Here is a 458,536-nt window from a genome sequence, read left to right as displayed (position 1 = left end):
CCGGTCTCACCGGCGGGGGCCAGGACGAAGCCGGGCTTGGTGCAGAACTGACCCGCGCCCATGGTCATCGAGCCCGCGAGCCCGGCACCGATCTGCTCGCCGCGCTCGGCGGCGGCCGCCTCGGTGACGACGACGGGGTTGAGGGAGCCGAGCTCGCCGTGGAACGGGATCGGGGCCGGCCGGGCGGCCGCGGCGTCGAACAGCGCCCGTCCGCCGCGGATGGAGCCGGTGAACCCGGCGGCGGCCACGAGCGGGTGCTTGACCAGCTCGACGCCCGCCTCGAATCCGTGCACCAGGATCAGTACGTCCTCGGGCAGCCCGACCTTCGCGGCGGCCCGGCGCAGCACGGAGGCGCAGAGCTCCGAGGTGGCGGGGTGGTCCGGGTGTGCCTTGACGACGACCGGGCAGCCGGCCGCCAGGGCACTGGCGGTGTCGCCGCCGGGGACGGAGAAGGCGAGCGGGAAGTTGCCGGCCGCGTAGACGGCGACGACGCCGAGCGGGATCTTGTAGCGGCGCAGGTCGGGCCACGGCGGGGTCCGGGTGGCGTCCGCGTGGTCGATGTGGATGTCGAGGAAGGCGCCCTCGTCGACGACCTCGGCGAACGCGCGCAACTGGGCGGCGGTGCGGGCGAGTTCACCGGTGAGCCGGGCCGGTCCGAGCGCGGTCTCGGCGTCGGCGGCCTCGGTGACGTGCTCCCCGGCCTCGGTGAGCAGCTCCGCCGCGGTACGCAGGAATGCGGCGCGTACGGTGCGGTCGGCGAGCGCATCGCTTACGGCATGTGCGGCCCGGACCGCACGGTCGACCTCCTCCGCTGTAGCCTCCACGGCAACCTGCTCACGCGGCTTCCCGGTGCGGGGGTCGACGCTCCAGACTGGTGCTGCTGCCACCGTGTTTCCTTCCGGTCCTCGGCCACACATCAGAAGTTGTTCGGTATTCTGAACACAGTTCCTGATCGTGAATATGTAGGGACTCTATTTCCGGGCGTTCAGTGTTGGCAAGAAGTGGGCTGGAAGGGGCGAGTGCGATGTCGGCTGCCGAGTCAGGCGGGGCACAGGTCAAGTCCGCGGTACGGACGGTGGAGCTGCTCGAGTACTTCGCCGGGCGTCCCGGTATGCATTCGCTGGCGGCCGTGCAGGAGGCCGTCGGCTACCCCAAGTCGAGCCTCTACATGCTGCTGCGCACCCTGGTCGAGCTGGGCTGGGTGGAGACCGATGCGACAGGGACCCGGTACGGCATCGGCGTCCGGGCGCTGCTGGTCGGCACCTCGTACATCGACGGCGACGAGGTCGTCGCGGCCGCCCGCCCGACGCTCGACCGGCTCTCCGACGACACCACGGAGACCATCCACCTCGCCCGTCTCGACGGTACGAACGTGGTCTACCTCGCCACCCGCCAGTCCCAGCACCATCTGCGCCCCTTCACCCGCGTCGGCCGCCGGCTCCCCGCCCACTCCACCTCGCTCGGCAAGGCGCTGCTGGCCACCCACAGCGACGAGCAGGTCCGCAAGATGCTGCCGGAGACGCTGCCCGCGCTGACCGAGCACACCCTCACCGACCGCGAGAAGCTGATCGAGGAACTGCACCTCATCCGCGAGCAGGGGTATGCGGTGGACCGCGAGGAGAACACCCTGGGGCTGCGCTGCTTCGGCGTCGCGATCCCGTACCGGACGCCGGCGCGCGACGCGATCAGCTGCTCGGTGCCGGTCGCCCGGCTCACCCCGGCGCACGAGCAGATGGTCAAGGACGCGCTGTTCGACGCGCGGGACCGGCTCACGCTCGCCACCCGGAGGCTCTGACCCGTGGGCACGCCCGAGGTGACGCTGCGCGAGGTGCGCGACAGCGATGTGCCGCTCTTCTTCGCGTACATGTCCGATCCGGAGTCGGTCCGGACAGCCGCGTTCACCAGTGAGGACCCTGGCGACCGGCCCGCGTTCGAGGCCCACTGGGCGCGGATCCTGGACAGTCGCACCGTGGTGATGCGGACGGTGCTTGCCGACGGCAAGGTGGTGGGCAACGCCGGGGTGTACGGGTCCGAGGGCGACCGGCAGGTCACGTACTGGATCGACCGGGCGCACTGGGGCCGGGGGCTCGCGACCGCCGCGCTCCGGGCGCTGCTGAACGCCGTACCGGAACGGCCGTTGCACGCCCGGGCGGCGGCCGACAACGCCGGTTCGGTGCGGGTGCTGCAGAAGTGCGGGTTCACCGTCACGGGCAAGGACCGGGGCTTCGCGCACGCCCGCGGCGAACCGACCGACGAACTGCTCTTCACGCTGGACTGAGCGGCGGGTGAGGCCCGTCTCCGCCGCGCGGCGGAGACGGATCGTCGCCGGGCAGGACGCGCGGGCGGACGAGGCGCGCGAGCGTGGATGACATGACACAGACACCGACGTCGCCGGCCACCCGGACCGCATCGGCGCCGCCCGCGCCCACCGGCCGGGCCCGCGCCGTGCTCCGCGCCGTCGCGATCGCCGCCTGCCTGCCGTACGTCTCGCTCAAGGCGGCCTGGATCGCGGGCAGTCACGTCGGTGTCCCCGCCGGCAGCGCGCTGCTCGACCACCGCACCGCGATGCTCGTCGCCAACAGCGCGTCGGTACTGCTGGACTGCACGGTCGTCGTCCTCGCCCTGCTGCTCACCCAGGCATGGGGGCGACGGGTCCCGGCCTGGCTGCTCACCGTGCCGATGTGGGTGGCGACCGGGCTGCTGCTTCCGATCATGACCGGCTTCCCGCTGCAACTGCTGGTGAGGGCGTTCGGCGGGACGACCGCCGGGTCCGGCGGAGACGGGCGCCCCTTCCTCGACGAGTGGGTCTACGGCGTCGTCTACACCGGCTTCATCGTCCAGGGCCTGACCCTCGGCGCCCTGTTCGTCCTGTACGCCAGGGAACGCTGGGGTCATCTGTGGCAGGGCACGCTGAGCGACCTGCCACCGAGCCCGACCGGACCGGCGCTGCGGGTCGTCGCGGTCGTGGCCTCACTGCTCGCGCTCGTGCCCGGCACCGTCCATCTCCTCTGGGCGACCGGATCGACCGCCGGTCTGAACGAGACCCGGATCGCGGACCGTACGAGCGACTTCTACGCCCTCGAAGTGGTCTACACGGTGTTCACGGCCGTCACCGTCGCCGGTGTCCTGCTGCTCGCCCTCCGCCGCCGCGGTGCGCTCGCCCTCAAGGTGCCGCTCGCGCTGGCCTGGGGCGGCTCCGGGGTGCTCGGCTGCTGGGGCGGCTATCTGTGCCTCGTCGCGCTGGGCCCGGTCGACGACATCGCCGACCGGCCCGCGGCCGGGATGCAACTCACCTACGCTGTGCAGATGCTGGTCGGGATCCTGGTCGCCACCCTGGGCGCCTACTTCTTCGCGGAACGCGCTGCGGCGACGAAGCCGTCCGGGCCGTCCGCGTGACCCTGCTCCTCGGCCGGCAGGCCCGGCTGCGCTGGCTGCATCTGATCATCGGCGGCGCGCTGCTCATGCCGTACTTCCTGGTCGGCACCGTGATCGTCTCCATGTACAACCGCGACGGCAACGCCTTCAACTCGCTGCCGCTGCAACTGACCGCGTTCGCGTACGCCCTGCCGATGGCCGCGGTCACCGGTCTCTTCCCGCTCGCCCGGCCGCTGTCGGTGGCCGCGGTCCGCGCCCTGTGCGGTGTCCCCGCGGAGCGGCTCGCCGACGGTCCGGCCAGGACCCGGCAGGCGAGGGTACGGACCGCGGGCTGGTTCACGCTGCATCTGGCGCTCGGCGCCGTCATCAGCGGGATGACGCTGGCACTGACACCCTTCGCTGTGGCCGTGATGACGCTGCCGTTCCTCTCCTCCGTACGGAACTCGGCGGTGGTCGATCTGCCCCGGGCACTGACCCGGCCGTGGTTGCTGGCCCTGGCGCCGTTCGCCGGTCTTGCGATGCTGGTCGCCCTGGCCGGCTGCGCGGCGGCGGCCGGGGCGCTGCTGGCCCGCCGCGCTCCGGTGCTGCTGGGCCCGACCCCCGACGACCGGCTGGCCGCCGCCGAACGCCGGGCGGCCGACCTGGCGGTCCGCAACCGGCTGGCCCGGGAGCTGCACGACTCGGTCGGCCACGCGCTCAGCGCCGTGACGCTCCAGGCGGGGGCGGCCCGCCGGGTGCTGGACAGCGACCCGGAGTTCGTACGCGAGGCGTTGACCGCGATCGAGGAGACCACCCGGCGCACGGTCGGTGAACTCGACTCCGTGCTGGGCCTGTTGCGACAGGGGGACGAGGGGGATGACGGGCTGACGGGACCGGCGCTCGACGCGCTGGACGGGCTGCTGGCCCGCTGCGGGGTCCCCGTGTCGTACGTCACCCGGGGCGATCCGGGCACGGCCCCCGCCGCCGTGTCCCGTGAGGCGTACCGGATCGTGCAGGAGGGGCTGAGCAACGCGTTGCGGCACGGCGGGCGGGCGGCACCGGTGGAGCTGCGGATCGCGGTGTGCGACAAGGAGCTGGCGATCACTCTGGACAACCCGCTGTCCGGGCGGGACCCGCTGTCCGGGCGGGCACCGGTGGTGCGGCCCGGCGGCGGCCGCGGGCTGCGCGGCATCGCCGAACGGGCCGTCCTGCTCGGCGGCAGCGCCGAGGCCGGACCGCACGACGACGACAGGTGGCGGCTGACCGCCCGGCTGCCCCTGCACATCCCCGCACAGGAGAAGCAATGAACACCGACATCCGGGTCGTGGTCGCCGACGACGAACGCATGGTCCGCACAGCCCTGCGCGTCATCCTCGACGCCGAACCCGGCCTGCGGGTCGTCGGCGAGGCGGCGACCGGCGCCGAGGCCGTCTCCGTCGTGCGGGAGCTGCGCCCCGATGTGGTGCTGATGGACGTACGGATGCCGGAGATCGACGGGATCCGCGCCACCGAGCAGATCCTCGCCTCGCTCGACGCGCCCCCGCGGATCGTCGTCGTCACCACCTTCGAGAACGACTCCTATGTGTACGACGCCCTGCGCGCCGGAGCCGCGGGCTTCCTGCTGAAGCGCGCGGCGGCCGAAGACCTGGTCCAGGCGGTGCGGCTGATCGCGCGCAGCGACTCCCTGCTGTTCCCGTCTGCGGTACGGGGACTGGCGGCCGATTACGGCAGGCGGCAGGCGTCCGCCGCACCACCCTGGGTGGCCCGGCTCACCGAACGGGAGGCGGACGTGCTGCGGCTGATGGCGGCAGGGCTGGCCAACGCGGAGATCGCGGAACGGCTGCGGGTGGGGCCGGCCACGGCGAAGACGCATGTGGCGGCGGTGCTGGCGAAGACCGGAGCCAGGGACCGCACTCAGGCGGTGATCGCGGCGTACGAGTCGGGGTTCATCACGCCCGGCTGATCCATACCCCGTGGCGCGCAGTATGAAGAATGGGTGAGAAGCGGCACAGACGGGAACGCGCCGGACGCCGTCGCTCGTCCCTCCAGCGGGATGAACAGAACAATCAGGCACACCTCGGTCTTCTGCCTGCTGCTGGTCCTCGCCCTGCTGGGGCGGGCGACCTGGGTGCAGGCGTACCAGGCCCAGGCACTCGCGGACAACGACCACAACCGGCGGAAAATCATCGCGCAGTACGCGCAGCCGCTCGGCGACATCATCGTGGCCGGATCACCGGTCACCGGATCGAAGAGGACCCAGGGCAGCGATCTCGCGTACAAGCGCACGTACACGCAGGGCGAGCTCTATGCCGCCGTCACCGGGTACAGCTCGCAGGCGTACGGCGCCACCCAGCTCGAGGGGATCTACAGCCATGTGCTCGACGGAACGGACAACCGGCTGAAGAGCCCCGTCGACGTGGTGACGGGCAAGCAGACCGCGCCCGGCAGTGTGCTGACGACGATCGACCCGAATGTGCAGAAGGCGGCGTACGAGGCGCTCGGCAACGACAAGGGCGCGGCCGTCGCGATCGACCCCGCGACCGGGAAGATCCTGGGAATGGTCTCCACCCCCTCGTACGACCCGTCGAGGATCAGCGGGACGAACGACGGCGACGTGTGGAAGAAGCTGCTCTCCGACCAGGACAAGCCACTGGTCAACCGTGCTCTGCGGCAGCCGCTGGCGCCCGGTTCGACGTTCAAGCTGGTGGTGGCGTCGGCCGCGCTGGAGAACGGTCTCTACAGCTCCGTCGACGAGCGCACGGACAGCCCCGACCCGTACACGCTGCCCGGCACCACCACGGTCCTGAGGAACGAGAGCACGTCCGCACCCTGCCAGAACGCCACGCTGCGCACGGCGCTCCAGTACTCCTGCAACAACGTCTTCGCGAAGGCCGCCGCCGATCTCGGCCAGGACAAGGTGCGGGCGATGGCCGAGAAGTTCGGCTTCAACACGGAGAAGCTGGACGTCCCGGTGCGCGCCTCCAAGAGCCTCTACCCGTCGGGGATGGACAAGGCGCAGACGGCGCTGACAGGCATCGGCCAGTTCGAGGTCACCGCGACCCCGCTGCAGATGGCCATGGTCTCCTCGGCCCTCGCCAACGGCGGTGAGCTGGCGGCCCCGCACATGGTGTCGAAGGTGACGGACTCCAAGGGCAAAACCCTGCAGGACTTCGCGGACGGCGACACGAAGCGGGTCGTCTCCGCCTCGACCGCCGAGCAGGTGCGCAGCGCGATGGTCACCGTCGTCGAGCAGGGCACCGGCACCAACGCCCGGATCGACGGGGCGGAGGTCGGCGGCAAGACGGGCACCGCGCAGAACGGCGTGGGCAACAGCAACACGCCGTACGCCTGGTTCACCTCGTACGCGAAGTCGAAGTCCACCGGCAAGGAGGTCGCGGTCGCCGTGGTCGTGGAGGACTCGGGCTCGGCCCGCTCGGAGGTCAGCGGCAACGGGCTGGCGGCGCCGATCGCACAGAAGATGATGAAGGCGGCGCTCAAGGGGTGAGAAAGCCGGGCGCGGAGGGCCGGCTGCGGCTGGTCAGAATCCGGATCATGACCTCTGCGCCTCCTGACCCCCGCACGCGCGACGGACTGGACCGGACCGACCGGGCCGCGCTGAAGCACGTGCACGGCTCCGCGGTCGAGGTGCCGGGGTGGGTGCGCGACGTGTACGCACCGGAGCGCGCGGAGGAGGCGGTGGATGAGGTGCTCGCCTCCGTCTACCACCAGGGCGGCCAGATCTGCTCGGCCGCGCCGCCGCTGCGACGGGGCCCGGGCACCAGCACGGGTGCCGAGCCGACCGAGACGGGCAGCGGCCCCGACGGTATGTACTGCCGCTGCACCGCCTCGGACATCACCTACGACTGACCGGGGTCACTGGCCGGCCGCGGTGGGTGGGCCTTCACTGGCCCGCCCACCGCTTCACGGTCGCCTCCGCCGCGGCCCGGTCCGCGGGCTTCAGCTTGGAGATCAGGGCGCCATGGTTGCTGTTCGGTGCCTCGAAGAGCATCGAGTCGTGCTTGCTCGGCTTGAACCGCTCGGCGCTCCACGGGTCGTTCTGTCCGTAGACGAACATCATCCGCTCGCCGCGAGTGGCGACCCAGCGGTCGACGTCCTTGATGGTGCGCCCGTCGTACCCGACCCGCATGTCGGCGGGCAGCACCGAGTTGGGCTGATAGATGCCGGGGTAGTGGCGGACGTCGGCCAGATGCTTGAACTTGAGGTCGGCCCAGCCCAGCTGGGCGGCGGCCTGCCGGTAGTACGGTCCGCTGCCCTCGGCGCCGTTGCCCTGGTCGGCGTACGGGCTGAGTCCGTGCCCCAGCGACCAGGTGTACAGCTCGTCGTCGGTGGCGGAACTCGCGTCAGGGATGGCCGGGCAGTTGGCGTACGTACCGCTCTGCCAGAAGTTCCACACCTGGTCCAGCACGGAGAATTCGTAGGCCCGGTCGGCCGATCCGAGGTATTGGAAGGTGAGGCCCTGCTTCTCGGCGGTGGCCTCGAAGCGGGGCAGCATCCGATCCCGCCGGACCAGCATCTCGCGCTGCACGGCGTTCAGGGCGGCCCGGCATTCGGGGGTGCCGACGGTCTGGAAGAAGTTCTCGTAGCCGCTGTCGTCGTTGTTGGCGGCGTCGTTCGGTGCGACGTACGCGACGACGGCGTCCAGGTCGTCCGGGTAGAAGCGCTCGTGGTAGACCTGCGTCATCCCGCCCTTCGACGCGCCCGTGCCCAGCCACTTGGCCCCGTAGATCGTCTTGAGGGCCTGGACGACGGCGTGTTCGTCACTCGCCTCCTGCTGGACGTTCAGGTCGTTCCAGTCGACCGTCGCGGGGCGGGACTGGCTGAAGTAGCGGTGCTCGATACTGACCTGGTTGGCACCGAGAAGCGTGGTGATCTCGCGGGTGGAGCTGGAGAGCGAGTAGCCGCCCGTGTAGAGGACCATCGGCGCGGTCTCGGACTTGTGCCAGAGCGTGAGGCGCTGCTCGAACGTGCCGCGGTCGGGGTGCTGGTGGTCGATCGGCTGGGTCAGCGTGAGGGTGTAGTAGGGGAATCCCTCCTTGGTGGTCTGCGAGACGACCGTGAGGCCCGGTATCCGGTCCAGCCGTTCGCGTACGTCGGTGGCCTGGGCAGTCGCCTCGGCGGCGGCGGAGGTGGGGCCGGCGGACGGGATGGGAGCGGCGGCGGTCGCGGCCGTGCCGGTGAGCAGGCTGGCGGCGGCGACGAGCCCGGTGCAGAACAGGGCGGGAAGCAGTGGGTGACGCAAAGCGGGATCCCCTCGGACGGGTGTGGTGCGATGGACACGACGCGGCATAGTAACCGCTTGCCGCAGCCCTGTGATCACTCCGCACCGGGGGAATCCGTGGGCCGCGGACGAGCAACGACCGCTGTCCCGGCAGGTTGTTGACGATCCGTCGGTCAGCAGCCCTGGTCGGCGCCGGGGCCGACGATGCCCGGTACGGCGCGCGGGTTGTCGATCCGAGTGCGCAGGGTCGGGGTCCAGCCGGCGCCCGAGGTGAGCTGCTCGGCGGGCACGCCCGCATTGTGGACGGCGATCAGGTCGGTCCTGCGGCCGTTGACCGCGTTCCGGCAACCTCGGTGTAGGGCATCTGCCCGATGCCCCGGCCCGTCCTTAGTCGCCAGCATGAGTCCGTAACGGAACCGCAGGTCGACGAGGTACGGGGAGCGCGATGACAGGGGTGGCGGCAGGAAAGGTGCTGCGGGACCGCAACGCCGGGCTGTATCTGACGGCGGTGGTGGTCTCCGGCTTCGGGACGTCCGCGATGTGGCTCACCGGCGGGATCTGGGTCAAGTCCCTCACCGGGTCGGACAGTCTGGCGGCGCTCGCCGTGTTCGCCATGTGGCTTCCCGTGCTGACCGGTCCCGCACTCGGCGCGGTCGCCGACCGGGTGCCCCGCAAACCCTTGCTGATCTGGGCGAATCTCGCCATGGCCGGGCTGCTCACCTCGCTGCTCGCGATCGATTCGGCGGGGCGGATCTGGCTCCTCTTCACGGTGCTCGTGCTCTACGGGGTGAGCGGTGTGCTGATGGACGCGGCGGAGTCGGCGCTCGTCGCGCACACCGTCGATCCCCGGCTGCTCGGCGACTTCAACGGGTTCCGGATGATCGCGAACGAGGGCATGAAGCTCCTCGCACCACTGACCGGCGCCGGGCTCTACGCGCGGTTCGGCGGCGGCGCGGTGGCGCTCCTCGACGCGGCGTCGTTCGCCCTGGCCGCCGGGGTCTACGCACTGCTGCGGGTACGGGAGCCGGCCCGGCCCGCCCGCACGGACCGGCGGGGCGAACTGGCGGCGGGAATCCGGCAGGTGTGGGGGTCGACGGTGCTGCGGCCGCTGGTGCTGGCGGGTGCGGTGACGATGCTGTGCGCCGGGCTCAACGGAGCCGCGCTCTACGCGGTCGTCGACGACGGGCTCGGGCACTCCCCCACGTACGCGGGTGTGCTGTACGCGGTGCAGGGCGGCGGGTCGATCGCGGTCGGGCTGCTTGCCGGTCCGCTGCTGCGGCGACTGCCGGAGCGGGTGTTCGCCGCGGCCGGAATCGCCCTGTTCGCGCTGGCGGTGGGGGTGCGGGCGCTGCCGTACGACGCGGTGGCGCTGGTCGCGAGCGCCGCGATCGGGGCGGGGCTGCCGTGTGTACTGATCGCCGCGATGACGGCGGTGCAGCGGGAGACGCCGGACGCCGTGCTGGGGCGTACGAGCGCGACCGCCAACTCACTGATGATGGTGCCGAACGCGGTGGCGCTGGCGCTCGGCGCGGGGCTGGTCGCGGTGCTGGACATCCGGGTGCTGCTGCCACTCGTCGGTGCGGCAGGCCTGCTGACGGCGGTCCTGCTGGTCACGGACCGGCGAATGGGCTCTCCCCTGCTCGAACGAAGTTGAGAGCTTGGGGATGGCTGACGGGCGCCCCCACTGGTCCGCGTCCGTCATCGACCGAGGCGTGAAAGTGCCTCGGCGACGGCCTCGATGTCCGGGTCGGATGCCAACCCGGCGTGGTACAGGCGCAGCTGGTTCACGCCGAGCGAGGCCGCGTGGGCGGCGTCGCGCTCCAGCGTGCCGGGGGTGCCGCCCATGCCGGAGGAACGAAGGGGTCCGGCCGTGCCTGCGGGGTACGGACCGGGCTCCCTGAAGAACAGGAGGAGGCCCAGCTCCTTGTCCGTTCTGCGCGGCCGTGGTCCGCAGAACGCGGTGCGCTCGCCCACGCGCGGCAGGATATTCGCGCGACGCCGCACCCGTGCACCGGGCAGGATGCGGATCCATGCCGAAACCATCCGGATTCCTGTACGAGCAGCATGCCGACGCGAGCGTTACCCTCACCCACCACGGCCGCCCCGCAGGAACCCTGAGCGGCAGCCGGGCGGAGAAGTTCCTGGCCGAGGTGGCGTCCGGGGACGCCCAGCTGGTGATGGCCCGCTGGACCGGCGCGTACAAGCACGGCAACGAGCGGGCGGCCCGCAGCCACCCCCGTAACCAACCCGGCCGAAGGTAAGGGAACGGCAAAGCCGGGTCATTCGTTACCCCGTGCATGACCGCTATGACACCTGGCTCGAACATTCCTCTCTCCGCCGCCCGTGTGGCGGTGGACGTCGCCGCCCCGGTGCGGCTCGACGTCTCGGGCCTGCTGCTCACCGTCGACGGCAAGGTGCGTTCCGACGACGACTTCATCTTCTACAACCAGCCCACGGGCCCGGGCGTGACCTACCGCTCAGGCGGCGGCACGGCGCCGGACGCGATCGTGGTGGACACCACTGCGGTGCCCCCCGGCATCGAGAAGATCGTCGTCACGGCCAGCCCGGACGCGGCCGGCCAGACCTTCCAGGGCATCGAGCCCACCGCCACCGTGCGCAACGCGGACGACGGCAGCGTCCTCGCCACCTTCACCCCACCCCGGCTGGGCGCCGAGACGGCGCTCGTGGTCATCGAGGTCTACCTCCGCAACGGCGCCTGGAAGGCCCGCGCGGTCGGCCAGGGCTATGCGAACGGGCTGGCCGGCATCGCCACGGACTTCGGCGTCTCGGTCGAGGAGGAGCCGGCCGCCGCGCCCGCCCCGGTCGCACCCCCGGTACCCGCCGCCGCCCCCGTGGACCCGCGGATCGCCGCTCCCCCGGTCCCGGCCGCGCCGCCCGCTGCCGCTCCGGCGCCCGCCGGCTCGGGCAAGATCAACCTCGACAAGGGCCGGGTCAGCCTCCAGAAGAACCAGACGGTGTCCCTGGTCAAGGGTGGCCGCCCGCTGCTCTCGCAGGTCAAGATGGGGCTCGGCTGGGAGCCCGCGTTCCGCGGCAAGGACATCGACCTCGACGCCTCGGTGATCGCCTACGGCCCCAACCGGAACCACTTGGACAGCTGCTACTTCGGCAAGCTCTCCATCCTGAACGGCGCGGTCAAGCACTCCGGTGACAACCTCACGGGCGAGGGCGCGGGCGACGACGAGGTGATCGTCGTGGACCTCGGCCGGATCCCCTCGGAGGCGACCGGGCTGGTCTTCACGGTCAATTCGTTCACCGGCCAGAAGTTCACCGAGGTCGCCAAGGCCTACTGCCGGCTGACCGACGCGGCGACCGGTGAGGAGCTGGTCCGCTTCGACCTGACCGGCGCCGAGCCGCAGACCGGCGTGATGATGGCGAAGCTGATCAAGCAGTTCTCCGGCGAGTGGGAAATGACGGCGATGGGCGACTTCGTGAAGTCGCGCACCGTCCGCGGCATGGTCAAGCCTGCCGCCCAGGCGCTGTAGAGCCGCGAAAAGCCCCCGGTACGGCTTCAGGGGCACCTGCGGGTGCAGGTGCCCCTGAAGCCGTAGAGCGTGACGGGGACGCGGACACTGCGCGCGCTCGCCGCCTCTCTCAGAGCTTGGTCAGCTTGGAGTACGGGCTCAGGATCCTCCCCTGTCGCCCCGAGAAGTCGATGAGCACTGCGTCGTTGTCGCCCTCGACGGCAAGGACTCGACCGAGTCCGAACTGGTCATGCGACACCCTGTCGCCCACATCGAACAATTCGACCGGTGGGGCCGCCTGGGCCGGGCGGTTGAAGGGACTGGAAGGCAGGTGACGCCGGGATCCGGCTGACTGTTTCATTACCTTGAGTATGCGCCCTGGGAACGCCCGACGCCATGCCCGACCGCTCCTGGGGGCGCACTGATGCCGGATTCGTAATCAGCGATTCCAGGGCCAGTCGGCGTCCCTACCCGCTTCCAGCAGGGGCACCATGCGGAATGCCGCATCCGAAAGACCTCCGAAGGTGTGGCGGTTCGCGCTTCCCGACGGGGCGTGACCGACCCGGTATCCGGCCAGATTCCAGGTGTGCGACGTCGCGTGGTAGAGGCGGCGCACGACATAGGTGAACGGTAAGTCCACCTATGCGTGCCGCTTCGGGAATCGAATCAGATCACCCGTACGAGCTATCGCTACTGTCGCGGCTGGCGCTTCCACGGGCCCGTGATGGCGAGCATGATCCCGGGCGTCTGGATGTTGGCGAACAGCGTCTTCCCGTCCGGCGAGAAGGTGACCCCGGTGAACTCGCTGTACTCCGGCTTCTCAGCCGTGCCCGCGTTCAGCTCGTTGCGCGCGATCGGGTACGTACGGCCGCTCTCGGTCGCCCCGAAGAGGTGCTGGATGCCCTCGCCGTCCTCGGCGATGACCAGACCGCCGTACGGCGAGACGGTGATGTTGTCCGGGCCGTCGAACGCGCCGTCCTTCGACGGGTCGGCGTTCACCCCGAGGAGCACCTTCAGCGTCAGCGTGCGGCGGTTCGGGTCGTAGAACCAGACCTGGCCGTCGTGCTGGACGGGGCTCTCCGCGCGGGCGAACGAGGAGACGATGTACGCGCCGCCGTCGCCCCACCACATGCCTTCGAGCTTGCGGGCACGGGTGACGTCCTGGTTGCCGAACTGCTTGCGCACGGAGACGGTCTTGGCGTCACGGTCGACGACGTCGACCCAGTCCACGCCGTACACGGTGCCGATCTGCGTGGCGCGGGACAGGTCGTCCACGAACTGGCCACTGCTGTCGAAGCACTTGGTGGCCTGGAGGACACCGGCGTCGTCGGCGAGCGTGCGCAGCTTGCCGCGGCCGTGCTTGAAGCCGTGCGGCGGGACCCAGCGGTAGAGCAGCCCGTTGGGACCGGCCGCGTCCTCGGTCAGGTAGGCGTGGCCGCGCTTGGGGTCGATGACGACGGCCTCGTGGGCGTACCGGCCGAACGCCTTGATGGGACGCGGGTCGCGGTTGGCGCGCTCGTCGTACGGGTCGACCTCGAAGACGTAGCCGTGGTCCTTGAGCAGACCGTTCTTGCCGGCCTTGTCCTCCGTCTCCTCGCAGGTGAGCCAGGTGCCCCACGGGGAGGCGCCACCGGCGCAGTTGGTGGACGTGCCGGCGATGCCGACCCACTCGGCCGTGTGGCCGTCGCGGCGGGTCTCGACGACGGTGCAGCCACCGGCGGCGATCGGGTCGTAGACGAGACCCTCGGCGAGCGGGACCGGGTACTTCCAGCCGGCCCGGGTGCCGCTCAGCTCGTGGTTGTTGACCAGCAGGGTGACGCCGCGCGGGCCCTCGAACGTGGCCGTGCCGTCGTGGTTGGAGGGGGTGTACTCGCCGGAGTCCAGCTTGGTGACACCGCTGTGCGTGATGATGCGGTACGAGAATCCGGCGGGAAGCGCGAGTATGCCCTTCGGGTCGGGGACCAGCGGCCCGTAGCCGGGCTCGTCGTTGTGAACCTGACCGGGGTCGTCGTCGTTGCCCTGCCGGGAATCCTCGGCGGCAAGGGCGCCGGGGGCGGTGGCCAGGGCGGCGACGGTACCCGTCAGGGCGATGCCGGCGCCGGTGAGGGCGGACTGCTTGGTGAATTCCCTGCGCGTGAAGGGCATCACGTACTCCTGGAGCAGCTGGGGCGGGTTGGTTACCGGCTCACGCTCTCGCCCCTGCGCTAACGGAAGTTGAACTGACGGCGACTTCGAACGGCACGCTTCCTGTGAACCTTCACAGAGTTCCTGTCGCCGTCATTCCCTCAGCCGCCCGCCTCGGCCGCCGTGCCCGGCTTCAGCCGCCCGACCGCGACCGCGCCTTGAACGCCGCCTTGCGGGCGTCCTTCGCCTTCTTCTTGTCGCCGTGCAGCCGCCCCATCGCCTCCAGGACGTCCACCGTTGCCGGGTGCTCCACCCGCCACGCCTGGTCGAAGAAGCCGCTGTGCCGGCCGGACAGCCCTTCGACCAGCCCTTGGAGCTCGTCCAGGTCACCGGCCGCTTCCAACTGCGCGGCAATCGTGTCGATGGCGAGCCAGAAGATCATCGACTCCGGCGGCGGGGGCACGTCCGCCGCACCGTGCTCCGCGAGCCAGACCCGGGCAAGGCCGCCCAGCTCCGGGTCGTCGAGCACCGCGCGGACTGCGGGCTCCGCCTCCGCGCCGACCAGCGCGAGCGCCTGCTGGCAGTGCAGCCGACGGAGCGGGGCCTGCTGGTCCGCGCCGCGAGCCGCGTCCAGCAGTTCGGCCGCGGCGCCGTCCGCCCCGCGGCGGGCGAGCCACTGCTCGACCTCGCTGCGGGCCGCCGCCTCCGGGTAGTACGCGACGCCACCGAGGAGCGCGTCGGCGCCCTTGTCGACGAGATCTCCGATCGCGGGGGCGTCGACTCCGGCTTCCAGCATCCGGGCCCGGATGCCGTACAGACCGAGGGGGGTCAGCTTCACCATGCCGTACCGGCTGACGTCCTCGTCGTCGGCGGGCGGCTCCGCCGGGTCGCCCTCTTCGATGAGCAACGCCTCGTCCATCGGCCGGTAGGCGACGAGCCCGATCGGCTCGAGGAGCCGGAACTGGTCGTCGAGGCGCATCATCGCCTCCGACACCTGCTCCAGGATGTCGTCGGTGGGCTCACCCATGTCGTCGGGCACGATCATCGACGCGGCGAGCGCGGGCAGCGGGACGGGTGCCTCGCTGCCGCTGCCGTCGCCGACCGTGAGCAGGTACAGGTTGCCGAGCACGCCGTCGAGGAATTCGGCTTCCGCCTCCGGGTCCCAGTCCAGGGCGTCGAAATCGATCGAGCCGTCCTCGCCGACGAGGTCGGCGAGGTCGTCGAAGAAGGGCGCGGTGGCATCGGCGTGCACGGCCTCCAGGCCGTCGAGCCAGATCGCGAGGACCTCCTGCGGAGAGCCGCCGGTCAGCAGCCCCAGATTCTCGCCGGCGGACACGGTCCCCTCCGCGTCGTCCCCCTCCGAGTCGCCCTCCGGGTCGTGGACGTCGAGGAGCCCGGTGTCGACCGCGAGCCGCCACGCCTCACTGGCCTCCGCCGCGCCGTCCTCGTCCGCCGCCAGCCCGAGGTGCTCGGCCGCCGCGGGCAGCTGTGCTTCGACGAGTTCGCCACCGGCGCCGACCCGAGTCTCCGGTCCCGCCCAGCGGGCGAGCCGGACTGCGCGGGCGAGCAGCGGCGCGACGAGCGCGTCCCGTGCCAGCTCCGCCTCGGTGTGCAGCCGTACCGGCGGCAGGGTGGGGCGCTCTGCGGACATCAGGTGGTTCTCCTCGGGCGACGGGTTTCAGTCCGGCCTGCAATGGGGGGCGGCGTCAGGGGCTCGGGCACGCACCTTCTCCCACCCTCATGTGCCGGTCGGACTCACGCCGCCCAAGCGTAGACGCTTTCGCCCGATGCCGCCTGGTTCATGCAACAGACGGTGAACGGCCGCCCGGGGATCCCTGACAACTCCCTTACACAACCAAGAGATTGACGCGCATGGAGCTCTCCCCGGTACCCGTGCCGGTCACCGTCCCGGACCGCTCGGCGCCGTCCCGTCGAAGGCCGGCGGGCCACCCGGCGTACCAGTGGCGTTCCATCGCCCCCGAGGACAAGAAGGACGGCGGCGAGCCGGGGCAATATCCGCCTGGCCCGCTACCCGCCGGCCCGCAGACTGAGCACGGGTGTGTAGCGGTGCACGCCGTGCCGCTCGGTCACGCGGCCGCACCAATATCCGGCTGCTGACCTCTCCGGCGCCCGTGCCAGACTCCGGGGCATGATCCTGCGCGTCGCCACCCGCCCCGACCTGCCCGCCGTCCTCGCGCTCCTCGCCGACGAGGAGCGGGTCGTCGACCCGGCCTCGGTCGTGGTCGACGAGGCGTACGAGAAGGCCTTCGCCGCCATCGAGAGCGACCCGCGCAACGAGATGCTGGTGCTGGTGGACGGCGACACCGTGCTGGGCTGCCTGCAGGTGACGTACATACCGGGGCTCGGCAGGCACGGCGAGGAGCGGGCGCTGATCGAGGCGGTACGGATCAGGGCGGACCGGCGGGGCGGCGGGCTGGGTCGGGAGCTGATGAAGCAGGCCGTCGACCGGGCCCGGCTGCGGGGGTGCGGGCTGGTGCAGCTGACCAGCAGCAAGCGGCGCACGGACGCGCACCGGTTCTACGAGTCGCTGGGCTTCGCCCGCAGCCACGAAGGCTTCAAGTTCGCCCTCTGATCCCCGCCCGGGGCACTACTGGCTCGTTGCCCTCTTTGACTGACTCAGCCCGCCCTGCCCTGCCAGGCGCTCATCAGGGTGTGCAGGTTGTGCGTCGGCGGCATGCACACACGGAGGCTCGGCTACACCACCACGGGCAGCCACCTCGTCGCCGTGGACACCGCCACCGGCAAGAAGTTGTGGAACTCCCCGGTGGACAGCGGCTGGTGGGACAGCAGCACCCCCACCGTGGTCGACGGCAAGGTCTACGTCCACGACAGCCGCGGTGGCTTGCGTATCTACGACGCCACCACCGGTAAGCAGCTCGTCTCCGCCGGAGCCGTCGGCGGCGTCCACCACTCCACTCCCGTGGTCGCCGACGGACGGGTATTCACCACCGAGATGAGCAACTACCTCCTGGCCCGAGATGCCACCACCGGCAAGGAGCTGTGGCGCTACCAGAGCACCGGAGTCTCCAAGGACGACGCCGCCCAGCCCGGTGGCTCTGCGGCGGTCGACGGCCACACCGTCTACGCCAGCTTCACCAACGGCCGCGTAAGCGCCTTCGACGCCACCACCGGCACCAAGCTCTGGGACTTCCAGAGTGGCAGGGCCTTCGTCGGCTCGCCGACCATCAGCGGCAATACGCTGTGGATCGGCGGAACTGACGGCCATCTGTACGGCCTGGACAAGACCACCGGCGCCAAGCTCCAGGACCTGGACCTCGGCGCTCCCATCCTGTCGACCCCGACCGTCACCGGTAACACGCTGCTGATCGGTGCCTGGGACGGCAACCTCTACGCCTTCACTGCCCGCGACTGACGCTCCCGCCGCACCGAACCCGAGCCGACTGCGGCCCCGGCACACCGCCGGGGCCGCAGTCGGCTGTTTGCTTCCGCAGCCCGCAGCCCGCAGCCCGTCTCGGCCGGGGCCGCCCGACCGGCTCCCGGAAGAGCGCGGCGGCGGACGCTGCGCGGGGCGGCCCCGCAGTTCGCCGAGCCCGGAGACAGCGGTCCGCACCAGCGTCGGCGCCACCCGCGGGAGACGGCCGAGGGGAGGTGAGGCGACGCTGGGAGCAGGCCCGCAGGGGGAGCGCAGATCCCTTCGCGATGCGGCGCCGAGCCGATTCCCGGGTGGTCGGTGCGCAGCAATACGGATCGGGTCCTGGCCGCCGACGGCGGCCAGGACCCGGGTCAGTCATGGGGTGATGTGTCAGGCGGTCCGGGGTGGCGGTCTGTCGGCCCGGGCCGCCAGGTCCTGCAGCAGCGCCAGGTCGGCCTGGTCGAGGCTGGCGATGATACGCCGCCCGGGCCCTGCCGGTACGGGGATCAGCGACGGCACCACCAGGATCGGGCAACCGGCCGCCTCCGCGGAGGCGGCGCCGACCGCGGTGTCCTCGACAGCGACACAGGCGCGCGGCGGCACCCCCAGCGCCGCGGCGGCGGCGAGGTAGGGGTCGGGGGCGGGCTTGGTGCGCGGGGTGTCCTCGACGGCGACCGTGACGCCGAACCGGTGTCGCCCGATGGTCGTCAGCACGGTGTCCACCACGGCGCGTGGGGACGCGGACACCAGCGCGGTGGCGATGCCCGCCTCGCGGAGCGCGTCCAGCAGCTCCAAGGCGCCGGGTCGCGGCACCACCTGCGCCGCGACCCGGTCCGCGAACTCCCTCAGGAGCTCGTCGGCGAGGTGCGCCGCGGGTGCCCGCCCGCTGGTGGTGCGGTGCAGGTGGCCCGCGGTGTGCTCCACGGATCGGCCGAGTACGTGAGGTGTGTCGGCCTCCCCGAGGGCGTGTCCGAGGCCGCAGGCGACCGACTCTACGGCGTCCCACCAGACCCACTCGGTGTCCACCAGGGTGCCGTCCATGTCGAAGAGGACGGCCTGCAGCCGGACTGACTCGGCGGTGTGTGGAGGCAAGGTCTGCCCTTCCGGTCAAAAGTGACGTAACGTCAGCGAATGTTCTGTGAGGTGCGGCGGGAGTCCACCAGCACCGGTCGGTCGGGGAGGGCCACGGAGACCGACGCACCCGCGCCGAGCGCGGCTGCGTCAGGCGTGGACAGGTCGGCCTTGATCTCGGTGCCGTCGGCGAGCCGTACGGTCAGCCGGGTCATCGCGCCCAGGAAGGTCGCCGCCACCACCCTCGCCCCGCCGTCGACATCGGACCGCACGGCAACGGCCTCGGGCCGCACCAGCACGTCCAGCTCGGCGCCCGCCGCCGCCCCGCCCGCCACCGGAAGCCGGCGGCCCAGCACCTCGACCTCGCCCTCGCCGGCCGCGCGGCCGGGCAGCCGGTTCATGGTGCCGACGAACTCGGCGACGAACGCGGTCGCCGGGTGCGCGTACAGCTCCACGGGTGGGGCGCACTGCTCCAGCCGCCCGCCGCGCATCACCGCCACCCGATCGGCCATCGACAACGCCTCCTCCTGGTCATGAGTGACAAAGAGGGTGGTGATGCCGAGGTCCTGCTGGAGCCGGCGGATCTCCTCGCGCAGCGTCAGCCGTACCTTGGCGTCCAGTGCCGACAGCGGCTCGTCCAGGAGCAGCACCCGCGGCCTCAGCGCCAGCGCACGGGCCAGCGCGACGCGCTGCTGCTGGCCGCCCGACAATTGGTGCGGGTAGCGGTTGCCATGGTCAGGCAGGCCGACCAGCTCCAGCAGCTCCGCAGCGCGGGCCCGCCGCTCGGCCGCGCCCGCCTTGCGGATCCGCAGCCCGAAGGCGACGTTGTCGCGGGCATTGAGGTGCGGGAAGAGACTGTACGACTGGAAGACCATGCCTGCGTCGCGGCGGTGCGCCGGCACCCGGGTGACGTCACGGCCGTCCACCAGCACCTGGCCGGATTCGGGCTGCTCGAAGCCCGCGAGCATCCGCAGCGCGGTGGTTTTGCCGCAGCCGGACGGGCCCAGCAGGGCGAGCAGTTCACCAGGCCCTACCGAGAGGCTCAGCCCGTCGAGAGCCATGGTGGTGCCGAAGGACCGGCGCAGCTCGACGAACTCGAGGGCGGCGCCGGTCTCCCTGGCCTCTGTCGGGGTCCGGTCGGTCGAGCCGAGGTCGGTCGTATGCGAATCGGTCATGCGGAGACGACCCCCTTCCGGGGAGTACGAGCGGTGCGGCGGCGCCCTCCGGCCGGCGCGAGCAGCAGCAGGAGCAGCCAGGTGAGCAGCAGGCTGAGCACCGACACGGCCACCGACAGCTGGGCGTCGGCGCCTGCGATCCCGGCGATCCACACCGCGAAGGGCTGGAAGCCGAGCAGCTGCGCGACGGTGAACTCGCCGAGCACCAGGGTGAACGTGAGGAAGGACGCGGCCAGCAGCGGCGCCCGCAGGTTGGGCAGCACCACCCGCAGCACTGTCTGCGGCCATCCGGCGCCGCAGTTCCGGGCGGCCTCCACCAGGGTGCGTACGTCGATCGTGCTCAGCCCGGCATCGAGCGCCCGGTGTACGAACGGCAGCGCCATCACCGTGTACGCGAGCACCAGCACCACGGGGAAGGCCGGGTTCTGGATGGCAACGAAGGTCGCGAAGAACGGGGTGCGCGCCAGGTGATCGGGCGCCCACTTGAGGACGGTGCTGATCCCGGCCGTCAGCGCGACCGCGGGCACCACCAGCGGCAGTGAGCACACCACCTCGACCACCGGGCGCAGCCGGGGCACTCCCAGCCGTACCGCGAGCAGTGCGGGCACCACCAGGAGCAGCACCAGGGCGATGGTGGCGGCGGCCAGTTCGAGGGAGAGCAGCAGGCCGTCGCCGAAGCCGTCGGCGCCGACGATGCGGGTGTACGCGCCCAGGGTGAGGCCCTGGCCGGGGACGTCCACGGTGAAGACCGCGGAGGCGGCCAGCGGCCCCAGGAAGTACAGCGCCGCGCCGGCGAGGACCAGGCCCCGCCCGACGCGCAGGCGGGTCAGTCGAGCCATCGGGCGCTCCGTCGCTGCAGGGGTCGGTACACCGCCATCACCAGACCGGCCACCAGAACCATGTCCAGGCTGAGCGCGAGCGCCGTATTGGCCTGGCCGACCAGGACGTTGCCGGAGAGGGCATCGGCGATCTGCAGGGTGACCAGCGGCACCGAGCTGCCGACCATGGCCGCGGCGGTCGCGTACGCGGCGAAGGCGGTGCCGAAGAGCAGCACCAGGCCGCCCAGCAGCGACGGTGCCAGCACGGGCAGTGCGACGTACCGCCAGTACTGCCAGGCGGTGGCGCCGTTGTTCTGCGCTGCCTCCCGCCACTGGACCCGCAGGCCGTCGAGCGCGGGCACGACGGTGAGCACCATCAGCGGGATCAGGAAGTACAGGTATGTGATCACCAGGCCCCAGAAGCTGTACAGGCTCCAGCCGTGTTCGGTCAGGTGCAGGTGCTGTGTGATCACGCCGGCGTTGCCCAGGGTGGCGACGAAGGCGAAGGCGAGCGGCACCCCGCCGAAGTTGGCCAGCACCCCGGAAGCGGTGAGCACCGCCTCGCGCAGCGCCCGGAACCGGGCTGTGACCACGGCCTGCGCGAGCAGCAGCCCGAGCACCGCGCCTGCACCTGCGGAGACGGCGGAAAGTTTGACGCTGCCGGCCAGCGCGGTCAGGTAGGCGCCGTGCAGCGAGGCGCTGAGGTTGGCGGTGGTGTAGTGCGAGGCGCCTGTCGTCGGGTCCTGCGCGGTGAACGCGCCGTTCAGCATGGCCAGCGCAGGGATGCCGAAGCACAGCGCAGTGAAGACAAGCAGTGGTACGGCCGCGAGTGCGGCCGCCGAGCGACGGCGCGGTTGCGGGGCCGGGCGGGACAGCCGGGTTTCGGGCCGGGGCCCGGGCGGAGCCGGTTCCGGGCCCCGTACCGCGGCGTTCGGCCCCCCGCCGACGGGCACGACGGCGGGTGAAACGGTGACGGAGGAGTCGGCCATGGGCTGGGTCACCCGGCCACGGCCTTGCCCCAGCCCTGGGCCACGACCTGCTTGGCCTTGTCCAGCTGGGCTTCGGTCGGGAAGGAGGGGGTGCCGTCGACCTGGGGCAGATTGGCGGCGGCCGCGCTGTCGACCGTGCCGCTCCGAGTCATCGAGGGCATGAGCGCCGGGCGGGCGGAGCCCTTCAGGAAGAGGTTCTGACCCTCGGCGCTGTAGAGGTACTCCTCCCACAGCCGGGCGGCCGCCGGGTGCGGGGCGTCCTTGTTGATGGCCTGCGAGTAGTACTGGGCGTACTGGCCGTCGCTGGGGATGGCCACCTTCCAGTCCACGCCCTTGCTGCGGAACTCGTCGGCGTAACCGGCGTTGAGGTAGTCCCAGTCGATGCTGATCGGGGTCTCGCCCTTCTCGACCGTGGCCGGGGTGGACTCCACCGGGTTGTAGTTGCCGGCCTTCTTGAGCTTCGCGAAGAAGTCCAGGCCGGGCTGGATGTCGTCGAAGGAGCCCTTGTTCGCCAGGGCTGCGGCGAAGACGCCGCCGAAGGCGGAGCCCGACTTGGTGGGATTGCCGTTCATGGCGACCTGGCCCTTGTACTGCGGCTTCAGCAGGTCGGCGAAGGACTGGGGGCACTCCTTGACGCGCTTGGCGTCGCAACCGATCGAGACATAACCGCCGTAGTCGTTGTACCAGCGGGCCTGGGTGTCGCGCTGCGTGGCCGGGATCTCGTCGAAGGCCGCGACCCGGTACGGGGCGAGCAGCCCCTGCTGCGCTGCGCTGAGCGCGAACGACTGGCCCAGGTCCACAACGTCCGGGGCGCGGCCCTGACCCTTGCGCGAGGTGATGGCGTTGATCTCGTCCTGGCTGGCGCCGTCCGGGTTCTCGTCGTTGACCTTGATGCCGTACTTCTTGGTGAATCCGTCGATCACGGCGCCGTAGTTGGCCCAGTCGCGGGGCAGGGCGATCGCGTTGAGTACGCCCTCCTTCTTGGCCGCCGCGACCAGTGCGTCCATACCACCGAGGTCCTGCGCCGAGGTGGCCGTGGCAGCGTGCGAGCCGCCCGCGCTGCCGGACGCGACGGGGTCGGGTGCCGAGCCGCAGGCGCTGAGCGCGAGCGTGGCAGCGGTCAGCACGCCGGCAAAGCCGGCCGTTCGCGCAGAGAACAGGTTCACAAGGTCTCCTGAGGGTGCATGAGCTGCCCGGAAAACAGTGATCGGGTACTGCCCGGACCCAGGCAGCTTGTCCAAACAAGATGCCCCAAGTACGTCGGAGCGCAATGACCTTTCCGTGAACGGAGAACAGATGCTCCCTCTCGGTTTGAAGGCTCTTTGGGACGATGCGGGCCGCGTGGGGGTGCGGTCTCCGCTGTGTGCAGGACGAGCGTGCCCGATGCGGCGGGATCGCCTACCCTGTGGGCACACACCGGTGGCGCGCAGAGCGGAGCCGGTATCGCGGATGAGGGGGCTAGGTGTGGCGGCACGGCACGAGCAGATCGCCGGCGAGCTGAGGGTTGCGATCGACCGCGGCGACTACCCGGTGGGGGGCCGGCTCCCGACCGAGGGCGAACTCGCCGAGCGGTACCAGGTATCCCGCGGCACCGTCCGCCAGGCGCTCGCGGCTCTGGTGGCCGAGGGACTGGTCGGCTCACGACAGGGCACCCGACGGGTGGTGCTCGGTGCCCGCCGCAGCCAGGGCTTCAACGAACTGCGCAGCTTCACCCAGTGGGCGCGGGCAGCCGGACACAAGGCCACCGGCAGCGTCGTCGAGACCGCCCGGCGCCCGGCCTCCACCGAGGACGCGCTGCGCCTCCAACTCCCCGCGGGCTCAGAGGTGTTGTACGTCCTGCGGGTGCGTGGCCTGGACGGACAGCCTGCCCTGCTGGAGCGCACCGTCTACGCCGACTGGATCGCGGACGCGGTCGAGCGCATCGAGCCCGACTGCGAGTCGGTCACCCAGCGGCTGCTCGACGAGGTGGGCCTGGTCTTCGCGCACGGCGAGCACGTCATCGACGCACTTGCGGCGGGCACCCGCGACGCGGAACTGCTCAGTGTACGCCGCGGCACCCCGCTGCTGCGGGTCCGCCGGGTGACCACCACCCCCGCAGGCCGCCCCGTGGAGTGGTCCGACGACCGCTACCGGCCGGGAACGGTCACCTTCCGCATCCACAACTCCATCGGTGCCAACCCGCTCGTCCGCCAGCCCGGCGAATGAGCGCGGCGTGGTCCTTCAGAGGCAGACGGGCGTTCGCCCGCCGGCGTCCGGGGGTGAACCCGCCCCGGAGTCGGCTCCGGCTCGCCCTCGCCCGCCGGTACGAGAAATCCGGCGCATCCCGACAGCGTCACAGCCAGCGCTCCGGCGAGGCAGGCGGCCACCACCCCTCTCCGCGCTCCGGCGCCCGTCCTCGTGCCCGCCGGTCCTCGCATACCCGTGCACCCGCCCACGTATCGGCCTGTCGCATAGGTATTCGATCATGCCAGACCGCGGTCCCGGCCCTCACATCAATGGTTGAGCATTTCTACTCCTTCACCTCAAGCAGAACTAAGTAGACCTTCACGGTCGAGGCGGCGGACACTTCGGACATGACAGTCCCTGAAGCCCCTGCCGCCCCCGCAGCCCCCTTCGGCCGTGCCCTCTGCGCCATGATCACGCCGTTCACCGCCGACGGCGAGCTGGACCTGGACGCTGCCGGGACCCACGCCGCCGGTCTCGTCGCCGACGGCTGCGACGGCCTGGTGCTCAGCGGCACCACCGGTGAGTCCCCGACCACCACCGACGCCGAGAAGACCGCGCTGCTGCGCGCGGTCCGTGAGGCGGTCGGCGCGGGTGTGCCGCTGGTCGCCGGGGTCGGCAGTGCGGACACCCGGCACACCGTTGAGCTGGCCCGGCAGGCCGAACGGGCAGGCGCGGACGGCCTGTTGGTCGTGACGCCCTACTACAGCAGACCGCCGCAGACCGCCGCAGACCGCCGTCGAGGCACACTTCGGGCGCGTCGCCGACGCGACCGGCGTTCCGCTGATGCTGTACGACATCCCCGGCCGCACCGGCACCCGCATCGAGCCGGAGACCCTGCTGCGGCTCGCGGACCATCCGCGCATCGTGGCGGTGAAGGACTGCGCGTACGACCTGCTCGGCTCGACGAAGGTGATCGGCGCGGGCTCGCTCTCGTACTACTCGGGCTGCGAGGAGCTCAACCTGCCGCTGTACGCGGTGGGCGCGGCGGGCTATGTGAGTACGGTCGCCAATGTGGCGCCCCGGCAGCTGCGGGCGGTCCTGGACGCTTTCGACGCCGGGGACACCGCCGAGGCGGCCCGGCTCAACCGGCTGACCGTTCCGCTGGCCGAGTTGATGATGTCGTCCGGGCTGCCCGGTACCGTGACGGCCAAGGCGCTGCTCGGCGCCGGACCGGTCCGGGAACCGCTGCAGCCCGCCGGGCGCGAGGCGGCCGACGGGCTGCGGAAGGCGTACGAGGAACTCCTCGCCGCTACACGCTAGTGCCGTGACCGGCAGTGTTCGCCCCATAAGACCGACCGGTGCGTGCGATCGCAAGGCGGCCGGAAGTCCTTGAGCGGGGTCTCCCCTGCTCGAACGAAGTCGAGAGCTCGGGGAAGGAGCTACCAGGGCTTTTGGCCAACGCGGCAAGCGGGCGTGCTGGGCGGCGCGACGGGGCAGAGCCTGCCGGAAGGGCCACTAGTTGTGGCTGTGCAGGACATCGTTGAGGCCGTCCCACACCGCGTTGTTCGGGCGGGCCTCGACGGCGCCGGTGACCGAGTTGCGGCGGAAGAGGATGTTCGAGGCGCCGGAGAGCTCCCGCGCCTTGACGATCTGGCCGTCCGGCAGGGTGATGCGCGTACCCGCGGTGACATACAGCCCCGCTTCGACGACGCACTCGTCGCCGAGCGCGATCCCGACGCCCGCCTCGGCGCCGATCAGGCAGCGCTCACCGATGACGATGCGCTCCTTGCCGCCGCCGGAGAGGGTACCCATCGTCGAGGCACCGCCACCGATGTCGGAGCCGTTGCCGATGACGACGCCCGCGGAGATGCGGCCCTCGATCATCGACGTGCCGAGCGTGCCGGCGTTGAAGTTGACGAAGCCCTCGTGCATGACCGTCGTGCCGGCGGCGAGGTGCGCGCCGAGCCTGACCCGGTCGGCGTCGGCGATCCGGACACCCTTCGGTGCGACGTAGTCCGTCATCCGGGGGAACTTGTCGACCGAGGTGACCTGGAGGTGCAGGCCGTCGGCGCGGGCGTTCAGCCGCACCTTCTCCAGGTCGTCGACGGCGACCGGACCGAGCGACGTCCAGGCGACGTTGGTCAGGAGGCCGAAGACGCCGTCCAGGTTCTGGCCGTGCGGCTGGACGAGACGGTGCGAGAGGAGGTGCAGGCGCAGGTACGCGTCGTGGGCGTCGAGCGGCTTGTCGTCGAGCGAGGCGATGACCGTGCGCACGGCGACGACCTCGACACCGCGGCGGGCGTCCACGCCGACGGCCTTGGCCGCGCCCTCGCCGAGGAGGTTCACGGCCTGGTCGGGGGTGAGCCGTTCGGTTCCGGCCGGGCCGGGCTCGGCGGAGAGCTCGGGGGCGGGGAACCAGGTGTCGAGAACGGAACCGTCGCCGGCGATGGTGGCGAGGCCGGCGGCGACGGCGCCGGTGGTGCGGGAAGTCGTGTCGGTCATGACACGAACCTAACCGGCAGGGCCCCGCCGGAGCCAACCGGTCTCGCCGGATGACCGCGCGGGGCCCCACCCGCCCGGACCACCCGGTCAGCTGGACTGCGCCAGCCGCTCGGGCATCGGAGTCCGCGGCGGGGCCACCACGCGCACCGGCCCCCGCAGCCGCCGCGCCGCCAGCACCGCCACCCCCGCACCGCCGGCGAGCACCGCGCACACCGGCCAGAGCAGCTCGGGCGCGGCCGCGTAGAGCGCGCCGCCGAGCGGCGGGGCCAGCACCTGGCCGCTGATGGACGCCCCCGCGTACAGGCTCTGGAAGCGGCCCTGCACATGGCCGGGTGCCTGGTCGGCGACGTACGCCGTGGCAGTGGACTTGTACAGGATCTCGCCCGCGGTCAGCGACACCATCATGGTGACGGCGAACAGCACGCCGGCCCCCGGGATCAGTGCCGCGAATCCCAGCCCCACCAGCAGCAGCCCGGTGCCCACGATGCTCAGCGGAGCCCGTCGGCGCAGTGCGTGCGCCACCGGGAGTTCGAGGCAGAGGATGACGCCGCCGTTGATGGCGAGCAGCCACCCGTAGAACGGGGCGCTGTGGCCGTGATCGGCGAGGAACACGGGCAGGGTGGAGTACTGCTGCCGGTAGACGAAGTCGACGCAGAGGATCGCGGCGAGCAGCACCGGCACCGCGGGTCTGACCCGCAGCTCCCGCCAGAGCCCGGGCGCGCCGGGGTCGTGCGCCGGCCGGGTGTGTACGGTGCCGCGCGCCGGGAGCACCTTCGATGCGTACGCGGCGAAGAGCAGCGTCCCGAGGCCGTCGGCGACGAACAGCGGGCCGTACGAGAAGTGGGCGGCGATCAGTGCGCCGAGCGGTGGGCCCACGGCGAAGGCGGCGTTGCTCCCTGCGCGCATCAGGGCGAAACTCTGGCGCCTGCCGCCCTCGGGGACAAAGACGGCGACGAGGGCCGCGTTGGCGGCGCGTACGACGCCTGCCGCGTACTGTGCGAGCGGCAGCACCCCGTACATCGCCACGACCGGCAGGACCGGCAGGGTGACGAGCGCCGCGCCGCTCACCAGCGCGCCCGTCAGGAGCATCCGGCGGTGACCGTAGTGGTCGCCGAACCAGCCGCCTGTGAAGTTACCGGCGACCAGGCCGATGCCGCCGATGCCCGCGATCACTCCGGCCTGCGGCACCGTGAGTCCGCGCGGTCCGGTCAGATAGACGAAGAGATAGACGAAGGTGAAGCTGACGACTCCGTTGAAGAAGGCTCCCAAGGCCAGCAGCCGTACCGTCCGTGGTACGTCCCGCACCATCCCGAAGATCCTCATCCGCAGCACCCTCCCCAGCGAGTTCCTTTTGGGAACGGACTATGGCAGCATGCTTTCCGCAGGTCAATCCGGTAAGCGGCGGCCTGGGCACGAGCAAGAACGGAAGAAGACGAAGTCATGCCGCAGCGCACCAGCCTGTCCGACGCCGACTGCGCGATCGCCCAGGCCCTCGATGTCGTCGGCGACTGGTGGACCCTGCTGATCGTGCGCGACACCGCGCGCGGGGTGCACCGCTTCGACGCGCTCCAGCACGAGCTGGGCATGTCCCGCAAGGTGCTCACCGAGCGGCTGCGGCTGCTGGTGGACGCGGGCGTGCTGTCCCGGGATCCGTACCAGGACCGCCCGGTCCGGTACGAGTACCGGCTCACCCCGCGCGGCCGCGCGCTGCTGCCGGTACTGATCGCGCTCCAGGACTGGGGCGACACCTGGGTGATGGGAGACGGGGAGACGATGGCGACGGCCACGGAGACGTCCAAGGAGGCGGCGCGGGTGCACGCCCTGGTGGGCACCCGCCTGCCGGAGCTGCAACTCCTCGACTACGACGGCGTGTTGCGCGACCCTGTCGCCGACACCCCCTACACCGTCCTGTACTGCTTCCCCAGCGCGTACGCCCGCCGGGACGCCTACCCGCCGGGTTGGGCCGAGATCCCGGGTGCGAGCGGCTGCACCCTCGAATCCTGCACGTACCGCGACCAGTTGGCCGAGTTCACCGCGGCGGGGGCGACGGTGCACGGAGTGTCCACCCAACGCCCCGACGAGCAGCGGGCGTTCGCGGACGCGGAGGGGCTTCGCTTCCCGCTGCTGTCCGACGCGGAACTGGAGCTTGCGGCGGCGCTGCGACTGCCGACGTTCCGGGCGGCGGGATTCAGCCGGCTGAAGCGGCTGACCCTGGTGGTGGACCGGGACCGGACGGTCCGCGAGGCGCTGTACCCGATCACGGACATCGAGGCGAGCGTGCAGGCGGCCCTGGCGGCGGTCCGCCCCTGACATCCCGACGCCCGCCCGGGGACGCCCGCCGCCGAACCCGTCGACGCCCCGGGGCGGCCGACGCGGTCAGCCGATGATCCGCGCCAACATCTCCCGCGCGTACGCCGCGTCGTAGCTCCCGCCCGTCAGCAGCACCTGCAGACAGATCCCGTCCGTCAGCGCAACCAGTGCCCGTGCGGTGGCCGGGTCGGTGCGCCCGGCCAGCAGCTCGGCGGTGACATCCGTCCACTCGGCGGCGACCGGCTGCAGCGCGGGCCGGCGCAGCGCCGCGAGGTAGAGCTCGTACTCCAGCTCCAGGCGCCCGCGCCCGCCGGAGAAACACTCCCCCAGCAGCCGGGCCAGTGCCTCGGCGAGATCCGCGTCCGGGGCGAGGAGGGCCTCGCTCTCCCGCATGGCCCGGGAGAAATTCTCGTTCGAGCGGCGCAGCGCGGCAACCAGCAGCTCGTCGAGCGAGGCGAAGTGATACGTCGTCGAGCCGAGCGGCACATCCGCCTCGGCGGCGACGGAACGGTGACTGAGCCCCGCGATGCCCTTGGCACCGATAACCCGGATCGCCGCATCGATGATGCGGCCGCGCCGCTCGGGGTCGTACCGGCGGACCATCAGTGCGCTCCGCCCAGGTTGAGCACGACCACACCGGCGATGATCAGCGCGATGCCCGCCACCTTGACCAGGTTTCCGGACTCGCCCATGAAGAGGACCCCTATGGCGGCGACCGCCGCCGTGCCGATCCCGGCCCAGATGGCATAGGCGGTGCCCATGGACAGCGTCTTCAGGGTCTGTGCGAGCAGCGAGAAGGCGAGCAGATAGCCGACGACGGTGATGAGCGAGGGCCAGAGCCGGGTGAAGCCCTCGCTGTACTTCATGGCCGTCGTCCCGGCCACCTCCGCCGCTATGGCCGCGGCCAGCAGTCCGTATCCCATGTGTACGAGTGTACGCATCGTTGCGTACGCTCGTACACATACCTGGGCGCGCAGAAGGGATCCGCTGCCCCACCAGGAGCGCTACCGTGTCCCGACCAGCACATGGACCCCGACACGACGGAGCAGCAGTGACGCAGGACGCAGGGTGGGGCGGCGGTCCCGGGGGCCCGCCGTACGGAGGAGCGCCGTACGGAGGACCCCCCGGACCGCCGGGATGGGGCGGCTGGATGCCGCCGCCGAAGCCAGGGGTGATACCGCTCGCGCCGCTGAGCCTCGGGGACATCCTCAGCGGCGCGTTCTCCACGATGGGCCGCTACTGGAAGCAGCTGTTCGGCGTGGGTGTGGCCGTGTACGGCGGGTCGCTGGTCGTGGTCGGGGTGGCGGTCGCGATCGCGTACTCCGCGGTCAGTGACCATCTGCACCGGGTCATCGAGCTCTCGTCGGGGGAGAGCCCGCGCACGGAGGACATCGTGCCGCTGGTGATCGCCTTCGGTGTCGTCTGGCTGGTGGGCATCCTGTCGCTGATCATCGGCACGGCGATGATGTACGCGACGGTTCCGGCGGTTCTGCAGGACGCGGTTCTGGGCAGGCCGACCACCTTCGGCATCATCTGGCGCCGGGCCTGGGCGCGGGTCCCGGCCGTGATCGGCACGGTTCTCCTGACCGCCCTGGTCGCGGTGATCCCGATGGTGCTCATGATGGTCGGCTTCATCACCATGATGATCGCCGCCATCACCCTGGACAGCGGTTCCGGCAGCGGGGTCGCGATCGCGGTGGGCTTCCTGGGGGCGCTGGCCACCGCGCCGTTGGCGATCTGGCTCTGGGTGAAGTTCTCGCTGGCCCCCGCGGCCGCGGTCTTCGAGGGGCAGCGCCCGATCGCCGCGCTGCGCCGCTCGTCGCAGCTGGTGCGCGGTGACTGGTGGCGGATCTTCGGCATCTCGCTGCTGGCCTCGGTCATGGCGGCCGTGGCGAGCTACATCATCCAGATGCCGTTCTCGATCCTGGGCATGTTCCCCAGCATGATCGGTATGGAGAGCCTGGGCCCCGACCCGAGTCCGACGGCGGTCGTTGTCGCCATGAGCGGCTACATGGTGGCAACACTGCTGGGCCAGCTGGTCGGCCAGCTCATCTCGGCAACGTTCCCGCAGCTGGCGACCGGGCTGCTGTACGTGGACCGCCGGATGCGCAACGAGAACCTGGGGCCGGTGCTCGCCGAAGCCGCTGCCGTGCCCTCGCAGTTCGGCCCGTGAACGCGGGTCGGGCCCGTGCACACGGGCCCGACCCGGGTTCGGGGACAGGCGCCGCTCAGTCGATGAGCGAGCTCTTCGGGCTCAGCACGCAGAACTCGTTCCCCTCGGGGTCCGCCAGCACCACCCAGCCCACATCGGCGGGCTGGCCGACGTCCAGCCGGGTGGCCCCGAGGCCGATGATCCGCGCGGCCTCCACGGCCTGGTCGTCGGGGGCGAGATCGATGTGCAGCCGGTTCTTGACCGTCTTCTCCTCCGGTACGGGGACGAAGGTGATGCCGGGCACGGCGTCCTTGTCGGCGCCGATGACGATTTCGCCGTCGGCCTCGAAGAGCACCGTCCAGTCGAGCACCCGGCACCAGAACCGGGCCTGCGACGGCAGATCGTGGGCGTCGACGACGATGGAGTAGAAGGAAACGGCCATGACCGCCGGTCTGCCCGGCGGTCATGGCCGTTCGCCACCCGGATTGCCAAGCCGCGCTCGTCCAGCAGCTGCTGACGGTGAACCAGACGGAGCGGGAATTCTTCCACTCGGTGCGGTCGAGGTCCTTCCGACGGACGAACAACGCCGAACGGCCTCCGGCTCGAGCCGGAGGCCGTTCGGAAGCGCAGAGGATCAGACGTTGAAGCCGAGCGCGCGCAGCTGCTCGCGTCCGTCGTCCGTGATCTTGTCCGGGCCCCACGGCGGCATCCAGACCCAGTTGATCCGCAGCTCGTTGACGAGGCCGTCGGTCGCGGACTTCGCCTGGTCCTCGATGACATCGGTCAGCGGGCAGGCCGCGGACGTCAGGGTCATGTCGAGGGTGGCGATGTTCGCGTCGTCGATGTGGATGCCGTAGATCAGGCCCAGGTTGACGACGTCGATGCCCAACTCGGGGTCGACGACGTCGTACAGCGCCTCGCGGACCTCCTCCTCGGAGGCCGGCTTGGTGGTCAGTACTTCTGGCGTACCGTGATCGCTCATGCCATCTTCCCTTCGGACAGCGCCTTCGCCGTCGCGTCCTTCCACGCCATCCAGCTCAGCAGCGCGCACTTGACCCGGGCCGGGTACTTCGAGACACCGGCGAACGCGACCGCGTCCTCCAGCACCTCCTCCATCGCGTCGTCCGGCTCGAGCTGGCCCTTCGAATGCATCAGCTCCAGGAAGGTCTCCTGGATCTTCTGCGCCTCACCCAGCTCCTTGCCGACCAGCAGCTCGTTCAGCACGGAGGCGCTGGCCTGACTGATGGAACAGCCCTGACCCTCGTACGACACATCGGCGATGGTCTCGCCGTCGTACTTCACCCGGAGCGTGATCTCGTCTCCGCACGTCGGGTTGACGTGGTGCACCTCGGCGTCGCCGTCCCGCAGACCGCGCCCGTGGGGGTGCTTGTAGTGGTCCAGGATCACTTCCTGGTACATCGAATCAAGCTTCACCAGTCAACCCTCAGCCGAAGAAGTTCCGTACGTGCTCCAGACCGTCCACCAGGGCGTCGACCTCGGCGGGCGTGGAGTACAGATAGAACGACGCGCGCGTCGTCGCAGGAATTCCGTACCGCAGGCAGACCGGCCGTGCGCAGTGGTGTCCGACGCGGACCGCGATGCCCTGCTCGTCGAGGACCTGGCCCACGTCGTGCGGGTGGATGTCGCCGAGCGTGAAGGAGATCGTGGCGCCGCGGTCCTCCGCGGTGGCCGGACCGATGATCCTCAGGTCCGGAACCTCCAGGAGGCGCTTCACCGCGTACTCGGTGATCGCGTGCTCATGCCGGAAGATCTTGTCCATGCCGATCGCCGAGAGGTAGTCCACGGCCGCGCCGAGGCCGACGGCCTGCGCGATCGGGGGCGTACCCGCCTCGAACTTGTGCGGCGCCGGGGCGTATGTCGACGAGTGCATCGACACGGTCTCGATCATCTCGCCGCCGCCGAGGAACGGCGGCAGGTCCTCCAGGAGCTCCTGCCGTCCCCAGAGCACACCGATGCCGGTCGGGCCGACCATCTTGTGGCCGGTGAAGGCCACGAAGTCGGCCTGCAGCGCCTGCACGTCGAGCACCATGTGCGGGGCTGCCTGCGAGGCGTCGATGCAGACCAGCGCGCCGACCTGCTGGGCGCGGCGGATGATCTTCTCGACCGGGTTGATCGTGCCCATGATGTTGGAGACCAGCGTGAAGGTGACGATCTTCGTCTTCTCCGTGATGATCTCGTCTATGTCGGACAGGTCGAGGCGGCCGTCGTCGGTGATGCCGAACCACTTCAGCTTCGCACCGGTGCGCTGCGCGAGCAGCTGCCACGGCACGATGTTGGAGTGGTGCTCCATCTCCGTGGTGACGATCTCGGTCTCGTGGTCCACCCGGTAGGGCTCGTCGGCCCAGCCGAGCATGTTGGCCACGAGGTTGAGCGACTCCGAGGCGTTCTTGGTGAAGATCACCTCGTTGCGGCTCGGCGCGTTGATGAAGGCGGCGACCTTGTCGCGGGCGCCTTCGTACAGCGCCGTGGCCTCCTCCGCGATCGTGTACACGCCGCGGTGGACGTTGGCGTTGTGCCGCTCGTAGTACTCGCTGAGCGCGTCGAGGACCTGGCGCGGCTTCTGCGAAGTCGCCGCACTGTCCAGGTAGACGATCTTCTTCCCGTCGTGGACCGTACGATCCAGCAGGGGGAAGTCCTTGCGGATCGCCTCGGTGTCGAGGAGGCCCGGCAGCTGTGTCACGCGGAAGCGCCACCCTTCACATATGCCTCGTAGCCCTCGTTCTCCAGCTTGTCGGCGAGCTCGGCGCCGCCGGACTCGGCAATACGGCCGTTGGCGAAGACGTGCACGAAGTCGGGCTTGATGTAACGGAGGATCCGCGTGTAGTGCGTGATCAGCAGCGTGCCGACCTCGCCGGTCTCGCGCACCCGGTTGACGCCCTCGGAGACGACGCGCAGGGCGTCGACGTCGAGGCCGGAGTCGGTCTCGTCGAGGATCGCGACCTTCGGCTTGAGGAGCTCCAGCTGAAGGATCTCGTGGCGCTTCTTCTCACCGCCGGAGAAGCCCTCGTTGACGTTGCGCTCGGCGAACGCGGGGTCCATCTGGAGGTCGGCCATCGTCTCCTTGACCTCCTTCACCCACGTACGCAGCTTGGGCGCCTCGCCGCGGACGGCGGTGGCGGAGGTGCGCAGGAAGTTGGAGACCGAGACACCGGGGACCTCGACCGGGTACTGCATGGCCAGGAAGAGACCGGCGCGGGCGCGCTCGTCGACGGTCATCGCCAGGACGTCCTCGCCGTCCAGGGTCACCGTGCCGCTGGTGATCGTGTACTTGGGGTGACCCGCGAGGGAGTACGCGAGGGTCGACTTGCCGGACCCGTTGGGGCCCATGATGGCGTGGGTCTCGCCCTGCTTCACGGTCAGGTCGACGCCCTTGAGGATCTCCTTCGTGGCGTGGTCGGCCTCGACGGAGACGTGCAGGTCGCGGATTTCAAGCGTTGCCATGGGTGACTCAGGACTCCTGGGTGACGGAGACGAGCACATCGTCCCCTTCGATCTTGACGGGGTATACGGGGACGGGGCGCGTCGCGGGAAGGCCGGACGGCTTGCCGGTGCGCAGGTCGAAGCTGGAGCCGTGCAGCCAGCACTCGATCATGCAGTCCTCGACCTCTCCCTCGGACAGTGAGACGTTCGCGTGCGAGCAGATGTCGTTGATCGCGAACACCTCGCCCTCGGTACGGACGAGAGAGACCGGCGTTCCGTCGAGTTCCACCCGCTTCGGGGTGTCCTCTTCCAGCTCGCTCAGCGCACAGACTTTGACGAAGGCCATCAGACGGAAGCCTTCAGCTCGGCCTCGATCTTGTCGAGCAGACGGGCCTCGACGTCCGGCAGACCGATCTGCTGGACCAGCTCGGCGAAGAAGCCGCGCACGACGAGCCGGCGGGCATCCTCGGCCGGGATGCCGCGGGACATCAGGTAGAAGAGCTGCTCGTCGTCGAAGCGGCCGGTCGCGGAGGCGTGACCGGCGCCGACGATCTCGCCGGTCTCGATCTCCAGGTTCGGCACCGAGTCGACCCGCGCGCCGTCCGTGAGGACGAGGTTGCGGTTCATCTCGTAGGTGTCGGTGCCCTCGGCCTTGGCCTGGATGAGCACGTCACCGATCCACACCGCGTGCGCGCCGTCGCCCTGGAGCGCGCCCTTGTAGACGGCGTTGGACTTGCAGTGCGGGGTGTTGTGGTCGACGAAGAGGCGGTGCTCCTGGTGCTGGCCCTTGTCGGTGAAGTACAGACCGAAGAGCTCCGCCTCGCCGCCGGTGCCCGCGTAGGAGACCCGTGGGTGGAGGCGGACCAGGTCGCCGCCGAAGGTGACGACGATCGACTTGAAGGTGGCGTCCCGGCCGATCAGCGCGTTGTGCTGAGCGGCGTGGACGGCGGTGTCGTCCCAGTCCTGGACGGAGACGACGGTCAGCTTCGCACCGTCACCGAGGACGTAGTCGACGTTGCCCGCGAGGACCGCGTCACCGGTGTGGTCGATGACGACCACGGCCTCGGCGAAGGCTTCCAGCTCGATGACCTGGTGGGCGTAGGCCACACCGCCTTCACCGTGCACGGCGATCCGGATCGGCGCGGCGAGCACGGCCTCCTTGGCGACCGTGATGACCGAGGCCTCCTCGAAGGACGAGTACGCCTGGGCGGCGACGCGGTCCACCGGGGTGCCCGCCCTGCCGAGCCGCGCGTCGTCGCGGCCGACGGTCTCGACGGTGACGCCCTCGGGGACATCGACCTCGACCTTGACGGCGCCACCGGTCGCGACGGCCGTGCCGTCGTGCAGTCCGCGCAGCCGCTCCAGCGGCGTGAACCGCCACTCCTCCTCGCGGCCGTGCGGGACCGGGAAGTCCGCGACGTCGAAGGACGGGGGCGCGCTCATGCGCGTGGCGACGGTCGACTCGGCGGCCACCGCGATGGACCCGGTGGTGGTGGACCCCGCCGGAATGTTCTGGGCCTCAGCCATGGCTGTCGTAGTGCTCGCTTTCTCTGTCAAAGTCGGGGATTCGGTCGTCAGGCTGCGTTAGGCCGTGTCAGCCGACCGAGCCCTCCATCTGCAGCTCGATCAGCCGGTTGAGCTCAAGCGCGTACTCCATGGGCAGCTCGCGCGCGATCGGCTCGACGAAGCCGCGCACGATCATGGCCATGGCCTCGAACTCGGTCAGACCGCGGCTCATCAGGTAGAAGAGCTGGTCCTCGGAGACCTTGGAGACAGTGGCCTCGTGACCCATGGACACGTCGTCCTCACGGACGTCCACATACGGGTACGTGTCGGAGCGGGAGATCGTGTCGACCAGGAGCGCGTCGCACAGCACGTTGGACTTGGAGCCCGCGGCGCCCTCGCCGATCTCGACCAGACCGCGGTACGAGGTACGGCCGCCGCCTCGCGCCACCGACTTGGAGACGATGTTGGAGGAGGTGTTCGGCGCCATGTGGACCATCTTGGATCCGGCGTCCTGGTGCTGGCCCTCGCCCGCGAAGGCGATGGAGAGCGTCTCGCCCTTGGCGTGCTCGCCCATCAGATAGACGGCCGGGTACTTCATGGTGACCTTGGAGCCGATGTTGCCGTCGACCCACTCCATGGTCGCGCCCTCGTACGCCACGGCGCGCTTGGTGACCAGGTTGTAGACGTTGTTCGACCAGTTCTGGATCGTCGTGTAGCGGCAGCGGCCGCCCTTCTTCACGATGATCTCGACGACGGCGGAGTGCAGCGAGTCCGAGGAGTAGATCGGCGCGGTGCAGCCCTCGACGTAGTGGACGTAGGCGTCCTCGTCGACGATGATCAGCGTCCGCTCGAACTGGCCCATGTTCTCCGTGTTGATACGGAAGTAGGCCTGCAGCGGGATGTCGACGTGGACACCCTTCGGCACGTAGATGAACGAGCCACCGGACCACACGGCCGAGTTCAGCGAGGCGAACTTGTTGTCGCCGACCGGGATGACAGTGCCGAAGTACTCCTTGAAGAGCTCCGGGTGCTCCTTCAGCGCGGTGTCCGTGTCGAGGAAGATGACGCCCTGTTCCTCCAGGTCCTCACGGATCTGGTGGTAGACGACCTCGGACTCGTACTGCGCGGCGACACCGGCGACCAGGCGTTGCTTCTCCGCCTCCGGGATGCCGAGCTTGTCGTACGTGTTCTTGATGTCCTCGGGCAGGTCCTCCCAGGACTCCGCCTGCTTCTCGGTGGACCGCACGAAGTACTTGATGTTGTCGAAGTCGATGCCTGACAGGTCCGAGCCCCAGTTCGGCATGGGCTTCTTGTCGAACAGCCGCAGGCCCTTGAGGCGGAGCTTCAGCATCCACTCGGGCTCGTTCTTCTTCGTCGAGATGTCACGTACGACAGCCTCGGAGAGGCCGCGCTTGGCCGCCGCGCCTGCCGCGTCGGAGTCGGCCCAGCCGAATTCGTACGTACCCAGACCCTCGAGCTCAGGGTGGGCAGTCTCCGTGGGGAGCGTCATGCGGGGTTCCTCCCGGCCGTGCTTGCAGATGCTGATGTGGTGGTCTGTGCGGTTGGGGGTCCGCCGCGCGGTACGAACGTCGTGCACACCCCGTCGCCGTGGGCGATGGTGGCCAGACGCTGTACATGGGTCCCGAGCAGGCTGGAGAAGATCTCCGTCTCCGCCTCGCACAGCTGCGGGAACTGCTCGGCGACATGGGCGACCGGGCAGTGGTGCTGGCACAGCTGCTCGCCCTGCTGGGGGCCCGGCGCGCTGCGCGCCGTAGCAGCGTACCCGTCGGCGGACAAGGCCTTGGCCAGCGCCTCTGTGCGCTGCGCGGGGTCCGCCGCGTCGATCGTCTCGCGGTAGGCCACCGACTGCGCGGCGGCCCTGGCGCGGACGAAGGCGCCGACCGCTTCGTCGCCCGCGGTCTCGGCGATCCAGCGAAGAGCGTCGGCGGCAAGCTTGTCGTAGGACTGGTCGAAGGCGTCCCGGCCGCAGTCGGTCAAGGCGAACACCTTGGCCGGACGGCCGCGGGTCCGCGCCCCATACACCCGCTGTTCGCGGGCCTCGACGACATCGTCGGAGAGGAGGGCGTCGAGATGGCGGCGGACGGCGGCCTGGGTCAGCCCGAGCCGCTTCGCCAGGTCGGCGACGGTGGACGGGCCGTGGTCCAGGATGGAGCGCGCGACCCGGTTGCGCGTCGAGCGCTCGCCGGTCGCGAGTTCCTCCTGCGGAGCCTCGCCCTGGTATTTCACAACGCCATTGTTGCGTAATTCCTCCGGCCCTGACAACCACGGTCCGAAACGATCAACGGTGGAGTTCGTCACTAAGGGTTACCTAATGCGGCCCCCGGGGACTCGCCCGCCGGGCCGCTGCCTAGACTTACCGGCCATGAAGAACGAGCCGGTCGTGCAGATCCGTGGCCTGGTGAAGCGGTACGGCGCCAAGACCGCGGTGAACGGCCTCGACCTGGGCGTACGCACCGGTGCGGTCACCGCCGTCCTCGGCCCCAACGGCGCCGGCAAGACCACCACCGTCGAGACCTGCGAGGGCTACCGCCGCCCCGACGCCGGGACCGTACGCGTCCTCGGCCTCGACCCGGTCGCCGACGCCGCGGAGCTCCGCCCCCGGATCGGCGTGATGCTGCAATCGGGTGGCGTCTACTCCGGAGCGCGCGCCGACGAGATGCTCCGCCACATGGCGAAACTGCACGCCCACCCGCTCGACGTCGACGCGCTGATCGAGCGTCTCGGCCTCGGCAGCTGCGGCCGGACGACGTACCGCCGGCTCTCCGGCGGCCAGCAGCAGCGCCTCGCCCTGGCGATGGCCGTCGTCGGCCGCCCCGAGCTGGTGTTCCTGGACGAGCCGACCGCGGGCCTCGACCCGCAGGCCCGCCGCTCCACCTGGGATCTCGTACGGGAGCTGCGCGCCGACGGCGTGTCGGTCGTCCTCACCACCCACTTCATGGACGAGGCCGAGGCGCTCGCCGACGATGTCGCCATCATCGACGCGGGCCGGGTCATCGCTCAGGGCAGCCCGGAGCTGCTGTGCCGCGGCGGCGCCGAGAACACCCTGCGCTTCACCGGCCGCCCCGGTCTCGACCTCGGCTCGCTGCTGAAGGCGCTGCCCGACGGCACGCAGGCGGCCGAGCCCACCACCGGCACGTACCGCATCACCGGCCAGGTCGACCCACAACTGCTGGCCACCGTCACCTCCTGGTGCGCGCAGCACGGCGTGATGCCCGAGGGCATCTCCGTCGAGCGTCACACCCTGGAGGACGTCTTCCTGGAACTGACCGGCAAGGAGCTGCGCGCATGAGCGCCGGTACGTATGCCCCGCGGCCCGGTGCCGCCCCGCTGCCCCGCATGATCGGTGCGCAGACCGCGCTGGAGACGCGGATGCTGCTGCGCAACGGCGAGCAACTGCTCCTGACGGTGATCATTCCGACGCTGCTGCTGGTGCTGTTCAGCGCCGTCGACATCGTGGACACCGGCGCGGGCAGGTCCGTCGACTTCCTGGCGCCGGGCATTCTCGCGCTCGCCGTGATGTCCACCGCCTTCACCGGCCAGGCGATCGCGACCGGCTTCGAGCGGCGGTACGGCGTGCTCAAGCGCCTCGGTGCCTCACCGCTGCCCCGCTGGGGGCTGATGACCGCGAAGACCCTCGCGGTACTGGTCACCGAGGTGCTGCAGGTCGTGCTGCTGACGGTGATCGCGTTCGCGCTGGGCTGGTCGCCACACGGCAACCCGCTCGCCGTCCTGCTGCTGCTCGTGCTCGGCACCGCCGCGTTCTCCGGGCTCGGCCTGCTGATGTCCGGGACGCTGAAGGCGGAGGCGACGCTCGCCGCCGCCAACCTGGTCTTTCTGCTGCTGCTGGTCGGCGGCGGGGTCATTGTGCCGCTGGACAAGTTCCCGGACGCGGCGCAGTCCGTGCTGGGGCTGCTGCCGATCGCGGCCCTGTCCGGCGGGCTGCGGGACGTACTCCAGCACGGCTCCTCGATGCCGTGGGGCGATCTCGGGATCCTCGCGGTCTGGGCGGTGCTCGGGCTGGGCACGGCGGCAAAGTTCTTCCGCTGGGAATGACCGGCGGCGACGGCGTGCGGCATGACGTTTCGAGGTAACTCGTCCCCCTCGTGAAAGCTTGCACAAGCCGCCGCTTACGATGGTGCGCGTGCCCAAGCTGACCCGAGCCGAAGTCGCTCAAGCCGCGCGGAACCCGCTCCTCTACATCGCCGAACGCTGGACCCCGTCCCCCCGGACGGTCCGCCGCGCGGCGATGTCGGCCGTCGTGATGGCCGTCGTCATCGTGGTCACCGGCGGTGCGGTGCGGCTGACCGGCTCCGGTCTCGGCTGCCCCACCTGGCCCAAGTGCACCGACGAGTCCCTGACGGCGACGAGCGCGATGGGCTTCCACGGCGCCATCGAGTTCGGCAACCGGATGCTCACCTACGTGCTGTGCGCGGCGGTCGGCTGGGCGATCATCACGGCCCGCTCCGCGCAGCCCTGGCGGCGCAGCCTCACCCGGCTCGGCTGGGCGCAGTTCTGGGTGGTCATGGGCAACGCCGTGCTCGGCGGCATCGTCGTGCTGGTCGGCCTCAACCCGTACACCGTCGCGGCCCACTTCCTGCTCTCCACCGCGCTGCTCACGGTCGCCGTCGTGACCTGGCAGCGGGTTCGGGAGGGCGACGCGGAGCCGCGTCCGCTGGTCGGCAAGGCGGTCTCGCAGCTGACCTGGCTGCTGGCGGCCGCGGCCGGCCTGCTGATCGCCGTCGGCACGGTCGTGACGGGTGCCGGACGGCATGCGGGCGACTCCAGCGACGTCCACCGCATCCCGCTCGACTGGAAGATGATCGCGCAGCTCCACGCCGACCTGGCCTGGGTCGTGGTGGCACTGACGGTCGCGCTCTGGTTCGTGCTGAAGGCCGTCGACGCGCCGGTCGGTCCGCTGCACCGCACCCGTGATCTCTTCCTGGTGGTGATGTCGCAGGGTGTGATCGGGTACGTGCAGTACTTCACCGACACCCCGGAGATCCTGGTCGGGCTGCACATGCTCGGTTCGTGCCTGGTGTGGATCGCCGTCGTGCGGGTGGTGCTCTCGCTGCGCGAGCGCCCTGTGGCGACCGCCCCGGTGCCCGCCCCCGCCGCGGAGACCCCGGAGCCCGCAGCCGCCGGCTGAGAGGCTGTCGGGCCACCTTCGCCCGCCCGGTCAGAGGTGGCCCGACAGCCTCTGAGCCCTGCTACAAGGGCCGCCGGTCCAGCCCGTACACCCGGCGCGCGTTGCCGGACGCGATCATCGCGGCGACGCGCGTGGTGTCGGTGCGCGACCACGCGCCGTCCGCCACCCAGCCGCCCAGCACCCTGCCGAGCGCCTCACGGAATGGTCGCGCCCCCACCACATGCAGTTGCGGCAGCCCCTGAGCGCCGCTGGAGCATTGTGTCGGTCATCCGGAGCCCCCTGCGACGACGTGGGTGTACCCGTCCTCACGGGTGACCCCGGTGTCAGGTGTTGCTCCTGCCCCGTGGGGATGCGTCCGGAGACGTCCCGGGCGGCGGCTCAGCCCTTGTTGGAGGGGCCGCCGACCTGGATCCCGGCCATCCGCGTCCACTCGTACGGGCCGGTGCGGACCTTGGCGGCGAACTCTCCGTCGAAGGACTCGTGCATCGTGATCCCGGCCTTCGCGGTGGCACTCTCGGCGACCGCGTACGAGGGTGCGACCAGGTCGCCCCAGCCGCCGTCCTCGCCGACCAGCACGATGCGGGTGCCCATCTGCCCGATGTAGGCGAGCTGCCCCTCGGCGCCGCCGTGCGCCTTGGCGAAGGCACCGATCTGCTTGGCGAGCCTGGCTGCCCTGCGCTCCGCGCGGGCGGCCTGCTTCCTGTCGTCAACCTGCTGGGTCTCTGCCATGTCTGCCAAGTCTGCCATGCAACGGATGCTACCGATCCGTAGATCAACTGGCGACGGGCGGGCACGTGGCATGGGCCACGTGCCCCGCCCGTCGGCAGGAGCGAAACGGTGTCAGCGCAGGAACGGGTCGACCGCGACGGCGACGAACAGCAGCGACACATAGGTGATCGACCAGTGGAACAGTCGCATTTCCTTGAGCTTGGCACCGGACACCCCGGCCTTCGCCCGGTTCTGCAGGGCGTGCGCTTCCCAGAGCCAGAACCCGCCGGTCAGCAGCGCCACGGCCGTGTAGAACCAGCCGGTGTAGCCGAGCGGGGTCAGCAGCAGCGACACCGCCACCATCACCCAGCTGTAGATGACGATCTGGCGGGCCACCACCTGGTTGGACGCGATGACCGGGAGCATCGGTACGCCGACACGGGCGTAGTCGTCCTTGACCTTCATCGACAGCGGCCAGTAGTGCGGCGGCGTCCAGAAGAAGATGACGGCGAAGAGGATGACTGCGGCCCAGGACATCGAATTGGTCACGGCGGACCAGCCGATGAGGACCGGCATGCAGCCCGCGATGCCGCCCCAGACGATGTTCTGCGACGTGCGCCGCTTCAGCAGCATCGTGTAGACGACGACGTAGAAGAGCAGCGCGCCCAGCGACAGTGCCGCCGACAGCCAGTTGACCAGCAGCCCGAACCAGACCGTCGAGATCACCGCGAGGGCGATACCGAAGGCGAGGCACTCGCGCGGGCTCACCATGCCGGTGACCAGCGGACGCTGCGACGTACGGTCCATCAACGCGTCGATGTCGCGGTCGATGTACATGTTGAGCGCGTTGGCACCACCCGCGGAGAGATATCCGCCGATGGTGGTGGTGAGTACGAGCCACAGGTCGGGCACACCCCGAGCGGCCAGGAACATCACCGGAACAGTGGTGATCAGCAACAGCTCGATGATCCGCGGCTTGGTCAGTGCCACGAATGCCTTGATACGGGCCCCGAACGGGCGATGGCCCCCTGGGCTCGGAGTCAAGGCGACCCCTGCGGGTCGGGACTCGACGGCCGTCACGCACACCCCTGACAGAGAAATCCCAGCAAGCTCCGGACATGAAGGCCCAGTAAAGACTTGCGCGAACCAGACCACTGTAGACGTTGGGGACAGGCCGTTCTTCGCGGGGGTGGGGTCGTGTTGGAGTGGCGCAGAAGCGCCGTGTCCGATGAGCGCATAAGTATGGAGTGGCGATCACCGGAGTAGCGCATAAGTAAGGAGTGGCGCTCATCGGAGTAGCGCAGAAGTGAGCCGTTGCGCTCATACGGGAGGCGAACTCCGCGGGTCGCCCGCACCCTGGAAAGCACCCGGAAAATGCGTGTTGCGTCGGGGGTAGGCTCGACGACGCCCGGTGCGGTCACCAGCCACCGGTTTACAACAGTGGAGAGGAGCCCTGACTCAGGGTGAGCACCAAGCCGACCACCACAGACCTCCAGTGGACCGAATTGGACCAGCGGGCCGTGGACACTGTCCGCGTCCTTGCCGCTGACGCCGTACAGAAGGTCGGAAACGGCCACCCGGGTACGGCGATGAGCCTGGCTCCCGCCGCGTACACGCTCTTCCAGAAGGTGATGCGGCACGACCCCGCCGACGCGGACTGGACCGGTCGCGACCGGTTCGTGCTCTCGGCGGGTCACACGAGCCTGACCCTCTACATCCAGCTCTACCTGGCCGGTTACGGCCTGGAGCTCGATGATCTCAAGGCGTTCCGTACCTGGGGCTCGAAGACCCCCGGTCACCCGGAGTACGGCCACACCACCGGTGTCGAGACGACGACGGGCCCGCTGGGCCAGGGTGTCGCCAATGCCGTGGGCATGGCCATGGCCGCCCGCTACGAGCGCGGCCTGTTCGACCCGGAGGCGGCCCCCGGCACCTCCCCGTTCGACCACATGGTCTGGGCCATCGCCGGTGACGGCTGCCTCCAGGAGGGCATTTCCGCGGAGGCCTCCTCGCTGGCCGGGCACCAGAAGCTCGGCAACCTTGTCCTGCTGTGGGACGACAACCACATCTCCATCGAGGGCGACACGGAGACCGCGGTCTCCGAGGACACCCTGAAGCGGTACGAGGCGTACGGCTGGCACGTCCAGCGCGTCGAGCAGCTGCCGAACGGCGACCTGGACCCCGCGGGTCTCTACCAGGCGCTGGAGGCGGCCAAGGCCGAGACCGAGCGCCCGTCGTTCATCGCGGCCCGCTCGATCATCGCCTGGCCGGCCCCGCACGCCCAGAACACCGAGGCCTCGCACGGCTCGGCGCTCGGCGAGGACGAGGTCGCGGCGACCAAGAAGGTCCTGGGCTTCGACCCGGAGAAGACCTTCGAGGTCTCCGACGAGGTCATCGCGCACACCCGTGAGGCGCTGGACCGCGGCCGCGAGGCCAAGGGCGAGTGGGAGAAGACGTTCGCCGCGTGGCGCACCGCCAACCCGGAGCGCGCCGCCGAGTTCGACCGGATCTCCGCGGGCGAGCTGCCCGAGGGCTGGGAGGACAGCATTCCGGTCTTCGAGCCGGGCAAGGGCGTCGCCACCCGCGCCGCCTCCGGCAAGGTGCTCCAGGCGCTCGGCGAGATCATCCCCGAGCTGTGGGGCGGCTCCGCCGACCTCGCGGGCTCGAACAACACGACGATCGACAAGACGTCGTCGTTCCTCCCGGCGGGCAACCCGCTGCCGGGCGCGGACCCGTACGGCCGCACGATCCACTTCGGTATCCGCGAGCACGCCATGGCCGCTGCCATGAACGGCATCGCACTGCACGGCAACACCCGCATCTACGGCGGCACCTTCCTGGTGTTCTCCGACTACATGCGCAACGCCGTGCGGCTGTCCGCGCTGATGCACCTGCCGGTGACGTACGTATGGACGCACGACTCGATCGGTCTCGGCGAGGACGGCCCGACCCACCAGCCGGTGGAGCACCTGGCCTCGCTGCGCGCCATCCCGGGCCTGAACATCGTCCGCCCGGCCGACGCCAACGAGACCTCCATCGCCTGGCGCGAGATCCTGCGCCGCCACACCAAGGTGTTCGGCAAGGGCGCCCCGCACGGCCTGGCGCTGACCCGTCAGGGCGTGCCGACGTACGAGGCGAACGAGGACACGGCCAACGGCGGCTACGTGCTGTTCGAGGCCGAAGGGCCCGAAGGGCAGAACACAGCGCCGCAGGTCCTCCTGATCGGCACGGGTTCCGAGGTCCACCTCGCCGTCGAGGCGCGCGAGGAGCTGCAGGCGGCCGGCATCCCGACCCGGGTGGTCTCGATGCCGTCGGTCGAGTGGTTCGAGGAGCAGGACCAGGCGTACAAGGACAGTGTTCTGCCGCCGTCCGTGAAGGCCCGCGTCGCCGTCGAGGCGGGCATCGGGCTGACCTGGTACCGGTACGTCGGAGACGCCGGCCGGATCGTCTCGCTGGAGCACTTCGGTGCCTCGGCCGACGCCAAGGTCCTCTTCCGCGAGTTCGGTTTCACCGCTGCGCACGTTGCCGCCGCAGCGCGGGAATCTCTCGCCGCCGCCGCGCGCTGACGCCGTTATACGACTAGTAGGAGATGCAATTCTCATGACAGACGCACTCAAGCGCCTTTCCGACGAGGGCGTGGCGATCTGGCTCGATGACCTGTCGCGCAAGCGGATCACCTCGGGCAACCTCGCCGAGCTGATCGACCAGCAGCACGTCGTGGGCGTCACCACCAACCCGTCCATCTTCCAGAAGGCAATCTCGCACGGAGACGGTTACGAGCAGCAGCTCACCGACCTGGCTACCCGCAAGGTCACGGTCGACGAGGCCATCCGCATGATCACGACGGCGGACGTCCGCGACGCCGCCGACATCCTGCACCCGGTCTTCGACGCCACGGACGGCCAGGACGGCCGGGTCTCCATCGAGGTCGACCCGCGTCTGGCCCACCACACCGATGCCACGATCGCCGAGGCCAAGCAGCTGGCCTGGCTGGTCGACCGGCCGAACACGCTCATCAAGATCCCGGCGACGAAGGCCGGTCTGCCGGCGATCACCGAGGTCATCGGCAAGGGCATCAGCGTCAATGTCACGCTGATCTTCTCGCTGGAGCGCTACCGCGAGGTCATGAACGCCTACCTGGCGGGCCTGGAGAAGGCGCAGGCCGCAGGCCTGGACCTCGCCAGGATCCACTCGGTCGCTTCGTTCTTCGTGTCCCGTGTGGACTCCGAGATCGACAAGCGGCTCGACGCGATCGGCACCGACGAGGCCAAGGCGCTGAAGGGCAAGTCGGCGCTCGCCAACGCCCGGCTGGCGTACCAGGCGTACGAGGAGGTCTTCTCCTCCGACCGCTGGGCGGCTCTGGACAAGGCGCAGGCCAACAAGCAGCGTCCGCTGTGGGCCTCCACCGGTGTCAAGGACCCCGCGTACAAGGACACGCTGTACGTCGTCGACCTGGTCGCCCCCGGCACGGTGAACACCATGCCCGAGGCAACCCTGGAGGCCACGGCCGACCATGGGCAGGTCACCGGCAACACCGTCGCCGGCACCTACGAGCAGGCGAAGGCCGAGCTCGACGCCGTCGCGAAGCTCGGGATCTCCTACGACGACGTCGTGCAGCTCCTCGAGGACGAGGGCGTCGAGAAGTTCGAGGCGTCCTGGATCGATCTGCTCAACTCCACCGAGGCGGAGCTCAAGCGCCTCGCCCCTTCGGAGGGCTGACTACTTTGTCTGGTGTTCCCGGAGCCAACCCGCTCCGTGACGCCCAGGACCGCCGGCTCCCGCGTATCGCGGGACCGTCGGGCCTGGTCATCTTTGGCGTCACGGGCGATTTGTCCCGTAAAAAGCTGATGCCTGCTGTCTATGACCTGGCCAACCGCGGCCTGCTGCCACCGGGCTTCTCGCTCATCGGCTTCGCGCGCCGCGAGTGGCAGGACGAGGACTTCACCCAAGAGGTCCACGACGCCGTCAAGCAGCACGCCCGCACGCCGTTCCGCGAGGAGGTCTGGCAGCAGCTCATCCAGGGGATGCGCTTCGTCCAGGGCAACTTCGACGACGACGAGGCCTTCGAAACCCTGAAGGCCACCATCCAGGAACTCGACAAGGAACAGGGCACGGGCGGCAACTTCGCCTTCTACCTGTCCGTGCCGCCGAAGTTCTTCCCGAAGGTCGTCCAGCAGCTGAAGAAGCACGGGCTGGCGGACCAGACGGAGGGGTCCTGGCGGCGCGCCGTCATCGAGAAGCCGTTCGGTCACGACCTCACCAGTGCGCAGGAGCTCAACCAGCTCGTGCACGACGTGTTCCCGCCCAACGAGGTCTTCCGGATCGACCACTACCTGGGCAAGGAGACGGTCCAGAACATCCTGGCGCTGCGGTTCGCCAACACGATGTTCGAGCCGATCTGGAACCGGAGCTACGTCGACCACGTCCAGATCACGATGGCCGAGGACATCGGCATCGGCGGCCGGGCCGGCTACTACGACGGCATCGGCGCCGCCCGTGACGTCATCCAGAACCACCTGCTGCAGCTGCTGGCGCTGACCGCGATGGAGGAGCCCGGCTCCTTCCACCCGAAGGCCCTGGTCGCCGAGAAGCTCAAGGTGCTCACGGCGGTCGAACTGCCGGAGGACCTGGGCAAGCACACCGTGCGCGGCCAGTACGCCCACGCCTGGCAGGGCGGCGAAGAGGTCCTCGGCTATCTGGAGGAGGACGGCATCGACCCCAAGTCGAAGACCGACACCTTCGCCGCGATCAAGTTGACGATCAACAACCGCCGCTGGGCGGGTGTGCCGTTCTACCTCCGTACCGGAAAGCGGCTCGGCCGCCGGGTCACGGAGATCGCGGTCGTCTTCAAGCGCGCCCCGTACCTGCCGTTCGAGTCGGGGGCCACGGAGGAACTGGGCGGCAACGCGCTGGTCATCCGGGTCCAGCCGGACGAGGGCGTGACCGTGCGGTTCGGCTCCAAGGTGCCCGGCACCTCCATGGAGGTGCGGGACGTCACGATGGACTTCGCCTACGGCGAGTCCTTCACCGAGTCCAGCCCGGAGGCGTACGAGCGGCTCATCCTCGATGTGCTGCTGGGCGACGCCAACCTCTTCCCCCGCCACCAGGAGGTCGAGCTCTCCTGGAACATCCTCGACCCGATCGAGGAGTACTGGGACAAGCACGGCAAGCCCGCGCAGTACCTGGCGGGCACCTGGGGTCCGGCAGAGGCGGACGAGATGCTCGCACGAGACGGACGGAGCTGGCGTCGGCCATGAAGATCGATCTCACGGAAACCACCTCCAGCAAGATCAACCAGGCACTGGTGTCGGCTCGGCGTGCCGTCGGCACGCCGGCCATCGGCATGGTGCTGACCCTGGTCATCGTCACCGACGAGGAGAACGCGTACGACGCCCTCAAGGCGGCGAGCGATTCCTCCCGCGAGCACCCCTCTCGGATCATCGCGGTGATCAAGCGGGTCAGCCGCTCGCCGCGCAGCCGGCGCGACGCGCGGCTCGACGCCGAGGTACGGGTCGGTTCCGACTCGGGCTCCGGCGAGACCATCGTCCTGCGCCTCCACGGTGAACTGGCCAACCACGCCCAGTCGGTGGTCCTGCCGCTGCTACTGCCGGACGCCCCGGTCGTGCTGTGGTGGCCCGAGGACGCGCCGTCCGACCCGGCGAAGGACCCGCTGGGCGCGCTCGCCCAGCGCCGGATCACGGACGCCTATTCGGCGGAGGCGCCCAGCGCCGAACTCGCGGTGCGCGCCCAGTCGTACACCCCGGGCGACACGGATCTGTCCTGGACCCGCATCACCCCGTGGCGCTCGATGCTGGCGGCCGCGCTCGACCAGAAGCCCGTCGAGGTGCTGTCGGCGACGGTCGAGGGCGAGTCGGAGAACCCCAGCTGCGAGCTGCTCGCCATGTGGCTCGCGGACCGGCTCAAGGTACCGGTGCAGCGCACGCTGTCCGCCGGTCCCGGTCTGACGGCCGTACGGATGGAGACCAAGGACGGCGCCATCGTCCTGGACCGCCCGGACGGTTCGCTGGCCACGCTCTCCATGGAAGGACAGCCGAACCGTGCGGTGGCGCTCAAGCGGCGGGAGACCGCCGAGCTGCTCGCCGAGGAGCTGCGCCGTCTGGACCCGGACAACACCTACGAGGCCACGGTGAAGTTCGGTGTGGAGAATCTGGCCGACGCGGCGGAGCCCGAGCCCGCCGCACCGAAGGCCGCCGAGCCCGCCGCCACCCCGACCGCAGCGAAGAAGACCGCGGCGAAGAGGGCGGCAGCGAAGTGAGTGCACCTCAACTTGTCGTGCACCGCGACAAGGAGCTGATGGCGCAGGCCGCCGCGGCCAGGCTGATCACGAAGATCGTGGACGCCCAGGCCGCGCGCGGCTACGCCTCGGTGGTCCTCACCGGTGGACGCAACGGCAACGGCCTGCTGGCAGCGCTCGCCGCCGCGCCCGCCCGGGACGCGATCGACTGGTCGCGGCTCGACCTGTGGTGGGGCGACGAGCGGTTCCTGCCGGACGGCGATCCGGAGCGCAATGTCACGCAGGCCCGTGAGGCCCTGCTGGACTCGGTGCCGCTTGTCCCGTCCCGGGTCCATGCGATGCCCGCTTCGGACGGTCCCTGCGGCAACGACGCCGACACCGCCGCGGCCACGTACGCCGCCGAACTGGCCACCGCGGCCCGTCCGGAGGACCACGGCCCGGTCCCGACGTTCGATGTGCTGATGCTGGGCGTGGGCCCGGACACACATGTCGCGTCGCTCTTCCCGGAGCTGCCCGCGGTACGGGAGACCGAGCGCACCGTCGTCGGTGTGCACGGCGCTCCCAAGCCGCCGCCCACCCGCATTTCGCTGACGCTGCCCGCGATCCGGGCCGCGCGCGAGGTGTGGCTGCTCGCGGCGGGCGAGGACAAGGCGGAGGCCGCGGCCATCGCACTGTCGGGCGCCGGGGAGATCCAGGCCCCGGCGGCGGGCGCGTACGGACGCAGCCGCACGCTGTGGCTGCTGGACTCGGCGGCGGCCTCGCAGCTGCCGCGCGCCCTGTATCCGCCGGCCTCTCCCTGAGTGGCCGTCAGCGCGGCTGACAACAGGCCCGGTTCGCTCCCGGAGCGGACCGGGCCTGTCTGCTGTCCGGCGCCTGCGGGAGCGATCCGCCGAGCCGGGGTCGTGCCACGAGACGTCCGCGGTGCCGCATCGGCGCCATCGATCCCACCCGGAGACAAACATAGTCGCCGCTGAGGGCGTGTCCGGGATCAGCGGCCCCGCCGCGTGCGGTACGCGGCGACGAGGGCGGCGGTCGAGCTGTCCAGCTGCTCGCCCCCTGTGCCCTCGGTCAGCACCGGCTCGATCTTCTTGGCAAGAACCTTGCCGAGCTCGACGCCCCACTGGTCGAAGGAGTCGATGTTCCAGACGGCGCCCTGGACGAAGACCTTGTGCTCGTACAGAGCGATGAGCTGGCCGAGCACGGACGGCGTCAGCCGGTCCGCGAGGATCGTCGTCGTGGGGTGGTTGCCCAGGAACGTCTTGTGCGGCACCAGCTCCTCGGCGACGCCCTCCGCGCGGACCTCGTCCGGCGTCTTGCCGAAGGCCAGCGCCTGGGTCTGGGCGAAGAAGTTGGCCATCAGCAGATCGTGCTGGGCGACGAGCCCGGGCGGCAGGTCGGCGACCGGCTCGGCGAAGCCGATGAAGTCGGCCGGGATGACCTTGGTGCCCTGGTGGATCAACTGGTAGTAGGCGTGCTGCCCGTTGGTGCCGGGCGTGCCCCAGACGACCGGTCCGGTCTGCCACTCGACCGGATTGCCGTCCCGGTCCACGGACTTGCCGTTGGACTCCATGTCCAGCTGCTGCAAGTAGGCGGTGAACTTGGACAGATAGTGGCTGTACGGCAGTACGGCATGCGACTGGGCGTCGAAGAACGCGCCGTACCAGATGCCCAGCAGGCCGAGCAGCAGAGGGGCGTTGGCCTCCGCCGGAGCGGTGCGGAAGTGTTCGTCGACGAGGTGGAAGCCGTCGAGCATCTCGCGGAACCGGTCCGGTCCGATGGCGATCATCAGCGAGAGACCGATGGCCGAGTCGTACGAGTAGCGGCCGCCGACCCAGTCCCAGAACTCGAACATGTTGGCGGTGTCGATGCCGAAGTCCGCGACCTTCTCGGCGTTGGTCGAGAGCGCCACGAAGTGCTTGGCGACCGCGTCCTGCTCGGCCCGAAGACCGGTCAGCAGCCAGTTGCGGGCGGAGGTGGCGTTGGTGATCGTCTCGATCGTGGTGAAGGTCTTCGACGCGACGATGAACAGCGTCTCGGCGGGGTCGAGGTCGCGAACGGCCTCGTGCAGGTCGGCGCCGTCGACGTTCGACACGAAGCGGACGGTGAGCGAGCGGTCCGTGAAGGAGCGCAGCACCTCGTACGCCATGGCGGGGCCGAGGTCGGAGCCGCCGATGCCGATGTTGACGATGTTCTTGATCGGCTTGCCGGTGTGGCCGGTCCACTCCCCCGACCTGATGCGGTCGGCAAAGGCCGCCATCCTGTCGAGCACGGCGTGCACGGCGGGCACCACGTTCTGGCCGTCGACCTCGATCACGGCGTCGCGCGGGGCGCGCAGCGCGGTGTGCAGGACGGCGCGGTCCTCGGTGGTATTGATCTTCTCGCCGCGGAACATGGCGTCACGCAGCTCGGCGACTCCGGTGGCGTCGGCGAGCTCGCGCAGCAGTCGGAGCGTCTCGTCGGTGACCAGGTGCTTGGAGTAGTCGAGATACAGATCGCCGACCCGGAGGGTATATCCGGCCCCGCGCTCCGGATCGTCGGCGAACAGCTGCCGCAGATGCGTCTGCCCGAACTGCTCGCGGTGCTTGCCGAGAGCAGTCCACTCGGGCGTGTGATTCAGCTTGGTTCGGCTTTGCGCGTTCATCCCGGATATCAGCCCACTTCTTCTCGTACGTGCACATGCCCCGCTGCCCCTCCAACTTAATTGATCAGAGGGGTTGACGAGGCGACGGAGAGCTGTGGCGCCGACACATGCACTCCGGCCGGCCACCCATGGGGCGACCGGCCGGTGAAAGAAACTAGATTTCGCCCCGGAGTTTGGCCAGGGCCTCGGCGAGGATGGCCTCGCCGTCCGCATCGCTGCGACGCTCACGCACGTACGCAAGGTGCGTCTTGTACGGTTCGGTGCGCGGCGGGTCCGGCGGGTTGTCCCGGTCCTGACCGGCCGGGAAGCCACAGCGCGGGCAGTCCCAAGTGTCCGGTGTCTGCGCGTCACTGGCGAAGCTCGGCTGCGTCTCGTGCCCGTTCGAGCACCAGAAGGAGATGCGGAGACGCGGCGCGGACTCGCCCCGCTCGGCCTCCCCCATCGGCCCCGCTCCGACCCGGCTTCCCCGGATCGCGTTGCCACTTGCCACGGTCGTAACTCCCTGCGTGATGGTGCTCGAAGATGCCCCAGTCTACGTAAGGCCCAACGCGCGTCCAGTGAAAGGAGTTACACCCTCACCGGGAATCGCGGACGCCGGGTCAGTTGTCCAGCTTCATCAGCAGACCAAGCACGACAATGCATGCGAACCATCCCAGACCGACCACCACGGTGATCCGGTCGAGGTTTCGCTCGGCGACCGAGGAGCCGCCGACGGACGACTGCATACCGCCACCGAACATGTCGGAGAGGCCGCCGCCCTTTCCCTTGTGCATCAGCACCAGCAGCATCAGCAGCAGGCTGAAGACGATCAGGGCGATCGAGAACCCCATAACCACGGCTGGTCCCTACTTTCCGGAATTCCCTTGGACTGCTCTAACGGACAACGGGGGCCGGGAGGACAATGACCCTCACGGCCCCCGCAAGGGTACGACGGATCGGCGCTACCGCATACTCACTGGTCGCGGAAGCGGACGATCTTGACGAACTCGTCGGCATCCAGTGCGGCGCCGCCGATCAGGGCGCCGTCCACGTCGGGCTGCGCCATGATCGCCGCGACGTTCCCGGACTTCACCGAGCCGCCGTACTGGATACGGACGGCGTCGGCCAGCTCTTGCGAGTACAGCTCGGCGAGGCGGCGGCGGATCGCACCGCAGACCTCCTGCGCGTCCTCGGGGGTGGCGACCTCACCGGTGCCGATGGCCCAGACCGGCTCGTAGGCGATCACGATGGACTCGGCCTGCTCGGCCGGGATGTCCTTCAGGCCGCCGTCGAGCTGCGCGAGGGTGTACGCGACCTGGTCACCGGCCTTGCGGACGTCCAGGCCTTCACCGACGCAGAGGATCGGGGTCAGGCCATGCCGGTACGCGGCCTTCACCTTGGCGTTGCAGATCTCGTCGTTCTCGCCGTGGTACTGGCGGCGCTCGCTGTGGCCGACCGCGACATAGGTGCACTTCAGCTTGGCGAGCATGGGGCCCGAGATCTCACCGGTGTACGCGCCGGAGTCGTGCGCCGAGACGTCCTGGGCGCCGTACTTGATCTTCAGTTTGTCGCCGTCGACCAGCGTCTGCACCGAGCGCAGGTCGGTGAAGGGCGGCAGGACGGCGACCTCGACGGCGTCGTAGTCCTTGTCGGCCAGGGCGAAGGCAAGCTTCTGGACGTGCGCGATGGCCTCGAGGTGGTTGAGGTTCATCTTCCAGTTGCCCGCCATCAGCGGGGTACGGCCAGAAGAAACGGGTGCAGTCATGAAAGGTCAGTCCTCCAGTGCGGCAAGGCCGGGAAGCGTCTTGCCCTCGAGGTATTCGAGGCTGGCGCCGCCACCGGTCGAGATGTGGCCGAATGCGTTCTCGTCGAAGCCCAGGATGCGGACGGCAGCGGCGGAGTCGCCACCGCCGACGACACTGAAGCCCGAGGAGTCGACGAGGGCCTGGGCGACCGCCCGGGTGCCCTCGGCGTAGTCGGGGTGCTCGAAGACGCCCATCGGGCCGTTCCAGAAGACGGTGACGGCGTCGGCGAGCTTCGAGGCGTACAGCTTGTTGGTCTCGGGTCCGTTGTCCAGACCCATCACGCCGGCCGGGATGGCGTGCGCGGGCACGGTGCTGTGCTGGGTCGGCGCCTTGGTCCTGAGGTCCGGGAACTGCTCGGAGACCACGACGTCGACCGGGAGCACGAACTCCACGCCCTTCTCCTCGGCGCGCTTCAGATACTCCAGCACCGCCGGGATCTGGTCCTCCTGCAGGAGGGAGCTGCCGACCTCGTGGCCCTGGGCCTTGAGGAAGGTGTACGCCATGCCACCGCCGATGAGGATGCGGTCGGCCCGCTCCAGGAGGTGGTCGATGACGCCGAGCTTGTCGGAGACCTTGGAGCCGCCGAGCACGACGGCGTACGGACGCGCGACGTCCTCGGTGAGCTTCTTCAGGACGCCGACCTCGGTGGCGATCAGGTCGCCCGCGGCGTGCGGCAGCCGGGCCGGCAGGTCGAAGACCGAGGCGTGCTTGCGGTGGACGGCTCCGAAGCCGTCGCCCACATACACATCGGCGAGCTCGGCGAGCTGGTCGGCGAACGCGCCGCGCTCGGCGTCGTCCTTCGACGTCTCGCCGGGGTTGAAGCGGAGGTTCTCGATGACGGCGACCCGGCCGTCGGTGAGGGCTGCGACCGTGGCGCGGGCGGACTCGCCGACCGTGTCGGTCGCGAAGGCGACGTCGGCGCCGATCAGCTCGCCGAGCCGGGCGGCGGCGGGGGCCAGGGAGAAGGCCGGGTCCGGCGCGCCCTTGGGGCGGCCCAGGTGCGAGGCGACAATGACCTTCGCACCGGCCGCGGCGAGCTTCTCCACGGTCGGCTGGACGGCACGGATGCGGCCGTCGTCGGTGATGGTGGCGCCGCTCAGCGGCACGTTGAGGTCGGCGCGGACGAATACGCGCTTGCCGGTGACCCCTTCGGCGAGAAGTTCGTCGATCGTCTTCATCTTGCTGGACTCCTTGGAGGGCGGGAGAGCATGCAACGGGGCTCGAACGGCGCTGCGTTGCGCTGTCCGAGCCCCGTGCTCACATCGAGGTGCCTGCCGATTCGACGGTCAGAGCTGGCTGCCGACGAACACGGTCAGGTCGACGAGGCGGTTGGAATAGCCCCACTCATTGTCGTACCAGCCGATGACCTTGACCTGCGTGCCCTCTGCCATGGTCAGCAGGGAGTCGAAGGTGCAGGACGCCGGGTCCGAGACGATGTCCGAGGACACGATCGGGTCCTGGGTGTAGACGAGCTTGCCCTTGAGCGGGCCCTCGGCGGCCTTCTGGAAGGCGGCGTTGACCTCGTCGCGGGTGACCTCGCGCTCCAGCGTGATGACCAGGTCGGTGACCGAGCCGGTCGGGACCGGAACGCGCATCGCGATGCCGTCGAGCTTGCCCTTGAGCTGAGGGAGCACCAGAGCGGTGGCCTTGGCGGCACCGGTCGTGGTCGGGATGATGTTCTCCGCGGCGGCGCGGGCGCGACGCAGGTCGGAGTGGGGGAAGTCCAGGATGCGCTGGTCGTTCGTGTACGCGTGAACCGTCGTCATGAGGCCCTTGACGATGCCGAAGTTCTCGTCCAGAACCTTGGCCATCGGCGCAACACAGTTGGTGGTGCAGGAGGCGTTGGAGATGACGTGGTGGTTGGCCGCGTCGTACTTGTCCTCGTTGACGCCCATCACGATGGTGATGTCCTCGCCCTTGGCCGGAGCCGAGATGAGGACCTTCTTGGCACCACCGGCGATGTGCTTCTCGGCGTCGGCCTTCTTGGTGAAGATGCCGGTTGACTCGACGACGACGTCGACGCCCAGTTCACCCCAGGGGATGTCGGCCGGGTTGCGCTCGGAGAGCACCTTGATGGCGTGGCCGTCGACGGTGATGCTGTCGGCGGTGTGGCTGACCTCTGCCTTCAGACGACCCAGAATGGTGTCGTACTTCAGAAGGTGGGCCGTGGTCGCAGTGTCACCCAGGTCGTTGACAGCCACGATCTCGATGTCCGCACCCTGCTCCAGCAGCGCGCGGAAGTAGTTACGACCGATGCGGCCAAAGCCATTAATGCCTACGCGGATCGTCACGAACCGATCTCCTCGTTAGGTTCGCCGGTTTTCGACGCCGGCGAGTTTTATAGGGATGTCCCCGACCGCCTCCGACCCTACCTCTCCGAGGGCCCGTGAGTGACATCGAGCGGGGCCCGGAAGCGCCGTGGAGGCCCGTACTCCCCGCTTGGAGTACGGGCCTCCGGATACTCGGCTGCGCACGCGGCGATGATTACTGTCTGTCAACATCTGCGGGAGTGCCGCGCGTTCCGCTTTCGGCCGACTTTCGCCGCTGCTTCTTCTCAGCCCACCAGGCCGTCGGCGAGCTCTTCGCTGAGGGTGGATTCCGTCCCCGGGATACCGAGGTCCTGGGCCCGCTTGTCGGCCATGGCCAGGAGCCGGCGGATCCGGCCGGCGACCGCGTCCTTCGTCAACGGCGGGTCGGCGAGCGCGCCCAGTTCCTCCAGGGAGGCCTGCTTGTGCTCCATGCGCAGCCGTCCGGCCGCCGCGAGGTGCTCGGGCACCTCTTCGCCCAGGATCTCCAGGGCACGTCCCACGCGGGCACCCGCAGCCACCGCGGCCCGCGCGGAGCGGCGCAGATTGGCGTCGTCGAAGTTGGCCAGCCGGTTGGCTGTGGCGCGGACCTCGCGGCGCATCCGCCGCTCCTCCCAGGCCAGCACCGAGTCATGGGCGCCGAGCCGGGTGAGCAGGGCACCGATCGCGTCGCCGTCGCGGACGACGACCCGGTCGACGCCGCGCACCTCGCGTGCCTTCGCCGCGATGGAGAGCCTGCGGGCCGCGCCGACCAGCGCGAGCGCCGCCTCCGGGCCCGGGCAGGTCACCTCCAGCGAGGAGGAGCGGCCCGGCTCGGTGAGCGAGCCGTGGGCCAGGAAGGCCCCGCGCCAGGCGGCCTCGGCATCGCAGGTGGCCCCCGAGACCACCTGCGGCGGCAGACCGCGGATCGGACGGCCGCGGCCGTCCACCAGGCCGGTCTGGCGGGCCAACTGGTCGCCGCCCGCCACCACCCGTACGACATAGCGGGAGCCGCGCCGCAGACCGCCGGGGGCCATCACGATCAGCTCCGAGCTGTGCCCGAAGATCTCGAGAATGTCCCGCTTCAGCCGGCGTGCCGCCATAGCGGTGTCCACCTCCGCCTCGATCACAATCCGGCCACTCACCAGGTGCAGCCCGCCCGCGAACCGAAGAATCGCCGAAACCTCTGCCTTCCTGCAGCAGGTCCGGGTCACGGGAAGCCGAGAGATTTCGTCCTTCACCGCTGGCGTCATCGCCATGGGCCGATCCTTCCATGCATCCGAAAAATACGGTCGTACGCGGCGGCCAACAGCTCCGGATCATGGATCGGAACGCCGTCGGGTGAGGCCACCGGCGCCAGCTCGACCGCGGCACCGAGCCGCTTGGCGGCTTCGGTGAGGGACTCGCGATCGGGCACGGCGGCTTCGTCGGCCAGCACCACGTCCAGGGCGAGTTTAGGGGCGTGTCGTCCCAAAACCTCCAAATGACGCTGCGGAGAGAAGCCATCAGTTTCACCGGGTTGCGGTGCGAGGTTGAGCGAGAGGACCTTGCGGGCCTTCGTCACGACGAGCGCGTCGAGCAGTTCCGGTACGAGCAGATGCGGGATCACCGAGGAGAACCACGATCCCGGGCCGAGCACCACCCAGTCCGCGTCCAGGACCGCCTCGACCGCCTCCGGGACGGCCGGCGGGTCGTTCGGGACGAGGTGCACGGACTGCACCTCACCGGGAGTGAGCGCCACCGTCGCCTGGCCGCGCACCGTGTCCACGTCGTCCGGACGGGCCGGGTCGTGGCCCCGTACGAGCGCCTGGAGCTCCAGCGGCACGGCGGACATGGGCAGCACCCGGCCGTGCGCGCCGAGGAGCTTGCCGACCAGGTCCAGGGCCTGCACATGGTCGCCGAGCTGCTCCCACAGGGCGACGATCAGCAGATTGCCGACCGCGTGCTCGTGCAGATCGCCCTTGGACTGGAAGCGGTGCTGGATGACCTGGGCCCAGGTCTGGCCCCAGTCGTCGTCGCCGCAGAGCGCGGCGAGCGCCTTCCGGAGGTCGCCGGGCGGCAGGACGCCGAGCTCCTCGCGGAGCCGGCCGCTGGAGCCGCCGTCGTCGGCGACGGTGACCACGGCGGTGAGATCGCCGGTGATCCGGCGCAGCGCCGCGAGCGACGCGGACAGGCCCATGCCGCCGCCGAGGGCGACGACCTTGGGCTGCTGGGCGCCGCGCTTGCGGGCGGAGAGCGCGGAGGTGGCTCTGCGCAGCCGCCGCAGGCGCAGATTACGACTGGTCACTCGCGCCCCATGTCCCGGTGGACGAGGACGGTCTCGATTCCTTCGGTGGCGAGCCGCGCGGCGAGCTTCTCCGACATCGCGACGGAGCGGTGCTTGCCGCCCGTGCAGCCGACGGCGATCGTCACGTAGCGCTTGCCCTCGCGGCGGTAGCCCGCGGCGACGAGCTGCAGCAGCTCGGTGTACTGGTTGAGGAACTCCTTGGCGCCCGGCTGGTCGAAGACGTACGCCGACACCTCCTCGTTGAGCCCGGTGAACGGGCGCAGCTCCGGGACCCAGTGCGGGTTGGGCAGGAAACGGCAGTCCACCACCAGGTCGGCGTCCACCGGCAGGCCGTACTTGAAGCCGAACGACATCACCGTGGCGCGCAGCTCCGGCTCCGCGTCGCCGGCGAACTGGGCGTCCATCTTGGCGCGCAGCTCGTGCACGTTGAGGCTGGAGGTGTCGATCACCAGGTCGGCGTCGCCGCGCAGCTCGCGCAGCAGGTCACGCTCGGCCGCGATGCCGTCGACGATGCGGCCGTCACCCTGGAGGGGGTGCGGGCGGCGGACCGATTCGAAGCGGCGGACCAGCGCGTCGTCGGAGGACTCCAGGAAGACGATCCGCCGGGTGACGTGCTTGGCCTCGAGGTCGGCGAGGGATTCCCGGAGATTGTCGAAGAAGCGGCGGCCGCGCACGTCGACGACGACGGCGATCCGGGCCACATTGCCCTGCGACCGGGCACCCAGCTCCACCATGGTGGGGATCAGCGCGGGCGGCAGGTTGTCGACGACGAACCAGCCGAGGTCCTCCAGACATTTGGCGGCGGTGGACCGCCCGGCGCCCGACATACCGGAGATGATCACCAGCTCGGGGATGGCCGCGGTGGCATCGCCCGTCTCGATCGTGGTGCCCGTACTCACGTGTCCTGCTCCGTCTGCTCGGTCTGTGCGGTCGTGCGCGCGCTCTTGCTCGTGCTGCTGCTCGTGCTGGTTCTGCTGATTGTGCTCTTGTTCCTGCTCGTGCTCAGTCATGTTGCGCTGCCCCCGTCGTCCTCTTCCATGATCTCTCCTGTCGCCGTGTTCACGGCGGGCGCGGCCGGGGCGGCCGAGGCGAGGGCGACAGCCACTGATTCCGCCGTCCTGCGGCCTATTCCCGGAATCTCGCAGATCTCGTCGATTGTCGCCTGCTTCAGCTTCTTCACTGAGCCGAAATGCTTGATCAACGCCTGCTTCCTGGTCTCGCCGAGTCCGGCGACCGCATCGAGAGGGCTGGAGCGGATGCGCTTGGCCCGCTTGGCGCGCTGGTAGGTGATGGCGAAGCGGTGGGCCTCGTCGCGGACACGCTGCAGGAGGTAGAGGCCCTCACTGGAGCGGGGCAGGACCACGGGGTCGTCGTCGTCGGGCAGCCAGACCTCTTCGAGACGCTTGGCGAGGCCGCAGACGGCGATGTCGTCGATCCCCAGCTCGTCGAGGGCCCGCTTGGCCGCGGCGACCTGCGGCTGGCCGCCGTCGACCACCACGAGCTGCGGCGGGTAGGCGAACCGCTTGGGGCGGCCGTCGTCCTCACGGGACTCGTTCTCGAAGGGGCCGGCATCGGAGGCTTCCGGGGCCGGGACGGCTCCGGTGGGGGCAGGAATCTCCTCCCACTCCCCCGTCCGTTCCTTCTCCTGCAGGTACCGCTTGAAGCGGCGGCCGATCACCTCGTGCATCGAGCGGACGTCGTCCTGGCCCTCGAAGCCCTTGATCTGGAAGCGGCGGTACTCGCTCTTGCGGGCCAGACCGTCCTCGAAGACGACCATGGAGGCGACCACGTCGTCGCCCTGGAGATGGGAGATGTCGAAGCACTCGATGCGCAGCGGAGCCGTATCGAGGCCGAGCGCCTCGGTGATCTCCTCCAGGGCGCGGGAGCGGGTCGTCAGATCGGAGGCGCGCTTGGTCTTGTGCAGCCCCAGGGCCTGCTGGGCGTTGCGCTGGACCGTCACCATCAGGTCCTTCTTGTCGCCGCGCTGCGGGATGCGCAGGCTGACCTGGGAGCCCCGGCGGTCGGCGAGCCACTGGGAGACCGCTTCGGGGTCCTCCGGAAGGGCCGGGACGAGGACCTCCTTGGGGACGGAGTCGCCCGTCTCCTCCCCGTACAGCTGCTGCAGGGCGTGCTCGACGAGGCCCGAGGTGTCGACCGCCTCGACCTTGTCGGTGACCCAGCCTCGCTGGCCGCGCACCCGGCCGCCGCGGACGTGGAAGATCTGCACGGCGGCCTCCAGCTCGTCCTCGGCGAGAGCGATCAGGTCGGCGTCGGTGGCGTCGGCGAGGACGACGGCGCTCTTCTCCATGGCCCGCTTCAGGGCCTCCACGTCGTCGCGGAGCCGGGCCGCCCGCTCGTACTCCATCTCCTCGGCCGCCGCCGTCATGTCCTTCTCCAGGCGGCGGATGTACGTGCCCGTGCGGCCGGCCATGAAGTCGCAGAAATCGTCCGCCAGTTCGCGGTGTTCCTCGGGGGTGACCCGGCCGACGCAGGGCGCCGAGCACTTGCCGATGTAGCCGAGGAGGCAGGGGCGGCCGGTCCGCGCGGCGTTCCTGAAGACACCTGCGGAGCACGTGCGTACGGGAAAGACCCGGAGCATCAGGTCGACGGTCTCGCGGATCGCCCAGGCGTGCCCGTACGGACCGAAGTAGCGCACGCCCTTCTTCTTGGCACCGCGCATGACCTGCACGCGCGGGAACTCCTCGTTGAGCGTGACCGCGAGGTACGGATAGCTCTTGTCGTCCCGGTACTTGACGTTGAACCGGGGGTCGTACTCCTTGATCCAGGAGTACTCCAGCTGGAGCGCCTCGACCTCGGTGGCGACGACGGTCCACTCGACGGAGGCAGCCGTGGTGACCATCGTGCGCGTACGGGGGTGGAGATTGGCCAGGTCCTGGAAGTAGTTGGCCAGGCGCTGGCGCAGGCTCTTCGCCTTCCCGACGTAGATCACCCGGCGGTGCTCGTCGCGGAATCTGTAGACCCCCGGGGAGTCGGGGATCTGTCCCGGCTTGGGGCGGTAGCTGGAGGGGTCTGCCATGTCTCCCACCCTACTTGCGGGCAGTGACAGTGCGGTGACGTCCGGGGTGATGCGGTGCTCCGGGGCACGGGTAGAGGGAGTGCGCCCCGGAGCACGGGGGCAGCGGGTGCCCGTGGCGGTGGTGGTGCCGGTGGCGGCGGCTGTGCGGCGCGTCCTCGCCGCACAGGACCAGCACGGCGAGGACGCCCGTGCCGCCGGGGAGCTAGGTGTTCTGTCCACGGAGGCTGGTGACAGTGATCACGGTCGGGTGATCTTGAACGAGTGAGGGTGAACGGCTCAGCGGTCTCGGCTACAGCCAGCTCTTCGCCTCGGCGAATTCTTCCAGCGCGGGAGTCACCTCGATCACGAACGCGCGAGTCGCCTCGCGCAACTCGGTCAGGACGTCGGATCGAGGGCGCCCTCCACTGCCCGCGTCACGACGATCCCGAGCAAGGACGGCGAGCACCTCGAGCCGGGCATCCAGCTCTCGGCTCACGAGAGGACCGGCGGGCGGGGTCTCCCCAGCCCGCACGATCACCGGCTTCTCTCCCGAAAGAGTGAAGTCGGCGATCGACAGCAAGGTCCGCACGGTCCTCAGCACCGTTTCGACCTTCTCCACCGACGGTCTCATCGACGCGGCGAGTGCTTCACCCACCAGTCCGACGGACTGATCGGCGAAGAAGCCCGGCCTGGCTGTGGGGTCCTCCTCACCCTCTTCATCCTCCAGCACGAGGGCATCGAGCAGATCCGCGCACTCGTCCACCACGGCCTGGCCGGCCGCCGCAGACCAGGCCGTTTCCAGAGCGGTACCCAGCCACTCCTGCTGCTCCGCGGAACCGAGGACCCTGCAGAACCCGGTGCCTCGCTCGGCAGCGGCGGCGCAGAGCACCATCAGCTCGGCATTCGTGGGATCCGCGAGACCTTCCATTGCAGTGACCTCCTGTGCCTGATCCTCTGCCGACAACCAGAACAGTCTGAACGGTGAGATTTGGGCCGCGTGACCGAACCCGCCCCAACGTCATTCCGCGGACGTTCATCAGAGGGAAGCACGTCGCGTTACAGAAGTTGATCGTTGTAGCGCCAAAGATCGCATGCTCGTTGGAAGCCAGGCCGTTGAGAATACCCGCCTCGGCGTGGCCGGCTGCCTGGACGAACTCCTCTCCGTCCCGGAGCGACCAGGCTGGCAATCGCACCACCGCCGTTGATCCCGATGCGGATCGTGACCTGTTTGGTGTCCTGGTTGTAGACACCGATCACGGCGGTCGTTCCCTTGTACTGGGCCGAGGGGTAGTCGTCGCGGACGGCCTGCAACTCCTGGGCTCGATCGTGCGCCCTCCAGGCGTCGTCCTCCGTCGCAGCGCCAGGACCACAACGGCACCATCGACCGGACCAGCTACAAGGCCACCATCCGCATCGACATCCTGACCACACCAGACCCATGACAGGAGCCCGCTGGAGCTATCTACACGGCGTTGGGGCTAGCCAAGCGGCCCCCGGACGCGCCGAAGCCCTGCCATGCAGGGCCTGACAGGGCTTCGACGTGATGGGGGCTACCGATCCGCTCTCACTCGGAAGACCTGGTCATCCTTGATCGAGCCAGGAATGGGGAATTCCTGCATCAGCGGGCTCGGATCCGTGGCGGGAACGAAAACTTCAGCCCAGAAGACATGCCCCGCAACGACGTAATCGTACGGATGGTCTTCGGAGACTCGGAAGAGTGCGCTCTCTCCCCAGCTACGCCCGGCCCTCCGCTCTTCGGCGCGCAAGGCTTCCGGGCCGGCGTCCGACAGGCTGAGGCCTGCGTACCGATCAGCCAGCGAGATTCGGGAGACGTCCTGGAACAAGACGTCGAAGACCCCAGGGGCATCCCCCTCTTCGCCCCCCGACAATCCGCGAAGCAGGATCTTGCTGTGGCCTACTCCAATAGCCCACGGCTTGAACGTGGCCTGCAGAGTCAGCGGGAGATTCCCCTCCACCAATTGGTACGTCACTTGAAATTGGCCCTTGCCCATGTTTCGGTACGCCGACTGAACCGATAGAAGTCTACCTGTCCCATGAGACCGGCTTCATTGACCTGGATCAATTCCCACTGTGTCCACATGCGCTGCTTTCGGGCGTCTCCAGTGCCATCTTCAGAGCCTTCGCGGGCCCCTGACTCGCGCCTGGGAGACCGTCGAGCAGGAAGGAAAGTCGTGCCTCACCTGCCTTCACCTGGCCAATCGCATTGAGAACATCCTGTTTCCACGTGGCATCCGGCGAACCGAGGAAGTGCTCGGCTTCAATGGACTTGGCGAAGTCCTTCAGACCATTTTCACGCCGCCCGCAAGGGCGTAACGAGCAACTGAATCATCTCCGCCGCCACCCTCGCAGTTGTGCACCAGGACCGGCGCGGTCCCCGCCAGCACGTAGTACGTGTGGACATCACCGACGGTCAGGTTGTGAAACGTCGCTCCGGGGCTCGTCCAGCGCTGTACCGAGCTGATCTGGACGTACACACCGGCGCTGGTCTGCAGCCACTGGCCGTCATGCAGGTCGGTGGCAGTGACCCACTCGCCGAGCTCGGGGACCCAGAACGGGTGGCCGTCGGTCGCGGTGACCTGGGCCGTCTTGTCGCCCTTCTTGCCGTCGGTGTCGATCGTGACCTTGACCAGATGCTTCAGGCCCTGGCGGCGGCGAAGCCCGCGCCCATGATGTCCCAGGATTCAGCCAGCCTGACGCGCGCCCACCACCAGTCGTTCCCGCTCTCATGAACCTCGACGCCGACCAGGAATTCACGGTCATCTCCGAAAAGCCCCCTTCGCGGGAAAGGTCGAACCAGGCCTCGTTCGCCCTGGCGAGGAAATCCGGCGTATCGCTGCCGACGACCGACCACGGCCATTTCCCGGACGCCGGCGGATATCCCGGAGCCAGGTTGGCGAGCGTCAGCGGGACGAGAGGAAGGTCTGGGTCCATCAGTCCCAGGAAGAGCAGTCCGCCGGGGCGAGTCGCTCAGCGTGGTCCATCACTTCAGCCTTTCTGGAGACCCTCGGGTGCAATCCACAGATACGTCGATGGAGCAATGCGCGGCACCCATTGGGGGGTGCCGCGCACTGCTCCATTTCTGAACCACTACCAATTGTCGATCTGACCGGTCGCCTGGTTGAGCATGATCCTGATCTGGCTTCACATCGACGCTGCCGTCCGGATGAGGCCGCGAAGGCATGTTGGGATTCGCAGTCACCATGTTCACCAGCTCGGGGGTGTCCGGGGTTCGAGTCCCTGGCGGCGCACAGACACCGAAGGCCCCCCGCGAAAGCGGGGGGCCTTCGTTCGTACCCGTGTGCGACGATCGCGCCTCTTCTGGCGCCGTCGGCGCGCGGATCACTCCGGCTGACGCCTCCGCCCCGCTGGATGACAACCAGCGGGGCGGAATCGACCGGCAAAGGCCGGTGCGACCGGCCCGGCCATGGTGTTAGTGGCTGTCGAGCCAGCGGCGTGCCGCCGAACTCAGTGGCGGCTCGTCCGGGTCGTCCATCGCTCCGTTCGCCACCGCTTCGGCGAACCGTCGAAGGACCTGCGAACGATGCGGCGCTGTCAGCACGGAGGTGCTGATCGCGTGCTCCCACGTCGTCGCGAAGCACAGCACGTTCCCGTCGAGCGAGAGCATGCGGAACTCGGGGCGGCAGGGCGCGCTGCCGAGCAGCCCGGCAGCACCCTTGCCCATGATGTCCCACTCACTCTGCAACTCGACGCAGAACCACCGCGTGGGACCGTCGTCCTCGGGGTTGAGCGCGAGCAGGAACCTGCGGTCGGTCTCGGAGAACAGCCCTCCTTCGACTGACAGCCGATACCAGTCGGTGTTCGCCTTCTCGAGCAGCAGCGGATCGTCGAGGTCCAGTATCGCCTCGACGCGACCCTCTTCAGGTGGGCAGCTCGGCGCCTGACCGGTGATGAGGGGCGGAATGAGCCCTTCGGGCTCACTCCATGCGTCCACTATCAGCAGACCCGCTTCGGCTAGCGATTTCATGGCAGGTAAACGTCGACCCCGCGCCTGGAGGCTTCCTCCCGGCGCGGAGCTATATCTGTCGGAGAGCAATGCTGTTCACGCCAACACCAAAACACAGCGCCGCCCACCGGAGGCGATCCGGTGGGCAGCGCTGTTGTCAGGCGCCCTGGGCGCACTGCTCGAAGAAGGAGCCCTTCTTCAGCCTCTCGTAGGCGGGTTTGGCTCTCGCCATCCACGCGTCCACGTCAGCTGCCATCGAGGGAAACCTCTCCTTGAGCGGTTCCGCCAGTTCGGCGATCGCCTCCCAGGAATCGGCCAGGTACGTCTCGTTCTCCAGGCCGATCGCGACGGCCACCCGGAACTGATCATCCGACTTCAGCCACCGCTTCGCCATCTCGATGATGCGTGCCACGTCGTCGGCGTCGATGATCCACGACATGGAGAGGAGCTGCTCGGAGACATAGCCCGGAACGACGTCGGGTGCCCTGTGATCGACCAGGAAGTCCATGACGTCTTCCACCTGCATGTTCACAACCTCCGGTACACACGGTACTCATAGGCGGTCTGGCTCGGACCCGTCGCGGACAAACACCAACCCTCCGGTGAAGGTCGTTCTGTCGACGAACTGGAACACGGTCAAGGCCTTCGACTGACGCCGGCGACAGGGTGACGACCCCACCGAGGCCCGGCCACCCCCGCAGCGGGGCGGCCGGGCCTCGGCCGTCGCTGCCTGCCCACGGCTACGCAGTTTCGTTTGGATCGGTCGGTGATCCAAACGGCAGGCCCTAGCTAGCGAGCTCCCTCGGTGGCGTACCGCGTCCCGTCGTCGCCGGTGGCGATGTTCACCACCTTCCAGGCGCCGGACGTCCCCGCCTCGGGGACGGTCCAGAGGGACGCCTTGGGGGCGACCCGGCCCGGGCGTCGGGCGTCAGGCGTCAGGACCGGCGATCAGCTTTCCGCCCTCGACCCTGACCGGGACGGAGGGCAGCGGCACGGTCGCCGGACCCTGCACCGCCTTGCCGGTGGTCGTGTCGAAGCGGCTGCCGTGGCAGGGGCAGTTCCCCTCGTTGTCCTCGACCTTGTCCAGCAGGCATCCCGCGTGGGTGCACTGGGCGCTGAACGCCTTGAACTCGCCCTTGGCCGGGCAGCTGACGACGACCCGCTGCTCGCGGTAGAGCTTGGACCCGCCGACCGGCACCTCGTCCGGGGAGCCGAGCTCGACGGGGGCGGTGGGGGTCGGCGTCTGGGCGTGCCCGAGCTTCGATTCGGTCGAACAGGCGGCCACTCCCAGCCCGGCGACACCGGCGAGAGCGGCACCCTTCAGCACGGTACGGCGGGCGGTGGGCTGGCCGGACATGCGGACTCCACGGGGTGAGAGGGGTGGGACGAAGAGGGGACGTCGGAGAGACGCCGGGTGCACCAGGGGTACCGGAAGGCACCCGGGGCACCACCGGCATCAGTGACAGAACCGACGATACCGGCGGAGACGAACGGCCCTGCGGCCGGGCCGGTGGTGGATGGTCATGCCTGGTCAGGACCGGTCGCGACCACGCCTGAGCAGGCATGACCGACCCACAGCGGCCGACGCGGGCCGGGGCGGCGGTGGGCCGGGCCACCCGCGCCGAGCGGCAGCAGGCGGGCAGGCGGTGGCAGACCGTCGCCGGTTGCAGCCGGCCACGCCCGGCCGTGACCGGGCGGTAGCGTGATGTGGCCCGACGCGACCGGTTGTGGCCGCCCGCAAGGTGACGGCTGCCCGCCTGTCGGCCGGGAGCCGTCACCTCGACGCGCCGCGCGTCAGGCCTTGCGCGCGCGGGTCGTCTTCTTCGCCACAGCCGTCTTGGCCGGCTTGGCCGCCGCGCTCCCGGCGGTATCCGTCTTGGCCGTCGCCGTCTTCCGCGCAGCGGACGACTTCGCGGCCACCGTCTTCTTCGCGGCCGTCCTCCGCACCGGCTTCCGCGCTGCGGGCACCGCCGCCTCACTCACCCGGTCCGCGTCCAGGATGCCCTGGAGGAACTTGCCCGTGTGGCTCGCCGGGACCGTCGCGACCAGCTCCGGCGTGCCCTCGGCGATCACCAGGCCACCGCCGTTGCCGCCCTCGGGACCCATGTCGATGACCCAGTCCGCGGTCTTGATGACATCGAGGTTGTGCTCGATGACGATCACCGAGTTGCCCTTGTCGACCAGTCCGGACAGCACCTTGATGAGCTTGCTGATGTCCTCGAAGTGCAGTCCGGTGGTCGGCTCGTCCAGGACGTAGACCGTACGGCCGGTGGAGCGCTTCTGGAGCTCGCTCGCGAGCTTCACGCGCTGCGCCTCACCGCCGGAGAGCGTCGGCGCGGACTGGCCGAGCCTGACGTATCCGAGGCCCACCTCGTGGAGCGTACGAAGATGGCGGGCGATCGTCGGGACGGCCTCGAAGAACTCCAGACCCACCTCGATCGGCATGTCCAGCACCTCGGCGATCGACTTGCCCTTGTAGTGGACCTCCAGCGTCTCCCGGTTGTACCGCGCCCCGTGGCAGACCTCGCACGGGACGTACACGTCCGGCAGGAAGTTCATCTCGATCTTGATCGTGCCGTCGCCGGAGCAGTTCTCGCAGCGGCCGCCCTTGACGTTGAAGGAGAAGCGGCCCGGCAGATAGCCGCGCACCTTCGCCTCCATCGTCTCGGCGAACAGCTTGCGGACATGGTCGAAGACGCCGGTGTACGTCGCCGGGTTGGACCGGGGCGTACGGCCGATCGGCGACTGGTCGACGTGTACCACCTTGTCGACCAGGTCGTCGCCGTCGACCCGGGTGTGCCGCCCGGGGACCGACTTGGCGCCGTTCAGCTCGCGCGCCAGGTGGGTGTAGAGGATGTCGTTGACCAGGGTCGACTTCCCCGACCCCGAGACTCCGGTGACGGCCGTGAGCACCCCGAGCGGGAAGGAGACGTCGATGTCCTGGAGGTTGTTCTCCCGGGCTCCGTGCACCGTGAGCCTGCGCGTCGGGTCGACCGGGCGCCGGATGTCGGGCATCGCGATGGCCTTCTTGCCGACCAGATACTGGCCAGTGATCGACTCGTCGTTGCCGAGCAGCTCTTTGAGCGAGCCGGAGTGGACCACCTTGCCGCCGTGCTCACCGGCGCCGGGGCCGATGTCGACGACCCAGTCGGCGACCTTGATGGTGTCCTCGTCGTGCTCGACGACGATGAGCGTGTTGCCCATGTCACGGAGCCGTACCAGCGTCTCGATCAGCCGGTGGTTGTCGCGCTGGTGCAGGCCGATGGACGGCTCGTCCAGCACGTACAGCACGCCGACGAGTCCGGAGCCGATCTGGGTGGCGAGCCGGATGCGCTGCGCCTCGCCGCCGGACAGAGTGCCTGCCGCGCGGTTCAGCGAGAGATAGTCGAGGCCGACGTCGACGAGGAACCTCAGCCGCTCGTTGACCTCCTTGAGCACCCGCTCGGCGATCTTCTTGTCGCGGGCGTTCAGCTTCATCCGGCCGAGGAATTCGGCGCACTCGCTGATGGACATCGCGGCGACCTGGGCGATGGACTTCTCCATCACCGTGACGGCGAGGACGATCGGCTTCAGCCTGGTGCCCTCACAGGTCGGGCAGGGCACCTCGCGCATATAGCCCTCGAAGCGCTCCCTGCTGGAGTCGCTCTCGGCGTCGGAGTGCCGCCGCTTGACGAACTGCACCGCGCCCTCGAAGGCCGGGGTGGTGTACGCGCGCTCACGCCCGTACCGGTTGCGGTAGCGGACCTCGGTCTGGATCTTGTGGCCGAAGAGCAGGGCCTTCCTGGCCCGCTGAGGCAGCCCGGCCCACGGGACGTCCGTACGGAATCCGAGGGCTGTGGCGAGCGCGTCGATCTGCCGCCCGAAGTACTCCTTGGTGTGGCCGTGCGACCAGGGGTGGATCGCGCCCTCGTCGAGGGACTTCTCCTCGTCGGGGACGATCAGCTCCGGGTCGACCTCCATCCGCGTACCGATGCCCGTGCAGTCGGGGCAGGCGCCGAAGGGGGAGTTGAAGGAGAAGGAGCGCGGCTCCAGCTCTTCGAAGGAGAGGTCGTCGTACGGGCAGTAGAGGTGCTCGGAGAACATCCGCTCACGCTCGGGGTCGTCCTCGGGGAGGTCGACGAAGTCGAGCACGACCATGCCGCCGGAGAGCCCGAGCGCGGTCTCGACCGAGTCGGTCAGCCGGCGCTTGGCGCCGTCCTTCACCGTGAGACGGTCGATGACCACCTCGATGGTGTGCTTCTCCTGCTTCTTCAGCGTGGGCGGCTCGGAGAGGTGGATGGTCTCGCCGTCGACCCGGGCCCTGCTGTAGCCCTTGGTCTGCAGATCTGCGAAGAGGTCGACGAACTCGCCCTTGCGCTCGCGCACCAGCGGCGACAGCACCTGGAAGCGGCTGCCCTCGGGCAGGCCGAGCACCTTGTCGACAATGGCCTGCGGTGACTGGCGGGAGATGGGGCGAGAGCACTCGGGGCAGTGCGGCTTGCCGATCCGGGCGAAGAGCAGCCGGAGGTAGTCGTACACCTCGGTGATCGTGCCGACCGTCGAGCGCGGGTTGCGCGAGGTCGACTTCTGGTCGATGGAGACGGCGGGCGACAGGCCCTCGATGAAATCGACGTCCGGCTTGTCCATCTGGCCGAGGAACTGCCGGGCGTACGAGGAGAGCGACTCCACGTACCGGCGCTGGCCCTCGGCGAAGATCGTGTCGAACGCGAGAGACGACTTGCCCGACCCGGAGAGCCCGGTGAAGACGATGAGGGAGTCGCGGGGAAGGTCGAGCGAGACGTTCTTGAGGTTGTGCTCGCGAGCGCCACGGACGATGAGACGGTCGGTCACGCCGGTCCGCACCTTTCTGGAGAGAAATGGGGGAACTGAGCCCCTCTCCCAGGGTATGGGGGGCGCCACAGCGGTGTACGAAGCTTTTCGACTCCGAGCGTATAGCACGCGCATTCGATTTATGGACGGTCGGCGACTCCTTCACCCGAACGAGCGCCGAGGCTAGGCTCGGCCGCATGATTGATCACGCGCACGACCTGGCATCCGTACGTGAAGCGACGGATCGGCTCCTCGGAGCGACGGTGAAACTGGACGACGTCACCGCCGCCGAACCGTCACGGCTGCCCGGCTGGACCCGGGGCCATGTCCTTGCACACCTTTCCCGTAACGCCGACGCGCTCGTAAATGTTCTCCAGGGCCGTCCCATGTACGCAGACAGCGAAACCCGCGATCGGGACATCGAGCGCGGCGCACCCCGGCCGCTCACCGAACAGCTGGCCGACCTGCGCGAGAGCGCGGCCCGCTTCCTGGCCGTCGCCGCCGAGCCGGCCGACTGGTCCCGCACCATCACCATGCGCAACGGCGTCACCGACTCCGCCTCCCGGGTCCCCTTCCGCCGCTGGATCGAGATCGAGCTGCACCATGTCGACCTGGGAATCGGCTACGAGCTCGACGACCTTCCGGACGAATTCGTGGCCCGTGAGATCGACTTCCTCGCGGAGCGGTTCGGCCGTCACCCGGAGGTCGTCTCCACGGGTCTGGCCACCGACGACGGCCGGATCTGGACCACGGGTGGCGGCGCCGAGGGCCCGTCCGTCGCGGTCCGCGGCCCGGCGCCGGAACTGCTCGGCTGGCTCGCCGGGCGCCGCGACGGCTCGGTGCTGAAGGTCGACGGCGGCCCTCTTCCCGTACTGCCGCCGCTATAGGCTGAGACGTATGACGTACAGCGGAGCGGTCAAGGTCGGCGGACGTGCGGATGTACACGAGTTGACGGACCTGATGATCTCCAAGGTCGCCGTCGGCCCGATGAACAACAACGCGTATCTGCTGCGCTGCCGGGCCACCGGCGAGCAGCTCCTGATCGACGCGGCCGCCGAGGCCCCCACCCTGCTGCGACTGATCGGTGACGACTCCATCGCGTCCGTTGTCACCACTCATCAGCACGGCGACCACTGGCAGGCGCTGGGCGAGGTGGTGGCGGCCACCGGTGCGCGTACCTACGCGGGGCGGTACGACGCCGAGGGCATCCCGGTCCCGACCGATGTGCTGGTCGACGACGACGACACGATCCGGGTGGGGCAGGTCACCCTGACCGCGCGCCATCTGGCCGGTCACACCCCGGGCTCCATCGCGCTGGTCTACGACGACCCGCACGGCGCCCCGCATCTGTTCACCGGGGATTGCCTCTTCCCCGGCGGGGTCGGCAATACCCGCAAGGACCCCGAAGCGTTCGCGAGCCTGCTCCACGACGTGGAGACCAAGCTCTTCGACGTGCTGCCCGACGAGACCTGGGTCTATCCGGGCCACGGCCACGACACGACGCTCGGCGACGAGCGTCCGCAGCTGCCCGAGTGGCGCGCACGCGGCTGGTGACATGAGAGTGCGGGTGAGCCGTCGCACCGCCCACCCGCACCGCCGCATCAGGCCTCGATGCGGGAACTCTCCTCCGTCCCACGGTCGGCCTCGGCCGTGGCCTGCTTCTTGTTGGCGAGGAGGCTGGTGATCGTGGTGATCACCAGCACGCCGCAGATGACGCCGAGCGAGACCGGGATCGAGATCTCGGGGACATGCACCCCGGACTCGTGCAGGGCGTGCAGCACCAGCTTGACGCCGATGAAGCCGAGGATGACCGAGAGCCCGTAGCTGAGGTGGACCAGCTTCTTCAGCAGGCCGCCGATGAGGAAGTACAACTGCCGCAAACCCATCAGGGCGAAGGCGTTGGCGGTGAAGACGATGTACGGGTCCTGGGTCAGCCCGAAGATCGCGGGGATGGAGTCCAGCGCGAACAGCACATCGGTGGTGCCGATGGCGAGCATGACGACCATCAGCGGGGTCAGGACGCGCTTGCCGTTGATCCTGATGAAGAGCTTGGTGCCGTGGTACCTGTCGGCGACACCGAAGCGGCGTTCGATCGACTTGAGGAGACGGTTCTCCTCGAACTCGCCCTCCTCCTCACCGGCCCGCGCCTCCTGGATGAGCTTCCAGGCGGTGTAGATCAGGAACGCGCCGAAGATGTAGAAGACCCACGAGAAGTTGGCGATGACCGCGGCGCCCGCGGCGATGAAGATCGCTCGCAGAACCAGCGCGATCAGCACGCCGACCAGCAGCACGCGCTGCTGGAGATGGGACGGCACCGAGAACTTCGCCATGATCAGGACGAAGACGAAGAGGTTGTCCACGCTGAGCGACTTCTCGGTGATGTACCCGGCGAAGAACTCGCCCGATGCCTGGCTCTCGCCGAACACGAGCAGGCCGAGTCCGAAGAGCACGGCCAGCGCGATCCAGACGATCGTCCAGATTCCGGCTTCCTTCGTCGTCACGTCATGAGGCTTGCGCCCGATGAAGAAGTCGACGGCGACAAGGGCTGACAGACCAAGAATGGTCAGCGCCCAGAGGGTCCACGAAACGTCCACTGCGCCTCCGGCAGTTCGCTACGGCTACTGATCAGCGTCGTCGCTGCCGGAGGTCTCTTCCACCCGGGCGCACGGGGTGCGCGCCACCGGCCGACGCCCCGGGACCGGTCACAGTCCGTATTGACGGGCACGTCGCGTATGGGAGTACTCCCCTCCGTTCGAAGAACAGTACAGGGAACACCAAGAAAAGGTAAAGGTCAGTAAAAAGATCTTTCAAAAGTGCAGGTCAGGGGTGGTTCGATGAGTCAAGGCCGACCGCTACGACGGGCGGCGGCCACCTGGGCGAGCACGTTCTGCAGCACCCGGCTGCCGGGCGGAGTCCTCAGCGGCTCGTATGTCCAGGCGTGGCCGACCCAGGGATCGGCCAGGTGGTCGTCGGCGACCGGGGTGATCCGAAGCAGGGAGCGCCAGAGCGGGTCGAGCACCGGCCCGTACGCGCTCGCGTCCCCCCGGTCCGCGACCATCAGCAGGTGGACGCCGACCGAGGGGCCCTCGTCTGCGAGGTAGCGCAGCCGGGTGACGGCCCGGTCGTCGAAGCCGTGCGGGAAGTCGTTGACGATCAACAACTGCTCGGCGGTGTCCAGGTCCGGCGGGAGCGCATCGGCTGCGCCGGCCCGGATCGCCATCTGCACGAGGTCGACACGCCGGGTGAGGTGGGCGAGGACCGAGGCCACTCCCCCGGCGCCGGCGGCGGGGGGCGCGGCGAGTACCCCGGAGTCGACCAGGGGCGCGAGCGCCGCTGTGGCCGAGCCCGCGGGGTCGATGACATGGACGGAGAACTCGTCCGCCGGGTAGACGGCGAGCAGCCGGGCCGCGTGCGCGACGGCGTTCTCCATGGCGAGGCGGCGGAGCTGGTCCGGACCGGTCAGGGCCGCTGCCTCGGAGGCCGTACGCCCGCTGTCGACCCAGATTCCGCGCTCCAGCGGCAGCCGTACGAGCAGCGGGATGCGCAGGTCGGCGCTCTCGGGCAGACGGAGGTCGCCGATCCGCAGGGCCATGGGGATCTCCATGGGGACGCGGTAGTCGTGCCAGACGGGGTTGTCCCAGCCCGCGTACGCGGCGGGGAGTGCCGGTTCGACGACGGCGGACTCGGCGGCGAGCTGGGCGAGATCGCGGTCGAGCGCCTCGCGGGCCCGGTCGGTGAGCTGGTCGCGCTTGGTGCGGGCCTCCTCGCGGGCCCGGTCGCCCGCTCCTCCGATCCGGTTGCGCGGGTCGGACAGAGCACGGTCGAGCTCCTGGTCCATGCGGGACTCGGCGAAGTCGACGGCGCTGCGGTACGCGGCGGTGGTGCGGGCCAGGTCCTCGAACATGCCCCAGACCTGGTTGTAGAGGCGCTCCTCCATGGACCAGCCGGTCGCGTCCCCGGCGACGGGCTCGGCGGGCCGGCCCGGTTCGGCGGGCGGTGCGGTGGGCGGGGGCGGCGGGGGCGCCGCGGACTGGCGGCGCGGGTGTGCGTAGTTGACGGGGCCACTCGTGGCGGGCCCCGCGGTGGGGACCGCGCCGCCTGTCGGCCGGGGCTGTGCGGGGTGGGGCAGTGGGGTGGCTGCCGGGGCCGGGTCGCCGATCGGTGCGGCGGGAGGTGTCGCGGGCGCCTGCTGGCCGGAGGCCGCGCCGGCGTGGCGGACCCGGTCGCCTTCCGGGGTGCGGGGCGGGGGCGGCGCCACCGAGCGGGCCATGCCCCGGGCGACCGCCTCATGGACCGACCGGGCCAGCTCCTGCGCACCGGAAACCCCCTGGTCGGCGAGCATCGCGGCGAGACCGCCCGCATAGCCCTGGCCGACCGCGCGGACCTTCCAGGCGCCCTGGCGGCGGTAGAGCTCCAGGGCGGCGACCGCGGACTCGCTGTCGAGACCGGTGAGGGTGAAGGTGGCGATCTCGGTGCCTTCGAGGCCCGTGACAGCGACGAAGGGTGCGGCGACCGCGCCGAACCTGACCGGGCCGCCGACATCCACGGGCAGCGCCAGCAGCACGGTGACGCGGTACACCGAGGCGGGCAGGGCGTCGAGGTCGACGGCGAGCCGGTGCTCGGCGGCGGCCTGCTTGGACACTTCGAGTCCGGGCAGCTGGGGCGAGCCCGGGTGGGCGATCCACTCGATGCCGTGCACCGTGCCCTGCTCGTCGCCGAGCGTGGCACCCGCCACGACGGGCGTACCGGCCGATACCCGGATCTCCAGACGGGTCTGGGGCAAGGTGTGGTTCTGCCCCCGGACCAACTCGGCCGTCATTGCCCTGTCCCCTCGACGAGTTGCTGCTGCGCGGTGCGGCGCGGTGCGCTATCTGTCGGCGTGATGCCGTGGTGCGGTGCCATGCGGGGCAGCTCCCGGCGGCCGTTGCCTCCGGGAGCTGCCCCTACCGATACGGACCCGAGTGGTCCGGCTGTGCCTACAGGTGCGGCAGGATCGCCGGCATCAGGTCCTGGAAGGTGCGGCCGTTGGCCGGGTTACCGAGGGCGGTCATCTGCCACCCGGCGCCCGCGCGGTGCACCTTGGCCATGATCTGGGCGGTGTACTGGCCGCCGCCGTCCAGCGTGTAGCGGGCGAGCTCCTGGCCGTTGGTCTCGTCGACGATGCGGCAGAAGGCGTTCTGCACCTCCTGGAACGTCTGGCCGGTGAAGGAGTTCACCGTGAAGACGATCTGGTCGATGTGGACCGGCACCCGCTGCAGGTCGACGAGGATCGCCTCGTCGTCGCCACCGGAACCGGCGCCGCCGACCAGGTTGTCGCCGGTGTGCTTCACCGAGCCGTCGTCGCTGACGAGGTGACGGAAGAAGACCACGTCGACCGGCTGCTTGTCGGCGAACAGCACCGCCGAGGCGTCCAGGTCGATCTCCCGTGTGCGTGACCCGAACAGACCGCGGCGGGGCGCCGCCTGCCAGCCGAGCCCCATCCGTACCGCGGTCAGGGTCCCCCCGTCGCTCTTCTGCAGGCTGATGGCCTGACCCTTGGTCATGTTGACCGTCACGCGCTGTCCCCTCTCCGCTACCCCGCACCTGTCCGTGCGGCTGCCAAGCACCCTACGCAGTCACGCCGAAGGCGCAGCAGCTTCCGGGCGATTTTGTGTCGGTCTTGCAACACACCGGCTGCGGTGGGTCAGGCGAGGCCCGCCTCCCGCATCTGGCGCAGCTCCTTCTTCAACTCGCCCACCTCGTCGCGCAGTCGGGCCGCCACCTCGAACTGCAGGTCCGCGGCGGCCGCCCGCATCCGGTCGGTCATCTCCTCGATGATCCCGGCGAGCTCGGTGGCGGGCCGGTCCGTGACCATCGCGCCGGCCTTCTTGGCTCCGGCCGCCCCTCCTGCCTTGCCCGCCTTGCCGCTGAGCGCGGGAACGGGCGCCTTGACGGCCTTCCCCTGGCGGTAGCCGGTGCCGAGCAGCTCCTCGGTGTCGATCTCCTCGCGGGCGATCGTGGCGACGATGTCGTTGATCTTCTTGCGCAGCGGCTGCGGGTCGAGGCCGCGCTCGGTGTTGTAGGCGATCTGCTTCTCGCGGCGGCGATTGGTCTCGTCGATGGCCTGCGCCATCGCCGGGGTGATCTTGTCCGCGTACATATGGACCTGCCCCGACACGTTACGGGCGGCGCGCCCGATGGTCTGGATCAGGGACGTCCCCGAGCGCAGGAAGCCCTGCTTGTCCGCGTCGAGAATGGCCACGAGCGACACCTCGGGCAGGTCGAGGCCCTCACGCAGGAGGTTGATGCCGACCAGTACGTCGTACTCACCGGAGCGCAGCTCGCGCAGCAGCTCGATGCGGCGCAGGGTGTCGACGTCGCTGTGGAGATAACGGACCTGGATGCCCAGCTCCAGGAAGTAGTCCGTGAGGTCCTCGGACATCTTCTTGGTGAGGGTGGTGACCAGGACCCGCTCGTCCTTCTCGGTGCGCTTGCGGATCTCGTGCACCAGGTCGTCGATCTGGCCCTCGGTGGGCTTGACGACGACCTCCGGGTCGACGAGGCCGGTGGGGCGGATGATCTGCTCCACGAACCCGTCGCCGCGGGACAGCTCGTACTTGCCCGGGGTGGCGGAGAGATAGACGGTCTGACCGATCCGCTCCGTGAACTCCTCCCACCTCAGGGGGCGGTTGTCGAGGGCGGACGGCAGCCGGAAGCCGTGGTCGACGAGGCTGCGCTTGCGGGAGGCGTCACCCTCGTACATCGCGCCGATCTGCGGCACGGTGACATGCGACTCGTCGATGACGAGCAGGAAGTCCTCGGGGAAGTAGTCGAGGAGGGTATTGGGGGCGGTGCCGGGCTCGCGGCCGTCCATGTGCATCGAGTAGTTCTCGATGCCGGAGCAGGTGCCGATCTGGCGCATCATCTCGATGTCGTACGTGGTGCGCATCCGCAGCCGCTGGGCCTCCAGCAGCTTGCCCTGCTTCTCCAGCTCGTCGAGGCGCTCCTGCAGCTCCTGCTCGATGCCGTTGACCGCCTTCTCCATGCGCTCCGGGCCCGCCACGTAGTGGCTGGCGGGGAAGACGTAGAGCTCGCGGTCCTCACTGATCACCTCTCCGGTGAGCGGATGGAGGGTGGAGAGCGCCTCGATCTCGTCGCCGAACATCTCGATGCGGACGGCGAGCTCCTCGTAGACCGGGAAGATCTCGATGGTGTCGCCGCGCACCCGGAAGGTGCCACGCGTGAACGCGACGTCGTTGCGCGTGTACTGGATCTCGACGAAGCGGCGCAGCAGCTGGTCGCGGTCGATCTCCTCCCCCACCGTGAGCGGGACCATGCGGTCCACGTACTCCTGCGGCGTACCGAGGCCGTAGATGCAGGAGACCGAGGCGACCACGACGACGTCGCGGCGGGTGAGCAGCGAGTTCGTCGCGGAGTGGCGCAGTCGCTCGACCTCGTCGTTGATCGACGAGTCCTTCTCGATGTAGGTGTCCGACTGCGGGATGTACGCCTCGGGCTGGTAGTAGTCGTAGTACGAGACGAAGTACTCGACGGCGTTGTTGGGGAGCAGCTCGCGGAACTCGTTCGCCAGCTGGGCGGCGAGGGTCTTGTTCGGCGCCATCACCAGGGTGGGGCGCTGCAGCTTCTCGATCATCCAGGCGGTGGTCGCCGACTTACCGGTGCCGGTCGCGCCGAGCAGCACGACATCCTTCTCACCTGCCCGGATACGCCGCTCCAGCTCGGCGATGGCAGTGGGCTGGTCACCGCTGGGCTGGTAGGGACTGACGACCTCGAAAGGCGCCACCGAACGTTCGATCTTCGAAACGGGCCGCATGGAACCACGGTACGACCCCTCACTGACAACCGGGCCCCGGTCACCGGTCCCGGGGCGGCGGGGAGTCCCGGTGCCGCGACTGGAACGACGCCGGGTCGGCGTGGGTACCGAAGCGCGGGACCTGGCGCTGGACGGGGATGCCGGGGGGCCGACCGGTGCCGACCCCGTTCCGGGGGTCGTCCCAGTCCGGGGAACCCATCACCACCAGGGGATCGAACATGACGACCACCGCGGCGAGCAGGAGGAAGCAGGCCGGGCCGATCATCAGCGGGATCAGGGCCGAGATCGGCCCGCTGTCGGTCACGGAATCCGCGACGGCCGCGGGGTGCAGATGGACGCTGAGCGCGGCCATGCCCGTGTAGTGCATCCCGCTCACGGCCACGCCCATCACCACGCTGGCGCCGAGGCTGGGCAGGAAGCCGTGGATGGAGACGGCCGACCACAGTGCGGTCGTGGAGGCGACCACGGCGATGACGACGGAGAGCGAAACGGTGAGCGTGTCGTACTCGAGCGTTCCCTGGAGGCGCATGCCGGCCATGCCGAGATAGTGCATGGTGGCCACGCCGAGTCCGGTGATGGTGCCGCCGGTGACCAGGGCCATGGAGGTGGCGCCCCGGTAGCCGACGATGAAGATGCCGATACCGACCATGACGATCGCGATGGCCAGGCTGGCGAACGTGATCGGCGTGTCGTAGCCGATCGAGGTCCTGTCGACGCTGAAGCCCATCATCGCGATGAAGTGCATCGTCCATATGCCGGAGCCGATGGAGGTGGCCCCGAGGGCGAGCCAGCCGGCCTTGAAGGAACGCTCGGTGCGCAGCGACCGCGTCGTGCAGCGCAGTCCGAGGGCCGCGCCGAGGCACGCCATGAGGAACGCCGCAATGGGCGTCACCACTCCATAGCTGAAACCGTCGATTGTGCCCTGCATGCTCGTACGCCCTTCGAGGAAGCCCGGGTTCGGGGTGACCCTAAGGCGCAAGTCCCGGCAAACAAACAGAAGAGCTGCATTTTATCGACCGGCCCGTGACTCCGTCCTGCCTGCCGCGTTCACGTGATGGCCACCCTTCGCCCGCCCCTCGTCGGGTGGCGGCTGTCGCCCTCGGCCCGTCCGTCACTCTGCCGCAAGGAGTACACGTGCACGCACGCACCGCAACCGTCTCCCTCGCTGCCGCCGCCCTGCTGGGCGTCGGCGCGCTGCTGCTTCCCACCCCCCATTCACCGGCCACGGCCACCGGCTCGGCCACGGGAACGGAGACAGTGACCGGCATCCGGACGGTCGGCGCGCGGGCCACCGGGGCGCCCGCCACGGCCCCGGTCGTCTTCGCCCACCGGGGCGCCTCGGCGTACGCGCCGGAGAACACCCTGGCCGCCGTCGACAGGGCCCACCGCCTCGGCTTCGACTGGGTGGAGAACGATGTCCAGCTCACCCGGGACGGTGTGCCGGTCGTCATCCACGACACCGATCTGAAGCGGACCACCGACGTCGAGGACGTCTTCCCGGACCGTGCGCCGTGGGCGGTCAAGGACTTCACGGCCGCGGAAATCGCCCGGCTGGACGCGGGCAACTGGTTCGGTGCGCGGTACACCGGGACCCGGGTCCCCACGCTCACGCGGTACCTGGACCGGATCGGGCGCAACCGGCAGAAGCTGCTGCTGGAGATCAAGAGCCCGGAGCTCTGTCCGGGCATCGAGAAGGAGATCCTGCGGGTGCTGCACCGGGCGGGGTGGCTCGACCGCGATCACGTCAGGAGCCGACTCGTGATCCAGAGCTTCGACGCGGGCAGTCTGAAGAAGGTCCATCAGCAGCGTCCGGACGTCACCACCGGCTTCCTCGGCACCCCTGCGATCGCCGATCTGACGTCGTACGCGGCGTTCACCGACCAGATCAACCCGTCGTACACGTCGATCGGCGCCGACTACGTCGCCGCTGTGCACGCGCTGAAGGGCGCGCACGGCAAGAAGCTCAGGGTCAACACCTGGACGGTCAACGATGCGGCGACCGCCGCGAAGGTGGACCTCCTCGGCGTGGACGGGATCATCACCAACACCCCTGATGTGGTGCGCGAGGCGACCGGCTGACGGCCGGAGGGAGCATCCCGCCCCCCGTTGTCAGTGGCCGGCCGTACGGTGGATTCCATGAACAGCAACGGGGGTGCCGACGGAGGCGATGTCGGCGGCAGGGTCGACTGGGCCGTCGTCGGGAGCGACATCGGGCCGCTGCTGCTTGCCGCGACCGACGCGGGGCTGGTGAGCGTGGGCTTCCACGCCGGGCCCGCCGTGCGGGACACGGCGGTCGGGCAGTTGCGCACCCGTCTCGGAACGGAGCCGGTGGAGGCGCCCGGTTCCGGGCGCCTCGCCGAGCCGATACGCCAGCTCGCGGAGTACTTCGCCGGCTCGTTGCGGGAGCTCTCGCTCGACCTGGACTGGTCGCTGACCACAGGCTTCAACCGCCAGGTGCTCCGCGAGCTGGCGACGGGGGTGCCGTACGGAACAGTCGTCGGGTACGGGGACCTCGCCGAGCGGGCTGGGCAGCCGGGCGCGGCGCAGGCGGTCGGGGCTGCCATGGGGTCCAACCCACTGCCCGTGGTGGTGCCCTGCCACCGGGTGGTGGAGAGCGACGGCGGACTCGGCGGGTTCGGCGGCGGCCTGGAGACCAAGCGGCAGCTGCTGGCGCTGGAAGGGGTTCTGCCGCAGCCGCTGTTCTGAGCCCGCGTGCCCCGACCGGCCCGGAACCTGCTTTCGTCCCCACGTGCGAGCTGGCACACTCCGTCAGTGACCAACACGCTCGATGCACCTGACTCCCCCACCGGACCCACCGGACCCGGCGAACCAAGCGGGCCCACCGGGGCCGCACCCGTCACTGCGGCGGAGCTGCCCGCTCTTCGGCGCCGGACGTCCGCGGTGCTGATCGCCTCTCAGATCCTCGGCGGCCTCGGTGTGCCCATCGGTATCGCCCTGGCCCCCGTGCTGGCAACACAAGTGAGCGGCTCCGAGGCGCTGTCCGGTCTCGCGCCGACCGCGTCGGTGGCCGGCACGGCGCTGCTGTCGTTGCCGCTGGCCGCGCTGATGACCTCGCGGGGCCGACGCCCCGGCCTCGTTCTCGCGTATCTGATCGGTGCGCTGGGCGCGGGGCTGGTGGTCGTGGCCGCTGTTGTGGGCAGTTTCCCGTTGCTGCTGCTCGGCATGGCCGGGTTCGGTGCCGGTTCGTCGGCCAATCTGCAGGCGCGGTTCGCCGCCGCCGACCTGGCCGAGCCGGACCGTCGCGGCCGGGCGATCTCCACCGTCATCTGGGCCACCACGATCGGTTCGGTCCTCGGCCCCAACATTGCGGCTCCGGCGGGCCGGGTCTTCCGGTCCACGTCCATACCCGAGACGGCCGGACCGTTCCTCTGGGCTGCCGGGATCTTCCTGCTCGCCGCGGTGGTGGTCGCGGTGCTGCTGCGACCCGATCCGCTGCTCACCGCGCGTGCGCTGGCCCCGCAGGACAGCGGGTCCGCGGGCGGCCGTTCGCTGCGGGCGGGCATCGCGGCGGTGCGGGCCTCGCCGATGGCCCGGCTGGCGCTGGTGACCGTGGCCGGATCGCACACCGTGATGGTGTCGATCATGGTGATGACCCCGGTCGATCTGGGCCACCACGGCGCGGACCTCAAGCTGATCGGCCTGGTCATCAGCGGCCACATCGCGGGCATGTACGCGTTCTCACCGGTGATGGGCTGGCTCTCCGACCGCTTCGGACGGCTCGCCGTGATCGGTCTGGCCGTCGGGCTGCTGTCCTGCGCCGCGCTGCTGGCCGGAACCGCCGGTCCCAGTCATGGTCAGACGGCCGCCGGTCTGTTCGTGCTCGGGCTCGGCTGGTCGGCGGGCCTGGTGGCCGGTTCGGCGCTCCTCACCGACTCCGTGCCGCAGCCCGCCCGCGCCGCCGTGCAGGGTCTGTCGGACCTGACCATGAACACGGCGGCGGGCATCGGCGGTGCGATCGCCGGGGTGGTCGTCTCCCAGGCGGGTTACGGCTGGCTGAACGCGGCCGGCGCCTGTCTGTTGCTGCCGATGGCGACACTGGCGCTGCGCCGGGCGCTGTCCCGGCCCGCCACCACCTGACCGGGCCGCGGCACCGGCCCACCTGGCCGGCCCGCGGGACCCGGGAGCGGGACCGGACCTCTGGCGCCCCGGGCAGGCGCCAGGTGCTCAGAGGCTGATGTGGTACGCCTTGCGCAGCGTCTCGTGCACGGTCCACGTCGTACGGTCGCCCTCGCGCAGGACGCAGGCGTCACCCGGGCCGATCTCCAGCGTCTCGCCGTCCTCGACCACGACGGTCGCGCGCCCGCTGACGACCACGAACAGCTCGTTGGCCTCGGTGTCGGTGACCACACCGGGCGTGATCTGCCAGATCCCCCGCACCTGCTTGCCATCCGGCGACTCCCAGAGCACCTTGCCGGTCACCACGGGCTCGCCCGAGACGATCTGAGCGGGGTCGAGCGGTTCCGGTTCGAGGTCGGCGTCCGGGATGTGCACGGCGAAGGAAGCGGGAGCTTGATCAATTGTGGTCATGGTCGGTCACCCTAGCGACCGCGTCGGGCGGTCGTGCCACCAGGACCGGTGGAAGGCGGCCGACCCGCCCGGCTCGCGCGGGTGCGCCGTCCGGTTGTGGCGGTGGTGTCGACATGGGCCCGCGGCAAGGACGACGTCGAACCACGCGTCGCGGAAGGGCAGGCCCGCACGTCGGCGGCCGTTCGGGTCCCGGGACACGTTTGAGGTCGGGCAGCCCGCGACAGGGATGTGGACATGTCACCGAACGCACCGCACCGCGCCCACCCGTACGCACCGGCCCTCTCCACCGAGGTACGGGAAGCTCTCGCCGCGCACCGCCCCGTCGTGGCACTGGAGTCGACGATCATCGCGCACGGTCTGCCGCGGCCCCGGAATCTACGGGTCGCGGAAGAGCTGGAAGAGCTCGTACGGTCCACGGGGGCCGTCCCCGCGACCATCGCCGTACTGGACGGAAGGGCCCATGTCGGCCTGGACAAGTCCGAGTTGGAGCGGGTCGCCGGAGATCCGACGATGCGGAAGCTGGGGCACCGGGATCTCGCTCCGGCGCTGGCGGCGGGAGCGAGCGGGGCGACGACCGTGTCCGCGACGGCGTTCCTCGCGGCCCGCGCCGGGCTGCGCGTCTTCGCGACGGGCGGCCTCGGCGGCGTACACCGGGAGTGGACCGAGACCCAGGACGAGTCCGCGGATCTCCGGCTGCTCGCACGGACCGGCATCACCGTGGTGTGCGCGGGCGTGAAGTCGATCCTGGACGTCCCCGCAACCCTGCAGCGCCTGGAGACACTTGGGGTCGGAGTGCTCGGCTACCGCACGGAGCACTTCCCCGGCTTCTATCTCAGCAGTTCGGGGGAGCCGGTGGACTGGACGGTGCACACGCCCGAAGAGGTTGCGGAAGTGATGCGGGCCGGGGACACCCTCGGCGGTCCCCCCGCGGCGCTGATCGTTGCCAACCCCGTACCGCAGAAGGACCAGCTGGATCCCGCGCTGCACGATCGCGTACTCGCGGAGGCGCTGGACGCGTGCCGGGAGCGCGGCATCACGGGCCAGGCCGTCACACCCTTCCTGCTCGACCATCTGATGCGGCAGACCGAAGGGGCGTCGCTGGAGGCCAACGTGGCGGCGGTACGCGGAAACGTGTCGCTCGCGGCGCGGATCGCCATCGCCTGGGCCACGGTCCGCGAGGGACCGCTGGAGCGGGACCCGGCAGGATCCCAGTGACCGGCGGCGGCCTTCTCGTCGTCGGGGACGTGGTCACGGACGTGGTGGCCCGGCATGTCTCGCCACTCGTCCACGGCACGGACACGGCGGCCCGGATCAGCACGCTGCCGGGCGGGTCCGGCGCCAATGCCGCCTGCTGGGCGGCGCGTTCGGGCTGCCGGGACGTGCGACTGGTGGCGCGGGTGGGCGCGGACTCCGCGGCCTGGCACGAGGATGTGCTGCGGCGGGCGGGGGTGCGTCCTCTGCTGGTGGTGGACGACGGGGCGCCGACCGCCACCGTCGTCGCGCTCGTCGACTCCGCGGCCGAACGCACCTTCCTCACCGACAGCGGCGCCGTGCTGCGCCTCTCCCCCGCCGACTGGTCGCCGTCCCTGCTCGACGGCATCGCACATCTGCATCTCTCCGGCTATCTCCTCTTCGCCGCGACGAGCCGCGCGACGGCCCTGCTCGCCCTGCGGGAGGCCCGGCGGCGGAACATCCCGGCAAGCGTGGATCCAGCCTCCGCGGGCTTCCTCGCCGAACTCGGCGTCGACACGTTCCTGACGGCCGTGGAGGGAGCGGAGCTGCTGCTGCCGAACGCGGACGAGGCCCGGCTGCTCACCGGACTCCCCGAACCGGCTGACGCCGCCGCCAAGCTGAGCCTGATGTTCCCTCAGGTCGTCGTCACCCTGGGCGCGGAGGGCGCCCTGCTCGCCGCCGGAGGGACGGTGACCGGACGCGTTCCGGCCGTTCCGGTGCGCGCAGCGGTGGACTCCACCGGGGCGGGCGACGCGTTCACCGGAGGGTTCCTCGCGGCGCGGCTGGCGGGGGCGGACGAGGCCACGGCCGCGGCGGCGGGCTGCCGGTCGGGGGCCGAGGCGGTCGCCACGGTCGGCGGCCGGCCCGGCGGGTGACCTACCCGCCCCCGCGCAACCCGGTCCAGGCGGGGTGGAGCGGATCGTCGGCCCGGACGACCGCGTCCGCACGCCCGGCGGGCTCCACCTCTTCCTCGTACCGCGCGAAAGCGGGCAGAGTCCACCGCTCGCTCTCCTCGGTGCGCCGCCGCAGCGCACCCGGCGAGAGCCGCAGATGGAGACTCAGGTCGAACGGGAACCAGTGCCCGAGCAGCAACGGCCCGTGCATCACCAGCACGCCGCCCTCAGGAAGGTGTTGATACGGGCTGCGGGTGGCCCGGTCCGTCACCGGGTCCCACAGATCGGGCAGCACCCGCCCGCTGCCGCCCACCTCCAGCGGCCCGAAGACCTCACGCCAGAGAGCTCCCGTGTCGAACCAGCTGTCGACGTACGAGTCGGGGTCCTGCTTGCCGTACTCGTAGCGCAGGCTTGCGGGCCGCAGGAACCCCTCGGTGGACACGACGAGCACGGCACGGCCAAGGATCCTCAGCTCCTGCGCGACACGCTCGGCCGGCTCCCCGGTGCGGGCGGCCGGAGCGCCGTCGATGCCGACCTTGAGCCACGGTCCGCCGTCGGACGGCTTCAGCCCGTCGGCGTACGCCGCAACGGTTTCGGCCAGCCGTTCCCAGGTGATCGCTTCGAATCGCACCCGACCATCATCGCCCCGGCGTCGGCGCGTCGGCGTCGGCCGTCCCACCAGCGGGGTGCTTCGCCATGGCCGGGCGGGGGCGGCATGCCTTCCCCTTGGTCCGGAGCGGGAGCCGGGGCACCATGCGCCGAGCGCCTGCAGCAGATCCTGTGCGAGGGCCGCACGGCGCGCCGGGACGAGACCGCCCGTGCTCGCCCTGTCCTATGCCTCCGGCCCCCCGTCCATGACCCTTCGCTCCTGTCCTCGTGCGGGAAGGCGCTCGCCGGCCAGCGTCGCCGGCGGGCGAGCGTCACGCGCCACGTCACTTCTGCGCGCCGCAGTCCACCGCTTCGGCGTCCTCAGAGAGTGCGCTTCCCTCGGGCAGCAGATAGGTCACCCAGAGCACGACCGGCTCGGTGCCCAGATTCCGTCCGATGTGGCGGTGCTCGGCCCCGGACGGTTCGATGAACGAGGTACCTGCGGGCGCCACTTCGACCGAGCAGTCGTCCAGTGTGCGCGTCAGCGTCCCCGACTTGACGACGGCGATCACCTGGCCGCTGTGGGTGTGCCAGCCGGTGGAGCTGCCCGGCTCCAGGGTGATCGTCCGGAAGGTCACGTCCGTACGGCCCTTCGGCGTCTTCACCCTCAGCTTGCCGACCGATGTGCCCTTCGCGACAACCGTGCCGCTCACCCCACTGCCGGGGGTGGCGAGTGCCGCCGACGGCACGAAGCCGAGCGCCGCCACACAGCCGCCGATGACCAGGGTCTTACCCATCCGCCCCTGCGGCCCTTGCTGTCCCTCCCATTCCAGCTGTTCCTGCTGCCCCTGCCGTCTGCCGATCCTCACGCGAATTCCCTCCGCCGCGATGCCCCGGACATCCCAAATAACCCGACGCTACCCGGGAGTTGATCCTCGGAATCAACCGGACACAGAGGTCTTCGAGAAGGCCGCCACGAAGGTCCTCACCTAGCGCCCCTCGCAATGGTCACGCGCCGCGCAGCTCAGCGGCCAGCGCCCCCTCGCCCGCGACCTCGATCCGCCCGTCCTTCACGGCCTCGGCAAGCGTGAATTCGCCTCGTCCGAGCGCGAGACAGACCTCGTCGTCGAGCACGATCCGGGCGTCCGCGTGAGCGGCCGGCCCGTCCCCGTACACCCCCGTACCGTCGGCCGGTCCACTCGATCCGTTCACGCGCACGTGGAACTCCCCCTCATCGAGGTGGACTTCGACGACTCCCGCGCGGGTCAGCCCGTCCAGCGCGCGCAGCAGCGGCAGCGCGAACCAGTGCGCCCGCACGGCATCCGTCGGCCGCCGCTCGCCGATCGCCGGCGCGCCCCAGTCGGCGAGCGCGGCGAGGACCGGCAGCAACCCATGGCCGCGCTCGGTCAGTTCGTACACCGACGCGGCAGCGGGCGGCGGCAGCCTGCGGCGGGTGGCCAGGCCGCCCTGTTCCATGTCCTTGAGCCGGGACGCGAGGACGTCCGTACTGACGCCGGGAAGGTCGGCGTGCAGATCGGTGTAGCGGCGTGGCCCCGCCAGCAGTTCACGGACGATCAGCAGGGTCCAGCGGTCCCCCACGGAGTCGAGGGCCCGGGCGGTGGCGCAGAACTGGTCGTAACTTCGGCGGCGCGCGGGGCGTGCGGGTGGCTGCTGCTGACGTGGCATGCGACGCAGTCTAGACATGTTGTTGGACTTTCCAAGCCCGAGCTTGGTAAAACCAAGTATCGCAATCGGGTCGGGGAGGCACCGCATGGAATTCCGGCAGTCCAGCAAGCTCAACGAGGTCTGTTACGAGATCCGGGGCCCGGTCATCGAGCACGCCGACGCCCTGGAGGAGGCGGGCCACAGCGTGCTCCGCCTCAACACGGGCAACCCCGCACTCTTCGGATTCGAGGCGCCGGAGGAGATCGTCCAGGACATGATCCGAATGCTCCCGCAGGCCCACGGCTACAGCGATTCGCGCGGGATCCTCTCCGCCCGCCGCGCGGTGGCGCAGCGCTACCAGGCGATGGGGCTGACCGATGTCGGGGTGGACGACATCTTCCTCGGCAACGGGGTGTCCGAGCTGATCTCCATGTCCGTACAGGCGCTGCTGGAGGACGGCGACGAGGTGCTCATCCCGTCGCCCGACTATCCGCTGTGGACCGCGGTGGTCACCCTCGCGGGCGGCAAGGCCGTGCACTACACCTGCGACGAGGCGTCGGACTGGAATCCGGACCTCGCCGACATGGCATCGAAGATCACCGACCGCACCAAGGCCGTCGTGATCATCAACCCGAACAACCCGACCGGCGCCGTCTATCCGCGCGAGATCCTGGAAGGCATCCTCGACCTGGCGCGCAGGCACGGTCTGCTGGTCCTCGCCGATGAGATCTACGACCAGATCCTCTACGACGACGCCGAGCACCACAGCGTGGCAGTCCTCGCCCCCGACCTGGTCTGTCTCACCTTCAGCGGTCTGTCGAAGACGTACCGGGTGGCGGGGTTCCGCTCCGGCTGGATGGTGGTGTCCGGCCCGCAGCAGCACGCCCGCGACTATCTGGAGGGCCTGACGATGCTCGCCTCCATGCGGCTGTGCCCGAACGCCCCCGCGCAGTACGCCATCCAGGCCGCGCTCGGCGGCCGGCAGTCCATCCGGGAACTGGTGGCCCCGGGCGGCAGGCTGTACGAACAGCGCAACCGGGCCTGGGAGAGGCTCAACGAGATCCCCGGAGTGTCGTGCGTGAAGCCGAAGGGCGCGCTGTACGCGTTCCCGCGCATCGACCCGAAGGTGCATGCGATCGTCGACGACGAGAAGTTCGTCCTCGATCTGCTGCTGCGGGAGAAGATCCAGGTGGTTCAGGGCACGGGCTTCAACTGGCCGCGGCCCGACCACTTCCGGATCCTGACCCTCCCGTACGCTGACGATCTCGACGCGGCGATCAGCCGCATCGGCCGCTTCCTGAACGGATACCGCCAGTGACCTGCCCCGCCTGCCGGTTCGCCGTCCATACTCAGTTCGCCTCGCCCGAACTCGTGGGCCCGATCGTCGAGGGCGGACTCGACCCGGCCGCCGACCCGGGCTGGGCGGACTCGGGGGCGCAATCGCCCGCCGAGTACGCACGCTGGGCAGGTCACCTGTGCGGTGTGACCTGTCTGCGCATGGCGCTCGGCGCCGGCGCCCCGTCGCTGTTCGCCCTGCGGGACGGGGCGCTCAAGTACGGCGCGTACACGGAGGATGCCGAGGGGGCGATCCGGGGCCTGGTCTACGCGCCCTTCGCACAGTACGTGCGGGAGGTGCACGGCCTCGATGCCACCGTCCACCGCCACTTGTCGACGGACGAGATCGTGGCCCTGCTGGACGAGGGGCGCACAGTGATGGCGTCGGTGCACTACGCGATCCGGCATCCGGAGCAGCCCGCTCCGGGGCGGGGCGGCCATCTGGTGCTGCTGACGTCCCGCACGCCGGACGGCAAGGGAGTCCATTTCCACAACCCGTCGGGCACGACGGCCACGACGCGGGCCGCGGAGCTTCCGCTGCCCGACTTCGAGCGGTTCTTCGCGGGGCGCGGGGTGTCACTGCCCGCGGGCGCGTGACGGGACGTCCCGGGAAACGGGAGCGGGCCCTGGGGCCCAGCCGACCCGCGGCTCATCTGCGACCACCGGGGCTCGCGGAGTGAGCGTTCAGCCGGGCAGTGCCGCAGTGAGGTCGACCTCGATCAGCTGTCCGGGGAAGCCGAGCCGCGCGACGCCGAGCAGCGTGCTCGCGGTGGTGAACGCGGGCCCGATGACCGAGCCGGTGAGCCGGCGCCAGGCGGCTCCAAGGTCCGTGACGTCGTCGCTGACCACATAGATGACCGACCGGACGACCCGGGAGGGCTCGGCGCCCACGGCCGCCAGGGCGACGAGCGCATTGGCCGCCACCTGATCGATCTGGGCGTCGAGGTCGCCCGGTCCCACCAGCGCGCCGGAACGGTCGAGCGGACACTGCCCGGCCAGGTACGCGGTCCGGCCCGCCTCCACCACAGTGATGTGGTGATAGCCGGGTGTGGGGTGCAGCTGGTCCGGATTGATCCGGCTGATCTCCGCAGTCATGCGGATGAGTATGACGGCCCGGGCCATGGGGCGCACCGGGGTTTCGGCGGGCCCGCAGGCCGATCCGTACGGGTGGTTTCCGGCGGATGCCCATGTCCTGCCGCCGTCCGGCGGGGGCCGCTTGTCACAGTGAGCCGCGCGCATCCGCGTCGCAGGCCCACGCAGACTCCGGCTACCGATTGAGCCGGCGCGCCAGCCCGTGCACTCCCGCGACGGCCACCGGGAGGAACGCCAGCGACGCAGCCGCCGTGCCGACGCCGCCGCTCTCGATACCGGCCGCCTTCAACCGCCGTACGGCCCACAGCGAGTACGGGACGACAACGGTCGGCGCCGTGGCGACCCCCGGTGTGTAGCCGCGGTACGCCAGTGCCTGCGCCATGTGCACGACGCCGTGCAGCCCGAATCCGACCAGTACGGTCCGGAAGAACGGGCTGCGACCGCCGGTGCGCGCCCCGTCTGCCGACGCCGCCGCCATGACTCCGCCCATGAGGCCGATGGCGACATTGACATCCCGCTGCGAGAGCTCCATTCGCGCCCAGACCCGTTCGGGCACTCTCGGGAATCGCTTCTGGAGCCGCGGCCGGGCAGACCGCGCCCAGCCGGCCATCGTGGCCAGCTCCTCCAGATCGTTGGCCACCCAGGCGGCGAGCAGCCCCCAGGTCACCGCCTTGGAAACCGCGGTCTCCGCCATACCAGCCCCCCAGCGTCGCAGTACGATGACAGCACCTTACAGCACAACGCAACGTTGCGTTGCTTCTCTCTGGAGTGCCCATGGCCGCCGATCAGACCGTGAACCGCCGCCCGGGCAAGGGCCCTCGTGCCGCCGCAGCGATCTTCGACACCACGCTGCGCCATCTCGCGGAACGCGGATACGCCCGTCTCACCATTGAGGCCGTCGCTCAGGACTCCGGGGTCAACAAGACGACGATCTACCGTTGGTGGCCCTCGAAACCGGCGCTGCTGCGGGCGGCCATGCTCCATGCCCGGGTCCTCGATATCGACATCCCCGATACGGGCAGTCTCCGCGGTGACCTGATCGCCCTCACCGAACAGATCGTCCGCCTGCTCACCGACGAGCGTACGGAACCGGTCGCCCGCGCCATGACCGCGGGCACCGGCCTGCCGGACGATGAACTCGCCGCGCTCACCCGCGACTTCTTCGCCGACCGGTTCTCCCGCGAGCAGCCGGTCTTCACCCGCGCCATCGCCCGTGGTGAACTCCCGAAGGACGCCGACCCGATGCTGCTGCTGGACCTGATCGCGGGGGCGGTCTGGATGCGGGTGCTGCTCCGCCGCGAACCGGCACCGCCGGACTTCGCCCGCGATGTCGTCGATGCCGTGCTGCCTCGCTGAGTGCGGCCCCGGCACGGTCCGGTAGTGTGCCGCGGCCGGGTCACCGGGCCCAATCGCACGCGCGGAACAGGGAGCGATCCACATGGGTGCGCCGATACGTCACTACACAGCGATGACGCCGGACGGTGAGGTGTTCACGGTCAGCATGGAGCGGGACCTCCGGTACGACCCGTACCGCGACTTCCTGGTCTGTGCGCATTGCGGCTGGTCGCCTTCGCTCCTGACCATGGAGAAGATCATCGACATGGCCGGGGAACATCTGGCGGCGGCGCACGGCGCCGACCGGGGGCTGTCCCAGCAGGAGAACGAGTCGTTCCGGAAGGTGCGGCTGATCGTGCTGCCCATCGTCGTCGTGCTGCTGATCGCTGTCTTCGTCTACCTGCGGAGCTGACAGACAGCCGGGGAGTCCGGGCGGAGCCGGTGTCAGCGGCCGAGCAGAGCCATGAGTGCGCCCACCGGGTCGGTGTCCGGCATCGCGCGGGGCCACCAGTCGTCCTTGTCCCGGTCCGATTCGTAGCCGTACCAACGGCCGTCGTGCCCGAAGCGGAGCTGAAGGGTGCCGCCGGGGTGTGTGAGGTGGTTGCGCCAGGGGTGGAAGCGGGGGAAGTCGGCGGCTGCGAGCGCGGGGCGGGCCCGGTCGAAGGGACCGGCCGGGGGGTCCCAGGAAGTCTCCAGGACGTCCAGCCCTTCGGCCCCGCCCTGGCGCCAGGCGGCGACGGCGCGGGCCAGGTCGGTGGTGGTGCGGCCGGTGGCGTAGGCGAGCTCGCGGTAGAGGGCGCGGGTGGTGGCGGTGAGCCCGGCGGTGGGGCGGGCGGCGGCCAGCCGGACGGCGTCCTGCCAGGGGGTGAGCCCGGCGAGCGGATCGTGGCCTGTGGTGAGGAGCGTGAGCGCGCGGGCCGCCGCGTCGGTGGCGAGGTGGTCGAGAGCGAGCGGGTCGCGGGCGCCGGGCAGTTCGGGGTACGAGGGCGGCTGGCCGGGATGCGCGGGTTCCGGGAGCGGGGAGGGCAGCGGCGGCAGAAATCGGTCGGCGAACGCTTCACGCACCGGCACGGAGGGGGTGGCGGCGGCCGTGGGCCGTTCCCGGGCGGAGTGCGCGGCGTTGCGCCGGCCCAGCTCCTCCACAAGTTCGCGCTCACCCCGGCCGCGCAGCAGCAGGAGGACGAACGGGTCGGTGTCGAGCAGGCGGGCCATCTGGTAGCAGAGGGCGGCGACGTGCTTGCAGGGCCGGCCGTGGTCGGGGCAGGAGCAGCTCGGGTCGAGGTCGTCCGCGGCGGGCAGCAGTCCGATGCCGGTCTCGGCCGCCGTGTCGACCAGGCCGTGTGGCATCTCCTTGGCGAGCAGCGCGGAGAGGTGGCCGGGCCGCTCGGCGACGGCGTCGAGGAAGGTGTCCCAGCCGGTGTCGGTGAGGGTCCGCAGCCGCAGTTCGGTCCGGTACGGGCGGGGGCGGCTGCCCTGGACGTAGGCGACGACGCGGCCGGGGGTCACGGTGATCGCGGCGACATGGCCGCTGTCGGCGTACGTACGGCCGCGGGCGAGGCGCCCCTCGTCCATGGACAGGGACTCCAGCGCCGCCACCCAGGACCGGCCCCACCAGCTGTCCGCGAACGGTTCGCCGCCGTCGGACGTGCGGGGCGGCACGGCGTCGAAGGTGCGCCGCAGGTCGTCGGGGCCCGGGCGGGCGCGGACGTACGACGCGGGCCGGGAGCGGGGGCTCATGACGGCCTCCGGAGCGAGACGAGATCGGCGAGGTCACGGTCGCTGAGTTCGGTCAGCGCGGTCTGTCCGGTGCCGAGCACCGCGTCGGCCAGGGCCTGCTTGGCCGCCAGCATCTCGCCGATCCGGTCCTCGACGGTGCCTTCCGCGATCAGCCGGTGCACCTGGACGGGCTGGGTCTGGCCGATGCGGTACGCGCGGTCGGTGGCCTGCTCCTCGACCGCCGGGTTCCACCAGCGGTCGTAGTGGATGACGTGGGCGGCGCGGGTGAGGTTCAGTCCGGTGCCCGCCGCCTTGAGGGAGAGCAGGAAGACGGGTACTTCGCCGGACTGGAAGCGGTCCACCATCCGTTCCCGTTCGGCCACCGGCGTACCGCCGTGCAGGAGCTGGGACGGGACGGCGCGCGAGGCGAGGTGGGCGGAGAGGATCCGGGCCATCGTCACGTACTGGGTGAAGATCAGCACGGAGCCGTCCTCGGCGAGGATCGTGTCGAGGAGTTCGTCGAGCAGGGCGAGCTTGCCGGAGCGGCCGATGAGGCGGGTCGGCTCCTCCTTCAGGTACTGCGCGGGGTGGTTGCAGATCTGCTTGAGCGAGGCCAGCAGCTTCATGATCAGTCCGCGGCGCGCGATGCCCTCGGAGGCCTCGATGAACGCCATGGTCTCGCGTACCGCCGCCTCGTACAGCGTGGCCTGTTCGCGGGTGAGGAAGACGGGGTGGTCGGTCTCCGTCTTGGGCGGCAGCTCCGGGGCGATGCCCGGATCGGACTTCTTGCGGCGCAGCAGGAACGGCCTGACCAGCCGGGAGAGGCGCTCGATCGCTTCCTCGTTCCCGAGTCCTGCCGCGGTGCCGGTGTTCTCGACGATCCGGGCGTGCCGGGCACGGAACGCCTTGAGGGGGCCGAGCAGCCCGGGGGTGGTCCAGTCGAGCAGGGCCCAGAGCTCGGAGAGGTTGTTCTCCACGGGGGTGCCGGTGAGGGCGATCCTGGCCGGGGCCGGGATGGTGCGCAGCGCCTTCGCGGTGGACGAGTGCGGATTCTTCACGTGCTGCGCCTCGTCGGCGACGACAAGTCCCCAGCTGTGCCGGGCGAGTTCGGCGGCACTGGACCGCATCGTTCCGTACGTGGTGAGGACGAAGCCGTCGTCGGGGTCGTCGAGCGTGCGGTCGGCGCCGTGGAAGCGGCGGACGGGAACACCCGGGGCGAAGCGGTTGATCTCCCGGTGCCAGTTGCCCAGGAGGGAGGCGGGGCAGATCACCAGGGTGGGTGCGGGGTGCGATCGGCGCAGATGCAGGGCGATGACGGTAATGGTCTTGCCGAGTCCCATGTCGTCGGCGAGGCAGCCGCCGAGGCCGAGCGATGTCATCCGGTCGAGCCAGGCCAGGCCGCGCAGTTGGTAGTCGCGGAGCGTGGCGTCCAGCCCGGGCGGCGGCTCGATGGTGGCGTCGTCGGCGAGGATGCGGGTGCGGAGTTCGGCGAGGGCACCGGCGGGCACCGCCTCGACCTGTTCGCCGTCCACCTCCGCGCTGCCGGTCAGCGCGACTGCGAGGGCGTCCACCGGGTCGAGCAGGCCGAGCTCACGCTTGCGTGCCTTGCGTACGAGCGCGGGGTCGACGACGACCCACTGGTCCCGCAGGCGCACCACCGGGCGGTGTGCCTCCGCGAGGATGTCCATCTCCCGCTCGGTGAGCTGCTCGTCGCCCAGCGACAGCTGCCAGTTGAAGGAGAAGAGCTGCTCGGCGTCGAAGAACGAGGTGCCGTCGGTGGCCGAGCCGGGCGCGGGCCGTACGACGGCGGCAGCCGTGAGGGAGCGGACGAGTTCGCGCGGCCAGTGGACGCTCACGCCTGCTGCCGCCAGCCGCGCCCCGGCGTCGCTCAGCAGCTCGTACAGCTCGTCCTCGGTGAGGGCGAGCACGTCGGGGACCGGCAGGTCCAGCAGCCGTTCCAGCGGCGCCCAGACGCGGGCGGCGCGGCGCAGTGCGAGCACGGCGTCGATCCTGGCCCGCGGCCCGAACGGTTCTCCGCCACCGCCGTTCCACAGTGCGGCGGCGTCGATGACGTACGTCGGGTCGGCCAGGCTGTGCACCTGCGTGATCGCCGCGGCGGCATGCCGCGCGCCGCCGCGGTGAATGTCCGCGGTGTCTTCGGTGGAATCGTCGGCGTCGGGGCCGCCGTACGTGTCGGCGGTGTCGAAGAGTTCGTACGCCGACAGGTCGAGCCGGAGCGACACCCGCACCCCCGCGTCCAGACCGGCAGCGACCTCGGCGGCCCAGTCGCGGGCGCGGGGCAGATGCTGGGCCTCGCGGGCCGCGAAGGGGTCCCCCATCGCGTACGCCGCCGCGGGTGTCCGGGGCAGGGTGTCGGCGACCGCGTCGAGGAACGCACCGACCAGCGACTCGGGGTCCGGGAGCTGAAGCGGTGTGCGGTCCGGGAGCGGGACGGCATGCGCCTCGGGCGGCATGGCAGCGGCGATCGCACGCAGATGGGCGATGTCCTCCGCGTCGCGCGGACCGGCCCGCCAGGCGTCGTGGTCCTCGGCCGTCAGACCGGGGACCAGCCGGCCGCGCGCCACCAGGTTGAGCCCATGGAGTGCGGCCGCTCCCCAGCATCGGGCGGCCGGATGAGCGGACTGCCGGTGCCGGGCGCGGACCAGCAGGGGCAGGGCGTCGGCGACGGGCAGCAGGACGGCGGGCACGGCGCGGACACGGACCTCACCCTGCTGCCCATGACGTCGCACGACAGTGATCTCGGCGCCCTCGGCCGGCCCCGGCTCGACCTCCGGAAGCGGACCGTCGTCCGGGTCCCAGAAGGCGACTCGCCCGTCCCGCGGCAGCGAGGCGGGCAGGAAGACGGCAGCGCACCGCAGGAAGCGAGCCATGGCCGCGTCCTGCGCGTCCTGGTGCACACGCCCTGCCGAGGTCATCGCACCCCTCCCGTCCCGCGCTCGATCGTCTGATCTCACTGACTCCGCGAGTCTAGGCGGGGGGTCTGACAACCGGTCCTCGGCCGGTATTCGCTCAGGTCAGTGCCTGGCGAGTGGCTTCGGGCGGGCGGCCCGCGTGGGCCCGGAGGCCACCGGCGCGGCGGCAGGTGCAGGCGCAGGCGCGTCCGCAGGCACCACGGGCGGCACCTGTTGCGGCTGCGGCTCCGGCTGCGGTTGTTCTTGCTGCGGCGGCTGCGGTTGTTGTTGCGGTTGCTGCTGCACCTGTCCGGGCTGCTGCGCCCGCTCCAGGAAGCGGAGCAGTTCCACCGGGAACGGCAGCACCAGTGTGGAGTTCTTCTCCGCCGCGACCGCGACCACGGTCTGCAGCAGTCGCAGCTGCAGCGCGGCCGGCTGGGCGGACATCTGGGCGGCCGCTTCGGCCAGTTTCTTCGATGCCTGCAGCTCCGCGTCCGCGTTGATGACCCGCGCGCGCCGCTCGCGGTCGGCCTCGGCCTGGCGCGCCATGGAGCGCTTCATCGTCTCCGGCAGCGATACGTCCTTGATCTCCACCCGGTCGATCTGGACGCCCCAGCCCACCGCAGGGCTGTCGATCATGAGCTCCAGTCCCTGGTTCAGCTTCTCCCGGTTGGACAGCAGGTCGTCGAGGTCGCTCTTGCCGATGATGGACCGCAGGGATGTCTGCGCCATCTGCGACACCGCGAACCGGTAGTCCTCGACCTCCACGACCGCGCTCGCCGCGTCGACCACCTTGAAGTAGATGACCGCATCCACCCGCACCGTCACGTTGTCCCTCGTGATGCCGTCCTGTGCGGGCACGGGCATCGTCACGATCTGCATATTGACCTTCCGCAGCCGCTCGATGCCGGGAAGGATCATGGTGAATCCGGGGCCGCGCACATCGTTGCGCAGCCTGCCGAGCCGCAGCACGACGCCCCGTTCGTACTGCTTCACGACCCGCGCCGCGGCCATCGCGTAGACCACACCCACGGACGCCGTCGCCGCTATCGCGACCACCAGTTCTTCGACCATGACGGCCCCCTGAAAGCCAGAAACGCCTGATTCGCGCCGTTATTACCACGTTATGCCCATTAAGTACACCGGGCGAACCCCGACCCACGGGATGATCACCCGGCAGGCCCCGCACCGGATGCCGGGGCGGCCGGGAGAGGGCAGGGTGACCATCGTCAGCACCTGACGTACGGACGAGCCGGACGAGACAGACGAGGACCCGCCCATGCCCGTGATCGCTCACCGACGCCGCCGTCTCGGCATCGCAGCCGGGACCGCGCTCCTGACCCTCACCGTCGCCGGCTGTTCAGGCCTCGGTCGCACCGCGGTCGGGCCGGTCACCTACGTCACCGAGCGGGATGCCGTGATCACGTTGAACAGCCCCTCGGTGAAGGGCTGCCACCGGCTCTTCCCGGGTGCCAAAGCAGTGGTGAACGGGACCCTGATCGACATCATCCTGTACCGGACACGAGACTGCACGGGCCCGGGGACGACGTATCTCGCCACCACGTTCACCGATGTGAACGCAGCGACCTCCCTCCCCTGGCGCAGCTTCAGCACGGTTCACTGACCGCGGTGGCGGCGAGCCGCCGCAGCCCGGCACCGAGGCGCATCCGCGGGACGCTGTTCGGTGCCGGGCTGCGGCAGTGGACGTACGGAGGCCCGCTCGCCCTACGCGCGCCTGCGGATGAGCGCGACCAGCTGTGCCGTTCTGCCCCGCTGCTCCCGGGCGATCAGGACGACCAGCCCGATGAGCAGTGCGGGCATGATCGCGTTCACCGGGTCGAGCAGCGTCAGTTGGACGATGGAGGCGCCGGCCAGCAGTGCGGCGAAAGCCATCGCCGCGACGCCGGACAGCAGGGGTACCAGCAGGGCGATGGCGCCTGCCATCTCCAGGGCGCCGATGAGGTACATCGCACCATGGCTCCAGCCCATGCGGTCGAAGGACTCGATCGCGGTTTCATGGGCGATCAGCTTGGCGAACGCGCTGAAGGCGAAGAACAGGGCGAGTACGACCCGCGCGACGGTCAGCGCGACCGCACCGCGGCTGCGTGCCGTGTTCTCCGTCGTGGCGTCAGTGGTCGTCGCGTTCGTCGCCGTCGTGATCTCGGACATCGGGGTCTCCTCGAAGAAGCGTCGCGTGGTGTCGCGTACACAGGGGCAGACCCCGCCGCCGTCCGAAACTCATCGCATGACCCTAGGCGGGCAGGGCCCGCACCCACACCCCATCAGCCGTGAGATACCGGTCCACGGCCAGTCCCGCCGCCTCCAGATGCCCCTCGAACTGCTCCTTCGTCAGCTGGCGCGACAGGAAGGTCTGGGTCCATCGCGCATCGTCGAAGACGTACTCCGCGCGCACCGCACACACCTCGTCGCCGACGGGGTCCGCCGAGACGATCCGTACGGTGCAGCCGGACGCATCGACACGCTCCCGCGGCAGATCGGTGTGGTAATCGATGCCCTCACGCTGCAGCAGCACGACGCCACCATCCCTGACATGCCGTCGGCAGGCGCGCAGCATTCCGTCGCGTACCCGGTGTTCGCTCGCATGCACCAGGAACGACGCCAGCATCACCACGTCGAAGGTCTCACCGCCGAGGTCGAGGGACTCGATGGGGCTCTGCACCGTACGCGCGCACCGTACGTGTTCCAGCATCTCCGGCGACTCGTCCACGGCCGTGACCTCGAAGCCGCGCTCGACCAGCGCATGGGTCACACGGCCCGCCCCGCAGCCGAGTTCGAGAATGCTCGCACCGGCGGGTACCGCCGCCGCGATCACATCCGGTTCGCCGCCGACGGAAAGCCGTCTGTACAGCTCGACCGCGCAACCGTCCGGAGTGATCGAGCCGGGTCCCGTCCCTGAATATCCCTCACGCACACGTCGTCCGCTCATATACAGCCGAACGAACGGCCGTTGGGCGCGGTTCCCGGCACGCGGCGCCCTCCCGCGCCGGGCTCCTCGCCGCCCGGTGTCCGTCAGCACACCGGATAGCGCTCCTGCGGCCACGCCACCGCCTGCTCGAACTCCAGGCACAGATCATCCGCCAGCTCGGCGATCACGGCCCGTCCCTCCGTCAGCACGAGCCAGGAGGACGGGAGTTGCACGTCACCGTGGTGAGCGCCGAGCAGATTGCCGCAGACCGAGCCGGTGGAGTCGCTGTCGCCCGAGTGGTTGACCGAGAGCAACAGCGACTCCGCCACCTCGCCGGCGCCGGGCAACACCAGGGCGCAGTACACGGCGATGGCGAGGGCCTCCTCGGCCACCCAGCCCGCCCCCAGCGACTCCACCTTCTCGGCGGTCGGCGCCCCCTGCGCGGCCAGGTCGACGGCCGCGCGCAGCACCGCCGTGGTCTCCTCGTGCCCCGGGTGGCGAGCCAGCAGCTCCATGGCGCGCAGTACGGCGCCCGCCATCGAGTCGCCCTCCAGCAGATGGGCGATGATCGCGGCGAGGGCCCCGGCGGCGAACGCACCGGTCGGATGCCCATGGGTGATCTGGGCACAGCGGGCGGCGAGCGCGAAGCCGGTCGCCGCTCCCTCGCCGATCAGGCCGAAGGGCGCGGACCGCATCACCGTGCCGCACCCCTTGGACCCGGTGTTGACCGGACCCGGCAGGCCGATCGGTCCCGTCGGGTCGGGGATGTGGCCGGCCGCGAGACCGGTGAGGCAGGCGTTGCCGGGGGCCCGGCGGGCGTACAGGAAGCGCTGCTGCCGCAGCCACCCGGTCCGTACGAGGTCGTCCCCGCCGCGGGCGGGCGGCGCCGGATGGTTCTGGGTGTCGAGCCAGCGCAGATAGGCGTTGCGGACCATCGCGGTCTCGGCGCCGCCTATCCCCTTCGACATGGCCCGGGAGTGCGCCCTGATCAGCCCTTCCGCGGTGAACAGGGTCATCTGCGTGTCGTCGGTGACCCGGCCGACGGCCCCGTCCCCGTCCGTGACAGGTTCCCGGACACCCTGCTCCCCGTACGCCCGGCGGATACCGGCGAGCGACAGGAATTCCACCGGGTTTCCCAGGGCGTCCCCGATCGCACCGCCGAGCAGCGACCCGCGGACCCGGGCCCGGCGGGTGGCGCTGTGCCCCCATGGTGTGCCGTTCACGGACGGTCCCCCACATTCTGTCGTCGTCGTTACTCAAAACCGCCGCCGCGGGTCCATCCTGGGAGGAGAGGCGATCACCATGCGTACCGGTAATGAACCGATGACCGCACGTAGCCCGCTGCGCCTGCGGCTGTGCCTGAGTCTATGGGGCATGGCCTGGGCGGTCTTCGGCCTGACAGCCTTCAGCCTGGTCGACCGCCCGGGTTGGGCCGCGGCCTGCGGTCTGCTCCTTCTGCTGACGCTGGTGGATCTGGCAGTGATCGTCCACCACATCCACCAGGGCCCGCACTACCAGCCGGGCCGCAACATCCCCCCGTACGAACCGGACCACGGTGGACGCGGCCGGTACGGGCACTGACCTCCGGGTCCCGGCGCGGGGCTCCGTCATCAGGAACAGGAATCAGGGACAGGTCGGTAGGCGCAGACGTCGATGCCGCACAGCCCCGGCCCGCGTACGGGCAGGCCTGCGTCACCGCTCCGCAGGACCGGATCCGGCCCCGATCGGAGCCCCGGAGGGCCCGTCCTGAGAGCCGTGATCCTCCTGGACGGGACCGTGGCGTCAGCCGTCCGTGTCGAAGCGGGCCGCTAGCAGATACTCCGGGTTCGGGTCGAGTGCGGCGGCCAGCCGGAAGTGACGCACGGCCTGTTCCGAACGGCCGGAGCGCTGGAAGGTACGGGCCAGCGCGAAGTGCGCGAACGCGTTGTCCGGTTCGCGCTCCAGGACTAGTTCGAATTCCAGCTCGGCCGGGCGCAGTTGGGCGGCGGCGAAGAAGGCGCGTGCGCGCAGCAGACGGGCGGCCGTGTTCTCCGGATGGGCCGCGATCACCGAGTCCAGCAGCTTGACCGCGCCCCGCGGGTCGCGCGCGGCCAGCAGGCGTTCGGCCGCGCGGAAGTCGATGACATGGGTTTCCGGGGTCCTCTCGGGCACGGTCGCATCCTTCCCTTCGTCAACGCGTTTCCAACGTCCGGCCTGGTGCCGGTATTCCGGTCGGTGGACCGGCCCGCGGCGGCCCGCCGCGTCAGTCCCGTCCGGACGCGGCAGCGGCCCGCTGCGTCAGTTCCTCCCAGACCTTGCGGACCTGTGGCTCCAGCGCCTCCAGCGGTCCGTCGTTGTCGACGATCAGATCGGCGACGGCCCGTCGCTGCTCGCGGGTGGCCTGCGCGGCCATCCGGGCGCGGGCCTCGGGCTCCGTCATGCCGCGCAGCCGTACGAGCCGGTCGAGCTGGGTCCCTGGGGCGGCGTCCACGACGACGACCAGGTCGTAGAGCGGGGCGAGTCCGTTCTCGGTGAGGAGGGGGACGTCGTGGACGACGACGGAGTCGGGGCCCGCCGCCCCCTCCAGTTCGGCGGAGCGGGCGCGGACCAGCGGGTGGACGATCGCGTTGAGCGTGGCGAGCCGGTCGGCGTCGGAGAAGACGATGGAGCCGAGCTTCGGCCGGTCCAGGGTGCCGTCGGCGGTGAGGATGCCGTCGCCGAAGGCCTCGACGACGGCCGCTAGTCCGGGGGTTCCGGGCTCGACGACCTCGCGCGCGATCCGGTCGGCGTCGATCAGTACCGCTCCGTACGAGACGAACAGTCGTGACACTTCGCTCTTGCCGGCGCCGATTCCGCCGGTCAGGCCCACTTTCAGCATGGTCGAGAGATTAGCCCCGCCTCCGGGCGCGGTCATGGCCCGGTCACGCCGTCCGGGCCGGCGGTCAGCCGTCGCCCTCCCGCTCGGCGAGGAACCGTTCGAATTCGAGGCCGATCTCGTCGGCGGACGGCAGGTCGACCGGTTCCGCGACCAGGTTGCCGCGCGCCTCGGAGCCCGCGAGCGCGTCGAACTGGTGCTCAAGCCCCTCGACGAGCGAGACGAGCTCCTCGTCTCCCTGGTCGATCTGGCGGTCGATCTCCGTCTGCGTGCGGTGGGCCTCCGTGCGCAGGGAGTGCGCGATGCCCGGCAGAACCAGGCCGGTCGCGGCCGTGATCGCCTCCAGTGCGGTGAGCGCGGCGTCAGGGTACGCGGAGCGGGCGACGTAGTGCGGCACATGGGCGGCGACGCCGAGGACGTCGTGACCGGCCTTCATCAGCCGGTACTCCACCAGTGCCTCGGCGGAGCCGGGGACCTGTGCCTCGTCGAAGGGGCTGCGGTGGCCGGGCATCAGGTCCGTGCGGTTGCCGTGCGGCGTGATGCCGACCGGCCGGGTGTGCGGGACGCCCATCGGGATGCCGTGGAAGCTGACGGCGAGACGCACCCCCAGCCGCTCGACGATCTGCTCGACGGCGGAGGCGAACCTCTCCCACTCCACGTCCGGCTCGGGCCCGGAGAGCAGCAGGAAGGGCGCCCCGGTGGCGTCCTGGACCACCCGGACGTCCAGCGTCGGGGTCTCGTACGCCGCCCAGCGGTCACGCCGGAAGGTCAGCAGCGGGCGCCGTGCGCGGTAGTCGACGAGCCGGTCGTGGTCGAAACGGGCCACGACCTGGTGCGGCAGTGTCTCGAGGAGGCCGTCCACGATCTGCTCGCCGGTCTCACCCGCGTCGATGTACCCCTCGAAGTGGTAGAGCATGACCAGGCCGGCCGACTCCTGGGCGAGCGCCATGTCGACGACGGCCAGGCCCTTCGGCTCCCATTCGTACAAACTCTGCGGATCAAGCACGGTTACCGCTCCTCCTCGTATTCCTGGGGAAGAACGCCCGGCGGGGCACAGGCATTCCCAGCCTGTGCCCTTTCACAGGGTGGTTACGCCAGAACGCGCGCGTGCAGTGCGGTGACCGCCTTCGGTGCGGAGGTGGACGCTCCGTGATGCCAGGCAAGGGCCTGACCGACATCACGGTCACCCCGTAGAACCGGACCCCGGACACGAGTGAGGCCCGCTCCCTGGGGGGAGCGGGCCTCACTTGTCAGCTACTGCAGTCGATGACCGACCGGAGGGTCAGAGCGTCAGCTCTGGCCGCCCGCCAGCTTCTCGCGCAGGGCAGCCAGGGCCTCGTCCGACGCCAGGGCGCCGGAGTTGTCCGCGGACTCCGAGGAGTACGAGCCGCCGCCGGCGCCGGAGGCAGCCGGGGCGCCACCGGCCGGGGCGGCAGCGCCCTCGGCAGCAGCGGCCTCGTCGGCCTCGCGGGACTTGATGACCTGGGCGCGGTGCTGCTCGAAGCGCTCCTGCGCCTCGGCGTACTGCGTCTCCCACGCCTCGCGCTGGGTCTCGTAGCCCTCGAGCCAGTCGTTGGTCTCGGGGTCGAAGCCCTCGGGGTAGATGTAGTTGCCCTGGTCGTCGTAGGACGCGGCCATGCCGTACAGGGTCGGGTCGAACTCGACCGAGGCGGCGTCGGCGCCGAACGCCTCGTTGGCCTGCTTCAGCGAGAGGCTGATGCGACGGCGCTCGAGGTCGATGTCGATGACCTTGACGAAGATCTCGTCGTTGACCTGGACGACCTGCTCCGGGATCTCCACGTGGCGCTCGGCCAGCTCGGAGATGTGGACCAGACCCTCGATGCCCTCGTCGACGCGCACGAACGCACCGAACGGAACGAGCTTCGTGACCTTACCGGGAACGACCTGCCCGATCTGGTGCGTACGGGCGAACTGCTGCCACGGGTCTTCCTGCGTCGCCTTGAGCGACAGCGAAACACGCTCGCGGTCCATGTCGACGTCGAGAACCTCGACGGTGACTTCCTGGCCGACCTCGACAACCTCGGAGGGGTGGTCGATGTGCTTCCAGGACAGCTCGGAGACGTGCACGAGACCGTCGACGCCACCGAGGTCCACGAAGGCACCGAAGTTGACGATCGAGGAGACGACGCCGGAGCGGACCTGACCCTTCTGCAGGGTCGTGAGGAAGGTCTGACGGACCTCGCTCTGGGTCTGCTCGAGCCAGGCACGGCGGGACAGGACCACGTTGTTGCGGTTCTTGTCCAGCTCGATGATCTTGGCCTCGAGCTCCTTGCCCACGTAGGGCTGGAGGTCGCGGACACGACGCATCTCGACGAGCGACGCGGGAAGGAAGCCGCGGAGGCCGATGTCGAGGATGAGACCACCCTTGACGACCTCGATGACGGTACCGGTGACGATGCCGTCTTCTTCCTTGATCTTCTCGATGGTGCCCCAGGCACGCTCGTACTGAGCGCGCTTCTTCGAGAGGATCAGGCGGCCTTCCTTGTCCTCCTTCTGGAGAACCAGGGCCTCGATCTCGTCGCCGACCTTGACGACCTCGTTCGGGTCGACGTCGTGCTTGATCGAGAGCTCGCGGCTCGGGATGACGCCTTCGGTCTTGTAACCGATGTCGAGGAGAACCTCGTCCCGGTCAACCTTGACGATGACACCGTCAACGATGTCGCCGTCGTTGAAGTACTTGATCGTCTCGTCGATCGCCGCGAGGAACGCGTCCGCGTCGCCGATGTCGTTGACCGCAACCTGCGGAGTGGTGGCGGTGGTCTCGGTGCTGCTCGTCATGTGGGAAAGGGCTCCGGTACGGACAGTGAGTCGTAGGTACTGCTACGCCGAGAGCCCGTATCGCCTCTGCAGAAGCCGGACAGCCGAGGAAGCGCCCGACCCGGCGAGCGGGAGGCGCCTCGTGAACCGAGGGGACATACAACAGACGCAAGCGCGGCCTGCTAGGTCTGAGGCGCGCAGGCTCGCAGCGCAACTTGTAGCATACGGGGGCAGCCGGGCAGGGTCAATGCGCGAACGCGCACACGGGGGACACAGGGGCCCATACCCGGCACAATCCATGTTCCCCGAGGCCACATCCGTCCCGGCCGTGTTGCGTGGGTACGGTTCCGTACTCACAGGTACCCCTAGGTACGTACCGCGTGCGGTGGGGTGAAGGCAAACTACAACGACGGACACGATGAGCCAAGAGATCTACACCACCGAACCGGAAGCGACCCGCCGCAGCGCCGGCGAAGCGGAGAGCAGCCGGGCAAGTCGCGGCTGGTGGGACCGGAACGCCGACGAGTACCAGAGCGACCACGGCGCCTTTCTCGGCGACGACCGATTCGTCTGGGGCCCGGAGGGTCTCGACGAGGCCGAGGCCGGCCTGCTCGGCCCCGCGGAGTCGCTGAGCGGCCTGGACATCCTGGAGATCGGTGCGGGCGCGGCGCAGTGCTCGCGCTGGCTGGCCGCCCAGGGTGCCCGTCCCGTCGCCCTCGACCTCTCCCACCGCCAGCTCCAGCACGCGCTGCGGATCGGCGACGAGGTGCCGCTGGTGGAGGCGGACGCCGGAGTGCTGCCGTTCCGGGACGGCTCCTTCGACCTGGCCTGCTCCGCCTATGGCGCGGTGCCGTTCGTCGCCGACCCCGTACAGGTCTTCCGCGAGGTGCACCGGGTGCTGCGCCCGGGGGGCCGCTGGGTCTTCTCGGTGACGCATCCGATCCGCTGGGCGTTCCCGGACGAGCCCGGGCCCGAGGGCCTGTCCGTCGCGGCCTCCTACTTCGACCGCACCCCGTACGTCGAGCAGGACGAGCAGGGCAACGCCGTGTACGTCGAGCACCACCGGACCGTGGGCGACCGGGTGCGGGACGTGGTGGCCGGCGGGTTCCGCCTGGTCGACCTGGTCGAACCGGAGTGGCCCGCCTGGAACAACCAGGAGTGGGGCGGCTGGTCCCCGCTGCGCGGAAACCTGATCCCGGGCACGGCAATCTTCGTCTGCGTACGGGACTGAGCTCCGGCCGGCACGGCTGAGCGGCTGTCGGGCTACCTCTGATCGGGCGGTCGAAGGCAGCCCGACAGCCCCTGAGCCCTGGTCGTACGCGACCGGCCGCTCCCGCCGTACGGGCCCGGGCACCCGTCGTACGACACTGGGGGCGTGATCCGTAGCGACGCCCTCGACCGGCTGCCCGTCCGTACCGCCGTGCCCGCGCTCCGGCAGGCGCTCGACGACCGGGGTGTCGCGGTGCTCTGCGCACCGCCCGGCACCGGCAAGACGACGCTGGTCCCGCTGGTCCTCGCCGGCCTGGTCGGCGACGGCCCCGCGCGCCGCGTGGTGGTTGCCGAACCGCGCCGGATCGCGGCCCGCGCGGCGGCCCGGCGCATGGCGTGGCTCCTCGGGGAGCAGACCGGGGAGCGTGTGGGGTTCACGGTCCGCGGAGAGCGTGTGGTGGGGCGCGGCACGGTGGTGGAGGTGGTGACCACCGGTGTGCTCCTGCAACGGCTCCAGCGCGACCAGGAGCTCGCCGGGGTCGATGCGGTGATCATCGACGAGTGTCATGAACGGCATTTGGACGCGGACACGGTCGCCGCCTTCCTCCTCGACGTACGGGAGGCGATCCGGCCCGATCTGCGGTTGGTCGCCGCGTCGGCGACGACGGACGCGGAGGGGTGGGCGCGGCTGCTCGGCGATGCGCCGGTGGTCGAGGCGCAGGGCGTGTCGCACCCGGTGGAGGTGGTGTGGGCGCCGCCGGTGAGGCCGGTCGGGCCGCCGCACGGGATGCGGGTCGACCCGGCGCTGCTGACGCATGTCGCCTCGGTGGTGCGCCGGGCGCTCGCCGAGCGGGACGGCGACGTGCTCTGCTTCCTGCCCGGGGTCGGTGAGATCGGCCGGGTGGCCGGACAGCTGGCGGGGGTGCCCGCCGAGGTTCTGCAGGTGCACGGGCGGGCACCGGCCGCGGTGCAGGACGCGGTGCTGTCGGGCTCGTCCGAGGGGCGCCGGGTGGTGCTGGCGACCTCCGTCGCGGAGTCGTCGCTGACGGTGCCGGGGGTGCGGATCGTCGTCGACTCGGGCCTGGCCAGGGAGCCGCGTACCGATCATGCCCGCGGACTGAGTGCGCTGACGACCGTGCGGGCCTCGCAGGCCACCGGGAGGCAGCGGGCGGGCCGGGCGGGGCGTGAGGCGCCGGGCGCGGTGTACCGGTGCTGGGAACAGGCGGAGGACGGGCGGCTCGCCCGGTTCCCGTCACCGGAGATCAAGGTGGCCGATCTGGCGGCGTTCGCCCTGCAGGCGGCCTGCTGGGGCGATCCGGACGCGTCGGGGCTGGCGCTGCTCGACCCGCCGCCCGCCGGTGCGATGGGGGCGGCCCGCGAGGTCCTGACGGCCGTCGGCGCGGTGGGCGCGGTCGGCCGGGTGACCGACCGGGGCGTACGGATGTCGCGGCTCGGCCTGCATCCCCGGCTCGCCCGCGCGCTGCTGGACGGCGCGGCCGAGGTCGGCGGGCGCCGGGCGGCGGAGGTGGTGGCGCTGCTGAGCGAGGAGCCGCCGCGGGAGTACGGGGACGACCTGGCGGTGGCGCTGCGTACCGCCCGGCGGGGCGGCGACGGCTACGCGGCGCGCTGGCGGCAGGAGGTACGACGGCTGTCGTCGTCCCTGGAAGGCGCCCGCGAGGGTTCCGGCACGGACGATGCCGCCGCCGGCCTGGTGGCCGCGCTGGCGTTCCCGGAGCGGGTGGCGCGGGCCCGCGGCGAAGGAACGTTCCTGATGGCGTCGGGGACGGGCGCGGAGCTGCGGGACGGATCGCGGCTGCGCAGCGCACCCTGGCTGGCCGTCGCGGTCGCTGACCGCCCGGCGCACGCCGCGTCCGCACGGGTGCGGCTCGCAGCCGTCATCGACGAGGACACGGCGCGGCTGGCCGCCGGGCATCTGCGGTTCGCGGGCGAGGAGGTCCGATGGGACGGCCGGGACGTGGTTGCCCGCTCCGTGGAACGCCTGGGCGCTGTCGAACTGTCCGTGCGCGCGCTGAAGCAGCCGGACCCCGCGCTGGTGCGGGCAGCGCTCGTCGACGGGTTGCGGCGCGAGGGGCTCGGCCTGCTGCGCTGGACCCGGGAGACCGAGCAGCTGCGCGAGCGGCTCACCTTCCTGCACCGGGAGCTGGGGGTTCCGTGGCCCGCGATGTCGGACGTTGCGCTGCTGTCACGTACCGAGGAATGGCTGGAGCCCGAGTTGTCACGGGCCCGCCGCCGCTCCGACCTGGCCCGCATCGACGCCGGGCAGGCGTTGCGGCGGCTCCTGCCGTGGGCGACGGGCGAGGCGGCCCGGCTGGACGAGCTGGCGCCCGAGCGGATCGAGGTGCCGAGCGGGTCCCGGATCCGGGTCGAGTACGGCGGGGCGCAGCCCGTGCTCGCGGTGAAGCTCCAGGAGCTGTTCGGTCTCACCGGGACACCGGAGGTGGCCGGGGTGCCGGTCCTCGTGCACCTGCTCTCCCCCGCCGGCCGCCCGGCGGCGGTCACCGCCGATCTGGCGTCGTTCTGGCAGGACGGATACCGGGCGGTGCGGGCGGAGCTGCGCGGCCGCTATCCGAAGCATCCGTGGCCGGAGGACCCGACGACGGTCGCGGCGACCCGGTACACCTCGGCGCGGCTCAGGCGGGAGTAGGCGCCGGATCCGGGGCACGCGCGGTCGCCGCCTCCGGCTCCCGGCCGTCCGGCCGCCGGGACCGCGCCTCCAGCCACAGCGCGAGTGCCAGCAGCCCGGCGGCAAGGATCAGGAAACCCCGGGGCAGGTACGAGGTGAGCAGCAGGATCAGCACACGCTGGGACTTGACCAGCGCGACGGTGGACTCGATGTAGTCCTCGCGCATCTTCACGTGTCCGGCGAACGCGGTGACCGTGTCCTCGGGCATTCCCATCGCCTTCGCGTTGCGCAGCTCCTCCTTGTGGATCTCCTCGCCGTTGACGGGCGCGCCGGTGACCGGGTCGACCCAGAACATCCGCTTGGTCGCGTACCAGCGGTTCATGCCCGTCTTGGCGACCTGTGCGGCGGTCACGCCCTCGATCGGCATCTTCTTCGGCATCGGGACCTTGGTCCACGGAATCGTCTTCTCGAAGTAGTAGACGTCCATGCCGCGGAACGTCCGGGTGCCCCTGTAGTGGATCGGCGAGCTGGTGCGGGTCTGAGCGTCGAAGTACTCGTAGTCGCGCTTCTCGGTGAGGAACGGCCATTTGAACTCGATGCCCTCGCGCTCGACGGGGTCGCCGTCGACGCTCTCGCCGGTGGCGTGGACGGGGGCCTGGCTGTGCGCGTCGAAGATGTAGCGCTCGGGGATCTGCGAGACCATCGCGCCGTTCGGGTCGACCACGTAGCTGAGGGTGTCCCAGACGACGACGTCGCGGCCGGCGCTGCGCTCGATCTTCTCGGACTCCTCCACATTGCCCTTGAGGGTCTGCACGATGGTGACCTTGGGGACCTGCTTGACCTTCATGCCGTCGTTGTAGTCGAGGAGCGTGGCGGGCTTCGCCTCCAGAACCACCTCCTGGTACTGGCTCGGCGGGATCTTCGCCAGCCTCGGGAAGGCGTACCAGCGCAGCAGTGGCGACAGCGCGGCGAAGAAGACGGCGAGGGCCAGGAGTACGAGTCCGGCTCGGCGGCGCATGGCGTCCTCCCTCTACTTCTTGGGTCCGGGGACGGTGGTCAGCAGAGGTTTGGGCGAGGTCTCGCCGGGTGGTGCGCCGATCGCGGTGACCGTGAACACGAGGGCGAGGGCCGCGGCCAGCCCGATGGCGGCGGCGATGACGGCACGCATGCTCGGCCTCCCGGAGAGCAGATCTGACAGGGCGTCAGGATTGGGGCACCGTAGCAATGGAGACGCGAGATGAGAACACGTGAAGCAGCCCCTGTGCCGGGTGGTGGCACAGGGGCTGCTTGAGGACGCGGAACGGCTCCGGGGCCGCCGTCAGGCGGCGGGCGCCTCGACGTCGAGCTCGATGACGACGGTGGCACCGCCCTCGGTGGTCAGACGGAGCCTGTACGTGCCCGTGGTGTCGTCGGCGTAGATCTTCGGGAGCGTCAGCGTGCCGTCGGCGCCGGTCTTCAGGTCCGTCAGGGTGCGGACCGTGTTGCCGTCCGCGTCCTTGAAGTACGGGCCCTTGTCGTTCTCCACCGGCGTGTCACCGTCGGTGATCATCGTCGCGGTGACGGCGACACCGGACGCGACCGCACCCCGGTACGTGGCCTTGACCGCGACGGTGTCGGCGAACTCGGCGCCGGGGGCGGCGGTCAGTGCCTTGTCGCCGGTCCTGGCGATCGCGTCGGCCTGGCGGGCCGTCACGGTCGCGGTGTACGGGACGGCCGGCAGCGAACGTCCGGTGGCGATGGCCCGGACCGTGAACCGGCCCGTCTTCTCGCCCGCATGCAGCACCGGAGCCGTCACCGTGCCGTCGGCGCCGGTGGCCAGGGTGACCGCGCTCTTCCCGCCCTCGAAGCGGGCGTCGGTGTCACCGGCGATGGTGAATGTGACGGACACCTTGGCGAGCGGACCGCCCAGACTGTTCTTCGCCCGCACCTTGATCCGTTCGGCGAACGCACCGCCCGCGGTGGCGGTCAGCTTGCTGGTGCCCGCGTTCTCCACGGCGCCGAGGGTCTGCGCCGGATTCGGCTTGGGAGCCGGCTCGGGACTCGTCGAACCGCCGCCCGGCTTCGAAGGCGTCGAAGGCGTCGAAGGCTTCGAAGGCGTCGAAGGCCCCTTCAGGCCCGGCCTCGGGCTCGGGGGCGGGGTCGGGGTCGGGGTCGGCGATGTGCCGGGGTTCGGGCTCGGGTCCGTACCACCGCCGAGGGGCGGCGGGACGACGCCGCTGCCGTCGGGGACCTCGTGCGTGCCGCGCTTGTAGTAGTCGAACCAGGAACGGACCGTACGGAGGTATTCGTTCGAGTGGTTGTAGCTGAGGACCGCCCGGTCGAGATCGGCCGCCACCGCCAGGTCGCGCGACCCGGCGCAGAGATAGCGCCCGGCGGCGAGCGCCGCGTCGTAGATGTTGTTGGGGTCCTTGCGGCCGTCGTCGTTGCCGTCCTGGCCCCACGTCGCCCACGTCGACGGGATGAACTGCATCGGGCCGACCGCACGGTCGTGCGTCGAATCCCCGTCGTACGCCCCGTTGTCGGTGTCCTTGATCATGGCGAAGCCCTGACCGTTGAGGACCGGGCCGAGAATCGGGGAGAACGTGGTGCCGTTCGCGTCGACCCGGCCGCCGCGGGCCTGGCCGGACTCGACCTTCCCGATCGCGGCGAGAAGCTGCCACGGCAGCCGGCAGGCCGCGTCGGTGTCCGCGAGAGACCGCTCGGCCTTCTTGTACGCGGCCAGAACCGAAGCCGGTATGCCCGATTGCGCACTGCCGGTGATCGGCAGATTCGTCGACGTACCGGGCTTGTTGGGGCTGACCAGCGGGGGCAGGTCCGTGTAGTACGGCGAGTTGCCGGTGGCTGCGGGGTCGTCGGACGGTGTGGAACCGGCGGCCGGCTGGTCACCACCGGTGCCGCCGCCGTCCGATGCGAGTACCGCACCGGGGCCCTGCGAGGCGGCCAGTGCCGCCACAGCAACCGCGGCCACCGCAGTGGTGGTCGCCCCTCGGCGCAGTCGGCGGCCGAATTGCGCTGCCATACGTCTGGTCCCTCCCCGTCGACGGCTGCCCGCGCTCCCCAGCGCAAGGACTCAGGCGACCCTACGGCAACTCGTGCCGCTCGAACACAGTGCCCTGACTGTTTCTTACCGGTATTTCACGTTGCAGACCGCAAGTTGTACAGGAGGCGTCGACTGTGCATCGGACGAGCACCGGATCACCGCCGGCGTACTCGCGCATACTTGCCGCCATGCCGTTCACCCTGAGCCATGCCGCAGCCGTCCTCCCGGCGATCCGCCGGAACGGCACCGCGCGCGGGCCGCTCCTCGCCTCGGCACTCGTCGCCGGTTCGTTCGCCCCCGACATGACGTACTACGCGGACACGGCAATCCCCGGTGCCATGGAGTTCGGGGAGGTCACCCATGCGGTGTGGGGTGTGTTCACGGTGGACGTGCTCATCACCGCGGCGCTCGTGGCGCTGTGGCTGCTGCTGCGCGAACCACTGGTGGCACTGCTCCCGCAGCCCTGGCAGGGGCGCGTGCACACCTTCGTACGGGGAGAGCGGCAAGGACCCCGGGGCGCACGGGACGGTGCCTGGTTCGTCCTGTCGGCGGTCCTCGGGGCGGGCAGCCATGTGGTGTGGGACGCGTTCACCCATCACGACCGGTGGGGCACCCGGCTGGTGCCGGTGCTGGGCGAGAGTATCGGCGGCTTTCCGGTGTTCCAGTACGTGCAGTACGGCAGTTCGGCCGTGGCGCTGACCGTCCTCGCCTGGTTCACCGTGTCGGGGCTGCGGCAGGCCGGGACCCGGCCCGCCCCGCCGTCCGTACCCGTCCTCGACCACCGGGACCGGTGGTACGCGGGCGCCCTGCTGAGCCTCTGCGTGCTGCTCGGCGTCGTCCACCGGTGCGCCCGCTGGTACGCGTACTTCGGGCACATCGACACACCGCTGGACATCATCCCCACTGCCTGCTTCGGTGCCGGAGCCGGCCTCGCCGTCGGACTGGTGCTGTACGGGGTGTGGATACGCCTCCGGGAACGGAGGCGGAACCGGCCGCCCACCGGGGCCGGGGATCCCGGCCGCCGGACGGACCTGGTATCGAGCCCGCCCGGCGACTGAGAGGCGTACGACTGCCGGGACCGCCCCACTCACGTCAGTGCGCGGCGGACTCCCAGTCCGCACCCACGCCGACCGACACATCCAGCGGGGCACGCAGCCGCACCGCCGTCGACATCTCGTGGCGCAGGATCTCCTCCACCTGCTTCCGCTCGCCCTTGGCGATCTCCAGCACGATTTCGTCGTGGACCTGGAGCAGCATCCGGGACTTCAACCGCGCCTCGGTGAGCGCCCGGTCGACCTGGAGCATGGCGACCTTGACGATGTCCGCCGCCGTGCCCTGGATCGGTGCGTTCAGCGCCATCCGCTCAGCCGTCTCGCGGCGCTGCCGGTTGTCGCTGTTCAGGTCCGGGAGGTAGCGGCGGCGGCCGAAGACCGTCTCCGTGTAGCCGGTGGCCCGGGCCTCCTCCACCACCCGGTGCAGATAGTCACGGACCCCGCCGAACCGCTCGAAGTACGTGTCCATCAGACCGCGCGCCTCACCCGCCTCGATGTTCAGCTGCTGCGACAGACCGAACGCGGAGAGCCCGTACGCGAGCCCGTAGCTCATGGCCTTGATCTTGCGGCGCATCTCCGCGTCGACCGCGGACTTGTCGACACCGAAGACCTGCGAAGCGACCGTGGTGTGCAGGTCCTCGCCGGACGTGAACGCCTCGATCAGGCCCGCGTCCTCCGACAGGTGGGCCATCACCCGCAGTTCGATCTGGCTGTAGTCCGCCGTCATCAGTGTCTCGAACCCGTCGCCGACGACGAAGCCGCGCCGGATCGCCCGGCCCTCGTCCGTGCGGACCGGAATGTTCTGCAGATTGGGGTCGGTCGACGAGAGCCGGCCGGTCGCCGCCACCGTCTGGTTGAACGTCGTGTGGATACGGCCGTCCGCCGCAATCGTCTTGACCAGGCCCTCGACCGTCACCCGCAGCTTCGCCTGCTCGCGATGGCGCAGCATGATGATCGGCAGCTCGTGCTCCGTCTGCACCGCCAGCCACGCCAGCGCATCCGCGTCCGTCGTGTAACCCGTCTTCGTCTTCTTCGTCTTCGGCAGCCCCAGCTCACCGAAGAGAACCTCCTGAAGCTGCTTGGGCGACCCGAGGTTGAACTCACGGCCCACCGCGGCGTGCGCCTCCTTCACCGCCTGCTGCACCGCGCCGGCGAACTGCTGCTCCATTCCTTCCAGGTGCTCTCGGTCCGCTGCGATGCCGTACCGCTCCAGGCGGGCCAGCAGTGCGGACGTCGGCAGCTCCATGTCGTGCAGCAGCTCGGCGGCGCCGACCTCCTGCAGCCGCAAGGTGAACGCCTCGCCCAGATCCAGGACCGCACGGGCCTGCGCCATCAGCGCCTCGGCCTCCGCCTGGTCGTCCGCACCGAACGCCAGCTGCCCGTCGGACGCCGCCGCGGGGGCCAGCTCCCGGCCCAGATACTCCACCGACAGGGCGTCCAGCGCGAAGGATCGACGGCCGGGCTTGACCAGATACGCGGCCAGCGCCGTGTCCATCGTGACGCCGCCGATCTGCCAGCCGTGCTCCGGGAAGACCCGCATCGCACTCTTCGCGTTGTGCATGACCTTCGGCTGCCCGGCATCCGCGATCCAGGCGGCGAACGCCCGCTCGTCCGCCTCGTCGAGCCGCGCCGGGTCGAACCACGCCGCCGCCCCGTCCCCCGCGGCCAGCGCGACCTCCGTGACACTGCCGGTGCCCAGCGCCCACGTGTCCACCGAGGCGACACCCAGCGGCTGCCCGCCGTGCTCGGCCAGCCACGGCGCGAGCTCACCCGTACCCAGCACCGCACCGTCCAGCTCGATGCCCGCGGCAGGCGCCGGAGCCTCGGCCTCCGCAGCCCCCGGGTCCACGGCGAGCAGCCGCTCCCGCAGGCTCGGGTTACGGATCTCCAGCACATCCAGCACACCCGTGACCGCCGAGCGGTCGTACGGCGCACGCTCCAGATCCTGCGGAGCCTTCAGCAGCTCCACATCCCGGACCATCTCGGTCAGCCGCCGGTTCAGCTTCACGGACTCCAGATGGTCCCGGAAATTCTGGCCGGCCTTCCCCTTGACCTCGTCGGCGCGCGCGACGAGGTCGTCGAACGAACCGAACTGGTTGATCCACTTCGCGGCCGTCTTCTCCCCGACGCCCGGGATACCCGGCAGATTGTCCGACGGGTCCCCGCGCAGCGCCGCGAAGTCCGGGTACTGCTGCGGCGTCAGCCCGTACTTCTCCTCGACCTTCGCCGGGGTGAACCGCGTCAGTTCCGACACCCCCTTCGTCGGGTACAGCACCGTGACGTTGTCCGTGATCAACTGGAACGAATCCCGGTCACCGGTGACGATCAGCACCTCGAAGCCGGCCGCCTCCGCCTGCGTCGCCAGCGTGGCGATCACATCGTCCGCCTCGAAGCCGTCGACCGCGAAACGATCGGCATGCATCGCGTCCAGCAGCTCGCCGATCAGCTCGACCTGCCCCCTGAACTCGTCCGGCGTCTTCGAACGGGTCGCCTTGTACTCCGGGAACTCCTGCGACCGCCACGTCTTGCGCGAGACATCGAAAGCCACCGCGAAATGCGTGGGCGCCTCGTCACGCAGCGTGTTCGCCAGCATCGACGCGAAGCCGTACACCGCGTTCGTCGGCTGCCCCGCCCCCGTCGTGAAATTCTCCGCAGGCAGCGCAAAGAACGCCCGGTACGCCAGGGAGTGCCCGTCCATCAGGAGCAGGCGCGGTCGGTTGTCTGCCGTCTTCTTCGATGCCGTCTCAGCCACGCCCCCGATCCTGCCACGGACCACCGACAATCCGGACCGCGCACCACTCGCCCGGCACACGCCCGGCGCCACGTGACACGATCGAGCAAAGGAACAACCACAGGAACGCATGCAGCGACACCGCGCAGGTTCGCAGCTGGCTCAAAGGGGAGCAGACATGGCCACCAAGCCGCCCACCGGTGACCCGGTCCAGGACGCACCACACGTCGAACCGGCCCAGCACGCCGCCGCCGGACTGCCCGCTGTCGCCCACAGCCTGCGCATCGCCCAACAGCAGATGGGCGTCCGCCGCGCCACACAGACCCTCCTCAAGGTCAACCAGAAAGACGGCTTCGACTGCCCCGGCTGCGCCTGGCCCGAGGGCGACAAACGGCACACCGCCGAATTCTGCGAGAACGGCGCCAAGGCCGTCGCCGAAGAAGCCACCCTGCGCCGCGTCACCCCCGACTTCTTCGCCGCCCACCCCGTGGCCGACCTGGCCACCCGCAGCGGCTACTGGCTCGGCCAGCAGGGCCGCATCACCCAGCCGATGTACCTGCCCGAAGGCGCCGACCGGTACGAAGCGGTGACCTGGGAACACGCCTTCGACATCATCGCCGGGGAACTGCGCGCCCTCGGCTCCCCCGACGAAGCGCTCTTCTACACCTCCGGCCGCACCAGCAACGAGGCCGCGTTCCTGCTCCAGCTGTTCGCCCGCGAATTCGGCACCAACAACCTGCCGGACTGCTCCAACATGTGCCACGAGTCCTCCGGCTCCGCCCTAACGGAGACCATCGGCATCGGCAAGGGCAGCGTCTCCCTCGAGGACCTCCACCAGGCCGATCTGATCATCGTCGCCGGACAGAACCCCGGCACCAACCACCCCCGGATGCTCTCCGCCCTGGAGAAGGCCAAATCCGCAGGCGCCAGGATCATCTCGGTGAACCCGCTGCCCGAAGCCGGCCTGGAACGGTTCAAGAACCCGCAAACACCCCAGGGCATGATCAAGGGCACCGCCCTCAACGACCTCTTCCTGCAGATCCGCATCGGCGGCGACCAGGCCCTCTTCCGGCTCCTCAACAAGATGATCCTGGAGACCGAAGGCGCCGTCGACGACACCTTCGTACGCGAACACACCCACGGGTACGAGGAATTCGCCGCCGCCGCCCGCGCCGCCGACTGGGACGAGACCCTCACCGCCACCGGACTCGACCGCGCCACCATCGAGCAGGCCCTCACCATGATCCTCGCCTCGAAGCGCACCATCGTCTGCTGGGCCATGGGCCTCACCCAGCACAAACACTCCGTCCCCACCATCCGCGAAGTCGTCAACTTCCTCCTGCTCCGCGGCAACATCGGACGGCCCGGCGCCGGAGTCTGCCCCGTCCGCGGCCACTCCAACGTCCAGGGCGACCGCACCATGGGCATCTTCGAACGCCCCGCCCCCGAATTCCTCGACGCCCTCGACAAGGAATTCGGCATCACCTCACCACGCCACCACGGCTACGACGTCGTCCGCTCCATCCAGGCCCTCCGCGACGGCGACGCCAAGATCTTCTTCGCGATGGGCGGCAACTTCGTCGCCGCCACCCCCGACACCACCGTCACCGAGGCCGCCATGCGCCGCGCCCGCCTCACCGTCCACGTATCGACCAAGCTCAACCGCTCGCACGCCGTCACCGGCACCCGCGCCCTGATCCTGCCCACCCTCGGCCGCACCGACAAGGACGTCCAGGCAAGCGGCAAGCAGTTCGTCACCGTCGAGGACTCCATGAGCATGGTCCACGCCTCCCGCGGCAACCTCACCCCCGCAAGCCCCCACCTGCTCTCCGAACCCGCCATCGTCGCCCGCCTCGCCCGCGCCGTCCTCGGCCCCGGATCCACCACCCCCTGGGAAGAGTTCGAGAAGGACTACGCAACGATCCGCGACCGCATCTCCCGCGTCGTCCCCGGCTTCGAGAACTTCAACACCCGCGTCGCCCACCCCGGCGGATTCACCCTCCCGCACGCCCCGCGCGACTCCCGCCGCTTCCCCACCGCCACCGGCAGGGCCAACTTCACCGCGGCACCCGTCGAATACCCCGAACTCCCCGAAGGCAGACTGCTGTTGCAGACCCTGCGCTCCCACGACCAGTACAACACCACGATCTACGGCCTCGACGACCGCTACCGCGGCATCAAGGGCGGCCGCCGCATCGTCATGGTCAACCCCGACGACGCCCGCACCCTCGGCCTCACCGACGGCGCCTACACCGACCTCGTCAGCGAATGGAAGGACGGCGTCGAGCGCCGCGCCCCCGGCTTCCGCATCGTCCACTACCCCACCGCACGGGGCTGCGCCGCCGCCTACTACCCCGAGACCAATGTGCTGGTCCCGCTCGACTCCACCGCCGACACCAGCAACACCCCCGCGAGCAAGTCCGTCGTCATCCGCTTCGAGAACACCAAGGGGTAGAACGTCCGCGGTCAGGACGTCCGCGGTCAGGACGTCCGGGAGCAGAGCATCCGGAGAGGATCCGCACACCCAACCCGCTAAGCGTTCGCTCAGTCGTCTGATAAGAACAATGCACACAGCAAGAGAACGACGAACCACCGCAGACGATCGGAGCCGGACCCCATGGGCGAGCACACCACACCCAAGTTCCCCCAGGAGATCATCGACGAGTACGCCACCCTCGGCGTCGACCTGGTCGCACTCTTCTCCGCCGGACACCTCGGCGAACGCATGGGTATCCAGATCGTCGAAGCCTCCGCGGACCGCGTCGTCGGCACCATGCCCGTCGAAGGCAACACCCAGCCCTACGGACTCCTGCACGGCGGCGCCTCCGCCGTCCTCGCCGAAACCCTCGGCTCCGTCGGCACCATGCTCCACGGCGGCGCCACCAAGCTCGCCGTCGGCGTCGACCTGAACTGCACCCATCACCGAGGGGTACGGAGCGGACTCGTCACCGGCACCGCCACCCCCGTACACCGCGGCCGCTCCACCGCCACCTACGAGATCGTCATCACCGACGAACAGGACAAGAGGGTCTGCACCGCTCGCCTCACCTGCCTGCTCCGCGACACCCCCAAGGCGGCAGCCGCCTGACCCACCGACACCAGAACACACCTCTGCCCGGCCGGACCACAAATCCAGCCGGGCAGAGTCATATCCGCCCACAACAAGCGGCCCACACAAGACCGTTGAACAACATCCACACGCAACACCCTTGACCCCGCAACCCCTTGTGTGGCCCACTCGGCAGCCACACGCAGCCCACGGACACCACAGGGCGTCGACCACAAACCTCCCCGACGTAACACTGCGTAACAAGCGCGCAATACCGGAGCGCCGCCGGGCAGCACACAGAACCCGGCCCCGCAGACTGTCGCGCCCTCACACCCCCGATCACGCGACAGCACCAAGATCGCCTCAAGCCCCTTAGCAGAGCTGCGCGTTCTCAGAATGCGGTCACTTCACCGTCCAGCAAAAAGCCGTACATGTCCCCACAGCCACCTCAAGCCTTCCTCAACGGCATAACAAGACAGTCACATCCTCCGCCGACCCATCCCCGACCCCGCCACCTACGCCTAGAGTCACGGCCAGTCACCGCGCCGCCGGGCGCGTCTGCAGCACGGCCCTGTACCAACCCAGTACGGCCCGGCGAACGACACGGCACCTCAAGCAGAGGAGGCCGCGCCAGGGAAAGGACTTTTCGTGCGACACCGTTCTTTGCTCATCCTCACCACAGTGCTCACCACAGGAGCACTGACGCTCACCGCCTGCGGGTCGCGCGACGACAGCAAGAACAGCAGCAGCGGCGGCGACAACCAGACCGTCGTCATCGGCGTCGACGCGCCGCTGACCGGCGACCTCTCCGCCCTCGGCCTCGGCATCAAGAACTCCGCCGACCTCGCCGCCAAGACGGCGAACAAGGACAAGACCGTCCCCGGCATCACCTTCGAGGTCCAGCCGCTCGACGACCAGGCGCAGCCCTCCGTCGGCCAGCAGAACGCCACCAAGTTCATCGACAACAAGAAGGTCGTCGGCGTTGTCGGCCCCCTGAACTCCGGCGTCTCCCAGTCGATGCAGAAGCCGCTCAACGACGCCGGCCTCACCCAGATCTCCCCCGCCAACACGGGCACCGAGCTGACCCAGGGCGACAACTGGAAGACCGGCGACAAGACGCGCCCCTACAAGACCTACTTCCGCACCGCCACCACGGACCAGATCCAGGGCGCCTTCGCGGCGAAGTACCTCTTCAACAACGCGAAGATCAAGCAGGTCTACCTGATCGACGACCAGAAGCCCTACGGCGCCGGTCTCGCCGCCTCCTTCAAGACGACGTTCACCGAGCTCGGCGGCAAGATCGCCGGCTCCGACCACGTCAACCCCGACGACCGCGACTTCAACGCCGTCGTCACCAAGGTCAAGAAGTCCGGCGCCAAGGCCGTCTACTACGGCGGTGAGTACCCCGCCGGCGCACCCCTGAGCCAGCAGCTCAAGGACAGCGTCCAGATCCCCCTCATGGGCGGCGACGGCATGTACAGCGCCGACTTCATCAAGCTCAACAAGAAGGCCCAGGGCGACATCGCCACCTCCGTCGGCAAGCCCGTCGAGGAGCTCGACTCCGCCAAGAAGTTCATCGCGGACTACCAGGCGGCCGGCTACAAGGACGCCTACGAGGCCTACGGCGGCGGCACCTACGACGCCACCTGGGCGATCATCGAGGCCGTCAAGGCCGTCGTCGCCGCCAACGACGGCAAGCTCCCCGACGACGCCCGCGCCAAGGTCCTCGAGGCCGTCGGCAAGGTCAGCTTCGACGGCGTCACCGGCCCCGTCTCCTTCGATGAATTCGGCGACACCACCAACACCATGATGACCGCCTACCAGGTCGACGGCGGCAAGTGGGTCTCCAAGCTCAGCGAGGCCTACAAGAAGGACTGACCAAGCCCTCCCGGTCAGACGGAACAAAAGAAAACCAGACCGCGCGGGAGCGCTACCAGCGCTCCCGCGCGGTGCCATATCCGAACCACTCCACGGAGGCCCTGCGGTGAACGAACTGCCGCAACAGCTGGCCAATGGACTCATCCTCGGCGCGATGTACGGTCTCATCGCGATCGGCTACACGATGGTCTACGGAATCATCCAGCTCATCAACTTCGCCCACGGCGAGATCTTCATGATCGGAGGCTTCGGAGCTCTCACCGTGTACCTCTGGATGCCGGCCGGCTCCAACCTCCTCGCAATCGTCCCCCTCATGATCATCGGCGGCGTCATATGCTCCGTCGCCATCAGCGTCGCAGCCGAACGCTTCGCCTACCGGCCCCTGCGCACCGCCCCCAGACTCGCCCCGCTGATCACCGCGATCGGACTCTCCCTCGCACTCCAGCAGGCCATCTGGAAGTGGTACCCCGACGCCACGAAGGACCACCCCTTCCCCCAGTTCAAGGGCGACGCCTTCGACATCCTCGGCGCCAACATCCAACGCGGTGACCTCTTCGTCCTCATCGCCGCACCCGTCTGCATGATCGCCCTCGGACTCTTCGTCTCCAAGACCCGCTCCGGCCGCGGCATGCAGGCAACCTCGCAGGACCCCGACACCGCCAAGCTCATGGGCATCAACACCGACCGCATCATCGTCATGGCCTTCGCCATCGGCGCCGCGTTCGCAGCCGTCGCAGCCGTCGCCTACGGGCTCAAGAACGGCCAGATCGGCTTCCGCATGGGCTTCATCATGGGCCTCAAGGCGTTCACCGCAGCCGTACTCGGCGGCATCGGCAACATCTACGGCGCCATGCTCGGCGGAGTCGTACTCGGCGTCGCCGAATCCCTCGCCACCGGCTACATGAGCGACGTCCCCGGCATGGACCTCTTCGGCGGCGGCGCCTGGAAGGACGTATGGGCCTTCGTCCTCCTCATCGTCGTCCTGCTGCTCCGCCCCCAGGGCCTGCTCGGCGAACGCGTCGCGGATCGGGCGTGATACGGATGACCACCCACACCACACCGGCCCGGGACACGCTCATCCCGCTGCCCACCCCCGTCGCCCGCGCCCTCACCGCCGCAGGCGCCGCCATCGCCCTCGCCGGCACCTTCCTCGCCTGGACCTGGACCGCCGACTTCCCCGGCGACCTCACCGTCACCGGCTACCCCGGCGGCCTCCAGATCCTCACCCTCACCAGCGCCGCCCTCACCCTCCTCTTCGTACTCAGCGGATACGGAATCCGAGGACTCGGCTGGCTCACCCCCGGCGGCACCAACAGCCCCGTCCGGCTCCTCGCCCTCGGCACCCTCGGCACCACCGGCTACACCATGGGAGCCATCGCCTACGAGCTCGGCGGTGTCGTCAACCTCGAACCCGGCGCCTGGGTCAGCGGCACCGGCGCACTCATCGCCACCGTCGCCGCACTCGCACTCCCCAGCGACGAACCACTCCCCCAGCACGAACCCCGGCCCGGCGCCTGGCAGCGCTTTCGCAACAGCCTCACCGCACCCGCGGCACCCCGCGCCAGAACACTCCCCGCCTGGGCCGAAATCCTCATCATCACCGCAGCCTTCGGCGTCATGCTGTACGTCTTCACCTACGGCATCGACATCCCCACCGAGGAATCCGAACAGTTCATCGGCTTCCTCATCACCGCGGCCTTCGCGTTCACCGCAATCACCCGCGCCGGACTCATCTCCCGCATCACCGCGCTGACCACGAAGCACCGCAACGTCGCCCTCACCGCAGCCCTGGTCGCAGCACTCTGCTTCCCCTTCACCCAGGACACCGCGGAATACGCCCTCATCGGCGTCAACATCCTCATCTTCGCGACCGTCGCCCTCGGCCTCAACGTCGTCGTCGGCCTCGCCGGCCTCCTCGACCTCGGCTACGTCGCCTTCCTCGGCGTCGGCGCCTACACCGCGGCCCTCGTCTCCGGCGCACCACTCTCCGCCATCGGCGTCCAGTTCCCCTTCTGGGCCGCCGTCCTCACCGGAGCCGCAGTCTCACTCGTCTTCGGCGTCCTCATCGGCGCCCCCACACTCCGACTGCGCGGCGACTACCTCGCCATCGTCACCCTCGGTTTCGGAGAGATCTTCCGCGTCACCGTCAACAACCTCAACGGCAACAGCGGACCCGACCTCACCAACGGCTCCCAAGGCATCCCCAGCATCCCGGACCTCAACCTCCTCGGGATCGACTTCGGACTCAGCCACGACATCGGCCCCTTCACCCTCAGCAGGCCCGCCAACTACTACCTGCTGATGCTCGTCGTCACCGCCGTCGTCGTCCTCGTCTTCCGCCGCTCCGGAGACTCCCGCATCGGCCGCGCCTGGGTCGCCATCCGCGAAGACGAAACCGCCGCCACCGCCATGGGCATCAACGCCTTCCGGCTCAAACTGCTCGCCTTCGCCCTCGGCGCCACCCTCGCCGGCCTCGCCGGTACCGTCCAGGCACACGTCAACTACACCGTGACGCCCGAGCAGTACCAGTTCGCCGGCTCCGTACCCCCCAACTCCGCCTTCCTCCTCGCCGCCGTCATCCTCGGCGGCATGGGAACCCTCAGCGGACCCTTCGTCGGCGCGGCACTGCTCTACCTCATCCCGGCCAAACTCCAGTTCATGAAGGACTACCAGCTGTTCCTCTTCGGCATCGCGCTCATCCTCCTGATGCGCTTCCGCCCCGAAGGCCTCGTCGCCGACCGCAGGAAACAGCTCGAATTCCACGAGAACGACCCGATCGACGTACCGGAACCACGGCAGTCCGAAGAAACCGGCGCCGGCATCGCCAAGGCGGGGGCGTGACCACCATGACCACCACCACACAAACCGCCACCACCGTCCTCGACGCAAGCGGCGTGACCATGCGCTTCGGCGGCCTCACCGCCGTACGCAACGTCGACCTCACCGTCAACGCAGGCGAAATCGTCGGCCTCATCGGACCCAACGGCGCCGGCAAAACCACCTTCTTCAACTGCCTCACCGGGCTCTACGTACCCACCGAAGGCAAAGTCAGCTACAAAGGCACCGTCCTGCCGCCCAAGCCCCACCTCGTCACCCAGGCAGGCATCGCCCGCACCTTCCAGAACATCCGGCTCTTCGCCAACATGACCGTCCTGGAAAACGTCCTCGTCGGACGCCACACCCGCACCAAAGAAGGCCTCTGGTCCGCCCTCCTGCGCCTCCCCGGCTTCACCAAGGCCGAGAACGCCAGCCGGGAACGCGCCATGGAACTCCTGGAGTTCATCGGCCTCCACACCAAGGCCGACCACCTCGCGCGCAACCTCCCCTACGGAGACCAGCGCAAGCTGGAAATCGCCCGCGCCCTCGCCAGCGACCCCGGACTCCTCCTCCTCGACGAGCCCACCGCCGGCATGAACCCCCAGGAAACCCGCGTCACCGAAGAACTCATCTTCGCCATCCGCAACCAAGGCATCGCCGTCCTCGTCATCGAGCACGACATGCGGTTCATCTTCAACCTCTGCGACCGCGTCGCCGTCCTCGTACAAGGCGAAAAACTCGTCGAAGGCACCTCCGACGTCGTCCAGAGCGACGAACGCGTCGTCGCCGCCTACCTCGGCACCCCCTTCGAAGGCGCCCCCGGCGCCGAAGAAGTCGCCGAAGTCGAAGCAGCGGAAGCCGAAGCACACGCCGAAGCCGCGGAGGCCGAACCCGCCGAAGCCGCGGAAGCCGAAGCCGCCGAAGCCGCGGAAGCCGAAGCCGCCGAAGCCGCGGAAGCCGAAGCCGCCACCGGCGACACCAGCACCACCCGCACCGAAGAGGAGGACACCCGATGACCGCACTGCTCCAGGTCGAAGACCTCCGCGTCGCCTACGGCAAGATCGAAGCCGTCAAAGGCATCTCCTTCACCGTCGAAGCCGGCCAGGTCGTCACCCTCATCGGCACCAACGGCGCAGGAAAAACCACCACCCTGCGCACCCTCTCCGGCCTCCTCAAGCCCATCGGCGGCCAGATCCTCTTCGAGGGCAAACCCCTCACCAACATCCCCGCCCACAAGATCGTCTCCCTGGGCCTCGCCCACTCCCCCGAGGGACGCCACATCTTCCCCCGGCTGACGATCACCGAGAACCTCCTCCTCGGCGCCTACCTCCGCAACGACAAAGCAGGCATCGAAAAGGACGTCCAGCGCGCCTACGACCTCTTCCCCATCCTCGGGGAACGACGGAAGCAGGCCGCAGGAACCCTCTCGGGCGGCGAGCAGCAAATGCTCGCCATGGGCCGCGCCCTCATGTCCCAGCCCAAACTGCTCATGCTCGACGAGCCCTCCATGGGCCTCTCCCCGATCATGATGCAGAAGATCATGGAGACCATCGTCGAGCTGAAGGCCCAGGGCACCACCATCCTGCTCGTCGAGCAGAACGCCCAGGCCGCACTCTCACTCGCCGACCACGGCCACGTCATGGAGGTCGGCAAGATCGTCCTCTCCGGCACCGGCCAGAACCTCCTCCACGACGAATCCGTCCGCAAGGCGTACCTCGGCGAGGACTGACCCGCACCGCTCCACACGGATGAGGCCCGCACCCCGATCGATCCGGGGTGCGGGCCTCTTCCGTACGTATCTACGCGGCTACTCGCCGTCCTTCGCCGCCCGCTTCTTCTCCTCGGCATCCTCGATCAACGCCTCGGCGAGCTGCTGCATCGACAGCCGACGATCCATCGACGTCTTCTGAATCCAACGGAACGCCGCCGGCTCCGACAGCCCGTAATCCGTCTGCAGAATGCTCTTCGCCCGGTCCACCAGCTTCCGCGTCTCCAGCCGCTGCGCGAGGTCCGCGACCTCGCTCTCCAGCGCCTTCAGCTCCGCGAACCGGGACACGGCCATCTCGATGGCCGGCACCACGTCGCTCTTGCTGAACGGCTTCACGAGGTACGCCATCGCCCCGGCGTCCCGGGCCCGCTCGACCAGGTCGCGCTGCGAGAACGCGGTGAGCATCAGGACGGGCGCGATGGACTCCTCGGCGATGCGCTCGGCGGCGGAGATGCCGTCGAGGATCGGCATCTTCACATCGAGGATGACCAGGTCGGGCCGGTGCTCACGGGCGAGCTCGACCGCCTTCTCGCCGTCGCCGGCCTCGCCGACGACCGCGTAGCCCTCTTCCTCGAGCATCTCTTTGAGGTCGAGGCGGATGAGAGCCTCGTCCTCGGCGATGACGACGCGGGTCGTCAGCGGCGGGACGTGCGACTTGTCGTCGTCGGCGACGGGCTGGGGCGACTCGGGCGTGGTCACGGGGCTCCTCGTTCAAGACAGGGGTACTGCTGCCAAGAGCCTACCTAGCTGCGGTAAGGTGGACGCTCAGCGGGTCGAAGGAATCCTTCGATTCAGCGAGCCCCGGTAGTCCAATTGGTCAGAGACAATGGATTCAAAACCCATCCAGTGTCGGTTCGAGTCCGACTCGGGGCACTTTTCCTTCGATTCCAAGGTCGCAAGGAATCGGCAACACTTCACTTGATCGTGTGATCGCCTCACGGAGTCCACCCCCCGAGCACCATGCTCGGGCCAGGCTCGGCCGGATGTACGACCTTGATACGCGCAAGCGCGCTCTGGAACTCATCGCCCAAGGCTTCAGCCAGAACTCCGTAAGCAAGCAGACCGGGATCTCACGGGCTGCCATACGTTCATGGCAGACACGAATAGAACCCCTCGGCTGGAACCGCGCTGCAGCCTGTCCAAGGTGCGACGGCCTGCCGAGCGATCCCGAAGACCCCGCCGCGTACGCCTACCTACTGGGCCTCTATCTCGGTGACGGCTGCATCAGCTCCGCGAGAAGGGGTGTGTACTTCCTCCGTATCGCCTGCGCCGATGCCTGGCCCGGCCTCATCGACGCCTGCGCCGAAGCCATGCAGCTCGTGCGTCCCGGCAACAAGGTGTTCCGGGTTCAGCGTCAGGGCTGCCAGAACGTGACCTGCTACAGCAAGCACTGGCCGTGCTTTTTCCCCCAACATGGCCCCGGCAAGAAACACGACCGCAAGATCGCGCTCGAACCCTGGCAACAGAAGATCGTGGATGCCCACCCATGGGAATTCATCCGGGGGCTCATCCACTCCGACGGCTGCCGCATCACCAACTGGACCACCCGCCTCGTCGCCGGTGAGCGGAAGCGCTACGAGTACCCCCGGTACTTCTTCACCAATCTGTCCGCCGACATCCTGGGGCTCTTCACCAATGCCCTCGACCATGTAGGCGTCGATTGGCGGCAGGCCAACAGGCAGAACATCTCCGTCGCCCGACGGGCGTCCGTCGCGCTCATGGACGCTCACGTCGGGCCGAAGTACTGACGACCGATCTACCGGGGGCTGTCGTCCTCGCCGATGTGGTGCACCCGCACCAGGTTCGTCGATCCGGGGACGCCCGGCGGTGAGCCGGCCGTGATGACCACGATGTCGCCCTTCTCGCACCGGCCGATCCGGAGGAGCTCCTCGTCGACCTGGGCGACCATCGCGTCCGTGGAGTCGACGTGCGGGCCGAGGAAGGTCTCGACGCCCCAGGTGAGGTTCAGCTGGGAGCGGGTGGCCGGGTCCGGGGTGAAGGCCAGGAGCGGGATGGGTGAGCGGTAGCGGGAGAGGCGCTTGACCGTGTCGCCGCTCTGGGTGAAGGCGACGAGGAACTTCGCGCCGAGGAAGTCGCCCATCTCGGCCGCCGCGCGGGCGACCGCGCCGCCCTGGGTGCGGGGCTTGTTGCGGTCGGTGAGCGGGGGCAGGCCCTTGGCGAGGATGTCTTCCTCGGCTGCTTCGACGATGCGGGACATCGTGCGGACCGTTTCGATCGGGTATTTCCCGACGCTGGTCTCGCCGGAGAGCATCACGGCGTCGGTGCCGTCGATGACGGCGTTGGCGACGTCGGACGCTTCGGCGCGGGTGGGGCGGGAGTTGTCGATCATCGAGTCGAGCATCTGGGTGGCGACGATGACCGGTTTGGCGTTGCGCTTGGCGAGTTTGATGGCGCGCTTCTGGACGATGGGGACTTGTTCGAGGGGCATTTCGACGCCGAGGTCGCCGCGGGCGACCATGATGCCGTCGAATGCGGCGACGATGTCGTCGATGTTCTCGACGGCCTGGGGTTTTTCGATTTTGGCGATGACGGGGAGGCGGCGGCCTTCTTCGTCCATGATGCGGTGGACGTCGTCGATGTCGCGTCCGCTGCGTACGAAGGAGAGGGCGATGACGTCGGCGCCGGTGCGCAGGGCCCAGCGGAGGTCTTCGATGTCTTTGTCGGAGAGTGCGGGGACGGAGACGGCGACGCCGGGGAGGTTGAGGCCTTTGTTGTCGGAGACCATGCCTCCTTCGACGACGGTGGTGTGGACGCGGGGGCCGTCGACGTGGGTGACTTCGAGGGTGACGCGGCCGTCGTCGACGAGGATGCGTTCGCCGGTGGTGACGTCGGTGTGGAGGCCTTCGTAGGTGGTGCCGCAGGTGTTGCGGTCGCCTTCGGTGGGTTCGACGGTGATGGTGAAGGTGTCGCCGCGTTCAAGGAGTACGGGGCCTTCGCGGAAGCGGCCGAGGCGGATCTTCGGGCCTTGAAGGTCGGCGAGGATGCCGACGCTGCGTCCGGTTTCGTCGGAGGCTTTGCGCACGTGGCGGTAGCGCTGTTCGTGTTCGGCGTAGGAGCCGTGGCTGAGGTTGAGGCGGGCGACGTCCATTCCGGCGTCGACGAGTGCCTTGATCTGCTCGTATGAGTCGGTGGCTGGGCCCAGGGTGCAGACGATTTTTGCTCGGCGCATGGTTTGAGCCTAGACCTTACCTACGGGTAGCGATTTGGCTCTGCGTGTCGTCTCAACAACCTTTGGGTGAAGGGTTATTGACAAGTGTTGAATTGTGCAGCGGGGCGCTCTGATGAGCATTCTTTTCAGAGTTTTGGGGGTGCCATGGTGAAGCGGGCGTTCACCTGGGCGTAGACGGTCCGCCGTTGGGGTTCGAGGTCGAGGGCGGGCGGTGTTTCGGGTTCCGCCCCGCCGTATGCGGCGCGGCCGCGGAAGCTGCCGGGTGCGGCGGGCACGGGTGGGAGGGGGGCGGCATTCTCGGCGCCGAGGTCGGTGATTTCGAGGAGGGCGGCGAGGTGGGTGCCGGGGGCGTCGGCGTATTCGCGGGCGCGTTGGAGGGCTTCTCGTACGGCTTGGCGGCGGGCCTCGGCGTGGGGGGGCGAGTCGGGGCGCAGCGCCCATCGGGGGCCGTTGATGTGGGTCATGCCGAGGTCGGCGATGCGGGTGGTGAGTTCGCCGAGTGCGGTGAAGTCAGGTGTCGTAGGGGGCTGGGTGTGTGGGTCATGGGTTCACTGTCGCATCGGGGTGTGACCCGTGTGGTCATCAGATAGAAACCTGCAGGGGGTGTTGCGTGGCGTGGCCTGTGGGTCATTATCTACGCGCGTTGTGTACTGCGAGATCTGATCTGTGGGAGAAGAAATGCCGCTGAACCGTAGGACGTTCCTGGGCACATCGGCTGCGGCCGGGGCCGGTGTGGCGATGGCTGGGGGTGTGGCTGTGCCTGCCGAGGCCCAGGGTCGTGGGTCTGGGCGTCCGCCGAAGCGGTATGCGTTCACGGTGATGGGTACGACCGATTTGCATGGGAATGTCTTCAACTGGGACTACTTCACGGACAAGGAGTTCGACGACAAGGCGCACAACGATGTGGGTCTGGCGAAGATCTCGACGCTGGTGGAGCAGGTCCGTGCGGAGAAGGGCCGTCACAACACCCTGATGATCGATGCGGGTGACACGATCCAGGGCACGCAGCTGTCGTACTACTACGCGAAGGTCGATCCGATCACGGCGCAGCGTGGTCCGGTGCATCCGGTGGCGCAGGCGATGAACGCGATCGGGTATGACGCGGCGGCGCTGGGCAACCATGAGTTCAATTACGGTATTCCGGTGCTGCGGAAGTTCGAGGAGCAGTGTGATTTTCCGCTGCTGGGGGCGAACGCGCTGGATGCGAAGACGCTCCGGCCGGCGTTCGCCCCGTATGTGATCAAGCGGTTGCGTACGCCGCACGGTCTGGATGTGAAGGTGGCGATTCTGGGTCTGACGAACCCGGGGATCGCGATCTGGGACAAGGCGAATGTCAGCGGCAGGATGGTGTTCCCGGGGTTGGAGGAGCAGGCGGCGAAGTTCGTGCCGCGGCTTCGGTCCATGGGGGCGGATGTGGTGATCGTGTCGGCGCACTCGGGGACCAGCGGGACGTCGTCGTACGGTGATCAGCTTCCGTATGTGGAGAACGCGGCGGCGCTGGTGGCGGAGCAGGTGCCGGGTATCGATGCGATTCTGGTCGGTCATGCTCACCTGGAGATCCCCGAGTACTTCGTGGAGAACAAGGAGACGGGCAAGAAGGTGGTGCTCTCGGAGCCGTTGAAGTGGGGGCAGCGGTTGACGCTGTTCGACTTCGATCTGGTGTGGGAGGAGGGTCGCTGGGTCATGGAGCGTGCGGGTTCGCAGGTGTTGAACTCGAACACGGTGGCGGAGGATCCGAAGATCACGGGGTTGTTGGCGGATGAGCACAAGAAGGTTGTGGCGTACGTCAATCAGGTGATCGGTACGTCGACGGCGGCGATGACGACGGCGGAGGCGGCCTGGAAGGACGAGCCGATCATTGATCTGATCAATGTGGTTCAGGCGGAGACGGTGAAGGCGGCTCTGGCGGGTGGCGCGTATGCGTCGTTGCCTGTGCTGTCGCAGGCGTCGTGTTTCTCCCGTACGGCGCAGATTCCGGCGGGGAATGTGACGATCAAGGATGCTGCGGGGTTGTATCCGTTCGAGAACACGCTTGAGGCGCGGTTGCTGACGGGTGCGCAGATCAAGGATTATCTGGAGTTCTCGGCGCGGTATTACGTGCAGACGGCGGCGGGTGCTCCGGTGGATACGGCGAAGTTGACGAATGCGGGCAACACGCCGGACTACAACTATGACGCGGTGTCGGGTCTGACGTATGAGATCGATATTGCGAAGCCGAATGGTTCGCGGATTGTGAATCTGTCGTTCGAGGGCAAGGCGATCGATCCGGCGGCGGAGTTCGTGCTGGCGGTGAACAATTATCGGGCGAGTGGTGGGGGTAACTTCCCGCATGTGCCGGGTGCGAAGCAGCTGTGGGCGAATTCGGAGGAGATCCGGAACACGATCATTGGCTGGGTGCAGGCGAAGGGTTCGGTGGATGGTGCGCAGTTCGCTTCGGTGGACTGGCGGCTGACGCGGGATGGTGTGCCGGTGTTCTAGCGGTTGGGTGGGTGTGGCGGCCGTCTCCTCTTTGAGGGGGCGGCCGCCTCTTTTGTGTGCGGGGTGTCAGTTGCCTTGGGTGAGGGGGGTGAGGGCGGGGTGCTGGTGGGGGATGTGGGGGGTGTTCTGGGGGGTGAGGCCGAAGGTGGTGAAGGCGGTGCGTTGTGGGAGGGGGTAGGCGTTGGTCCGGGTGAGGTTGTTGAGGATGGTGGCGCTGCGCCAGGCGGCGAGTCCGAGGTCGGGGGCGCCGACGCCGTGGGTGTGGCGTTCGGCGTTCTGTACGTAGATGTTGCCGGTGACGGTGGGGTCGAGTTCGAGGCGGAACTGGTTGTCGATGCGGGGTCGTCCGGCGGCGTCGCGGTGGATGTGGGGGGTGAGGCCGGTGAGGAGGCGGTCGAGGGGGCGTTCGCGGTAGCCGGTGGCGAGGATGACGGCGTCGGTGGTGAGGCGGGTGCGGGTGTTCTGTTGGGTGTGTTCGAGGTGGAGTTCGACGCGGGTGTTGGCGAGGCGGCCTGCGGTGCGTACGTGGACGCCGGGGGTGAGGGTGGTGTCGGGCCAGCCGCCGTGGAGGGTGCGTCGGTAGAGCTCGTCGTGGATGGCGGCGATGGTGTCGGCGTCGATGCCTTTGTGGAGTTGCCATTGGTGGGGGATGAGTTCGTCGCGTACGTGTTCGGGGAGTGCGTGGAAGTAGCGGCTGTAGTCGGGGGTGAAGTGTTCGAGGCCGAGTTTTGAGTACTCCATGGGGGCGAAGGCGCCGGTGCGGGCGAGCCAGTGGAGTTTTTCGTGTCCGGCGGGGCGGGCGCGGAGGAGGTCGAGGAAGATTTCGGCGCCTGATTGGCCGGAGCCGATGACGGTGATGTGTTCGGCCTGGAGGAGTTGTTCGCGGTGGTGGAGGTAGTCGGCGGAGTGGATGACGGGGACGGATTCGGCTTCGGCGAGGGGTTTGAGGGGTTCGGGGATGAAGGGTTCGGTGCCGATGCCGAGGGCGATGTGGCGGGTGTAGGCGCGGCCGAGGGCTTCGGCTTCGCCGTGGGTGTCGAGTTGGGTGAAGTCGACTTCGTAGAGGGTGCGTTCGGGGTTCCAGCGGATGGCGTCGACTTGGTGGCTGAAGTGGAGTCCGGGGAGTTGGTCGGTGACCCAGCGGCAGTAGGCGTCGTATTCGGCGCGTTGGATGTGGAAGCGCTCGGCGAAGTAGAAGGGGAAGAGGCGGTCGCGGCTGCGTAGGTAGTTGAGGAAGGTCCAGGGGCTTGAGGGGTCCGCGAGGGTGACGAGGTCGGCGAGGAAGGGGACTTGGAGGCTGGAGCCGTCGATGAGGAGTCCGGGGTGCCAGTGGAAGGCGGGGCGTTGTTCGTAGAAGGTCGCGGCGATGGGGTGGATGCCGTGGGCGAGGGCGGCGAGGGAGAGGTTGAAGGGGCCGATGCCGATGCCGACGAGGTCGTGTGGCTGGCCGGGGTCGGGGGTGGGTCGGTCGGTCATCGGGGTGGGTTGCCTTTCTGGACTGTGTGGGTGAGGTGGGTGATGAGGTCGAGGAGGGTTTGGAGGTCGTGGGGGGTGGTGTGGGGGTTGAGGAGGGTGGCTTTGAGCCAGAGGCGGTTGTCGGCGTGGGCGCGGCCGAGGACGGCTTGGCCGGTGGTGAGGAGGGTGCGGCGGACGGTGGCGACGGTGTGGTCGGTTGCGTCGGTGGGGCGGAAGAGGACGGTGGTGATGGTGGGTGGTTGGTAGAGGTCGAGGGTGGGGTTGTGGGTGATGAGGTCGGCGAGTTGGTGGGCGGTGTCGATGGTGTGGTCGATGAGGTCGGCGAGTCCGGTGCGGCCGAGGGCTTGGAGGGTGACGGCGATTTTGAGTGCGTCGGGTCGGCGGGTGGTGCGCAGTGAGCGGCCGAGGAGGTCGGGGAGGCCGGCTTGGGTGTCGTCGTGGGCGTTGAGGTAGGGGGCGTGGTGGTGGAGCGGGTGGAGGTGGTGGTGGTCGGGGACGGCGAGGATGCCGGCTGATGCGGGTTGCCAGCCGAGTTTGTGGAGGTCGAGGGTGACGCTGTGGGCGCGGTCGAGGCCGTGGATTTTGGTGCGGTGGGTGGGGCTGAAGAGGAGTGGTCCGCCGTAGGCGGCGTCGATGTGGAGTTCGGCGCCGTGGGTGGTGCAGAGGTCGGCGATGTCGTCGAGGGGGTCGATCTGGCCGGTGTCGGTGGTGCCTGCGGTGGCGGTGACGAGAAGGGGGCCGGGGTGGTGGGTGAGGGCTTCTTCGAGTGCCGTGAGGTCCATGACGCCGGTGGGGGCGGGGATGGTGTGGGGTTCGGGGAGGCCGAGGAGCCAGGCGGCGCGGGTGATGCTGTGGTGGGCGTTGGCGCCGGTGAGGGTCTGTACGGGGCCGTGGCGTTCGCGGGCGAGGAGGAGGGCGAGTTGGTTGGCTTCGGTGCCGCCGGTGGTGATGAGGGCGTCGGGGTGGGGGTGGTGGGGGTAGATCTCGGCGGCGAGTGCGGTGGTGGTGTCGGTTTCGAGGGTTGAGGCTGCGGGTGCTTGGTCCCAGGAGTCCATGGAGGGGTTGAGGGCGGAGGCGGCGAGGTCGGCGGCTGCGGCGAGGGCGAGGGGTGGGGTGTGGAGGTGGGCGGTGCAGTGGGGGTGTGCGGGGTCTGCGGCGCCTTGGGTGAGTGCGGTGATGAGGGTGCGGAGGGCGTGATGGGGGCCGGTGCCGTGGTCGGGGATGAGGGGGTGGGTGGCGTGGTGTATGTGGTCGGTGACGGTTTGGGGTCCGCCGGCGGGTAGGGGGCCGTGGCGTTGTTGGGCTCCGTCGTGGAGTGCGGTGAGGACGGTGTCGAGGAGGGGGCGTAGGGCGGCGGGGCCGGTGGTGCCGCCGGCGAGGGGTGGGGTGGGCATGGTGGTGGGGTCCTTCGGGCGCGCGTGGGTGGACGTGTCAGCTTGTCCGGGTTTCTGGTGGCGCGGCCGGTGAGCTCGGTGATCTGAACTCGAAAGGGGGACGGGTGGTGGCTGTGGGGGTGGTGGTGGTGGGCGGTGGTGGTATGGGTGTGCCCGGCTTCCCCTCGGTGGTGAGGGTGGGCCGGGCACGGGTGGTGCGGTGTGTGGTTGTGGGGGTGGTGCGGAGTTGTGGGGTCAGTGGGCGTTGCGTACGGCGAGGGCGCGGCGGAGGTCGTCGATCTGGTCGGCGAGCCTGCGGCGCAGGGCGGGGATGAGGGTGTTGCCGTCCAGTGCTTGTTCGCCGAGGTGGAGGTTGTCGGCGGTGATGGCGTAGGTGGGGAAGGCGTGGCGTCCGGCGGCTTCGGCGATGGCGGGGCCCCGGCGGGTGGCGAGTCGGGTGGCGTCCGGGTAGTAGCGGGGGACGTAGTCGCTGGTGAGGTCGGTCTGTTCGGCTTGCCAGAAGCCTTGTGCGGTGGCGATGAAGAGGTAGTTGGAGAGGGTGTCGTCGTTGAACAGGGCGTCCCAGGCGGCGGCTTTGGCTTCGGGGGTGGGGAGGGCGGCGCGGCAGCGGGCGGCGCCTTCCTGTCCGGTGGCGCTGGGGTCGTTCTCGAGTTCGGTGGCGATGGTGGTTTCGTCGGTGGCGCCGAGGGTGGAGAGGCGGGTGAGGATGCGCCAGCGGAGTTCGGGGTCGAGTTCGGGTCCACCGGGGACGGTGCCGTCGGTGAGCCAGGTCTGGATGGTGTCGGGTTGGGTGGCGGCGTCGATGAGGTGACGTACGGCGGTGAGGCGGAGGCCGGGGTTGGTGCCGTCTTCTGTGCGGCGGATGAGGTCGCGGCAGAGGGCGGTGAGGGTGGCGAGGGCTGCGGGGCGGCTTTCGGGGGTGACGTAGCGTGCGGCGATCTGGGTGCCGGCGAAGGTCAGGACGCCTTGGAGGAGGGCGAGGTCGGTTTCGTACGGGAGGTGGGTGCGGGCGGTTTCGAGGTAGGTGGTGGGGTCGAGGTCGCCGTCGCGGACCATGTCGCGGGCGCTGTTCCAGATGACGGCTCGGGTGAGGGGGTCGGGGATGCCGGAGAGGCTGCGTACGACGGTGTTCCAGGAGGGTGCGTCGGGGCGGATCTTGGCGTAGGTGAGGTCGCCGTCGTTGAGGACGAGGAGGGCGGGGCGGCGGCCGGGGTGGATGGTGGGGGTGCCGTTCTGGGGGATGTCGAGTTCGAAGCGGTCGCGGAGGACGAGCTGGTCGGGGCCCGGCTGGGTGTCGAGGGTGTGGTCGTAGGCGCCGACGGCGATGCGGTGGGGGCGGGTGCCGTGGTGGTCGACGGTGAGGGACCAGGTGGTGTCGGTTTCTTCGATGTGGGGGGTGAGGGTGTCGACGCCGGTGGTGCGGAGCCATTGGTCGGCCCAGGCGTGGACGTCGCGGTCCGTGGCGGAGGCGAGGTTGTCGATGAAGTCGGCGAGGGTGGCGTTGCCGAACTTGTGGCGGGCGAAGTGGGTGTTGATGCCGGCGAGGAAGTCCTTTTCGCCGAGCCAGGTGACGAGCTGGCGGAGGGCGGATGCGCCCTTGGCGTAGGAGATGCCGTCGAAGTTGAGCATCGCGGATGCGGTGTCGGGGACGGCGGCGGGGTCGGGGGTGACGGGGTGGGTGGTGGGACGCTGGTCGGCGTCGTATCCCCAGCCCTTGCGGGCGACGCCGAAGTCGACCCAGGTGTCGGTGAAGCGGGTGGCTTCGGCGAGGGTCTGGTATCCCATGTATTCGGCGAATGACTCGTTGAGCCAGATGTCGTCCCACCAGGCGAGGGTGACGAGGTCGCCGAACCACATGTGGGCCATTTCGTGGGCGATGACCATGCCGCGGACTTGGCGTTCGGTGTCGGTGACGGCGGAGCGGTAGATGAATTCGTCGCGGAAGGTGACGAGTCCGGGGTTCTCCATGGCGCCGGCGTTGAATTCGGGGACGAATGCCTGGTCGTAGGAGTCGAAGGGGTAGGGCTCGTCGAATTTTTCGTGGAAGCGGTCGAAGCAGGCGCGGGTGATGTCGAGGATTTCGTCGGCGTCGGCGTCGAGGTGGGGGGCGAGGGAGCGGCGGCAGTGGATGCCGAAGGGCAGTCCGGCGTGCTGGGTGGTGACGGAGTGCCAGGGGCCGGCTGCGACGGCGACGAGGTAGGTGGAGATCAGCGGGGTGGGGGCGATGGTCCACCGGCCGTTGCCGATGTGTTCGGCCATGCCGTTGCCGAGGACGGTCCAGTTTTCGGGGGCGGTGACGGTGAGGGCGAAGACGGACTTGAGGTCGGGCTGGTCGAATGCGGCGAAGACGCGTTGGACGTCTTCCATGAAGAGCTGGGTGTAGACGTAGGTTTCGCCGTCGGTGGGGTCGGTGAAGCAGTGCATGCCTTCGCCGGTGCGGGAGTAGCGCATGGCGGCGTCGATGCGGAGTTCGTGTGCGCCGGGGGTGAGTGCGGTGAGAGGGAACCGGTTCTCGATGAGGTCGGCGGGGTCGAGGGGCTGTCCGTCGAGGGTGATGGAGCGCAGGGTGGTGGGCTTGAGCTCGACGAAGGTATCTCCGGCCGCGAGGGCGGTGAATTGGATGACAGTGCGGGAGTCGAAGGTGTCTTCTCCCGTGGTCAGATCGAGGTCGATCGTGTACTTGTCCACGTCGAGGAACTGGGCTCGGGTCTGCGCTTCGTCGCGCGTCAGTACGGACATGGATCCACTCTGCCGCATGGGGTGGGGGGTGCACAGGTGGGTTCTCGCAGGGCTGAGCGGGTGCGCGTGCGCGGGGCGGGTTCGCGGGGCGGTTCCGCGAGGCGGGTCCGCGGGGTCAGTGTCCTGGGGTGGTTTCCGGCGGGGTGGGGTCGGCGCGCCGGTGGTGGAGGAGGACGACTCCGTTGCCGAAGGTGCGGGTCCCGGCGAGGTGGAGGCCGGTTCTGCTGTCGGATGCCTGGAACAGGGGTTTGCCGCGTCCGATGAGTACGGGGTGGACGTAGATCCGGTATTCGTCGATCAGGTCGTGCTGTCGGAAGGCCGCTGCGAGATCGGCGCCGCCGAGGGCCAGGTCGCCGCCGGGCTGTGCGGTGAGTTCCCGGATGTGTTCGGGGTCGACTTCGCGTAGGACGGTGGTGTTCCAGTGGGCGGTTTCCAGGGTTCGGGAGAACACGGTTTTGGGCATGTCCCGCCAGATTCGGGCATAGTCCGCGACGGGTCCGGCGTTGGCGGGGTCGGCGTCGGCGGTGGGCCAGAAGTCCGCCATGAGTTCGTGGGTGACGCGTCCGGTGAGGAAGCCGCCCATGGTGCTGAGCTGTTCGTTGAAGTGGTGGTGCAGTTCGTCGTCGACGAGGTGCCAGCCGATGTCGCGGTCAGGTCCCTCGATGAATCCGTCGAGGGACACCGACATCATCAGGACGATCTTCCTCGTCACCTGTGTGCGGGATCCAGTCACGGGCGGGACGATACGCCTGCGCTGTCCGCGTGGGTGCGTGTCAGGAGGACGTGACCGAAATCTCCCCCGCTCGAGCACGGTGGGGCTCCGGTCAGCGGCCGGGCACGGATGCGCGGCTCCTTTTTTCAAGGCGCGGTACGTCGCGGGGCCCGCCTCACCACGGGTTCCGGCCGCGTATCGAAGCGTCAGGCCGGTGAGAAGATGTGGTTGCTGATCAGCCGGGCGGCGCCGACGACGCCGGCGACCTGGCCGAGTTCGCCGAGCACGATCGGCAGGTTGCCGGTCGCCAACGGCAGCGACTGACGGTAGACCTGGGTGCGGATGCTCGCCAGGAGGTTGTGGCCCAGTCCGGTGAGCCCTCCTCCGATGACCACCAGGCCGGGGTTGAAGAAGCTGACCAGGCCGGCGATGACCTGACCGGTACGGTTGCCTCCCCAGCAGATCAGATCCAGGGCCGCGGCGTCCCCGGCGCCCGCGGCGGCCGACACGTCCTCGGGGGTCAGCCTCCCGGCCGATGCGAGCCGTCCGGCCAGCTCCGTCGAGCGGCCGGACTGGGCGAACGCGGTCGCGTCGCGTACGAGGGCGTTCCCGCCGAAGTAGGCTTCCAGGCAACCGGTGTTGCCGCAGGCGCACCGCGGCCCGTCCGGGTCCACCTGGATGTGGCCGATGTCGCCGGCACTGCCGGTGATACCGCGGTGGACCTCGCCGCCGACGACGATGCCGCAGCCGATGCCGGTCCCGAGCTTCACGCACAAGAAGTCACGTACGGACCGGGCGACGCCGGCCTGCTGCTCGCCCAGGGCCATCAGGTTCACGTCGTTGTCGACGAGGACGGGGCAACCGAGCTCCTGGCTCATCGCCTCGCGGACGGGGAAGCCGTTCCACCCGGGCATGATCGGCGGCGCGACGGGGACACCCTCCGGGAACCGGACAGGTCCCGGCACGCCGATCCCTGCACCGTCGAAGTGTTCCGCCGACGTCGCCTCACGCAGCTTGCGGACCAACGCCAGCACCTGCTCGAAGACCGCGACCGGGCCGTCGCGCACGTCCAGCGGCTCGGCCACGTGGCCGAGGACCTCCAACTCGGCGTTGGTGACCGCGACATCCACGGAGGTGGCGCCGATGTCCACGCCGAGGAACCGCAGCGACGGGGCGACCCGGACGTTGTGCGAGCGGCGGCCACCGCGGGAGGCGGCGAGGCCGTCCGGGACGACCAGACCGGTTTCCAGCAGCCGGTCGATCTCGAACGCGAGCTTGGAGCGCGACAGCTCGACCAGGTCCCCCAGGGCGACCCGGGACTGCGGGCCGAGGTCGCGCAGGAGGCGGAGCAGCCGGGCCTGATGCATATTGGCCGGTCGAACCGTCGTACTCCTCACGCCGCCCCCGTCGCGGTCAGAGCCGTTCGCATGCCCGGTGCTTGGGGGCGCGACTTCCACCGGACCGTAGCACCGTGCCGTCGACGGCAAAAGAAACTTGTGCGCCGAGTTACAGGACTTTAATCAGCAGATGGACAAAGCCGGTTCGAAGCAGCACAGTCTCGTTGCCGCCCAGGCTCTTGCAGAGGCGGCCGGGCCCGATGGGATGGAGCCGTCCAGCTCTCCACCCCATCGGTTTTGGTGCGCTGTCCGGTTCGCTCGGCGGGCCGCTGCCGCAGCCGGCCGAGGCACACGGCTCAGGCGGCGTCACCGCCCGGCCGTGACTCAGCGACCGGCGGGACCGCGGTTCGGCATGCCGACGTCGGACTGGCCGGCCGCCTTCTTGATCAGGGCGGCCTCCCGCTGGTCGAGGACCCCTTCCTTCCGCAGCGTCGTGACGATCTCCCCGACGTGTGAGACGAACGCGCCATGGTTGTTCCAGGCCCGGTGATCCTCGATCAGCTCGTTGACCGTGCAGCCGTTGGTCGTGACGCGGTTCGGGACACCGGTATTGATCGAACCGAGGAACACGGTGGAGCGGTCGTCCCTTTCAGGACAGTCGGTCGGCGGCTTGCTGTCGACGATGGTGAGGGACAGCGACTGCGGCGTGGCCGTGTTGCCGGCCTTGTCGGTGGCCCGGTAGAGCAAGGTGTGGCTCCCGGCTCTGTCGATCACCACCGGTGCGGAGTACTGCAGGTAGGGGCCGCCGTCGAGGGAGTACTCGATCCCGGCCACACCCGACCCCGTGTCCGAAGCCGTGACCGTCACCGTCGCACTGCCGACGTAGTCACCGGAGTCGTTCTTCGTGCCGGAGACGGAGGCCGACACCTGCGGCGGTGTCCTGTCCTCGGGCGGAGCCGCCACCACGGTGAACTCGACCGATTTCGCCGGCGAGGTGTTACCTGCCTTGTCGGTCGCCCGGTAGCTCAGCGTGTGCCGGCCCACGTCCTTCACCGCAACTGGCGCCGCGTAGTTACCGTATGACGCACCATCGAGGGCGTATTCGATTCCGGCCACGCCCGACTCGGCATCAGAAGCGCTCACTGTGACGGTCGCGCTCGATACATAGTTCCCGGCGGAGTCCTTCGTCCCCGACACCGTCGCGGACGTGTCGGGTGGCGTGGTGTCCTTCGGCGGTTCGGGCGCTACCACGGTGAACTCGACCGATTTCGCCGGCGAGGTGTTACCTGCCTTGTCGGTCGCCCGGTAGCTCAGCGTGTGCCGGCCCACGTCCTTCACCGCAACTGGCGCCGCGTAGTTACCGTATGACGCACCATCGAGGGCGTATTCGATTCCGGCCACGCCCGACTCGGCATCAGAAGCGCTCACTGTGACGGTCGCGCTCGATACATAGTTCCCGGCGGAGTCCTTCGTCCCCGACACCGTCACGGACGTGTCGGGTGGCGTGGTGTCCTTCGGCGGTTCGGGCGCTACCACGGTGAACTCGACCGATTTCGCCGGCGAGGTGTTACCTGCCTTGTCGGTCGCCCGGTAGCTCAGCGTGTGCCGGCCCACGTCCTTCACCGCAACCGGCGCCGCGTAGTTACCGTATGACGCACCATCGAGGGCGTATTCGATTCCGGCCACGCCCGACTCGGCATCAGAAGCGCTCACTGTGACCGTCGCGCTCGATACATAGTTCCCGGCGGAGTCCTTCGTCCCCGACACCGTCACGGACGTGTCGGGTGGCGTGGTGTCCTTCGGCGGTTCGGGCGCTACCACGGTGAACTCGACCGATTTCGCCGGCGAGGTGTTACCTGCCTTGTCGGTCGCCCGGTAGCTCAGCGTGTGCCGGCCCACGTCCTTCACCGCAACCGGCGCCGCGTAGTTACCGTATGACGCACCATCGAGGGCGTATTCGATTCCGGCCACGCCCGACTCGGCATCAGAAGCGCTCACTGTGACCGTCGCGCTCGATACATAGTTCCCGGCGGAGTCCTTCGTCCCCGACACCGTCACGGACGTGTCGGGTGGCGTGGTGTCCTTCGGCGGTTCGGGCGCTACCACGGTGAACTCGACCGATTTCGCCGGCGAGGTGTTACCTGCCTTGTCGGTCGCCCGGTAGCTCAGCGTGTGCCGGCCCACGTCCTTCACCGCAACCGGCGCCGCGTAGCTACCGTATGACGCACCATCGAGGGCGTATTCGATTCCGGCCACGCCCGACTCGGCATCAGAAGCGCTCACTGTGACCGTCGCGCTCGATACATAGTTCCCGGCGGAGTCCTTCGTCCCCGACACCGTCGCGGACGTGTCGGGTGGCGTGGTGTCCTTCGGCGGTTCGGGCGCTACCACGGTGAACTCGACCGATTTCGCCGGCGAGGTGTTACCTGCCTTGTCGGTCGCCCGGTAGCTCAGCGTGTGCCGGCCGACGCTGTTGACTTCAACTGGCGTTGTGTAGTTGCTGTATGAGGCGCCGTCGAGGGAGTATTCGATCCCGGCCACACCGGACTCCGCGTCAGAAGCCGTCAGTGTCACGTTCGCGCTGCCGACGTAGTTCCCGGCGGAGTCCTTCGTCCCCGACACCGTCGCTGACGTGTCCGGCGCAGTGGTGTCGTCGCCGGGCGCGGCGGTGACGATGAGCGTACCCGCCATCATCTGGTGGCCCGGCATTGCGCAGAAGTAGCGGTAGACGCCAGGTGTGAGGGTGACTTCGGCCGTGTGCCTGCCTCCCTGGGAGTCGAAGGGGCTCGCCAGGATGTTGAGGCTGACGTCGTTGTTGTAGTCGGGGTTCGAGGCGTCGAACGTCAGGGTGTGCGTGAGCCCCGTCGTGTTGCCGGTCGCCGCGCTGCTCTCGAACACAATGGTCGTCTTGCCCGCCACCGCGGTGGTGGGGGCTGACGTGTACTTCATGTAGTCGTCGCCGGCCGTCCAGGTGAGCACCTGGGTCGCTGCGGTCTCCTCCGCGCGATTCACCGCCGCGTACGCGGCCGGAACGGCCAATGCGAAAGCTGTGAAGACAACGGCCATCAGCGCCATCAGCACCGGATGCGCGCTGAGTCGGTCACGTAGCGCGGATCTTGAGGGGGGCGGATCCGTCTGGGCATGGAGCAGTCTTCTGAACACCGCTGCACCTTTCGGGAATTCGCTTGTGCGGCACCGCGCAGGACTCGCGGTCCCGCCGGGTGGACAATCAGCCGCCGGGATGAGCGCGTTCGAGACGCGAGTACTCCGCTCACCGGACCGGCGCCCTGGACGGAACGGGGCGAGTGCCGCGCTGCGGTTGATCGCCCGCGCGCGGCGACGGCGGGGGCCGCCGTCACTCACGCACAGGCGGCATCCGCCCCTGTCGCTGCGAGGCCGCTGGCACCGCGAACCCGAGGGCGGGGCTCACGCAACCTCTTTACCATGCGGCAACGATGGGAAGTTAGCGGGTCTTTTGACTATCCGCCAAGACCTATGACGAGAATCCAACCAACTTTGACCTGAGTCTGGAAAAACTGGATGCGTGCCCGCTACGGTGTCCAGGTCCCGAGGCGAATCCCCTTCGCCCAGCCGATCCGATCCCGGCCGTAGCCGGCACATCGAGCCAAGCCGGACCGCTTCCACCGGGGTCCGGCCAAGTCGGACCGTCTCCACCGGAGTCCGGTCCGACGATGGCCCCGCCTGCCTCGCGGGGCCGAACGCCCGGCGCACCACCGCGTACCGCCGTGACGGGACAGCTGCCGTCGCGGCGGCTCACACCACGACCACGAAACGCTTTCAGGCACGCGCGCGTTTCGAGGATTGGAGAGCGATGACCGACTCAGGCGCAGGCGCGAGACGCCTCTTCTCCCGGCGAGCGTTCGCCACCGGCGCGGCCGCCGCAGCGGTCGTGCCCACGGTGCTCGGCGCCACCGCCGCCGCCCCGAAGGACAAGCCCGGTGAAGGAAGCGGTAAAGGAAGCGACAAGGGCACCGTCCGCGAGCTGACGCTGTACATGGAGAACCTGCCGAACGGGCAGATGGGCTACGGCCTGGAGCCCGGTCAGGCGTCGATTCCCGGCCCGCTCATCGAGCTGACCGAGGGCGACACGATGCACATCGAGGTCGTCAACAACCTGAGCGTCGCCGCGAGTCTGCACGTGCACGGCGTGGACTACGACGTCGCCAGCGACGGCACCAAGATGAACGACAGCGTCGTCGAGCCGGGCGGCCGGCGGACCTACGTCTGGCGCACCCACGCCCCGGGACCGAACCACGACGGGACGTGGGAGGCCGGCAGCGCCGGCTACTGGCATTATCACGATCACAACGTGGGGACCGAACACGGCACGGGCGGCCTCAAGAAGGGCCTGTACGGCCCCGTGATCGTGCGCCGCAAGGGCGACGTGCTGCCCGACAAGCAGTTCACGGTCGTGTTCAACGACATGACGATCAACAACAAGGCCCATCACGACACCCCCACCTTCACGGCCGTCCGCGGCGAGCGGGTGGAGTTCATCGTCATCACCCACGGGGATTTCTTCCACACCTTCCATGTGCACGGCCACCGCTGGGTGGACAACCGCACCGGGATCCTGCAGGGTCCGCAGGACGTGAGCCGGGTCATCGACACCAAGACCGTCGGCCCCGCGGACTCCTTCGGGTTCCAGGTGATCGCGGGTGCCCGGGTCGGCGCAGGTGCCTGGATGTACCACTGTCACGTCCAGAGCCACGCGGACATGGGCATGGCCGGGATCTTCCTCGTGACCGAGGCCGACGGCACGGTCCCCGGCGGCATGCCCCACCACTAGAAGGCAACGGCGGGGTCCTGATGCGGGCTCCGCCCCCGAAGCCACGCCCGACAGGCCTGCCTGACGGCCTGACGGGCGTGTACCAGCCTGCCGCCGGTCGGTCCTCGCCCGCCAGGACCGGAGGAGAACCTGACCTCCCTGCTCCGGCACCCCCTCCTTCCCGGGCAGCGTGACCGCCCGCCGAAAGCCGCCTCGCCCGGCGCACACCGGGCGGGGCCCCTGCGGCAGCCCTCGCTCCAACCCCCTGATCACTCTTCCGTTTCCGGATCGAGTCAAGGAGCAAACATGGGCAAGAGAAACCGGTTCGCCCTGTCGAGACGACGCGGAGCGCCGCCGTCATGTCCTGCGGGGACCTCTCGTCACGCGTGGCCCTGGCGCCGCGCGGTCGTTCTGCTGTCGAGCGCCGCACTGGCGGTGGGGCTGTCCGGGCTGCCGGCCGTGCAGGCACAGGCGCAGCCGCCCGTCGAAAGCGCCAACCAGGACCAGGGAGCCGCCACCGACACCCAGGTGAACGTCCTGGTCTTCCACGGACCGGCCGCCAAGCAGGACGACCCGGTCAACAAGGCCACGGCAGCGATCGAGAACCTCGGCGAGAAGAACGGGTTCAAGGTCGTCGAGTCCGAGGACGCAAGCGTGTTCAACACCGCCGATCTCGCCAAGTACCGAGGGGTGGTGTTCCTGTCGGCCGACGGCGTGACGCTCAACGCCGAGCAGGAAGCCGCGTTCCAGTCGTACATCAACAACGGCGGCGGCTTCGTCGGCGTCCACGACGCCGCCCGGGCCCAGTCCGACTCCTCCTGGTTCACCGGGCTGATCGGCACCCGCCCCGCCCTGGGCCTCCCCGACCCCGAGAAGGTCGTCGCGAGCGCGGTCAACGGGGACAACCCGCCGAACGAGACCAAGGACAAGCTGTTCGACGGCAAGAACGACACCAAGTGGCTGGCCCGTACGCCGACCGGCTGGGTCACCATGAAGCTGGACAAGCCCGTCGCGGTGGTCAACTACGCGTTGACCTCAGCCAACGACTCCTCGGGACGGGACCCGAAGGACTGGAAGCTGCAGGGCTCGGAGGACGGCGAGACCTGGAAGACCCTGGACACCCGGACCGGCGAGACCTTCTCGTCGCGGTTCCAGACCAGGCAGTTCCAGTTCACCAACAGCACGGCCTACCAGCACTACCGGCTGGATATCACCGCGAACAGTGGTGAGCCGCTGACCCAGTTGGCCGAGCTGCGGCTCTTCAGCGCCAAACCGACGCCCCCGCAGGATTCCAAGGTCCAGCAGGCCGTCGTTGATGTGACGGACCGTCAGCATCCAGCCAACGAGGGACTTCCGCTCAACTGGACCCGATCCGACCAGTGGATCAACTGGGACCCCAACCCGATCGGCAAGGTCCACACCATTGCCCAGGTCGAGGAGGGGAAGTACAAGCCGGGGCTCAGCGCCAACGGCCCGTTCCACCCGATCTCGTGGTGCCGGGACTACGACGGCGGTCGGTCCTTCTACACCGGCATGGGCCGCACCGAGGAGAGCTACACCACCGACACGAAGTTCCAGAGCCACCTCCTCGGCGCCATCGAGTGGACCACCGGCATGGTCCGCGGTGACTGTCAGGCGACCATCGCGTCCAACTACACGACCGAGCGGCTGACCGCCCAGAACCAGGCGGGGCAGCTCGACCAGATCGGTGAGCCGCACGGTCTGACCATGGCCCCCGACGGCAAGGCCTTCTACATCGGCAAGGCCGCCTGCCCGTCCGGCCCGATCAGCTCCTGGAACGACCCCAAGGTCGGCCTGGGCTGCGGCACCATCCACCAGTGGGACCCCAAGACCAAGAAGGTCAAGCTGCTCACCACACTCGATGTGATGGGCAACCGGGGCAGCGGTGACGAGCTGGTCAAGAACGAGGAAGGCCTCGTAGGCGTCACCCTCGACCCGAAGTTCGAGAAGAACGGGTGGATCTACATCTACTGGATGCCGCACGAGTCGATCGACCGCGACAAGCGGATCGGCCAGCGGACGGTCTCCCGGCTGACCTACGACTTCGCGACCGAGTCCATCGACCAGGGCACCCGCAAGGACCTGCTGCACTGGGACACCCAGATCCACAGCTGCTGCCACGCCGGCGGCGGCATGTCCTTCGACAAGGACGGCAACCTCTACATCGGCTCCGGTGACAGCAACTCCTCCGGCGGCTCCAGCGGCTACTCCGGGAACAACTGGACCCAGGACTACAAGGGTGTCTCCTTCCAGGACGCCCGCCGCACCTCCGGCAACACCAACGACCTCAACGGCAAGATCATCCGCATCCACCCCGAGGCCGACGGCACCTACACCATCCCCAAGGGCAACCTCTTCCCGCCGGGCACGGCCAAGACCCGCCCCGAGATCTACGTGATGGGTGTCCGCAACATCGCACGGCTCTCCGTCGACCCGGTGCACAACTGGCTGAACGCCGGCTGGGTCGGGCCGGACGCGGGAGCCCCGAGCCCCGAGCTGGGCCCGGCCAAGTACGAGACGGCCACGATCATCACCTCCGCGGGCAACCAGGGCTGGCCGTACTGCATGGGCAACCGGCAGCCGTACCGTGACCGCAGCAACACCGACGCCAGTGTCCTCACCGGCTGGTACGACTGCGACCACCTCAAGAACGAGTCGCCGCGCAACACCGGCCTGGTGGACATCCCGCCGGCCCGCGACAACATGATCTGGTACTCGCCCCAGGGCGGCGGCCCGGTCTTCCCCAAGCGCTCCGACGGCAGCGGTGTCCCGAGCTACGTCGACAGCGAGGCCACCTACACCCAGCCGTACCTCAAGGGCGGCGGCCAGGCCATCATGTCCGGTCCGACCTACCACCGCTCCCAGGTGGACACCAAGAGCGGTGTCGCCTGGCCGGCGTACTGGGAGGACAAGTGGTTCATCGGTGACGAGTCCAACTCCAACAACCGGGTCGCGGTGACCGTCGACCCCGACCAGGTCAAGGACGCGGGCGCGCCGGCCTTCGGCGAGGACCTGCGCAGCATCATCGCGCCCGGCAGCGGCTCCACCCAGCTGCAGAGCTGGATGGACGCCAAGTTCGGTCCCGACGGTGCGCTGTACATGCTCGACTACGCGGGCGGTTTCTTCAGCCTGCACTCCAACCAGAAGCTCATCCGCATCGCCTACAAGGGTGGCCCGGCCACCCCGAAGCCGCAGGACGCCGGGGCGCGCGTCATCACCCAGAGCAAGCCCAAGACGGTGGCGTTCTCCGGTGCCAAGGTCGGCGGTGTGGCCTGGGAGTGGGACTTCGGTGACGGCAGCGCGCCGTCGCACGAGGCCAACCCCACTCACACCTACGCCGACTACGGCACGTACCACGCGAAGCTGACGGTCACCTACGCCGACGGCGAGAAGGCCACCGCGACGTTCGACGCCGAGGCCGGCTGCCCCGCGCCCGACGCCCGTCCGACCGTCAAGCTGCTCGACACCGACACCGGCGTGGCCAACCACCGCGCGGGCGGCGCCTGCACTGTCAACGACCTGATCGACGACGAGGCGTCCTGGCCGAACCACGGCGAGTTCGTCAGCCACGTCAACGCCGTGGTCAACGACCTCCGCAAGGAGGACGTCCTCGACAACCGCGAGTCGGCGGCGATCAGCAAGGCGGCGGCGCAGAGCAAGATCGGCAAGGTCGCCGGGTACCAGCCCCTCTTCGACGGGACCGCGGCGAGCCTCGCCGACTGGCGGCAGGCCGGCCCCGGGAAGTTCTCCCTCCAGCCCGACGGCACCATCCGCGGCTCAGGCGGCCTGGGCATGCTGTGGTACGCCAAGCAGGAGCTCGGAGACTTCTCGGTCAGGCTCCAGTTCCGGGACATGGCTCCGGGCAACGGCAACGCCAACAGCGGTGTCTTCATCCGGTTCCCGGACCCGCGGACGCCGCTGGCCGACCGTCCGGCCGGCAGTTGCGGGACGGTCGGTTCGGCTCGCACCGCCCCCGAGTGGCTCGCGATCTACTGCGGTCAGGAGATCCAGATCTACGACGGGACCACGGGCGAGGTCCAGAAGACCGGCTCGGTGTACAACTTCAAGCCGCTGGGCCTGGACAAGGCGGGGGTGACCCCCAAGGGCCAGTGGAACGACTATGAGATCCGCGCGGTCGGGCAGCACTACACGATCATCCGCAACGGCGTGGTGATCAACGAGTTCGACAACACGCCCGGCAAGTCGTCGTCCCGGGCGGGTGACCCGCCCACGGACCTGCGTCAGTTCCTCAGCGGGTACGTGGGGTTGCAGAACCACAGCAACAACGACCTGATCGAGTTCCGCAACATCCGGGTGCGGAACCTGTAGTCGCGAGCGGTCAACCCGAAGCGTGACTCCGGGGGAGGCTACCCCCTCGGACACTCGCTGTAGCGGCACGGAAGCGAGGGCCGCGGCCTTGTGGTCGCGGCCCTCGCTGCGTGTTCGTACCTGACTGATGTTCGTCAGGGCTTCGTGGAGTGGGTGATCTCCAGGAGATCACGTTCGGTGGCGTCCAGCTGCCTGGCCTCCACCGAGTAGTCCGCAATCAGTACCCGTCGCCGGCGCATCCGGTCCACCCAATTCCGCTCGGCCCGCCGTACGGTGCAGGGTGCAGAGGATCAGTTCTCGGAGGCTGCGTCGCCGGTCGGGGGGTCACCGGCAATCCGCTCATGGTGCCTGATCACTTCGGCGATGATGAAGTTCAGGAGCTTCTCGGCGAAGGCGGGGTCGAGTTTCGCGTTCTCGGCGAGGCTGCGCAGGCGGGCGATCTGTTCGTTTTCGCGGGTCGGGTCGGCCGGGGGCAGTTTGTGGTTGGCCTTGAGATGCCCGACCTGCTGGGTGCACTTGAAGCGCTCGGCGAGCATGTGGACAACAGCAGCGTCGATGTTGTCGATGCTTTCGCGGAGCCGGTTCAGTTCCGCGCGTACGGACTCGTCCATGTCGCTCGTGGTCATGGTCGTCGAGCTTACGGTCTCCCCCGCGACAGGGAGTGGGCTCCCTGTCGCGGGGGAGGCTGTTAGGCGCCCGGGGTCCACGCGGTGATCGTCGGCGGGTGTTCGGGGTCGGGGACCTGGTCGCTCCAGCCGCCGGGAACGGCGCGGCCCTGTTGTTCGCGGAAGCGGACGGGGGCGGTGCCGACGCGGCGGGCGAAGAGGCGGGAGAAGTAGGCGGGGTCGTCGTAGCCGACGCGGCGGGCGACTGCGGCGACCGGCAGGTCGGTTGCGGCGAGGAGCTCTTTGGCTCGGCCGAGGCGGATGCCGAGGAGGTAGTCCTTGGGGCTGCAGCCGGCGCCGCGGCGTACGGCGGTGCGCAGTTCGGCGGGGGTCATGCTGTGGCGGGCCGCGTGTTCGGCGACGGAGAGGGGCTGGAATGCGTCGCGGGCGAGGGCCTGGAGGACGGGGTCGCCGTCGGGGCTGACGTCGGCGCGGGCGCGGCGCAGGGCGACGAGGAGTTCGTGGACGGCGGCGCCGGTCTCGACTTCGAGGAGGGGATTGCCGCGTCTGGCGGCGCGGACCATGCGGCTGACGGCGGCACGTGGTCCTGCGGTGTCGGCGAGGGGGACGAGGGGGCGGTCGGGTTCGATGTAGCCGAGTTCGGTGTAGGTGGTGGTGGCGGGGCCGGTGAAGTCGACGAAGGCTTCGTCCCAGCCGGTGCCGGGGTCGGCGCCGTAGTGGTGCGGGGTGCCGGGCGTGAGCCAGATGAGGCTGGGGGCGGTGACGGGTGTGCGGCGGCCGTCGGGGCCGCTGAACCAGCCGCTGCCGGAGTTGATGACGACGGCGACGTGGTGGTCGAGGGTGCGGGGGCCGACGGTGGGCAGGGCGCCGTGTTGCAGGCCGACGCCCAGGCAGACGAGGCCGAGGCGGTGGTGGAGCGTGCTGGGCGTGAAGAATCGCATCCAGGTGTGGTACGTCGGCATCGGCTTTCCTTCCTCCGCTCGGCTCGGCCGGCTCGGCTCCGCCGGGCTCGCTCCGGTTCGGTCGGCCGCGGTGATCTGCGCATTGGGTCCAAACAGCAGTGATCTTTGTCCATGGACCGGCTGCACGCCAGGGGGCGAGGGTGGATGGAACATTCCTCCCGGGTTCGCCCGCTCCGTGGTGCGTGCCGTTGTACGGACCCGGGGCACTCGGGCCCGGGGTTGGGACCGGCGCAACAGGAGAGTACGAGCACGATGGCTGATTTCACCGTGGGGGACGACCACTTCCGGCTCGACGGGAAGCCCGTACGCCTGCTGTCGGGGGCGCTGCACTATTTCCGGGTGCACGAGGCGCAGTGGGATCACCGGCTGTCGATGCTGCGGGCGATGGGCCTGAACTGTGTGGAGACGTACGTTCCGTGGAATCTGCATGAGCCGGAGCCCGGGCTGTTCCGGGAGGTTGCGGCGCTCGGCCGGTTCCTGGACGCAGCGCGCCGGGCGGGGCTGTGGGCGATCGTGCGCCCGGGTCCATATATCTGTGCCGAGTGGGAGAACGGCGGGTTGCCCGCGTGGGTGACGGGCCGGTTCGGGCGGCGGGTGCGGACGCGGGACGCCGGGTATCTGGAGGCGGTCGAGCGGTGGTTCGCCGAGTTGTTGCCGCAGGTGGTGGAGCGGCAGATCGACCGCGGCGGCCCGGTGGTCATGGTTCAGGTGGAGAACGAGTACGGGAGCTACGGAACCGATCAGGTCTATCTGGGGCGGCTGGCGGAGGTGCTGCGCGGGCACGGCGTGAGCGTGCCGCTGTTCACGTCGGACGGACCGGAGGACCACATGCTGACGGGTGGTTCCGTGCCGGGGTTGCTGGCGACGGCGAATTTCGGCTCGGGGGCGCGTGAGGCGTTCGAGGTGCTGCGGCGGCATCAGCCGGAGGGTCCGCTGATGTGTATGGAGTTCTGGTGCGGCTGGTTCGAGCACTGGGGTGCCGCGCCGGTGGTCCGGGATCCGGCGGAGGCCGCGGAGGCGCTGCGGGAGATTCTGGAGTGCGGGGCATCGGTGAATGTCTACATGGCGCACGGGGGGACGAATTTTGCGGGCTGGGCGGGGGCGAACCGCTCGGGTCCGGTGCAGGACCAGGATTTTCAGCCGACGGTGACGTCGTACGACTACGATGCGCCGATCGACGAGTACGGGCGGCCGACGGAGAAGTTCTGGCTGTTCCGGAATGTCCTGGCGGAGTTCGCGGACGGTCCGCTCCCGGAGCTGCCGCCGGAGCCGGCCGGGCCCCCGGCGCCGGTGCGGGCGGAGCTGACCGGGTGGGCGTCGCTGTCTGTGGTGCTGGAGGTGCTGGGCGACCCGGAACAGGCGGAGTCCGGTGTTCCGCCGACGTTCGAGGAGCTGGGCGTGGACCGGGGCCTGGTGCGGTACGAGGTCGCCGTTCCGGGTTCACGACGCCCGTATGCGCTGGGTGTGTCCGGGCTCCGGGACCGGGCGGTGGTGTATGTGAACGGGGTCCGGGAAGGCGTGCTGAGCGGCGAGAGCGCCACCCTCGACGAGCCGGTGGCCGGGCCCGCGTCGGTCGAGCTGTGGGTGGAGTCGCTGGGCCGGGTCAATTACGGGCCGCGGCTGGGTGAGCCGAAGGGCATCACGGGCGGCGTCCGGCACGAGCGGCAGTATCTGCACGGGGTACGGGCGCGGGGGCTGCGGCTGGCCGCTTTCGAGGAGCCGGGTGCGGTGGACGCGGTGCCCTTCGAGGCTGTCGCCGAGGGGGGTCGTGCCGGGCTGTACCGGGGTTCGTTCGAGTCGGCGGTCTCGGGGCGCGCGGGTCTTCCGGATCACGCGGGGATCGAACTGCCGGGCTGGACGCGCGGGTTCGTCTGGGTGAACGGTTTCTGTCTGGGCCGGTACTGGTCGGCGGGTCCGCAGCGGACGCTGTATGTGCCAGGTCCGGTTCTGCGGGAGGGCGTCAACGAGGTGTGGGTGCTGGAGGTGGAGGGCGCCGGGGATCCGTGGGTGGAGCTGGGTCCGGGTGTGCCCGTCCGGACGGGCACACCCGGGGGTGCTCAGGGCTGATGCGGTGGGGCCGGTCGGGGGGTAGCACTGCCGGCCGCCGCCCTCGGTGGCGGCGCCCCGGCCTGCGATGGTGAAGGTACCCGCGAGCGGTGTACGGGGCTGTCCTCGCCGCTGTTTCCCGTGCATCCGCTTACGGCCTGCCCCGCGACAGGGAGTGGGCTCCCGACGCCCTGCGACTGCGCTTGCGGCGTCGTCGTCGGTCACCCAGGCTCCGCGTCGACTCCGTCCTCCGCCTTGCCGTCGAAGCCGCATGACGCCCTCGCCGATCCACTCCCTGTCGCGGGGGAGGCCGTTACAGTGGAAGCCGGTTGAGCGTCACGGATGGGGGTGCGGACGTGACGGACGGCGGCCCGGTGGTGCATGGCTTCCCTCATCTGGACATCGTCCGGTCCGCGATCACCGCGCTGTACCGGAGGCTGTCGTACAACGGTGTGCGCAGGTACGCCCCGAGCCTGTTGCCCGCCGACGCGGCCTTCTCCGACCAGGACGATCTGCATCTGGGGGCGCAGCGCGTGGCGCGGGCGATGGTCCGGCATCTGCATCTGCCGGATGCCCGCATGATCGTCGGGTTCCGGGCGATGGAGCATGCGGGGAGTGTCGAACTCGCGGCGGGGCCCGAGTACTTCATCGAGCTCAACGACCGTTTCCGCACTCATCGCAGGGACATCGGTGCCGCGCTGTCGCACGAGGTGATGCATGTGCTGTTGCACCGGCTGGGTCTGGAGTTCCCCGGTACGCGGGACAACGAGATCCTGACCGACACGGCGGCGGCGTATCTGGGGGCGGGCTGGCTGCTGCTCGACGCGTTCCGGGAGGACGCCGCCTCCAGTCAGAAGCTCGGCTATCTCACCCCGGAGGAGTTCGGGTATGTGCTGGCCAAGCGGGCGTTGGTGTTCGATGAGGATCCGTCGCCGTGGTTCACGAGTCCGCAGGCGTATACGGCGTACGTGAAGGGGCGGGCGCTGGCGCTGCGGGACGGGCAGCAGCCTCCGCTGGCGGCGGCGGGCTGGGCCGGCCGGCACCGTTACGCGAAGGACCGGCGGTACGCCCAGGACCATGCGGGGGCCGCCGCGACCCCCGGGGTCCCGTACCGGTTCGAGGAGGGTCCGGGGGGTTGGCGGGTCTCGTTCACCTGCCCGACCTGCCACCAGCGCGTCCGGGTACCGGTCCGCGGCCGGGTGCGGGCGCGGTGCGGGTTGTGCCGCACGGTACTGGACTGCAATACCTGAGCCCGTCGGGGCCCTCCGTCGTAGAGTCGATGGGTGGCAGAAGATCCGATGACGGACACGCGGAACCTGTTCGAGGCCCTGTACGAGGGTGAGGACGCCGTCGTGCGGCTGCTGCGCGCGGGGGTGCCCGCCGAGTCGGTCGACGAGAACGGTGCGACGGCGCTCTATCTGGCGGCGGTGTCGGACCGGCCGGGTGTGGTGCGGCTGCTGCTGGCGGCGGGCGCCGATCCGGACCGGGCGTGCGGGCCCGAGGCGGGCGATCTGCCGATCTGCGGGGCGGCGTGCGGCGGCCACACGGAGGTGGTCGGGGCGCTGCTGGCGGCCGGGGCGCAGCCGGATCTGCGGGAGCAGTTCGGGTTCACGGCGCTGCGGTGGGCGGTGGGTCTGGGACATGCGCGGACCACGGAGGTGCTGCTCGCCCATGGGGCGGACCCCGATCTGCCGGGACCGGGGCCGCGGCATGAACCGCCGCTGGTGTTCGCGGTACGGCGCGGGTCGCTGGAGACCGTGCGGGCGCTGCTGCGGTACGGGGCGGGTGCGCGGGCCGGGGCGCTGGAGGAGGCGCTGCGGGAGGCGCGCCGGATGCTTGCGCTGGATGTGGAGCAGGAGATGCGGCGCGCGCTCCGGGAGATGTACGGGGACGGGCCGGGGACGGTGGTGCGCCGTACGCCGGTGGACGGCGGGGAGACGGTGACCGTCGAACTGGTGCGGGACGGGGTGCCGTTCGCGGGGCAGGAGCAGCAGACGGGGCACGGTGCGATCACCACGGTCCTGGAAGGGGAGCTGGGTCTGCGGACGCCGTACGCGGAGCTGGCGGCGCGGGCGCTGCGCGGCGGGAACCCGGAACTGGACAACTGGCACGAGGCGGTCGAGGTGCTGTGGCGGCGGGGCGACGAGGAGACGTTCCAGGCGGGCGCGGCGTGGTGCGCGAGCGACGGTGAGCCGTTGCGGCAGGCGTTCGGTGCGGATGTGCTGGCCCAGCTCGGTTTCCTCACCGGGTCGAAGCCTTTTGCCGGCCGTTCGGTTCCGCTGCTGCGGGAGCTGGCGCGGGAGGCGGCGGATACGGAGCTGATCCAGTCGGCGGTGCTGGGGCTGGGGCACCATGGGGATCCGGTGGCGCTGCCGGAGGTGTTGCGGCATGCGCGGAATCCGGAGCGGGTGGTGCGCCGTGCGGTGACGCTGGCGCTGTTCGACCTGGTCTCCGGTGACCATGTGGAGGGGGTCGCGGCGCTGGTGGGGCTGAGCCGGGACACCGATGCGGAGGTGCGGGACTGGGCTACGACGGCGCTGGCCGCGCTGGACGCGGACACGCCGGTGCTCCGCGCGGCGCTGGCGGAGCGGCTGGACGACGCGGATCCGGACACGGTCGCGGAGGCCGCACAGGGCCTGGCGCGGCGTCAGGATCCGCGGGCGGTGCCGGTGTTGGAGCGGTTGCTGCAGGAGTCGGAGCCGGACGGTTATGCGCGGGCGGTGGCGGCCGACGCGGCGGCGTGCGCGGCGGACGGCCCGGTCAGGGAGCGTCTGGAACGGATGCGTCCGCGCCTGCCGTGAGCGGCGCGGTGACGAGCGGGCAGCGGGTGGCCGAGTAGCGGGATGAGGCCCGGACAGGCCGGTGTGGGGAGCGGGACCGCTGTCGGAGCAGCCCCGCCCCGCCCTACCGCGCCCCGTACACCGGCTCCGCCGGCACCGCCTGCGCCAGCAGCTTCCGGGTGGCCTCCCCCGCCTCCGCGGGCGCCCACCGTGCCCCCCGGTCCGCGGTGGGTCCGGGGCGCCAGCCCTCCATCACGGTGATGCGGCCCCCCTCCGCCTCGAAGACCCGTCCGGTCGACCGGTCACCGCACCTCGTACGCGGCTACGCCGCCCTGCGACCCCGCGCGGCCGCGCTGCCGTTGCTTCGCCCGGAGCCTCCCGCACGCCCCGAAGCCGCGCCCGAACCGTTGCCACGGCCCGCGCCGCCGGCCCGTGCTGCGCCGCCACCCTGCGTGGCCCCGGCCCCGGCTCCGCTTCCGGCGCCGGACCCACCGCGTCGGCCCCGGCCCCGGGTGCCGGAACGGAACGGCGCACCGCCTCCGGTTCCACCTGCCCCGCCCGACCGTGTGCGCGGCTTCGGCTGGGTCGGCTGGGGGACCTCGACGACGACCGCGATGCCGGACGGCTCGCGCGCCCCGGTGATCCGGCTGAGTTCCTCGTCGCTGGACTTGATCCGGGTGGTTCGCGGCGCAATGCCCGCGTCGGCCATCAGCCGGGTCATTTCCCGCTTCTCCTCCGGCAGCACCAGTGTGACGACGCTGCCCGATTCCCCGGCGCGCGCCGTGCGACCGCCGCGGTGGAGGTAGTCCTTGTGGTCCGTCGGCGGGTCCACGTTCACGACCAGGTCGAGGTCGTCGACGTGAATGCCGCGGGCGGCCACGTTCGTCGCGACGAGCGCGGTGACCTGGCCGTTCTTGAACTGGTCGAGCGTCCGGTTGCGCTGCGGCTGGGAGCGCCCGCCGTGCAGTGCGGCAGCCCGGACACCGCTGGCCAGCAGCCGCTTGGCGAAGCGGTCGGCGGCACGCTTGGTGTCCACGAACATGATCACTCGGCCGTCGCGGGCCGCGATCCTGGTGGCGATCGCCTTCTTGTCGGTCTCGTCGGCCACATGCAGCACGTGGTGCTCCATGGTGGTGACGGCGCCCGCGGAGGGGTCGACCGAGTGCACGACCGGGTCGGTCAGGAACATCTTGACCAGCCGGTCGATGTTCTTGTCCAGGGTCGCGGAGAACAGCATCCGCTGACCGTCCGGCTCGACCTGCTTGAGCAGTCCGACGACCTGGGGCATGAAGCCCATGTCGGCCATCTGGTCGGCCTCGTCGAGAACGGTGATGGACACCTGGTCGAGTCGGGCGTCGCCGCGCTCGATGAGGTCCTTCAGCCGGCCCGGCGTGGCGACGAGCACCTCGGCGCCGCGGCGCAGCGTGCCGGCCTGCTTGCTGATCGACATGCCGCCGACGACGGTGGCGAGCCGCAGGTTCACGGATGTCGCGTACGGCGTGAGCGCGTCGGTGACCTGCTGGGCGAGCTCGCGGGTCGGGACGAGGACGAGTGCCAGCGGGGCGCGCGGTTCGGAGCGGCGTCCGGCGGTGCGGGCGAGAAGCGCGAGGCCGAAGGCCAGGGTCTTGCCGGAGCCGGTGCGGCCGCGGCCGAGGATGTCCCGGCCTGCGAGCGAGTTCGGCAGGGTGGCGCCCTGGATCGGGAACGGATCGGTGACGCCCTGCGCGGCAAGGGTTTTCAGCAGGGCGGCGGGCATGTCCAGCTCGGCGAACGCCTCGACGGCGGGCAGTGCGGGGGTCATGGTTTCGGGCAGGGCGAATTCGCCCTGCGGCGGCGTGGCCCTGCGACGGGGCGACGCCTTGCCGGATCCCTTGCCGGAACCCTTGGCGGTTGCCTGTGCCGGGGCCGTGCCGCGCCCCCTCGACGGGCGGGTGCGGGCGGGTCGGTCCTGGCGTTCGGAGCGGGTCATACGGAATTGCCCTCCTGGGGATTCCTGGGAACTACTTGGGACTGCTGGGGGACTGCTGGGGACTCTACGGAGCGCGCGTACCGGCTCGTGAATTCTCGGTGAATGTTCGAGAATTCCGGTCGTATGTGCGTACGCGTGGGACTCTCGGCGTACTTCCCCGGGACAGCACAAGCCGGGACCCGCACCTTCACGGTGCGGGCCCCGGCTGCGAGGTACGCGTCGCGGCAATTAGGCCGGGACGATGTTCTCCGCCTGCGGGCCCTTCTGGCCCTGCGTGACGTCGAAGGAGACCTTCTGGCCCTCCTGGAGTTCACGGAAGCCCGAGGTGGCGATGTTGGAGTAGTGGGCGAAGACGTCAGCGCCGCCGCCGTCCTGCTCGATGAAGCCGAAGCCCTTTTCCGAGTTGAACCACTTCACGGTTCCAGTAGCCATGTCATTCTCCTCAAGAGGTGCAGTGCCGGAAATCCGCACTTTACGAATTCCAAGTCGCCGCATTGAGCCCCATCCGGAGAAAGCCGGAAAACAATAATGCGCCTGAGGAAGCATTCCCGTCAGGCGCACATAAAGTTCATGGGTACCAAAACTGCAACCGGACCACCGTAGCACGTTCTGCCGACCAGTGGTGGATCTTGCCACGCCGCCGGTCGGCGGACTCCCGCGGAAGCCTTGGCGGCACCCGGTTCACAGCCGTTCGATGATCGTCACGTTCGCCTGGCCGCCGCCCTCGCACATGGTCTGCAGGCCGTAGCGGCCGCCCATGCGTTCCAGTTCGTGCAGCAGCGTCGTCATCAGCCTGGTGCCGGTGGCGCCGAGCGGGTGCCCGAGCGCGATCGCTCCGCCGTTGACGTCGACCCGGTCCGGGTCGGCACCGGTCTCCTTCAGCCAGGCCGGCACGACCGGCGCGAACGCCTCGTTGATCTCGACCAGGTCGATGTCGTCGATGGTCATGCCGGCCTTCTTCAGTGCGTACGCGGTGGCCGGGATGGGCGCCGACAGCATCCGGACCGGGTCCTCGCCACGCACCGAGAGGTGGTGGATGCGGGCGCGCGGGGTGACGCCGTGTCCGGCGACGGCACCTCCTCGGGCAGCCCCGCCGCCAGCCAGCAGGTCCGGGCGATGTCGCCGGCCTGCGGTCCGACGGTGTCGAGGCAGCCGAAGACGACGTCCTCGACGGCCGCCGGGTCGATGCCGGTGCGCTCGACGAGGGCCCCCAGCACATGGGCGCCGAGGTCGGCGGGGTGGACGGCCCCGAGGCCTCCCCCGCGCCGGCCGACTGGGGTGCGTACCGCTTCGACGAGGTAGGCCTCGGCCATGACTGCCGCTCCTTGAGAGGTCCGTGAGTGTGGGTTACGTACGCAGAGCGATGCCGTCCAGCACCATCGAGAGATACTGGCGGGCGATTTCCTCGGGGCTGTGCTGTCCGCCCGGCCGGTACCAGGAGGCCGCTACCCAGACGGTGTCGCGGACGAACCGGTAGGTGAGCCGGATGTCGAGGTCGGCGCGGAAGACCTCGGCGGCGACGCCGCGTTCCAGCGTGCCGAGCCAGGCCTTCTCGAACTTCTGCTGGGAGTCGACGAGATAGGCGAAGCGCGGCTGGGTGGCGAGGTGCCTGGACTCCTTCTGATAGATGGCGACGGCGGCGCGGTGCCGGTCGATTTCCCGGAAGGACTCGGTGACGAGCGCCTCGATGGTCTCGCGGGGGCCGAGTCCCGCGGCGAGCACCGCGTCGTACCCCTCCCAGAGTTCGGTGAGGAAGGTGGAGAGGATCTCGTCGACCATCGATTCCTTGGAATCGAAGTGGTAGTAGAGGCTGCCCGCGAGCATCCCGGCCTCGTCCGCGATCCTGCGGACGGTGGTGGCGTTGTATCCCTGCGCGGCAAAGACCTCGGCGGCGGTGTCGAGGAGTTCGCGGCGCCGCTCGGGCGAGGGGGTCACCTGGGGCTTCTTCTTGGTAGGCACCCGCCCATTCTCCGCCCATGCGATGCCCCTGCGGACGCGTCGGCGGGTGCCCGGTCAGGCATGCTGGCTGCTGACCGGGACGACTTCGCCCGTCATGTACGAGGAGTAGCCGCTGGCCAGGAAGACGATGACATTGGCGACCTCCCATGGTTCGGCGTACCGGCCGAACGCGCTGCCGCCGCGGCGGCGGACTGGGCGGCGTTCGCGACGGCGGCGCAGGCGCTGGGGACGGGTGAGGCGCTGCTGCGGGCGACGGTCGAGTACGTGAAGCGGCGCACGCAGTTCGGGGTGGCGATCGGATCGTTCCAGGCGGTCAAGCACCGGCTGGCGGACACGTTGACCGGCCTGGAGTTCGCCCGCCCACTGCTGTACGGGGCGGCGCTGGCGCTCGCCGAGGAGACACCGCGCGCCGGGGCGGATGTGGCGGCGGCGAAGGTCACGGCGGGCGAGGCGGCCCATGCGGCGGCGCGGGCGGCGCTGCAGTTGCATGGGGCGGTGGGGTATACGGACGAACTGGACCTGTCGCTGTGGCTGCGGAAGGCGAGGCCACTGCGGGACGCCTGGGGAGCGCCGGGGGCGTGCCGGGAGCGAGTGGTGGCGGGCGACTGAGAGGCTGCCGGGGGGCGTCCGCCGGTCGTTCTGTCCTCAGTCGCCGGGCCGAGGGGAGGTGCCTGCCGGGCCCGGCAGGCACCGGCTCGGGCGTCAGGTGATCTCGCGCGGGTTGCCGTCGTCCGCTGCGCGGTGGATCGTGCGCAGCGGCTTGCCCGGGCGCCAGACCTGGACGACCAGATCCTCGTTCTCCACCCCCGTGCTGACGACTTCCGTCAGCTCCGTGCGGAAGAGATGGAACGGCTCCGGCGGCTTCACCTCCTCGATGAAGCGGGCCAGGACGTCGGGGCCGGTCTCCTCCACCGCGTGGCCGCAGACCCGGACGTCGGCGTACTCCATCGCGTCGTCCGGTCCCGGATTGGCGTGCACCGCGAACCGCGGATCGCGCCGCAGGTCCAGCGCCTTGCGCGAGTTCGGCATCATGCCGAGCCACAGCTCACCGAAGCGGAAATTCACCTCCAGCCCGGTCACGCGTGGTGAACCGTCCTTGCGGAGGGTGGCCAGGATGTGGTGTTTATGCTGCTCGAAGCGGGCCTGAACGGTCTCGGCGAAGCCCGGCTCCGCCACCTGGAACGCTGCCCATGAACTCGATGTCATGGTTCCATCGAACCCTTGAATCCCGACATCTTCTGTCCGGATTTTCGGGCCGCCACCGGTTCGGATGCCGTACCGCCATGACCGTGGTGTGCTGTACGAGGCACTTGGCCGTCATCGTGGCGGCGGGGAGGGACTGTTTCCCGCGACCCGAGGTGAAATCCGATGGCAATCTTCGTGCATGCCACTTTGCCGGGCGTCACGGCAGACCAGTACGACGCTCTCGACAAAGAACTCCAGGCGCTTCCCGGCGACGCCTTCGCCGGCTGCCTCTCCCACGTCTGCATCACGACCGATTCGGGCGTGGAGCTCTTCGACCTGTGGGAGTCGCCGGAGGCCGTGGAGAACTTCGGCGCGGCCATGCTGCCGGTCGCCCGGAGGCTTGGCCTGCCGATGCCGTCCGGACCGCCGAAGACCGCGCGGACCCACCATTACCGGGTGCCGGAAGTCGTGTAGCCGTGTCCGCCGGCCGGTGACAGGGTGATCACCAGCGCCCAGCCCTGGGTGCGGAGCACCAGGGGTGCCGCACCTTCCATCAACACCGCGTCGTAGCAGTCGAGTTCGATGTCCCGGCCGTCGAGCGCCGCGCCGTCCTCCAGTGCGACGGCCAGGACCGTGCCGCCCTCCGGCGCCTGCAGCCGGAGGGTGCCGCGTACGACCGCGACCTCCGCCGCCGTACGTTCCCTGCGGTACATCACATTGAGGTTCACGACGGGGCCGCCGAGGAGCTGCCCGTCCGTCTCCAGGTCCCCGGGGAAGTCGTGGGGCCAGTACTGCTCGTCGACGATGTGGTGCTCGCCGCCCACCATGAGGTCCATCCCGGCGCCCTCGACCACGGTCAGCGTGCGGTCGACCCCGGGAAACGAGGAGAACGGCCCGTCCGCGGTCACATCGGCGAGGCTGACCCGCCAGTCGAAGGCGTCCAGCGGTGCGCCCTCGGGGGATGCGGCGATCTCCCGGGTGACTCCCCCGCCGTTCTTCCAGGGCACGGCCGTGCGGTCGGCCGCCCTCAGCACCCGTGGCATCACTTGACGATCCCCTGCGCCCGGGCCGCGGTCAGCCAGCTGGGAAATTCGGCGACGAGCCGGTCGTACAGCTCGGAGTCCAGAACCTGCCGCGGATCGAGTCCGGCGTGGAAGAAGCCGGAGTTGTCGACGGGGCGCCGTGCGGGCACGGCCAGTTCGTCGAGCTTGTGCAGGAAGTCGAACTGCGAGCTTCGCTTGTTTCCGAAGCCGATGAACTGCCAGAACATCGGCAGCTTCGCCGCCTTGCAGAGATAGCGCTCCGCCGCGAGCTTGTTGATCGGGCCGCCGTCGGTCTGGAAGACGACGAGCGCGGGCGCGGTCGAGCCGCTGTCGAGGTAGTGGTCGATGACCGCGTCCATGGCCAGGTGATAGCTGGTCTTCCCCATGTGTCCGAGTCCGGCGACGATCCGGTCGACGCGCCCGACGTGGTTGTCGAGGGCTATGTCGGTGACGGCGTCGATGTCCGTGGAGAAGAAGACGACGGGGACGCGGCCGTCGTCGTCGAGGTGCGCCGACAGGCCGAGCACCCGGTCGGCGAGGGCCTGGACGCTGCCGTCCTTGTAGTACGCCTTCATGGAGCCGGAGTAGTCGAGCACGAGATAGACGGCCGCACGCTCGCCACTGAGCCGGTGCTTCTGCAGGGAGACCCCGGCACTCCTGTAGAGGCTGACGAGCGCGGGCGCGGTCTCCTCGACCTTGCGGAGACTGATGCCGGCCATACGGGGCTCCGTTCCTGAGAGGGGGTTACGAGGTTACGTCACCGTGGTGGACCGGCTGCGGCGTTGTGGACGACCCCGGCCGTTCCCGTCCTGGTCCGTGCCCGCACCCGGCCGCGTCCGCGCGGCCCGCGTTCGCTATGTTGATCGCCGCCGACCCCCACCGGCCGCCCGCAACCGTCCCCCCGTGAAGGAGCCGGCCATGGAGGCCGCTGTCACCACCTGCTACCGCCATCCGTCGTACGAGACCTATGTGCGCTGCACCCGCTGCGACCGCTACATCTGCCCGGACTGCATGCGTGAGGCCGCGGTCGGCCACCACTGCGTGGAGTGCGTGAAGGAGGGGCAGCGGTCGGTCCGGCAGGCGCGCACGGTCTTCGGCGGTGCGGTGTCGAGGACGGCGGTGCCCGTGGTGACGTTCGTACTGATGGGCCTGAACATAGTGGCCTATCTGGCCGAGTTGATGCGCCCCGGGATCGTCGACCGGTTCGGGATGCTCGGCGCGGGTCTGGTCGGACCCCACGGCGGCCAGTACATGTACGAGAGCGGGGACTTCCCCGGGTTCCACGCGGTCGGTGTGGTGGACGGCGAGTGGTACCGGCTGCTGACCGGAGCGTTCCTTCATCTCCCGCCGGGCGGGGCGTCGTTCGGCACGCTGCCGTTCGGGGTGCTGCACATCCTCTTCAACATGTACGGGCTGTGGAACCTGGGCCGCGTCGTCGAGGAGCAGCTGGGCCGCGGCCGGTATCTCGCGCTGTACCTGCTGTCCGCGCTGGGCGGCTCGGTGCTGGTGTACCTGGTCGCGCCGGACGCCCTCACGGTGGGCGCCTCGGGGGCGATCTTCGGCCTGGCGGCGGCGTTCTACGTCATCAACCGGCGCCTCGGCCGGGACATGCAGGCGGTCAACCGGTTCCTGGCCGGATTCCTGATCTGGATGCTGATCTCCGCGGGGTTCACCTCGTGGCAGGGGCACCTGGGCGGGCTCCTCACGGGCGGCATCGTCATGGCCGCGCTCGCGTACGCCCCGGCGAAGCGCCGTACCGCCGTGCAGATCGCCGCGTGCGGGGTGGTCTTCGTGGTACTGGTCGCCCTGGTCGTTCTGAAGACCTCGCAGCTGACCGGCGGCGCCGTGGCGTGAGCGTTCCGCCTGCCCGGTCGTGGCCGGCGCCCCAGGCCCGGACGCGCCACGGCGCCTGCCGAATTCGTCCGGTCGGGGACGGGCAGGCGCCGCGTTCAGTTCCGTACGCCTTTGTACGGGACGTCTGTTGTGGTGATGCGTACTGCTGGTGGTGCTCAGACCATCAGGGAACGGTCCGTCGGGCGGATCGGGGCCGGCAGTGCGCTGGCCCCGGTCAGGAAGCGGTCCACGCCACGCGCCGCGGAGCGGCCCTCGGCGATGGCCCACACGATGAGGGACTGGCCGCGGCCCGCGTCACCGGCGACGAACACACCGTCGACATTGGTGGCATAGTCGCCGTCGCGCGCGACGTTGCCGCGTCCGTCGAGCTCCAGGCCGAACTGCTGGACCAGACCGTTGGCCTGGTCGGTGCCGGTGAAGCCCATGGCCAGGGTGACCAGCTGCGCGGGGATCCGCCGCTCGGTGCCGGGCTTCTGCTCCAGCTTGCCGTCCTTGAACTCCACCTCGACGAGGTGCAGCGCCTGGACGTTGCCGTCCTCGTCGCCCTCGAAGTGGGTGGTGGAGACGGAGTAGACCCGCTCGCCGCCCTCCTCGTGCGCCGAGGTGACCTTGTACAGCATCGGGAAGGTCGGCCAGGGCTGGTTGGCGTTCCGCTCCTCGCCCGGCTTCGGCATGATCTCCAGCTGGGTGACGGAGGCCGCGCCCTGCCGGTGAGCGGTGCCGACGCAGTCGGCGCCGGTGTCGCCGCCGCCGATGACGACGACGTGCTTGCCCTCGGCGCTGATCGGGGAGACCGTCAGGTCGCCCTCCTGCACCTTGTTGGCGAGCGGCAGGTACTCCATCGCGAAGTGCACGCCGCTCAGCTCGCGGCCCGGGACGGGCAGGTCGCGGGAGACGGTGGCACCGGCGGCGATGACGACAGCGTCGTAGCGGCGACGGAGCTTGGCGGCGGCGATGTCCTTGCCGATCTCCACCTCCGTACGGAACTTGGTGCCTTCCGCGCGCATCTGCTCGATGCGGCGGTTGATGTGCGACTTCTCCATCTTGAACTCGGGGATGCCGTACCGGAGAAGACCTCCGATGCGGTCCGCGCGCTCGTAGACGGCGACCGTGTGGCCGGCCCGGGTCAGCTGCTGGGCGGCGGCGAGACCCGCCGGACCCGAGCCGATGACCGCGACCGTCTTGCCGGAGAGGCGCTCGGGCGGCTGCGGGGTGACGTCGCCGCTGTCCCACGCCTTGTCGATGATCGAGACTTCGACGTTCTTGATGGTGACGGCCGGCTGGTTGATGCCGAGCACGCACGCCGACTCACAGGGAGCCGGGCACAGCCGCCCGGTGAACTCCGGGAAGTTGTTCGTGGCGTGCAGGCGCTCGGACGCGGCCGTCCAGTCCTCGCGGTAGGCGTAGTCGTTCCACTCGGGGATGAGGTTCCCCAGCGGGCAGCCGTTGTGGCAGAACGGGATGCCGCAGTCCATGCAGCGGCCGGCCTGCTTGCTGATGATCGGGAGCAGCGAGCCCGGAACGTAGACCTCGTTCCAGTCCTTGACGCGCTCGCCCGCGGGACGGGTCTCGGCGACCTCGCGCCCGGTGGTCAGGAAGCCCTTGGGGTCAGCCATTGGTCGCCGCCTCCATCATCTTCTCGGTGGTCTCCTGCTCGGAGAGACCGGCGAGCTCAGCGGCTTCCTTGGCGGCGAGCACTGCCTTGTAGGTGGACGGGATGATCTTGCTGAAGCGGGAGACACCACCGTCGGCGCTGTCCCACTCGGCAAGCAGCTTCTCGGCGACCGTGGACCCGGTCTCCTCCTGGTAACGGCGCACGACGTCGTGCAGCCACTGCTTGTCGCTGTCGGAGAGCGCCTCGATCGCGCCGAGGTTGCCGACGTTGACGTTGTCGCGGTCCAGGTCGATGACGTACGCGACACCACCCGACATACCGGCGGCGAAGTTGCGTCCGGTCTCGCCGAGGACGACGGCGTGGCCGCCGGTCATGTACTCGCAGCCGTGGTCGCCCACGCCTTCGGAGACGACCGTCGCGCCGGAGTTGCGGACGCAGAACCGCTCACCGGTGCGGCCGCGCAGGAACAGCTCGCCGCCGGTCGCGCCGTAGGCGATGGTGTTGCCGGCGATGGTGGAGTACTCGGCGAGGTGCTCGGCGCGGCGGTCCGGGCGGACGATGACGCGGCCGCCGGAGAGGCCCTTGCCGACGTAGTCGTTGGCGTCGCCCTCCAGTCGCAGCGTCACACCGCTCGGCACGAACGCGCCGAACGACTGGCCGGCGGAGCCGGTGAAGGTGATGTCGATGGTGTCCTGCGGCAGACCCGCGCCGCCGAACTTCTTCGTCACCTCGTGGCCGAGCATCGTACCGACGGTCCGGTTGATGTTCCGGATCGCGATCTGGGCCCGGACCGGCTGGGCGGCCTCGGCACTGTCCGCGTTCAGGGCGTCGGCGGCGAGCTTGATCAGCTCGTTGTCGAGGGCCTTGGCGAGACCGTGGTCCTGCTCGATCAGCCGGTGGCGGACCGCACCCTCGGGCAGCTCCGGAACGTAGAACAGGGGCTCCAGGTCGAGGCCCTGCGCCTTCCAGTGCGTGATCGCACGGTCGGTGTCCAGCAGCTCCGCGTGGCCGACGGCCTCTTCGATCGTACGGAAGCCCAGCTCGGCAAGGATCTCGCGGACTTCCTGGGCGATGAACTCGAAGAAGTTGACGACGTACTCGGCCTTGCCGGAGAACCGACTCCGCAGGACCGGGTTCTGGGTGGCGATGCCGACCGGGCAGGTGTCGAGGTGGCAGACACGCATCATGACGCAGCCGGAGACGACGAGCGGCGCGGTCGCGAAACCGAACTCCTCGGCGCCCAGCAGCGCAGCGATGATGACGTCGCGGCCGGTCTTCAGCTGGCCGTCCGTCTGCACGACGATGCGGTCGCGCAGGCCGTTGAGCAGCAGGGTCTGCTGCGTCTCGGCGAGGCCGAGCTCCCAGGGACCGCCCGCGTGCTTCAGTGAGGTGAGCGGGGAGGCGCCCGTTCCGCCGTCGTGGCCGGAGATCAGGACGACGTCCGCGTGCGCCTTGGAGACACCCGCGGCGACCGTGCCGACGCCGACCTCGGAGACCAGCTTCACGTGGATGCGGGCCGCCGGGTTGGCGTTCTTGAGGTCGTGGATCAGCTGAGCCAGGTCCTCGATGGAGTAGATGTCGTGGTGCGGCGGCGGGGAGATCAGACCGACACCCGGGGTGGAGTGCCGGGTCTTGGCGACCCACGGGTAGACCTTGTGGCCGGGCAGCTGGCCGCCCTCGCCGGGCTTGGCACCCTGCGCCATCTTGATCTGGATGTCGTCCGCGTTGACCAGGTACTCGCTGGTCACACCGAAGCGGCCGGAGGCGACCTGCTTGATGGACGAGCGGCGCGCCGGGTCGTACAGCCGGTCGGCGTCCTCGCCGCCCTCACCGGTGTTGGACTTGCCGCCCAGCTGGTTCATGGCGATGGCGAGGGTCTCGTGCGCCTCGCGGGAGATCGATCCGTACGACATGGCGCCGGTCGAGAACCGCTTGACGATGTCGGAGACGGACTCGACCTCGTCGATGGAGATCGCCTCGCGGTCCGACTTACCGTTCTCATGCGTCTTGAGGGCGAACAGGCCGCGGAGCGTCATGAGGCGCTCGGACTGCTCGTTCACCCGGTCCGTGTACTTCTTGAAGATGTCGTACCGCTTGTTGCGCGTGGCGTGCTGGAGGCGGAAGACCGTCTCCGGGTCGAAGAGGTGCGGCTCGCCCTCGCGGCGCCACTGGTACTCACCGCCGATCTCCAGCGCGCGGTGCGAGGCGGAGATGCCGGAGGCGGGGTACGCCTTGGCGTGCCGGGCGGCGACCTCCTCGGCGACGACGTCGAGTCCGGCGCCGCCGATCTTGGTGGCGGTGCCGTTGAAGTACTTCGTGACGAAGGTCTCGTCCAGGCCGACGGCCTCGAAGACCTGGGCACCGCGGTAGGAGGCGACGGTGGAGATGCCCATCTTGGACATGACCTTCAGGACGCCCTTGCCGAGCGCGTGGATCAGGTTCCGGATGGCCTTCTCGGGCTCGATGCCCTCGATGAACGTGCCGGCCCGGACCAGGTCCTCGACGGACTCCATCGCCAGGTACGGGTTGACCGCGGCGGCGCCGTAACCGATCAGCAGCGCGACGTGGTGGACCTCGCGGACGTCCCCGGCCTCGACCAGCAGACCCACCTGGGTGCGCTGCTTGGTACGGATGAGGTGGTGGTGGACGGCCGAGGTGAGCAGCAGCGACGGGATCGGCGCGTGCTCGGCGTCGGAGTGCCGGTCGGACAGGACGATCAGGCGGGCGCCGTTCTCCATGGCGGCGTCGACCTCGGTACAGATCTGCTCGATCCGGGCGGCGAGGGCCTCACCGCTGCCGCTGACCCGGTAGAGACCGGAGAGCGTGGCGGCCTTCATGCCCGGCATGTCGCCGTCGGCATTGATGTGTATCAGCTTGGCCAGCTCGTCGTTGTCGATCACCGGGAACGGCAGCGTGACGCTGCGGCACGACGCGGCGGTCGGCTCCAGCAGATTGCCCTGCGGGCCGAGCGTGGAGCGCAGCGAGGTGACGAGCTCCTCGCGGATGGCGTCCAGCGGCGGGTTGGTGACCTGCGCGAACAGCTGGGTGAAGTAGTCGAAGAGCAGCCGGGGGCGCTCGGACAGGGCGGCGATCGGCGAGTCCGTACCCATGGAGCCGAGCGGCTCGCCGGCGGTGCGGGCCATCGGCGCGAGGATGACGCGGAGCTCTTCCTCGGTGTAGCCGAAGGTCTGCTGGCGGCGGGTGACGGAGGCGTGCGTGTGCACGATGTGCTCGCGCTCGGGGAGATCCTCGAGGTCGATCTCGCCGGTCTCCAGCCACTCCTGGTACGGCTGCTCGGCGGCGAGGCCCGCCTTGATCTCGTCGTCCTCGATGATGCGGCCCTCGGCGGTGTCGACGAGGAACATCTTGCCGGGCTGCAGGCGGCCCTTGCGGACCACCTTCGCGGGGGCGATGTCCAGGACACCGACCTCGGAGGAGAGGACGACAAGGCCGTCGTCGGTGACCCAGTAGCGGCCGGGGCGCAGACCGTTGCGGTCGAGGACCGCGCCGACCTGGGTGCCGTCGGTGAAGGTGACGCAGGCAGGGCCGTCCCAGGGCTCCATCATCGTGGAGTGGTACTGGTAGAAGGCGCGCCGGGCCGGGTCCATCGAGTCGTGGTTCTCCCACGCCTCGGGAACCATCATCAGCACCGAGTGCGGCAGCGAGCGGCCGCCGAGGTGGAGCAGCTCCAGGACCTCGTCGAAGGAGGCGGAGTCGGAGGCGTCCGGGGTGCAGACGGGGAAGATCCGGTCGAGCTGCTCGCTGCCGCTGTGCCCATGGTCGGCAGAGCCGAACGCGCTCGACGCCAGCTGGGACTCGCGGGCCTTCATCCAGTTGCGGTTGCCCTTGACCGTGTTGATCTCGCCGTTGTGCGCGACGAAGCGGTACGGGTGGGCGAGCGGCCAGCTCGGGAAGGTGTTCGTGGAGAAACGCGAGTGGACCAGCGCGACCGTGGTGGCGAAGCGGCGGTCGGAGAGGTCCGGGAAGAACGGCTCCAGCTGCCCGGTGGTGAGCATGCCCTTGTAGACGATCGTGCGGGCGGAGAGCGAGGGGAAGTACACCCCGGCCTCACGCTCGGCGCGCTTGCGCAGCACGAAGGCCTTGCGGTCGAGCGCGATGCCGGCGCTCGTACTGTCGGCAACGAAGAGCTGCCGGAACTCGGGCATGGTGGCGCGGGCGCCGTTGCCGAGGAAATCGGGGGTGACCGGGACCTCGCGCCAGCCGAGGACCTTGAGGCCCTCCTCGGCGGCGATCTTCTCAAGCTTCTGGACGGCCTCGGTGGAGTCGTCCGCGGGCAGGAAGGCGATACCGACGGCGTAGGCACCGGCCTCCGGGAGGTCGAAGGGGACCTCTTCCCGGAGGAAGGTGTCGGGCACCTGGAGCAGGATTCCGGCGCCGTCACCCGAGTCGGGCTCGGATCCGGTGGCGCCGCGGTGTTCGAGGTTGCGCAGTACGGTAAGCGCCTGCTCGACCAGCTCATGGCTGGCCACACCGGTCAGAGTGGCCACGAACCCGACGCCACAGGCGTCGTGCTCGTTACGGGGGTCGTACATCCCCTGCTGGGCGGGGCGACCGTCCATGGGCGACCAGGCGTCGGAACGCATCGGCTCTCCCGTCGTCGTCGTGGCATATGCAGTGCCGAGGGACGACGTTGGCCCTCTGCGAAATTTCATCCAGGTTTACATAATGGGGCGCTTCTCAAGAAGCGGATAATCCGTTCCAACATGCGGACACCGCTCACGGAGCGGCGGGGCTTGGGTCGCAGTCGGAGGATCGGCGCCCGGGGGGACCGCAGAGAGCAGGCGTCGTTGCCTGCGGTGTCTACGGCTCATGCCCGGCGGAAAAGGAATCGAAACCGCCGAGTAACGGCTACTCATGCGGAGCCCTGTATAGAGACTCATTTTACGTACGCGGAGGGGTTCCGCCCAGAGGCGCCGGCCAAGACGTACGTCACACGGATGGCGCCCGGGTTACGGGCATGATCCCCGCGCACACCCCGGACCGTCCACGCGCAATGCCGGACAGGCGCCGCCAAGGACTTCCGGCCGCCTTGCGATCGCACGCACCGGACGGTCCTATGGGGCTTGCCGGGCACGGCACTAGCTCCCGACGGCCACGCCGAACACCATGCCCAGCCCGTACGTGACCGCCGCAGCCGTACCACCGAGCACCAGCTGCCGCAGCCCGCTGAACCACCAGCTGCGCGCCGTCACCCTGGCCACCACCGCGCCGCAGCCGAAGAGCCCGATGAGCGCCAGCAGCACCGCGGGCCACAGGGCGTGCGCTCCGAGCAGATACGGCAGTACGGGCAGCAGCGCACCCAGCGCGAACGCGCCGAACGACGACACAGCGGCGACGAGCGGCGACGGCAGACCGCCCGGGTCGATGCCGAGCTCCTCGCGGGCGTGTATCTCCAGAGCCTGCTCCGGATCGCGGGACAGCTGCCGGGCGACCTCGCGGGCGAGTCCGGGCTCGACGCCGCGGGACTCGTACAGCGCGGCGAGCTCTTCCATCTCGTCCACCGGGTGCTTGCGCAATTCGCGGCGCTCGACGTCGAGTTCGGCCTCGACGAGCTCTCGTTGCGAAGCGACGGAGGTGTACTCGCCGGCCGCCATGGAGAACGCGCCGGCGGCCAGGCCCGCCAGACCGGTGATCACGAGAGTCTGCTGGGACACCGAGCCGCCCGCGACGCCGGTCATCAGCGCGAGGTTGGAGACGAGCCCGTCCATCGCACCGAAGACCGCCGGGCGCAGCCAGCCGCCGTTCACATCACGGTGGGTGTGGTTGTCACGGTGCGCCTCATGCAGGACGGCGTCGGTCTCGATGATGGACACAGCTCTCCCCTTCTCCGGCAGCGGAATTCACTCGCTCCGCCCCCTCAACACCATCGAAAGTACGCACGAAAAGAGCCCCCCGCCAGCAAGCCAGGCCGTACTTACCTGCCCTCTGACCAGGTAAGTACGGCCTGGCTCAGGAGAGGGATCCCGTCATCCGACTGGCCCTTTTGTCACGCTTATCGGCCTTTGTCGGGTCTCCGCGTGGCACAGATCGGACAGGCACGAGAACTGGCTCGGTACGAGCGAAGGGTCGACGCGATGGAGTCGATTGCGGGTAATCCGGCAGCGCGGCGGACGGGCCGTACGAGCGCGGGCGGAACGGACGCGGGCAGTGCGGGCGCAGGCGGTGCGGCGGAGGCCACAGGGTACGACGCGGACGCACCCGGCACGGGCCGATCAGCCCATGCGGACCACCCGGACGATGCCGAGCGCCTCGACCGGGCCGACCGGGCCCGCGGCGCGCTCCTGGGGCTCGCCGTGGGTGACGCCCTGGGCGCACCGGCGGAGAACCTGCGGCCGTCCGAGATCCGCCGCCGCTGGGGCCGGATCGAAGGCTTCGTCAGCGACGACCCGGCAGGCACCGATGACACGGAGTACGCGATCTTCTCCGGGCTGCTGCTCGCCCGGCACGGTTCGGCGCTGACCGTCACCCATGTCGAGCGGGCCTGGCACCTGTGGATCGCCGACCTGGACGAGGGGCCGTTCCGCGGCGCCGGGTTCAGCGAGCGCGGCACGCTGGAGAACCTGCGCCGGGGTCTTGCCGCCCCGATCTCCGCCCAGCACCGGCACGCCTGGAGCGACGGACTCGCGATGCGGGCGGCGCCGTTCGGTGTGTTCGCGGCGGGCCGGCCCGCGGAGGCCGCGCGCCTGGTCGCGGTCGACGGCCGGGTCAGCCACGACGGCGAGGGCATCTACGGCGGCCAGGCGGTGGCGGCCGGAGTGGCCGCCGCGATGGTCGGTGCCGGGGTCGCGTCCGTGATCGCGGCCGCACTGTCCGTCGTACCGATGGACTCCTGGACGGCGCGCTCGCTGCGCCGCGCGGTGGCGGCCGCCCAGCGCGCGTATCCCGACCGCCTCACCACGGAGCGGGCCGTGCGCTCCGCGGTGGTGGTCGGCGGTTATCCATGGACAGATCTGGCGCCGGAGGCGGTCGGCCTGGCGTTCGGCGCGTTCGCGGCGGCGCGCGGCGATTTCCGTACGGCGGTGCTGACCGCGGTCAACATGGGCCGCGACGCGGACACGACGGCGGCCGTGGCGGGCGCGCTGGCCGGGGCACTGCACGGGGTGTCCGCGATCCCGCGGATCTGGGGCGAGGCGATCGGACCGGTCCGGGGCAGCTGTCTGCCGTCGATGCGGGGCTACCACGTCCTGGACATCGCGGAGCTGCTCACGCCGGACGAGACGGACGAGGCGGACCCGATGGGCGGGGCCGGCAAGGCGGCCGGGGCAGCTGGCAGCACAGGCGAACCGGCGGCCGGGACAGTCGGCGGCACAGGCGAACCGGCGGTGGTGGTGTCATGACCACTGCACGCGACACTCGCCGCACCAGCGACCCCGCTTCCCTTCCTGCCCTGCCCCTGCCCGGGCGCCGCGCCCGGATCGAGGGACTGCTCCTCGGGCTCGCCTCGGGGGATGCCGCGGGGTGGCCCGCCGCGCGCCACCGGGCGGCCCGGATGCCGGAGTGGACCCGGCGCCTCACCCGGGAGCTCGACACCTTCGCCGAGCAGAACGCCACCACCACCCTGCCCGTGCCGATCGCCCTCAACCAGCCACCCGAGCCGCTGCGGCTCGGGCCGTCGGACGATGCCGAATGGGCCGCGTTCGCCGCCGGGACCGTGCTCGCCTCGGAGGCGGGGTCGCTGCACCACCTCTCCCCCGAGCGCCGGATGCGGGCCGCCATCGACCTCTCCTGGAACGCACTGGCCGCCGAGGTCGCCGCGGCTGCCGCGCAGGCGCCGGAGGTCGAGTCGGCGGTCCTCCCCCTGCGCGCCCGGATCTCGGTCCGGGCCGGGCTCGGCAATCTCGCCGCCGGGCTGCGGCCGCCCGCCACCGGCCACGACAACCCGCACTATTTCGACGATGCGGCCTGTGTTAGGGCCGCCGTGCTGGCGGTCGTCCACCCCGGCGAGCCCGGACCCGCCGCCGAACTCGCCGAGTTCGATGCCCGATACACCCAGGACGGCGACGGTGTGCACGGTGCCCGTGCGATGGCCGCCGCGATCGCCGAGGCGCTGGGCGGGGCCGATGTCGACACCGTGGTGAACGCCGCACTCGCCCAGCTCCCCGACGGCACCGAGATCGCCCGCAATGCCGCCCACGCCGTCCGGATCGCCCGGGACTTCGTCGGCGAGGCAGCGGGCGCCTTCGCGCTCGTACCGGTGCTGGAGCATCAGATCGTCGATCATGTGTACAGCTACGGGATTGCTGCCGCCGAGACCGTGCCGGTCGCGCTCGCCCTCGCCACCGCCGCCCGGGGCGAGATCGCCCAGGCCATTCCGGCGGCGGCCTGTCTGTCGCGGGTCGCGGACTCGGCGCCTGCCCTGGCCGGTGCGCTGACCGGCGCGCTCGGCGGTATCGCCGCCGTCCCGGACGGCTGGCGCGAGGCCTGCCGCACCCTCGCCGGGTGTGCGCTGCCCCGACTCGCGGGCACGGATCTCATCGAACTCGCCGGGCTGCTGACAGACACGGAACCAGCCCCTCCGGGTGGACAATTCGGGCATGACGCCCATGAAGCTCATGACGCCAACGGGGAATAGACCACCCACCGCGCTCGCCCTCGACGAACGGATCAGCGGCGCCCTCGTCGGCGCTGCCGTCGGCGACGCGCTCGGCGGCCCGGTCGAGGGCCGGTCCGCCGAGCAGATCGTCGAACGCCACGGCGGCCGGGTCACCGGCATCGTCGGCCCCTGGGACGGCGACGACTGGCGAACCGCCCGCCCCATCGCCCCGTACTACAAGGGCGACGGGCACGTCACCGACGACACCTTGATGACCCATGCGCTGGTACGGGTGTACGGCGCCGTACGGGACCATCTCGACGCGTACTCCGTCGCCGACCACCTCGTACCGGAGCTGATCGCGAACCCCCGCTGGATTCCGGAGCTGCAGGCCGAGGCGCTGCCACTGCAACGGGTCTTCCTCGCCGAGAAGTGGATCGTCGCCCGGCTCCACTACGGCCATGTCGATCCGCGCGAGGCGGGCTCCGGAAACATCGTGAACTGCGGTGCGGCGATGTACATGGCGCCGGTGGGGCTGGTCAACGCCGCGCATCCGCGGGCCGCGTACGCCGAGGCGCTGGACCTCACGGGCGCCCATCAGTCGTCGTACGGGAGGGAGGCGGCCGGGGTCTTCGCGGCGGCCGTCGCCGCCGCCTGCGCCCCGGACGCGACGCCCGCCACCGTCGTCGACACCTGCCTGTCGCTCGCCAAGGACGGAACCCGGGCCGCCATCGAGGCCGTGTGCGAAGTGGCCGTCCGGCACCAGGACTTCGAGACGGCGCTGGCACCGCTGCGTGCCGCGGTGGCCCCCTTCGACACGGTCGGACCCGACTACCGCTCCCCGTCCCTCGGCGCCCGCCGACCCTCCCGGCTGCACGCCATCGAGGAGCTCCCGATCGCCCTCGGGATGCTGCTCGTCGCGGACGGCGACTACCGGCACGCGGTGCTCGGATCGGTGAACTACGGCCGCGACTGCGACTCGATCGCCACGATGAGCGGCGCGCTCGCGGGCGCGCTGCACGGCGAAGCGCCGATCCCCGCCACCTGGGTGAAAACGGTGGCAGAGGCCAGCCGCCTCGATCTGCACGCACCGGCGCGGACGCTGACGGACGTCGCCCGCGAGGTGTTCGTACGGGACACCGCCCGGCGGCGTGCGCACGAGGCGGCGTTCGCGACACTGGCAGGCACGCCATGACCGTGCGGGTCACCTGGGTGCAGCCCGAGGACCTGATCGGGCACGAGCTGCGCCAGGCGGCCGAGGACGGCCGGGACGGGCGGCACATCGAGCGCCGGTGGTACGCGGCGGGCGGCGCACCCGCCCCGGAGCGCGCGGGCGCATCGAAATCCCCCGCGCCACCCGCCCTGCGCGCGCTCGCCGAGCGCCTGCTCGACGAACTCGCCGGGCTCACCTCGCCGCTGCATGTCGACGAGCCGACGGATCTCGCCGCGATCCGGGCGGCCTGCCCGTACTGGCCGGCGCCCCGCACGGACCCTCCACCGGCCGGTACGGCCCCGCTGGAGGCGGCGTGGCTGGGGCGTGCGGCCGGCTGCCTGCTCGGCAAACCCGTCGAGAAGCTGCCCCTCGCGGGGATCCGTGCGCTGGCCCGGGCCACCGGGAACTGGCCGCTCGCCACCTGGTTCACCGCGAAGGGCCTGCCCGCCGAACTGGCAGCCGCCCACCCCTGGAACCGTCGCTCCGCACCCACCTCGCTCGCCGAGAACATCGACGGGATGCCGGAGGACGACGACCTCAACCACCCGCTCCTGACCGTGCTGTTGATCCAGCGGCACGGGCCTTCCTTCGATACCGCCGATCTCGCCCGGCTCTGGCTCGACGAACTCCCCGCGGGCCGTACGTTCACCGCCGAGCGGGTCGCGTACCGCAATCTGCTCGACGGCATCGAACCGCCGGACACCGCCCGCCACCGCAACCCGTTCCGGGAGTGGATCGGCGCCCGGATCCGCGCCGACGTGCACGGCTGGACCCACCCCGGCGACCCGGCGACCGCCGCCGAGCAGGCACACCGGGACGCGGTCCTCACACACACCGGCAACGGTGTGTACGGGGCGATGTTCACCGCCGCGGCGCTCGCCGAGGCGGCCGGTGGCGACGCGGATGTGCACGACTGCCTGGCGGCCGGTCTGCGCGTCGTGCCGCCCCGCTCGCGGTTTGCGCACGCGGTCCGCACCGGGATCGACGCGGCCCGCGGTGAGGAGGACTTCGACGAGGTCGTCGACCGGCTGCACGCCGAGTTCGGCGCGTACCACTGGGTCCATGTACTGCCCAACGCCGCGCTGCTCGCCGCCGCCCTCACCCACGCCGACGGCGACTTCTCCGGCTCCATCTGCCGTGCGGTGGCAGGCGGTTGGGACACCGACTCGAACGGTGCGACCGCCGGCTCACTGACCGGTCTGCTGGCCGGCCGGCCCGGGGCGCTGCCCGACCGGTGGACCGCCCCGCTGGGGAACCGGCTCGCCACATCCGTTCCCGGATTCGACTCCATCGGCTTCGACACACTCGCCGAAATGACCCACCGGCTCATCCACGAGGAGGCACGCCGCCCATGACCGGCATCGCGGTGCTCGGCAGCACCAATATGGACCTTGTCACCTACGTCGCACGGGCTCCGCAGCGCGGAGAGACCGTCTCCGGACGGGAGTTCCGCACCGTCCCCGGCGGCAAGGGCGCGAACCAGGCCGTCGCCGCCGCCCGCGCGGGCGGCGACGTGATGATGATCGGCGCGGTCGGTGACGACGCGTACGGGGCGCTGCTGCGGTCCGGACTGGAGCACGCGGGCGTGGACACCGACCTGCTGCACACCGCGGAGGGCCCCAGCGGCACCGCGCACATCGTCGTCGACGACGCGGGCGGCAACTCGATCGTGGTGATCCCCGGCGCCAACGGCACCGTCACCTCCCTCGGCCCCGGTGAGATGGCCGCCATCGCGGGTGCCGACCTGCTGCTCCTGCAACTGGAACTGCCGCTGTCCGCTGTGCTGGAAGGGGCGCGGGTCGCCCATGCGCAGGGCGTACGGACAATTCTCACCCCCTCCCCCGTGCAACCGTTGCCGGACCAACTCTTCGACACCATCGATCTCTTGATTCCCAATGAGCACGAGGCCGCCGAGCTCTCCGGGCACGTTGAACCCCACGCGGCGGCGGACATCCTGCTCCGGCAGGTCCCCGAGGTCGTCATCACGCTCGGGGCGAAGGGCTGCCTGTACGCGTCCCGGGGCACCGAAAAGATCCACTTCCCCGCGCCCGAGGTCACCGCCGTGGACACCACCGGCGCCGGGGACACCTTCGTCGGCACGCTCGCCGTGGCGCTCGGCGAGGGGCGTTCCGTGCCGGAGGCACTGGCCTGGGCGTCGTCGGCCGCCGCACTCTGTGTGCAGAAACCGGGTGCCTCGACCTCCATGCCGTACCGCAGCGAGATCGACGCCGCATGACCGCGCCCGGGGAAGCGCCCCTCACCGGTCTGCGGGTCCTCGACCTCGCCACGCTCTTCGCGGGCCCCCTCGCGGCCACCATGCTCGGCGACTTCGGCGCCGAGGTGATCAAGGTCGAGCATCCGCGCAGGCCCGATCCGTCGCGCGGGCACGGCCCGGCGAAGGACGGCATCGGTCTGTGGTGGAAGCTGCTCGGTCGCAACAAGCGCAATCTGACCCTCGACCTCTCCGCTCCCGGCGGGCGCGACGTCCTGCTGCGGCTGGCCGCATCCACCGATGTGATCATCGAGAACTTCCGGCCGGGGACGCTGGAACGGTGGGGCATCGGCTGGGAGGAGCTGCACGCCGTCAACCCGCGGCTGGTGCTCACCCGGGTCACCGGCTTCGGCCAGTTCGGTCCGTATGCGCACCGCGCCGGCTTCGGCACCCTCGCCGAGGCCATGAGCGGTTTCGCCGCGATCACCGGGGAGCCGGACGGGCCGCCGACCCTGCCGCCCTTCGGGCTCGCCGACTCGATCGCGGCAATCGCCACGGCGTACGCCGTGATGGCGGCGCTGGCCGGGCGGGACCGCACCGGGGAGGGGCAGGTCGTCGACATGGCGATCATCGAGCCGATCCTGACCGTGCTCGGCCCGCAGCCGATCTGGTACGACCAGCTCGGATACGTCCAGGAACGCACCGGTAACCGCTCGCGCAACAACGCCCCACGCAATACGTACCGCACGTCCGACGGTCAGTGGGTCGCCGTGTCCACGTCCGCCCAGTCGATCGCCGAACGGGTGATGCATCTGGTCGGCCGCGCGGAACTGATCGACGAGCCGTGGTTCGCATCCGGCGCCACCCGCGCCGACCACTCCGACGAACTCGACGAAGCGGTCGGCAGCTGGATCGCCCGGCACACCCGCGACGACGCGATCTCCGCGTTCGAAAAGGCGGAGGCAGCCATCGCGCCGATCCATGACATCCGGGACGTGATGGAGGACCCGCAGTACCGGGCCCTGGGCTCGATCACTGAGGTCCCCGACCCGGAACTGGGCCCGCTGCGTATGCAGAACGTCCTCTTCCGGCTGTCCGGGACCCCGGGGGCGATCCGCTGGGCGGGCCGGCCGCACGGCGCGGACACCGACGAGATCCTCACCGGGCTCGGCCTGACCGATCCGGAGATCGCCGCACTGCGCGCGGGGACCGTGCTGTGACGGCGGCGGCAGCGGTGCCTCTGACCTGGCTGTACGTCCCCGGGGACCGGCCGGACGTGGTGCGCAAGGCGCGCGACTCGGGCGCGGACGTGGTGATCGTCGACCTGGAGGACGCAGTCGCGCCGGACCGTAAGGCGTATGCACGGTCCGCCACCGCCGAACTCCTCGCCGAGCCGCTCGCCGGCACGGGCGGTGTGCCGATGCACGTCCGGGTCCACACCGAAACCGACATCCTGGCCCTGGCCGGACTGCCCGGCCTGGCCGAACTGCGGCTGCCCAAGATCACGCATGCCGCGACCGTCCATCACATCGCGGCTCTGGCCCCCGGCGTCGCGCTCTGTCCGCTGCTGGAGTCGGCGCTCGGCATCGAGCACGCGTACACGATCGCGGCGTCCCACTCCCAGGTCCGCTCCATCGCCATCGGCGAGATCGATCTCCGGGCCGATCTGGGCGTACGGGACGACATGGGCCTGGACTGGTCGCGCAGCCGAGTGGTGGTTGCCGCCCGCGCGGCGGGGCTCGCCCCGCCGACCCAGTCGGTGTTCCCGGACGTCCTGGACCTGGACGGGCTGTGGCAGTCCTGCGTGCACGGGAGGGCGCTGGGGTTCGTAGGCCGGGCGGCGATCCACCCCCGGCAGCTGCCGGTCATCGAACGGGCATTCCGGCCGACGGCGCAGGAGATCGAGGCGGCGCAGGAGATCGTGGCGGCGGCACTGACGGACGCGGGTGCGCTGGCGCTGCCGGACGGCCGCTTCGTGGACGCGGCGGTGGTGGCCTCGGCCCGCCGGACGCTGGCGCTGGCGGAACGGGTGGGGTGACGGCGGAAAATCCGGCCCCTCCGGCGATCGAGGAGCAGGGGTCCGGGGGCGCAGACCCCGGTGGGGGAACAGCGAAAGGCCCCGAGCCGTTTGGTTCGGGGCCTTTCGTACAGATGGGTGGCGTCAGGTTTTCTTCGCTGCCTCTGCGGTGCCGTTCTTCTCCGGCACCTCCGCATCGGGCGCTTCCGCATCGGGCGCCTCCGCATCGCCGACGGGGTCGCCGTCACGGTCCGTGTCACCGGCGGCATCCGCGTCGGGCGCCGCGTCCTCGACGCCCTCGGTGTCCTCGGCCACTCCCGGCTCGACGACCTCCTCGCGCCCCGGCCGTACCTTCGCCGAGATCACGATGTACGTCACCGCCAGCACGAACACGATGAGCGCGGTCCACACGTTCAGGCGCAGGCCGAGGATGTGGTGCGCCTCGTCGACCCGCATGTACTCGATCCAGGCGCGACCCGAGCAGTACGCCGCGACGTACAGCGCGAACGCCCGCCCGTGTCCGAGCTTGAAGCGGCGGTCCGCCCAGATCACCAGCAGGGCGACGCCCACGCACCACAGCGACTCGTACAGGAACGTCGGGTGGTACGTTCCGGCGACCCGGTTGGGACCTTCGCTGATCTTCAGTGCCCACGGCAGATCCGTCGGCTTGCCGTACAGCTCCTGGTTGAACCAGTTGCCCCAGCGGCCGATCGCCTGGGCGATGGCGATGCCGGGGGCGAGCGCGTCGGCCCAGGCGGGCAGCGGGATCCCTCGACGGCGGCAGCCGATCCAGGCGCCGACCGCGCCGAGCGCGATCGCGCCCCAGATACCGAGGCCTCCCTGCCAGATCTTGAAGGCGTCGACCCAGTTCTCACCGTCGCTGAAGTACAGCTGGTAGTCGGTGATGACGTGGTAGAGCCGGCCGCCGACGAGACCGAAGGGCACGGCCCAGACGGCGATGTCGGCCACCGTGCCGGCTCTGCCGCCCCGGGCGATCCAGCGCTTGTTGCCGAACCAGACGGCGACAAACACACCGATGATGATGCAGAACGCGTAGCCGCGAAGCGGGATCGGGCCGAGATTGATCACGCCGGTCGACGGGCTGGGAATGTAGGCAAGGTCCATGACAGGGTCGACGCTACCCTGCCGGGCGGGATGTGCGGCAACCCGCCCGACAACTTCTGGGTAACGAGCCGGTCATCCATTCCCCACCCCGGCCGGCCCGAAGCCCACGTCCGCGGGGTGCATCAGGAACCGGACGGCGACGGGGTGACCTTCGCCGACTTCTTGCCCTTGTTCGCCTCGGCGACCCACTTCTTCAGGTTCGCCACGGTGATCGGTTCGTTCCCCTTCTTCGGGAAGATCGATTCACCGTTGAGGAGCGCGGTCGGCGTGCCCTGGAATCCACCGTTCTGGAACGCGGTGTTGGACTTCTGGACCCAGGTGTTGTGCGTGCCGTCCTCCACGCAACTGCGGAAGGCGGGCGTGTCGAGGCCCTCGACCTTGCCCGCCAGCTCGATCAGCTTGCTGCTCTTGCCGAAGGCGTCGTCGGACTCCGGCGGCTGATTGCGGTAGAGGACGTCGTGGTATGCGGAGAACTTCCCGACGTCCTGTGCGCAGGCGGCCGCATTGGCCGCGTCCAGCGATCCGGTGCCGCCGAGATTGCCGTCGATGAGCGTGGCCAGGTGGTACTGGACCTTGACCTGTCCGGTGTTTTCCAGCTCGTGGATCGTTTCCCGGAGCGCATTCTCGAACTGGGCACAGACCGGGCAGCGGAAGTCCTCCCAGACCGTGAGCGTGGACGGGGCGTCGTCCGCACCCACCTGGATGACCAGGCTGTCCTTGCCGGTCGCTCCCGACGGTGCGACCGCGGGCCCCGACTCGCTCGCCTTGTTGCCCTTGCCCCCCGAATTCGCGGCGATCACGCCGATGACGGCGGCCAGCGCCAGCACACCCACCACGGCGGCCGAGATGATCAGCGTGCGCCGGCGGCGCTCGCGCACCTTCTCCTGCTCGCGCTGCTGGACGAGCCGGTCGCGCGCGGCCCTTTTTCCCTCTTGGTTCTTCTCACTCACACCCGCAGCAACGAACCGGGGAGGCACGTGCGTGCCTCCCCGGCCCCAGGTCCACCCGGATGGATTACACCCGATGTCAGCGCTTTCGAACGCCTTCGGCCAATTCGCCCGCCAATGAGCGGACCGCGGCGAGACCGGACGCCTCGTCGGGGGCGTCCAGGATCCGCTTGACGAAGGCGGAGCCGACGATCACCCCGTCGGCGAAGACGGCGACCTCGGCGGCCTGCTGGGCGTTGGAGACGCCGAGGCCGACGCAGACCGGGAGCCCGGTCGTGGCGCGGGTCCGCCGGACCAGGTCCTGGGCCTGCTCGCCGACCGATTCGCGGGTGCCGGTGACCCCCATCAGCGAGGCCGCGTAGACGAAGCCGGAGCCGGCCGCGGTGATGGTGGTGAGGCGCTCGTCCTTGCTGCTCGGTGCGACGACGAAGACGGTCGCGAGACCGTGCTTGTCGGCGTGTTCGCGCCACACCGAGGACTCCTGGACCGGCAGGTCGGGCAGGATGCACCCGGCGCCGCCCGCCTCGGCGAGCTCGGCGGTGAACCGCTCGATGCCGTACCGGTCGATGGGGTTCCAGTACGTCATGACAAGGATCGGGGCGCCGGTCGCCTCGTACGCCTCGCGGACCGTGCGCATCACGTCGGCGATCTTCACGCCACCGCGCAGAGCGATGTCGTCGGCTGTCTGGATGACCGGCCCGTCGAGCACGGGGTCGCTGTGCGGCAGGCCCACCTCGACGACATCGGCGCCACCGGCGACGACGGCCTTGACGGCCTCGATGCCGCCGTCGACCGTCGGGAACCCGGCCGGCAGGTAGGCGATGAGCGCGGCACGGTCCTCCGCCTTGGCGGCGGCGAGGGCTGCGCTCAACAGCTTGATATTGCCACTCACTTGGCGTCCTCCTCGATCTCGGCGTCGCCGTTCCCCGCGTCCGCCTCGACGGTCGCGTCCGCCTCGTACAGCCCGAAGTAGCGGGCCGCCGTGTCCATGTCCTTGTCGCCGCGGCCGGACAGATTGACCACGAGCAGTCCGTCCTTGCCGAGCTCCTTGCCGACCTCCAGGGCTCCGGCCAGCGCGTGGGCGCTCTCGATGGCCGGGATGATCCCTTCGGTGCGGGAGAGCAGCAGCAGCGCCTGCATGGCGGCACCGTCGGTGACCGCGCGGTACTCGCCGCGGCCGATGTCCTTGAGGTACGCGTGCTCCGGGCCGATGCCCGGGTAGTCCAGACCGGCCGAGATGGAGTACGGCTCGGTGATCTGTCCCTCGTCGTCCTGGAGGACGTAACTGCGCGAGCCGTGCAGGATGCCGGGCTCGCCCGCGGTCAGGGTCGCCGCGTGCTCGCCGGTCTCCACGCCGTGTCCGGCGGGCTCGCAGCCGATCAGCCGGACGTGCGCGTCCGGGATGAAGGCGTGGAACAGGCCGATGGCGTTGGAGCCGCCGCCGACACAGGCGATCGCGGCGTCCGGCAGCCGGCCGGTCCGCTCCAGGACCTGCCGGCGGGCCTCGACGCCGATGACACGGTGGAAGTCGCGGACCATCACCGGGAAGGGATGCGGGCCGGCGACCGTACCGAAGAGGTAGTGGGTGCGGTCCACATTGGCGACCCAGTCGCGGAACGCCTCGTTGATGGCGTCCTTGAGCGTGCGGGAGCCGGACTTCACGGCGACGACCTCGGCGCCGAGCATCCGCATCCGCGCCACGTTCAGCGCCTGCCGCTCGGTGTCGATCTCACCCATGTAGATGGTGCATTCGAGGCCGAAGAGGGCGCACGCGGTCGCGGTGGCGACGCCGTGCTGGCCGGCGCCGGTCTCGGCGATGACCCGGGTCTTGCCCATGCGCTTGGTGAGCAGCGCCTGACCCAGCACATTGTTGATCTTGTGCGAACCGGTGTGGTTCAGGTCCTCGCGCTTGAGGAAGATCCGGGCGCCGCCTGCGTGCTCGGCGAAGCGCGGCACCTCGGTCAGCGCACTGGGCCGGCCGGTGTAGTTGACCATGAGCTCATTGAGCTCGGCGGCGAAGGCCGGGTCGGCCTTGGCCTTGTCGTACTCGACGGCGACCTCGTCCACGGCGGCGACGAGCGCCTCCGGGATGAACTTGCCGCCGAACGCGCCGAAGTAGCCCTCGGCGCTGGGAATCAGACCCTCGGGGTCCGGAATGAAGAAGTCAGATGACATCCGACGTGCTCCTCGTCATGGCAACGGGTGGGTTCACCGTATGCGCCGTCAGCGGAGCGCCGCCGCGACCGGGGACGGTCGGACGGTGCGGTCGTACGTACGAGAGGGTGGTGCGAGTACGTCGGCCGGGGCTCGCTACAGCGCGGTCCCCGTGCGCCATCGCATGCCGTTTACCTGGCCGGGCTCGTCGCCGATCACGTACCGCACCCGCCGTCCGTGCACGCGGCGCGCGGGGGCGCGGCAGCCACGGGGGCGGCAGCCGCGCGCCAGCGGCGCGTGCGGGTCCCGGGCAGCCGTCACCATGGCCAGGCGCAGGCGCGGCCGGGTGCGGGGCAGGGGACGATCGGCGGACATGGTGCGGGTCAGCCCCGTCCGTGCCGCAGGGCCGGGTGGGCGCCCGCGGCGACCAGGTCGGCGACAGCGGCCCGCGGGTCGCGGCCGGTGACCAGGGACTCGCCGACGAGTACGGCGTCGGCGCCGGCGTTGGCGTAGGCGATGAGGTCGTGCGGGCCGCGGACGCCGGACTCGGCGACCTTGACGATGCCCGCCGGGATCTCGGGGGCGACACGCTCGAAGGTGGAGCGGTCGACCTTGAGGTCCTTCAGATTGCGCGCGTTGACACCGATGATCTTCGCTCCGGCGTCGACGGCGCGCTCCGCCTCCTCCTCGTCGTGCGCCTCGACCAGCGGCGTGAGGCCGATGGACTCGGCGCGCTCGATCAGGGAGACGAGGGCCTCCTGGTCGAGGGCGGCGACGATCAGCAGGGCGAGGTCGGCGCCGTAGGCGCGGGCCTCCCAGAGCTGGTACGAGGTGACGATGAAGTCCTTGCGCAGGATCGGGATGTCGACCTTGGCGCGGACGGCTTCCAGGTCGGCGAGCGAACCGCCGAAGCGGCGCTCCTCGGTGAGGACGGAGATGACGGACGCGCCACCGGCCTCGTAGTCCGCGGCGAGCGCGGCCGGGTCGGCGATCGCGGCCAGGGCCCCCTTGGAGGGGCTGGAGCGCTTGACCTCACAGATGACGGTCACGCCCTCGCCGCGCAGGGCGGCGACTCCGTCCTTGGCCGCCGGAGCGCGCGCCGCGCGTTCCTTGAGCTCGTCGAGGCTGACACGCGCCTGCCGCTCTGCGAGGTCGGCGCGGACGCCGTCGATGATCTCGTCGAGCACACTCACGCGAGCGGCCCCCTTCCGGGACGGTGATGAGGGAACAGGATCAGCCATCTCGATGGTATCCGCAGGAGGGCCGAGGGCCCGCATCCGGCCGCTGAATGTCCCATCAGCTGGGCATTCACGGCGCCAGCACTGATCCGAACGGCAGATTCCGAGCCACGGTGAAGATCAGCAGCACGGCGCCGATACCCCACCAGTAGGCCGGTGCGAGGTTGATCCGTACGGGCATTCCTCTGCTCGCGCGGACCATCCAGACCACCCAGACGGCGGCGAAGATCGCGTAGCCGACGACGGCGAGGGCATTGGAGCCGAAGGCGGCGGCGATATCGCCGTGGGCAACGGCGTGGGCACTGCGCAGCCCGCCGCAGCCGGGGCAGAACAGGCCGGTGACCTGCAGCATCGGGCAGACCGGGTAGTGGCCCGGCTGGTTGGGGTCGACGGCGCCGACGTAGCCGAAGGCCGCGATGACGGCCGCCATGACCGCCACCGGGGTGGCGAGCCGCCGGAAGGGTGATGCGGGCACGGGCGCCGGCGGGAAGGCCGGCGCGGGCTGACCGGGCGCCGGTACGAAAACCGGCGCGGGCTGCTGGCCGGGCGGGCCTGGTGCGGCTGCGGGAGAAGGCGAGGCGTCCACCCGGTGATTGTCCCCGCTCACGCGGAAAGGCGCAGCCCCGGCCGGGCTGCGCCTTTCACGATGGTGCCGACCGGGGTCAGGCGGACGTCTGGGCCTGCCCGGCTCGCGCCCGGGCGGCGGCCACCTCGGCCGACTCCTTCGGCATGCCGAGACCGGCGGCCTTCATCGCGAGACCGACGATTCCGCCGATGAAGATGACCGCGATACCGGCCCAGAAGCCGAGCGGGTTGGCCGCGACCATGAAGACGCCTGCGACGCAGAAGCCGATGAACGAGATGATGACACCGGTCCAGGCGGCCGGGGTGTGTCCGTGGCTGCTGCCCGCCATGAGTTGCTCCTCGTTGGTGTTGCGCTGTGGGTATCGCTGTATCGCTGTACGCAAAGCTGGTGGCGCTGTGCTCCGCTGTGCAGAAAGCTCACCGCCATTGTCCCGTACGGACCGGTGCGACGTGAGCTGGGGGTCGCATCCGGGGCGTGTCCCCCCGGTCACCCCCCGCTCGCGCCGGGAGGTCTTTCAGTGCGTCGGGTCCTCGCCGCGGTCCAGGGCCTTCCACAGGTCCTCGGGCCGGTCCGGGTCCGGGGCGGTGCGGGGGGCCTTGCGGGGGCGCGGAGTGCCGTCGCGCTCGTACCGCCCCGACATGGTCGGCCAGAGCTTCCCGTACCGCAGGGCGAGCAGTCCGGCGACGAGGATCAGCAGTCCGCCGGCGGCGGTGACGTACGGCCAGACGGTGTGGCTGAGGGCGTCGATGGTGGCGGAGGTGTCGCCGGTGGTCTGCGCCGCCTTCTCGTCGAGGGCCGCGCTGTCGGAGGCGCCGAGGTAGGCGCTCAGTCCGGCACCGAGGCCACTGAGGGCGAGCAGCCCGGCGACGAGCAGCCGGCCGGCGCTGCGGACGGCGAAAACGGCGACGAGGGCGGCCAGACCGACGATGGCGAGGGCCGCCGGGAGTCCGGTGACGTCCTGGCCGTCGGCGGTCAGTGGCAGGGAGCCGCCGCCGACGGCGGCCTTGCCCTCGGCCCAGGTCTGGCTGGAGGCGAGGAGGACGACGGTGGCACCGACCGCCCCGAAAAGCAGGCCGACGGCCAGGCTGCGGCGGCTTCCCGTGGCGTCGGGCGCAGTGGCGGCTCGGGCACGGGGCTGGGGTACGGGGACAGCGCTCACGTACCCCACTATCCCTTACGGGTTCAGCCCGCCCGGCACATGGGGGGTGGGTGAAGAAGCGGGGTCTGGTGCGTGCAGCTGCAAGGCGGAGGAGGGAGGCAACGCGAAGGGGGGTCCCCCCCCATGCCTTAAGGCCGACCGGCAATTGGGGGGAGTTGGTGACCGACGACAACGCCGCAGATGTGCGCACCAGGGCACGCGACGCCGCCTCCCATGTGCCGCTCGGGCTTCACCGTACGTGGAGGCGGTTCGCCGTATGCACGGCGCGCAGGACCGCGGCGGCCTTGTTGCGGCATTCGGTGTCCTCGGCGACCGGGTCCGAGTCGGCGACGATTCCCGCTCCGGCCTGGACGTACGCGGTGCCGTTGCGCAGCAGAGCCGTACGGATCGCGATCGCGGTGTCGGAGTCCCCGGCGAAGTCGAGGTAGCCGACGCAGCCTCCGTACAGTCCGCGGCGGGTGGGTTCGAGCTCCTCGATGATCTGCATGGCCCGCGGCTTGGGGGCGCCGGAGAGAGTCCCGGCCGGGAAGCATGCGGTCAGGACGTCGAAGGCGGTACGGCCTTCGGCGACGCGGCCGGTGACCGTGGAGACGATGTGCATCACGTGCGAGTACCGCTCGATCGACATGAAGTCGACGACCTCGACGCTGCCGGGCACGCAGACCCGTCCCAGGTCGTTGCGGCCGAGGTCGACGAGCATCAGGTGCTCGGCGCGTTCCTTCGGGTCGGCGAGGAGCTCGTCGGCGAGGGCCTGGTCCTCCTGCGGGGTGGCGCCGCGCGGCCGGGTCCCGGCGATCGGGTGAACCATCGCGCGCCCGTCCTCGACCTTGACGAGGGCTTCGGGGCTGGAGCCCGCGACATCGAAGCCGCCGAACCGGAAGAGGTACATGTACGGCGACGGGTTGGTCGCGCGCAGCACCCGGTAGACGTCCAACGCGCTTGCCGTGCACGGGGTTTCGAAGCGTTGGGACGGGACGACCTGGAACGCCTCGCCGGCCCTGATGCGCTCCTTCACGTCGACGACGGCGTCCTGGAAGGCCTGGCCGCCCCAGAGCGCGGTGTACGGCGGGAGCTCGGACGGCGGAAGGGCCGCGGGGGCGCTCTCGACCGGGCGGGAGAGGTCCGCCTCCATGGCGTCGAGCCGGGCGACGGCGTCGGCGTACGCCTCGTCGACCCCGGTCTCCAGATCGTTGTGGTTGATCGCGTTGGCGATCAGCAGGACGGTGCCGTCCCAGTGGTCGAGGACGGCGAGGTCCGAGGTGAGCAGCATGGTCAGCTCGGGGAGCTTCAGATCGTCGCCGCCGTGCTCGCCGATCCTCTCCAGCCTGCGCACGACGTCGTAACCCAGATAGCCGACCATGCCGCCGGTGAACGGCGGCATGCCGGAGTGCAGGTCGCGCGGGGTGTGCAGGGCCTCTACGGTGGCGCGCAGGGCGTCCAGCGGATCCCCGTCGACGGGGACGCCGACGGGCGGGGTGCCGAGCCAGTGCGCCTGCCCGTCGCGGACGGTGAGGGTGGCGGCGCTGCGGACGCCGATGAAGGAGTAGCGGGACCAGGTGCGGCCGTTCTCCGCGGATTCGAGGAGGAACGTGCCGGTGCGCTCGCCCGCGAGCTTGCGGTAGAGCGCGACCGGGGTGTCGCCGTCCGCGAGGAGCCGGCGGCTGACGGGGATGACACGCCGGTCGGCGGCCAGCTTGCGGAAGGTCTCAAGATCCATGGCGGCTGACCCTACTGCCCGAGCGGGAGTACGTCTGCGTCGAAGCAGGTCCGGTCGCCGGTGTGGCAGGCGGCACCCGTCTGGTCGACCTTGACGAGGACGGTGTCGGCGTCGCAGTCGAGGGCGACGGACTTGACCTGCTGGATGTGGCCCGAGGTGTCGCCCTTGACCCAGTACTCCTGCCGGCTGCGGGACCAGTAGGTGCAGCGGCCGGTGGTCAGGGTGCGGTGCAGCGCCTCGTCGTCCATCCAGCCGAGCATCAGCACCTCGCCGGTGTCGTACTGCTGGGCGATGGCCGGGACCAGTCCGTCGGCGCCGCGCTTGAGACGTGCGGCGATGGCGGGGTCCAGGCTGCTGGCGGGCGGGGTGCTGGGCGCGGGCATGCTGGTCATGGACCCCATTGTGCCGTGGCCGCGAGGGCGGTTCCGTGAGGCGTCCACTGGGCGGACCGCGGGACCCGGTCGTAGGCTGGCGGACATGTCGACCCATGCGAAGCGCGAACGACTTCTGCTTGCCGACCTGTTGGAGGCGGCCGGCCCCGAAGCCGCCACTCTGTGCCACGGCTGGACGGCCCGGGACCTGGCGGCCCACGTCGTGGTGCGCGAGCGCCGACCGGACGCGGCGGCCGGCCTACTGCTGAGCCCGCTGAAGGTCCGGCTCGAACGGGTGCAGGCCGAGTTCGCCGAGAAGCCGTACGAGGAACTCATCCAGCTGATCCGTACGGGGCCGCCCCGGATGTCGCCGTTCGGGCTGAAGCAGGTGGACGAGGCGGCCAACACGGTGGAGTTCTACGTCCACGCCGAGGACGTGCGCCGGGCGCAGCCCGACTGGTCGCAGCGGGAGCTGGACCCGGTCTTCGCCGATGCGCTCTGGTCGCGTATGGAGAAGGCGGCGCGGCTGATGGGGCGCAAGGCGCCGGTGGGTCTTGTGCTGCGCCGCCCGGACGGGCAGACGGCAGTGGCGCACAAGGGCACTCCGGTGGTGACGGTCACCGGCGAGCCGGGCGAACTGCTGCTCTTCGCGTCGGGGCGGCAGGACGCGGCCCGGGTGGAGGTCGAGGGCGACAAGGAGGCGGTGGCCCGGCTGCGGACGGCGGAGCTCGGCATGTAGGACGACGGGTCGCACGGCCGCCGGTGCCCAGCGGCGGCCGTACGCGCGGCCCGCCGCCCAATTGCCGGTCGGTCTCAGTGCGGCAGTTCCGCGCGGCGCAGTCGGGTGAACAGCAGGCCGACCACGCCCCCCGCCCCGCACAGCGCCGCGCTGGGCGCCCGCAGAAAGCCGATCGCCGGACGAGCCATGAATCGGCTCGTCCGGCGATCGATGAGCGCTGCGGTCAGCGGACCGGGTGCCCGGCCTCCCGCAGCGCGTCCTTGACCTCGGAGATCCGCAGATCGCCGAAGTGGAAGACGGACGCGGCAAGCACCGCGTCGGCGCCTGCCGCGATGGCGGGTGCGAAGTGCGCGAGCCGGCCCGCGCCGCCGGAGGCGATGACGGGGACGGTGACGTGTGTGCGGACTGCCGCGATCATCTCGGTGTCGTAGCCGTCCTTCGTGCCGTCGGCGTCCATCGAGTTGAGCAGGATCTCGCCCGCGCCCAGCTCGGCGGCCCGGTGCGCCCACTCGACGGCGTCGATGCCGGTGCCCTTGCGGCCGCCGTGCGTGGTGACCTCGAAGGTGCCCGCGGGGGTACGCCGGGCGTCGACGGACAGCACGAGGACCTGTCGGCCGAACCGCTCGGCGATCTCCCGGATGAGGTCCGGGCGGGCGATCGCCGCGGTGTTGACGCCGACCTTGTCGGCGCCGGCCCGCAGCAGTTTGTCGACGTCGTCGGCGGTACGGACACCGCCGCCGACGGTGAGCGGGATGAAGACCTGCTCCCCGGTGCGGCGCACCACGTCGTAGGTCGTCTCCCGGTCGCCGCTGGACGCGGTGATGTCGAGGAAGGTCAGCTCGTCGGCGCCCTCGGCGTCGTACAGCTTGGCCATCTCGACGGGGTCACCCGCGTCGCGCAGGTTCTGGAAGTTGACACCCTTGACGACCCGGCCGTTGTCGACGTCCAGGCACGGGATGACACGTACCGCGAGACTCATTGCGCACCTTCCCGGTAGGCCTCGATCTCGACCTCGACGACCAGGCTGGGGTCGACGAAACCGGAGACGATGATCATGGAAGCGGCGGGGCGGACGTCATCGAACAGCTCCTTGTGGGCGCGGCCGACCTCGTCCACGTCCCGGGCGTGCGTGAGGTACATCCGGGTACGGACGACGTCCTCGCGGCCCAGCCCCACCTGCTTCAGCGCGTCGAAGGCGACGTTGAAGGAGGCGACGGCCTGCTCGTACGGGCCGCCCGCGGAGATCTGTCCGTTGACGATCGACGTGCAGCCGGCGACCAGGACCAGCCCGTTCGGCAGCTGCACCGCGCGGGAGTAGCCGAACTTGTCCTCCCAGGGGGCGCCGGAGGAGATGCGGTTGACGGAGTCGGTCATCCGGAGACCACCTGCAGCGCCTCTTCGAGGGTGAACGCCTTCGCGTACAGCGCCTTGCCGACGATCGCGCCCTCGACACCGTCCGGCACAAGCGAGGCGATCGCCCGCAGGTCGTCCAGTGAGGACACGCCGCCGGAGGCGACGACGGGCTTGTCGGTGGCGGCGCAGACGTTCTTCAGGAGCTCCAGGTTGGGGCCCTGGAGCGTGCCGTCCTTGGCGATGTCAGTGACGACGTAGCGGGCACAGCCCTCGGAGTCGAGGCGGGCGAGGGTCTCGTAGAGGTCGCCGCCGTCGCGGGTCCAGCCGCGGCCGCGGAGCGTCGTACCGCGGACGTCGAGGCCGACGGCGATCTTGTCGCCGTGCTCGGCGATGACCTTGGCGACCCACTCGGGGGTCTCCAGCGCGGCGGTGCCGAGGTTGACCCGGGTGCAGCCGGTGGCAAGGGCGGCGGCGAGCGAGGCGTCGTCACGGATGCCGCCGGACAGCTCGACCTTGATGTCCATGGAGCGGGCGACCTCGGCGATCTGCGCCCGGTTGTCACCGGTGCCGAACGCGGCGTCCAGGTCGACGAGATGCAGCCACTCGGCGCCCGACTTCTGCCAGGCGAGGGCGGCCTGCAGCGGGTCGCCGTACGAGGTCTCGGAGCCGGACTCGCCGTGCACGAGACGGACGGCCTGACCGTCGCGGACATCGACGGCGGGGAGGAGCTCAAGCGTGGTGGACATCAGAGTGTTCCGATCCAGTTGGTCAGCAGCTGGGCGCCGGCGTCGCCGGACTTCTCGGGGTGGAACTGGGTGGCCCACAGGGCGCCGTTCTCCACGGCGGCGACGAACGGCTCGCCGTGGGTGGCCCAGGTGACCCGGGGGGCGCGGATCCTGGCGTTCGTGACTTCGAGGCTCCAGTCGTGCACCGCGTACGAGTGCACGAAGTAGAAGCGGGCCTCGGGGTCGAGACCGGCGAAGAGCTCGGAGTCCTCGGGGGACCGCACGGTGTTCCAGCCCATGTGCGGGACGACCGGGGCCTTCAGCGGGGCGACGGTGCCGGGCCACTCGTCGAGGCCCTCCGTCTCCACGCCGTGCTCGATGCCGCGCTCGAAGAGGATCTGCATGCCGACGCAGATGCCCATCACGGGCCGGCCGCCGGAGAGTCTGCGGCCGATGACCCATTCGCCGCGGGCCTTCTTCAGCCCCTCCATGCAGGCGGAGAACGCGCCGACGCCGGGCACCAGCAGCCCGTCGGCGTTCATCGCCCGGTCGAAGTCGCGGGTGATCTCGACGTCCGCGCCGACGTGGGCGAGGGCGCGCTCGGCGGAACGGACGTTGCCGAAGCCGTAGTCGAAGACGACGACCTTCTTCTTGTCACTCACAGGTCGCTCCCTCAGTCCCAGAGTCCCTGGATCCGCATGACACCTGCGACCAGGCTCATCACGGATGCGATCCCGAGCAGCACGATGACGCCCTTGGGCATCTTCTGCTTCGAGAAGGAGTAGACGCCGCCGGCCAGGAAGAGGCCGAGGACGATCAGAATGGTGTTGAGGCCGGTCACAGCGCGCCCTTCGTGGAGGGAAGAATTCCGGCGGCACGCGGGTCGTGCTCACAGGCGTACCGCAGGGCGCGGGCGAGCGCCTTGAACTGGCACTCCACGATGTGGTGGGCGTTGCGGCCGTACGGGACGTGGACGTGCAGGGCGATCTGCGCCTGGGCGACGAACGACTCCAGGATGTGCCGGGTCATCGTCGTGTCGTACGAGCCGATCATCGGCGCGATGTTCTCCGGCTCGGTGTGCACCAGGTAGGGGCGGCCGGAGAGGTCGACGGTGACCTGGGCGAGCGACTCGTCCAGCGGGACGGTGCAGTTGCCGAAGCGGTAGATGCCGACCTTGTCGCCGAGCGCCTGCTTGAACGCGGCGCCGAGGGCGAGGGCGGTGTCCTCGATCGTGTGGTGCGTGTCGATGTGCAGGTCGCCCTCGGTCTTGACCGTGAGGTCGAAGAGGCCGTGGCGGCCGAGCTGGTCGAGCATGTGGTCGTAGAAGCCGACCCCGGTCGACACGTCGACCTTTCCGGTGCCGTCGAGGTTGACCTCGACGACCACGGACGTTTCCTTGGTGGTGCGTTCCACGCGGCCTACGCGGGGGCTCATCCGTCGTGCTCCTTCTTGGCGTTCTCATTTACAAGCGTGCGTACCGCATCGAGGAACGCGTCGTTCTCTGCCGGGGTTCCTGCGGAGACCCGCAGCCATCCCGGTACGCCGTTGTCCCGGACCAGGACGCCCCGGTCGAGGATCTGCTGCCAGGCGGTGTGGCTGTCGGCGAAGCGGCCGAACTGGACGAAGTTGGCGTCCGAGTCCGTCACGTCGAAGCCGAGCGCGCGCAGTTCGGTGACGATCCGGTCGCGCTCGCTCTTGAGCTGCGCGACGTATCCGAGGAGCGTGTCGGTGTGCTCCAGGGCGGCCAGCGCCGTGGCCTGGGTGACGGAGGACAGGTGGTACGGCAGCCGCACCAGCTGGACGGCGTCCACGACGGCCGGGTCGGCGGCGAGGTAGCCGAGCCGCAGACCGGCGGCGCCGAACGCCTTCGACATGGTGCGCGAGAGCACCAGGTTGGGCCGGCCCTCGATCAGCGGGAGCAGCGAGGGGTGGTGGCTGAATTCGCCGTACGCCTCGTCGACGACGACCATCGAGGGCCTGGCGGCCTGGGCGGCGTCGTACAGCGCGAGGACGGTCGCGGCGTCGACGGCGGTGCCCGTGGGGTTGTTGGGCGAGGTGATGAAGACGACGTCCGGCCGCCGCTCGGCGATGGCCTCGCAGGCCGCGCCGACATCGATCGTGAAGTCGTCCTTGCGCGGTCCGGAGATCCAGCCGGTGCCGGTGCCGCGCGCGATGAGGGCGTGCATCGAGTACGAGGGCTCGAAGCCGATCGCGGTGCGTCCGGGTCCGCCGAAGGTCTGCAGCAGCTGCTGCAGCACCTCGTTGGAGCCGTTGGCCGCCCAGACGTTGGCGAGACCGACCTCGTGCCCGGCGGTGCGGGTGAGGTAGCGGGCCAGTTCGGTACGGAGTTCGACGGCGTCGCGGTCGGGGTAGCGGTTGAGGTCGCGGGCGGCCTCGCGGACGCGCTCGGCGATGCGGTCGACGAGCGCCTCGGGGAGCGGGTACGGGTTCTCGTTGGTGTTCAGCCGTACGGCCACGTCGAGCTGGGGCGCGCCGTACGGGGACTGACCACGGAGCTCGTCCCGGATCGGCAGGTCGTCGATACGGGTGGTGTTGCTGTTCGTCACTGCTGCGGAACCTTCCAGCCACTGCGCTCGTCGAGTTCGCCTTCGGTGAAACGGGCCTTGAGAGCGGCGCCGTGGGCGGGGAGATCCTCCGCCTCGGCGAGGGTCACGACATGGTGGGTGACCTCGGCGAGCGCGTCGCGCGTGTAGTCGACGATGTGGATACCGCGCAGGAAGGACTGCACGGACAGGCCCGAGGAGTGGCAGGCACAGCCACCGGTGGGCAGGACGTGGTTGGAGCCGGCGCAGTAGTCGCCGAGCGAGACCGGGGCCCACGGGCCGACGAAGATCGCTCCGGCGTTGCGGACCCGGTCGGCGACGGCGGCGGCGGCGGCGGTCTGGATCTCCAGGTGCTCGGCGGCGTACGCGTCGACGACCTTGAGGCCGTCCTCCAGATCGTTGACCAGGACGATCGCGGACTGGCGGCCGGCCAGTGCGGGCTCGATCCGGTCGGTGATGTGCTTGGTCGCGGCGATCTGCGGCTTCAACTGGGCCTCGGTGGCGGCGGCCAGTTCCTCGGAGTCGGTGACGAGGACGGCGGCGGCCATCGGGTCGTGCTCGGCCTGGCTGATCAGGTCGGCGGCGACGTGCACCGGGTCGGCGGTGGAGTCGGCGAGAATCGCGATCTCGGTGGGTCCGGCCTCGGCGTCGATGCCGATGCGGCCCTTGAGGAGGCGCTTGGCGGCGGCGACATAGATGTTGCCGGGACCGGTGACGAGGTTCACCGGGAGACATTCGGCCGTTCCGTACGCAAACATCGCGACGGCCTGGGCGCCACCGGCGGCGTACACCTCGTCGACGCCGAGCAGGGCGCAGGCGGCGAGGATGGTGGGGTGCGGCAGGCCGCCGAACCCCTTCTGCGGCGGGGAGGCGACGGCGATGCCTTCGACACCCGCCTCCTGCGCCGGTACGACGTTCATGACCACGGAGGACGGGTAGACGGAGCGCCCGCCCGGCACATACAGCCCGACGCGCTCGACGGGCACCCACTTCTCGGTGACGGTACCGCCGGGGACGACCTGCGTGGTGTGCGTGGTGCGGCGCTGCTCGTGGTGGACGAGGCGGGCGCGGCGGATCGACTCCTCCAGGGCGGCCCGTACGGCGGGGTCGAGCCGGTCCAGCGCCTCGGAGAGGGCCGCGGCCGGGACCCGGATCGAGTCGACCCGTACACCGTCGAATTTCTCCCCCCACTCGATCACTGCCGCCGAGCCACGATGGCGTACGTCCTCGCAGATGGGGCGCACCGTCTCCAGTGCGGCTTCCACGTCGAACTCGGCTCGGGGCAGCAGGTCGCGCAGGTCGCCGCCCTCGGGGAGGGCATTGCCGCGCAGATCGATTCGAGAGATCACACCCCAATTCTCTCAGACCGCCTCCGGCGGCAGTTCGCCCGTATCACTGGCTGATACATGACCCGGCCGTCACGGCCGACTACTCCCGGCCACTACTGACCGCCGGCGTTCACACCGTCACCCAGAGGGAACACAGAGGGAATAACAGCTGCAAGCGGAAGGGGCCCCGGTGACCGACCCGCAGGACAGCGAGATACCGGACAGCCTCAGCGCGGCGGAACTGGGCATGTGGCGGGCGTTCCGGAACGGCAGCACCTACGATCTGCGCGCCCGCGACCCGATGCGGGACGACCCGTTCGCGCCGACGGTCTGGGGCGCCGAGCGCAGTGTGGACGCCCGTGTCGTCGCCCGGCTCCTGCTGAGCGGGCCGCCCGCCCGGCCGGGACGGGTCGCCGCGCTGAAGCTCCGGGGGGTACGGATCACCGGGACGCTCGATCTCGCGGGCGGGCGTGTCGCTCCGTACGTGGAACTGACGGGCTGCCGCTTCGAGGAGGAGGTGGTTCTGCCGGAGTGTCACTTCACGACGTTGCGGATGGTCGGCTGCGCGGTGCCGCGGCTGGAGGCGGCGCGGCTGCGCACCGAGGGCGATCTGCATCTGCCGCGCTGCCGGATCGAGCGCGGGATCCGGCTCACCGACGCCCATATCGGCACCGACCTGCTGCTCAGCCAGATCGAGCTCGGGGCCGACCGGCAGGACCGGGCGCTCGCCGGGGACGGTCTGACGGTCGCGCAGGACCTGCAGGCGGAGATGGTCGAGACGCGTGGCGAGCTGAGTCTGCGCGGTGCGAAGGTCGGCGGTTCACTGAGTCTGCGCGGCAGCCGGCTGCGGGCGGGGCGCGGCCGGCGCGCACTGAACGCCCCGCAGCTGACGGTGGAGCGGACGTTGTACATGACCGAGGCGTGGGTCAGCGTCGACACGGGGAACCTGGGCACCACTCCCCCGTACGGCATCGTCATGGCCCAGGCCCCGGCGCACGGCACCCGGGCGCAGGTCTTCGAGTGCCGCGGCGGGGTGCGGCTGGACGACGGGCGGTTCGGTGACGCGGTCGACCTGCACAAGGCCAGGTTCGTGCTGGCTCCCCGCGAGGAGCTGTCGCTGCGCCGGATCGTCACCCCGGAGCTGCGGTTCAACGCGGAGCGCCCGGAGGAGGGCCGGGTCGTGCTCAACGGCGCGAAGGTCATCACGCTGATCGACGTGTCGACCAGCTGGCCGGGGCCGGGCGGGCTCGCGATGGGCGGTTTCGTCTACGAGAACCTCGTCCCGTACGGGCACTTCCCGCTCTCCCGCCGCCTGGAGTGGCTGGCGGCGGCGACCCCCGAGTACGTACCGGAGCCGTACGAAAGGCTGGCGACGGTGCTGCGCAACTGCGGGGAGGACGCGGACGCCCGCGAGGTGCTGCTCGCCAAGCAGCGGCGCCGGCGCGAGACGCTGCCGCCCGCCGCGAAGCTGTGGGGGATCCTGCAGGACTGGACGGTGGCGTACGGCTACCGGCCCGGACGGGCGGCGGTGTGGATGGCGGTGCTGTGGGCGGCCGGGGCGGTGGCCTTCTCGCAGTACGAGCCGGCGGCGATCAAGCGGGACGAGCACCCGAAGTGGAACGCGGCGCTGTACGCGCTGGATCTGCTGGTGCCCGTGATCAACCTCGGGCAGGACGGGTACTGGCGGATGGAGGGCGGCTGGCAGTGGGCGGCGGCCGCGCTGGTGCTGCTGGGGTGGATATTGGCCACGACGGTGGCGGCGGGCGCGTCCCGGCTGCTGCGCCGCGGCTGACCGGGCACGGCCGGGACGGGTCGCCCTCGGCCCGCAGACAAGGGCCCGGCGGACACTCCGACGACTGGCCTCCCCCGGCCGACCAGCACGGACACCAGCCACCGGAGCAAAATAATCAAGCCACATCCACCCCATCCTTTACTCTTTATTGACCCCGCTCAGGGCAACCCCTGCACTCGGCACCAAAGCTTCACAGCGCCCCTCTGGCGCAGCCTCGACCAGCGCTTTTCAATGATCTGCACCATGTCATTCCTTCGCGCCCTGCTCCGTACCGCGCGCATGATCCGGCACGCGCCACAGCTGTCCGCCGGACTGCCTGCGGACGATGCGGTGCTGCTCGACGCCCCCGACGAGCGGCTCTCCCCCGCGCTCGTCGCCGCCGCCCTCGGGGAGTACGAGCCGGCCGCCAAGCTCCTCGCCACCACCCGGGACGCCGCCGAATGGGAGAACCGCGACCGTTACCTCGGCCGGCTCGTCACCTTCGCCCGCCACCGCGACAACTGGCTGACCGACTGGCTCGCCGCCGCCCCGCACGACCCGGACGCACTGCTCGTCAAGGCCGAACTGGCGGTCCGGCGGGCCTGGGAGTCGCCGGCCCGCGCCGAGCAGCTGCGCGTAGTGGCACCACTGATCACCGCGGCGGCCGAGAGCGATCCGCGCGACCCGGTGCCCTGGCGGCTCGCGCTCGACCACGCCCGCGGCACGCATGCCCCGCACACCGCTTTCGAGGCGCTGTGGGAACAGGCCGTCCGGCGCTCCTCGCACCACTACGGCTGCCATGTCGCGGCGCTGCAGTACCTCTCCGCCGCCTGGTACGGCTCGCACCGCGAGTGCTTCGACTTCGCCGAACAGGCCGCCGAGGACTCGCTGCCCAGCTCGCTGGTGCAGGCGCTGCCGGTGCGGGCCGCGTTCGCACTGCTGATCGCCGGCCCGGAGGCACGGACCACATCGGTGCTGGAGGAGCGGATCGACAGGGCCGCGGATCTGGCGATCGCGCTGTCCGCCACGTACGAGCCGGGTGATCCGTGGCCGGCCGAGGTCCGCAATCTGCTGGCGTACGTGCTGGTCGTCCGGGGACGCTGGGACGAGGCGCTGGAACAGTTCCGGCTGATCGGACCCCATGCGACGTCGTTCCCGTGGTCGCCGGTCTCCGACGATCCGCTCGGCCAGTTCCTGGACGCGCGGGACGGGGTACGTCTCCAGGTGGCATCCGCGATGCCTTTGCGGTACCGGGCCGACCACGGCGGGTCGCGCGGCCATTACGCTTGACCGTTGTGACCACCGCTCGTCTGCCCCTCTTCCCGCTGAACGCGGTGCTGTTCCCCGGCCTCGTGCTGCCGCTCAACGTCTTCGAGGAGCGGTATCGCGCCATGATGCGCGAGCTGCTGAAGACCCATGAGGACGAACCGCGCCGCTTCGTGGTCGTCGCGATCCGCGACGGCCGCGAGATAGCTCCCACCGCCGCCGGAATGCCGGACGCCACCACGGTGCCCTCCGCCACCGGGCGCGGTCCCGCGGACGGCTTCGGCCCCGACCCGATCCAGACGTTCCACCGGGTCGGCTGTGTCGCGGACGCGGCAAAGATCCGGGAACGCGCGGACGGCAGCTTCGAGGTCCTGGCGACCGGCACCACCCGGGTCAAGCTGCTCTCGGTCGACGCGAGCGGCCCCTACCTGACGGCCGAAGTGGAAGAGCTCGACGAGAACGCCGGCGACGAGGCGGGCGCGCTTGCCGCGGGCGTACTGCGGGCGTTCCGCAGCTACCAGAAGCGACTGGCCGGAGCGAGCGAGCGTTCCCTGACGACGGGCGCGGAACTGCCGGACGACCCGTCGGTCGTCTCGTACCTGGTGGCCGCCGCCGCGGTCCTCGACATCCCCTCGAAGCAGCGACTGCTGCAGGCCCCGGACACGGCGACGCGCCTGCGCGAGGAACTGATGCTCCTGCGCTCCGAGACGGCCGTCATCCGGCACCTGCCGTCCCTGCCCGCAGTCGACCTGACCAGGGCGCCGACCCACCCCAACTGATGCGAGGACCCTGCCCCGTGGCAAAGAAGCCGAAGAAGCACCAGCAGTCCGGCTCCGGCGGCACGCCGGCGACGGTCGCCCTGACCGCGGCAGGCACCCCTTTCACGACCCACGCGTACGAGCACGACCCGGCCTCCCCCTCGTACGGTGAGGAGGCGGCGGAAGCGCTGGGCGTCTCCCCCGACCGGGTCTTCAAAACCCTGGTGGCCGACGTGGACGGCACCCTGACCGTGGCGGTCGTCCCGGTGGCCGGCTCCCTGGACCTGAAGGCCCTGGCAGCGGCGGTCGGCGGCAAGCGGGCCGCGATGGCGGACCCGGCTGCGGCGGAACGCACGACGGGCTATGTACGGGGCGGCATCTCCCCCCTGGGCCAGCGGAAGCGGCTGCCGACGGTGCTGGACGAGTCGGCGCAGTCCCACGAGACGATCTGCGTATCGGCGGGCCGCCGCGGCCTGGAGGTGGAACTGGCCCCGACGGATCTGGCTTCGCTGACGGGGGCGGTGTTCGCGTCCATCGGCCGGGCGTAGCGCACGCGGCCCCGGGGGCATCCTCAGCCCAGAGGGTCATATCCAGCCCGTCCGGCGACCCCGGACCGGGGTCCGGGGCAGAGCCCCCGCTGCGGGAAGGGGCGGGGTGCGGTGAGGTCCCGCGCAGCGGCCCTGCCTCCGTAGCCCCACCCGCCCCGCTCCCTACGACTCCGTCGGAGGCGACGGCGAGGACGGAGGCGAAGGCGAAGGCGAGGACGGAGGCGAAGGCGAGGACGGAGGCGAAGGCGAGGACGGAGGCGAAGGCGAAGGCGAGGACGGAGACGAAGGCCCCGCCGAGCCCGCACCCCCCGGCACCCCCCAGACTCCCCACTCCGGCTCCGGATCCCGCGGCCCGAACGCCGCGGTCAGCGCCAGATGAACGACCATCGCCGCCAGCGACCAGGCCAGCAACGCACCCTTCGCATGCATGTCGAGCGGTGCATCGAACACCACACCCTTCCCGACCTCCCGCGCATGGGCGACCACATCACGTTCCGGTCCGAGCCAGACGCCCACCCCCCAGGCCACCAGCGACCCGAGCAGCCCACCCAGGGCGAGCCCCACAACCAGCGCGATCCCGCCACGTCGGTGGAACCAGAAGGCCAGCGCCGCGGACACCGCCCCGAACGCGAGCGCGAGCAGCACGAACGTCCCGTCGCTCCCGATCGCCTCCTCACCCTCGCTGTCCTTGAGGAAGACCGCATGGCTGTCGGAGATCAGCGGGACCCGCGGCGACAGCCACAGCCACAGCAGTCCGAGCCCGAGGCCGGCCACCGTCAGCAGGACGGCGACGACGGCCGCCCGCCGCAGATCCGCCCGCGGATCGATCTCCTCCTGAGTCCCGGGACCGGAGCCACCGCCCTTCGGCGGCGTCTGCCAGGGGTCATTGGGCGAGGGCTGGTCGGGCGGTGTCAGAGGTGCGGTCACCGTGCCATCGTGCCAGGCGCGCCTGTGCCGCGCCTCACCGGACCGCTGCCCTGCGGTACGCCCAGGTCGCCACGGCCAGTGAGAGGACACCGACTACGGCGCAGACGGCAAGATCAAGGACGACGACCGCCCAGTCGGGATGGGCGTCGAACGACCGTGACAGGGCCTCGACCCCGTACGTCGAGGGCAGCAGATCGCGCGCCCAGCCGATCGGCGCGGGCATCCGGCCGGCCGGCAGCACCCCCAGCAGCAGCGCCGCAGACATGCCGAGCTGTCCGAGCAGTGTGGCGAGCTCCTGCCGGGGCGCGAGCAGTCCGAGCGCGGCGCCCAGCCCGGACAGCGCTGCCCCGGCGAGCGGAATGACGGCGACGAGCACCCACAGATGGGTCATCGGCAACTGGAAGAGCACGCTCCCGGTGACCGCGGTGACGATCGTGCCGGGCACCGTGAAGGAGGCATACGCCCCCGCCGCACCGAGCACCACCGCGGCGGGCGGCACCGGCAGGGTGGCGTAGTGGTCGAGCCCGCCGCCGGCCCGTAGTTGCCCGAAGTACTGGGCGAGCAGATTGAGCGCGACGAAGGCGACGACGAGAACGCTGGATCCGGCGACGACGGCCCGTGCCTCGGAGCCGCCGTCGACGACCCCGCGCATCAGGATCATGATCCCGACGGACTGGAAGGTCGCCACGAAGAGCAGCGGGATCCGGGCGACTCTGGCCCGGGACAGCTGGGCGCGGTAGACGGCCGCGAGCGAGGGAAGCAGCCGGGCCCGCGGCGCGAGCGGCGCGACAACGCCACCGAGGCGGTCCTCGGTGGCGGCCTCGGCGGGAGAACCGCTTCCGGCCGTCGTTCGAGCACCGGCCGCCTCCGCAGGAACAATGCTCGTCACCTGGTGCTGCTCCCGTTCGGTCCCTGCCCGGCCGTACATCCGTACCCGATCGCCGCCGCAATCATGCCTTCACCAGCCCCTGCGTAGCGTCCCCGCCGAGCGCCAGGTAGACGTCCTCAAGACTCGGCGTCGCCAGAGTGAAGTCGTCAAGCGCGGCGAACGCGGCCCCGCCGGTCACTGCGGCGACCGCCGCCCGCGCCTCGTCCGGCCCGAGCCGCAGCACCCAGCGGCGCCCCGACTCCTGCGCGGACTCCCGCAGCGCGGCCACCCCGGGAACGTCCAGCGGCGCGCGGTCGCGCCATACCAGCTCGACCCGGACCTCGCCCGCCACCCGCTCCTTGAGACCGGTGGGCGTGTCGCAGGCGATGACCTTGCCGCGTTCGAGGACGGCGACCCGGTCGAGGACGGTCTCGGCCTCGATGACGTTGTGGGTGACCAGCAGCACCGTCGTACCGTGCTCGGCGCGGCGCCGGTCGACGGCGGCCCAGACGGCGCGCCGGGCGACGGGGTCCATCCCGGTTGTCGGCTCGTCCAGGATGAGGACCGGCCGCTCCCCGACCAGGGTGGCGGCGAAGCAGGCGAGCCGCCGCTGCCCGCCGGAGAGCTTCTTCAGGGGGCGCGCCGCGATGTCGGTGAGGCCGAGTTCTTCGACTACGGCGTCGCGCGCGGCGCGGGCCTCCCGTACCGCGAGTCCGCGCAGCCGCCCGGTGGTCTCGGCGGCGAGCGAAACGGTCAGCTCGTCGAGGGCCGTGGACTCCTGCCCGAGGTAGCCGATCAGCCGGGAGGCACGCTCGGGGTGGCGCACGAGGTCGTGCCCGAGCATCTCGACGCTGCCGGAGTCGGGCCGCATCAGCCCGGTGAGCTGGCGTACGAGAGTGGACTTGCCCGCGCCGTTGGGCCCGAGAAGTCCGAAGATCTCACCGCGTCGGACGTCAAGGCTGATCCCGTCGGTCGCGCGCACCTCGGGGGTCGCGGGTGTGCCGCGGCGGCCGCGGGCGGCGGGATAGGTCTTGACCAGATCACGCACCGCGCACACGGTCCCGGTCGCCGTCTGCGCCTGTGCTGTGCCCGTACTCACGAGGTACGAGGGTACGGGGTCGGACTCCTCTTATTGCGCCCGGGCTGCCGGACTACTCCGCCACGGGGGCGTGTTCGGCCGCCGCGCGTACGTCGATTTCGCGCCAGAAACCCGCCCGGATCGCGTACCGGTCGTGTTCGTCGATCTGGTCGTCCTTGTGGGCGAGCAGGCCGAACCGCGCCGCGTACCGCAGCAGCTCGCCGTCGATCCGGTGTGGGATCCGCGGATACATGGTGGACAGCTTCTGCAGGTGGACGGTCTCCGGCAGCCGTTCCATCCAGCGCCGGGCGAAGACCTGGCCTACCTCGAACGGGTCACCGCCGACCGTGGTGATGTCCTCCTCACGGTCCGCCCAGCGCTGCTCGGCGGAGGTGAGCTGGGCGAGAGTGGGCAGCGAGGCGGTCTCGGCGGGTTCGCCGAGCGGTCCGCCGCGCTCCATCCAGCCCTTGTCGGAGGACCAGCGCAGGGTCGCGGTCGCCGGGGGCTGCGCCGCGGGCCGGTCGGCGGCGATCGGGGTGCCGGGGCCGCGCAGGGTGCCTGCCAGATCCTTGGGGGTGGGGACGCCCTTGCCGACGTGCGCGGCCGGGGCGGGCGCGGTGTCCTCGCCGGTGGGCGCCGCCGCGCCGTTGCGGGCGGCGGCCGCCTGGGCCTCCGAGGCGCGTTCGGCGGAGGCGGCGAGCGCTGCCTCGGGCAGCGGCGCCGAGAGGATCGCGGCGATCTCGGGGCGGGGTGCGGGGGGCGGGGCGCAGCTGCCGCCGTTGTCCTTGGCCCGCACGGCCTGGGTGATCCAGGCCCGGTCGAGCACCCGGCGTTCGTCGGCCTCGGCGACCAGGTCCTCGGACTGGTTGTAGTCGCCGTCGGCGGCCTGCACGGCCCAGAGATGGACAGCCACGCCGTGTTCCTTCGCGGACATCAGTCCGGGCAGCAGATCGCCGTCGCCGGTCACCAGGACGACATCGGAGCAGGCGCGGTTCCTGGCCAGTTCCGTGAGTTCGGCGTGCATGGCGGCGTCGACGCCCTTCTGCGCCCAGCGACCGTCACTGCGTGTGAGTGCTCCGAGCCTTACGGTTACCCTGGGCATGACACGCAGCCTGCGGTGTTCGGGCTGCGGTACGCGGTCGGGGGCACCGTCGAACCAGTAGATCCGCAGCAGCGGCTGCTCCGTATCGGCTTCGGCTCGCTCGCGCAGGCCCTGAATCAGCGCGGCATGGTCGACGGTGATGCGGGAACGGGCGGGCTCTCCCGCCAGCAGACTCGCGGCTGCTCCCAGCAAGTAGCCGGCGTCCACCAGGACGACGCAACGGTCCACGCGTTCCACCCTCTTCCAGAATTCGGGAATGGGTTCTGCTCAGGGTTTCCTCGAAGTCTGCCCGACGGCGTGAGGGTTGACGGCCGGAACTCGATCATCGGCGTGGCGAATGCGGAAAACGGCGCATGTTAGCCCATCGCTACGCACGGTAATGATCCAACATGCGCTGTATATACCCGTATGTGAATCTGACAGCGGTCCTGGCCCCGAGATTCCGCACAGGAGGAACACCATGGCCAAGAACAAGAACCGCAAGCAGGGCAGCCAGCAGAACCGCGCGTCCATACCGGAGCGTGGCGCGGAGGAGACGAAGTCGACGGCTTACGAGTCGCAGACCCAGTCCCAGCCGCAAGCCCAGGGCAGCCCTGCTGATGTTGCCCGTAAGCACCAGCGGCGCTTCGGCCACAACTGACCGGTCAACTCCGGTCCGGCCACGGGCCGGTAGCCGAGAGAGGCGCTCCCGCATCGCGGGGCGCCTCTCTCGTGCGTTGCGGCGACCGCTCAGCCGGCCAGGCAGGACGGGCCGAGCAGCACCTTCAGGTCACCGAAGAGAGCCGGGTCGGGCTGGACCCGGTGCCGGTCGAGCCGGAGGACGGTGGTGTTGCGGGGGCCCTGGAGCTTGATCCGTACCTCGGTGTTGCCACGGTGGTTGCTGAGCACCTCGCCGAGGCGGGCGACCATCGGCGGAGTGACCCTGACCGTCGGGATGGTGAGCACCACCGGCGCGTTGGTCCCGGCCGACGAGAGGTCGGGGACCTGCATCTCCATGGCGACCAGCCGCGGAATGTCCTCGCGCTTGTCGAGCCGTCCCTTGACGAAGACGACGGTGTCCTCGACGAGCTGGGTGGAGACCAGCTGGTACGTGGCCGGGAAGAACATGCACTCGATGGAACCGGCCAGGTCCTCGACGGTGGCGATGGCCCAGGCGTTGCCCTGCTTGGTCATCTTCCGCTGGAGTCCGGAGATGATGCCGCCGATGGTGACGATCGCCCCGTCGGCGTGTTCGCCACCGGTGAGCTGGGAGATCGCCGCGTCGGACTTGTCGGTCAGCACGTGCTCGATACCGAAGAGCGGGTGGTCGGAGACGTACAGCCCGAGCATTTCGCGCTCCTGCGCCAGCAGGTACGACTTCTCCCACTCGATGTCGGAGAACTCGACGTCGAGCCCGAAGCCCGGCTCGTCGCTGTCCTCCTCGCCGCCGCCGAAGAGGTCGAACTGCCCCTCGGCCTCCTTGCGCTTGACCTGCACCACGTTGTCGATCATCGGCTCGTGGTGGGCGACGAGGCCCTTGCGGGTGTGGCCCATCTCGTCGAAGGCGCCGGCCTTGATCAGTGATTCGACGGTCCGCTTGTTGCAGACCACCGCCTCGACCTTGTCGAGGAAGTCGGGGAAGCTGCTGTACTTCCCCTTCGCCTTGCGGCACCGGATGATCGAGTCGACGACGTTCTGTCCGACGTTACGGATGGCCGTCAGCCCGAAGAGGATGACGTCGTCGCCCTGGGCGGCGAAGTTCGACTCGGACTCGTTGACGTTCGGCGGGAGCACCTTGATGCCCATGCGGCGGCACTCGTTGAGGTAGACCGCGGACTTGTCCTTGTCGTCCTTGACCGAGGTCAGCAGCGCCGCCATGTACTCGGCGGGGTAGTTCGCCTTGAGGTACGCGGTCCAGTACGTGACCAGTCCGTACGCGGAGGAGTGCGCCTTGTTGAACGCGTACCCGGCGAACGGGACCAGTACGTCCCACAGCGCCTGGATCGCCGCGTCGGAGAAGCCGTTCTTCTTGGCGCCCGCCTGGAAGAGCACGAAGTTCTTCGCCAGCTCGTCGGGCTTCTTCTTACCCATCACGCGGCGCAGGATGTCGGCCTCGCCGAGCGAGTACCCGGCGATGATCTGGGCGGCCTTCTGCACCTGCTCCTGGTAGACGATCAGGCCGTAGGTCAGGCCGAGCGTCTCCTTGAGCGGCTCCTCCAGCTCCGGGTGGATCGGGGTGATCTCCTGGCGGCCGTTCTTGCGCTCGGCGTAGTTCGTGTGCGAGTTCATGCCCATCGGGCCCGGCCGGTACAGGGCCGAGACGGCGGAAATGTCCTCGAAGTTGTCGGGCTGCATCTGGCGCAGCAGCGAACGCATCGGACCGCCGTCGAACTGGAAGACGCCGAGCGTGTCACCGCGGCAGAGCAGCTCGTACGTCTTGGGGTCGTCCAGCGGAAGGGCGAGCATCTCCAGATCGATGCCCTTGTTGGCCTTCACCATCTTGATGGCGTCGTCCATGATCGTGAGGTTGCGCAGGCCGAGGAAGTCCATCTTCAGCAGGCCGAGCGACTCGCACTGCGGGTAGTCCCACTGCGTGATGGTGACGCCGTCGGTGTGCCGCACCCAGACCGGGGCGTGGTCGACGATGGGCTCACTGGACATGATCACGCCGGCGGCGTGCACACCCATCTGCCGGACCAGCCCCTCGACACCCTTGGCGGTGTCGATGACCTTCTTGACGTCCGGCTCGTTCTCGTACATCCCCCGGATCTCGCCCGCCTCGCTGTACCGCGGGTGCTTGGGGTCGGTGATTCCGGAGAGGTCGATGCCCTTGCCGAGGACGTCGGCGGGCATGGCCTTGGTGAGCCGGTCGCCCATCGCGTACGGATAGCCGAGGACGCGGGCGGAGTCCTTGATCGCGTTCTTGGCCTTGATCTTGCCGTACGTACCGATCATGGCGACCTTGTCGGCGCCGTACTTCTCCGTCACGTACCTGATCACTTCGACGCGCCGACGCTCGTCGAAGTCGATGTCGACATCGGGCATGGAGACGCGCTCGGGGTTGAGGAACCGCTCGAAGATCAGTCCGTGCTCGATCGGGTCGAGGTCGGTGATGCCCATCGCGTACGCGACGATCGAACCGGCCGCGGAGCCACGCCCGGGGCCCACCGCGATGCCGTTGTTCTTGGCCCACATGATGAAGTCGGCGACAACGAGGAAGTACCCCGGGAACCCCATCTGGATGATGACGTCCATCTCGTACTCGGCCTGCTTCTGCCGGTCCTCGGGGACGCCGCCGGGGAAGCGCCGGTTCATGCCGACCCGGACCTCCTCCTGGAACCAGGTGACCTCGGTGAAGCCGTCCGGGATGTCGAACTTCGGCATCAGGTCGCGCTTCTCGAACATCCCGCTGGTGTCGATCTGCTCGGCGACCAGCAGGGTGTTGGCGCATCCCTGCTGCCAGGCGTCGGAGGAGTCGACGGCGTACATCTCGTCCGTCGTCTTGAGGTAGTAGCCCGTGCCGTCGAACCGGAAACGGTCGGGGTCGGAGAGGTTCTTGCCGGTCTGGATGCAGAGCAGCGCGTCGTGCGCGGTGGCCTCGCTGGCGTACGTGTAGTGCGAGTCGTTCGTCACGAGCGGCGGGATGTCGAGCTTCCTGCCGATTTCGAGGAGTCCGTCACGGACCCGGCGCTCGATCTCGATGCCGTGGTCCATCAGCTCCAGGAAGTACTTGCCCTCGCCGAAGATGTCCTTGTAGTCGGAGGCCGCCTGGACCGCCTCGTCGAACTGGCCGAGCCGCAGCCGCGTCTGCACCTCGCCGGACGGACAGCCGGTGGACGCGATCAGCCCCTCGGACCACTGGGCGATGGTCTCCTTGTCCATGCGCGGCCACTTCTGCAGCCAGCCCTCGGCGTACGCGTCCGAGGAGAGCCGGAAGAGGTTGTGCAGACCGGTCTTGTTCGCCGCCCAGATCGTCTTGTGGGTGTAGCCACCCGAACCCGAGACGTCGTCGCGCTTCTGGTGCGGCTGGCCCCACTGGATCTTCCGCTTGTGCTTGCGCGACTCCGGGGCGACGTAGGCCTCGATGCCGATGATCGGCGTCACCTCGGCCTTCTTCGCCTGGTGGAAGAAGTCGTACGCCCCGTGCAGGTTGCCGTGGTCCGTCATCGCGATGTGCGACATGCCCATTTCATTACAGGCAGCGAACATGTCCTTGAGCCGCGCGGCACCGTCCAGCAGCGAGTACTGGGTGTGGACGTGAAGGTGCGTAAAAGGCGGCTTGGTCACGGCGTCGGGCCTCCGGGGAAACAAGCAATGACGGACTGGGGGGACAGCGTGGAAGTCTACGTCTCCGGTCCGACAACCGAGGGGCACTCCCGGGTAGCGTCGCGCGTTGAGGGGACGGAGACGCCCGTCCCGTTTGTCATGCACGGCAGGTACTCAGGAGGCACCCAGAAATGTCGGAAGCGCAGACCGGCGCAGCGCAGCGCGGGGAGCAGATTCTCGAGGTTTTCGACACCGCCTTCGGCCAGCTCCTGGCCGCCGATCCGGCTGCCTTCCGGGTCAAGTTCCGCAAGATGGCAGGCTCGGCGTTCGCCTTCTACCGGGGCACGGCGTGTCTGTTCTACAACGACCTGGAGCGGGAGCGGCACGGCGGGCCGTACCTGGACGACCAAACCGGCCGGGTGTGGATCCACGGCGATCTGCACGCGGAGAACTTCGGCACGTACATGGATGCGAACGGCCGGCTGATCTTCAATGTGAACGACTTCGATGAGGCGTACATCGGCCCGTTCACCTGGGACCTCAAGCGGTTCGCCGCCTCAGTCGCGCTGATCGGGTACGCGAAGGCGCTGGGCGACGACCAGATCAGTGAGCTCGTCCGGGTCTACGCGGCGGCCTACCGTGAGCGGATCCACGCGCTCGCAACAGGCGCGAAGAACGACGAGGTGCCCCCGTTCACACTGGACACCGCCGAGGGGCCGCTGCTGGCCGCGCTGCACGACGCCCGGTCGCTGACCCGGTTCTCGCTGCTCGACTCGATGACGGAGATCCGGGACTTCGAGCGCCGGTTCGCGGACGGCGGCGGCGCGATCGATCTGGACGCGGCGACGCGCTACAAGGTGCTGGCGGCGTTCGACGGCTATCTGGAGACGCTGCCCGAGTCGAGCCTGACCCGCCCCGACTCCTACCGGGTGAAGGACGTCGTCGGCCGTCGCGGCATCGGCATCGGCTCGGCCGGGCTGCCCTCGTACAACATCCTTCTGGAGGGCAACAGCGACGCCCTGGAGAACGATGTGGTGATCTACCTCAAGCAGGCGCAGACCCCGGCGGTCTCCCGGCACATCACCGACGCGGCCGTGCGCGACTACTTCCAGCACGAGGGGCACCGCACGGTCATCTCCCAGCGCGCCCTGCAGGCGCACGCCGACCCGTGGCTGGGGTGGACCGAGCTGGACGGTGCCGGTCAGCTGGTCGCCGAGGTCTCGCCGTACGCGGTGGACCTGGACTGGTCCGACATCGACGAGCCCGACGAGATCGCGGCGGTCGTCGCCGACCTCGGCCGGGCGACGGCGACGATGCACTCCGCCGCGGACGACGAGAGCGGCCACTCGCTGGTGCCGTTCTCCACGGAGCGGGCGATCGACGCGGCGATCGCGGCGGACGAGGAGGGCTTCGCCGCACTCCTGGTGGACTTCGCGCACAGCTACGGGGCTCGGGCGCGGGCCGACCACCAGATCTTCGTGGACCTCTTCCGCAACGGCCGCATCCCGGGGCTGTAGGTCTCCTCGCGGTGCCCCACCCCCTTTAGACGGCGCTGACAGGTTCACATGGCACACTCTCGGGCGATGGACATATCCGGGACGCAGCTCAGAGTCGTACGCGCGGCGCTATTCACAGCGCTCGTCGTGACGCTCTCCGCTGCGTCCCATGTGCTGCTCTCCCAGGTCCCACTGCCGCTGACCGTGGTCGGCGGGCTGGCCGGTCTGGTCTTCGCCGCGGCGTACGCACTGGCCGGCCGGGAGCGCGGTTTCGGCGCGATCGCCGGACTGCTGGTGCCGCTGGAGCTGGCCGCGGACACGGTCTTCACCACCGGCCAGCACCTCTGTTACGGAGCGGCGGGCGGCCCGATCGCGGGTCCGCTGCGTTCGGTCGGCGTCGATGTCCTGTGCGGCGGCGAGGTCGGTACCGGTGGGGCGCAGCTCGGCGGGGTCGGCGCGGTCGGCACCCCGCTCGCCTCCGTGAGCGATGCCGGACATGGTGCCGCCGCCCTGCTGGCCTCTCCCGGTCCCGCTGTGCCGTGGCTGCTGCTGGCCGCTCATGTGTCGGTCGGTCTGCTGGCCGCGGCGTGGCTGCGACGCGGCGAGTCCGCGCTCGCCGGTCTGCTGCGGGCGGTCGCTGCCACGGCGTTCCGGCCGCTGCTGATCGCGGTCGCCGTGGCGGGTACGGTCCGCCGTTCCGTACGGCGTGCCGCCCGGCCCGCCCCGTACCACTCGCACCTGCTCGCGCACGCCCGCCTCCTCGTGCACTCCGTGGGACGGAGGGGACCGCCTCGCTCGGCCTGCGCCACCGCCTGAGCCCGGACAGTTCCTGACAACCCCACACACCACGGAGAAACAGCCATGAGCAAGCGCAACAGCCAGGCCAACAAGGCAGCCGCCCGTGAGCGGCTGCGCGCGGAGCGCGAGCGCCAGGCCAAGAAGGACAAGATCCGCAAGCAGGTGATCGTCGGCGTCTCGGTGGTCGCCGTGCTGGCGATCGCCGGCGGCGTCAGCTACGCCGTGATGCAGCTGAACAAGCCCGGTCACTGGGAGGCGGCGGCGGACGCGAAGAACGTCACCGCGCCGAAGAACACGTCGGGCACCGACGGCACGACCGTCGTCATCGGCAAGTCGACCGCCAAGAAGACCCTCGAACTGTACGAGGACTCGCGCTGCCCGATCTGCGGCCAGTTCGAGCAGACCATCGGCGAGACGATCCACAAGGACGTCGACGCCGGCAAGTACAAGGTCAAGTACATCGGTGCGACGTTCATCGACAACAGCGACAACGGCGAGGGCTCCAAGAACGCGCTCAGCGCGCTGGGCGCGGCGCTCGACGTCAGCCCGCAGGCGTTCCTCGACTACAAGTACGCGCTCTACTCCGCGAAGTACCACCCGGCGGAGTCCGACGACAAGTTCGCCAAGGACTCGTACCTGATCAAGATCGCGAACACGGTGGCCGAGCTGAAGGACAACAAGGCGTTCCAGAAGAACGTCAACGACGGCACGTACGACAACTGGGCGATGAAGATGTCCGCGGCGTTCGACAAGAGCGGCGTGAAGGGCACCCCGACGCTGAAGATGGACGGCAAGACGCTCACCAGCGAGGGCAGCGAGAACGCCCCGATGAGCGTGGCCGACTTCAACACTGCGATCACCAAGGCACTGAAGGGCTGACAACCGGCAGCGGTTTCCTTACGGGCGGGCGAACTTACGTGGTTCGCCCGCCCGTTCGCCCTACCGGGGGTCTTTCCGTCCCTTCCCGCACCCTGGTGAAGGCCGCTGCCGCCACCGCCGTCGCCGCCCCCGTGCTCGGGGCCGCCACCAGCGCCCGCGCCGCCGACGGCCCCGCCTTCTCCGACAAGACGAAGCGGGACGCGAGCTCCGCCTGGACGCGCTCGTACCGGACGCTCAGCGACACCCAGAAGGTCGAGCGGGTGGACCGCCCGGTGCGCTGAAACGTCTGGTTTCGGCCACGGCGGGCCATGTTGACGGCGCATTACATCGCTACGGCGGGTGGCGTGTTCCCTGGATCCAATGGGGACACACCACCCGTCGGGGTAACGCGCAACGTTACGTCCGTGTCTCAAACCCTGGAACGGACAGAATTATTTCTTCCCGTTTCCCCGGTTTGTCCCATGATTGATTGGGCCTGATCAGTGCTCCTCATGATGTGACATGCGCACGTAATCTCCCGGCGGCGGGTGAGGAAATCCCTCCCCCACGCTTCAACGAGGAGTACTCGTGCGCACTCTTGCCCGTATATCACCGCGTATACGTCACCGTGCGATCGGCATCGCCGTCCTGGCCGGAACCCTGGCCCTGGCACCGCTCTCCGCCCCCGCCGGTGCGGCCGCCGCCAAGGTGTCCACCGCCTCCGCCTCGGCGGAGAAGTGCGCGAGCACCGACGCCACCGCGCGCGAGGCCCGTCCTTCGGGCACCAAGCACGCCTCCGACCCCAACGAACTCACCGCAGCCCAGGCCAAGGCCATGGACACGCAGCTCAAGGCGAGACTCGCGGACCGCCGGGTCAGCGGCGCCACGCTCGCCGCCGGAGCAACCATCCCGGTCTACTTCCACGTCATCCACTCCGGCACCACCGGCAAGCTCACCTCCGGCGACATCAGCGGCCAGATGAACGTGCTGAACGCGGCATACGGCGGCCAGGGCACCGGCAACACCAACTCCGGCTTCCAGTTCTCGCTGGCCGGCACCGACTACACGGACAACGCCAGCTGGTACAACCTCGCCTCGGGCTCCTCCGCCGAGAAGGACATGAAGACGGCGCTGCGCAAGGGCGGCAAGAACGCGCTCAACGTCTACACCGCCAACCTCGGCGGCGGGCTGCTCGGCTGGGCGACCTTCCCCAGCTCCTACAACTCCAGCCCGAGCATGGACGGCGTGGTCATCCTCGACACCTCGCTTCCGGGCGGCTCCGCCACCAACTACAACGAGGGCGACACCGCCACCCACGAGGTCGGCCACTGGATGGGGCTGTACCACACGTTCCAGGGCGGCTGTAACGGCAACGGCGACTACGTCGCCGACACGCCTGCCGAGAAGAGCGCCGCGTTCCAGTGCCCGACCGGGCGCGACACCTGCACCACCAAGACCGGGGTCGACCCGATCCACAACTTCATGGACTACACCTACGACTCGTGCATGTACCAGTTCACCGCGGGCCAGGTGCAGCGGATGAGCGACAGCTGGACCGCGTACCGCGCCTGATCCCGGCGTACGGACGAGGGGCCCCGCACACCGTCATGGTGTGCGGGGCCCCGGCCGTCTACAGAGTGGCGAGGAAGCCGAGGGCGACCTTCCACGTCAGATCGGCCGACGCCGCGTCGTAGTCCGGCAGGTCCGGGTCCGTGAAGAGATGGCCCGCGCCGGGATACCGGTAGATCTCCACATCGGCGCCGGTCCGCTGCATCTGCAGATACCAGGAGTTCAGCCAGTCGTGCGTCTCGAACGGGTCGGGGTCGGCGACATGGAGCTGCACGGGCAGCTCGTCGACCTCCGCGTTCTCCGCGATGTCCGACGTGCCGTGGAAGAGCAGCAGCCCGCGCGCCTTCTCGTCACCGAGTGCCAGGGTCTGAGCGGTGGCGGCGCCGAAGGAGAAGCCGGCGTAGACGAGACCGCGCTCGGAGTAGGGGGCGGCGGCCAGCACGGCGCGCTTGAGCAACTCGTCCTTGCCCAGCTCGTCCCTGAAGGCCATGCCTTCCTCGACGGTCTCGAACGTGTGCCCGTCGAAGAGATCGGGCACGTGCACCTCGTGCCCTGCGCCGCGCAGCCGGGCGGCAGCCGCGTGCACCGCGGGGCGCAGACCGTACGTCGAATGGAAAAGCATGATGTTCATGGGAGCAATGGTGCCAGCTACGGTCGACGGCATGGAGAACGACGGGATGGAGAACATACTGCGTCCGCTGGTCACGGTCGGTGGCTCGGTGGTGCTCACGCTACTGGTGGGCTGGGGGGTCGATGTGCTGCTCAGGCGCGCCGACGCCCGGCATCCCGACACACCGCTGTGGGGTCTGCTGCGGCGCTGCCGGATCCCGCTGCTGCTGGTGCTGTGCACGGCGCTGCTGAGAGGCAGTTACACGCATACCGGGCTCGACGTGGTGACGGACCACCGGGCCGCGATCGGCCAGGTCCTGACGCTGGTGCTGATCGGGACATCGGCCTGGCTGGTGGTCCGGATCGCGACGGCCGTCGTCGATTCCGTGTACGCCAGGTACGCGGCGAACACCCGCGATCCGGCGCGGGTGCGGCGGGTCCGCACGCAGGTGACACTCATCCAGCGGGTAGTCACCGCGATCGTGGCGACGGTGGCGGCCGGCGCGATGCTGCTGACGTTCCCCGCGATGCGGACCTTCGGCACCTCGATGCTGGCCTCGGCCGGTGTCCTCGGCATCGTCGCGGGCATCGCCGCCCAGTCCACGCTCGGCAACCTCTTCGCGGGGCTGCAGATCGCCTTCGGCGACATGGTGCGGATCGGCGACACGGTGGTGGTGGACGGCGAGTGGGGCACCATCGAGGAGATCACGCTGACCTTCCTCGCGGTACGGACCTGGGACGAGCGGCGGATAACGATGCCGGTCAGTTACTTCACCAGCAAACCGTTCGAGAACTGGTCGCGCGGCGGCGTCCAGATGACCGGTTCGGTCTTCTTCCACCTCGACCACAGCGCCCCCGTCACCGCGATGCGTGAGCAACTGCGGGACATCCTGGGCGAGTGCGGCGCCTGGGACGGCCGCGACTGGTCCCTCGCCGTCACGGACACCACCCCGTCGACGATGCAGGTGCGCGCGGTGGTCACGGCGAAGGACGCGGACGACATCTGGACGGTGCGCTGCGCCGTACGGGAGCAGCTGATCGGCTGGCTGCGCGACCACCATCCGTACGCGCTGCCGCGGGTCGCGACGGCGCCCGCGGCGCTGCCCCCGGGCGACCAGTGGCTCGATCTGCCCCACCCGGACGGCGCCAAGCCGTCCGATACGCACGAAGTGGCGCCCCGGACCGGACGCGGCTGAGGGACGCGGGCCCGGAGCACCGGCCGGAAGCACAGGCCGCGGGGGCGTCCGGGTCAGCGCAGGCTGCGTACGTCCAGCTGCCGCAGCACCCGGTCGACCACCTCCGGGTCCGTCCCCGACTCGCTGCGCGCGGACAGCACCGCGTGCCGGGCGGCGGACATCATCTCGCGCTGCACCCGGTTGACCGCCCGCAACCGCTCGGCGCGCTTCGCGTACGCCTCCCGCCGGTCCTCGTCGACCATGTCGGGGCTGATCCGCGCCCCCACGTCGTACGCCAGCCGGTGCAGCCGCTCCACAACCTCCTCCGTGAACTCCTCGACCTCCTGGATCTCCTGGAGCCGGTGCCTCGCAGCCTTCGCGGCACGGAACGCGAGGTCCCGTTCCAGCGCGGCCTCCGCGTCCGTGTCGGCGCGGACGCCGAGCTTCCGTACCAGCCACGGCAGGGTGAGTCCCTGGACGACCAGGGTCACCATGATCACGACGAAGGCGATGAAGACGATCTCGTCGCGGCCGGGGAACGGTTTCCCGTCGTCCGTCTCCAGCGGGATCGCGAGGGCCAGCGCGACGGAGGCCACCCCGCGCATCCCGGCCCACCACATCACAACGGTCTCGCGCCAGCTGGTGGGGATCTCCTCGCTGTAGTCGCGGCGGGTGTGCAGCCGCTTGGCCAGCCAGGTGGCGGGCAGCAGCCACAGCAGCCGTACGCCGACGACGACCGCGACCACCACCAGGCCCCAGCCGGCCATCTGCCAGGCGCGCCCGTGCGACGTGCCGAAGACGTTGTGCAGTTCGAGACCGATCAGGCCGAAGGCGACGCCGGTGACGAGGGTGTCGACGATCTCCCAGAAGCTGCGGCCGGCGAGCCGGCCCAGCACGTCGTCCGCGTCGGCGGTGTGCTCGGCGAGGAACAGCGCGGTGGTGAGCACGGCGAGCACGCCCGACCCCATGAGCTCCTCCGCGAGCACATAGCTCACGAACGGCACCAGCAGCGTCAACCCGACCTGGAGCGTCGCATCGCCGAGCAGACCCATGAGTTTGATGGTCAGCCAGCCCACCGCGAGACCGACCGCCACGGCGACCACGGCGGAGAGGATCAGCAGCCCGAAGGCCTCCGGCAGCGAGAAGGTGCCACTCACCGCGGCGGCGATCGCCACGTGGTAGAGCACAATCGCGGTCACGTCGTTGAACAGTCCCTCGCCCTCCAGGATGGAGACGAGCCTGCGCGGCAGCCCGAGCGATCCCGCGACGGCGGTCGCGGCGACCGGGTCGGGCGGGGCAACGAGCGCGCCGAGGGCCACGGCCGCGGCGAGGGGCAGTCCGGGGACGATCGCGTTGGCGACGGCGGCGACGGCTGCCGTCGTCACGAAGACCAGTGCCACAGCCAGTAGAAAGATCGGTCGTTTATTGGCGGCGAACTGCCGCCAGGAGGTGCGCTGCACGGAGGCGTAGAGCAGCGGCGGCAGCAGCGCGGGAAGAATGATCTCCGGCGGGATGTCCACATTCGGTACGAAACTGAGGAACGCCATGCCGACTCCGGCGAGCGTCATCAGCACCGGCGCGGGCAACCCGAGACGTTCCCCCAGTGGCACCGTGACCACGGCTCCGAGCAACAGCAGGAGGAGCAGTGCCAGTTGGTCCACGATGTGCCTTCCGGAGCGTGCCGAGCGGAACCCGGTGGTCGGTCGATCAGTGGTTCCAGCGTGCCACGCAATGTCCGCAAAGCGGACAACACCCCCTCCTTCTCGCCTTTTTGACCATCCGTGGGTACGGGTGCACAGCGAGGCCGGCGCACCGCTGACCCTGGAGCACTCGATCACGGGCCGCATCGACGTACGGGACGCGCACGGGCGCCCGCTGCGCCGGCGGGACTCCGGTCCCGGCCGGATCTCGGTCACCCTGCCGCGCGGCGGCGCCGCGGTGATCACACCGCACGGCGCGCGTCGCCGGGAGCCGGGTCCGCGCGACGTGTCGTCGAACGGGACCTGGACGCCCCGGGGTCTGCCGGGCTGACGGAGACATGCGCGACGGTGTCGTTCCGGTTCGTCCGACCGGAGCGGCGCCCGGTGTGAACTACAGGCTGCGGCGCATCGCCCGGTGGGGGATCCCCGCATCCGGGAACTCGGGGCCGTACGCCACGTACCCGAGTCGCTCGTAGAAGCCGAGCGCATGGGTCTGGGCGTGCAGGTCCACAGCGGCCAGTCCGAGACCGCGGGCCGCGTCCTCGATGGCCCGGACCAGCGCCGCGCCGACCCCGAGACCGCGCGCCCGGCTGGTCACCGCGAGCCGTCCGAGCGAGCCGACGGTGAGGTCGCCACCGGTCTTGGCGGCCACGCCCGCGCCGTGCAGCAACCGTCCCGTGCCGAGCGCCGCACCGTCCGCCGCGACGGCGATCACATGCACCGCGTCCGCGTCGTAGGCGTCGTACTCGATCTCCTCGGCCACGTTCTGCTCGCCGACGAAGACCTCCTTACGGACCTGGAAGCAGGCCGCGAGGTCGCTCTCGTCGACGGCTGTGCGCGTGGTGTACGGGGCCGGGGTTCCGGTGGTCACTGGCTCTCCGCCGCAATCCTGTCGAGGGCCTGCTGCAGGTCGTCCGGGTAGCTGCTGGCGAACTCCACCCAGTTGCCGTCCGACGGGTGCTCGAAGCCGAGCCGGACCGCGTGCAGCCACTGCCGTGTCAGCCCGAGGCGCTTGGCCACCGTCGGGTCGGCGCCGTACGTCAGGTCGCCGACGCAGGGGTGGCGGTGGGCGGACATGTGCACCCGGATCTGGTGCGTACGGCCCGTCTCCAGCTTGATGTCGAGGAGGCTCGCGGACCGGTACGCCTCGATCAGGTCGTAGTGCGTCACGGAGGGCTTGCCCTCGGCCGTGACCGCCCACTTGTAGTCGTGCGTCGGGTGGCGCCCGATGGGGGCGTCGATGGTGCCGCTCATCGGGTCCGGGTGACCCTGGACCAGCGCGTGGTACTTCTTCTCGACGACCCGGTCGCGGAACTGGCCCTTCAGCAGTGTGTAGGCCCGCTCGGACTTGGCGACGACCATCAGGCCCGAGGTGCCGACGTCGAGGCGGTGGACGATCCCCTGGCGCTCGGCGGCGCCCGAGGTCGAGATCCGGTAACCGGCCGCGGCGAGACCGCCGATGACCGTCGTGCCGGTCCAGCCGGGGCTCGGGTGGGCTGCGACCCCGACCGGCTTCACGATCACGACGATGTCGTCGTCGTCGTGCACGATCTCCATGCCCTCGACGGGCTCGGCGACGATCTGCACCGGAGCGGGTGCCTGCGGCATCTCCACTTCCAGCCAAGCACCGCCCTGCACCCGCTCGGACTTCCCGACCACAGCGCCGTCCACCTGCACCTTCCCGGCAGCGGCCAGCTCGGCGGCCTTGGTGCGGGAGAAGCCGAGCATGCGGGAAATGGCGGCGTCGACACGCTCGCCTTCCAGACCGTCGGGAACGGGCAGGGTGCGGACCTCGGGATACGTACTCACCAGTCGAGTATGCCTTGCCGCTGCTAGTCCTTGTGCACGGTGCCGTCGGGGTCCAGGCCCCGGAAGGAAAGGATCACGATCAGGATGCCGCCGCAGACGATGGCGGAGTCCGCGAGGTTGAAGACGGCGAAGTGCGCGGGGGCGATGAAGTCCACCACCGCGCCCTTGAACAGGCCGGGCGAGCGGAAGATCCGGTCGGTGAGGTTGCCGAGCGCACCGCCGAGCAGCAGACCGAGCGCGATCGCCCACGGCAGGCTGTAGAGCTTGCGGGCGAGGCGGGCGATGACCACGATCACCGTCGCCGCGATGACGGTGAAGATCACCGTGAACGCCTCGCCGATGCCGAAGGCGGCGCCCGCGTTCCGGATCGCGTCGAAGCGCAGCCACTCGCCGAAGATCTCGACGGGCTGCTGGTGCTCCAGCTTCGCGACCACGATCATCTTGCTGATCAGGTCGAGCAGATAGGCGAAGGCAGCCACGGCGAAGAGCACCATGATCTTCCGCTTGCCCTTGCCGGGGGTTTCGGCCCGGTCCGTGTCCGCGCCCGTACCCCCGGGCTCACCCCGCACCGCGTCCTCGGGGCCCCCGGTCCCCTCAGCATCAGGGATGTCCGGCGTACCGATGATGCGCTCCGCCTCTGCCACGTGAGTCCCTCAACCTAGGTTCCTGACCGAAGACGAGGGTACGACACACCTCCCTGAATCAGCCGCGACGCTCCTGCTTCTGTTTGTCCTCGACACAGAGCGTCGCCCGGGGGAACGCCTGCATCCGCGCCTTGCCGATCGGATTGCCGCAGATCTCGCACAGTCCGTAGGTCCCCGCGTCGAGCCGGGTCAGCGCCCGCTCGGTCTGCTCCAGCATCTCCGTGGCGTTGGCGGCGAGCGCCATCTCGTGCTCACGGGTGATGTTCTTCGTGCCGGTGTCCGCCTCGTCGTCACCGGCCCCGTCACCGGAGTCGCGCATCAGCCCGGCGAGCGCCGCACCCGACGCCTCCAGCTCGCTGCGGAGCCGCATGACCTCGCTGGTCAGCGCGGCCCGCGCCTCGGCAACCTCCTCCGTCGTCCAGGGGTCCTCGCCCGGCCGTACGGCCAGATCCCCGGGCGCCGTCGCGGCGGCGACCCGGGCGGGCGGCACCGGCGACCCGTCCTTGCCGGACGTGCGGGTCCGGGCTGCGCTCTTCTTGGCTACCACCGTGTGGGCTCCCGTCTGCTCGGCGGCCTCGGCCGCCCCCGTGGCCGCCGCAGCGGCCTTCTTCGAAGCCTTCTTGACCACGTTCTTCCTCGCAGCGGCCTTCGTGCCAGGTGCCGCGTGCCCGCCGCCGGTGTCACCGTCGGCCGTTCGCTCTCCGTCCGCCTCGTGCGCGGCCGTCTTCCGTGCCGCGGTCTTCTTCGCCGCGGTCTTCCTCGCCGCGGCCTTCACTGGAACCGGCTCCAGGACGGTCTCCGTGCCCGTGTCTGGGTTCGTCTCCTCGGCCGCCACGCCCGTGGATCTCGCTGACGCCGACTTCTGTACGGCGGTCTTCTTCGCCACCATGGCCGCGGCCCCTTCACATATTGTGATCTTGCACGCGAATCGTGCTGGGACGATAAATCGACCCCAGCCCCGCGGCAACGGGGCACGCCGCCGAATCGCCTCTCCCCGTGTCGGATCAGCGGGCGCCTGAAACCGTTGTTCCCAGCTCCCCGCCCGGTAATCCGCCCTCCGCTCCCCCGCCGGGACTCCGCATGCCCCGTCTCGCCATTCGGGTCACGCCCGCACCCCCGGATAAACCGGTCGGCCGTCGCCCGTACGGGCCCGTACACTGGGCCCAGCGAGAGGCGTGGATGGGACGAGTAGCGTCGTACGCAGCCAGGAGCGACCCGGGGACGGTGGAAGCCCGGGGGCGAGCGCGTCGTGAAGATCACCCGGAGCCGTCGGAAGAACGCCGCAAGGCAAGTAGAACCGGCATCGCGACCCCAATGAGGGGGCCACGGGCGCACGCCCGGGGCCAAGGAGGGTGGTACCGCGGGAACCGCACGGTTCTCGTCCCTCCGACGGAAGTGGAACACGTCCGCCGGAGGAATCTCGCCCATGACATCGTCGCAGTACCGCCAGGTACCCGCCCAGGTCGACCTTCCCGCGCTGGAGCACGCCGTGCTCGAATTCTGGCGCGAGAGCAAGGTCTTCGCCAAGAGCCTCGAACAGTCCGAGGGCCGCCCCGAGTGGGTCTTCTACGAGGGCCCGCCGACCGCCAACGGCATGCCCGGCGCCCACCACATCGAGGCCCGCGTCTTCAAGGACGTCTTCCCCCGCTTCCGCACCATGCAGGGCTACCACGTGGGCCGCAAGGCCGGCTGGGACTGCCACGGACTGCCGGTCGAGCTCGCGGTCGAGAAGGAACTGGGCTTCAACGGCAAGAAGGACATCGAGGCGTACGGCATCGCCGAGTTCAACGCCATGTGCCGCGAGTCCGTGACCCGCCACACTGACGCGTTCACCGAGCTCACCACCCGGATGGGCTACTGGGTCGACCTGGACGACGCGTACCGCACGATGGACCCGTCGTACATCGACTCCGTCTGGTGGTCCTTGAAGGAGATCTTCAACAAGGACCTGCTGGTCCAGGACCACCGCGTCGCACCGTGGTGTCCGCGCTGCGGCACCGGCCTCTCGGACCACGAGCTGGCCCAGGGTTACGAGACGGTCGTCGACCCCTCGGTCTTCGTACGCTTCCCGCTCACTTCCGGCCCGCTGGCCGGCGAGGCCGCGCTGCTGGTCTGGACGACCACCCCGTGGACCCTGGTCTCCAACACCGCCGTCGCCGCGCACCCCGACGTCACGTACGTCGTCGCGAGCAACGGCGAGGAGAAGCTCGTCGTCGCCCAGCCCCTCCTGGAGAAGGCACTCGGCGAGGGCTGGGAGCTCACCGGCCAGTCCTTCACCGGCCGCGAGATGGAGCGCTGGACGTACGAGCGCCCGTTCGCCCTCGTCGACTTCCCGAGCGACAGCGCCCCGGCGCACTACGTCGTCAACGCCGAGTACGTGACGACCGAGGACGGTACGGGTCTGGTCCACCAGTCCCCCGCCTTCGGTGAGGACGACCTCAAGGTCTGCCGCGCCTACGGCCTGCCGGTCGTGAACCCGGTCCGCCCCGACGGCACCTTCGAGCAGAACCTGCCGCTGGTCGGCGGCGTCTTCTTCAAGAAGGCCGACGAGGCGCTCACCGAGGACCTGGCCGTCCGCGGCAAGCTCTTCCGCCACGTCCCCTACGAGCACAGCTACCCGCACTGCTGGCGCTGCCACACCGCGCTGCTCTACTACGCGCAGCCGTCCTGGTACATCCGTACGACCGTCATCAAGGACCGGCTCCTCGAAGAGAACGAGAGGACCAACTGGTTCCCCGACTCGGTCAAGAACGGCCGCTTCGGCGACTGGCTGAACAACAACGTCGACTGGGCGCTGTCCCGCAACCGCTACTGGGGCACCCCGCTGCCGATCTGGCGCTGCGAGGACAACCACCTCACCTGCGTCGGCTCCCGTGCCGAGCTCACCGAGCTCACCGGAACCGACCAGTCGGACCTGGACCCGCACCGTCCGTTCATCGACGCGATCACGTTCACCTGCTCGCACGAGAACTGCCAGCTGGAGGCGTACCGCGTCCCGGAGGTCATCGACGCCTGGTACGACTCGGGCTCGATGCCGTTCGCGCAGTGGGGCTACCCGTACAAGAACAAGGAGCTGTTCGAGAGCCGCTACCCGGCGCAGTTCATCTCCGAGGCGATCGACCAGACCCGCGGCTGGTTCTACACCCTGATGGCCGTCGGCACGCTGGTCTTCGACAAGTCCTCGTACGAGAACGTGGTCTGCCTGGGCCACATCCTCGCCGAGGACGGCCGGAAGATGTCCAAGCACCTGGGCAACATCCTCCAGCCGATCCCGCTCATGGACCAGCACGGCGCGGACGCGGTCCGCTGGTTCATGGCGGCGGGCGGCTCCCCGTGGGCGGCGCGGCGCGTGGGCCACGGCACGATCCAGGAGGTCGTGCGCAAGACCCTCCTCACGTACTGGAACACGGTCGCCTTCCAGGCGCTGTACGCGCGCACGTCGAACTGGGCGCCGTCCGCGGCCGACCCGGCCCCGGCGGACCGCACGGTCCTTGACCGCTGGCTGCTCAGCGAGCTGAACGCGCTGGTGGACCAGGTCACGCAGGCACTGGAGGGGTACGACACCCAGCGCGCCGGCAAGCTCCTGTCCGCGTTCGTGGACGACCTGTCCAACTGGTACGTGCGCCGCTCCCGCCGCCGCTTCTGGCAGGGCGACAAGGCGGCTCTGCGCACGCTGCACGAGGTCATCGAGACGGTCACACGTCTGATGGCCCCGCTGACCCCGTTCATCACCGAGCGGGTCTGGCAGGACCTTGTCGTCCCGGTGACCACGGACTCCCCGGAGTCGGTGCACCTGTCCTCCTGGCCGAAGGCGGACCTGGCTGCGATCGACCCGGCGCTCTCCACGCAGATGGCGCTGGTGCGCCGCCTGGTAGAGCTCGGCCGCGCCACGCGCGCCGAATCGGGCGTCAAGACCCGCCAGCCGCTGTCCCGCGCCCTGGTCGCGGCGTCGGGCTTCGAGTCGCTCTCTCCCGAGCTGCACGCCCAGATCACCGAGGAGCTGAACGTCTCCTCGCTCGCCTCCCTCTCGGAGGTCGGCGGCTCGCTGGTCGACACGACGGCGAAGGCGAACTTCCGGGCACTGGGCAAGCGGTTCGGCAAGGGCGTCCAGGCGGTGGCGAAGGCGGTCGCGAACGCCGACGCGGCTGCGCTCTCCCTGGCCCTGCGCGAGGGCACGGCGTCGGTCGAGGTCGACGGCGAGACAGTCACCCTCGCCCCCGACGAGGTGATCATCACCGAGACGCCGCGCGAGGGCTGGTCGGTGGCGTCCGACTCGGGCGCGACGGTCGCGCTCGACCTGGAGATCACCCCGGAGCTGCGGCGTGCGGGCCTGGCCCGTGACGCGATCCGGTTGATCCAGGAGGCCCGCAAGAACAGCGGCCTGGACGTGGCGGACCGCATCGCCGTCCGCTGGACGTCCACGTCCCCCGCGACGGTCGAGGCGCTGACCGAGCACGCGCCGCTCATCGCGGACGAGGTGCTGGCGTTGGACTACGCGCAGGGCGAGGCGGACGGGGCGTACGGCACTCCGTTCGAGGACGAGGGCCTGGCCCTCACCTTCCGCCTCCGCAAGTCGGAGCAGTAGTCACCACGCACCGAGGGCCCGGCCGGACACGTTCCGGCCGGGCCCTTTCGCTGCTCCGAAGCCTGCGGCGCTGCCCCCGGGCCCCCGTCCCCGAACGGCGGAGGGGCTGGTTCTTCCGCCTGGGCGGGAGATCCCCCTGCGCGCTGCACCATCGGGCCCCACCGGCGATCGAGGGCAGTATTCAGCCCGTCCGTCGTTCGAGGACCGGGGTCCGGGGTCCGGGGCTGAACCCAGCCCCGCGCAGCGGGGTCGCCCACGGCAAAGGGCCGGGCCCCGGGGAAAACCCCGGGGCCCGGCCCTCAGCCTGCCGACGGCTACGCGCTCAGCGCGCGCAACCCGCTCAGTTGTCGTCCTCGTCGATCAGGAACCCACGCATCGGCGACGGCGCCTGCTGCATCGGCTGCGGCGCCTGCGGCCGCACCGGTGCCATCGGCTGAGTCATCGCCGGCGACATCTGCTGCTGGCCGCCGTAGGAAGGCCCACCGCCCATGGACGGGTTGCCGCCCATCTGAGGACCGCCGTGACCACCGTGGTTGCCGCCCATGGTGTGACCCATGGCACCCGCACCGGCCGGAGCCAGCGAGGGCGACGGCGGCAGCGAAGCGGCCGCCGGAGTCCGCGGCGGGGCCAGCGAGTCGTCGGCCTGGGTCTCCAGCTGACGCAGCTGGCTCTCCAGGTACGACTTCAGCCGGGTCCGGTACTCGCGCTCGAAGCCACGCAGGTCCTCGACCTTGCGCTCCAGCGTCGCGCGGGCCGACTCCAGCGAGCCCATTGCCACGCGGTGCTTCTCCTGCGCGTCCCGCTCCAGCGCGTCCGCCTTGGCACGCGCGTCGCGCTCCAGGCCCTCGGCACGGCTGCGCGCCTCGCCGACGATCTTGTTGGCCTCGGAACGGGCCTCCGCGATCGCCTGGTCGGCGGTCTGCTGCGCGAGCGAGAGGACACGGGCGGCACTGTCGCCACCGGGGCCCTGACCGGGCTGCTGCATCTGCGGCTGCTGCATCTGCTGCATCTGCTGCGGCGCGTGACCCATGGGACCGCCCATCGGGCCACCCATGGGACCGCCCTGCATCGGGCCGGGGCCGTGCTGGCCCTGCGGGCCGGGGCCGTGCTGCTGGGGGCCGTGACCACTGGGACCGGCGGGCAGCTGCGGAGCACCACCGGGCAGCTGGGGCGGACCCATCTGCGGGGGCTGCTGCTGGACCGGCGGACCAGATATGGCGGCGGGCACAGGTGCACCGGGCCGGTCCTGCGGCTCCGGCTTGCGCATACCCTGCTGCTGGTTCTGCGCGGCGGCACGCGTGGCGGCGGCCAGCTTGGCGCGCAGGTCCTCGTTCTCACGGAGCAGGCGGGTCAGCTCGGACTCGACCTCGTCGAGGAAGGCATCGACCTCGTCCTCGTCATAGCCTTCTCGGAGGCGGACGGTCGTGAACTGCTTGTTCCGCACGTCCTCGGGGGTCAGCGGCATCTCTTCTTCACCTCTACGTAGTCGTCGGCAGTCGGCAAGACCGTATCGTTCACAGCCTGGTCACGATCGAGATCAGGATGTAAACGATGATCATCAGAACGAAGAAGGACAGGTCGAGTGCCACGCCCCCGAGACGCAGCGGCGGAATGAACCGCCGCAGAAGCTTGAGCGGTGGATCGGTGACAGTGTAGGTGGCCTCGAGAAGCACCACCATCGGCTTGCCGGGCTGCCATGAACGTGCGAACTGGAAGACGTAGTCCATGACCAGCCGGAAGATCAGCACGATGAGGAAACACATCAACGCGATATAGACAACCTGCAGTGCGACGCCCATTTCGCGCTTCCCTCTCCCCTGGCTCTCGTAGCTCCGGCCTTGCGGCCGGGTTGTTCCTGGTGTCGTGTTCTCAGCTCTGGTTGAAGAATCCGCCCTCAGCGATGCGGGCCTTGTCCTCCGCCGTGACATCGACGTTAGCAGGCGACAACAGGAACACCTTCTGCGTCACCCGTTCAATGCTGCCATGGAGACCGAAGACGAGTCCTGCGGCAAAGTCGACAAGTCGCTTCGCGTCCGTATCGTCCATCTCCGTGAGATTCATGATCACCGGAGTGCCCTCACGGAAGTGTTCCCCGATGGTACGGGCCTCGTTGTAGGTCCGGGGGTGCAACGTGGTGATGCGGTAGGGCTCCCGCTCGGACACAACCTTGGGCATGATCACCGGTGCGTTCTTCTCCATGTTCGGGCGTTCAGGTGTGATGGATGCCACGGGTGCAATCCGGGCGGGTCGCACGCTCTCCGCCGGGATCTGAACCGGCTCCCGCTGCGCGGGCGGCTGCACCACTCGTACCGGTTCGTCCCGCTCGCGGTCCCGCTCCACCTGATGCGCGGGCTGATGCCTCCGCCGGTCGCGCTCCGGCTCCGGCTCGGGTTCGAATTCGTCGTCGGGGTCGAACCCCGGGCCGTCGTACCCATCGTCCTCCACGAGGCCGAGGTAGACCGCCATCTTGCGCATCGCGCCGGCCATGCTCTGAGTCCTCCGCTCTGTGGTGGATCGGCATCTGTCACCAAGTGCCCGCGATCCACTCAGGCCTGCCCGCCATCGGCGGGAATGACCATATTTTCTGCTGTGGTCCGACTTGCTTGGCGACGTTACCGGAGCCCGGGTCGGACTCCGAGTACCGCGGTACCGACGCGTACATGTGTCGCTCCGGCCGCAATCGCCTCCTCGAGGTCCGCACTCATTCCGGCAGAGACCATGTTCGCAGCCGGATGGTTCCCGCGCAGGCGGGATGAGAATTCCATCAGCCGGTCGAATGCCGCCCGTTGCCGTCCCGCGTACGGTCCGGAGAGCGGTGCGACGGTCATCAGACCGTCGAGCCGGAGCCCCGGCGCCGCTTCCACCGCGGCAGCCAACTCCTCGATCCCGTCCGGCGCGACGCCGCCCCGGTCCCCGCGCTCGCCGCTCTCCGCGTCGAGTGCGACCTGGATGAGGCACCCGAGTTCGCGCCCGTCGCGCACCGCGGCGGCCGAGAGGGCCGTGACCAACTTGGCCCGGTCCACGGACTGCACGACATCGGCATAACTCGCAACAGAACGAACCTTATTCGTCTGCAGTTGTCCGACAAAGTGCCATGTGAGCGACAGATCCGCACAAGCGGCCGCCTTGGGTGCGGCGTCCTGGTCACGATTCTCCGCGACATGACGCACACCGAGTTCATGCAGGATCCGCACGTCGCTCGCGGGGTAGGTCTTCGTGACCACGATGAGGGTCACTTCTTCTCTTTTGCGACCGGCGGCGATACAGGCGGAAGCAATACGTTCCTCCACCTGTGCCAGATTTTCCGCGAGTTGAGTCCTACGATCCGTCATGCCCTATCAGTCCAACCAGACATATCCGGCGAGCCGCCCGGTGGTGCGGTCGCGGCGGTACGAGAAGTGGTCGCCCGATTCGAGGGTGCAGACCGGCGACGTGTGCCGGTCGCGCACCCCCAGGGCCTCGAGTTGGGCGTGAACTCCGGCGGTGACGTCCACGGCCGGTGTCCCCCAGCTCGTCTCGGACCACGATGCGGGAACGGCTTCGGCGACATCGGACCGCATCTCAGCCGGGACTTCGTAACACCGTCCGCAGACGGCCGGTCCGGTGTGCGCGGTGATCCGGGAGGTGTCCGCGCCGAGCCCGACCATGGCCTCGACGACGGCGGGGACGACTCCGGCGACCAGACCGGGGCGGCCCGCGTGTGCCGCCGCCGCGATCCCGGCGACCGGGTCGGCGAGAAGGACGGGGGTGCAGTCCGCGGTGAGAACGGCGAGCGGGAGTCCGCGTCGCGCGGTCACCACCGCGTCCGCCGCGGGGGCCTCCGCACGCTCTCCCCAGGGTCCGTCGACGACGGCCACGTCCCGCCCGTGCACCTGGTTCATCCAGACGACCCGCGCCGGATCGAGACCGAGACCCCGGGCGGCCGCCTCCCGGTTGGCGAGAACGGCTGCGGGCTGGTCGCCGACCGCGCCGCCGAGGTTGAGTTCCCCGTACGGAGCGGCGCTCACCCCGCCCCACCTGTCGGTGAAGGCGAAGTGAGCGCGATACCCCGATGACTCCGGGGTCACTGCGTGGTGCTGAGTTATCACTTCAAGAAGTCCGGGACATCCAGCTCTTCGGCCTGGGAGTCCTGGTAGGGACGGGCCGGCGGGACGTGCGGCGTCGAGACCGGCGACATCGGGATCTCGTTCGCCACCGGTACGGACTCGGCCGGGGCCTGGAGCTCCTCGCGCGGCGTGACGGAACCGAGTCCGCCCGTCTGGCGCACCGGCTCGGCGGCCCGGACCGGCGGCGCCGACTCCTCGCGCTTCCCGGCACCCGCACCCAGGACGTTCTCGCGACGGGCGGGCGGCTGCCCGCCGTCGAAGCCCGCGGCGATCACGGTGACCCGGACCTCATCTCCCAGTGCGTCGTCGATGACCGCACCGAAGATGATGTTCGCCTCGGGGTGTGCCGCCTCGCTCACCAGTTGGGCCGCCTCGTTGATCTCGAAGAGGCCGAGGTCGCTGCCGCCGGAGATGGAGAGCAGGACACCGCGGGCGCCGTCGATGGACGCCTCCAGGAGCGGCGAGGAGATCGCCATCTCCGCGGCGGCCACCGCCCGGTCGTCGCCGCGGGCCGAGCCGATGCCCATGAGTGCCGATCCGGCCTCGGACATGACCGACTTGACGTCGGCGAAGTCGAGGTTGATCAGACCCGGGGTGGTGATGAGGTCGGTGATGCCCTGGACACCCGAGAGCAGCACCTGGTCGGCCGACTTGAACGCGTCGAGCACGCTGACCTGGCGGTCCGAGATGGACAGCAGTCGGTCGTTGGGAATGACGATGAGGGTGTCGACCTCTTCGCGGAGCTCGGCGATGCCGTCCTCCGCCTGGTTCGCGCGACGCCGGCCCTCGAAGGTGAACGGGCGGGTGACCACGCCGATCGTCAGGGCGCCGAGCGAGCGCGCGATGTTGGCGACGACGGGTGCGCCGCCGGTGCCGGTGCCGCCGCCTTCTCCGGCGGTGACGAAGACCATGTCGGCCCCCTTGAGGACCTCCTCGATCTCCTCACGGTGGTCCTCTGCCGCCTTGCGACCGACGGCCGGGTTCGCCCCGGCGCCGAGGCCACGGGTGAGTTCACGGCCGACGTCGAGCTTGACGTCGGCGTCGCTCATCAACAGGGCTTGCGCATCAGTGTTGATCGCGATGAACTCGACGCCCTTGAGACCGACCTCGATCATTCGGTTGATGGCATTGACACCACCGCCGCCGACACCGATGACCTTGATGACTGCGAGGTAGTTCTGCGGTGCTGCCACGTCGAAGGCCTCTCGCCTCGATTTACGTGTCGTCGCTTCGCGGTAGTCCCGCCGCGACGACGGATGCCGATTGGGACGGTCCGACGCCGACCCAAACCCTAACGTTGAAGTTTAGGGTTACCAGTGTGTCTGCTTCTTGGACTCTTCCGAACAGGACACTAAGTCGACAAGTGGCGCACGTTCAACGAACACGCCGAACCTCCCGTTTTTCTTTTCACCCTATGTGATCACCCGTAGCGCTGACCAACCAGGGTGCTGGCCAGGACAAATGCGTGTCAACCACCCGAGACGGCGGGAGCGGTGGGTGCACTCACGTCGAAGTGTCCCGCTTTGGGAGCCGCTTTCATGAGAGCGGTGAGAACTCTTGCCTTCACCGGCCCCTCCTCGCCGCTACCCCAGACCACCGTACGACCCCCGGTCAGTCGCAGGGAGATCGAGTCGTACGAAGTGACCCGTACGACCTGGGTGTCGTTGGCGACTGCGCGGGGAAGTCCGCCCGCGACCCGGACCGCTTCCCGCACCAGCCGGCCACTGCCGAAGCGGCGCAGGCTGGCTGACTGATCGGGTGTCAATTCCAGCAGGGGTACGCGCCCGGGCGCTTTGTCCACCGTGGCGAAGCGGACGCCTTTTGCGTCCACTTCAATGAACTTTGCGCCCTTCTTCACCAACAGGACCGGCTGTCGTTCGGTCACTTTAAGTCCGATTTCGTGCGGCCATGACCGTACGACATCCACCGAGTCGATACGAGGCAACTTCTGGCGCAACCGGGCGGCCATGGCGCCCGTGTCCACGGAGATCAGCGGGGCGCCGATCGGCACCGCCGCGGCGGACTCCACCTCCGCGGAGGTCAGCACGTCGACACCGGTGGTCCTGACCTGTTCCACCCGGAACCAGGACGAGCCGTAGAGCGCCCAGACGACGCCCGAGGCGAGCAGCAGGGCGGCGACGGCGATCACGAGCAGCAGTCTGCGGCTGGGCCGTCTGCGCCCGGTGGGGCGCGACGGGCGGGCCGGGTTGTCCGTCTGCTGCCCTGCACCGCGCTGGGCGGTCGTCGGTCCGGCCACGCTCGCTCCTTATGCCGGATCCAGGGGCACCGCCCCCGGACCCGTCCGCCTCACGCGTTGCGGCGTGCGGCAATCGCCTCGTACACCATGCCGACGAGCAGGTCGTCGGCGTCCCGGCGGCCGAACTCGGCGGCGGCGCGGGACATCTCGTACAACCGGTGCGGATCCGCAAGCACCGGCAGGACGTTGCCCTGCACCCACTCGGGGGTGAGCGCCGCGTCGTCCACCAGCAGACCGCCGCCGGCGTTGACCACCGGCTGGGCGTTGAGCCGCTGTTCGCCGTTGCCGATGGGCAGCGGGACGTAGGCGGCGGGGAGCCCGACGGCGGAGAGTTCGGCGACGGTCATCGCGCCCGCGCGGCAGAGCATCATGTCGGCAGCGGCGTACGCGAGATCCATCCGGTCCACGTACGGTACCGGGATGTAGGGCGGCATCCCGGGCATGTTGTCGATGCGCGGCAATTCGTTCTTCGGGCCGACCACATGCAGGATCTGGATCCCGGAACGCTGCAGCAGCGGGGCGACCCGCTGGACCACCTCGTTGAGATGGCGGGCGCCCTGCGAGCCGCCGGAGACCAGCAGCGTGGGCAGGTTGGGGTCGAGACCGAAGGCCTCGCGCGCCTCCGGGCGGACCCGGGCCCGGTCCAGGGTGGCGATGGTGCGGCGCAGCGGGATGCCGATGTAGCGGGCACCGCGCAGCTTGCTGTCAGGGGTGGAGACGGCGACCCCGTGCGCGTACCGCGAACCGATCTTGTTGGCCAGTCCCGGCCGCGCGTTGGCCTCGTGGACCACGATCGGCACCCCGGCCCGCTTGGCGGCGAGGTAGCCGGGCAGGGCGACATAGCCGCCGAAGCCGACCACGCAGTCCGCATGGGTGCGTTCCAGGATCTGCTCGGCGGCCTTGATGGTGCCGCGCAGCCGTCCCGGGACGGTGATCAGTTCGGGGGTGGGTTTGCGGGGCAGCGGCACGGCCGGGATCAGCGCCAGTTCGTACCCCCGCTCGGGTACGAGCCTGGTCTCGAGTCCGCGCTCCGTGCCGAGGGCAGTGATTCCCACGCTCGGGTCCTGCCTGCGCAGGGCATCCGCGAGGGCAAGCGCGGGCTCGATGTGGCCGGCGGTCCCCCCGCCGGCGAGTACGACATGCACCGAAATTCACCGCTCTCCGGACGGACGCTTCTTGCCGCGCCGTCTCATCGTCTTCCATCTCACCCCGGGCCTCCGCATGGCCAGGGCCGCCTTCGCAGCAGGCTCCTCACGCGCGAACGCGATCAGTAGCCCCACCGCGAACATGGTCGGCAGCAGGGCCGATCCCCCGTAGGAGAACAGCGGGAGCGGGACCCCGGCGATCGGCAGCAGGCCGAGCACCGCACCGATGTTGATCACGGCCTGAACCGTGATCCAGGTGGTCACACCTCCCGCGGCGTACCTCACGAAGGGGTCCTCCGTGCGTCCGGCCACGCGGATACCCGCATAGCCTAGAGCCGCGAAGAGGGCGAGTACCGACAGCGTCCCCGCCAACCCCAGTTCCTCCCCGGTGATGGCGAAGATGAAGTCGGTGTGCGGTTCGGGCAGTTGGCCCCATTTTTCCACACTCGCACCCAGCCCGGATCCGAACCATCCACCGGATGCCAGAGCATAGATGCCGTGCACGGCCTGCCAGCACGAGCCGTCGGGTCCGGGTTCGCTCACGCCCATGCAACTGAGCCGGGACATCCGGTTCGGACTGGTCTTGATCAGCAGGAAGGCCAGCACGCCCGCGACGGCGAGCACCCCGCCGAACAGCCGGGTGGGTGCCCCGGCCAGCCAGAGCAGGCCGAACAGGATTGCGGTGAGAATGATCGCAGTTCCCATGTCGCCGCCGAGCATGATCAGCCCGAGGAGCATGAAGGCGACCGGGACGAGCGGCACCAGCATGTGTTTCCACTGCGTCAGCAGCCGCTTGTCCTGTTTGCGGGCGAGCAGGTCGGCGCCCCAGAGGATCAGGGCGAGCTTGCCGAACTCACTGGGCTGGAGCTGGAAGGGGCCGCCCAGGTAGAGCCAGTTCTGGTTGCCGTTGACCGACATCCCTATCCCCGGCACCTGGACCAGCACCATCAGGAAGACTGTACCCATGAGCAGCGGGTAGGCGAGCGCCCGGTGGAGCTTGACGGGCATCCGGGAAGCCGTGATCAGCAGTCCGGAGCCGATGAGGGCGGCGAGGAACTGCTTGCGGAAGAAGTACGTGCCGGGCTTCGACAGCTCGAGCGCCTTGATCATCGAGGCGGAGTAGACCATCACAAGACCGAGCACGGTGATCAGCAGCCCAGCGCCGAGGATCAGGTAGTACGCCGTCAGCGGGCGGTCCCAGGCCCGGCGCGCCTGCTCGTACAGCCGCCGCACACCGCCGCCACGGGGCACGCGGGGGCCGGAGCCGGAGCCGCTGCGGCCCCTGGAGCGCGGTACGGCGGGCTGCCGGGTGCCCGCCAGTCTGCCGCGCAGGGCGAGGCCGCCGGGCACCGGGGGTCCGGCCAGGAAGGGTGGGGCGAGCACCCGGCTGGTCCTCGTGGCCTCCCGTGGGCGGCCCTTGCCGTGCGCGGCGGAGCTCTCGTCGGCCGGCATTGTCGCTGTCCCCTCCACTGCTCGTGCCCGGGGCTGCTGCCGAGGGCCAGGGCGTGCGGCGGAGCCGCCCGAACCCGGTTGTCCGGGACAGTACGGCGCGGTGGCCGGGCCCGTCAGGCGCTCTCGTCGGCGAGTGCGCGGACCGCGTCCGCGAATGCCTCGCCCCGCTTGTTGTAATTGGCGAACATGTCCATCGAAGCGCAGGCCGGGGCCATCAGTACGGTGTCTCCCGGCCGGGCGAGCCGTGCCGCCTCGCGGACCGCCTCGGACATCGCCCCAGTGTCGGTCCGGTCGAGGTCGACGACCGGGACCTCGGGGGCGTGTCGCGCGAGGGCTTCGCGGATCAGCGCCCGGTCACTGCCCATCAGTACGACGCCCCGCAGCCGCTTGGCGGCGCCGGTCACCAGCTCGTCGAACGTGGCGCCCTTGGCGAGGCCGCCGGCGATCCAGACGATCGGGTCATAGGCCGCGAGGGAAGCCTCCGCGGCATGGGTGTTGGTGGCCTTGGAGTCGTCGATGTACGCCACCGATGCGACGTCCGCGACGTGTTCGATGCGGTGCGCGTCGGGGCGGAAGGCCCGCAGACCGTCCCGTACCGCCCTGGGTTCGACGCCGAAGGCGCGGGCCAGGGCCGCGGCCGCCAGGGCGTTGGCGATGTTGTGCGGGGCGGACGGGTTGATGTCCGCGACCTCGGCGAGCTCCTGGGCCTGTTTCTGCCGGTTGGCCACGAAGGCGCGGTCGACGAGGATGCCGTCGACGACGCCCAGCTGGGACGGGCCCGGGGTGCCGAGGGTGAAGCCGATGGCGCGGCAGCCCTCCTCGACGTCCGCCCCGCGGACCAGGTCCTCGGTGGCCGGGTCGGCCGCGTTGTAGACGCAGGCGATCCGGTTGCCCTCGTAGATCCGGCCCTTGTCCGCGACGTACGCCTCCATGGAGCCGTGCCAGTCGAGATGGTCCGGGGCCAGGTTGAGAACGGCCGCGGAGTGGGCGCGCAGCGAGGGCGCCCAGTGCAGCTGGTAGCTGGAGAGCTCGACGGCGAGTACGTCGTAGGGCTCCTCGCCGAGGACGGCGTCGAGGAGGGAGACGCCGATGTTGCCGACGGCGGCGGTGCGCAGCCCGGCCGCCTCCAGGATCGAGGCGAGCATCCGGACGGTCGTGGTCTTGCCGTTCGTGCCGGTGACCGCGAGCCAGGGAGCCGCATCGGGACCGCGCAGCCGCCAGGCGAGCTCGACGTCGCCCCAGACCGGGACGCCCGCCTCGGCGGCTGCTGCGAAGAGCGGCTTGTCCGGCTTCCAGCCGGGGGTGGTGACGATGAGCTCGGTGGACTCGGGCAGGGTCGCCCCGTCGCCGAGGCGCACGGTGATGCCTTGCGCCTCCAGCTCTGCGGCCTGCGCACGGGAACGCTCGTCGTCCCCGTCGTTGACCACCGTGACAACGGCGCCGAGGCCGTGCAGGACACGGGCAGCGGGGATCCCGCTGACACCGAGCCCGGCGACGGTGACGTGCTTGCCCTGCCAGTCCTGGTTGCTCACTTGGCGGCTGCCCACCCTGCGTAGAAGAGACCGAGTCCGACGATCACGCACATGCCCTGGATGATCCAGAAGCGGACCACGACAAGGACTTCGGACCAGCCCTTGAGTTCGAAGTGGTGCTGGAGCGGCGCCATCCGGAAGACCCGCTTGCCGGTCATCTTGAAGGAGCCGACCTGGATGACCACGGACATGGTGATCATCACGAAGAGGCCGCCGAGGATGGCCATCAGGAACTCGGTGCGGGAGCAGATCGCGAGACCGGCGAGCGCACCGCCGAGTGCCAGCGAACCGGTGTCGCCCATGAAGATCTTGGCGGGCGAGGTGTTCCACCACAGGAAGCCGAAGCAGGCGCCCATCAGCGCGGAGGCGACGACCGCGAGGTCGAGCGGGTCGCGTACCTCGAAGCAGGCGTTGGGGTTGGTCAGGGAGACCGCGTTGGCGCAGGACTCCTGGAACTGCCACAGCCCGATGAACGTGTACGCGCCGAAGACCATCACCGACGCGCCGGTGGCCAGACCGTCCAGACCGTCCGTCAGGTTCACGCCGTTGGACATGGCGAGAATCATGAACAGAGCCCAGACGACGAACAGCACCGGGCCGATCGACCAGCCGAAGTCCGTGACGAACGACAGCCTGGTGGAGGCCGGGGTGTTGCCGCGGCCGTCGGCGAACTGGAGCGACAGCACCGCGAAGGCGATACCGACGATCAGCTGGCCGGCCATCTTCGCCTTGGCCCGCAGACCGAGCGAACGCTGCTTGACGATCTTGATGTAGTCGTCGAGGAACCCGACGAGGCCCATCCCGGTCATCAGGAAGAGGACCAGCAGACCGGAGAAGCGCATCTCCTCGCCGGTGATCACCTTCGCCAGGAAGTAGGCCATCAGCGTGGCCAGGATGAAGGCGATGCCGCCCATGGTGGGCGTGCCCTTCTTGCTGCCGTGGCTGCGCGGGCCGTCGTCACGGATGAACTGCCCGTATCCCTTGCGGGCCAGGAGCTTGATGAGCAGCGGGGTACCGACCAGGGTCAGGAAGAGCCCGATGGCCCCCGCGAAGAGGATCTGCCTCATCGGCCGGTGACCTCGCCCTCGGTCGAGTTCTCCAGCAGTGCCTGGGCGACCCGTTCCAGGCCGGCCGACCGGGACGCCTTCACCAGCACGACGTCTCCCGCGCGCAGTTCACTGCGCAACAGGTCGACGGCCGCCTGTGCGTCGGACACGTGCACCGACTCCTCACCCCACGAACCCTCGTTGTATGCGCCCAGTTGCAGCCAGGAGGCTTCTCTGCCCCCGACCGCGACGAGCTTGCTGACGTTGAGCCGGACGGCGAGCCGTCCGACCGCGTCGTGCTCGGCGAGCGAGGCGTCGCCGAGCTCGGCCATAGGGCCGAGCACCGCCCACGTACGCCGCCCCTTCCCCATGGCGGCCAGCGCGCGCAGCGCTGCTCGCATGGATTCGGGGTTCGCGTTGTAGGCGTCATTGACGAACGTCACGCCGTCCGGACGCTCGGTGACCTCCATGCGCCAGCGGGAGAGGGTGCCCGCCTCGGAGAGCGCAACGGCGATCTCGTCTGGGGGCAGGCCCAACTCATGGGCGACGGCGGCCGCGGCGAGCGCGTTCGACACGTGATGCTCACCGTACAGGCGCATGGTCACATCGCTGCACCCGGTGGGTGTGTGGAGCGTGAAAGCGGGGCGGCCGTCGTCGGTGAGACGGACCTTCTCTCCCCGTACGTCCGCATCCGCGGCTTCGCCGAAGAGCAGAACACGGGCCTTCGTACGGGAGGACATGGCGAGGACGAGCGGGTCGTCGGCGTTGAGGACGGCGACTCCGTCCTCCGGGAGCGCCTCGACCATCTCGCCCTTGGCGATCGCGATCTGCTCGCGGCCGCCGAACTCACCGATGTGCGCGGTGCCGACGTTGAGGACGAGGCCGATCCGCGGCGGGACCAGGCCGGTGAGGTAGCGGATGTCGCCGATGTAGCGGGCACCCATTTCGAGGACCAGGTGCTCGGTCTTCTCGGTGGCGCGCAGGGCGGTGAGCGGCAGGCCGATCTCGTTGTTGAGGTTGCCCGCGGGGAAGACGGTGGGGCCCTTGCGCTCCAGGAGCTGGGCGATCAGGTCCTTGGTGGAGGTCTTGCCCGCGGAGCCGGTGAGGGCGACGACAGTGGTGCCGAGGCGTTCGACGACGGTGCGGGCGAGGGTGCCGAGCGCGGCCATGACGTCGTCGACGACGATCGCCGGAACACCGACGGGGCGCGCGGCGAGTACGGCTGCCGCGCCCGCCTCGACGGCGCGCTGCGCGTAGTCGTGGCCGTCGACCCGCTCGCCGGCGAAGGCGACGAACAGGCTGCCTTGCTGAACCTCTCGGGAGTCGATGACGACGGGCCCGCTGACGGTCACTGCCGGATCCGGTATGTCGTACGACTGCCCGCCGACAATTTCGGCGATCTCGGCGAGGGTAAGGGCGATCACTTGGTCATCCCTGACTGTTGTTCTCGTGGGTGTGGGCGAGCTCCGGGGCGTTCTCGGCGCTCCCGTGCCCCAGGGACCGTGCGATGGCCGCGCGCAGCACCGTACGGTCGTCGAAGGGGCGTACCACCCCGTGGATGTCCTGGCCCTGTTCGTGCCCCTTGCCGGCGATCAGCACGGTGTCGCCGGGCCGGGCGCGGGCGACGGCGGCGGCGACGGCGGCGGCCCGGTCGGCGTCGACGAGGACGTCGCCGCGCTCGTGTGCGGGTACCTCGGCGGCGCCCGAGAGCATCGCGGCGAGGATGGCCAGGGGGTCCTCGGAGCGGGGGTTGTCGGAGGTCAGTACGGCGGTGTCGGCGAGGCGAGCCGCGGCGGCGCCCATCGGGCCGCGTTTCGTCGTGTCGCGGTCGCCACCGCAGCCGAGCACGATGTGCAGCTTGCCCTTGGTCACCTTGCGCAGCGAGCGCAGGACCGACTCGACGGCGTCGGTCTTGTGCGCGTAGTCGACGACCGCCAGGTACGGCTGGCCGGCGTCCACACGCTCCAGTCGGCCCGGGACGCCGGGGACAGCGGCGACGCCGTCGGCCGCGGTCTGGGGGTCGACGCCCGCGACGGCGAGGGTGACGATCGCGGCGAGGGTGTTGGCGACGTTGAACGGGCCGGGCAACGGGGCTCTGGCCGTGATCCGTTCGTCCTTGGGACCGACGGCCGTGAAGGCGGAGCCCAGTGGTCCGACCTCGACGTCCTCGGCGCGCCAGTCGGCGTCCGGGTGGCCTTCGGCGGAGAAGGTGACGACCGGGACGGTTGCCTCCGTGACCAGCCTGCGGCCGTACTCGTCGTCGAAGTTGACGACGCCCTGCCGGCTCCGCTGCGGGGTGAACAGCTTCGCCTTGGCCTGGAAGTAGTCCTCCATGCCGGAGTGGAACTCCATGTGCTCCGGGCTGAGGTTGTTGAAGACGGCAACGTCGAAGACGCAGCCGTCGACGCGGCCGAGTACCAGGGCGTGGCTGGAGACCTCCATGGTGACCGCGTCGACGCCGCGCTCGCGCATGACGGCGAAAAGGGCCTGGAGATCGGTGGCTTCGGGGGTGGTGCGCTCGGACTTGATGCGCTCGTCACCGATCCGCGTCTCGACGGTGCCGATCAGGCCGGTGCTGCGTCCGGCGCCACGGAAGCCGCCCTCGACCAGGTACGCGGTGGTGGTCTTCCCGGACGTCCCGGTGATCCCGATCTGGAGGAGGTCGGCGCCGGGCCGCCCGTAGATCTCGGCGGCGAGTTCGCCCATCCGGTCGCGCGGGTTCTCGGTCACCAGCACCGGCAGCCCTGTCGCGGCGGCGCGCCCGGCGCCCGCCGGGTCGGTGAGAACCGCTGCCGCGCCGAGGCCGGCCGCCTGGGCGACGAAGTCGGCGCCGTGCAGCCGGGCGCCGGGCAGCGCCGCGTACACATCGCCGGGCCGTACCGCCCGGGAGTCGTGGGTGATGCCGGTGACCTCACCGGATCCCGGCGGCTCGGCTCCCAGCCGGGCTGCCAGTTCACCGAGGGGGGTCGGCCGCAGCCGATCCGGGCGGGGCGCTCCCGGGTAGGTCACAGGGGCGTCCTTCGGGGAGGTTTGGGACTGTTCAGCGTGGGGCACGGCGGTGAGCGTACCGGGCGCACCCGGCGTCTCGCTAAGCGAGGGGGCAGGGTTGCGGTGGTTCCCGTTCCGGTTCCCGGGTTCGGGGGTGATGGTTGTCACTGGCTGGTTTCCCCGAGTTCACTCGCCGGGATTGAAGGACACCGGCAGCCGGGCTGACTCGCTGCCGGACGGTGGGGTCTGGAGCGTCTTCAGCGCGAACTCCATGACCTGCTTGTAGATGGGACCGCAGATCTGACCGCCGAAGTAGCTTCCCTTGGTGGGGTTCTGGATCGCGCAGTAGACGGTGATCTGCGGGTCGTCGGCGGGCGCGAAGCCCGCGAAGGACGCGGTGTAGCCGTGGTAGCCGCCGCGGACCGGGTCGACCCGGTTGGCCGTGCCGGTCTTGCCTGCGACCCGGTATCCGGGGATGCGGGCCTTGGTGCCGGTGCCCTCCTCGTCACCGACCACCGACTCCAGCATGCCCGCGAGTGATTTCGCGGTCCTCTTGCTGATCACCCGGGTCTGTTCGGGGGCGGCAGCGGGGGTGAAGCGGCCGTCCGCGCCCCTGGTTCCGCGGATCAGGGTGGGCTGGACCCGGACGCCGCCGTTGGCGATCGTCGAGTAGACCGAGGCGGCCTGCATGGCGTTGAGCGAGAGTCCCTGGCCGAACGGGATCGTGTACTGCTGCGAGGTCGACCAGTCCTGCGGCTCGGCGAGGATGCCGGGGGTCTCGCCCGGGTAGTTCAGCCCGGTCGGGCGGCCGATGCCGAATTTGCGCAGATACGAGTAGAGGACCTTGTTGGCCTTCGGCTGGGTCCTGCCGAGCTGCCCGGTGGCCAGGATGGTGCCGATGTTGCTGGACTTGGCGAGTACGCCGTTGAGCGTCAGGTACCAGGTGGCGTGGTCGATGTCGTCCTTGAAGAGCCGGTCGCCGCGGTGCAGCCGATTGGGGACGGTGACATGGGTGCCGGGGGTGGCCACCCCCTCCTCCAGCACGGCGGCCATGGACATGACCTTGCTGGTGGAGCCCGGTTCGTACACGTCCTGCAGCGCCGCGTTGCCCAGCGACGCCGCGTCGGCCTGCGAGAGGTCGTTGGGGTCGAATCCCGGGGCGTTGGCCATGGCAAGGACCTCGCCGGTCTTCGCGTTCTGCACGATCACATAGCCGCGGTCCGCCCTGGACTTCTTCACCTGGTCCGAGATGGCCTTCTGCGCGGCCCACTGGATGTCCCGGTCAATGGTCAGCTCGATGTCGGAACCCGCGACCGCCGGGACCTCGCTGGTGCCCGCGGTGGGCACCCGGCGGCCGCCGGACTGGGCGTACTTGATCTTGCCGTCCTCGCCCGCGAGCTCCTTGTCCAGCTGTGACTCGAGACCGCCCGCACCCTTGCCCTCGGCGTTGACGTAACCCAGTATCCCGGCGGCGAGCCCGCCATTGGGGTAGACCCGCTTGGTGGTCGTCTCCTGGAAGACACCGGCCAGCACATTGGCCCCGGTGCCGCCGTTCGCCCTGTCCTTCTGCGCCTTCTCGGCGAAAACGGACTTGAGGTCCTTGATCTGCTTCCAGACCTGCGGGGTCTGACGGCGGGCCAGCACCACGTACCGGCTCTTCGGCTTCGACAGCTTCTTCGTCAGCTCCTCTGCCTCGACGCCGAGGATGGGTGCGAGGAGGGCCGCGGCCTGCTCCGGTGCGTTCGGGGCCTTGCTGTCCTCGGGTGTGAACATCTTGGGGTCGGCGGTGATGTTGTACGCGTCGACGCTGGTGGCCAGGGCGATCCCGCTGCGGTCGGTGATCTCACCGCGCTCGGCGGCGACCGTGTACTCGAGGTAGCGGTTCTTGTCGGCCTTGGCCGCGTACGCACTGGCATCGACGGCCTGCACCTGCAGGAGCCGCACGACGAACGCCAGCATGACGAGCGTCAGCGCCAGGCTGACCAGGCGGAGCCGGGGGCGCGGGCTGCCCAGCCGCAGCGGGCGCGCCGATCCCTTGCGCGGAGCGCGGCGACCCCTTGCGCGGGGCGCGGCCGCGGCGGACGACGGGCGGCGGGCGGCGGGCCGGGGACGGCCGGAGCCGGCTACGGCGCTACGGGGACGCGCGGGGCCGGGGATCCGGCGGCGCGGTGGTTCCTTGGAGGGCACTGCGTCACCTGCCGGGGCTCGTCGAGGACTGGTTTGCCGGGGTGCGCGGCTGCGCGGGCGGGGCTGCGGAGGTGCTGGGCTTCGTCGCGGGCGGGGCTGTCGAGGTGCTGGGCTTCGTCACGGGCGCCGCCGACGGCGAGCCGGTGACCGGCGCTGCGGACGTGGGCGAGGCGGCGGGCGGCGGCGCCGCCTGCTGGGTGTGCCGGGGGGCTGCGGGGGTCGGCGGGGCGGTGGCCTCGGAGGGGACACCGCGGACCGTGCCGTCGGGTTCGAGGAAGGCGGGGCTGCCGCCGGGCACCATGCCCAGTTCGCGAGCGCGGCGCTCCAGTGCGTCGGGCTTCGAGTACCCGTCGACGTCGTGCTGGAGCGCCTGCTGCTCGTCGGTGAGCTCGGTGGTCCGCTTCTTCAGTTCGCTCAGCCTGAACGAACCTTCGTTGAGCGCGGAGTTCAGCAGCAGCAGGGTGATCAGTCCGCCGCCGAGGAGCAGCACGACCAGCAGGACGAAGGGCGTACGGGCCGCGTTGCTGGGCCCGGAGGGCATCAGCCGGGCGAGCCGCGCGGCCCGTCCCTTCAGCTGTCCGGCCGGTCCGCTCACCGCGCCACCTCGGGCTCTCCCGGTGCCGTGCCGGCCGGACCGGCCGCGCTCACCGCTCCTCCTCGCGGATCCGCTGGGCGCCGCGCAGCCGGGCGGGGGCGGCTCGCCGGTTCTCGGCGACCTCCTCCTCCGTGGGCAGTTCCGCGCCGCGGGTCAGCAGCTTGAGCCGGGGCTGGTAACGCTCGGGGACGACGGGCAGTCCGGGCGGCGCCGTGTTGGCGGCGCCCGCCGCGAACACGTGCTTGACCAGGCGGTCCTCCAGCGAGTGGTAGGAGAGAACCGCGATCCGGCCACCGACGGCGAGGGACTGCACCGCGGCCGGGATCGCCCGCTCCAGGACGGTGAGCTCGCCGTTGACCTCGATGCGCAGCGCCTGGAAGGTGCGCTTGGCCGGGTTGCCGCCGGTGCGCTTGGCGGCCTGCGGCAACGAGTCCCGGATCAGTTCGACGAGCCGGGCGCTGTTGCTGAACGGCTCCTTCTCGCGCTCGCGCACGATCGCGGAGACGATCCGCTTGGCCTGCTTCTCCTCGCCGTACGCGCGCAGGATCCGGACGAGCTCGCCGGGCGGGTAGGTGTTGAGCACCTCGGCCGCGCCGATGCCGGTCGTCTGGTCCATCCGCATGTCGAGCGGGGCGTCCTGGGCGTACGCGAATCCGCGGTCGGCCTCGTCCAGCTGCATGGAGGAGACACCGAGGTCGAACAGGATGCCCTGGACCTTGGGGATGCCGAGCCGGGCGAGCACCTCGGGCAGTTCGTCGTAGACGGCGTGCACCAGTGTGGCCCGGTCGCCGTACGGGGCGAGCCGCTCGCCGGAGAGCCGCAGCGCTTCCTTGTCCCGGTCCAGCGCGATCAGCCGGGCGGTCGGGAAGGCGGCGAGCAGCGCCTCGCTGTGGCCGCCGAGGCCGAGGGTGCAGTCGACGACCACGGGCTGCTGCGGGCCCGGCGCTTCCAGAGCCGGGGCCAACAGGTCCAGGCATCGCTGGAGCATCACCGGGACGTGTCGGGTCTGGCTCATGCGCCCTCTCAGGCTCAGGTCCCGTGTGGCTGCACGCAAGGCCTGGTCCCCGCCCGCTCGGGAGGGGAGGTCCACCGGCGCCGGGGAAGTGGCGTCAGCCGACCGGCGAGCGGGAGAGGGCCGGGCCCTACGTACGCCGCGCACACAGGGGAAATCTTCGGAATGTGCAGGGTGTCGGTAACTTCCGGTCACTTTAGTCCACCCTGCCATTCGATCGATTCCCGATCAATCAACGGGGCAGCGCGTCGCCCCGCCCTCTCCATCACCCGTTCGAGCGATTCGTTGTGAGGCTTGTGGGCTACCTCACAACAAGTCTCGTTGACGTTCTTTGTCCGCTCTCACAGCACGCCGGAGCGAACTGTGCGAGCTAACGTCGTACCCATGTCGACTTCCGCGCACCCCCACGCCGAGCTCTCCGCATCCGCTGCCGGTCAGGCCCGTACCGTCGGGACCGTCACCGACCACCTGGTCGAGGCGAACATCCGTTACGCGGCCGAGTTCGACGACCCCGGCATGGACGCGCGGCCGGTGCTGCAGGTCGCCGTGGTCGCCTGCATGGACGCCCGGCTCGACCTGCACGACGCGCTCGGCCTGGCGCTCGGCGACTGCCACACCATCCGCAACGCGGGCGGCGTGGTCACCGACGACGTGATCCGCTCGCTCACCATCAGCCAGCGAGCCCTCGGCACCCGCAGCGTCATCCTCATTCACCACACCAACTGCGGCCTCGAATCGATCACCGAGGAGTTCCGGCAGGAGCTGGAGGCGGAGGTCGGCCAGCGCCCGGTCTGGGCCGTGGAGGCCTACAAGGACGCGGATCAGGACGTACGGCAGTCCATGCAGCGCGTCCGCACCTCGCCGTTCCTGCTGCACACCGACGACGTCCGCGGCTTCGTCTTCGACGTGACCAGCGGATTGCTCCGCGAGATCCTTCCCGTCGCCTGACCCTGATTGCACGTCCGGCGGGTACTGAAAAGGGCCTGGACCCTGACATTTCGCATCCACTTGTCCACAGGCGAGTGACACGAAGCGGTAACGGCAACAAGAATGCGGGTGTGACACCCACCGGACCTGTCCGGAGGGTGTCCGTACATCGGGGTGGGCCGGGCCGACTACAGCGCATCGGCCCGTGAATGGGGTACCCCCTGCTCCTTGAGAGCGCGGGGCAGGGCCGAGGAGGGCCGGGTGACGACCTATGACGATCGAGCGAGCCTCACAGATCTGACCGCCACAGCGGAGCGGGTGCGCAGGTCGGTGGAGAGTGTCATCGAAGGCAAGCCTGAGGTCGTACGGCTTTCGCTGACCGTGCTGCTCGCGGAGGGGCATCTCCTCATCGAGGACGTCCCCGGGGTCGGCAAGACGATGCTGGCCAAGGCGCTCGCGCGGTCGATCGACTGCTCGGTGCGACGCATCCAGTTCACGCCGGACCTGCTGCCTTCGGACATCACCGGCGTGTCGATCTTCGACCAGCAGCGGCGCGACTTCGAATTCAAGCCGGGCGCGATCTTCGCCCAGATCGTGATCGGCGACGAGATCAACCGCGCCTCGCCGAAGACCCAGTCCGCTCTGCTGGAGTCGATGGAGGAGCGCCAGGTCACCATCGACGGGCACAGTTACGAACTGCCGGACCCGTTCATGGTGGTGGCCACCCAGAACCCGGTCGAGATGGAGGGCACCTATCCGCTGCCCGAGGCCCAGCGCGACCGGTTCATGGCCCGGGTGTCGATCGGCTACCCCAGCGCGGAGGCCGAACTGCAGATGCTCGATGTGCACGGCGGGATCTCGCCGCTCGACGATCTGCAGCCGGTGGCCCACGCCCACGACATCGTGAAGCTGATCGAAGCCGTGCGAACGGTCCATGTGGCCGATTCGGTGCGGCGGTACGCGGTGGAGCTGGTCGGCGCGACCCGCAGCCACCCGGATCTCAGACTCGGCGCCTCGCCGCGCGCCACCCTGCATCTGCTGCGAGCCGCCAAGGCGTCCGCGGCACTGACCGGGCGGGACTACTGTCTGCCGGACGATGTGCAGGCGCTGGCCGTCCCGGTGCTCGCGCACCGGTTGCTGCCCACCGCGCAGGCCCAGCTGAACCGCCGCACCGCGGAGCAGGTCGTGCTGGAGATCCTCCAGCAGACGCCGGTGCCGACCGCGGCCGGCGATACGTCGGTCCCGGCGCCGCAGCACCAGCCGGGCCGGCCGGTGTACGGCCGGCAGCAGCCGCCCGGCGCACGGCGGGCGTGATGACAGCCGGGGGGTCCGCCCCGATGGAGGACGGCGACGGCAAAGGCGGTCTGCGGGCCGCGCTGGGCGGACTGACCACGCGTGGGCGGTCCTTCCTCGCTGCCGGAATCGCGGCCGCGATCTGCGCGTATGTGCTGGGCCAGGGTGATCTGCTGCGTGTCGGGCTGCTGCTCACCGTGCTCCCGCTGGTCTGTGTGACGGTGCTCCTCCGCACCCGCTACCGCGTCGCGGGCACCCGGCGGCTCTCCCCGTCCCGAGTGCCCGCGGGCACCGAGGCACGGGTGCATCTGCGGATGGAGAACGTGTCCCGGCTGCCCACCGGGCTGCTGATGCTGCAGGACCGGGTGCCCTATGTCCTCGGGCCGCGCCCCCGGTTCGTCCTGGACCGGGTGGAGGCGGGCGGCCGGCGCGAGGTGTCCTACCGGGTCCGGTCGGATCTGCGCGGGCGGTATCCGCTCGGGCCGCTGCAGCTGCGGCTGAGCGATCCGTTCGGGATGTGCGAGCTGACCCGTTCGTTCAGTGCGTACGACACCCTGGTCGTCGTCCCGCGGACCCAGCCGCTGCCGCCGGTGCGGCTGTCGGGCGAGGCGTCCGGGTACGGCGAGGGGCGGCAGCGCTCACTCGCCCTGGCCGGTGAGGACGACGTGATTCCGCGCGGCTACCGGCACGGCGACGACCTGCGCCGGGTCCATTGGCGCTCCACCGCGCGTTACGGCGAACTGATGGTGCGCCGCGAGGAGCAGCCCCAGCGGGCCAGGTGCACGGTGCTGCTGGACACCCGGCGGATCGCCTATCAGGGGACCGGGCCCGACTCGCCCTTCGAGTGGGCGGTGTCGGGGGCGGCGTCCGCGCTGGTGCACATGCTGGAGCGGGGCTTCGCGGTGCGGCTGCTGACCGACGACGGCAGTTCGGTGCCGGGCGAGGGCGAGGGCGGCTTCGCCGGATCGACCCAGGAGTCCGCCGACTCCGCGGGACTGATGATGGACACCCTCGCAGTTGTCGACCACTCGGACGGAGGCGGTCTGTCGCGCGCGTACGACGTACTGCGCGGCGGCAACGAAGGGGTGCTGGTCGCGTTCCTCGGCGATCTGGACGACGAGCAGACGGCGGTGGCTGCCCGAATGCGGCAGCGCAGCGGCGGCGCCGTCGCGTTCGTCCTGGACAGTGCCGCCTGGATGCACGGCAGCGCGTCCGACGCGGTGCTCGCAGCGTCCGAGGAGCGCCTGCGACTGCTGCGCGAGTCGGGCTGGACAGCGGTCGCGGTGGGGCCGGGGGCGGATCTCGCCCCGCTGTGGCAGCAGGCGGGACAGCAGAGCTCCGTGACGCAGTCCGCGCTGTCGGGCGGCGCACCGGGCGGCACGACAGGTTTCACCGGTGGATAGTCATGAGGGGACGGTCATGAGCGGACGCGGTCGGCTGGCGCTGTGCGCCTTTGCGGCGACGCTGTTGGCGGCGGGTTCGATGCTGCCGCTGGTCGACCCGACCGGATGGATCCTGCAGGCCGCGGTCCTGCTGGCGATCCAGAGCGGGGTGGGCGCGCTCGCCCGCCGGGTGCCGCTGCCGCGGCTGCTGATCGTCGCGGCACAGTTCCTGGTCACCCTGGTGCTGCTGACCGCGGTGTTCGCACGGGAGCAGGCAGTGGTCGGCTTCCTGCCGGGCCCCGAGGCCGTACGGCACCTGGCGGACCTGCTGCGGGCGGGCGCGGACGATGTGGGGCAGTACGCCATCCCGGCGCCCGCGACGGCGGGCATCCGGCTGATGCTGGTCGGCGGTGTACTGCTGATCGGTCTGGCCGTGGACACCCTCGCGGTGACGTTTCGCAGCGCGGCCCCTGCCGGACTGCCGCTCCTGGCGCTCTACTCGGTCGCCGCGGGACTGTCCGGCGGCGGCGGCGCGGGCTGGCTCTGGTTCCTGCTCGCCGCCTGCGGCTATCTGCTGCTCCTGCTGGCCGAGGGCCGGGACCGGATCTCCCAGTGGGGGCGGGTCTTCGGCGGCGCGGGACGGTCACCGAGCGGTGGGGCGGCCGGCCTCGACGTGTCGGGCGGCCGGGCGCTCGCCCCGGTCCGCACCGGGCGGCGGATCGGTGCGCTGGCGCTGGGCATCGCACTGGCCGTGCCGGCGGCCCTGCCCGCTCTCGACGGCGGGTTCCTCGCAGGGACCGGCAGCGGGAACGGCAAGGGCGGTGGCGGTGGCGGTGGCACGGTCTCCGCGGTGAACCCGCTGGTCTCGCTGCAGAACAATCTGAACCAGCCGGAGAACCGGGAGGTGATGTCGTACCGCACCAATTCCCGGAACCCGCAGGACTTCTATCTGCGGATCCTGGCGCTGGACCAGTTCAACGGGAGCGAGTGGCGGGCCTCCCGGCGCAGCCTGAAGGACGTGCCGAAGCGGATCCCGGGGCCGGACGGCCTGAGTCCGGATGTCGCTGTCACGGAGATCCGGTCGAACATCTCCTCCTCCCGCTCCTACCGGCAGAGCTATCTGCCGCTCCCCTACCCCGCGACCGAGGTGAGGATCGGCGGGCGCTGGCGGTACGAACCGGCGGGGCGCACCCTCGTCGGCGACCGCGGCCAGACGACCAGCGGTGCGCGTTACGAGGTGTCGAGCCTGGTCGTGCAGCCGACCGCGGACCAGCTCGCCGCGGCTCCCGACGCGCCCTCCAAGGTGCTGCGGGAGTACACCAAGGTGCCGGGCTCGCTGCCGGAGGTGGTCAAGAAGACGGCGGACCGGGTGACGAAGGGCGCCGTCAACGACTACGAGCGAGCGGTGAAGCTGCAGAACTACTTCGCCTCGGAGGGCGGCTTCAGCTACGACACCGCAGTGACCTCCGGCACCGGCTCGGCCGCGATCGGCCGGTTCCTGAAGGACAAGAGGGGCTTCTGCGTCCACTTCTCGTTCACGATGGCCGCGATGGCGCGGACGCTGGGCATTCCGGCCCGCGTCGCGGTGGGCTTCACTCCCGGCACCGTGCAGTCGAACGGTGCGGTGTCGGTGGGGCTGCGCGATGCGCACGCCTGGCCCGAGCTGTATTTCGAGGGCGTCGGATGGACCCGGTTCGAGCCGACCCCGACGCGTGGCAGCGCGCCCGGCTATACCCGGCCGGACGCCCCGGCGGGCGGCGCAGCCGACCCGAGCCTGCCGGAGCAGGACGCCTCGGCGGCGCCGTCCGCCGCACCGTCCGCCTCGGAGAGCTGCCCTGTGCAGCTGCGCAAGCTGGGCGACTGCGGCAACGCGGTGGCGTCGGCCACCGCGGGTCCGACGGACTCGGGGACCCCGACGAGCACCGTTGTCTGGGTGGCTCTGGCCTCGCTGGTGGTCGTCACGCTGCCGTTGCTGCCAATGCTGTGGCGGGTACGGGTGCGTAAGCGGAGGCTGGCGTCGTCCGCCGGGCGCACGCCGGCCGATGTGACGGCCAGAACGCTGGCGGCCTGGCTGGAGATCATCGATTCGGCGTGGGACCACGGCGTCGAGCCGGACGGCTCACAGACCCCGCGGAAAACGGCGGCCCGGGTGGTCCGGCTGGGCCGGCTGGACACGGAGGCGGCGGCCGCTGTGCACCGGGTGGCGGGGGCGGTGGAGCAGGTGCTCTACGCCCCGCAGCCCCGGGCGGGCGCCGGGTTCGCCGAGGACGTGGAGACGGTGCGGAACAGCTTGCGGATCTCCGCCGACCGCTTCACCCGGATCCGGGCGGTCGTGGCACCGCGCTCGGCCATTCGGGTGATGGACGCGCTCTCGGAACGCCGATCGGTTTTCACCGGCAGGTGGGCTGCCCGGTGGGGCGGTTGGCCGCGGTGGCCGTCCCGGCAGCAGAGCTGAGGCATGGCGCGCGGCCTCCGGCTGCGCCGTGTCCTGGAGCCCCCATGGCCTCAAGGCGCCTCAAGGGCATGAGGGGGATCCCTTCGACGGGCTTGATTTCGGGGGCCCGTCCGGCGGCCGCGGGCCGTCCGGCGTTTGAGGACACCCCCGTGAGCGGTCACAGCACTGGTGCGGACATGGGTGAGGGGGCGGCCGCATTTCTGCGGCCGCCCCCTCACCCATCGGTTTTCCGACGCGTTACTGGCCCTGCTCGTCGCGGCGTCGCTGCCACCGCTGCTCGATCCGGTTCATCACCGTTCGGCGTTGCTTGGGCTGTCGGCGCTCGCTCCCGCCGCCGGCTGCCTGTTGCTCGCCGGGCTTGGGCGCCTTGCGCCAACCAGTGACCGCAAGGACCGCGCAGCCCAGCATGACGAGGAATCCCACCACGCTGATCCAGATCTGCTGGGCGACCATTCCGGCCATGAGGAGCGCGATACCCACCAGGAAGCCTGCGACCGCCTGGTAGACCCGTCGTCGGGTGTACGTACGCAGCCCGCTTCCCTCGAGCGCTGTCGCGAACTTGGGATCTTCGGCGTACAGCGCTCGCTCCATCTGCTCGAGCATTCGCTGCTCGTGCTCCGAGAGCGGCACGGAGTCCTCCTCGTCGTCGGCCGCGGGGGGCGGCCGGTATGCGGCCCTTCCAGGATAGGCAGGGAATCACCCCCGTGAAACCCGCCCGCATCGCCAATCAGCCAGTCCGGGCCGCCACGACGGCTCAGCTGCTGAGGCGTAGATTCCCCAACCTCCGATCCGTCATGCCGGATGGTGTCCCCCGATCATACGTGGCGCGACCCCCGATCGGGCGTCCTGGGGCGTACTCCGTCTGCAGCTGCGTTGCTGATCAGCCGCGCTGCGGCCGCCCCTCAGCGCCCTTGGTGCCCAGAACGTGCAGCTGGGTCGCGACCGCGTGGAAGGCCGGCAGTTCCGCGACGGCGCTCTCCAGCTTGAGCAGTGCATCCATCGCACCGGGTTCGGTGTCCACCAGGACGCCCGGTACGAGGTCGGCGAAGACCCGTACACCGTGGACAGCGCCGACCTCGACGCCCGCTGCGGAGACCAGCTCGGTGAGCTGCTCCGCGGTGTACCGCCGGGGCACCGGGTCACCCTCGCCCCAGCGGCCCGCCGGGTCGGTGAGCGCCCGCCGGGCCTCGGTGAAGTGCCCGGCGAGCGCCCGGGCCAGGACGGCGCCGCCGAGGCCGGCGGCGAGCAGGCTGAGTTCGCCGGACGGGCGGAGTGCGTCGACCGCGCTCCGTACGCCCTCGGCGGGGTCGTCGACGTACTCCAGGACTCCGTGGCAGAGCACCGCGTCGTACTCACCGCGCTCGACCACCTCGAACAGACCGAGAATGTCGCCCTGGACGCCGCGGACACGGTCGGCGACCCCGGCCTCGGCGGCGCGGCGCTCCAGCGCGAAGAGCGCGTTGGGGCTGGGGTCGACGACGGTGACCTTGTGGCCGAGCCGGGCGACCGGCACCGCGAAGTTGCCGGTGCCGCCGCCGGTGTCCAGGACGTCCAGGGCGTCCCGGCCGGTCGCCTTGACCTGGCGGTCGAGGGCGTCCTTCAGGACCTCCCAGACCACGGCGGTACGGAGGGAGGCGCGGGGGCGCAGCTGGTCCGACACGGCAGATGACTCCTCGGCACGGTGCCGCCGCTGGCGGCGGAGCGTGAACAGTGCAGGTGATGCAGGTGCTGTCCACCCTATTGCCTCGGGCCACCGCCGCCGTCATCCCGCGTCGCGCCGCTCCTTCCGGGCCTGTGGGAGTGTCGGCTGGAGCACCAGCAGCCGCTCGACGAGGCGCAGGAACATGGCCGCGTCGCGCAGCAGATCGTCGGCGTCACGGCTGCTGGCCGCCCCCGGTATACCCGCTTCCGCACGGGCCCGGCGGCGGGCCCCGGAGGCGAACAGGGCGCTCCATTCGGTGAGCTCCGGGGCGATCTCCGGGAGGACCTCCCAGGCGCTGCGGATCCTTTCCCGCCGCCGCCTGGTGGTCTCGGGCCGTCCCCGTGCGGCGAGCACGGCGGCAGCAGTCCGCAGGGCCGCGAGGTGGGCGGTGGCATAGCGCTCGTTCGGCACGGTGAGCACGGCGGCCTCGTCGAGGCCGATGCGGGCCTGGGCGAGCAGATCGAGGGCTGCAGGCGGCGCCGTGGCGCGGCGCAGCACGGGGTGGACGTCGTTCGCCGGACCGCTCGATGGAGAAGACGGGGCGGGGCCGGTCGGTGAGGGGGCAGGGCCGCCTGCGCGGCGCCGAGAGGCGGCTGCTGCGGACGAGTTGGCCATGACGAACCTCCTGTCGTCGTGTGACGGCTCCATGGCCGTATGTATCCATCGTGGGGGGCACCACTGACAATCGACCCCGATCAGCCCCTGAACTGCACTTTTGCTTCGATCGCGAGTTCGGGCTATTTTTTTGCACTGACCGGTCAGTCTAAAAAAGGAGAGTCTGTGGACAGCCCGCACGGGGCAGCTGTCACCGCCGAGGACTTCGGGCTCAAAGGACCGCGCGGCTGGGCCTTCCGGAGCGTGCGGATCGACGCCGGGCCCGGCACACTGGTCGCGATCGAGGGCCCGTCCGGCTCCGGCCGCACCTGTCTGCTGCTCGCCCTCACCGGCCGGATGCGTCCCTCCGAGGGCCGTGCGGAGATCGGCGGTCTGGGCCTGCCGCGCCAGATGGCCGCCGTACGCAGGATCAGCGCCCTCGGCCCGGTCCCCGGGGTCAGCGAGCTCGACCCGGCCCTCACCGTCTCCGAGCACCTGCGCGAGCGGGCCCTCCTGCAGCGCCGCTTCGACGGCTCGCTGCGTGCCCTGCTCCGCCCGCGCGCCGAGCGCGCCGCCACGGCCCGGGCCCGGATCGACGCCGCGCTGGACGCCGCCGGACTCGACCCCACGACCCTGCCCAAGGCCGAGCGGACCTCCGTACGCGATCTGGAACGGCTGGAGGCGCTGCGGCTGTCCGTCGCCCTCGCGCTGATCGGCCACCCGCGGCTGCTCGCCGTGGACGACACCGATCTCAAGCTCTCCGACGCCGAACGCGCCGAGGCCTGGGAGATGCTGCGCTCCGTCGCCGCCGGCGGGACGACCGTGATCGCCGTCTGCAGCCAGGCCCCCGAGGACGCGATCACCGTGCGTACGGACAGCGTCGGGGCCACGGACACCACCGGCACCACCGACACCGCAGAGACCACCGACGCCCCTGCGGCGGCGGCGACCGAGGAGGGAACGGCCGATGCGATCGCCGAGACTGGCCGCGCTTGAGCTGAAGCGTTTCAGCAGGGGGAAGCTGCCCCGCGCCGCACTCGTCGCGCTCGTGCTGCTGCCCCTGCTCTACGGCGCCCTGTACCTGTGGTCCTTCTGGGACCCGTACAGCCGCCTCGACAAGATCCCCGTCGCGCTGGTCAACAACGACAAGGGCGCCACCGCGGCCGGCAAGCGCGTCGAGGCGGGTGACGAGATCACCGCCAAGCTGCTCGACTCCAAGGTCTTCGAGTGGCACGAGGTGAGCTCCGCCGAGGCCGGCCGGGGCGTCGAGGACGGTACGTACTACCTCTCGCTGACCATGCCGTCGGATTTCAGCAAGCGGATCGCGTCCAGTTCGGGTGACTCCCCCGAGACCGGTGCTCTCCAGGTCCGGACGAACGACGCCAACAACTACATCGTCGGGCAGATCTCCCGGACGGTGTTCTCCGAGGTCCGCACCGCCGCCTCCACCAACGCCTCGCGTGGCTTCCTGGACCGGATCTTCATCTCCTTCTCCGACCTCCACGACGCGACGGCCGAGGCGGCCAAGGGCGCCGACGATCTGAAGGGCGGGATCAGCAAGGCCAAGAAGGGCTCGAAGGACCTCGCGGACGGGCTGAAGGACGCCAAGGCGGGCAGCGGGCGCCTGGAGAGCGGGATCGTCAAGTTGAACAAGGGCGCGGGAGACCTCGAAACCGGCTCCCGGCAGGTCGCCGACGGCACCCAGCTCCTCGCCGACAAGGTCAACGGCGTGGCCGGCGACGTCCGCCCGTTCCTGAAGGACAACGGCAAGTCGATCGGCGACACCGCCCGGCTGGTCGCCGATTCCTCGCAGACCGTACGGGACAACCTCGACGAGCTGGTGAAGGCGGCGCCCACCGCGGCGACCGCCGCGCACAAGGCCTCCGACGATCTGGCCGACGTCTACCGCACCCGCTGCACGGAGCAGCTGCCCTCCGACCCCACCGTCTGTCCCCCGCTGAAGCGCGCCACGACCGCGGCCGCCGATGTCGCGAAGGTCGCCGACGATGTGAACGTCCTGGTGAAGGACCAGACCGGGGACCTGAAGAAGCTGCGCGGGCAGCTCACCACTCTGCAGAAGCAGGCCGACGCCCTCGCCGAGCGCTCCCCGCACCTGGACGAGGACCTGAAGTCCGCCGTCGCGAAGATCAACGCGCTCAACACCGGCGCCCACAAGGTCGCCAGCGGCGCGGACGAACTGCACACGGGTCTCGCCACGGCCAAGACCGGATCCGCCGATCTGAACACCGCCGTCGGCAGGCTGAAGACGGGCGCAACCGACCTGGACGGCGGGCTGATCCGGCTGAGCGACGGTTCCGCCACGCTCGCCCAGGGGCTGAACGACGGCGTCGGCAAGATCCCGGACTACGACAAGCAGGACCGCGACCGGCGTACCGACGTCATGGCCGATCCGGTCAAGCTCGCCTCCCAGTCGCTGCACCGGGCCGCCAACTACGGCACCGGATTCGCGCCCTACTTCATTCCGCTCTCCCTCTGGGTCGGCGCGATGGTGGCGTACATGCTGATCCAGCCGCTCAACCGGCGGGCGCTCGCCGCGGGGGCCTCCGCCTGGCGTGTTGCCTTCGCCGGGTGGCTGCCGGTGGCCGCGATCGGTCTGCTGCAGGTGGCCGCCCTGATGTCCGTACTGCACTGGGGGCTGGGGCTGCAGATGGCCCATGCCGCCGGGACGATCGGCTTCCTCGCCCTGGTGACCTGCTGCTTCGGTGCGATCGTGCAGTGGCTGAACGCCCGGTTCGGTGCGGCGGGACGGATCCTCGTACTCGCGGTGCTGATGCTGCAGCTGACCTCGGCCGGGGGCACGTACCCCGTCCAGACCAGCCCGGGCTTCTTCGGTGCGATCCACCCGTACCTGCCGATGAGTTACATCGTCGAGAGCCTGCGCCGGCTGATCACGGGCGGCGGGCTGGGTCCGGTCTGGCAGGACTGCGCGGTGCTGCTGGCGTTCACTGCGGGGGCGCTGGCTCTGACCGCGGTATCCGCCCGGCGCAAGCAGGTGTGGACGCTGGACCGGCTGCATCCGGAGCTGAGCCTGTGAGCGCGCCCGGACCTGTGAGAATCGAGCGCATGGAAAGCAGTAGCAGCACGCGCCGCCAGGCCACCCGGCAGAAGCTCTACGAGGCGGCCGTCACTCTCATCGCCGAGAAGGGCTTCTCGGCGACCACGGTCGACGAGATCGCCGAGCGCGCCGGGGTCGCCAAGGGCACGGTCTACTACAACTTCAAGAGCAAGACCGAGCTCTTCGAGGAGCTGCTGCGGCACGGCGTCGGGCTGCTGACCGCTTCGCTGCGGTCCGCGGCCGAGGAGACGGCGGAACGCGGCGGTACCCGGGTCGAGGCCCTGGACGCGATGATCAGGGCCGGTCTGGCCTTCATCGACCGCTATCCGGCGTTCACCCAGCTGTACGTCGCCGAGTTGTGGCGCACCAATCGCGCCTGGCAGGCGACCCTCCTGGTGGTACGTCAGGAGGCGGTCGCCGTGGTCGAGGACGTGCTGCGCGAGGGCGTCGGCAACGGTGAGCTCAGCCAGGAGATCGACATCCCGCTGACGGCGGCCGCGCTGGTCGGCATGGTCCTGGTGGCGGCCCTGGACTGGAAGGCGTTCCAGCCGGAGCGGCCCATGGACGATGTGCACTCGGCGCTGTCGCTGCTGCTGCACGGCCGGGTCAGCGGGCACTGACACACCCTCTCCGGGGCGACGTCCGCGCACGCGGAAGCGCCGGTCGGGCAAGGCTCGATCCCTCCGAGCCTCGCCCGACCGGCGTTTCCTGCTCTGCCGAAGAGCCTTCCCCCGTGGTCCGCGGCCCTCCGTTGCGCACCCCCGTGCACCCCCGTTCCGGAAGGAGTGCGGCACCCGTTCCGCCGCCCCGTGTCGGCGGTACCGGCGCTGCGCCCCTTCCGTGCTCCCCACTCTTCCCTCTGCGCAGGTGGGAGCCCATCCGCGTACCTACTCATCTCGCCGACTAGGTACGGATACTCAGAGCTGCGCACCGGACCCCAGCCGGAGCGGCACGCTCCTGGTTACGATCGCGTCCGTGTCCGTACTCCCCCTGGTGTTCACAAGTGGCTGGGCGAGCGGGATCAACGCCTATGCGGTGGTCCTGTTGCTCGGCATCTTCGGCGCGACCGGAGTCAGCGACGAGGTGCCCGCGTCGCTGCAGCGCACCGATGTGCTCGTGGTGGCCGCCGTGCTCTTCCTGTGCGAGACGGTCGCGGACAGGATCCCGTACGTGGACTCGGTCTGGGACTCGGTGCACACCGTCGTCAGGCCGGTCGCCGGGGCTGTCGTGGCGGCGCTGCTGGCCGGAGAGAGCGGTTCGCTGCCGGAGCTCGCGGCCGGGGCCGTCGGCGGTTCCACGGCGCTGATGAGCCATCTGGTGAAGGCGGGCACCAGGATGGCGCTGAACACCTCCCCCGAGCCGTTCAGCAATATCGCGGTGAGCACGGCCGAGGACCTCGGCGTCGCCGGGATCATCACGTTCGCGATATTCCATCCACTGGCGGCGGCGGTCATCGCCGCGACCCTGCTCTTCCTCGGCCTGGTGATACTGATCTTCCTGGCCTCCCGCATCCGCCGGTTCCTGCGCCGCAGAGCGCAGCGGCGGGAGGAGAAACACCTGGCCGGGACGGGTTCGGAGCCTCGTTCGCACTGGCCTTCCGGCTGAGACCGACCGGCAGATGGGGGGTGGCCCCGCGACGCCGCCCCCCATGTGCCGGTCGGTCCGAGCTGTCGGTGCCGGCCGCTAAGGTCACTGACATGGCACGTATTGCGGTGATCGGCGCCGGGATGGGCGCGATGGCGGCGGCCGCCCGGCTGGCCGTGGCGGGCAACCGGGTGACGGTGTACGAGCGGTCGAAGACGTTCGGTGGCTCGGTCGGCCGGTATGCCCGCGACGGCTTCGCGTTCGACACCGGCCCCTCGCTGCTGCATCTGCCCGCCGTCTACCGCGACCTGTTCGTGAAGACCGGCAAGGAGCCGCTGGAGCGGTGCGTCACGATGACGCAGGTCGATCCGGCGAGCCGCCATCTCTTCGCCGACGGCACGGCGGTCTCGCTGCCGAACGCCTCGCGCGCCGGGGTGGTCGCCGCCCTGGACAGTGCGCTGGGGGCCGGTGCGGGCGGCAGCTGGGGCGGGTTCCTGGACCGGGCCCGCGATGCCTGGGACCGGTCCCGGCGGCCGCTGCTCGAGGAGCCGTTGCGCCCCGACTGGGAGGTGCTGGGCCGCGATCCGTACCCGGCACTCCGGCAGCGCCGACTGCTGCGCTCGCCCCGCCTGGCGGGCACGGTCGCGGAGGTCGGCGCCTGGGAGCTGACGGACCCCCGGCTGGCCGCTCTCCTCGACGGATACGCGTTGTCGTACGGCCTCGATCCGCAGCGCGCACCGGCGAGCGCGGCCCTTCTGCCGTACATGGAGGAGACGTTCGGCAGCTGGTACGTGACGGGCGGAATCCGGGCGCTGGCGCAGGCGGTGCACGAGCGGTGCCTGGCCCGGAAGGTGGAGTTCATCTTCGGCGCCGAGGTGGCCCGGGTCGTGGAGAGGGACGGCCGGGCAGCGGGCGTCGAGCTCGCCGCGGGCACGGTCGCGGAGGCCGACCATGTGGTGCTGGGGGCCTGGCCGCACCCGGGTCTGGTGCCGGGTCAAAGGCTCTGGCAGAGCGGTGATGTGACGGCTCAGCCACGACCGGGCAGCGGGACGGCGGTGCCGGGCCGGTTCGAGGTCCTGCTGTCGCTGCGCGGCGCCCGGCCCTCGGACGCGGTGCACCGGACGGTGGTGCACGGCGCGGACGGCGCGGCAGAGTGCGAGGCGGTGTTCGGCGGCCGGCTCGCCGCAGTTCCCACGGTGACGGTGATCCGCCCCGACGACCCCACGACCCGCCCCGACGACGCGCACGAGGCCGTGACGCTCACGGCGACGGTCGCCCCGCACGGCGCGGTGGACTGGACGGACGGTGCGCTGCGCGAGCGGTACGCCGCCACGCTGATCGAGGCGGCCGGCGCAGCCGTTCCCGGGATACGGGAGCGGGTGCTCCACGCCGAGGTGCGGACGCCCGTCGAGAGCGCGGCCGACACCGGCGCCGAGGGCGGCTCGGTGCCCGCGCCCGCGCTGGCCGGGGCCGGGGGCGCGTATCTGCATCCGGGCAACCGCACCCGGTTGCCCGGGCTCTACCTCGCGGGCGGCTGGTCGCACCCGGGCGGCGGGCTCGCGCACGCCGGGATGTCGGGGGCGCTCGTCGCCGGGCTCATCGTGGAGGGGGACGGCTTCGGCGGCTCCCGGTGAGAGGCTGTCGGGCAACCTTCGATCGGGAAGCGGGCGGGGCCTGGTGCGTGCGATCGCAAGGCGCCGGAAGGTCCTCGGACGGGGCCTCCCCTGCTCGAACGAAGCTGGTAGCTCGGGGAAGGAGCTACCAGGACGTTTCGGCAACGCTGCGAGGGTGCGTGCCAGGGCACGACCGCCCGATCAGAGGTAGCCCGACAGCCTCTGAGGGGCCCGGTGACCCTGAGGGGGCGGATGCCGGGCACGTCCGGTCGCCGCTCCGTCCTCCAGCAGCCGACGGGCTCGGCCTTCGCCCGGCGGCACGGCGCGGCCCGCCCCGTCAGTAGCGGTACTGGTCGTTGTAGCCGGTGTCGTAGCCGTTCGGGGACGGCGCGGGCTGTGCGGGCTGCTCCGGTGGCAGCGGCGGCAGCGGCGGCAGCGGCGGCGGCTGCTCGCCCTCGCGCTGCTGCGGCACCCAGACGCCGCCCGGCGGCGTCTCGGAGGCGTACTGCTGGGCGTAGGGGTCTGCCGTGAACTGCTGCTGACCGCCGTAGCTGTCCTGGCTCGCGTACGGGTCCTGCGCCCCGTACTGCGGGGAGCCGGTGGTGGTGCCGATGTACGGGTCGGAGTACGCGGCGTACTGCTGCCGGCCCGTGCCGTAGTCGTACTGTCCGGCGTAGGAGTCCTGGCTCGCGTACGTGCCCTGCCCGTCGTAGCTGTCCTGGCCGGCATACGCGTCCTGGGCGGGCGCGGTGTAGTCCAGGTACGGGTCGTAGGAGGCGTACTGGGGCTGCGACTGCTGCGCGGGCTGGGGGTCGGTGTAGATGCCGTACTGCCCGGTGTCGTCGGGCAGCGGCTCCGGCTCGTAGACCGCGGCCCCGCTCGCGGGAGCGGGGCCGCTCGCCTCGTCCTGGTCCGAGCGGTCGTACGCCATCTCCAGGTCCGACACCTCCAGCGTGGGCTCCCGGTGGGTGTCCCGGTCGCCCCCCGACCGGCGGCGACGGCTCTCGCCCGGCCTGCCTCCTATGGCCCAGCCGGTCGAGAAGCCGCGCCGGAACGAGAGCGTGACGTACGTCTGGCCGGTGGCGAACGCGATCGTGCCGACGGCGATGACGAACACGGACGGCATCAGTACGCCGACGACCACACAGGTGAAACCGCCGAAGGCGAGCAGGCGCCAGCGAAGGCGCGCCTTGTACTGCAGCAGCACCTCGCCGAGCAGCCACAACGCCACGATGCCGAACGCGATGTAGAGGACCGTCCAGCCCATGCCCGCCCCCTTCTACGGCCACCGCCCCGGGTCGTGGCGGGTACGGCCGGTCACGACTGCTTGTGCAGTCCGAGATTCTCGTAGATTTCGAGCGTCGCCGTCGAGTTGTTGAGCGTGATGAAGTGCATTCCGGGCACACCCTCGGAGCGCAGTCTCGCGCAGAACTCCGTCGCGAACTCAATGCCAATGGAGCGTACAGCGGCGGGATCGTCCTTGACGGCGAGGATGCGTTCTTTCAGCGACGACGGCAGCGACGCGTTGCTGAGCTGCGGAAACCGCTCCAACTGCTTGACGCTGGTGAGCGGCATGACCTCGGGGATGATCGGCGTGTCGCAACCCGCAGCAACCACTCGGTCACGCATACGCACATAGTCGTCCGGATTGAAGAACATCTGCGTGATCGCGTAGTCGGCGCCGGCGCGGCACTTGTCCACGAAATGCTGGATGTCGGTGTCCCAGTCGGTCGAGCGCGGGTGCATCTCGGGAAATGCGGCGACGCCGACACAGAAATCGCCGGATTCCTTGATGAGCCGAACGAGATCGGCCGCGTACCGCACACCCTGCGGGTGCTCGACCCACTCGCCCATCGGGTCGCCCGGCGGGTCGCCGCGCACGGCGAGGATGTTCCTGATTCCGGCGTCCGCGTACTGCCCGATCATGTTGCGGAGTTCGGCGACGGAGTGGTCGACGGCGGTCAGATGGGCGACCGGGGTGAGCGTGGAATCGGCAGCGATCTGCTGGGTGGCCCGCACCGTTCCGGCCCGGGTGGAGCCGCCGGCGCCGTATGTCACGGAGACGAAGCTCGGCCCCACTGCCTCGACACGGCGCAGGGCATTCCAGAGATTCCGCTCGCCCTTCTCGGTTTTGGGTGCCCAGAACTCGAACGAATACGACGTCTCGCCGGTCGCGAGAAGCTCACGCACGGTGCGTGCGTGATCTGTCCTGGTAGAAGGAGTGCCAAGGGCCATACTGAAGGTTAACCAGGGCTCGAGGCCGCCCCGACCAGACCAGCGGCAATTGCCCGAATTGACCGGTGGTTTGTCCACCCCTCGGACACTCTTCGCGCAGCCTCCGGGCGGACCCGGTCGTTCGTGGATGCCCTGCGACATTCCTGATGTGCTTGTCAGACGTCGGCGCGCGCCCTGATCCGCTTCGCGAGCCCGGCGGCGGCCGCAGCCGGGTCGTCGGCCTCGGTGATGGCCCGTACGACCACGACCCTGCGCGCCCCCGCGTCCAGCACCTCGTCGAGGTTGTCCGTGTCGATCCCGCCGATGGCGAACCACGGGCGCGCCCCGCCGAGCGAGGCGGCGTACCGCACGAGGTCGAGGCCCGGGGCGTGCCGGCCGGGCTTGGTCGGGGTGGGCCAGCAGGGTCCGGTGCAGAAGTAGTCCACGCCGGGCTCGGCGACGGCCGCGTCGACCTCGGACTCGGCGTGTGTGGAGCGGCCGATCACCACGTCCCCGCCGACGATGGCCCGGGCGGCGGGCACGGGCAGGTCCCCCTGGCCGAGGTGGAGCACATCGGAGCCGATGGCATGGGCGACATCGGCCCGGTCGTTCACCGCGAGGAGCGTGCCGTGGCGCCTGCAGGCGTCGGCGAAGACAGCGAGGTGTTCGAGCTCCTCGGCCGCTTCCATGCCCTTGTCGCGCAGCTGGACGATGTCGACTCCGGAGGAGAGCACGGCGTCGAGGAACTCGGGGAGGTCACCCTCGCGCCTGCGGGCGTCCGTGCACAGATAGAGCCGGGCGTCGGACAGCAGCGCGCGAGGCGTGGGCATGGTGCGGTCCCCCTTGGGACGGAGCGGTACGGCGGGTGGTTGCGGAGCGGTACGGCGGGGCGGCTCGATACGGCGGTACGGGCCGTGCAGAGGCGCACGGCCCGTACCCCGCGTACGGCCGTCCCGGTCAGACGGCGAGCGCCTGGGCGCGGCGCTTCACCTCCGTGCCGCGATTCTCGCTCAGCGCCTGTGCGGGGGTACCCGGCAGGGTCGGGTCAGGGGTGAAGAGCCATTCCAACATCTCTTCGTCGGAGTAGCCGTCGTCCCTCAGGAGCGTCAGGGTGCCGGAGAGGCCCTTGACCACCTTGTTGCCGTCGATGAAGGCAGCAGGCACCTGGAGCGCCCGGTTCTCACCACGTCGTACGGCGATGAGCTGGCCTTCCTTGACCAGCTGCCGCACACGCGTCACCTCGACATCGAACATTTCTGCGATGTCGGGGAGGTGGAGCCAGGCAGGGACGAGAGCATCGATCTTTGCGTCAATCTCGGTCACAGGACAAGCCTGCCATCCCGCACTGACAGCCGATACCCGGACTCATCCCTTCAGGGCCTCGCGAACCACGTCCGCGACGCGGCAACCGGACTGCTGGTCGCTGGTGATCCAGCCATGGGCGGACTCCAGGACACGCGAGTAGCAGGCTCCGGTGTCGGTGGTGCCCCGGTACTTCTCGGCCGAGGCTCCGTCCGCGGCGGTGACCACGCCGCCCGTGCGGGCGAGGTTGCCGGTCGAGTCCACGGTGTCGTCCGTGACGGCGTCCGTGCGCCACGTACGCGCGGAGCCCGTCCGGGAGGTGTCGATCAGCACACGGCGCTGGGTGACGGCGGCCCTCAGGTCGTAGTTGTTGTAGTCGCCGTAGACCGGGATGTCCATGTCGACGTCGATGGGGTAGGACCAGGCGTGCCGCTGTGCGCTGGTACGCCCGCCCGTCGTGGTCGTCACCGTGGTGGCGCCGTGGTCGCGCTGGTGCATCGTCTGCTGCTGCCCGGTCCTGGAGACCGTGTCCGTGTTGGTGTACGCGAATTCCTGCTCGACGGTGGTGGTGACCCGGCCCTTCGAGGTCTCGACATAGCCCGAGATCTTCCAGGAGCGGCCGGTCGACACGGAGACGTCCGTGGAGCCGTCCTTGCCCGGGGTCTGGACGGTCTTCACGACCGGGGTGTGGCTGAGCGTGTTGGTGGTCACCTTGCCGCTCGTGCGGGACGCGTGCGCGTCCGTGTCGAGGAAGAGCGAACCGTCGACGGTCCAGCCGTCGGCCGCACCGTACGGGGTGATGCTGATGGCGTGCGGCTTGCCGTCGGCCAGCAGACCCGCGAAGGGGGTGAGGTCGATGTCGTACGCCTCGGTCTTGAACTGGTCGATGGCCGGGATCGGGCGCCACAGGGTCGGCACGATGCCGCCGGAGTACACCACGGGGTACGGCTGGGCGAGACCGGCGGGCTGTCCGTCCACCGCGACCTGCACCTCACGGTAGGGGCCGCCGCCGCAGAGGTAGTCCGGAGCGGTTTCCGCCAGGTCGCTGGGGACCGCGTCGAACCACTGCTCGTCGCAGCCGCCCCCACGTGCGTAGACCTCCAGGCGCGCGCGGGTCAGATTGCGCGGGAAGGTGACCTCGGTGCGGGTGGAGCCGCCCTTGCCGACGTTCATCCAGGGGGCGCCGGTGGAGCCGGTGTTACCGAGCGGGACGATGCGGTCGGCCGTGGTGGCGGCCGGGTGACGCTTGTCGGCCTGGTAGTACGTGATCTTCAGGTTGATCTTGTACACGCCGGTGTACGTGTCGTTGACGACATTGCCCAGTTCGAGCTGGAGCTTCTGCGGGTCCTTGAGGAGCGGCGCGAAGTCGGTGATGTCCTTGGCGACGTGCCAGCTGATGCCGTCGTCGTCGGGCTCGGCGGTGCTGGTGCGGAAGACCTCCGCGCCACCGATGAAGACCGCGGCGAGGCGGTCGTACTGACGCCCCTTCACGCTGCCCGACCAGTCGAGGACGACCTTGTTCCACGGACCCTTGCACGTCTCGGGCGGGGTGAGCGTGGTGGTGTACGGCGGTCCGCCGAGGGTGTAGCCGAAGTCGTGGTCGACGGCCGTCACCGAGCAGTGCTTGGTGTCCGGGCGGGAAACCGGCGGCAGCGCGTCGATCGGGTCCTGGTAGTCGACAGCCGGGTTGGAACCGGGCTGGGGAGCGGTGCCCGCGTACGCCGGGGCGGCGAGTGCGCCTCCGACGAGGGCGATCGACGCCGAGGCCATGGAGATTCCGCGCAGCGCGCGGGCCCATCTGTGTCGAAACATGCGCATCCTTTGAAGAGATATGAAATGAGCACTCTAAAAGATGCACAGTGCACTAACTTTTATCCCCGCCCAAGGGGTTGTCCACATAGCGGACGTCAACGTTCGTTGCCCGTACGCCTACTGACGAGTCGCCGACTTCAGCGGTACGGACGGGTCACCGGCCCGCTCCGGATCGAGCCGCACCCCCGCCTCGATGAGCTTGCGCCCCTGCGCCAGATCGCGCGGCCGGCCCACGGCGAGGACCGCGACCAGGACGCCGTCGCGCAGCCAGCACACCGACCAGGCGGGGTTGGCGGGATCGCCGCGCCACAGCAGGGTGTCGGCGCTCCCGTGGTGACCCGCGTACTGCACGAACCGGTCGAACTGCTCGGACCAGAAGTACGGCACGGGGTCGTACGTCAGCGGCGCGGGGTCACCGTCGGCAGCGGCGCCGATGATGTTGGCGGCGGCGGTCCGCGGGCCCTGGAGGGCGTTGTCCCAGTGGTGGACGAGAAGGCGTTCGCCGTACCGGGCGGAGGGGAACGAGGCGCAGTCACCGACCGCGTACACATCGGGGAGCGAGGCGTGCAGCGCCCCGTCGGCGGTCACCGATCCGTCGGGGCCGAGCGCGATGCCGGAGCCGGCCAGCCAGCCGGTGGCGGGCCGTGCGCCGATTCCGACGACGACCGCTCCGGCCGGGATCGTGCGGCCGTCCGCGAGGATCACCCGGCCGGGTTCGATGCGGGCGACCCGGGCTCCGGTGAGGAGTTCGGCGCCGCTCTCGGCGTACCAGGCGGTCATCGGGGCGGCGACCTCGGCGGGCATGGCGCCCGCGAGGGGCCGGTCGGCGGCCTCGACGACGGTGACCTCGCAGCCCGCGGCGCGGGCCGCGGTGGCGAACTCGGCGCCGATCCAGCCCGCGCCGACGACCACGACGCCGTGCTGCTCGTCGAGGACGGGGCGCAGCCGCGCCGCGTCGTCGAGGGTGCGCAGCAGATGGACGCCGGGAACGCCCTCGGCGCCGGGCAGGACGACCGGTTCGGCGCCGGTCGCGATCACCAGCACGTCGTAGGGCACGGGTCCCGACGGGGTGTCCAGCTCATGCGCGCCGGGGCGCACACCGGTGACTTCGCGGCCCAGTTGCAGATCGATGTCCAGTGCATCGAAATCGACGTCGAAGGCGGAGTCCTCGGCCTTGCCGAGCAGCACCCCTTTGGACAGCGGCGGCCGGTCGTAGGGCTGGTGGGGTTCGGCGCCGATCAGGGTGACCGGGCCGGTGAAGCCCTGTTCCCGCAGGGCCACCGCGGTCTGCACACCGGCCATGCCCGCACCGACGATGACGATACGGCGCTCGGTCCGCCGGTCCGGCTGCTCAGTCTGCTGCTCGCTCACCTGTCCACCCTAGACCGACCGGCGATTGAGGGGGGCGGCGTCACGGGGCTGGGGCACGCACCTCGCGGCGTTGTCGTCCATCACCATGTTCCCTAAGCTCTCGGCTTCGCTCGAGCAGGGGAGGCCCCATTCGCCATGGCTCAATCCTCCGCCTTGCGATGCACGCACCCCAGCCCCTGCTTCACCCACCCCCCAATTGCCGGTCGGCCTTAAACACCTGACGGTCCGTCAGCTAGACAGTTCCTCGACCACGCTCGTCCCGCTGCCCTCCTGCGACTCCCACTCCCACCGCTCGTCCAGCCGTACGCGGCCGTCCGCGAGGTCGACGACGGTGGAGAGGCAGTGTCCGGAGGATGTCGTTCCGTCCTGCTTCAACTGGACGGAGGGGGCACCTCCCATGCCTTTGAGGCCATGGGGGAGGAAGTCGAGTCGATCGGCGGTCCTGGTGCCGACGAGATGGCCCCGGACCACGTCGCCGCCCGCGTACTCGGCCCAGATCCGGCCGTCCTCCTCGTGGTACGTGAAGCGGGTACGGGTGCCGACCTGGCCCGGCGCCTGGTCGGCGACCGGCGAGAGGACGAGTCCGTCGAGCGAACGGGCCACGATGGCTGCTCCCTTACAGGGGCCGGGGGGACGGGGTCTAGGGTGGCCACCGTAAGACACTCGCGGGAGCCCGGACGCACCGGGCTGAGAGGGAGGCTGAGCGGCCTCCGACCGTACGAACCTGATCCGGGTCATGCCGGCGAAGGGAGGGGCTGGACGCCCATGCGTTCTTCCGGGAACACATCCGTATGCGCACAAGGATCCGACGTCCTCGTCATCGGGGGCGGGATCATCGGTCTGGTGACCGCCTGGCGGGCTGCGCAGCGCGGTCTGCGCACCGCGGTCGTCGACCCCGAACCGGGCGGCGGGGCCGCCCAGGTCGCGGCCGGGATGCTCGCCGCCGTCACCGAACTCCACTACGGCGAGCAGATGCTGCTCGGCCTCAATGTCGCGTCCGCCGCGCGCTACCCGGCCTTCGCGGCCGAACTGGAGGCGGCGAGCGGCCAGGACATCGGCTTCCGCGCCTGCGGCACCCTGGCGGTCGCCCTGGACTCCGACGACCGCGCCCATCTGCGGGAGCTGCATCTGCTGCAGCAGCGTTCGGGGTTGGAGTCGGAGTGGCTCACCGGCCGTGAGTGCCGCCGGCTGGAGCCCATGCTGGCGCCGGGCGTGCGCGGCGGTCTGCGGGTCGACGGCGACCACCAGGTCGATCCCCGCCGACTGGCCGCCGCTCTGCTGACGGCCTGCGAACGGGCCGGGGTGGTCTTCCACCGCGACTGGGTGGAACGCCTCAGGGTGGCACGGGACCGGGCCGCCGGAGCCGTACTCGCGGCCGGTACGGAGCTGGCCGCCGACCAGGTCGTACTCGCCGCGGGCAGCCTCAGCGGGCGGCTCGCCGGGCTGCCGGACGAGGTCGTTCCCCCGGTGCGGCCCGTGAAGGGACAGGTGCTCCGGCTGACCGTGCCCGCCGCTTACGCACCGTTCCTCACCCGCACCGTGCGGGCCGTGGTCCGGGGCAGCCACGTCTATCTCGTCCCGCGCGAGAACGGCGAGCTCGTCGTCGGCGCGACCAGCGAGGAGATGGGCTGGGACACCACCGTCACGGCGGGCGGGGTGTACGAGCTGCTGCGCGACGCCCACGAGCTGGTGCCCGGCATCACCGAACTGCCGCTCACCGAGACCCGGGCCGGCCTTCGCCCCGCCTCCCCCGACAACGCCCCGCTGCTCGGCCCCACCACCCTGCCAGGCCTCCACCTCGCCACCGGCCACCACCGCAACGGCGTGCTGCTCACCCCCGTCACCGGTGACGCCATGGCCGAGCTGCTGACCACCGGCGAGCTGCCCCCCGTGGCCCACCCCTTCGCCCCGGAACGATTCGCACCCGCCCCCGTACCGCCCTCCGCCTCCGTACGTCAGGAGCAGCCCGCATGACCGACTCCCTTCCGCTCACCGTCTCCGTGAACGGCGATCCTCGTCCGATCGCCGCGGGCACCACCCTGGAGACCCTTGTGGCGACTCTGACGGCGGCGCCCTCCGGGGTCGCCGCGGCCCTCAACGAGACCGTCGTCCCGCGCAGCCGCTGGTCGGCCGCCGCCCTCGCCGACGGCGACCGGATCGAAGTCCTCACCGCGGTCCAGGGAGGCTGACCATGTCCGACGATCTCTTCACCCTCGGCGGCACCACGTTCGGCTCCCGGCTGATCATGGGAACGGGAGGGGCGCCCAGCCTCGACGTGCTCGAACGCTCCCTGACAGCGTCCGGCACCGAGCTGACCACCGTCGCGATGCGCCGCCTCGACCCGACCGTGCAGGGCTCGGTCCTCTCCGTCCTCGAACGCCTCTCGATCCGCGTCCTGCCGAACACGGCGGGCTGCTTCACCGCGGGCGAGGCCGTGCTGACCGCCCGGCTGGCCCGCGAGGCGCTGAGCACCGACTGGATCAAGCTGGAGGTCGTGGCCGACGAGCGGACTCTGCTGCCCGACCCGGTCGAGCTGCTGGACGCCGCGGAGATCCTCGTGGACGACGGGTTCACCGTCCTGCCGTACACCAGCGACGACCCGGTGCTCGCCCGGAAACTGGAGGACGTGGGATGCGCGGCGATCATGCCGCTCGGCTCCCCCATCGGCTCCGGGCTGGGCATCCGCAATCCGCACAACTTCCAGCTGATCGTCGAGCAGGCCCGGGTGCCGGTCATTCTCGACGCGGGCGCCGGGACCGCATCGGACGCGGCCCTCGCGATGGAGCTGGGGTGCGCGGCGGTGATGCTGGCGTCGGCGGTGACCCGGGCGCAGGAGCCCGAGCTGATGGCGGCGGCGATGCGGCACGCGGTGGACGGCGGGCGGCTGGCGTACCGCGCGGGCCGGATCCCGCGGCGCCACTTCGCCGAGGCCTCCTCACCGGTGGAGGGCCGGGCGGTGCTGGACCCGGAGCGGCCGGCGTTCTGAGCGCGCGTCCCCGGGTCCGTACGCTGCTGAGACCGACCGGCAATGGGGGGGGTGGGTGAAGGAGCGGGGCTGGGGTGCGTGCATCGCAAGGCGGAGGATTGAGCCATGGCGAATGGGGCCTCCCCTGCTCGAGCGAAGCCGAGAGCTTAGGGAACATGGTGATGGACGACAACACCGCGAGGTACGCGCCCCAGCCCCGTGACGCCGCCCCCCAATCGCCGGTCGGTCTGAAGTGCATGTCCCTGTCACGGCTCGGCTGCAGTACGGCCCCGGGATCGCCCCGGCCCGTCGGTCGTGTCCGCGGTGGCTCGTAGACTCGCTTGCGTGGATACGACCCTCCAGGACCCTCTTGTCGGGCAGCTGCTCGACGGCCGCTACCGCGTCGATGCCCGCATCGCCGTGGGCGGCATGGCCACGGTCTACCGGGCCGTGGACACCCGGCTCGACCGGGTGCTCGCCCTCAAGGTGATGCACCCGGCGCTCGCCACGGACGCCTCGTTCGTCGAGCGCTTCATCCGCGAGGCCAAGTCGGTGGCCAGGCTCGCCCACGCCAATGTGGTCGCGGTCTTCGACCAGGGTGCCCAGGGGGCGTACGTCTACCTGGCGATGGAGTACGTCGCGGGCTGCACGCTGCGCGACGTCCTGCGTGAGCGCGGCGCCCTGCAGCCGCGGGCCGCCCTGGACATCCTGGAGCCGGTCCTCGCCGCACTCGGTGCCGCGCACCGGGCGGGGTTCGTGCACCGCGACATGAAGCCGGAGAACGTCCTGATAGGGGACGACGGCCGGGTGAAGGTCGCGGATTTCGGTCTCGTACGGGCTGTGGGCGCCGTCACGAACACCACCGGATCCGTCCTGGGCACCGTCTCCTACCTCGCCCCCGAGCAGATCGAGCACGGCACGGCGGACACCCGCGCCGATGTGTACGCCTGCGGTGTCGTGCTGTACGAGATGCTGACGGGCGCCAAGCCGCACACCGGCGACTCCCCCGCCCAGGTCATCTACCAGCACCTCAACGAGGACGTCCCGGCCCCCTCGGCCGTCGTCCCCGGGCTCGCGGTCGAGCTGGACCACCTGGTCGCGAGCGCCACCGCCCGTAACCCCGAGGTCCGCCCGTTCGACGCGGTGGCCCTGCTGGCCGAGGCCCGCACCGCGCGCGCCGCGCTCACCGACGAACAACTGGACGCCGTACCACCGCAGGCCCTCGCCGAGGTGCACGACGTCGCCGAGGACCGCACGAGTGTGATCCCCCGGGTGCTCCCGGACGGTCAGGGCACCGCCCATCACACCAGTCGGCTGGAGATGCCCCCGCCGCTGCCGCCCGAGCAGGACCGGCAGGCCCGACGCGGGCCGCGGCGCGGAATGCTTGCCGCGATCGTCGCCGCGCTGCTGGTGCTCGGGGCCGGTGCCGGTGTCTGGTACATCAACTCGGGACAGTTCACCCGGGTCCCCTCCCTGCTCGGCCAGACCGAGAAGGCGGCCGGGCAGCGGCTCTCGGACTCCGGGCTGGAGCTGAAGAGCGTCAACCGGGCCTACAGCGACAGCGTCGAGCGCGGCAGGGTCATCGCCAGCGATCCGAAGTCCGGCGCCCGGATCCGGGGCAACGGTTCGGTGACGATCACCGTGTCGCGCGGCCCGGAGATCGTGAAGGTGCCCGCCGTCGAGGGCATCGCGCTGGCCGAGGCCAGGCAGACGCTGAAGAAGAGCGGGCTGGTGCCCGGCATGGTCACCAAGGAGTTCAGCGGGGAGTTCGACCGGGGCGACGTGATCCGTACGGATCCCGGAGCGGGCGCCGAGCGCCACCCCGACTCCGCGGTCGCCCTGGTCGTCAGCAAGGGCAGCCCGGTCGACGTCCCCGATGTCACCGGACTGTCGGTCCAGGACGCCACCGCCGCGCTGGACGATGAAGGGCTGAAGGCCGAGGTACTGCCCGGCCGCGTCAACTCTCCCGAGGTCGAGGGCGACATCGCGCACCAGTCCCCGGGCCAGGGTGCCCAGGTCGCCGAGGGCGACACCATCACGCTCACGGTCTCCAAGGGCCCGCGGATGATCGACGTACCGGACGTCACCGGCAAGGACGCCGACGAGGCGACGAGGCTGCTGAAGGACGCGGGCTTCGAGGTCAAGGTCGACCGCCCGTTCCTCTCCTTCAGCGACAAGATCGCCAGTCAGTCCGTGGACGGCGGCGAACAGGCCCCCGAGGGCAGCACCATCACCATCAAGACCAAGGGGCTCTAGATCCATATGCGCAACCCCGTCGGCGGCCATATCCCCGTGGCCGGCGGCCTCGCCAAAGTCGGTCTGCCCTACGCCCGCGAGATGGGGGCGGAGGCCGTCCAGGTCTTCGTCGCCAATCCGCGCGGCTGGGCCACACCCACCGGGAACCCGGCGCAGGACGAACAGTTCCGCGCCGAGTGTGCAGCCGAGTCGATACCGGCATACGTCCACGCCCCGTACCTGATCAATTTCGGCTCGCACACCGAGGCCACCGTGGAGAAGTCCGTGGACTCGCTGCGCCACTCCCTGCGCCGGGCCCGTGAGATCGGCGCCCTCGGCGTCGTGGTGCACACCGGCTCGGCGACCGGCGGCCGGCCGCGCGCGGAGGCCCTGGCGCAGGTACGGACGCACATGAGGCCGCTCCTCGACGAGCTGACCCATGACGACGACCCCTATCTGCTGCTGGAGTCGACCGCCGGACAGGGATTCTCGCTCTGCTCGCGGACCTGGGACTTCGGCCCGTATTTCGACGCACTCGACGCCCACCCCAAGCTCGGTATCTGTCTCGACACCTGCCACATCTACGCGGCGGGGCACGATCTGGCGGGCCCCGCGGGCATGAAGCAGACCCTGGACCTGCTGGTGGACACGGTCGGCGAGGGGCGGCTGAAGCTGATCCACGCCAATGACTCCAAGGACGTGGTGGGAGCCAACAAGGACCGGCACGAGAACATCGGCGCCGGACACATCGGCGAGGATCCGTTCCGGGAGCTGTTCGCTCATCCGGCGACGGCGGGAGTACCGCTGATCATCGAGACGCCGGGCGGCAAGGAAGGCCATGCGGCGGATGTGGCGCGGCTGAAGGGGCTGCGCGACTGCGGCTGACCGCGAAACCCATCGAGGAATACCCCTAGGGGGTATACGGTTCGCGGCAAGGGCCACGCGGTGGTGCACCAGTACACCCACTGAGAACGGCCCCGCACCGGGACCGTCAGGTCAGAGCTCGGGGCCTTCCCCGGGCTCTTCCTGGTAGGAGTAGCGCTGCTCGCGCCACGGGTCGCCGATGTTGTGGTAGCCGCGCTCCTCCCAGAAGCCCCGGCGATCGGCCGTCATGTACTCGACGCCCCGGACCCACTTGGGCCCCTTCCAGGCGTACAGGTGCGGCACGACAAGGCGCAGCGGGAAGCCGTGCTCCGCGGTGAGCAGCTCACCGCCCTTGTGGGTGGCGAAAAGCGTGCGGTCCGAGGTGAAGTCGGCGAGCCGCAGGTTCGAGCTGAATCCGTACTCGGCCCAGACCATCACATGCGTGACCTGGGGCGCGGGTGGCGCGAGTTCCAGGATCGTACGAGCGAGCACCCCGCCCCATTCGGCCCCGAGCATGCTGAATTTCGTGACGCAGTGCAGGTCGGCGACGACCGAGGAGAACGGCAGGGCCGAGAACTCCTGGTGGTTCCAGCAGTGTTTCTCGCCGTCCGCGGTGGCCCCGAAGACCCGGAACTCCCAGCGGTCGGGCTTGAACTTGGGAACGGGCCCGTAGTGGGTAACCGGCCAACCGCGCTGCAGTCGCTGACCCGGCGGAAGCTCGGCCTGCTCTGATTCGCGGTATTCCCGGCTTTCCGGCTGACCCATGCCTCCATGGTGACAGACAGGCAGGGGTGGTCATGACCAGGGTGCGACTATTCGGGCAACTCGTACTAAGCATGTACTTACTGGACGACTGGGGGGTGCGGTGCGAGGATGCGGCCAACGTGCCCAGTTCACCGGTTGGAAGGAGCCTCTGCGATGCAGGGCGACCCCGAGGTCCTCGAGTTCCTGAACGAACAGCTGACCGCCGAATTGACTGCCATCAATCAGTACTTCCTGCATGCGAAGATGCAGGACAACTTCGGCTGGACGAAGCTCGCGAAGTACACCCGGTCCGAATCGTTCGACGAGATGAAGCACGCCGAAACCCTGACGGACCGCATCCTCTTCCTCGATGGACTCCCCAACTATCAGCGGCTCTTCCACGTACGCGTGGGCCAGACGGTCACCGAGATGTTCCAGGCCGACCGCCAGGTCGAGGTGGAGGCGATCGACCGGCTCAAGCGCGGTATCGAGTTGATGCGCGGGAAGGGCGACATCACGTCCGCAAATATCTTTGAATCGATCCTGGAGGACGAGGAGCATCACATCGACTACCTCGACACCCAGCTGGAACTGATCGAGAAGCTCGGCGAGCCGCTCTACATCGCGCAGCAGATCGAGCAGCCTGACAGCTGAGTCCGGGACACCTGACAGCTGAGTCCGGGAGAGCCGGGTTCAGGCTGCGTCGGGGAGCCGGATGCCCGGGACCGGGCCGGGACCGATGCCCGGGATCCGTCCGGGGGCGATGCCCGGACCGATGCGGGGGGCCACACCTGGTGCGATCGAGGGGGTCTGCTCGGGGGCGTCACCGGGGGCCTGCTTCTGGTCCAGCAGTTCCCGGCGCGCGCACGCACCGCGGCCGAGCATCGCCTGAATCCGGCGGACACAGCCGCCGCAGTCGGTGCCCGCCTTGCAGGCGTTGGCTATCTGGCGGGGGGTACACGCCCCGGCGTCCGCATGTTCCTTGACCTGCTGCTCCGTAATGCCGAAACACGAGCAGACGTACATGCGGTTCACCTCCCGGCAGGATGGGTCATGGATGCCACCCCGCTGAACGGTGAGGCTAACCTAACCTTACCCGGCGCCCAGGACCGGTAAAAGTCCCGGAACGCCCTGTGGGGCACGGATCACATCGATCCGTGCCCCACAGTCGTACGTGCGCCACCTGCGGTGACGGCTACTGGTCCCGGTACATCTCGGCGACCAGGAACGCCAGGTCCAGCGACTGGCTGCGGTTGAGCCGCGGGTCGCAAGCCGTCTCGTACCGCTGGTGCAGGTCGTCCACGAAGATCTCGTGGCCGCCGCCGACGCACTCGGTGACGTCGTCACCGGTGAGCTCGACGTGTATGCCGCCCGGGTGCGTACCGAGGCCCTTGTGCACCTCGAAGAAGCCCTTGACCTCGTCCAGGACGTCGTCGAAGCGACGGGTCTTGTGGCCGGAGGCCGCCTCGAAGGTGTTGCCGTGCATCGGGTCGGTGACCCAGGCGATGACCGCACCGGAGGCGGTGACCTTCTCGACCAGCGCGGGGAGCTTGTCGCGGACCTTGTCGGCGCCCATCCGGACGATGAAGGTCAGCCGGCCGGGCTCGCGGTCCGGGTCGAGGCGGTCGATGTAGCCGAGCGCCTCGTCGACGGTGGTCGTCGGGCCGAGCTTGATGCCGATGGGGTTGCGGATCTTCGAGGCGAACTCGATGTGCGCGCCGTCCATCTGGCGGGTGCGCTCACCGATCCAGACCATGTGACCGGAGGTGTCGTACAGCTCACCGGTGCGCGAGTCGGTGCGGGTCAGCGCCGACTCGTAGTCCAGCAGCAGCCCCTCGTGCGAGGAGTAGAACTCGACCGCCTTGAACTCGGCCGGGTCCGTGCCGCACGCCTTCATGAAGTTCAGCGCGTTGTCGATCTCGCGGGCCAGCGCCTCGTAACGCTGACCGGACGGGGACGACTTCACGAAGTCCTGGTTCCAGGCGTGGACCTGGCGCAGGTCGGCGTAACCGCCGGTGGTGAAGGCGCGGACCAGGTTCAGCGTGGAAGCGGACGCGTGGTACATCTGCTTCAGCCGGTCCGGGTCCGGGACGCGGGCCTTCTCGGTGAAGGCGAAGCCGTTGACGGAGTCTCCGCGGTAGGTCGGCAGGGTCACGCCGTCGCGGGTCTCGGTCGACTTGGAGCGCGGCTTGGAGTACTGACCGGCGATCCGGCCGACCTTGACGACGGGCACGGAGGCCGCGTAGGTCAGAACGGCGCTCATCTGGAGCAGCGTCTTCAGCTTGGCCCGGATGTGGTCGGCCGACACTGCGTCGAAGGCCTCGGCGCAGTCGCCGCCCTGCAGCAGGAACGCCTCGCCCTTGGCGACGGCTCCCATGCGGGCGCGCAGCTGGTCGCACTCGCCCGCGAAGACGAGCGGCGGATACGACGCGAGGTCCGCGAGTACATCGCGCAGAGCCTCGGCATCGGGGTACTCGGGCTGCTGCGCCGCGGGAAGGTCTCGCCAGGTGTTGCCACCGGCGACGGAGGTATTGGCGTTCACGGTCACAACCACAACATTACGGGGTCCAGGGGGGCATCCATCCGTACGCTCAACAGTTGAGACGCGCGCTCGGATGAACCGGGCGTCCGATAGGGTTCGGACATGTTCGCGCAGACGCACCAGAACTGGTGGTGGACCGCTCATCCGGCGGCCCACTGATTCATCGCGCGCAACAGACCACGCGAAGGCCGCCCGAGGGGCGGCCTTCTCTGCGTTTCGGGGCCGTTCCTCCATCCGGAAGGAACACCACCCCATGCCTCATCGCACCGCATCCGTCCTCGCCCGGCTGGTCCGGGACGACTGCCCGCCGTTCGCGCTGCTGCGCAGGCGCACCCCCGGTCACGACCACGACATCGTCGAGGCGCTGATCGGCCGGGTCCGGGAGGCTGACCGGCTCGCCTGTCTCCCGGTCGGACCGCAGCCCTCGCTCGCCCTGGTGCCGTTCCGGCAGATCGCCGAGCGCGGATTCGACGTGCGCGACGACGGGACGCCGCTGTCCGTGCTGGTCGCGGACGAGACGTACGAGCTTCCGCTGGACGAGGTGCTCGCCGCGCTGCCCACCCATGACGTACGGGTCGAGGGCGGCGCCTTCGACGTCCCCGACGAGGAGTACGCCGGCGTCGTCCGGCGGGTCATCGAGGACGAGATCGGGCGGGGTGAGGGCGCGAACTTCGTCATCCGGCGCACCTTCCAGGGCGAGATCCCGGGGTTCGGGCGGACCGACGCGCTGGCCCTGTTCCGTCGGCTGCTGGCCGGTGAGCGGGGCGCGTACTGGACATTCGTCGTGCACACCGGGGAGAGGACGCTGGTCGGCGCCAGCCCGGAGGTGCATGTGCGGATGTCCGGCGGGACGGTCGTGATGAACCCGATCAGCGGAACGTACCGCTACCCCGCCGAAGGGCCGACCGCCGAGAGCCTGCTGACCTTCCTCGGCGACCGCAAGGAGACCGAGGAGCTCTCCATGGTGGTCGACGAGGAACTGAAGATGATGTGCACCGTCGGCGACATGGGCGGCGTGGTGATCGGGCCGCGGCTCAAGGAGATGGCGCATCTCGCGCACACCGAGTACGAACTGCGCGGGCGCTCCTCGCTGGATGTGCGGGAGGTGCTGAAGGAGACCCTGTTCGCCGCGACCGTCACCGGCTCGCCAGTGCAGAACGCGTGCCGGGTCATCGAGCGGTACGAGCCCGGCGCCCGCGGCTACTACGCGGGCGCGCTGGCCCTGCTGCGGCAGGAGCCGGGCGGGGCACAGACCCTGGACTCGCCCATCCTGATCCGTACCGCCGACATCGCGGCCGACGGACGGCTGCGGGTGCCGGTCGGGGCGACGCTCGTACGCCACTCCGATCCGGACAGCGAGGTCGCCGAGACCCATGCGAAGGCGGCGGGGGTACTGACCGCACTGGGCGTGCGGCCGGGACGCCCTCGGGCGGAGGAGACGCGTCCGCAACTGGCCGGCGACCCCCGGGTGCGGGCCGCCCTGGACGCCCGGCGGGACGGGCTCGCGCCGTTCTGGCTGCGGATGCAGGAGCGCACGCAGGAGCTCTCCGGCCATGCGCTGGTGATCGACGGGGAGGACACCTTCACCGCGATGCTGGCGCATCTGCTGCGCGCCTCGGGCCTTGAGGTGTCGGTGCACCGCTACGACGAGCCGGGGCTGCGCGAGACCGTACGGGCGCACACGGGCCCGGTCGTGCTGGGCCCCGGGCCCGGGGATCCGGCCGACACCGGCGATCCGAAGATGCGGCTGCTGCGCGAATTCGCCGCGGAGCTGGTGCGGGAGCACCGGCACGGGCTGCTGGGCGTGTGCCTGGGCCATGAACTGATCGCGGCGGAGCTGGGTCTGGAGATCGTCCGCAAGACCGTGCCGCACCAGGGCGCGCAGACCCGGATCGAGCTGTTCGGGCGCCCGGAGACGGTCGGTTTCTACAACAGCTTCACCGCACGCTGCGACGACGAGACGGTCGCCGAGCTGGCCGCGCACTCCATCGAGGTGAGCCGGGACGCGACCACCGGGGAACTGCACGCGCTGCGCGGGGGCGGGTTCGCGTCGGTGCAGTTCCACCCGGAGTCGGTGCTGACGCTGCGCGGCGCGTCGATCGTCGCCGAGCTGCTGGCGGGGCTGCCCGTGCCCGGCTGACCGCGGACGCGGACGGGGCTCCGGAATCCGCCGAAGCGGTCCGGGGCCTCAGAGGCCGTCGGGGCAAAACTTGCCGGGAGGGGCACCAGGTCCTGTCCGGTCGATCTTCGTGGATCAGCCTGCGGCGTCCGGTGCGGTGCATCGCAAGGCGGAGGATCGTCCTCGTACTGGGCGTACTTGGGCGACTGAAGACAACGCGGCGAGGTGCCGTGCCGGACGTCGCGGGCCCACGAAGATCGGCCGGACAGGGCCTAGTCCTGGGGAGGCCTGGGGACGAGGACGTTGTCGCTGCGGCGGCGGGCCAGGTAGTCGGCGACGTTCTGCACGGTGGCGTCGATGATCTGCGCCACGGCGTCCTCCGTGTAGTACGCCTGGTGCGAGGTGACGATGACGTTCGGGAAGGTGACGAGCCGTGCCAGGGTGTCGTCGTCGACGACCTCCAGGGACTTGTCGAGGAAGAAGAGCCCGGCCTCCGCCTCGTACACATCGAGTCCGACACCGGTGAAGCGGCCCGCCCGCAATGCGGTGACCAGGGCCGAGGTGTCCACCAGTCCGCCACGGCTGGAGTTGATCAGGATCGCGTCGTCCTTCATCGCGGCCAGGGCGTCCTTGCCGATGATGTGGTGGGTCGCCGGCAGCAGCGGGACATGGAGGCTGATCAGGTCGGACTCGGCGAGGAGCTGTTCCTTCTCGACGTAGGTCATGCCGAGTTCGGTGCAGGCGGGGTTCTCGGCCACGTCCCAGCCGAGCAGCTTCATCCCGAAGCCATGGGCGATACGGGTGAAGGCCTCGCCGATCTTGCCTGTGCCGATCACGCCGACCGTGCGGCCGCGCATGTCCCGGCCGAGGAGACCGTCGAGCCGGAAGTCGAAGTCGCGCGTGCGGCTCGCGGCGCGGATGATGCGGCGATTGACCGCCATGGCGAGCGTCCAGGCGAATTCGGCGACCGAGTACGGCGAGTAGTACGAGACCCGGGCGACCCGCAGGGCGAGACGTTCGGCGACATCGAGGTCGATGTTGTTGAAGCCCGTGGAGCGCTGGGCGATCATCTGCGTGCCGCCCGCGGCGAGCGTCTGCAGAACGCCGCTGCCCAGGTCGGCGTTGACGCTGGTGGAGATGATCTCGTAGCCCGCCGCGATGGGTGCGGTGTCCTTGTTGAGGAACACGTCCAGGCAGCGGACCTCGTGCTGTTGTCCGGCGAAGGCCTTCTCAATCAGCGGCTTCTCGTCGGACTGCACACCGAATGCCAGGATTTCCACGATTTCTCCAGAAAGACAGAGCCACGGGCCGGATAGCCGCGAATATACGGCCCGTATCCCTGGTGCGCCGCTCGCACTCAGCCGAAGAGGACGCCGACCTTCGCGTAGAGCGCCGGATCGACCGTCTTGAGCCGGGCGGTCGCATCGGCGATCGGCACCCGCACGATGTCCGTGCCGCGCAGGGCGACCATCACGCCGTAGTCGCCGTCCCGGACGGCTTCGATGGCGTGCAGCCCGAAGCGGGTCGCCGGGAGATCGGGCGCCGTTGAGCTCAGGCGTCGTCGAGTCCGCGCTCGATCGCATACCGCACGAGCTCCACCCGGTTGTGCAACTGGAGCTTGCCCAGGGTGTTCTGGACATGGTTCTGGACGGTGCGGTGCGAGATGACCAGCCGCTCGGCGATCTGCTTGTACGAGAGTCCCTTGGCGACCAGCCGCAGCACCTCGGTCTCCCGGTCCGTCAGCTGCGGTGCCTTCGGCTCGTCCGACGCGACGGGCGCGGGGTCGGATGCCAGCCTGCGGTACTCGCCGAGCACCAGTCCGGCGAGGCCCGGGGTGAAGACCGGGTCGCCGACGGCTGTGCTCCGCACGGCCTCGGTCAGCTCCTGCGTACTGGCCGACTTGAGCAGATAGCCGGTGGCGCCGGACTTCACCGCTTCCAGTACGTCGGCGTGCTCACCGCTCGCCGAGAGCACCAGGACCCGCAGACCCGGGTGGGAGCCGACGAGTTCCTTGCAGACCTGGACGCCGGGCATCCCCGGCAGGTTCAGGTCGAGGACCAGGACATCGGGGTTGGCGGCCCTCGCCCGGCGCACGGCCTGCGGTCCGTCACCCGCGGTCGCCACCACGTCGAAGCCGGACTCGGCGAGGTCGCGGGCGACGGCGTCGCGCCACATCGGATGGTCGTCGACGACCATCACCCTGATGGTCTGCTGCTCGGCGCCCGCGGTGTTCTCCGTACTCATCGACCGGATCCTGCCTTCCCCCGTGAAACCTTCGGAACCTTCAACTCGACCTCGGTGCCCTGGCCAGGCACCGAAATCAACTCTGCTGTGCCACCCAGGTCGCGCAGCCGCCCCCGGATCGACAGGGCGACCCCCATCCGGCCTTCCCCCTCGGCCTGGGCCAGCCGCCCCTCCGCGATGCCGGGGCCGTCGTCCCGGACCGTGACGATCACCTCGTCGGGCCAGTCCTCGACGAGTATCCACGCCTGGGCGTCCTGGCCGGCGTGCACCCTGACATTGTCCAGGGCGGCACTGACAGCGGCCGCGAGTTCCTTCGCCGCCGCCGGGGCGAGCAGGACCGGAGCACCGGGCTCCGCGAAGCTGACCCGGGAGCCGGCGTGCGGGGCCAGCAGGGCGCGCAGATCGCAGTCGGCCGAACCGGACGGGCCGTCCTCCCGGTCGTCGACCTCGACCGTACGGACCACCGCGCCCTCGGAAGTGTCCTCGGAGACCCGGGTGGTGGGCACCAGACCGCTGGAGACAAGGGTGCGCAGGGCGACTTCCTGCTCCCCTGCCATCCGGCCCAGCTCGGCGGCCTCGCCGCCCAGCGCCATGCCGCGGCGCTGCACCATGGCGAGGACCTGGAGCACGCTGTCGTGGATGTCGCGGGCCAGCCGCTCCCGCTCCCGGGTCGCCGCCTCGATCTCCAGGGCGCGGGCGAGGGTGCGCTCACTGGCGCGGGCGACCTCGACTACGTACCCGACGGCGATGGAGGCGACCCAGACCAGCAGCACGTTGTGGAAGGTGTCGCGGCTGGGTTCGCCGCGCTCGATGATGTTGGCGACGGCGACGAAGGTGGAGGCCAGCGCCGCCCACCGCCAGCCGCCCTTGATCGCGAACGCCAGGACGGAGCCCGCGGTCCAGATGGACGGCAGGGTCGGGCCGTCGACGTACTGGGCCTCGAAGTCGGCGAGCGGGGTGAGCAGGATGCCGGTCAGGGCGAGGACGAGGTCGGCGCCGAGGAACCGCTTGGTGCAGCTCACGGCGTTCGCGACCTTCGGGAGGGTGGCGAGAGTCCAGACCGCCATGACGCCCAGGAAGGCGACAGCCACCCAGGGCCGGTCGTACTTCTCCCGGCCGACGGAGGCCAGCAGGATCGCGTAGACCATCGTCAGAATCCGGTACGCGGTCAGCGCGCGCCACAGCGGCTGTTCGACCGACATCCGTACGACCCGCTCGCGCTTGGCCATGTCCCCCACCCCCCGGACGGACACCGACGCGGTGACGCGCCGGCTGTTCCGTCACCCTTCCGTGCCGGGCTTTCTGCCCGCGTGCTTCTCTTCCTCCGCGCGGCGCTTCGCCTCGTCCGCGATCTGGCGCTTGGCCGCGGTCGCGTAGATGTCGACGTACTCCTGCCCGGAGAGCTTCATGATCTCGTACATCACCTCGTCGGTGACCGAGCGGAGAATGAAGCGGTCGCCCTCCATGCCGTGGTAGCGGCTGAAGTCGAGCGGCTTGCCGATCCTGATGCCCGGGCGCATCAGCTTGGGGATCACCTGACCGGGCGGCTGGATCTTCTCCGTGTCGATCATCGCCACGGGGATGACGGGTGCTCCGGTGGCAAGCGCCACCCGGGCGAGACCACCGGGCTTACCGCGGTAGAGGCGGCCGTCGGGCGACCGGGTGCCCTCCGGGTAGATCCCGAAGAGCCCGCCGCTCTCGATGACCTCTATACCGGCCTTGATCGCCGCCTCACCGGCACCGCGGGCACCGGACCGGTCCACCGGGAGCTGGCCGACGCCCTTGAAGAAGGCGGCGGTCAGCTTGCCCTTCACGCCGGGCGCGGTGAAGTACTCGGATTTGGCGATAAAGGTGACCTTGCGGTCCAGCACGGCCGGCAGGAAGAAGGAGTCGGAGAACGAGAGATGGTTGCTCGCGAGTATCGCCGGCCCCTGAGCGGGGATGTTCTCCAGGCCCTCCACCCACGGCCTGAAGGCGAGCTTCAATGACCCGCCGATGGAGAACTTCATTGCGCCGTAGATCAACTCGGGTGCCTCCTGTGTGCTGTCGCATTGACCTTAACCCGTGGTGCTGCCGCCGTTCCTGCCCGGCACGGGGCCGAAGCACGGCTGCGACCGGTGACGGCCCTGGTCGGTGTCAGTCCGGTCGCGTACGGTGAAGCAATCCTTCTTGCACTCCCCCTTTCGCTCCCTTTCGAGCCTCAAGAACAGGAGACCCCGGTGCCGGTCCTTCCTGGAGCCGAGCCGTTCCGCCACGAGGGCGGAGAGGTCGGCGTCCTCCTCTGTCACGGATTCACCGGTTCGCCCCAGTCGCTGCGCCCCTGGGCCGATTATCTCGCGGAGCGCGGACTCACGGTCGCGCTGCCGCTGCTGCCCGGGCACGGCACCCGCTGGGAGGACATGCAGGTCACGGGCTGGCAGGACTGGTACGCGGAGGTGGACCGGGAGCTGCGGGCCCTGTCGGAGCGGTGCCGTCAGGTCTTCGTCTTCGGGCTGTCCATGGGCGGTGCGCTGTCGCTGCGGCTGGCGGCGAAGCACGGGGACGCGATCAGCGGTCTGGTGCTCGTCAATCCGGGCAACAAGGTGCATGGCCTGGCGGCGTACGCACTGCCGGTCGTCCGCCATCTGCTGCCGTCCACGAAGGGCGTGGCGAACGACATCGCCCGGGAAGGCTCCACCGAGATCGGCTACGACCGGGTGCCGCTGCACGCTGCGCACTCCCTGCGGAACTTCTTCCGGCTGGTCGACGCGGAGCTGCCGCAGGTCACCCAGCCGCTCCTGCTGCTGCACAGCCCGCAGGACCATGTGGTGCCGCCGGCGGACTCGGCGCGGATCCTCAGCCGGGTGTCGTCCATGGATGTCGAGGAGATCCTGCTGGAACAGAGCTACCACGTGGCGACGTTGGACCACGATGCGGAGCGGATCTTCGACGAGAGCCACTCGTTCATCGGCCGCCTCGCTCCGAGCGTCGGGAAGAAGGGGAGCACGTCAGGTGGCTGAGCACGACGCGGAGCGCGCGGGCAGCGAGGAGGAGCGCGAACCGCGCCCCACCGAGGGGGAGGCCGTGCCCGAGGACGGCGCGGGTGCGCCACACGTCCCCGGGGGTCCGGGCAAGGGTGACGCGCTCGACGAGGACGCCGCTTGGGAGGCGATCGTCGCGGGCTACGGCGAGGAGCCGCCGGACCCGCCGGGCGCCAAGCCGTTCAAGTCGATCGACGGCCTCGCGCTCCTGGAGGACAGCGAGCGCAACGTCCTGGAGCCGGACAAGGGCACCAAGAAGAAGCCGCCGGAGAAGCCGCTCGGCAGCTCGGTCGTCTTCGCCCCCGGTGTCGGGGGTCCCCGCGACTACGAGCTGGCGGAGCCGGCGGACGGCGACAGCGACGACGCGGACGACAGCGACGAGGGACACTTCATCCCCCCGGAGCCGCCTCCGCTGCCGGAGGCCGATGTCACGGCGAAGTTCGCCTGGCTCGCGGTCGTCGGCGGACCGGTGCTGATGCTGCTCGCCGTGCTGTTGCAGTGGGAGATGACGTGGTGGCTCACCACGGTCTGCATCGGCGGTTTCCTGGGCGGTTTCGTCACCCTGGTCGCGCGGATGCAGCACGACGACGAGGATGACGACGACCCCGGGCGCGGCGCGGTGGTCTGAGCCGTCTCCCCCGGATCAGGCCGAGTGGCTGTCCGGTCGTACGAGGGCCGGGCCGGCCGCCGCAGGCCCGGCGAGACTCCGGGGGTCAATGCATCTGGGCGGGCGAGGACAGGGCGGGCACCCTGAGCGCGGCCAGTACCGGCAGATGGTCGGTGGCCGCGCGCAGGTCCTGCTCCGTGACGCCGGGCAGTCCCGACGGGACTCCGCAGCCGAGGACTTCGATGCCTCTGCTCGCGAAGACCGCGTCGATGCGCAGGCGCGGATCGTGGGCCGGGAAGGTGAGCTCGCCACCCCACGGCCGGACGGACCGGCCGTCCTGGAGCCGCCCGGCCAGCAGCTGGAAGGCTTTCCCCTCCGGTGCGTCGTTGAGGTCGCCAGCCACGATGACGTGCTCGACCTCCATGGCGTCCAGCCGGTCGAGCAGTAGGTCCGCCTGGACCACGCGCTCCTCGTGGCGCAGGCTCAGATGGCAGCTCAGCAGTCCGATCCGGGTGCCCGCGATCCGTACCACCGCCGTGGCGAAGCCTCTGCGGTGCAGTCCGGGGGTGCGCGGCAGCAGCAGGTCCTCCGTACGTTCCACGGTGGCGCGCAGCGAGCACAGGAGCAGCGGCCCGGCGGCGGTGGCGCCGCCGGCGAGGACCACCAGGTCGGTGTGGGCGGCGAGCCAGGCGGCGCGCTTGCGCCAGCGGAAGAAGCGCGGGGCCTCCTGGATGAAAACCAGATCGGGTGCGCAGGCGCGGATGACGCGGGCCAGCGCCTCACGGTCGTCGCGCATCGACCGGATGTTGTAGCTGAGCACTCTGATGACGGCCGAACCGTTCGGCTCGGTACGGGAGTCGGGCAGCTCCGTCATGACCATACGGCTCACCATACGACGGACGCCCGCCGCGACCGGTGAGGGCGCGACGGGCGTCCGGTGTTGTCCGTGACGTGGTGGGCTCAGCCCTGGCGGGCCAGGTCCGCCGCGCCCACCAGGCCTGCCTTGCCACCCAGTTGGGCCGCGAGCACCTGGGCGTGCGGCCGCCACTCGCCGCCGATCAGCCAGCGCCGGAACGACTTGCGGATCGGGTCGAGGACGAGCTCGCCCTCGTCCGAGACGCCGCCGCCGACGATGAACGCGGACGGGTCGAAGAGCGAGGCGAGGTCGGCGAGTCCGGCGCCGGCCCAGCGGGCCAGCTCGCGGAACGAGTCGATCGCCACCGGGTCGCCCTGCCGGGCGGCCGCGCTGATGTGCTTGCCCTCGATGCCGTCCACCGTGCCGTCGCCCAGGCCGAGAAGGACCGCGGCGTTCTCCGGGGTGGCGTTGGCACGCTGCCTCGCGTATCGGACGAGCGCGCGCCCGGATGCGTACTGCTCCCAACAGCCCTGGCTGCCGCAGCCGCAGAGCAGCCCGTCCGGGACGACCCGGATGTGGCCGAATTCGGCGGCCACACCGAAGCGTCCGCGGCGCAGTTTGTTGCCGATGATGATGCCGCCGCCGAGGCCGGTGCCGAGCGTGATGCAGATGACGTCGTCGTGGCCCTGGCCTGCGCCGAAGCGGTATTCACCCCAGGCCGCCGCGTTGGCGTCGTTCTCGACGACGACGGGGAGGCCGACGCGCTGCTCGACCTTGTCCTTCAGCGGTTCGTGCCGCCAGTTGATGTTCGGCGCGAACAGCACAGTGGCGCGCTTGTCGTCGACATATCCGGCAGCGCCGATGCCGACCGCTTCGACCTCGTGTCCCTCGCTGGCGCCGGACACCGCCGCCGCGATCGCGTCCACGATGCCTTCAGCCGTCGGCGGGGTCGGCACCTTGAACATCGAGAGGATCCGGCCCTCTTCGTCGACCACTCCAGCCGCGATCTTCGTGCCGCCGATATCGACGCCGATGGTGAGTCCCATGAATCCCTCAGTTTCGGTCGAGCCCCGCTGTGGCCAACCGTACCCGAGCCCCGCTCCCCGCCCTATCGGTGCCGGTCAGTCCAGGTCGATGTGTTCGCCCGGCCCGCTGTCGTCGTCGCGCGGGTCGGTGGGGTCGCCGGCCTTCTTCGAGGCGCCGCCGGGGTCTGCGGCGCCCTGGGTCCAGCGGCGTTCCTGGCCTTCGACGGCGGAGCGGTAGGCGGCGAGGAGTTCGCTGCCGGCCGCGGCGATGTGGTCGAAGACGTCCGGATTGCGTTCGATGACAGGCTCGACGGCGGCCTTCGCCTGCTTGATCACCTGCTGCACGGCGCCCTGGGCGGCGACGCCGAACAGCGGTGACTGGAGGGAGGCGACCTTGTCGGCCACGGCGTCGACCAGTTTGCGGAGCTCCTCGGCCGCGGAACCGGTCGGCGGGCCGTACTCGGCGCGGCGACGGCCCTTCTCGGCTTCCAGGTCCTCGGCGCAGGCCCTGGCCCACGCGTCGTCGTCGACGGGACGATCGGTGGCTTCGCTCATGGCGGACTCCTGCGACGTGGTTGCGGACGTCGCGCGTGCGGGGGCGTGGTCCACCGCCGCATACGGGACGCGTACTACCGACGTTACCCGAACGGTGGTACGCCGTTCAGGAGGTCCGCGGCCACAGTGTGGGGTCCGGCGTGAACCGGACCCGCAGTACACCGTCCGTCAGTGCGGCGCCGGAGACGGTGCAGCGGCGCAGTCCGGACTCCAGCGGCACGATCCGGTGGAACGGGCCGACGGTCAGGAGCAGTTCGTCGCCGCGCCGGACCAGCTGCAGGTTCTCCTTGACGGCTCCGGGCAGCGGCAGGCACCAGACCAGGACCCCGTCGCCGTCCTCACTGACGGCCGGCTGCGGCGCGGCGGTCGCGTCCGGTCGGCCACGGAGCAGTTCCCGCAGCTCGTCGTGGCCGTCCGGGGCGTTCGGGTCCTCGATCCACCAGGGGTCCTGGGCGCGTCCGCCCGGCCGGTCGTCCAGCTCGACGGCGAGCCCGTCCCCCGCGAAGAGCCCGCCGCCGGTGCCCGCCGCCTCGAAGGTGGTGCAGCTCGACGAAGTGTCGAGGAGGGTGAGGTCGTCGAGCCCCTGCGGGTCCCGGCCGAGATGGGGCACCTCGCACAGGGACGCGGCCGGCACCCACTCCTCGTACCAGTGGCCGATGCACTTCTCCTGCTGGGCGGCGAGATCGGCGAACCAGGGGTCGGAGGAATGCCTGGGCAGCACCCGGTTGACGGTGAGCGTGTCGACGCGGAGTCCGTGCAGGGCGAGTCCGGTGCGGGCGGTGCGCAGGGCGTCCTCGGCGGCGGGTCCCGGTTCGGCGACGAGGCGGACCGTGGTGCCGCGGTCCTCGACCAGGGTCTGGACGGAGGCCAGCTCGGCGTCCCGGCGGGCGGCGGTCTCGTACAGCCACTGGGCGGGCATAGGGACGCCGGCGAGCTGGGCGAGCATCGGGCGCAGGGCGCGGGCCGCCTGGCGCTCCGGGGGCAGCAGGCGGCGCAGATAGCGGCGCAGCTGTTCGGGCAGGGCGAGCACGGCGAGGGCTTCGCGCAGCGGGGGCAGGTCGACGACGAGGGTGTCGTAGCCGTCCCGCGACCAGTCACCCCGGGCTGCGCGGCGCAGGGTGTGCAGCAGGGCGAGCTGGGCGCTGCCGGGGAGTTCGGTCAGCTCCTCGCCGTCGAGCCGGTTCCCGCCGAGCAGGTCGAGTACGGAGGACGCCTGGTCCTGGAGGGAGAGAAGTTCGGTACGGAAGTGCTCGCCGGAGTCGATGCGGGCGAACCAGAGTCCCTCGGTGACCTCGGTGGGTTCCGTGCCGGTGGGGAAGCCGGGTATGGCGTCGGCGGAGAGCAGCAGCGTGCGGCGGCCGCGGCGGGCCGCGGCCAGTGCGGTCGCCGCCGCGACGGTGGTACGGCCGGCGCCGCCGGGGCCGGTGACGAGGACCGTACGCATCCGGTCAGCCCCGCGGGACGGACTCGACGCGCTTCTTCAGACCGGCCAGCGCGCGGTCGATGATGACCTTCTCCGCCTTGCGCTTGATCATGCCGAGCATCGGGATCTTGACGTCGACGGTCAGCCGGTAGGTGACCTCGGTGCGGCTGCCGTCGCCGAGCGGGGCCAGTGCGTAGGAGCCGTCGATGGCGCGCAGCATCTGGGACTTGACCAGGGTCCAGCTGACCTCGTGGTCGCCGGTCCAGGTGTAGGCGAGCGTGTGGTCGTCCTTGATCGCACCGGCGTCGAGGACCAGCCGGACCTTCTCGGCGCGGCCCTGCTCGTCCTTGGCGAGGACCTCGGCTTCCTTGACCTCACCGGTCCACTCCGGGTACCGGTCGAAGTCGGCGATGACGCCCATGACGTCGGCCGGTGCCGCCTCGATCGTGATGGTCGAGCTGGTGTGTTCAGCCATCGCTGTGGCTCCTCCAGTGCGGTGTACCGGTCGGTCGGCAGAGGCCTGCCGCCAGAAGGCTATCGCGTGCGCGGGGCGCATCGTCCCAGGGTCGGGGCCGTGTGGTCACCACTCCAGGGCCCAGGGCCGGCCGGTCGAGGCGAAGTGACCGACGTTGACGCATTCGGTGGCGCCGATCCGCATCCGGCGGACCAGGGGCTGGTGGACATGGCCGAAGACGGCGTACCGGGGGCGGGTCCGGCGGATCGCGTCGAGGAGTGCCCTGCTGCCGCGCTCGAACCGGCGCGCCACCGTGTCGTAGGTCAGCTCCGGTACGTCGGGCGGGATGTGCGTGCACAGGACGTCCACCTCGCCGACCGCCTCGATCTTGGCGGCGTACTCCTCGTCGCTGATCTCGCACGGGGTGCGCATCGGGGTTCGGAGCCCGCCGCCGACGAAGCCGAAGACGCGGCCGCCGATCTCGGCTCGTTCGCCGTCCAGGACGGTGGTGCCGGGGCGGGCGTATTCGGGCCAGAGGTCGGGGATGTCGACATTGCCGTACGTGGCATACGTCGGTGTGGGGAAGGCCGCGAACATCTCGGCATACTGATGGCGCACCGCACCGACGATGGCGGCATTGCGGTCCAGGCCCGCCCAGAGACCGCGACCGAAGTCACGGGCCTCCTCGTAGCGGCGGGCGGTGCGCAGCTCGACGATCCGGTCGGCGTTCTCCACGCCGAAGAGTTCGGGGAAGATGCCGCGCGAGTGGTCGGCGTAGTCGAGGAAGAGCACCAGGTCACCGAGGCAGACGAGGGCGTCGGCGCCGTCCCCGGCCCGGGCCAGGGCTTCGGTGTTCCCGTGCACGTCACTGACCACGTGAATCCGGGTACGGCGTGCGGTGGCACCCTCGCGGCTGTTCGCTCCGGCTGGCATGACGATCACCCTAGGGCGCCGCCGACGGACTGGGTAGAGCCCGCCGGACCTGCGGATACTTCATGCTTGTCACCTGGGTGCACTACTGTGCGCGCGAGGATCACCGATATGTGTGACGCATAAGACATCTGGCCGGAACCCCCTATCCGGAACCGAGTACTGGTGGGTAACGTCCGGGCGGTCCAGTCGTGCTCACCTCACTGAGCACCCTGCCAATCCTGGACCGCAGCCGGTGCGTCACACAGAGCCGTGGCAGCGGAGCCCGATGAGGAGCAGCAGTCTTGCGCGAGTTCAGCCTTCCGGCCCTGTACGAGGTTCCCTCGGACGGCAACCTGACGGATCTCATCCGCCGCAATGCCTCTCAGCATCCCGATGTAGCGGTGATGAGCCGCAAGGTGGCGGGCCTGTGGACCGATGTCACCGCCGCCCGGTTCCTGGCCGAGGTCAGAGCCGCCGCCAAGGGCCTGATCGCCGCAGGCGTGCAGCCCGGCGACCGGATCGGTCTGATGTCCCGTACCCGCTACGAGTGGGTGCAGCTGGACTTCGCGATCTGGAGCGCGGGCGCGGTCACCGTCCCGGTGTACGAGACCAGCTCCGCCGAGCAGGTCCAGTGGATCCTCGGCGACTCCGGCGCGGTCGCGGTGATCGTGGAGAGCGACGGGCATGCCGAGTCCGTCGCCGCCATGCGCGACCGGCTGCCGGAGCTGCGCAACGTGTGGCAGATCGACAAGGACGCGGTCGACGAGCTGACCGCGTCGGGTACGGAGGTCTCGGACGAGACCGTCGACCTGCGCAGCGCCGCTGCCAAGGCCGACGACCCGGCCACCATCGTCTACACGTCGGGCACCACCGGCCGCCCCAAGGGCTGTGTGCTCACGCACCGAAGCTTCTTCGCCGAGTGCGGCAACGTGGTGGAGCGGCTGAAGCCCCTCTTCCGTACCGGCGAGTGCTCCGTACTGCTCTTCCTGCCCGCGGCCCATGTCTTCGGCCGACTGGTCGAGGTGGCCGCGGTGATGGCCCCGATCCGCCTCGGCTGCGTACCGGACATCAAGAACCTCACCGATGAGCTGGCCGCGTTCCGGCCGACGCTGATCCTCGGTGTGCCGCGGGTCTTCGAGAAGGTCTACAACTCGGCGCGTGCCAAGGCGCAGGCCGACGGCAAGGGCAAGATCTTCGACAGGGCCGCGAACATCGCGATCGCCTACAGCCGTGCGCTCGGCACTCCTCAGGGTCCGTCCATCGGCCTGAAGTTCAAGCACAAGGTCTTCGACCGGCTGGTCTACAGCAAGCTGCGCGCCGTGCTCGGCGGCCTCGGCGAGTACGCGATCTCGGGCGGTGCGCCGCTGGGCGAGCGGCTCGGGCACTTCTACCGCGGCATCGGCTTCACGGTGCTGGAGGGATACGGCCTCACGGAGACGTGCGCGGCCACCGCGTTCAACCCGTGGGACCGGCAGAAGATCGGTACGGTCGGCCAGCCGCTGCCCGGCTCGGTCGTCCGGATCGCCGACGACGGCGAGGTGCTGCTGCACGGCGAGCATCTGTTCGCGAGCTACTGGAACAACGAGGCGGCGACGGCCGACGCGCTGGCCGACGGCTGGTTCCACACGGGGGACATCGGCACCCTCGACGAGGACGGCTATCTGACGATCACCGGCCGCAAGAAGGAGATCATTGTCACGGCGGGCGGCAAGAACGTCGCTCCCGCAGTGATCGAGGACCGGATCCGCGGGCACGCCCTGGTCGCGGAGTGCATGGTGGTCGGCGACGGGCGGCCGTTCGTCGGTGCGCTGATCACCCTGGACGAGGAGTTCCTGGCCCACTGGGCCGAGGAGCACGGCAAGCCGGCCGGCTCGACGGCGGTGTCGCTGCGCGAGGACCCGGAGCTGCTGGCCGAGGTGCAGCGGGCGGTGGACGACGGCAACGCGGCGGTGTCCAAGGCGGAGTCGGTGCGCAAGTTCCGCATCCTGGCCTCGCAGTTCACCGAGGAGGCCGGTCACATCACGCCCTCGCTGAAGCTGAAGCGGAATGTGGTGGCGAAGGACTTCGCGGACGAGGTGGAGTCGATCTACCACGGCTGATCCCGCGGTTGCAGGTGTACGGGGAGGGGCCCGCACGACTGATCGACCCCTCCCCCGTGCCTTCGTATCTTCGTATCTTCAGAGCAGCGCCCTGAGATGCTCCGCGAGCAGGTCCCAGCGCCACTTCTCCTCGACCCAGGCCCGGCCCCGCTCCCCCATCCGCCGGCACAGTTCGGGGTCGCCGAGCAGGGTGGCGATGCGGTCGGCGGTCTCCTCGACGGAGCCGCCCCGCACCACCCAGCCGGTCTCGCCGTCGAGTACGGCGTCGGGGGCGCCGCCCGAGTCGCCCGCCACCACCGGCAGTCCGGTAGCGGACGCCTCCAGGTAGACGATGCCGAGCCCCTCGACGTCGAGACCGCCGCGACGCGTGCGGCACGGCATCGCGAAGACGTCGCCCGCGCCGAAGTGGGCGGGCAGCTCCTCCCAGGGCACCGGTCCGGTGAACCGCACCGAGCCGGTGACGCCGGTCTCCGCGGCCAGCTTCTCCAGCTCCTTGGCGTACGGTCCGCCGCCGACGATCAGCAGGACGGCGTCCGGCTCCCGCGCCAAAATCGCGGGCATCGCGAGGATCAGGGTGTCCTGGCCCTTGCGGGGCACCAGCCGCGACACACAGACGACGACGGGCCGGTCCGAGAGTCCGAGCCGGGCCCGGATCCGGTCCCCGCCGGAGTCCGGGCGGAAGGTCTTCTCGTCGACGCCGGGCGGCAGCTGGACCATGCGCCCGGCTGCCTCGGGGGTGAGCGCGCCGGCGATCCGGGAGCGGGTGTACTCGCCGAGGTACGTGATCGTGTCCGTACCCTCGCCTATCCGGCGCAACAGCTGGCGGGACGCGGGAAGTCGGGCCCAGCCGGCCTCGTGCCCGTGGGTGGTGGCGACCAGTCGCCGGGCACCCGCTCTCCGCAGTGCCGGTGCCATCAGCCCGAGGGGGGCCGCGGCCCCGAACCAGACGGAGGTGCAGTCGTGTTCGCGCAGCAGCTGGACCGCGCGCCGGGTCACCCGCGGGGTCGGCAGCAGCATCGTCGTCGGGTCACGGACGACGGTGAACGGCTGCTGGGCGTCGAAGGCGGCGGTGGCCGCGACGCCCTCGGGGCTCCGCTTCCAGGTGGAGGCGTAGACGACGAGCCGGCCGGGGTCCAGGCGGAGTGCCATATTGTGCAGAAATGCCTGGATACCGCCGGGTCGGGGCGGAAAGTCGTTGGTCACGATCAGGGTCTTGTCCATCGCCGCCGACAGTACCGAACGGCCCGGCTTGATGGCTCGCCCACGGTCAGGCCGTGCATCATGGCTCGGAGCCACTGGCGAAGGGGATGGGCGCGGGCATGACAGAAGCAGGCGGCACCGGCAGATTTCTCGCACCCGTCGCGGTGTGGGCGCTCACCAGGGCTGCGTTGCTGCTCTGCGTCTTCAAGGTCATCACGTTGCCGGGCCCGGACGTGACGAGCGACGTCTCGGTGATCTACCACGGCTGGTCCGAGGTGCTGAAGACCGGCACGTATCCGCTGGGCGATGTCACCTGGCAGTACCCGCCCGTCGCGGCGCTCGCCATCCTGTCCCCCGCCCTGCTGCCGTTCCTGGACTACGCCTCGGCCTTCTTCGTCCTCGCCTGCCTCTGTGACGCACTGGTGCTCGGCCTGCTGCTGTACGCGGGCCGCCGCACCGGCAGGCGGACCGCGGGCGGCTGGGTGTGGGTGGCGGGGGTGCCCCTGCTCGGCACGACCGCGTACGCGCGGTACGACGTGATGGTGACGGCGGTCGCGGTGGCGGCACTGCTGGCGGGGGTGCGGCATCCGCGGGTGCTGGGGGCGCTGGCCGCCTTCGGCGCGCTGCTGAAGGTGTGGCCGGTGCTGCTGCTGGCCGGGACCGCGCGTGGGGCGTCGACCCGCCGCTCATGGACGGCGGCGGTGGTGACGGCGGCCGGGCTGCTGGTGGTGTGCACGGCCGCGTTGCCGGGAGCGCTGGCCTTTCTCGGGTTCCAGCGCGACCGCGGCACCGAGGTCGAGTCGCTGGGGGCGCTGGTCTTCCATGTGGCGCGGCAGTTCGGCTGGCAGGGCCGGGTGGAGTTCAACTACGGGTCGCTGGAGTTCCTGGGGCCGCATGTGCCGCTGGTGAGCACGCTGGCTCTGGGGCTGAGTATCGCCGCGTTCGGCTGGCTGGTGGTGTGGCGGCTGCTGGCCCGTGACTTCGGGGTGAGCACGCCGGCCGATGCGGCGTTCACGGCGGTGCTGCTGTTCACGATCACGAGCCGGGTGATCAGCCCCCAGTACATGCTGTGGCTGGTCGGTCTCGCGGCGGTCTGTCTGGTCTTCCGGTCCAGCCGGATGGGGCTGCCGGCCGTTCTGGTGCTGGTCGCGACGGGCGTCACCCAGCTGGAGTTCCCGCTCGGGTTCATCCACGTGGTGACCAGCGACGCGCAGGGCGTGACGCTGATGTTCGTACGCAACGGTCTGCTGGTCGCGGCGACCCTGGTCGCGTCCCGGCTGCTGTGGAAGGAGACGGTGCCCGCGCCGGTCCGCCGGGACCGGCGCCGGCTGCCGGTCCACTCGTCCGCTCCGGCGGGGCAGGTCAGCCGAGACGGGACCGCAGATACTCCCGCCAGCGCGCCGTGAACTCCTGCGGGGTCGTGCCGAGCACGTCCTGCATCGCCTGCTCCACCGCTCCGTCCCGTCCTGAGTGCCCCCCGACGGCCCGGTAGAAGGCGAAGAGCTTCTTCTCGCCCCAGTGGTCGGCGATGAGTGCGCAAGCCAGCCAGCCGCCCTCGTACGCCCTTGCGAGGCGCCCGGAGTCTCCCGTGAACCCGAACTCCTCGTCGGCGGGCAGTTCGGCGGGCAGCTCACCGCGCCGGACCGCGTCGGCCAGTTCGGGCGCGACCTGTTCGGCGGTCCGGTGCTCGGCGCGGTAGGCCGCCCAGTCGGCGAAGCCCTCGGAGAGCCAGGTCGGAGTGGACGCGGAGGTGCGGGCGCGGGTGGCGACATGGGCGGTCTCGTGGGTGAGGACGATCCGCTGCCCGAACGTGCCGAGCGTCGCGTACGCCTGAGGGTTGACGATCACCCGGTCCGCGGGCGCCCGGCCGCCGGTCTCACCGGTGGTGACGGCCGCTATGCCCCGGTAGTTCGCCGCCGGTGACCCCAGCAGCCCGGCCATGTCGTCGATCGTCTCCGGTACGAGGACCACCACGCGGCCGGCCCAGCGCTCCGGCCAGGCGGCGGAGACGGCGGGCACCGCACGGTCCGCGGTGCCCGCGATCGCGCGGAGCTCCGTCGTTGTCCGCCCCACACCGAGGACGAGACTTCGCCTGCCCCGTACGACCTGGACGTCGCCCTGCTGCCACAGCTGCGGGCCGCCGTCCCGGCCGGCCCGGTCCGCGGTGATGTACCAGCGGCCGTCCGCCGGGTCCCGCTCCAGGTCGAGCACCCGGTCCGCGGTGACCGGAGCACTGTCGTAGCCCGCGATCCGGTAGCGCAACTCGACGTCGGCGGTGGCCCGGTCGGCTCCGCGCCTGCGCACGTCCGTCACCTTGTACGCCCATGAGCTCAGCGGCACGTCGGCGAGATGGGCCAGCTCCCGGCGCTGGGCTGCCCGCAGCCCGGTGGCCCCGGGGGCGAGTGCGGCGAGGAAGCGGTCCGGGTCGTGGTCCAGGACTGCGGCGGCGCGGCGGTCCAGGGTGGCGCCGACGGCCCGGACGATGGGGTCGGGGGTGGCGGGGGCGGGGGCCGTGCAGGCGGACGCGAGCAGCAGTCCGGCGAGCGCCGCGCCCGCCGCGCGCCGCCGTCCGTCATGTCCCCGCCCTGCGGTGCGCCCCTGATCAGCCACGTGACCGAGGGTACGGGCCAGAGGCTGTCGGGCTACCCCTGATCGGGCGGTCGTGCCCTGGCACGCACCCTCGCAGCGTTGCCGAAAGGTCCTGGTAGCTCCTTCCCCGAGCTCTCAGCTTCGTTCGAGCAGGGGAGGCCCCGTCCGAGGACCTTCCGGCGCCTTGCGATCGCACGCACCAGGCCCCGCCCGCTTCCCGATCGAAGGCAGCCCGACAGCCTCTCAGACGCGGGTCACCGAGGAGACCGGCATCATGCCGACCGGGTCGTAGCGGACCGGAGCACCTGGGTGCGGGGCGTGGATCACCTGCCCGTTGCCCACGTACATCCCGATATGGCCGGCGTCCGAGCGGTAGGTGACCAGATCGCCGGGACGGGCCTGGGAGAGCGACACCATGTGGCCGGCGTACCGCTGCGCCTGCGAGGTGCGCGGCAGGCTGACACCGGCCTGGCCGTACGCCCACTGCATCAGCCCGGAGCAGTCGAATCCGGCGGGTCCGTTGGCGCCCCAGATGTACGGGAGTCCGACGGCCCGGCGGACGGCCATGACGGCGGCCGCCGCCCGGGACGAGCCGGCCGGCAGATCGGCCAGGGCGGAGAACGAGGCGTCGCGGCCGGAGCGCGAGGCGCGATCGAAGGCCGCCCGGTCCGCGGCGGGCAGCGAGGCCAGCAGCTGCCGGGCCTGCCGGAGCTTGCCCTCGACGGTCCGTTTGTGCCGGGTGGCGGCTGCCTTGTTGCGCTCCAGGCCGGCGAGCGAGCGGGCGGCCTCCGCACGGACCTGAGCGAGGCCGCGCCGGGCGTGCTGGAGTTCGTGCAGGGCGGTGGTCTGACGGGCGTTCAGCCGGTCCAGGGTGGCTGCCCGGTCGAGGTAGCTGTCCGGATCGGCGGAGAGCAGCAGGGCGAGCGAGGGGTCGATGCCACCGGAGCGGTACTGCGCGGCGGCGGCCGAACCGAGCGCCATGCGCATCCGGTTGATCCGTTCCTGACCGCGGGCCGCCCGTTCCCGGGCCCGGTTCAGCTCGCCGCGCAGCCGGTCGGCGTTCTCCCCCGCCTTGTTGTACTGCTCGGTGGCGTGCTCGGCCTCGCTGTACAGCCGGTCGATCTCGGCCCTGGCGGTCCGGGGCGTGCCCTTCGGGTCGGCGTGCGCGGCTGCCGCCCCGAGCGTGGCGGCGGCGGTCGCCGCGGCCGCGGACAGGACTGTGACCCGGACGCTCCGGTTGACGCCGGGCTGTGTGGAACGGCGATGGGACACCACAGGACGCCGCACTCCCTTCCGCTGTACGCAGACGTACGCGGCCCCCTGCCGCCCGGGACGGGCGGACCGACGGACGGGAGCCGCACAGCAGGCAGAGAGTAGTCGGGCGACTACGGAGTGCACGAACGGCCGCGCCAGATGGGTGCAGGTCACGAACGACGGCGCCCCGCCGGTGACCTGTGGTCTCCGGCGGGGCGGGCTGTCTGTGCGGGGCGCGGTAATTCGCCCGTTCGGGCGTCGTCAGATACGCACGCCGACCTGGAAGCTGCCGATGGTGTTCATCGACTCGTAGCGGACCACCGCGCCCGGGTACGGGGCGTGCAGAACAGTGTTGTTGCCCGCGTACAGAGCCACGTGCGACGTGCTGTTGAAGAAGACGAGGTCACCCGGCTTGAGGGCGCTGCGGCCTATCTGCGTGCCATCGTTGATCTGCGTGTACGTGGTGCGGGTGATGTGGACGCCGGCCTGGGCGTAGGACCACTGGGTCAGGCCCGAGCAGTCGTAGGAGTTGGGGCCGGTGCCGCCGGAGACGTACGGCTTGCCGAGCTGGGTGGCGCCGGCCCTGAGGGCGGCGGCGCCGCGGGCGGAGGCGGGAACCTCGTTGCCCAGGTCGACCCGGTCGCCTGCGGCGCGGCTGGCGCGCTGGTCCTCCTCGGCCATCTTGGCGCGCTCGGCGGCGGTCAGGGTGTTGAGCAGGCGCTGCGCCTCGGCGAGCTTGCCCTGGAACTTCTTCTTGTTCTCGCCGAGCGTCTTGCGGACGTCCGCGAGGTCGCCCAGCTTGTCCTGGGCCTCCTTGCGCTGCTGCGCGAGGGCCCGCTGCTTCTCCTGGATCTTCTCCAGCGACTCGGTCTGCTTGGCCGTCAACTGGTCGAGGGCCGAGGCCTCGTCGAGGAAGGTATCCGGGTCTGAGGCGAGGAAGAGCTGCACGGACGGGTCGATGCCGCCGGAGCGGTACTGCGCGGCGGCGAGCGAACCGAGGCCGCTGCGGAGCGTGTTGAGCTCCTCCTGGCCGCGGGCCACCTTGTCCTGCAGCGCTCCGACCTGCTTTTCGAGCTTCTGCTGCTGCTCCTTGGCCCCGTTGTACTTCTCGGTGGCCTTCTCCGCCTCGTGGTAGAGCTTGTCGACCTTCGCCTTGACCTCACTCTTGGTCGGCTTGGGGTCGGCGTGGGCGGCCTGAGAGGTCAGGGCCACGGCCGCGGCGGCGGTCGCGGTGAGCACGGTCACACGGGCGCGGCTCGGCTGCTTGGGACGACGGTGGGACGCCACGAAGGCGAGCTCCTTCTTCCTCGAGCCGCCTACCGGGCTGTGGGGGGAACTGAATCCCCGGCTCCGTGCACGTCACGGACTCGGCGGTTCCTTCGCTGCCACCCCGGATGGGTGATCAACCGTGCGAAGGTTCGAAGCCCGACCCTAGTGACCATCTTGTGATCAGTTCAAATCCTCACAAGAAAAATCTCGCCACAACCGCCACTTCTTTATTCTCATCACACAGGGTGTAGCGACGACTTGACGGTACGTTCCCCGATTTCCGACAAGTGGCCACAAGGCGCGTCAGACGCGCGAAAGCCGCTTCAGGAGCAAGACGGACGCAACGGGCCTGGCCCCCGCCTTCGCCACGCCGTCCGCCACTTCACGGTCGGTGGAGACCACCACGACGGGCCTGCCCTGCGGTTCGGCGCGGGCGAGCTGGCGGATGAGTTCGTCGGCGGTCACGCCCGGCTTGCTGAACAGCACGCGCACCCCGCGCGGAGGTGCGAGCAGTACCGGAGCGGCCAGTTCGGCCCCGTCGAAGACACAGGTCATCTCGGCGCCCGACTGCGCGGCGAGCACCGCGAGACCGCCCAGCAGCCGCAGCCGCTGCTTCTCCAGCGGCAGCTGCGGATAGCCGGTCTTGGTGACGTTGTAGCCGTCCACGATCAGATGCGCCTGCGGCAGCGCGAGCAACTGGTCGAGCAGGGCCGGATCGGTCTCCGAAAGAGCCCTGGTGGCAATGTCCTTGGGCGACATCGCGCCGGGCTCGACCGCGTCGACACTGTCCGCGGGGCGGATCGAGGAGGGAGGGAGGGCGAGTTCGCGGCGCAGCCCCCGGGCCGCGTCGAGCACCGTGTCGAGGAGCAGCCGCAGCCGCATGTCCTCGACCGAACGCCCCTCCCTGGAGGCTCTGCGGCTCGCCTCGACGGACGCCTCCGCCTCACCGAGCCGAGCCCGCAGCCGCCGGGTCTCGCTCTCGGCGGCGGAGATCTGGGTGGCCGCCTCGGCCCGCAGGGTGTCGGCCTCGGCCTTGCCGCGGCGCACCGCGGCCTCGCCGCGCTTGACCTCGTTGAGGGCGGAGCGGAGTTTGCGCTGCAGCGAATCGGCTTCCTTGCGGGCCGCGTCGAGTTCGGCGCGGAGCCGTTCGGTCTCGCTCCTCGTCTGGGTCCGGGCCTGGGCAAGCTCCTCGCGCAGCCGTTCCAGCTCGCGCCGGCTCTCCTCGTCGGCCCGCTCGGCGTCGGCGCGCTGGACCTCCTCGCCGGCGGTGGCGACCAGTTTCACCCAGCCGACCGGGCGCAGCACATAGGCGGCCGCGGCCACATCGACGGGATCGGCGGCGGCCGGCGGCGATCCGGCCTCCACGGCAGCTGCCAGCTCCGGCTGGGACTCCCGGAGCCGTTCGCCGATGCGCTGACGGAACAGGGTGTCATTCTCCAGGGCGGCCGCCATCGCGTTCCCGGCGAACTTGGCGCGCCGGGTCGGGGTGAAGCGGGCGTACTGCCTGAGCTGGGCCGGGAGTTCGGTGACCGTCAGGCCGCCGAACGCGTCCGAGACCAGCGCGACGACCCGCCGCCGTACGCCTTCGGGCAGCGGGCGGTCGAGCGCCTCGACGGCGTCGCCGGCGCCATCGGCCGACTCGGCGCCGCTATCGGGCTGCTCCACGATCCGTCACCCCAAAATGTCTGTCCGCACGGCCCCGTCAGGAGTCGGCACCCGGCCTGTCGACTAGTTCGATCTGGTCCACCGCGTTGCACCAGCGGCAGCGGACCGACTCGATGGTCTCACTGACCACCTCGCGTTCCTCGACGGTCGACTCACCGGCCAGGTCGAGATGGACGTATTCGACGACCTTGGAGGTGCGGGTCACGTCGAAGCGGGTGAGATTTCCGCAGAGCGTGCAGCGCCAGCGGGTCCCGTCGGTCGGCTGGGGAACCGTCGTCATCGTTGCGTCCTCTTTCGTCGAGCGTCGTGCTGCTGCCTGCACAGGATCTCGCGGTGCGCCGTCGAACTGCGGATGTCCTGCTGCAACCCTACGGCCTTGCACATACCCATAGACACGGCGAGGCGGTCCGTTGGACACGGCGAGGCGGTCTGCCCCGTTCCGTCACCTTGCGTCATGCTCTGTTCATGATCGATCGGCGGGCCGCGAGAGGCGGAGTGACCGGCAGGCTCCTGCGCGCTGCCACGGCGGCCGGTGCGCAGGTGACGTATGCCCTCATCGCCCTGTGCTGCGCCGTCTTCCTGATCAGCCCGCTCTCCGGCTTCAACCCCACACACGGCACCGCCGACACCCTGCTCGCCGCCCAGGCCGGGTACTTCGAGCGCTGGGGGGTGATCCCGAGCGAGCTGTGGGCGGGCTCCGCGCAGGCCCTGCTCACCCCGCTGACCGCACTGTTCGTGCACGGTAGCTGGCTTCATCTGCTCGGCAACATGCTCTTCCTGTACGTGTTCGGGGCGATGGCCGAGGAGCGGATGGGCCGGGCCGAATTCGCCTTCTTCTACCTCGGCTGCGGCTATCTCGCACTGCTGGCGTACGCGGCGGCACACGCGAACTCCGACCAGACCCTCGTCGGCGCATCAGGGGCGATCTCCGCGGTGCTCGGGGCGTTCCTCTACCTGTTCCCCAGGGCGCGGGTGACCAGCCTCTTCCCGTTCCTGCTCTTCCTTCCGCTGCGCTTTCCCGCCTGGATCGTGCTGATCTTCTGGTTTGTGCTGCAGTGGATGGCGGCGCGGGGCGCGGGCAGCGGTCCCGGGGTGGCGTATCTCGCCCATGTGGTCGGCTTCGTCTGCGGCTTTCTCTACGCCTGGGGACGCTACCGCCGTGGGGCTAGAGTGAAGGCTCCAGCCACGGCCACCGAGGGAGAAAGCCAGCCGTGATCACCGCGATCGTGCTCATCAAGACCAGCGTGGACCGGATTCCGGAGATCGCCGAGGCCATCGCCGCGCTGGACAATGTCAGCGAGGTCTTCTCGGTCACCGGTACGTACGACCTGATCGCCATGGTCCGGGTGGCCAGGCACGACGACCTCGCCGACGTCATCCCCGGCCGGATCAGCAAGATCCCGGGTGTCGAGGGCACCGACACCCATGTCGCGTTCCGTACGTACTCGCAGCACGACCTGGAGGCGGCCTTCGCCATCGGTCTCGACGCGTAGGTTCGCGTCACACTTCGGCCGGGGACGGGCAGTGCTGCCCGTCCCCGGCCGAAGTGTGACGGGCCCGTCAGACCTGCGCCGCGCCCCGGTCCGGGACACAGCGGCCGTCCTCGGTGCGGTACGTCCACCGGGCGCCCCTGCTCACCAGTTCCTTGACCGCGCGGACGAAGCGCTCGATGTGCTCGTCCGGCGTACCGGCGCCGAAGCTGACCCGGATCGCGTTCAGCAAGGGGGTCCCCCCGGTCGAGTCCGTTCGAGACTGGGGGAGCTCGCCCGGCTGGGCCTCCGGCGCACCGCACTCGCCCGGGTCCTGCGGGTCGCTGCCCAGCAGGGTGCGGACCAGCGGGTGGGCACAGAACAGTCCGTCGCGTACCCCGATGCCGTATTCGGCGGAGAGCGCCGCGGCGAAGTGCGAGCTGTTCCAGCCCTCCACCACGAAGGAGATGACGCCGACCCGCGGGGCGTCGTCGCCGAACAGCGACAGCACCTTGACCTGGGGGACCTCGGCGAGGCCTGCGCGGACCCGGGTGACGAGCTGCTGCTCACGGGCGACGAGCCGGTCGAAGCCGGCCTCGGTGAGCGCCTTGCAGGCGGAGGCGATGGAGTGGACGCCGATGACGTTGGGCGAACCGGCCTCGTGGCGGGCGGCGGTCGAGTGCCACTCCACGTCCACTCCGCCGTCGGTGCGCCGGGCGACCTTCCGCGAGGCGCCGCCACCCGCGAGGTACGGCTCGGCGTCCTGCAGCCAGTCGGCGCGGCCCGCGAGAACACCGGAGCCGAACGGCGCGTACAGCTTGTGTCCGGAGAAGGCGACCCAGTCGACGTCGAGCCCGGCGATGTCCACCGGGTGGTGCGGGGCGAGTTGCGCGGCGTCGAGCACGATCCGGGCGCCGTGCGCGTGAGCGGCGGCGGCCAGCTCCTTCACCGGCCACAGCTCACCGGTGACGTTGGAGGCGCCGGTGACGCAGACCAGCGCCGGACCAAGGGGGCCTCCCCTGCTCGAACGGAGTTGAGAGCTTGGGGAAGGGTCGCGGTCGGCGAGCGCCCGCTCCAGCGTCTCGACGGCCTCGGCCGGGGTGCGCGGGGCGTTGAGGTAGGTGACGCGGGCGTCGCGCCAGGGCAGCAGCGAGGCGTGGTGCTCGGTCTCGTACACGAAGACCTGGCAGTCGGCGGGGATCACCGCGGCGAGCAGGTTCAGCGAGTCGGTCGTCGACCGGGTGAAGATCACCTGGTCTCCCTCGGGGCGGCAGCCGAGGAACTCCGCGACGGTCTTGCGGCTGTTCTCGAACAGGTCCGTGGAGAGCTGCGAGAGGTAGCCGGCGCCACGGTGGACGCTGCCGTAGTACGGGGCGTACGCGGCGACGTCGTCCCACACGCGCTGCAGGGCCGGGGCGCTGGCCGCGTAGTCGAGGGCGGCGTACGTGACTTCACCACCGGTCACCAGAGGAACGGTCACATCCCGCCCCAGAACGGGCAGTGGGGTACAAATGGACTGGCCGGAGGCAGCGGTGCAGACAGACATGGCGAACTCCCGTAACAGGCAGGCGAATTCACTGCGCCGGCGGACACGCGGCAGCGCAGGAAGCAGAAAAGGGTGTGCGGAGAAGGGCCTTGGGCCCTATCGCATTCGCTTGCTCACAAGAGGCTCCTTGAGGACCAGGACCCCAGGGATGTGACATTCAGAGATGTCGAGGGGTCCGCGCTTGCCGCAGACCTCGCTGCCCACGGCCTGGTCTTCACCCGGGGCACCCCGCCACGGACGGAGGGTTGCCGGACAGCGGGCCGGGGCCGTAGTCGCTGTCACTCATGACCTGCCCAGCATCCTGCCATACGTGCGCCGACGCGCAAGGCGCAGTCCAAGATCTGGACTGCGCCCTGTGCCGTATTTCCGTACGGTCAGGTGTTGCTGACCGCCACCCAGCGCTCCAGCGCCGCCCGGGCCGCACCCGAGTCGATGGACTCGGCGGCCTTCGCCATTGCGGCGGCGAGCTGCTCGTTCAGCGTGCCCTCGCCCGGGTCCAGCGCCACCAGCGCCGCCGCCGAGTTGAGCAGCACCGCTTCGCGTACCGGACCGGTCTCACCGGCCAGCAGCCGGCGGGCCACATCGGCGTTGTACGACGCGTCGGCGCCGCGCAGCGCCTCGACGGGGATCAGCTGCAGACCGACGTCGCGCGGGTCGAACGCCTCCTCGCGCACCTCTCCGTCGCGGACCACCCAGACCCGGGAGGTCGCCGTGGTCGTCAGCTCGTCCAGACCGTCGTCGCCGCGGAAGACGAGCGCGGAGTTGCCCCGCGCCGCGAGCACGCCCGCGACGATGGGAGCCATCTTCGGATCGGCGACACCGACGGCCTGGGAGCGCACCTGCGCCGGGTTGGTGAGCGGCCCGAGGATGTTGAACGTGGTCGGCGTGCCGAGCTCCTTGCGGGCCTTCGCCACGTACCGCAGGGCGGGGTGGAACTTCACCGCGAAACAGAAGGTGATGCCGGCTTCCTCCGCCACCTCGACGACACGCTGCGGGGTCAGCTCCAGGTTGACGCCCAGCTTCTCCAGGACGTCGGAGGCGCCGCTGGCCGAGGAGGAGGCCCGGTTGCCGTGCTTGACGACCTTGGCGCCCGTGCCCGCGACGACGATCGCGGACATCGTGGAGATGTTGACCGTCTTGGCGAGGTCGCCGCCGGTGCCGACGATGTCGACCGTGCGACCCGGCACGTGGATCGTGGTGGCGTGCTCGTACATCGCGCGGACGAGTCCGGTCACCTCGTCGACGGTCTCGCCCTTGGCCCGCAGGGCGACGGCGAAACCGGCGATCTGCACGTCGGTCGCCTCGCCGCTCATGATGCTGTCCATCGCCCACGCGGTGTCGTCGGCGGTCAGGTCCTCGCCACGCAGCAGCGGGTTCAGCACGCCCGGCCAGGAACGGGCCGCCACGCTGCCGCCGCCGACCGGGGTCACAACGTTCATGGTCCGCTCCTGGGGTCCATTGCCGATAAAGGGGTTGCACCCCACCCTATCGAGCCCCACGGACAGCGAAGAGCCCCGTCCATCGAATGGACGGGGCTCCTGCTGTGGCGATCAGTTCAGGTGATCAGTGGTGGCCGTGGCCGCTGGTGATCTCCTTGTACTCCTCGGCGGTGGGCTTGTCGATCTGGTTGTGCTCGCCGAAGTAGCCCTTGCTGAGCTTGGCCCGCAGCTTCTGCATCGCGGGCACCTTGCGCTCGACACCGTTCTCGTCGACCGTCGGGCCGATCTCGACCGGCTTGTACTGCTCGTGCGCGGTGAGCGTGTGCAGCTGCACGGGACCGAGCGGCTCGTGGATCTCGACGAACTCACCGTGCGGCAGGCGCTTGATGATGCCGGACTCGCGTCCGTGCAGCACCTTCTCCTTGTCCCGGCGCTGAAGGCCGAGGCAGATCCGCTTCGTCACGATGAACGCGACGACCGGCCCCACGAAGATGAAGATCCGGATGAACCACGAGATGGCGTTCAGCGAGAGGTGGAAGTGCGTGGCCCAGAGGTCGTTGCCACCGCCGATGAAGACAATGACGTACTCGGTGATCCAGGCGACGCCGAAGGCCGTCCGGGTCGGGGCGTTGCGCGGGCGGTCCAGGATGTGGTGCTCGCGCTTGTCCCCGGTGACCCAGGACTCGACGAACGGGTAGACCGCGATGATCGCGAGCACCAGTCCGAAGACCATCAGCGGGATGAACACGCCCAGGACGAGCGTGTGACCCCAGAGGTTGATCTCCCAGCCCGGCATCACTCGGATCAGACCCTCGGCGAAGCCCATGTACCAGTCGGGCTGGGCGCCGGTGGACACCTGGTCCGGGCGGTACGGGCCGATGGCCCAGATCGGGTTGATCGAGGCGATGCCCGCGATGACGGTGATGACACCGAAGACCAGGAAGAAGAAGCCTCCGGCCTTCGCCGTGTACACCGGCAGCAGCGGCATGCCGACGACGTTCTTGTTCGTCCGGCCGGGACCCGCGAACTGCGTGTGCTTGTGGTAGAAGACCAGGATCAGGTGCGCCACCAGCAGGCCGAGCATGATGCCCGGCAGCAGCAGGATGTGGATCGAGTAGAACCGGGCGACGAAGTCGTGACCGGGGAACTCTCCGCCGAACAGGAACATCGAGATGTACGTGCCGACGATCGGCACCGACAGGACCGCGCCCTGGGTGAAGCGGACACCCGTACCGGAGAGCAGGTCGTCCGGGAGCGAGTAGCCGGTGAAGCCGGTGAACATACCCAGCACGAACAGCAGGAAGCCGAACAGCCAGTTGATCTCACGCGGCTTACGGAACGCACCCGTGAAGAAGACGCGCATCATGTGCACGAACATGCCGGCCAGGAAGATCAGCGCGGCCCAGTGGTGGATCTGGCGGACCAGGAGACCACCGCGGACGTCGAAGCTGATGTCCAGCGTCGAGGCGTAGGCCTCGGACATCCGGATGCCCTGCATCGGCTCGTACGAGCCGTGGTACACGACTTCGTTCATGCTCGGGTGGAAGAACAGCGTCAGATACACACCCGTGAGGATGATGATGATGAAGCTGTAGAGGGCGATCTCACCGAGCATGAAGGACCAGTGGTCCGGGAAGATCTTGCGCATGTTGGCCTTGGCCAGGGAGTAGATCCCGAGCCGGCCGTCCGCCCAGTCGGCCACCCGCTCACCGGCGGGCGCCTTGCGCTTAGTGTCGGTCACAGTACTCATCCGCGCTCCCAGAAGGCAGGACCGACGGGCTCTTCGAAGTCACCGAGCGCTTCGAGGTTGCCCTCGGTGTTCACACCGATCCGCAGCTGCGGAAGGGCGTGACCGGCCGGACCGAAGATGACGCGGGCGCCGTCGGAGAGGTCGAAGGTGGACTGGTGGCACGGGCAGAGCACGTGGTGCGTCTGCTGCTCGTACAGGCTGATCGGGCAGCCGACGTGGGTGCAGATCTTCGAGAAGGCCACGATGCCCTCGTGGGCCCACTCGCGCTCGCGCTTGTCCTTGATGTTCTCCGGCTGGATACGGATGATCATCAGCGCGGCCTTGGCCATCTGGTTCTGGAAGTCCTCCGCGTCCTCATTCAGGCCCTCGGGCATGGCGAAGGTCAGCGAACCGACGGCGACGTCCTCGGGACGCAGCGGCAGCATCGTGTTCATGTTGATGAGCTGCTTGCCCTTGGCCCACAGGGTGTTGCGGAGCTTCTTCTCCGGCAGCGGACCGAGGTCGCGCAGCAGCACCACACCGGAGAGCGGCACCAGGGCCAGCGCACCGAACATGGTGTTGCGGATCAGCTTGCGCCGGCCGAGCGCGGACTCCTCGGCGCCGGCCGCGAAGTCGGCGAGAACCTTCGCCCTGGTCTCGGGCTCGGCCGCGATGGCGTGGCGGTCGTCGGCCACCTCCACGTCGGACATCAGCGTGCGCGCCCAGTGGACGGCGCCCGCTCCGATCGTGAGGAGGGCCACGCCCAGGGTCAGACCCAGGGAGAAGTTGAGCGCGCTCACGTGACCGATCGGCCAGATGAACACGATCTCGTCGACCGGGAAAATGACGTACGAGGCGATGAAGGCGACCGTCGCCACCATGGACAGCAGGAACAGGAGCGCGACCGTGCGCTCCGACCGCTTCGCGGCCCGTTCGTCGATGTCCTGGATGCGCGGCCTGTGGGCCGGCAGCCCCGGGTCTGCGAACGGGTCGTCCGCGATCTTTACCGCGGTGTGCGCGGTGCCCTGCTCAGCAGGCAGGTTCTCTTCTGGAATCTCTTGGCTACTCATGACTTCTTGGCCTTAGCGGTGTGGGCCGCGACCCAAACGGCAACTGCGATCAGGGCGCCGAGACCGAAGATCCAGGCGAACAGACCCTCGCTGACCGGACCGAGCCCGCCCAGCTTGAGGCCACCAGGGGTCGCGGACTCGCCGCTGTTCACGGTCTTGATGTACGCGATGATGTCCCGCTTCTGCTGCGAGGGCATCGTCGTGTCGGGGAACGACGGCATGCTCTGCGGGCCGGTCTGCATGGCCTCGTACACGTGCTTCGGGTCCACGTCCTCAAGGCTGGGCGCGTACTTGCCCTTCGACAACGCACCACCCTGGCCGGTGAAGTTGTGGCACTGCGCGCAGTTGCTACGGAACAGATCGCCACCCTTGGCGATGTCCGCACCGTCAGGGCTGACCTGGTCCTTGGTCGGCACGATCGGGCCTGCGCCGAGCGACGCGACGTACGCCGCGAGCTGGTCGATCTCGGCCTGGGTGTAGATGACCTTCTTCGCCGGTACCTGGGCACCCGGCTGCTGCGCCGGCATACGGCCGGTGCCGACCTGGAAGTCGACGGCGGCGGAGCCCACGCCGACCAGGCTCGGCCCGTCGGAGGTGCCCTGACCGCCGGTTCCGTGGCAGCTGGCGCAACCGACGGAGTACAGCTTCTTGCCCTCATCAATGGCGAGGGACTGGGCGGTGTCGTCGGCCTGCGCCTTACTCGCGGGCGCAAACGCGGCGTACAGCCCCCCAGTGGCCGCAAGCGCGAGGAGTAGTACGACGACCGCCGCCAACGGATGGCGTCGTCGTGCGGAGAGCTTTTTCACGGATTACCCCGGTGTCAGGATCTTCTGCGTCGATGCTGGATGTGGTTCGGGTTCGAGCCCGGTTACTTGATCATGTAGATCGTGGCGAAGAGGCCGATCCACACGACATCGACGAAGTGCCAGTAATAGGACACGACGATGGCGGCGGTCGCCTGTTCGTGGGTGAACCTCTTGGCTGCGTATGTCCTGCCCAGAACGAGCAGGAAGGCGATGAGACCGCCTGTCACATGCAGACCGTGGAAGCCGGTGGTCAGGTAGAACACCGAGCCGTACGGGTCGGAGGACAGCGAGAGGCCGTCCTTCTTCACCAGCTCGGTGTACTCCAGGACCTGGCCGCCGATGAAGATCGCACCCATCACGAAAGTGATCACGAACCAGGCACGGAGCTTCTTCACATCGCCCCGCTCCGCGGCGAAGACGCCGAGCTGGCAGGTGAGGGAGGAGAGCACCAGGATCGTGGTGTTCGTCGCCGAGAACGGGAAGTTCAGGGCCGAAGCCATTTCCTTCCAGTGGTCGGGTCCCATCACCGATCGCAGGGTGAAGTACATCGCGAAGAGGGCCGCGAAGAACATCAGCTCGGAACTCAACCAGATGATGGTTCCGACGCTGGTGAGGTTCGGTCGATTGACCGACGGGTGCGCGTGCCCGGTGTCTACTGTCGTTGCTGTCGCCACGACCGACATTATGTCGGTCGCTTATTCCGCCCTCACTCCGGGGGGTGCCATTCGGTGTGTCAGCAGGGTGTGTCCTCCCCGAACGGCCCATCGAATCGGCGTCATTACCGGTGCTGACAGGCTGTCCGTCGGAGTACGATCCGCGCATCGGTTCATGCCCCGACAGCCCCGAAGACACAGATGTCACGGAGGAACAATGCAGCCGACCGCCACGGTCCTGGTCTACAGCGACGACGCCAACACCCGTGAGCAGGTGAGGCTGGCCGCCGGTCGCAGGCCTGCGGCGGACGTGCCACCGCTGGAGTTCGTGGAGTGCGCCACCCTGCCCGCCGTCCTGACCGCTCTGGAGAGCGGTGGCATCGACGTGTGCGTGCTGGACGGCGAGACGGCCCCGGCGGGCGGCATGGGCGTCTGCCGGCAGATCAAGGACGAGATCTTCCACTGCCCGCCGGTGCTGCTGCTGATCGGGCGCCCTCAGGACGCCTGGCTGGCCACCTGGAGCCGTGCGGACGCCGCGGTGACCCTTCCGGTCGAGCCGGTCGAGTTCGCGGACGCCCTGGCCGCTCTGCTGCGCAACGGGCTCTGCACAGACGCCTGACCGGCCCGGGAGCCGCCGCGGCCGCATCCGCGGCTCTTCATGTCCCGCCGAGGGGCAGCGCACTCCCCTGGCCGTCAGACCTCGGGGCGCAGACGCGCCGCCTGGATCGTGTCCGCGCGGTCCGGCGTGGTGTTGTTCTGCAGGGCGCTGCCCTTCTGCCAGTTGGCCCAGGACAGGTTCCAGTCGCCGTAGCCGTTGTCGAACGGCGTCATCGTCGCACCCTGGCTGCCGACGACCTTGACGATGTCACCCTCGCGCACGGTTTTGAAGAACCACTCGGCCTCACCGGTGCTCATGCCCGTGCAGCCGTGGCTGACGTTCGCGAGCCCCTGTGAGCCGACGGACCAGGGGGCCGCGTGCACGTACTCGCCGCTCCAGGTGACGCGGGTCGCGTAGTAGACCTGCAGGTCGTACGAGTCGGATGAGCCTTCCGCGATGCCGATCGTCTCCCCGCGCATGCGTACGGAGTACTCCTTGCTCAGGACGACCTTGACGCCGTTGCGGGTGTCGAAGCCGGGCCTGCCGGTGGTCACCGGAATGGTCTTGATCACTCGTCCGTTGCGCTTGACCGTCATGGTGTGCGTGGAGGCGTCGGTGACGGCCTCTATGCGGTCGCCGGTAGTGATCTTCAACGCCTTCGCGGGAGCCCCGTACAGCGCCTTGGTGACCTTGATGCCCGCCATGGTGCTGGTGGCCTCGATGGTGGCCCTGGCGGGCCAGTACTCCTGCGGGCGGTAGTGCAGGGTCTTGTCGTCGACCCAGTACCAGGAGCCCGACACGGAGGGCGTGGACCGGACCTTCAGGGAGCGTTCCACGGTGGCCCTGGCGGCCTTGTCCTTGACCGGAGCACTGAGTACCGCCGTAATGGGCTGTCCGACGCCGTAGGTGCCTGCCTGCGGGCCGAAGGCGACCTTCAGGAACTTCTTCGCCGGGTCCGTCTCGAAAGTGAGCGTACGGGCGCCCGGGGCACCGTCCTCGTCCTCGACGCTGACCTTGACCGTGTATCGGGTGCCCGCGGCAAGCGGGACGGTGGAGTGCCAGCGACTCCCGTCGGCGGCGAGTTCACCCGCGAGATGGTGCCCGGCCGTGTCCACGGCCGTCACGTCCGTGATCCGGCTGTCGTCACCCGTGACGGTGACTTCGAGGGGCTTGTCGGGATCAGCCTTCTTGCCGCCCTCCGGGGTGTTGAAGGAGATCTCGTCCGCCGCGTCGTACGGCTGCGCAGACAGCGGATGACCATCGGGCCCGCCACAGGCGGTCGCCCCTGCAACCAGGGTCACGACCAGCAGTGTGCAGCTCGCTACGGGTCGGAGGCGCGGCGTGAGGTTCATGAACCCACGCTAAGAAGATTCATCAGTTTCAGCGCGCCGGATTACTGCAAACGGGGGGCCCGCACTTCTCGTGGAGGAGAAGTGCGGGCCCCCCGTCAGGTGGAGCGGTGTCACCGGTGGAGCGGTGTCACTGGGTGCGGTTCTCACCGCGGTAGTACTCGAAGACCCAGCCGAACAGGCCGATCAAGATGACCGGGGCCGAGAAGTAGAGCAGCCACCATCCGAAGATGACTCCCAGGAAGGCGAGGGAGCCGCCGATGGCCAGTGACAGCGGCTGCCAGCTGTGCGGGGAGAAGAACCCCACCTCGCCGGCCTCGTCCGCGACATCGGCTTCCTTGTTGTCCTGAGCCATCGCGTCGACGCGCCGCGCCGTGAAGGCCAGGTAGAAGCCGATCATGACGCTCAGACCGAAGCCCAGGACGAGCGCGGTGGTACCGGCCGGCTCCTTCGACCACACGCCATAGGTGATTGCCATGGCGAGCATGAAGACGCTCAGCCAGATGAACATCTTGCCCTGGATTCTCACTTGCCGGCCTCCTTGCCACCAGCGAGGGCCTTGTCACCCTCGAAGTGGTGCTCCAGCTGTTCGAGCGCCGAGATCTCCGGGTGGTGCAGGTCGAACGCCGGCGATTCGGAGCGGATCCGCGGCAGGGTGAGGAAGTTGTGCCGCGGCGGCGGGCAGGAGGTTGCCCACTCCAGCGAACGGCCGTAGCCCCACGGGTCGTCGACCTCGACCTTCTTGCCGTACTTGGCGGTCTTCCACACGTTGTAGAAGAACGGCAGCATCGACAGTCCGAGGAGGAACGAGGAGATCGTCGAGATCGTGTTCAGCAAGGTGAAGCCGTCGGCGGCGAGGTAGTCCGCGTAACGACGCGGCATACCCTCCGCGCCGAGCCAGTGCTGCACCAGGAACGTGCCGTGGAAGCCCACGAACAGCGTCCAGAACGTGATCTTGCCGAGCCGCTCGTCCAGCATCTTGCCGGTGAACTTCGGCCACCAGAAGTGGAATCCGGAGAACATCGCGAAGACCACGGTGCCGAAGATGACGTAGTGGAAGTGCGCGACGACGAAGTACGAGTCCGAGACGTGGAAGTCCAACGGCGGCGAGGCCAGGATGACACCGGTCAGACCACCGAAGGTGAAGGTGATCAGGAAGCCGACGGCCCAGAGCATCGGTGTCTCGAAGGACAGCGAGCCCTTCCACATCGTGCCGATCCAGTTGAAGAACTTCACACCGGTCGGTACCGCGATGAGGAACGTCATGAACGAGAAGAACGGCAACAGCACACCGCCGGTGACGTACATGTGGTGCGCCCACACGGTCACGGACAGGCCCGCGATGGCGATCGTGGCGCTGATCAGGCCGATGTAGCCGAACATCGGCTTCCGGCTGAACACCGGGATCACTTCGGAAATGATGCCGAAGAACGGCAAGGCGATGATGTACACCTCTGGATGGCCGAAGAACCAGAAGAGGTGTTGCCAGAGCAGCGCGCCGCCATTGGCCGCGTCGAACACATGCGCACCGAACTTGCGGTCCGCCTCCAGCGCGAAGAGCGCGGCGGCGAGCACCGGGAAGGCCAGCAGGACCAGCACACCGGTCAGCAGGACGTTCCACACGAAGATCGGCATCCGGAACATCGTCATGCCGGGTGCGCGCATGCAGATGATCGTGGTGATGAAGTTGACCGAACCGAGGATCGTGCCGAAGCCGGAGAAGGCCAGACCCATGATCCACATGTCGGCGCCGACACCCGGCGAACGGACGGCGTCCGAGAGCGGGGAGTAGGCGAACCAGCCGAAGTCCGCCGCACCCTGCGGGGTGAGGAAGCCGGCCACCGCGATGATCGAGCCGAAGAGGTACAGCCAGTACGCGAACATGTTCAGCCGCGGGAACGCCACGTCGGGCGCGCCGATCTGCAGCGGCATGATCCAGTTCGCGAACCCGGCGAACAGCGGCGTCGCGAACATCAGCAGCATGATCGTGCCGTGCATCGTGAACGCCTGGTTGAACTGCTCGTTCGACATGATCTGCGTGCCGGGACGGGCCAGCTCGGCGCGCATGAAGAGCGCCAGCAGACCGCCGATGCAGAAGAACGCGAACGACGTGACCAGGTACATCGTGCCGATCGTCTTGTGGTCAGTGGTGGTCAACCACTTGACGACGATGTTTCCCGGCTGCTTCAGCCGGGCCGGCAGCTCGTCCTCGTACGAGTCGTCTGCTGCCGCGGCACCCTGAGGTTCGTTGAGGATGCTCACAGTTTGTTCGTCTCCGCATTCCTGGCCGGGTTCGTCTGCTCGATACCGGCCGGCACGTAGCCCGTCTGGCCCTTCTTGGCCAGCTCCTTGAGGTGCGCCTGGTAGCGCTCCGGGGAGACGACCTTGACGTTGAAGAGCATCCGGGAGTGGTCGACGCCGCAGAGCTCGGCGCACTTGCCCATGAAGGTGCCCTCCTGGTTGGGAGTCACCTCGAAGGAGTTGGTGTGGCCCGGAATGACGTCCTGCTTCATGAGGAACGGCACCACCCAGAAGGAGTGGATGACGTCACGCGAAGTCAGAACGAAGCGGACCTTCTCGCCCTTCGGCAGCCACAGGGTCGGACCCGGGTTGCCGTTCTGCGGGTTCCGGGTGCCCGGGATGCCGACGTCGTAGACGCCTTCCGCACCCTCGGGGAAGTCCTTCCGGAGCCGGTCGGGGATGGCGTCGAGCTCCTTGGGGACCTTCTTGCCCGTGGCAAGCGAGCCGTCCACGTTCTCGATGTAGTTGAAGCCCCAGCTCCACTGGAAGCCGACCACGTTGACGGTGTGGGCGGGCTTCGGGGAGAGCGAGAGGAGCTTCGATTCATCGCGCGCGGTGAAGTAGAACAACACCGAGACGATGATGAGAGGGACCACGGTGTACAGCGCCTCGATGGGCATGTTGTACCGGGTCTGCGGAGGTACCTCCACCTTGGTGCGGCTGCGCCGGTGGAAGATGACACTCCACAGGATCAGGCCCCAGACCAGCACACCCGTGGCGAGCGCTGCCGCCCACGAGCCCTGCCAGAGGGAAAGGATCCGTGGTGCCTCTTCCGTTACCGGCGTAGGCATACCAAGGCGGGGAAAGTCCTTGTATGTGCAACCGGTGGCGGTCGCCAGAATCAGGCCCGCAGTCAGCACCTGCGGCAGCTTCCGCCGCATCGGGCGCCGCGACGAGCGGTCGGAGCCGTTGGGACTCACGTAGCGCCTTCCCGAGAGTCTCGCCCGCGCGTTCGGCGCGGCCGTCTGTCTGGTCGGTCGCCGCCCTGACGCGGGCAGGGGTTTGGATGTTTATGCGGACCAAACCCTACTGGACGCTATTTGGGGTCGCGCGGGGAGGGTGCCCAACGCGCCGCCCGACACCCCGAAGGGGTGGAATCCGGGCCTCTGGCCGCCATCTGACGGGCCCTCTCCTGGCTGCGTGAGCGGCCCGTCCCGAGGCGGCGGCGGGCGCGAGCTAGCGTGGACATGTGCCCTACTTCGATGCCGCATCCTCCGCACCTCTGCACCCCGTAGCCCGCCAGGCGCTGCTCGCCGCACTGGACGAGGGCTGGGCCGACCCGGCCCGCCTCTACCGGGAGGGGCGGCGGGCCCGGCTGCTGCTGGACGCGGCCCGGGAGGCCGCCGCGGAGGCGGTGGGGTGCCGCCCGGACGAGCTGACCTTCACCTCGTCGGGAACCCGGGCGGTGCACTCAGGAATTTCCGGAGCCCTCGCCGGGCGTCGGCGTGTCGGCCGCCATCTGGTGGTCTCGGCGGTCGAACACTCGTCGGTGCTCCATTCGGCCGCCGCCCATGAGGCTCAGGGCGGGACGTTCGCCGAGGTGCCGGTGGACCGGGCGGGGGCGGTGAGCGCGGCAGCGTACGGGGAGGCCCTGCGCGAGGACACCGCGCTGGCCTGCCTGCAGTCCGCCAACCACGAGGTCGGTACGGAGCAGCCGGTGGCCGAGGTCGCGGAGGCCTGCCGGGCGGCGGGTGTACCGCTGCTGGTGGACGCCGCGCAGTCGCTGGGCTGGGGTCCGGTACCGAGCGGCTGGTCGCTGCTGGCGGCCAGTGCCCACAAGTGGGGCGGCCCCTCGGGGGTGGGGCTGCTCGCCGTACGCAAGGGGGTCCGGTTCGCGCCCCAGGGCGCGGCGGACGAACGGGAGTCGGGGCGGGCCGCCGGGTTCGAGGACATCCCGGCCGTCGTGGCGGCGGCGGCGTCGTTGCGGGCCGTCCGTGCCGAGGCGGCGGCGGAGTCCGTGCGGCTGGCGGCGCTGGTGGACCGGATTCGAGCCACGGTGGGCTCGGTCGTGCCCGATGTGGAGGTGGTCGGCGATCCGGTGCGGCGGCTGCCGCATCTGGTGACCTTCTCCTGTCTCTATGTCGACGGGGAGACACTCCTCCACGAACTGGACCGTGAGGGATTTTCCGTGTCGTCCGGTTCGTCCTGCACGAGCAGCACGCTCGCACCGAGCCATGTACTGAAGGCGATGGGAGTGCTGTCGGAGGGCAACGTCCGGGTGTCCCTGCCGGCCGGCACCACGGAGGAGGACGTCGACCGCTTCCTCCGGGTGCTGCCAGGGGTGGTGGCAGGGGTACGGGAGAGGCTGGGCGCGCCCGTCCCGCCCGCCCCCTCCCCCGCGGCGGCCGCGTCCCTGGTGGTCGACGCGCTGGGGAAGCGGTGCCCGATCCCGGTGATCGAACTCGCAAAGGTGATCGGAGAAGTACCGGTGGGCGGGACGGTGACCGTACTCTCCGACGACGAGGCTGCGCGGCTGGACATCCCTGCGTGGTGCGAGATGCGGGAGCAGAAGTACGTGGGTGAGGAGCCGGCGGACCGGGGCTCGGCCTATGTGGTCCGCCGGCTGTCGTAGTGCCGTGACCGGCAATGTTTGCCCCATGAGGAGCGTCGTCCGGTGCGTGCGATCGCAAGGCGGCCGGAAGTCCTTGGGTGGGGTCTCCCCTGCTCGAACGGAGTTGAGAGCTTGGGGAAGGAGCTACCAGGGCTTTTGGCCAACGCGGCGAGCGGGCGTGCTGGGCGGCGCGACGGGGCAAAGCTTGCCGGGAGGGGCACTAGCGTTCCCGGATCAGCGCAGGTGGGCGCGGACCTCGGCGGCGGCGTCGTGACCGTACGCCTTGGTGAAGCGGTCCATGAAGTGGGTGCGGCGCAGGGTGTACTCCTGGGTGCCGACCGTCTCGATGACCAGCGTGGCGAGCATGCAGCCGACCTGCGCGGCGCGCTCCAGGCTGACGCCCCAGGCGAGGCCCGAGAGGAAACCGGCGCGGAAGGCGTCACCGACGCCGGTCGGGTCCGCCTTCGTCTCCTCCTCCGGGCAGCCGACCTCGATGGTCTCCTGACCGGCCTGCTCGATCCGGACGCCGCGGGCCCCGAGCGTGGTGACGCGGTGGCCGACCTTGCCGAGGATCTCCTCGTCGGTCCAGCCGGTCTTGGACTCGATGAGCCCCTTCTCGTACTCGTTGGAGAAGAGGTACGTGGCGCCGTCGAGGAGGATCCGGATCTCGTCGCCGTCCATCCGCGCGATCTGCTGCGAGAAGTCGGCGGCGAACGCGATGCCCCGGGAGCGGCACTCCTCGGTGTGGCGGAGCATCGCCTCCGGGTCGTCGGCGCCGATCGAGACGAGGTCGAGACCGCCGACGCGGTCGGCGACGGCCTTCAGCTCGATCAGCCGGGCCTCGCTCATCGCGCCCGTGTAGAAGGAGCCGATCTGGTTGTGGTCGGCGTCCGTCGTGCAGACGAAACGGGCGGTGTGCAGGACCTCGGAGATCCGTACCGAGCCGGTGTCGACGCCGTGCCGGTCGAGCCAGGCACGGTACTCGTCGAAGTCGGAGCCCGCGGCGCCGACCAGGATCGGACCGGTACCGAGCATGCCCATGCCGAAGCAGATGTTGGCGGCGACACCGCCCCGGCGCACATCGAGGTTGTCGACCAGGAAGGAGAGCGAGACCGTGTGCAGCTGATCGGCGACCAGCTGGTCGGCGAAACGGCCGGGGAAGGTCATGAGGTGATCGGTGGCGATGGAGCCGGTGACTGCGATACGCACGGGGAGACTGCTCCTGCGGAGGTCGGGGGGAACGGGTGACTGCGTTCCCGGGACGGCGTGACAGTTCACGCTACCCGTTCGCCGCACTCGCCCTGAAGGGGGAAAAACTACCCGATAGTAGGTCTTTTATCCCGAGGCCTGCGGTGCCTACGGTGCGGACATGCCGAACAACATCGCCCCGCGTGAGTCCGAGATCAGCCTGGCCGAGCTGCGCAGTGACTGCGCACGGATGGCTCCGCACTGGGTGGTACCCGCCAAGGCCGCCCCCACCCCTGTCGCGCTGTCCCTGATTCATGGCGTCACCGTTCCGGACGCGTCCGCACGGCTGATCGACGCGATGTCCGAGTACGGCGACTGACGGCCGCAACCGCTCACTTCCGGCACCCTCGGGGAACCGGGTGTCCCCCTGCTCCGTCCCACCGTTGTCCGCACTCGCGGGACAGGCGATGGCCGTGCGACGGTCATGGTGACGGCAACGCAGCCGAAGGAGCGATCCGGTGAGCACCGAGCGACCCGACAACGACGTGACTGCCCCCCGCCGGCGGCGGTCGCCGCTGGCCGTGACCTCGGTGGCGGCAGCGGTGCTGCTCGCCGGGGGCGGCAGCGCATACTGGGCTGCCGCGGACGGCGGCAGCGGCAGCCGGACGGGCAGCAGTGACCGCACGCCTCCTCTGCTCGCACTCGACGAGGGTGCGTCGAGCCCGACGGCACCCCCGGAGGGTATTGCCCCGGGCGAGCCCGACCCCAGCGGTGACGGCGTGGTCTACCGCGCGTCCGGCAAGCTGCCCGACGGCCCGGCCAAGGCCGCCGTCCACCGCGCGAAGGGCACCGTCTCCGCGGCGGAGGTGACCCGGCTGGCGAAGGCTCTGGGCCTGGAGGGCACTCCGCGGGCCGAGGGCACGGCCTGGAAGGTGGGGTCCGACGGGGATGGCTCGGGTCCGGTCCTGCGGGTGAACAAGCAGGCGCCGGGCACCTGGTCCTTCGCCCGCTTCGGCTCCGGCGGAACGGACAACTGCCGGAACACGACGGTGTGTGCGAGCAAGGACGTGGCGCCGGGCGGCACAGGATCGCCGGTGAGCGAGAAGGCCGCCAAGGCCGCCGCCGTGCCCGTACTGAAGGCGGCCGGCCAGGACGATGCGGCCCTCGACACGTCTCAACTCATGGGCTCGGTAAGGGTGGTGAACGCGAACCCGGTGGTGGGCGGGCTGCCCACGTACGGCTGGGCGACCGGGATCCAGGTGGGGCCCGACGGTCAAGTGGTCGGCGGCAGCGGGCAGTTGAAGAGCCTGGAGAAAGGCTCGGAGTATCCGGTGATCAGCGCGGACGATGCGCTGAAACAGCTGAACAAGGCCGGCCGCGCGGACGCTTCGCGGAGCCACATCGGCGGGTGCGCCACCCCCGTACCGCTGGAGGAGGGCGAACCGAAGTCGCCGGCTGTCAGCTGCGGGACGCGCACCGGAGCGGAGCGGGAGACGACGACCGTCACGGTCGACAAGGCGGTCTTCGGCCTTGCGATGCGGTACGTGGACGGCGAGCAGACGCTCGTGCCGTCGTGGCTCTTCTCGGTGCGGCCGGCGGCGGGCGGGACGGGCAACACGGTGGCGCAGGTCGCGGTGGACCCGGACTCGCTGGCGAAGCCTTCGAAGAACCCGGGGCCGGATTCGGGCACGGGGGACGCGTCCCGGTCCACGCACCAGCTGATCTCGTACACCGCGGACGGCCGGACGCTGAAGGTGGCGTTCTGGGGCGGGGTGTGCAGTACGTACGCGGCGAGCGCGACCGAGAGCGCGGACGCGGTACGGGTGACGATCACCGAGTCGATCCCGGACCCGAAGAAAATCTGCATCATGATCGCCAAGGAACTGACGCGGACGGTGACGCTGGACGCCCCGCTGGGCGACCGGAAGGTGCTCGACGCGGCGGGCGGCACGGTGCCGCGCGGCTAGCAAGCCCGTGCACGACTGAAGGCGGCGACCCCCGGAGTGAGCCCGGGGGTCGCCGCCTTCGTCAGGCACAGCTGCCCGATACCGCCTTCGCGACCTAGCTGAAGGAGTCGCCGCAGGCGCAGGAGCCCGTGGCGTTCGGGTTGTCGATCGTGAAGCCCTGCTTCTCGATGGTGTCGACGAAGTCGATGGAGGCGCCACCCAGGTACGGAGCGCTCATCCGGTCGGTGACGACCTTGACGCCGTCGAAGTCCTTCACGACATCGCCGTCGAGCGAACGCTCGTCGAAGAAGAGCTGGTAGCGCAGGCCCGAGCAGCCGCCGGGCTGGACGGCGACGCGCAGCGCCAAGTCGTCACGGCCTTCCTGCTCCAGCAGGCCCTTGACCTTGGCTGCGGCGGCGTCGGACAGGAGGATGCCGTCGCTCACGGTGGTGGTCTCGTCCGATACGGACATCTGCTTCTCTCCCGGGTTGTACGGACTGCTTGCCGACGTTGCAACCGTCGGGACCGCGGATTCATTCCGGGCCGAGCGCTTGCCTGTTCCTTTCATGCTCGCACACGCCTCCGGGAAGGGGTGCCGGGCGGGGCAAGGCGGCCCCTCGCGCCCCCGGAACAGCCCCCGACCACCTCCAGAGGGAATTCGTCACATAGACGCTATCGGCGTCGTCAAAGTGACGTGAACCGGATATGATAGATAACGTCAATTAGACGAAAAGGCTTACCTGCAGAGAAGAAAGGGTGCGTGACGTGACCACGGCCCACCCCGTCCAGGACCTCGATGTCCAGCCGACGCCCCTCGCCCTGCTGCTGCTCGGCCGCGAGGCCGACCCGAAGAGCGAGCGCGGCGTCGAGTGTCCCGGCGACCTGCCCTCCCCGTCCGACCCGGACCTGGTGGAGCGCGCCCGCGCGGCCAAGGAGAAGCTCGGGGACAAGGTCTTCGTTCTCGGCCACCACTACCAGCGCGACGAGGTCATTCAGTTCGCGGACGTCACCGGCGACTCGTTCAAGCTCGCCCGGGACGCGGCCGCCCGGCCGGAAGCCGAGTACATCGTCTTCTGCGGTGTGCACTTCATGGCGGAGTCCGCGGACATCCTGACCACCGACGACCAGAAGGTCGTGCTGCCGGACCTGGCCGCAGGCTGCTCGATGGCCGACATGGCCACCGCCGAGCAGGTCGCCGAGTGCTGGGACGTACTGACCGAGGCCGGGGTCGCCGAGCAGGTCGTACCCGTCTCGTACATGAACTCCTCCGCCGACATCAAGGCCTTCACCGGCAGGCACGGCGGCACGATCTGCACCTCGTCCAATGCGAAGCGCGCCCTGGAGTGGGCCTTCGAGCAGGGCGAGAAGATCCTCTTCCTCCCCGACCAGCACCTGGGCCGGAACACCGCGGTCCGCGACATGGGGATGACGCTGGAGGACTGCGTCCTCTACAACCCGCACAAGCCGAACGGCGGCCTCACCGCCGAGGAGCTGCGGAACGCGAAGATGATCCTGTGGCGCGGGCACTGCTCGGTGCACGGACGCTTCTCGGTGGACTCCGTCAACGATGTGCGCGAGCGCATCCCGGGCGTCAATGTGCTGGTGCACCCCGAGTGCAAGCACGAGGTCGTGGCCGCGGCGGACCACGTCGGCTCGACGGAGTACATCATCAAGGCCCTGGAGGCGGCCCCGGCCGGCTCGAAGTGGGCGATCGGCACCGAGCTGAACCTGGTGCGCCGCCTGGCCAACCGGTTCGCCGCGGAGGACAAGGAGATCGTCTTCCTCGACAAGACGGTCTGCTTCTGCTCGACGATGAACCGGATCGACCTGCCGCACCTGGTGTGGGCGCTGGAGTCGCTGGCCGAGGGGAACCTGGTCAACCGGATCGAGGTCGACCCCGAGACGGAGAAGTACGCGAAGCTGGCGCTGGAGCGGATGCTGGCGCTCGCGTAGGGGCAACAGGGCCTCCCTGGGCCTCCGCCCCCGCCTGGGGGCCGGGGTCCGCCCGTACGGACCCGGCAGGCCGGCACGCGAAGGCCCCGGCACCGTTCACCGGTGCCGGGGCCTTCGCGTGCCGGGCGTCAGGCCTTCGCAGGCTCCGGCTCCTCGGAGGTGGTCTCCTCCAGCGGGGCCGGGCCCGGAACGCCCGCCTTCTTCGCGCGCTTGGCCGCCTTCTTCTTCGCCCGGCGCTCCTTGCGGAGCTCCACCATCGCGTAGAGCGTCGGCACCAGCAGCAGCGTCAGCAGCGTCGACGTGACCAGGCCACCGATCACCACGACCGCGAGGGGCTGCGAGATGAAGCCGCCCTCGCCGGTGACGCCGAGCGCCATCGGGAGCAGGGCGAAGATCGTCGCGAGTGCCGTCATCAGGATCGGGCGGAGGCGGTGGCGGCCGCCCTCGATGACTGCTTCGACGACGCCCATGCCCTGCGTCCGGTACTGGTTGATCAGGTCGATCAGCACGATCGCGTTGGTCACCACGATGCCGATCAGCATCAGCATGCCGATCATCGCCGGGACGCCCATCGGGGTGCCGGTGACGACGAGGAGGCCGATGGCGCCGGTCGCCGCGAACGGGATGGAGACCAGCAGGATCAGCGGCTGAACCAGGGACCGGAAGGTCGCGACCAGCAGCATGAAGACGATCGCGATGGCCGCGAGCATGGCCAGGCCGAGCTTCATGAACGCGTCGTTCTGGTCCTGGGAGACCCCGCCGATGGTGGCGGTGGCGCCGTCCGGCAGGTCCAGGGCGTTGATCTTCGACTGGAGCGAGGCGCTCACCGCGCCGGTGTTGTCACCGGTGGGCTTGGCGGTGATCGTGGCGGCGCGCTGGCCGTCGATCCTCGTCATCGAGACCGGTCCGGGGACCAGCTTCACATCGGCGATCCGGCCGAGCTCGACCGGGCCGAGGGGAAGCTTCTTCAGCTCCTCCATCGTGGTGGCCGGGTGGGCGGACTTGATGACGACATCGCGCTCGGTGTCGTCCATGATCGCCTTGCCGGCCTGGGTGCCGCGCACCGCTCCGGCGACGGCCGCGCCGAGGGTGGCCTGGTTGAATCCGGCGGCCGCGGCCTTGGAGTTGGCCTTGACCGAGATGCGCGGAATGCTCTGCGCCAGGTCGCTCTGGACGTCGGTGACGTCCTTGAGCTCGGCGACCTCCGCCCGTACCTCTTCGGAGGCCTTCTTCAGGGTCGCGGCGTCCGCGGACTTGACCACGACGCTGAGGTCCTGGCTGCCGAAACCGTCGCCGGCGGCGATGGTGGTGTCACCGATGCCGTCGAGCTTGCCGAGGCCCTCGTCGATGCGCTTCTGGGTGGCGTCGAAGTCGGCCGAGTCCTTCAGGGTGACCTGGTAAGAGGCCTGGTTGGCGCCCGTACCACCGCCGAAGGCCGCCATGAAGCCGGAGGAGCCGACGGTGACCTGGTAGTCCTTGACGCCCTTGTCCTCGTCGAGGAGCTTCTCGACCTTCTTGGCCGCCTCGTCGGCGGCCGCCAGGCTGGTGCCGGGGGCCAGCTCCTGCTTGATGGAGAGGACTTCCTGCTCGCCCTGGTCGAAGAAGTTGGTCTTGAGCAGCGGCGCCATGCCGAAGGTGCCGAAGAGCACGGCGACGGCGATGACGATGCTGGTGATGCGGCGCCGGGTCGCGAAGCGCAGCACCGGGACGTACAGCCGCTGGAGCCTGCTGCGGGCTTCCTTCTCCTCGGCCTTGCGACGGGCCTCGTCCGGGTTCTCCGTGCTGCCCTTGGGGGCGCGCAGGAACCAGTACGACAGGACGGGGACCACGGTCAGCGAGACCAGCAGGGAGGCGAGCAGGGCCGCGGTGATGGTCAGGGAGAACGAGCCGAACAGCTGGCCGACCATGCCGCCGACCAGACCGATCGGGAGGAAGACCGCGACCGTGGTGAGGGTCGAGGACGTGACCGCGCCGGCCACTTCCCTGACCGCGGTGATGATCGCGGAGTGCCGCTCCTCGCCGTAGCCGAGGTGACGCTTGATGTTCTCCAGGACCACGATCGAGTCGTCGACGACGCGGCCGATCGCGATGGTCAGCGCGCCGAGCGTGAGCATGTTGAGCGACAGGTCGCGGGTCCAGAGCACGATCAGTGCCAGAACCACGGAGAGCGGGATGGAGACCGCGGTGACCAGCGTCGAGCGGAGCGACGCGAGGAAGACCAGGATCACGATGACCGCGAAGAGCAGGCCGAGCGCGCCCTCGGTGGTCAGACCGGAGATCGCCTTGGAGACGGCGGGGCCCTGGTCGGAGACGACGGTCAGTTCGGCGCCGGCGCCGAGGTCCTTGCGGAGGTCCGGGAGCTTGTCCTTGACGGCGTCCGAGATGGCGACGGCGCTGCCGTCCTTGTCCATCGTGGCCATCACGGCGAGGCTCGGCTTGCCGTTGGTACGGGTGATGGAGACCGCGGTGGACGGCTCCTGCTTCACCGTGGCGATGTCACCGATGCGGACCGGCTTGCCGGGCTTGCCGCCGGCCGGGTCCTGACCGGCGACCCGCAGGTCGTCGATCTGCTTCAGGGAGGTGAAGGCTCCGCCGACCTGGACGGTGCGGCTCTTGCCCTGCTCCGAGAACGAACCGGCCGGGACCGTGGCGCCGCCCGCCTGGAGGGCCTGGGCGAGGGATCCGGCGTTCAGACCGGCGGCCGCGAGCTTCCTGTCGTCGGGGGTGATGGAGACCTGGAGGTCCTGGACACCGTCGACGGTGACCTGGCCGACACCGTCGATGTCCTCCAGAGCGGGGACGACGGTGCGGTCCAGTTGGTCGGCGAGCGCCTGCTGGTCCTTGTCGGAGGTGACGGCGAGGACGACGGTCGGGATGTCGTCCGTCGAACCGGCGATGACCTGCGGGTCGACGTCGTCGGGCAGCTGGATGCGGGCGCGGTTGACCGCCTGCTGGATGTCGGCGACCAGCTGCTTGGTGCCTTCGTCGCCGAAGTCGAAGGTCGCCATGATGACGGCGTTGCCCTCGCTGGCGGTCGAGGTGACGCCGGTGACGCCGTCGACGGCCTTGATGGAGTTCTCGAGCGGTTCGACGACCTGCTTCTCGACCACATCGGGGGAGGCACCCTGGTAGGGGGCGAGCACCGAGACCATCGGGAGTTCGATGGTGGGCAGCAACTGCTGCTTGAGCTGCGGGATCGCGATCGCTCCGAAGACCAGCGCGACGATTGAGATCAGCCCGATCAGGGCCCTTTGCGCGAGGCTGAATCTGGACAGCCAGGACATGGGTGGGTCTCTCTTCTGTGGCGTACGCGGCAGGTGGGCGGGTGACTCGGAGACAGACCCGGCCCAGCTACACCATCGCTCATCCACAGGGGCGGAAGCGTCGACCCCGGGGTGACTTTCTTATGTGGCGCATACCGCAGGTGGAGTACGCCGCTTCTCCACCCTTCACTCCACCCGTGGGCGCACCAGGCCCGATTCGTACGCAAACACCACTAATTGAGCCCGGTCACGGGCGCCCAGTTTCGCCATGGCCCGGTTCACATGGGTCTTGACGGTGAGTGGGCTGACAGCGAGGCGCTCGGCGATCTCGTCGTTGGAGTGCCCGCCCCCGACGAGGACCAGCACCTCTCGTTCGCGGCCGGTGAGTGCGTCGAGCCGCTCGGAGTACTCCGCGGCGCTCGGCCCCTCACCGTCCGAACTGCCGCCCTGCGCGAGGAAAGTGGCGATCAGTCCCTTGGTCGCGGCCGGCGAGAGGAGCGCCTCGCCACCCGCGGCAATGCGGATGGCATTGAGCAGTTCGTCCGGTTCGGCACCCTTGCCGAGGAAGCCCGAGGCACCGGCCCTCAGCGACTGCACCACATATTCGTCGACCTCGAAGGTGGTGAGCATGACGACCCGTACGTCCGCCAGCTCCGGGTCGGCGCTGATCATCCGGGTCGCGGCCAGTCCGTCCGTACCGGGCATCCGAATGTCCATCAACACCACATCGGCGCGCGTCGAGCGGGTCAGCGCCACGGCCTCCGCCCCGTCGGCCGCCTCGCCGACGACCTGCATGTCCGGCTCCGAGTCGACCAGCACCCGGAACGCGCTGCGCAGCAGCGCCTGGTCGTCGACGAGCAGGACCCTGATGGGTGGTGATGTCATGCGCCTTCCCCCGTCCGGCCCGCCATGCCCGGCGTCCCCGGCTCTCCCGTGCGGGCCTTGACCGGCAGGATCGCATGAACCCTGAATCCGCCGCCGTAACGGGGCCCGGCAGTGAGGGTGCCCCCGAGGGCGGTGACGCGCTCACGCATACCGAGCAGACCGTGGCCGCCGCCGTCGGCTCCGGCGCCCGCGCCCTCGGGGCTGCCCGTGCCGTTGTCGAGGACCGTGACCTCGGCCGTCGCCCCGACCCGTACGACACTGACCTCGGCCTTCGCCCCGGGGCCCGCGTGCTTGCGCACGTTGGTCAGCGCCTCCTGGATCACCCGGTACGCGGCCAGGTCGACGGCCGCGGGGAGCGGGGGCCTGGGGTCGACGCAGGCCACCTCGACCGGGAGCCCGGCGCGCCGGACCGTCTCCACGAGTTCGTCGAGGACCGCGAGACCGGGTGCCGGTTCGGTCGGCGCCTCCGGGTCGCCGGACTGGCGCAGCAGCCCGACCGTGGCACGGAGTTCGTTGAGTGCGCAGCGGCTGGCCTCCCGGACGTGGGCGAGCGCCTCTTTTGCCTGGTCGGGGCGCTTGTCCATGACGTGGGCGGCGACCCCGGCCTGCACATTGACCAGGGCGATGTGGTGGGCGACGACGTCGTGGAGATCGCGGGCGATCCGCAGCCGTTCCTCGGCGACCCGCCGCCGGGCCTCCTCCTCGCGGGTGCGTTCGGCCCGTTCGGCGCGTTCCCTGATCGCGTCGACGAACGCCCGCCGGGAGCGGACGGCGTCCCCGGCGGCGCCGGCCATGCCGGTCCAGGCGAAGACCCCGAGGTTCTCCTGGCTGTACCAGGGGGACGTCCCGAAGACCATCGCGGACGCCGTCAGCACGGCCATGGTCAGCAGGCCGACCCGCCAGGTGGTGGGCCGGTCGGTGGATGCGGCGACCGTGTAGAGCGCGATGACCGCGCTCATGACCACCGGGGCAGGCGGGTCCACCAGCACGAACTCGACGATGGACAGCCCACCGGTGGCGGCCAGCACCGCCATCGGGTTGCGACGCCGCAGGGCGAGCACGGCGGCGGCGAGCACCATCAGGACCACACTGCCCGCCTCGGGCGTGCGGGTGCCGAAGCTGGGCCCGTTCGGCGCGGTCGGGTCGGTGAACGATCCGGCGATCATCGCAACGAGTACGGCCACGGCGAGCGCACCGTCGAACGCGAGGGGATGGTCGCGCAGCCAGCGCCGGACGCGCAGGAACCCGGTTCCGAGGGTGGTCACGCGAGCTACGGTACGGCGTTGTCGCGCACGGATACGGACCGCCCGGGGCCGGGACCGCACGCAGAACGCGAAAGTCCTGGCAGCACCGTGCCCCGCGGCCGGCGGACCGGACACGGGGCACAGTGCGTGCGGGTGCTGGAGCGACCGGCGTCAGCCGGGGATCAGACCATCGTCGCGGAGCATGTCGCGTACCTCTTCGAGGGTGGCGTCGGGCGACGGCAGGATCAGTTCGGACGGCTCCAGGGAGTCGTCCGGCAAAGGTGTGCCGAGCTCACGCACCCTGGCGAGGAGCGCCTGGAGCGTGGCGCGGAAGCCGGGGCCGTCGCCGCTCTCCATCTCGGCGAGCAGCTCGTTGTCGAGCTTGTTGAGCTCAGCGAAGTGGCTGTCGGCCAGGGCTACCTGACCCTCCCCCATGATCCGAACGATCATGACGTCCGCCTTACTGCTTGTCGAACCTGTGCGGGGACTGCGAGGACTGCTGCTGGGCAGCGTCCTGCGGGCCGCCCTCGATGGCCTGTGGCGGGGTGGAGCCGCCGGCCAGTTCGGCCTTCATGCGCTGGAGCTCCAGCTCCACATCCGTACCACCGGAGATCCGGTCCAGCTCGGCGGCGATGTCGTCCTTCGCCGTCCCGGTCGGATCGTCCAGAGCGCCGGAGGCGAGCAGCTCGTCGATCGCACCGGCGCGTGCCTGCAGCTGCTGGGTCTTGTCCTCGGCCCGCTGGATCGCCAGGCCGACGTCGCCCATCTCCTCGGAGATCCCGGAGAACGCCTCGCCGATCCGGGTCTGCGCCTGGGCGGCGGTGTAGGTGGCCTTGATGGTCTCCTTCTTCGTACGGAAGGCGTCGACCTTGGCCTGCAGCCGCTGGGCCGCGAGAGTGAGCTTCTCCTCCTCACCCTGCAACGTCGTGTGCTGCGTCTCCAGGTCGGTGACCTGTTGCTGGAGTGCGGCGCGCCGGGACAGCGCCTCGCGGGCCAGGTCCTCGCGACCGAGCGCGAGCGCCTTGCGGCCCTGGTCCTCCAGCTTGGACGTCTGGCCCTGCAGCTGGTTCAGCTGCAGCTCCAGGCGCTTGCGCGAGGTCGCCACATCGGCGACACCGCGGCGCACCTTCTGAAGCAGCTCCAGCTGCTTCTGGTACGAGTAATCGAGGGTCTCGCGCGGATCCTCGGCCCGGTCAAGGGCCTTGTTTGCCTTCGCGCGGAAGATCATCCCCATACGCTTCATGACACCGCTCATGGGCTTCGCGCGCCCCCTTCTGACGGACTGGGCTCCAGCACTCCAACAGAACCCACAGTACGGGCCCTGTCTCTATTACCGCACTGTTCGAGCACGGATGTGGTCCTCCCCAAGGACGACTGCCCCCGGATACCGCTCCGGCCCAAGGAGTAGGCGGCCGTCGGGGAAACCGGTGGCAACGTCCGTTCTGCCCCTCTCGGGACACCTGGGATGACGCAGGCCGTTGCCGGATCGTTCCCGACCGGGCTGGGGTCGTCGCGGCCGACCCCGTACCCTTGGGTTTTGTGTTCCGTAGCCGTTCGAAGGATGAGAAGGCCCCCGCCACCAAGGTGACGGCGGACCTCTCCACGCAGCCCCGCGACCCGCAGGCCCCCAAAGGTCGCCCCACCCCCAAGCGCAGCGATGCCCAGTCGCAGCGCCGTCGTGCCTCCAGTGGCGCGCCGCTCGACCGCAAGGAGGCCATGAAACGCCAGCGCGAAGCGCGCCGGGTGGACATGGCCAAGCAGCGCGAGGCGCTCGCCAGTGGCGACGAGCGCTACCTGCCGGCCCGTGACAAGGGTCCGGTGCGGCGCTTCGTCCGCGACTTCGTGGACTCGCGCTTCTGCATCGCGGAGTTCTTCCTGCCGCTCGCGGTGATCATCCTGATCCTCAGCGTGATCCAGGTGCGGAACATCCAGAACATCTCGCTGCTGCTCTGGCTCGGCGTGATCGTGCTGATCGTCATCGACTCGATCGGTCTCACGTTCCGGCTGAAGAAGCAGCTGAACGCGCGCTTCCCCGACACTCCGAAGCGCGGCGCGGTCGCCTACGGCCTGATGCGTACGCTTCAGATGCGTCGGCTCCGCCTGCCGAAGCCGCAGGTAAAGCGCGGAGAGCGGCCCTGAGTACGGAGCTTTCCGGCTCGGTCGGCGGTCCGTCCGCAGGCCTGCCGGACGGTGCCCCCTCCAGGGACTCCGGGGTCTACGGGTTCACCGGGGCCTCTTCGACGTGGCTCAGAGGGCTCGGCGGGCTGCGCAACACCGTGCGCCAGGAGCTCGTCGCCCGGCAGCTCGACGAGCAGATAGCCGCGCGCTTCCCGGTCGGCCAGCGGCTGCGGGTCCTCGATGTCGGCATAGGACAGGGCACGCAGGCGCTGCGGCTGGCCCGGGCCGGCCACACGGTGACCGGCCTGGAGTCCGACGCCGAGATGCTGAGGGCCGCCCGCGAGGCGCTCGGGGACGAGCCCGCGGGCATCCGGGAGCGGGTCCGGCTGCTCGAGGGCGACGGCCTGGACACGGGCGTGCACTTCCTGCCGGGCAGCTTCGACGTGGTGCTCTGCCACGGCGTGCTGATGTACGTGCGGGAGCCGGACGCGCTGCTGGCGGGACTGGCCCGGATGCTGGCGCCCGGCGGGCTGCTCTCGCTGCTCGTACGGAACGGCGACGCGCTGGCGATGCGGCCCGGCACCGCCGGGGACTGGGACACGGCACTGGCCGCGTTCGACACGGATACGTACACCAACCGGCTGGGCCTGACGGTCCGCGCCGACCGGCTGGACGCCCTCACGGCCACGCTCGCCGGGATCGCGGCGCCGTTGCACGCCTGGTACGGGGTGCGGATCTTCACGGACCAGGTGAGCGATGACGTGGAGCTGCCGGCCGCCGCGGAACTCGACCGGGTGCTGGCCGCGGAGGACCGGGCCGGACGGACGGATCCGTACCGCCGGGTTGCCGCGCTGCTGCATCTGTGCGGGGTGCGCGGCTAGAGGGCGTCCGGACGAGGGCCGGACGGTTCACGGCGCCCGGTGCGGTGCATCGCAGGGCGCCCGCCGGAAATCCCTGGGGATGGTTGAGGGATGGACGAGGAGCGGGCGTCACCCGATCGGCCGAACCCGGGAGGCCGCCAATGGGGTTAAAAGCAATGATTCAGACATGGATGCTTCCCGCTCGCGCGGCCGTCTGTACCGGCTGCTGCTGCCTCTGACCGCAGGTGTCTGTGCCATAGCCCTGGTGTCCGGCTGCTCGGACTCGGACTCGGCCAGCGCCGATGCCACGAAGTCGGCCTCGCCGCATGCGACTTCCCAGGCCGCAGGTGACCTGCAGGCCGAGTACGAGGCCGTCATAAAAAACGTGCTGCCCTCCGTCGTACAGATCCAAGCCGGCAACAGTCTCGGATCCGGCGTCGTCTACGACAAGAAGGGCCATATCGTCACCAATGCCCATGTGGTCGGCCAGGAGAAGACGTTCAACGTCACCGTCGCCACCGGCGAGAAGGTGCTGGGCGCCTCGCTGGTCGCCACCTATCCGGAGCAGGACCTGGCCGTCATCAAGCTCGACAACGTACCGAGCGGGCTGAAGGCGGCGAAGTTCGGCAACTCGGACAAGGTCGAGGTCGGCCAGATAGTGCTGGCGATGGGTTCGCCGCTCGGACTGTCCAGCAGCGTCACCCAGGGCATCGTGTCGGCGGTCGGCCGGACCGTCAGCGAGAGTCAGACGGAGGGTGGCATCGGGGCGACCATTGCGAACATGGTGCAGACCTCGGCGGCGATCAACCCGGGCAACAGCGGCGGTGCGCTGGTGAACCTGAACAGTGAGGTGATCGGCATTCCGACGCTGGCGGCGACGGATCCGCAGATGAACGGCGCGGCACCGGGCATAGGGTTCGCGATCCCCGTCTCGATGGTGAAGACGGTGGCCGACCAGATCATCAAGAGCGGCAAGGTCACCGACTCGGGCCGGGCGGCGCTGAACATCACCGGCCGCGCGGTCGTCGACGACAACTACCAGCCGTTCGGAATCGCGGTGGTCGCCGTCACGGCGGGCGGCGCCGCGGACAAGGCCGGACTGCGGGTCGGCGACATCGTCACGAAGATCGGCGACACACGGGTCACGACGATGACGGAGCTGGCCGAGACGCTGGCCAACGACAAGCCGGGCCAGAAGGTCAAGGTGACATATCTGCGCGACGGTGTGGAGAGGACGTCGGTCGTCACGCTGGGCGAGATCTGACCGCTGCCGTGCGAGGGCCCCGGATGCCGAGGAACGGCGCCCGGGGCCCTCGTGCGCCCGTATCGACGGTCAGCCCTGGTCGGCCTGGAGACTCATCGGGCCGTAGATCTTCGTCGCGTCCTCGAAGAGGGTCACCTGGTCCGCCCCGCCGTCCAGGAGTTCCTTCCAGAACTCACCGATCCATGACTCCGCATCGCCCTGGGTCGTGAATTCCTCCGGCTGCAGGGCCGGCTCCGTCTCCGTACCGTCGGACTTCTCGAACCGCCACGTCCACGCCATGTCCGCCTCCTGGGTCGCGTTGCTGCCCGCAGCCTAGTGCCTGGGGCCTTTCGGACCGAGAGCCATGGGGTTGGTCGCGCAGTCGGTGCGGGGACGCGGGAGGATCGGAGCGTGGAACTGACACTGCTCGGCACCGGAGCCCCCGACGGGCTGCCGCGCCCCGAATGTCCGTGCGCCGCCTGCGCCACCGCCCGCGGGGTGTGGGCGCGCGCCGCAACCGCACTGCTGGTCGACGGCGCGCTGCTGCTCGATCTCACCCCGGGGGCCGTGTTCGCCGCCGCACGCGCGGGTCATTCACTGACCGGCGTACGGCAGGTGCTGCTCACTCATCCGCATGACGGGCCCGCCGTGGAGCTGCCCGCCGGGCTGCCCCCGGCCGGACGGGTGCCGGACGGGCAGGTGCTGACGTTGATCAGCGGGCACCGGATCCGGGCGGTGCCGATGGACTCGCCGGGGACCGGGTACGAGGTGACGTCCCCGGAGGGCGCGCGGCTGCTGTACATGCCGCCGGGGGCGGCCCCCGCCGGTCTCACGGGCCGGGTGGCGGAGCCGTACGACATGGTGGTCGGTGATGTGACCGGACGCCCGGACGCCATGGCCAGGCTGCGGGCCGTCGAAGCGATCGGGCCGGCCACCGAGGTCATCGCCGTTCATCTGGACCATGACGCGCCCACCGGCCCCGAGCTGGACCGGCGGCTCGCGGCGGCCGGCGCCCGGACCGTGCCGGACGGGACGACACTGGTGGTCGGCGGGTACCACGCCGTACCGGATGTCCCGCGGCGGACGCTGGTGACCGGCGGTGCGCGGTCCGGGAAGTCGGTGGAGGCCGAGCGGCGGCTGGAGACCTTCCCCGAGGTGGTGTACGTGGCGACCGGCGGCGGCCGCGAAGGCGACGCGGAGTGGATGGCGCGGGTCGGGCTGCACCGGGAGCGCAGACCGGCCGCCTGGCGCACCGAGGAGACCTGTGAGCTGGTGCACCTGCTGGAGTCGGACGGGCCGCCGCTGCTGATCGACTGCCTGTCGCTGTGGCTGACGGACGCGATGGACCGGGTGAACGCCTGGGACGACGCGGCGTGGGCGGACGGCGGCGAGAGTGCGCTGCGGGAGCGGATCACCGAACTGGTCGGCGCGGTGCGCGGAACGCGGCGTACGGTCGTCGCCGTGACCAATGAGGCCGGATCGGGCGTGGTGCCCGCGACAGCCGCCGGCCGGCGGTTCCGGGACGAGCTGGGGCGGCTCAACGCCGCGTTCGCCGACGAGTGCGAGCACGTGCTGCTGGTGGTGGCCGGTCAGGCGCTGACGCTGCGCGGCTGACCCGCACCGCAACAGGATCAGCGGCAGGAAGGGAGCGGACATGGCGCGAGTGAGGCCGATACTGGAAGGCGTTCCGGAGACCCTGCTCTGGACGCTCTACAACCGGGCGTACGAGGCGGGGCAGCTCTATCCCGTCATCGACGATCCGATGGCGCTGCGGCTCATGGCGGACCTCGACTACCCCTTCGAGGAGCGCTTCGGGCAGCCGAACGCCTTCCACTCGCAGGCGCAGGCGCTGCGCTCACGCTGCTTCGACCTGACGGTGCAGGGCTATCTGCGCGGGCGTCCGGAGGCCACCGTCGTCGCGCTCGGCGACGGTCTGGAGACCGGCTTCTGGCGGGTCGACAACGGGCGGCTCACCTGGCTGAGCGTGGAGTTGCCCCAGGTGGCAGCGTTGCGCCGCGCGCTGCTGCCCTCCTCGGACCGGCTGCGGACGCTCTCCCGGTCGGCGACCGATCTCTCCTGGCTGGACGAGATCGAGGACCCTGCGGGCCGGGGCGTGATCGTCACGACGCAAGGGCTGCTGATGTATCTGCAGCCCTGGGAGGTACGGAAGATCCTGGCGACCTGCGCCGAACGGCTGCCGGGCGGGGTGCTCGTCCTGGACTCGATGGCGCGCCGGCCGGCGAAGGGGACGGTGGCCGGGAAGTCGAAGGTCGGCTCCATGACCGTCCCGCCGATGCACTGGGCGATGAACCCGGGCGAGCGGAAGAAGCTGCGCAGTGCGCATCCGAACATCACCGAGGTGCGCGCGCTGGGGCTGCCGCGGGGGCGGGGCGCGATGGGAGAACTGATCCGGCTCCAGCATCTGACGCCGGGGCTGCGGACGCTGACCCCCGCGATGACGCTGCTGCGCTTCGGGGCCTGAGAGGCCGGCCGCCGCACTGATGAGGCGTCAGAATCGTGGCAGGTACTGTTCCGCAATGAGCCCGCCGCCGGGCTCAGAGCCTGTCGGGTGACCTTCGATCGGAGAGCGGACGCGGCATGGTGCGTGCGATTCCAAGGCGCCGGGATGGCCTTGTAGCGGAGCTACCAGGGCATTTCGGCAACGCCGGAAGCGTGCGTGCCAGGGCGTGGCCGCCCGATCAGAGGTCACCCGACAGGCTCTCAGCGGCCCACACCACGTAACGACCCGCGAGGCAGACCCCCGTGAATCTGGACGACTTCTCCGACCTGATCGAACGCCCCGACGGTGGCGTACGGCGCGACGCCGAGGAACGCCGGGAGCGGCAGATCGTGCCCCCGGGCGCCCTCGGCCGGCTCGACGAGCTGGGCGAGTGGCTCTCGGCCGCCCAGCAGGCCGTGCCGGTCAAACCGATCCTGCAGCCGCGCGTGGTGCTCTTCGCCGGTGATCACGGGGTGGCCGAGCTCGGTGTCTCCGGCCGCGCGGCCGGAACCGCCCACGAGCTGGTCCGGGCCACACTGGAGGGTGCGACGCCGCTGGCCGTGCTGGCCCGCCAGTTCTCCGTACCGGTGCGGATCGTCGACGCCGGCCTGGACTGCGAGCCGGAGCTGCTGCCCGAGCCGGTCGTACGTCACCGGGTGCGGCGCGGCAGCGGCCGGATCGACATCGAGGACGCGCTGACGGCCGAGGAGGCCGAGCAGGCGGTACGTCTGGGCATCGCGATCGCCGACGAGGAGGCCGACTCGGGCACCGATCTGGTGGTGCTCGGCGATCTGAGCGTCGGTGGCACCACGGCGGCGGCCACCCTGATCGCGGCCCTGTGCGGCACGGACGCCTCGGTGGTCACCGGGCGCGGCGGCGCGGGTATCGACGATCTCGCCTGGATGCGCAAGTGCGCGGCGATCCGGGACTCGCTGCGGCGGGCCCGGCCGGTCCTCGGCGACCAGCTGGAGCTGCTGGCCACGGTCGGCGGCGCGGACCTGGCGGCGATGACGGGGTTCCTGCTGCAGTGTGCGGTGCGCAAACTGCCGGTGATCCTGGACGGCGTGGTCTCGTCGGCGTGCGCGCTGGTCGCTCAGCGGGCCGCCTTCCGGGCGCCGGACTGGTGGCTGGCCGGTCAGGTGAGCGGCGAGCCGGCACAGACGAAGGCGCTGGACCGGATGGCGCTCAACCCGCTGCTGGACCACGGTGTCATCGTGGGCGAGGGGAGCGGGGCGCTGCTGGCGCTTCCGCTCGTGCAGGCCGCCGCCGCGCTGGCGGCGGAGCTGCCCGAGCGTGCGCCGGCCGACGAAGACGACGCCTCGAAGACCGACACGGACGACGACTGACGGACCCTGCTGCGCTGCGGCCGCCGACCACCGGACACCGGCCGCAGCAGGCCTCCCCATGGAGCGAAATGCCCCATATGATCGCTTTTTATGGGAGAGGTCCGATTGGCCGGCCAGGACGCCCGGCGGAGCACCGTGCGCTCACGACGCAGTGCGGCATTCACCATCTGGTATCTGCGCATCGTGTCGTTCATCAATTTCCTGAGCGCCGTCTGGGTCACGCTCGGCCAGGACGTGCGTCGGCACAACACCGAGAACTACTTCACCCCCTATCTGCTCACCGCGGGCTTCTCCTCCGGAGTGGTCGCCCTCTTCCTCGCCATCACCATGCGACGGCGCAAGCGCGCCGCCTGGATCGTCAACATGGTGCTGAGCGGCCTCCTGCTCCTGCTCTTCGCCTTCGTGATCGTCTTTCCCGAGATCCGGCAGTACCCGCAGAACTGGATCTCCCTGGCGCTGACGGCCGCGTTCGTCGTGGCGCTGATCCTGGGCCGGCGGGAGTTCTACGCGAAGGGCGACCGCTCCAACGCGAAGCTGGCGGCCGTGGTCGCCGTCGGCGGGCTGCTGGTCACCTCGCTGATCGCCACCCTGCTGGTCACCGTCACGAACGAGGCGCACGACGAGTACCGGTCGACCTTCCTCGACCGCTGGCGCTACGGCGCGCTGCGGCTGGTCTCGGTGGCGACCGACGAAGCCCGCTTCCCCGGCATCACCGTGCCCGGCTGGGCCAATGTCGTCATCAACATCCTCTCCACCCTGCTGCTGATCGCCGTCGTGTACGTGGCGTTCCGCTCACGCCGAGCCGTCGACCCGATCACCCCGCAGGACGAGGACCGGCTCCGCGCCCTCCTCGAAAAGCACGGCGAACGCGACTCGCTCGGCTATTTCGCACTGCGCCGGGAGAAGAGCGTCATCTGGTCGCCGACCGGGAAGGCGGCCGTCACCTACCGGGTGGTCGGCGGCGTCTCGCTCGCCTCCGGTGATCCGATCGGCGACTTGGAGGCCTGGCCCGGCGCGATCGGACCATGGCTGGCCGAGGCCCGCGAACACGGCTGGATCCCAGCGGTGATGGGGGTGAGCGAGGAGGGCGGCACGGTCTACGCCCGGCACGGGCTCGACGCGCTGGAGCTCGGCGACGAGGCGATCGTGGAGACCGCCGAGTTCACCCTCGAAGGGCGGGCGATGCGGACCGTCCGCCAGGCGTACAACCGGATCAGGCGCGCCGGGTACGAGGTGACCATCCGGCGCCACTCCGACATCCCCGACGGGGAGATGGCCGAACTGGTGCGACGCGCCGACGACTGGCGCGACGGCGAGACCGAGCGCGGCTTCTCGATGGCGCTGGGGCGGCTCGGCGATCCGGCGGACGGCCAGTGCGTGATGCTCGAATGCCGTGACTCGACGGAGAAGGAGCAAGGCGAACGAGCGGGTGGCCCCGGCGAGTTGCGCGCCGTACTGAGCTTCGTGCCCTGGGGCCCGAACGGTCTCTCGCTGGACCTGATGCGCCGTGACCGGGACGCCGAGAACGGTCTGATGGAGTTCATGGTCATCGAACTCCTCCGGCGCGCAGAAGAGATCGGGATCACACAGGTGTCGCTCAACTTCGCAATGTTCCGGTCGGTCTTCGAGAGGGGATCGCGGCTGGGCGCGGGGCCGGTGCTGAGGCTGTGGCGCTCGTTGCTCAGCTTCTTCTCGCGCTGGTGGCAGATCGAGTCGCTCTACCGCGCCAACGCCAAGTACCGACCGATCTGGGAGCCGCGTTTCATGCTCTTCGAGAAGAGCTCCGACCTGCTGCGCATCGGCATCGCCGCGGGCCGCGCCGAAGGGTTCCTGGAGGCGCCCGGGCTGCCCAAGTGGCTGCACCGCTCGCACCTGGCGACCCGTAGATGAGGCCGATGGCGGCGCTGCCCGAGGCCGCCCGCCGCGAGTGGGGGCCGCTGTTCTCGACCGTACACGGGGTGCTCACCCGTTCCCGGCTGCGCGCGGTCCCGATGACGCTGGCCGCGGTCGGCCTGACGGCGCTGCTCCATGCGGTGCAGAACCAGCCGTGGGGCTTACGTCCGGTGCGGGTCCTCGGCTCGGTGCGTGCCGAGGACCCGCTGTGGACCGCCCTGCTGCGTACCCCGCTGTCGCTGTTCGTGCCCGCGCTCGATCTGCCGGTGTGGGGTGCGCTGGCGCAGGTGCTCGTGGTGTTCGGGGCCGCCGAGGTCTGTCTCGGACGACGGCGCACGCTGCTCATCGCGTACGTCGCCACGCTGGCCGGGACACTGTACGCACGGACCGGCGTCGCGGTCGGCCCCGACGGGCTGTTCGGACTGCCCGCATCCGACGCGCAGGTCGTCGACACCGGACCGTCGGCGGCGGTGGTCGGGCTCGCGGTCTATGTGTGCCACGCCTACCGGGCGTGGCGCACCGGGGCGGTGGTGATCGCGGTGATGGTCATCGAAGTGATCTTCAAGAACAATTTGGCGGGCAAGGAACACCTGGCGGCGATCGCCGCTGTGCTGATCCTGTGCGGTCTCGACGCCCGGCACGACCGGCGTCGGCAGCTGCCCGCCCGCAGCGATCAGGACTTGGGCCTGGGAAGCCGGTCCCGGTCCGGCGCGCCGCCGATGAGGTCCTGAAACCTTCGGCGTGGCCCCACCCAGCGCCGGTCGTGGTGATATGCGCGCAGCACCGCCCTGGAACGGGCGCGGTGCCGGTTGCGGTAGAACCTCTTCGCCCACATCGACGTCGGTCGGGCCAGCCGGATCGCCCCGAACAGGGCGACGAACGGCACCAGGGTGCCGATCACCGCCATCCGTGCCTTGCCCTTGAACAGGGCGATCAGCACGAAGCAGAAGTTGATCAGCAGGGTCAGGACGATGCCGAGCCGGCCCTGCTGCTGCCCGCTGGTCAGTTCGTTCACCCCGAGCGGTGAGAAGCCGCCGAGGAGGAGCAGGACGAGCGCCGCGGTGAGGACGACGACCTCGACGCTCTGGCGGCCCTGTTCGGACCAGTACACGTCGTCGAGATGGAGGATCAGGGCGAACTCGTCCAGCACCAGTCCCGCGCCCATCCCGAAGATCACCGCGCAGACGCCCGCCGCGACGCCGTACCGTCCGCTGGAGACCGCGCCGAAGCCGCCGATCACCGTCAGCACCACACCGGGCACCACATGGTGGACGTGCACCCCGCCGGGCGTGATGTTGCGGAACGGCCCCTTCCCGGCCCTGATCATCCGGGTGATGAGACGGGTGATGGCGAAGGTCAGCACAAAGGCGGCCAGGGCGAGAAGCAGGGGCAGCTTCCCCGGCTCGACAAAGTTCTGATCGAACCAGTGACCCATGCCACCCACTCCCATTGATCCGCTTGTGCGGTGCTTTGCAGCGTTTCGGCCAATCTAGCGGTGCGGCCCGGGGATTAGCCTGCGCGCCGTGACCTCCCTGAACAGCCACGGCATACGTTTCGCCTTCGGCACCCTGACCGTGCTCCCCGTCCGCGTCACCCGCTGGGACCGCGGGGCCGCCCGTGCCGGGATGCTGAGCGCCCCGCTCGCCGGTCTGGTGGTGGGGCTGCTCGCGGCGGTCCCCGGCGCACTGTTGCTGCTGTTCGGGTCCGGGCCGCTGCTCGCGGCAGTCGCCTCCGCCGCGGTGCCCGCGGTCCTCACTCGGGGGCTGCACCTCGACGGACTCGCCGACACGGCGGACGGGCTCGGCAGCGGCAAGCCCGCGGCGGACGCGTTGCGCATCATGAAGCAGTCGGACATTGGGCCATTCGGTGTCATCACCCTGCTGTTCGTCCTCCTGGCCCAGGTCGCGGTCCTCCATGAGCTGTACGGGGAGGGCTGGGCGCACGGCGCGGTGGCGTCGGTCGTCGCGGGGGTCACCGCCCGCCTCGCGCTCACGCTGGCGTCCCGTCAGGGCGTGCCTCCGGCCCGGCCGGAGGGGCTGGGGGCAGCAGTGGCGGGAACGGTGCCGATGGGGGCGGCGGCGGCTGTGACGGTCGCGGTGGTGGCAGCGGGGTCGGGGGCGGGCGCGGTGTTCGGCGGGTACGGCTCGCTGCACCACGGCCTTGCCGTAGTCGCCGGGCTGATGGGCGCGCAGCTGCTGCTGCGGCACTGCGTGCGGCGGTTCGGGGGCGTGACCGGGGATGTCTTCGGGGCGGTCGCGGAGACGGCGGCGACGACGGCGCTGGTGGCGTTGACCCTGGGGTAGGCGGACAAACAACCCTGCTTCCCGGGCCGGTTCTGCCATCGCAGCCTCCGACCGGGCCGGCCGGGGGCCGGAGCCGTGCCGCCGGAACGGGCCGCAGACGGCCCGCCGCCGTGATCCCGCAGCAAAGGCGCGCGTAGGCTCATTCCCGGCACATTGCGGCGGCGTCTACGATGCGCCGGGCACGGTCGGCCCACCCCTCGACCGACAACGAACTCAACGGAAGCGAGATTTCACCACCGTGACTGCTCTCACTCTCAGCACTGCCGGTGCGGCGACGCTGCGCGCCGACGCACTTGTCGTCGGCGTCGCCAAGGGAGCCAAGGGCCTGGTCGTCGCACCGGGCGCCGAGGCCGTGGACAAGGCGTTCGGCGGAAAGCTCGCCACCGTCCTGGAGACCCTGGGCGCCTCCGGTGCCGAGGGCGAAGTGACCAAGCTCCCTGCACCGGACGGCCTCAAGGTCCCGGTCGTCATCGCGGTCGGACTCGGTCCGGTCCCGGAGAAGGACGCGGCGTTCGACGGCGAGGCACTGCGCCGGGCCGCCGGTTCCGCCGCGCGTGCGCTGACCGGTTCGAAGAAGGCCGGCTTCGCGCTGCCGACCACGTCCGTCGAGGACGCCGAGGCCGTCGCCGAGGGCGCACTGCTCGGCGCGTACGCCTTCACCGCGTACCAGGGCGGCGAGAACAAGCTCGCGCCGAAGGACAAGAAGAACGGCAATGGCGCCAAGCTGCCGCTCGCCGAGGTCGCCCTGCTCGGCACCAAGCCGCGCGACAAGGCGTTCAAGGCGGCCGCAGAGCGTGCCACCGCGGTCGTCGAGGAGATCAACCGCGCCCGCGACCTGATCAACACCCCGCCGAACGACCTGTACCCCGAGTCCTTCGCCGCCGTGGCCACGGCCGCCGGCAAGGAGCACGGCATCAAGGTGCAGATCTTCGACGAGAAGGCGCTCGTCAAGGGCGGCTTCGGCGGTCTGCTGGGCGTCGGCCAGGGCTCGACCCACGGCCCCCGCCTGGTGAAGCTCGCCTACACGCACCCGAAGGCGGAGAAGACCCTGGCCCTGGTCGGCAAGGGCATCACCTACGACTCGGGCGGCATCTCGCTGAAGCCGGCCGGTCACAACGAGACGATGAAGTGCGACATGAGCGGCGCCGCCGCCGTGTTCGCGGCCGTCGTCGCGGCCGCCCGTCTCGGCCTCCAGGTCAACGTCACCGGCTGGCTGGCGCTCGCCGAGAACATGCCGTCCGGCAACGCCACCCGCCCGGGTGACGTGCTGCGCATGTACAGCGGCAAGACCGTCGAGGTGCTGAACACGGACGCCGAGGGCCGGCTCGTCCTCGCCGACGCGCTGACCCGCGCCTGTGAGGAGAACCCGGACGCGATCGTCGACGTGGCGACCCTAACCGGAGCGATGGTCCTGGCGCTGGGCCACCGCACCTTCGGCATCATGGCGAACGACGACGCCTTCCGTACGTCCATCCACGAGATCGCCGAGGAGGTCGGCGAGGCCTCCTGGCCGATGCCGCTCCCCGCCGACCTGCGCAAGGGCATGGACTCCCCGACCGCCGACATCGCCAACATGGGTGAGCGGATGGGCGGCGGCCTGGTGGCCGGTCTGTTCCTGCAGGAGTTCGTGGGCGAGGGCATCGCCTGGGCGCACCTGGACATCGCGGGTCCGGCCTTCCACGAGGGCGCGCCGTACGGCTACACGCCGAAGGGCGGCACCGGTTCCGCGGTCCGCACGCTGGTGAAGCTGGCGGAGCGCACCGCCGCCGGGGACCTCGGCTGAGGATGCTCCGTGCGTACGGCCCCGGGCATACGTCCGGGGCCGTACGTGTTCACCCGTCGGCATCGATGCCCGGTGCGCACAGGTTTCGCTCTCAACGAAATCCGCACTTCCACCCGTCTCCCACCATCACCCTTCCACCGCGGTGCTTCGCGCCGCTCCTACCAATCTCTACGCAGCAGTAACCATCCGGAACGGGTGATCATCCGTCCCGTACCCGGGCCCCGCGTCCCGCCCACCGTCAACAAGTGCGAAGATGGGTTCTCGGCAGGACAGGGCCCCCACCACAGGGCCGAATAACAAAAGCGGCCGAACACCAGCCGACCGGCGGTCATCCCCCAGCGACGGGGCCCGGCGTACGGCGCACATGCATGGAGGACGTGACGTGGCGAACGACGCCAGCACCGTTTTCGACCTAGTGATCCTCGGCGGTGGTAGCGGCGGTTACGCCGCGGCCCTGCGCGGAGCGCAGCTGGGCCTGGACGTCGCTCTGATCGAGAAGGGCAAGGTCGGCGGCACCTGCCTGCACAACGGCTGCATCCCCACGAAGGCGCTGCTGCACGCCGGCGAGATCGCCGACCAGGCCCGCGAGGCCGGCCAGTTCGGCGTCAAGGCCACCTTCGAGGGCATCGACATCGAGGCCGTCCACAAGTACAAGGACGACGTGATCTCGGGCCTGTACAAGGGTCTGCAGGGTCTCGTCGCTTCCCGCAAGGTGCACTACGTCGAGGGTGAGGGACGGCTCTCCTCCCCCACCTCGGTGGATGTGAACGGCCAGCGCATCCAGGGCCGCCACGTGCTCCTGGCGACCGGCTCCGTGCCGAAGTCGCTGCCGGGCCTGGAGATCGACGGCAACCGGATCATCTCCTCGGACCACGCGCTGAAGCTGGACCGCGTCCCGAAGTCCGCGATCGTCCTGGGCGGCGGCGTCATCGGCGTCGAGTTCGCCTCGGCGTGGACGTCCTTCGGCACCGACGTCACGATCATCGAGGGCCTGAAGCACCTCGTTCCGGTCGAGGACGAGAACAGCTCGAAGCTTCTTGAGCGCGCTTTCCGCAAGCGCGGCATCAAGTTCAACCTCGGTACGTTCTTCCAGAGCGCCGAGTACACGCAGGACGGTGTCCGCGTGACCCTCGCCGACGGCAAGACGTTCGAGGCGGAGGTGCTGCTGGTCGCGATCGGCCGCGGCCCGGTCTCACAGGGTCTGGGCTACGAGGAGGCCGGCGTCGCGATGGACCGCGGCTACGTCCTCGTCGACGAGTACATGCAGACCAACGTTCCGACCATCTCGGCCGTGGGCGACCTGGCCCCGACGCTGCAGCTCGCGCACGTCGGCTTCGCCGAGGGCATCCTGGTGGCGGAGCGGCTGGCCGGTCTGAAGACCGTCCCGATCGACTACGACGGTGTCCCCCGGGTGACGTACTGCCACCCCGAGGTCGCTTCCGTGGGCATCACCGAGGCCAAGGCCAAGGAGCTCTACGGCGCGGACAAGGTCGTCGCTCTGAAGTACAACCTTGCGGGCAACGGCAAGAGCAAGATCCTCAAGACCGCGGGCGAGATCAAGCTCGTCCAGGTCAAGGACGGTGCCGTGGTCGGCGTCCACATGGTCGGTGACCGTATGGGCGAGCAGGTCGGCGAAGCCCAGCTGATCTACAACTGGGAGGCGCTGCCGGCCGAGGTCGCGCAGCTCATCCACGCCCACCCGACGCAGAGCGAAGCGCTCGGCGAGGCCCACCTGGCCCTGGCCGGCAAGCCCCTCCACTCCCACGACTGATCCAGTCCAGGGCGCGACGACCGACCCACTTCCGCACTTTCGTAAGGAGCAACTGAAACCATGTCGGTTTCCGTAACCCTTCCGGCGCTCGGTGAGAGCGTCACCGAGGGCACTGTCACCCGCTGGCTGAAGGCCGAGGGCGAGCGCGTCGAGGCCGACGAGCCGCTGCTCGAGGTCTCGACCGACAAGGTCGACACCGAGATCCCGGCGCCCGCCGCCGGCATCCTCGCGTCCATCAAGGTCGCCGAGGACGAGACCGTCGAGGTCGGCGCCGAGCTGGCCGTCATCGACGACGGCACGGGTGCAGCAGTCCCGGCCGCGGCTCCGGCCGCCGAGCCCGTGGCCGCTCCGGCTCCGGCGCCGGTCGCGGCGGCCCCCGCCGCCCCGGCCCCCGTGGCCGCGGCTCCGGCTGCTGCCCCGGCCGGTGCCGCGGCCGGTACGGACGTCACCCTCCCGGCGCTCGGCGAGAGCGTCACCGAGGGCACCGTCACCCGCTGGCTGAAGGAGGTCGGCGAGCAGGTCACGGAGGACGAGCCGCTGCTCGAGGTCTCCACGGACAAGGTCGACACCGAGATCCCCGCCCCGGTCTCCGGTGTGCTGCTGGAGATCGTGGTCGCCGAGGACGAGACCGCCGAGGTCGGCGCGAAGCTCGCCGTCATCGGTGCCGCGGGGGCCGCCCCGGCGGCTGCCCCGGCTCCGGCCGCTCCGGCCCCCGTGGCCGCTCCGGCTGCCCCGGCTCCGATCGCCGCAGCCCCCGCCCCGGTGGCCGCTCCGGCCCCGGCGGCGCCCGCCGCCCCGGCGCCCGTGGCCGCCCCTGCCCCGGCTCCGGTCGCTGCTCCGGCTCCGGTCACCCCGGTGGCTCCGGCCGCGGCCGCCGACGAAGGCGCGTACGTCACGCCGCTGGTCCGCAAGCTCGCCTCCGAGAGCGGTGTCGACCTCGGCGCGGTCAAGGGCACCGGCGTCGGTGGCCGCATCCGCAAGCAGGACGTCGTCGCCGCCGCGGAGGCCGCCAGGGCCGCCGCTGCCGCTCCGGCCCCCGTCGTGGCTGCCCCGGCAGCCGCGAAGGCGCCGAAGCTGGAGGCGTCCCCGCTGCGCGGCCAGACGGTCAAGATGACCCGCATGCGCAAGGTCATCGGCGACAACATGATGAAGGCGCTGCACTCGCAGGCCCAGCTGACCTCGGTCGTCGAGGTCGACATCACGAAGCTGATGAAGCTGCGCAACCAGGCGAAGGCCGCCTTTGCCGCCCGTGAGGGCGTCAAGCTGTCCCCGATGCCGTTCTTCGTGAAGGCGGCGGCCCAGGCGCTGAAGGCCCACCCGGTCATCAACGCCCGGATCAACGAGGACGAGGGCACCATCACGTACTTCGACTCGGAGAACATCGGCATCGCCGTGGACGCCGAGAAGGGTCTGATGACGCCGGTCATCAAGGGTGCGGGTGACCTGAACATCGCCGGTATCTCGAAGAAGACCGCCGAGCTGGCCGGCAAGGCCCGCGGCGGCGGCCTCACCCCGGACGACATGTCCGGTGCCACCTTCACCATCAGCAACACCGGCTCGCGCGGTGCGCTGTTCGACACCGTGATCGTGCCGCCGAACCAGGCCGCCATCCTGGGCATCGGTGCCACCGTCAAGCGTCCGGCGGTCATCGAGACCGCCGAGGGCACCGTCATCGGTGTCCGCGACATGACGTACCTCTCGCTCTCCTACGACCACCGTCTGGTGGACGGTGCGGACGCCGCCCGCTACCTGACCGCGGTCAAGGCGATCCTTGAGGCCGGCGAGTTCGAGGTCGAGCTCGGCCTCTGAGCACCACGGTTGTAACCAGCCTCACCAGCGGCGCCCCCGCCCGGAACCCTTCCGGACGGGGGCGCCGCCGTATTGTCTAGACACCACCGGTTGCCTCGCCCGCACCGGTCGGACCGGCAGCACCGGTTTCCCCGAAGGAGCCCTCATGACCCCGCCCGTCGTCCACTCGCTGCGCGAACAGATCCGCGAGCACATCGTGGACGGGATCGTCAGCGGGCGCTGGAAGCCGGGCGAGCGGATCGTGGAACGCCGGATCGCCACCGAGCTGGAGGTCAGCCAGACGCCCGTACGCGAGGCGCTGCGGGAGTTGGAGACCCTCCGGCTGATCGAGTCGGCGCCCAACAAGGGCGTACGGGTCCGGAATCTGACCGCCGCCGACCTGGAGGAGTCCTACCCGGTACGGGCCGGCCTGGAGCAGATCGCGGCGGAGCTGGCGGCTCCGGCGCTCGGCGAGGACTGCTCGCGGCTGTCGCCGCATGTGGCGGCGCTGTACGAGGCCGACCGGCTGGCCGACGGCGAGGCACAGGTGCGGCACACGGTGGCGTTCCACCGGGAGTTGGTGCGGGCCGCCGGGAACGCAGTACTGCTGCACACCTGGGAGGGTCTGGGCATCGAGGTGTTCACGGCGCTCTCGATCCGGTGGCTGGGGACGGTGCAGAAGTCGTACGCGGAGGAGCACGAGGCGCTCATCGACGCGTTCCTGCGCAAGGACCCGGACATCGGTGTGCTGGTGAAGGCGCATGTCCTGGGATGCGCGCCGCGCGCCTGAGACAGGTACGCAGATGCGTGGTCGGGGCGCTCAGCCGTGCAGGCGAGCGCCCGGATTCATCGCATTTCTGACGTCACTCCGTGCCGTGAAACAGGGCACCGGATGCCAATTTCTTCATATCGAGAAGTTTTGCCCTTCATTCTTTGATCGATCATCGATCAGCGTTTTACAGTTCACTCCGCGGGCCCACCGGCCCCATCGCCCTGTCCTGCCAGTCAGGGCCTTTCTCCACCCCCCTCCTCTCCGGAAGGCGGCGATCATGACCGACCCCGTAGGAAAGCTTCCGAGCGAGCTCGACCAGCTCCCGGACCGTGACCCGGAGGAGACCGCCGAATGGGCGGCCTCCCTCGATGCCGTCACCAAGGCCGCGGGCCCGCACCGCGCCGCGTACCTGATGCGCCGCTCGCTGCAGCACGCCGAGGGCGCCGGTCTCGCGCTGCCCAAGCTGCTGGAGACCGATTACGTCAACTCCATCCCGACCGCCGCCGAGCCCGCGTTCGACGGCGACCTGGAGATGGAGTCCCGGATCACCGCCTGGAACCGCTGGAACGCGGCCGCGATGGTCACCCGCGGCTCCCGGTTCGGCGTCGGCGGCCACATCGCCACCTTCGCCTCGGCAGCCTGGCTGTACGAGACAGGCTTCAACCACTTCTTCCGCGGCAAGGAGGGGGACGGCTCCGGCGACCAGCTCTACATCCAGGGCCACGCCTCCCCCGGCATCTACGCCCGCGCCTTCCTCGACGGCCGGCTCAGCGAGCAGCAGCTCGACAACTTCCGCCAGGAGACGGGCGGCGACGGTCTGCCGTCCTACCCGCACCCCAGGCGGCTGCCCTGGCTGTGGGAGTTCCCCACCGTGTCGATGGGCCTCGGCCCGCTCTCGGCGATCTACCAGGCGCGCTTCAACCGCTATCTGGCCAACCGCAACATCAAGGACACGTCGAACTCGCATGTCTGGGCCTTCCTGGGCGACGGCGAGATGGACGAGCCCGAGTCGACCGCCGCCCTCGCCCTCGCGGCGCGTGAGCGGCTCGACAACCTGACCTTCGTCATCAACTGCAACCTGCAGCGCCTCGACGGTCCGGTCCGCGCCAACTTCCGCGTGGTCCAGGAGCTCGAGGGCGCGTTCCGCGGGGCCGGCTGGAACGTCATCAAGACGCTCTGGGGCAACGCCTGGGACGAGCTGTTCCAGCTGGACACCACCGGTGCGCTGGTCCGCCGGCTCCGGGAGGTCCCGGACGCGCAGTTCCAGACGTACGCCACCCGCGACGTCGCGTACATCCGTGAGCACTTCTTCGGTGCCGAGCCCGCGCTCGCCGAGCTGGCGAAGCTGCTCACCGACGCGAAGATCGCCGAGTGCTTCTACACCTCCCGCGGCGGCCACGAGGCCCGCAAGGTGTACGCGGCGTACCGGGCGGCCGTCGAGCACAAGGGTGCGCCGACCGTGATCCTCGCTCAGACGGTGAAGGGCTACACGCTCGGCAAGGGCTTCGAGTCCAAGAACGCCAACCACCAGATGAAGAAGCTGACGGTCGACGAGTTCAAGGGCATGCGCGAGCTGCTCGGACTCCCGATCCCGGACAGCGCCTTCGCGGACGGCCTGGTGCCCTACGGCCACCCGGGCGCGGACTCCCCCGAGGTCCGCTACCTCCAGGAGCGCCGCGCCGCCCTCGGCGGCCCCGCCCCGGCCCGCCGGGTGCACGCGGTGGCGCTGCCCGAGCCGGAGGAGCGGGCGTTCGCCGCGCTGAAGAAGGGGTCCGGCAAGCAGGAGATGGCCACCACGATGGCCTTCGTGCGCCTGGCCAAGGATCTGATGCGGGACAAGGAGACCGGCAAACGCTGGGTGCCGATCGTCCCGGACGAGGCCCGTACCTTCGGCATGGAGTCGCTGTTCCCGTCGGCCGGTATCTACTCGCCGCTGGGCCAGACGTACGAGCCGGTCGACCGCGACCAGCTGATGTACTACAAGGAGGCCAAGGACGGCCAGATCCTCAACGAGGGGATCACCGAGGCCGGGGCCATGGCGGACTTCATCGCCGCGTCGACGTCGTACGCGACGCACGGCGAGACGATGATCCCCTTCTACATCTTCTACTCGATGTTCGGCTGGCAGCGGACCGGCGACCAGATGTGGCAGCTCGCCGACCAGCTCGGCAAGGGCTTCATCGTCGGCGCCACGGCCGGCCGGACGACGCTGACCGGCGAGGGCCTCCAGCACGCGGACGGCCACTCGCACCTGATCGCGGCCACAAACCCGGCGTCGCTCAACTACGACCCGGCGTTCGCGTACGAGATCGCGGTCATCGTCAAGGACGGTCTGCGGAGGATGTACGGCCCCGAGGCCGAGAACGTCTTCTACTACCTGACGGTCTACAACGAGCCGAAGCCGCAGCCCGCGATGCCGGAAGGCGTCGAGGAGGGCATCGTCAAGGGGCTCTACCGCTTCAAGGAGGGCACGCCCGGCACGGCGGACGCGCCGCGCCTGCAGCTGCTGGCCTCCGGCACGGCGATCCACTGGGCCCTGGAGGCCCAGGAACTGCTCGCCGCGGACTGGGGTGTCACGGCCGACGTCTGGTCCGCCACGTCCTGGGGCGAGCTGCGCCGCGAGGCGCTGGAGTGCGACGAGGCGCTGCTCCACGGCGAGCAGCGGGTGCCGTACGTGACCCAGGCGCTGGAAGGCGCACCGGGCCCGGTCCTCGCGGTCAGCGACTGGATGCGGCAGGTGCCGGACCAGATCAGCCAGTGGGTGGAGCAGGACTGGTCCTCGCTCGGCACGGACGGCTTCGGTCTGTCCGACACGCGTGACGCGGCCCGCCGCCACTTCGGGGTCGACGCGCAGTCGATCACGGTCGCTGCGCTGGCCCAGCTGGCGCGGCGAGGCGAGGTGACCGCGTCCGCGGTCAAGGAGGCCCGGGAGAAGTACGGGCTGTGAGGTGAGGGCAGCCGGGTACGCCCGGCTGCCGTGCCGCCCTCCGGCTCCGGGCGGGCTCGATCTTCGGGCCTGTCCGGAGCCGGAGGGCATTTTTTTGCGAGCCCGCCCGGCGATGGAGGGCAAGGCAGACTTGTCCCCATGCGTGCTGCCCGGCTCATCAAGATGGTGCTGCTCCTCCAGTCCCGGTCCGCCATGACCGCCACCGAGCTCGCCCGGGAGCTGGAGGTGTCCGAACGGACCGTCGCCCGCGACGCCCAGGCACTCTCCGAGGCGGGGGTTCCCGTGTACGCGGACCGGGGCCGGGCCGGCGGGTACCGGCTCGTCGGCGGGTACCGGACCGGGCTCACCGGGCTGGCCCGTAACGAGGCCGAGGCGCTCTTCCTCTCCGGGCTGCCGTCCGCGCTGCGCGAGATGGGGCTCCACGACGCCGCGTCGGCCGCCCGGCTCAAGGTGTCCGCCGCGCTGCTGCCCTCGCTGCGGGACGCCTCCGACACCGCCGCCCGGCGCTTCCACCTGGATGCACCCGGCTGGTATCAGGAGCCCGTCACGCCCGAGTTGCTGCCCGCCGTCGCGCAGGCCGTCTGGGACGACCGGATGGTCGGCGCCCGCTACCGGCGCGGCGGTGCGGGCGGTGAGGTCGAGCGGGAGCTGGCGCCGTACGGACTCGTTCTCAAGGCCGGGGTCTGGTACGTGTGCGCCCGCGCCGGGACGGAATTCCGGGTGTACCGGATCGACCGCTTCACCGCCGTGGCCGTGTCGGACGAACGGTTCGTACGCGACGACGACTTCGATCTGCCGGGCTTCTGGGACGAGCAGGCCGCGCGGTTCGCCCGCTCGATCCTGCGGACCGAGGTGACGGTACGGGTGTCGGAGGCGGGGGTAGGCCGACTGCCGCACACCATGGACCGTTCGGCGGTCCGGGACGCACTGGACGCGGCCGGCCCGCCCGGCACCGACGGGTGGCGGACCGTCACCCTGCCCGTGGAGTCCCTGGAGGTCGCGTACGACCAGCTGCTGTCCCTGGGACCGGAGTTGGAGGTCCTCGAACCGCCCGCGTTGCGGAACCGCTTCGCCGCTGCCGCCGAACGGCTGAGCGGCCTCTATCGCTGAAGGCTTCTTTTCGGTGTCTCCGCGTGCATCGCCTGCCGCCAAGGCCGATGCTTGACCCGTGATGGACGAGACGGAGTTCTGGGAGATCATCGACAGCACCCGCGAGGCCGCCGATGGCGACCCCGAGGACCATGCCGACCTGCTCGTCGACCGGCTGGTGCAGCTCGATCCGGAGTCCGTGCTGGACTTCGCCCGGCACTTCGAGGCCCGCTACAACCGCGCGTACCACTGGGACCTGTGGGGCGCCGCCGCCGTGCTGCTCGGCGGCGCGAGCGACGACGCCTTCGACTACTTCCGGTGCTGGCTGATCGGCCAGGGGCGGGAGGTCTTCGAGGGGGCGGTGCACGATCCGGACAGCCTCGCCGAACTGCTCGACGAGTTCGACGAGGAGATCGACGGGGACGCCGAGGATCTCGGCTATGCGGCCGACGAGGCGTACGAACAGCTCACCGGCGTCGTCACGCCGGACCTCGGCCTTCCGCCGCAGGCCGCCGAGCCGCAGGGCGCCCCCGTCCGCTTCGAGGACGACGTGGCGCTGGCCGAACGCTTTCCCCTGCTCTGGGAGCGGTTCGGCTCCGGCTGAGCCGCCCCGTCCCCGCTGTGGGCAGCCGGGTTCAGAAGTGGGTGCCGCCGTCGACGCGGATCTCCGTGCCCGTGATGAACGCACCGTCCTCGCCACCAGCAGCCGTCCCTCACCGAGCGCCGCAAGGCCGCGACCCAGCTGGACATCGCGCGTGCGGCCGCCGCGCTCTTCGCCGAGCGCGGGCCGGACGGCACCACGGCGAAGGACATCGCCCACCGGGCGGGCGTCGCGCTGCGCACCTCCTACCGCTACTTCCGCTCCAAGCAGGACGCGGTGGGACCACTGCTCTCCGGCGGCGCCGAGCGCCGGCGCGCCCTGCTCGACGCGGCCGGTCCGGGTGTCCCGCCGGCCGAGGCGCTGGAGGGTGCGGTCACGGACGTGCTCAGCCCGCGCGACGAGCACGCCGCGGAGCAGCTCGGCTGGACGCGCGGTCTGCTACGGGCGGCACAGGACGATCCGGCGCTGCGCGCCGTGTGGTACCGGGTCAATCAGGCGAGCGAGCGGCCCATCATCACGTCGTCGACGTAGCGCCCGCCCAGGAAGAACTCGCCGGGCAGCACCCCCTCGACGACGAACCCCTCCGACGCGTACAGCGCCCGGGCGGGCGCGTTGTGTCCGAGCACCCGCAGCGTCATCCGGTTCGCCCCCTCGTTGCGGGCCAGCGCCAACGCGGCCCGCAGCAGCCCTCGGGCGACACCGCTGCCGCGCGCCCAGTCGGCCACGGCGAGGCCCTGTATCTGGCGCACATGCGTGTTGCAGGCGAGCGGGGTCGGCGCGACGACCCGGATGTAGCCGGCGATGCGTATCTCACCCGCCGGATCCTTCGCCTCGGCCACGAGCAGTTGCTCGGGCCGGTTGCGGTCGTTGAAGAACGGCTCGTACGGCGGGTGCGGCCGCGGCGCTACGGCGTGGAGGGTCGACCACGTGGCCCGGTCGAGCTCCCCGAGAGCGGTGTCGTCGGAGAGAACGGCGGGGCGCACGGGGCGGGTGGTGAGCTCAGACATGGGCGCCACTGTGCCACGACCCGCCCGGTCACGTCATCGCATATCTGCCGGGCGCTCGGCGGAGCCGAACGGGAAGCGGCGGCGGAAGTCGTCGGCCGCGTCCTCCAGGGTGCAGAAGCTGACGCCCTCGTGCCCGGAGACGTACTCGATGAAGCGTTCCAGCATGAGGAGCACCTGCGGGCGGCCACTGACGTCCGGGTGCAGGGTGATGGGCAGGACCGCGTAGTCGAGCTCACGGTGGACCCAGTCGAACTGGTCGCGCCAGTCCTGCTCCAGCTGGCGCGGGCTCACGTACCCCTGGCTGTTGTGCGCGTGTTTGTTGAACATCATGGGCGGCAGGTCGTCCACGTACCAGTTGCCGCAGAACTCGACGAGGTCGACCTCGTGACCGTGGACGAGGGGTTTCGCGGTGGCGCCGACGATGAAGCCGACCGCGATCGGCGTGATCATCCCGGCGATGTTGCCGGAGAGGTTCATGGCTCCGCCGACGACTCCGGCGTTGGCCCGTCCGGCGAGCACGGACGGCAACGACCAGTACAGACCTGCCCAGCGAAGGAAGAAGAGGACGACGGAGAGGAGCGCGACCGCCGTCATGGCGTCGGGCACCAGCACCACCCCGAGCAGTCCGGAGACGACAACGATCCCGGCGACGCCCATCATCGTGCGCATCACCGTGTTGGCTCCGGCGCCCTTGGCCTTCCAGCGGTCGGAGGTCCAGCCGCCGATCAGTTCGCCGACGAAGCCCGCGCCGAAGATGACCAGGGTCGACCAGCCGATGGTCGCGATGTCGAAGCCCTTGGACTCGGAGAGATAGAGCGGGCCCCAGGTCAGCAGTCCGTAGAAGACGCCGTTGAAGCCCATCCAGCCCAGACACATGGCCCAGAACGAGCGGTACTTGAGGTACGGCAGCAGGCCGGTGCGCACATCGGCGGGGCCCGCGGCGTCCTCCTCGGCGTGTGCCCGCTCGATGTAGGCGGCCTCGGCGGCGTTGACGCCGGGGTGCTAGGCGGGCGTGTTACGGATGTACCAGCCGGCGTACAGGCCGGCGGCGACGGTGAGGGCGCCCGCGACGAGGAAGCTGATCCGCCAACTGCCCGTCCAGCCGATCAGCATGGAGATCACGATGCCGCCGAGCGCCGCGCCGAGCGGGGCGCCGCCGTCCAGGAGAACCGCGCCCCGGCCTCGCTCCTTGGCGGGCAGCCACTGGGCGTTCAGCTTGCCGCCGGCCGGCATGACGGGGGCTTCGACGGCGCCGAGCAGCAGCCGGAAGCCGAGCAGTGACCCCGCGCCGCCGGCGGCCGCGGTCAGCCCCTGGGCGACTCCCCAGCCGACGCAGGCGCCGGAGACCATGCGGCGGGCGCCGAACCGGTCGGCGAGCCACCCGCTGGGGATCTGCATCAGCGCGTACGTCCAGAAGAACGCGCTGAGCAGGAAGCCGGTCGTCTCCTTGGAGAGACCGAGGTCCTTGGTGATCAGCGGCAGCGCGACGGAGACGGAGCCCCGGTCGATGTAGTTGAGCGCGACGACGCCGAGCAGCAGGACGAACATCTTCCAGCGCACCCGGGTCGGGCGGGCACCGTCGCCCGCCGGGCGGGCGCCGGATGCGCCGGCTCTGCCCGCGGTCGCTGAGGTGCGGGACGTACTGGTCATGGCAAACCCTCGAATCACTGATCGGACAGGGTGAGCAGCGGCTCCGGCCGGGCCGTTCCGCATTTTGGTATACCAAAGAATGCAGACGCCTCCCGAGGTCGTCAAGGGTTTGGTATACCGTGAGCGAATCGATACATGGAGGACATGTGAGCCGGACCAACACAGGTACTGAGACGGCCAGTTCACTGACCGGCACGGTGTGGCTGCGCGACCAGGTCTGCGAGGGGCTGCGCGACCGCATCATCGCCGGGCGGCTCAAACCGGGCGACCGGCTGGTCGAGCGGGATGTCGCCGAGGAGTTCGGGGTCTCCCGGGTCCCGGTGCGCGAGGCGATCCGCATCCTGCTCGGAGAGGGCTTCCTGGAGGCGCTGTCGCCGCGCCGCATCGTCGTCAAGCAGCTCTCCCGGCAGGACGTGGAGAACCTCTTCGACATGCGCGAGGCGCTGGAGGTGCTCGCCGTCCGACGCGCCGCCGAACGAGCCACCGACAGCCAACTGCAGGAACTGGCAGCCCTGTTGGAAACAGCCCGCCGGGCCACCCTGTCCGGCAGGCCGGAACGCATCTCGCGCGCCAACACGGCCTTCCACCACCACATCGTCGAGCTGTCCGGCAATGAGCTGCTGGCCACCACCCTGGAGTCGCTGGAGGGACGGCTGCGCTGGCTGTTCCAGCAGATCGACGACCCGGGACCGCTCTGGGAGGAGCACCGGCTGCTGTCCGCCGCCATCACCGCGGCGGACAGCGAGGCGGCGGCGGTCTGCGCCCTGCGGCATGTGCGCCACTACCGGGATGTCGCCCTACAACTGCTGTTCGAGTGATTCGGGCATGACGAGTGCTGGGGGCGAGGCACCCCGTGCGCCGCTGCGGCAGGATGGGGCCATGGTGTACTCCCGTATCGCTGTCACCGGATCCACCGGACTCATCGGAGCCGCGCTGGTGCGCTCGCTGCGCGCCGACGGACACGAGGTCGTACGCCTCGTCCGGCACCCGGCGCGCGCCGGGGACGAGGTCGAGTGGGATCCGAAGCGGGGTTACGTCGACGGGGCGGGCCTGGTCGGCTGCGACGCCGTCGTCCATCTCGCCGGCGCCGGGGTCGGCGACCACCGCTGGACGGAGGAGTACAAGCGGGAGATCCGGGACAGCCGGGTGCTGGGCACGGCGGCGATCGCCGAGACGGTGGCCTCCCTCGACGTACCGCCGAAGGTGCTGCTCTGCGGGTCGGCCATCGGCTACTACGGCGACACCGGGGACCGCGCGGTCGACGAGAGCGCGCCGCACGGCACGGGCTTCCTGCCGTCCGTCTGCGTGGACTGGGAGGCTGCCGCGGCTCCGGCGGCGGCGGCAGGCATCCGGACGGTGTACGCGCGCACGGGCCTGGTCGTCGCCCGGGAGGGCGGGGCCTGGGGGCGGCTGTTCCCGCTGTTCCGGGCGGGGCTCGGCGGGCGGCTCGGCAGCGGGCGCCAGTACTGGAGCTTCATCGCGCTGCACGACCACATCGCGGCCCTGCGGCACCTCCTCGACACGGAGTCGCTGTCCGGACCGGTGAACCTGACCGGCCCCGGCCCCGTGACCAACGCCGAGGTGACAGCGGCGATGGGGCGCGTGCTGCACCGTCCGACGCTGTTCACCGTCCCGGCGCCCGCACTCCGGATCGCCCTCGGGGACTTCGCGGAGGACGTGCTGGGCAGCCAACGGGTACTGCCCGCACGGCTGCTGGACTCGGGGTTCACCTTCGCCTTCCCCGGCATCGACGGCGCCATTCGCGCGGCGCTGCACTGACCACGCACAGTCGAATCACACGGATGTGCGACCCCGTGCAACGGTGCCCCGGACCGCGCGCGACTGCGCCCGCACCGGACCCCTCCTAGCCTCGTGGCGAACTCGGGCATTCCGGGGGCCTGTTGGGGGCAAGAGCCTCCCAGCAGTTGCGCCGACTCGGGGAGGGGCACGTGCTCAGCACGGCACACCACGCGGACGTCGTCATCATCGGTGCCGGGATCGCCGGCCTGTCAGCAGCCCATCAATTGACCAGTGCAGGGGTCAGCGTCAGCGTCCTGGAGGCCGGTCCACGCGTCGGCGGCCGGATGACCACCGAGGAGGTGGACGGGTTCCGGCTCGATCACATCGGCCCGCTCCTCAGCACCTCGTATCCGGAACTGCGCGCCGCGCCCGGCCTCGAAGGGCTCCTGCTGCGGAGCTTCGCTCCGGGGGTCCTCGTCCACAGCGAGGGCCGCCAGTACCGGACCGGCGATGCGCGCCAGGTACGGAGCGCGCGGGGCGCATTCAAGGCGGCGCGCGCCCTGGCGAGCGCCCCCCGCCCGCCGATGGGCGGGCCGATCGACCAGGCCAGGCTCGGCGCGGCCCTCGCCCGGCTCGCGACCACCCCGGCCGCCCGCATCCTGGCCCGGCCGGAGCGGACCGCGCTCGCCGCCCTGTCCACCCGCGGCCTGCCCTCCCGTACGGTCAACGGCTTCCTGCGCCCGCTGCTCGCCGCGCTGCTCAGTGACCCCGGGCTCACCACATCGAGCCGGTGCGCCGATCTCGCCCTGCGCAGCTACGCGCGCGGCCGGCTGTGCGTACCGTCCGGCGGCTCGGCCACGCTGCCCGAGCTGCTGGCGGCGGCCCTGCCGCCCGGCACCGTGCGGACCGGCGTCCATGTCACCGCCGCCGACATCACCTCCGTACGCACCAAGGAACACGGTGAACTGGGCTGCCGTTCCCTGCTGCTGGCCACGGGTGCGAGCGCCGCCGCCGAGCTGCTGCCCGGTCTTCGGGTGCCGCCCTTCCATCCGGTGACGGTCCTGCACCACACCGCCCCCGCTCCCCCGCCGACCGGCGCCTCACTACTGCTGGACGCCGACCGCTCGGGCCCGGTGGCCCACACCTGCGTGATGAGCGAGGTCGACCCCTCGCGCGCCCCGCACGGCCGGACCCTGATCACGTCGACGGTGCTCGGCACCCCGCCGCCCGATCTCGACCGCTCGGTCCGCACCCATCTCGCCGCGTTGTACGGCACCCCAACAGGCGACTGGGAACTGCTGGCCGCCCACCACGACCCGGAGGCGGTCCCCGCCATGCCGCCCCCGCACGATCTGCGCCGCCCGGTCAGGCTGCTCGCCGGGCTGTATGTGTGCGGCGACCACCGGGACACGAGCACGGTGCAGGGCGCCCTGTTCTCAGGCCGCCGCGCAGCGCACGCCATCCTCGGCGATCTGGGCATCCGGCCCGGCCACCTGGAGGCGGAGCTGCGCGAAGCGGCCTGAGAGGCTGTCGGGCTGCCTCTGAGTCCGCCCGCGCACATCCTGCCCCGGTCCAGCCGATCCCAACCCCCCCAACACCTCTTACAGATCGGATCTCTCACCCCACCTCCTATTTTCGGGAGTGGTCCACACCACTCCCGCAAACACCCTTGTCGCGCGACACACTTACCGCTACGGTCCTGGCGAAACCGGACTTCAGGAGACCGTAGTGCGCCGAGTCACGCCCGTTCTGCCGCTCCTCATAGCTCTAGTCATCGGATCTATCACTCCCGTCGCGGTGGCGAACGAGCCTCCGGACGAACCCGCATCGAGCACAGGCACCACAACGGCCGCCCCAGGGCCGCCCGTTGTTCCCCGACCGACCCAGTGGACCGAAGCGGGCGGCCACACGCAGCTGTCGGCGGGGACCCGCATCCTGGTGGACCCCCGGTCCCGCTCCACGACCGCGCTCCCCTCCGGGCGGGCCGAACTCCCGGGCCCCGCACGGCAGTCCGTGCAGGACCTGGCCAAGCAGCTGCGTACGGAGGTGGCCCAGGTCAGTGGGGTCGCTCCGGCCGTCAGCAGCGACATCCGGCACGCGCGGGCCGGCGACATCGTGCTGACGCTCACCGAGCACGGGGCACTGGGCGCGGAGGGCCACCGGTTCGAGAGCACGGACGCCGTCCGCATCGAGTCCGCCTCCACCCACGGCCTGTTCTACGGGACGCGCACGCTCCTGCAGCTGCTGCGCACCGCCCCCGATCACCTCACCGTGCCGAAGGCCGTCTCCACCGACCAGCTGACCTGGGTCACCGAGCCGGGCCGCACCACCCTGTACGCGAACGGCGAGCGCGTCGGCACGGTCGACGCGTCCATCCCGCTCCCGCTGCGCTCGATCGGCACCGAGAAGGCCGGGCTACGCGGAGATCTCGACGAAGTCACCACCTGGGACGAGGCGTTGAGCCCCGAACAGGTCCGGGCCGACTACGCGCACCACGACCGATGACCCGAAGGGAACCCGCAGTGACCCGCACCCACGCCCATGCCCGTACCCGTACCCGTACCCGTACCAGACTCGTCGGAGCGACGGCCCTGGCGGCCCTCGCCGGCCTCCTGACCACCCCGGCCTCCGCCTCGCCCGAACCCCCGTCGAAGGACTACGAGCCGACGGTGGAGTCCCTCAACAGCCACCCCACGCCGACGTGGTTCAACGACGACAAGTTCGGCATCTTCATCCACTGGGGCGCCTATTCGGTGCCCGCCTGGGGTCCGCGCGGCAGCTACGCCGAGTGGTACTGGAACTACATGAACAGCAAGGGCAGCGCCACCAACACTCATCAGAAGGACACCTACGGCACGGCCGCGAACTACGACGACTTCATCGGCCAGTGGAAGGCCGAGAAGTACGACCCGGACGCCTGGGTGAAGCTGTTCAAGGATGCCGGTGCCAAATACTTCGTGCTGACCTCCAAGCACCATGAAGGCGTCGCACTGTTCGACAGCAAGGTCAGCGGCCGCGACACCGTGGACCTCGGCCCGAAGCGCGACCTGGCGGGCGACCTGTTCAAGGCGGCACGCAAGGACACCGAGGGAGGGCAGCTGAAGGCAGGCTTCTACTACTCGCTGTACGAGTGGTACAACCCGTCGTACACCGGCAGCCAGGTCCGCAACCCGTACACCGGCGCCGAAGTCCCGTACACCGGCGCCCCGTCGGTCAAGGACTACGTCGGCGACTACATGGTCCCGCAGCTGAACGAGCTGGTCGACCAGTACGATCCCGACATCATCTGGTGCGACGGACAATGGGACAAACCCGCGTCGTACTGGAAGACCGCGCCCGTCATCGCCGACTACTACAACCGCGCGAAGAACCGGACGCACCCGAAGGAGGTCGCGGTCGCCAACCGCTGCAAGATCGAGACCGGTGCGCTGGACAGCAAGGAACTCGACTTCCAGACACCCGAGTACACGGTCAAGCCGGACATCGACCCGAACAAGTGGGAGGCGAGCCGGGGCATCGCACACTCCTACGGCTACAACCAGAACGAGCCCGAGGAGGACCACCTCACCTCCGACCAGCTGATCGACTCGCTCACCGACATCGTCAGCAAGAACGGCAACCTGCTGCTCGACATCGGCCCGCGCGCCGACGGCACCATCCCCGAGATCCAGCAGCAGCGACTGCTCGACATCGGAGCCTGGCTGAAGATCAACGGCGAGGCGATCTACGGGACGACCTATTGGCACCATGCCGAGGAGCCGACCGGAGACGACAAGGTCCGCTACACGGTGAAGGACGGCACGCTGTACGCGACCGCGCTGGAGTGGCCCGGAGCCGAACTCACCCTCGGCGCCGACACGCCCGTCACCGCCGACTCCCGTATCACCCTGCTCGGTTCGGACGGCAGCGCACTCCCCTGGCACAAGGACGCCGCGGGCCGCGTGATCGTCGAGACACCGAAGGACGGGGCGTCGGCCACCAGGAGCACGAGCGCGTACGTCTTCAAGGTCACCACTCCGGGCGTGAACACCCTCGTCCGCACGAGGACCGAACTGCCGAAGGAGCTCAACCCCGGACACGCCGCCGACGGCACCCTGACCCTCACCAACACCGCTCGCACGCGCGCACCCGGGACCGGGATCGGGTTGTCCGGACCCGAGGGCTGGACCGTCACCCCGGTGGCCACCCGCGTGCCCCCACTGTCGCCCGGCGCCGACGCGAAGGTCCCGTTCACCGTGACGCCGCCCGCTTCCGCGGCCCCCGGTACGTACACACTGAACATCACCCTGCGCCACGGCCCTCTCACCACCACCACGGCGGTCAAGGTCAGGGTGGCCCCGGAGAACCTCGCCCGGAACAAGCCGGCCACCCAGAAGAGCACCGCGTGGGACGCCCCTGCCTCCCGCGCCGTCGACGGGAACACCGACGGCTCCTTCGGATCGGGCTCGGTGACCCACACCGCGGAGCCCTCGTCGCAGGCGTGGTGGCAGGTCGACCTGGGCGCCTCGAAGTCACTGTCCGCAGTCGACATCTGGAACCGCACCGACTGCTGCTCCGACCGGCTGAAGGACTTCTGGGTCCTGACCTCGGACACCCCGATCACGGCCGACGGACTCGACGAGGCACGGACCGCACCCGGTGTGACGGCGGTCCGTGTCACCGGTCAGGCCGGACGGCCGTCCTCCGTGCAGCTCCCGGCGGGCACCTCCGGCAGGTACGTCCGCGTGCAGCTGACCTCCGGCACCAACCCGCTGTCGCTGGCGGAGGTCGAGGTGCGCGGGCACTGAGAGAGCCCTGCCGAAACGGGTGGTGGCCCGGACCGATCGCTCCCGGTCCGGGCCACCACCCGTTCTGTCGTGCGCAGGAGTCACGCGGAAGCGTCATCCCTGGTCACGCGGGAGGGATCACCCGAGGGCCGCGACCCGGTCCCGGTATCCGCGTACCGCAGCCGCGTCCCGGTACGGCTCAAGGCGGCGCTCGAAGTCCCGTACGTACTCCGTCGCCCGAACCGACCGCATCTCCGCCGCCTGCTGGGCCGCCTCGGCGCCGAGCAGACACGCCTGGTCGAGCTCACCGAGCCCGAGCCGGGCGGACGCCAGCACCACCCGGCAGAACAGCCTGCTCCGGGCGTACCCCGGGGCGCGCAGCTGCAGCGAGCGCTCCGCGTGCTGGGCGGCGGCCCGGTACTGCTGCAGATCGCGGTGGCAGTGCCCGAACTCGTCGGCGAGCTGCGCCTCGTCGAAGTAGCGCGCCCAGTACGGGACGTCGTCCCCGGGCCGGGCGGTCTCCAGCGCGCGTTCCGCCCGCGCCAGCGAGGCCGCGCAGGTCCTGGCCTCACCGAGCACGCCGTGCCCGCGCGCTTCGACGGCGTGCAGCAGGGCCAGCACGACGGGCGGCGCCGACGAGCCGATGCCCTGCTGGGCGACGCGCGCCAGCTGGACGGCTTCCCTGCCGTGCCCGAGATAGACCGCCTGCCGGCTCATGGTGATCAGCACGTAACTGCCGTACGCCCGGTCCCCCGCCGCCTGCGCGAGCCGCAGCGCCTGGACGAAGTAGCGCTGGGCGAGACCGTGCGCCGCGATGTCGTACGAGGTCCAGCCCGCCAGCCGGGTCAGATCGGCGGCGGCCGAGAAGAGCCGCCGTCCGGTGGCCTCCCCGTACGTCCCGCGGAGCATCGGCTCGGCCTCGTGCTCCAGGTAGCGGACGAGGGCCTGGCGGGCGTGGCCGCCGCCGTAGGCGTTGTCCAGGGTGCGGAAGAGCTCGCCGACGCAACGCAGGGCGGCGACATCGCCGCTGCTGACCTTCTGGCCGGCTCCGCGGTCGGTCTGCCGCTGCCGGGGGACGCCGGGAGCGCCGGTTGCCGACGGCACCAGGTGCACCGGAGGCCCGGCGGAGGCGGAGGACGACGCGGCGGGCCCGGAGGGCCTGGCGGGCGCGGGCCCCCGGGCGCCGTATCGGCCCCCGGACCCGCTCGCCCCATGCAATCCATGCGCCCCCGGGTGGGCCGTGGCGTGCGCTCCGGCGTGCGAACCACGGGTCCCGTCTGCCCCCACCGGCCCGCGCTGCGCACCGAGCACCGGCGCCGCCCGGGTCCCGCTGCCCCCGCCGGGGCCAGCCGTCCCGCTCCCCCGCCCCACCCACTCGTCGGCCCGTCCGATCAGCCAGTCGCGGCTGGGCACCACGAGCCCGGCCGGGGTGAAGGCGATCTTGCGCAGCTCCGCATGGCTGCCCGAGTCCTTCCGCCACAGGCCGCTGACGATGTCCACCGCCTCGGCCGGGGTGGCGGCGAACTCCAGACCGGCGTAGACGGGCACACACCCGCCGAGGCCCAGGTCCTGCGCGGAGAGCCGGCGCCCGAGCCGCCGGGTGAAGACCTCGGCGATCAGTGCGGGGGTGGTCCCGCGCGGTTGCTGGCCGCGCAGCCAGCGAGTCACGGAGGTCTTGTCGTAGCGCAGATCCAGGCCGTGTTCGAGGCCGAGCTGGTCCACCCGGCGGGCGAGACCGGCGTTCGAGAATCCGGCTTCGGTGATGAGCGAGGCGAGCTGGCGGTTGGGGGTGCGCTGCGGAGGTCGTTCCGACATCAGCTGTACGGTCTCCTGCCTTCGGGGCCGGGCGGGCAGCCCTTAGACCGACCGGCAATTGGGGGGTGGGTGAAGGAGCGGGGCTGGGGTGCGTGCATCGCAAGGCGGAGGATTGAGCCAGATGGGGTCTCCCCTGCTCGAGCGAAGCCGAGAGCTTGGGGAAGGAGCCATGGTGATTGACGACAACGCCGCGAGGTGCGTGCCCCAGCCCCGTGACGCCGCCCCCCAATTGCCGGTCGGTCTTATGGAACGGCGCGAATTTAGCGGGCCCTACGGCGGCCGCAGTCTCCTTCGCTTCACATTCATCCGATCGTGTGAGGATTGGGGGTGGCGCTGACGGGAACAACCTGCCGGGCCACCGCTCCCGGGGCGGTCGTACAGTGGCCCGGGGCGCGAATCAGTGCATGGTGACGTGGTTCCGGGGCGCCCCCCGGCTCCCGGTACCGCAAGTAGGGAGACATCTCCGTGAGTGAGCTTCGGTTCGTCCGGCTGGGATTCGGCGAGGAAGCCGTCGACTACCAGGAGGCCTGGCAGAAGCAGCGCGAGGTGCACGCGGCCCGGTTCGAGGACACTGTTCCCGACACCTGTCTGCTGCTGGAACACCCGCCGGTCTACACGGCGGGACGACGTACGACCGACAGTGAGCGCCCCCTGGACGGCACTCCGGTCGTCGACGTGGACCGCGGCGGAAAGATCACCTGGCACGGTCCCGGGCAGCTCGTCGGCTACCCGATCCAGAAGCTGCCGCGCCCGGTGGATGTCGTGGCGCATGTCCGCAGGCTGGAGGACGCGCTGATCCGTACGGCTGCCGAGTTCGGTCTGGAGACCAGCCGGGTCGAGGGCCGCAGCGGAGTCTGGGTGCTCGGCGACCCGGTCGAGGAGCGTCCATCGCTCGGCGGCCTCTCCCTCGACTTCGACCCGCGGCTGCACGACGAGGAGTTCGACCCGCGGCTGAACGGCCCCGAGTACGCCCCGTCCAACGCCGGTCAGCGCCGCGAGGACCGCAAGCTGGCGGCGATCGGCATCCGGGTCGCCAAGGGTGTGACCATGCACGGCTTCGCGCTGAACGTGAACCCGGACAACACCTGGTTCGACCGGATCGTGCCGTGCGGCATCCGCGATGCGGGCGTCACCTCGCTCGCGTACGAACTGGGCCGCGACGTCACGATCGCGGAGGTGCTGCCAGTGGTCGAGAAGCACCTGAAGGACGTCCTGGAGAACGCGGAGCTCGCCCCGCGGGAGATCGACCGGGCCTCGGCCTGACCCGGATCCCCGGGAATGGCCCGGCCCACCTCCTGGTTGCCCAGGGGCAAGGGCCACACCCCAACCGCACAAATAGCGGGCGTACCCTGGTGTTCGCCGAAGAATCGAAGTCGTAGGGAGCCGGACGTGTCCGCTGTCGCACCCGACGGGCGCAAGATGTTGCGCCTGGAGGTCCGGAACAGCCAGACCCCCATCGAGCGCAAGCCCGAGTGGATCAAAACCCGGGCGAAGATGGGGCCCGAGTACAACCAGCTGCAGAAGCTCGTGAAGAGCGAGGGTCTGCACACGGTGTGCCAGGAGGCCGGCTGCCCGAACATCTTCGAGTGCTGGGAGGACCGTGAGGCCACCTTCCTCATCGGTGGTGACCAGTGCACCCGGCGCTGTGACTTCTGTCAGATCGACACGGGCAAGCCGCAGGCGCTGGACCGGGACGAGCCCCGCCGCGTCGGCGAGTCGGTCGTCACGATGGACCTGAACTACGCCACGATCACCGGCGTCGCCCGCGACGACCTGGAGGACGGCGGAGCCTGGCTGTACGCGGAGACCGTGCGCCAGATCCACGCGCTGACGGCGGAGCGCGAGGCCGGTGCCACCAAGGTCGAGCTGCTGATCCCCGACTTCAACGCGGAGCCCGAGCAGCTCGCCGAGGTCTTCTCCTCGCGCCCCGAGGTGCTCGCGCACAACGTCGAGACGGTGCCACGGATCTTCAAGCGGATCCGCCCCGGTTTCCGTTACGAGCGTTCCCTGGAGGTCATCACGCGGGCCCGCGAGGCCGGTCTGGTGACCAAGTCGAACCTCATCCTCGGTATGGGCGAGACCCGCGAGGAAGTGAGCGAGGCACTCCAGGACCTGTACGACGCGGGTTGCGAGCTCATCACGATCACGCAGTACCTGCGGCCCTCCGTGCGCCACCACCCGGTCGAGCGCTGGGTGAAGCCGCACGAGTTCGTGGAGCTGAAGGAGGAGGCCGACGAGATCGGCTACTCCGGTGTGATGTCCGGGCCGCTGGTCCGTTCCTCGTACCGGGCCGGCCGGCTCTTCCAGCAGGCGATCGAGCGGCGCGGCGCGGTCACGGCCGCGCCCACTGCCTGACCGGACTGTGTGAATTCGCGCACAAGAAGCTACTGAACGGTACTGGCTGGATCGACGCGGCCCATACGCTCCCCGCAGGTCGGGGACGCGTATGGGCCGCGTCGGCGTGCGCGGCGCTCATATCAAGGTTTCATTGGTGTTTGACCGAAAGGTCATGCGCTGGTAACACCGAGCAGTGACTCTGGATGCACGCAGCGCAGTGGTTCTCACGGCTGCCGCCGCCACTGCTCACCGTATCCAGCCCGCGCAAGCAACTCCTGTAACCCACTCACTCCGCGCATCCGTTCCGAGGGGACTTCCACGATGCAGGCCGTGCCGGTACGCGCCACCGCCATTCCGTCCGTCACCGATGCTCTCCGCGCCGTCGAGTCACTGCTGCTGAGCAGCGGCCAGCGCACCGCCCGCCGCAACGCCTGGACGGCCGTCCTCGAGGACCGCCGCCGGGCCAAGGACCGGGTCGAGACCGAGTACGTACTGGAGGCCGTGGCCGACCACCGTTCCTAGGCCACGTAAACTTCAGTACATGGCGAGGAAGGCAAACACTGACGGCGCGGACAGCGTCGAGAACGCGGGGCGGCTCAAGCAGATCGCCCTGACCTACAAGATGACCCGGCGGGCCGACCCCAAGATCGGTCTTGTCGTCGCGGGTGTGGGAATCGTCACCTTCGGTGTCCTCCTCGCCATCGGCTTCTTGATCGGCCACCCGATCTACGTGGGCATCCTGGGCTTCGTGCTGGCCCTCCTCGCGATGGCGATCGTCTTCGGGCGGCGCGCCGAGCGGGCGGCCTTCGGGCAGATGGAGGGACAGCCGGGCGCTGCGGCGGCCGTGCTGGACCGCGTGGGCCGCGGCTGGACCACGACTCCGGCGGTAGCGATGAACCGCAGCCAGGACGTCGTCCATCGGGCCGTCGGCAAAGCGGGCATCGTGCTGGTGGGCGAGGGCAACCCGAACCGGGTCAAGCTCCTGCTGGCGGCCGAGAAGAAGAAGATGGCCCGCATCCTCGTGGACGTACCCGTGCACGACATCATCGTCGGCAACGACGAGGGCCAGGTGCCGCTGAAGAAGGTCCGCACCAAGATGCTGAAGATGCCGCGGGTCCTGACCGGCCCGCAGGTGACTGCGGCCAACGACCGGCTGCGGGCGATGGGCGACCTGATGAGCAACATGCCGCTGCCGAAGGGCCCGATGCCGAAGGGTATGCGGATGCCGCGCGGCGGCAAGATGCGCTGACGCCACACACCCGACGCACAAGAGGGCGGGCTGTGAACCACTGAGGTTCGCAGCCCGCCCTCTTCACATCTCCGCTCGTCGGACCGCTCTCAGATCCGCACCTGCACGGCGCGCGAGAGCCGGTCGTGCAGCCCGCGCCCGTCGCGGTCCCAGACCAGAGCCGGAATCGCCAGGCACAGCAGCACGCTCCGGATGATCACCCGCCCGAAACCGAGCCGACCGCCGCCCTCGCCGACGACACGAATACCCAGGATGCGCTTGCCCGGCGTACATCCGACGGTCCCGACGGTGAGCACACTCAGTACGGCAAAGATCCCGAGGGCCCAGTTCCCGGCGGCCTGCTGGTCACCGCGAGCGAACAGCCCGTATGCGATCAGCAGGCAGAGCGCCCAGTCGACGAAAAGGGCGCCGAAGCGCCGGCCGAGCGACGCGATCGCCCCCGGCCCTTCTTCGGGCAGACCGAGCCGCTTGCCGCGGTAGCCGAAATCGGCGCCCATCTCCTCGGCGGCCGCACGCGGCCCGGAGAGCCACGATCCGATTGCTTTCCTGTTGTCCACCCGTCCACGGTACTGGGCCCGCCTTCACGCCCTGCCGGGTGGGGGCCTCCGGACGCGCGGACGCGGCCCTCGCCGCCGCCCCGTTACACCTCCGAGGTGCCGCCGACACCCGCCTCGGTTAACTTCGGCGAAACAAATGGGTCATGCTTGAGAAATCCGGTCTGCCTATGGTCGGGTCCAGCGTGTGCCACCGCACTGGCCGCACAGAGAGCTACAACCCCGTCCCTCCCGGGCCGGGAGTAGGAGGAGTTGGATGTTCCAGAACGCCGACGACGCGAAGAAGTACATCGCCGACGAAGATGTCAAGTTCATCGACGTCCGGTTCTGTGACCTGCCCGGTGTGATGCAGCACTTCACCATCCCGGCAGCGGCATTCGACCCGACCGAGGAACTGGCCTTCGACGGCTCGTCGATCCGCGGCTTCCAGGCCATCCACGAGTCCGACATGGCGCTCCGCGCGGACCTGTCGACGGCCCGTGTCGACCCGTTCCGCCGCGACAAGACCGTCAACATCAACTTCTTCATCCACGACCCGATCACCGGCGAGCAGTACAGCCGTGACCCGCGCAACGTGGCCAAGAAGGCCGAGGCGTACCTCACCTCCACCGGCATCGCCGACACCGCGTACTTCGGCCCCGAGGCCGAGTTCTACGTCTTCGACAACGTCCGCTTCCAGACGTCGGCGAACGAGAGCTTCTACCACATCGACTCCGAGGCCGGCGCCTGGAACACCGGCTCCGAAGAGAACAACCGGGGTTACAAGGTCCGCTACAAGGGCGGCTACTTCCCGGTCCCGCCGGTCGACCACTTCGCCGATCTGCGTGCCGAGATCTCCCTTGAGCTGGACAAGAACGGCCTCCAGGTCGAGCGCCAGCACCACGAGGTCGGCACCGCCGGCCAGGCCGAGATCAACTACAAGTTCAACACGCTGCTCGCCGCGGCCGACGACCTGATGCTCTTCAAGTACATCGTGAAGAACGTCGCCTGGCGCAACGGCAAGACCGCGACCTTCATGCCGAAGCCGATCTTCGGCGACAACGGCTCGGGCATGCACGTCCACCAGTCCCTGTGGGCCGGCGGCGACCCGCTGTTCTACGACGAGCAGGGCTACGCGGGTCTCTCGGACATCGCCCGCTACTACATCGGCGGCATCCTCAAGCACGCACCGTCGCTGCTGGCCTTCACGAACCCGACGGTGAACTCGTACCACCGCCTGGTCCCCGGCTTCGAGGCCCCGGTCAACATGGTCTACTCGCAGCGCAACCGCTCCGCCGCGATGCGTATCCCGATCACGGGCTCGAACCCGAAGGCCAAGCGCGTCGAGTTCCGCGCCCCGGACCCGTCGTCCAACCCGTACCTGGCCTTCTCGGCGCTGCTGATGGCCGGCCTCGACGGCGTGAAGAACAAGATCGAGCCGGCCGAGCCGATCGACAAGGACCTGTACGAGCTGGCTCCCGAGGAGCACGCCAACGTCCAGCAGGTCCCGACCTCGCTCCCCGCCGTCCTGGACGCCCTGGAGGCGGACCACGAGTACCTCCTCGCGGGCGGCGTCTTCACGTCCGACCTGATCGAGACGTGGATCGACTTCAAGCGCACCAACGAGATCGCCCCGATTCAGCTGCGCCCGCACCCGCACGAGTTCGAGCTCTACTTCGACATTTAAGAACGTCACAGGTCAGAGCAGACTTTTCGCTCGCCTGGGCCGTCTGTGGGCCGTCGGCCGTGCCCTTCCCTCACCGGAAGGCACGGCCGACGGCCTTTCCTGTCGGGTGCCGCTCAGGCTGCGACGGACGCCGCTCCGTCGTCTTCCTCGCCCACTCCGCCCACCCCGAACGCGGCGTCGATCGCCTTCCTGGCACGGTCCTGACTGTTCGGCATCAGGTGGGTGTACGTCCGCAGAGTGAAGCCGGGGTCCGAGTGCCCAAGGTATTGCGCGAGGGCCTTGATGTTCTCGCCCGCGTCCAAGAGAACCGACGCGTAGTAGTGCCGCAGCGCGTGCATGCCGTGCTCGCGGGACGGACGTCTCCCCTCTCGGGGGCCGGCCCGGGCAGCAGGCCCCGGAGAGCTTCGGGCAGTCCCGCCCGGTCACGCAACCGATGCCGGGACGGGGACGACGGGAACTGATGGGGCTGACTGCTCGGCCCAGACGATCTTCCCGGTGGGGGTGAAGCGGGTCCCCCACCGCTCGGCGAACTGAGCGACGAGGAAGATTCCGCGACCGCCTTCGTCCATGTCCGTCGCGTAGCGCAGGTGCGGGGAGGTGCTACTGGCGTCGCTGACCTCCACCACCAGGTTGCTGTCGCGCAGAAGGCGCAGGTGGACAGGGGGTGCCCCGTAGCGGATGGCGTTGGTGACCAGCTCGCTGAGGATCAGTTCGGTGGTGAATGCCGTCTCCTCCAGGTTCCACTCGGCCAGCTTCGCGAACACCTCGGCGCGCAGGGCGGACACCGCGGCGGGAACGGCCGGGATATCCCATTCGGCGATACGGTCACGCGGAAACGCGCGGGTGCAGGCGATCAGGAGAGCGACGTCATCGACTGGACGGGCGGGTAGCACCGTCTCCAGGACCGTGTCGCACGTCTCCTCCGGGTCGGTCCCCGCGCCGGAGAGCGCGTCGCACAGCAGCTTCAGGCCGACCCCGATGTCGCGCTGCCGGTTCTCGATGAGCCCGTCGGTGTAGAGCACGAGCTGCGTGTCCTCCGGCAGCTGCCGCTCGGCAGCCTCAAAGCGCAGACCGCCTAGACCGAGCGGGGGTCCTTCGGCCAGGTCGAGAATCTCCACGCGGCCGTCCGGATGGACGATGGCCGGCGGAAAGTGACCGGCTCTTGCCATTGCGCAACTACAGGAGACCGGGTCGTAGATCGCATACAGGCACGTAGCCGCGATGGTCCCATCCTCGCTGGCGCCCGCCTCCGCATCCATCTGATTGACCACGTCGTCAAGGCGGGCCAGCAGCTCGTCGGGCGGCAGGTCAAGGGTGGAGAAATTGCGGACCGCGGTGCGCAGCCGACCCATGGTGACCGCGGAGCGCAGGCCATGGCCGACCACGTCCCCGACCACCAGGGCGGTGCGGAAGCCTGGGAGAGGGATCACGTCGAACCAGTCCCCGCCGACCTCGGCCTCGGCGGGCACGTACCGGCACGCCACCCGGACGGCGCTGGTGTCCGGCAGCACACGGGGCAGCAGGCTGCGTTGCAGCGTGGTGGCGATGGCGCGCTCGCGGGTGTAGCGGCGAGCCAGCTGAGAGACCGCTAGGCCGACCACGAGCAGCAGCCCTGCCGTGATGACGTCGTCCGTCTTGTTTATGCGGGTGAAGCTTTCGTACGGAGTGGTGAAGAAGAAGACGAACCACACGGCGGCGGACAGGGCCGTGAGGACCGCGGCCCAACGGTAACCGAGGGCGGCCACCGCCGCGACGACCAACATCAGGATCTGGGCCACGTTGGTGGGGGACAGGGTGCCTCGGACGGGCAGCAGGAGCGCGCAGACGGCGAGCGGGACTGTCACTGCCGCAAGGAGGGCGGTCAGCCCCTTGACCGGATCACGAGGCATGCCACACCTCCCTATCTCCGGTGTAGCAGGGCTCACGTGGCGCTGCCAGTCGATACGGGTCTGGCCGGAACGTCACCGGTTCGAAGGTCCTCGATGGCGTCCGCGACCCTGCGGAGGAGCGTGGGCATGTCACTTTGACCAGCTCCTGCCGGGTTCGCCTGCGCGGCCCACCAACTCCTCCCCGGCGTGGACTGGTCAGCCCTGCGCCCGTTGCGTGCCCGGTCCGGCGGGACGCAGCGGGGATTCACGGGGAACAGCGGCGCGGATCGCGCTCAGGCCCAGGTCAGGGAGTCACTACGCCAGCCGCCATCCGCATACGGCGTCTTCCGAACTGGTACTCCAGGCCGCACGGTGGCGCTTGACTGGGTCATTGAGACTCCACCGACCTCACTGTCCGCTGCGGCGTCATGACCGATGCAAGGTCCGGTCACCGCGCAGCGGTATGACGTCCCAGCACAGCCTCTGCTCCTCGTCCACTACCGGCGTGTAGCCGGTGACGGGCCGGGAGGTCTCGAGAGACGTGGCGATCGCCTCCATGAGCACCGGCAGGGACGTCCACATCTCGTGTGCTACGCGCATAATGCCTTCCACGACCTCGGCTTCATGGACGCGCCCCCGGTCGCTCTCGGGACGGTGGTCCAGTACGAGGTGATCCCCGCCGACGTTCCGCGCGATGGGGATCAGCTGCGGGTGTCCGTACAGGACGCTGCTGAACCCGGTCTTCATGAAGTCGTAGTCCGCCTCCTCTCCTTTCTCATCCGCCTCGCGCTTGTCGTAGAAGCCGGTGAAAAGTTGCCACGCAGCCGCGATCTCGCGTGCACTCATCGGTCTGTAGAACGCCGGCAGCAGCGAGCCCCGCTGGTCGAGGAGACCGTCGTGCCGCAGCAGCGACATCACCACGGGCTTCAGCAGTGGCCGGCCGATGACGCGTTCGGTCGCGGCGATGTCCGCCGGATCCGCGGGCGGCGCCAGCGCGGCGTAGGTCGCCGGGGCGTGCTCGGCCAGCCAGTTCTCGATGCGCGTCCACGACTCACTGATCGGTGCGGTCATGGCACGGCATCCTGCCACCTGGTACTGACAACCCCCTGGGAACAGCCAGACGGTGGCCGTGACCCCGATACATCCCACTGGGGCCGTCTCTGGGCCGTGCGAGGGGACTCGACGATGACAGGCGACGACCGCTAACCCGCAGGCCAGACGGGCGGCGGCTGGAGTGCGTGCAGGTCAGGAAGGTGCCGCGTCACTTCTTCGACACCTAAAGAGCGAGGCGGGCCGAGATCGGCCCGCCAAACAGCAGCGAGGGCCGCTACCCCAGACCATCGGGGTAGCGGCCCTCGTCGGCATTGACACAGATATTCGGGGGAAGGTGGCCCGCTGCCGCCGAGAACCGGCTGACCGGAGCAACGCGCAACCCGCGTGTCCCACGGGCTGCGCGTCCCCGGCGGCATGGTGACCGCCGGACAGGCCGGCTAGGCGGCGACTGGCTGGTGCTACATCGCCGGCGGCTGGGCAGGCGGCTGCTGGGCCGGCGGCTGGGCAGGCGGCTGCTGGGCCGGCGGCTGAACAGGCAGCTGCTGGGCCGGCGGCTGAACAGGCGGCTGAACAGGCGGCTGAACAGGCGGCTGAACAGGCGGCTGAACAGGCGGCTGGGCAGGCGGCTGGGCAGGCGGCTGGGCAGGCGGCTGCTGGTTGGTGTTTTGGTTGACGTTCTGGTTGACGTTCTGGTTCACGTTCTGGTTGACGTTCTGGTTGATGTTCTGGTTGAGGTTCTGGTTGAGGTTTCGGTTGATGTTCTGGTTGAGGTTACGGTTGAGGTTGGCGTTTCGGTTCAGCTGCAGGTTCCGCTGCAGCCCCTGCGACACGTTCCCAGCCCTGCACGCCGCCACCCCGGCGTTGAAGCTGAACGGATCGATAACCTGCGAGGGTGCTTTCGAGGGCGCCGCTGCCACCGGATCGGCTGCGGGTGAGGCGCCGAACGCGTTCCCGGCGAAACCCGCAGGCAACGCCAGAGAGGCGATAAGCACGGGGCTGAGCCGGAAAAGGTATCGCTTGCCACGCATGATTTTCTCCTTCGATCGCCGGAACGAGAGATAGGTGTTCGTTCCAGAACGGTGCTGCTTCCTCAGCACCTCGCACGGCCGAACGCCGCTTCCTGCATCAGGATCACACGTGGCAGAGCGCACATCCAGAAACCGACTATCCTAGGAGTAGGGGTCCCAGGTACTAACCATCCGAAACGTCGCCCAGCAAAGGGAACGATGGATGAATTACGACCAACGGCGAGCTCAGCTCGCGGACTTCCTCAGAACACGACGGCTGGCCATTCAGCCGGAAGAGGTGGGTCTTCCACCCCGGACATCAAGGCGAACCCCTGGCCTGCGCCGGGAAGACGTGGCCGACCTCGCGGGCATCAGCACCTGCTGGTACTCACGCCTTGAACAGGCCCGGAACATCCGGGTGTCCGACCACGTCCTCGACTCGCTGGCCGATGCCCTTCGCCTCAGCACCGAAGAGCACGACTACCTCATGGCCCTGGCGCGCGAGGACGCCCGTTCCAGCGCGAGCATTGCCCCGGACGGCGTGCCTCCGGCTCTCCAGCGCATCCTGGACAGCCAGCATCCACATCCGGCAATCGCCCTCGGCCCCCGTTTCAACATTCTGGCCTGGAACCAGGCCAGAACCGATGTCTACGGCGATCTGACCAAAATCCCCCCTGCGCACCGCCACATGCTCTGGCTCTTCTTCGGCGGATATCTGCGCGAGCTCATTCAGAACTGGGAGCCGAGCGCCCGCTCCGTGCTGGCAGAATTCCGCGCGGCCACCGGACTTTACGTCCACGAACCGTGGTTCACCACACTGGTCCGAGATCTGAGTCAGAACAGCAAGGAATTCCGCGGATGGTGGCAGCAGCACGAAATCGAAAGTCGCCACATCACCACCCGGGAAGTGCGGCATCCCTCTGTCGGCCGCATGGTGCTGGAGGAGAGCGCGCTCGTTGTCGACGACCGCTCAGGCCGACGAATCATTCTCGAGATCCCGCAACCCGGCACCGGCACCGAGAACAAGCTGACGGCGCTTTCCCGGCGATCCCACCAAGTACAGGCTCCGCCGCGCCACGTGCATCGAAAGCCGACTTCAGGAAAACAACGGCACAACCACTTCTGAACCTGATGCCTGGTAACCAAATTGCTCGGTCCGAGCATCACTTGGGGCGTCGGCCGCTGGCCCATGACCGGGCGGACCAGCGGTGGCCGCCGCACCGGGTGGTAAGCCGTTCTTCGGACCGGACGGTGGCAGTGGTGGTGCGATCAGTGCCGCAGAGCCGTCCCCACGTCGACCTTGACGTCACCCGACAGCTTGCGGTTGCTGCGGGCGATGGCGTCCTTGGAGGACTTCGGCCCGACGTCGTCGATCGTCACCACCACCGTGTCGAGCAGGTTGCCGCTCGCGTCACGGAAGGTGACCTGCACGGCGTAGGACTTCGCCGAGTCGATGCCATTCGTCACGGTGATCTTCGAGGTGGCGCGGCCGTCGTGGTCGGTGCTCACCGCGCCCAGCTTGACGTCGCCCTTGGCGTTCACGCCGTTCTTGAAGCCTCTCAGTCTCTCGCCCGCGGCAGCAGTCGCCGAGGCCACCACATCTGAACCCCTGGATGCCACCGACGCTGCGGCGGAGGCCGCTCCGGACGCCGTGGTGGAGGCGCCGCCGCCGTGCGAACAGGCACCGGCGGTCGACATCACGGCCGTCGTCAGCAGCACGGCCCACAGGCCTCGCGCGGCTTTCCTCGTCATCGTTCCTCCCAGCACTCGCCCGTCGCCCCAGTCAAAGGGTCCGCAGGCCGCACCGCATGCCCGGTATGCCGGACGGGTGAAGGGCCGGGCCAGGGTGTGTGCGCATGTGCCTGTGCCCCCGGCCTCCGGGGGCACAGGCTTCCGGTCCGTCAGCGGCCGTAGCGGATCAGGGCGCGGACCATGCGGCAGGTGGTGTCGGACGGCGGGTGGATGCCGATGCGCTCGGCAGTCGTGCGTATCGTGTCGTTGTCAGCGCTCGACGGGTAGTAGACGCCTGTGTCGAGCAGGGCGATCGCCAGACGCATGGCCTTCAGGCGGCGGTTGTGGGAGACGTACCACTCGCGGGGCCGGCCCGCGGGGAGCGGCTTCTTCTGCAGGGGCTTGTGGAGCGGCTTGGTCGTGGCTGCGGCAACGGCCATGGGAATCCTCCTGGCACGGTCGTGAAACCCTCACGAACTACCCCCATTTTACGGCTCATCACTGACAATCGCCCCTGGCCAGAGGGGCTTTCGCGGTGTCCGTCGCGTATCGTTGGCCCATGGAGATCTGGATCAATCCCGCATGTTCCAAGTGCCGCAGTGCGGTGCAGTTGCTCGATGCCGAGGGCACCGAATACACCGTCCGCCGCTATCTGGAGGATGTGCCGTCGCCGGACGAGATCCGGGCCGTACTCGACCGGCTCGGGCTGGAGCCGTGGGCCATCACGCGGACGCAGGAAGCGGACGCGGAGGAGCTCGGGCTCAAGGAGTGGCCGCGCGAGGCCGGTTCGCGGGAGCGGTGGATCACGGCGCTCGCCGAACATCCGAAGCTGATCCAGCGGCCGATCATCACGGCGGAGGACGGAACGGCTGTCGTGGCGCGTACGGAGGAAGCGGTACGGGACGCTTTGGGACGCTGAGCGCAGCCGGAATCACTCGGTCAGCAGGAAGTCCTCGATCCTGCGGTTGAGTTCGGCGGCGTCCGGGGCGTGCAGCGGCAGCGTGTGGTGCGTGGCGCCGGGGATCGTCGCCGTCTGTACGTGCGCGATCAGCCGGGTCGCAGTGGCGGCGACCTGTGCGGCGTTGTGGGCCCGGCTGTTCCCGGCCGTGAGGATCAGGGTCGGTACGTTCAGGGAGCTCAGCGCCTCGGGTGCGGGGCGCGGGCCGTTGACCGGGCGGGCGGTCGGGAAGTCGGCGGCCGTCTCGCGCAGGTGCAACCAGGCCGGGTCGAGTGCGGCGCCGGCCGTCTCCCAGGCGAGGAAGGTGCGTGTCCGTTTCGCGCTGGGGCGGAGCAGCATCGGGAGCGCGTGCAGCAGATAGCCGGGGCGGAAACCGGCGAAGCACTGGGTCGGGTCCACGAGGATCAGCCTCCGGACGCGGTGGGGTGCGTGCAGGGCGTGTTGGAGGGCGATCCGGGCTCCGTACGAGTGGCCGCAGAGTGATACCGGTGCGGCGTTCAAAGCTTCGAGTACCGCGTCCAGCCAGGTCGTCAGGTCCTGGAACGTGCGGATCGGGCGCTCCCCCGCCACACTGCGGCCCGGGTCACCGATGAGGTCGATGGCGTGGACGCGGTGGGTGCGGCCCAGGTGGGCGGCCTGGGCGAACCAGACGGTGGAGGTGGAGCCGCCCCCCGCCAGGAGCACCAGGGGCGGGGCGCCCTCCGGGCCGTAACTGTTGATACGCGTGGTGCCGTACGGGGTGGGGACGTCGGACTGGTTGGTTCCGGCAGGCCACTTGGCCGCCAGGACCTCGTCGTACGCAGCGAGGAACGACTCGGTGACGGCCGTTGCGGATGATCCGGATGACGTGGTTGCCATGGAGTGCCTCCCGAGGGTGGGTGCCCTTGGATATTATCTCGCTCAGCGAGATAATAGAGGAAGGAGGACTGATGGGCGAGCAGGGTTCCGAACTGGAGATCGTTCATCTGCTGCGCAAGGTGACTGTCGAATTCGGTCTGCGCCAGGCCGAGTTCGCGAGCCGCAACGGCATGCACCCCACCGACGTGCGCGCCTTGATCTGCCTGCTCGACGCCGAGCGGGCCGGCACCGAAGCGACCGCCGGGTGGCTCGGTGCGCAGCTCGGGCTCAACTCCGCGGGCACCACCGCCGTCATCGACCGGCTGGAACGGCTCGGCCACCTCACCCGCACCCGCGACCCGCGCGACCGGCGACGGGTACTGCTGGCGGTGGACCCGCGGGCGGTGGAGCTGGGGTGGGCCTTCTTCGGGCCGCTGATCGAGAACACGGTGACAGTGCTGCGCGACTTCGACGAGAGTGAGACGGCTGCCGTGCGGCGCTTCCTGTCCGCCGCGCACCAGGCGGTCACCGCCATTCCCTGACCGGCAGGGCGATCGAGGGGACCGTTCCTAACCAGTGTGCGTAAGTGAGTCTTGGACCCACTGCTGCGTACTGGGCGCATCCCGAACGGTTTTGGATGCACTGGGTTCCCGCTTTCGCTTCCCACTCGGCGACGGCCCTTCGTGGGCACGGTCCGTTGTGGGCGGGCGGGTTCCCTCACGCCCCCGGCCACCTGGCCCGGCCTGGACGGTCCGATGCCCCACACGATCACTCCGGTCGTGTGGGGGCGGTGCCGTCCTTCCCCAACCGTTTCTTGCGGCCGTGCTTCTCCCGGGTCTTCTCAGGCGTGAAGTCGAGGTCTTCGATGCCGATCGCGGCGACACCGACCCGCACCGCCCAGTTGATCAGTCGGGTCAGCGCGTGGCGGAGCTACGCGTCCCGGTGACCGGCCGAACCGGACAGGTCGTAAGGGAAGCGGTGCGGGTCACCGACCGGATCGCCGTGCCGGTCGAGCAGGTAGGCGGCGAAATGGTCGGCGTTGGTGTCGACGCTGCGTGCGGAGGCGGACGGTGGTGGTACGGGGCGGCAGAGTGCCGCGTACGGTACCCAGCTCGGCACCGGCGGCAGCGGTGACCCGGGCGCCGGTGCCCGCCCGCCCGTCACCGCGCCGCTGCCGCGCCACCGGCACCACCGCATTCCCGGCCCCGCGACGCCGCCCCCTTGGGTGCCGGTCGGCCCAACGCAGGAAACCTCGGTAACACGGGGTTCACATACGGGCAACGGACGGGAAATCGCGGCTTGCGAAGCTGCGCTGCAGAAACCGGACCGCAGACCGCAACACCGCAGCACCCCCAAAGGATGGCTTCCGTGACGTTCAAGGCTGAGTACATCTGGATCGACGGCACCGAGCCGACCGCCAAGCTTCGTTCGAAGACGAAGATCATGGCAGGCGAGCCCTCGGGAGACGTCGCGGAGCTGCCCATCTGGGGCTTCGACGGATCCAGCACCAACCAGGCCGAGGGTCACGCGTCCGACCTTGTGCTCAAGCCGGTCTTCTGCTGCCCGGACCCCATCCGCGGCGGCAACGACGTCCTCGTCCTGTGCGAGGTCTTCAACATCGACATGACGCCGCACGAGTCCAACACCCGCGCCGCCCTGCGTCCGGTCGCCGAGCAGTTCGCCGGCCAGGAGCCGATCTTCGGCATCGAGCAGGAGTACACCTTCTTCGACGGTCACCGCCCGCTCGGCTTCCCCGTGGGCGGCTTCCCGGCCGCGCAGGGCGGCTACTACTGCGGTGTCGGCTCCGACGAGATCTTCGGCCGCGAGATCGTCGAGAAGCACCTCGACAACTGCCTGCAGGCCGGTCTGGGCATCTCCGGCATCAACGCCGAGGTCATGCCGGGCCAGTGGGAGTTCCAGGTGGGCCCGCTCGCCCCGCTGGAGGTCTCCGACCAGCTGTGGATCGCGCGCTGGCTCCTCTACCGGACCGCCGAGGACTTCGACGTCTCCGCGACCCTGGACCCGAAGCCGGTCAAGGGCGACTGGAACGGCGCGGGTGCGCACACCAACTTCTCCACCAAGGCGATGCGCGAGGGTTACGACGCGATCATCACCGCGTGCGAGTCGATGGGCGAGGGCTCGAAGCCGATGGACCACGTCAAGAACTACGGCGCGGGCATCGACGACCGTCTCACCGGCCTGCACGAGACCGCCCCGTGGAACGAGTACTGCTACGGCGTCTCCAACCGCGGCGCCTCGGTCCGTATACCGTGGCAGGTCGAGCAGGACCAGAAGGGCTACATCGAGGACCGTCGCCCGAACGCCAACGTCGACCCGTACGTCGTCACGCGGCTGATCGTCGACACCTGCTGCACGGCGCTGGAGAAGGCCGACCAGGTCTGATCCGCCACCGACTCGGTACGAAGGGGCGCCCGCCGGAAACGGGGGCGCCCCTTCGGCGTGCCCGGTCCGCTGTCAGTGGCGTGTGCCAGGGCTGGCCCATGCTCGACATCAAGGCGGAGACCGAGAACTGGCAGACGCACAGCCGTATTTCGGCGCAGGCGCTGAGCGACCTGGACTGGCGCAAGCGGCTCGTCGGCTGAGGCAGGCTGGGCGCCGAGCACCGCCGGTCGATCCAGACGGTGCGGCGCGTCGGCTACAAGTACGCCCCCTGACGGGGGCCGCACACGACAAGCCCTGGCCGACCGGTTGCGCATCCGGTGGGCCAGGGCTTCTTCGTACAGGCATCAGCCACGGGGCCCCGGACCGGCCGGAACCGGACCGGCCACCACGTCCGCCGTCCCCGCCTCGTCGTGGTCCAGGGCCGGCAGCCAGGACAGTCCGCGCGGGGTCCGCCAGTTCCGCTCGCCGAGCAGCGCCATGGCGGAAGGCAGCAGGACCATCCGTACGAGCGTGGCGTCCAGCAGCACCGCAACGGCGAGGCCGACGCCCATCTGCTGCATGTCCTGCATGGACAGCGTTGCGAAGACCGCGAACACCGCCACCATGATCACGGCCGCGCCGGTCACCGCGCCCGCCGTCCGCCGGATGCCCGTGTCGATGGCCGCCCGGGTGTCCAGCCCGGTCTGCCGGGCCTCGCGGATCCGGGAGACCACGAACACGTGGTAGTCCATCGAGAGACCGAAGAGCACCACCAGGACGAACAGCGGCATCCATGCCTCGATCGCCCCGACCCCCTCCGAGCCGATCAGCGAGGCGCCCCAGCCGTGCTGGAAGACGGCGACCATCACACCGTAGGCGGCGCCCACGGAGAGCAAGTTGAGGAGGATCGACGTCATCGCGATGACATACGAGCGGAAGCAGAACAGCATCAGCAGGAAGGTCACTGCCGTGATGAACGCGAAGACGGGGACGATGCCGCGCTTCAGCTGATCGTTGAAGTCGACGGACCCGGCCAGCTCTCCGGTGACGTACGCCTGCGCGCCCGTCCCGTCGAAGGCGGCGGGCACCCGCTTGTCACGCAGCTCGGTCAGGCCGGCCTTGCCGTCCGGCAGCGGAACCTCGACCTCCGCGATGTTCTGCGCCCGGTGCACGGTCACCTTGTCGGGGCCGAACTCCGCCAGTGCCTTGCGCAGTTCGGGCGAGTCGATGTCGTCCGCCTCGACCACGAGAAGGGCGGGGGCGGGTCCGCCCGGGAACGTCTCCGCGATGGTCCGGTACGCGATGGAGAGCTCCGAGTCCGAGCCGAACTGCTTCTCCAGGCCGAGCGACTCGGTCTTCATGCCGAGGGCGGGCGCGGCCAGGGCGAGCAGGACGACGACCGAGGCGACGGCAAAGACCTTGGGCCGGGCCAGGACGGGCCTGAGAACGGTGCCGGCGTAGGAGCCACTGGCCCGTACGCCCCGCTTGGCGCGCCGGTTCAGCAGCGGCACCCGCCCCGCGTCGATCCGGTCCCCGAGCCAGGAGAGCAGCGCGGGAAGCACCGTCACCGAGCCGAGCACGGCGATGAGGACGACGGTGATCGTGGCCAGGGCGAAGCCCTTGAACAGCATCAGTCCGGAGAGGAACATGCCGGCCATCGCGACCATCACGGTGAGGCCGGAGACCAGCACGGCCCGGCCGCTGGTGGCCGCCGCGATCCGCAGCGCCGTTTCGGCGTCGCGCCCGGCGGCCCGCTCGTCGCGCTCGCGCCGCAGGTAGAAGAGGCAGTAGTCGACGCCGACGGCGAAGCCCATCAGGAACATCACGGAGTACGTGGTCTGGAACAGGTGCAGTTGGTGGCTGGCCAGCGACAGCAGACCGGAGGCGGCCATGCACGCGGTCAGTGCGAGCCCGACCGGCAGCAGGGCCGCGACCACGGCGCCGAAGGCGACCAGCAGGATGCCCAGGGCCAGGGGCACGGCGGTGAACTCGGCCTTCTTGAAGTCCTCGGAGAGCAGGTCGCCGAGCCACTTCCCGGCGCTGGCCTCGCCGAACTGGTGGATCGTGACGTCCGGCCGCTTCTCGCGGACCCCGGACACGGCGTCGAGCACCGGCTGCACCCGGTCGGCGGACGTCGCCGCGTCGCCCTTCATGTCAAAGGTGATCAGGGCGTCTTTGCCGTCCTTGGAGGGGACGGGCGCCGCGAGGTTGCGGATCTCACCGGTCCGCTCGACGGCTGCGGAGACCTCACGGGCCGCGTCCTGCCAGTCGCCCGCCTTCGCGGCGGACACCATGACCAGCTCACCCGCGGGATGGGTGAGGCCGGCGTCGTCGAGGATCTGCTCGGCCCGTGCCGAGTCGCCCGTGGCGTTCTCGGCGTCCGTCATCTCGACCATGCCGGATGCTCCGCCGATGCCCGTGGCGAGCACGACGAAGAGCAGCCAGCCGAGGATGGCCGTCTTGCGGTGGTGTGCGCTCCACACACCGATGCGTGCCGCGAGGTTGCGCCTCATGGCCTTTCGCCCCCAGAAGTTGACGTCGAATGAGTCGCTCATGAACCTAGGAACGGGGCGTCCGCCGTCCCAGCCGCCGGAACCCCCTCTCCCCGAGGCGTAGGGCGAGGTCTCGATGGTGGTGCTGGCTACACCCCTCCCGGGTGGCGAAACGGCTGACGCCGCGGACGCCCGTCGGGTGAGACTGTCCTCGGACCGGCGCTGCCGCGAAGGCCCGACGAGGGGAGAAGGACCATCATGAACGCGATCCGGAGCCGAGTACTGCCCGCGCTGCTGGCCGCGGGGCGCGGGATCGTACTGTCGATCGCCAGTCTCGCCGGGTCGATCACCCTGTTCGTCCTGGCGGTGCTGTCGATCGCCTCCATTCCGCTGGGTCTGGGCCTGTTCACCACCCCGCAGGTGCTGGACGCGGTCCGCAGGCATGCCAACCAGCGCCGGCTGCTGGCGGCGATCTGGTCGGACGTCCGCATCCCGGTCCCGTACCGGCCCTTTCCTCAGGATCTGCGCGGCGGGTTCACGGGGCAGGTGGAGAGAACGACGCTGATGCTGAAGGATCCGGCTACGTGGCGGGATCTGCGGTGGCTGCTGGTCGACATGACGGCCGGCTACACGGTGTCGATCGTGGGCTCCGCGCTGCTGCTCTATCCGGTGCACGGGTTCGTCCTGGCAGCGGGCCTTTGGCGGGTCTTCACCGACGACCGGTACTGGTACGCGTTCGTGCCGGTCGACAGCCAGGCGACGGCGCTGGCCGCCGCGGCGCTCGGTGTGGTGTTTTTCCTGACAGGTCTGAAGGTCAGCGAACCGCTGCTGCGGCTGCACTTCGTGATCGCCCGCTCGGTGCTGGCGCCCACTCATGAGCAGGAGCTGGCCCGGCGGATCGACCGGCTCACCGAGACACGGCACGAGGCCGTGGACACCGCCGCCTCCGAACTGCGTCGTATCGAGCGAGACCTGCACGACGGCGCGCAGGCCCGGCTGGTCGCCATGGGCATGCACCTGGGCACGATCGAGGCGCTGATCGAGAAGGACCCGGCGCAGGCCAGAAAGCTTCTCGCGATGGCCCGCGAGTCCTCCGCGGAAGCCCTCACCGAGCTGCGTGATCTCGTCCGGGGCATCCACCCGCCGGTTCTGGCCGAACGCGGACTCGGGGACGCCGTCAAGGCGTTGGCGCTGCGGCTGCCCATCGAGGCGGAGGTCGACGTGGAGCTGCCCGGCCGCGCAGACGCGCCGGTGGAGTCGGCCGCGTACTTCGCGGTCAGCGAGACCCTGACGAACGCCGCCAAGCACTCGGGGGCGGACCGTCTCCGGGTGGACATCCGTCACGCCGACTCGATGCTGCGGATCTCCGTCACGGACAACGGCAGGGGTGGCGCGATCATCGGATCGGGCTCGGGACTGAGCGGAATCGAACGCCGACTCGGTACATTCGACGGCATCATGGCCGTCAGCAGTCCAGCGGGCGGTCCCACCATGGTGACCATGGAGATCCCTTGCGAGTTGTCCTAGCCGAAGATCTCTTCCTGCTGCGCGACGGTCTGGTCCGGATGCTGGAGGCGTACGACTTCGAGATCGCGGCAGCCGTCGAGACCGGTCCCGAACTGACCCGTGCGCTCACCGAGTTGGATCCGGACGTCGCCGTGGTCGACGTCCGGCTTCCGCCGTCCCACACGGACGAGGGACTGCAGTGCGCCCTTGCGGCCCGCAGGGCCCGGCCGGGCCTGCCGGTGCTCGTCCTCTCCCAGCATGTGGAGCAGTTGTACGCCCGTGAGCTGCTGGCGGACGGCAACGGGGGCATCGGGTACCTGCTCAAGGACCGGGTCTTCGACGCGGACCAGTTCATCGACTCGGTACGCAGGGTCGCGGATGGCGGCACCGCGATGGACCCGCAGGTGATCTCACAGCTGCTGTCCCGGCGCGCCCAGGACAAGCCGATGGGCGGCCTGACCCCGCGCGAGCTGGAGGTCATGGCGCTGATGGCGCAGGGCCGTTCGAACGCGGCGATCGCCTCACAGATGGTGATCACGGAGCGGGCGGTGGCCAAGCACACCTCGAACATCTTCGGGAAGCTCGGCCTGCCGCCGTCCGACGACGACAACCGCCGCGTTCTGGCCGTCCTGGCCTACCTGGACCGGGGGTGACCCCGCACCCCCGGCCGACGGCTCATCGGTCGAACTCGGACCGACCGGCAATTGGGGGCGGCGTGGTCGCTCCCAGGTGGGGTGCGGCCCGGGACTCCGGGACCTGTTGACCTGGCGGCTTCTCAGCCGAGGAGTTCCATGGGACGCTGGATGTTTCGGCTTGCAGTGCGTCTTCGTGGCGGGCTGCTCCAGGCTGCCGGTCGCCGTCGGCGGGACGTGCGGCCTGTCGTCGCCGCCCCCGCCGCACGCCGCCAGAAGAGCCAGTCCCGCAAGGACGACCGCCGCGGTCCCGACCCCGGAACGACGTCCTCGTCGCATCTCCAGCTGCGTCACCATCCGGCCAACGTGCCCCTCCGCACTCCGTCGCGCGGCCGAACGACCGGATCCGAGGGAACCGTTCGCGGGCCAGGGTGACCATCGCACGATTCGCTCGTTCAGCTGAATGTGCGCCCACTGCCAGAAGTACCGTCCGCCACCGCCCCGGTCGATGTGGAGCAGGCCGAGGCGGCGCTCGTCGAGCACTATCCGCGGCTGGTCCGGCTCGGCTACCTCGTCCTGCCGCCCTCCCTCGGCCGCAACCGCCGCGTTCTGACGGCGCACTCCCTCGCCCAGCGGTCCCTGCCCCTGGGGCGCCGGACGGCGTTCGCGGCCGACGACGGAGTCCCTCTCCCCCGCCGCCCCGTCGGTGGGACGGCGGTCGACCCGGGCTATGTGCACGTCCGGCAGCGGGTGGTGAACACCGCCCTGGAGGCGGGCCGCCCCCTGCGCCGCCTGGCCTGGCCGCGCCGGTCCCAGCTGCCGCCGCTCCTCCCTCTGGTGTGGGGTCTGCGCCTGTTCCCGCACTCCGGAGGTGCGGACGAACTCGCCCTGGACCAGGCCCTGTCCGCGCTCTCCGGGCCGGCGCGCGCGGCGCACGTCCTGCGCGGTCTGGAGGGCCTCGCGGACGGGGAGGTACGTCGGGTGCTCGCCGCCGCAGGAGTGGCGGACCCGCACGCCGCGCTGACGGAGGCGGACGCGGTGGCGGCGCCGTACGCGCTCCTGGACTCCACGGAGTTCGACCCCTGTTCCCTGCAGGCCCGCCCGCCTGATCTGCTGCGCCGCCGCCGACGCGCGAAGACGGCGCTCGCGGCGGCCGCCGCACTCCTCGTGTGCGGGGCGCTGCTGGGGCTTCCGGGCAACGGCTGGGGCCGGGACCTGGCGTCCGCGCCGCTGTACACCCGTAACCCGGCGGCCGAACAGGCCCTGGAACCGGCCGCGTTGCTCAGGGTGCCCCCCGCATACTGGCAGCGCTCGCCCCGGACCGACTTCACCGCCTGGCCCACCCGCGGCGACCGCACCGACGACACCCGGCTGCTGCGGCGCGCACTCGCCGTCTGGGCGCGTCCAGGCCCCGCCGTCCGGTCGTCCACGACGCCCGGGACGCCGGTCGGGCCGCCGATGGGGCCCCCGCAGCTGCTGTACGCGGGTGAGGTGGGCGACGCCGCGGTGGTGTTGTTCTACGACGGGCTGCGCATCGTGCGGTACGCGGAGGCACGCGACGCCGATCCGGCACGGGGCGCGGCGCTCGACTTCGCCCGTGTCGACAGTGCGGACGCGTCCTCCGCCGACGCTCTGATCGTGAGCCGTGGCGGCGGCACGGTCCGCTATCTGACGGCTCCCTGGGTGCGGCAGGTGTCCGTACGGGATCTGCTCGCGCCCAGCCGGGCCGGCCGGCCGCTGAACCGCGACCGGAACGGCGTGACCGATGTGCTGGCGAGCCCGCAGACGGCCGGGGACTGCCGGTCCTGGTCCGCCGTCGAAATGCATGACGCCACGGCGACACGTCTGCTGACGGACCTCGGTGAACTCGCCCCGGCCCGGCTGACTTCCGGGTCGCCGTCGGCGCCGCACGATGTGTCCGGGCGGGTGGAGCGGGAGAGCTGGGCGCGGACCGCCTGTCTGCTGAGGGCGGCGCGGTCGCGCGGCGTACGGTCGGTGAACTCCTGGCCGTACGCCCGGCAGTGGCTGCCCGAGGGCAACGGCTTCGCGCAGTGGCTGTGCACCCGGGCGGAGACCTGGCGCGGCTCGGGAAGCAGGGTCTTCGCCCAGTTCCAGGCCCCGTCGGCGCAACCCGCCGCCGGTGGTGCGGTGCCGCCCGGGGCGGTGGCGGCGCGCGCGGAGGACTCGCCGGCCTGCGGGGAGCGGGAGCCGCGGGTGCTGGCGGGCGTGCTGTGGAAGTCGCGCGGCGGCCGGTGGTACGTACTGGCGGCGGGCAGCACGGGGTTCGCCTCGCTGACCACATCGGGCGGGGTGGAGGGCCGGGCGCAGGGGCACCTGCTCGCAGTACGGGCGCGGGCGGGCGACCGGGCGCGGCTGAACGGGCTATTGGCGGACGGGAGGCGGGTGGGCGCTCTGCGCTGACCATGCCGCCGTGCCGTTTCCCGTGGTGCACGTCGTGATCCTCCACTCGGCCGGTTCATGGTGCCCGGCGGCAAACCCTCCGGTGTGCCCGTGGAATCAGCACGCTCAGTCACTGCCGGACGTGCGCGCCCTCGATACCTCGGTGGGGAACCTGCAGGTGGGATGGGGCGCCGAGGGGCGGATGGCAACGGTCACGGGAGGGAACGGGGGAACGGATGGAGGTCCACGGATTGCCTACAGGAGTCGGTTCCACGATCGGCGGCATTGCAGCAGATCGGGTGCCTTGGAGCGCGTGGCGCGGCTGTCGAGGGTCGTCGGGGGGCGACGGTTGGGGTGTCCAATCCGAGCAGGCGCTTCGGCGTCTGCTGCGACAGGAGATTTCTATGCATGTTTCCCGCTTCGCTGCCGCAGTCTGTGTGGCCGCCGTCGTCGTGCTGGGCGGCGGCGGCGCAGCTCAGGCCGCCGCCCCCGGCGCCGTCGGCGGTGCCCACTCCCTGCAGGCCGATGACGGTCGGCACGGGGATGGCGACCGCCGGGACGACTGGCGCTGGGGCCACGACCGCCGGGACGACTGGCGCTGGGGCCACGACCGCCGCGACCACGGACGCTGGGGCCACCACCGCAACCACGGACGCTGGGGCCACGACCGCGACGACCGCCACGACCACGGGCGCTGGGGCCACGACCGCCGGGACGACCGGCGCTGGGGCCACGACCAGGACCGGTACCGGGAGTACCGTTCCCGCTGATCCGATCCGAACCGCAGTATGAACTGGGCCCGTGGCGCCCTCCATCGAGGAGGAACGCCACGGGCCCGAATCGCTGCACGCCCTTGTTCCCCCCGCGACCCGTCAGCCGACGCCGCTCCGGTGTGCGGGGCCCTGCGGGTGGTGACGGACCACCTGCGGGGCCCCGCGCCCGCATGCTGCCCGGTTCACGACGTCGGCCGGCCGCTGCGGCGGAACGGCCTGAGGTGGGCCGGCAGGATCGGTCCGGGGCACCACCGAGCCCTGTCCAAGCCCCGGTCGGTACGCTGGTGCCATGACGACCGGGGTGCGGCGCAGGATGGGCGTCGATGAGCGCAGACAGCAGTTGATCGGCGTCGCGCTGGAGTTGTTCAGCCGCCGCTCCCCCGACGAGGTCTCCATCGACGAGATCGCAGCCGCGGCCGGGATATCCCGGCCGCTCGTCTACCACTACTTCCCGGGCAAGCAGAGCCTGTACGAAGCGGCGCTGCGGCGGGCGGCCGATGAGCTGGCGGGACGGTTCGTGGAGCCGCGTGAAGGGCCCCTGGGGGCACGGCTGTTGCGGGTCATGGGGCGGTTCTTCGACTTCGTGGACGAGCACGGGCCCGGGTTCTCCGCGCTGATGCGGGGCGGGCCCGCGGTCGGGTCGTCGACGGCGAACGCGGTGATCGACGGGGTGCGGCAGGCGGCGTACGAGCAGATCCTCGCCCACCTGGGGGTGGAGGAGCCCCCGGCGCGGCTGGAGTTGGTCGTGCGGTCGTGGGTGTCGCTCGCCGAGTCGACGGCGTTGATCTGGCTGGACGGGCGGCGGATTCCGCGCGCGGAGCTGGAGATGCAGCTGGTGCACGACTTCGCGGCGCTGGCCGCGGTGGGTGCGGCGTACGACGCGGAGATGGCGGGCATCGTGCTGCGGATACTCGCGGAGGAGCCGGTCGACGGGCCGTTCGGGGATCTGCTGGCGCGGCTCTCCGCCTTCTCGCCCGCCGTGCCGGCTGTGCCCTCGCAGCGGTTGTCCTGACCTACGGTACGGGTCAGCGCTTGCGGTAGGACGGGTCCAGGTCGCGGGTCTCGGCCGAGGTGTCGGTGAGGCTCCGCTCCGGGCGGCCGGTCATCAGGTCGGTGAGGCCGCGGAGATAGGCGGCGGCGAGGGTGCCTTCGTGCGGGTACCGGCCGAGGTGGCGGGAGGGACCCGCCCGGGAGTGTGCGATGTGGCTCACTCCCCGGCGGCTGCCCTCAACGTAGTCCTGTACGGGTCACCGCGGGGAGAACACGGCCACCGTGCGTCCCGGGACGGTGAAGCTTCCCGAACTCCTCTCGTACGAAGCCTTCTTGACAGTAGGATCCGCCCCCGCAGCCTGGACGGGGTGCAGGGCGTAGTCCTTCCCGGCCAGATCGGCGATCTGCTGGTGCTCGGTGCCGGGGGTCGCGTTGAGGACGATCACCAGCTTTCCGAGGTGCATGGTGATGACCCCGGGCGTCTCGTCCTTCCCGGAGAGCGGGAACGACAGGGCGGACTGCACCTGCTCGTTGGTGGAGAGGTCGAACTCCTTCTCCGTCGTGCGGATGGTGAGCAGGTCCTGGTACGCGGCGGTCGCGCCGTCGATCTGTGCGCAGCCGGGGCTGAGCGCGGTGGCGGTCAGCAGCGGCTTGGCGTAGGACCACTTGGCCTTGTTGTCGGCCGCGAGCGGCAGTCCGCGGCCGAAGCCGTTGCCGTCCCGGCAGTCCCAGTGCAGTGCGTTGAACCAGTCGCCGCTGTCGTACGAGTTGCGGTCCAGCGACTTGGAGCGCAGCAGGTCCGTGCCCGCCTGGGAGAGCGACGGGCCCTGCGAGAGGGTGGCGGTCGCCATCGCCAGAACCTGCATCCTGGTCCGGTCGGCGGCCGAGGTGCCCGCCGGGAGCTTGAAGGCGAGGGCGTCGTACAGCGTCTCGTTGTCGTGGGCGTCGGCGTAGGCGAGGGCGTCGCCGGGGACCGCGGCGTATCCGGCGGGGGCCCCGTTGTAGTCGATGCCGGAGCCCTTGACCGTACGGCCCGAGGAGTCGGTGAAGGTGTAGTCGGCGAGGTTGCCGGTCAGGCCGACCTTGATCAGATCCTGGTAGTGGAGCAGCCGGGCCCTCTGTTCGGCCGGGGTGCCATTGGCGGTCGAGGAGTTGGGGTCGGTGTAGAGGCCGCTGGCGAAGCCCTGGACACCGGGGTCCTCGTCGAACGGGCTGCCGCCGCGGACGGCGTCCCGGGCCCGGTCGGAGAAGGTGGCGATGCCGGTGCCGGCCATGTTCTTCTGGGTGGCCTGGACGAAGCGGGCGTCGTCGGCGATCTCACCGAAGTTCCAGCCCTCCCCGTACAGGATGATCTTCTTCCCGTCGACGCCGTCCTTGGCCTCGGTCAGCGCGTCGAGCGCCTTGCGGACGGAGAGGATGTTGGCCTTCGGGTGGTGGCCCATCAGGTCGAACCGGAAGCCGTCGACCTTGTACTCCTTGGCCCAGGTGACGATCGAGTCGACGACGAGCTTGCCCATCATGGTGTTCTCGGGCGCGGTGTTGGCGCAGCAGGTGGAGGTGGCGACGGTGCCGTCGTCCAGGAGCCGCTGGTAGTAGCCGGGCACGATCCGGTCGAGGACGGACTTGTCGTCCTGGCCGGAGGCGACGGTGTGGTTGTAGACGACGTCCATGACGGTCCGCAGCCCGGCGCCGTTCAGCCCCTGGACCATCTGACGGAACTCGACGGTGCGCCTGGTGCCGTTCGGGTCGGAGGCGTACGAGCCCTCGGGGACGGTGTAGTGCAGCGGGTCGTAGCCCCAGTTGAACCCGTCGTTCGCGGCGGTCTTCGCCACGCAGGCCTGCTGCTCCTCGGAGTCGGGGGCGTACACGGACAGGTCACAGGCGGGCTTCTGCCGGTCCGACTTCTTCTCGGGGATGGTGCCGATGTCGAAGGCGGGCAGCAGATGGACGTAGCTCGTGCCGGAGTCGGCGAGCTCCTGGAGGTGCTTCATCCCGTCGGAGCGGGTGTCGGTGAAGGCGAGGTATTCGCCGGGGTGCTGGGACGTGGGGTCCGCGATCGAGAAGTCCCGGATCTGCAGCTCCTGGATCTGGGCGTCGCGCAGCGGGACGGCGGCGGGCTTCCTCAGCCCGGCCCAGCCCTTCGGTGCGAGCCCCGGGGCGTCGAGGTCGACGACGAGGCTGCGGGCGGAGTCGGTGGCCAGGGCGGTGGAGTACGGGTCGGTGACCTTGTTGGTGACGATCTTCTGGACGGTGGGCGCCCACACCTTCACCACGAAGCGGTACGGCTTGCCGGTCCACTCCGCGGTGCCGGTGACCGACCAGACGCCGGTGCGGTCGTCGCGCCGCATCGGGACACTCCGGCCGTCGAGTTCCAGGGCGACGGTCTGCGCGGTGGGGGCCCAGACGGAGAGGGTGGGGCGGCCGTGGTCGAAGACCGGGCCGAGCGCCGCGGTGCTCGCGTCCTTCCCGTACAGGTCGTCGAGCACACCCGCGCTCTGTACACCGGTGGCGGCGAGCAGGGCGCCGTTGGCGGCGCGCTGGGTGGCGATCAGCTGGCCGCGCAGCGCCTCGCGAACCCGGTCCCGGTCACGCGGGTCGACGGTGAAGGCCGGATAGTCCTTGAGGTGTGGATACTTCGACTTCTGCGCGCCGGTCAGCGCGGACGGGCTGAGCCGCAGCCACTGCCCCTCGTCGGTGAGGGCGCCGTCGACGACGGAGATCCCACCGTCCTTCGCGTGGACGAGCTGCTGGCTGGTGGCGTCGGTGGCCTTCACCTTCCAGACGACGGTGTCGGAGTCGATCCACTGCGCCTCGGCCTTGGTGAGGTCGGGGGCGGGCATACCGCCGGTCTGCGGCAGCAGGTAGCCGGGCCGTCCGGCGACCATCCACACCTCGTGGTCGTACGTGGCGAGGTCGAGGGACTGGTCGCTGGGGAGGTCCTTCTCGTCGCCCTTGTGGAGGATGTAGCTGAGCGAGGTGGCCCCGTCGGTGAGCGGGACCTCGAAGGTGACGCCGTAGGCGTCCTTCTTCACCGGCTGGAGCGGCTTCGCCCAGTCGGTGGGGTCCTTCGCGCCGGTCCAGGTGTGCAGTCCCCAGCCGTCGTAGCCGCCGTCGGCGCGGTGGTAGTGCAGGACGGCCTTCGTCCTGTCCTGCACAGGGTAGGCGCCCTCGGGGGCCGTGTCCGCCTGGCCGTCCTTGCCCTGCTCGATCCAGACCTGCCCGGTCTTCGCGAGCTCGACGGTGCGCTGCGGACCGTCGGCCGTGCCGTCCTTCTCGACCGTGTACGGGACGGAGGAGCTGCCCTCGTCGAGCTTGATCCAGGCAAAGGCACCGTAGGCGTCGCGCCCGGTGAACCCGGCGGACTTGTCGCCCGACCTCATCTGCCAGCCGTCGTAGTCGCCGTCCGCGCGCTTGTAGTGGACGACGGCGTAGTCGCGCTCGACGGCGACGGGCTTCTCGGCCGCCGGGGCCCGGCCCGCGATCGTCGAGGCGAGGGCGCTCGCGGTGCGTCCGGCGCGGTCGACCACAACGGCCTTGTAACGCAGCGGCGTTCCCGCCGCCACGGTGTCGTCCAGGTGCTGGGTGATCTTGTACGGGGCGTGGTCGGCGGATCCGAGAGTGACCCACCTGCCCTTGCCGGTCTGGGCGGCGAAGACGACCCGGTTCAGCGATCCGCCGTCGGTGTCCGCGGAGATCTCGACGGTGCCGGTGGCTCCGGCGGCGGGCGCCTTCAGCGTGACCGAGGGCTTGGCGGCCGGGGCGCCCAGGGGCTTCTCGGCGCGCAGCACGATGCTGGAGAGGGCGGGCACGGTGACGGTGATCTTCTTGTCGGCGCCGCTGCGGACCGTACCGGAACCGCCGTACAGCGCACGGAAGTCCATGGCGGCCGACTCGGTGGACAGCTCGACGGTCTTCGCCTCGGTGCCGTTGTTGGTGGCGACGACGTACTCGTTGGTGCGCTTGGGGTCCGTACGGGAGAACGCGTAGACGGAGCCTTCCGCGTACCGCTCGGTCTGGACGCCGTCACGCAGGGCCGGGTTCTCCTTGGTCAGCTCGGAGAGTGCGGCGATGTTCCGGTACAGCGGGTGGCCGGTGTCGTACGCGTCGGAGGCGTGCGTACGGTCGGTGCCCAGTTCGTCGTCGTCGAGGTAGTCGGCGGTCTTCGAGGCGAACATGGTCTGGCGGGCGTCCTTGTCGCCGCCCGCGCCGGTGAAGCCCTGCTCGTCGCCGTAGTAGATGACGGGGTTGCCGCGGCTGAGGAACATCAGCTCGTTGGCGAGGCGGGCCCGGTCGACAAGCTCGGCGTCGTCGGCCTTCGGGTTGTCCTGCTTCAGGAACGCGCCGATGCGGCCCATGTCGTGGTTGCCGAGGAAGGTCACCTGCTCATAGGCGTTGGCCTTGTCGGTGGTGTACCGGTAGTCGTCGCCGAAGACGGCGGCGAGCTTCGAGGCCGGAGCGCCCTGCGAGGCGTACTGCCGGGCCGCTTCCTGGAACGGGAAGTCGAGCGTCGCGTCGAGCCGGCCCCGGGTGACGTACGGGGAGGTGATGGCGGTGTCGGCGGAGTAGACCTCGCCGAACATGAAGAAGTCGTCACGTCCGTGCCGGGCGGCGTAGGTGTCGAGTGCGGTCGCCCACTGGGTCCAGAAGTCCAGGTCGACGTGTTTGACCGTGTCGATCCGGAAGCCGTCGATGTCGAAGTCCCGGACCCACTTCTCGTAGATCTTCTCCATGCCGGAGACGACCTCGGGCCGCTCGGTCCACAGGTCGTCGAGCCCGGAGAAGTCGCCGTACGTGGTGGACTCGCCGGCGTAGGTCGAGTCGCCTCGGTTGTGGTACATCGTCGGGTCGTTGAGCCACGACGGGATCTTCGTGCCGGTGTTCTTCGGTGTGTACGGGAACGAGTCGGCGTCGACCTTCGCCAGGCCCTTGCTGTCGTCGAAGGGGCGGCCCTCCCTGTCGAGGTACGGGTAGGCGCCCTTCGGCTTGTAGCCGTACTTCTTCTCGGCGTAGTCGACGGTGTCCGCGGTGTGGTTGGTGATGACGTCGAAGAAGACCTTCATGCCCTTGGCGTGGGCCCTGTCGATCAGCTTCGACAGGTCGGCGTTGGTGCCGAAGTGCGGGTCGACCTGGGTGAAGTCGGTGATCCAGTAGCCGTGGTAGCCGGCCGAGGCGTCCTTTCCGGTGCCCTGAACCGGGCGGTTCTTGAAGATCGGGGCGAGCCAGATGGCGGTGGTGCCGAGATCCTTGATGTAGTCGAGCCGGTTGGTCAGGCCCCCCAGGTCGCCGCCCTGGTAGAAGCCCTTGTCCGTGGGGTCGTAACCGGTCTCCAGGCGCGAACCGGTGAGTCCGCCACGGTCGTTGGAAGTGTCTCCATTGGCGAACCGGTCGGGCATGACGAAGTAGAACTGCTCGCGGGTCAGGTCGTGCCGGGCCGGCTCGGCGGCGAGCCGGGCGTCCGACGGCGGGCCCGGGGTTCTCGGCGCGGCGGAGGTGGCTGCCGCCGGGACGACGGGGAGGAGCGCGGCGCACAGTGCGGCTACGGCTCCCCGTCCGAGGAGGGTACGGGACACGGGGCAGGGTCTCCTTGGTTGCGGGGGTTCACAACTGCTGGGCAAGCACATCGTTTTGGCGAACGTGGACACGATGGGGTGAACGGTGTGACGAGCTGCGGGTACGCCGGCGGGGTGTGCGTAGCGTTCTCGGTGCGATCTGGGACGCCGGGTGTGGCGTCAGCAGTCGGGGCCCCCGTGTCTCCTCCCGCTGCGGGGGAAATGCGGGTGACGGTGCAGCCTCACGTGGCAACGCGCCCTGCCCTCAAGGCTCCCGAAGGTTCTTGCTGCAAGAATGCAAACCTTGCCGCGTGCAGACCGTACGAGCCCGTCAGGTTCCGGTCAACCCTTCGGACACCACCCGCTTACATCCGCGAAATACTGCAGTTTTCTTTCTGCAAGGACTTACGCAAAACATTGCAGCGCTGTTACGTTTCTCCCGACTCCGGTCCGGTCGGTCGGGGGGTCCCGGTCACCCGGGCCCCACGCGCCCGGCCGGCCCGGCCGGTCACGGACAAGAGAGGCACCCGGAGTCGCTCACTCCTCGCGGGCCCGTCAGGGCCGACTCCCGGGTGCCTCTCCTGTGCGCCCGGACGCCGCGGCCGGGCCTCAGAGGCCGCGGACCGCGGCGGTGGAGCCCCGTACCACCAGCTCCGGCTGGAAGACGTACTCCGTACGCTGCACCGGGCTGCCGCCGATCTCCTCCAGCAGGGCGCTCACCGCGGCAGCCGCCATCGCCTGCACGGGCTGACGCACCGTCGTCAGCGGCGGGTCGGTGAACGCGATCAGCTGTGAGTCGTCGAAGCCCACCACCGACACGTCGCGCGGCACGTCGAGTCCGCGGCCCCGGGCCGCGCGCACCACGCCGAGCGCCATCTGGTCGCTGCCGCAGACGATGCCCGTGCACCCCTGGTCGAGCAGCGCACCAGCCGCGACCTGGCCGCCCTCGACGCCGAACAGCGCGGAGCAGACCAGGAGTTCGGCCTCGGTCCGGCCCAGACCGAGGAGGTTCACGGCGGCGTCGAGGAAACTCTCGCGTTTGCGGCGGGACGGCACGTAGCGCTGCGGTCCGATGGCCAGGCCAACCCTGCGGTGGCCGAGTTCGGCGAGGTGGCCGACGGCCATCCGTACGGCGGCGGAGTCGTCGGGCGAGACGAACGGTGCGTTGATCCGTTCGTTGTAGCCGTTGATCAGGACGAAGGGCACACCGCGCTCGGTGAGTGCGGCGTACCGGGCCGGGTCGGCCGACAGGTCGGCGTGCAGCCCGGAGAGGAAGACGATCCCGCCGACGCCCCGTTCGACGAGCTGCTCGACGAGTTCGTCCTCGGTGGCGCCGCCGGGTGTCTGGGTGCAGAGCACCGGGGTGTAGCCGTGCCCGGCCAGGGCCTGTTCGACGGACTGCGCGAACGCCGGGAAGATCGGGTTGGTGAGCTCGGGCGTCACCAGTCCGATCAGCCCGGCGCTGCGCTGCCGCAGCCGTACGGGGCGTTCGTAGCCCAGGATGTCCAGCGCCGCGAGCACCCGCTGACGCGTGGTGTCCGCGACGCCCGGTTTCCCGTTGAGCACCCGGCTGACGGTTGCCTCGCTGACCGCTGCCTGGCCGGCGATGTCCGAGAGCCTCGGCGCACCACCGGTCCCGGGGCCGGTCTTTCGGATCTTGCCGGGCTCGCGGGGGCTGACACGCGCATCTGCGGCGTTGTCGTCGGTCGCCGACGCTCCGCGTGCGCCTTGCAGCTGCACGCGCCAGCCCCCGCTCCCTGATCCGGCCTGATCCGAAAGACCGGCCCTGGGCAGGGGAACCGTCACACCGTCCACCACACCGTGGTGTCCGCGGGGAGCTCGATCTCGGCGCCGTCGGTGACGACCGGGGTACTGGACAGCAGAGCGGTGCCGCGCACGGGGATGCGGACCGGACGGCCCGTCGTGTTGACGGTGCAGACGAAGCCGGGGCGGGCGAAGACCAGCAGACCCTCGGGGGCCTGGAGCCACTCCACCGCGGTCCCGGCGCCGAGCCCCGGGTGCACCCGCCGGGTGGCGATCGCGGCCCGGTACAGCTCCAGCGTGGAGTCGGCGTCGCCGGTCTGCGCCTCGACGCTCAGAGCGCCCCAGCTGTCGGGCTGCGGCAGCCAGCTGCCACCGCTGCCGAAGCCGTACGAGCTGCCCTCGCGGGTCCACGGGATCGGCACCCGGCAGCCGTCGCGGAAGCCGTCCTGGCCCTCGGCGCGGAAGAAGGACGGGTCCTGGCGGGCCTCGTCGGGCAGGTCGGTGACGTCGGGCAGGCCGAGCTCCTCGCCCTGGTAGACGTACGCGGAACCGGGCAGCGCCAGCATCAGCAGGGTGGCGGCGCGGGCGCGGCGCAGGCCCAGCTCGCGGTCTCCGGCCGTACGGATCTGGGTACCGAGGCCGGGCGGGTTGGCGAACCGGGTGGCGTGCCGCGTGACGTCGTGGTTGGAGAGCACCCAGGTGGTGGGGGCGCCGACCGGGCGCATCGCGTCCAGCGAGGTGTCGATGACCTTGCGGAGCTCGGCGGCGTCCCAGGCGGTGGAGAGGTACTGGAAGTTGAACGCCTGGTGCATCTCGTCGTGGCGCACGTAGTTGGCGGTGCGCTCGACGGTGGGGGTCCAGGCCTCGGCGACGAGAATCCGCCCGCCCGTCTCCCACCACCGCCCTTCTGACGAAGCCCCTTCGGGCCCCTCTTTTACGGGGTACTCGTCGAGGATGGTGCGCCAGGAGCGGTAGATCTCGTGGACCCCGTCCTGGTCGAAGAACGGCATGATGTCGTTGCCGAGCAGCTTGAGCTGGTCGTGGGTGCCGAGGTCGGGCAGGCCCTCGGCCTTGACGAGGCCGTGGGCGACGTCGACGCGGAAGCCGTCCACGCCCATGTCGAGCCAGAACCGCAGGATGGAGCGGAACTCGTCGGCGACGGCCGGGTGTTCCCAGTTGAAGTCGGGCTGCTCGGGCGCGAAGAGGTGGAGGTACCAGTCGCCCGGGGTGCCGTCCGGGTCGGTGGTCCGTGTCCAGGCGGGGCCGCCGAAGATGGACTCCCAGTCGTTGGGCGGGAGTTCACCGTGCGCGCCCTTGCCGGGGCGGAAGTGGTAGCGCTCGCGCAGTGCGGAGCCGGGGCCCTCGGCGAGGGCGCGCTTGAACCACTCGTGCTGGTCGGAGGAGTGGTTGGGCACCAGGTCGACGATGATCCGCAGGCCCAGGTCGTGGGCGTCCCGGATCAGCCCGTCGGCATCCAGCAGCGTGCCGAACATCGGGTCGATGGCGCGGTAGTCGGAGACGTCGTACCCCGCATCCGCCTGCGGCGACGCGTAGAACGGGCTGAGCCAGACCGCATCGACGCCGAGGTCCTTGAGGTACGGGAGTCTGCCGCGTACGCCTGCGAGATCGCCCATGCCGTCGCCGTCGCCGTCGGCGAAGCTCCGCGGATAGACCTGGTAGATCACCGCGTCCTGCCACCAGCCGGTGCGGTGGCCCGGAGCGTCGTCGGACGTGCCGGTGGAGGGGGCAGCGAGGTGCTGGGTCATGTCGTCCCTGGGGTGTCTGGGGTGGGGAGCGTCGCCGGACCGGGTCGGGATACCGGCGACGCCGTGACTTGGTGCGTGCGGGGCGTACGGGGCGGGCCGCGTCAGCCCTTGACGGCTCCGGCGGACATGCCGGTGACCAGGTGGCGCTGGGCGAAGAGGAAGACCAGGGCCGCGGGTATCGCGATCAGCACGGACGCGGCGGTCATCGCTCCCCACTGGGCTCCGTACTGGTTGACGAAGAGCTGCAGTCCGCCCGCGAGGGTGAGGTTGTCCTCGCCGACCATGAAAGCGGAGGCGTACGCCACTTCGCCCCACGCGGTGATGAAGGAGTAGAACGCGGTGACGGCGAGCCCGGGCTTGGCGAGCGGCAGGATGAGCCGCCAGAACGTGCCGAACGGGGTGAGGCCGTCGACCTGGCCCGACTCGTCGATCTCGCGCGGGATGGTGTCGAAGAAGCCCTTCATCATCCAGGCGCAGAACGGCACCGAGATGGTGAGGTAGGTGATGACGAGGCCGGCGGGCTGATTCAGCAGCCCCATGCCGGCCATGATGTTGTAGATCGGCACGATAAGGACGGCGACCGGGAACATCTGGGTGACCAGCAGCGTCCACATCAGCCCGCGCTTGCCGGGGAAGCGGAAGCGGCTGACGGCGTAGCCGGTGGAGGCGGAGATGATGACGCCGAGCAGTGTGGTGAGCCCCGCGATGAGCAGGGAGTTGCCGAACCAGGTCAGGAACTTCGTGTTCTGGATCAGGTTCGTGTAGTTCTGAGTCGTCGTCTCTTTGAAGAAGTCCGTGGTCGTCGCGTACGCGGCGGGCTTCAGCGAGGTGAGCAGGACCCACAGCACGGGGAAGACGGCGATCACGGACGCGACGATGAGTGTGAGATGCAGCCCGACGGAGGCGATCGGCGAACGCTCGCCGCGCCGCCGGACCTTGCGCACGGAGTGCCGTGCGGGGGTCGCCGGGGCGGTGGTTGCGGGGGCGGTGGTTGCGGGGGCGGTGGTCACCAGTCGTCTCCCTGGGTGCGCAGGACTCGCCGGTAGACGGCGGCGAAGATCAGCAGGAGTACGAGGATCAGTACGCCCCAGGTGGAGGACTGCGCGAAGTCGCGCGGGCTGATCTCGAAGGAGAACTTGTACGCCTGGGTGACCAGGATCTGGGTGGCCTCACCGGGTCCGCCGCGGGTCAGCAGGTAGATCACCGGGAACATGTTGAAGGTCCAGATGGTGGAGAGCAGGATCACCGTGGTGGAGACCGGCCGCAGTCCGGGCAGCGTGATGTGGCGGAACCGCTGCCAGGCGGTGGCGCCGTCCATCTCCGCGGCCTCGTACTGCTCGCTGGGGATCGACTGCAGTCCGCCGAGCAGGGCGACCATCATGAACGGCACGCCGAGCCAGACGTTGACGGTGATGACGGCGAACTTCGCCCAGGTGGGGTCGTTCAGCCAGGGTATGGCGTCGATTCCGCCGCCGGAGAGGATCTTGTTGAGCAGCCCGCGGTCCTTGTTGTAGAGGAAGCGCCAGGCGAAGACGGAGACGAAACCGGGGATGGCCCAGGGCAGGATGAGTGCCATCCGGTACGCGGAGCGTCCCGCGATACGGCGGTTGAGGATGTTGGCGAGGGCCATGCCGAGGGAGAAGGTGATGGCCACGCAGGAGACCGTCCACACCAGGGTCCAGCCGAGCGTGCCGAGGAACTGGTCGCCCGTGATCGCCTCGGTGTAGTTGTCCAGGCCCACGAACTTGTACGTGGCGGGCATGTGGTTGACACCGATGGACCGGGCGACGTTGCGCTCGTTGGCGTCGGTCATCGACAGGTAGATGCCGCGGACCAGCGGATAGCCGATGATCACGCCGATCACGACGACGACCGGGGCGACCATGGTCCACGCGTACCAGTGGGTCGACAGGGCCCGCCGGAGCCTGCTCGGCGGCGGGGGGTTGCCAGTACCGCGGCTCCGGCCGCGGGCGACGTCGTCACCCGCGGCCTTCGCCACCGACTGGCTGGTGTGGACAGCCATCAGCCGGCCTGCCTTCCTGTTACTTCCAGCCCTTGAGGAGCTTGCGGTAGGAGTCGCCGGTCGTCTTGACGGCCTTCTCCGGCGTGGTCTGGCCGGTGAGGACCTTGGTGTACTCGGTGACGAGCGGCGCGAAGAGGCTGCCGGTCTCCGGGATCCAGGGGCGCTCGACGGCGGTCTCGACGACGGGCTTGAAGAAGCCGACGATCTCGTTGTCGGCGACGTCCTGCTTGGCGTAGGCGGAGGTACGGGTCGGCAGGAGGCTCAGCTCCTTGGTGACCTTGGCCTGGGTGTCCGCGGACGTCATGTAGTCGACGAACGCGTAGGAGGCGTCGAGGTTCTTGGAGCCCGCGTAGACGGCCAGGTTGTGACCGCCCTGCGGGGCGCCCTGCGCGGCGGAGCCGGCCGGGACCGGGGCGATGCCCAGGTTGGCCTTGTCCTTGAACTCCTGGCCGGCGTAGGTGTCGGCGACGGCCCACGGGCCGTTGATGATCATGGCGACCTTGCCGTCCTTGAAGGACGTCTGCATGTTCTCCCAGCCGTCCGTGGCATCGGTCTTGGCCGCACCGGAGTCGACGAGGTCCTTGACGACCTTCATCGCCTTGACGCCCTCGGGGTTGTCGATGGTGACGGACTTGGTGGAGGCGTCGACCATGTCGCCGCCCTCGCCGTAGAGGAAGGAGAGGAACCAGTACGCGTCGTCGCCGCGCAGGTACATGCCGGTCTTGCCGGTCTTGTCCTTGATCTTCTTGGAGACGGACTTCAGCTCGTCGACGGTCTTGGGGACCTCGACGCCGGCCTCCTTGAAGATCTTCTTGTTGTAGAAGATGCCCATGGAGTCGATGACCTGCGGCACCGCGTACGTCTTGCCGTTGTACTTGGTGGACGCGGCGGCCTGCTTCAGGAAGTCGCCCGGGTTCTTCAGCGCGGAGGTGCCGTCGAGCGGGGCCAGGTAGCCGAGGTCCGCGAACTCGGGTGTCCAGGCGACCTCGGAGCGGATGACGTCGGGTGCGTCGGAGCCGGACTGGGCGGCGTTCTTGAACTTGTTCTGCGCGTCACCGAAGGGCACGTTGACGTACTTGATGTGGACCTTCGGGTGCTGCTTGGTGAAGTCCTCGGCGATCTTCTTGAAGACCTTGTCCTCGCTGCCCACGGTGGAGGTGTCCCACCACGTCACGGTCCCGGAGAGCTCGCCCGAGCCCTTGCTGGTGCCGTCGGACTTGTCCTCACTGCCGCAGGCGGTCGCCGCGAGCGCCAGGGCCGCGACCAGGGCGGTGGCCGTTATGCCACGTCGCATCTGTGAACTCCTTCAACTGCCGTACCGCTCCGTCGCGGCGCCGGGTCGACGTGAACGTAACAAGGATGCAAGAAGGCCGAAAGACCTTGCGGAACATTTCTGCAAGCTTCGGCGATCGTTACATTCGCGTGTCCTCAAGGTTGCCGTCAAGCCTCTTGACGAGACAGCCCCACCCCTGACAGGAGAAGGCGCAGGCGCCCGATTCCGCAGTGCGACGATCCGACTGCGGGCAGCATGACACCTTCGCAAGTCCTTGCAAGATGTTGCGACAGCCCTGTCGGCGACGATGCTCCGGGACGAGGCCGCTCACCGGCGCACGCGGTTGCCGCGCGTAGCCCTACAGGTCCGGTCGCCCGATTCCTGCGCATGGTGGGCAATCCGACATACGCCCGGTACAGTCCACTTCCATGACCGCACGGCTTGCCGATATCGCAACTCAGGCGGGGGTCAGCGAAGCTACGGTCAGCCGTGTACTGAACGGCAAACCCGGTGTTGCTGCAGCCACCCGCGAATCCGTACTCGCCGCGCTCGACGTCCTCGGCTACGAACGGCCGGTACGGCTGCGCAGGCGCAGCGCGGGGCTGGTCGGGCTGATCACGCCCGAGCTGGAGAACCCCATCTTCCCGGCGCTGGCCCAGGTGATCGGCCAGGCGCTGACCCGGCAGGGCTACACCCCGGTGCTGGCCACACAGACGCCCGGCGGTTCCACCGAGGACGAGCTCACCGAGATGCTCGTCGACCGTGGCGTCTCCGGCATCATCTTCGTCTCGGGCCTGCACGCCGATACCTCGGCCGACATGCAGCGGTACGAGCAACTGCGCGCCCAGGGCGTCCCTTTCGTCCTGGTCAACGGATTCTCGCCGAAAGTCCAGGCACCCTTCATCTCGCCCGACGACCGGGCGGCGATGCGGCTCGCGGTGACGCATCTGGTGTCGCTCGGCCATCAGCGGATCGGCCTTGCGGTCGGGCCCAAGCGTTTCGTTCCCGTACTCCGGAAGATCGAGGGCTTCCGCGCCACCGTGCAGGAGCAGTTGAACCTCACCTCGGAGGAGGTGGAGGAACTGATCCAGCACTCGCTGTACACGCTGGAGGGCGGCCAGGCGGCCGCCTCCGCACTGATAGAGCGCGGGTGCACGGCGGTGGTGTGCGCGAGCGACATGATGGCGCTCGGAGCGATCCGGGCCGCGCGCAGGCTGTCGATGGACGTGCCGCGCGACCTGTCGGTCGTCGGCTACGACGATTCGCCGCTCATAGCGTTCACCGATCCGCCGCTGACGACGATCCGGCAGCCGGTCACGGCGATGGGTCAGGCCGCGGTCCGCACCCTGCTCGAGGAGATCGGTGGCACACCGGCTCCGCACAGCGAGTTCGTCTTCATGCCGGAACTGGTCGTACGTGGTTCAACTGCCGCGGGCCCCGGCCCGGATCCGTCCTCCGCTTCAGGAATGGCCCCAGGGTCGCACGCCCGCCCGTAGGGTGCATCATGTGCAGCCGGAACCCCACCGGAGGATGATCAGACAGGGGGACGCATCTGACAGAATCGATGCCTATGGGTGAATTGAGCGTGACGTCACAGGAAGGCCGAACGGCGGCCCCCCCGTCACCCATCGTGGACGAGGCGGCCCTCGAGGCGAAGCGGAACGACAGGCCGGCGAGACTGCGCTCGCTGCGGTCCCCCCGTAGGCCGCGTATCTGGTTCGAAGTCCTGCTGATCGCGGTCAGTTACTGGCTTTACTCGCTGGTGCGCAACGCTGTCCCCGAGCAGAAGGCCGCGGCCCTGGCGAATGCCGACTGGCTCTGGTCGGTGGAGAGGTTCCTGGGCATCGCCGTCGAACAGACGGTCAACCACGCGGTGAATTCCGTGACATGGCTGATCATCTCGATGAACTACTACTACGCGACACTGCACTTCATCGTCACCGTCGGTGTGCTGGTGTGGCTGTTCCGTTTCCATCCCGGCCGTTACGCGGCAGCGCGTCTGACGCTGTTCGCAACGACCGGTGTCGCGCTGCTCGGTTACTACCTGTATCCGCTCGCGCCGCCGCGTCTGATGAACGGCGGGCACTTCATCGACACCGTGCTGGTGCACCACACCTGGGGTTCGATGGCCTCGGGCAACTTCAAGAACATGTCGAACCAGTACGCGGCGATGCCGTCCATGCACATCGGCTGGTCGCTGTGGTGCGGGCTGACCGTCTTCGCGCTGGCGTCTGCGCCCTGGGCGCGGATCCTGGGCCTCCTCTACCCGCCGGTCACCCTGGTCGTGATCGTGTCGACGGCCAACCATTTCTGGCTCGACGCGATGGGCGGGATGGCCTGCCTGACGTTCGGTTTCGCGGTGTCCTACGCGTGGTACGGGGCGCTGCCGCACCACCTCCCGAAGCGGGTGCAGGTGCCGCGCGAGCGGGCACGCCTGGCAGGGCTGAGCGCGGGGACGCCGATCCGGGCGGGCCACCCGGCCACGGAGGCACCGGTGCGCCGGTGAACGCCTGGTCTCCCTCGCAGGACGGGCTCGAATGTGCCGGCCGGGCCGGCCGTACGAGCCCGTCCGGCTCGTGAGGACGCCTTTCCGCCCCGTCCCCTCACGCCCCGTAGAACCGCTCCTCCACCACCGCGCGCGCCCGCCGCGTGATCCGCCGGTAGTCGTCCAGCATGTCCCCCACGCGCCCCGGCCCGTACCCCAGGTACCGCCCCACGGCCGTCAGCTCCCGCGGCCCCGAAGGGAACGTGTCCGCCGGGCGTCCACGCACCAGCATCACCGCGTTGCGGACCCGGGTCGCCAGTACCCATGCCTCGTCCAGCGTCTGTGCGTCCTCGCCGGAGATCAGTTCCGCCGCGCACGCCGCGGCCAGCGCTTCGCGCGTGCGGGTCGTGCGCAGCCCCGGTTCCGCCCAACCGTGCTGCATCTGCAACAGCTGGACCGTCCACTCGACGTCGCTCAGCCCGCCCCTCCCCAGCTTCGTGTGGAGCGTCGGGTCGGCGCCGCGCGGCATCCGTTCGGACTCCATCCGGGCCTTGAGGCGACGGATCTCGCGGACCGCGTCCTCCCCCAGCCCCTCCATCGGATAGCGCAGGGGATCGATCAGTTCGATGAAGTCGCGGCCGAGCTCCGCGTCACCCGCCATGGGTTCGGCGCGCAGCAGGGCCTGGCTCTCCCAGACCAGCGACCAGCGCCGGTAGTACGCGTCGTACGACTTCAAGGTGCGCACCAGCGGTCCGCTCTTGCCCTCCGGCCGCAGATCCGCGTCGATGATCAGTGGCGGGTCGGCGGTGGGCAGTTGCAGCAGTCTGCGCATCTCGGCGACGACGGTGTTGGCGGCCCGGGTCGCCTCCTGCTCGTCGACGCCCTCGCGCGGTGTGTGCACGAACAGGACGTCGGCGTCGGAGCCGTAACCGAGTTCATGACCGCCGAAGCGGCCCATGCCGATGACGGCGAACCGGGTGGGTAGGGTGTCGCCCCACTGTTCGCGTACGGCGGCGCGCAGCGCGCCCGCGATGGTGACCGCGTTCAGGTCCGTGACCGCGTTGCCGACCCGGTCGACGAGTGCGCCGTGGTCGGGTTCCGCGGGGTTCTCCTCCGTGCCGTACGAGCCGATGAGGTCCGCCGCCGTCGTACGGAACAGTTCGCGCCGTCGCACACCGCGGACCACCGCGACCGCGGACTCGGCGTCCTCGGCCCGCCCCACCGCGGCCAGCACCTCCTGCTCCAGGTGATTCCGGCTGCGCGGCTTCAGCCCCTGCGGGTCGCCGAGGATCGCCACCGCCTCGGGCGCCCGCAGCAGCAGGTCGGGGGCGAACCGGCCGGCCGACAGGACGCGGGCGAGGTTCTCCGCCGCCGCGCCCTCGTCGCGCAGCAGCCGCAGGTACCAGGGGGTCTTGCCGAGCGCGTCGGACACCTTGCGGAAGCCGAGGAGCCCGGCGTCCGGGTCGGCGGAGTCCGCGAACCAGCCGAGCAGCACCGGCAGCAGGGTCCGCTGGATCGCTGCCTTGCGGGACACCCCGGACGACAGCGCCTCCAGGTGCCGGAGCGCGGCCGCCGGATCGGCGTATCCGAGGGCTTCGAGCCGGACCCCGGCGGCCTTCGCGCTGAGCCGGGTCTCGCCGGGTGCGAGCTGGGCGACGGCGTCCAGCAGCGGCCGGTAGAACAGTTTCTCGTGCAACCGCCGCACCACGGACGCGTGCCGCTTCCACGCCTGGTTGATCTCGGCGATGGGGTCCATACGCATCCCGAGGGAGCGCCCGAGCCGCCGCAGGTCCGACTCGTCCTCGGGCACGAGGTGGGTGCGGCGCAGCCGGTAGAGCTGGATGCGGTGCTCCATGGCGCGCAGGAAGCGGTACGCGTCGTCGAACTGCACCGCATCCACCCGGCCGACGTAGCCGCCCTCGGCGAGCGCCCGAAGGGCGTCCAGGGTCGAGCCGCTGTGCAGGGACGCATCGCTGCGGCCGTGCACGAGCTGCAGCAGCTGTACGGCGAACTCGACGTCCCGCAGCCCGCCGGGCCCGAGCTTGATCTCACGGTTGACACGGTCCGCGGGGATGTTGTCGACGACGCGGCGGCGCATCTTCTGTACGTCGCCGACGAAGTTCTCCCGGTCCGCTGCCTGCCAGACCATCGGCGAGACGGCCTCGACGTACTCCGCACCCAGTTCGGGGTCTCCGGCCACCGGCCGGGCCTTGAGCAGCGCCTGGAACTCCCAGGTCTTGGCCCAGCGCTGGTAGTACGCGAGATGTGAGGAGAGCGTCCGTACCAGCGGTCCGTTGCGGCCCTCGGGCCGGAGGTTGGCGTCGACCGGCCAGATGGTGCCCTCGACGGTCGTCTCGGAACAGATTCGCATCATGTGCGCGGCCAGCCGGGTGGCGGCCTGGACGGCCTTGCTCTCCTCCGAGCTGCCGACCGGTTCCGCCACGAAGATGACGTCGACGTCGGAGACGTAGTTCAGTTCGTGCCCGCCGCACTTGCCCATCGCGATGACCGCCAGCCGGCACAGGGCGGCGTCGGCGGGTGCGGCCGTCCGGGCGATGGCGAGCGCGGCCCGCAGGGTCGCGGTCGCCAGGTCGGCGAGTTCGGCGGCGGTCTCGGCGACGTCCGTCGTACCGCACACGTCCCGGGCCGCTATGGCCAGCAGGCACCGGCGGTAGGCGATGCGCAGCGTGTCCGGGTCGTGGGCGTCCCCGAGCTCGTGCTCGAATTCGGCGACCCCGGGGTGCAGGTCCGTCGCCTCGTACATGACGAGCGCCTGCCAGTGGCGGGGGCGCCGGGCCAGATGGTCACCGAGCGCCTCGGACGCCCCGAGCACCCCGAGCAGCCGGTCCCGCAGCGGCTTGGCGGAGACGAGCGTGTCCAGCAGCATCTGCCGCTCGTCGGCGTCCTCCGCCTCCACCAGCCGGACGAGTCCGCGCAGCGCCAGATCGGGGTCGGCGGTCGCCCCGAGGGCGTCGAGCAGCACCGGATCGGTGCGTACGGACGCCAGGGCGGGCAGGTCGAGCAGCCGCTCGGCGGCGGCGGGATCGGTGAAACCGTGCCGCAGCAGTCGGGTGAACGTACTGCTTCTGCGCCCCGGCACCGTCGTCATTCCATGCTCTCCTGCTCGCCGCCCGTTCCGTCCCAGCATTCCGAGCCTAGCCCTGTGCCGATGAATGCGTAGCGGGTGCGCGGTCCGTACTTCGCAGGCACGATCGCTTGCAGGACCTGTATCAGGAGGGCGCGACCATGTCCGGACCCGAACCCGTCGCCGAGCTGCAGCACGAGTACAGCGACAAGGGGGCAACCGCCCGCCCGTGGTCGGAAGCCGTGGGTGTGCTGACGCGGGCAGGGGTGTTCTGGCTGTCCACGGTCCGCCCGGGCGGTCGCCCGCATGTCACTCCGCTGATCGGGCTCTGGACGGACGGCGCGCTGCACTTCTGCACGGGCCCGACGGAGCGCAAGGCGCGGAACCTGGCGGAGAACCAGGAGGTCGTGCTGACGACCGGCACCAACACGCTGTCCCGGGGCTTGGACGTGGTGGTCGAGGGCCGGGCGGTCCCGGTGACGGACGAGCCCCGGCTGACCCGGCTGGCGGAGCTCTGGGAGGAGAAGTACGGCGCGGACTGGCACTTCGAGGTCCACGCGGGCGCGTTCGCGAACAGTGCGGGCGGCCGTGCCGAGGTCTTCGGGGTGACCCCGCGCAAGGCTTTCGGCTTCGGCAAGGGCGAGCCGTACAGCCAGACGCGCTGGCTCTTCGGCTGAGAGGTGTCCCGCGCGGCGTGCCGGTCCCGTACCACCGCCGTCCCCCGGTGATGCCTGCCGACGCGGACACGCACGGCGCCTGAGCGAGAACCGCTCAGGCGCCCCGGGACCGGCTACCTGCCGTTCCCGGCAACGGGCTTCGTGCCGATGACGACGGTCGCGTACAGCTCGTCGGAGGTGACCACCCGCGCAATCAGCCCGCTCCGGGCGACGGTCTCCTCGGCCCGCGCCGCCTGCCGTTCGCTCGTCTCGACCAGCAGATGCCCGCCCGGCGCCAGCCACCGAGGCGCTTCGGCAGTCACTCTGCGCAGCACGTCGAGCCCGTCGCCCCCACCGTCGAGCGCCACCCTCGGTTCATGGACCCGGGCCTCCGCGGGCAGGAGTTCGACGTCCTCGCTGGGTACGTACGGCACATTGGCCAGCAGAATCCCGACGCGGCCGCGCAGCGAGGCGGGCAGCGGTTCGAAGAGGTCGCCCTCGTACACCTCCCCCACGCCGGCGACATTGCGGCGCGCGCACCGCACCGCGGCGGGTTCGACATCGCTGGAGTGCAGCTCGACCACGTCCAGGGCGGCGGCGAGCGCGGCGCCCAGCGCACCGGAACCGCAGCACAGATCGACGACGACGGCGGGGCCGTCCGAGGGTCCGACGAGGCCGACGGCCTGGTCGACGAGGAATTCGGTACGGCGCCGGGGGACGAAGACACCGGGGTCCACGCTGATCCGTAGACCGCGGAACTCGGCCCAGCCGAGGACGTGTTCGAGGGGGAGCCCGGCTGTCCGCCGGTCGACCATGGCCGCGAGTTCGGCCGGGTCCACGGCTGTGGAGAGGATCAACTCCGCCTCGTCCTCGGCGAATACACAGCCGGCGGCGCGAAGTCTGGTGACGATGACGGAGTAAGGGAGCGGTGTCGAGGAAAGCGGCATGGAGCGGAGCCTTTCGGAATGCCGATGGGTGCTCCGCGGTCCGCCTATACCGGTCCGACCACGCAATCGCGAGAGGTGAGCACCCAGCCTGATACAGCGGTAATGGGTCTCACCTCCTCGGTCTGTCCCCGTGCTGGGGTCGGCAACACTACCTGAATCGAGTCCCGGTGCCCGCCACGGACCGGGCCGGGCGGTACGCGTGGATCCGACCACGTCCGTGACGTCGCCCACCGGACACACCTCGTCCAGAGTTCCGGAGTTCCGGGCCGAAGTTGCGCGCGCTCTCCACAGCCTTGCCCGATCCTCATGGCACGAGCCGCTCCGGGCCCAGAGCGAGCCGCAGCGGCGCAATGGCAGGATCCGGCCTCTCTTGCGATCCTGATCAGGTGGCACACCGCTCCTCTCTGAATGAACCGAACGCCCGTAAACCGCCCGATGCGGTCCGGACTGACTACACGGGCGCAATCTACGGCTCGCTCCTGGCTGCATCAGTGGTGGCCGGGGCCAGCACGCTCGGCCACCATCCGCGCTTCGAGCTCGTGGTACTCCTGCTTTGTACCGGTGGGGTGTTCTGGGCCGCGCACGTCTACGCCGATTTTGTCGGAGACCGATTGAGGCACCGGGCCACGACTTGGCGGGAGATCCGCCACGTCTGCGTTCGCGAGTGGCCGATCGTGCAGTCGGCCTTCCTGCCGGCCGCCGCTGTCGCGATCAGTCCGCTCCTGGGTCTGGGTCTCGAAGGGACGGCATGGCTCGCGCTGGGCGTCGCCGTGGCCCAGCAAGTCAGCTGGGCCAGTGCCGCTGTCATCCGGGCCGGCGCCTCTCGCGGTGCGGTGGCGTCCGTCGCTGTCGTCAACCTGGCGCTTGGGCTGATCATCGTGGCCGCCAAGGCCGCGCTCCAGCACTGAGTTCTTGAAAGCCGTCGAAACGGCTTCGGGCCGACGGTACGGAACCGTCGGCCCGAAGCCGCGTACGTTCGCTCGGACAGCGCCGACCTGTGGTTACAGCACCGGCAGCAGTGCCTTCAGCTCGAAGGCCGTGGCCTCGCTGCGGTACTCCTCCCACTCCTGCTTCTTGTTGCGGAGGAACTTGTACGCCCTCTGAGCCACCTCGAACGATGCGCCCGAGGTCCCCACTGAACTGCAGCTACAGGGGCGTCAATGGTCGTTGTTGGTCACCATGGGCTGACCTCCGACGGCCCACAGACGGCCCATCAGTTTCGTCACCGTCGGGAACTACACCCGCACGGTAAGATTTTCGCTACTTCGTCAAGCCCCGGCTCCGCTGCGGGCGCCGCTCCTGCCTTCGGCCCGCTCCGCCCGCCCTGCGCCGACGCGCGCCCACATGTGGGTAGGGCCAGGGGCCATGAGTCGATCACCACATAGAGCGGCCCACGGTCAAGGCAATGCCTCCGGCGGGGGATCGGCCGGCACCGGGATGGAGGGGGCGCCGTTCCCGCCCGCGGGTCCGTAGTGGCGTGCGCGGAGAGCTCCCATCCCGTCCCCCGTCGACCCAGGCAGAGCCGAGCAGACGCGGCCCATGGCGTCCAGGTCGTTCGTACAGTGGCGCGCTCCACCTGGACGCCATGAACCACGCCCGCTCCACGGTGTGTGGGTCGACGGCGGACGGGATGGGAGCTGGGGAGGGTGGTGGGTAAAGATCGTGGGGCAGGTGGCGCGACGAGGCTGACATCCGTCACTGACATCAACGTCGACGGACGAGGGCAGACAGTGACGGTCCTCTACGACTATGGTCACAGGCCAGTGACCTGCCTCACCTGCGTCTCTGCCGCCGTTATGAAAATGTGGAGTTACCGGATTGAGCTACCCCTACGAACTGGAAGACGAGACGCTTTGGGATGCGGGCTCCCAAAGCGGTCGGCTCTACTTCTCCCTTGCGCAGGGCGCAGCGGAGCACATCCAGATGCCGACCGGATTGACACACAACGACCGGCTAGGCGGCTGTGACATAGAGCTGCCGACGTTCCAGGCGTTCGTGGAAGGGCTGTACGACTCCTACTCTCGGACCAACAGCGCGGTGCTGCAGGGACTGTGGCGCGGCCTGCTGGTCACATCGCTCGTTCTCCTGGACATGGCGGGGTCTTCCATCACACTGAGCGCCGAACACGAGGATGCGCTTCGAAGCGGCATGGCCTCTTTCGGACGCTCCATGGGGGCTCCAAACTGGAGGCAGTACAGCAGCGCAGTACCGCAACCCCAGCAACCGCCCGCGTCCGGTAGCGTCCCTCCCGGGTCCCGTAGCGGCCGGTATGGCCGTCGTTGACCGATCCGGCTAGAGCTACGGATCAGAAGGTGTCCGTGCCCGATCCGTGCCCGACTGGGCGGGGAACCACGGTCAACCACGGGTGCCACGGCGAGCCCTATGAGCTGTCCCGTAACTGGTGGTCAGGTGAGGTGATCAAGCCGTGGCCCGGTGTGATCACGACGCCGCAGCCGTTCTGGCTGGATAGTCTTGTTCACCAACTTCGAGCCGTTCTACGGATGGCCCGCCTCACAAGGGCAGCCAACTGGGCAACCACACCGGCCTGCCGCCCGGTTCGCACATGCTGTCCGGGTGGCCGGGCGACGCGTACCACACTGCCAGCGTTGGCCAGAGCAGCACAGCCGTGGCGAGAACCGTGAAAACCAGCGGTAGCAACAGCCTTCGGCGACCGGTCGCCTTGCGCATCACAGCCCACAGCACGGTCGACACCGTCGCCATGCCGGTCGCCGTGACCACCAACGAGAAGAGCTGGTCGACACCGTCGGTGCCGATATCGCAGTTCGCCCAGGTACTGAACAGCAGCAGCGAGGTCAGATACCCGGACCCCAGAAAGACCACCCACCCGATCAACCAGGTGGCGGCGCTGTACTCGGCTTTCTTCTCCACGGGGGAAGGCCGTACCTCCTCTGTCTGCACGGGTTCGCCTTCCTTCGGGAGTGGTGTGTGGGAGGAGGCGTCCGCCAACGGTCGGTCCGCCCCGGCAGCGTGTGACGTTACAACGGGCGCTAATTACAAGTGAGATGATCTCGTAGGTGGAAGGCCACGGTCAGCGGTTAGCGGTCAGCGCAGTTATAGGAGCCGTCCGCCTCCCGCGCGATGGAATTGTGGCTCCAGCACTTCAGCATCGGTGCAAGCGTGTACGCCCGATAGCAGGCCGCGACGAGCAGTAGACCGCACACCAGGCCGACGAATGGCCGCACGCGCCGGGACGCCCACAACGTGGCTGCTAGCGCACCGAGGAGCGCGGTGACGCTGAGCGCCAGCGGAAACAGCGCGAGGCCGCTGAGGTTGTCCCGCCACCCCGCGAAAGCGTCTGGAGAGTCAACCTCCATCGTGGCCACGAAACTGAACAGGAGCAGCAGCCCGCCAAGCGGCACCAACCCCATGATCAGGCCCACGGCCACACAGCCTCTCGCGACGCCTCCGTGCTCCGGAGGTGCCGAGGTGCCAGCCATGTTCATACCTACCCTCCGATGCTCGCCGCAGTGACTCTCCCGGGACGCACAAAGAACGTCAACATCATCGGAGGCATGCAAGACGCGGCGGTAATGTTCACCAGGCCGGACAGGTAGGCCACCAGGAGCAGGAGCTACGGATCAGAAGTTCCCCGTGCCACAACCGCGCCAGATCGGGCGGGGACTCACAGGAAACAGCGGCGGTTGGCGGAGGCCACAGCCAGCAGTCGCCGAAGTCGGTATCCCACAGGTCAGACCTCAACTCGCCCCACCTCGCTCCTAAAGCGGTGCTCGCGACGAGTCTCGCCAAAGCACGAGCGCCCTCCCGGGCCGTCCTGGGACCGTGGAAGGGCGCTCAACGATGACCAACGTCGACAACTGCCGACAACTCAGCAGCAGGTCAGGGCGTTGATCGATAAGACGGCCGCAGGTCACGGCCGCCGATGGTCAGTCGTGGCTGATCAGACGGGGATCCAGTCAGGCCACTGTGGCGGGACGTTACTCACGGGACAGAGGCCAGAGTCGCCGGGATAGCCGTCCAGCGTCCCTTGGGTCGCGAAGAACCACCATGCCAGCCACACCGTCGCAACGACCACCAGTAGCGTCGGCAGTGAGACGCGGACCGCCGTTGGCGCGTGAAGCACCAGGCGTCGGCCGATGGCCCGCGCCACGAGTCCAACGAGTGCTTCGGATCCCACGACCAGAGGCAGCAAGAAGTTGAGTTCGAAGCGTCCGCCGGCCTCGTAACCCGCGTCGCAGTACGCGCGCCCAGACGGTCAGCGACCAGGCGACGAAGCCCATAGCAGCTCCGAACAATGCGGAGACCGCCCAGGGGAGACAGGAGTTGGATCTTGGCTTGGCTGTGTCCACGACATGACACGACATCGAACACACCATTCACGGTTCCGAGATGGGCGGGTGAGTGTCTAACTGCGTGACAACGCCGATAGACAGCGGCGGACAATCACGCACATCTCTGGACCATCACAGTAGGTGACAAGGGGACCAGCCCAAGATAGAGCGCGTGCCCAAGTTGCTTCGGGACGAAGAGGCGGCAGGTTCACATCCCGCCATCTGCCGGCATGCGGAAGACCGGACCTCGGGTCCCCAGCAGCCCGGGAACGCCCTGCCACAGGGCTGCCCCGTTCACCTGCTCCCAATTTGCGGTCGCCCGGGACCGTGCCCACAGGGCCACGGCCAGCGGGACCAGCATGACCGGCGGCATGACCTCATGGAAGGTCAAGCCGAGGAGCATCATCCAACAGGCCGACAAACCCACGACCCCAGCCGCACGCCATAGCGACAGCCGCCTCGCCGCATCCTGTCCCTCGAGCAGGTCTGCGACGCTATCGATCCGCGCGGCATGCTCGTACTTGTGGCGCCGTCGGGCGGGGAGACAGAAACTCAGCGGCAGCATCGCAAGGGACACGAGAAAGACCACAACCGTTCCCACCAACAGCGTCTCGAGCCGGGAAGCCGTACCGATCAGGGCCAGCAGCACCCCTTCGGACAGCACCGCGCCCGCAGCCATCATCAGCGCGGACATCCGCTCGAAGGGCACCACCCGTATCAGCCCGTCTCGGGCATCAACAGCCATTGTCGTGGACCTCCCTCTGCCCGGACACCCGCGCGGGCAGGGAAGATCCAACTCCGGGCGGAACGCAAGGTCAACAGCCGCGATGCCAGCACATCGCAAAGTCTGACTCCAGTTCAAGCGCCGGGTCCGCGCAGAGCAGCCCATAGGTTCTGCGCGACCCAGACAGCTTCCAAGGACGCTACCGGCCGATGCGTGCCACAGTCGTGCCACATCGGGCGGTCATCCACGGTCAACGGCGGTTCGCTGCAGCTGAGATGGACCGCTGATCTGCGGACCCCTCAAAGCCTGGGTGATCTGCACACCCTCCCCGCCCCTCACCACCACCCTTACAAAGCAGCAATCGGCAGGTCGAGCCGCTCGGAGCTTCTCTCCAGCGCGCAAGCCTGTGGTTGGCTGTCGAGCGGCAGTTGGGGACCAAGGCGAAATTGTCGAAACATGTAACGACCGTCCCCGAGGAGTCACCTCAGATGTTGATCTTGTGATGTGCTGCGCCCATGAATGGTGCTCTCTCGACTCTTGTGGCTGTCCTCGGCACTCTTCTGGGCGTGGTTGTAACCCATCGATTTCAGCGCACTTCGTCAGAACATGCGCAAAGGTTTACTTCCAGTCAGCAACTCCGCTCGGAGCGTCTCGCTGTCTACAGCGATTTTGCCGGCGCTGTTACGGAGTTTCGCCGAGGGCAGCAGGATCGCTGGCACAGGAAGCATGAAGATCCTCAAAGCCCGACCTACGTCGAAGCGCGCACCGAGTCCTACCGCCTCCGCGGAGTGGCTTTGCACGCTCTGTTCCGAGTCCAGCTCATAGCCAGCTGTTCAGAGGTGGTCGACGCTGCAAGGGTTGCGTACGAGAAGGCGTCCGCTATCCACCAGGCAACTGACTCACAGGGCCTGAGCGCCAACGGTGAGGAGGCGAGAGCGCACTTGGAGCAGTTCATCGTCTTGGCGTCCCCGGACCTCCACTGAAACTCAGGCTGCTGTCAGTCCTCGAAGGGCCTTCCACGTCCAGGCCCCCTCACTCGATGTCCTTGCGGCTGACAAGACCGCGGGCACTCGGCTCCACCTGACATCCAGAGTTGACATCAACGAGGGTGGACACCAGCGGCACCAAACGATCGGCAGCAGCTTCATCGCCTATGGAGCGAACGGGTAGGACGGTCGTCCGATCGAACTCCTAAAGCGGATGTCGAGCAGGCTGGGTCATCTCGCGCCTCGGACGGGGCCGTCGGGGCCGTCCGAGGGCGCTCAGCAGGGGCCACGAATGACCAATGACGACCACTCGGCGGCGGCCTCATCCCGCCGGAACCAACGAAGACCCAGGGCAAGAAGACGTGCCACGGGCGCGGAAGTCCGAGACGCCCAGCTCGCCGAAGAGGAACGGGCCCGTCTGGACCGCGGCCGCCGCCGACCTGGTACGGGCGGGAGATCAGCGGCGAGGCGGGTACGTGTACGTTTTCGGGCGGAGCGGCGGCGGCACGTCGCAGCGCTCCCTGCATAGGTAGACCGTGACGCCGGGGCCGGTCGCCCCGGGGACCTCGTATGGCTTCGCATCCGCAGGGTCAATCGGCTGGTCGCAGCGGTCGCACATCATCGGCGAACCTCCCGCCAGGCGCGGCCCAGCCGGGCAGCCGTGGAGCAGGGCGTACCGGCGCGGCAGCCTGCGCACGTCACGGTGTGGCCGAGGAGCTTGCGGTACGCGGTCTCGGCACGGCCGGATTTCGTCAGCGTGATCATCCGAAGTGCTCCGCTCCGAGACGCGGACCGGCAGCGTCTTCGAGTGCGGCTTGTAACGCCGCGGTCTCGGTGACCCACTCGTCGTCGCCCGGGCAGACTCGCCAGTGCGGTCCGGGGCCCTGGGTGCGCCGGTGGGGCGGGATGACCAGGTACGCATCCTCGCCGAGGATGCGTGTCCCGGGGACATCCCAATCCTCGCGGGAGCCTGGGGCAATGAACCAGTACAGAGCTGCGGCAAGTGGGTCCTCGAGCACTGCCCCGGAACGGCCGCCGAGGATGGCGAGGGCGTCGAGCCCGACGCTGCGGGGTACGCGGACGGCGTCCCACTCCCAACCCGCTCCTTCGAGACGGCAGCTCCTTATAGTGCGGGTGCTTGGTGGGGTCATCGCTGAGGCTCCTCGGTGCACAGTGGTGAGCAGTGCGCCAAGAGTGGCCCCTACCCGCGTGCGTTTCGAGGACTTTCAGAGGTCTTTTCACGACACCAAAGAGGACTTTCATGCCGTCATACGGGTGACGACTGGTCTCCTAAAGGACTTGCTGTGACACTGACTTGAGATGCCGTCATGGAGGTTCGCGTGTCGCAGCCCGCAAGCAATATCCGCCTGAGGTCAGCCCGCCATGCCGCGGGGTACCGTTCACAGCAGGAGCTGGCCACAGCCCTCGGTGTCGGTGTTCGACAGGTCCGCCGTTGGGAGTCAGAGAATCCGCCCTGGCCTCACCCGGACCTTCAGCAGGTTCTCACCCAGCTGCTCGGCCAGGATATGGAATCGCTCGGATTCACCGCACCGGCAGGCCGCGACCGACCGGACCCGGTTCGGCGCAACCTGGTCGGGGCGACCGTGGCTGCTGTCGGTCTGGCTGCGGTGCCTATGCAGTCCGCGGTCGCCATGCAGCCGGCCTCCGTGGCCTCCGATTTTGAGGCGGTGACCCGGTCGCATCGGCGCCTGTACTGGTCCGTCGCGCCCGCGACGCTGCACCCTGCGGCCATTGCTCACGCCACACTGGGCTGCGCGCTGCTGCCCGAGACCGTCGGCCAGACCCGGCGCACGGTGGCCGCGGCGCTGGCCGAGACGTGGATGCTCGCGGGGCGTATCGAGTTCTTCGACCTGCGCGAGCCGGAGCAGGCGGGTCAGACACTGCTGCGTGCTCTGCAGGCTGCAGGCGAGGCCGACGACCCGCTGCTCGGGGCTGCCATCCTCGCCCACACGGCGTTCATCCCTGGGTGGGACGGGCGCCGGGATGCCGCGGCAGAGCGCATGGTCGCCGCCCGAACCTACGCGCGCCGCGGCCCCGCCAGCGCGGAATTCCTGGCTTGGTTGGACGCGGTCGAGGCCGAGTGTGAGACCCGGTGCGGAAACACCCGGACTGCCCTTCATCTGATCGGGCATGCCGAGGACACCCTGACCGCAGGCAGTGAGCACACGTCGCCCTCGTGGATGGACTGGTTCACCCCGGTGCGGCTCGCGGCCTTCAAGGGGAACACGCAGCTCAAGGCCGGTCACCTGCCTCAGGCTCGGGAGACGCTGCTCGGAGTGCTCGGGGACATGCCGGCCACCGAGGACAAGCAGCGCACCGTTATCTACGGAGACCTCGCCGCGGTTGAGGCAGCGGCCGGAAACCCGGAGGAGGCTTGCGACTATGCGTGCCGGGCACTCAACCAGCTCGCGGTCACCTGGTACGCGATGGGCATGGACCGGGTGCGGGAGGTGCGACGCTCGCTGGCCCCGCACCAGAACGAGCAGTGCGTGCGGGACCTGGACGAGCGGCTGTACGGGTGGTCGACGACGGTCAGTGCGCTCGCTCGTTGAACTTCTTGATCTGTTCGGGGAGTTCGAGGAGCGACTCCATACGGAACGTCGGCAGGTCACGTGCTTCGGCGGTGTTCCACTGGATGATTCCCCACGGCCCGCGGTGAACGAGCGCGGTGTGCATCCCGGCGGACACCGCCGGGCGCAGGTCGTTGTCGACGCGGTCGCCGACGTACAGGATCTCGCTGGGCTCGTGCGGGACGACGTCGGCGACCCGGACGAAGAACTCCGGGTCGGGCTTGCTGGCGCCCCAGTCATCCGAGGTGCCGATCAGGTCGACATCGTCGGTGAACAGCTGACGAAGGATGCCGCCGGCCCGCACGGTCTGGTTGCCTGCGATGCCGAGCCACAGCCCGTCGGCTCGCAGCTGTGCGAGGGCAGGTCGGACGTCGTCATACAGATCCGACTCGTCGAAGTGCTCGGGCTGTCCGGCGTCCGCGCGCGCTTGGCGCTGCTCGTACAGGTCGAAGCCTGGCTGGAACTCATGGAACACGTCCCGGTAGTCCCGTCCTTGGGCGATGACGGCTCCAAACATGGCGGCAAATGTGTGCCGCGGGACACGGAGCCAGTCGGCCCAGGTGCCGTACTCGCGGGTCTCGTCCACCAGGCACTCACCGACGTCGAATACGACTGCGCGAATCATGCGCCGATCCTAGCGAGGGGCAGCCTGGAAGGCTGTGGACAGCATGTACCGCGCCACTGCTTCTGCTTCTGACGGCCCACATACGGCCCAGCGCGCTTGACCGGGCTCCGGGCCAGAGGCAACACCGCCACCGGCCCGGATCGTCACTGCGTCGCCGCGATGCGGCTGACCTGCGGTTACAGCACCGGCAGCAGTGCCTTCAGCTCGAAGGCCGTGACCTCGCTGCGGTACTCCTCCCACTCCTGCTTCTTGTTGCGGAGGAAGAAGTCGAAGACGTGCTCGCCGAGCGTCTCGGCGACCAGTTCGCTCTTCTCCATCAGCGAAATCGCCTCGCCCAGGTTCTGCGGCAGCGGCTCGATGCCCATCGCGCGGCGCTCGGCGTCGGACAGCGCCCACACGTCGTCGTCGGCGCCCGGCGGGAGTTCGTACCCCTCCTCGATGCCCTTGAGGCCCGCGGCGAGCAGCACCGCGTACGCCAGATAGGGGTTGGCTCCGGAGTCGATGGAGCGGACCTCGACGCGGGCCGAACCGGTCTTGCCAGGCTTGTACATCGGGACGCGGATCAGCGCGGAACGGTTGTTGTGGCCCCAGCAGATGTACGAGGGGGCTTCGCCGCCGGCGCCCGCGGCGCGGGAGGAGCCGCCCCAGATGCGCTTGTACGAGTTGACCCACTGGTTCGTCACGGCGGAGATCTCCGCGGCGTGCTTCAGCAGGCCCGCGATGAAGGAGCGGCCGACCTTGGAGAGCTGGTACTCGGCGCCCGACTCGTAGAACGCGTTGCGGTCGCCCTCGAAGAGGGAGAGGTGGGTGTGCATGCCTGAGCCGGGGTGCTCCGAGAACGGCTTCGGCATGAACGTCGCCTGCACGCCCTGCTCCAGCGCCACCTGCTTCATGACGAGACGGAAGGTCATGATGTTGTCGGCGGTCGAGAGCGCGTCCGCGTACCGCAGGTCGATCTCCTGCTGGCCGGGGGCGCCCTCGTGGTGGCTGAACTCGACGGAGATGCCCATGGATTCGAGCATGGTGATCGCCTGGCGGCGGAAGTCCATGCCGACGTTCTGCGGGGTGTGGTCGAAGTAGCCGGAGCTGTCGGCGGGGGTCGGGCGGCTGCCGTCGACCGGCTTGTTCTTCAGCAGGAAGAACTCGATCTCCGGGTGGGTGTAGAAGGTGAAACCCAGGTCGGAGGTCTTGGCAAGGATGCGCTTGAGCACATAGCGCGGGTCGGCGAAGGACGGCGAACCGTCGGGCATCAGGATGTCGCAGAACATCCGCGCGGTGCCGGGGGCCTCCGCGCGCCAGGGCAGGATCTGGAAGGTGCCCGGATCCGGCTTGGCGATCATGTCGGACTCGTACACCCGGGCGAAGCCCTCGATGGCCGAGCCGTCGAAGCCGATCCCCTCGTCAAATGCCTGTTCCAGCTCGGCGGGGGCCACGGCAACAGACTTGAGATACCCGAGCACATCGGTGAACCACAGGCGCACGAAGCGGATGTCGCGCTCCTCAAGTGTCCTGAGGACGAATTCCTGCTGCTTGTCCATAGCCACATCCTTGCAGTTCAGACGGTCTGTGCACCACCGCCCGGGATAGGGGGGAGACTCCACTATCACGACCCGGGATTTCACCCAGATTACGCACTCGACGTGACATGGAGCACTCGGCCACCCACTACGATCGGCGGCCATGGTGTGCGGGGCCTCCGAAGGAGAGGCCCCAGGGGCGGAGCGGCGTCGCAGCTGCCCCGTGCCCGCCGGTTTCCGACCCGTTCCTGTCCCTCCCCGCCCGTTCGCAGAAGGACCGAAGGACCAGACGACATGAGCTTCGACCGCAGGACCCGCATAGAGCAGATGCGCAACTCCGACCGTGCACGCGACCGTCGCAGCCGTGCCCTCGCCATAGGGCTGAGCGCCCTTGTCGTCGCTGGTCTGGTCGCTTTCGGTTCCTACGCGCTGCTGGACAGATCCGAGGCTGCGGACAAGAAGGACGCCGTCGCGGCCGATGAAGCGACGGCGTCCCCGGCGGAGAAGAAGGTGCTGGCCGCCGAGCCGATCGAGGGGCTCAAGACGTGGGACGCGAAGAAGCTGACCCGCAACCACGTCACCAAGACGGTCACCTACCCGATGAAGCCCCCGGTCGGCGGTGACCACAGCCCCGTCTGGATGAATTGCGACGGCGAGGTATACAAAAAGGCGATCCCCGACATGAACGCCGTGCACTCGCTGGAGCACGGGTCGGTGTGGGTGACGTACACGGACAAGGCGCCGGCCGCCGACGTGGCCGAGCTCGCGGCCCTGGTCGGGAAGACGCCGTACTCGCTGATGAGCCCGTACAAGGACCAGGCCGGCACGATCATGCTGAGTGCCTGGGGCAAGCAGGTCACCGTGGACAGCGCCGATGACCCGCGGGTCGGCCGGTTCTTCGCCAAGTTCGTGCAGGGGGAACAGACCCCGGAGCCGGGTGCGGCGTGCACGGGCGGGCTGGGGTCTCAGTGACCAGTACGAAACAGTGGGTGGCCGGTTCCGCCGTCGCCCTCGCGCTGCTCCTCGCGGGGGTGGCGACGGTCGCCTCGGCGCGGGGCGACGCGGCGGACGGGAGGCAGCCCGGAGTGGCCCCCGCGGCCGTCCGGGTGCCCGGCCCGGACTCGGCCGACGCAGGGTTCGCCCGCGACATGGCGGTCCACCATCAGCAGGCCGTGGAGATGTCCTTCATCGTGCGTGACCGCACGCAGGACGAGGAGGTACGCCGTTTCGCGTACGACATCGCCAATACCCAGGCCAATCAGCGGGGCATGCTGCTCGGCTGGCTGGATCTGTGGGAGCTGCCGAAGGTGGCCGCCGGGCAGGAGCCGATGGGGTGGATGACGACCCACGGTGGACACGGCACGCACGGTGATCACAGCATGGACGGCATGGACGGCATGGACGGCATGGGGGACCCGGGCGGGTCGGACGGCGCCTTCACCGCGCATGACGGCGCCCTCATGCCCGGCATGGCCACCCGGACCGAACTCGACCGGCTCAGGAAGGCGAGCGGCAAGCAGGCCGAAATCCTGTTCCTGCAGCTGATGACCGACCACCACAAGGGCGGCGTCGCCATGGCGCGCGGCTGCGCCGGGCTCTGCACGGTGAAGGCGGAGAAGCGGCTCGCCCTGGGCATGGTCGAGGCTCAGCAGTCCGAGCTGGACGTGATGGCGCAGATGCTGGCGGCGCGCGGGGCGAAGCCCAGGTCCTGAGGCATTCCGCCGGTTCCCGAAGCGGCATGGATACACCCGAATGGGTGATAGCGGTCGCGCACCCCGAACGGGCCCATGACGATGGGTTCGCTCGGGGTCGGACCACAGTGCCCATCGGCACCAGGAGGAATCCCTCATGACCACCGCCAAGGACATCATGCACACCGGGGCCCAGTGGATCCCCGCGCACGAGACGCTCGACCGCGCCGCCCAGATGATGCGCGAACACAACGTCGGCGCACTGCCGATCTCGGCCAACGGCGAGAAGGACCGGATGGTCGGCATCCTCACGGACCGCGACATCGTGGTCGGCTGTGTGGCGATGGGGCGCGATCCGTCGAAGGTGACCGCGGGTGAACTCGCCCAGGGAACGCCGCGCTGGATCGATGCGAACGCAGAGGTGAGCGAGGTTCTGGAGGAGATGCAGAGCCACCGGATCCGTCGGCTCCCAGTGGTCGAGAACAAGATGCTGATCGGCATGATCAGCGAGGCCGACCTCGCCCGGCATCTCTCCGAGGACCAGATCGCGGGCTGGGCGGAAAAGGTCTACGCCCGCGGCTGACCGGGGTTCGGCAGCGCGCCACCGCGGGCCCGGCACCCATGGCAACGGGGGGTGCCGGGCCCGCGTGCGCGGCATACCCAGCGGGGGTAGGGTGCCTGACATGAGCCCGAAATGGAGTGCGATGTACGGACAGCTGTTGCTGTTTGCCGCGCTGCTGTTCGGGATCTTCACCATGCACACCGTCGGGCATCCGGCGGAACACAGCGGCCATGAGGCCGTGAGGACGACGGACCACGTGCGGGACCAGGGAGCTCAGGGGATACACCCGGCGAGCTCCACGACGGAGCCCTCGGTGGAGCACGCCTCCGTCCCGCCGACGCCGATGGGCGACGGCACGGACCCGATGGCGGCCTGTCTCGCCCTGCTGGGCGCCTGGGGTCTCGCCCTGCTCGCCGGCCGGCTGATGGCGCTCCGGACCGCGGAGAATCTCCTCGTGGCCGCCGGAGCGCTGTTGTCGCGTGCGCTGCGGTCCGGCCCCCCGCCCGCGATGACGGTTCCCGCCCGGTTGTCGGTGCTTCGGATATAGGAGCGGGTCGCTCCGCATCCCTGCTTCAGCCCGCACCGACAGCATCAGAGGTGTTCCAGCCATGCCCACTCAACCCACTCGCCGCGCCGTGCTCGGCGCCGGAATCGCCATGGCCGGCACGGGAGTTCTGGCCGCCTGCTCCAGTGGCACGGCCCCGGAACGGCACGCCGCGAACCCCGGCCCCACGCATCACGACGCCATGGAACACAGCCCGTCGCCCGCGTCGAGGAGCCGCGGAGAGTACGTCTCTCCCGGCGACGCGGAGGTCGCGGCGGTCGAGGCGAAGCGAGGCTCCGGCCCCGTACGGAAGATCAACCTCACCGCCACCCCGACCCGCCTCGACCTGGGCGGCGGGCTCACCGTCAGCTCCTGGGCCTACGGGGACCGGCTGCCCGGCAAGGAAGTCCGGATCACCGCGGGCGACACCCTGGCAGTCACCCTCGCCAACCACCTGCCGACGTCGACCACCCTGCACTGGCACGGCCTCCATGTGCGCAACGACATGGAAGGCGTTCCCCAGCTGACCCAGCAGGCCATCAATCCGGGCGCGGAGTTCACATACCGCTTCGCGGTGCCGCAGACGGGGACGTACTGGTTCCATCCGCACCAGGGCGTCCAGCAGGACCGCGGCCTGTACGCACCACTGATCATCGACGACCCGAAGGAGCCCCTGTCGTACGACAAGGAGTGGGTCGTCGTCCTCGACGACTGGGTCGACGGGGTGGAGGGTTCCACTCCGGAGGCGGTGCTCGCCGAGCTCAGCCACGGCATGGGTGGCATGGATCACGGGTCTTCCGGGGCCGATGACAAGCCCCGTTCCGGGTCCGGGTCCGGGCCCTCGCGGGTGCTGAGTGGCGCCCCGAGCGAACTGCTCGGCGGTGACGCGGGCGATGTCGACTACCCGTACTACCTGATCAACGGCCGCATCCCGAAGGACCCGGCCACGTTCACCGCGAAGCCCGGCGACCGGATCCGGGTGCGCATCATCAACGGGGGCGGCGACACCCCCTTCCGCGTCGCGCTCGGCGGCCACCGGATGACCATCACCCACGCGGACGGCTTCCCGGTCCGGCACACCACGACGGACACGCTGCTGCTGGGCATGGGCGAGCGGTACGACGTGCTGGTCACCGCCCGGGACGGGGTGTTCCCGCTGACGGCGGTCGCCGAGGGCAAGAACGCGTCGGCGCTGGCCCTGCTCCGCACCGGCGGTGGCGCGGCGCCGGCCGCCTCCGTGCGGCCCAAGGAGCTGAGCGGGCAGCTGGTGTCGGCCTTCGAACTGCAGGCGGACAAGTCCGTGGCACTGGCCGCCCGCAGGCCCGACCGGACGATCCGGATCAAGATGACCGGCAGCATGAGGGCGTTCGACTGGGCCTTCGACAACAGGAAGTACGACCCCGGTTGGCGCCATCCGGTCAAGGCGGGCGAGCGGGTCCGGCTGGAGTTCTACAACATCACGGAGATGTGGCACCCGATCCATCTGCACGGGCACACGTTCGCCCTCGCGGGACGTGCGGGACCGCGCTCGGTGCTGGGCAGGGCTCCCGGGGCGCGCAAGGACACCGCGATCGTTCTGCCCAACAGGTCGGTGGCCGTGGAGTTCGACGCGGACAACCCGGGGCTGTGGATGCTCCACTGCCACAACGTCTACCACTCGAACATGAACATGATGACGGTCCTCGGCTACCGCCGCTGACCCGGTCCTGGCGGGCCGCGGCAAGGGCTGCGTCGGCCGCGGCAGCGGAAGTGCGGCCCGCCAGGACATCGCGTCAGAAAGACGATTACACTGAGGCGCGTGCCTCAACTACGCCTCGCACTGAATCAGATCGACTCGACCGTCGGTGACCTCGCCGGCAACGCCGAGGCGATCGTCCACTGGACCCGGCACTCCGCCGAACAGGGCGCCCACCTGGTGGCGTTCCCCGAGATGGTGCTGACCGGTTACCCCGTCGAGGACCTGGCCCTGCGGTCGTCCTTCGTCGAGGCGTCGCGGAACGCGCTGCGTGCGCTCGCCGCCCGCCTCGACGCGGAGGGCTTCGGGGAGCTGCCGGTCGTCGTCGGTTACCTCGACCGTTCCGAGAAGGCCCAGCCGCGCTACGGCCAGCCTGCCGGTTCTCCGCAGAACGCCGCCGCGGTGCTGCACCGCGGGCGGGTCGCGCTGTCCTTCGCCAAGCACCACCTGCCCAACTACGGGGTCTTCGACGAGTTCCGGTACTTCGTGCCGGGCGATTCGATGCCCGTCGTGCGGGTCCACGGTGTCGATGTGGCGCTCGCGATCTGCGAGGACCTCTGGCAGGACGGCGGCCGGGTGCCGGCCGCGCGCGCCGCCGGGGCCGGGCTGCTGCTGTCGATCAATGCCTCGCCGTACGAGCGGGACAAGGACGACACCCGACTGGAACTGGTCCGCAAGCGGGCCCAGGAGGCCGGCTGCACCACCGCCTATCTGGCGATGATCGGCGGGCAGGACGAGCTGGTCTTCGACGGCGACTCGATCGTCGTCGACAAGGACGGCGACGTCATCGCCCGTGCCCCGCAGTTCGCCGAGGGCTGCGTCGTCCTCGACCTGGAGCTGCCCGCCGCGGCGCCCGAGGCGCCGTCCGGGGTGGTGAACGACGGACTGCGGATCGACCATGTGGTCCTCTCCGACACGCCTCTCCCCGCCTACGAGGCGGAGCTGACCGGCGGCTACGCCGAGCGGCTCGACGACGACGAGGAGCTGTACTCGGCGCTGGTCGTGGGCCTGCGTGCGTACGCCGCCAAGAACGGCTTCAGCAGTGTGCTGATCGGGCTGTCCGGCGGGATCGACTCGGCGCTCGTCGCGGCCATCGCGTGCGATGCGCTGGGCGCGCAGAACGTGTACGGCATCTCGATGCCCTCGAGGTACTCCTCGGACCACTCCAAGGGCGACGCGGCGGAGCTGGCGCGCCGTACCGGGCTGAACTTCCGCACCGTATCGATCGAACCGATGTTCGACGCGTACATGAAGTCGCTGGGGCTCACCGGTCTCGCCGAGGAGAACCTCCAGTCGCGACTGCGCGGCACGATGCTGATGGCCGTCTCCAACCAGGAGGGCCAGATCGTCCTCGCGCCGGGCAACAAGTCGGAGCTGGCGGTCGGCTACTCGACGCTGTACGGGGACTCCGTCGGCGCGTACGGGCCGATCAAGGACGTCTACAAGACGTCGATCTTCCGGCTGGCGAAGTGGCGCAACCGGGCCGCGGAGGAACGCGGCCAGACCCCGCCGATCCCGGAGGCGTCCATCACCAAGCCGCCCAGCGCCGAGCTGCGGCCCGACCAGGTCGACACGGACTCGCTGCCCGACTACGACGTGCTGGACCGGATCCTGGAGCTGTACGTCGACCGGGACCTGGGGCTGGAGTCGATCGTGGCGGCCGGGTTCGACGAGACGCTGGTGACGAGGACGCTGCGGATGGTGGACACGGCGGAGTACAAGCGGCGGCAGTACCCGCCGGGCACGAAGATCTCCCCGAAGGGCTTCGGCAAGGACCGGCGGCTGCCGATCACCAATCGGTGGCGCGAGTCGGGCTGAAACCCGACGGTCGGTCGCCGGGCCGGCCGGATTCGGGCCCGCCCGGCGACCGGCGTCGACACGGCTGCCGGACGGTCCCGGGAAGCACCCCGGTCCGCTTCCTGCTCCACCACGGGCCGTCGTCGTCGTGGTGGAGCAGGCTCCACCACCGAGACGGGAGCGGGCTTCCTTCTGTCCCGCCACGGACGCTTCTAGCGTCGTTGGCATGACCATTACCGCACCGCCGGCCCTTCCGCACCGCACCCGACTCCGTGGGCTGCTCACCTATCTGACGATCGCCTACTCAGGCATGTGGGTGGCCATGTCACCCCTTCTGATCAAGGGCTTCCGTCGCACCGATGGCCGGGCAAGCCCCGGTGACCTGGAGAACCTGTGCATATCGGCGGCCATGATGGCTCCGGCCGTCGCCGCGATCGTGGTGGTGCGGTGGGTGGAGGGCGGCGGCGGGGTGCGCGATGTGCTCGCCCTGCGCATCCCGAAACCGTGGCCCCACGCGGTGCGGTGGCTGCTGGCGGCCGTCGTGGTCCCCGCCGGTCTCACCGTCGTCGCGCTCGCCATCGGCACGGCGGCGGGCGTCTATCCCTTCGGCGGTGCGAGCTGGAGCGGCACGGCCGCCTGGGCCGGGACGGCGCTCGTGCAGATGCTGCTGGCCCTGCCACTGTTCTTCGGTGAGGAGCTGGGCTGGCAGGGCTATCTGCTCCCACGGCTGGCATACCGGAAAGGGCGCACACGTCCGTTGACGGCCTACCTGGGCACGGGTGCCGCCTTCGCGCTCTGGCATCTGCCGACCCTGCTGATGGGCGGGCAGTATCCCGGTCAGCCCTGGTACGTCGCCGTGCCGGCCATGCTGGTGAGCTGCGGCCTCGCGCTGCCGATGTTCACCTGGCTGCGGCTGGCCTCCGGATCGGTGATCCCGGCGGTCGTCGGCCACGCCTTCGTCAGCACGGCCAGCATGAGCATGGTCAAGGAATTCGCCGAGCCGGACGCCCCGCTGAAGCCGCTGCAGATGAGCCTCGCGGGCTGGCCCGGCTGGATCGCCATGGCCGCCCTGGTCGTCTTCCTCGCCCGTACGGGCAGACTCACCCTTCCCGACGCCCGGCCCGCGCAGGGCTGAGAGCCTGTCGGGTGACCTTCGATCGGATAGCGGACGCGGTCTGGTGCGTGCGATTCCAAGGCGGCTGGATGTCCTCGGATGGGGCCTCCCCTGCTCGAACGAAGCTGAGAGCTTGGGGAAGGAGCTACTAGGACATTTCGGCAACGCGGGAAGCGTGCGCGCCAGGGCGTGGCCGCCCGATCAGAGGTCACCCGACAGGCTCTGAGACCCCTGGTGCCGTGGCCGGCAGTGTTTGCCCCATGGGGAGCACCGTCCGGTGCGTCACGGGAGGGGCACTATGCCGTGCCCCTCCGGTCCGGGCCCGGAGACAACCGGACCGCTGTGTCACAGTTCGACGCGGGCGGCGATCGGGAGGTGGTCGCTGTCCGTCGCCGGGAGCGTCCACGACGACATCGGCTCGACCCCCTTCACCATGATCTGGTCGATCCGGGCCATCGGGGACGACGCCGGCCAGCTGAAGCCGAAGCCGTCGCCGGCCGCGCCCTGGGTGGACCTCATCTGCGAGGTGACCTCATTGAGCGAGCGGTCGTTCATCGTGCCGTTGAGGTCACCGAGCAGGATCACCTTGCCGAGGCGTTCGTGGGCGATGGCCTCGCCCAGGGCGTCCGCGCTGTTGTCGCGCTGGTTGGCCGTGAATCCGGCGTGCAGCTTGACCCGTACGGACGGCAGATGGGCCACATAGACGGCGACCTCGCCCTTGGGCATCGTCACCGTGGAACGCATCGCCCGGGTCCAGCCCATCTTGATGTCGACCGGCCGGGTGTTGCTCATCGGGTACTTGCTCCACAGGCCGACGGTCCCCTGCACCGAGTGGTACGGAAAGCGGTCGGCGAGCGCCGCCTCGTACGTCGACACCTGGCCGCTCGGCAGTTCCTCCAGGGCGATGATGTCGGCGCCGGAGCCCGCGACCTTCCGGGCGGTGCCCGTGGGGTCGGGGTTGTCGGCGTTGACGTTGTGGGTGGCCACGGTGACGTCGCCGCCGCTGCCCGACTTGTCGGTGAGCAGCCCGCCGAAGAGGTTGAGCCAGACCACGACCGGCAGCAGCAGGGCGACCAGCGCGGTCGCCGAGCGACGCATCAGGCCCAGGATCAGCAGCAGCGGGACGAACACGCCGATCCACGGCAGGAACGTCTCGCTGAGGCTGCCGAGGTTGCCGATGGTGTTCGGGATCTCCGCGTGAAACACCATCACGAGGGTGAGGAGTACCGCGCAGGCGGCGAGGACGATGCCGCGCCGCCACATGCCCTTGCCACTGGTCCATCTGTCGCGCAGGTTCCGGAAGCGGGACCCGGTGCGCTGCGGTCCCGCGCTGCCGTTCCCGGTGTCCGCCCTGTACGCCTGCACCATTGCGCTGTCCTCACTGCTTCGCCGTACCCATCGCCGCGCTCCTCGACCCTAGGCGATGAGCAACGCCTTTCCTGCCGTCCACGACGGCCGTACTGCCACGAGGACGAAGGGCGTGGTCCGGCGGGTTCCGGCCGGACGGATCTTGTGGGGCGTTGTGACACAACGCTCACACTCGGGCAGGGCCGGGCGTGTCAGGCCTGGCCTGCGCTTTTGCCGGACGGAAGGGTGGCGGGGGCGGCTGCTCGGGCGGGGGCCGGGGTGGTGTCGGGAGCCCGGCGCGGCGCCAGGCCCTCGACCAGCGTCCGGATGATGCGGTCGGCGAGGTCCTCCGGGAGCGGCGCGTCGGGCCGGTGAATGGTCCGTACGAGCATGGGACCGACGAACAGGTCGCCATCAGCTCCACGTCCAGGTCCCCCCCGGAGTTCGCCGGGCGAACCGGACATCGCGACGGGCGTATCCCATTTCGGTACGAGACCGTCTCGTATCGGAAAGCCTTTGCCCAGTCGTGCCCACTTCCCGCGAACGGCCCCGGGATGCCACCATGGACGGGATCCGGGGACGCCGTCAGGGCGCCTCGAGATGACGAAGGAGCCGTTGGCAATGACGCTTCAGGCTGCGCAGCACCAGCCCGCAACCCCCGCGGGGGCCCCCACCGACAGCAGCAAGGCGCTGTACGGAGGCAAGAGCACTCGCCGCATCACCGTCCACGACATCGCCGCCGCCACCGAGCGCGGCGAGAAGTGGCCCATGCTCACCGCCTACGACGCGATGACCGCGTCCGTCTTCGACGAGGCCGGCATCCCGGTCATGCTCGTCGGCGACTCCATGGGCAACTGTCACCTCGGATACGAGACCACCGTGCCCGTCACGATGGACGAGATCGCCATCCTCTCCGCCGCCGTCGTACGGGGCACCAAGCGCGCCCTCATCGTCGGCGACCTGCCCTTCGGGGCGTACCAGGAAGGGCCCGTCCAGGCCCTGCGCAACGCCACCCGGCTGGTCAAGGAGTCCGGCGTCGGGGCGGTCAAGCTGGAGGGCGGCGAGCGGTCGCTCCCGCAGACCGAGCTGCTCGTCTCGGCCGGCATCCCGGTCATGTCGCACCTCGGCCTGACCCCGCAGTCCGTGAACACCATGGGTTACCGGGTGCAGGGCCGCAGCGACGAGGCCGCCCACCGGCTGATCCGGGACGCCAAGGCGGCGCAGGACGCGGGGGCGTTCGCCGTCGTCCTGGAGCTCGTGCCGGCCGAGGTCGCCGCCGAGATCACCCGCAGTCTGCACATCCCGACCGTCGGCATCGGCGCCGGTCCCGACACCGACGCCCAGGTGCTGGTCTACACCGACATGGTGGGGCTGACCGGCGGCAAGGTGCCGCGCTTCACCAAGCAGTACGCGAACATGCGCAAGATGCTCGGTGACGCGGCGAAGGAGTTCGCCGACGAGGTCGTCGGCGGCACGTTCCCGGCGCCGGAGCACACCTTCCACTAAGACTTGTCCCGCATGTCACCCCAGAGGGTGAACTGCTGCGGGATGCAACCGGGGCGTGAGCCGGGCGTTCCAGCGTGGTCACCTTGCGGTGTCTCATCTGGTTTGCTCGGCTCCGCCGTGTGGCGGTTCGGGGAGCAGAGGTCGCACGGCATTGCCGTGGGACTGCCACGCGACCAGCACCTCGTGGGTGTTCTGGCTCTGTGTGGTTGACTTCCGCAGTGCTTCTTCCAGCCCTTCTCCAAAGATGATCTGCGCGTGCCGGGACTGTGCGGTGTCCAGGTACGCGGTCTTGGGGTCGTCCACGTCGGCCAAGCGGACGAACGCGGCCAGCGCGGCGGACACGAGGTCTCGTTTCCCGGCGAGGCCGCAGGCGATGCACTTGTGGTCACGGTCCCGCAGGGTCTTCAAGACGCGCTCGCCGCACAGGCAATGCTGGGACAGCGCCGTACTCCATGTCGAAGCGCGGACCAGCCTCCTCCTGGTGAGTCGGTGCTCCGGAAGGTATCCGTGAGGGCAGTTACCACCTGGATACCGCTGACACCAGCGGCGAGGCAGGAGACCACCATGACGCACCGGCAGCCGCTGGCCCCCGACATGTTCGACGAGCTGTGCCCCTCCTCACTGTTGCCATTCCGCTTCGGAGACAAGTGGGCGGCCCTGGTCATCCGCTGCCTGGAGGACGGCCCGCGCCGCTTCTCCGAACTCCGCGTGCCGCTGCGGCGCGTCACCCCGAAGGGGCTGACGCAGTCGCTACGCGGCCTGGAACGCGACGGGCTCGTGTCACGTACGGTGCACGCTGACCCGGAACTCCGAGTGGAGTACGCGCTGACGCCACTGGGCCGCAGCATGCTGGAGCCGTTGGACGCGGCGTGTGCGTGGGCAGCGGCGCACTGGGATGAGCTACTCGATGCGCGGGACTCTTACAATGCACCGTAGCCCTGGCTCAGACACCAGGGCGTAATTAGCCCACCGTGGTGTGTGTCGAAGCATTCCGAACACGCTTTAGTTCCACCAGGACCTGTCCGAAAAAAGGGCCCTGGACACTGGCCACTGTCCGCACCACGACAGCCCGCCGACTTCCCCCATCGGCGGGGCTGTCGGCGTGTCGGCGGCCGCAGGCGCCGCTGTCGGCAGGATGTCGGTGGGCTGTCGGTGGATTGTCGGTGGCGGCTGGTCCCATGGTGGACATGACGCGAATCGACAAGAACCCCGGGAGCGGCGGCAACGCCGTCGAGGTGCGGGGGCTGGTCAAGCACTACGGCTCGACCAAGGCTCTGGACGGCGTGGACCTCGATGTGCGCGAGGGCACCGTCCTCGGTGTGCTCGGCCCCAACGGCGCCGGCAAGACCACCCTCGTACGCTGCCTGTCCACGCTGATCGTTCCCGATGCCGGACACGCCACCGTGGCGGGCTACGACGTGGTGAAGCAGCCGCGGCAGCTGCGCCGCGTCATCGGCCTGACCGGCCAGTACGCCTCGGTCGACGAGAAGCTCTCCGGCTGGGAGAACCTCTACATGATCGGGCGCCTCCTCGACCTGCCCCGCACGACCGCGCGGGCCCGCGCCGACGAGCTGCTGGAGCGGTTCTCGCTCGCCGAAGCCGCCAAGCGGCCCGCGATGAACTACTCCGGGGGCATGCGGCGCCGGCTCGACCTGGCCGCCTCGATGATCGGCAGCCCGGCCGTGCTGTATCTGGACGAGCCGACGACGGGGCTCGACCCCCGGACCCGTAACGAGGTCTGGGACGAGGTGCAGCGGATGGTCGCGGAGGGGGCGACCGTGCTGCTCACCACCCAGTACATGGAAGAGGCCGAGCAGCTCGCCAACGAGCTCACCGTCATCGACAAGGGCAGGATCATCGCCAGCGGCGGGGTCGACGAGCTCAAGGCGAAGGTCGGCGGCCGCACCCTGCAGATCCGGCCCACGGACCCGGGCCAACTGCCCGCCATGGCCCGGGCGCTCGCCGAGGCCGGTCTCGACGGGGTCGCTGGTTCACAGGCCGTCCCGGACGAGGGCATGTTGTACGTGCCGATCCTCAGCGACGACCAACTGACCGCGGTCATCGGCCTGTTCGCCGACCGCGGTCTCTCCATCGCGCACATCGCCACCGCGTTGCCCAGCCTGGACGAGGTATTCCTGGCCATCACCGGTGAGAAGACCTCGCCGTCCGTGACCGACACGATGCCCGAGGAGGTCCCGGCATGAGCACGGCGACTCTGACCCCCGACGCCCCGACCGGCTCCGCCCCGGCGAAGGTCCTCCACGACGAGGGCCGGATCGGGCTGCGCAGCAATCTGCGGCACATCGGCGCGCTGGTGCGGCGCAATCTGCTCCAGATCAAGCAGGACCCGGAGTCGATGTTCGACGCGCTCCTGATGCCGATCGTCTTCACGCTGCTGTTCGTGTACGTCTTCGGCGGCTCCGTCGGCGCGAGCCTGGGCGGGGACCGGCAGACGTACATCAACTACGTGATCCCCGGGCTGATGGCGATGATGGGCATGAACATCGCCATGGCGGTCGGCACCGGTGTCAATGACGACTTCCGCAAGGGCGTCATGGACCGGTTCCGGACGATGCCGATCGCCCGTTCCTCGGTCCTCATCGCGAAGATCGTGGTCGAGCTCGGCCGGATGATGGTCGCCACGGTGATCCTGCTGGGCATGGGCTTCCTGATCGGCATGCAGCTCAAGACCTCGGTGTTCGGTCTGCTCGCGGCTGTCGGTCTCTCGGCGGCGTTCGGCGTCGCCATCATGTGGATCTTCATGCTGCTGGGGCTGTCCCTGAAGACGGCCCAGGCGGTTCAGGGAATGGGGTTCCTGGTGATGATGCCCCTGCAGTTCGGTTCCTCGATCTTCGCGCCGCCGACGACGATGCCCGGCTGGCTCCGGTCGTTCACCGACTACAACCCGCTGTCCAATCTCGCGGACGCGGCGCGCGGGCTGATGCTCGGCGGTCCGGTGGCGCACTCGGTGTGGCTGACGCTCGGCTGGGCCGCGGCCATCACCCTGGTGACGGCGCCGCTCGCGGTCGCCAAGTTCCGCAAGAAGACCTGACGCGCCCGTCCGGTTCACTCCCGGTACGCGTCGACCAGGGCGACGGCCTCCTCCAGTGCGAGGCCGTCGCCCTCGGCGTATGCGGAGTCGTACGCGGCCTCGCCGAGGACCGCCGAGGCCAGGGCCTTTGCCCGCGCCAGGTTGTCCCGCTCCATCGACGTCGGCACATGTCCGGCCGGCAGCAGTCGCGAGCCCGCGCCCAGCAGCCGTGCGGCGAGCCCGGCCGCCCGCTCGTCGCCGAGTCCGGCCAGGGCCCTGGCCACGGTGACGAGATGGATGACGGTCATCTGCGGCGCGACCATCTGCGAGAGCGGGTCCCCGGACCGGGCCAGCGCCGTCCTGCCGCGGGCCAGCGCGTCGGCGTACAGCCCCTCCTGGTTGTCCAGCCAGGCCAGCCCTCCCAGTACGAAGCCATCGAAGATGGCCATGGTCTCCGAGCGGAAGTGGTCGCGCAGGGTGAGCATCTGCTCGCGGGCCTCGGCCGTCCGGCCGGAGCGGCCCAGCCACATGGCGAGAAGGAGATGGGCGGCGGGCATCGCCTCGTGGCCCGCCTGTGGACCCTGGGAGAGCACGTCCCGCAGGATCCGTTCGCCCTCCGCGCCGCGGTCGAGCTCGGTGAGCACCGAGGCGTAGCGGGAACGGAGCACCGCCACCTGGGACTGCGCGCCGAGCTTCTCGGCGTAGCCGATCGCGGCCAGGAAGTCCTCGGCCGCGCGGGCGTATTCGCCGCACCGCTCGTTCGCCTCGCCCCGCGAGGAGAGTGATTCGGCGACGCCCCAGTCGTCGCCGAGCCGGCTGAAGATCTCCAGGCTCTCGTCGGCGTCGATGCGCGCCTCGTCCGACCAACTGGGGCGGTTGGCCAGCACATTGGCGCGCATCTGGAGCGCGGCGGCCAGTTCCCAGTCGTAGCCCAGCTCGCGGCAGGAGCGGACCGTCTCGTCCAGCAGCTCGCGCAGCTCGCCCATGTCCCCGGTGAGCATGACCGCGAAGAACCAGAGTGATGCCGGAGCGCGGCAGGTCTGCGGCTGGCCCGCGTGGTACGTGTCGGCGATGACACGGAGCCGCGCCATGCTCGCCTCGTTGGTCCATTCGTCCCTGGCGTGGTCCATGCTGACCAGCTGGACCAGCGCCACCTCGCGCCTGGCTTCCTGGAGCAGGTCCGGCGACATGGGCGGCGGCGCATCGGTGCAGCGTTCGTGGATCGACGGTGCGGGGGTGGCGGGTGAGGTGAAGGGGTCGGGGCCGAGCGCGGCGGCGGCGTCCGCCCACTGCAGGGCGTCCGCCCGCAGGTCGCGCACCTGCCAGTACCAGGAGAGCGAGAGCACCATGCAGAGCGCTTCCTGCTCGTCGCGGGTGGCGACGGCGTGGCGCAGCGCGGTGCGCAGATTCTCGTACTCGCGCTGCAGGAGGTCGATGGCGGCCCGCTGTCCGGCGCCCCGGAGTTCGGGGTCGGTGGTACGGGCCAGTTCCCGGAAGTGCACCAGGTGGTGCCGCTCCACGGTGGTCCGCTCCCCGGCCTCGTCGAGCCGCTCGGCGGCGTACTCGCCGACGGTCTCCAGCAACCGGTAGCGCATTGCGCCGTCGTCGGCGGGTGCGGCGACGACGAGGGACTTGTCGACGAGTGAGCCGAGCAGTCCGGCGACCTCGCGCGCGTCCTGCGGCCGGTCCGCGCAGACCGCTTCGGCCGCGGTGAGCGTGCAGCCGCCGGCGAAGACCGACAGCCTGCGCAGGACGGCGCGTTCGGATGGGTCGAGGAGATCCCAGGACCAGTCGACGACGGCACGCAGCGTCTGCTGGCGCGGCAGCACGGTACGGGCCCCGCTGGTCAGCAGGCGGAACCGGTCGTCGAGCCGGTCGGCGATCTGGCGCGGGCTGAGCATACGCAGCCGGGCGGCGGCGAGTTCGATGGCGAGCGGCAGTCCGTCGAGCCGGCGGCAGATCTCGGCGGCGGCCGCCGCGGTCTCCTCGTCGGCGTCGGTCCGGAACCCCGGCTTCGCGGCGGCGCCGCGGTCGGCGAGCAGGCGCAGCGCCATCGGGTCGGGCAGCGGGTCGACGGGGCGGACGAACTCGCCGGGTACGCCGAGGGGTTCGCGGCTGGTCGCCAGGACGGTGAGGTCCGGGCAGTGGGCGAGCAGATGGTCGGCGAGCGCGGCGGCGGCCTCGATGACGTGCTCGCAGTTGTCGAGGAGGAGGAGCATGCGGCGCCGGGAGCAGTGCTCGGTGAGCCGGACGAGCGGGTCGCCCGCGCCGCGCTCGGCGGCCCGGAGCTCTTCGGCACCGGCGCCGCGCAGCACGGTCTCGCGGGCACCGAGCGCGGTCAGTACGGCTTCGGGCACGGTTTCCGGGTCGTCGACGGGGGCGAGCTCGGCCAGCCAGACACCGTCCGGCCAGGCGGGCGCGACGGATTCGGCTGCCTCCTGGGAGAGCCGGGTCTTGCCCGCGCCGCCGGGCCCGAGAAGGGTGACGAGCCGGGCCTGCGCGAGGTCGTCACGGAGGGCGTCGATGTCGTCCTCACGCCCGACGAAGCTGGTGAGCCTGGCGCGCAGGTTGCCGTGGGCGTGGGAAGCGGGGGTGCGGGCCGGTTCCGTCACCGGGGCCTGTGCGGACGCCCGGCCCGGGGCAGGCGTCCGGTCCATGGCGTGGGCCGGCTCCTGTCCCGGCGTCCGATTCGGCGGTCTGCGCACCGGCTCCTGATTGAGCAACTCCGCGTGCAGTGCACGCAGTTCGGGGCCGGGGTCGGCGCCGAGGCGGTCGGCGAGCAGGGTGCGCACCTCCTCGTACGCCGCCAGTGCCTGCGCCGTACGTCCGGCGTCCCGCAGCGCCCGCAGACGCAGCGCCTGAAGGGGTTCGTCCATCGGGTGGTCCGCGCAGAGCGCGACCAGCTCGGGCAGGACCTCATCGGCCCGGCCCAGTGCCAGCGCCGCGGTCAGTCTGGCGCGGCGGGCGTCCAGGCGGCGGGCCGTCCAGCGGGCGGCTACGGCGCCCCGGTCCGGCAGATCGGCGAGAACCGGTCCGCGCCAGAGTGCGAGGGCGTCGTCGAGGACCGCCACGGCCTTCGCCGGATTGCCCTCCTCCAGTGCGCGCGTACCGTCCCCGGCGAGCCGCCCGAAGCGGTGCAGGTCGACCGCGTCCGGGTCGGCGGCGAGCCGGTAGCCGCTCTCCGCCGAGGTGATCGCCTCATGGCCGAGGGCGCGGCGGAGCCGGCCGACGAGCGCCTGCAGGGCACCGACCGCGTCGGCGGGCGGATCGCCGTCCCACACCTCGTCGACGAGCACGGTGGCCGGGACCGTACGGCCGGGGCGCAGCGCGAGAACGGTCAGCAGGGCGCGCAGCCGCGCCCCACCGATGACGACGGCCGTGCCGTCGTCGTGGAGTGCCTGTGTGGTGCCGAGGATGCTGTAGCGCACGCGCCTATTCTCCTTGACTGCTCCCCTGTCCGAAGGGAGGTCTCGCTCCGCGGTGCGCGCAGTCCCTGTGATGCGCGGCCTGCTCGCCATGTCCCCTACCCTGTCCGGAACTACCGCGTCGGCGCGAGACGTTTCCTCCGTCCCACCGGTACGGTACGGGGCTCGTGCCCGCCCCGACACACTCCCCGCACCCAGCCACCTGGAGTCCGCTGATGACCACTGCAGCAGCCCGGAGCGACCGGCGGATCAGTCCGGTCTTTCTCGGGATCGTCGCCGTCATGGCGGTATCGGGCTGGGCGGTGTGGACGGCCTTCGGGTATCCCCCGGGGCTCGCGGTCTTCCTCTTCGTCACGGCGGCGTGGGTCGTCTCGCTCTGTCTGCACGAGTACGCGCACGCCCGCACCGCGCTGCACAGCGGGGACATCTCGATCGGGGAGAAGGGCTATCTCACGCTCAACCCGCTCGCCTACACGCACGCGCTGCTGAGCATCGTGCTGCCGGTGCTGTTCGTGATCATGGGTGGGATCGGTCTGCCCGGTGGCGCGGTCTTCATCGAGCGGGGCCGGATCAGCGGCCGCTGGAAGCACAGCCTGATTTCGGCGGCGGGCCCGCTGATGAACGTACTGTTCGCCTTCGTCTGCACGGCGCCGTTCTGGCTGCACGCCCTGGACGGGGTCCCGAGGGAGTTCCGGTACGCGCTGGCGTTCCTGGCACTGCTCCAGGTCACCGCGGCGATCCTGAACTTCCTGCCGGTCCCCGGCCTGGACGGGTACGGAGTCATCGAGCCCTGGTTGTCGTACCGGATCCGCCGCCAGATGGAGCCGTTCGCACAGTTCGGACTGATCGCGGTCTTCGGGGTGCTGTGGATCCCGGAGATCAACCACGTGTTCTTCGACGCGATCCACAGCCTGCTGCAGTCACTGGGCGTAAGTGAATTCAGGACGTACTGCGGACGCGACGCCTACCAGTTCTGGAGCACGGCGAATCCGGCCTGCGCCGTCGACAGGCTCTGAGCCGTCCAGCTCAACTGGGTTCTTCTGGCACGTTTCCAGCCGGGGTGCGGTTCACAGGTCAGGGTCGTACGGCGGAATGGTCCAGCGCAGTACCGCTTCGCCGGCGCGGGCTTCGAGGCTGGCGGGGTAGACCTGCCCGTATGCCCGCTCTCCGCGGTGGCGCATGGAGTGGTCCCCAGGATCCCAGCCGAGACCGAGCACTGAGCATCCGCCGAGGTCGATGACACCCGCCAGCAGTGGGTGGCTCCAGCCCGCTCGGTTGAAACGGTGGAAGTCCGTGTGGGCGTCGACGGAGACCATCAGCCCGTTGCCGGGTCCTTCCCGGGTCCAGGTCCGGAGCCGTTCGGCGACCGCTTCGGCCTCAGCCAGGGGGAGGTCGAGCCACCCGCGCGGCCCGTGTCCGCTGGGGTGCTGCGGGATGCGGTCACCGCCGAACTGCGCATGGACGGTGTCTGCGTACATGCCCCAGTAGGTGACGTCCGCCAGGCCGTCGGTGGACTGGCCGTCCAAGCCGATGAAGCCGTCCAGCGCCCGAGCGTCGCCGAGAACCATCCCGCATCGGTCGACCGGCAGGTCGCCGAGCTGCACGGGTTCGCCATCATCGTGGCCGGACCAGGACAGGCCGAGGTCGACCTCCAGGACGGCGACCGTCGGTCCGTCGAAGGGTGAGGCCGATGTCTGGGCCCGCACCCGCAGGGGCCGGTCCGCGGCGGCTTCCACGGCGATCGCCTCGCACATCCAAGCGGACGGCTCGCTGTCCTCGGGTCCGTGCAAGTGGCCGCCGCCGGTGGCTACTGCGGTCCGGGCCCACTCGGACAGCGGCCGGCCCACCTGCGGCCAGTAGTCGATCCAGCCCGCCATCCCCAGCACGAGCATCCCGGAGGGCGCGGTGACGGTACCAAGGTCGACATCGGTCTCAGTCATCTGCTGATTGAACAGGCACGGAACCGAAAGGATCAAGGTGCCGTCGCGTCCGAGGTACGCGTGGAGTGGTCCTGCGGGGTGCGCTGCTGCGGGAGGAGCGGGCCGAGGTGCAGGTGGCGGTTCATGTCCAGCTCGAACCTGCCGTAGGGGTTCACATGGGTCCAGAACAGCGGAGAGAGGCCGCGCCGGTCTGCCTCGGTGAGCTTGTCCGCCCACTTCGGCTCGGCCAGGACCTCTTGGACCAGGAGCGTGTTGACGTGGACCAGGGCCGACTGGAGGAGGTGGAGGGCGAGCATCGAGATCTCCTGGCCCTCCTTGTCCTTTCCGGTCAGTTCGCCGTCCTTGCCGTAGAACAGGTCGTGGTTCGCGCTGTTCCAGTTCTCGACCACCTGCAGGCCCTCGCCGATCGCCCGGCGCAGGTCGGCGTCGGCGAGGTAGTCGCAGATGAAGGCCGTGCGGACGGCCCGCCCCAGGCTCTGGAGCGCGTGGCCGCGCTCAACCGTGCCCACTCCGGCCTGGGTCCGATCGCCTACCAGGACTGAGACCACCGCCGCACGGCCCGCCAGGAGACACCAGCACCCCCGCCGGGTCACACTGGCAGTGCCGAGCGAATGAGGAGGTGAAGGGAATGAGCGTTGCTCTCGATGATCACATCGGGCCGTGGACCGTGGATGCCGTCCTGGCCCTGCCCGAGGACCGCACGGTCCGCTACGAGCTGCTGGGGGAGTCCCTGGTGATGTCCCCCGCCCCCGGCCTGCGTCACCAGCGTGCGTCGTACCGGCTCCACGTCGCCTTGGACGCAGCGGCCCGTGCCTCCGACGCACCGGTCGAAATCCTGGAGGCCATCAACGTGACCCTGCCGTCCGGTCTGGTGGTGCCGGACATCGTGGTCGCCGACGCAGGCGCGACCTCCGAGGACGCCGTCAGCATCGACGCCGACGCGGTACAGCTGGTGGTCGAGCTGGTCTCGCCCGGCAACAAGACGATGGACCGGAAGTTCAAGCCCGTGCTCTACGCCGAGGCCGCCATCCCGCACTACTGGCGCCTCGAGTTCGACCCGGCACCCCGGCTCATCATCACCGAGCTGCACAACGGCCGGTACATCGAGCAGACCACTGCCCTGGCGGGCGAGGTCACCCAGCTCGACTCCCCGTTCCCCTTCGCGATCGACCCGGCTGGCATCGCCCGGCAGTAACAGCCGCCACGTAGAGATCCCCCGGCAGGGAAAGTGCCGGGGGACCTCTATGCGCCCGAGCTTACGAGCCGCGTCTGGCAGGGTGCGCCTCGCGCTCCCTGTAGTTGTGTGTCGGTTATCGGTTGGAGCGGATGGCCGCAGCCGCGCCCCAGGCGGCTGCCCCAACGCTCCAAGCCGTCGCGCTGCCCGGCTGGCCCGTGAGCAGCAGTACGACACCCGTGATCAACGCGATGCTTCCGCCGGCGAAGAGCCCAATTCGCGTCGCCCTACGGATGATGCGAGGAATGGTGACTCGCCAGACACGCACCTTCCGCTCACGTGCCTCTCGGCGCAGCTTCCGGACTTCCTTTCTGTTGCATGCGAGTTCATGCTCTGCGGCCGCGAGGAGTGCGTCGAATGCGCTGTCCGACACGACGGAGTGCATCTGGCTCTCGGTCTGGCTGGGGGGCACGGTGTGCGTCCGCGGCGGTGCACTTCGGCGATGGACAACTCGGGCAACGAGACCACCGGGCCGTCAGTGCACAGGACCGCGTCCGTCAGCTCGAACAGGGCGTCCGCCCACAGCGTCAGGCATGAGGAGAACTCGCGGCGAAACCGGAACAACCTGGCCATGGCCTCGACGCGCGCAGCACCTTCTTGCAGACTGTCCATCACCGCCTTTGGGTTGATCGACTGTCGACTTCAGCGAGAAGACACGATCACCCAAAGGCCGCCCCACTGTCAGGCGAACGACGAACCCCACCAAGACATGATCTTGGTGGGGTTTAAAGCCAAGCTTAGCCCGCGGTCCCGGCGCGCTGCTTGCGCAGGTAGTACCACGCCATGTTGGACGAGAGCCCGGCCATCAGCACCCAGACGATCCCGAGCCAGCTGCCCTGGACGAAGGAGGCCACGGCCGCACCGACGGCGAGGACGCAGACGGCGAGGGCGTAGAGAGCGAGGCGGGGCATGGGGGGCAACTCCTGTCCGGGGCGGTGCACGGTCCCGTCCAGTGTCCCTCACGCCCCGTTCCGCTCTCCGCAGGGTGCGGCCGTGGGCGTCCGTCGGCTCAGACGTCGGTGGTACGCAGGCCCGCGTGCGCCTTGTAGCGGCGGTTGACCGAGATCAGGTTGGCGACGAGCGATTCGACCTGGTGGGCACCCCGCAGCCGGCCCGCGAAGATGCCGCGCATGCCGGGGATCCGGCCGGCGAGCGCCTGGACCAGGTCGGTGTCGGCGCGAGCTTCGCCCAGCACCAGCACATCGGTGTCGATCTCCTCGATCGCCTCGTCCTGGAGCAGTACCGCCGAGAGGTGGTGGAAGGCGGCGGTGACCCGGGAATCGGGCAGCAGCGCGGCGGCCTGCTCGGCGGCGCTGCCCTCCTCGGGCTTCAGGGCGTACGCGCCCTGCTTGTCGAAGCCGAGCGGGTTGACACAGTCGATGACGAGCTTCCCGGCGAGCTCCTCGCGCAGCGACTCCAGGGTCTTGGCGTGGCCGTCCCACGGCACGGCGACGATCACGACGTCGCTGCGCCGGGCGCAGTCGGCGTTGTCCGCGCCCTCGACGCCGAGGCCCAGCTCGCCGGCGGCGGCCCGGGCGCGGTCGGCGACGCGCGAACCGATGATCACCTTCTGCCCGGCGCGGGCGAACCGGTAGGCGAGCCCGCGGCCCTGCGGACCGGTGCCGCCGAGCACACCGACGGTCAACCCGGATACGTCGGGGAGGTCCCAGGGGTCCTTGGCGGGGGGCTTGGGCGCGCTGCCACTGGCGTTCGTAGTCATGGCGCCGACACTACTGCCCGCCCTGGCAGGGAAGGCCAGGTCGGCCTCCTGCGACATCCGTCACTCAGGCCCCGTTCGGCTGGTCCGGTGCCGTTCGCCGGTGCCGGGGCCTGACTCTGCGGCATGATGCCGGGCCATGGATGCCGTACGCGTCGCCCTGCTCCGAGAAGTGCTCGCCGGGACCGAGTGGCCCGCGGCGGCCCGGCGTTTCGCGGGGACGCTGCGCTCGTCCGTCGTTCCGCACGGCGGCGGGCTGCTGCTGGTGGGGACGGCGGCGTACGAGCCGTGGCACCTGGCGGCCCATCTCGTCGACGAGTCCACCTGGTCCGGGCTGCCGGAGCTGACTCCCACGCTTGTACGGCACCGGGTGGGACCGGGTGATCCGGCGCATCTGGCCGTGGGTCTGGGCCGGATCGAGGCGGCCGGGCGGGGCGAGACGCTGCTCCTGGTGGCCCCGGAGCGGCCCGGGGCCGGGCTGCTGGAGCGGGTGCACGCTGCGCGCCGGGCCGGGGCAACGGTGCTGTCGCTGGACGACGGCGACCCGGAGGTGGGAGGGCTGGCCCATGAGGCGCTCGCGGTGACCGGCGCCGACGATGTGGACCTGGACACCGTGCAGCATCTGGTGAGCGCGGCGGCCGGCGAGAACAGCGCCCCGGCGACGCGCCGTCGGCGCAGCTTCCGGGACCGGCTGTCCCGGCTCGCCGACCAGCTGACCGCGCCACCGCCACCGAGGTGGTGACCGGTTCAGGTACGGGCGGGCGCGATGGCGGGCTGGACGGGCACCCGCTCGGCGATCTGGTCGGGCGGGGTGGCGTGCGTGGCCTCGGTCGCACTGCTGGCGGCGGCGCTGCCGAAGCTGCTCACGTACGACTCCGGGACGGACGAGGACGCCGAACGGCGCGGCAGGCGAGAGCATCCGGTCTCCCGGCGTCCGGACAGTCAAGCCCCTCCGGCGCTTGAGAAACGGCGTCCGGGGCGGAGCCCCGGGACCGGGCCTACGCGTCGGCCTCCGGCGGCGTGGAGCGGTCGTGCCATTTGGGGTCGTTCTCCCACTCCAGGTTCCGCTCCTGCGCCGTCTCCATGGCGTGCCGAGCCTCCTCGGGCGTGGTGTACGGCCCGAACCGGTCCTTCGCCGGGCACTCCGGGCCTTCCTCGACCTTCTTGTGCTCCAGGCAGTAGTACCACTCGCCCGGCTTGCCGACCGTGCGCTTCTTGAACAGGGCCATCGTCGACTCCTTTCCTCGGGGCCATGCTGCCCCAAGCACGCTGGTTAGACTCGCTGATATGTCTGGCCAGTCGCTCCTCGTACCAGGGGAGATCACTCCCATCCGTTCCGTACCCGGAAACATCCGGCGCCCCGAGTACGTGGGCAAGCCCGCTCCCACGCCGTACGCCGGCCCGGAGATCCAGGACGCCGACACCGTCGAGCGCATGCGCATCGCGGGGCGGATCGCCGCGCAGGCGATGGCGGAGGCCGCGAAGCACATCGCCCCGGGTGTGACGACGGACGAACTCGACCGGGTCGCCCACGAGTTCATGTGCGATCACGGCGCCTATCCGTCGACGCTCGGCTACCGCGGCTTCCCCAAGTCGCTCTGCTCGTCGCTCAACGAGGTCATCTGCCACGGCATTCCGGACTCCACGGTGCTGCGCGACGGCGACATCGTGAACCTCGACGTCACCGCGTACATCAACGGTGTGCACGGCGACAACAACGCCACCTACCTCTGCGGCGATGTGGACGAGGAGTCCCGGCTGCTCGTGGAGCGCACCGAGGAGTCCCTGAACCGCGCCATCAAGGCGGTCCGCCCCGGGCGCCAGATCAATGTGATCGGGCGGGTCATCGAGTCGTACGCCAAGCGTTTCGGGTACGGCGTGGTCCGGGACTTCACCGGGCACGGGATCAATTCCTCGTTCCACTCCGGCCTGATCATTCCGCACTACGACAGCCCGCACGCGACCACCGTGATGCAGCCCGGCATGACGTTCACCATCGAGCCGATGCTGACGCTCGGGACGCACGAGTACGACATGTGGGACGACGGCTGGACCGTGGTGACGAAGGACCGCAAGCGCACCGCCCAGTTCGAGCACACGCTGGTGGTGACGGAGACGGGCGCGGAGATCCTCACCCTTCCGTAGCCCTCGTACGCGATCTTTCCCACCGGGCACGGGAGCGGAGCCGGGCGTACCGTTTTTACCGACAGGCCGTCGGGAAGTTGTTGACTCAGGTAAGACCGGCCCAAGTCCCGGCCAGGATCCGCCGGGCACTCAGAGGCCGCGGGTGGACAGCAGGACGCGGCCCCCGATCTCCACCGTGCCGTCCGGTGCGGGTGCGGTGAGGATCTGGGAGCCGCACCCCTGGGTGATGTTGAGGGCGCGGCCCAGCTGCGCGCTGAGCAGCAGCGCCGCGGCGCCCGTCGCCTCGTCCTCCACGATCCCCCCGGTGCAAGCCCCGGCTCCACCGGAGCGGCTGACGCCGCGCTCATCGATGCGCCGCGGGAACGCCCGCGCCCTGACCCGCCCCGCCGCCTCGTCCTCCCACGCCCAGACGTAGAGCCAGCCCTCCCCGGGCGGCGGTCCGGTCAGCGCCTCGACCTCGCTGACGGATGCGTAGCGCTCCAGCGTGCGCGGCGGCGCCCACTCGGGGCGTGCGGTGATCCAGGTGAACTCACCGTCCTGGCGGGCGAAGATCTCCCCGACCGGCAGTTCCAGAATCTCCAGATCGAGCAGCCATGCGGTGCCGACGAGCGGATGCCCGGCAAAGGGCAGCCGGAGTCCCGGCGTGTAGATGTCGATGTGCCCCCGCTCGGGGTCGTCGACGAACACGGTCTCACTGAAACCGAGCTGTCCGGCGAGCGCCTGCCGGGACGCCTCGTCGGGGTACGCACTCCCGTCGCGTACGACCCCGAGGGCGTTGCCGTGCCGGCCGTCGGGGCCGCAGAACACCCGCAGTACGTCGATGCCTGCGGGTACGTCGAAGTCATTCACGTGCGCATTCAAGCACCGCGCGGGCGCCGGTCGCGCCGCAGGACCGGACCGGCAGGTTGCCGGGCCGAGGCACCCGAGGAGCCCAAAGCTCCTGTGGAGTCCGGAGTTCGGCGGCCTTGCCGAGGGCGATCGCCCTCCGCGCCGTCCGGGGCGAACGGGCCCGGGTGCCGGCGCAGTGCGCCCCGCTGCTGCCCGACGAGCCGACCGCCGCCCTCGGCCTGCGCACCGAATCGGAACCCGGCCACTTGACCTTCACTTGACCTTCTCTTGGTTTTTCTATGGGTCGCTCGTGATCACCCCGTTCCCCCGCGACCCAAGTGAGAGCTGAATCACTGCGCGAGTGGGCATCAGTCAGGTAAGCCTCGGTTAAGTTAGGTTCGCCTCACCTGCCCTGCCTTTGTCCAGTTCCAGTCCTTCCTTTCAGCCTGTGTGGAGCCCGTATGCGAGCCGTTCGTCTCTCCGTAGTCACCGCTGCCGCCACCGTGGCAGCCCTGACCGCCGTCACGGGCTGCGCCGAGAAGAGTGACGGCAAGGGCGAGGGCGCTCTGAGCGTCGTCGCGAAGGACGACTCCTGCACGGTGTCCAAGAAGAAGCTCCCGGCCGGCCACGTCGAACTGGCCGTCGAGAACAAGGGCTCCAAGGTCACCGAGGTCTACCTGCTCTTCCCGGATTCCCGCATCGCCGCCGAGCGCGAGAACATAGGCCCCGGCACCAAGGCCACCATCACGGCCGAGGTCAAGACCGGCTCCTACGACATCGTCTGCAAGCCCGGCATGAAGGGCGCCGGCTACCGGCAGAAGATCGAGATCACCGGCGGCACCGCGGCCAAGCGCAGCCCGGAGATGGACAAGGCCGTCGCCGAGTTCCGCACCTATGTGCAGGTGCAGGCCGACGAGACCCTGCCGAAGGCCAAGGTCTTCACGGACGCCGTCGCCGCCGGTGACGTCGAGGCCGCGAAGAAGGCGTACGCCGAATCCCGCATCGGCTGGGAACGCACCGAGCCCGTCGCCGAGTCCTTCGGTGACATCGACCCGAAGGTCGACCTCCGCGAGGACGGCCTGGAGGCCGGCCAGAAGTGGACCGGCTGGCACCGGCTGGAAAAGGCGCTGTGGCACGACAAGAAGCTCGGCGCCGAGGAGAAGGCTCTCGCCCCGGTCCTCTACAAGGACCTGCTCGACTGGCAGAAGCGGGTCGGCACGGCGGAGATCACCCCGACCTCGATGGCCAACGGCGCCAAGGAGCTCCTCGACGAGGTAGCCACCGGCAAGGTCACCGGTGAGGAGGAGCGCTACAGCCACACCGACCTGATCGACTTCAAGGGCAATGTCGAAGGTGCGCAGAAGTCGTACGAGCTGCTGAAGCCGATCGCGTCGAAGAACGACCCGGCACTGACCGCCTCCCTGGACAAGCAGTTCGCATCGTTGAACACGCTGTTGGACAAGTACCGCGCGGACAAGACCTCCTACGAGTTCACCTCGTACGAGAAGGTCGGCAAGGCGGACCGCAAGGAACTGTCGGACGCCGTCAACGCCCTGGCCGAGCCGCTGTCGCAGCTCGCTGCCGCGGTGACGAAGTAACGAGCGGGGAGGCTTCGCGCATGTCCGAGGAGACACAGAACACCGTCGACGGCGAAGAGACCGCTGCCGCGGCCGGCGGACGTGCCCCGTCCCGCCGCGCCCTGCTCGGCTGGGGCGGTGCCGGGCTGGCGCTCGGCGCGGTCGCGGCCGGTGGCGCGGTCGCCGCGGTGCGTACGGGCGACGACACGGTGCCGGCCGCGGACAGCGGCGCCGCGGTGCCGTTCCACGGTGTGCACCAGGCCGGTATCGCCACCGCCGTCCAGGACAGGCTGCACTTCGCCGCGTTCGACGTGACGACGAAGGACCGGGCCGAGCTGATCGCGCTGCTCAAGGAGTGGACGCGGGCGGCCGAGCGGATGACGGCCGGTCATGCGGTCGGCGACGGGGCGTACGGTGGCCTCGCCGAAGCACCGCCGGACGACACGGGCGAGGCGCTGGGGCTCAAGCCGTCCCGGCTCACCCTCACCATAGGCTTCGGTCCCTCGCTGTTCGCCAAGGGGCGGTTCGGTCTTGAGGACCGGCGCCCGGAGGCGCTCGTCGATCTGCCGAAGTTCCCCCGCGACAATCTCGAGACGGTCCGCAGCGGCGGCGACCTGTGCATCCAGGCATGCGCGGACGACCCGCAGGTCGCGGTGCACGCCATCCGCAACCTCGCCAGAATCGGCATGGGCCGCACCGCGATCCGCTGGTCGCAGCTGGGCTTCGGCAAGACGTCCTCGACGACGCCCGACGCCCAGACCCCGCGCAACATGATGGGCTTCAAGGACGGCACCCGGAACATCTCCGGCACCGACACCGCGGCCCTGGACAAGCATGTGTGGGTCGGCGAGAAGGACAAGACGGGCTGGATGACCGGGGGTTCGTACCTGGTGGCCCGGCGCATCCGCATGCACATCGAGACCTGGGACCGGGCCGGGCTCCAGGAGCAGGAGGACGTCTTCGGCCGGGACAAGGGCGAGGGCGCCCCGGTGGGCAAGGCGAAGGAACGCGACGAGCCGTTCCTGAAGGCGATGCTGCCGACCGCACATGTGCGGCTCGCCCACCCGGACAGCAACGACGGTGCGACGATCCTGCGCCGCGGCTACTCCTTCACGGACGGTACGGACGGTCTGGGCCGGCTCGACGCCGGGCTGTTCTTCCTCGCCTACCAGCGCGATGTCCGTAAGGCGTTCATCCCGCTGCAGCGCCGCCTCGCGGCACATGACGCACTCAACGAGTACATCCAGCACGTGGGTTCGGCGCACTTCGCCGTCCCGCCGGGCGTCCGCGACAAGGACGACTGGTGGGGCCGGGCGCTGTTCTCGTAACGGGACTCGAAGCAGACAAAGGAGAACCGAAACGTGTTCAGCAACTTCCTGATCGGCCTGCGCGAAGGCCTTGAGGCGAGCCTGGTCGTCTGTATCCTCATCGCCTATCTGGTGAAGACCGGCAACAAGAGCAAACTGCTGCCGATCTGGATCGGTGTCGGCATCGCGGTCGTCGTCAGCCTGGCGTTCGGCGCCGGTCTCGAATTCGGCTCGCAGGAGATGACGTTCAAGGCGCAGGAGGCGCTCGGCGGTTCGCTGTCGGTCATCTCCGTGGGTCTGGTCACCTGGATGGTGTTCTGGATGCGGCGCACCGCGCGGCATCTGAAGAAAGAGCTGCACGGCAAGCTGGACGCGGCGCTCGCGATGGGCACCGGGGCGCTCGTCGCGACGGCGCTGCTCGCGGTCGGCCGGGAGGGGCTCGAGACCTCGCTGTTCGTCTGGCGCGCGGTGCACGCCGCGGGCGACGGCTGGCACCCGATGATCGGCGCGTTCCTCGGGATCGCCGCCGCCGTGGTGCTGGGCTGGCTGTTCTACCGCGGTGCGCTGAAGATCAACCTGGCGAAGTTCTTCACCTGGACCGGCGGCATGCTGGTGGTCGTCGCGGCGGGTGTGCTCGCGTACGGCATCCACGACCTGCAGGAGGCCGAGTTCCTGGGCGGTATCCACAACCGGGCGTTCGACATCAGCGCCACGATTCCGCCGGACAGCTGGTACGGCACGCTGCTGAAGGGCACCTTCAACTTCCAGCCCGACCCGACCGTTCTTCAGGTCACGGTGTGGGCGCTGTATCTGATCCCCACGCTCGCACTCTTCCTGGCCCCGGTAGGGTTCGGACGGTCAGTGCGGGCGACGGATCAGAAGGCGCAGAAAGCAACGGATGAGAAGCCTGAGGCCGATTCGGCTGGCGACGGGGCTCGCGGCAGCGACAGTGCTGAGCATGACGGCGAGCGGGTGCGTGACGGTGCACGGCGAGCTGGAAGTCGTACCGGCGGCGACGAAGTCTGAGGCTGCGAAGGCCCTCGCGGACTTCACCACCGCTTACAACGCGGCGGACAAGGCTTACGATCCCGCGCTCGACGCGGACCGGGTGACCGGTTCGCTCGGCGCGATCAACCAGGCCGGCCTGAAGGCGCGGCAGAAGAACAACCCCGGCGGCAATGCCAACCACAGGCCGTTGGAGCTGACCGACGCCACCTATGTCATCCCGAAGAAGGCAGGCTGGCCGCGCTGGTTCGTCGCGGACACCGATTCGAACCGCGACCAGGACAGCGGGAAGCAGGACACCCGCTGGCTGATCGTCTTCCTGAGGTCCGGGCCCGACGCCGGGTGGCGGGCCGCCTATCTGTCGGTGGTGGCGCCTGCCGCGGTGCCCGCCTTCGCGAAGGACAGCGACGGGCGGGCCCGGCCGGTGGCCACGGACAGCAGTGAACTCTCCGTGGCGCCCAAGGACTTGGGCACCCAGTACACGGAGTATCTACAGAAGGGCACGCCGGACGTGTTCGCCCCCGGGGCCGCCACCTCGGGCTGGCGGGACGTGCGCAGGACCACCCGCCGGGCGGGCTTCTCGTACCAGTACATCGACCAGCCGCTGGACAGCGGTACGTTCGGTCCGCTCGGCCTGGAGACCGAGGACGGCGGGGCGCTGGTCTTCTTCAGCAGCAAGCACTTCGAGCAGCAGACCGCGGCGAAGGGGCTGCGTCCGCCGGTCAACGCGGATGTGCAGGCGTTGCTGACCGGTGAGGTGAAGACCACCCTCACCAAGGAGCGCATCTCCAGCGAGATGGTGTACGTCCCGAAGAAGGGCGCCGCGAACGGCGCCAAGGTGATCATGCTGAACCGGCTGCCGGGGCTCACGGCGGCGAAGGGCTCGTGACGCCGTAACGCTGTGGACCCGGGAGCCGTGCCCCGCGATCCGGTAGCCGTGAGCCGGGAGACGGGGGCGCAGGGCTCGTCAGGCCCCGCGCTCCGGCTTCAGCGGCCGAGCGGCCAGGCCACCGACCCGTGGTCGAGATCGCTCTGGTCCGCCGCATCGGCGTACTGCGCGCAGGCGTCGGTGAGCGTCTCCAGCAGCGTCAGCGGGTCCGGCAGCGGGTTCTCCGGCCCGCGGACCCAGTGCACGTCCAGCTCACCGGGGAGCAGGGCGGGCGGCAGGAGCACGTAGCTGCCGCGGCAGTGCCAGCGCAGTCCCGGATGCTCGTCCATGGTCTCGGGATGACAGTCCAGCTCGCAGGGCCACCACTCGTCCTCGTCCTCGGGGGTGCCGCGGGTGGCGGTGAAGAAGAGCATCCGGTCCTCGCCGGACACGGCCACCGGGCCGACGTCGATATCCGCGGCGATGAGCCGCTCCAGTGCCTGGCTGCCCGCAGTCAACGGCACGTCGAGGACGTCATGGATCATGCCGGTCGCGGTGATGAAGTTGGCCTGCGGCTGACTGCGGGCCCAGCGCTCGATCTGGGCGCGGTCGGTGGTGGACTGCGTCTGCCAGGCGAAGGAGACGGGGTGTCTCGCGGGAGTGGGACAGCCGATGCGTTCGCACGAACATCGGTAGCCGATCGGGTGGGCGGCGGGCGCGATCGGCATTCCGGCTTCGGCGACGGCCAGGAGCAGCGCCTCCCGGGCGGTGTCGTCGACCGCGCGCTGCTGCGGTTTGGGTCGCCGGCGCAGCCATTGGGAAAACTTGCTCTCTGTGCCGCGAGAACGGCCGAAATCGGCGCCCATCAATCCCCTTACCTCAGCGTTGCCCCTGCCCCTATGGTCCCACCATCCTGCGCCCCGGGTGGCCAGAGTCCTGAAGCGGGGGCGCCGACCGATGCCCTGAGCAGGGCCCTTTGCGCTCTTTTGTCCGGAAATGATAGGCGTGGCTGTGCCCGGCTCGGTGTGACTGTGTGGCGCGGCATGACTCAGTGGAGGCCAGACCGTGCAGGTCGTGGTCGACGAGCGCGTCCGCGTACGCGTGGGTGAGCAGCGCTCGCTGCGGCGGCCGGGGCCGGGCGGCCTGTTCTCTGCCATGCCCGTCACGGCAGGAGCGGAGCAAGGCGAGACGTACCGTCTCCGCACCGCTCCGTAGACGTTACGGAGCATCCCGCAGAACCACCCGATCGGTTCACTGCGCGGTAGCTCCGAACGGCGCACCATGAGCTCACGCACAGACCCGTGCGAGCCCCGGCACCCTGCAGGCAACCCCTGCCGTCCGTGAGGAGCCCTCATTGCCTCGTGAAGCCACACCCTCATCGCTTCGTGAAGCCGCCGTCCCCCTGCCCCGCGAAGCCACTGCTCCGGCGCCCCGTGCAGCCACGCCGCGCCGCTACCTGATGTGCGCCCCGGCCCACTTCAAGGTCACCTACTCCATCAACCCGTGGATGGACCCGACCAAGCCGGTCGATCTGCCGCTGGCGCAGGCCCAGTGGGAGGACCTGCGCGACCGCTACCGTGCGCTCGGCCACACCGTCGAGCTGCTCACCCCGCGCCCCGAGCTGCCCGACATGGTCTTCGCCGCGAATGGCGCCACCGTCGTCGACGGGCGGGTGCTGGGCGCCCGGTTCGCCTACCAGGAGCGGTACGCGGAGGCGGAGGCGCACCGGGACTGGTTCCGGGACCACGGCTTCACCGAGATCCATGAGCCGGACCACGTCAACGAGGGCGAGGGCGACTTCGCGGTCACCTCCTCGTACCTCCTGGCCGGGCGCGGCTTCCGGTCCAGTCCGCTCTCGCACGACGAGGCGCAGGAGTTCTTCGGCCGGCCGGTGATCGGCCTCGATCTGGTGGACCCGCGCTACTACCACCTGGACACGGCCCTCTGCGTGCTCGACGAGGCGGGCGACGAAATCATGTACTACCCGGGCGCGTTCTCGCCGGGCAGCCGGTCGGTGCTGCGGCGGCTCTTCCCCGACGCACTGATCGCCGAGGAGGCGGACGCCGCCGCGTTCGGCCTCAACTCGGTCAGCGACGGGCTCCACGTGCTGGTGCCGCAGGGCGCCGCGGGCCTCTTCGACCCGCTCCGGGCGCGCGGCTTCGAACCGGTCCCGATGGACCTGAGCGAGCTGCTCAAGGGCGGCGGCAGCGTGAAGTGCTGCACCCAGGAGCTGCGGAGCCAGGGGCACTAGTCACGCTCACCGTGGGGCGGCGGCCAGGCGTCGCCCCACGCGATGTCCCGGGCGGCCCGGTACAGCTCGCCGTGCCGCTTGGTGACCGTGGAGCGCTGCAGGGCCTCGTCGCGGGTGCACAGGTCCAGCAGCACCTGCCCCTTGCGGATCTGCGGCTTGCGGGTGACCCGGGCGCGTACCGGTTCGGTGGCGAAGCGGGTCGCCACGACATAGCTGAACTTCTCGTCCTCGTACGGCAGCGAGCCGCCCTTCACCTGCCGGTGCAGCGAGGAGCGGCTGACCCGGGCCGAGAAGTGGCACCAGTCGGCGCCCGGCTCGATGGGGCACGCGTCGCTGTGCGGGCACGGGGCGGCTACTGTCAGTCCGGCGGCGATCAGCCGGTCGCGGGCCTCGATGACGCGGGCGTAGCCGTCGGGGGTGCCCGGCTCGACGATCACGACGGCCTGTGCGGCGGCCGCCGCGGTGTCGACCAGCCCGGTGCGCGCCTGCGCCGTCAGTTCCTTGAGTACGTAGCTGATGGTCACCAGGTCCGTGGGGTCGAGCTCCAGTCCTGCACCGATCCGGGCCCGCCGCCACTCGGCGGTGCGCAGGGCCTCGATGCCGGAGGCCTCGGCGAGCTCGCGGCCGAGGGTGAGCGCGGGCTCGGCCCAGTCCAGGACGGTGGTCCGCTGGCCTTCCCAGGCCCCGGCGACGGCCCAGCTCGCCGCACCCGTGCCGCCGCCGATGTCGGTGTGCGTGGCGGGCGTCCACTCCGGAGCGGCCTCACGGAGCGCGGCGATGGCGGACCGTACCGCTTCGAAGGTCGCGGGCATGCGGTACGCGGCGTACGCGGCGACGTCCGAGCGGTCGCGGAGCACCGGGGCATCGGTGGGGGTGGTCCCCCGGTAGTTGGCGATGAGCCGGTCGACGGCCTGCGCGGCCTGCTTGGGCGGCAGCCCGTCGAGGAGTCCGGCCAGCGCCGTGCGCAGGGCTTCCGCGGTGGAGAGGGTGACGTTCACCGACGAATTGTAGGCGGATACGACGGGTTGTGCCCCGGCCGTTCCCCGGCCGGTGACTGTCCCGTCCTGCGCCCCGTCGCCCGGCACGGGACCCTCGCAATACAGCGCCGGATCCGAACTGCGGGTAAAACCTGGCCAGTTGCTACGCTGACCGGCGCGACGCCAGGATTGCTCATCGGAGGGGACCATGAGACAGAAGATCGTGCGCCTGACTCTGGTCGCCGGGGTGCTCGTACTCGCCCTGCTGCTTCTGCTGGCCACGTGCGGTGCCGGGGGCAGCCGGGACCGGAAGGGTGCCGACAAGCCGGCGAAACCGGTGCCGACGCCCACGGGTCCGGGCCCGGCGACGCAGCTCACGGTTCCTCCCGCGTACACCACGCAAAGCGGCTGGGAGCTCGTCAACATCTCCCCCGACTACGCGATCTCCAGGACGACGGGACGCCTCGGCTATCTGCTGCGGGTCGCCGACAGCCAGTACCGGCTGGAGACCATCGACTCGGAGACCGGAAGGGCTGGCTGGAAGGGCGGGAACTGGCGGCCGCCGGCCTCGAAGCACTCCCCGAAGCTGCTCCTGGTCACCAAGAACGACCTGGAGTACTTCGTCACCTGGACGTACGGAAAGGTCGGCGTGAACGCGCTGACCCCGGCCGACACGATCGTCTCCCTCGATGTGTACGACGTGAAGGACGGCGCCCGGCGGCGCATCGAGGTGCCGTGGTCCTCCGCCCCGAGCGTGATCGCCTCCGGCCCCGACATCCTGATCAGCGACGGTCGGACGACCAGTGTGGTGGTCGACCCGGCGACCGGACAGATCTCGAAGATCGCTCCCTCTGCGCTGAAGTACCCGAAGGACTGCCCGTCCTGCAAGCAGCTCACCGAGGTGTTCGGACTGACGAAGAAGGGCCTGCTGGTGAGCGGGGCGCGGGAGTTCTGGGTGCAGGGCGGCTGGTTCAGCCGGAACGTCGCCCCGAAGAACACCGACCGCACCAGCGGGATCCCGACGACCGTGGCCCCCGGCTGGGTGCTGGCCAAGTGGCAGCTCGCCAAGGGGCAGAAGCCGGCGCAGACCCATGACCTGTGGGCGGTGCACGACGCGGAGACGGGGAAACCGGTGGCCACGGTGGAGTGCAACAAGGTGGCCATCAAACCGGGCCAGTACCCGCAGGCCGTCATGTCGCCCTCGGGGGGCTATCTGGTGGCCGGCAATCTCGCCTTCGACCTGACAGCGAAGAAGGGTTTCTGCCTGGAGGCACCGGACGGTTCGAAGCGGCTGACGCTGGCCTCCGTCACGGACGAGGGCATCGCGTACGGCGCGACGAACGTGCGCAACGCGACGGACGCCCTGAACGGCGGCGGCCGCCCGGTCGCCGTCGAGGTCGTCACGGGGACCCCGGAGGGGCTGCCGTCCAATGTGCGGCTGCCGGGCGCGGAGGCGGAGGCAGGCGTCGGCGTGTTCCGGTGGACGGACGAGCTGGACCGGCTGCATCTGCTCGGCTACCCGCGCGCGCCCCGCTAGGCCCCGTCCGTGATCCGCGGACACTCCGGGTCGTTCCCGAGCTTCTACGACTGCCGTTGCCAGGGTCGGCACAGGCCCAGGAAGCAGGCCATCGCGCCGACTGCGCACACCACCTGGACGACCGCCATCGGGACGGCCGTCCCCTCCCCCGCGATCCCGACGAGCGGTGAGGCGGCGGCTCCGATCAGGAACGACGACGTACCGAGCAGCGCCGAGGCGGAACCCGCTGCGTGCTTGGTCCGCATCAGCGCCTGGGCGTTGGTGTTCGGCATCGCGAGCCCCATCGCCGACATCAGGACGAAGAGGCCGGCGGCGACCGGCACCAGACCGACCTCGCCGAAGACACCGGACGTCATCAGCAGCAGTGCGACCGCGGCGAGGACGATGACGCCGAGCCCGAAGCCGAGCGCCTTGTCCAGGCTGATCCGGCCCACCAGCAGCTTGCCGTTGATCTGGCCGACGGTGATCAGGCCGATCGAGTTGATGCCGAAGAGCAGGCTGAAGGTCTGCGGCGAGGCACCGTAAATGGCCTGGACCACGAATGGCGAGGCGCTCACATACGCGAAGAGTGCGGCGAAGGCGAGGCTGCCCGCGATCATGTAGCCGGTGAAGACCCGGTCGCCGAGGAGCCCGCGCATGGTGCGCAGCGCGTCGCCGATCCCGCCGGTGTGCCGTTCCTCCGGCGGCAGCGTCTCGTGCAGCCACTTCCAGACGACGAGGGTGAGCACGACGCCGACGACGGTGAGGACCGCGAAGATGCCCCGCCAGTCGGTGAACCGCAGCACCTGTCCGCCGATCAGCGGCGCGACGATCGGTGCGACGCCGGAGATCAGCATCAGGGTGGAGAAGAACTTGGCCATCTCCACGCCGTCGTACATGTCACGGACGACGGCCCGGGCGATGACGATGCCGGCCGCGCCCGCCAGGCCCTGCAGGAGGCGGAACCCGATGAGGAGTTCCGCGGTGGGTGCGAAGACGCAGATCGCGGTGGCGAGTACGTAGACCACCATGCCGAGGAGCAGCGGCCGACGCCTGCCCCAGCGGTCGCTCATCGGTCCGACGACGACCTGGCCGAGCGCCATTCCGGCGAGGCAGGCGGTGAGGGTGAGCTGGACGGTGGCCGCGGGGGCGTGCAGGGCGTCGGTGACCGCCGGCAGAGCCGGCAGGTACATGTCCATGGAGAGCGGCGGGAGTGCGGTGAGACCGCCGAGGGCGAGGGTGACGAGGAGTGCGGTGCGGCGGGCCGCGGCGGTGGTGGCGGGCCCGACACCGGTGCTCGCGCCGGCCCCGGTCCCGGCTGTGGCACTCGATATGTCTGCGTGCTGGGCTCCGCTCACGCCGGTCTCCGGCATTCTCATCTCCAAATAGTTGAAACCGCCTCTATGCTCTCAGCTCAGCCGGAGTGGTCGAGACCTTTTCTTGGGAGCAGGCATGAGCAGAACCGTGCGTTGGGGCGTGCTGGCTACGGGTGGCATCGCCGCGACCTTCACCGCTGACCTGCAGGCGATGCCCGACACGGAAGTGGTCGCCGTGGCGTCCCGTACGGACACGTCGGCGAAGGCGTTCGCCGAACGGTTCGGCATACCGAAGGCGTACGGCAGCTGGGCCGGGCTCGCCGCCGACGACGAGGTCGACGTGGTGTACGTGGCCACGCCGCACTCCGCGCACCGGGAGGCCACCGCGCTCTGTCTGGAGGCCGGAAAGCACGTGCTGTGCGAGAAGGCGTTCACCCTCAATTCCCGGGAGGCGGAGGAGCTCGTGGCGCTCGCCCGGGACCGTGGCCTCTTCCTCATGGAGGCGATGTGGACGTACTGCAACCCGGTCGTCCGGCGGCTGACCGCACTGATCGCCGACGGCGCCATCGGCGACATCCGTACCGTGCAGGCCGACTTCGGGCTCGCGGGTCCGTTCGGCCCGGACCACCGGCTGCGGGACCGGGGGCTGGGCGGCGGCGCGCTGCTGGACCTCGGGGTGTACCCGGTGTCGTTCGCGCATCTGCTGCTGGGTGAGCCGGACCGTGTCCAGGCCGATGCGCTGCTCTCCCCCGAGGGCGTCGATCTGAACACCGGCATGCTGCTGGGCTGGGAGTCGGGGGCCACGGCGCTGCTGAGCTGTTCGGTCACCGCCGACACCCCGCAGACCGCGTCGGTCACGGGCACCAGGGGGCGGATCGACTTCCCGCGCGGTTTCTTCTACCCGGAGCGGTTCGTGCTGCACCGGGAGGGTCACGACCCGGAGGAGTTCACCGCGGGGGCCGCGGGCGACGGGCTCCGCGGGATGCAGTTCGAGCAGGCGGAGGTCCTGCGCGCGCTGCGAGCGGGTGAGACGGAGTCGCCGCTGGTGCCGCTGGACGGATCGCTGGCGGTGATGCGGACGCTCGATGCGGTACGTGACCGCATCGGCGTCCGCTACCCGGCGGACGACATCGGCTGACCGGGACGGAGGCAGGGCCTCACGCAGGCGTGAGGCCCTGCTCCCCCACCTCCGTGACGAACGATCCGGCGGTCGTGAGGGGCGCACCGGGCGTGATGCCGGCCGACACCGTGCGGTAGCCGGCGCGCGCCTGCTCCTGGCCCAGCGTGATGTACGCGCGGTACGCAGCGGCGCCGCGCGAGCCCGAACCGGCCGCCCTGCGGCGACTCTTGAGGCGAAAGGCGTACGCTGCGGCGTCATGAGCAACAAACGGTTGAACCCTGATGCGAGGACGGCCGTCGTCACGGGCGCCGGCTCCGGGATCGGCCGCGCTGTGGCTCTCGCTCTGACGGGGGCCGGCTGGTCGGTGGCGCTCGCCGGCCGCCGCCCCGAACCCCTCGCCGAGACCGTGGAACTGGCCGGGCCGGATGCCCGGGCGATCACCGTCCCCGCCGACGTCTCCCGCCCCGAGGACGTGGACGCGCTCTTCTCCTCCGTACGGGAGTGGACCGGCCGGGTCGACCTGCTGTTCAACAACGCGGGCACGTTCGGCCCGCGCTCCGTCCCGGTCGAGGAGCTCTCCTACGAGGACTGGCGCACGGTCGTCGATGTGAACCTGACAGGGGCCTTCCTGTGCGCGCAGGCGGCGTACCGGCAGATGAAGGAGCAGGACCCGCAGGGCGGCCGGATCATCAACAACGGCTCGGTCTCCGCACATGCGCCGCGCCCCCACTCAGTGGCGTACACGGCGACCAAGCACGCGATGACCGGGCTGACGAAGTCACTGTCGCTGGACGGCCGTCCGTACCGGATCGCCTGCGGCCAGATAGACATCGGGAACGCAGCCACGGAGATGACGGAGCGGATGCGGACGGGCATCCTCCAGGCCAACGGCGAACTGGCGGTGGAGCCGGTGATGGCAGCGGCGGACGTGGCCCGGACGGTGGTGCACATGGCGGAGCTGCCGCTGGAAGCCAACGTGCAGTTCGCGACGGTCCTGGCAACAACGATGCCGTACGTGGGCCGGGGCTGACGATTCCTTGCGCGCGCCGCCGATCGAGCCGAGCGGCACGCTCCTGGACTCCTGTTCCCGGACGAAGAGGGGTACCGGCGTCAAGACTGCCACTGAGCCCGGGGTCCGGGGCGCCGGCCCGCGCCGGCGGGAATGCCCTGGACCGCGGCAGGGTTGAGCAGCGTCATGAGTGAGATTTCAGAAACCGAGGTCCTGCGCTACACCGCCTTCTCCGCCGACCCGCAGGGCGGCAATCCGGCGGGGGTCGTCCTGGACGCGTCCGGTCTCGACGACGCGGCGATGCTCGCGATCGCGGCGGAACTCGGCTACAGCGAGTCGGCCTTCCTGACCGGACCGGGCACTCCGGGCGAATCGGGCGAATCGGGCGGTCGCGGCTACACGATCCGCTACTTCAGCCCGAAGGCCGAAGTCCCGTTCTGCGGCCATGCCACCGTCGCGACAGCCATCGCCCTCGCCGAGCGCAACGGCCCCGGCGACCTGGTGTTCACCACTCAGGCGGGTACGGTCCCGGTCACCGTCGCCCAGGACGGCACCGAACTGCGCGCCACCCTCACGAGCGTCGAACCGCACGTCATGGATGCCGCCCCGGACGACCTGGCCGAGGCGCTGGCCGCCCTGGACTGGCCTGCCGGCGACCTGGACCCGGCCCTGCCGCCACGGATCGCCTATGCGGGCGCCCGTCATCTGGTGCTGGCCGCCGGAAGCCGGGAGCGCCTCGCCGACCTCGACTACGACTTCGCCCGCCTCGAAGCGCTGATGCACCGGCTCGACCTGACCACGGTCCAGCTGGTGTGGCGCGAGTCGGCGACCGTCTTCCACGTCCGCGACCCGTTCCCGGTCGGCGGCGTGGTCGAGGACCCGGCGACGGGTGCGGCGGCGGCCGCCTTCGGCGCGTACCTGCGCGAGCTGGCGCTCGTCCCGGACGCCGCGGTCCTCACCCTCCACCAGGGCCGGGACATGGGCCGCCCCGGCACGCTCACGGTCGAACTGCGCGCGGGCGACGCGCGGGTGCGGGTGAGCGGCACGGGAACGCGTATCCCCGCGGCGGAGTGAGCAACCGGCCGAGGGCGGACTGCTGACGTCACCGAGGGGTGTGCCGGGCGTGGGCGGTGCCGAAGCCCGTGCCCGGCTCGCGGTCGACGTTTCGACAACACGGCGAGGTGCCGTAGCTGTCGTCGTGCGCCCGTCAGGGATTACGGGAAAGCCCTTGGAAGGCCGACCACCCCAGCAGTAACGGCCTCCCCCGCGGTAGGGGGTGGATCGGCGAGCGGCGTCGTGCGGCTTCGATGGCAAGGCGGAGGACGGAGTCGACGCGGAGCGTCGGTGACTGACGACGACGCCGCAAGCGGAGTCGCGGGGCGCCGGGAGCCCACTCCTGTCGCGGGGCAGGCCGTAAGATACTGGCAGTCCGGTTTCCCCTTTCAGTCAGACCCCTGTGGCGCCGACCACGCCATGACCAGAGAGACTCGTAGCTGATGGCCCAGCAGGCGCGTGCGATCCAGACTCGACGGTCGATCCTGGTGGCGGCCGCCGCCGTGTTCGACGAGCGTGGCTACAGCAGCGCCACCATCAGCGAGATCCTCGCCCGGGCGGGGGTGACCAAGGGCGCGCTGTACTTCCACTTCAGCTCGAAGGAAGAGCTGGCGCTCGGCGTGATGGACGTCCAGCTGGACATTTTCCCGCTGCCGCCGCAGCCGACGAAGCTTCAGGAGCTGGTGGACCAGGGGATGATTCTCGCCCATCGGCTCCGCCACGAACCCCTGGTGAGGGCAAGTGTCGGGCTGGCGATGGACCAGGCGGTCGAGGGGCTCGACCGGGGCACACCGTTCCGGGCCTGGATCGACCGGCTCGAACATCTGTTGAGCGCTGCCAGGAGCCAGGGCGAGCTGCTGCCACACGTGCATCCGCGTGAGACCGCCGAGCTGCTGGCGGGCGCCTTCTCCGGAATCCAGGTGATGTCCCAGGTCCTTTGCCGGCGTGAGGACTTGGGGCGCCGGATCTCCGTACTGCTGCATTACGTCCTGCCGAGCATCTCGACGCCCACCGTGCTGGCCACGCTCGACATGTCCGAGGATCGCGGCGGGCGGCTGCTCTCGCGGCTGGAATCCGTGCCGAGCCAGGCCGGCGCCACCGGCTGAATGCCTGGCCGATGCGCGTGAGGCCTCAGCTGCACTGCCTCCCTCGGTTCCGGCGGCCATCGCCTCCAGGGAGATCATCGTGGTGAGCAGCCCCGCATCGCCCGCGACCCCCAGCGTCTCGGGCGCGAAGCCGTCCAGCAGTCCCGCTGTCAGCTGGACGCTGTCACCTCCGCCATGCTCCAGGAACTGCAGCAGATTGCTCCAGTACAGCCAGCCCCGCCAACGCCGCTGTGCGCCTCCTCGTCCGAGAAAACGCTGTCCGCGTCATCGATGACGGTCAGTGCTGTCCACGAGGGCGGCGGTTCCGGGCGTCCACCGCGAACACCAGCCTGCACGCCGACACATCCTCGGCCGTGTATACCTGAACCCGCTCACCGGGCCGTACGGTCGGCTCCGCACCACCCAGCGCCCGCATGATCTGCTCGCCGACCGCGTCCACCGGACCGCCGCGCGCCCCCGCACCGATCAGCCCGGCGACTGCCGCCTCCGCCCGCCACAGCCACCGGTCGGCTGAAGGGTCACGCAGATACGCGACGAGCAGATCCGCCGGATTGACCCACCCGGTCTCCGAGAGCTCACCGGGCAGTCCCTTGCGTACGTTCGCGTAGTACTGGCGTGCTCGCTTCTCGCTCTCGTCCCCGTACGGCCGCCAGACCGGGGAAGCAGGACCCGCACCCGCGTACCCCGTGTCCTGGACCCGGCGCTGCCACTCCTTCACATCCGCGTACGTCAGTTGGAAGACCCGCAGACCGTCCGCCCTCAACCTCAACCGACGGTGGCGCTGTGGGCAATTCCTCGACAGGGGAAGCCCTTTCATCGGAGCCCTGTCGACAGCGCGGTTGGGGGGATCGGTGCGGAACAGATGCACATGCTGTGCACCGTTGGCGAAGGCTCCCGGCCGGGGCCGGCAGAACTGATCTTGTGTGTCCGGTCCGCGATACGTTGAGCCTCCGCAGCAGCAGCTCGGGGAGAGGAAGCAGCAGCGATGAGGAACGACCGGCACCGGACACCCGGCCGCAAGAGGATCACCGTCGCGGCCGTCGCACTTGCCGCGTCGGCGGTGGGTTTCTCCGTCGCCGCCCAGGACGACGCCCCCTCCGTGGACGTCGATGTCGCAGAGCAGCCGGACCGGGCCGAACTGATCCGCATGTGGGATGACTTGCTGGCCGAGGACGGCGAGGAGCTGCCCAACACCTCCACCATGAGTACCGAGGAGATCAGGGCAGCGTGGGGGCGGGAGTACGCCGAGCATGCCGACGCGTCGAACGACGACATGGGCGTCGACCTGTGCTCCGGCTGGACAGTCCTTTACGACCCGCGCTGCTGGTAGACGCCCGGTGGCGCCACCGGGGCACATGAAGGAACACGAATGGCATGCCCATGCCATTTACGAAAGGGAGAGATGAACCTCAAGCGCATAGCCGTCACGGCGGCATGTACCTCCGCCCTCCTGAGCAGCCTGCTGGCCCCCGCTGCCGTCGCGCAGGGGCAGAACGAGGCGAACCCCGGTGTCGCCGTCGACACCGACACCCCTTCGGCGCGGGAAGTGGCGGAGTTCTGGACCCCGGAGCGGACCCGGGAAGCCCTCGCGCACCCCGAGCCGCTGTTGAAGGCCGACCCGAAGCGAGGCCTCGACCGGAAGCCGTCATCCGGAAGGCTCGCCAAGCCCGTCTCCGTCGACGCGGCACGGCCCACGTCGGACTCCCCTGCGGCCCGGACCGCCACCCTGCAGACTGCGGGCACCGAGGCCGCGGTTGCCCAGGAGATCACCGTCGCGCAGGAGGTGCCCTACTCGACCTCGATCCCCAATGTCGTCGTGGGCAAGCTGCTCTACCAGAAGCCCAACGGCGACACGGGCCACTGCACGGCGTCGGTGATCGTCTCCGACACCAAGAACACCGTCTGGACCGCGGGTCACTGCGTGCACACGGGCAGCGGCGGTGCGGCCGGCTGGTTCAGCAACATCAGGTTCATCCCCGGGTACAAGGACGGCCAGCAGCCGTGGGGCGAGTGGGTCGAGGACCGCAAGTACGCCCCCAGCTCGTACACCGAGGGCGGTGACCAGCTCGAGAGCGACCTGGCCGCCGTCGTGCTCCAGCCGCTGGCCGGCTACGGCAACCTCCAGGACAACATCGGCGGCCTCGGCTACCGCTTCGGCGGCGAGACCGACTACGCGGACGCCTTCACCGTCGGCTACCCGGGCGAGGGCTACAACCGCACCGACATGACCGGCGAGCGCATGATGTACTGCCGCGGCAACACCGAGGACCTTTGGTGGTGGGTGCCCACCGACGACCGCGTCAAGATGGACTGCGACATGGGCAAGGGCGCAAGCGGCGGCCCGATGTTCATCGGCGCGTTCAACTACAACCCGCAGATCATCGGTGCCAACAGCCATTACCAGGAGGACGCCACGACGGGCAAGCGCGTCAACGACGACCTGATCTCCTCGCTGCATGACCTCAACGCTGCAAACGTCATCAACGCCGTGAACGACAGCGCCTGACCGTACCGGGCTCGGGGTCCGGCGCCGACCGCGCTCGACGAGCAACAGGCCGGCCGACTGGCCGGCCTGTTGCGCTGCCAGTTGGGCCTGGGCGGAGCTGTACCGGCATGACGGCATGCCGCTTGACGTGGTCCGACGAATGATGCGCGGTCGATCCGCGCGGTGCGCGACAAGGTCCTCACATCGGTCATCGCGCGGCAGCACGGGCTACCGGTTCCGGTGACCTATTCGGCACCGAGGGCCACGCTGTTCGCGGGTGTTCCCGACGAGCTCTTCCCCCTGGTGGTCAAGCCCGCCGACGGCAGCTCGGGGCGTGGGGTGCGGCTCGTGTCGGAACCGGGGCGGCTGGCGGAGGTGGAGCAGGCGGGGGAGGGCCAACTCATCGCACAGCCCTACGTGTCCAATCCGGGCTCCGATCTGAAGGTCTATTGTCTCGCGGGTGAGTTCCACGCGACCTTGCGTCGCTCCCCGCTCCACCCGGACGGGCCGGTCGACGAGGGAGCCGTCCCCTGCCCGCCGAGGTGGCCGCAGCGGCGGCGAAGGTGGGAGCGGTGTTCGGCCTCGATCTGTACGGCATCGACGTGGTGCTCGGCCCCGACGGCCCCGTGATCGTCGACATCAACGACTTCCCGAGTTTCCGCCAGGTTCCCGATGCCGTATCCCGGTTGGCCGGAGCCGTCCTCGACCTGGCGAGGACGGGCGGCGCTGCCAGGACGGGCGTGCCTGCCTTTGCTCCGCGCATTCCCGCGCGGCCGCAAATCCCCCATGGCCGGCCTCATCCGCACCCCGTCCCTGGCCCCGAAGCGGACATGCTGGCAGCCGTGCCGGGAGCCGCGCAGATATGAGGGTGTGTCTGCTGACCGCAACACCGTTGCGTTTACGTCCGTGAGCGGTTCGAGAGCCCGTGTTCGAAGAACGTGACGGTGGTGTGGACGGTGTAGTTCTGACTGGTCGTGGGGTGTTGTCCGGCGTTCGGTCCGTACTTGCTGGTGGGGTTCTTGCGGGTGCGAGCCTTGACGCGGTGCCGGTGGCGGCCGGGGTGCAGGGCGTCGAGGACGGCCCGGCCGATGGTGCCGACGAGCTCGGCGGGTCCTGCCGGGGGCAGGATTCCGGTCGCGGACAAGCACCGGTGTCCGGACGTGGCAGGCTGGACCCCATGAACGCCGACACGACCAGCCGCCCGGACGGTACGGACACCGACGATGCGGACCGGTCCCCCTGGGACACCATCGACCACCTCCTCAGCTGGCTCGACGCGGGAACCGGCATCCGCCCCGAGCAGGATCTCCTGCTGCGGATGCTGAAACTCTCGGAGGAGGTCGGCGAGGTCGCCCAGGCCGTCATCGGGACCCTCGGTCACAACCCGCGCAAGGGCGTCACCCATTCCTGGCAGGACGTGGAGGCGGAACTCTGCGACGTCATCGTGACGGCGATGGTCGCCCTCCGCACCCTCACCCCCGAGGCGCCCCAGGTCTTCGCGGGGCATCTGCGCCGGATCGCGGCACGGGTGCCCTCGCAGGAGGGGACCGGCGAGGCGGACGGCGCCCCCGGCTCCTGACGGCCGCTCCCCTACCGGGCAGCGACATCCGCCCTCTTCATCGGCTGGGTGAATGGAGTCGGGCGGCGAAGGCCGGCGTGTACGGGGCCGGCACCCTCGCCCGGGGCACCGCTCCCTGGCCTGTCCGTCACCTCTACCGCCACCGATTCCACCGCTCCCGTTGCCGTCCCTGTGTCGCGGCGACGGGAGCGGCCGCGCAATGCGCGCCGGACAGCCTTCAGTTCGTATGCGGGCGACCGTCGGCGGCGTCATGGGTCTGCTTCAGGGCCATGGGGTAGGCCGATGGACCGGCAGGGCTGCACAGCGTGTCGGGGGCGCGGTGGGGGCGGAGGTCTCTGAGGACCGACTCGACTTCACAGAGGAAGGATTGATAGGAGGTCAGGCGCTGCCATTCGGAGTCGGGGATGCCGGGCACCGTGGCGGCGCATGCTGACCAACTTGCCACCAGTTCGGCGTACAGCGGTGTGTCACTTGCCGTGTCTGCATAAGACTGGCCCGGCATGAACGCGCCGGAAAGCTGCTCGCGCGATGCGCGCGCTCCGTGAGCCACATCCAGCTGGGGCCTCGGACGCAGCCGGGCATGAGAGGGGCGTGGGGCCTGCGAGGGGTGCTGAATGGCTGCCGCCGAGCCTCTGCCGATGGCGGTAGCGGATGTGGGTGCGTTCATGACGGTGGTAACGATCAGCCGCCATTTGGGTAACTACCGTCCGACACGGCAAGATTAGATGGAGTTTCACCTTTCTTGGTGCCTTTCAGTCGAAAATCGCTTCAAATCCTGTAGCGGGACGTTGGTACCGACATGGAACCGAGGGAGCTGTGGGAGCGTCATGCCGTACTGGCGCGTGCGTATTTCAGGAATGACGAGGACGTGCGCGATGCGCAGAGCACCCTCGACGAGCAACAGGCGAACCGTATGCGGACGCTGGCTGCGTTCGCGGTGACGCTGGGGAGCGACGGGTCCGTCGCGGATCTCCTCGGGCTCCATGAACGCGAAGTGCGCATGGCTCGCCGCACCGTGGGAAAGGACGATGCCCGGGCCATCGCCAAGGCGCTCCTGGACCACCACGCCGCCGATGCGCACGAGCTGCCTCCCGAGGACGCGGACAGGCGCCCGCCGTACCCGGAATCGGAGGAAAGGCCGGTGTCCCATGATGCTCCGGCCCCACCTCCATGCACCCCTCAGGCCCCGGGCACCCCGGACGCTGCCGACGAAGCGGTCCAAGGAATGGTGTCGTCGTCGGCCGTGGACGCGGTTCTGGTCGGTGCGTGGAGCACCGGGGCCGACCTCTCCGTACTGGCAGGCGAGCTCGGCCTCGACCTCCCCCGCCTCGTCGCCCGCACCCGGTACCTGGAGGCGCAGGGCCGCCTCACCCAGGCCCCTCAGCCTCTGGACCGTTCCGGCCGTCACCGCCGCGTCGAGGGCGCCGAGGCGCCCACCGTGTCCCAGCCCCAGCAGTGGTACTACCCCACCCAGCATCGCCCGTCGCACCAGGCGACAACGTGGGACCAGGCGACGACGTGGGACCAGCAGGCTTCTCACACCACCATGAACTCCGCACCGATGCATGACTGGGACGGCATCCTCGATCAATGGCAGGTCACCACCAGCCCCACGTCCTCCTGGTAGCGAACCGCAACAGAGGTCCCGGCGGCCGCGACTCCGATACCGGCGTGGCGGGTTCCGTCATTCCGCTGCTGTCCGGGCCCACTTCTCCTGAAGGAGCCGATAGTCGATCACCACGATTCCCTCCTCCTGGAGGATTTCGCGGGCCTCCGGCGAGACGAAGAACTCGTAGTCGGTCCGGCGCACCCGCCGGCCGTCGGGCTCGATCGCCTGCGCCTCCTCGTCGCCGAGACCCGGATGAACCGCCCATTCACTGAGACCGGTCGGCAGGGTACGCAGCACGGCGTAGCGGGCCGACTGTCCTGGCGACCAACGCGGATGGGCTGCGGTTCGCGCACGCGCACGGATTCGTCGAAGTCGACCGCTATGTGCTGCCGGGTGACAGTGTGCCCTTCATCGATCTGCGACTGGCCTGAGCGAGCTTGCCGACGGGCGCCGTGCGAACCGGGCCCCCGTCGGCACGTCCGGTTCAGATGACCGGTGGCCGCCCCAGCATCGTCATCCGCCACACCGTGCGCCACCGCATCGGCTGCCGACGCCCGCACGGCGGCTGCCTACGCCCGCACGGGGTACGGAGTCCGCCAGTGCCCCCACGGTCCGCGGCCGACAGAGCGTAGGTGACCAGCACCCGATCGTGAACACCCGCTCATGCTTCGGGCAGGCACCGTCGCAAGCCGAGGGGCGGATGCGGTGGCGTGCTGTCGGCCGCCGCGATCCGTCCCGCCGGACGGCGGACCGGTGCTTCCTCGGTGCGACCGTCAGACGCCCGCCGCTCGGGCCGCCCGATATACTTCGGCCGCCACATCAGCCAGTTCGGCGGCGTCTCGCGTCGTTCCCTGGAGGTCCAGCAGGATCTCCGGCACGCCCACTGCCGCATGGGCCACCAGGTCCTCCACGATCTGGGCAACGCTGCCCTGGAAGGGCTGCCGGTCCGCGCCCTCGAACGGCTTGGCGCTGTATTTCGCATTGGCACGGGCACACACCTCGATCGGCCTCTGCCTGCCACGCTCGGCCGCCAGGTCCTGTACCCGCCGCCACTGTTCGGCCAGTGCCGTGGCACCCATGGCCACAGGCATCCAGCCGTCCGCCCGGTCCACCAGCCGGCGGGTGGCGCGTGGGCTGTTGGCCGGCAGATAGACCGGGATGGGGCGAACGGGCTTGGGGCCGACCTCGGCCGGTGCGATGGTGGTCAGCTCGCCCCGGTACGAGACCGGGTCCGGGCCCCAGACGGCCGCGCAGACGTCCAGCAGTTCGTCCAGGACCGCGCCGCGCTTCTCGAAGGGGGCGACCGAGGCGGCCGCGTACTCGTCGAGTGACCAGCCGGTTCCGAGGCCCGCGATCACCCGGCCGCCGCTCGCGACGTCGATCGAGGCGAGCGATCGGGCCAGCTGGAACGGTACGTGGAGCGGGGCGACCAGGACGCTGGTGCCGAGCCGGGCCCGGTCGGTGGCCGCGGCGGCAAGTGTGAGGGTGACCAGCGGGTCGGCGACGCTGCGGTACTGATCGGGCCACGGCAGCCCCGGTACGCCGTACAGCCCCTGGGTGGCCGGCTCCGGAAAGAGCACGCGCTCGAAGACCCACAGGCTCTCGTACCCGGCCTCCTCCGCCGCGCGTGCCACCGTGGCCACGTCGTGACCGATGTCGTACTGCTTCATCTGCGGAAGACCGAGACCGAGCGAGACCGGCATGCGTGCACTCCTTCACGAGGACGACGAGACAACTACCGTATGTCATCCGCCGATTGCCTGCGGTCAACGAGGTGGGTAAGGACGGGTGAATGTGCGCGCCGACGGGTGGCTTCCAGGTCGTGATGGCCGAGACCCGGACACCCTTGCCGGCTGCCCCGTGGCCGGTGACCGCGTGCATCGCCTCGTCCAGCTTGCCCCCAGGCCGTGTACGGGACGACCCTGGAGGAGGCATCGCCTGCGGCTCGGAGAACTCGGCATCAGGCTGTGCATCCGGAGACGACGGAGAGGTGCCGGCCGTGGACGGTCGGGAACCTGTGGCGAAGCAGCCCGGCGCGCGTGGCCACCGGGCTGTGCCGCACACCGCGGACATGCGGGTGGAGGCGTGGTCGCCGACGGCCGAGGGCTGCATCGGCGAGGCGGTGCGCGCGGTGGTGGAGGGCTTCGCCGACACGTCCGGGGCCGCAGTCGCCGGGGAACGCGAATGCGTGGTCGCGGCGCAGTCCGACGAGGATCTGCTGGTGTCCGTCCTGGAGGAGGTCGTCTACCGGATGGATACCGACGGTGAGATCCCGCTCGATGTGGAGGTGGGGCCGATCCGGTCGGCGGGGGGGAGCCGGGAGCTGTCGGTCCGCTTCCGGATGGCAGACGTCGGCACCACCGTGCCGGTCGGTGCGGTACCCAAGGCCGTTTCGCTGCACGACCTGCAGCTGCGCGGCGGCCCCGGCGGCTGGACCTGCCGGGTGACCCTCGACGTCTGAGTACAGGGCGGGAAAGGGACGGAATCATGGCGCTCACGGTGGCACTGGCCGGCGACACCATGCTCGGGCGCGGCGTCGCCGAGGAGCTGCGCCGCTCGCCGGTGCCGGAGACGCTCGTCTCCGCAGGGGTCAGGGAGGCGATCGCGGAAGCGGACCTGTTCGTGCTCAACCTGGAGTGCTGTGTCTCCGACCGCGGGCACCGCTGGCCCGACCCGCGAAAGGCCTTCTTCTTCCGCGCTCCCTCCGCCGCCGCGAAGGCGCTGGCCGAACTGGGGGTGAACTGTGTGACGCTCGCCAACAACCATGCTCTGGACTACGGGTACGACGCCATGGCCGACACCCGCACCCTGCTGGCCGGGGCGGGCGTCCACGCGGTCGGTGCCGGGGCGAACGCAGGCGCGGCCCGGGAGTTCGCGGTGCTGGAGGCGGGCGGAGTGCGGCTGGCGGTGGTGGGCGTCACGGACCACCCGGAGGAGTACGCGGCCGGGGAGGACAGTCCCGGTGTCGCCTGGGCCGATCTCGATGCGGGCGTGCCCGGCTGGCTGACGGAGTCGGTGGCCCGGGCCGCTGCGGCCGCGGATGTCGTGCTGGTGACTCCGCACTGGGGTCCCAACATGACCTCCCGGCCGCCGCGCCGCGTGTCGACCGCGGCCCCGGAGCTGCTGGCGGCGGGAGCGACGCTGGTCGCCGGGCACTCCGCCCATGTCTTCCACGGGATCGCCGACCGCATCCTCTACGACCTGGGTGACTTCGTCGACGACTACGCCGTCGACCCGGTCCTGCGCAACGACCTCGGGCTCCTCTTCCTGGTGACCCTGGACGGCCCGGATGCCGCACACCTGGTTCCCGCGCAGGTGGAGGCGGTGCCGCTGGCCCTGGACTACTGCCACACCCGCTTGGCGCTCGGCGAGGACCGGGAGTGGATCCGCGAGCGGTTCACCACCGCCTGCGCCGAGTTCGGCACCGCCGTCGCCGATCGGACCGGACGGCTGACGGTCGACTGGAGGTGAGGGACGTGGAGATCGCGCTGGTGGAGAAGAACCAGTACCGCTTCCGGATCGAGCAGCGGGAGCCGATGCGCGTACCCGGGGTGGTGTTCGCCTCGCGGGCGCTGCTGCCGCAGGCGGCGGGGGACAAGGCGCTGGAACAGGTGGCGAACGTGGCGACGCTGCCCGGCATCGTCCGCGCCTCCTTCGCCATGCCCGACGTCCACTGGGGCTACGGCTTCCCGATCGGCGGGGTGGCCGCCACCGACATCTCCCACGGCGGAGTCATCTCGCCCGGCGGCGTCGGGTTCGACATCTCCTGCGGCGTACGGCTGCTGGCCGCCGGCATCGACCGCGAGGCACTCGGCCACGACCGGATGCGGCGGCTGATGGACATCCTCGACAGCACCATCCCCCGCGGCATGGGCCGCGGCGGCCTGTGGAAGCTGTCGGGGGCCGGGGAGATGGACGAGCTGCTGGTCGGCGGCGCTCGCTACGCGGTCGAGTGCGGCCACGGTGTGCCACGCGACCTCGCGCGCTGCGAGGACTACGGCGTCCTGGGCGGCGCGGCCCCGGGGCAGGTGAGCAAGCGCGCCGTCGAGCGCGGCCTCCACCAGGTGGGAAGCCTCGGCTCGGGCAACCACTTCCTGGAGGTCCAGGCGGTCGACCAGGTCTACGACCGGGCCACCGCAGCGGCCTTCGGACTGCGGGTGGGCCAGGTGTGCGTCATGATCCACTGCGGCTCGCGCGGCCTGGGACACCAGGTGTGCACCGACCACGTTCGCGTGATGGACCAGGAACTGCACCGGTACCGCATCCAGGTCCCGGATCGGCAGCTGGCCTGCACGCCGGTCGACTCACCGCGGGGCCGCGCCTACCTGGGGGCGATGGCGGCGGCCGCCAACTACGGCCGGGCCAACCGCCAGCTGCTGTCCGAAGCCGCCCGCCATGCCTTCGCGACGGCTGCGGACGTCGGTCTGGAGCTGGTCTATGACATCTCGCACAACACCGCCAAGCTCGAAACCCACGAAGTGGACGGTGTGGCACGTCCACTGTGCGTCCACCGCAAGGGCGCCACGCGGGCGCTGCCGCCCGGCGACCCGAGCCTGCCCGAGGACCTCGTCGGGGCGGGCCAGCCGGTACTGGTCCCCGGGACGATGGGCACCGCCTCGTACGTGATGGTCGGCCTGCCCGGCAACGAAGCCTTCCATTCCGCCTGCCACGGCGCCGGCCGGGTCTGGAGCCGCCACCACGCGCTGCGCATGGTCCGTGGGGAGCGGCTTCGCGGCGAGCTGGAGGCCCGGGGCATCGCCGTGCGCCCCTCCTCGTGGCGTGGTCTCGCCGAGGAGGCGCCGGAGGCGTACAAGGACGTCGACGCGGTCGCCGCCGTCACCGAGGGCGCGGGACTCGCCCGGCTGATCGCCCGCCTGGTGCCGCTGGGCGTCGTCAAGGGATGAGCCGGCACGAAGCGGGAAGGATGGGCTCGGCTTCCCCGGAGGCCCTGGTCCGTGGGGGTCGGCGACAAGCGGCGGCTCGGCTGGGCCGCGCGGTCCCGTACGCCTGGTTCGTCGCCGCCGAGCAGGCGGGCTCGCCGAGCAGGCGGGCTCCGCGCCACGCAGCCGTCGCTGTCGGCGACGATGATCAAAAACCTCTCCCCCACCGGCGACGAGCACGTCCTCGAAGTGGGCACCTGACCGTGCCGTTCGACGGCCTGCGGCATTCGGCGATGCCCGTCCCGTCCGAGACCGTGGCTGTCGGACTGCTCGGCCCTTCAACTGCCTCTCACTCTCCGTGGTAGAGCCGGTCGGGATCCACCAGGACCACCTCGCCGCGCGCCTCGGCCTCGCGCAGGTGCGGGCTGAACCCGCCGGCGCTGTAGCAGGCCGGCCGAGCCCGGCTCACGTCCTCGCCGCGGTCGGCGAGTTCGGCGAGGATCTGGAGCTGCTCATGCAGGTCGTGCATGTCCATTTCCTCGTCCCAACACGCCCTGCCGACCGAGAGCAGGGCCCCGGCACGGCCGTGGACCTCGCCGTGGACCACCACATCGACGTCGACCGGCCGGTGCCCCTGGGCCTCTGGAAGCGACCCGGCGGAGGCGGTGACGGGTCGGGGGCCGAAGGTGTCCCGGGACGCGAACCCGGTCACCCAGTCCCGGCACACCTGGGCGAAATGTGGCCGGACCACCGCGGATTCGAAGACGGACCGCGCCGACTTCCAGACCTCTGCGGGGCCCTGCTGCGCCAGCGCGATGCGGTTGGGGCGTATGAGGGCGTGGTCGAAGGCGAGCAGCGGCTCGGTGATGCGGTAGCGGGTCACGCCCGGCCGGAAGGCATCGGGTACGCCCTTGACGAGGCCGCAGTCACGCAGCACAGCGAGGATGTGGGGCACCTCGGTGGCCGGGCGGTCCAGCCAGTCGGCGATCGCGCCGGGCGTCGAGCAGCCCTCGGCGATGGCGGCCAGGGTGGAGTGGCACAGACCACGGTCCCAGCCGTCGGGCTCCTGCTCGATGATGTGTCCGGCCTTCCACAACAGCGGAAGGCGGGGGTTGAGGACGGTCCGGCACACCCAGGCGTCGAAATCGTCGGGGCCGGCCGGGATGTCCTCGCCGGCCGGGTCGTACCGGAAGGCGGTGCTTGCGCCGACGACGGCGTGGACCTGGATGGCGAGGCGCGGATCGTCGATGCTCCAGAGCCGCGCGCCCTGCCGGAAGTCCAGGGGCAGGAACTTCAGGTGAAGGTCTGCCGAGGCCGAGGCAGTGCCGAGCAGTCGGCGCATCATCGGCATGGCGCTGCCGCACAGCAGCAGCCTCACCCGGTTGGGCCGGCCCGCCTCGCGCAGTCGGC

407 protein-coding genes, 1 tRNA gene, 17 pseudogenes and 2 riboswitches (2 of these 427 cut by a window edge) are annotated in these 458,536 nt (G+C 70.0%); of the genes and pseudogenes, 188 read left to right on the top strand and 237 right to left on the bottom strand.

Going from position 1 to position 458,536, the window contains the following annotated elements:
- On the bottom strand, positions 1–887 hold the 5' portion of the coding sequence (locus OH809_RS32245; protein ID WP_406418286.1) for an aldehyde dehydrogenase (NADP(+)). Its footprint begins 634 nt before the window's first position; only the first 887 of its 1,521 coding nucleotides appear in the window; it begins with the start codon at positions 885–887; its stop codon lies beyond the left edge, outside the window.
- 137 nt (positions 888–1,024) lie between these two features.
- On the opposite strand from OH809_RS32245, the gene OH809_RS32240 reads away from it, so the two are divergent.
- The 7 genes from OH809_RS32240 to OH809_RS32210 all read left to right on the top strand — a co-directional run bounded on the left by OH809_RS32240 (position 1,025) and on the right by OH809_RS32210 (position 7,221).
- On the top strand, positions 1,025–1,795 hold the full coding sequence (locus OH809_RS32240; protein ID WP_406418288.1) for an IclR family transcriptional regulator: 771 nt from the start codon (positions 1,025–1,027) through the stop codon (positions 1,793–1,795).
- 3 nt (positions 1,796–1,798) lie between these two features.
- Entirely contained in the window at positions 1,799–2,278 is a 480-nt protein-coding gene (locus OH809_RS32235) for a GNAT family N-acetyltransferase (protein WP_406515988.1), read from the top strand.
- Positions 2,279–2,370: 92 nt separating this feature from the next.
- Complete coding sequence (locus OH809_RS32230) at positions 2,371–3,396, top strand: hypothetical protein (RefSeq protein WP_406418292.1); 1,026 nt, start codon at positions 2,371–2,373, stop codon at positions 3,394–3,396.
- The gene (locus OH809_RS32225; protein ID WP_406515987.1) at positions 3,393–4,661 is read left to right on the top strand and encodes a sensor histidine kinase; all 1,269 of its coding nucleotides are present in this window, start codon (positions 3,393–3,395) and stop codon (positions 4,659–4,661) included. Before OH809_RS32230 ends, OH809_RS32225 begins: the two co-directional genes overlap by 4 nt.
- Entirely contained in the window at positions 4,658–5,317 is a 660-nt protein-coding gene (locus OH809_RS32220; protein ID WP_406418296.1) for a response regulator, read from the top strand. Before OH809_RS32225 ends, OH809_RS32220 begins: the two co-directional genes overlap by 4 nt.
- 90 nt (positions 5,318–5,407) lie before the next feature.
- Complete coding sequence (locus OH809_RS32215) at positions 5,408–6,859, top strand: peptidoglycan D,D-transpeptidase FtsI family protein (RefSeq protein ID WP_406418298.1); 1,452 nt, start codon at positions 5,408–5,410, stop codon at positions 6,857–6,859.
- Between the two features lie 47 nt (positions 6,860–6,906).
- Positions 6,907–7,221 carry a hypothetical protein gene (locus OH809_RS32210; protein ID WP_406418300.1) on the top strand — a complete coding sequence of 105 codons (315 nt, stop codon included), beginning with the start codon at positions 6,907–6,909 and terminating at the stop codon, positions 7,219–7,221.
- Positions 7,222–7,255: 34 nt separating this feature from the next.
- On the opposite strand, the gene OH809_RS32205 is transcribed toward OH809_RS32210, so the two are convergent.
- Both OH809_RS32205 and OH809_RS32200 read right to left on the bottom strand, forming a co-directional pair.
- The gene (locus tag OH809_RS32205) at positions 7,256–8,614 is read right to left on the bottom strand and encodes a S28 family serine protease (RefSeq protein WP_406515986.1); all 1,359 of its coding nucleotides are present in this window, start codon (positions 8,612–8,614) and stop codon (positions 7,256–7,258) included.
- A 152-nt stretch (positions 8,615–8,766) separates the two neighbouring features.
- A pseudogene (locus OH809_RS32200) lies at positions 8,767–8,934 on the bottom strand (pectate lyase); the annotation flags it as partial.
- Between the two features lie 104 nt (positions 8,935–9,038).
- Here OH809_RS32200 and OH809_RS32195 point away from each other — a divergent pair.
- Positions 9,039–10,247, top strand: a complete 1,209-nt coding sequence (locus tag OH809_RS32195) for an MFS transporter (protein ID WP_406418304.1) — start codon at positions 9,039–9,041, stop codon at positions 10,245–10,247.
- Between the two features lie 44 nt (positions 10,248–10,291).
- Here OH809_RS32195 and OH809_RS32190 read toward each other — a convergent pair whose 3' ends face one another.
- Positions 10,292–10,567 (bottom strand): hypothetical protein, encoded by a 276-nt coding sequence (locus tag OH809_RS32190; RefSeq protein ID WP_406425472.1) that lies wholly within the window; start codon positions 10,565–10,567, stop codon positions 10,292–10,294.
- A gap of 56 nt (positions 10,568–10,623) precedes the next feature.
- On the opposite strand from OH809_RS32190, the gene OH809_RS32185 reads away from it, so the two are divergent.
- Together OH809_RS32185 and OH809_RS32180 are read left to right on the top strand one after the other, a co-directional pair.
- Entirely contained in the window at positions 10,624–10,854 is a 231-nt protein-coding gene (locus OH809_RS32185; RefSeq protein ID WP_406418306.1) for a hypothetical protein, read from the top strand.
- A gap of 36 nt (positions 10,855–10,890) precedes the next feature.
- The gene (locus OH809_RS32180; protein WP_406418308.1) at positions 10,891–12,096 is read left to right on the top strand and encodes a TerD family protein; all 1,206 of its coding nucleotides are present in this window, start codon (positions 10,891–10,893) and stop codon (positions 12,094–12,096) included.
- A 109-nt stretch (positions 12,097–12,205) separates the two neighbouring features.
- Here the strand turns inward: OH809_RS32180 and OH809_RS32175 are convergent, their stop codons facing one another.
- The 3 genes from OH809_RS32175 to OH809_RS32165 all read right to left on the bottom strand — a co-directional run bounded on the left by OH809_RS32175 (position 12,206) and on the right by OH809_RS32165 (position 15,850).
- On the bottom strand, positions 12,206–12,436 hold the full coding sequence (locus OH809_RS32175) for a hypothetical protein (protein ID WP_037711258.1): 231 nt from the start codon (positions 12,434–12,436) through the stop codon (positions 12,206–12,208).
- Between the two features lie 329 nt (positions 12,437–12,765).
- Positions 12,766–14,220 (bottom strand): alkaline phosphatase PhoX, encoded by a 1,455-nt coding sequence (locus OH809_RS32170; protein ID WP_406418310.1) that lies wholly within the window; start codon positions 14,218–14,220, stop codon positions 12,766–12,768.
- Between the two features lie 172 nt (positions 14,221–14,392).
- On the bottom strand, positions 14,393–15,850 hold the full coding sequence (locus tag OH809_RS32165; RefSeq protein ID WP_406418312.1) for a hypothetical protein: 1,458 nt from the start codon (positions 15,848–15,850) through the stop codon (positions 14,393–14,395).
- A gap of 498 nt (positions 15,851–16,348) precedes the next feature.
- On the opposite strand from OH809_RS32165, the gene OH809_RS32160 reads away from it, so the two are divergent.
- Entirely contained in the window at positions 16,349–16,792 is a 444-nt protein-coding gene (locus OH809_RS32160; protein ID WP_359113325.1) for a GNAT family N-acetyltransferase, read from the top strand.
- Between the two features lie 102 nt (positions 16,793–16,894).
- Entirely contained in the window at positions 16,895–17,593 is a 699-nt protein-coding gene (locus tag OH809_RS32155; RefSeq protein WP_406515985.1) for a PQQ-binding-like beta-propeller repeat protein, read from the top strand.
- Between the two features lie 390 nt (positions 17,594–17,983).
- Here OH809_RS32155 and OH809_RS32150 read toward each other — a convergent pair whose 3' ends face one another.
- From OH809_RS32150 to OH809_RS32130, 5 genes are all read right to left on the bottom strand, one after another.
- Positions 17,984–18,685, bottom strand: a complete 702-nt coding sequence (locus tag OH809_RS32150; RefSeq protein WP_406418318.1) for an HAD family hydrolase — start codon at positions 18,683–18,685, stop codon at positions 17,984–17,986.
- Positions 18,686–18,717: 32 nt separating this feature from the next.
- The gene (locus OH809_RS32145; RefSeq protein WP_406424865.1) at positions 18,718–19,725 is read right to left on the bottom strand and encodes an ABC transporter ATP-binding protein; all 1,008 of its coding nucleotides are present in this window, start codon (positions 19,723–19,725) and stop codon (positions 18,718–18,720) included.
- A gap of 110 nt (positions 19,726–19,835) precedes the next feature.
- Positions 19,836–20,678 (bottom strand): ABC transporter permease, encoded by an 843-nt coding sequence (locus OH809_RS32140; protein ID WP_406418320.1) that lies wholly within the window; start codon positions 20,676–20,678, stop codon positions 19,836–19,838.
- Positions 20,666–21,646 (bottom strand): ABC transporter permease, encoded by a 981-nt coding sequence (locus OH809_RS32135; protein WP_406418322.1) that lies wholly within the window; start codon positions 21,644–21,646, stop codon positions 20,666–20,668. Before OH809_RS32135 ends, OH809_RS32140 begins: the two co-directional genes overlap by 13 nt.
- 8 nt (positions 21,647–21,654) lie before the next feature.
- Positions 21,655–22,812, bottom strand: coding sequence for an ABC transporter substrate-binding protein (locus OH809_RS32130; protein WP_406418324.1), 1,158 nt, complete (start codon positions 22,810–22,812; stop codon positions 21,655–21,657).
- Positions 22,813–23,110: 298 nt separating this feature from the next.
- Between OH809_RS32130 and OH809_RS32125 the strand changes: the two genes are divergently transcribed.
- Both OH809_RS32125 and dapA read left to right on the top strand, forming a co-directional pair.
- On the top strand, positions 23,111–23,851 hold the full coding sequence (locus OH809_RS32125) for a GntR family transcriptional regulator (protein WP_406418326.1): 741 nt from the start codon (positions 23,111–23,113) through the stop codon (positions 23,849–23,851).
- Positions 23,852–24,219: 368 nt separating this feature from the next.
- Positions 24,220–25,132, top strand: a pseudogene (gene dapA / locus OH809_RS32120) (4-hydroxy-tetrahydrodipicolinate synthase).
- Between the two features lie 195 nt (positions 25,133–25,327).
- Here dapA and dapD read toward each other — a convergent pair.
- Positions 25,328–26,314, bottom strand: coding sequence for a 2,3,4,5-tetrahydropyridine-2,6-dicarboxylate N-succinyltransferase (gene dapD, locus OH809_RS32115; protein ID WP_406418328.1), 987 nt, complete (start codon positions 26,312–26,314; stop codon positions 25,328–25,330).
- 87 nt (positions 26,315–26,401) lie between these two features.
- Positions 26,402–27,637, bottom strand: a complete 1,236-nt coding sequence (locus OH809_RS32110; RefSeq protein WP_406418330.1) for an MFS transporter — start codon at positions 27,635–27,637, stop codon at positions 26,402–26,404.
- A gap of 117 nt (positions 27,638–27,754) precedes the next feature.
- Between OH809_RS32110 and OH809_RS32105 the strand changes: the two genes are divergently transcribed.
- Positions 27,755–28,624, top strand: a complete 870-nt coding sequence (locus tag OH809_RS32105; RefSeq protein WP_406418332.1) for a winged helix-turn-helix transcriptional regulator — start codon at positions 27,755–27,757, stop codon at positions 28,622–28,624.
- A gap of 66 nt (positions 28,625–28,690) precedes the next feature.
- Here OH809_RS32105 and OH809_RS32100 read toward each other — a convergent pair whose 3' ends face one another.
- Both OH809_RS32100 and OH809_RS32095 read right to left on the bottom strand, forming a co-directional pair.
- Positions 28,691–29,227, bottom strand: coding sequence for a TetR/AcrR family transcriptional regulator (locus OH809_RS32100; protein ID WP_406418334.1), 537 nt, complete (start codon positions 29,225–29,227; stop codon positions 28,691–28,693).
- Positions 29,227–29,547 (bottom strand): multidrug efflux SMR transporter, encoded by a 321-nt coding sequence (locus OH809_RS32095; RefSeq protein ID WP_266986973.1) that lies wholly within the window; start codon positions 29,545–29,547, stop codon positions 29,227–29,229. Before OH809_RS32095 ends, OH809_RS32100 begins: the two co-directional genes overlap by 1 nt.
- 227 nt (positions 29,548–29,774) lie before the next feature.
- Between OH809_RS32095 and OH809_RS32090 the strand changes: the two genes are divergently transcribed.
- On the top strand, positions 29,775–30,797 hold the full coding sequence (locus OH809_RS32090; RefSeq protein ID WP_406515984.1) for a hypothetical protein: 1,023 nt from the start codon (positions 29,775–29,777) through the stop codon (positions 30,795–30,797).
- Positions 30,798–30,852: 55 nt separating this feature from the next.
- Here OH809_RS32090 and OH809_RS32085 read toward each other — a convergent pair whose 3' ends face one another.
- The 9 genes from OH809_RS32085 to OH809_RS32045 all read right to left on the bottom strand — a co-directional run bounded on the left by OH809_RS32085 (position 30,853) and on the right by OH809_RS32045 (position 37,970).
- Positions 30,853–31,218, bottom strand: coding sequence for a VOC family protein (locus tag OH809_RS32085; protein ID WP_406418338.1), 366 nt, complete (start codon positions 31,216–31,218; stop codon positions 30,853–30,855).
- Positions 31,219–31,410: 192 nt separating this feature from the next.
- The gene (locus OH809_RS32080; protein WP_037691711.1) at positions 31,411–31,758 is read right to left on the bottom strand and encodes a metal-sulfur cluster assembly factor; all 348 of its coding nucleotides are present in this window, start codon (positions 31,756–31,758) and stop codon (positions 31,411–31,413) included.
- Positions 31,755–32,210: a Fe-S cluster assembly sulfur transfer protein SufU gene (gene sufU / locus OH809_RS32075; RefSeq protein ID WP_406418340.1), complete on the bottom strand. Its 456-nt coding sequence runs from the start codon at positions 32,208–32,210 to the stop codon at positions 31,755–31,757. Before sufU ends, OH809_RS32080 begins: the two co-directional genes overlap by 4 nt.
- 10 nt (positions 32,211–32,220) lie before the next feature.
- Positions 32,221–33,477: a cysteine desulfurase gene (locus OH809_RS32070; protein WP_406418342.1), complete on the bottom strand. Its 1,257-nt coding sequence runs from the start codon at positions 33,475–33,477 to the stop codon at positions 32,221–32,223.
- On the bottom strand, positions 33,474–34,238 hold the full coding sequence (sufC, locus tag OH809_RS32065; protein ID WP_406418344.1) for a Fe-S cluster assembly ATPase SufC: 765 nt from the start codon (positions 34,236–34,238) through the stop codon (positions 33,474–33,476). Before sufC ends, OH809_RS32070 begins: the two co-directional genes overlap by 4 nt.
- A 7-nt stretch (positions 34,239–34,245) precedes the next feature.
- Positions 34,246–34,563 (bottom strand): bifunctional 3-phenylpropionate/cinnamic acid dioxygenase ferredoxin subunit, encoded by a 318-nt coding sequence (locus OH809_RS32060; protein WP_030919832.1) that lies wholly within the window; start codon positions 34,561–34,563, stop codon positions 34,246–34,248.
- Positions 34,563–35,744 carry a Fe-S cluster assembly protein SufD gene (sufD, locus tag OH809_RS32055; protein ID WP_406418346.1) on the bottom strand — a complete coding sequence of 394 codons (1,182 nt, stop codon included), beginning with the start codon at positions 35,742–35,744 and terminating at the stop codon, positions 34,563–34,565. Before sufD ends, OH809_RS32060 begins: the two co-directional genes overlap by 1 nt.
- A 67-nt stretch (positions 35,745–35,811) precedes the next feature.
- On the bottom strand, positions 35,812–37,233 hold the full coding sequence (sufB, locus tag OH809_RS32050; RefSeq protein WP_406418348.1) for a Fe-S cluster assembly protein SufB: 1,422 nt from the start codon (positions 37,231–37,233) through the stop codon (positions 35,812–35,814).
- Positions 37,230–37,970 (bottom strand): helix-turn-helix transcriptional regulator, encoded by a 741-nt coding sequence (locus OH809_RS32045; RefSeq protein WP_406418350.1) that lies wholly within the window; start codon positions 37,968–37,970, stop codon positions 37,230–37,232. The genes sufB and OH809_RS32045 overlap by 4 nt, the downstream gene beginning before the upstream one ends.
- Positions 37,971–38,106: 136 nt before the next feature.
- Here OH809_RS32045 and OH809_RS32040 point away from each other — a divergent pair, with 136 nt between their 5' ends.
- The 3 genes from OH809_RS32040 to OH809_RS32030 all read left to right on the top strand — a co-directional run bounded on the left by OH809_RS32040 (position 38,107) and on the right by OH809_RS32030 (position 40,890).
- Entirely contained in the window at positions 38,107–39,033 is a 927-nt protein-coding gene (locus OH809_RS32040; RefSeq protein WP_406418352.1) for an ABC transporter ATP-binding protein, read from the top strand.
- A complete protein-coding gene (locus OH809_RS32035; RefSeq protein ID WP_406418354.1) occupies positions 39,030–39,797 on the top strand; it encodes an ABC transporter permease in 768 nt (255 codons plus the stop codon). The genes OH809_RS32040 and OH809_RS32035 overlap by 4 nt, the downstream gene beginning before the upstream one ends.
- A gap of 79 nt (positions 39,798–39,876) precedes the next feature.
- Positions 39,877–40,890, top strand: coding sequence for a COX15/CtaA family protein (locus tag OH809_RS32030; RefSeq protein ID WP_406418356.1), 1,014 nt, complete (start codon positions 39,877–39,879; stop codon positions 40,888–40,890).
- Positions 40,891–40,951: 61 nt separating this feature from the next.
- Here OH809_RS32030 and OH809_RS32025 read toward each other — a convergent pair.
- The 3 genes and pseudogenes from OH809_RS32025 to OH809_RS32015 all read right to left on the bottom strand — a co-directional run.
- Positions 40,952–41,143: pseudogene (locus OH809_RS32025) on the bottom strand (amidohydrolase); the annotation flags it as partial.
- A 125-nt stretch (positions 41,144–41,268) separates the two neighbouring features.
- Positions 41,269–41,637 (bottom strand): hypothetical protein, encoded by a 369-nt coding sequence (locus OH809_RS32020; protein ID WP_406418358.1) that lies wholly within the window; start codon positions 41,635–41,637, stop codon positions 41,269–41,271.
- A 93-nt stretch (positions 41,638–41,730) separates the two neighbouring features.
- A complete protein-coding gene (locus tag OH809_RS32015) occupies positions 41,731–42,684 on the bottom strand; it encodes a heme o synthase (RefSeq protein WP_406418360.1) in 954 nt (317 codons plus the stop codon).
- A 377-nt stretch (positions 42,685–43,061) separates the two neighbouring features.
- Between OH809_RS32015 and tkt the strand changes: the two genes are divergently transcribed.
- From tkt to pgl, 5 genes are read left to right on the top strand one after another with little or no spacing between them, the layout of a single operon-like run.
- The gene (tkt, locus tag OH809_RS32010) at positions 43,062–45,164 is read left to right on the top strand and encodes a transketolase (RefSeq protein WP_406515983.1); all 2,103 of its coding nucleotides are present in this window, start codon (positions 43,062–43,064) and stop codon (positions 45,162–45,164) included.
- Positions 45,165–45,198: 34 nt separating this feature from the next.
- Positions 45,199–46,317, top strand: a complete 1,119-nt coding sequence (gene tal / locus OH809_RS32005) for a transaldolase (protein WP_406418364.1) — start codon at positions 45,199–45,201, stop codon at positions 46,315–46,317.
- A 5-nt stretch (positions 46,318–46,322) separates the two neighbouring features.
- Entirely contained in the window at positions 46,323–47,855 is a 1,533-nt protein-coding gene (zwf, locus tag OH809_RS32000) for a glucose-6-phosphate dehydrogenase (RefSeq protein WP_406418366.1), read from the top strand.
- Positions 47,852–48,874 carry a glucose-6-phosphate dehydrogenase assembly protein OpcA gene (gene opcA / locus OH809_RS31995; protein ID WP_406515982.1) on the top strand — a complete coding sequence of 341 codons (1,023 nt, stop codon included), beginning with the start codon at positions 47,852–47,854 and terminating at the stop codon, positions 48,872–48,874. Before zwf ends, opcA begins: the two co-directional genes overlap by 4 nt.
- Positions 48,871–49,653, top strand: coding sequence for a 6-phosphogluconolactonase (pgl, locus tag OH809_RS31990; RefSeq protein ID WP_406418370.1), 783 nt, complete (start codon positions 48,871–48,873; stop codon positions 49,651–49,653). Before opcA ends, pgl begins: the two co-directional genes overlap by 4 nt.
- Positions 49,654–49,841: 188 nt before the next feature.
- Here the strand turns inward: pgl and pgi are convergent, their stop codons facing one another.
- The 10 genes from pgi to uvrC all read right to left on the bottom strand — a co-directional run bounded on the left by pgi (position 49,842) and on the right by uvrC (position 60,887).
- Positions 49,842–51,494, bottom strand: coding sequence for a glucose-6-phosphate isomerase (gene pgi / locus OH809_RS31985; protein WP_406515981.1), 1,653 nt, complete (start codon positions 51,492–51,494; stop codon positions 49,842–49,844).
- 154 nt (positions 51,495–51,648) lie between these two features.
- Positions 51,649–51,984 carry an RNA polymerase-binding protein RbpA gene (locus OH809_RS31980; protein ID WP_078839979.1) on the bottom strand — a complete coding sequence of 112 codons (336 nt, stop codon included), beginning with the start codon at positions 51,982–51,984 and terminating at the stop codon, positions 51,649–51,651.
- Between the two features lie 109 nt (positions 51,985–52,093).
- Positions 52,094–52,330, bottom strand: coding sequence for a preprotein translocase subunit SecG (gene secG, locus OH809_RS31975; RefSeq protein ID WP_078839980.1), 237 nt, complete (start codon positions 52,328–52,330; stop codon positions 52,094–52,096).
- Positions 52,331–52,446: 116 nt separating this feature from the next.
- Positions 52,447–53,238, bottom strand: a complete 792-nt coding sequence (gene tpiA, locus OH809_RS31970) for a triose-phosphate isomerase (RefSeq protein ID WP_406418374.1) — start codon at positions 53,236–53,238, stop codon at positions 52,447–52,449.
- A 6-nt stretch (positions 53,239–53,244) separates the two neighbouring features.
- Positions 53,245–54,456 (bottom strand): phosphoglycerate kinase, encoded by a 1,212-nt coding sequence (locus OH809_RS31965; RefSeq protein ID WP_406418376.1) that lies wholly within the window; start codon positions 54,454–54,456, stop codon positions 53,245–53,247.
- A 108-nt stretch (positions 54,457–54,564) separates the two neighbouring features.
- Positions 54,565–55,569 (bottom strand): type I glyceraldehyde-3-phosphate dehydrogenase, encoded by a 1,005-nt coding sequence (gene gap / locus OH809_RS31960; protein ID WP_406418378.1) that lies wholly within the window; start codon positions 55,567–55,569, stop codon positions 54,565–54,567.
- Between the two features lie 263 nt (positions 55,570–55,832).
- Positions 55,833–56,822 (bottom strand): DNA-binding protein WhiA, encoded by a 990-nt coding sequence (whiA, locus tag OH809_RS31955; RefSeq protein WP_406418380.1) that lies wholly within the window; start codon positions 56,820–56,822, stop codon positions 55,833–55,835.
- A complete protein-coding gene (gene yvcK / locus OH809_RS31950) occupies positions 56,813–57,850 on the bottom strand; it encodes a uridine diphosphate-N-acetylglucosamine-binding protein YvcK (protein ID WP_406418382.1) in 1,038 nt (345 codons plus the stop codon). The genes whiA and yvcK overlap by 10 nt, the downstream gene beginning before the upstream one ends.
- The gene (rapZ, locus tag OH809_RS31945) at positions 57,847–58,860 is read right to left on the bottom strand and encodes an RNase adapter RapZ (RefSeq protein ID WP_406418384.1); all 1,014 of its coding nucleotides are present in this window, start codon (positions 58,858–58,860) and stop codon (positions 57,847–57,849) included. The genes yvcK and rapZ overlap by 4 nt, the downstream gene beginning before the upstream one ends.
- The gene (gene uvrC, locus OH809_RS31940) at positions 58,857–60,887 is read right to left on the bottom strand and encodes an excinuclease ABC subunit UvrC (protein ID WP_406515980.1); all 2,031 of its coding nucleotides are present in this window, start codon (positions 60,885–60,887) and stop codon (positions 58,857–58,859) included. The genes rapZ and uvrC overlap by 4 nt, the downstream gene beginning before the upstream one ends.
- Between uvrC and OH809_RS31935 the strand changes: the two genes are divergently transcribed.
- A complete protein-coding gene (locus OH809_RS31935; protein ID WP_406515979.1) occupies positions 60,886–61,152 on the top strand; it encodes a hypothetical protein in 267 nt (88 codons plus the stop codon). The genes uvrC and OH809_RS31935 overlap by 2 nt on opposite strands.
- A gap of 24 nt (positions 61,153–61,176) precedes the next feature.
- On the opposite strand, the gene OH809_RS31930 is transcribed toward OH809_RS31935, so the two are convergent.
- The 7 genes and pseudogenes from OH809_RS31930 to uvrA all read right to left on the bottom strand — a co-directional run bounded on the left by OH809_RS31930 (position 61,177) and on the right by uvrA (position 69,681).
- On the bottom strand, positions 61,177–61,794 hold the full coding sequence (locus tag OH809_RS31930; RefSeq protein ID WP_406515978.1) for a hypothetical protein: 618 nt from the start codon (positions 61,792–61,794) through the stop codon (positions 61,177–61,179).
- Between the two features lie 622 nt (positions 61,795–62,416).
- Entirely contained in the window at positions 62,417–62,857 is a 441-nt protein-coding gene (locus tag OH809_RS31925) for a hypothetical protein (RefSeq protein ID WP_406515977.1), read from the bottom strand.
- 369 nt (positions 62,858–63,226) lie between these two features.
- Positions 63,227–63,532: pseudogene (locus tag OH809_RS31920) on the bottom strand (polymorphic toxin-type HINT domain-containing protein); the annotation flags it as partial.
- Positions 63,533–64,317: 785 nt separating this feature from the next.
- Positions 64,318–64,872 carry a hypothetical protein gene (locus OH809_RS31915; RefSeq protein ID WP_406418390.1) on the bottom strand — a complete coding sequence of 185 codons (555 nt, stop codon included), beginning with the start codon at positions 64,870–64,872 and terminating at the stop codon, positions 64,318–64,320.
- Between the two features lie 136 nt (positions 64,873–65,008).
- Positions 65,009–65,377, bottom strand: coding sequence for a hypothetical protein (locus OH809_RS31910; RefSeq protein ID WP_406418392.1), 369 nt, complete (start codon positions 65,375–65,377; stop codon positions 65,009–65,011).
- A gap of 402 nt (positions 65,378–65,779) precedes the next feature.
- Positions 65,780–66,208, bottom strand: coding sequence for a Rieske (2Fe-2S) protein (locus OH809_RS31905; RefSeq protein WP_359113412.1), 429 nt, complete (start codon positions 66,206–66,208; stop codon positions 65,780–65,782).
- Between the two features lie 437 nt (positions 66,209–66,645).
- Complete coding sequence (gene uvrA / locus OH809_RS31900) at positions 66,646–69,681, bottom strand: excinuclease ABC subunit UvrA (RefSeq protein WP_406515976.1); 3,036 nt, start codon at positions 69,679–69,681, stop codon at positions 66,646–66,648.
- Between the two features lie 176 nt (positions 69,682–69,857).
- Between uvrA and OH809_RS31895 the strand changes: the two genes are divergently transcribed.
- Positions 69,858–70,547 carry a maleylpyruvate isomerase family mycothiol-dependent enzyme gene (locus OH809_RS31895; RefSeq protein ID WP_406515975.1) on the top strand — a complete coding sequence of 230 codons (690 nt, stop codon included), beginning with the start codon at positions 69,858–69,860 and terminating at the stop codon, positions 70,545–70,547.
- A gap of 10 nt (positions 70,548–70,557) precedes the next feature.
- Positions 70,558–71,214, top strand: coding sequence for an MBL fold metallo-hydrolase (locus tag OH809_RS31890; RefSeq protein ID WP_406418398.1), 657 nt, complete (start codon positions 70,558–70,560; stop codon positions 71,212–71,214).
- 47 nt (positions 71,215–71,261) lie between these two features.
- On the opposite strand, the gene OH809_RS31885 is transcribed toward OH809_RS31890, so the two are convergent.
- From OH809_RS31885 to OH809_RS31865, 5 genes are all read right to left on the bottom strand, one after another.
- Entirely contained in the window at positions 71,262–72,254 is a 993-nt protein-coding gene (locus tag OH809_RS31885; RefSeq protein WP_406418400.1) for a TerC family protein, read from the bottom strand.
- A gap of 245 nt (positions 72,255–72,499) precedes the next feature.
- Positions 72,500–74,479, bottom strand: a complete 1,980-nt coding sequence (locus OH809_RS31880; RefSeq protein ID WP_406515974.1) for a TerD family protein — start codon at positions 74,477–74,479, stop codon at positions 72,500–72,502.
- Between the two features lie 157 nt (positions 74,480–74,636).
- On the bottom strand, positions 74,637–75,215 hold the full coding sequence (locus OH809_RS31875) for a TerD family protein (protein WP_147990386.1): 579 nt from the start codon (positions 75,213–75,215) through the stop codon (positions 74,637–74,639).
- Positions 75,216–75,343: 128 nt separating this feature from the next.
- Positions 75,344–77,473 carry an excinuclease ABC subunit UvrB gene (uvrB, locus tag OH809_RS31870; protein ID WP_406418404.1) on the bottom strand — a complete coding sequence of 710 codons (2,130 nt, stop codon included), beginning with the start codon at positions 77,471–77,473 and terminating at the stop codon, positions 75,344–75,346.
- Between the two features lie 40 nt (positions 77,474–77,513).
- Positions 77,514–78,401, bottom strand: coding sequence for an MHYT domain-containing protein (locus OH809_RS31865; protein WP_406418406.1), 888 nt, complete (start codon positions 78,399–78,401; stop codon positions 77,514–77,516).
- Positions 78,402–78,607: 206 nt separating this feature from the next.
- Between OH809_RS31865 and OH809_RS31860 the strand changes: the two genes are divergently transcribed.
- From OH809_RS31860 to OH809_RS31850, 3 genes are all read left to right on the top strand, one after another.
- Positions 78,608–79,552 (top strand): glycerophosphodiester phosphodiesterase, encoded by a 945-nt coding sequence (locus tag OH809_RS31860; protein ID WP_406418408.1) that lies wholly within the window; start codon positions 78,608–78,610, stop codon positions 79,550–79,552.
- A 57-nt stretch (positions 79,553–79,609) separates the two neighbouring features.
- Entirely contained in the window at positions 79,610–80,179 is a 570-nt protein-coding gene (locus OH809_RS31855) for a methylated-DNA--[protein]-cysteine S-methyltransferase (RefSeq protein WP_406515973.1), read from the top strand.
- Positions 80,180–80,245: 66 nt separating this feature from the next.
- Entirely contained in the window at positions 80,246–81,571 is a 1,326-nt protein-coding gene (locus tag OH809_RS31850; protein ID WP_406418412.1) for an MFS transporter, read from the top strand.
- 87 nt (positions 81,572–81,658) lie between these two features.
- Here the strand turns inward: OH809_RS31850 and OH809_RS31845 are convergent, their stop codons facing one another.
- The gene (locus OH809_RS31845; RefSeq protein ID WP_406418414.1) at positions 81,659–82,021 is read right to left on the bottom strand and encodes a cupin domain-containing protein; all 363 of its coding nucleotides are present in this window, start codon (positions 82,019–82,021) and stop codon (positions 81,659–81,661) included.
- 234 nt (positions 82,022–82,255) lie between these two features.
- Between OH809_RS31845 and OH809_RS31840 the strand changes: the two genes are divergently transcribed.
- A complete protein-coding gene (locus tag OH809_RS31840; RefSeq protein WP_406418416.1) occupies positions 82,256–83,236 on the top strand; it encodes a pseudouridine-5'-phosphate glycosidase in 981 nt (326 codons plus the stop codon).
- On the top strand, positions 83,233–84,129 hold the full coding sequence (locus OH809_RS31835) for a carbohydrate kinase family protein (RefSeq protein ID WP_406418418.1): 897 nt from the start codon (positions 83,233–83,235) through the stop codon (positions 84,127–84,129). Before OH809_RS31840 ends, OH809_RS31835 begins: the two co-directional genes overlap by 4 nt.
- A 1-nt stretch (position 84,130) precedes the next feature.
- Here OH809_RS31835 and OH809_RS31830 read toward each other — a convergent pair whose 3' ends face one another.
- From OH809_RS31830 to OH809_RS31820, 3 genes are all read right to left on the bottom strand, one after another.
- Positions 84,131–84,778 (bottom strand): uridine kinase, encoded by a 648-nt coding sequence (locus tag OH809_RS31830; RefSeq protein ID WP_406418420.1) that lies wholly within the window; start codon positions 84,776–84,778, stop codon positions 84,131–84,133.
- Positions 84,779–85,079: 301 nt separating this feature from the next.
- Positions 85,080–85,532, bottom strand: a complete 453-nt coding sequence (locus tag OH809_RS31825; protein WP_406424867.1) for a cupin domain-containing protein — start codon at positions 85,530–85,532, stop codon at positions 85,080–85,082.
- 211 nt (positions 85,533–85,743) lie between these two features.
- Positions 85,744–86,421 (bottom strand): winged helix-turn-helix transcriptional regulator, encoded by a 678-nt coding sequence (locus OH809_RS31820; RefSeq protein WP_406418422.1) that lies wholly within the window; start codon positions 86,419–86,421, stop codon positions 85,744–85,746.
- Positions 86,422–86,506: 85 nt separating this feature from the next.
- On the opposite strand from OH809_RS31820, the gene OH809_RS31815 reads away from it, so the two are divergent.
- Both OH809_RS31815 and OH809_RS31810 read left to right on the top strand, forming a co-directional pair.
- Entirely contained in the window at positions 86,507–87,718 is a 1,212-nt protein-coding gene (locus OH809_RS31815; protein ID WP_406515972.1) for a pyridoxal phosphate-dependent aminotransferase, read from the top strand.
- Positions 87,715–88,332 (top strand): C39 family peptidase, encoded by a 618-nt coding sequence (locus tag OH809_RS31810; RefSeq protein ID WP_406515971.1) that lies wholly within the window; start codon positions 87,715–87,717, stop codon positions 88,330–88,332. Before OH809_RS31815 ends, OH809_RS31810 begins: the two co-directional genes overlap by 4 nt.
- A gap of 87 nt (positions 88,333–88,419) precedes the next feature.
- Here the strand turns inward: OH809_RS31810 and OH809_RS31805 are convergent, their stop codons facing one another.
- The gene (locus OH809_RS31805; RefSeq protein ID WP_406418428.1) at positions 88,420–88,830 is read right to left on the bottom strand and encodes a RidA family protein; all 411 of its coding nucleotides are present in this window, start codon (positions 88,828–88,830) and stop codon (positions 88,420–88,422) included.
- A 172-nt stretch (positions 88,831–89,002) separates the two neighbouring features.
- Complete coding sequence (locus tag OH809_RS31800; RefSeq protein WP_406515970.1) at positions 89,003–89,521, bottom strand: HXXEE domain-containing protein; 519 nt, start codon at positions 89,519–89,521, stop codon at positions 89,003–89,005.
- Positions 89,522–89,601: 80 nt separating this feature from the next.
- Here OH809_RS31800 and OH809_RS31795 point away from each other — a divergent pair, with 80 nt between their 5' ends.
- Together OH809_RS31795 and OH809_RS31790 are read left to right on the top strand one after the other, a co-directional pair.
- Complete coding sequence (locus OH809_RS31795) at positions 89,602–90,183, top strand: TetR/AcrR family transcriptional regulator (RefSeq protein ID WP_406515969.1); 582 nt, start codon at positions 89,602–89,604, stop codon at positions 90,181–90,183.
- 82 nt (positions 90,184–90,265) lie between these two features.
- Positions 90,266–90,574 carry a hypothetical protein gene (locus tag OH809_RS31790; protein ID WP_406418434.1) on the top strand — a complete coding sequence of 103 codons (309 nt, stop codon included), beginning with the start codon at positions 90,266–90,268 and terminating at the stop codon, positions 90,572–90,574.
- 32 nt (positions 90,575–90,606) lie between these two features.
- Here the strand turns inward: OH809_RS31790 and OH809_RS31785 are convergent, their stop codons facing one another.
- The 3 genes from OH809_RS31785 to OH809_RS31775 form a co-directional block, all read right to left on the bottom strand.
- Positions 90,607–91,899 (bottom strand): SWIM zinc finger family protein, encoded by a 1,293-nt coding sequence (locus OH809_RS31785; RefSeq protein WP_406418436.1) that lies wholly within the window; start codon positions 91,897–91,899, stop codon positions 90,607–90,609.
- Positions 91,896–94,814 carry a DEAD/DEAH box helicase gene (locus tag OH809_RS31780; RefSeq protein WP_406515968.1) on the bottom strand — a complete coding sequence of 973 codons (2,919 nt, stop codon included), beginning with the start codon at positions 94,812–94,814 and terminating at the stop codon, positions 91,896–91,898. Before OH809_RS31780 ends, OH809_RS31785 begins: the two co-directional genes overlap by 4 nt.
- 99 nt (positions 94,815–94,913) lie before the next feature.
- Complete coding sequence (locus OH809_RS31775) at positions 94,914–95,864, bottom strand: slipin family protein (protein WP_406515967.1); 951 nt, start codon at positions 95,862–95,864, stop codon at positions 94,914–94,916.
- A gap of 205 nt (positions 95,865–96,069) precedes the next feature.
- Here OH809_RS31775 and OH809_RS31770 point away from each other — a divergent pair, with 205 nt between their 5' ends.
- Positions 96,070–96,414: a hypothetical protein gene (locus OH809_RS31770; protein ID WP_406418442.1), complete on the top strand. Its 345-nt coding sequence runs from the start codon at positions 96,070–96,072 to the stop codon at positions 96,412–96,414.
- Between the two features lie 101 nt (positions 96,415–96,515).
- Here the strand turns inward: OH809_RS31770 and OH809_RS31765 are convergent, their stop codons facing one another.
- The 3 genes from OH809_RS31765 to OH809_RS31755 all read right to left on the bottom strand — a co-directional run bounded on the left by OH809_RS31765 (position 96,516) and on the right by OH809_RS31755 (position 98,939).
- A complete protein-coding gene (locus OH809_RS31765; RefSeq protein ID WP_406418444.1) occupies positions 96,516–96,959 on the bottom strand; it encodes a DoxX family protein in 444 nt (147 codons plus the stop codon).
- A gap of 82 nt (positions 96,960–97,041) precedes the next feature.
- A complete protein-coding gene (locus OH809_RS31760) occupies positions 97,042–97,737 on the bottom strand; it encodes a class I SAM-dependent methyltransferase (protein ID WP_406418446.1) in 696 nt (231 codons plus the stop codon).
- Between the two features lie 83 nt (positions 97,738–97,820).
- Entirely contained in the window at positions 97,821–98,939 is a 1,119-nt protein-coding gene (locus OH809_RS31755; protein WP_406418448.1) for an ADP-ribosylglycohydrolase family protein, read from the bottom strand.
- A 79-nt stretch (positions 98,940–99,018) separates the two neighbouring features.
- Between OH809_RS31755 and OH809_RS31750 the strand changes: the two genes are divergently transcribed.
- Positions 99,019–99,297, top strand: a complete 279-nt coding sequence (locus OH809_RS31750) for a DUF6343 family protein (RefSeq protein WP_393303211.1) — start codon at positions 99,019–99,021, stop codon at positions 99,295–99,297.
- Positions 99,298–99,498: 201 nt separating this feature from the next.
- Here the strand turns inward: OH809_RS31750 and OH809_RS31745 are convergent, their stop codons facing one another.
- From OH809_RS31745 to rpsA, 4 genes are all read right to left on the bottom strand, one after another.
- Positions 99,499–99,867, bottom strand: coding sequence for a tetratricopeptide repeat protein (locus tag OH809_RS31745; protein ID WP_406418450.1), 369 nt, complete (start codon positions 99,865–99,867; stop codon positions 99,499–99,501).
- Positions 99,868–99,958: 91 nt separating this feature from the next.
- Positions 99,959–100,573 (bottom strand): dephospho-CoA kinase, encoded by a 615-nt coding sequence (gene coaE, locus OH809_RS31740; RefSeq protein WP_406418452.1) that lies wholly within the window; start codon positions 100,571–100,573, stop codon positions 99,959–99,961.
- 64 nt (positions 100,574–100,637) lie between these two features.
- Positions 100,638–101,576, bottom strand: coding sequence for a PAC2 family protein (locus OH809_RS31735; protein WP_406418454.1), 939 nt, complete (start codon positions 101,574–101,576; stop codon positions 100,638–100,640).
- Between the two features lie 284 nt (positions 101,577–101,860).
- Entirely contained in the window at positions 101,861–103,369 is a 1,509-nt protein-coding gene (gene rpsA / locus OH809_RS31730; protein WP_406418456.1) for a 30S ribosomal protein S1, read from the bottom strand.
- 397 nt (positions 103,370–103,766) lie between these two features.
- On the opposite strand from rpsA, the gene OH809_RS31725 reads away from it, so the two are divergent.
- Both OH809_RS31725 and hrpB read left to right on the top strand, forming a co-directional pair.
- A complete protein-coding gene (locus OH809_RS31725; protein WP_266986846.1) occupies positions 103,767–104,579 on the top strand; it encodes a class I SAM-dependent methyltransferase in 813 nt (270 codons plus the stop codon).
- Positions 104,580–104,723: 144 nt separating this feature from the next.
- Positions 104,724–107,222 carry an ATP-dependent helicase HrpB gene (gene hrpB, locus OH809_RS31720; protein WP_406418458.1) on the top strand — a complete coding sequence of 833 codons (2,499 nt, stop codon included), beginning with the start codon at positions 104,724–104,726 and terminating at the stop codon, positions 107,220–107,222.
- Here the strand turns inward: hrpB and OH809_RS31715 are convergent.
- The 3 genes from OH809_RS31715 to OH809_RS31705 form a co-directional block, all read right to left on the bottom strand.
- Positions 107,209–108,219: a DUF3068 domain-containing protein gene (locus OH809_RS31715; RefSeq protein ID WP_406418460.1), complete on the bottom strand. Its 1,011-nt coding sequence runs from the start codon at positions 108,217–108,219 to the stop codon at positions 107,209–107,211. The genes hrpB and OH809_RS31715 overlap by 14 nt on opposite strands.
- A 12-nt stretch (positions 108,220–108,231) precedes the next feature.
- Positions 108,232–108,369, bottom strand: coding sequence for an SPW_0924 family protein (locus tag OH809_RS31710; RefSeq protein WP_266986840.1), 138 nt, complete (start codon positions 108,367–108,369; stop codon positions 108,232–108,234).
- 150 nt (positions 108,370–108,519) lie between these two features.
- Complete coding sequence (locus OH809_RS31705) at positions 108,520–110,220, bottom strand: lytic transglycosylase domain-containing protein (protein ID WP_406515966.1); 1,701 nt, start codon at positions 110,218–110,220, stop codon at positions 108,520–108,522.
- 209 nt (positions 110,221–110,429) lie between these two features.
- Between OH809_RS31705 and OH809_RS31700 the strand changes: the two genes are divergently transcribed.
- A complete protein-coding gene (locus tag OH809_RS31700) occupies positions 110,430–111,299 on the top strand; it encodes a DUF4184 family protein (protein ID WP_406515965.1) in 870 nt (289 codons plus the stop codon).
- 34 nt (positions 111,300–111,333) lie between these two features.
- Here OH809_RS31700 and polA read toward each other — a convergent pair whose 3' ends face one another.
- Positions 111,334–114,045 (bottom strand): DNA polymerase I, encoded by a 2,712-nt coding sequence (gene polA / locus OH809_RS31695; RefSeq protein ID WP_406515964.1) that lies wholly within the window; start codon positions 114,043–114,045, stop codon positions 111,334–111,336.
- A gap of 157 nt (positions 114,046–114,202) precedes the next feature.
- Between polA and OH809_RS31690 the strand changes: the two genes are divergently transcribed.
- From OH809_RS31690 to OH809_RS31660, 7 genes are all read left to right on the top strand, one after another.
- Entirely contained in the window at positions 114,203–116,479 is a 2,277-nt protein-coding gene (locus tag OH809_RS31690) for an FdhF/YdeP family oxidoreductase (RefSeq protein ID WP_406418468.1), read from the top strand.
- Positions 116,480–116,641: 162 nt separating this feature from the next.
- Entirely contained in the window at positions 116,642–117,112 is a 471-nt protein-coding gene (locus OH809_RS31685) for a PaaI family thioesterase (protein WP_406418470.1), read from the top strand.
- Between the two features lie 624 nt (positions 117,113–117,736).
- Entirely contained in the window at positions 117,737–118,951 is a 1,215-nt protein-coding gene (locus tag OH809_RS31680) for a branched-chain amino acid ABC transporter substrate-binding protein (RefSeq protein WP_406424869.1), read from the top strand.
- Positions 118,952–119,057: 106 nt separating this feature from the next.
- On the top strand, positions 119,058–119,987 hold the full coding sequence (locus OH809_RS31675; RefSeq protein ID WP_406418472.1) for a branched-chain amino acid ABC transporter permease: 930 nt from the start codon (positions 119,058–119,060) through the stop codon (positions 119,985–119,987).
- A gap of 5 nt (positions 119,988–119,992) precedes the next feature.
- Complete coding sequence (locus OH809_RS31670; protein WP_406418474.1) at positions 119,993–121,792, top strand: branched-chain amino acid ABC transporter permease; 1,800 nt, start codon at positions 119,993–119,995, stop codon at positions 121,790–121,792.
- 5 nt (positions 121,793–121,797) lie between these two features.
- Positions 121,798–122,784 carry an ABC transporter ATP-binding protein gene (locus tag OH809_RS31665; RefSeq protein ID WP_406516302.1) on the top strand — a complete coding sequence of 329 codons (987 nt, stop codon included), beginning with the start codon at positions 121,798–121,800 and terminating at the stop codon, positions 122,782–122,784.
- Entirely contained in the window at positions 122,781–123,497 is a 717-nt protein-coding gene (locus OH809_RS31660) for an ABC transporter ATP-binding protein (protein WP_406418476.1), read from the top strand. Before OH809_RS31665 ends, OH809_RS31660 begins: the two co-directional genes overlap by 4 nt.
- A gap of 78 nt (positions 123,498–123,575) precedes the next feature.
- On the opposite strand, the gene OH809_RS31655 is transcribed toward OH809_RS31660, so the two are convergent.
- Entirely contained in the window at positions 123,576–124,235 is a 660-nt protein-coding gene (locus OH809_RS31655) for a response regulator (protein ID WP_366135331.1), read from the bottom strand.
- A gap of 99 nt (positions 124,236–124,334) precedes the next feature.
- Here OH809_RS31655 and OH809_RS31650 point away from each other — a divergent pair.
- Positions 124,335–124,409, top strand: a tRNA-Leu gene (locus OH809_RS31650).
- Positions 124,410–124,519: 110 nt separating this feature from the next.
- The gene (locus OH809_RS31645) at positions 124,520–125,284 is read left to right on the top strand and encodes a transcriptional regulator (RefSeq protein WP_406418478.1); all 765 of its coding nucleotides are present in this window, start codon (positions 124,520–124,522) and stop codon (positions 125,282–125,284) included.
- Between the two features lie 8 nt (positions 125,285–125,292).
- On the opposite strand, the gene pyk is transcribed toward OH809_RS31645, so the two are convergent.
- On the bottom strand, positions 125,293–126,726 hold the full coding sequence (gene pyk / locus OH809_RS31640; protein ID WP_406418480.1) for a pyruvate kinase: 1,434 nt from the start codon (positions 126,724–126,726) through the stop codon (positions 125,293–125,295).
- A gap of 125 nt (positions 126,727–126,851) precedes the next feature.
- A pseudogene (locus tag OH809_RS31635) lies at positions 126,852–127,238 on the bottom strand (SIMPL domain-containing protein); the annotation flags it as partial.
- A gap of 166 nt (positions 127,239–127,404) precedes the next feature.
- Here OH809_RS31635 and OH809_RS31630 point away from each other — a divergent pair.
- Positions 127,405–129,204 (top strand): bifunctional metallophosphatase/5'-nucleotidase, encoded by a 1,800-nt coding sequence (locus tag OH809_RS31630; RefSeq protein ID WP_406418482.1) that lies wholly within the window; start codon positions 127,405–127,407, stop codon positions 129,202–129,204.
- 66 nt (positions 129,205–129,270) lie between these two features.
- Here the strand turns inward: OH809_RS31630 and OH809_RS31625 are convergent, their stop codons facing one another.
- The 6 genes from OH809_RS31625 to OH809_RS31600 form a co-directional block, all read right to left on the bottom strand.
- Positions 129,271–130,680, bottom strand: coding sequence for a lysine N(6)-hydroxylase/L-ornithine N(5)-oxygenase family protein (locus OH809_RS31625; protein WP_406418484.1), 1,410 nt, complete (start codon positions 130,678–130,680; stop codon positions 129,271–129,273).
- Positions 130,677–132,074, bottom strand: a complete 1,398-nt coding sequence (locus tag OH809_RS31620) for a pyridoxal phosphate-dependent decarboxylase family protein (RefSeq protein ID WP_406418486.1) — start codon at positions 132,072–132,074, stop codon at positions 130,677–130,679. The genes OH809_RS31625 and OH809_RS31620 overlap by 4 nt, the downstream gene beginning before the upstream one ends.
- A 234-nt stretch (positions 132,075–132,308) precedes the next feature.
- The gene (gene pepN, locus OH809_RS31615; protein WP_406418488.1) at positions 132,309–134,813 is read right to left on the bottom strand and encodes an aminopeptidase N; all 2,505 of its coding nucleotides are present in this window, start codon (positions 134,811–134,813) and stop codon (positions 132,309–132,311) included.
- Positions 134,814–134,928: 115 nt separating this feature from the next.
- Entirely contained in the window at positions 134,929–135,546 is a 618-nt protein-coding gene (locus tag OH809_RS31610; protein ID WP_406418490.1) for a dihydrofolate reductase family protein, read from the bottom strand.
- Between the two features lie 185 nt (positions 135,547–135,731).
- On the bottom strand, positions 135,732–136,892 hold the full coding sequence (locus OH809_RS31605; RefSeq protein ID WP_406424872.1) for an ROK family protein: 1,161 nt from the start codon (positions 136,890–136,892) through the stop codon (positions 135,732–135,734).
- A gap of 354 nt (positions 136,893–137,246) precedes the next feature.
- Complete coding sequence (locus OH809_RS31600) at positions 137,247–140,024, bottom strand: OmpL47-type beta-barrel domain-containing protein (RefSeq protein WP_406515963.1); 2,778 nt, start codon at positions 140,022–140,024, stop codon at positions 137,247–137,249.
- Positions 140,025–140,694: 670 nt separating this feature from the next.
- On the opposite strand from OH809_RS31600, the gene OH809_RS31595 reads away from it, so the two are divergent.
- Both OH809_RS31595 and OH809_RS31590 read left to right on the top strand, forming a co-directional pair.
- On the top strand, positions 140,695–141,672 hold the full coding sequence (locus OH809_RS31595; protein WP_406418491.1) for a multicopper oxidase domain-containing protein: 978 nt from the start codon (positions 140,695–140,697) through the stop codon (positions 141,670–141,672).
- Positions 141,673–141,957: 285 nt separating this feature from the next.
- On the top strand, positions 141,958–146,001 hold the full coding sequence (locus tag OH809_RS31590) for a ThuA domain-containing protein (protein WP_406515962.1): 4,044 nt from the start codon (positions 141,958–141,960) through the stop codon (positions 145,999–146,001).
- Between the two features lie 290 nt (positions 146,002–146,291).
- On the opposite strand, the gene OH809_RS31585 is transcribed toward OH809_RS31590, so the two are convergent.
- Together OH809_RS31585 and OH809_RS31580 are read right to left on the bottom strand one after the other, a co-directional pair.
- On the bottom strand, positions 146,292–146,627 hold the full coding sequence (locus tag OH809_RS31585; RefSeq protein ID WP_406418495.1) for a chorismate mutase: 336 nt from the start codon (positions 146,625–146,627) through the stop codon (positions 146,292–146,294).
- Between the two features lie 62 nt (positions 146,628–146,689).
- Positions 146,690–147,589, bottom strand: a complete 900-nt coding sequence (locus tag OH809_RS31580) for a helix-turn-helix domain-containing protein (protein ID WP_406418497.1) — start codon at positions 147,587–147,589, stop codon at positions 146,690–146,692.
- A gap of 252 nt (positions 147,590–147,841) precedes the next feature.
- Here OH809_RS31580 and OH809_RS31575 point away from each other — a divergent pair, with 252 nt between their 5' ends.
- The 3 genes from OH809_RS31575 to OH809_RS31565 all read left to right on the top strand — a co-directional run bounded on the left by OH809_RS31575 (position 147,842) and on the right by OH809_RS31565 (position 152,436).
- Complete coding sequence (locus OH809_RS31575) at positions 147,842–149,656, top strand: glycoside hydrolase family 35 protein (RefSeq protein WP_406418499.1); 1,815 nt, start codon at positions 147,842–147,844, stop codon at positions 149,654–149,656.
- A gap of 308 nt (positions 149,657–149,964) precedes the next feature.
- The gene (locus OH809_RS31570; protein ID WP_406418500.1) at positions 149,965–150,885 is read left to right on the top strand and encodes a hypothetical protein; all 921 of its coding nucleotides are present in this window, start codon (positions 149,965–149,967) and stop codon (positions 150,883–150,885) included.
- Positions 150,886–150,933: 48 nt separating this feature from the next.
- Positions 150,934–152,436 (top strand): ankyrin repeat domain-containing protein, encoded by a 1,503-nt coding sequence (locus OH809_RS31565; protein WP_406515961.1) that lies wholly within the window; start codon positions 150,934–150,936, stop codon positions 152,434–152,436.
- 103 nt (positions 152,437–152,539) lie between these two features.
- On the opposite strand, the pseudogene OH809_RS31560 reads toward OH809_RS31565, so the two are convergent.
- The 6 genes and pseudogenes from OH809_RS31560 to OH809_RS31535 all read right to left on the bottom strand — a co-directional run.
- Positions 152,540–152,710 (bottom strand): annotated as a pseudogene (locus tag OH809_RS31560) (short-chain dehydrogenase); the annotation flags it as partial.
- Between the two features lie 27 nt (positions 152,711–152,737).
- Positions 152,738–154,384, bottom strand: coding sequence for a DEAD/DEAH box helicase (locus tag OH809_RS31555; protein ID WP_406515960.1), 1,647 nt, complete (start codon positions 154,382–154,384; stop codon positions 152,738–152,740).
- Positions 154,385–154,612: 228 nt separating this feature from the next.
- On the bottom strand, positions 154,613–154,816 hold the full coding sequence (locus OH809_RS31550) for a cold-shock protein (protein ID WP_003969786.1): 204 nt from the start codon (positions 154,814–154,816) through the stop codon (positions 154,613–154,615).
- A gap of 249 nt (positions 154,817–155,065) precedes the next feature.
- Positions 155,066–155,697: pseudogene (locus OH809_RS31545) on the bottom strand (hypothetical protein).
- 34 nt (positions 155,698–155,731) lie between these two features.
- Complete coding sequence (locus OH809_RS31540; protein WP_406418506.1) at positions 155,732–156,343, bottom strand: TetR/AcrR family transcriptional regulator; 612 nt, start codon at positions 156,341–156,343, stop codon at positions 155,732–155,734.
- Between the two features lie 54 nt (positions 156,344–156,397).
- Positions 156,398–156,514 (bottom strand): annotated as a pseudogene (locus OH809_RS31535) (SDR family oxidoreductase); the annotation flags it as partial.
- Here OH809_RS31535 and OH809_RS31530 point away from each other — a divergent pair.
- Positions 156,503–156,952, top strand: a pseudogene (locus OH809_RS31530) (acyl-CoA dehydrogenase family protein); the annotation flags it as partial. The pseudogenes OH809_RS31535 and OH809_RS31530 sit on opposite strands and share 12 nt — an antisense overlap.
- Before the next feature lie 93 nt (positions 156,953–157,045).
- Here OH809_RS31530 and OH809_RS31525 read toward each other — a convergent pair.
- Positions 157,046–157,549 (bottom strand): pyridoxamine 5'-phosphate oxidase family protein, encoded by a 504-nt coding sequence (locus OH809_RS31525; protein ID WP_406515959.1) that lies wholly within the window; start codon positions 157,547–157,549, stop codon positions 157,046–157,048.
- Between the two features lie 162 nt (positions 157,550–157,711).
- Between OH809_RS31525 and OH809_RS31520 the strand changes: the two genes are divergently transcribed.
- A complete protein-coding gene (locus tag OH809_RS31520; RefSeq protein ID WP_406418510.1) occupies positions 157,712–158,002 on the top strand; it encodes a hypothetical protein in 291 nt (96 codons plus the stop codon).
- Here the strand turns inward: OH809_RS31520 and OH809_RS31515 are convergent.
- Together OH809_RS31515 and OH809_RS31510 are read right to left on the bottom strand one after the other, a co-directional pair.
- Entirely contained in the window at positions 157,978–158,571 is a 594-nt protein-coding gene (locus OH809_RS31515) for a HutD family protein (protein ID WP_406418512.1), read from the bottom strand. The genes OH809_RS31520 and OH809_RS31515 overlap by 25 nt on opposite strands.
- The gene (locus OH809_RS31510) at positions 158,571–159,290 is read right to left on the bottom strand and encodes a vWA domain-containing protein (protein ID WP_406418513.1); all 720 of its coding nucleotides are present in this window, start codon (positions 159,288–159,290) and stop codon (positions 158,571–158,573) included. Before OH809_RS31510 ends, OH809_RS31515 begins: the two co-directional genes overlap by 1 nt.
- A 199-nt stretch (positions 159,291–159,489) precedes the next feature.
- On the opposite strand from OH809_RS31510, the gene OH809_RS31505 reads away from it, so the two are divergent.
- Entirely contained in the window at positions 159,490–160,425 is a 936-nt protein-coding gene (locus tag OH809_RS31505; protein ID WP_406418515.1) for a rhomboid family intramembrane serine protease, read from the top strand.
- Positions 160,426–160,580: 155 nt separating this feature from the next.
- On the opposite strand, the gene OH809_RS31500 is transcribed toward OH809_RS31505, so the two are convergent.
- The 3 genes from OH809_RS31500 to OH809_RS31490 all read right to left on the bottom strand — a co-directional run bounded on the left by OH809_RS31500 (position 160,581) and on the right by OH809_RS31490 (position 167,874).
- The gene (locus OH809_RS31500; RefSeq protein WP_406515958.1) at positions 160,581–162,041 is read right to left on the bottom strand and encodes a glutamate synthase subunit beta; all 1,461 of its coding nucleotides are present in this window, start codon (positions 162,039–162,041) and stop codon (positions 160,581–160,583) included.
- Positions 162,034–166,644 carry a glutamate synthase large subunit gene (gene gltB, locus OH809_RS31495; protein WP_406515957.1) on the bottom strand — a complete coding sequence of 1,537 codons (4,611 nt, stop codon included), beginning with the start codon at positions 166,642–166,644 and terminating at the stop codon, positions 162,034–162,036. The genes OH809_RS31500 and gltB overlap by 8 nt, the downstream gene beginning before the upstream one ends.
- Before the next feature lie 495 nt (positions 166,645–167,139).
- The gene (locus OH809_RS31490; protein ID WP_406515956.1) at positions 167,140–167,874 is read right to left on the bottom strand and encodes a VIT1/CCC1 transporter family protein; all 735 of its coding nucleotides are present in this window, start codon (positions 167,872–167,874) and stop codon (positions 167,140–167,142) included.
- 261 nt (positions 167,875–168,135) lie between these two features.
- Here OH809_RS31490 and OH809_RS31485 point away from each other — a divergent pair, with 261 nt between their 5' ends.
- Genes OH809_RS31485 through OH809_RS31455 form a run of 7 tightly spaced genes read left to right on the top strand, consistent with a single transcriptional unit; the run spans position 168,136 to position 176,057 of the window.
- A complete protein-coding gene (locus OH809_RS31485) occupies positions 168,136–169,398 on the top strand; it encodes an ADP-ribosylglycohydrolase family protein (RefSeq protein ID WP_406516301.1) in 1,263 nt (420 codons plus the stop codon).
- Entirely contained in the window at positions 169,395–170,633 is a 1,239-nt protein-coding gene (locus tag OH809_RS31480) for an ADP-ribosylglycohydrolase family protein (protein WP_406515955.1), read from the top strand. The genes OH809_RS31485 and OH809_RS31480 overlap by 4 nt, the downstream gene beginning before the upstream one ends.
- A complete protein-coding gene (locus OH809_RS31475) occupies positions 170,596–171,789 on the top strand; it encodes an ADP-ribosylglycohydrolase family protein (RefSeq protein WP_406515954.1) in 1,194 nt (397 codons plus the stop codon). The genes OH809_RS31480 and OH809_RS31475 overlap by 38 nt, the downstream gene beginning before the upstream one ends.
- Positions 171,786–173,162 carry an ADP-ribosylglycohydrolase family protein gene (locus OH809_RS31470; protein WP_406418525.1) on the top strand — a complete coding sequence of 459 codons (1,377 nt, stop codon included), beginning with the start codon at positions 171,786–171,788 and terminating at the stop codon, positions 173,160–173,162. The genes OH809_RS31475 and OH809_RS31470 overlap by 4 nt, the downstream gene beginning before the upstream one ends.
- A complete protein-coding gene (gene rbsK / locus OH809_RS31465) occupies positions 173,159–174,043 on the top strand; it encodes a ribokinase (RefSeq protein ID WP_406515953.1) in 885 nt (294 codons plus the stop codon). Before OH809_RS31470 ends, rbsK begins: the two co-directional genes overlap by 4 nt.
- Positions 174,040–175,239: a CaiB/BaiF CoA transferase family protein gene (locus OH809_RS31460; protein ID WP_406418529.1), complete on the top strand. Its 1,200-nt coding sequence runs from the start codon at positions 174,040–174,042 to the stop codon at positions 175,237–175,239. Before rbsK ends, OH809_RS31460 begins: the two co-directional genes overlap by 4 nt.
- Complete coding sequence (locus tag OH809_RS31455; RefSeq protein ID WP_406418530.1) at positions 175,236–176,057, top strand: HpcH/HpaI aldolase/citrate lyase family protein; 822 nt, start codon at positions 175,236–175,238, stop codon at positions 176,055–176,057. Before OH809_RS31460 ends, OH809_RS31455 begins: the two co-directional genes overlap by 4 nt.
- Positions 176,058–176,180: 123 nt before the next feature.
- Here the strand turns inward: OH809_RS31455 and lgt are convergent, their stop codons facing one another.
- From lgt to hisI, 11 genes are all read right to left on the bottom strand, one after another.
- The gene (lgt, locus tag OH809_RS31450; RefSeq protein WP_406418532.1) at positions 176,181–177,161 is read right to left on the bottom strand and encodes a prolipoprotein diacylglyceryl transferase; all 981 of its coding nucleotides are present in this window, start codon (positions 177,159–177,161) and stop codon (positions 176,181–176,183) included.
- A gap of 122 nt (positions 177,162–177,283) precedes the next feature.
- Positions 177,284–178,111 (bottom strand): DsbA family protein, encoded by an 828-nt coding sequence (locus OH809_RS31445; protein ID WP_406515952.1) that lies wholly within the window; start codon positions 178,109–178,111, stop codon positions 177,284–177,286.
- A gap of 76 nt (positions 178,112–178,187) precedes the next feature.
- Entirely contained in the window at positions 178,188–179,000 is an 813-nt protein-coding gene (gene trpA, locus OH809_RS31440) for a tryptophan synthase subunit alpha (RefSeq protein WP_406418536.1), read from the bottom strand.
- Positions 178,997–180,283 (bottom strand): tryptophan synthase subunit beta, encoded by a 1,287-nt coding sequence (gene trpB / locus OH809_RS31435; protein ID WP_406418538.1) that lies wholly within the window; start codon positions 180,281–180,283, stop codon positions 178,997–178,999. Before trpB ends, trpA begins: the two co-directional genes overlap by 4 nt.
- Positions 180,284–180,418: 135 nt before the next feature.
- On the bottom strand, positions 180,419–180,586 hold the full coding sequence (trpM, locus tag OH809_RS31430) for a tryptophan biosynthesis modulator TrpM (protein ID WP_384138729.1): 168 nt from the start codon (positions 180,584–180,586) through the stop codon (positions 180,419–180,421).
- A 59-nt stretch (positions 180,587–180,645) separates the two neighbouring features.
- Positions 180,646–181,455 (bottom strand): indole-3-glycerol phosphate synthase TrpC, encoded by an 810-nt coding sequence (gene trpC, locus OH809_RS31425; protein ID WP_266986745.1) that lies wholly within the window; start codon positions 181,453–181,455, stop codon positions 180,646–180,648.
- 115 nt (positions 181,456–181,570) lie between these two features.
- On the bottom strand, positions 181,571–182,086 hold the full coding sequence (locus OH809_RS31420) for a DUF2752 domain-containing protein (protein WP_406515951.1): 516 nt from the start codon (positions 182,084–182,086) through the stop codon (positions 181,571–181,573).
- Between the two features lie 76 nt (positions 182,087–182,162).
- On the bottom strand, positions 182,163–182,414 hold the full coding sequence (locus tag OH809_RS31415; protein WP_406418542.1) for an HGxxPAAW family protein: 252 nt from the start codon (positions 182,412–182,414) through the stop codon (positions 182,163–182,165).
- Between the two features lie 186 nt (positions 182,415–182,600).
- Positions 182,601–183,254: a TIGR02234 family membrane protein gene (locus OH809_RS31410; protein ID WP_406418544.1), complete on the bottom strand. Its 654-nt coding sequence runs from the start codon at positions 183,252–183,254 to the stop codon at positions 182,601–182,603.
- A gap of 220 nt (positions 183,255–183,474) precedes the next feature.
- Complete coding sequence (locus OH809_RS31405; RefSeq protein ID WP_406418546.1) at positions 183,475–184,962, bottom strand: anthranilate synthase component I; 1,488 nt, start codon at positions 184,960–184,962, stop codon at positions 183,475–183,477.
- A gap of 11 nt (positions 184,963–184,973) precedes the next feature.
- Positions 184,974–185,354, bottom strand: coding sequence for a phosphoribosyl-AMP cyclohydrolase (gene hisI / locus OH809_RS31400; protein ID WP_406418548.1), 381 nt, complete (start codon positions 185,352–185,354; stop codon positions 184,974–184,976).
- Positions 185,355–185,439: 85 nt separating this feature from the next.
- Between hisI and OH809_RS31395 the strand changes: the two genes are divergently transcribed.
- Positions 185,440–186,072 carry a TIGR03085 family metal-binding protein gene (locus OH809_RS31395; RefSeq protein WP_406418550.1) on the top strand — a complete coding sequence of 211 codons (633 nt, stop codon included), beginning with the start codon at positions 185,440–185,442 and terminating at the stop codon, positions 186,070–186,072.
- Positions 186,073–186,295: 223 nt separating this feature from the next.
- Here OH809_RS31395 and hisF read toward each other — a convergent pair whose 3' ends face one another.
- From hisF to hisD, 8 genes are read right to left on the bottom strand one after another with little or no spacing between them, the layout of a single operon-like run.
- Positions 186,296–187,051: an imidazole glycerol phosphate synthase subunit HisF gene (gene hisF, locus OH809_RS31390; protein ID WP_406418552.1), complete on the bottom strand. Its 756-nt coding sequence runs from the start codon at positions 187,049–187,051 to the stop codon at positions 186,296–186,298.
- Positions 187,048–187,446, bottom strand: coding sequence for a RidA family protein (locus OH809_RS31385; protein WP_406418554.1), 399 nt, complete (start codon positions 187,444–187,446; stop codon positions 187,048–187,050). Before OH809_RS31385 ends, hisF begins: the two co-directional genes overlap by 4 nt.
- The gene (priA, locus tag OH809_RS31380; RefSeq protein ID WP_406418555.1) at positions 187,443–188,171 is read right to left on the bottom strand and encodes a bifunctional 1-(5-phosphoribosyl)-5-((5-phosphoribosylamino)methylideneamino)imidazole-4-carboxamide isomerase/phosphoribosylanthranilate isomerase PriA; all 729 of its coding nucleotides are present in this window, start codon (positions 188,169–188,171) and stop codon (positions 187,443–187,445) included. Before priA ends, OH809_RS31385 begins: the two co-directional genes overlap by 4 nt.
- Entirely contained in the window at positions 188,171–188,812 is a 642-nt protein-coding gene (gene hisH / locus OH809_RS31375; protein ID WP_406418557.1) for an imidazole glycerol phosphate synthase subunit HisH, read from the bottom strand. Before hisH ends, priA begins: the two co-directional genes overlap by 1 nt.
- Before the next feature lie 11 nt (positions 188,813–188,823).
- Positions 188,824–188,991: a hypothetical protein gene (locus OH809_RS31370; RefSeq protein WP_406418559.1), complete on the bottom strand. Its 168-nt coding sequence runs from the start codon at positions 188,989–188,991 to the stop codon at positions 188,824–188,826.
- Entirely contained in the window at positions 188,988–189,584 is a 597-nt protein-coding gene (hisB, locus tag OH809_RS31365; RefSeq protein WP_389031456.1) for an imidazoleglycerol-phosphate dehydratase HisB, read from the bottom strand. The genes OH809_RS31370 and hisB overlap by 4 nt, the downstream gene beginning before the upstream one ends.
- A complete protein-coding gene (locus tag OH809_RS31360) occupies positions 189,581–190,717 on the bottom strand; it encodes a histidinol-phosphate transaminase (protein ID WP_406418561.1) in 1,137 nt (378 codons plus the stop codon). The genes hisB and OH809_RS31360 overlap by 4 nt, the downstream gene beginning before the upstream one ends.
- Positions 190,714–192,063 carry a histidinol dehydrogenase gene (gene hisD, locus OH809_RS31355; protein ID WP_406418563.1) on the bottom strand — a complete coding sequence of 450 codons (1,350 nt, stop codon included), beginning with the start codon at positions 192,061–192,063 and terminating at the stop codon, positions 190,714–190,716. The genes OH809_RS31360 and hisD overlap by 4 nt, the downstream gene beginning before the upstream one ends.
- Positions 192,064–192,289: 226 nt before the next feature.
- Here hisD and OH809_RS31350 point away from each other — a divergent pair, with 226 nt between their 5' ends.
- The 4 genes from OH809_RS31350 (at position 192,290) to ybaK (ending at position 196,385) form a co-directional block, all read left to right on the top strand.
- Positions 192,290–193,834, top strand: coding sequence for an oxidoreductase (locus tag OH809_RS31350; RefSeq protein WP_406424880.1), 1,545 nt, complete (start codon positions 192,290–192,292; stop codon positions 193,832–193,834).
- Positions 193,835–194,065: 231 nt separating this feature from the next.
- Positions 194,066–195,103, top strand: a complete 1,038-nt coding sequence (locus tag OH809_RS31345) for a hypothetical protein (protein WP_406418565.1) — start codon at positions 194,066–194,068, stop codon at positions 195,101–195,103.
- Between the two features lie 5 nt (positions 195,104–195,108).
- Entirely contained in the window at positions 195,109–195,858 is a 750-nt protein-coding gene (locus OH809_RS31340; RefSeq protein ID WP_406418567.1) for an LON peptidase substrate-binding domain-containing protein, read from the top strand.
- A 17-nt stretch (positions 195,859–195,875) separates the two neighbouring features.
- Entirely contained in the window at positions 195,876–196,385 is a 510-nt protein-coding gene (gene ybaK, locus OH809_RS31335; protein WP_406418569.1) for a Cys-tRNA(Pro) deacylase, read from the top strand.
- A gap of 162 nt (positions 196,386–196,547) precedes the next feature.
- On the opposite strand, the gene OH809_RS31330 is transcribed toward ybaK, so the two are convergent.
- From OH809_RS31330 to OH809_RS31315, 4 genes are all read right to left on the bottom strand, one after another.
- On the bottom strand, positions 196,548–197,312 hold the full coding sequence (locus OH809_RS31330) for an ABC transporter permease (RefSeq protein WP_406418571.1): 765 nt from the start codon (positions 197,310–197,312) through the stop codon (positions 196,548–196,550).
- 34 nt (positions 197,313–197,346) lie between these two features.
- On the bottom strand, positions 197,347–198,240 hold the full coding sequence (locus OH809_RS31325) for an ABC transporter permease (RefSeq protein WP_406418573.1): 894 nt from the start codon (positions 198,238–198,240) through the stop codon (positions 197,347–197,349).
- Between the two features lie 22 nt (positions 198,241–198,262).
- Complete coding sequence (locus OH809_RS31320) at positions 198,263–199,237, bottom strand: ABC transporter ATP-binding protein (RefSeq protein ID WP_406424882.1); 975 nt, start codon at positions 199,235–199,237, stop codon at positions 198,263–198,265.
- Between the two features lie 94 nt (positions 199,238–199,331).
- On the bottom strand, positions 199,332–200,597 hold the full coding sequence (locus OH809_RS31315; RefSeq protein WP_406418575.1) for an NYN domain-containing protein: 1,266 nt from the start codon (positions 200,595–200,597) through the stop codon (positions 199,332–199,334).
- Between the two features lie 223 nt (positions 200,598–200,820).
- Here OH809_RS31315 and OH809_RS31310 point away from each other — a divergent pair, with 223 nt between their 5' ends.
- Entirely contained in the window at positions 200,821–201,000 is a 180-nt protein-coding gene (locus OH809_RS31310; protein WP_406418577.1) for a hypothetical protein, read from the top strand.
- An 89-nt stretch (positions 201,001–201,089) separates the two neighbouring features.
- Here OH809_RS31310 and dnaE read toward each other — a convergent pair whose 3' ends face one another.
- On the bottom strand, positions 201,090–204,626 hold the full coding sequence (dnaE, locus tag OH809_RS31305; protein WP_406418579.1) for a DNA polymerase III subunit alpha: 3,537 nt from the start codon (positions 204,624–204,626) through the stop codon (positions 201,090–201,092).
- 170 nt (positions 204,627–204,796) lie between these two features.
- Here dnaE and OH809_RS31300 point away from each other — a divergent pair, with 170 nt between their 5' ends.
- The 5 genes from OH809_RS31300 to OH809_RS31280 all read left to right on the top strand — a co-directional run bounded on the left by OH809_RS31300 (position 204,797) and on the right by OH809_RS31280 (position 209,329).
- Complete coding sequence (locus OH809_RS31300; protein ID WP_406418581.1) at positions 204,797–206,122, top strand: DUF2252 domain-containing protein; 1,326 nt, start codon at positions 204,797–204,799, stop codon at positions 206,120–206,122.
- A 66-nt stretch (positions 206,123–206,188) separates the two neighbouring features.
- On the top strand, positions 206,189–206,917 hold the full coding sequence (locus OH809_RS31295; protein ID WP_406418582.1) for a hypothetical protein: 729 nt from the start codon (positions 206,189–206,191) through the stop codon (positions 206,915–206,917).
- Positions 206,918–206,962: 45 nt separating this feature from the next.
- The gene (locus tag OH809_RS31290) at positions 206,963–207,778 is read left to right on the top strand and encodes a DsbA family protein (RefSeq protein ID WP_406418584.1); all 816 of its coding nucleotides are present in this window, start codon (positions 206,963–206,965) and stop codon (positions 207,776–207,778) included.
- Positions 207,779–207,816: 38 nt separating this feature from the next.
- Complete coding sequence (locus OH809_RS31285; protein ID WP_406418586.1) at positions 207,817–208,059, top strand: hypothetical protein; 243 nt, start codon at positions 207,817–207,819, stop codon at positions 208,057–208,059.
- A 286-nt stretch (positions 208,060–208,345) separates the two neighbouring features.
- The gene (locus tag OH809_RS31280; RefSeq protein ID WP_406418588.1) at positions 208,346–209,329 is read left to right on the top strand and encodes a zinc metalloprotease; all 984 of its coding nucleotides are present in this window, start codon (positions 208,346–208,348) and stop codon (positions 209,327–209,329) included.
- Positions 209,330–209,387: 58 nt separating this feature from the next.
- Here the strand turns inward: OH809_RS31280 and OH809_RS31275 are convergent, their stop codons facing one another.
- The gene (locus tag OH809_RS31275; protein WP_406418590.1) at positions 209,388–209,957 is read right to left on the bottom strand and encodes a dienelactone hydrolase family protein; all 570 of its coding nucleotides are present in this window, start codon (positions 209,955–209,957) and stop codon (positions 209,388–209,390) included.
- Between the two features lie 46 nt (positions 209,958–210,003).
- On the opposite strand from OH809_RS31275, the gene OH809_RS31270 reads away from it, so the two are divergent.
- Entirely contained in the window at positions 210,004–211,131 is a 1,128-nt protein-coding gene (locus tag OH809_RS31270; RefSeq protein ID WP_406424884.1) for a mechanosensitive ion channel family protein, read from the top strand.
- Between the two features lie 53 nt (positions 211,132–211,184).
- Here the strand turns inward: OH809_RS31270 and OH809_RS31265 are convergent, their stop codons facing one another.
- Positions 211,185–212,771 (bottom strand): Na+/H+ antiporter, encoded by a 1,587-nt coding sequence (locus tag OH809_RS31265; protein ID WP_406418592.1) that lies wholly within the window; start codon positions 212,769–212,771, stop codon positions 211,185–211,187.
- Positions 212,772–212,901: 130 nt separating this feature from the next.
- Between OH809_RS31265 and OH809_RS31260 the strand changes: the two genes are divergently transcribed.
- On the top strand, positions 212,902–213,141 hold the full coding sequence (locus tag OH809_RS31260; protein ID WP_406418594.1) for a hypothetical protein: 240 nt from the start codon (positions 212,902–212,904) through the stop codon (positions 213,139–213,141).
- A gap of 60 nt (positions 213,142–213,201) precedes the next feature.
- On the opposite strand, the gene OH809_RS31255 is transcribed toward OH809_RS31260, so the two are convergent.
- Genes OH809_RS31255 through OH809_RS31240 form a run of 4 tightly spaced genes read right to left on the bottom strand, consistent with a single transcriptional unit; the run spans position 213,202 to position 216,152 of the window.
- Positions 213,202–213,681 (bottom strand): GNAT family N-acetyltransferase, encoded by a 480-nt coding sequence (locus tag OH809_RS31255; protein ID WP_406418596.1) that lies wholly within the window; start codon positions 213,679–213,681, stop codon positions 213,202–213,204.
- Positions 213,678–214,619 carry an RluA family pseudouridine synthase gene (locus tag OH809_RS31250; RefSeq protein ID WP_406418598.1) on the bottom strand — a complete coding sequence of 314 codons (942 nt, stop codon included), beginning with the start codon at positions 214,617–214,619 and terminating at the stop codon, positions 213,678–213,680. The genes OH809_RS31255 and OH809_RS31250 overlap by 4 nt, the downstream gene beginning before the upstream one ends.
- A 23-nt stretch (positions 214,620–214,642) precedes the next feature.
- The gene (lspA, locus tag OH809_RS31245; RefSeq protein ID WP_406418600.1) at positions 214,643–215,263 is read right to left on the bottom strand and encodes a signal peptidase II; all 621 of its coding nucleotides are present in this window, start codon (positions 215,261–215,263) and stop codon (positions 214,643–214,645) included.
- A gap of 58 nt (positions 215,264–215,321) precedes the next feature.
- Positions 215,322–216,152 (bottom strand): TraR/DksA family transcriptional regulator, encoded by an 831-nt coding sequence (locus tag OH809_RS31240; RefSeq protein WP_406515950.1) that lies wholly within the window; start codon positions 216,150–216,152, stop codon positions 215,322–215,324.
- Positions 216,153–216,689: 537 nt separating this feature from the next.
- On the opposite strand from OH809_RS31240, the gene ileS reads away from it, so the two are divergent.
- Complete coding sequence (gene ileS / locus OH809_RS31235) at positions 216,690–219,848, top strand: isoleucine--tRNA ligase (RefSeq protein WP_406418603.1); 3,159 nt, start codon at positions 216,690–216,692, stop codon at positions 219,846–219,848.
- 340 nt (positions 219,849–220,188) lie between these two features.
- Here the strand turns inward: ileS and OH809_RS31230 are convergent, their stop codons facing one another.
- The 16 genes from OH809_RS31230 to rsmH all read right to left on the bottom strand — a co-directional run bounded on the left by OH809_RS31230 (position 220,189) and on the right by rsmH (position 238,171).
- Positions 220,189–221,313 (bottom strand): DivIVA domain-containing protein, encoded by a 1,125-nt coding sequence (locus OH809_RS31230; RefSeq protein WP_406418605.1) that lies wholly within the window; start codon positions 221,311–221,313, stop codon positions 220,189–220,191.
- A gap of 49 nt (positions 221,314–221,362) precedes the next feature.
- The gene (locus OH809_RS31225; protein WP_037697102.1) at positions 221,363–221,647 is read right to left on the bottom strand and encodes a YggT family protein; all 285 of its coding nucleotides are present in this window, start codon (positions 221,645–221,647) and stop codon (positions 221,363–221,365) included.
- A 70-nt stretch (positions 221,648–221,717) separates the two neighbouring features.
- Positions 221,718–222,335, bottom strand: a complete 618-nt coding sequence (locus OH809_RS31220) for a cell division protein SepF (protein WP_030972886.1) — start codon at positions 222,333–222,335, stop codon at positions 221,718–221,720.
- 125 nt (positions 222,336–222,460) lie between these two features.
- Positions 222,461–223,180 carry a YggS family pyridoxal phosphate-dependent enzyme gene (locus tag OH809_RS31215; protein ID WP_406418607.1) on the bottom strand — a complete coding sequence of 240 codons (720 nt, stop codon included), beginning with the start codon at positions 223,178–223,180 and terminating at the stop codon, positions 222,461–222,463.
- 6 nt (positions 223,181–223,186) lie between these two features.
- Positions 223,187–223,936 (bottom strand): peptidoglycan editing factor PgeF, encoded by a 750-nt coding sequence (pgeF, locus tag OH809_RS31210; RefSeq protein ID WP_406418609.1) that lies wholly within the window; start codon positions 223,934–223,936, stop codon positions 223,187–223,189.
- The gene (gene ftsZ / locus OH809_RS31205) at positions 223,933–225,147 is read right to left on the bottom strand and encodes a cell division protein FtsZ (protein ID WP_406418611.1); all 1,215 of its coding nucleotides are present in this window, start codon (positions 225,145–225,147) and stop codon (positions 223,933–223,935) included. Before ftsZ ends, pgeF begins: the two co-directional genes overlap by 4 nt.
- 275 nt (positions 225,148–225,422) lie before the next feature.
- Positions 225,423–226,211 carry a cell division protein FtsQ/DivIB gene (locus OH809_RS31200; RefSeq protein ID WP_406418613.1) on the bottom strand — a complete coding sequence of 263 codons (789 nt, stop codon included), beginning with the start codon at positions 226,209–226,211 and terminating at the stop codon, positions 225,423–225,425.
- 50 nt (positions 226,212–226,261) lie between these two features.
- Positions 226,262–227,356, bottom strand: a complete 1,095-nt coding sequence (gene murG / locus OH809_RS31195; protein ID WP_406418614.1) for an undecaprenyldiphospho-muramoylpentapeptide beta-N-acetylglucosaminyltransferase — start codon at positions 227,354–227,356, stop codon at positions 226,262–226,264.
- Positions 227,357–227,362: 6 nt separating this feature from the next.
- Positions 227,363–228,808 (bottom strand): putative lipid II flippase FtsW, encoded by a 1,446-nt coding sequence (gene ftsW, locus OH809_RS31190; protein ID WP_406515949.1) that lies wholly within the window; start codon positions 228,806–228,808, stop codon positions 227,363–227,365.
- Between the two features lie 113 nt (positions 228,809–228,921).
- Positions 228,922–230,340, bottom strand: coding sequence for a UDP-N-acetylmuramoyl-L-alanine--D-glutamate ligase (murD, locus tag OH809_RS31185; protein WP_406418618.1), 1,419 nt, complete (start codon positions 230,338–230,340; stop codon positions 228,922–228,924).
- Positions 230,337–231,407, bottom strand: coding sequence for a phospho-N-acetylmuramoyl-pentapeptide-transferase (gene mraY, locus OH809_RS31180; protein WP_037697086.1), 1,071 nt, complete (start codon positions 231,405–231,407; stop codon positions 230,337–230,339). The genes murD and mraY overlap by 4 nt, the downstream gene beginning before the upstream one ends.
- Complete coding sequence (gene murF, locus OH809_RS31175) at positions 231,404–232,810, bottom strand: UDP-N-acetylmuramoyl-tripeptide--D-alanyl-D-alanine ligase (protein ID WP_406418620.1); 1,407 nt, start codon at positions 232,808–232,810, stop codon at positions 231,404–231,406. Before murF ends, mraY begins: the two co-directional genes overlap by 4 nt.
- Positions 232,811–232,814: 4 nt before the next feature.
- Complete coding sequence (locus OH809_RS31170; RefSeq protein WP_406515948.1) at positions 232,815–234,542, bottom strand: UDP-N-acetylmuramoyl-L-alanyl-D-glutamate--2,6-diaminopimelate ligase; 1,728 nt, start codon at positions 234,540–234,542, stop codon at positions 232,815–232,817.
- Positions 234,543–234,560: 18 nt separating this feature from the next.
- A complete protein-coding gene (locus OH809_RS31165) occupies positions 234,561–236,561 on the bottom strand; it encodes a peptidoglycan D,D-transpeptidase FtsI family protein (RefSeq protein WP_406418624.1) in 2,001 nt (666 codons plus the stop codon).
- A 4-nt stretch (positions 236,562–236,565) separates the two neighbouring features.
- Positions 236,566–237,156 carry a septum formation initiator gene (locus tag OH809_RS31160; protein ID WP_406515947.1) on the bottom strand — a complete coding sequence of 197 codons (591 nt, stop codon included), beginning with the start codon at positions 237,154–237,156 and terminating at the stop codon, positions 236,566–236,568.
- A gap of 49 nt (positions 237,157–237,205) precedes the next feature.
- The gene (gene rsmH, locus OH809_RS31155) at positions 237,206–238,171 is read right to left on the bottom strand and encodes a 16S rRNA (cytosine(1402)-N(4))-methyltransferase RsmH (protein WP_406418628.1); all 966 of its coding nucleotides are present in this window, start codon (positions 238,169–238,171) and stop codon (positions 237,206–237,208) included.
- 381 nt (positions 238,172–238,552) lie between these two features.
- On the opposite strand from rsmH, the gene OH809_RS31150 reads away from it, so the two are divergent.
- The 4 genes from OH809_RS31150 (at position 238,553) to OH809_RS31135 (ending at position 244,225) form a co-directional block, all read left to right on the top strand.
- On the top strand, positions 238,553–239,116 hold the full coding sequence (locus OH809_RS31150) for a beta-class carbonic anhydrase (RefSeq protein ID WP_406418630.1): 564 nt from the start codon (positions 238,553–238,555) through the stop codon (positions 239,114–239,116).
- Positions 239,117–239,356: 240 nt separating this feature from the next.
- The gene (locus OH809_RS31145) at positions 239,357–240,409 is read left to right on the top strand and encodes an AAA family ATPase (protein ID WP_406418631.1); all 1,053 of its coding nucleotides are present in this window, start codon (positions 239,357–239,359) and stop codon (positions 240,407–240,409) included.
- Positions 240,409–241,791, top strand: a complete 1,383-nt coding sequence (locus OH809_RS31140; RefSeq protein ID WP_406515946.1) for a DUF58 domain-containing protein — start codon at positions 240,409–240,411, stop codon at positions 241,789–241,791. Before OH809_RS31145 ends, OH809_RS31140 begins: the two co-directional genes overlap by 1 nt.
- A gap of 16 nt (positions 241,792–241,807) precedes the next feature.
- Positions 241,808–244,225, top strand: coding sequence for a DUF3488 and DUF4129 domain-containing transglutaminase family protein (locus tag OH809_RS31135; protein ID WP_406515945.1), 2,418 nt, complete (start codon positions 241,808–241,810; stop codon positions 244,223–244,225).
- A gap of 237 nt (positions 244,226–244,462) precedes the next feature.
- On the opposite strand, the gene OH809_RS31130 is transcribed toward OH809_RS31135, so the two are convergent.
- The 3 genes from OH809_RS31130 to OH809_RS31120 all read right to left on the bottom strand — a co-directional run bounded on the left by OH809_RS31130 (position 244,463) and on the right by OH809_RS31120 (position 246,542).
- A complete protein-coding gene (locus OH809_RS31130) occupies positions 244,463–244,855 on the bottom strand; it encodes a DUF3040 domain-containing protein (protein WP_037697061.1) in 393 nt (130 codons plus the stop codon).
- Between the two features lie 250 nt (positions 244,856–245,105).
- Positions 245,106–245,885, bottom strand: coding sequence for a class I SAM-dependent methyltransferase (locus OH809_RS31125; protein WP_406515944.1), 780 nt, complete (start codon positions 245,883–245,885; stop codon positions 245,106–245,108).
- Between the two features lie 102 nt (positions 245,886–245,987).
- Positions 245,988–246,542 carry an SAV_6107 family HEPN domain-containing protein gene (locus OH809_RS31120; protein ID WP_406418639.1) on the bottom strand — a complete coding sequence of 185 codons (555 nt, stop codon included), beginning with the start codon at positions 246,540–246,542 and terminating at the stop codon, positions 245,988–245,990.
- A 165-nt stretch (positions 246,543–246,707) separates the two neighbouring features.
- Between OH809_RS31120 and OH809_RS31115 the strand changes: the two genes are divergently transcribed.
- From OH809_RS31115 to OH809_RS31095, 5 genes are all read left to right on the top strand, one after another.
- Positions 246,708–247,517: an ATP-binding cassette domain-containing protein gene (locus OH809_RS31115; protein ID WP_406418641.1), complete on the top strand. Its 810-nt coding sequence runs from the start codon at positions 246,708–246,710 to the stop codon at positions 247,515–247,517.
- Positions 247,489–249,576: a YhgE/Pip family protein gene (locus OH809_RS31110; RefSeq protein WP_406418642.1), complete on the top strand. Its 2,088-nt coding sequence runs from the start codon at positions 247,489–247,491 to the stop codon at positions 249,574–249,576. The genes OH809_RS31115 and OH809_RS31110 overlap by 29 nt, the downstream gene beginning before the upstream one ends.
- 29 nt (positions 249,577–249,605) lie before the next feature.
- Positions 249,606–250,217: a TetR/AcrR family transcriptional regulator gene (locus OH809_RS31105; RefSeq protein ID WP_406418644.1), complete on the top strand. Its 612-nt coding sequence runs from the start codon at positions 249,606–249,608 to the stop codon at positions 250,215–250,217.
- Positions 250,218–250,572: 355 nt separating this feature from the next.
- Positions 250,573–251,202: a DUF4126 domain-containing protein gene (locus OH809_RS31100; RefSeq protein WP_406418646.1), complete on the top strand. Its 630-nt coding sequence runs from the start codon at positions 250,573–250,575 to the stop codon at positions 251,200–251,202.
- Positions 251,203–251,294: 92 nt separating this feature from the next.
- Positions 251,295–252,815, top strand: a complete 1,521-nt coding sequence (locus OH809_RS31095) for a phytoene desaturase family protein (RefSeq protein ID WP_406515943.1) — start codon at positions 251,295–251,297, stop codon at positions 252,813–252,815.
- Positions 252,816–253,131: 316 nt separating this feature from the next.
- Here OH809_RS31095 and OH809_RS31090 read toward each other — a convergent pair whose 3' ends face one another.
- From OH809_RS31090 to OH809_RS31060, 7 genes are all read right to left on the bottom strand, one after another.
- Entirely contained in the window at positions 253,132–254,061 is a 930-nt protein-coding gene (locus tag OH809_RS31090; protein WP_406515942.1) for a hypothetical protein, read from the bottom strand.
- Positions 254,062–254,111: 50 nt separating this feature from the next.
- Positions 254,112–255,029 (bottom strand): methylenetetrahydrofolate reductase [NAD(P)H], encoded by a 918-nt coding sequence (gene metF, locus OH809_RS31085; RefSeq protein WP_406424886.1) that lies wholly within the window; start codon positions 255,027–255,029, stop codon positions 254,112–254,114.
- A gap of 155 nt (positions 255,030–255,184) precedes the next feature.
- Entirely contained in the window at positions 255,185–255,838 is a 654-nt protein-coding gene (gene thiE / locus OH809_RS31080) for a thiamine phosphate synthase (protein ID WP_406515941.1), read from the bottom strand.
- Positions 255,839–255,965: 127 nt separating this feature from the next.
- Positions 255,966–256,331 carry an Rv2175c family DNA-binding protein gene (locus tag OH809_RS31075; RefSeq protein WP_037697030.1) on the bottom strand — a complete coding sequence of 122 codons (366 nt, stop codon included), beginning with the start codon at positions 256,329–256,331 and terminating at the stop codon, positions 255,966–255,968.
- A 42-nt stretch (positions 256,332–256,373) separates the two neighbouring features.
- On the bottom strand, positions 256,374–258,122 hold the full coding sequence (locus OH809_RS31070; RefSeq protein WP_406418654.1) for a peptide-N4-asparagine amidase: 1,749 nt from the start codon (positions 258,120–258,122) through the stop codon (positions 256,374–256,376).
- Between the two features lie 117 nt (positions 258,123–258,239).
- Complete coding sequence (locus OH809_RS31065) at positions 258,240–259,493, bottom strand: NAD(P)/FAD-dependent oxidoreductase (RefSeq protein ID WP_406418656.1); 1,254 nt, start codon at positions 259,491–259,493, stop codon at positions 258,240–258,242.
- A gap of 228 nt (positions 259,494–259,721) precedes the next feature.
- A complete protein-coding gene (locus tag OH809_RS31060; RefSeq protein WP_406418658.1) occupies positions 259,722–260,096 on the bottom strand; it encodes a hypothetical protein in 375 nt (124 codons plus the stop codon).
- 52 nt (positions 260,097–260,148) lie between these two features.
- A riboswitch (TPP riboswitch) is annotated at positions 260,149–260,261 on the top strand.
- Between OH809_RS31060 and thiO the strand changes: the two genes are divergently transcribed.
- The 5 genes from thiO (at position 260,259) to OH809_RS31035 (ending at position 265,578) form a co-directional block, all read left to right on the top strand.
- A complete protein-coding gene (gene thiO, locus OH809_RS31055; RefSeq protein WP_406418660.1) occupies positions 260,259–261,467 on the top strand; it encodes a glycine oxidase ThiO in 1,209 nt (402 codons plus the stop codon). Its footprint overlaps the riboswitch before it by 3 nt.
- The gene (gene thiS, locus OH809_RS31050) at positions 261,464–261,682 is read left to right on the top strand and encodes a sulfur carrier protein ThiS (RefSeq protein WP_406418662.1); all 219 of its coding nucleotides are present in this window, start codon (positions 261,464–261,466) and stop codon (positions 261,680–261,682) included. Before thiO ends, thiS begins: the two co-directional genes overlap by 4 nt.
- A 2-nt stretch (positions 261,683–261,684) precedes the next feature.
- Positions 261,685–262,479: a thiazole synthase gene (locus OH809_RS31045; RefSeq protein ID WP_406418664.1), complete on the top strand. Its 795-nt coding sequence runs from the start codon at positions 261,685–261,687 to the stop codon at positions 262,477–262,479.
- 324 nt (positions 262,480–262,803) lie between these two features.
- The gene (gene pknB / locus OH809_RS31040) at positions 262,804–264,714 is read left to right on the top strand and encodes a Stk1 family PASTA domain-containing Ser/Thr kinase (protein ID WP_406418666.1); all 1,911 of its coding nucleotides are present in this window, start codon (positions 262,804–262,806) and stop codon (positions 264,712–264,714) included.
- A 6-nt stretch (positions 264,715–264,720) separates the two neighbouring features.
- Positions 264,721–265,578 (top strand): deoxyribonuclease IV, encoded by an 858-nt coding sequence (locus tag OH809_RS31035; protein WP_406515940.1) that lies wholly within the window; start codon positions 264,721–264,723, stop codon positions 265,576–265,578.
- A 111-nt stretch (positions 265,579–265,689) separates the two neighbouring features.
- On the opposite strand, the gene OH809_RS31030 is transcribed toward OH809_RS31035, so the two are convergent.
- Entirely contained in the window at positions 265,690–266,322 is a 633-nt protein-coding gene (locus OH809_RS31030; protein ID WP_406418670.1) for a sulfite oxidase-like oxidoreductase, read from the bottom strand.
- A gap of 153 nt (positions 266,323–266,475) precedes the next feature.
- Between OH809_RS31030 and bfr the strand changes: the two genes are divergently transcribed.
- Entirely contained in the window at positions 266,476–266,955 is a 480-nt protein-coding gene (gene bfr, locus OH809_RS31025) for a bacterioferritin (RefSeq protein ID WP_266986592.1), read from the top strand.
- A gap of 39 nt (positions 266,956–266,994) precedes the next feature.
- On the opposite strand, the gene OH809_RS31020 is transcribed toward bfr, so the two are convergent.
- Both OH809_RS31020 and OH809_RS31015 read right to left on the bottom strand, forming a co-directional pair.
- The gene (locus OH809_RS31020; protein WP_406418672.1) at positions 266,995–267,327 is read right to left on the bottom strand and encodes a bacterioferritin-associated ferredoxin; all 333 of its coding nucleotides are present in this window, start codon (positions 267,325–267,327) and stop codon (positions 266,995–266,997) included.
- 169 nt (positions 267,328–267,496) lie between these two features.
- The gene (locus tag OH809_RS31015) at positions 267,497–268,843 is read right to left on the bottom strand and encodes a class II 3-deoxy-7-phosphoheptulonate synthase (RefSeq protein WP_406418673.1); all 1,347 of its coding nucleotides are present in this window, start codon (positions 268,841–268,843) and stop codon (positions 267,497–267,499) included.
- Positions 268,844–268,945: 102 nt separating this feature from the next.
- Here OH809_RS31015 and OH809_RS31010 point away from each other — a divergent pair, with 102 nt between their 5' ends.
- On the top strand, positions 268,946–269,002 hold the full coding sequence (locus OH809_RS31010) for a trp operon leader peptide (protein WP_107063558.1): 57 nt from the start codon (positions 268,946–268,948) through the stop codon (positions 269,000–269,002).
- Positions 269,003–269,096: 94 nt separating this feature from the next.
- Entirely contained in the window at positions 269,097–270,983 is a 1,887-nt protein-coding gene (locus OH809_RS31005; protein ID WP_406418675.1) for an anthranilate synthase family protein, read from the top strand.
- A 251-nt stretch (positions 270,984–271,234) separates the two neighbouring features.
- Here OH809_RS31005 and OH809_RS31000 read toward each other — a convergent pair whose 3' ends face one another.
- The 5 genes and pseudogenes from OH809_RS31000 to OH809_RS30980 form a co-directional block, all read right to left on the bottom strand.
- Positions 271,235–272,242, bottom strand: a complete 1,008-nt coding sequence (locus tag OH809_RS31000; RefSeq protein WP_406418676.1) for a 2-hydroxyacid dehydrogenase — start codon at positions 272,240–272,242, stop codon at positions 271,235–271,237.
- 77 nt (positions 272,243–272,319) lie between these two features.
- A pseudogene (locus OH809_RS30995) lies at positions 272,320–272,490 on the bottom strand (6-phosphofructokinase); the annotation flags it as partial.
- 23 nt (positions 272,491–272,513) lie between these two features.
- Positions 272,514–273,206 carry a response regulator gene (locus OH809_RS30990; RefSeq protein ID WP_406418678.1) on the bottom strand — a complete coding sequence of 231 codons (693 nt, stop codon included), beginning with the start codon at positions 273,204–273,206 and terminating at the stop codon, positions 272,514–272,516.
- Positions 273,203–274,435 (bottom strand): MacS family sensor histidine kinase, encoded by a 1,233-nt coding sequence (macS, locus tag OH809_RS30985; protein ID WP_406418680.1) that lies wholly within the window; start codon positions 274,433–274,435, stop codon positions 273,203–273,205. Before macS ends, OH809_RS30990 begins: the two co-directional genes overlap by 4 nt.
- 51 nt (positions 274,436–274,486) lie before the next feature.
- Positions 274,487–275,230: a lysophospholipid acyltransferase family protein gene (locus OH809_RS30980; protein WP_037697119.1), complete on the bottom strand. Its 744-nt coding sequence runs from the start codon at positions 275,228–275,230 to the stop codon at positions 274,487–274,489.
- A 195-nt stretch (positions 275,231–275,425) separates the two neighbouring features.
- On the opposite strand from OH809_RS30980, the gene OH809_RS30975 reads away from it, so the two are divergent.
- Entirely contained in the window at positions 275,426–276,205 is a 780-nt protein-coding gene (locus OH809_RS30975; RefSeq protein WP_406418682.1) for an alpha/beta hydrolase, read from the top strand.
- Complete coding sequence (locus OH809_RS30970) at positions 276,198–276,854, top strand: hypothetical protein (protein ID WP_406418683.1); 657 nt, start codon at positions 276,198–276,200, stop codon at positions 276,852–276,854. The genes OH809_RS30975 and OH809_RS30970 overlap by 8 nt, the downstream gene beginning before the upstream one ends.
- An 85-nt stretch (positions 276,855–276,939) precedes the next feature.
- On the opposite strand, the gene OH809_RS30965 is transcribed toward OH809_RS30970, so the two are convergent.
- The 6 genes from OH809_RS30965 to OH809_RS30940 all read right to left on the bottom strand — a co-directional run bounded on the left by OH809_RS30965 (position 276,940) and on the right by OH809_RS30940 (position 282,079).
- Positions 276,940–277,713 (bottom strand): endonuclease/exonuclease/phosphatase family protein, encoded by a 774-nt coding sequence (locus OH809_RS30965; RefSeq protein WP_406418685.1) that lies wholly within the window; start codon positions 277,711–277,713, stop codon positions 276,940–276,942.
- 80 nt (positions 277,714–277,793) lie between these two features.
- A complete protein-coding gene (locus OH809_RS30960) occupies positions 277,794–278,735 on the bottom strand; it encodes an ROK family glucokinase (RefSeq protein WP_406418687.1) in 942 nt (313 codons plus the stop codon).
- A gap of 75 nt (positions 278,736–278,810) precedes the next feature.
- A complete protein-coding gene (locus tag OH809_RS30955; protein WP_406418689.1) occupies positions 278,811–279,269 on the bottom strand; it encodes a DUF5304 domain-containing protein in 459 nt (152 codons plus the stop codon).
- A 106-nt stretch (positions 279,270–279,375) separates the two neighbouring features.
- Entirely contained in the window at positions 279,376–280,713 is a 1,338-nt protein-coding gene (locus OH809_RS30950) for an ArsA family ATPase (RefSeq protein WP_406418690.1), read from the bottom strand.
- 4 nt (positions 280,714–280,717) lie between these two features.
- Positions 280,718–281,167, bottom strand: a complete 450-nt coding sequence (locus tag OH809_RS30945; protein ID WP_266986565.1) for an SRPBCC family protein — start codon at positions 281,165–281,167, stop codon at positions 280,718–280,720.
- 105 nt (positions 281,168–281,272) lie between these two features.
- Positions 281,273–282,079 (bottom strand): metallophosphoesterase, encoded by an 807-nt coding sequence (locus OH809_RS30940; RefSeq protein WP_406418692.1) that lies wholly within the window; start codon positions 282,077–282,079, stop codon positions 281,273–281,275.
- A gap of 281 nt (positions 282,080–282,360) precedes the next feature.
- Between OH809_RS30940 and OH809_RS30935 the strand changes: the two genes are divergently transcribed.
- Positions 282,361–284,157, top strand: coding sequence for an AMP-dependent synthetase/ligase (locus OH809_RS30935; protein WP_406418693.1), 1,797 nt, complete (start codon positions 282,361–282,363; stop codon positions 284,155–284,157).
- Between the two features lie 78 nt (positions 284,158–284,235).
- On the opposite strand, the gene OH809_RS30930 is transcribed toward OH809_RS30935, so the two are convergent.
- Positions 284,236–285,378 carry a glycosyltransferase family 4 protein gene (locus OH809_RS30930; RefSeq protein WP_406418695.1) on the bottom strand — a complete coding sequence of 381 codons (1,143 nt, stop codon included), beginning with the start codon at positions 285,376–285,378 and terminating at the stop codon, positions 284,236–284,238.
- Between the two features lie 98 nt (positions 285,379–285,476).
- On the opposite strand from OH809_RS30930, the gene OH809_RS30925 reads away from it, so the two are divergent.
- Positions 285,477–286,763 carry a glycosyltransferase 87 family protein gene (locus OH809_RS30925; protein ID WP_406418697.1) on the top strand — a complete coding sequence of 429 codons (1,287 nt, stop codon included), beginning with the start codon at positions 285,477–285,479 and terminating at the stop codon, positions 286,761–286,763.
- On the opposite strand, the gene OH809_RS30920 is transcribed toward OH809_RS30925, so the two are convergent.
- From OH809_RS30920 to OH809_RS30900, 5 genes are all read right to left on the bottom strand, one after another.
- Positions 286,720–287,967, bottom strand: coding sequence for a hypothetical protein (locus OH809_RS30920; RefSeq protein ID WP_406418699.1), 1,248 nt, complete (start codon positions 287,965–287,967; stop codon positions 286,720–286,722). The two genes, OH809_RS30925 and OH809_RS30920, sit on opposite strands and share 44 nt — an antisense overlap.
- 222 nt (positions 287,968–288,189) lie before the next feature.
- A complete protein-coding gene (locus OH809_RS30915; protein WP_406418701.1) occupies positions 288,190–289,221 on the bottom strand; it encodes an NlpC/P60 family protein in 1,032 nt (343 codons plus the stop codon).
- Between the two features lie 240 nt (positions 289,222–289,461).
- Positions 289,462–290,487 carry an NlpC/P60 family protein gene (locus OH809_RS30910; protein ID WP_406418703.1) on the bottom strand — a complete coding sequence of 342 codons (1,026 nt, stop codon included), beginning with the start codon at positions 290,485–290,487 and terminating at the stop codon, positions 289,462–289,464.
- Positions 290,488–290,772: 285 nt separating this feature from the next.
- Entirely contained in the window at positions 290,773–292,134 is a 1,362-nt protein-coding gene (locus tag OH809_RS30905; protein ID WP_406418705.1) for an NYN domain-containing protein, read from the bottom strand.
- Between the two features lie 37 nt (positions 292,135–292,171).
- Positions 292,172–292,414 (bottom strand): hypothetical protein, encoded by a 243-nt coding sequence (locus OH809_RS30900; protein WP_266986548.1) that lies wholly within the window; start codon positions 292,412–292,414, stop codon positions 292,172–292,174.
- A 185-nt stretch (positions 292,415–292,599) separates the two neighbouring features.
- Here OH809_RS30900 and OH809_RS30895 point away from each other — a divergent pair, with 185 nt between their 5' ends.
- Together OH809_RS30895 and OH809_RS30890 are read left to right on the top strand one after the other, a co-directional pair.
- The gene (locus tag OH809_RS30895; protein WP_406418707.1) at positions 292,600–293,349 is read left to right on the top strand and encodes a rhomboid family intramembrane serine protease; all 750 of its coding nucleotides are present in this window, start codon (positions 292,600–292,602) and stop codon (positions 293,347–293,349) included.
- Positions 293,346–293,627 (top strand): Lrp/AsnC family transcriptional regulator, encoded by a 282-nt coding sequence (locus tag OH809_RS30890; RefSeq protein WP_037694047.1) that lies wholly within the window; start codon positions 293,346–293,348, stop codon positions 293,625–293,627. The genes OH809_RS30895 and OH809_RS30890 overlap by 4 nt, the downstream gene beginning before the upstream one ends.
- A 67-nt stretch (positions 293,628–293,694) precedes the next feature.
- Here the strand turns inward: OH809_RS30890 and OH809_RS30885 are convergent, their stop codons facing one another.
- From OH809_RS30885 to OH809_RS30860, 6 genes are all read right to left on the bottom strand, one after another.
- On the bottom strand, positions 293,695–295,149 hold the full coding sequence (locus tag OH809_RS30885; protein ID WP_406418709.1) for an aminotransferase class V-fold PLP-dependent enzyme: 1,455 nt from the start codon (positions 295,147–295,149) through the stop codon (positions 293,695–293,697).
- 172 nt (positions 295,150–295,321) lie between these two features.
- A riboswitch (SAM riboswitch) is annotated at positions 295,322–295,439 on the bottom strand.
- Between the two features lie 84 nt (positions 295,440–295,523).
- Positions 295,524–296,588 carry an anthranilate phosphoribosyltransferase gene (trpD, locus tag OH809_RS30880; RefSeq protein WP_406418711.1) on the bottom strand — a complete coding sequence of 355 codons (1,065 nt, stop codon included), beginning with the start codon at positions 296,586–296,588 and terminating at the stop codon, positions 295,524–295,526.
- A 124-nt stretch (positions 296,589–296,712) separates the two neighbouring features.
- Positions 296,713–298,338, bottom strand: a complete 1,626-nt coding sequence (locus OH809_RS30875) for a cytochrome bc complex cytochrome b subunit (protein WP_406418713.1) — start codon at positions 298,336–298,338, stop codon at positions 296,713–296,715.
- On the bottom strand, positions 298,335–299,387 hold the full coding sequence (locus OH809_RS30870) for a Rieske 2Fe-2S domain-containing protein (RefSeq protein WP_406418715.1): 1,053 nt from the start codon (positions 299,385–299,387) through the stop codon (positions 298,335–298,337). Before OH809_RS30870 ends, OH809_RS30875 begins: the two co-directional genes overlap by 4 nt.
- Positions 299,384–300,193, bottom strand: a complete 810-nt coding sequence (locus OH809_RS30865; protein WP_406418717.1) for a c-type cytochrome — start codon at positions 300,191–300,193, stop codon at positions 299,384–299,386. The genes OH809_RS30870 and OH809_RS30865 overlap by 4 nt, the downstream gene beginning before the upstream one ends.
- Before the next feature lie 62 nt (positions 300,194–300,255).
- Positions 300,256–300,876, bottom strand: a complete 621-nt coding sequence (locus OH809_RS30860; RefSeq protein WP_406418719.1) for a heme-copper oxidase subunit III — start codon at positions 300,874–300,876, stop codon at positions 300,256–300,258.
- 187 nt (positions 300,877–301,063) lie between these two features.
- Between OH809_RS30860 and OH809_RS30855 the strand changes: the two genes are divergently transcribed.
- Positions 301,064–301,465: a hypothetical protein gene (locus OH809_RS30855; RefSeq protein WP_406418721.1), complete on the top strand. Its 402-nt coding sequence runs from the start codon at positions 301,064–301,066 to the stop codon at positions 301,463–301,465.
- A 74-nt stretch (positions 301,466–301,539) separates the two neighbouring features.
- Here the strand turns inward: OH809_RS30855 and OH809_RS30850 are convergent, their stop codons facing one another.
- The 4 genes from OH809_RS30850 to coxB form a co-directional block, all read right to left on the bottom strand.
- Positions 301,540–302,796 (bottom strand): Ig-like domain-containing protein, encoded by a 1,257-nt coding sequence (locus tag OH809_RS30850; RefSeq protein ID WP_406418723.1) that lies wholly within the window; start codon positions 302,794–302,796, stop codon positions 301,540–301,542.
- A 127-nt stretch (positions 302,797–302,923) separates the two neighbouring features.
- Positions 302,924–303,322: a cytochrome c oxidase subunit 4 gene (locus OH809_RS30845; protein ID WP_406418724.1), complete on the bottom strand. Its 399-nt coding sequence runs from the start codon at positions 303,320–303,322 to the stop codon at positions 302,924–302,926.
- Positions 303,319–305,055, bottom strand: coding sequence for a cytochrome c oxidase subunit I (ctaD, locus tag OH809_RS30840; protein WP_406418726.1), 1,737 nt, complete (start codon positions 305,053–305,055; stop codon positions 303,319–303,321). The genes OH809_RS30845 and ctaD overlap by 4 nt, the downstream gene beginning before the upstream one ends.
- Positions 305,052–306,014, bottom strand: coding sequence for a cytochrome c oxidase subunit II (gene coxB / locus OH809_RS30835; RefSeq protein ID WP_406418728.1), 963 nt, complete (start codon positions 306,012–306,014; stop codon positions 305,052–305,054). The genes ctaD and coxB overlap by 4 nt, the downstream gene beginning before the upstream one ends.
- Positions 306,015–306,283: 269 nt before the next feature.
- Here coxB and OH809_RS30830 point away from each other — a divergent pair, with 269 nt between their 5' ends.
- Positions 306,284–307,666, top strand: coding sequence for a cysteine desulfurase/sulfurtransferase TusA family protein (locus tag OH809_RS30830; protein ID WP_406418730.1), 1,383 nt, complete (start codon positions 306,284–306,286; stop codon positions 307,664–307,666).
- Between the two features lie 213 nt (positions 307,667–307,879).
- Here the strand turns inward: OH809_RS30830 and OH809_RS30825 are convergent, their stop codons facing one another.
- Positions 307,880–308,854 (bottom strand): carbohydrate kinase family protein, encoded by a 975-nt coding sequence (locus OH809_RS30825; protein ID WP_406418732.1) that lies wholly within the window; start codon positions 308,852–308,854, stop codon positions 307,880–307,882.
- 160 nt (positions 308,855–309,014) lie between these two features.
- Between OH809_RS30825 and OH809_RS30820 the strand changes: the two genes are divergently transcribed.
- Both OH809_RS30820 and OH809_RS30815 read left to right on the top strand, forming a co-directional pair.
- Complete coding sequence (locus tag OH809_RS30820) at positions 309,015–309,212, top strand: hypothetical protein (RefSeq protein WP_406418734.1); 198 nt, start codon at positions 309,015–309,017, stop codon at positions 309,210–309,212.
- 139 nt (positions 309,213–309,351) lie between these two features.
- The gene (locus tag OH809_RS30815) at positions 309,352–310,800 is read left to right on the top strand and encodes a hypothetical protein (RefSeq protein WP_406418736.1); all 1,449 of its coding nucleotides are present in this window, start codon (positions 309,352–309,354) and stop codon (positions 310,798–310,800) included.
- A gap of 94 nt (positions 310,801–310,894) precedes the next feature.
- Here OH809_RS30815 and OH809_RS30810 read toward each other — a convergent pair whose 3' ends face one another.
- The gene (locus OH809_RS30810) at positions 310,895–311,251 is read right to left on the bottom strand and encodes an iron-sulfur cluster assembly accessory protein (RefSeq protein WP_030933606.1); all 357 of its coding nucleotides are present in this window, start codon (positions 311,249–311,251) and stop codon (positions 310,895–310,897) included.
- 284 nt (positions 311,252–311,535) lie between these two features.
- Here OH809_RS30810 and nadA point away from each other — a divergent pair, with 284 nt between their 5' ends.
- Positions 311,536–312,732: a quinolinate synthase NadA gene (gene nadA, locus OH809_RS30805; protein ID WP_406418738.1), complete on the top strand. Its 1,197-nt coding sequence runs from the start codon at positions 311,536–311,538 to the stop codon at positions 312,730–312,732.
- 128 nt (positions 312,733–312,860) lie between these two features.
- Here nadA and OH809_RS30800 read toward each other — a convergent pair whose 3' ends face one another.
- The 5 genes from OH809_RS30800 to OH809_RS30780 all read right to left on the bottom strand — a co-directional run bounded on the left by OH809_RS30800 (position 312,861) and on the right by OH809_RS30780 (position 319,367).
- Complete coding sequence (locus OH809_RS30800) at positions 312,861–316,016, bottom strand: efflux RND transporter permease subunit (protein ID WP_406515939.1); 3,156 nt, start codon at positions 316,014–316,016, stop codon at positions 312,861–312,863.
- Positions 316,017–316,181: 165 nt separating this feature from the next.
- Positions 316,182–316,880 (bottom strand): response regulator, encoded by a 699-nt coding sequence (locus OH809_RS30795; protein ID WP_406418742.1) that lies wholly within the window; start codon positions 316,878–316,880, stop codon positions 316,182–316,184.
- The gene (locus OH809_RS30790; RefSeq protein ID WP_406418744.1) at positions 316,877–318,145 is read right to left on the bottom strand and encodes a sensor histidine kinase; all 1,269 of its coding nucleotides are present in this window, start codon (positions 318,143–318,145) and stop codon (positions 316,877–316,879) included. Before OH809_RS30790 ends, OH809_RS30795 begins: the two co-directional genes overlap by 4 nt.
- A gap of 150 nt (positions 318,146–318,295) precedes the next feature.
- Complete coding sequence (gene pspAA / locus OH809_RS30785) at positions 318,296–318,574, bottom strand: PspA-associated protein PspAA (protein WP_037694004.1); 279 nt, start codon at positions 318,572–318,574, stop codon at positions 318,296–318,298.
- A gap of 10 nt (positions 318,575–318,584) precedes the next feature.
- Positions 318,585–319,367: a PspA/IM30 family protein gene (locus tag OH809_RS30780; RefSeq protein WP_366134536.1), complete on the bottom strand. Its 783-nt coding sequence runs from the start codon at positions 319,365–319,367 to the stop codon at positions 318,585–318,587.
- Positions 319,368–319,663: 296 nt separating this feature from the next.
- Between OH809_RS30780 and OH809_RS30775 the strand changes: the two genes are divergently transcribed.
- The 3 genes from OH809_RS30775 (at position 319,664) to OH809_RS30765 (ending at position 322,366) form a co-directional block, all read left to right on the top strand.
- Positions 319,664–320,263, top strand: coding sequence for a DUF3043 domain-containing protein (locus tag OH809_RS30775; RefSeq protein ID WP_327246829.1), 600 nt, complete (start codon positions 319,664–319,666; stop codon positions 320,261–320,263).
- 125 nt (positions 320,264–320,388) lie between these two features.
- On the top strand, positions 320,389–321,123 hold the full coding sequence (locus tag OH809_RS30770; protein WP_406516300.1) for a class I SAM-dependent methyltransferase: 735 nt from the start codon (positions 320,389–320,391) through the stop codon (positions 321,121–321,123).
- A 166-nt stretch (positions 321,124–321,289) separates the two neighbouring features.
- Positions 321,290–322,366, top strand: a complete 1,077-nt coding sequence (locus OH809_RS30765; protein WP_406418747.1) for a S1C family serine protease — start codon at positions 321,290–321,292, stop codon at positions 322,364–322,366.
- Positions 322,367–322,435: 69 nt separating this feature from the next.
- Here OH809_RS30765 and OH809_RS30760 read toward each other — a convergent pair whose 3' ends face one another.
- Positions 322,436–322,645, bottom strand: coding sequence for a hypothetical protein (locus OH809_RS30760; RefSeq protein WP_030933634.1), 210 nt, complete (start codon positions 322,643–322,645; stop codon positions 322,436–322,438).
- Between the two features lie 111 nt (positions 322,646–322,756).
- On the opposite strand from OH809_RS30760, the gene OH809_RS30755 reads away from it, so the two are divergent.
- The 5 genes from OH809_RS30755 to OH809_RS30735 all read left to right on the top strand — a co-directional run bounded on the left by OH809_RS30755 (position 322,757) and on the right by OH809_RS30735 (position 328,815).
- Entirely contained in the window at positions 322,757–323,959 is a 1,203-nt protein-coding gene (locus tag OH809_RS30755; RefSeq protein ID WP_406418749.1) for a bifunctional adenosylcobinamide kinase/adenosylcobinamide-phosphate guanylyltransferase, read from the top strand.
- A gap of 40 nt (positions 323,960–323,999) precedes the next feature.
- Positions 324,000–324,827 carry a class I SAM-dependent methyltransferase gene (locus tag OH809_RS30750; protein WP_406418751.1) on the top strand — a complete coding sequence of 276 codons (828 nt, stop codon included), beginning with the start codon at positions 324,000–324,002 and terminating at the stop codon, positions 324,825–324,827.
- A 281-nt stretch (positions 324,828–325,108) separates the two neighbouring features.
- Positions 325,109–326,191 (top strand): nicotinate-nucleotide--dimethylbenzimidazole phosphoribosyltransferase, encoded by a 1,083-nt coding sequence (cobT, locus tag OH809_RS30745; RefSeq protein ID WP_406418753.1) that lies wholly within the window; start codon positions 325,109–325,111, stop codon positions 326,189–326,191.
- A gap of 90 nt (positions 326,192–326,281) precedes the next feature.
- Entirely contained in the window at positions 326,282–328,081 is a 1,800-nt protein-coding gene (locus OH809_RS30740) for a phosphatidylglycerol lysyltransferase domain-containing protein (protein ID WP_406418754.1), read from the top strand.
- Entirely contained in the window at positions 328,078–328,815 is a 738-nt protein-coding gene (locus tag OH809_RS30735; protein WP_406418756.1) for a hypothetical protein, read from the top strand. Before OH809_RS30740 ends, OH809_RS30735 begins: the two co-directional genes overlap by 4 nt.
- Here the strand turns inward: OH809_RS30735 and OH809_RS30730 are convergent.
- Positions 328,758–329,519, bottom strand: coding sequence for a hypothetical protein (locus tag OH809_RS30730; protein WP_406418758.1), 762 nt, complete (start codon positions 329,517–329,519; stop codon positions 328,758–328,760). The two genes, OH809_RS30735 and OH809_RS30730, sit on opposite strands and share 58 nt — an antisense overlap.
- Before the next feature lie 88 nt (positions 329,520–329,607).
- Between OH809_RS30730 and OH809_RS30725 the strand changes: the two genes are divergently transcribed.
- From OH809_RS30725 to OH809_RS30685, 9 genes and pseudogenes are all read left to right on the top strand, one after another.
- Entirely contained in the window at positions 329,608–330,387 is a 780-nt protein-coding gene (locus OH809_RS30725) for an adenosylcobinamide-GDP ribazoletransferase (RefSeq protein ID WP_406418760.1), read from the top strand.
- A gap of 238 nt (positions 330,388–330,625) precedes the next feature.
- Complete coding sequence (locus tag OH809_RS30720; RefSeq protein WP_406418761.1) at positions 330,626–332,170, top strand: leucyl aminopeptidase; 1,545 nt, start codon at positions 330,626–330,628, stop codon at positions 332,168–332,170.
- A 382-nt stretch (positions 332,171–332,552) separates the two neighbouring features.
- On the top strand, positions 332,553–333,941 hold the full coding sequence (gene lpdA, locus OH809_RS30715) for a dihydrolipoyl dehydrogenase (RefSeq protein ID WP_406418763.1): 1,389 nt from the start codon (positions 332,553–332,555) through the stop codon (positions 333,939–333,941).
- Between the two features lie 60 nt (positions 333,942–334,001).
- Positions 334,002–335,750 carry a 2-oxoglutarate dehydrogenase, E2 component, dihydrolipoamide succinyltransferase gene (sucB, locus tag OH809_RS30710; RefSeq protein WP_406418765.1) on the top strand — a complete coding sequence of 583 codons (1,749 nt, stop codon included), beginning with the start codon at positions 334,002–334,004 and terminating at the stop codon, positions 335,748–335,750.
- Between the two features lie 145 nt (positions 335,751–335,895).
- Positions 335,896–336,519 (top strand): GntR family transcriptional regulator, encoded by a 624-nt coding sequence (locus OH809_RS30705; protein WP_359118397.1) that lies wholly within the window; start codon positions 335,896–335,898, stop codon positions 336,517–336,519.
- Positions 336,520–336,778: 259 nt separating this feature from the next.
- The gene (gene aceE, locus OH809_RS30700) at positions 336,779–339,448 is read left to right on the top strand and encodes a pyruvate dehydrogenase (acetyl-transferring), homodimeric type (RefSeq protein WP_406418766.1); all 2,670 of its coding nucleotides are present in this window, start codon (positions 336,779–336,781) and stop codon (positions 339,446–339,448) included.
- A gap of 138 nt (positions 339,449–339,586) precedes the next feature.
- Complete coding sequence (locus tag OH809_RS30695) at positions 339,587–340,558, top strand: helix-turn-helix transcriptional regulator (protein ID WP_406418768.1); 972 nt, start codon at positions 339,587–339,589, stop codon at positions 340,556–340,558.
- Between the two features lie 61 nt (positions 340,559–340,619).
- Positions 340,620–341,141, top strand: coding sequence for a DUF4240 domain-containing protein (locus OH809_RS30690; protein WP_406424890.1), 522 nt, complete (start codon positions 340,620–340,622; stop codon positions 341,139–341,141).
- A gap of 138 nt (positions 341,142–341,279) precedes the next feature.
- A pseudogene (locus OH809_RS30685) lies at positions 341,280–341,654 on the top strand (TetR/AcrR family transcriptional regulator); the annotation flags it as partial.
- On the opposite strand, the gene OH809_RS30680 reads toward OH809_RS30685, so the two are convergent.
- The gene (locus OH809_RS30680; protein ID WP_406515938.1) at positions 341,630–342,145 is read right to left on the bottom strand and encodes a GNAT family N-acetyltransferase; all 516 of its coding nucleotides are present in this window, start codon (positions 342,143–342,145) and stop codon (positions 341,630–341,632) included. The pseudogene OH809_RS30685 and the gene OH809_RS30680 sit on opposite strands and share 25 nt — an antisense overlap.
- A 33-nt stretch (positions 342,146–342,178) precedes the next feature.
- Positions 342,179–343,693, bottom strand: a pseudogene (locus tag OH809_RS30675) (MFS transporter).
- 248 nt (positions 343,694–343,941) lie between these two features.
- Between OH809_RS30675 and OH809_RS30670 the strand changes: the two are divergent.
- The 5 genes from OH809_RS30670 to OH809_RS30650 all read left to right on the top strand — a co-directional run bounded on the left by OH809_RS30670 (position 343,942) and on the right by OH809_RS30650 (position 350,322).
- Entirely contained in the window at positions 343,942–344,613 is a 672-nt protein-coding gene (locus OH809_RS30670; RefSeq protein ID WP_406418772.1) for a GntR family transcriptional regulator, read from the top strand.
- A 61-nt stretch (positions 344,614–344,674) separates the two neighbouring features.
- Positions 344,675–345,574 (top strand): TIGR01777 family oxidoreductase, encoded by a 900-nt coding sequence (locus tag OH809_RS30665; protein ID WP_406515937.1) that lies wholly within the window; start codon positions 344,675–344,677, stop codon positions 345,572–345,574.
- 170 nt (positions 345,575–345,744) lie between these two features.
- Positions 345,745–347,058: an NAD(P)/FAD-dependent oxidoreductase gene (locus OH809_RS30660; RefSeq protein ID WP_406418776.1), complete on the top strand. Its 1,314-nt coding sequence runs from the start codon at positions 345,745–345,747 to the stop codon at positions 347,056–347,058.
- Positions 347,059–347,263: 205 nt separating this feature from the next.
- Complete coding sequence (locus OH809_RS30655; RefSeq protein WP_406418778.1) at positions 347,264–348,040, top strand: glycoside hydrolase family 20 zincin-like fold domain-containing protein; 777 nt, start codon at positions 347,264–347,266, stop codon at positions 348,038–348,040.
- A 17-nt stretch (positions 348,041–348,057) separates the two neighbouring features.
- The gene (locus OH809_RS30650) at positions 348,058–350,322 is read left to right on the top strand and encodes an alpha-L-fucosidase (protein WP_406515936.1); all 2,265 of its coding nucleotides are present in this window, start codon (positions 348,058–348,060) and stop codon (positions 350,320–350,322) included.
- 117 nt (positions 350,323–350,439) lie between these two features.
- Here the strand turns inward: OH809_RS30650 and OH809_RS30645 are convergent, their stop codons facing one another.
- Complete coding sequence (locus OH809_RS30645; RefSeq protein ID WP_406418780.1) at positions 350,440–352,116, bottom strand: regulator; 1,677 nt, start codon at positions 352,114–352,116, stop codon at positions 350,440–350,442.
- A gap of 465 nt (positions 352,117–352,581) precedes the next feature.
- Here OH809_RS30645 and lipB point away from each other — a divergent pair, with 465 nt between their 5' ends.
- From lipB to OH809_RS30625, 4 genes are all read left to right on the top strand, one after another.
- Complete coding sequence (gene lipB / locus OH809_RS30640) at positions 352,582–353,379, top strand: lipoyl(octanoyl) transferase LipB (RefSeq protein ID WP_366689817.1); 798 nt, start codon at positions 352,582–352,584, stop codon at positions 353,377–353,379.
- 126 nt (positions 353,380–353,505) lie between these two features.
- Positions 353,506–354,471 (top strand): lipoyl synthase, encoded by a 966-nt coding sequence (lipA, locus tag OH809_RS30635; RefSeq protein ID WP_406418782.1) that lies wholly within the window; start codon positions 353,506–353,508, stop codon positions 354,469–354,471.
- Positions 354,472–354,774: 303 nt separating this feature from the next.
- Positions 354,775–354,975, top strand: coding sequence for a hypothetical protein (locus OH809_RS30630; RefSeq protein WP_037693926.1), 201 nt, complete (start codon positions 354,775–354,777; stop codon positions 354,973–354,975).
- Between the two features lie 19 nt (positions 354,976–354,994).
- Complete coding sequence (locus OH809_RS30625; RefSeq protein WP_406418784.1) at positions 354,995–355,702, top strand: DUF4191 domain-containing protein; 708 nt, start codon at positions 354,995–354,997, stop codon at positions 355,700–355,702.
- Between the two features lie 89 nt (positions 355,703–355,791).
- On the opposite strand, the gene OH809_RS30620 is transcribed toward OH809_RS30625, so the two are convergent.
- Positions 355,792–356,259 carry an RDD family protein gene (locus OH809_RS30620; protein WP_406418786.1) on the bottom strand — a complete coding sequence of 156 codons (468 nt, stop codon included), beginning with the start codon at positions 356,257–356,259 and terminating at the stop codon, positions 355,792–355,794.
- A 253-nt stretch (positions 356,260–356,512) separates the two neighbouring features.
- Between OH809_RS30620 and glnA (OH809_RS30615) the strand changes: the two genes are divergently transcribed.
- Entirely contained in the window at positions 356,513–357,922 is a 1,410-nt protein-coding gene (gene glnA / locus OH809_RS30615; protein WP_406418787.1) for a type I glutamate--ammonia ligase, read from the top strand.
- Positions 357,923–358,035: 113 nt separating this feature from the next.
- Here glnA (OH809_RS30615) and OH809_RS30610 read toward each other — a convergent pair whose 3' ends face one another.
- From OH809_RS30610 to OH809_RS30595, 4 genes are all read right to left on the bottom strand, one after another.
- Positions 358,036–358,260: a tyrosine-type recombinase/integrase gene (locus tag OH809_RS30610; RefSeq protein ID WP_406418788.1), complete on the bottom strand. Its 225-nt coding sequence runs from the start codon at positions 358,258–358,260 to the stop codon at positions 358,036–358,038.
- An 84-nt stretch (positions 358,261–358,344) separates the two neighbouring features.
- On the bottom strand, positions 358,345–359,811 hold the full coding sequence (locus OH809_RS30605; protein ID WP_406418790.1) for a SpoIIE family protein phosphatase: 1,467 nt from the start codon (positions 359,809–359,811) through the stop codon (positions 358,345–358,347).
- Between the two features lie 405 nt (positions 359,812–360,216).
- Positions 360,217–360,861: an SMI1/KNR4 family protein gene (locus OH809_RS30600; protein WP_406418792.1), complete on the bottom strand. Its 645-nt coding sequence runs from the start codon at positions 360,859–360,861 to the stop codon at positions 360,217–360,219.
- 440 nt (positions 360,862–361,301) lie between these two features.
- Entirely contained in the window at positions 361,302–361,871 is a 570-nt protein-coding gene (locus OH809_RS30595; RefSeq protein WP_406418794.1) for a hypothetical protein, read from the bottom strand.
- A 202-nt stretch (positions 361,872–362,073) separates the two neighbouring features.
- Between OH809_RS30595 and OH809_RS30590 the strand changes: the two genes are divergently transcribed.
- Positions 362,074–362,976: a helix-turn-helix transcriptional regulator gene (locus OH809_RS30590; RefSeq protein WP_406418795.1), complete on the top strand. Its 903-nt coding sequence runs from the start codon at positions 362,074–362,076 to the stop codon at positions 362,974–362,976.
- Positions 362,977–363,119: 143 nt separating this feature from the next.
- Here OH809_RS30590 and OH809_RS30585 read toward each other — a convergent pair whose 3' ends face one another.
- Entirely contained in the window at positions 363,120–363,602 is a 483-nt protein-coding gene (locus OH809_RS30585) for a hypothetical protein (RefSeq protein ID WP_406418797.1), read from the bottom strand.
- A 149-nt stretch (positions 363,603–363,751) separates the two neighbouring features.
- On the bottom strand, positions 363,752–364,021 hold the full coding sequence (locus OH809_RS30580; protein WP_406418799.1) for a hypothetical protein: 270 nt from the start codon (positions 364,019–364,021) through the stop codon (positions 363,752–363,754).
- A gap of 119 nt (positions 364,022–364,140) precedes the next feature.
- Here OH809_RS30580 and OH809_RS30575 point away from each other — a divergent pair, with 119 nt between their 5' ends.
- Entirely contained in the window at positions 364,141–364,500 is a 360-nt protein-coding gene (locus OH809_RS30575; protein ID WP_406418800.1) for an arsenate reductase family protein, read from the top strand.
- Between the two features lie 12 nt (positions 364,501–364,512).
- On the opposite strand, the gene OH809_RS30570 is transcribed toward OH809_RS30575, so the two are convergent.
- The gene (locus tag OH809_RS30570; protein WP_406418802.1) at positions 364,513–365,397 is read right to left on the bottom strand and encodes an alpha/beta fold hydrolase; all 885 of its coding nucleotides are present in this window, start codon (positions 365,395–365,397) and stop codon (positions 364,513–364,515) included.
- 71 nt (positions 365,398–365,468) lie between these two features.
- Here OH809_RS30570 and OH809_RS30565 point away from each other — a divergent pair, with 71 nt between their 5' ends.
- Positions 365,469–365,918 carry a MarR family transcriptional regulator gene (locus OH809_RS30565; protein ID WP_406418804.1) on the top strand — a complete coding sequence of 150 codons (450 nt, stop codon included), beginning with the start codon at positions 365,469–365,471 and terminating at the stop codon, positions 365,916–365,918.
- 226 nt (positions 365,919–366,144) lie between these two features.
- Here OH809_RS30565 and OH809_RS30560 read toward each other — a convergent pair whose 3' ends face one another.
- Positions 366,145–366,270 (bottom strand): hypothetical protein, encoded by a 126-nt coding sequence (locus OH809_RS30560; RefSeq protein ID WP_406418806.1) that lies wholly within the window; start codon positions 366,268–366,270, stop codon positions 366,145–366,147.
- 36 nt (positions 366,271–366,306) lie between these two features.
- Positions 366,307–366,495 carry a hypothetical protein gene (locus OH809_RS30555; RefSeq protein WP_406418808.1) on the bottom strand — a complete coding sequence of 63 codons (189 nt, stop codon included), beginning with the start codon at positions 366,493–366,495 and terminating at the stop codon, positions 366,307–366,309.
- A gap of 249 nt (positions 366,496–366,744) precedes the next feature.
- Here OH809_RS30555 and glnII point away from each other — a divergent pair, with 249 nt between their 5' ends.
- A complete protein-coding gene (gene glnII, locus OH809_RS30550; RefSeq protein ID WP_406418810.1) occupies positions 366,745–367,779 on the top strand; it encodes a glutamine synthetase in 1,035 nt (344 codons plus the stop codon).
- Positions 367,780–367,982: 203 nt separating this feature from the next.
- Positions 367,983–368,051, top strand: a pseudogene (locus tag OH809_RS30545) (winged helix family transcriptional regulator); the annotation flags it as partial.
- A 72-nt stretch (positions 368,052–368,123) separates the two neighbouring features.
- On the opposite strand, the gene OH809_RS30540 reads toward OH809_RS30545, so the two are convergent.
- On the bottom strand, positions 368,124–370,271 hold the full coding sequence (locus OH809_RS30540; protein ID WP_406424892.1) for an MMPL family transporter: 2,148 nt from the start codon (positions 370,269–370,271) through the stop codon (positions 368,124–368,126).
- A gap of 237 nt (positions 370,272–370,508) precedes the next feature.
- On the opposite strand from OH809_RS30540, the gene OH809_RS30535 reads away from it, so the two are divergent.
- The 5 genes from OH809_RS30535 to OH809_RS30515 all read left to right on the top strand — a co-directional run bounded on the left by OH809_RS30535 (position 370,509) and on the right by OH809_RS30515 (position 376,573).
- Entirely contained in the window at positions 370,509–371,777 is a 1,269-nt protein-coding gene (locus OH809_RS30535) for a sensor histidine kinase (protein WP_406418812.1), read from the top strand.
- On the top strand, positions 371,762–372,409 hold the full coding sequence (locus OH809_RS30530; RefSeq protein WP_406418814.1) for a LuxR C-terminal-related transcriptional regulator: 648 nt from the start codon (positions 371,762–371,764) through the stop codon (positions 372,407–372,409). The genes OH809_RS30535 and OH809_RS30530 overlap by 16 nt, the downstream gene beginning before the upstream one ends.
- Before the next feature lie 444 nt (positions 372,410–372,853).
- Positions 372,854–374,809: a hypothetical protein gene (locus OH809_RS30525; RefSeq protein ID WP_406418816.1), complete on the top strand. Its 1,956-nt coding sequence runs from the start codon at positions 372,854–372,856 to the stop codon at positions 374,807–374,809.
- A 383-nt stretch (positions 374,810–375,192) separates the two neighbouring features.
- The gene (locus OH809_RS30520) at positions 375,193–375,558 is read left to right on the top strand and encodes a hypothetical protein (protein ID WP_406418818.1); all 366 of its coding nucleotides are present in this window, start codon (positions 375,193–375,195) and stop codon (positions 375,556–375,558) included.
- Between the two features lie 292 nt (positions 375,559–375,850).
- Positions 375,851–376,573 (top strand): TetR/AcrR family transcriptional regulator, encoded by a 723-nt coding sequence (locus tag OH809_RS30515; protein ID WP_406418820.1) that lies wholly within the window; start codon positions 375,851–375,853, stop codon positions 376,571–376,573.
- 13 nt (positions 376,574–376,586) lie between these two features.
- Here the strand turns inward: OH809_RS30515 and OH809_RS30510 are convergent, their stop codons facing one another.
- The 7 genes from OH809_RS30510 to OH809_RS30480 all read right to left on the bottom strand — a co-directional run bounded on the left by OH809_RS30510 (position 376,587) and on the right by OH809_RS30480 (position 388,947).
- Positions 376,587–376,772 carry a hypothetical protein gene (locus OH809_RS30510; protein ID WP_406418822.1) on the bottom strand — a complete coding sequence of 62 codons (186 nt, stop codon included), beginning with the start codon at positions 376,770–376,772 and terminating at the stop codon, positions 376,587–376,589.
- 36 nt (positions 376,773–376,808) lie between these two features.
- The gene (gene pulA / locus OH809_RS30505; RefSeq protein WP_406418824.1) at positions 376,809–382,121 is read right to left on the bottom strand and encodes a pullulanase-type alpha-1,6-glucosidase; all 5,313 of its coding nucleotides are present in this window, start codon (positions 382,119–382,121) and stop codon (positions 376,809–376,811) included.
- A 588-nt stretch (positions 382,122–382,709) separates the two neighbouring features.
- Complete coding sequence (locus OH809_RS30500; RefSeq protein WP_406424894.1) at positions 382,710–383,756, bottom strand: LacI family DNA-binding transcriptional regulator; 1,047 nt, start codon at positions 383,754–383,756, stop codon at positions 382,710–382,712.
- Between the two features lie 146 nt (positions 383,757–383,902).
- The gene (locus tag OH809_RS30495) at positions 383,903–385,630 is read right to left on the bottom strand and encodes an alpha-amylase family glycosyl hydrolase (RefSeq protein WP_406418826.1); all 1,728 of its coding nucleotides are present in this window, start codon (positions 385,628–385,630) and stop codon (positions 383,903–383,905) included.
- 101 nt (positions 385,631–385,731) lie between these two features.
- Positions 385,732–386,574: a sugar ABC transporter permease gene (locus tag OH809_RS30490; RefSeq protein ID WP_406424896.1), complete on the bottom strand. Its 843-nt coding sequence runs from the start codon at positions 386,572–386,574 to the stop codon at positions 385,732–385,734.
- Between the two features lie 62 nt (positions 386,575–386,636).
- Positions 386,637–387,653 (bottom strand): carbohydrate ABC transporter permease, encoded by a 1,017-nt coding sequence (locus OH809_RS30485; RefSeq protein ID WP_406418828.1) that lies wholly within the window; start codon positions 387,651–387,653, stop codon positions 386,637–386,639.
- 19 nt (positions 387,654–387,672) lie between these two features.
- Complete coding sequence (locus OH809_RS30480; RefSeq protein ID WP_406418830.1) at positions 387,673–388,947, bottom strand: extracellular solute-binding protein; 1,275 nt, start codon at positions 388,945–388,947, stop codon at positions 387,673–387,675.
- 407 nt (positions 388,948–389,354) lie between these two features.
- Here OH809_RS30480 and OH809_RS30475 point away from each other — a divergent pair, with 407 nt between their 5' ends.
- Both OH809_RS30475 and OH809_RS30470 read left to right on the top strand, forming a co-directional pair.
- On the top strand, positions 389,355–390,422 hold the full coding sequence (locus tag OH809_RS30475) for a LacI family DNA-binding transcriptional regulator (RefSeq protein WP_406418832.1): 1,068 nt from the start codon (positions 389,355–389,357) through the stop codon (positions 390,420–390,422).
- A gap of 89 nt (positions 390,423–390,511) precedes the next feature.
- Positions 390,512–391,432: a phosphatase PAP2 family protein gene (locus tag OH809_RS30470; protein ID WP_406418834.1), complete on the top strand. Its 921-nt coding sequence runs from the start codon at positions 390,512–390,514 to the stop codon at positions 391,430–391,432.
- A gap of 97 nt (positions 391,433–391,529) precedes the next feature.
- On the opposite strand, the gene OH809_RS30465 is transcribed toward OH809_RS30470, so the two are convergent.
- A complete protein-coding gene (locus OH809_RS30465) occupies positions 391,530–394,520 on the bottom strand; it encodes a bifunctional [glutamine synthetase] adenylyltransferase/[glutamine synthetase]-adenylyl-L-tyrosine phosphorylase (protein ID WP_406418836.1) in 2,991 nt (996 codons plus the stop codon).
- 137 nt (positions 394,521–394,657) lie between these two features.
- Between OH809_RS30465 and OH809_RS30460 the strand changes: the two genes are divergently transcribed.
- Positions 394,658–395,173: a pyridoxamine 5'-phosphate oxidase family protein gene (locus OH809_RS30460; RefSeq protein WP_406418837.1), complete on the top strand. Its 516-nt coding sequence runs from the start codon at positions 394,658–394,660 to the stop codon at positions 395,171–395,173.
- A gap of 113 nt (positions 395,174–395,286) precedes the next feature.
- Here OH809_RS30460 and OH809_RS30455 read toward each other — a convergent pair whose 3' ends face one another.
- Positions 395,287–396,099 carry a putative protein N(5)-glutamine methyltransferase gene (locus OH809_RS30455; protein ID WP_406418839.1) on the bottom strand — a complete coding sequence of 271 codons (813 nt, stop codon included), beginning with the start codon at positions 396,097–396,099 and terminating at the stop codon, positions 395,287–395,289.
- A gap of 386 nt (positions 396,100–396,485) precedes the next feature.
- On the opposite strand from OH809_RS30455, the gene OH809_RS30450 reads away from it, so the two are divergent.
- On the top strand, positions 396,486–397,007 hold the full coding sequence (locus OH809_RS30450; protein ID WP_406418841.1) for a hypothetical protein: 522 nt from the start codon (positions 396,486–396,488) through the stop codon (positions 397,005–397,007).
- 93 nt (positions 397,008–397,100) lie between these two features.
- Here the strand turns inward: OH809_RS30450 and OH809_RS30445 are convergent.
- Positions 397,101–397,187 (bottom strand): annotated as a pseudogene (locus OH809_RS30445) (glutamine synthetase); the annotation flags it as partial.
- A 730-nt stretch (positions 397,188–397,917) separates the two neighbouring features.
- Between OH809_RS30445 and OH809_RS30440 the strand changes: the two are divergent.
- The gene (locus tag OH809_RS30440) at positions 397,918–398,382 is read left to right on the top strand and encodes a DUF6086 family protein (RefSeq protein ID WP_406418843.1); all 465 of its coding nucleotides are present in this window, start codon (positions 397,918–397,920) and stop codon (positions 398,380–398,382) included.
- A 228-nt stretch (positions 398,383–398,610) separates the two neighbouring features.
- Here the strand turns inward: OH809_RS30440 and OH809_RS30435 are convergent, their stop codons facing one another.
- From OH809_RS30435 to OH809_RS30415, 5 genes are all read right to left on the bottom strand, one after another.
- Positions 398,611–399,018, bottom strand: a complete 408-nt coding sequence (locus tag OH809_RS30435; protein ID WP_356003331.1) for a hypothetical protein — start codon at positions 399,016–399,018, stop codon at positions 398,611–398,613.
- Between the two features lie 137 nt (positions 399,019–399,155).
- Complete coding sequence (locus OH809_RS30430; RefSeq protein ID WP_406418845.1) at positions 399,156–399,500, bottom strand: hypothetical protein; 345 nt, start codon at positions 399,498–399,500, stop codon at positions 399,156–399,158.
- A gap of 1,117 nt (positions 399,501–400,617) precedes the next feature.
- The gene (locus tag OH809_RS30425; protein WP_406418847.1) at positions 400,618–401,154 is read right to left on the bottom strand and encodes a hypothetical protein; all 537 of its coding nucleotides are present in this window, start codon (positions 401,152–401,154) and stop codon (positions 400,618–400,620) included.
- Positions 401,155–402,737: 1,583 nt separating this feature from the next.
- Positions 402,738–402,884, bottom strand: coding sequence for a hypothetical protein (locus tag OH809_RS30420; protein WP_406418849.1), 147 nt, complete (start codon positions 402,882–402,884; stop codon positions 402,738–402,740).
- A complete protein-coding gene (locus tag OH809_RS30415; protein ID WP_406418851.1) occupies positions 402,881–403,270 on the bottom strand; it encodes a hypothetical protein in 390 nt (129 codons plus the stop codon). Before OH809_RS30415 ends, OH809_RS30420 begins: the two co-directional genes overlap by 4 nt.
- Before the next feature lie 177 nt (positions 403,271–403,447).
- Here OH809_RS30415 and OH809_RS30410 point away from each other — a divergent pair, with 177 nt between their 5' ends.
- Positions 403,448–404,692 (top strand): multiprotein-bridging factor 1 family protein, encoded by a 1,245-nt coding sequence (locus OH809_RS30410; protein WP_406418853.1) that lies wholly within the window; start codon positions 403,448–403,450, stop codon positions 404,690–404,692.
- On the opposite strand, the gene OH809_RS30405 is transcribed toward OH809_RS30410, so the two are convergent.
- Both OH809_RS30405 and glnA (OH809_RS30400) read right to left on the bottom strand, forming a co-directional pair.
- A complete protein-coding gene (locus tag OH809_RS30405; RefSeq protein ID WP_406418855.1) occupies positions 404,673–405,335 on the bottom strand; it encodes an HAD family hydrolase in 663 nt (220 codons plus the stop codon). The genes OH809_RS30410 and OH809_RS30405 overlap by 20 nt on opposite strands.
- Positions 405,336–405,511: 176 nt before the next feature.
- Positions 405,512–406,873 carry a type I glutamate--ammonia ligase gene (gene glnA, locus OH809_RS30400; RefSeq protein ID WP_406418857.1) on the bottom strand — a complete coding sequence of 454 codons (1,362 nt, stop codon included), beginning with the start codon at positions 406,871–406,873 and terminating at the stop codon, positions 405,512–405,514.
- 273 nt (positions 406,874–407,146) lie between these two features.
- Here glnA (OH809_RS30400) and OH809_RS30395 point away from each other — a divergent pair, with 273 nt between their 5' ends.
- The 7 genes from OH809_RS30395 to OH809_RS30365 all read left to right on the top strand — a co-directional run bounded on the left by OH809_RS30395 (position 407,147) and on the right by OH809_RS30365 (position 414,316).
- Entirely contained in the window at positions 407,147–407,824 is a 678-nt protein-coding gene (locus OH809_RS30395) for a DUF3105 domain-containing protein (RefSeq protein WP_406418859.1), read from the top strand.
- Positions 407,821–408,564, top strand: coding sequence for a DUF305 domain-containing protein (locus OH809_RS30390; RefSeq protein ID WP_406418861.1), 744 nt, complete (start codon positions 407,821–407,823; stop codon positions 408,562–408,564). Before OH809_RS30395 ends, OH809_RS30390 begins: the two co-directional genes overlap by 4 nt.
- 136 nt (positions 408,565–408,700) lie before the next feature.
- Positions 408,701–409,126, top strand: a complete 426-nt coding sequence (locus tag OH809_RS30385; protein ID WP_406418862.1) for a CBS domain-containing protein — start codon at positions 408,701–408,703, stop codon at positions 409,124–409,126.
- Between the two features lie 100 nt (positions 409,127–409,226).
- The gene (locus OH809_RS30380) at positions 409,227–409,652 is read left to right on the top strand and encodes a hypothetical protein (RefSeq protein ID WP_406418864.1); all 426 of its coding nucleotides are present in this window, start codon (positions 409,227–409,229) and stop codon (positions 409,650–409,652) included.
- Between the two features lie 61 nt (positions 409,653–409,713).
- Complete coding sequence (locus OH809_RS30375; RefSeq protein ID WP_406515935.1) at positions 409,714–411,348, top strand: multicopper oxidase family protein; 1,635 nt, start codon at positions 409,714–409,716, stop codon at positions 411,346–411,348.
- A gap of 99 nt (positions 411,349–411,447) precedes the next feature.
- On the top strand, positions 411,448–413,202 hold the full coding sequence (locus tag OH809_RS30370; protein ID WP_406418868.1) for an NAD+ synthase: 1,755 nt from the start codon (positions 411,448–411,450) through the stop codon (positions 413,200–413,202).
- A gap of 205 nt (positions 413,203–413,407) precedes the next feature.
- Positions 413,408–414,316: a type II CAAX prenyl endopeptidase Rce1 family protein gene (locus OH809_RS30365; RefSeq protein ID WP_406418870.1), complete on the top strand. Its 909-nt coding sequence runs from the start codon at positions 413,408–413,410 to the stop codon at positions 414,314–414,316.
- Positions 414,317–414,640: 324 nt separating this feature from the next.
- Here OH809_RS30365 and OH809_RS30360 read toward each other — a convergent pair whose 3' ends face one another.
- Together OH809_RS30360 and OH809_RS30355 are read right to left on the bottom strand one after the other, a co-directional pair.
- Complete coding sequence (locus tag OH809_RS30360) at positions 414,641–415,558, bottom strand: endonuclease/exonuclease/phosphatase family protein (protein WP_406516299.1); 918 nt, start codon at positions 415,556–415,558, stop codon at positions 414,641–414,643.
- A 296-nt stretch (positions 415,559–415,854) separates the two neighbouring features.
- A pseudogene (locus tag OH809_RS30355) lies at positions 415,855–416,075 on the bottom strand (hypothetical protein); the annotation flags it as partial.
- 188 nt (positions 416,076–416,263) lie between these two features.
- On the opposite strand from OH809_RS30355, the gene panB reads away from it, so the two are divergent.
- Positions 416,264–417,148: a 3-methyl-2-oxobutanoate hydroxymethyltransferase gene (gene panB / locus OH809_RS30350; protein ID WP_406418872.1), complete on the top strand. Its 885-nt coding sequence runs from the start codon at positions 416,264–416,266 to the stop codon at positions 417,146–417,148.
- Between the two features lie 93 nt (positions 417,149–417,241).
- On the opposite strand, the gene OH809_RS30345 is transcribed toward panB, so the two are convergent.
- Positions 417,242–417,556: a hypothetical protein gene (locus OH809_RS30345; RefSeq protein WP_406515934.1), complete on the bottom strand. Its 315-nt coding sequence runs from the start codon at positions 417,554–417,556 to the stop codon at positions 417,242–417,244.
- Positions 417,557–417,712: 156 nt separating this feature from the next.
- Here OH809_RS30345 and OH809_RS30340 point away from each other — a divergent pair, with 156 nt between their 5' ends.
- The 3 genes from OH809_RS30340 (at position 417,713) to OH809_RS30330 (ending at position 420,200) form a co-directional block, all read left to right on the top strand.
- On the top strand, positions 417,713–418,084 hold the full coding sequence (locus OH809_RS30340; protein ID WP_406515933.1) for a winged helix-turn-helix transcriptional regulator: 372 nt from the start codon (positions 417,713–417,715) through the stop codon (positions 418,082–418,084).
- A 242-nt stretch (positions 418,085–418,326) separates the two neighbouring features.
- Entirely contained in the window at positions 418,327–419,352 is a 1,026-nt protein-coding gene (locus tag OH809_RS30335) for an ATP-binding cassette domain-containing protein (protein ID WP_406515932.1), read from the top strand.
- Positions 419,349–420,200 (top strand): ABC transporter permease, encoded by an 852-nt coding sequence (locus OH809_RS30330; protein WP_406418878.1) that lies wholly within the window; start codon positions 419,349–419,351, stop codon positions 420,198–420,200. The genes OH809_RS30335 and OH809_RS30330 overlap by 4 nt, the downstream gene beginning before the upstream one ends.
- Positions 420,201–420,214: 14 nt before the next feature.
- Here OH809_RS30330 and OH809_RS30325 read toward each other — a convergent pair whose 3' ends face one another.
- Positions 420,215–423,607 carry an AfsR/SARP family transcriptional regulator gene (locus OH809_RS30325; RefSeq protein WP_406515931.1) on the bottom strand — a complete coding sequence of 1,131 codons (3,393 nt, stop codon included), beginning with the start codon at positions 423,605–423,607 and terminating at the stop codon, positions 420,215–420,217.
- 212 nt (positions 423,608–423,819) lie between these two features.
- On the opposite strand from OH809_RS30325, the gene OH809_RS30320 reads away from it, so the two are divergent.
- Positions 423,820–424,620: a site-2 protease family protein gene (locus OH809_RS30320; protein ID WP_406418882.1), complete on the top strand. Its 801-nt coding sequence runs from the start codon at positions 423,820–423,822 to the stop codon at positions 424,618–424,620.
- Between the two features lie 51 nt (positions 424,621–424,671).
- Here the strand turns inward: OH809_RS30320 and OH809_RS30315 are convergent, their stop codons facing one another.
- The gene (locus OH809_RS30315; RefSeq protein ID WP_406515930.1) at positions 424,672–425,544 is read right to left on the bottom strand and encodes a hypothetical protein; all 873 of its coding nucleotides are present in this window, start codon (positions 425,542–425,544) and stop codon (positions 424,672–424,674) included.
- A 32-nt stretch (positions 425,545–425,576) separates the two neighbouring features.
- Positions 425,577–426,053, bottom strand: a complete 477-nt coding sequence (locus OH809_RS30310; RefSeq protein ID WP_406418885.1) for a Tn3 family transposase — start codon at positions 426,051–426,053, stop codon at positions 425,577–425,579.
- A gap of 119 nt (positions 426,054–426,172) precedes the next feature.
- Between OH809_RS30310 and OH809_RS30305 the strand changes: the two genes are divergently transcribed.
- The gene (locus OH809_RS30305) at positions 426,173–426,739 is read left to right on the top strand and encodes a Uma2 family endonuclease (RefSeq protein WP_406515929.1); all 567 of its coding nucleotides are present in this window, start codon (positions 426,173–426,175) and stop codon (positions 426,737–426,739) included.
- Between the two features lie 776 nt (positions 426,740–427,515).
- Here OH809_RS30305 and OH809_RS30300 read toward each other — a convergent pair.
- Both OH809_RS30300 and npdG read right to left on the bottom strand, forming a co-directional pair.
- Positions 427,516–427,689, bottom strand: a complete 174-nt coding sequence (locus OH809_RS30300; RefSeq protein WP_266986310.1) for a hypothetical protein — start codon at positions 427,687–427,689, stop codon at positions 427,516–427,518.
- Between the two features lie 98 nt (positions 427,690–427,787).
- Positions 427,788–428,498 carry an NADPH-dependent F420 reductase gene (gene npdG / locus OH809_RS30295; RefSeq protein WP_406515928.1) on the bottom strand — a complete coding sequence of 237 codons (711 nt, stop codon included), beginning with the start codon at positions 428,496–428,498 and terminating at the stop codon, positions 427,788–427,790.
- A 136-nt stretch (positions 428,499–428,634) separates the two neighbouring features.
- Between npdG and OH809_RS30290 the strand changes: the two genes are divergently transcribed.
- Positions 428,635–429,237, top strand: coding sequence for a hypothetical protein (locus OH809_RS30290; protein WP_406418891.1), 603 nt, complete (start codon positions 428,635–428,637; stop codon positions 429,235–429,237).
- 6 nt (positions 429,238–429,243) lie between these two features.
- Positions 429,244–429,399: pseudogene (locus OH809_RS30285) on the top strand (MFS transporter); the annotation flags it as partial.
- 94 nt (positions 429,400–429,493) lie between these two features.
- Here the strand turns inward: OH809_RS30285 and OH809_RS30280 are convergent.
- Positions 429,494–429,724, bottom strand: a complete 231-nt coding sequence (locus tag OH809_RS30280; RefSeq protein ID WP_266990774.1) for a hypothetical protein — start codon at positions 429,722–429,724, stop codon at positions 429,494–429,496.
- Positions 429,725–429,782: 58 nt separating this feature from the next.
- Here OH809_RS30280 and map point away from each other — a divergent pair, with 58 nt between their 5' ends.
- On the top strand, positions 429,783–430,640 hold the full coding sequence (gene map, locus OH809_RS30275) for a type I methionyl aminopeptidase (RefSeq protein ID WP_406418893.1): 858 nt from the start codon (positions 429,783–429,785) through the stop codon (positions 430,638–430,640).
- Between the two features lie 129 nt (positions 430,641–430,769).
- Here the strand turns inward: map and OH809_RS30270 are convergent, their stop codons facing one another.
- Positions 430,770–431,489, bottom strand: a complete 720-nt coding sequence (locus OH809_RS30270) for a PhzF family phenazine biosynthesis protein (protein WP_406418895.1) — start codon at positions 431,487–431,489, stop codon at positions 430,770–430,772.
- 116 nt (positions 431,490–431,605) lie between these two features.
- Here OH809_RS30270 and OH809_RS30265 point away from each other — a divergent pair, with 116 nt between their 5' ends.
- From OH809_RS30265 to OH809_RS30245, 5 genes are all read left to right on the top strand, one after another.
- A complete protein-coding gene (locus OH809_RS30265; protein WP_406515927.1) occupies positions 431,606–431,749 on the top strand; it encodes a hypothetical protein in 144 nt (47 codons plus the stop codon).
- Positions 431,750–431,929: 180 nt separating this feature from the next.
- A complete protein-coding gene (gene efeO, locus OH809_RS30260; protein ID WP_406515926.1) occupies positions 431,930–433,066 on the top strand; it encodes an iron uptake system protein EfeO in 1,137 nt (378 codons plus the stop codon).
- A 20-nt stretch (positions 433,067–433,086) separates the two neighbouring features.
- Positions 433,087–434,373 carry an iron uptake transporter deferrochelatase/peroxidase subunit gene (gene efeB / locus OH809_RS30255; protein WP_406418901.1) on the top strand — a complete coding sequence of 429 codons (1,287 nt, stop codon included), beginning with the start codon at positions 433,087–433,089 and terminating at the stop codon, positions 434,371–434,373.
- Between the two features lie 33 nt (positions 434,374–434,406).
- Positions 434,407–435,378, top strand: coding sequence for an iron uptake transporter permease EfeU (gene efeU, locus OH809_RS30250; protein ID WP_406515925.1), 972 nt, complete (start codon positions 434,407–434,409; stop codon positions 435,376–435,378).
- Positions 435,311–436,246, top strand: coding sequence for a hypothetical protein (locus OH809_RS30245; protein ID WP_406418905.1), 936 nt, complete (start codon positions 435,311–435,313; stop codon positions 436,244–436,246). The genes efeU and OH809_RS30245 overlap by 68 nt, the downstream gene beginning before the upstream one ends.
- 98 nt (positions 436,247–436,344) lie before the next feature.
- Here the strand turns inward: OH809_RS30245 and OH809_RS30240 are convergent, their stop codons facing one another.
- On the bottom strand, positions 436,345–437,091 hold the full coding sequence (locus OH809_RS30240) for a bifunctional DNA primase/polymerase (protein ID WP_406418907.1): 747 nt from the start codon (positions 437,089–437,091) through the stop codon (positions 436,345–436,347).
- A gap of 536 nt (positions 437,092–437,627) precedes the next feature.
- On the opposite strand from OH809_RS30240, the gene ddaH reads away from it, so the two are divergent.
- Entirely contained in the window at positions 437,628–438,476 is an 849-nt protein-coding gene (ddaH, locus tag OH809_RS30235) for a dimethylargininase (RefSeq protein ID WP_406516298.1), read from the top strand.
- Here ddaH and OH809_RS30230 read toward each other — a convergent pair.
- Positions 438,473–439,474: a small ribosomal subunit Rsm22 family protein gene (locus tag OH809_RS30230; RefSeq protein WP_406515924.1), complete on the bottom strand. Its 1,002-nt coding sequence runs from the start codon at positions 439,472–439,474 to the stop codon at positions 438,473–438,475. The genes ddaH and OH809_RS30230 overlap by 4 nt on opposite strands.
- A gap of 187 nt (positions 439,475–439,661) precedes the next feature.
- Here OH809_RS30230 and OH809_RS30225 point away from each other — a divergent pair, with 187 nt between their 5' ends.
- Positions 439,662–440,990, top strand: coding sequence for a hypothetical protein (locus tag OH809_RS30225; RefSeq protein ID WP_406515923.1), 1,329 nt, complete (start codon positions 439,662–439,664; stop codon positions 440,988–440,990).
- Positions 440,991–441,034: 44 nt separating this feature from the next.
- Here OH809_RS30225 and OH809_RS30220 read toward each other — a convergent pair whose 3' ends face one another.
- Positions 441,035–442,342, bottom strand: coding sequence for a multidrug effflux MFS transporter (locus OH809_RS30220; protein WP_406418912.1), 1,308 nt, complete (start codon positions 442,340–442,342; stop codon positions 441,035–441,037).
- Between the two features lie 79 nt (positions 442,343–442,421).
- Between OH809_RS30220 and OH809_RS30215 the strand changes: the two genes are divergently transcribed.
- From OH809_RS30215 to OH809_RS30200, 4 genes are all read left to right on the top strand, one after another.
- Positions 442,422–443,423 (top strand): Gfo/Idh/MocA family protein, encoded by a 1,002-nt coding sequence (locus OH809_RS30215; protein WP_406418914.1) that lies wholly within the window; start codon positions 442,422–442,424, stop codon positions 443,421–443,423.
- A gap of 238 nt (positions 443,424–443,661) precedes the next feature.
- Positions 443,662–444,435, top strand: coding sequence for an SDR family oxidoreductase (locus OH809_RS30210; protein ID WP_406418916.1), 774 nt, complete (start codon positions 443,662–443,664; stop codon positions 444,433–444,435).
- A 165-nt stretch (positions 444,436–444,600) separates the two neighbouring features.
- Entirely contained in the window at positions 444,601–445,488 is an 888-nt protein-coding gene (locus OH809_RS30205; RefSeq protein ID WP_406515922.1) for a PhzF family phenazine biosynthesis protein, read from the top strand.
- A 422-nt stretch (positions 445,489–445,910) separates the two neighbouring features.
- Positions 445,911–446,573: a ScbR family autoregulator-binding transcription factor gene (locus OH809_RS30200; RefSeq protein ID WP_406418920.1), complete on the top strand. Its 663-nt coding sequence runs from the start codon at positions 445,911–445,913 to the stop codon at positions 446,571–446,573.
- 277 nt (positions 446,574–446,850) lie between these two features.
- On the opposite strand, the gene OH809_RS30195 is transcribed toward OH809_RS30200, so the two are convergent.
- Positions 446,851–447,336: a hypothetical protein gene (locus OH809_RS30195; protein ID WP_406515921.1), complete on the bottom strand. Its 486-nt coding sequence runs from the start codon at positions 447,334–447,336 to the stop codon at positions 446,851–446,853.
- Positions 447,337–447,558: 222 nt separating this feature from the next.
- On the opposite strand from OH809_RS30195, the gene OH809_RS30190 reads away from it, so the two are divergent.
- From OH809_RS30190 to OH809_RS30180, 3 genes are all read left to right on the top strand, one after another.
- Positions 447,559–447,903, top strand: coding sequence for a hypothetical protein (locus OH809_RS30190; RefSeq protein WP_406515920.1), 345 nt, complete (start codon positions 447,559–447,561; stop codon positions 447,901–447,903).
- A gap of 72 nt (positions 447,904–447,975) precedes the next feature.
- Positions 447,976–449,079, top strand: coding sequence for a trypsin-like serine peptidase (locus OH809_RS30185; RefSeq protein WP_406515919.1), 1,104 nt, complete (start codon positions 447,976–447,978; stop codon positions 449,077–449,079).
- A 551-nt stretch (positions 449,080–449,630) separates the two neighbouring features.
- Positions 449,631–449,924, top strand: a complete 294-nt coding sequence (locus tag OH809_RS30180) for a hypothetical protein (RefSeq protein WP_406418928.1) — start codon at positions 449,631–449,633, stop codon at positions 449,922–449,924.
- A 32-nt stretch (positions 449,925–449,956) separates the two neighbouring features.
- Here the strand turns inward: OH809_RS30180 and OH809_RS30175 are convergent, their stop codons facing one another.
- Positions 449,957–450,202: a hypothetical protein gene (locus OH809_RS30175; protein ID WP_406418930.1), complete on the bottom strand. Its 246-nt coding sequence runs from the start codon at positions 450,200–450,202 to the stop codon at positions 449,957–449,959.
- 33 nt (positions 450,203–450,235) lie between these two features.
- Here OH809_RS30175 and OH809_RS30170 point away from each other — a divergent pair, with 33 nt between their 5' ends.
- Together OH809_RS30170 and OH809_RS30165 are read left to right on the top strand one after the other, a co-directional pair.
- On the top strand, positions 450,236–450,637 hold the full coding sequence (locus OH809_RS30170) for a MazG-like family protein (protein ID WP_406418931.1): 402 nt from the start codon (positions 450,236–450,238) through the stop codon (positions 450,635–450,637).
- A gap of 799 nt (positions 450,638–451,436) precedes the next feature.
- Complete coding sequence (locus tag OH809_RS30165) at positions 451,437–452,264, top strand: hypothetical protein (protein WP_406418933.1); 828 nt, start codon at positions 451,437–451,439, stop codon at positions 452,262–452,264.
- A gap of 57 nt (positions 452,265–452,321) precedes the next feature.
- On the opposite strand, the gene OH809_RS30160 is transcribed toward OH809_RS30165, so the two are convergent.
- Positions 452,322–452,543 (bottom strand): hypothetical protein, encoded by a 222-nt coding sequence (locus OH809_RS30160; protein ID WP_406515918.1) that lies wholly within the window; start codon positions 452,541–452,543, stop codon positions 452,322–452,324.
- Positions 452,544–452,560: 17 nt separating this feature from the next.
- Between OH809_RS30160 and OH809_RS30155 the strand changes: the two are divergent.
- Positions 452,561–452,677: pseudogene (locus tag OH809_RS30155) on the top strand (GNAT family N-acetyltransferase); the annotation flags it as partial.
- 342 nt (positions 452,678–453,019) lie between these two features.
- Here the strand turns inward: OH809_RS30155 and OH809_RS30150 are convergent.
- Positions 453,020–453,949, bottom strand: a complete 930-nt coding sequence (locus OH809_RS30150) for an LLM class F420-dependent oxidoreductase (RefSeq protein WP_406515917.1) — start codon at positions 453,947–453,949, stop codon at positions 453,020–453,022.
- A 296-nt stretch (positions 453,950–454,245) separates the two neighbouring features.
- On the opposite strand from OH809_RS30150, the gene OH809_RS30145 reads away from it, so the two are divergent.
- The 4 genes from OH809_RS30145 to OH809_RS30130 are packed head-to-tail and all read left to right on the top strand — an operon-like array spanning position 454,246 to position 457,387.
- Positions 454,246–454,707, top strand: a complete 462-nt coding sequence (locus OH809_RS30145) for an archease (protein ID WP_406515916.1) — start codon at positions 454,246–454,248, stop codon at positions 454,705–454,707.
- A 26-nt stretch (positions 454,708–454,733) separates the two neighbouring features.
- Complete coding sequence (locus OH809_RS30140; RefSeq protein WP_406515915.1) at positions 454,734–455,717, top strand: CapA family protein; 984 nt, start codon at positions 454,734–454,736, stop codon at positions 455,715–455,717.
- Positions 455,718–455,722: 5 nt separating this feature from the next.
- Entirely contained in the window at positions 455,723–457,150 is a 1,428-nt protein-coding gene (locus OH809_RS30135; protein WP_406418942.1) for an RtcB family protein, read from the top strand.
- Positions 457,151–457,201: 51 nt separating this feature from the next.
- Positions 457,202–457,387, top strand: a complete 186-nt coding sequence (locus OH809_RS30130; protein WP_406515914.1) for a hypothetical protein — start codon at positions 457,202–457,204, stop codon at positions 457,385–457,387.
- 88 nt (positions 457,388–457,475) lie between these two features.
- On the opposite strand, the gene OH809_RS30125 is transcribed toward OH809_RS30130, so the two are convergent.
- Positions 457,476–458,536 carry the 3' portion of an ATP-binding protein gene (locus OH809_RS30125; protein WP_406515913.1) on the bottom strand. 415 nt of this gene lie beyond the right edge of the window, so only the last 1,061 of its 1,476 coding nucleotides appear in the window; its start codon lies off the right edge, out of view — the gene reads right to left on this strand; the stop codon is at positions 457,476–457,478.

It is taken from the genome of Streptomyces sp. NBC_00873 (assembly GCF_045207415.1).
In the GTDB taxonomy this organism is placed as follows: domain Bacteria; phylum Actinomycetota; class Actinomycetes; order Streptomycetales; family Streptomycetaceae; genus Streptomyces.
The sequence above is the reverse complement of the archived record's forward strand: the minus strand, read 5'-3'. Positions and strand labels throughout refer to the sequence as shown.

Bases quoted from the DNA above. Each gene is read 5' to 3' on its own strand.
- OH809_RS30610 (WP_406418788.1), bottom strand. From the start codon at position 358,260: ATGCACGCGCTGCGGCACTACTACGCGTCGGTTCTCTTGGACGCGGGC.
- OH809_RS30465 (WP_406418836.1), bottom strand. From the start codon at position 394,520: ATGACGACGGTGCCGGGGCGCAGAAGCAGTACGTTCACCCGACTGCTG.
- OH809_RS31045 (WP_406418664.1), top strand. From the start codon at position 261,685: ATGTCCGACGATCTCTTCACCCTCGGCGGCACCACGTTCGGCTCCCGG.
- OH809_RS30820 (WP_406418734.1), top strand. From the start codon at position 309,015: ATGCCGAACAACATCGCCCCGCGTGAGTCCGAGATCAGCCTGGCCGAG.
- OH809_RS30335 (WP_406515932.1), top strand. From the start codon at position 418,327: ATGGTGGACATGACGCGAATCGACAAGAACCCCGGGAGCGGCGGCAAC.
- OH809_RS31220 (WP_030972886.1), bottom strand. From the start codon at position 222,335: ATGGCCGGCGCGATGCGCAAGATGGCGGTCTACCTCGGCCTCGTGGAG.
- hisF (WP_406418552.1), bottom strand. From the start codon at position 187,051: ATGAGTCTCGCGGTACGTGTCATCCCGTGCCTGGACGTCGACAACGGC.
- OH809_RS31765 (WP_406418444.1), bottom strand. From the start codon at position 96,959: ATGTCCGAGATCACGACGGCGACGAACGCGACGACCACTGACGCCACG.
- pepN (WP_406418488.1), bottom strand. From the start codon at position 134,813: ATGTCCGTACTGACGCGCGACGAAGCGCAGACCCGAGCCCAGTTCCTC.
- OH809_RS30575 (WP_406418800.1), top strand. From the start codon at position 364,141: ATGGAGATCTGGATCAATCCCGCATGTTCCAAGTGCCGCAGTGCGGTG.
- OH809_RS31595 (WP_406418491.1), top strand. From the start codon at position 140,695: ATGACCGACTCAGGCGCAGGCGCGAGACGCCTCTTCTCCCGGCGAGCG.
- OH809_RS31625 (WP_406418484.1), bottom strand. From the start codon at position 130,680: ATGACCGACCGACCCACCCCCGACCCCGGCCAGCCACACGACCTCGTC.
- OH809_RS30375 (WP_406515935.1), top strand. From the start codon at position 409,714: ATGCCCACTCAACCCACTCGCCGCGCCGTGCTCGGCGCCGGAATCGCC.
- OH809_RS32040 (WP_406418352.1), top strand. From the start codon at position 38,107: ATGAAGAACGAGCCGGTCGTGCAGATCCGTGGCCTGGTGAAGCGGTAC.
- OH809_RS30365 (WP_406418870.1), top strand. From the start codon at position 413,408: ATGACCATTACCGCACCGCCGGCCCTTCCGCACCGCACCCGACTCCGT.
- OH809_RS31300 (WP_406418581.1), top strand. From the start codon at position 204,797: ATGTCGGAAGCGCAGACCGGCGCAGCGCAGCGCGGGGAGCAGATTCTC.
- OH809_RS30225 (WP_406515923.1), top strand. From the start codon at position 439,662: ATGAGACAGAAGATCGTGCGCCTGACTCTGGTCGCCGGGGTGCTCGTA.
- OH809_RS30695 (WP_406418768.1), top strand. From the start codon at position 339,587: ATGCGTGCTGCCCGGCTCATCAAGATGGTGCTGCTCCTCCAGTCCCGG.
- dapD (WP_406418328.1), bottom strand. From the start codon at position 26,314: ATGACCGACACGACTTCCCGCACCACCGGCGCCGTCGCCGCCGGCCTC.
- rapZ (WP_406418384.1), bottom strand. From the start codon at position 58,860: ATGACTGAGCACGAGCAGGAACAAGAGCACAATCAGCAGAACCAGCAC.
- OH809_RS31230 (WP_406418605.1), bottom strand. From the start codon at position 221,313: ATGCCGCTGACCCCCGAGGACGTGCGGAACAAGCAGTTCACGACCGTC.
- rpsA (WP_406418456.1), bottom strand. From the start codon at position 103,369: ATGACGAGCAGCACCGAGACCACCGCCACCACTCCGCAGGTTGCGGTC.
- OH809_RS31760 (WP_406418446.1), bottom strand. From the start codon at position 97,737: ATGAGCGGACGACGTGTGCGTGAGGGATATTCAGGGACGGGACCCGGC.
- OH809_RS30595 (WP_406418794.1), bottom strand. From the start codon at position 361,871: ATGCGTGGCAAGCGATACCTTTTCCGGCTCAGCCCCGTGCTTATCGCC.
- OH809_RS32145 (WP_406424865.1), bottom strand. From the start codon at position 19,725: ATGGCTCTCGACGGGCTGAGCCTCTCGGTAGGGCCTGGTGAACTGCTC.
- OH809_RS31550 (WP_003969786.1), bottom strand. From the start codon at position 154,816: ATGGCTACTGGAACCGTGAAGTGGTTCAACTCGGAAAAGGGCTTCGGC.
- OH809_RS31935 (WP_406515979.1), top strand. From the start codon at position 60,886: ATGTCTCCCACCCTACTTGCGGGCAGTGACAGTGCGGTGACGTCCGGG.
- OH809_RS31460 (WP_406418529.1), top strand. From the start codon at position 174,040: ATGACCGCGCCCGGGGAAGCGCCCCTCACCGGTCTGCGGGTCCTCGAC.
- OH809_RS31555 (WP_406515960.1), bottom strand. From the start codon at position 154,384: ATGACCCGCTCCGAACGCCAGGACCGACCCGCCCGCACCCGCCCGTCG.
- OH809_RS30585 (WP_406418797.1), bottom strand. From the start codon at position 363,602: ATGACGAGGAAAGCCGCGCGAGGCCTGTGGGCCGTGCTGCTGACGACG.
- OH809_RS30190 (WP_406515920.1), top strand. From the start codon at position 447,559: ATGAGGAACGACCGGCACCGGACACCCGGCCGCAAGAGGATCACCGTC.
- OH809_RS30320 (WP_406418882.1), top strand. From the start codon at position 423,820: ATGACCACTGCAGCAGCCCGGAGCGACCGGCGGATCAGTCCGGTCTTT.
- OH809_RS31290 (WP_406418584.1), top strand. From the start codon at position 206,963: ATGAGCAAGCGCAACAGCCAGGCCAACAAGGCAGCCGCCCGTGAGCGG.
- OH809_RS30205 (WP_406515922.1), top strand. From the start codon at position 444,601: ATGAGTGAGATTTCAGAAACCGAGGTCCTGCGCTACACCGCCTTCTCC.
- OH809_RS31005 (WP_406418675.1), top strand. From the start codon at position 269,097: ATGCCTCATCGCACCGCATCCGTCCTCGCCCGGCTGGTCCGGGACGAC.
- OH809_RS30385 (WP_406418862.1), top strand. From the start codon at position 408,701: ATGACCACCGCCAAGGACATCATGCACACCGGGGCCCAGTGGATCCCC.
- lgt (WP_406418532.1), bottom strand. From the start codon at position 177,161: ATGGACCTTGCCTACATTCCCAGCCCGTCGACCGGCGTGATCAATCTC.
- OH809_RS30150 (WP_406515917.1), bottom strand. From the start codon at position 453,949: ATGCCGGTCTCGCTCGGTCTCGGTCTTCCGCAGATGAAGCAGTACGAC.
- OH809_RS31580 (WP_406418497.1), bottom strand. From the start codon at position 147,589: ATGCCGACGTACCACACCTGGATGCGATTCTTCACGCCCAGCACGCTC.
- OH809_RS31110 (WP_406418642.1), top strand. From the start codon at position 247,489: ATGCGATCGCCGAGACTGGCCGCGCTTGAGCTGAAGCGTTTCAGCAGG.
- OH809_RS31565 (WP_406515961.1), top strand. From the start codon at position 150,934: ATGACGGACACGCGGAACCTGTTCGAGGCCCTGTACGAGGGTGAGGAC.
- OH809_RS31090 (WP_406515942.1), bottom strand. From the start codon at position 254,061: ATGGGCTGGACGGTCCTCTACATCGCGTTCGGCATCGTGGCGTTGTGG.
- OH809_RS30810 (WP_030933606.1), bottom strand. From the start codon at position 311,251: ATGTCCGTATCGGACGAGACCACCACCGTGAGCGACGGCATCCTCCTG.
- OH809_RS30380 (WP_406418864.1), top strand. From the start codon at position 409,227: ATGAGCCCGAAATGGAGTGCGATGTACGGACAGCTGTTGCTGTTTGCC.
- OH809_RS32100 (WP_406418334.1), bottom strand. From the start codon at position 29,227: ATGGTCCGCCGGTACGACCCCGAGCGGCGCGGCCGCATCATCGATGCG.
- hisB (WP_389031456.1), bottom strand. From the start codon at position 189,584: ATGAGCCCCCGCGTAGGCCGCGTGGAACGCACCACCAAGGAAACGTCC.
- OH809_RS30730 (WP_406418758.1), bottom strand. From the start codon at position 329,519: ATGGGTCACTGGTTCGATCAGAACTTTGTCGAGCCGGGGAAGCTGCCC.
- OH809_RS30945 (WP_266986565.1), bottom strand. From the start codon at position 281,167: ATGGCTGAACACACCAGCTCGACCATCACGATCGAGGCGGCACCGGCC.
- rbsK (WP_406515953.1), top strand. From the start codon at position 173,159: ATGACCGGCATCGCGGTGCTCGGCAGCACCAATATGGACCTTGTCACC.
- OH809_RS31670 (WP_406418474.1), top strand. From the start codon at position 119,993: ATGACCACCCACACCACACCGGCCCGGGACACGCTCATCCCGCTGCCC.
- OH809_RS30930 (WP_406418695.1), bottom strand. From the start codon at position 285,378: ATGGACAAGACCCTGATCGTGACCAACGACTTTCCGCCCCGACCCGGC.
- thiO (WP_406418660.1), top strand. From the start codon at position 260,259: ATGCGTTCTTCCGGGAACACATCCGTATGCGCACAAGGATCCGACGTC.
- OH809_RS31240 (WP_406515950.1), bottom strand. From the start codon at position 216,152: ATGGTGGCGAAGAAGACCGCCGTACAGAAGTCGGCGTCAGCGAGATCC.
- OH809_RS31645 (WP_406418478.1), top strand. From the start codon at position 124,520: ATGTACGACCTTGATACGCGCAAGCGCGCTCTGGAACTCATCGCCCAA.
- OH809_RS32035 (WP_406418354.1), top strand. From the start codon at position 39,030: ATGAGCGCCGGTACGTATGCCCCGCGGCCCGGTGCCGCCCCGCTGCCC.
- OH809_RS30455 (WP_406418839.1), bottom strand. From the start codon at position 396,099: ATGCCGCTTTCCTCGACACCGCTCCCTTACTCCGTCATCGTCACCAGA.
- sufC (WP_406418344.1), bottom strand. From the start codon at position 34,238: ATGGCAACGCTTGAAATCCGCGACCTGCACGTCTCCGTCGAGGCCGAC.
- OH809_RS31035 (WP_406515940.1), top strand. From the start codon at position 264,721: ATGCGCAACCCCGTCGGCGGCCATATCCCCGTGGCCGGCGGCCTCGCC.
- OH809_RS30200 (WP_406418920.1), top strand. From the start codon at position 445,911: ATGGCCCAGCAGGCGCGTGCGATCCAGACTCGACGGTCGATCCTGGTG.
- tal (WP_406418364.1), top strand. From the start codon at position 45,199: ATGACAGACGCACTCAAGCGCCTTTCCGACGAGGGCGTGGCGATCTGG.
- OH809_RS31910 (WP_406418392.1), bottom strand. From the start codon at position 65,377: ATGCAGGTGGAAGACGTCATGGACTTCCTGGTCGATCACAGGGCACCC.
- whiA (WP_406418380.1), bottom strand. From the start codon at position 56,822: ATGGCGATGACGCCAGCGGTGAAGGACGAAATCTCTCGGCTTCCCGTG.
- OH809_RS30340 (WP_406515933.1), top strand. From the start codon at position 417,713: ATGACGCACCGGCAGCCGCTGGCCCCCGACATGTTCGACGAGCTGTGC.
- OH809_RS32155 (WP_406515985.1), top strand. From the start codon at position 16,895: ATGCACACACGGAGGCTCGGCTACACCACCACGGGCAGCCACCTCGTC.
- OH809_RS31585 (WP_406418495.1), bottom strand. From the start codon at position 146,627: ATGACCACGAGCGACATGGACGAGTCCGTACGCGCGGAACTGAACCGG.
- OH809_RS30475 (WP_406418832.1), top strand. From the start codon at position 389,355: ATGACCGCACGGCTTGCCGATATCGCAACTCAGGCGGGGGTCAGCGAA.
- OH809_RS31275 (WP_406418590.1), bottom strand. From the start codon at position 209,957: ATGAACATCATGCTTTTCCATTCGACGTACGGTCTGCGCCCCGCGGTG.
- OH809_RS31660 (WP_406418476.1), top strand. From the start codon at position 122,781: ATGACCGCACTGCTCCAGGTCGAAGACCTCCGCGTCGCCTACGGCAAG.
- OH809_RS30600 (WP_406418792.1), bottom strand. From the start codon at position 360,861: ATGACCGCACCGATCAGTGAGTCGTGGACGCGCATCGAGAACTGGCTG.
- OH809_RS31310 (WP_406418577.1), top strand. From the start codon at position 200,821: ATGGCCAAGAACAAGAACCGCAAGCAGGGCAGCCAGCAGAACCGCGCG.
- OH809_RS31095 (WP_406515943.1), top strand. From the start codon at position 251,295: ATGGCACGTATTGCGGTGATCGGCGCCGGGATGGGCGCGATGGCGGCG.
- OH809_RS32195 (WP_406418304.1), top strand. From the start codon at position 9,039: ATGACAGGGGTGGCGGCAGGAAAGGTGCTGCGGGACCGCAACGCCGGG.
- OH809_RS30485 (WP_406418828.1), bottom strand. From the start codon at position 387,653: ATGGCTGTCCACACCAGCCAGTCGGTGGCGAAGGCCGCGGGTGACGAC.
- OH809_RS31895 (WP_406515975.1), top strand. From the start codon at position 69,858: ATGATTGATCACGCGCACGACCTGGCATCCGTACGTGAAGCGACGGAT.
- metF (WP_406424886.1), bottom strand. From the start codon at position 255,029: ATGGCCCTTGGCACTCCTTCTACCAGGACAGATCACGCACGCACCGTG.
- OH809_RS32140 (WP_406418320.1), bottom strand. From the start codon at position 20,678: ATGGCTCGACTGACCCGCCTGCGCGTCGGGCGGGGCCTGGTCCTCGCC.
- OH809_RS30280 (WP_266990774.1), bottom strand. From the start codon at position 429,724: ATGGCCCTGTTCAAGAAGCGCACGGTCGGCAAGCCGGGCGAGTGGTAC.
- OH809_RS30140 (WP_406515915.1), top strand. From the start codon at position 454,734: ATGGCGCTCACGGTGGCACTGGCCGGCGACACCATGCTCGGGCGCGGC.
- pyk (WP_406418480.1), bottom strand. From the start codon at position 126,726: ATGCGCCGAGCAAAAATCGTCTGCACCCTGGGCCCAGCCACCGACTCA.
- OH809_RS31780 (WP_406515968.1), bottom strand. From the start codon at position 94,814: ATGACCTCGGCAGGGCGTGTGCACCAGGACGCGCAGGACGCGGCCATG.
- rsmH (WP_406418628.1), bottom strand. From the start codon at position 238,171: ATGAGCCAGACCCGACACGTCCCGGTGATGCTCCAGCGATGCCTGGAC.
- OH809_RS31475 (WP_406515954.1), top strand. From the start codon at position 170,596: ATGACGCCCATGAAGCTCATGACGCCAACGGGGAATAGACCACCCACC.
- OH809_RS30735 (WP_406418756.1), top strand. From the start codon at position 328,078: ATGAGGCCGATGGCGGCGCTGCCCGAGGCCGCCCGCCGCGAGTGGGGG.
- ftsW (WP_406515949.1), bottom strand. From the start codon at position 228,808: ATGCCGGCCGACGAGAGCTCCGCCGCGCACGGCAAGGGCCGCCCACGG.
- OH809_RS32020 (WP_406418358.1), bottom strand. From the start codon at position 41,637: ATGGCAGACTTGGCAGACATGGCAGAGACCCAGCAGGTTGACGACAGG.
- OH809_RS31150 (WP_406418630.1), top strand. From the start codon at position 238,553: ATGTCGACTTCCGCGCACCCCCACGCCGAGCTCTCCGCATCCGCTGCC.
- sufD (WP_406418346.1), bottom strand. From the start codon at position 35,744: ATGGCTGAGGCCCAGAACATTCCGGCGGGGTCCACCACCACCGGGTCC.
- OH809_RS30210 (WP_406418916.1), top strand. From the start codon at position 443,662: ATGAGCAACAAACGGTTGAACCCTGATGCGAGGACGGCCGTCGTCACG.
- OH809_RS30520 (WP_406418818.1), top strand. From the start codon at position 375,193: ATGCATGTTTCCCGCTTCGCTGCCGCAGTCTGTGTGGCCGCCGTCGTC.
- OH809_RS30185 (WP_406515919.1), top strand. From the start codon at position 447,976: ATGAACCTCAAGCGCATAGCCGTCACGGCGGCATGTACCTCCGCCCTC.
- OH809_RS31965 (WP_406418376.1), bottom strand. From the start codon at position 54,456: ATGAAGACGATCGACGAACTTCTCGCCGAAGGGGTCACCGGCAAGCGC.
- OH809_RS30410 (WP_406418853.1), top strand. From the start codon at position 403,448: ATGGAGGTTCGCGTGTCGCAGCCCGCAAGCAATATCCGCCTGAGGTCA.
- OH809_RS31505 (WP_406418515.1), top strand. From the start codon at position 159,490: ATGGAGGCCGCTGTCACCACCTGCTACCGCCATCCGTCGTACGAGACC.
- OH809_RS30425 (WP_406418847.1), bottom strand. From the start codon at position 401,154: ATGGCTGTTGATGCCCGAGACGGGCTGATACGGGTGGTGCCCTTCGAG.
- OH809_RS30870 (WP_406418715.1), bottom strand. From the start codon at position 299,387: ATGAGTAGCCAAGAGATTCCAGAAGAGAACCTGCCTGCTGAGCAGGGC.
- OH809_RS30705 (WP_359118397.1), top strand. From the start codon at position 335,896: ATGACCCCGCCCGTCGTCCACTCGCTGCGCGAACAGATCCGCGAGCAC.
- OH809_RS32165 (WP_406418312.1), bottom strand. From the start codon at position 15,850: ATGTCCGCAGAGCGCCCCACCCTGCCGCCGGTACGGCTGCACACCGAG.
- OH809_RS31665 (WP_406516302.1), top strand. From the start codon at position 121,798: ATGACCACCACCACACAAACCGCCACCACCGTCCTCGACGCAAGCGGC.
- hisI (WP_406418548.1), bottom strand. From the start codon at position 185,354: ATGACCAGCATGCCCGCGCCCAGCACCCCGCCCGCCAGCAGCCTGGAC.
- OH809_RS30495 (WP_406418826.1), bottom strand. From the start codon at position 385,630: ATGACCCAGCACCTCGCTGCCCCCTCCACCGGCACGTCCGACGACGCT.
- bfr (WP_266986592.1), top strand. From the start codon at position 266,476: ATGCAGGGCGACCCCGAGGTCCTCGAGTTCCTGAACGAACAGCTGACC.
- OH809_RS32180 (WP_406418308.1), top strand. From the start codon at position 10,891: ATGACCGCTATGACACCTGGCTCGAACATTCCTCTCTCCGCCGCCCGT.
- OH809_RS31350 (WP_406424880.1), top strand. From the start codon at position 192,290: ATGTGGCGGGCGTTCCGGAACGGCAGCACCTACGATCTGCGCGCCCGC.
- OH809_RS31345 (WP_406418565.1), top strand. From the start codon at position 194,066: ATGATCTGCACCATGTCATTCCTTCGCGCCCTGCTCCGTACCGCGCGC.
- OH809_RS31140 (WP_406515946.1), top strand. From the start codon at position 240,409: ATGACAGCCGGGGGGTCCGCCCCGATGGAGGACGGCGACGGCAAAGGC.
- OH809_RS30855 (WP_406418721.1), top strand. From the start codon at position 301,064: ATGCAGCCGACCGCCACGGTCCTGGTCTACAGCGACGACGCCAACACC.
- OH809_RS31470 (WP_406418525.1), top strand. From the start codon at position 171,786: ATGACCGTGCGGGTCACCTGGGTGCAGCCCGAGGACCTGATCGGGCAC.
- OH809_RS30535 (WP_406418812.1), top strand. From the start codon at position 370,509: ATGAACGCGATCCGGAGCCGAGTACTGCCCGCGCTGCTGGCCGCGGGG.
- OH809_RS30580 (WP_406418799.1), bottom strand. From the start codon at position 364,021: ATGGCCGTTGCCGCAGCCACGACCAAGCCGCTCCACAAGCCCCTGCAG.
- OH809_RS31500 (WP_406515958.1), bottom strand. From the start codon at position 162,041: ATGGCTGACCCCAAGGGCTTCCTGACCACCGGGCGCGAGGTCGCCGAG.
- OH809_RS32170 (WP_406418310.1), bottom strand. From the start codon at position 14,220: ATGCCCTTCACGCGCAGGGAATTCACCAAGCAGTCCGCCCTCACCGGC.
- OH809_RS30590 (WP_406418795.1), top strand. From the start codon at position 362,074: ATGAATTACGACCAACGGCGAGCTCAGCTCGCGGACTTCCTCAGAACA.
- OH809_RS30760 (WP_030933634.1), bottom strand. From the start codon at position 322,645: ATGGCGTGGACGTGGCGGTTCGAGAAGTCCGACGGTACGGAGACGGAG.
- OH809_RS31510 (WP_406418513.1), bottom strand. From the start codon at position 159,290: ATGGCCGGCATCAGTCTCCGCAAGGTCGAGGAGACCGCGCCCGCGCTC.
- OH809_RS31685 (WP_406418470.1), top strand. From the start codon at position 116,642: ATGGGCGAGCACACCACACCCAAGTTCCCCCAGGAGATCATCGACGAG.
- OH809_RS32060 (WP_030919832.1), bottom strand. From the start codon at position 34,563: ATGGCCTTCGTCAAAGTCTGTGCGCTGAGCGAGCTGGAAGAGGACACC.
- OH809_RS31915 (WP_406418390.1), bottom strand. From the start codon at position 64,872: ATGAAATCGCTAGCCGAAGCGGGTCTGCTGATAGTGGACGCATGGAGT.
- OH809_RS31485 (WP_406516301.1), top strand. From the start codon at position 168,136: ATGGAGTCGATTGCGGGTAATCCGGCAGCGCGGCGGACGGGCCGTACG.
- OH809_RS30680 (WP_406515938.1), bottom strand. From the start codon at position 342,145: ATGTCTGAGCTCACCACCCGCCCCGTGCGCCCCGCCGTTCTCTCCGAC.
- OH809_RS30800 (WP_406515939.1), bottom strand. From the start codon at position 316,016: ATGTCCTGGCTGTCCAGATTCAGCCTCGCGCAAAGGGCCCTGATCGGG.
- macS (WP_406418680.1), bottom strand. From the start codon at position 274,435: ATGGCCAAGCGCGAGCGGGTCGTACGGATGTCGGTCGAACAGCCGCTG.
- OH809_RS31620 (WP_406418486.1), bottom strand. From the start codon at position 132,074: ATGCCCACCCCACCCCTCGCCGGCGGCACCACCGGCCCCGCCGCCCTA.
- OH809_RS31605 (WP_406424872.1), bottom strand. From the start codon at position 136,892: ATGCATCAGGCCCGGCTGCTCCGCCTCCTGCGCGACCTCGGCCCGCAG.
- efeB (WP_406418901.1), top strand. From the start codon at position 433,087: ATGTCCGAGGAGACACAGAACACCGTCGACGGCGAAGAGACCGCTGCC.
- efeO (WP_406515926.1), top strand. From the start codon at position 431,930: ATGCGAGCCGTTCGTCTCTCCGTAGTCACCGCTGCCGCCACCGTGGCA.
- OH809_RS31415 (WP_406418542.1), bottom strand. From the start codon at position 182,414: ATGGCGGGCAGCAGCCACGGACACACCCCGGCCGCCTGGACCGGTGTC.
- OH809_RS31855 (WP_406515973.1), top strand. From the start codon at position 79,610: ATGAACAGCAACGGGGGTGCCGACGGAGGCGATGTCGGCGGCAGGGTC.
- OH809_RS31800 (WP_406515970.1), bottom strand. From the start codon at position 89,521: ATGGCGGAGACCGCGGTTTCCAAGGCGGTGACCTGGGGGCTGCTCGCC.
- OH809_RS31770 (WP_406418442.1), top strand. From the start codon at position 96,070: ATGCCCGTGATCGCTCACCGACGCCGCCGTCTCGGCATCGCAGCCGGG.
- trpD (WP_406418711.1), bottom strand. From the start codon at position 296,588: ATGAACGTTGTGACCCCGGTCGGCGGCGGCAGCGTGGCGGCCCGTTCC.
- OH809_RS30540 (WP_406424892.1), bottom strand. From the start codon at position 370,271: ATGAGGCGCAACCTCGCGGCACGCATCGGTGTGTGGAGCGCACACCAC.
- OH809_RS30415 (WP_406418851.1), bottom strand. From the start codon at position 403,270: ATGACCCCACCAAGCACCCGCACTATAAGGAGCTGCCGTCTCGAAGGA.
- coaE (WP_406418452.1), bottom strand. From the start codon at position 100,573: ATGCTGAAAGTGGGCCTGACCGGCGGAATCGGCGCCGGCAAGAGCGAA.
- trpB (WP_406418538.1), bottom strand. From the start codon at position 180,283: ATGTCATCTGACTTCTTCATTCCGGACCCCGAGGGTCTGATTCCCAGC.
- OH809_RS32085 (WP_406418338.1), bottom strand. From the start codon at position 31,218: ATGGCCGTTTCCTTCTACTCCATCGTCGTCGACGCCCACGATCTGCCG.
- tpiA (WP_406418374.1), bottom strand. From the start codon at position 53,238: ATGACTGCACCCGTTTCTTCTGGCCGTACCCCGCTGATGGCGGGCAAC.
- OH809_RS31405 (WP_406418546.1), bottom strand. From the start codon at position 184,962: ATGGATCTTGAGACCTTCCGCAAGCTGGCCGCCGACCGGCGTGTCATC.
- OH809_RS30565 (WP_406418804.1), top strand. From the start codon at position 365,469: ATGGGCGAGCAGGGTTCCGAACTGGAGATCGTTCATCTGCTGCGCAAG.
- OH809_RS32210 (WP_406418300.1), top strand. From the start codon at position 6,907: ATGACCTCTGCGCCTCCTGACCCCCGCACGCGCGACGGACTGGACCGG.
- OH809_RS30960 (WP_406418687.1), bottom strand. From the start codon at position 278,735: ATGGGACTCACCATCGGCGTCGATATCGGCGGCACGAAGATCGCGGCT.
- OH809_RS31880 (WP_406515974.1), bottom strand. From the start codon at position 74,479: ATGACGGCCGAGTTGGTCCGGGGGCAGAACCACACCTTGCCCCAGACC.
- OH809_RS30900 (WP_266986548.1), bottom strand. From the start codon at position 292,414: ATGACGACGGTTCCCCAGCCGACCGACGGGACCCGCTGGCGCTGCACG.
- OH809_RS31785 (WP_406418436.1), bottom strand. From the start codon at position 91,899: ATGAGCCCCCGCTCCCGGCCCGCGTCGTACGTCCGCGCCCGCCCGGGC.
- ileS (WP_406418603.1), top strand. From the start codon at position 216,690: ATGACATCGTCGCAGTACCGCCAGGTACCCGCCCAGGTCGACCTTCCC.
- OH809_RS30940 (WP_406418692.1), bottom strand. From the start codon at position 282,079: ATGCCAGCCGGAGCGAACAGCCGCGAGGGTGCCACCGCACGCCGTACC.
- glnA (WP_406418787.1), top strand. From the start codon at position 356,513: ATGTTCCAGAACGCCGACGACGCGAAGAAGTACATCGCCGACGAAGAT.
- OH809_RS30305 (WP_406515929.1), top strand. From the start codon at position 426,173: ATGAGCGTTGCTCTCGATGATCACATCGGGCCGTGGACCGTGGATGCC.
- OH809_RS30645 (WP_406418780.1), bottom strand. From the start codon at position 352,116: ATGTCGGAACGACCTCCGCAGCGCACCCCCAACCGCCAGCTCGCCTCG.
- uvrB (WP_406418404.1), bottom strand. From the start codon at position 77,473: ATGCGGCCCGTTTCGAAGATCGAACGTTCGGTGGCGCCTTTCGAGGTC.
- trpM (WP_384138729.1), bottom strand. From the start codon at position 180,586: ATGGTGACGGCTGCCCGGGACCCGCACGCGCCGCTGGCGCGCGGCTGC.
- OH809_RS30875 (WP_406418713.1), bottom strand. From the start codon at position 298,338: ATGAGTACTGTGACCGACACTAAGCGCAAGGCGCCCGCCGGTGAGCGG.
- OH809_RS30315 (WP_406515930.1), bottom strand. From the start codon at position 425,544: ATGACTGAGACCGATGTCGACCTTGGTACCGTCACCGCGCCCTCCGGG.
- OH809_RS30690 (WP_406424890.1), top strand. From the start codon at position 340,620: ATGGACGAGACGGAGTTCTGGGAGATCATCGACAGCACCCGCGAGGCC.
- OH809_RS31725 (WP_266986846.1), top strand. From the start codon at position 103,767: ATGAGCCAAGAGATCTACACCACCGAACCGGAAGCGACCCGCCGCAGC.
- OH809_RS31480 (WP_406515955.1), top strand. From the start codon at position 169,395: ATGACCACTGCACGCGACACTCGCCGCACCAGCGACCCCGCTTCCCTT.
- sufB (WP_406418348.1), bottom strand. From the start codon at position 37,233: ATGACGCTCCCCACGGAGACTGCCCACCCTGAGCTCGAGGGTCTGGGT.
- OH809_RS31515 (WP_406418512.1), bottom strand. From the start codon at position 158,571: ATGCCACGGGTGCTGAGGGCGGCCGACCGCACGGCCGTGCCCTGGAAG.
- OH809_RS31930 (WP_406515978.1), bottom strand. From the start codon at position 61,794: ATGGAAGGTCTCGCGGATCCCACGAATGCCGAGCTGATGGTGCTCTGC.
- OH809_RS30780 (WP_366134536.1), bottom strand. From the start codon at position 319,367: ATGAAGCGTATGGGGATGATCTTCCGCGCGAAGGCAAACAAGGCCCTT.
- OH809_RS31590 (WP_406515962.1), top strand. From the start codon at position 141,958: ATGGGCAAGAGAAACCGGTTCGCCCTGTCGAGACGACGCGGAGCGCCG.
- OH809_RS32220 (WP_406418296.1), top strand. From the start codon at position 4,658: ATGAACACCGACATCCGGGTCGTGGTCGCCGACGACGAACGCATGGTC.
- npdG (WP_406515928.1), bottom strand. From the start codon at position 428,498: ATGACTACGAACGCCAGTGGCAGCGCGCCCAAGCCCCCCGCCAAGGAC.
- mraY (WP_037697086.1), bottom strand. From the start codon at position 231,407: ATGAGGCAGATCCTCTTCGCGGGGGCCATCGGGCTCTTCCTGACCCTG.
- thiS (WP_406418662.1), top strand. From the start codon at position 261,464: ATGACCGACTCCCTTCCGCTCACCGTCTCCGTGAACGGCGATCCTCGT.
- sucB (WP_406418765.1), top strand. From the start codon at position 334,002: ATGTCGGTTTCCGTAACCCTTCCGGCGCTCGGTGAGAGCGTCACCGAG.
- OH809_RS30570 (WP_406418802.1), bottom strand. From the start codon at position 365,397: ATGGCAACCACGTCATCCGGATCATCCGCAACGGCCGTCACCGAGTCG.
- OH809_RS30245 (WP_406418905.1), top strand. From the start codon at position 435,311: ATGACGGCGAGCGGGTGCGTGACGGTGCACGGCGAGCTGGAAGTCGTA.
- OH809_RS30965 (WP_406418685.1), bottom strand. From the start codon at position 277,713: ATGGTCATGACGGAGCTGCCCGACTCCCGTACCGAGCCGAACGGTTCG.
- OH809_RS32175 (WP_037711258.1), bottom strand. From the start codon at position 12,436: ATGAAACAGTCAGCCGGATCCCGGCGTCACCTGCCTTCCAGTCCCTTC.
- OH809_RS31030 (WP_406418670.1), bottom strand. From the start codon at position 266,322: ATGGGTCAGCCGGAAAGCCGGGAATACCGCGAATCAGAGCAGGCCGAG.
- OH809_RS31805 (WP_406418428.1), bottom strand. From the start codon at position 88,830: ATGACTGCGGAGATCAGCCGGATCAATCCGGACCAGCTGCACCCCACA.
- OH809_RS31795 (WP_406515969.1), top strand. From the start codon at position 89,602: ATGGCCGCCGATCAGACCGTGAACCGCCGCCCGGGCAAGGGCCCTCGT.
- OH809_RS30165 (WP_406418933.1), top strand. From the start codon at position 451,437: ATGGAACCGAGGGAGCTGTGGGAGCGTCATGCCGTACTGGCGCGTGCG.
- OH809_RS30300 (WP_266986310.1), bottom strand. From the start codon at position 427,689: ATGCCCCGCCTCGCTCTCTACGCCCTCGCCGTCTGCGTCCTCGCCGTC.
- OH809_RS31840 (WP_406418416.1), top strand. From the start codon at position 82,256: ATGTCACCGAACGCACCGCACCGCGCCCACCCGTACGCACCGGCCCTC.
- OH809_RS31790 (WP_406418434.1), top strand. From the start codon at position 90,266: ATGGGTGCGCCGATACGTCACTACACAGCGATGACGCCGGACGGTGAG.
- OH809_RS30895 (WP_406418707.1), top strand. From the start codon at position 292,600: ATGATCGATCGGCGGGCCGCGAGAGGCGGAGTGACCGGCAGGCTCCTG.
- OH809_RS31630 (WP_406418482.1), top strand. From the start codon at position 127,405: ATGCCGCTGAACCGTAGGACGTTCCTGGGCACATCGGCTGCGGCCGGG.
- OH809_RS31385 (WP_406418554.1), bottom strand. From the start codon at position 187,446: ATGACCGACTCCGTCAACCGCATCTCCTCCGGCGCCCCCTGGGAGGAC.
- glnA (WP_406418857.1), bottom strand. From the start codon at position 406,873: ATGGACAAGCAGCAGGAATTCGTCCTCAGGACACTTGAGGAGCGCGAC.
- OH809_RS32095 (WP_266986973.1), bottom strand. From the start codon at position 29,547: ATGGGATACGGACTGCTGGCCGCGGCCATAGCGGCGGAGGTGGCCGGG.
- opcA (WP_406515982.1), top strand. From the start codon at position 47,852: ATGAAGATCGATCTCACGGAAACCACCTCCAGCAAGATCAACCAGGCA.
- OH809_RS30515 (WP_406418820.1), top strand. From the start codon at position 375,851: ATGACGACCGGGGTGCGGCGCAGGATGGGCGTCGATGAGCGCAGACAG.
- OH809_RS30480 (WP_406418830.1), bottom strand. From the start codon at position 388,947: ATGCGACGTGGCATAACGGCCACCGCCCTGGTCGCGGCCCTGGCGCTC.
- OH809_RS30460 (WP_406418837.1), top strand. From the start codon at position 394,658: ATGTCCGGACCCGAACCCGTCGCCGAGCTGCAGCACGAGTACAGCGAC.
- OH809_RS31135 (WP_406515945.1), top strand. From the start codon at position 241,808: ATGAGCGGACGCGGTCGGCTGGCGCTGTGCGCCTTTGCGGCGACGCTG.
- OH809_RS30330 (WP_406418878.1), top strand. From the start codon at position 419,349: ATGAGCACGGCGACTCTGACCCCCGACGCCCCGACCGGCTCCGCCCCG.
- OH809_RS30990 (WP_406418678.1), bottom strand. From the start codon at position 273,206: ATGAGTACGGAGAACACCGCGGGCGCCGAGCAGCAGACCATCAGGGTG.
- OH809_RS31070 (WP_406418654.1), bottom strand. From the start codon at position 258,122: ATGTTTCGACACAGATGGGCCCGCGCGCTGCGCGGAATCTCCATGGCC.
- OH809_RS31710 (WP_266986840.1), bottom strand. From the start codon at position 108,369: ATGCGTGCCGTCATCGCCGCCGCCATCGGGCTGGCCGCGGCCCTCGCC.
- OH809_RS30215 (WP_406418914.1), top strand. From the start codon at position 442,422: ATGAGCAGAACCGTGCGTTGGGGCGTGCTGGCTACGGGTGGCATCGCC.
- OH809_RS32185 (WP_406418306.1), top strand. From the start codon at position 10,624: ATGCCGAAACCATCCGGATTCCTGTACGAGCAGCATGCCGACGCGAGC.
- pgi (WP_406515981.1), bottom strand. From the start codon at position 51,494: ATGAACGCGCAAAGCCGAACCAAGCTGAATCACACGCCCGAGTGGACT.
- OH809_RS30860 (WP_406418719.1), bottom strand. From the start codon at position 300,876: ATGTCGGTCGTGGCGACAGCAACGACAGTAGACACCGGGCACGCGCAC.
- OH809_RS31825 (WP_406424867.1), bottom strand. From the start codon at position 85,532: ATGGGTAAGACCCTGGTCATCGGCGGCTGTGTGGCGGCGCTCGGCTTC.
- OH809_RS30750 (WP_406418751.1), top strand. From the start codon at position 324,000: ATGGCGCGAGTGAGGCCGATACTGGAAGGCGTTCCGGAGACCCTGCTC.
- OH809_RS31120 (WP_406418639.1), bottom strand. From the start codon at position 246,542: ATGGCCAACTCGTCCGCAGCAGCCGCCTCTCGGCGCCGCGCAGGCGGC.
- OH809_RS31270 (WP_406424884.1), top strand. From the start codon at position 210,004: ATGGAGAACATACTGCGTCCGCTGGTCACGGTCGGTGGCTCGGTGGTG.
- panB (WP_406418872.1), top strand. From the start codon at position 416,264: ATGACGCTTCAGGCTGCGCAGCACCAGCCCGCAACCCCCGCGGGGGCC.
- OH809_RS30290 (WP_406418891.1), top strand. From the start codon at position 428,635: ATGGATGCCGTACGCGTCGCCCTGCTCCGAGAAGTGCTCGCCGGGACC.
- OH809_RS30360 (WP_406516299.1), bottom strand. From the start codon at position 415,558: ATGTGGCGGCGCGGCATCGTCCTCGCCGCCTGCGCGGTACTCCTCACC.
- OH809_RS31715 (WP_406418460.1), bottom strand. From the start codon at position 108,219: ATGCGCCGCCGAGCCGGACTCGTACTCCTGGCCCTCGCCGTCTTCTTC.
- OH809_RS30925 (WP_406418697.1), top strand. From the start codon at position 285,477: ATGACAGAAGCAGGCGGCACCGGCAGATTTCTCGCACCCGTCGCGGTG.
- OH809_RS32230 (WP_406418292.1), top strand. From the start codon at position 2,371: ATGACACAGACACCGACGTCGCCGGCCACCCGGACCGCATCGGCGCCG.
- OH809_RS32105 (WP_406418332.1), top strand. From the start codon at position 27,755: ATGCCGCAGCGCACCAGCCTGTCCGACGCCGACTGCGCGATCGCCCAG.
- OH809_RS32030 (WP_406418356.1), top strand. From the start codon at position 39,877: ATGGTGCGCGTGCCCAAGCTGACCCGAGCCGAAGTCGCTCAAGCCGCG.
- OH809_RS30625 (WP_406418784.1), top strand. From the start codon at position 354,995: ATGGCGAGGAAGGCAAACACTGACGGCGCGGACAGCGTCGAGAACGCG.
- OH809_RS31690 (WP_406418468.1), top strand. From the start codon at position 114,203: ATGGCCACCAAGCCGCCCACCGGTGACCCGGTCCAGGACGCACCACAC.
- OH809_RS30665 (WP_406515937.1), top strand. From the start codon at position 344,675: ATGGTGTACTCCCGTATCGCTGTCACCGGATCCACCGGACTCATCGGA.
- OH809_RS30850 (WP_406418723.1), bottom strand. From the start codon at position 302,796: ATGAACCTCACGCCGCGCCTCCGACCCGTAGCGAGCTGCACACTGCTG.
- OH809_RS30405 (WP_406418855.1), bottom strand. From the start codon at position 405,335: ATGATTCGCGCAGTCGTATTCGACGTCGGTGAGTGCCTGGTGGACGAG.
- OH809_RS30170 (WP_406418931.1), top strand. From the start codon at position 450,236: ATGAACGCCGACACGACCAGCCGCCCGGACGGTACGGACACCGACGAT.
- OH809_RS31845 (WP_406418414.1), bottom strand. From the start codon at position 82,021: ATGACCACAATTGATCAAGCTCCCGCTTCCTTCGCCGTGCACATCCCG.
- OH809_RS31775 (WP_406515967.1), bottom strand. From the start codon at position 95,864: ATGGTCGAAGAACTGGTGGTCGCGATAGCGGCGACGGCGTCCGTGGGT.
- priA (WP_406418555.1), bottom strand. From the start codon at position 188,171: ATGTCCACCACGCTTGAGCTCCTCCCCGCCGTCGATGTCCGCGACGGT.
- OH809_RS32160 (WP_359113325.1), top strand. From the start codon at position 16,349: ATGATCCTGCGCGTCGCCACCCGCCCCGACCTGCCCGCCGTCCTCGCG.
- OH809_RS32080 (WP_037691711.1), bottom strand. From the start codon at position 31,758: ATGAGCGATCACGGTACGCCAGAAGTACTGACCACCAAGCCGGCCTCC.
- OH809_RS31520 (WP_406418510.1), top strand. From the start codon at position 157,712: ATGGCAATCTTCGTGCATGCCACTTTGCCGGGCGTCACGGCAGACCAG.
- OH809_RS31905 (WP_359113412.1), bottom strand. From the start codon at position 66,208: ATGTCCGGCCAGCCCACCGCCCGCCGTACCGTGCTGAAGGGTGCCGCT.
- OH809_RS31525 (WP_406515959.1), bottom strand. From the start codon at position 157,549: ATGACATCGAGTTCATGGGCAGCGTTCCAGGTGGCGGAGCCGGGCTTC.
- OH809_RS31700 (WP_406515965.1), top strand. From the start codon at position 110,430: ATGCCGTTCACCCTGAGCCATGCCGCAGCCGTCCTCCCGGCGATCCGC.
- OH809_RS31705 (WP_406515966.1), bottom strand. From the start codon at position 110,220: ATGGCAGCGCAATTCGGCCGCCGACTGCGCCGAGGGGCGACCACCACT.
- OH809_RS30630 (WP_037693926.1), top strand. From the start codon at position 354,775: ATGCAGGCCGTGCCGGTACGCGCCACCGCCATTCCGTCCGTCACCGAT.
- map (WP_406418893.1), top strand. From the start codon at position 429,783: ATGTCTGGCCAGTCGCTCCTCGTACCAGGGGAGATCACTCCCATCCGT.
- OH809_RS30955 (WP_406418689.1), bottom strand. From the start codon at position 279,269: ATGAGCGAAGCCACCGATCGTCCCGTCGACGACGACGCGTGGGCCAGG.
- OH809_RS30885 (WP_406418709.1), bottom strand. From the start codon at position 295,149: ATGTCTGTCTGCACCGCTGCCTCCGGCCAGTCCATTTGTACCCCACTG.
- OH809_RS30795 (WP_406418742.1), bottom strand. From the start codon at position 316,880: ATGACATCACCACCCATCAGGGTCCTGCTCGTCGACGACCAGGCGCTG.
- OH809_RS30765 (WP_406418747.1), top strand. From the start codon at position 321,290: ATGGATGCTTCCCGCTCGCGCGGCCGTCTGTACCGGCTGCTGCTGCCT.
- OH809_RS31575 (WP_406418499.1), top strand. From the start codon at position 147,842: ATGGCTGATTTCACCGTGGGGGACGACCACTTCCGGCTCGACGGGAAG.
- OH809_RS31325 (WP_406418573.1), bottom strand. From the start codon at position 198,240: ATGTACGGCCGGGCAGGGACCGAACGGGAGCAGCACCAGGTGACGAGC.
- OH809_RS31820 (WP_406418422.1), bottom strand. From the start codon at position 86,421: ATGCCACGTCAGCAGCAGCCACCCGCACGCCCCGCGCGCCGCCGAAGT.
- OH809_RS30240 (WP_406418907.1), bottom strand. From the start codon at position 437,091: ATGGGCGCCGATTTCGGCCGTTCTCGCGGCACAGAGAGCAAGTTTTCC.
- OH809_RS31395 (WP_406418550.1), top strand. From the start codon at position 185,440: ATGTCGACCCATGCGAAGCGCGAACGACTTCTGCTTGCCGACCTGTTG.
- OH809_RS30420 (WP_406418849.1), bottom strand. From the start codon at position 402,884: ATGATCACGCTGACGAAATCCGGCCGTGCCGAGACCGCGTACCGCAAG.
- OH809_RS32110 (WP_406418330.1), bottom strand. From the start codon at position 27,637: ATGAGGATCTTCGGGATGGTGCGGGACGTACCACGGACGGTACGGCTG.
- OH809_RS31295 (WP_406418582.1), top strand. From the start codon at position 206,189: ATGGACATATCCGGGACGCAGCTCAGAGTCGTACGCGCGGCGCTATTC.
- OH809_RS30605 (WP_406418790.1), bottom strand. From the start codon at position 359,811: ATGCCTCGTGATCCGGTCAAGGGGCTGACCGCCCTCCTTGCGGCAGTG.
- thiE (WP_406515941.1), bottom strand. From the start codon at position 255,838: ATGCCCACGCCTCGCGCGCTGCTGTCCGACGCCCGGCTCTATCTGTGC.
- OH809_RS30395 (WP_406418859.1), top strand. From the start codon at position 407,147: ATGAGCTTCGACCGCAGGACCCGCATAGAGCAGATGCGCAACTCCGAC.
- pspAA (WP_037694004.1), bottom strand. From the start codon at position 318,574: ATGATCGTTCGGATCATGGGGGAGGGTCAGGTAGCCCTGGCCGACAGC.
- OH809_RS31865 (WP_406418406.1), bottom strand. From the start codon at position 78,401: ATGCAGGGCACAATCGACGGTTTCAGCTATGGAGTGGTGACGCCCATT.
- uvrC (WP_406515980.1), bottom strand. From the start codon at position 60,887: ATGGCAGACCCCTCCAGCTACCGCCCCAAGCCGGGACAGATCCCCGAC.
- OH809_RS31020 (WP_406418672.1), bottom strand. From the start codon at position 267,327: ATGTACGTCTGCTCGTGTTTCGGCATTACGGAGCAGCAGGTCAAGGAA.
- OH809_RS32090 (WP_406515984.1), top strand. From the start codon at position 29,775: ATGCCGCCGCCGAAGCCAGGGGTGATACCGCTCGCGCCGCTGAGCCTC.
- OH809_RS31815 (WP_406515972.1), top strand. From the start codon at position 86,507: ATGGAATTCCGGCAGTCCAGCAAGCTCAACGAGGTCTGTTACGAGATC.
- gltB (WP_406515957.1), bottom strand. From the start codon at position 166,644: ATGCGTTCCGACGCCTGGTCGCCCATGGACGGTCGCCCCGCCCAGCAG.
- OH809_RS31215 (WP_406418607.1), bottom strand. From the start codon at position 223,180: ATGACGGATCGTAGGACTCAACTCGCGGAAAATCTGGCACAGGTGGAG.
- OH809_RS30740 (WP_406418754.1), top strand. From the start codon at position 326,282: ATGGGAGAGGTCCGATTGGCCGGCCAGGACGCCCGGCGGAGCACCGTG.
- OH809_RS31890 (WP_406418398.1), top strand. From the start codon at position 70,558: ATGACGTACAGCGGAGCGGTCAAGGTCGGCGGACGTGCGGATGTACAC.
- OH809_RS32135 (WP_406418322.1), bottom strand. From the start codon at position 21,646: ATGGCCGACTCCTCCGTCACCGTTTCACCCGCCGTCGTGCCCGTCGGC.
- OH809_RS31225 (WP_037697102.1), bottom strand. From the start codon at position 221,647: ATGGGCGTCGCACTGCAGGTTGTCTATATCGCGTTGATGTGTTTCCTC.
- OH809_RS32240 (WP_406418288.1), top strand. From the start codon at position 1,025: ATGTCGGCTGCCGAGTCAGGCGGGGCACAGGTCAAGTCCGCGGTACGG.
- aceE (WP_406418766.1), top strand. From the start codon at position 336,779: ATGACCGACCCCGTAGGAAAGCTTCCGAGCGAGCTCGACCAGCTCCCG.
- OH809_RS30220 (WP_406418912.1), bottom strand. From the start codon at position 442,342: ATGCCGGAGACCGGCGTGAGCGGAGCCCAGCACGCAGACATATCGAGT.
- OH809_RS30950 (WP_406418690.1), bottom strand. From the start codon at position 280,713: ATGCGTACGGTCCTCGTCACCGGCCCCGGCGGCGCCGGCCGTACCACC.
- OH809_RS31105 (WP_406418644.1), top strand. From the start codon at position 249,606: ATGGAAAGCAGTAGCAGCACGCGCCGCCAGGCCACCCGGCAGAAGCTC.
- OH809_RS31750 (WP_393303211.1), top strand. From the start codon at position 99,019: ATGCGTACCGGTAATGAACCGATGACCGCACGTAGCCCGCTGCGCCTG.
- OH809_RS32215 (WP_406418298.1), top strand. From the start codon at position 5,408: ATGAACAGAACAATCAGGCACACCTCGGTCTTCTGCCTGCTGCTGGTC.